A 455513-nucleotide genomic window follows, 5' to 3' on the forward strand; every position below is an offset into this window, starting at 1 on the left:
AGAGGCTTTTTACTTAACTTTTATTTCTATCTCCGTATCGTCCTTCAAAGTCATACCACGAGGCTGCCGCAATTATAACTCCGAAAATAATAAACACAGGCAACCAAATAAGGTACTCGCTTGCAAAATATGAAAAATCAAAATCTGAAAATTCATACTTCAATTTTCCCAAATAGAACATTGTCAAAAAAGGTATTCCTCCAAACACGCCCAGTTTCATAACACCTGCTTGTATTAGATAGTTTTTATAACCTTTCGATTTTATTTTTGACCATTGCTTTTTATTCATTCGGAAGCTCCTACAGCTCTTCTTACGCAATTAACAAATTGCGAGTTTAGCTGGTCAATGATTTTAAGTTCATTAGGCGTATAGCGTTGACTCATGAATTGTGCATTATCCATAATTACAGCATGCCCATAGCCTACTGTAAAACCTGCAACTGCGCCGGCAATTCCAGCTCTTGCAGAACCTCTTACACTTCCATTACCAGAAGATGCATTTCCATAAATAGCAGAGCCGCCAGCTGAGGCAGCTAAAGAAAGACCATAGTTTGTGGCATAGTCTTGAAAGAATTGCCCATGATCTCTTGCGCCTACCCACGTATCATTCCATCTCCCAAAGCGGTATATTTGGTCTTGACCATTAGGGCCTGTACGACGCTGTTCCCATTTACTTCCATCTGGAGAGTTACTATTAGTTTGCTCAGAACAACTACAGGCTGATAAACCAAAAGGATCAAACCAATTTACAGGATTAGCTCCAACATATGCATAAGTATTGACCCCAGCAGCCAACCCAATCGGATCAGATTGAATATAGCGCCCCGTGCTTGGGTCGTAATCCCTAAAGTAGTTGTAATACAAGCCTGTCTCTTGGTCGTAGTATTGTCCAGGGAAGCCGAGGTTGTATCCACCAATTGAGTTGGTGGTTACGACTCTATCAAAATCGTTATTGTTAGCTCTCCATACGGTGGTTTTGCTTGAGTTGGTAATGCGCTCGGCACGACCTAGGTGGTCATTATGTACATGATAGAGGGTGCCATTACGGGTAAACCCAATCACTTGGCCATGCAGATAAATATATTCTTTCCAAATTTTTCCAGTGATAGCGTACTCTGCTATCAATTGACCGGCTTCGTCATAGAAATAGTAATTAATATCATTACCTTTTCTTTTATAAACCCTTTGCCCCAGCGCATTATGCTTAAAGCTGGTGGTGACGCCGCTTTTAAGGTGTGAGCTTAAACGGTTTTCAGCGTTGTAGTTAAAAGTCGCGCCAGCTTTGGTGCGAGTTTGTCCATTGCTGTTATAAGTAATACTGCTACTGTTAATTTTTGTTAGCTTATTACTGGTTGGAGCATAAGTATTAGTCTCCTGCAAAGCACCGTTCTTATAACGCTTGGTGCGATTCCCAACCGCATCATAATTATAAGTCTGATGGCCAGCATTGGTAGAATTAGAGCTCGTTAAACGATTCACCGTATCGTAACCGTAGGTTTGGGTATTGGCTGAAACGTAGCCATTGGTTATTTTGGTAATATTGTCGTTTTTATCAAATTGAAAAATTAAATTTTGTATTCCATTAGTTGTAATTCTCATTGGACGGTAATCCAAGTCATGGCTAATTTGGCGAATAGCGCCATTGCCATGAGTCATCTCACTCAAAGGACCAAAAGGGCGGTACTTTAGGTTGGTCGCGACATTGCTGGTGGTTGAGCCGTTTTGATAGCGAACCTGCGAGACGCGCCCCATATTGTCGTAGCTGTAAAGCACCTTTTTACCTGAAGGATAGGTCACACTGGTGACTCGGTTCATGCCGTCATAACTGTATTTAGTGTAGTAATAGGTGCCATTAACCTTGGAGCGTTTCTGAATAATATTGCCCACCTTGTCATACGAATACACCGTTTGCCCTGAAGGGTCGTTAACGTAATACAAACGGCCTTTGCGGTAACTGCCCGAATCGTAAACGTAGGTTTTTGTCATGCCGCCGTGGTTTTCAGAGGTAATCCGACCCAAGGCATCGTAGCTAAAGCTTGATACCACTCCATCATTGCGCGTCATGCGAGTTACTTGACCAGATTTATTATAATCGTAGTTTGTGACTCCGGTATCAGGACTGCTCAATTGCTCCAACTCACCAAAACCAGAATAGTTATAGGTCGTAGTTAAACCTCGTGCATCGGTAACCGTTTTAACTCGCCCTCCAGCATCGTAACTATAGCGAGTGATTTTATTGTTCGGATCTTTAACCGTTTTAACGCGGTTTAACCCATCATGGGTATAGGTGGTTGCGCGACCATAAGAATCTTTGACCGACTTAATATTGCTGTTGTTATCATAGTCGTAATCCGTTGACTGCCCATTATTACCAATCGCTTTTTGTAAACGCCCCATAACATCGTAGTTATAGTAATCAACTTTCTGGTTTTCATAGACTGTTTCTTGCACTGGCTCACAATAATAGAAAGCTTGCATATGACTTGATTGAGCAATTGCTTTTGCAATAGGTCCACCGCCACCCCAGCAACCGGGAGGAAGCGTCCAGCGTGTGGTTTCTTTAATAATGCGTCTGGAAACCACATCGCTATTTGCATTGCGAGCATAATAGATGTAAGCATTATTTCTATCGAGCGTTTTAATTAATCGATAGGCTTGATCGTATTGGTTACGCAGATAATTCCCGTCAGGTAAATTAACGCGAAGCACCTGTCCCATCGCATTGTATTGATAGCTGGTGGTTTGCACTCCAGCGGGGTGATGGACTTTTTGGGTAAGGACTTTTCCGCGAGCATCGTAAGTATAATCAACAATCAAACCGTTAGGCGTCGTCATTCGACGCGGATTACCAAGCACATCATAGTTACTATAAGTTGTGGTATGTCCTAATGCATTGACGATGGTGGTTAAATTTCCTTTACTATCATAGTTGTAGGTAAGTTTATCGGTTACATCGGTTCTTGGGCCATCAATGACCATTTTCGACATGATGCCGTTAGAGTAATTGGTATAAGTATAAGTTATTGTTCGAGTTTCCCCTGCCGTACCATAACTAGCAAGGTTCGTTGTTTTTGCGGAAGCCAAACGACCGCTGGCATGATAAGTATTCTCCAGTTTCGAGTCTGCCGTTTGGATGCTTGAAATTCTATTTTCATTAGCAATCCAAGTGTAAGTTGTAGTTCTTTCTTCAGCGGTACCTTTAGCATAGGTTTGCGACTGCAGTAATCCGTTACTATCATAGTTACTCAGAGTTTCTACTCCTTTCCAGTCAAATGTACTTTTGACGATACCGTTGTTGTCGTAAGTTACTTGGCGATTCGCTGCTGGACAATCCGTTGCTGCGATTCTATCGACCCTTTTTAGCTTTTTAACGCCGTTGATAACGTCATATCTGTAGGTTTGCTTATGGCCTAACGGATTAGTGGTGGTGGTATTGGTTGAGCCATAACTAAAGGAATGCTTTTCCACCTGTACAGAGTTTGAAGCCCAGTGAGCTGTAGAAGCGCCTTTACCGTTAGAATGGTAGCTAAAGGTGGCATACTTGGTGCCGTTAATATTGATTTGGGTTAAAGCTCCAGGGAAGCGGCTATCACCATAGATATAGGTTTTTGTTAATGCTGGAGAGCCAGGTTTGGTCACGCTGGATAGATAAGCGCCTGAATAATTGTAGAGGTATTGATTGCCCGCAGGATCAGTGATTTTTCTTAACTTACCACCTGACCAAGTTAAGGTCAGATAGCGACCTGAGCTATGGGTTATTTTAGTTAGTGTCGTGCCGCTGTATGTGTAGCTATGACTTATTCCATCAGGGTTGGTGATTTTTAAAATGCGGCCATCGCTGCTGTATTTTTCTATATAGCCAAATTCAGTATTGTAGGTCCAAGTGCCATCGGAATTACGCGAAAAGCCATTACTAACATTATTTCGTCTATCAACCCACAACCCTTCAGCGCTAAAATAAGAGGGATCAAAATAGTGAAACTCAAGTTCCGAACCATCCGGTCTATGAGCAATAATTTTCATTGCTGGACCAAAGCTACCCACGGTGGTCATTTTGTAACTTAAATTACTTTGCCACTTGGCTCCAAAGATTCCATTAGTATCAGAAAAATTATTGTAGGTTCTGGATACTGTTAATGGAAATTCACCACGACCAACATAATCATTTTCATACTCAACTTTATTGCCCGTCCCGATTAAAATTGGATTACCAGAACATTCTTGATCCGTATCGGAATCTTGATCATTACCTTCTGCGCCCTGTTGTGCGCCAGCACCACCACTGCCAGAGCCACCCCCCGCAAAACCTCCGCTACCAAAGTCAAACAAATCTATAATATAAATACAAACTAAATTTGACTTTTGTATAACTGGAATCGTACCAGAAGGGCAGGTTTGCCTTGTATCAATGGTCGTCACAATGTTAGGTGGTGGTGAGTCATCAGCATTGGCTGTGTATAAAAGAGTTATACTTGAGTATATAAGCGCAACTAAAGTTGCAAATTTTGCGACTTTCATCCTTCAACTTCCTTTACATAATTAGATTTAATTTTTATCAGTGCTTATATCTACAGCTAAAAATTTTGGTGTCAAGATTTTTTATAGCGTGATGCAAATTTGCATTAAATAACTACTTGTTTTATTTCAAACACAAGTCAGATGTGCATTAAAGTTTTACATTTGGTAATGGCGAAATAGAATTTACGTAGAAGATTAAAGCAACGGTTTTATTGGAAGATTCATTTAGCAAATACGCTAAGACCCTGAATTGAAGTTGTGTAATTCTTCCAAATTTTCAACATGAGATTGCTACGTCGCCTTGCTCCTCGCAATGACGGGCAAAAAAGCTTGAGGATAATGAAAACTAAGAATCCATTCTAACGTGAACCCAGCTGCGCTTTTGCCAGAGCCAAATGAAGGCGCCAGTTTGTACAACTCGATAGACGCCATAGGCCACCCAAATCAACATAAAACTGTAGCCCATCATGGGCCCAAGATAAAAGGCGACTGGTAAGAACATTAGCCATTGAGTAACAAAGGAGACATACATTGGCGGTTTGGTGTAGCCTGCGCCGCTAAGGGCATTTAAAAATACTAAGCCGATGGCATCAATAATTATCACTAAGGCGGAGAGCTTGAATGGCCAATGGGCAGCTTCCAGCGCCGCTTGCTCTTTTAAGAAAACGCCCATGATCGGATCGGTAAAAAAGTAGAAGATAATGCCTAAACCAATGGCAAACATCACCGCCATTTTCGAAACATCCCAACCCCATAAATAGGCATCTTCAGGATCATTTCTGCCCAAAGCTTGGCCGACTAAGGTGGCGGCTCCAATACCTAAGGCAATGCAGGGCAAAATGCCTACGAGCATGACGTTGGTGATGGCATTAGCAGCGGCTAATTCGTCAGTACCGACTTTACCAATAATCCAGAAAAGGGCGGTAAAACCAGCCGCGAAGAAAAATTGCTGGATTGAAGAGGGGATCGAAATGCGAATAATGTCCTTGAGCGTTGCCCAGCGCGCCAAATGCTTTAAGTAGCCGTAATCGGAAGTGTGTTTTTTCGCTAGATAATGGTAATAAAAAGTGCCTAAAGTCAGGGATACAGAAGTACCAATACCGGCGCCTAGTGTGCCTAGCTCTGGAAAGCCAAAATTACCAAAAATCAGGCAGTAATTTAGGAAAATATTAAAGGCATGCATCACCAAAAGGGTGCGCAAATAAAATTCGGTTCTCTTAATCGCGCTCCAATAGCCGCGATAACTAAAATTAAGACCAATCGCCCAGATTCCTGCAAAGCGCGCTTGCAGGTAGGGCACGCCTTCTTGTAATAATTCGGGATCGTCGTTGAGAAAGCTTAATATTTCTGGTGCTAGGAAAAACAGAATGATGCTTAAGGGAATGGCGGCAATACTCATCATCATGATTGCGCCATTGAGCGGGAAAGCCGCCTCTGATTCACGCCCTTGGCCCATGCGACGGGCGACCATCGACTGGACGCCGGCAGCAAAACCCATAAAAAAGGCCACTGCCATAAAATTGATAAAGCCGGCTAAGCCAATGGCCGCAATGGCTGCCGAACCTTGGGTGCCAACCATTGCTGCGTCCACCAGATTTAACACGTTTTGCGAAATCATGCCGCCGACGATCGGTAGGGAGATTTGCAGCACTTGTTGTGAACGGTTTTTATCGAGCAAAGGCGATTCCAGTTATGTTAATTCAGCTAGCACAGTGCATTGTAACAGTTATTATTTGGCGAGCGAGCAAATGTTTGTAAAGCCCGCGAAATACTTTATTCGAGCAGACTTAAAGCCTGTTTTATGTATAAAGATTCTGCACCGACAATATCATCGCCGCGACTTTCGCCTAAACGAACAATGACTAACTCTTGCTCTGGAACGATAATGATACGCTGCCCAAGGTGTCCTCTAAAAGCGTGATACTTAGGGGAATGGTTCTGGTTAATCCATGTCGAGTAGCCATAACTGTCAACTTTATAGGGCTGACTCATCATCTGGACAAAGAAGGGAACAATTAACTGTTGGCCTTGCCAACGACCATTTTGTAGCATCAACTGGCCAAATTTAGCAAAGTTACGCGCGTTAGTATTAACACAACAATAAGCCAGCTCCATACCTTGAGCATCAAGGTGCCATAGCGCATCCGCATTCATGCCTAAAGGTTGCCAGAATTTTTCGCTTAAGTAGCGAGATAGAGTCATTTCAGGATTTTTTTGCTTTAAAGCACGATCGAGAATAATGCCCAGCAATTGGGTAGAAGCGCTGGAATAATAAAAAGTTTCCTCAGGCTTTGAACTAAAGTGGCCAGCAAGCAGGAAACTTTCTACATCATCGCCATAAAACAATTCAACGGTTGGGCTAAAAGGGCTGTAATAATGCTCATCCCATTCATAGCCCGAAGTCATGGTCGACAGCGAACCAATGCTGACCAATTTACCATTTGGGTCCTTGTTAAATTCAGGCAAAAAATCGGTGATTGGTTGCTGCAAATTCTCGATATAACCCTCTTCAATTGCTTCGCCAAGCAGCAAGGTCACTAGGGTCTTTGCCATGGAAAAAGAATTGGTTTTGTTGGTTTGGTCATAACCCTTAAAGTATTGTTCGCTGAGCAATTGGCCTTTATGCAGCACTAAAAAAGCAATAGCATTATGCTTTTCAAGGTAACTGGTTAGCTCTGGCGGCAAAGCTTTGGGGAAATCGCGGCTAGTCGCCCAAGCTTGCGTTTGCCCAGCTTTAATTAAGCGTGTCTCGAACTGCTGGTGATCGTTTATATTGGCAGTGCTATTGCCTACCAGATAGGTGCGCGAAATGGCGGTAAGAATATAACCATGCCCAGAAACCAATAAGCCAAGAATAAAAAGGAGTGGAGCTAAAAAAAGAATTATTATTGTTTTTTTCATTGAGGCGTTAGATTTGATGTTAAAAAAGTTAAAAGGTCTTCAGGTTTATCTAGCTGATCTTTAGGAAAAATATAGGCTTTAAAAGTGTCTAGGTGCACTAAAATTGCTTTATCGTTTTCGTAGATATCGGTTACAGCTTTCCAAGCAACAAAGCTCTTGGCAACATGGTTTGACGAGTAAATACCGCGTTCATCAAGCTTATATTTTATTTCTCCCAAAAAGGTACTATTTTCGTTTGGTAAGGCTGAGCTTTGCTGGTTTTTAGATTCGATAGCGATAACTATTAAAAAGAGGATAAAAATACTAGAGGTCCACACCACTGTTTTAAGATCTAATTGCAAAGGGTTTTTGAAAATAGCTAATGCTACGAAAATGGCGATAGCCCAATAAGAAACTTGAGTAATAAGCTTTATCCAAAGCGGCTTTTTGTGGGCGAGGTATTCAACAGATCCCTTTTGAAATAGTTCCCAAGTATCAGTGGTATTTATGATTGTCAGTTCCATATTGTTGTTACCGTGTATTATAATTTTTTAAATATGCTACCTAAGTTTTTGCCAAGCACCAAATATCCACTTGTTCTGCGCCTTGTGTTAAGCAGGCTTTAGTGGCTTCACTAATGGTAGAACTGGTGGTGACCACATCGTCGATGAGTGCAATATGGGTAGGCAGATTGGATTGAGCGACAAAAGCGCCTTTCAGGTTTTTACGACGCTGGGCCGCTTTCAGGCCAATCTGGTGCGGGGTATTTTTTATCCGAATGAGGCTTTTATTGTCCATCGGCAACTGTAATCTTTTTGCAAGCCGCTTGGCGATCAGTTCGGCTTGGTTAAAACCTCGCTCGGACAGTCGCTTGCGATGCAGAGGGATTGGGATCAGCAAATCCGGCGCCGAAGAGTCTTGATAAGCTTGCGTTATCTTTTCGAGCAATAAATAGCTTAAGGCGCGAGCCAAATGCCATTGACGGTTGAATTTAATCTCCGAAATTGCTTTATCGACCGGAAACTCATAATCACAAGCAGCGATAAGTCTTTGATATTGCTTTGGTTTTTTTAAACAGGCGCCGCAAAACTGGACGCTGTTGGATGTTAGTGTATAGCCACACTGGTAGCAGTAATAACCTTGGCGAATAAGTGCTTCTCGGCAGCTAGAGCAAATCGTGCTGGCCGCATAGATTGCACAGTCCTGCTGGCAAAAAGCGCAGGCATGACCAGCCATAATTCTATTGGCTGAACGGCGTAAAACACGGTAAAATCGCTGGTAAACCATAAATCCTTTTTTTTGGTTAACAAGTTTTAAGTTAACTGAAGGTCGTCTTTGACCATAAAAATTTATCATAAAGGCAAAATCAGCAATGAGCAATCAAGCAACAGCGAAAGTCGATGCGGCGATGAATTTGGATATTTTAAACAGCGGCCAAATCCGCAATGATTGGACACTGGCTGAAATCGAGGCGATCTACAATCAGCCGTTTAACGATTTATTGTTTGCGGCACAAAGCATTCATCGCCAACACTTCAACCCGAATGAAGTACAAACCAGTACCTTGCTAAGTATCAAAACCGGTGCTTGCCCAGAAGATTGCGCTTATTGTCCTCAATCGGGTCATTACAATACGGGACTTTCTAAAGAGCAGTTGATGGCGGTGGAAGAGGTGGTGACTAAAGCAGAGCAAGCCAAGAAAAATGGCGCGACTCGTTTTTGTATGGGCGCTGCATGGCGCTCGCCGCGGGAAAAGGATCTCAATGTAGTGCTGGAAATGGTCAAACAGGTGAAATCTTTGGGTTTAGAGACTTGTGTGACGTTAGGTATGCTAACCGATGAGCAGGCAGGACAGCTAGCCGAAGCGGGTTTAGATTACTACAATCATAACCTTGATACTTCGCCAGAATATTATCAACAAATTATTACCACTCGCACCTATAAAAACCGTTTAGATACGTTGCAAAATGTGCGCGACGCGGGGATTAATGTTTGCTCGGGTGGCATTATTGGTATGGGCGAACAGACTCACGATCGGTATGGCTTAATTCAGCAATTGGCGAATATGCCAGAACATCCCCAGTCGGTACCGATTAATATGTTGGTGGCGGTAGAAGGAACTCCGTTGGGTGAAGTGGAAAAATTGGAGTCGATCGATTTTGTGCGGATGATTGCCACTGCCCGAATTGTGATGCCGAAATCTTATGTTCGTTTATCGGCGGGTCGCGAGGATATGAATAAGGAAACACAAACTTTATGCTATGCCGCGGGCGCTAATTCGATTTTCTACGGAGAGAAACTGCTGACCACGGCGAATCCTGAAGCACAAGCGGATATGCAGCTCTTTAAGCAGTTAGGCATTAAACCCGAAGGCGCTGAGCTTGAAGTTCAAGAACCTATTCAAGCCACTACCAGCCATAAGCTTCCGCCGAAAAAAGAAATTTTTTACGATGCGACCCAAGTCTAAGCTAGCTTTGTTCAAAGCAAGTTTAATCTAAACTCAATGTAAAAAGCTTAGTGAAATCAATGTGGACTAAATTGCAACAGCGCTTGCAGGCGCGGCAAATGCACGATCTGATGCGTGGCCGTTTAACCCTCGATAGCCCGCAGGCGGCTGAAATTAAGGTTAATGGTGAGCGTTTGCTCAACTTTAGCAGTAATGACTATTTGGGCTTAGCCAATCATCCGAAAATGATTGAGGCAGTAACCGATGCCAGTAAAAAATATGGTGTCGGGAGCGGCGCTTCGCATTTAATCATTGGCCATAGCCATGAGCATCATGTGCTGGAAGAAGAATTAGCTGAATTTCTGGGTACGGAAAAAGCCTTGTTATTTTCCACCGGCTTTATGGCTAATTTGGGCGTGTTAACCAGTCTGTTCGATAAAAACGATCTGATTATTCAAGATAAGCTTAATCATGCTTCGTTAATTGATGGTGGCCTTGCCTGCAGTGCCAAAATGCTACGTTATGCCCATAACGATATGGCCTCGTTGCAGCGTCAGTTGCAGCAAAGTGCCGATAGTAAATTGATGGTGACCGATGGCGTTTTTAGCATGGATGGTGATTTGGCGCCGCTTACAGAAATGATTACTCTAAAAGATGCTTATAAAGCGCAGTTGATGGTTGACGATGCGCACGGCTTTGGTGTTTTAGGCGAAAATGCTCGTGGCAGTCTCGAGCATTTTGGACTATCGCAAAACAGCTGCGATATTTATATGGCAACTTTAGGCAAGGCGCTTGGTGGATTTGGTGCTTTTGTGGCAGGCTCTGCGCTGTTGATCGAGTCTTTGCTTCAATTTGCCCGCAGTTATATTTATACCACGGCGATGCCGCCGGCTGTTGCCGCCGCCAATCGGATGGGGCTGCGTTTAGTGCAAGCCGAAAACGAGCGGCGCGAACAACTTCAAAAAAATATTGCTAACTTTAAAGCTTTAGCATCTGAAGCAGGGGTGCCGCTTATGGCTTCGGATACGCCAATCCAGCCAGTATTGCTAGGTCGCAATCAAGTAGCTGTGACAGTCGCGGCAGCATTAAAAGCTCAGCATATTTTAGCGGTGGCGATCCGGCCGCCTACGGTGCCGGCCAACCAAGCACGACTACGCATAACTTTATCGGCAGAGCATAGCCAAGCTCAGATTGAGCAGCTAGTCGTCGCTTTAAAAACGGCTTTAACAAATTGTTCACAAGAGGTGTTAGCTTGAGTTCGATACAACCTTACCTTGAAACTCATAACAGCAAAAAAGCGGATGCAGAAGATCTGGTGTTGCTGCATGGCTGGGGTTTGCATTCAGGAATATGGAACCTACTGTTGGACGAGCTCACCAAGCATTGTCGAGTACACTTGATTGATTTGCCGGGTTTTGGTCGCTCGCCGATCCCCAGCGGCGATTACGATCTAGAGCTTTTGACGGAGCAAGTGCTAAAAGTTGCCCCCGCCAAAGCTCATTATCTCGGCTGGTCGCTCGGCGGTGTGGTGGCAACCAATATCGCTTTGACTCAAGCGGATAGAGTAGCCAAGCTGATCACGGTGGCTTCGAGTCCTAAATTTGTGCAGAGCGAGGATTGGCCTTGTGGTATGAAACCCAACATTATGGATTCATTTTGTCGTTTTTTAGAAGAAGATTATCAAGGTACCATTATTCGCTTTCTGGCGATCCAAGCGATGGGTAGCGAAACCCAAAAGGAAGACATAAGACTGCTCAAAGACACGGTGTTTGTGCATGGCACGCCGGCGACTAAAGCTTTGCGTGATGGTCTTAATATGTTGAGTGATGTGGATTTGCGGCAAGGGTTGGCGAGGTTAACCATGCCACGCCTGCGCTTATATGGGCGCTTGGACACGCTGGTGCCGAATAAAGCGGCGCAAGCCATTCAGGATATAGATCCACAAAGCAGCTTTAAGGTTTACCCTAAAGCCAGTCATGCGCCATTTTTGACTAATCGCGCTGAGTTTACTCAAGATCTAATTCACTTTTTAAACCAATAATAATCTATGGTTAATCAAATCGAACAAGCCGATATCGCCAACTCTTTTACCAAAGCAGCTAAAAGCTACGATGCTGCGGCATTTTTTCAGCGTATCGCTGGCGAACGTTTGTTAGAGCGGCTCGATTTCTTCAAACTACAACCATCGGCTATTTTGGATATTGGCTGCGGTACTGGCTATTGCAGCCGCTTATTGGCAAAGCGATACCCGGAAGCTAAGGTTTCTGGAATTGATATTGCGCAAGGGATGGTTGATTTCAGTCGCGCCCAATCGAGCAATGAAGATTATATTTGTGCCGATGCTTTGAGCTTGCCCTTGGCTGAAAATAGTCAAGATCTGGTGTTTTCTAATCTGACCTTTCAGTGGATAGATAAACTGGATCTCTTGTTTAAAGAATTACATCGAGTGTTAAAACCTAATGGTTTGTTGCTTTTTACTTCGCTCGGCCCTGATACTTTGCATGAGTTGAAAAGCAGCTGGCAGGCGGTTGATGAGCATAAGCACGTCAACGATTTTATTGATATGCATCACCTTGGCGATGCTATGTTAAATGCGGCTTTGCTTGATCCGGTGGTGGATAGTGAAGCTGTGATTATTGGCTATGATAAAGCCATTGAGCTGATGCGCGATTTGAAAAACATTGGCGCTCATAATATTGATAAACAGCGAAAATCAGGGCTTACCAGTCCGCGTGCTTTGAAGCAACTAGAGAAGCATTATCAGCAGTTTAGATTGGATAATGGTGAGTTACCGGCGACTTACGAATTGATCTACGGCCATGCGTTTGGACGCGAGTCTATTCCTCTTGAATACCATCAATACGGGATCGAACTGTAATTTAATAAAAGAGTTCTAAGAGTCTTTATTCGACAGTTTGACGACTTTTTTATTCTTCTCAAAATTGATATCGTGCTCTTCGACTAACTTCTTGGCTTTACCTACCTGAGAGTCGTGTAAGAAGTTACGCAAGGTTTGGAACTCAGTGCGATAAAAGTCACGCTCGCTGCGCAAATTATCCACATTCTTGCTCATGGTCTGGTTTGCCTGTACTAAGCGCTTGTGGCTTTTTTTGAGGTGCTCAAATTCAGCGCGATAGTTTTCTTGGAAATTATCAATCTTATTCTCGGCTTCCTGGCGAACTTCCAGCAGTTGTTTGTCGAACTGATTTTGGCGTGACTGCTTATCCAGCTCATACTCTCTTTGGTTATCAGCGATGGTCTGAACGGAAGTCAAATAGTCTTTTTGCACCTGCTCATAATTGCTAGAAACTTTACTGAGTTTTTGGGCGGTGTCGTTAAATTCATGACGCAGATCTTGATGACGCGCAGATAAGTCTTGTAATGACGTTTTAAGTTCATCGTGCGCTTCGGTTTTTGCTTCCAGCAGTTTTTGCTTTTGCGCAATGTTTTGGGTGTTTTCTTGTAAGACGTTATTCAACTGGCTGATTTTTGATTCCAATTGTCTTACCAGAGCGTGCTTCAGCGCAGCGTAAACGACGGCAATAACTAGACCTAGAATAATTAATATTCCGAGCGTTAGAACGTTGTTGGCCAAAAAATTCGATGCAGATTCCATAGTACGCAAAGCTTGTAATCATTGGCTGTTGTTATCAGCCGATATTATTAAAATGGTTAACTTTTTTGTAATCTTTTTAAAGTTATACCAATAAATGCTACTTAAATATACCCTATCTTAATGTCATAATACCTTTTTTGGCCAGAAAAATAACCACTTAGCGCACATTATGACTAAAACCTATTTTATCACAGGCACCGATACTGAAGTGGGTAAAACCTACGTTACCGCCTTGCTGATCCGTGCTTTGCGCGTCCAAGGGCATAAGGTAGTGGGCTTAAAACCGATTGCTTCTGATAGCCAAAATGGTCAAATTCGCGAGCCGGAAACGGATGAGTTGCATCATGAAGGTTTGATCAACTCGGATGCGCGTGCACTTTATTTAGCAAACCAAGGAACTTTGGCTTATGAAGTGGTGAATCCCATTCGTTTTGCTGAGCCGATTGCGCCTCATATCGCTGCTCAGCGGTTAGGACAAGCGTTGAGCGTTGCTCAGTTATCGGAATATTTCTTTGCCCATAAGACTCAATTTGATGCTGCTGATTTGTGTTTAATCGAAGGTGCGGGCGGCTGGTTAACACCGCTGAATCAAACTGAAACTTATGCCGATTGGGTCGCCGAATTAGAACTGTCGGTTATCCTGGTAGTCGGCATGAAATTGGGCTGCTTGAATCATGCACAACTTACTTATCAAGCGGTAGAAGCTAGTGGGTTAAAGGTTGTCGGCTGGGTTGCAAATCAACTTGACCCCCAAATGGCTTATTACGATGAAAATTTAACTTGGCTGAAAACTAATTTACCAGCACCTTTGTTAGCGGAAATTGGTTATCAGCAGTCAGCTTCTCAACTGGATCTTGAAAAGCTGAGGCTTTTATTTTAGCGTTATTGGATCATCTGGCGACCCGATTGTTTTTGGCACTGGTTACTAATACAAGAAACGTTCGGTTTTAACTCTATCGAACAAATACTGGCCATTTGATTTTCTTGATTGTAGCGATTGCGAGCAGCAGCATACTCTTGTGCTAACTGGTTAATCGCTTGCAGATTGGTGTTTTTAGTGGAATAGGCTTCGTAGCCATCTGGTCCGCCACAAGCGCGCGAGCCCACAGGTAATGCTCGACAATGACTGTCGCTATCGCAACTCTTGTCAGCAATCAGCTCCATCAAACTACTGTACTGTTGCTTTAACGTCGCTTGGCTAACTTTGCTGTTGTCACCAGCAGGGGCGATCCGTTGCGGATCTTTGCCGATGTTTCGAGTATCTTGGTTTGAGTGCTTTTCTTTCGGGATCTTATTGCTGGCTTTTGGCGTTTGTTCGTTGTTAGCTTGCATTTCTTCGTTTGGGCAACCGCTGATCACAGCCACGCTGGCGAGCAAGAAAACACATTTGATTAAAGATTTGATGGTTTTGTTCATGGTAACACTCATACAAGTTCGCTTGGGTTAAAAGTCCTATCACCTAATCTTGATACTAATTAATAAAAATATCAATCAAGAAGTGTAAAGGTTCTGTATAAGACTAATTGGATTAGACTAGATAGATTATTGGGGCCTTTGCCTTTACCCGTAATTAGGCTCACATCGTACGGTTTCGTTTTAAGCAGCACATACAAGCTAAGCATTTAGCTGTTCAAGCATAAAATTTTGCGCTTGATTGGCCGCTAATTGCCAGCTTTGTTCGGTGCTTATTTCGGAGCGCTTTAAAGTTTCCAAGCTATGATTGGCATCTTTAAACCAACGCACATCAATGCTTGGCGCTAAGCCATAAGTTGAAACTTCGTCAACTTTGCCAAAGGTATCTCGTTCACCTTGTAGAATTAAGCAAGGGGTTTGCAGGGTTTGTAAATGTTCGGTGCGTAATTTTTCTGGCTTACCGGGTGGGTGAAAAGGGTAACCAAAGCAAACAACGCCAGCTACTGATACTTGATCGGCTATCATGGTCGCCACTCGACCACCCATGGATTTGCCACCAATAAAAATCTGCTCGCCATTAGTGTCAGCCTTGATAGTTTCTATCTGCTCGATAAAAGCATTTTGCAGCTTATCCATTCGATCGGGTGGTGATTTTTTGCCTGTGAACTGGCGGCGTTGCATATAAGGAAAGTCGAATCTAATGACGTTCAGTTGCTGGCAACGAATAAGCTTTGCCAGAGTCGTCATAAATTCAGACTGACTGTCAGCCCCAGCGCCATGAGCAAATATAAAGTTAGCTTTTTTCATCTGATATCCAGTTTATGGCTTTTAATCCTGATCGGTTTTGTTACACTAGCTCCAGCTAAGTAATTTTAACTGCGTTAGTATAACTAAGATATTTTGACTATCCAAAAAGCCCAACAACATAAATCGAATGCGGAAGTGGCGAACAGTAAAAAGTTGAGCGCTAAAGCAAACGATTATAAAAGACCATTTCTAAAGTGGGCTGGCGGTAAATACCGTGTATTGCCGAAAGTATTAAATGCTTTACCAAGCGGTAAAAAGCTGATCGAACCTTTTGTAGGCTCGGGCGTAGTCTTTCTTAACGCAGATTACGAACGTTATTTGTTGACCGATATTAATCCGGATCTGATCAATCTGTTTAACGATTTAAAAAAAGGTCAAGATCGGTTTATTGATTATTGCAGCCAGTATTTTGTAGCGAAAAATAATAATGAAAAGCGCTACTACCAACTATGAGAGCACTTCAATCAATTGTCCGTAGGTTGGGAGCGTTCGGCCTTGTTTTTGTATTTCAATCGTCATGGCTACAATGGCTTATGTCGCTATAATCGAGCCGGTGGTTTTAATGTACCTTTTGGTCGTTATTTGAAACCCTATTTCCCAGCCAAAGAAATGGAGTTCTTTTACCAGAAATCAAAAAAGGCCGAGTTTCGTTGCCAAGGTTTTGACAAAACCTTTAATAACGCCCGCAATGGCCATGTGATCTATTGTGATCCTCCCTATTTGCCACGCAGCTTGACTTCTAATTTTACCAACTATGCCAAACAAGGTTTTAGCTACGATCAGCAAGTTCAGTTAGGTTTCTTAGCAGAAGAAGCGCGTAAAAAAGGGGTGCAAACGGTTATTTCCAATCACGATACTTTGGTTGCTCGGGAAATTTATAAAAATGCCGATAAGATCCGCAAGTTTGAGGTGCAACGCTTTATTTCTTGTGATGGCGGTAATCGCAGTAAAGCCAAGGAGTTGATTGCGAGTTATTTAGATTAAACTGCGGCTAATTTTAGTTTTATTAATCAGCGATTATTGTCCCGCAGATTCCAGTGCATTTCCTACAAAGTAGAGGATGGTCAAAATAAATAGTACGGTGAAAATGATACCGCCAAGAATGAGTTTGACCGGATCGGCTTTTTCGAAATCTTTTTCCCGTTGTGCTTCGCTTTGCACACCAATCATAGCGCCAAGTACACTCTTGATCGTGGACCAAAAGCCAAGGCTGCTTGGTTGCGCAGTATTGTTATGATTAGGGTTTTTAGTATCGTGGTTGTTGGAGTTAGTCATTCTCGTGGCCAAGTAGCTCTATGAACTCGATAAAGTGCAGGCTTGGCATTGTATGACTATTGGTTAACCATGAAAAGAAATTTGTAGAAGGTTTTTTCTTGGTTTTTGGGCTGACGACAAAGTCGGCAGGTGGTAAATCCGGTTCGGCGTGTTGGATGATTTCCAGTTGCTCAGAGTCGACTTGCTGATGATAGCTGTCGGCAGCATAGAAAGTATTGCATCGGCTATTGACGCTAGCACTGGTTTGGCTACTGTAACCTACCAAAGCGCTTACGATAGCAATAACAGATAGTTTTGATGCCGAGGTCATTTCCGTAACTCCTTTATTAACTTTACTAATATATGCCAAAAATCGCTATTAGATCAAGGTATTAGTTGACTTTTAGGAGATGTTTTTTGTATAGAAATGTCAAGATTATCAATTAATTCAAAAGCTTGGCTGATATTGAGTCTTGGATCGACCAAGCTGGTGTAGGATTTGTTCAATTCTTGCGCAGAGATCTGGTAGCTGCTGCCGACACATTCCATCACCGCCTCTGCGGTCATTTCTAGGTGTAAACCGCCTAAAATTGAGTCGCTGTTTTGATGGATCGCGATGGCTTGTTCAAGTTCGCTTTGGATATGCTGGAAATCACGGGTTTTAATACCGTTGGCCGCGAGTTGACCATTACCGTGCATAGGATCGCAACACCAAAGAACTTTGTGGTTGGCAGATTCCACTGCTTGAATTAAAGCGGGCAATTTTCTAGCAATTTGTTGGTGGCCGAAACGATGAATGAGGGTCAAACGGCCAGCTTCATTGTTTGGGTTGAGCAGTTTACATAGAGCCAGCAGTTGTTGTGGCTGCATTTGCGGCCCTACTTTTATCGCGACCGGATTGGCAATGCCGCGCAAATATTCGATATGGGCGCTATCAGGATTGGCAGTGCGCATTCCGACCCACGGAAAATGAGTCGATAAATTGTACCAGTTACCGTCTTTGTCTTGCCGCGTTAGCGCTTCCTCGTAATGCAGGTGCAAGGCTTCATGACTGGTAAAAAACTCCATTAGGCCTTTGTTCATGGCTTTAGAGCCATAGAAGCGCTGGAATAGCTGTGCCATTTGTTGGAATTGGCACAAACTTTGGTGCAGCTTGGCGCTTTGTTTAAGTTGTGCTAAAGCTTGGGTTTCTTTATCTAGCTGCAATAGTTGGTCGAGATCGCTCTCTAACATCGAACGAATGTAATTGAGGGTCAAGGAAGCATAGCTGTAGCCTTGTAACATTCGTTCCGGATCGGGCGTTCGAGCCGATTCGCTAAAGTGGATCGAGTTAACCAGATCGCCGCGATAACTGTGAAAGGTTTCATCAAGCTTGGTTTCCATCAATTGCGAGCGCGGCTTGGCATACTGCCCTGCAATTCGGCCAATGCGACTGATGGGTTTATCGATTTTATTGCTTAATAGCAGGCTTAAATTCACCAATAGGCGAACTTTTTGCGAGATTGAGTCGGCATTACAGTCAGCAAAGGACTCGGCGCAATCACCGCCTTGCAGGATAAAATGTTTGCCCTGTTGCGCTAGCGCGATTTGGCTTTTTAGATTATCAACTTCGGTGGCTGAAACCAAAGGTGGCAACTGGCGCAGTTGGCCGATCACGCTATTGAGCGCCTGCTCATCGCCATAATTAATCTGCTGACTAACAGGTTTCTGTTTCCAGCTATCGGGCCGCCAATCGGTTTTTGTCAATTCCACAGTGTCAGTCGTTATTTTACCAAAACTTCATTCATCACATTCTAACCTATAAATTGGGGGCTTAGTAGCAAATTCAAATGGTGATCATTGCAAAGCTGCATAGGCTAAGAGCTGGTTTTTAGTCAAAACTAATTTTTTGTCACAAAATTGAGATTTTGCTCTCTATTTAGCTAACGGTGATAGCAGTTAAGAGAAGGCTTATGGATATATTTGAAGACATATTTACTACCCTTAATGTAAAAGGAGCTTTTTATTTTAGGACAAATTTTTCACCGGAATGGGGGGTTAATGTTCCAGATTTAGAACAAGCGGCTCGCTTTCATTTAGTCGCTCAGGGGAACTGTTTTGTCAAAGTAAAAGGCGGTGCTTATTGCGAAATAACGGCGGGTGACTTGGTGCTCATTCCGCATGGCTCAGCTCATACCTTGGCAGATAGTGCAACCAGCCAAAGCTATCCCTTGGAGCAAGTGATGCAAAACTCGGGTTATCAAGGCGAGGGCGTTTTAACCGATGGTAAAGATAATATGCCAGGCTCTAGCCAATTGATCTGCGGGCATTTCACTTTCCGCACAGGAGCGGAACACCCTTTATTGACAGCGCTACCATCAATGATTGTCGTGCGAACCGCGTGTCGAGCAAAGCATCCTTTGTTGGATGAGCTACTTATGATGCTCAAGCGCCAAGTTTTTTCTGCAGATCTCGGAGCTATGGCTTCGATAACGCGCCTGTCGGAAATTGTGTTTATTGAATTGCTAAGAGCTGGGATATGCGAAGATGATAATCTTAATGATATTGTCAATGGCTTTAAAGATCCTAAGATTGGTCGCTCATTACAGTTGATACACAAGCAACCGCAGCATTATTGGACGGTGGAAAAGTTAGCCTCGGAAGTGGCCATGTCCAGAAGCCGTTTTGCTAAAAAATTCCAAGAGGTAATTGGTAAGGCTCCGATGGCTTATTTATCCGATTGGCGTTTACAAAAAGCCTTATCCTTGCTTGAAGAGTCACACCTTAGCGTGCAGCAAGTGGCTACAAAAATCGGTTACCAATCGGCCGCTGCTTTTACCAGAGCCTTCTCAAATAAGTTTGGAGTGGCGCCTTCCGACTGCCGAAAATTAGCCAGTTAACGTAAGAAAAAACCAACAAAATTTGCACATCGTCTCACATCTTTTGCAGTAACGATTGATTTAAAGCCTGTCTATTGATGAATCAATTTGGATTCATCATATTTGCATTTCCAGCAACACCAAATTTATTGGAGACTGAAATGCAAAGAATTAACCGCATCGACCCTAACGAGGCAAACGCTAATACTCAAGAAATTTTAACCACGGTTAAAACTAAAATGGGTGTGTTGCCTAACATTATTGCTACCTTAGCAAACTCAGAATCAAGCTTAATAGCTTACCTAAACTTTTCAGAGGCTCTGGCTCACGGTGAGCTTTCAGCGGCATTAAAAGAGCAAATTGCGCTATCTACAGCAGGAGCAAATGATTGCGACTATTGTGCTTCTGCCCATACTTTTATTGGAGCAAATGTAGGCTTGGATGCCAAAGAAATGCGAGCCAATTTATCGGGTGATTCTTCAAGCGAAACAACCCAAAAGATACTCTACTTTGTTAATGAAATAATCGCTAAACAAGGAAGAGTCGCAACCCGTAGCGTGCAAATTTTGCGTGATGCTGGGCTATCCGATGGCATCATTATCGAAATTTTTGCCAATACGGTTCTGAATATATTCACCAACTACTTTAACCACTTAGCTGAAACTGAAATAGATTTCCCTGAAGTGTCAGCTAATCCTGTTTAATCTAACCCCCTTAACTCAAAAACTGGAGATATGTATGAAAACTTTTACCAAACTTAGTATTGCGACTTTAACTTTAGTTTCGGCAGCGACATTTACGCCTGATATTTATGCTGCTGATGAAAACAATGTTGTACCAGGTTTAACCGCTGTGGGCGCACCCCTTGGCTTACATGGTGTCGACCCGGTAGCATTTTTAGATATTGGCAACCGAACCGAGGGTTCTGCTGCATTCGCTGCTACTCATGATGGCGTGGCTTATTATTTTTCGAATGAAGAAAATAAAAACACCTTTGAGAAAAATCCTGAGCGCTATATCCCACAAAATGGTGGTTTCTGTACTTTCGGTGTTTCAGTGGGCAAAAAATTTGATGGCGATCCTCAGTATGCCTCAGTAGTTGACGGCAAACTGTACGTTTTTCTAAATGAGGAGATTTATAAAATGTACCAACAAGATCAACGTGGAACTATTGCCAAAGCTGAAAAGCAATGGAAAAAAATCAAACACAAAGCAGCCACTGCGCTTTAACCGTTCCTAGCGGAGCTTCGGCTTCGCTACCTTTTTGCTCAAGGAAACTCACATGAAATTTATCAATTCAAAACTGCATGGTTATTTAGATTACTTGGCTGCAATCGGCCTTATTGCCCTACCTTTTGTAATTGGTTTAGAACAGCAATCGCAATTGGCTTTTTATATTTCCATTGTCATGGGCTTTGGCTTAATTGGCTACAGTTTATTGTCTGACTATGCTTTGAGTATTAAACCTTTAATTAGCTATAAAGGTCATTTGGTGTTCGATTTATTGGCTAGCAGTGTCTTTATACTGACCCCTTGGATCTTTGGTTACAATCGGTTTGCAACACTCTATAGCCTGATTATGGGAGCGGGAGTGATTGTGGTAGTGATTTTCTCAAAAGCCAATTGGAACGACTCGATTTTACTAAAGTCTTCCTAAGGAATGGTCATGAAGCTAAGTAACCTATTTAGCAGAATCAGTTTATTGCTGAATCTACTGTTTGGTCTGTTAGCTCTGGTTAAAAAATCAGATTCTACAGGCCTAATTCGTTGGGAGCGAAGTGAACTTTTTATACTTCTACTCATTTTAGCAACAGTAACCTTGTTGATACTCAGTATAGCTAACGGTGCCTTTATTCCATTCTCAAAGAAACAGATAGTCACTAGAGCCGTTTTTCTTAGTAGTAGCTTTATTTTTGCCATAATTAGCGCGAGTTTTTCTAAACTCGAGTTAGTGGCTTCGCCTGTACCAGTATGGAGTCTTACTAATGGACTCCTTTTGGTTGTGGCAGTTTTCATGGTCATCAAATATGTACTGAAACAGTGTTTTCAAAAGTTTGAGAAGCTTATCTTTGAGCTGTTTTTAGATTATCACTAGCAGTATTTCAAAAGAGAAGGTAATCTTGTCGCTATTAAGAGCTGCGGCAAACACATGAAAATTGCTAAGACAAATGGCGCTTTGCGAAAATTTAACAAAGAAGCGTCTGAGCATGAGTATTTGAGAATAATTAATGGCAAAAACGAAAACAATCTATGTCTGCCAAGAGTGCGGTAGTGAGACTCCGCAATGGGCGGGGCAGTGTGGTCAATGTAAAGCTTGGAACTCTTTGGTTGAGCATCTTGATGAGAAGAAATCGAGCAGCGGCAAAAGCTCGCGCTTTACTGGGTATGCTGGCGAAAAAACCAAAGTGGTGCGGATGGACAAGGTGGATTTGTCTGAATTACCGCGCATATCCTCAGGTCTAAGCGAGTTGGATCGGGTATTAGGCGGCGGCTTAGTACCTGGTTCAGTAGTGCTTATGGGTGGCGATCCCGGGATTGGTAAGTCCACCATTTTACTACAAAGCCTGTGTAAAATTAGCGAAAGCGATTCGGTTTTGTATGTCACTGGCGAGGAATCAATGCAGCAGGTGACTATGCGAGCTCAGCGGTTGGGGCTTGCTACGGGCGAGTTTGATTTGTTGACCGAAACTCAAGTGGAAAATATTACTGCACAAGCTTTGCTGCAAAAGCCCAAGGTGATGGTGGTGGATTCTATTCAAACCATCTATACCGAGTTGCTGCAATCGGCACCGGGCGGAGTAGCCCAGGTCCGCGAGTCGGCAGCCCAACTAGTGCGCTTTGCTAAGCAAACAGGAATCACCTTGCTGGTGGTTGGCCATGTCACTAAAGATGGTGCGCTGGCAGGACCGCGAGTGCTTGAGCACATGGTAGATGCAGTATTATATTTCGAGGGTGAGCGAGACGGACGCTTGCGCTTGTTGCGCGCCGTAAAAAACCGCTTTGGCGCGGTTAACGAGCTGGGCGTTTTTGCTATGACCGATACGGGTTTAAAGCAGGTGAAAAATCCTTCGGCAATTTTTCTTTCTAAATATCAAGATCCGGTTGCTGGCAGTGCGGTAATGGCAACTTGGGAAGGCACTCGCCCGATGTTGGTCGAGATCCAAGCCTTGGTGGATTCATCCCACGCGCCGCAACCAAAACGCATCGCAGTTGGATTGGATCATCAAAGAATTGCCATGTTATTAGCAGTGCTTAATCGTCACGGGGGTATTGCCACCTTTGATCAAGATGTGTTCGCCAATGTGGTTGGCGGGGTAAGGGTTATGGAGACCTCGGCGGATCTGGCATTAATAGCGGCAATTATTTCGAGTTTGCGAAATAGGCCATTAGAGCAACACCAGGTGATTTTTGGTGAGATTGGTCTAGCAGGGGAGATTCGCCCAGTGCCCAATGGCCAAGAGCGATTGAATGAGGCGGTAAAACACGGCTTTAAAAAAGCGATAGTGCCACAAGGTAATGTGCCCTCCAAATCGATTAAAGGTTTGCAAGTGCATGGCGTTAGTCGATTAGAAGAAGTGTTAAGCTATTTGTAATAAAAGTAATCTGAACAGCAAGTTCCAGCCGATACACTGTTCAAGCCGCGTGACTTTGCTAAGCTAAATTTAACGATACTAAGGAGCTACTATGCTTGAAATCGATTGGGGATTGATTTTAAACCACCTGTTAACAATGATGGTGGCTTATGTATTAGCTTTTCCGATTGCTTGGAATCGAGAAAGCAATACGCGAAGTGCGGGTATTAGAACTTTTCCTTTGGTCAGCATTGCCGCTTGCGGTTTTGTTTTGATCGGTGCTGATATTGCGCCTGATAATGGTGAGCAAGCCCGAATTATCGGTGGCATTATTACCGGCATAGGTTTTATTGGCGGTGGCGCTATTTTAAAAGATGGCGGCCGAGTTACGGGGCTCGCCACTGCGGCTAGTTTATGGAGCACAGCAGCAATTGGCATTGCAGTTGGTATTCACCGACTAGAGATCGCCATTATTATTGCGATGGTGACTTTCGCTACCCTAAAGGTAATGACAAAAGTAAAAGATAAGGTACCTGAAGGTGAAGATAAAAGTCACGATTGAGTAGCAATACCGCCTGAGTTAAAAGCGCAATCGATAGCGAAGCGATACGGTTTCGGAGCCTTTGTTCTCATCACCCAGATCGGCATTGGACTTATGGTCGATGGATAAGCTTAAGCTACTATCTTGATCAAGAATATAGGCAAAACCCAGCAAGGAGCGGAACTCAACGTCATAACCTAATTGAGAGCCGTCGTCGCCTGCATTGTAATAACCTGGCATCAGGCTCATTTCTAAGAACCAGTTTTCATTTAATGGATAATCTGCAGCAATCCCGAACCCAATCCAAAAGTCCTCATCGGTATCATAATGAATGGCGGTAGCGGCCTTAAAGCTAAAGTCTTTCCACTGATAAAACTCTGGCAAGTGGTATTCTAGAACTATGGCTGTGGATTGGCTATCGGTTGCATCGAGCACATCGTCATGACCGATACCCACAATAAAGTCGCTGGCTTGAAGCGCAGGAAAATTTAGAACGATAAGAAAAGAAAAGAAGATGCTGCTGAATTTAAGAGTCCTAACGCTAACATTTTTGCTCATCTTCCCTGCCTACCTACCTTTAACTGTTTAGAGTGCTTATTAAACCGACTGGTTTAATAAGTACAGCTTAATCATTGATTTTAAAGAGGTCAATACTATATTTATGATTTTTGATGACCAGCTCTTGTATAATCAAATTTTGATAAAACTTACAGTTTTTAATGAGAGTTTTTAAGCCAAACAAGCTATTTCTACCACGCAACTTTGATAAACCCCAGATCAGCGAAAACTGCTATGTAGAAATAGGCGCTGGACGAGGTTTACATGCGTTACAATTTGCACAGGCTAATCCGGATAAGCAATTAATCGCCATTGAGCGGACGCGAGTTAAGTTTGAGGATTTTGCCCAAAGAATCGACAAAGTCAGAGCGCAAAAGCAACGTTTGAAGAATTTAACGCCAGTGCATGCTGATGCTATTCCTTGGCTGGTACACGCTTTGCCGCCGCAATCATTAAACGGGGTTTTTCTGTTATACCCTAATCCTGAACCGAAAAATGCAGCGCAGCGTTGGCTTAACATGCCATTTTTTGAGTTTTTACTGTCGCGCTTAAAACCAGAAGCTAAAATTATTCTGGCAACCAATATTGAGGAGTATTTTGCAGAAGCAAAGCAACAGGCCGAAACCCTCTGGCAACTACCGATGAAAGCATTTGAAGTGGATAAAGAGTCTAGGCGTACTCACTTTGAAATTAAATATTTGGCGCGTGGCGAAAGCTGCTATCAACTTGAGATCTATAAACCAGCGGATTATCAAACCCGGTTCGATCAGTGGGCACTTGCGTAAATAGCTCATCGGAGCAGACAAAAGTTTACAATTTTAACTCATCAAAAGGTCTTTTGTTGTTATAATCGAAGCTACAAAAAGTAGTATATTTATAATTATTTGGTAATGAAAAAATTAATTTTAGCCGCCGTTTTGGCGAGCAGCTTTAGCATGAGTGCTACGGCAAACTTTTGCGCTACTCCAGGAGAAGACGGTAGTCCTACCATTACTGGCGTTATTAATACCTATTATGAGCCGACTGGTGGCGTATCAGCGGGCGCGACCAGCTTAACGGTTGGGGCTTCAAGTGGTGCTGGCGAAAGTCTGGCTGCAGGCGACTTGGTGCTGATTATTCAAATGCAGGACGCCACCATCAATTCTACCGATAGTAATAGCTATGGCGATGGCAGCACTGGTAGTGGTTATACGGTAATAAATAGTACCGGTTTATATGAGTTTGCCAGCGTTATTTCGGTTTCAGGCTCAAGCATTACTTTTGCTAACGGACTACAAAATTCTTATACCAAAAGTTCAGCCAGCTTAGCTTCGGGACAAAGAAGTTATCAGGTGATTAAGGTGCCGCAATACCAAGACGTGACTTTTTCCGGAACCTTAACCGCCACTCCTTGGGATGGGGCTTTAGGTGGTGTTTTTGTGGTCGATGTTGCGGGTACTGTGTCGGGTGGCGGTGCTAACGTGGATTTGGCGGGGTTGGGCTTCCGTGGCGGTGCTTATCAGGATAACGGGGTGGCTACGACCGCGGCGCAGCGCTTTCAGTACGTCGCCAATGCGGTGAATAATACCGGGCCTGGTGGCAATCGACATGCGGCTAAAGGTGAAGGAATTGCTGGCACCCCACAATTTATTTTTAACGGTACTGCGGTAGTGGATACCAATGGCGCTTCGCCTGCCGATGGTTATCCAAATGGTGATTATGCGCGCGGTGCGCCCGGTAATGCTGGTGGTGGCGGAAACGAATGGCTTAATGGTAACGATTCCGCCGGTGGCGGTGGAGGTAACTTCGGCGCGGGTGGTCAAGGCGGAGCTGGCTGGAATACCGATCCGATCACTGAAAATGTAGGTGGCTTAGGCGGTGGTGCTTTCCCTGCGACTGCTGCCCGCGTGGTATTTGGCGGCGGTGGTGGCGCAGGTATGGCTAATAACGATGATGCTCCGCATGGCGGTAATGGCGGTGGCGTCGCGATTATTCGTAGCAATATTATTTCAGGCTCTTTTAGCATCAATATTGATGGTAATGACGGTATCGAATCACTCAATAATGATGCCGGCGGCGGCGCGGGGGCTGCAGGTTCGGCAGTAATTATTGCTACCGCAGGGCTTAATGGGGTGAGCGTTTCTGCCGTGGGTGGCGATGGCGGGGATGCTTGGACTAGCGATAGCGGCTCTAACGCCATGCATGGCCCTGGTGGTGGCGGTGCCGGTGGTTATGTGATTTATTCTTCTGGTGCAGGCAACCCAAGCGTTAACGTTGCTGGTGGTGCTTCGGGAACGACCACCAGTCGTAATGAAACCTTTGGCGGTTCTTCGGGTTCAAGTGGTTCCGATACTTCAGGTAACTTGGTTTATCCTTGTGCTGCTGATCTTGAGGTGACTAAGTCTGATCCAAATCCGACCTATTCTCCCGGCCAAGTTAGCAGTTACCAAATCCAAGTGACTAATTCTGGTCCAGCCAATGTCACAGCCGCCCTGATCAGTGATCGCGTTCCTAATGGCCTAACTATCGGTAGCGTTTCTTGCTCGGTTGCTGCTGCTTGTACCAGTATTTCGGTAGTGGGACAACAAATCGACATCAACTTGAATATCGATAATGGCCAAACCATAACCGTTACCGTTCCAGTGACTTATAGCAGCGATCCAGCAGATTATTGATACCGCACTTTATTAAGGCTGGCCTGATGGCTTGAAATAAATTCCCGCTTTGCGGGAATCACTAGATTAATTATTTAGAAATTTTACGATATTTAATCCGATGCGGTTGATCAGCATCGGCACCAAGGCGGCGCTTTTTATCCGCTTCGTACTCTTGATAGTTACCTTCAAACCAAATCGTTTCACTGTCGCCTTCAAAGGCTAAAATGTGTGTGGCGATTCTATCGAGGAACCAGCGATCGTGCGAAATCACTACCGCACAGCCTGGGAAAGCTAGCAGTGCATCTTCCAAGGCGCGTAAAGTTTCTACGTCTAAATCATTAGTCGGCTCATCCAGTAGCAACACGTTACCGCCAGATTTTAATAACTTCGCCAAGTGAACCCGGTTGCGCTCGCCGCCTGACAAGTTACCAATGCGTTTTTGTTGATCAGAGCCTTTAAAGTTAAAACGCCCGCAGTAAGAACGTGATGAGGTTGTGTAATTACCAACGGTGACCAGATCCAAGCCGTCCGAAATTTCTTCCCACACGGTTTTGCTATCGTCCAAACTGTCGCGACTTTGGTCGACATACGACAACTCAACGGTTTCGCCAACAATCAGCTCGCCGGCATCCGGCGTTTCTTGGCCTGTGATCAATTTGAACATGGTGGATTTACCCGCACCATTGGGGCCAATCACGCCGACGATACCACCTTGTGGTAAGTTAAAACTTAAGTCGTTATACAACAGCTTGTCGCCAAAAGTTTTGCTTAGGCCTTTGGCGGTAATCACTTGCGTACCTAGGCGTGGCCCTGGCGGAATGTATAATTCACGAGTCTCGTTGCGTTCTTGGAACTCTTTGCTGGATAATTCTTCGAATCGCGCCATCCGTGCTTTGGATTTGGCTTGTCGGCCTTTAGCGTTGGAGCGCACCCACTCCAATTCTTCTTTCATGGTTTTTTGGCGTGACGCTTCTTGTTTGGCTTCAATTTCCAAACGTGCAGATTTCTGCTCCAACCAAGAAGAGTAATTACCTTCCCACGGAATACCGTAACCGCGATCGAGCTCTAAAATCCAGCCCGCAGCATTATCTAAGAAGTAACGATCGTGGGTAATGGCGACCACAGTACCATTATAATCCACCAAAAAGCGCTCCAGCCAGGCAACCGATTCCGCATCCAAGTGGTTGGTCGGTTCATCCAGCAACAACATATCAGGTTTTTCCAGCAGTAAACGGCAAATCGCCACACGGCGACGCTCACCACCAGACAAGTGTTCAACTTTAGCTTCCCAAGCTGGTAGTCTTAAGGCATCAGCTGCGCGCTCTAGCGCATTTTCCAAATTATGGCCATCGGATGCTTGAATAATGGCTTCTAGCTCGCCTTGGCGTTTAGCTAGGGCATCAAAATCAGCACCTTCTTCGGCATAAGCGGTGTAAACTTGATCAAGTTCGTTTAAGGCATCTTTAACGTGCGAAACCGCTTGCTCTATAACTTCTCGTACGTTTTTGCTTTCGTCGAGCTGCGGCTCTTGTGGCAAGTAGCCAATATTAATCCCTGCTTGTGGGCGCGCTTCGCCTTCAATATCCGTATCAATCCCAGCCATAATCCGAAGCAAGGTGGATTTACCGGCACCGTTTAGACCGAGAACACCAATCTTAGCTCCTGGGAAAAAAGATAGAGAGATGTCTTTTAAAATGGTTTTATTGGGCGGAACAATTTTACCAACCCGATTCATGGTATAAATGTATTGAGCCATGGGTTACTCTAGTGACCAAAAATAATGGTGTTATTTTACCTTGCTTCGACTATTGAAACCACAGCGAAACTCGAACTAAGGCCATACTAAAACCAAAATGGAGATCTTGATGCGTTTTTTTTCTAGACTAATTTTTGTACTAATGGCTTTTTTGAGCTTGGTTTTAGCTTCTGCTTGTGGCCCGCTAGCAAAAAATAACGCCATGCTGGACTGTGTGGCGCATCAGCAGCTCTATAAAATGGCGGATCAAAGAGCGATAGATCAAGAGCTAACACAAGCTGCATTAGCTTGTAATAAGTCCGAAACCGTTCGAGTGGCTTTAATTGCGCTTGGTCGAATTGGTGGAAAAGAGGCTGCCGACTTGATTGTGCCGCAACTTACCAACAGCAAGTCTTCGATACGCCAAACCGCGGCTTTTGCCCTGGGAATTAGTGGCGACGCTAAACAAACCTCTCTTCTTGAGCAGCGCCTTTGGCAAGAGACAAATCCCGAAGTGCAGCAATCTTTAGCTTTAGCTATAGGTAATTTAGGGGCTGAAAATGGCGTTGAACTGCTAGCAAAAATCATTCATCAAGCGCCGAGTGCCGAGGCGGCCAATGGTGCTATGCAGGGTCTAGGTATTTTTGCTTTATTCCATGGCGATAAACTTAAAGATCTTGAGCAACTTGATAGTGAAAAGGTTATTGCGCGGCTAGATAACCCTAAGACTTCGTTAGCTGCGAGTTTTCTATTAGCAAGAGTGTCACTATTAAAAAAGTCCCAAACGCCTGAACTCGTGGCGCTTTTTCCAGTTATTGATGCAGACAGTCAAGCGTTCTTGTTACGGGCTCTTGCCAAACTGGATACGCAAGAAACTAATCTGTTGCTACGCAAGCATATCAAGGATACCGATATAGGGGTTAGGCTAACCGCGATAAGAGCTTTATCGCAAGCGAGATCCTCGCCGACTAATTTGGCATTACTGCAGTTGGTGTTTAGTGGTAATAATATTTTTGATCAGATTACGGCAATACAGTCTGGTGCAGCCTTAGCGCCATTCACTCGGAACAGGCTACTTACAAGCTCGAACAGTTGGCGGGCTTCGGAAACTTTTTTGTCCTTGTTAAAATTGCAACCAAAGGCAAAGTATTTAAAGCCATTGGCACTTAAATGGATGGATACTAAAGATCCTAATTTACAACGAGCGGCGATTGCTTATTTTGTAAAGCAGGGTGATAAAATGCAACTAGAGCAATTAGCCAAAAGCGATAAAACCATTATTGCCAATGGCGCCAAGCAAGCCTTAAAGCTTAGCAATGAGCCTAAAAATCCACCACAAGCAACGCCAGACACCTTACCTGAAGAGTTATTAACCGGCTCAACAAAAGTCAGTTTAAACACTACTCAAGGCGAAATCGTTATTCGCTTATTTGCCGATACGTCATACACCTCAGCCAATTTTATCAAGCTAGTTAAGCAAGGTTTTTACGACCATAGTTATTTCCATCGAGTGATCCCAAACTTTGTGGCGCAAGGTGGTGGCAAGGTTGGCGATGGTTCAAGTTCAGTGGGTTATGCTATTCGCGAAGAACTATCTCAACGTTCGCATCGCTATGGTACCGTTGGCATGGCAACGGCAGGTAAAGATACTGGAGGCGCGCAGTTTTTTATCAATTTAGCGCCTAATTTACATTTGGATTCCAACTACACTATTTTTGGCGAAGTGGTGTCTGGGATGGAGGTAGCCTTGAAACTGGAACAGAACGATCAAATTATCAAAGCTAAGCTAATCGAGCTTTAAATAGTAAGGTTCTGGACTATAAAAAACACTCCATAATGACGTCGCAGCGTTGATAGTCGCTGCGGGAGCATTCGAAAGTGACTTCCTTAAAGCCCAGTTTTTGATACAGATGGCGCGCTGCTGTTAACTGGCTGTTGGTTTCTAAAAATAGGCGTTTGCAGCCTAATGTTTGAGCTTGCTCGATAATGGCTTGGCCAAGATGATAGCCCAGTTGTAAGCCTTGAAAACCGTCGAGCACCCCCATTTTGACTAGCTCATACTCATCATTATGCCACTTTTTTAAACCGCAGGTACCAACGATTTGCCCTTGGTATTGGGCAAAAACAATGGCACCACCAGTATCAATTAGGTATTTTTGTGGATCGGTTAGCACTTTCAGATCTTCCGGCTCCGGCTCGAAGTAGTGCTCTATCCACAGCAGGTTAATGGTTTTAAAGTACTCGGCCAGCTCTGGGCTGAAGCTTAAAATTTGAATGTCGGTGGTGCGCATAAAGTTAACATATCATTTGGTTATGCTAAACTTAGGCCAACTTATCCAGTTGAGTCAATAACAAGAAGGGGATTATGGATCTATTTACCATTGAGAATTTATTTACCTTAATGATGCTGATTGTGTTACAAGCTGTGTTGGGCTTCGACAATCTGCTTTATATTTCGTTAGAGTCTAAGCGTGCGCCTGCCGCTGATCAAAAGAGAGTACGCCGACTCGGTATTGGTATTGCGGTTGTTTTACGGATTGTTTTGTTATTCTCGCTGATGAAGCTTATCGACTATGTGCAAGGCGAGCTGTTTAGCATCCAATGGCAAGGGGTAGTGGAGGGTACCTTTACTTTTGAAAGCTTGATTGTGCTATTTGGTGGTGTCTTTATTATGTACACCGCAGTTAAAGAGATTTGGCATATGATGGCGCTGGAAGTTGGCGATACCAGCGATCGCAAACCCCAATCGGCAGCAAAAATTATCGCGCTGATTGTAATGATGAACCTAGTATTCTCTTTCGATTCGATTTTGAGTGCGATGGCTTTGACCGATAACTTCTGGATTATGGCGATAGCGATTATTTCCAGTGGTATTGCCATGATTTGGCTAGCAGACACGGTATCAAACTTCCTTGAAAAGAATCGTATGTTTGAGGTTTTGGGTTTGTTTATTCTATTAATCGTTGGGGTTATGTTGCTAGCTGATGGTGGCCATAAATCGCACCTAATGTTCTTTGGTAATGAAATTACCCCGATGAGCAAAGCGACTTTCTACTTTGTGATTGCAGTGTTGGTATTGAGCGATATTGTTCAATCGCGTTATCAGAAAAATCTGTTAAGGAAGAAACAGCGTTTAGCAGAAAAAGCAGGGGTTAAAAGTTAATCGTTTATCCAATGTACTTAATATCATCCCGCGGCTGGAGGCTTGCTCTCTTGGTCTTCGCTGGAATGATCGATTAGTTTAAGCCTTAATTAAAAATAAACAAAAAAAGCCTGCAAATGCAGGCTTTTTTTGTGGCTAGAAAGCTTAACAATAACTAAACTTTCTTGAGCTCCAATGCCACTTTAATCAAATCTTTAACGTATTGATTATGTGCCTTGGTAGCGTCTGATTGCCAGAAGGCAACGTTTGTGTCCGAGTCAATATTTTTCAATTGCTGGCGAGCTTGGGCAACGCTTTGGTTGCTGTAGCCAGCTTTGCCATTAGTTTGAACAATTCGCGCAAGCCCTTTGATATATTCAATCTGTAAGTTCTGGCGCATTGAATTAACATCACCAGAATCACCTTTAAATACCGCTTGGGTGAGATCGTTCATGACTTCCGATAAGGGGTATTGGTTACCATAAATGGCCGAATCGACAATACGCTTTTGTACTACAGGATGTAGCAGTTGTACCAGCACGCTACGCTGGGTATTAAGTACCATATCGTGCAATTTCGGGTCTTCGGTAAAACCATAATGGTTAAAGCCGCGGCGTTGCAGTTGCAATTTGCTTACTAGATCTTGGTTAAAGTCGAAAGCATCTTCGGCGAAAATGTATTTGGCCAAAGCATCCATCGCTTGCTTTTGCTTGGCTTTTTCAACAGGGCGTAATGGTTCGGTCGCACCTTGTTGACCAGCAAAACCACGATCAATATAAACACCACCAATGTAGCGCGAAATAGTGCGGGCATGGCCGCCGTATTGACGAGCTAAAGCGCTAAAACCATTTAATAAGCCTTGATAAGAGTCGCCTTCTTTAACCAGCTTACCAATTAACTCACCTTCTACTTTGCGGATATAATCCATCTGGTTGGTGGCAAAGCCAATCGCATCGGAGCTCATGTCACCAACATTAATTCGCGGATCGATAGCTTTACCTGGCGCACGCATATCATCGGCGTCGTTACCAAAAGCCAGCTCTGGCTCGGTTGAGCGCGCTAGTAAAGTTTCGAGACGCGCTTTTTCTGCATTGGCATCTTCCAGCGAAGGTTTATAACCAAACTCGATCGCCCACAGATCGTACGGACCAGGAGTTGTGGTGTAGTAGTTGCCTTGAGCTTTGCCATCAGTGCTAAAGTTAATCGCAGGATAGTCCATTACCGAACCAGTCAAGCCCATGCTTGCGGTTTTGGATTTATCCGACAAAGAAGCGATGTCGTGTAGCTGGCTGGACTTCATGTTGTGGTTCAAACCTAAGGTATGGCCGACTTCATGCAATATCAAAAAGTGAATAAAATCGTTTAAGAAATCAGAAACTTGCTCTGGATCAGAAGCCATCGCTTCCATCATCACCCGACCATCCATTGCATCTTGATACATGGCTTGATGCAGATCTTGCTTATACTCTAGGGACTGCTCCATTGCTTCTTGCATCGAAATAGCGGTGGTTGCCATTAATTCTTGGGCAAAAGCCACGCGGTTAAAGACCGAGTATTCCAGCATAATATCAGCGCCTAACAACTGACCTGTACGCGGGTTAGCAAAGCTTGGCCCATAGCCGCCAAAAGGAGGGCGCGGCGATGAAGTCCAGCGCAGAACGTTGTAACGAATATCGCCTGCATCCCAGTCCGCATCATCTGGCTGGATTTTGACCTGTATGGCATTTTTAAAGCCGGCTTTTTCGAACGCCTTGTTCCATTCTAAAGTGGCATTTTTTACGGTCTCGCGAATGTGCTCTGGGGTAGTATTTTCAATCCACCATACGATCGGCTCTACTGGTTCGGAAAGCTCAGCGGCGGGATCTTTTTTCACCAGGTGCCAACGGCGGATAACGTCACGATAAGGGGTGTGGTCGCCCACTGCCGTCATGTCATGAACTTGGTTCATAAAATAGCCGACGCGCGGATCATCAAAGCGTGGTTGATAATCATTTTTGGGTACTTCAATTAAAGAATGGCGGACGCTGACTTCGATCGAACGCGGATCGGTCACGGCAAATAAGCCAGGAGTGACGGTGCGAGCTTGTGGCATGATCGGCGCTGGATTATCGTAAACGTACTCGACTTCAAAGTCGGTATTTTCTGGATAATTATCAATCTCTACGTATTTGGTTTTGTTTTTGCTCAGTTTGCCTAAACCTAAACGCTGGCCAGGTTTTGTTCCCGGACGTGGCGACGGCTTGATTTGCAGTAAAGACTCAGAAAGAAATAATTTGTCAGCGCTGATCAATACATCGCCCGTTTCTTTATCTTCGGCAATAATGGGCAAGCTGGTGACCACAGGGCTGTTAATGTTGGCGTCTTTGGCTTTAGATACCGCATTATCTGGATCGAAATAAAAACTGGTGTTTTCGGCTTTAAACTCGATATTTTTATAGTGGCGATCAATGGAGTAAATTCGAGTGCCACGATAGGCTCCGCGGAACATCCCCACATCGACTAGACCGTCTCGAAGCTGCACAAAGTGCAAAAACTCTTTACCGAGCTGGTCTTTTTTTATCACCATGCTCAATTTGCCAGTTTTTGGATCTTGATATAAATCGAATAAACCATCAATTTTGGTTTGATCTTTTATGGCTTCAGCAATGGTTTTTGGCTTCTTCTGCTCTTTTTTGGATTTTGCTGGTGCAGCGGCTTCAGCGCTTGGTGTCGCCAAGGCAAAACTAGTCCCTAGCAAAGCAATCGCTAAGGCTTGGCTGATTTTATTAATTTTCATGGAAATCCCCGTTAAATCGTTAGCTTGAAGTGGTTAATTAAAATTCAACTTATCTTTGTACCAACTTAAAGCCCGAGGCTCAATTGGAATTTGTAACCAGATATAAATGATGGGGTGCCGGGGTGGAATGAGCTATGACACTATCTTAACGATAGTCAGACTAAGCCCAAAGCTCTCAACGCCTAAAAAATACCCTAAGATAGTTTTCTATGAGTATCTTAGGGCTTGCAGGCTAATTCAGCATCGGTTTTAGGTATTTACCAGTAAAAGAGCCTTTTGTTTTGGCAACTTTTTCAGGGGTACCAGTGGCAATAATCTGGCCGCCTTTGCTACCACCTTCAGGGCCTAGATCTACAATCCAGTCTGCGGTTTTAATCACATCCAAATTATGCTCAATCACGATCAAGGTATTGCCGTGATCGCGCAGACGATGCAGCACTTGCAGCAGCTGATTAACGTCATGGAAATGTAAGCCAGTGGTCGGTTCATCGAGGATATACAAAGTCTTACCCGTATCGCGCTTAGAAAGCTCTCTTGATAATTTAACCCTTTGCGCTTCGCCGCCCGATAAGGTGGTGGCGGATTGCCCAAGCTTGATATAAGACAAGCCTACATCAATCAGGGTTTGTAATTTTCGTGCAATCACGGGAATCGCATCAAAATATTCGCGCGCATCCTCGACTGTTAATTCCAAAACTTCATGAATGTTTTTGCCTTTGTAGGTAATTTCCAGTGTTTCTCGATTATAGCGCTTACCTTTACAAACATCGCAAGCTACATACACATCCGGTAAAAAGTGCATCTCAACCTTAATCACGCCATCGCCTTGACAGGCTTCACAGCGACCGCCTTTGACATTAAAACTAAAACGACCTGGCTTATAGCCGCGGGTTCGTGATTCTTGCGTACCTGCGAATAACTCCCTGATCGGCGTAAAAATACCGGTATAGGTCGCTGGATTAGAGCGTGGCGTTCGGCCAATGGGGCTTTGATCGATATCAACGACTTTATCGATATGTTCTAGACCTGAGATCGATTCGTATGGTTTAGCTTGCAGGCTTGAGCGGTTAATTTCCTTCGCCACAATCGGGTAAAGGGTATCGTTAATTAGGGTCGATTTACCCGAGCCTGAAACGCCCGTCACGCAAGTCATTAAACCAACCGGAATTTCTAAATTAACACTATTGAGATTATTACCTTGTGCGCCGGTTAACCGAATACTTTTCTTTTTATCAAGCGGCGTCCTCTTTGCAGGCACCGAGATTTCTTTGGCACCAGTTAAATACTGGGCAGTTAGAGAGTTTTTATTTTTCTTAATTTGTGTCAAGGAGCCTTTACCGACGATTTCACCGCCATGCACCCCAGCACCAGGGCCAATATCCACAATATAGTCCGCAGCGCGAATGGCATCTTCATCATGCTCTACTACGATTACCGTATTGCCTAAATCACGCAAATGATTGAGGGTTTTTAGTAGGCGATCATTGTCTCTTTGATGCAGGCCAATTGAGGGCTCATCGAGAATATACATAACGCCGACTAGACCTGCACCAATCTGACTGGCAAGGCGAATACGTTGGGCTTCGCCGCCCGACAAGGTATCAGCGCTACGCTCCATAGTCAGATAATCCAAGCCCACATTGACCAAGAAACTCAAACGATCGCCAATTTCTTTTAACACTTTAGCTGCAATCTCGCCGCGCTTGCCTGGTAAATCGAGTTTTGCAAAATAGTTATAAGCCTCTTCAATCGACCAGCGGGTCACTTGATGAATGGCGGTGTTCTCGATCAAAACGTTGCGCGAGTCTTGGTTAAGACGAGTGCCATCACAATCGCCGCAAGACTGGGTGGTCATATACTTGATCAAGTCATCGCGTACCGCGCCCGATTCGGTTTCACGAAAACGGCGCTGCATATTGGGAATAATTCCCTCGAAAGTGTGAGTTCGGCGATAAACCGCGTCCTTGTCGTTGTTGTATTCGAATTCAATTTCGGTGCGCCCGCTGCCAAATAAAATCACCTTTTGGATCTTTTTAGACAAACTTGACCAAGGCGCTTCAATATCAAAATCATAATGTTTCGCCAATGATTTCAACATATGAAAATAGTATACATTTCGTCTATCCCAGCCGCGAATGGCGCCGCCCGCTAAAGACACTTCATCATTGGTAATAATTTTTTCTGGATCGAAAAATTGATCTACCCCTAAGCCATCACATGTTTGGCAAGCTCCTGCTGGGTTGTTAAAAGAAAAAATTCTCGGCTCTAATTCTGGGATCGAATGGCCACAAGTAGGGCAGGCATATTTAGCCGAAAAGACCATTTCTTCAAAGTTAGGATCTTGATCCATGTGGGCCACGCGAGCGATACCCTCGGCCAGTTCCAGCGCGGTTTCAAAGGATTCCGCCAAGCGCTGTTGCAGACCGGGTTTAACTTTAAAGCGATCCACCACCACTTCGATGGTGTGCTTTTTATAGAGATCCAGCTCCGGCGCTTCGGCCAGATCGCAGACCTTGCCATCGATTCGAGCGCGTACAAAGCCTTTGGCTTGTAACTCTTGAATCAGTTGTACATGCTCACCCTTGCGGTTTTGTACCACGGGCGAGAGCAGCATCAACTTAGCGCCCTCTGGTTGCTCCAGCACCAAGTCCACCATTTGTGAAACGGTCTGCGCTTCTAACGGTAAATGGTGATCCGGACAGTGAGGTGTACCCGCGCGGGCAAACAACAAGCGCAGATAATCATAAATCTCGGTAATGGTGCCAACGGTTGAGCGCGGATTGTGCGAGGTGGATTTCTGCTCAATGGAAATCGCAGGTGATAGGCCTTCGATATGATCCACATCCGGTTTTTCCATCAAGGATAAAAATTGACGAGCATAAGCCGATAGCGACTCTACATAGCGGCGTTGACCTTCGGCATACAAGGTATCAAAAGCCAGCGATGACTTACCTGAGCCTGACAAGCCAGTGATTACAATCAACTTATCGCGAGGTAAGGTTAGATTGACATTCTTGAGGTTATGAGTTTTTGCGCCGCGTATTTCGATGGTATCCATTAAAATTATGCCACTGTCTATTGTTTAAAATTGTCTAAAGTTGTCTCAATCCAGATAAAAAATCGCCTATTGCGACTTGTTTAGAATTAACCAAGAAGCGCAAAAACGAACCCGTAACTATAACTCTTTTTGTGTTCAGACTAAACGCCTATAACACTTTTTATTGATGAATTGGCTGACAAATAGATTAGAAATTGACCAACAACTAACAAGCGCTTGGCGCAAGCTATTTCAGACCTGTTGGGCTAAGCTGGAGCTTGCTAATCAAGGCTACCTTTCGTAGTAAAAAGAAGCTAAGATAGTGCGATTGAAATTTTAGAAAAACGCCCAATCATAATTATAAAGTCGCTATATGCAATTATAAGTGATTGAAAGCAAAAAGAATTTGGAGGCAATATGGCCAGTCGTGGCATCAACAAAGTAATTTTAGTAGGTAACTTGGGCAAAGATCCGGAAGTGCGCTATACGCCAGACGGGCGTGCCATTGCCAATTTGACCTTGGCAACCTCGGAAACTTGGAAAGATAAGAATACGGGCCAGCAGCAGGAAAAAACCGAATGGCATCGGGTGGTGATTTTTGGCAAGTTGGCTGAAATTGCGGGCGAATACCTACGCAAAGGCTCACAAGTTTACCTAGAAGGTAAGTTGCAGACGCGTAAATGGCAAGATCAGTCTGGTGCTGATCGCTATACCACCGAAGTGGTACTTGATTTTAACGGCGTGATGCAAATGTTAGGTGGTCGTCAAGGCGGAGGTGAAGCGGCGTTTGGTGGACAAGGCGCAGCTCCACAGCAAAAACCACAACAACAAGCTCCGGTAGCGCCGCCAGTTGATGACGACTTTGATGACGATATTCCATTCTAGTCGTTATTAGTCGGAATTTTTTGTCAATTAACGTATCAAATTAACATTATTAAGACGAACTGTTATAAGGAAATCGAATGAGTTATCAAGAAGTTGAACAACGCGAAGGTGCCGTTAGCCGAACAGGTTTAGGTGATCGCGCTAAATTTATTACTAAAACTTACAATCATTTATTGGCGGCTATCTTTTTGTTTGTGCTTGCCAGTGTTTGGTTATTCCAGTCGGGCACCTCGCTGAAAATAGTCAGCTTTTTCGCCTCAATGGGCACTTTTGGTACCATTATGATGTTTGCCGCCTTTATTGGTATCGGCTGGTTTGCCACCAAGTTTGCCCATAGCGCTGAATCAAAAGCTGTCCAGTATTTAAATTTAGTCATTTTTACGGTGCTTTATGCGGTCTTTTTCTCGCCGATACTGTTTTTTGCTGCGACTAAAGCGCCGGATATGATCCAAAGTGCTGCTACCGTGACTTTAATTGGCGCGGCTGTTTTGACGGCGATTGTTTTTTACACTCGTAAAGACTTTTCATTCCTGCGCGGTATTGTGATGTGGGGTTTTGGCCTAGCAGTAGTTGCTATTGTGGCTGGTATGGTCTTTGGCTTCCAACTAGGCACTTGGTTTAGCGTGGCTATGATTGGTATTTCTGGTGCGGCTATTTTGTACGATACCTCAAATGTTTTGCATCATTACCCAGAAGATAAGTATGTGGGTGCGGCGATTCAGTTATTCGCCAGTATCGCCATGATGTTCTTGTATGTGTTGCGACTCTTTATGTCCTTCGGCGAAGAGTAGTTATTAGAGCAAAGAAAAAACGGCCTTTGGGTCGTTTTTTTTGGCTGATAGTTTTAGTTAGTGACGAAGGCTATCAGGCGTTTGTCCGGTCCAGCTTTTAAAAGCACGAATAAAGGAGTTGCTGTCTTGATAACCCAACAAAAACGCTATCTCGACAATCGAATAAGGTGTCTTGGTGAGATAGTGTTTTGCCAGCTTCTCTCGAAGCTGACTAAGCTCAGTTTTAAAGTTAGTATTTTCAGCTTTTAAGCGGCGCTGCAAGGTTCTTTCGGTCATGGCGAGACGCTGTGCAACTTCGCTCATGGAAGTTTCTCCCGATGAAATCATTTCCAACAAACAAGCGGAGACACGCTCGGAAAAACTTGAATTTTGCTCCAGCATCGAAACTTGTAAGGCTAACTCCTTTTCAAAAATAGCACTCATGGCTTTATTGGCGGTAAGAAAAGGTTTTGCTGCATCTTGAGCGCGAAATACCACCCTATTTGTGGGTCCTTGTGTTAATGGGATGCCAAAGAAATCTTGATAGGGGCTTTTATCACTAGGCAAGTGGTTAACCGTTATTTGGTACGGAATTATTGCTTCACGGGTACCTAATCGCGCCAGTTGTACAAAAAATAAAAGCTCGGTCATGATAAAAGAAGTGGGCAGCTTTCTATCAACGGCAATTCCTGCCAATTCGATGCTTGTATATTGTTCAGTCTGTTCTAATTCAAGCTCTAATGGCCCAATCAAAGGTTTGTAGGCAACTAGCCGTTTTAAAGCACGGTTGAGATCGCTACTACAAAAGCTGGCAAAAATCGGCGGGCTAAACACTTCCGGACTGACGCTGTTTACCAAGTTAATGGGGAAATGGAGCTCTTGATGCAATGTTTCCAGGCTTGACCAGAAGCGCAGATAGTCATTTACAGAAAGGGACATTGGTTGCTGCGAAAACAAATCCCATGGTAGCTGAGCATGACGAAGCAAATCTTGTGGTTCGATGCTAAGTGTTTGCAAAATCGCGGGCCAAGAAGCATCTATGGCAAAGGTCTGCTTGGTCATGTTCATGTCGCTGCTCTCTGTAAACTATATCTATAAATTAGGACTAAAAGTCTTTCTTTTTAAAGCTATCGACAATGGCGCCACCAACCATTTTGGTTAGGTTCATCCACGAAGGCTCCATCGCGTAACGGGCCATACCATTGGCCATATTGTCGAAGGCTTGTTGGCTAATACGCATCATATGACCAGGCGACATAAATTTGTCGTAAAGCACCGATTTTTCGATGTTTTTATAACCAAGTAAATTACCGAAGTTACCAGAGCCAGAGACCAATTCTTTGCCATGCTCGTTGCCGCCCCAAGTTAAATAGGGACTTAAGAATACGAAAGGTGGAATGGTGTTGACTGCGATACCACCATATTGCAAATCATTGATTGCCATATCGAGCGAGGCTTGATGTGACTTTTGAGTTTTATCGTCAATGATCAGCATACAGCCTAAGGAGCCGTGCAGTTTTTCGTTACAAAACTCGGTAGCTTTTGGTAAAAACTCGCTGGCAGTAGCGGCGACATCTAAAGGCACTTCATCAATCACCTGACAAAATGCTTCGTTATGCACCGCATAACCATCTTCGTCCACATCGGTGATCAGCAAAAAGTCGGAAGTTTGATATTTGCCACTTTCGGGCTGTAACACTTCGGCATTTGGATAAGCGTCCTTAAAACCTTGCATGACTGCGTCAGAGCCAGGGTAGTAGGTACCTGCCGCTGGAGTATCTTCAACGATTGCTTTGCGTAACGCATCTAAAAATTGTTGACGTTGTGGCCACTGCTTTGAAGTGACTAGGGTTTGCGGACGACCACAAACCGCGCCGCCATTCATTTTGGCAACGGTGGCAATTTGGATCGCTTGATGTTCGATTTCTTTATCGCTCCAAGGCTTATCGCCAGGCACTACAATACAAGGATTATTACCACCACACTCGGAGACCAATGGCGTATCGGTCGCGCTCATAATGGCTTTAGCGGTTTGCGCGCCGCCAGTGAAATAAATCTGTGAAATACCCTCGAGTTTGGTTAATTCTTGGCCTTGATCCGCGTCGCAGAAGCTAATGGCACCATGCTCGATCAATGGCTGAAATACTTTGGCCCAAACCTGATCGGTCGCTTCGTTCAGGCTGTGCGGCTTATGAATCACGGTTTTGTTATCGTAGAACAGGGCTTTAACCATCTCCAAAGCCGAGCTGTAGTTGCCCGCGCCTAATACTGCGATCACGCCTGCTTCTTTATCCATCGGCGATACTTGCGTTGGCTTGCCTTTAACTCGCAAATGACCTTTTTGCGTGCCGTATAAAACCTTATCTTTAGTTTCTTGTGGAAAGACTTCAATGTCATAAGTATTATCATCAATTTGAGTCACTTTTTTCGGCTGCAACATTTCGCCGCGTGCTAATGACTCGTATAGATGGATACTGGCGGTTAAGTTGCCAGCAATCGGAACTGCGGTGCCAATTTTTGATTCGGGGTGTGAATAAAGTTTTTCGCCCATCAGTTCATTTTTCATTTTGCCATCGAGTACGGCTAAATCGTCGGCATAAATCTTTAAGTTGTCGCGAACTTGCTCTAACAAGCTCAAACGCTCTGGAATAGAGGTGTTAGCCCATTTTTGTGGGTCCAGTTGGTTAAAGGCTTCTTGCGCTTTCATCATGTGCTCCTTGAGGGATCAGTAAAGTTGATGTTTGTATAGTAGCCTATCTTAAGCGGCAGTTAACTAGCAAAGGGCGACATTTTTTAGCGAAATACGACAAAGTAAAGTTTAAAAACGACAAGCAGTGTTAAGTGATTGTTTTTATGGCGAAAAAAGATCAGCTTCTTTATACTAAATCTTAAAAATAAATGACCAAATTACAATGACACTCCTGTTTATCGCGATTTTTCTGAGTGCTTTAGCGCATATATTGGCCGATTATCATCAAAAATGGACTCTGACTTACCTATTTAAACCCTTGACCATGCTGTTGATTATGGCGCTTGTGCTACTCAAAGCCGATTTAGCGGTGGTTTATAACCGGTGGATTTTGCTTGGGTTAGCTTTATCCTTGATCGGCGATATGTTTTTAATGTTGCGCCCGCAACGGTTTATTGCTGGCTTGGTGGCTTTTCTGTTGGCTCATATAGCTTATGTGATGGCTTTTTATAGCTCAGTTCAAGGTAATGATATTTCTTGGTTGGCGAGCTTGTTACTACCGTTTGGACTTATTTATTTAGGGATATTGTGGAAATACTTGAATAACTATCGGTGGCCAGTAGTGGGCTATTTTGTCGCCATTGCTTGCATGCTGTTTTTCGCCAGTGCGCTGTTGTTAATCGAAATGTCCCACATGGCAAAGTTGGCGTTTTTTGGTGCTATGTTATTTGCTATTTCCGATGGCATTTTAGCTTGGAGAAAGTTTAAAAGGCCGCTTAAATACGGCCAGTTTTATATTATGACTAGTTACTTTGCTGCCCAGACGTTGATTGCATTATCGGCAATACACTATTGGAGTTGATTTTTTTAGGGCAAGAAGCAATAGCTCAAGAAGCAACGATTATTGATCCTTGCCTTCACTATTAACTTCTTTTTCTTTGTCCTTAACGTATTGATGCATTTTTTCTTGTCGTTCTTGCAGCTTGTCAATTCGCTCTTGGGTCAGTTTCTTTGAATCGGGATCGGTTTCTTCTTTTAATTGCTTTTTCAGAAAATCGATTTCTTGCTCTAAGATCTGCGCTTTTTTACGCATATCATCAAGCTTTTCAGCACGCTCGGCTTTATCAAATATCACTTCTTCGGGACTCGATTGAGCACTTTTCTTGTGTTGACGCTGAGTAGGGATAAAGACTTGCTCATTAACTTGGCGCTGATTCATAAAGCTTGGTGAGACGATTTCTATATCCGCTTTATGCAGCGCGTCTAATACGCAGCCATTGAGAGTAGAACGAGCCGATAAGACGGTGTTGATCTCTTTAACCAAACCATAGGCTTTGTAGACGATGGAAAAGTCACCAAGCGATTCGATGTAGACGAAGGGGTTTTCTAAACCAGCATCTTCAACTGCTTGAATCAGGATAGGCTCGATAATGCTATGGTCAACATCGTAGCCTAGAGAGATTTCCGCCGAGATGATGGTGCCATTGTTGTGCATAACCGTGACGGGATTAGTGACTAAAAATAAATTTGGTAACGTGATTAAATCGCGCTCACGATTTTGGATCTCAATGTGTAACAGCCCCCGAGTGGTGACACGTCCAAAGTGTTCACCGATCTCAACCAGATCGCCAACCCGAAAGTTTTTCACCGAGCGTAACCAAATGCCTGCCATTAAGTTACCTAAAAAGGTGGTGGAACTTAAGGCAATGGAAGCGGAGAGCAAAATACCAATAAGCCCAATGATTTGGCCTTTTAGGCTATCCTTGACTGGGAGACTTAGCACAAAGGTGATAACCAAACACAGCATAAAGATGAAGCTGCTAATCTGGCGCTGTAACACGGCGTTATCGGAACGTTTTTCGCGAGCTTTAAAAAAACGTTGCAGTAGATTATAAAGGACAAACCCGAGAATAATGGTGATAGCAGGCGCTATTAGTTCACCCCAATTAAAGCTACCAAAGAAGTTGATAATCGAATCCATAATTGATTGTTTTGGTTAGGATTTATCTATAGTAGCGAGAATCAACTAAAAGCACAAAGGCATAAAAAAAGGCGCCCAGTAGGCACCTTTTAATTAACGCTATCTAAACCAGAGTTAGAAGACGTACTGGAAGCGTAAGCTTAATGCATCGCCGTCTTTATCTTGGCCATCTTCTTCAAGATCACCCATGACATAGTTCAAACCAACACGTACGGCGTTGTTCGCATAATAGTTCAAGCCTAGCGTTAACGCTTCGGCTTCGTCTTCGCCAGGCTCATAAGAACTCCAGCGGCCAAATACTTCCCAAGCACCGGACTTACCTTTTGGCTTAACGCGCTTGAATTTGCCTTTGCTGTAAGGACGAGATTCGCCAGTGATAACGTAACCAAACTGGGCATAGTAACCAGTGATATCAGTATCGCCTGTCATTGAGCCTTTAACTTCGTCAATTTCACCATCGAAGTATTCTGCTTGAGCGTGGAAAGGACCATTGGCATACGCAATTTCAAAGTTATAAGCCATCAAGCTTTCACCCATGATAGTACCCGAGCCCGCTTTTTCTGTAGCTAGATGCACATCCAAGCGCTGGTCAGCGTCTTTGAATTCGTTGCTACCTAAACGGGTTTTATTCACACCAAAACCTAGGTGTAAGACTTCGTTTTTAGTCACAATTGGTGCGTAAGTAGCACGACCAGCAATTGTAGTGGTCATGTTGTCGTCTTCCTCACCTTCATTGTCGTAAATACCTAAATTCCAAGTGTAGTTATTCTCGGCATTACCCAAAGACACACCATACAATTTACCAGGTGCGAAAGCGTTGGTGCTCATAGTACGTTCGATGGCAGTAATGTCTTTAGAAGACGTCTGCTCTTCTAAACCGAAGGCTGCTTTATGCTTACCAACAGTAAGATCGCCAAAGTCCCAGCCTTTATATTGAAGGTAGGCTTCAGAGATAGTCGAAGCGTCGTCATCAAGATCCGCTTCTACTTTACCTGCCCAGTCGCCCACTTTGCCTTTTAGGCTGATACGTGCACGACGAATTTCAGAGTCAGAGCCAGAGTCATCGCCATTAGCATTAAAAGCATCGCCATCAAACCAGTCAAAATCGTATTGAACACGGCCTTCAACTTTGAATTCAGCATCGCTTGTTTTAATGGTATAGCCGCCGCCAACTTTAGTTTTGGTTTCTACTTCAGCCAAAGCCGGAGTTGAAATTGCAGCTGTTACGGCTACTGCTAATAATTTTAGTTTCATTGTCATCTCCAATAAAAGAGGGTTTTAGTTAATAACGGCGGCAATTGTACCCATTATTTGTGACATTTCTATGACATAAAGGCTAAGGAATGATGAAACTGGGGTAAAAGTGAGCAAAGTAAGGTTTTTTTATCAGTCTTTAGCGGTTAATTTTGCTGTGCTACATACTGTCATAATCTGATCGATCAAAAAGTTAGGTTTCATATAACTGTCATATTCGGGTTCTATAATCGCAACCAATTCGTCATATTCCTGATCAGAAGTTTAAAAGCGCTATGGAACTTTCTATTAAAGATAAAACCCGCCGTTTGCTCGATGAGCAAACCAATAGTGGTAAGCATAAACGCAGAAAATTCAAAGACTTATTAGCTAAATACGGCATTGCAACTGGCGGCTTGTCGGTGATTGCGGCAGTGGTATTGATCTGCTTTTATTTATTGTGGGTGGTTCTACCGATTTTTAAGCCAGCGCATATTGAGCTCAACAAAGAGTTTCAATGGCAGCAGCAGAATTTGGCTTATCTTGGGGTGGAAGAGTACGGCGAAATTGCTTTTGGTCTAAACCATGACGGGCATATGCAGTTTGTGGATTTAGCAAGCTCGCAAGTCATTTCACAAGAAAATATTGAAGCAGATAGCGCCATGAGCGCCTATAGCTTACTGGATCTAAAGGGGCTAATGGCGATAGGCTTTGCCGATGGTAGTTTTAAACTGGTTTCGCAAAAATATGCCATTAGCTACCCTAACGATAAACGTAAAATTACTGCTAGCTTAGAATATCCTTTTGGCGAAGATACTTTTGAATTGGCCGATGCGCCGATTAAAATCATCAATGGTAAGCGCTGGGAAGACGGTTTATTGATTACTGCGGTAACGGCGAATAATCAGATCATAACTAAGAGCTATAGCGTCGAAGAGTCAATGTTAGACGATGGCTTTAACTTAGAAGAAGATGCTGCTGGGCAAATTTCACCGGCAATAAACGTCAAGTATGCACTGGCGACCGAAGGGCCGGATTGGCTGTATTTGATCGCGGAAAATGGTCAGTCGGAAATATATCGTTGGCGCGGCAACAACTGGCAGCAAACGGAAACTAAACGCTTAACCGATGAAGGAACCCAAGTCTCACAAGCAGTATTTTTGTTGGGGCAAACGTCTATTTTGGTCGGCGATAGCCAAGGTCAGGTAACTCAGTGGTTCCCTGTTCGCGAGCAGAACAATGATTTTCTATTGACCAAAATTCGGGCTTTTGAGTTTTCTAATAGCGCAGTTACTCAGATTATTCCTGAGGCTCGCCGCAAAGGTTTTATTGCTGCGGATAGCCAAGGAAAGATTGGCGTTTTTTATACTACTTCGGAGCGCTACTTAGAAACGGTCAACTTTGCCCAGCCGCTAGCCGCTTTTGCTATCAACTCGCGCAGTAATAAACTTATTGCCGTTGGGCAAGACGGTAAAACAGATCTGTTCTCGGTGGAAAATGAACACCCCGAAATTTCGTGGTCTGCGCTTTGGAACGAGGTTTGGTATGAAAGCTACGAAGAACCTTCCTTTACTTGGCAATCATCTGCTTCGACTAATGACTTTGAATCGAAATTTTCCTTAGTACCGCTAAGCTTTGGTACTTTCAAAGCGGCTTTTTATGCCATGTTGTTCGCAGTCCCATTGGCCATTTTCGGGGCAATTTTTACCGCTTATTTTATGTCACCAACCATGCGCGGCATGGTAAAACCCACCGTGGAAATCATGGAAGCGCTACCGACGGTGATTTTAGGATTTTTGGCCGGTTTATGGCTGGCGCCCATGGTCGAAGAAAACCTGATGGGGATTATTTTAGTTTTAGTGTTATTACCGATCTTAACGGTAGCGTTTGGTTTTGCTTGGCATCATGCGCCAGCCGCACTCAAGAACCGCATTCCTGACGGTTGGCAAGCTGCATTACTATTTCCGGTCATCATTCTTGGAACCTTGTTTGCTTTTTGGCTGGGCAAGCCGCTAGAGGCAGTGTTTTTCGATGGCAATATGCCCGCTTGGCTCAATTCGATGGGTATTAACTACGATCAACGTAACTCAATGGTGGTGGGTATTGCGATGGGCTTTGCGGTCATTCCAACCATTTTTTCGATCACCGAAGACGCAGTTTTTAGCGTACCAAAACACCTAACCAATGGCTCGCTAGCGTTGGGTGCCAGCCCTTGGCAGACTATGGTTCGAGTAGTCTTACCAACCGCTAGCCCAGGGATATTTTCGGCGCTGATGATCGGTCTTGGCCGCGCGGTTGGGGAAACCATGATCGTATTGATGGCAACGGGTAACACGCCGATTATGGACATGAATATCTTTGAAGGGATGCGCACATTGTCCGCCAACATTGCGGTGGAAATGCCAGAATCGGAAGTGGGCTCTTCGCACTATCGGGTGCTCTTTCTGGCGGCATTTGTCCTATTTTTATTCACTTTTGCTTTCAACACCATCGCGGAAGTGGTTCGTCAACGTTTGCGTAACAAATACGGTTCGCTTTAGGCCTCTTTAGGAGATTTATCACTCATGAATAGTAATAAAAAATTCTTCCAAGGCGGCCAACATTGGGTTTGGTTAAATGCGGGCGCCATCAGTATTTCCATTATCATGGTAGTGGGTTTGTTGTTGTTGATCGCGGTGCGAGGTTTAAGTCATTTTTGGCCAGCTGAGGTTAAAACCTTTTCCGTGAGCAACAATGGTGTTCAGGAGCAGGTACTTGGCGAAATCCACAATTTTGAAGAAGATGTGCAAGACGGTGTTGACCGTGAGCAATACCTGATTAAAACCGGTAACCGTGATCAGTATGGCATCGACTTTAGGTGGCTTGATTTAAAAAATGTAAGCCAAGAAGCTGTTGACGAAAAAGTGTTAGTGCTTGAGCGCCGCGAATGGGGCAACCTGTACGGTTTTATCAAATCGGTTTCGATGGATGGACAGCTGGTTGAGCCTAATGGCGAGAATCTAAAGGCAATTATTGAGCGCGCTAACGATTTACATCACCAGATCCGTGAAATTGAAGCTGACGATATTGGTAGCATCAACTACGATTTAGAGCAGCTGCGTTTAGAGCAGCGCCGCCTAGAACTCGACAATGAATTAACGCCAGTTGCGCTGGCGGAGTTGGATAAGCAACGAGCCGAGTTGAATCAACAGTTTTTAGACTATCAAGGCGATCTGCAAAAGCTTTACGCCGATATTAAACGCGATTCGGCAGAGTTTGAGTTGATTGGTGGTGAGGTCAAACAGATCAATGCGTCTTTAATGGTGCGGGCTTTTCAGCCCAACCAAATGGGCTTCTTCGCCAAATTAGGACATTACTTTTCAAAAATAGGCGAGTTTATTTTCGACGAACCACGCGAAGCCAATACGGAAGGCGGAGTTTTTCCAGCAATTTTTGGTACCGTGTTAATGGTCTTGCTAATGTCGATTGTCGTGACGCCATTAGGAGTCATCGCGGCGGTGTATATGCGTGAATATGCTAAACAAGGACCGCTAACTCGAACTATCCGCATCGCGGTTAACAACTTAGCGGGTGTTCCTTCGATCGTTTACGGAGTCTTTGGTCTAGGGTTTTTCGTCTACTTCTTGGGCGGTTCGATTGATGATTTGTTTTATCCAGAAGTAAAACCTTCGCCCATGTTTGGTACTCCAGGTTTGATTTGGGCATCCTTGACTCTGGCCTTGCTGACGCTTCCGGTAGTGATCGTGTCGACCGAAGAAGGTTTGTCGCGTATTCCCAAATCGATCCGCGAAGGCAGTTTGGCTTTAGGCGCGACTAAGTTTGAAACCCTTTGGAAAACGGTACTGCCAATGGCCAGCCCTGCGATGATGACTGGTTTGATTTTAGCGGTGGCGCGGGCTGCAGGCGAGGTAGCACCCCTAATGCTAGTGGGTGTGGTTAAATTAGCGCCGACTTTGCCGCTGGATGCGAACGCACCTTTCTTACACCTTGAGCGCAAATTTATGCATCTGGGTTTCCATATTTATGACGTAGGTTTCCAAAGCCCGAACGTCGAAGCGGCTCGGCCCTTAGTGTATGCGACCGCATTACTGCTAGTTTTAATTATTATCTTATTGAATATTGCGGCGATTAAGATCCGTAATAGTTTACGCGAAAAGTATAAATCGCTTGAGCAATAGTCAACTTTAATGGTGAATGATATGACACAAGTTACTGCAACAAACCTGACTCAACAACAGACTAACCATGCTGCTATGATGAGTCCAAACAATCCTTTAGCAAATGAAAAAATTGCCATTGAAGTTGAAAAGCTTAATTTGTTCTATGGCGACAAGCAGGCGCTATACGATATTGACCTGCAAATTCCTGAAAAGAAAGTCACCGCTTTTATTGGTCCTTCGGGCTGTGGTAAATCGACTTTGTTACGCTGCTTTAACCGTATGAATGATTTGGTAGATATTGCCCGTATTCAAGGTGAAATCCGAATGAATGGACACAATATTTATCAACCAAATTTGGACGTTGCTGAGCTGCGTCGTAATGTTGGTATGGTATTTCAAAAGCCAAACCCTTTCCCGAAATCTATTTATGAAAATGTTGCTTATGGCTTACGCTTACAAGGCATTAATAAGAAGCGCACCCTAGACGAAGTGGTTGAGTGGGCATTAAAAGGTGCAGCGCTGTGGGATGAAGTCAAAGATCGTTTGCACGATAACGCGCTCGGTATGTCGGGTGGTCAGCAGCAAAGACTGTGTATCGCACGGGCGATTGCGGTACAACCCGAGGTGTTATTGCTGGATGAACCTGCTTCAGCTTTGGATCCGATTTCGACCTTGAAAATTGAAGAGTTGATTCACGACTTAAAGAAAGACTACACCATCGTGATCGTAACTCACAATATGCAACAAGCAGCGCGGGTGTCCGATTATACCGCCTTTATGTACATTGGCGATTTAGTGGAATTTGATAATACCGATAAGATTTTCACTAACCCGTCGCAAAAGAAAACCGAAGACTATATTACGGGTCGTTACGGTTAATCAGCAATAAAACATAGAGTTTAATTTAGAGGTAAATTAGCATGATGGATACAGAGCAGTTAGGTCAACATATCTCGCAACAGTTTAATGCTGATCTGGAAAATATTCGTGAAGATGTTTTAGCCATGGGTGGCCTAGTAGAAGAGCAAATGAGTAGGGCGTTAGCAGCCTTTACTAAACACGATTCTGTGCTGGCGCAAGAGGTTATTGATAATGATGATAAGGTGAATGATCTAGAAGTCAAAATTGATGATGATTGCACCAAAATTTTAGCCAAGCGCCAACCTGCGGCAGGTGATTTGCGTTTAATCATTACGGTATTAAAAACCATTACTGATTTAGAGCGTATTGGTGACGAAGCCGAAAAAATTGCACGCTTGGCAAAAACCATTGCCAATGGTAAAACCAATCCATTAGATGGTAAGTTGCATTATGGCGCTATGCTTCACTTAGGTAATCATGTGAAAACCATGTTACACGATGCCTTGGATGCGTTTGCTCGGATGGATGTGGAAACGGCTTTAAAAGTAGCCAAACTCGATAATCAGGCGGATGATGAGTATGATGCGATTTCGCGCCAATTGATCACCTATATGATGGAGGAGCCGCGGCGAATTTCAGAGGTGCTGGATTTTATGTGGTCTGCTCGTGCTTTAGAGCGAATTGGAGATCATGCTAATAATATTTGTGAGTATGTGGTCTATATGGTGCAAGGACAGGACGTTCGCCACCTGAGCTGGGATGAGATGGTACGCAAAACTCGCGAAGCTCTGTAAACTGATTAACCGGCGTTAGCGTTATTTGGTCGGATTTAGAAACTAGAGAATAATCATGAGTGCAAAAGTTTTAATCTTGGAAGATGAACGCGACATTCGAGAAATGTTGGCGTTTTGTATGGAGCAAGCGGGTTATGAAGTGGAGCAAGCGGCTACCGCTGAACGAGTGTTTGGGCTGCTTAAGGACGGCTTCCAGCCAGATTTGTTTCTAGTCGATTGGATGTTGCCTGGGGCTTCTGGTATTGAGTTTACTAAAAAGCTGAAAAAAGATCCGATAAACCAAAATTGCCCAGTGATTATGCTGACCGCGCGCGGTGAAGAAGATGATCGGGTGCAAGGCTTAGAAGCGGGTGCTGACGATTATGTGGTGAAACCTTTTTCGCCTAGAGAGTTGCTGGCTCGAGTGCAAGCCGTGCTAAGACGAACTGGAGCTATCAATAAATCGAGTGAGCAGTTGCAACATGGCGATATTTCGATCGATACAGCCGGACATCGTGTCACCATTGGTGGTCAAGAAGTTCATTTGGGGCCAACCGAATATAAAATTTTGCACTTTTTCATGAGCAACATTGGTCGTGTTTATTCGCGTAGTCAATTGTTAGATTCGGTCTGGGGTCAGCAGGTGGTGGTCGAAGAAAGAACCGTTGATGTGCATATTCGTCGGTTAAGAAAAGCTTTAGCACCGTACCAAGTGGAAAGCTATGTGCAAACGGTGCGCGGCTCTGGCTACCGTTTCTCTTCGAAATAGCGATTGCTCTGACTATGTGGAAAAATCGTTATTGGCAAACAGAGTTATGGGCACTGCTGTTTATTTTGTTTGTCACTGGTCTTATTGGCTCTTTGTTTAATAAAGCTGCGCTAGTCGTAGCTTTGGTGCTTTTGGCTTATCTGATTTGGAATCTGGTTCAGCTTTCTCGTTTGTTTCATTGGTTATTTGTCTCTAGAGCGATGTACCCGCCATCGGCGCCTGGCATTTGGGGCGAAATATTCAATCAACTCTATACCTCTCAACGCAAGCACCGCAAAGATTTAAAAAAGCTCAGTGATATCATTTCCGAGTTTCGAGAATCAACCCGCGCCCTAAAAGAAGGGGCTATGATCATCAGTAATCAAGGAGAAATTCGTTGGTTTAATAAGGCTTGTGAGCGTTTGCTTGGTTTGAAAGCGAGCACCGATATTGGACAGCGTTTATTTAACTTATTGCGCCATCCTGACTTTATCGAATACGAAGCGGCTCGTGATTATGGCAAGCCTTTGAGCTTGCCCTCGCCAGTTAATTCAGAGCTGATGTTAAGTATTGGTATTACGCCTTACAACGAAGAGCAGCGCTTGGTGATAGTACGAGATGTCACTGAGAAGCACCATTTGGAGCGGGTCCGTCAGGACTTTGTAGCCAATGTTTCGCACGAGCTACGAACCCCGCTAACGGTGATCACGGGCTATTTGGAAATGCTCGATCCTGACATTAACCCTAATCTGGAAACGGTTGCGAAACCGCTGAGTATGATGCGGCAACAAGCGCTGAATATGGGGCATTTGGTTGATGATTTATTGTTGCTATCGAAACTCGACTCTAGATCGGAGACCGGTGGTTATAAAGCCATCGACATTAATTTATTGTTGGACACTATTTGCGCGGAAGCGCGGGCTTTAAGTGCTGATAAGAAGCAGCAAATTTTATTTCACTCGCACACTAACGCCATGCTTAAGGCATCAGAAAAGCAGCTTAGAAGTGCCTTTTCTAACCTAGTATTTAACGCAGTTCGTTATACTCAAGCTGGCGGTAAAATTGATATTTACTGGCAGCAAGAGGGTGATGATTATGTGGTTAAGGTGCAAGATAATGGCCCCGGTATTGAGCCACAGCACATTCCGCGCTTGACCGAACGTTTTTATCGAGTCGACTCTGGACGTCATCGCTCTCAAGGTGGTACTGGTCTTGGCTTGGCCATTGTGAAGCATGTTTTAGAGTACCATCGAGCCAGTTTGCAGATCGAAAGCCAAGTAGGTAAAGGCAGTTGCTTTAGTTGTATTTTTCCTCAAGATCAGGTTTCCAACTAGAATAGCAAAATCTTTATTTGTTAAACCTATTGCTGGTTTAAGATTGTCACAAAAGCGTCATATTTAAGTAATCTTGTTTTCACATTCTCTCTCCATAATAAGCACGTCTTATAAATTTACTTAAAAAAATTGGAGAGTTCGTAATGAATCTATTCAAAAAAGCTGCTTTAGCAGCGGCAGTATCAACTTTTTCCATGGGCGCAAGTGTTAGCGCTGTTGCTGAGGCTAAAGTTGATGATAAGTTGCGTATCTATGAAAAAACTAGTGGTATTTCTGGCAATTTATCTTCGGTAGGATCAGACACCTTAGCTAACTTAATGACCTTATGGGCTGAAGAGTTCAAGCGCCAATATCCAAACGTCAACATTCAGATTCAAGCGGCAGGTTCTTCAACTGCGCCACCAGCTTTAACCGAAGGTACTTCAAACTTTGGCCCCATGAGCCGCAAAATGAAGGACAAGGAATTAGAAGCTTTCGAAAAGAAACACGGTTATAAACCTACGCCTATCGCGGTTGCGATTGATGCTTTGGCAGTGTATGTGCATAAAGATAACCCCATCGAAGGTTTAACCATTCCTCAAGTAGACGCTATCTTTTCTTCTACTCGCAAGTGTGGCGCGGAAAGCGATATCGCAAACTGGGAAGCTTTGGGCCTTAAAGAATTAGGCGACATTCAACTGTATGGTCGTAACTCTGTTTCGGGTACTTACGGTTATTTCAAGAAGAAAGGCTTGTGTAAAGGCGACTTTAAAAATACCGTCAATGAACAGCCAGGTTCTGCTTCGGTGGTGCAATCTATCAGCTTGTCTAAAAATGGTGTGGGCTATTCCGGTATCGGCTATATCACTTCAGGCGTCAAGGCGGTTCCATTAGCGAAAAAGCCGGGTCAAGAATTTGTTGCGGCAACCCCTGAAAATGCGGTCAACAAAAGCTACCCGCTTGGTCGCCAGCTTTATGTTTATGTTAACAAGCACCCGAACAAAGCACTTTCACCAATTGAGCTAGAGTTTTTGAAAATGGTGCTATCTAAAGTGGGTCAAGAAGTGGTGGTAAAAGATGGCTATATCCCCTTACCAGCTAAAGTGGCTGAAAAGCAGCTTAAAAAATTGATGAAGTAGTAATCTTGCAATAGTACCGCTGAAATAACTAGTCAGTTATTTCAGCAAGTAACAGGTCGTTATAAAATCCCTTTCAAGCCGGCTCATCAGAGCCGGTTTTTTATGGGCATTGCTGGCGCTATAATAGAGGTAAATTTAAACAAATAAAGCGCAAAGCTGTGTTCAGTCGAAGCCCTATTCAGCGAGTCCAATATTCGTTGTTTCAACAGTATCAAGTGACGGTTGATGTTAAGCGCGATGACCTTATCCATCCGGTTATCTCAGGTAACAAGTGGCGAAAACTTAAGTACCTGTTAGAGGATGCAGATAACAAAAATGCAAAAACCATTATCTCTATGGGCGGCAACTATTCTAATCATCTACATGCTCTAGCTTTTGCCGGCAAACATTTTGACTACAACACCATTGGCTTGGTGCGAGCCCATCCTGAGCAGGCTTTAACTCCAACCTTAGACGATTGTCAAAAGTGGGGAATGCAGTTGGAGTTTATTGATCGAACTGCCTATGCAGATTTACGCAAGCAAGTTGCTTGGGATAGTTTTAGCCATAATTATGCGAATAGTTACTGGCTCGGCGAAGGTGGCTTTAGCCCTTTAGCGATAGGTGGTGTTAGTGAGATTGGCGCGGAAGTAGAGCAACAAGCAAGCGAGTCCTATGATTATGTTTTCTGTGGTTTGGGTTCAGGCGCGACCATGATTGGACTGGCAGCCGCTTTTCCTAAAGCGCAAGTGATTGGCGTGGCAGCCTTTAAAGGTGCAGAATACCTATCAAATAAACTAGCGCAGCAGTTTCCCAAGCTAACTAATTGGCAGCTGGCTACCCAGTTTCATTGCGGCGGTTTCGCTAAATTGAATTCTGAGCTGGAGCTTTTGACAAAAGCGATTGAAGCTAATAACGATTTTCGCTTGGATAAGGTATACAACGCGAAAGTATTTTTAGCGCTGGAGTCTTTAATCAAGCAACAAGTCATTAGTGCTAATAGCCGAGTTCTAGTTATTCATACGGGTGGACTGCAGGGGAATAGAGCTATGAGCTCCAATCGTGTCTAAACTTGGCTAAATGGATTAGGTACAATCCCGCGATAAAAGGCTCTAAGCGAATGTACCTAAAGCCAGACATCAAAGTTACCGATAAACCAATGATTATGGCTAAAAAACCACAAAATACCGCTGCGTTGAAGCCCCAGTCTTGTGCGAACAGCAACCCAAACGCTGATATGCCGTAAATGACCATCAAACCAGTAATGATGATTCCCCACATAGTCAAACTGGTACCATAATAATTTAGGCCAAAGAGTTGTAAGCTAATCGGACTTTGGGTTACAGCCGAGTATGCGAAAAGACAAATTGAACCAGCCCCGAGAAGCATAAAAAGCCAGCCAAATACTTTTATCCATAAGGGTATGAGCTTTTTTCGCTTTTGCGTTGTTGAAATAGAAGGGGGGTTATTATCTTTTATTAATTTTTCCATTATTCTTCCATAAAAAAGGGTAGCATCAAGCTACCCTTAACATATCGAATCAACTAGTCTCTTTTCAATAAATCACGAATTTCAGATAATAACTCTTCTTCTTTAGAAGGTTTTGGCGGCTCGGCTGGCGCCTCTTCTTCTTTTTTCTTCATCGAGTTCATCGCTTTGACCATCGTAAAGATTGCAAAGGCAATGATAATAAAATCGATAGCGGTCTGAATAAAGTTACCATAATTTAAAGTGACAGCGGGTGTTTCTCCGACGGCTTCTTGGACGGTAAAAGATAAATCTTTAAAGTCAACGCCGCCTAATAACACTCCTAATGGAGGCATCAAGACATCATTCACAAAAGAGCTAACGATTTTACCGAAAGCGCCGCCGATAATGATACCAATCGCCATATCCATTACATTGCCTTTCATGGCAAATTCTTTAAACTCGCTCATCATACCCATGGTAGATCCCCCTCAATGTTATAAATAAATAGGTTAAAATTTGGTTGCAGGGATATAAGTATCATATTTATGATGGTTTTAGCAAACTAGTAGGAGTCATTTATGCATAAATTTACTTTTCCGCTGTTATCCTTTTTTCTTTTAGCCGCTTGTCAGTCGACAGCGCCCAATAAACAGCTGATTAATAGTGTGCAGCACCAATGGTTCTATGATAATTGGAATCTTTCCCAAGCTGTGAAAGTCGGAAATCAGCTGTGGTTGTCCGGTCAGGTCGGTACTGACCCGAAAACTGGCCAGGCTCCTGAGTCGCTAGAAGCTGCAGGCCGAATTAATTTTCCAGAAAATTGAACGTATTTTGCAAGACTCCGGCGCGAGTATGGCGGATATCGTAGATATCACTAGTTACCATATTGATATTAGCCAAATTGGACAGGTTGCTAAAGTTAAAAAGCGCTTCATTCCGCAAAACCATCCCGCTTGGACAGCGGTTGGTGTTTCGGGATTGGTTAGGCCGGAAATGTTACTCGAGATCAAGGTTGTAGCCGTGATAGGAGCTGGAACAGCGAATCGATAAAGGCTAAAAAAATATGCTATGATTCATTGAAATTTATCGAGAGGCTAGTATGAAAAATGGTTTAGAGTGGATAGCCGAATATAGCGAAAGCCACCGGCATCCGACTAATAAATTGCTACACTGGATTTGCGTTCCGGCCATTATGTGGACGGTGATTGCCTTTTTATGGATCATTCCGGTCCCAGAGTTTATGCAGCAACTTGCGCTAAGCTTTGAGTTAGACCCTTGGCTTAATTGGGCGACCATTTTTATGGCTATCGCGATGCTTTTTTATATTAGTTTTGGTGTTAAAATCTTTGTAGCCATGCTGCTGATGGCGCTTTTCATGCTATGGTTCACCGCTTGGCTGGAACAAAACGTATCCGTAGCCGTATGGCAAATTGCTCTGACGGTATTTGTGATTGCTTGGATAGGTCAGTTTATTGGCCATCATATCGAAGGTAAAAAGCCATCTTTTTTCAAAGATCTGCAGTTCCTGTTAGTAGGACCTGCATGGGAACTCAATTATTTTTTTCGTAAAATCGGATTTATTAAATAAACAATTAAAAATTTTCTGTTAAGGGGAATTCAATGGCAATTTCTGAAACTACTGAGAAAGTAGCTTTAATCCAATCGGATGCGGTCGCCTTTGGCGTGATTATGGCGGTGTTAGGCTTAATCTTTTTTACCTCAAGTCGTAAACAAGGCTTTTGGCACAGTTTTTATAAGCATATCCCAGCTTTATTGTTATGTTATTTTGTACCGGGTTTGCTTAATACAGTGTTTTGGGATGACTTTCGTTTGTTTGATCCATCTAGTCAGACTAACATTTACTATATAGCTTCTAGGTTTCTACTACCAGCCGCATTGTTTTTACTAACCTTAAGCATAGATTTTAAGAAAATTATTGGGCTTGGTTGGCGAGCTGTTGCAATGTTTTTTGCTGGAACAGTCGGTGTAGTTATAGGAGGCCCTTTAGCCGTATTATTTTTCGCGTTTGTTGCTCCTGAATGGGTGGGGATAGGAGTTGATGCGCCTAAAGGAGAAGAAATTTGGGCGGGTTTAGCCACGGTTGCCGGCAGCTGGATTGGTGGCGGGGCTAACCAAGGTGCTATGCAAGTATTGTATGATGTCAGTAAAGATCTGTTTACTGCAATGGCTGTGATGGATGTTTTGGTGGCTGAGATTTGGATGGTGATTTTACTGTTCTTAATTAAGAAATCCGATTCCGTTGATCACTGGTTAAAAGCGGATAACTCCAGTATTGAAGAACTAAAAGTTACGGTTGAAAAATATACCAAAGAAAATGAAAAAATTCCGACCTTAACGGATTATATGATGATTTTAGGCTTAGGTTTTGGGGTGGTTGCTTTGTCACATACGGTTGGTAATTTTATGCCTGACTTTTTGAAAGGGTTTACCTCAAAAGGTGAGACATTATTTAAGTTTTTTACAAACGTTGGAATGTTGAGTTCTTTCTTTTGGATGATAATTACCGCTACCATAGCTGCGTTGTATTTATCGACTACTAAGGCTAGAACATTAGATCACGTAGGAGCATCGAAGATTGGTTCGGTATTTATTTATGTGTTAGTTGCTGCTATTGGCATGGGTATGGATTTAACTAAAATCCCTGAATACTATGAAATTTTCTTGATTGGTTTGTTATGGATGATTATCCATGTCGCAATCTTGTTTATTGTGGCCAAGCTGATTAAAGCGCCGTATTTCTTTGTGGCGGTAGGCTCCAAAGCAAATATTGGTGGCGCTGCCTCAGCGCCGGTAGTAGCTTCGGCTTTCCACCCGTCACTCGCGCCGGTTGGTGTTTTGTTAGCTATTTTGGGTTATGCGGTCGGCTCGGTTGGCGCTATCGCCACAGCGATTATGATGCGCGCTGTTGTCGGTGGTTAGTGCTCAAATTGTTATAAAAAAAGCGGCAAAAGCCGCTTTTTTTATTGCTACTGTTTAGGGAGAAAATTTTCCGCCAGCATACAGCGAGCGCTTCCGCCGCCAATGCTTTCAATGGTGTTGATAGGGCAAGGCACCAGCTTGCCATGCAGTTTTAGTAACTCTTTTTGCGCTTTGCTAAAGCCCTGATAAGCAGAGTCAGACATTACAATAATCAATTCGCCGCGGCTATTCCTGAGTTGTAAAATATTAGCGCAGAAGTGTTTTTCCGTTTGTTCGAACGTCAAATCAATAATCTGTTTATGGGCCACTTTAAGCTGTGATAAGACTTTTTGACGGTCAGTTTCAGCAATCGCTTCACTGCACACCACGGCAAAAGCTTCGCCAATACTGAGCATCACATTACTATGATAAAAAGGTTTACCGCTGGAACTTTGTGTGTGGAAAGCGATTGGTTGATAACTCGATTTTTTGCAAAAGTCAGTGAATAGCTGTTGGTCGCAGCGATCCGAAATGGCGGCGTAAGCAATGCTATGCTTGTGGTCAAAAATAATAGAGCCGGTACCTTCCAATGCTTTGGAGCGGGAAGTGAGATCTTGGTTGCTTTTGACTAGGTAGCCGTGACTTTGCGCCAATTGCGTTAATTCTTGCGGCCGTACTTCTGCTTGTCGATTGGCAGTTTTCATGGGATACAAAGTCAGCTGCCCTTGTCGATTGGTGGAGAACCAATTGTTGGGAAAGACAGCGTCAGGCAACTCAGGGGTATCGGCGCTTTTGCCAAGAACCAGCACTTCAATAAAATTATCCCGCAGAATGTTGACCATGTGATTAAATTCTGCCATCGCATCTTCACGCACCAATGACGGCGTTAGCTCACTGGTGTTTTGAAATTCGTTATCTTGTCCCGTTTGCTCGTTGAAGCAAAAATCTTGCGGCGGAACCATAAAAACCGAGTAGGTAGTGTGAGACTGCGGCATAAGCGGTTAAGGTAAAGTTTTTTGCAAGATAAAAAAAAGGCTTGCAACATGCAAGCCATATTTATTAGCAATCTGAACATAAAACCAAATGGGGGTAGGTATATCAACAATGTCAGTTTCGCTAATTAAGGAGTCAATCTATGAAAAAACTACTTTACTAACTACAAGAAAATCCATTTTCAGGGACAAAACTCAAAATTAGTCTCAAATTCTTGATAAAGTTCCAAAGAATCAATGTTTGATTAAAAAACTTTATAAAGCATTTGATCTTTTAGGCCTAACTTTGTCAAAATGGCATTTATTTAATGCATAAAAGACTTAGTTAGTCTATATTAGAGAAATCTTATAGTCTTTAAATATCAATGCGTTATAGCAAGCAAATATTTAAATTAAGATTTCCGCCTAAAACTTAGTGCAAATTTTAACCAGTGGTTTGATGAGTTTCAAACGATTTATTTTAATGCGTAGGATTAGAAAAACTAATGACTTGAAGGACGGTAAAGACTATGCCTAGAAAACTTCCACCGCTCAATAGCTTACGTGCCTTTGAAGTTGCTGCGCGTCATTTAAGCTTCACTAAAGCTGCCGAGGAGTTGTTTGTAACTCAGGCGGCTATCAGCCATCAAATTAAAGCACTGGAAGAATTTCTTGGGGTACAGCTTTTTATTCGCCGTAACCGAAAGTTATTGCTTACTGACGAAGGTCAGTTGTATTGGCCTAAAATTCGAGACGTTTTTGAAAAGCTGGTTAATGCCACCGAGCAGGTCAAAGCCAAAGGTGCGACCGGCTCTTTAACCGTCAGCGTAATTCCTACTTTCGCCACTCTATGGTTAGTTCCGCGATTAGCAGAATTTAACGAGCTTTATCCAGATATTGACGTTCGGATCAAAGCTTCAGATACTGAAGTCGACTTTGTTCGCGAGGATGTAGACGTTGCGATTTATTATGGCAAGGGCGAGTATGATGGACTTATCTCAGATCGTTTGTTTGAAGAACATTTAACCCCTGTTTGTGCAGCCCAGTTATTGGATAAAAAGCCCTTGCAGACACCGGAAGATCTAAAAAATCATACCTTGCTTCACGATATCTCCACCGACGAGTGGCGTATTTGGTTAAAACATGCCGATATAGCTGGAATTGATTTAGAACATGGCCCTGTATTTAGCCATTCGGGTATGGTGCTACAAGCTGCTCGGCATGGCCAAGGGGTTGCTATGGGGCATAGCGTGTTAACCGAAATGGATCTGGAATCAGGTCGTTTAATTGCGCCTTTTGATATAGTGGTGGATAGCGGTTTTTCTTACGACTTGGTCTGTCCAGAAAATTCTCATGACAGACCCAAAATTGTGGCCTTTAGGGAATGGCTACTGTCAAAAGTTAACGACGACTCCGAAGACGAAATCTTTTATTAAAATTTCTTATGCTGTAGCAAGAGAGTCATCGCTAAAGATTCTCTGTCCCGCAGCGCTAGTTTCAACCGTTGCTAGCAAACTAATTTATTATAAGCTGCGGCCAAGCCGCAGGGCCATCTGATGTTAAGGTGCTTTTAATCCGCATTGAAATAATCGCGGGTGCCGTGCGCTTCGATCGCTTGGCCAATTCGACGCATTGCAACCGTATAAGCTGCATTACGCATACTGCGTTTTTCTGCTTTAGCCAAATCCCAAATGTCATTGAAAGCTTTGGACATAATTTTACCTAAGCGCTCATGCACATCTTGCAGCTCCCAAGCATAGCCTGAGCGATTTTGAACCCACTCAAAGTAAGACACGGTGACCCCACCAGCATTGGCTAAGACATCAGGGATCACATGAATTCCTTTCTCATGCAGTATGTCATCGACATCGGAAAGTACGGGGCCATTCGCTACTTCGACAATATAATTGGCCTTGATATTGTCAATATTATGCTTCCCAATTACGCCATCGAGTGCTGCTGGTATTAATATATCAACGTCTAGTTCTAGTAACTCTGCATTGCTCAAGATCTGATGTTCGACTTGCTCACATACCGAGTGGTTGCAATAAACCGCGCGAACTTGACGTGAGCGTTGTTTTTCTTCATAGATACTGGGTACATCAAAACCGTTTTGCGAGAAAATACCGCCTTTGGAGTCACTAATCGCCACTACCTTGTAACCGCGTTCATGTAACAATCGCGCAGCATGATAGCCGCCATTGCCAAAGCCCTGTACTGCCACGCTAATATCCGAAGGGATCCAATTGTGTTTTTGCTCCAGCTCCAAAATACACAAATAGGCTCCGCGGCCAGTCGCATCATCACGCCCTAAGCTGCCGCCAAGGCTAATGGGTTTGCCAGTAATAACGCCAGGTGCTTTTTTACGAGTGATGGCTTCATATTCATCCATCATCCAGCCCATAATTCGTTCGTTGGTGTAAACGTCTGGCGCAGGAATATCCCGCTCAGGACTGATAACGTCCGCCATTTGGCGCACATAAGAGCGTGATAAGCGTTCTAGCTCCATGCGCGATAGTTTTTTCGGATCGACCGTGACGCCGCCTTTGCCACCGCCATAGGGCAAGCCAACCACAGCGCACTTGATACTCATCCATAAGGCTAGAGCTTGAACTTCGGGTAAATTCACATCTGGGTGAAAACGAATGCCGCCTTTGGTTGGGCCAAGCGCATTGTTATAACGACAGCGATAGCCAGTAAAGTAATGAGTGGAGCCATCATCCATTCGTACCGGCAAAGAGGCTGTCATGGTGCGCATCGGGTGCATTAAGGATTCAATAACTTCGGGGCTTACCTTGGCGCTTTCGCCAATTGTTCTAACGCGAGTAAGTGCGTCTTGGAAAATGCTGTCTGACATGGAGTACCTTTTTTCTTATTAAAAGTTTAGTAATTATCAAAATTGCAACTTTTATAGCAGATGCTTTGGTAAGAAGGAAATTGCTAGGCTGAATTTGGCCAGTGGTCGGAGCAATTGATTTAAGGTATAAATAGCTGAATAAGGTTAATCGGAATTGATTATGAGTTTATCGGGCAAAACCGTTTGGATCACAGGCGCCTCTTCCGGAATTGGCGAAGCTTTGGCTTATCATTGCGCCGACTTAGGCGCTAACTTGATTTTATCAGCTAGACGAGAAGAAGAGTTGCAAAGAGTATTGAATCAATGCAGCCACTCGGATAAACATCGCTTGCTGGCGCTGGATTTAGCGGACAACCAAGATTTTACAGCCTTGGTTAAGGAGCAAGTGAAACTAGCTGGCGGCATCGATCTTTTGATCAATAATGCTGGAATAAGTTTAAGGGCTTTGGTCGCGGATACTTCGATCGAGGTGCATCGACGAATTATGGAAGTCAATTATTTTGGCACCGTGGCTTTAACCCAAGCTTTACTGCCACACCTGTTAGCGCAGGGAACAGGTGGCGTTATCACGGTTAGCAGTTTGGTGGGGAAGTTTACCACACCCTTACGTTCTGCCTACGCTGCGTCTAAACATGCGATTACGGCATATATGGATAGTTTGAGAGCGGAACTAGGCGATCGCGGACTACAATTTACTAGTATCTATCCGGGTTTTATTAAAACTAACCTGACCTATAAAGCTTTGTTAGCTGATGGTCGCGAGCAAAATAGCATGGATGAGGCACAGCAAAACGGCATGGCTCCAGAGGTGTGCGCGCAAAAAATGATTGCGGCTTACCTTAGCGGTAAAGATGAAGCTTATATTGGTGGCAAAGAGACCAATGCCATCTATCTGAAGCGCTTTTTCCCAAAACTGTTTGCGCGGCTTATTCGCAAAGCTAAAGTGACCTAAAGCCTTTCGGTAACTGAGTGCTATTACTCAGAGCCATTAACGTCACTATATGTGGATCTTGCCTTTTTGCGCAGCTTTTCCTTGCACTAGAATGGCATCGGCTTTGGAAACCAACTCATCCACATCAATAGTATCGTCGGGATCGGAAACCCAAGCGCCAATGGTTAAGGAAACCGTTATCGATTCGTCACCTTTGAGCTTAATGGGTTTGGCCGTTACACCTTCTTGAATGCGCTTTAGTAGGCGAATACCATCGGCTTCATCTTGCACCATCGCTAGCATGCAAAACTCATCGCCACCATAGCGAGAGAGTAGGTCAAACTCTCGAAGTTCTGAGCGAATTCGACGCACAAGTTCGCGCAAAACCTGATCTCCAGAGACATGCGTATATTGATCGTTGATTTGTTTAAAATCGTCGATATCCATAAGCGCAATCAGTAAAGGTTTTCCTAGGCGTTGGCTGCGCGGAACCTCTTCTGATAAACGTTCCATAAAGGCTGAGCGCCGTAAAGCATCCGTTAAATAATCGTAGGTGGCATGGCGGTAATAGAGCCAATGGCGGTGTGTTAGAATTAAACTAATGGTAATAAACAATGCCATGATGGAAATTGGTGAAATCATGCCGGCAATACCTTTAAAGAAGAGTGGCAAAATGTGCAAATCAATCATTATGTCGATAATAACAGTAACCAGATGGATCAAAACCACCAGCGCCATAGTTTTGGCATACGGCATTCTTTCTTTGATAGAGCGGTAAAACAGATAAATATACAACGGAATAAATAATCCAATCCCTAAAATATCCAGCAAGATCACCTGATGGTACATATAATCTAGCGGTAGTAGGATTAGGCTGATAAGACTGGTGATTGCGACAAGGATCAAAATGGCATTTAGCCACCACTTGCGTTGGTAACGAAAAAATTCTGCAATAAATAAGCAGAAAACAATGGTCATTAAGCCGAAAATAAAAACATTAACCCGGAATAAAATATTAATGCTTAGGCCTGAATGTAAAGCCGCTTGAGTGTAAGTAAAAATATAGCCAGCATAACAAAAAGCCAGCAAGGCAAAATAGAGGTGTTCTTTGTGATCCCTTTGCGCAAAATAGTAAAACAATTGCAGCAAAAAAATCAGTAAGAAAATACCGATATAAAACATCATCGAACTGTCGGGCGTGCGCATTCGGTGCGCTAGACTTTCGGCAGTATCTAGAGTCGGAGCCTGGTTAATAATGCCGCCAAAGCGGGCATGATTAAAGACTTTAATTTCAATGGTATTGAGGGAGTTTGTTTGTAATAAATGGCCAGGAATAAAGTAGTAGCGAGAATAAAGAGTGGCTTTTTTAAAATCATTTGGCAGCTGACCAGTTGTGCCCACTTTAATGCCGTTTATATAAAATTCATCGCTATCCCGTAAATGTTTAATGTAGACCCCCAAGGATTGTTTGGATAAGTCTTCTGAGATTTGAAACTGATTACGATAAAAAATATAGCCATCAAAATCTGGGAATTGCTTTTCAATTTTTTCAGGTAGGGTAACCGAGCGGCAGTCCAGAGAGTCGACTAAGGTTTTTTGAACACAGGCTTGCCAGTTATTATCTAAGGTATAGGGAAGTTGATTGATTGCATGAGGCTGCGCCAGTAACAGCTTTGAGGCCATTAACATGACTAACATAAAGCCAAGCTTTAAACTGGGTCGTAAAACTGTCCGCATAGTGACTCCTCCTAGCCATAATCCTACTGATAAAAATCAAACAAATCAAAATCTTAGCGAATTTAGAACTAGGTAATTACGAGCATAAAAAAACCGGCTAGGATTTGAGCCGGTTTTAATAAGTTTGGACCGCGGGTTAAACGGACGAAATTTATTGGCGATCCTTATCACGAATAGCCTTAAACTCAGTGCCTTGATACCAGTTCGGATATTGATCATCGATACTCAGTTTATAGCCTGCTTCGAATAAGATTTTGACGTCTTGCATTGCCGCTGGCCAATTCCAATCTTCCTGATACTCGTCACACAACTGGTGATAGCATTTGCCGCGCATCGCATTCCACTTCGCTGCGGCTGCTTTATCCGCTTCCACAAAGTCAGAGCCACCGCCAGCAAAAATAGCAGGAACGCCTTTTTTGGCTAAGCTAAAGTGATCGGAGCGATAATAGCCACCGCGGCTTGGATCGGCTTCGACTTTAGTTACCCGGTTTTGGCGTTTGGCAGCATCAGTAACATACTGCTCTAGCTCGGATTTACCAAAGCCAACTACGGTTAAATCATTGACTCGACCGCTTACGTTCATACTGTCGATATTAAAAGCGCCGACGATGTTGTTGGTAGCAACGGTGGGATTGGCTGCAAAATATTTAGAGCCTAATAAACCTTGCTCTTCGGCGGTTACCGCCATGAAAGTCACCGAACGCTTTGGCTTTACATTAACTTCGGTAAAAGCTTTAGCAATACTGATGATCCCAGCAATACCGGTAGCATTATCGATTGCCCCGTTGAAGATTTGATCGCCTTCAAAATGCGCTTTTTGTCCCAAGTGATCCCAATGCCCCATGTAAACCACATGCTCTTGTGGCACTTCGCTACCTTTTAAAGTGGCGATAACGTTGGCTGACTCAGAATGCTTTATGGTATTGCTAAAATTCACCGAAGCGGTTTGGTTAAGTTCAACTGGCTTAAAGTCGCGAGTCAGTGCTTTGGCCTGTTCTTGCTCGAAATCCAAACCAGCAGCCTTGAACAAGGCTTTGGCTTTATCCAAGGTGATCCAGCCTTCCACATCAGGTTTTGGCTCATCGCCTGCATCGGCTAACTGGTACTGCGCGCCCGACCAGCTGTTTGAAACCACACCCCAACCATAAGAGGCTGGCGCAGTGTCGTGCACAATGATGGCACCAGCTGCCCCTTGGCGGCCAGCTTCTTCGTATTTATAGGTCCAGCGGCCATAGTAAGTCATGGTACGGCCTTGGAATAATTCAGGATCTTCGGTCATAAAACCAGGATCATTAACTAAAATTACCGCAGTTTTGCCCTTCATGTCGATCCCAGCATAGTCATTCCAGCCGTATTCTGGCGCGACGACACCATAACCCACAAAGACTAATTCGGAGTCTTTAAGCTCAACGCTTTCAACCGATTTACTGGTGCCTGCCACAAACTCATCGAAATACTTGAGTTTGGCGTCACCTAGCGTCAATTCCATATTGGGATCGGCTTCGATGCTGATTAAAGGAACCTGTTGAAAATAGCTGTCGCCGTTACCGGGCTTTAGCCCCATTTGTTTAAATTGCTCGGCGATAAAGTCGGTGGTTTTCTTACCACCTTCGGTCGCGGGCTCTCGGCCGGTGAAGTCATCGGAAGCTAATATTTTGACGTTTTGCTTATAAGTGGCAAGATCGAAACTATCGTAAACTTGCGCAAAGTTATCGTTAATAGGCGCTGCTTGCGGTTTTTCAGCTTGTTGTTTTTCAACCGGGGCCGCTTTCTCGGCGCTGGTTTTGTTATCGCCAGAGTCGCAAGCGCTAAGCAGCAATAAACTGCTCAAAGCTAAGCTGGCACTGGTAAAATTACGCGTTTTTTTCATAGGAACTCTCGCAATTTGGAAATGTTATTGACGAAATAGAGCAACTATCTTACTTATTCAGGCAAAAATCTCAAATGATTAGAAGCGTAACTTGATGTTTCTGTGACTGGCTCTTTCTTGACAGGCGCTATTACCGCAGTAAGCTAGGGGCAGAATGAGAACCAAGGCTAGTTGGACTGGCCCTTAACCTTTGAGATATGTCCATGAATTTACATCAATCTTCTAAAGCGGCGCGCCTAGCGGTTGCCGCTTCCGTGTTAGCGCTGGGGCTGTTTCACCCATCGGCGCAAGCTAGCGAGCAAGCCACTACGCTAACTCTGGAACAGGTGATGGCCGACCCTGATTGGATTGGTAATGCGCCAACCAATCCTTATTTTAGCGATGATGGTCAAGCAATTTATTATTCGCAAAAGATCCAAGGCTCGCCAGAGTCACAAGTTTGGAAACTGGATTTAAATACTACCCAATCAAGCAAAGTCGCTGATAAAGATAGCGTAACCCTTGATTCTGGACGAGGCGTGATTAATCCGGCCGGAACTTTAAAAACCTTTAGCAGCATGGGCGATATTTGGGTCAAGTATTTGTCCAGCGGTGATTTGCGCCAATTGACGAGGACTAATGATCGCGAAGTTAGGCCGCAGTTTGTTGGCAATAACAAAGTGGCTTATCGCGTTGGTCATGATTTCTATGCCATCGATCTAAACACTGGACTGATTCAGCAAATTGCTGACTTGGAACTGAAAAAAGATCCCGATGAGAAAAAAGCCGAAGGTTACCTAGAAACGCAGCAAAGTCGCTATTTCGATTATATTCAAAAACAGCAAAAGCACGCTGAAATCAGAAAGCAAAGCCGTGAAGACTTATTGCAAGCTATCGAGGTGGATGCACCTAAAAGCTGGTATCTAGGCGATAAAGTGGACTTACATACTTTGAGCTTATCGCCAAATGGTCGCTATTTATTGGTCGGTACTTATCCAAAACGCAAAGCCAAGGATAAAGCGGATAATATGCCGCATTTTGTGACCGCTGACGGCTATGTGGAAAATGAAAAGGTTCGAGCTTTGGTCGGCACTGTTAAGCCGCGCAATGAAACTTTGTATTTGCTGGACTTAAGCAGCGGTAAGAAGCAAACCTTGAGTTATGACAAGTTGCCGATGATTAAGGATGATCCGTTAGCAGAGATTAAGAAAAAAACCGCCAAACGTAATAAAACCGAATATAAGCCACGAAAAGGTAACCGTGGGCTGGCGGTGTTTGATTGGATCCCGAACAATGGTGTCTCTTGGGCTGACGACAGCTCTAAAGTCGCGGTGATGCTTTACTCTGACGATAATAAAGATCGTTGGATCGCGGCGATTGAACCACAAAATGGAACCTTAAAATCTTGGGATCATTTGCGGGATGAAGCTTGGGTTAACGATTGGGATTTTAACGATTTTGGTTGGTTGTCGGATAATCAAACGCTGTATTTCACCTCGGAAAAAACAGGTTATAGCCACTTGTATTTAACCCAAGGTAAAAAAGCTAAAGCTCTGACTAAAGGTGCTTTTATCGTCAATCGGGTGCAAGAGTCGAATGATCAAAAGTATTTGTATTATCGCGCTAATAAAAAACATCCAGGGGTTTACGAAGTTTATCGGGTGGATTTAGCCAATAATACTAGTGAGGCCGTTACCGATTTGGGTGGTATGAACGATTATCGGTTGTCCAATGACGGTAAAAAAGTGGTGATTAGCCATTCCACGGCAACGCGTCCGGTGGAGCTTTTTTATAAAGATCTAACCGCGGATTTAGCAAGCACTAAAGCGCAACCTTTAACCAATACGATTTCCAGTCAATTTAGCTCGATCGACTGGGTACAGCCGGAGTTTATCGAAGTACCGTCGCGCGAAGCGGATCAGCCAATTTACGCGAGACTTTACAAGCCCCAAGGGTTTGATGCTAATCGTGCTGAAAAATATCCGGCAGTAATTTTTATTCATGGCGCCGGTTATTTGCAGAATGCCCATCAAGGCTGGTCAGGTTATTTCCGCGAATTTATGTTCCACACCTTTTTGACTCGACAAGGTTATGTGGTTTTGGATATGGATTTTCGAGCATCGAAAGGCTATGGCCGTGATTGGCGCACAGCAATCTATCGCCAAATGGGCACACCTGAAGTGGTGGATTTGATGGATGGTGCCGACTGGTTGGCCAACCAAGCCAATGTTGAGCGCAGCAAAGTCGGGATTTATGGCGGCTCTTATGGCGGTTTCTTAACTTTCATGGCGCTCTTTACTGAGCCAGAAGCTTTTGCTGCGGGCGCCTCTTTGCGTCCAGTAACCGATTGGGCACATTATAATCATGGTTATACCTCGAATATTTTAAACACGCCTTATATCGACCCAGAAGCTTATGAAAAAAGCTCCCCAATCGAGTTTGCCGAAGGTTTGAATAAGCCATTACTAATTGCTCATGGTATGGTCGATGATAATGTGTTTTTTAAAGATACGGTGCGTTTGGTGCAGCGTTTAATCGAGCTTGAAAAAACTCAGTATTTTGAAACCGCAATATATCCTATCGAGCCCCATGGTTTTACTGAACCATCAAGTTGGTTGGATGAATATAAGCGGATTTATTATTTATTTGAGGAGCATTTGAAAGGCCATTAGGGTGCAAACGCATCTAACCTAATTAAAAAAGGGATACAATTTGATTCGGTCAAATTGTATCCCTTGTTCTTTTTAATGGCTTATAAAGAAGTCTCTTATCAACTAATGGATACCACCACTTTACCTATAGCTTTACCGCTTGATAGGTGATCATGAGCTTTGCCAATATCTTCAAGTTGGAAGTCAACTTTGTCCACGATAGGCTTTAACTTGCCTTCATCGGCAATCCTAGCCAATTCGGTAAGAATGTGTTGGTGCTGCTCTCGCTTGAAATTATGCAGCATAGGGATCAGCATAAATACCACGTGCAACGACAAGCCTTTGAAATGAGCCGCGGATAAGTCCATTTCAACTAAAGAGACGGTTGTAGCCACTTGACCATTCAAAGCTGCAGCTTCAAAAGAATTCGCGATATTTGGCCCGCCAACTGAGTCATAAACTAGATCAAAGCCGTTGCCGTTGGTATGTTTGTTAACGTAATCTGAAACAGACTCTTCTCTATAATTGATCCCAGTAGCGCCAAGTTCTTCAATAACTGAAATTTGCTCAGCTCCGCCGCCAGTTGAATACACCTCTGAACCAAAATATTTAGCTAATTGCAGCGCTATGTGTCCTACGCCTCCCGAGCCACCATGAACTAAAACTTTTTGACCTTCGCCAACTCCAGCTCGGATCAAACCCTCGTAAGCTGTAATTCCAACCAGTGGCAAAGCTGCAGCTTCTTTCATGGATAAGGTCTTGGGCTTATGAGCGACTAGTTTAGCGTCGGCTAGCATGTATTCCGCTAATGAGCCTTTTAGATCCGCTAAACCGCCAGCACAACCATAAACTTCGTCACCGATATTGAATCCACTAACACCTTCACCAACATTAACCACGGTTCCCGCAAAGTCCATTCCAAGTATCGCTGGCAGCTCTGGCGCGAAAGGTAGGTCAGTGCCCATTTGCCGGATCATGGTATCAACCGTGTTAACACTGGTTGCTGCTACTTTAACGACAATGTGCCCGGGCTCCACCTCAGGCTGAGCAACCTCAGCTGTTGTAAATTGAGAGCTATCTCCAAATGCATTAATCACCATGGCTTTCATATTAATTACCTATGTACGAATTTATTTCATAAATTATATTTACCAACCCCATCAATGATAATATCCTGATAACTATATTTAAAATATAGATTTTGTTGATAATGAATGTTGAGCACTTGAAGTTATTTGTTCGAATCGCTACTACTCATAACATAAGCCAAGCAGGGAAAGAGTTGGGTTTATCAGCCGCGGTATCCAGTTCTTATATCAATAAGCTCGAAAATGAGATTGGAGTTAAGCTGCTGCATCGAACGACACGTAAAGTGTCTTTAACCGAAGAGGGTTTGGCCTTATTGCCGCATGCTGAAGAAGTTATAGCTAGCATTGATGCAGCTAAAGCAGCGGTAGGTTCGGGGAGCGTATTACCAAGAGGAACTTTAAGAGTAGCTGTATCGGCTTCTTTTGGCCGAATGCATATTATTCCAGCCCTTAAAGGCTTTTTAGATAAGTATCCTGAGTTAAAAGTTGATTTAAGCTTAAGTGACCGAATGGTAGATATGGTCGAGGGTGGTTTTGATATCGCAATAAGAAATGCAAAGTTAAATGACTCTTCATTCGTAGCGCGAAAAATTGCCAATGATAAGCGAGTGATTTGTGCTTCCCCTGAATATCTCGAGAAATATGGAGCGCCGCAAAGACCTGAAGATTTATTGGATCATCACTGTATTAACCTTTCCTCAATAGATACTTGGTCATTTGAAGATCCAAATGGTGGTCAAATCAAAATCAAAACCAAGCCTATTTTGGTGGTGGATAATGGTGAGTCCATTAGAGACGCTTGTATTAAAGGTGTTGGAATTACCATATGTTCCATTTGGTGTGCTTATGAACAATGGAATAAAGGTGAGTTAGTTCAACTGTTAAAAGACTATCCGCTAGTGTCAGAAGTGGATGTTTGGATGCTTTATCCTAGCTCAAGATTATTGGCTCCCAAGGTTAGAAGCTTTATCGATTATATGGTTGAGTTTTTTGGAGAGACTCCCTATTGGGAGTCTCAGGTAAGTTAATAGGGCTTTAATATAGAGTCTAACTCCTTTAATAAATTAAGACATTTTTCACTGTCTAGCGCATCGGGGTGTGGATCGCTAAACCTTGCTATATCGTTATCAAAGTATTTGCCCGAAGCACTTGCAAACTCATCGGATAGAGCTGCACGAACCAGGATATCTGCACCTATATTTAAGTCTTTTCCTTCCACTCCAAACCCTTCTTTAACCATTTTACTTGCAAGTAAAGATCCTGGGTTAACTGAAATCACCTGAGCCCCTGACTGACCTAATACCTTGGCTAAGCCATTCGACCACATGGTTATTGCTAACTTGCTTTGAGCATAAGCATTCATATTGTCGTTACTGCCTTTTTCTCCTTTCAGAGCTGCTAGATCGATAGGAGATTGCGCTGCTGAGGATAAGTTAATAGTACGAGAGTCGGCAGTAAGTAATGGTAATAGTTTTTTTGAAAGCAAGTAAGGCGCCAAGGTGTTTACGACGAAGCGAATATCAAAACCATTTTTAGCTGTAGGGCTTGGTGAATTTAAAACTCCAGCATTATTTAATAGGACATCAAGTGATTTATGGCTGGATTCAATTGCCTCAGACAATTGAGTAACCGCCTCTAAATCAGAAAGATCGGCTTTGTAAGTTTCAACTTTGCCCAAAGAAGAGAGTTCTGCTTCAACAGCTGCTAACTTTTCCGAGCTTCTACCGTGTAATAATACGGTATGCCCAAGCTTTACTAGCTTCTTAGCAGTTTCAAAGCCAATACCATCGGTGGCGCCAGTGATCAAAATAGTTTTACTCATTGCTTTTCCTTTATGTTATTTCAGGCAATACTTCTGATGCTATTTGCTGCATCGTTTCTTCAGTATCTTGCTTATTAAATCTCAAGTTAATCGCGACATGATTAACGCCAATGTCTCTCCTTAACCTTAAATAGTTAGCTAGATGCTTGGCTCCTAGTCGCAAGCCTAAATGAATAGGAGTAGGCTTTTCATCAGGATTTTTTGATAAATCCACGTACAAAGGCTCCATTATGGGCTTCTGGTAAGAGTGAGTTTCTTCAATCAGTTCTCGCCATTCACTGATGATTTTTTTTTGTAAATCAGCTGGTCTAGGATACAGCATCCATCCATTCCCATTTTGCGCAATCCATTCAACGCTTTGTTGACTGCCACCTGTAATTAGCATAGGAATTTCCTTACCAACAGGTTTCGGGACCATATCGATGCTGCCATTTAAGGAGCCATATTGGTTAGTAAAGCGTGGATTGATATCCTGCATTTTTCTTATATATTCAAAGCTATCTCGAAAACGTTTTCCACGATCATGATAATCAAGATTAGTTGCCGGATACTCATCTGGCCGGTCTCCAGAAGCAATGCCGAGGATTAACCGACCCTGAGATAATTCATCCACACTTGCTGCAGATTTGGCAACATGAGCTGGGTGTCTTAGAGGTAGTACAATACTGGCGACTCCAAGTGCTATTTTGCTGGTTTGCCCGGCAAGGTATCCAAGGTATACAAAAGGATCATAAGGCTGACCAGCATCACCAAAGCTAGGCACATTGAAAGGAACATCCCTTAACCAAACAGAAGCAAACCCTAATTCCTCGGCAAGTTTAACTCTTTCCAAGTGGCGCTTCATGCTGGGAATAGGGCTAGACTGGTATTGTTCTAGTGGCACAACTAATCCGACGCTTAATTGATTACCTTTAAACACGGAGTTATAGCCGTTATTCAAAGGTGGGAACTTGGATGTGATAACCATGTTTGTCATTTAAATTCCTACGCTAACGCTATGGGAAGTATCCCACAGCATTCACTTGATGTTTTAATCATTAATTAATTTCTTGAACCTTCATCACGAGTTCATTCCAGTTTCTTTGGTTCTCAATATCGTGCTCCAGTCCTTGCTCATCGGCGATAGTGAAACGTTTGATTGCAGGCGTTTTGCTAGTAGCTTGGTATAGCCAGTAGGCTTCTGCTTTTAAGGCTTCGTCAATTGGCTTATCTATAGACTCGTACACGGCTTGTTTACAAGCATTGATAGACTCTGCTGGGAATTGAGCAATTCGTTTTGCCAAGGTGTCGACGTACTCGCCGATATCATCTGGCTCTAACGCTTTGTTGATAGTACCGTATGCTTCAGCCTCATCTGCATCAAAATCGCGAGCGCTAAGGATGATTTCAAGTGCACGCCCTAGGCCAGTTTGCCTTGCCATTCGAGAAGCTCCACCACCGGAAGGTAAAATACCCATGCCAACTTCCATTTGCATAAACTTAAATTTACCACGAGCAGCAAATCTCATGTCTAAGGCAAGGGCAAGTTCATGGCCACCGCCGCGAGCAAAGCCTTCTAATTTTGCAATAGTTGCTTGAGGTACTTTGCTGATCCGCTCGCAAACCGATTGCAGATCCAAAAGTTGTGCTTCATCGCGAGAAACTGCTTCCGTTGACATATCTTTAAGCAACTCGGTGTCATAATGACATACCCAAATTTCAGGGTTCGCCGATTGGAATACAACCACTTTAGTGTCTCTATCTCGCTCCAATCTCATGGCAAGGCTATTTAGATCAGCCAACATTTCCTGTCCTTGCACATTAACTGAGCCAAAATCAAAAGTTACCGTTAGCACCCCTTGGTCATTACTAGTTTTAAATGTCGTAAAACCTCTGTATTCCATAATCAATTCCTGTATGTACTATTACAATGAAATGTAGATTATAGTTATATTTTAAAAGATGATAATAAGGCTAATTTGATAATGACTTTATGGAGTTTGTTGATAATAAGGTGTCGAAACACTATGGTAGCTATTCATTCTGCCATTGAAATAAATGATACTTCGTATACAGATATTAACTAAATCGACAGCGTTCGGGCAGTCAATGTTTTCAACTATAAGCAAGAGACGAGCATTTGAAGCTTGTTTGCGTCACTCACAACGGGCACTTCCATTGCCCGCCCACTTGAGGAGGTGACGCAATGAGCTAGCTAAGCCAAGGTTTAAGGCAATGGCAAAGCGGCTACAAACTTTTGCTTGAGGCCTCTATCTCACCAAAAAAGACTTCGCGGTAGCTAACATAAAGTATCGCTGCGATAATTGGCATAATAATAGCGGTTAATAAAGTTGAAACGGCAAGCGAAATAATCTGCGGTGCAAGGGGAGATATGGCTGCCATAATCAGCGACAAGATAATGCCGAGAACTAGCGCAATAACAATGGTAATGATAATAAAAATTAACACCGCGCCAATGTTTTTAATTGCCGCAATAAAACTGTTAGCCAGTGCGGCGAACACATTCTGACCACTAAAAACAATCAAGCTGATCACAAACCAATTTAAAAGACTGTAGAAAAAACCAAAAATAATCACCCACTTAACATAGGGTAATAGCTGTGACATGACTTGTTGCAGGTAAGCTTGATCTTGCTGTGCTTGAACTTTTTGCCAATCGATGCTTTGTAATGCCTCGACGCCGATGGCATTGAACATCAGGTAAGTGAAAACCGTGAAAATTACGATTTGCACCACTATTAATAGCACTAAATGCAGCTTGGAAATATGCGTAAAGGCACTAAAAAACTGATAGTTACTTGGAGCCTGCTGGGACTGCTTTTGCTGATGCGCACCTAAAAGGCCGCCAGCGATAAAAATCGGGCCGAGCAAATTAACCAACATGGCTGCGTAAGGGTGTAAAACTTGACTGGCGCTCAGTAGTACCGAATAGAGCAGGCCAGCGACAAACCATTTACCAAAATGGGGGATTACAATATCGCTTAGGGCTTTTTCCAGCCAATAAAAACCGCGGGTTGGCGAGACAATTCTGGATTGAGCCTGTGGCTTAGGTTCTTGTTCATTGCGATCTTCGAAAATAAATTCATCTTGATTATCGGGCATGGGGTTCCTCAATTATTATTGTGTGCAGTGTATAAAATGCTTCAGAAGCATAAAGAAGGCTAAATGATTGAATTAGCTTCGTCAAAACTTAGGCGCGGACTTCTAGGAAACAGATCTTTTTCCGTACCATAACCTATGTTACACAGAAAATTTGCTTTGATTTTACTGCCAGCAAAAAAAGTCTCATTAATTTTTTTCGGGCTAAAGCCAGACATAGGACCGCAATCTAAGCCCAAAGCTCGCGCGGCCATAATGAAGTAGCCGCCTTGCAAACTTGAGTTACGAAAAGCCGTGGATTCGATAAAGCTATTATTACCGACAAACCAGCTTTTAGCATCGGTGTGCGGAAATAACTGCGGCAACTTTTCGTAAAACTCCATATCCATGCCAATAATGGCGCATACGGGTGCGGTCATGGTTTTTTCGACATTACCTTCCATTAAGCAAGGTTTGAGCTTTTGTTTTGCCTCATCAGATTTCACGAAAACCACGCGCATCGGACAGCAGTTTGCTGAGGTTGGCCCCATTTTGACCAAGTCATGTAATTGATGCAGAATTTCATCGGAAATGGTTTTGTCCGACCAAGCGTTGTAGGTGCGTGCATCGTTAAATAAAGTGTCTAATGCCGCGGCTGAAATAGGAGTGCCCATTGATATCTCCGTGCAGGATTTTAATACTGATTTAAAGGAAGCTATCATCACTAATTTTGCTGCGCTTATCAAGCTTCTGACAAAAGCCTTGGTGCCACCTACTAGAGCAAAAACTTGAAGTTAGTATTAATAATCGGTAGCTTAACAGCTACTTTTTAGCTAAGTATTTGTTAAATTTGAAATTAATTAACCTTATTAGCATGCTGCTTGCCCTTGGCTTGATGCTGCTTATTAGTGGTTGTAGTAGCCGTCAGCAGTTTAGCCAAGAGACCCAAACCAAATCTAACTGGTGGTATTGTGCCGAAAAAACTGCCAGAAGCTGGAATTGCGCCGACTCTCGACAAGCCCTAGAGAAGCAACAAGCGTCGCAAATGCCTGCTTCAGAGCCGCCACTGAAACTGGTACCGGCGCTTGAACCAGAGCTGCCGTCAGAATCAGAGTTGCCACCAGAACAATCAATAATCAGACCAGAATCAAGCGTTGAGCCAGTCGTTCTTGAACAGAGCTTAGATGATTTGGGAGTTTCAGAGTCAGTTAAGGAAGTAACTTTGCAAAAAAGCCGGCCTAAACCTCTAACTGCCGCAGAGGATAACGCTTCTTTAACAACCGCTGAAAATAAACAGGGTGATTGGCTTATCCAGATAGGGGCTTTTCGCCAACAAGCCCAAGCTGAGCGTTTAAGGAAACAAGTGCCAGGAGCGCAAGTTGAAAGTTTTAATAAAGGTAGCCAAACTTGGTATCGAGTTTATTTGGGCTATTATCTGTCGCGGCAAGCAGCAACTGAAGCGGCTGCTGCTTTAGGTGCTTACCAAACTTGGATCCGACGTAGAAAATAAGAGGTAAAAGATACGGCCAAAACTTTAGCCGTCAATAGGCCTTTATGGCTATGCTTTATGGAGCATCGGTTTTACAGAGAAGCCGCTTCAATAAAACTTACAATATCTGTGGCAAGATCCTGCTTAGGCCTTTCTACAATACGCCCTAGCTCTTGATTGTTTAAGCGCACAATAATGGTCGGCGTATATAACACTCGATCCATTTGCTGGCGGTTTTTTGGCTCCTGTTTTTTTAGATCCAAGGCGATTAAGTGGTGCTGAATGTTAGGGTTATTGGCTGCTGCTAATAAGTCGAGTAGTTGCGGAATTTCACGCTGACTGTCATGGCACCAAAGTCCAAAATAACTAATAATTTCAATGGGTTGTTTAATATCAGCTAATGCCTGAACGGCCTTTTGATCGAGCTTTGTTTGGTGATGTTTAAAAAACTTAGGATGATTTTTTAGTTCGGTTATCGAAATATCACCCGTAGGGTATGAGTTTGCATGTCGTTGGTGGCTTGACGGCCCTTGGGGATTTTGAGTTGAGTTAGGAAACTGATGGCTACAAGCAGATAGTAACAATAAGATACTCATCAGGCTAAAGGTAAAGAGTGGTCGCATTAATTAATTGCTCTCAGGGGTTTTGTCGGGTTATTTTTTGAAATTCAAACTGACGGAGTTTACGCAAAAACGCAGTCCAGTTTCGGTTGGCCCATCATCGAACACATGACCAAGATGGCTGCCGCATTGGGCGCATAGAATTTCAGTACGGCTCATACCATGACTTAAGTCGTCGCGATAAGCAATGGCTTTGTTATTCTTGGCTTTATCAAAACTTGGCCAGCCACAGTGTGAATCGAACTTACCTTGATTATCAAACAAAATGGAATCGCAGCAGGCGCATAAATAATCGCCAGTTTCCGAATGTTGATTATAAGTTCCAGTAAAAGGGCGCTCAGTTCCTGCCTGTTGGGTGACTTGGTATTGCAAAGGATCAAAACCTTTTGCTCGCTCTACAGCTTTAGCTTTTTGCGGCGGGTAGCTGATATGGAAATCACTCCAGAGTTGCCAGTTATGGGGTGCTTTAAATCCAGCCTGGGCCATTTGGTCGAGCAAATAACCGTTGATCGCATTGATTTCCGTTGCAATCCCTTTATTTACATCTTGGTACATGGAATTGAAATTGTCCGCGGTATTCTCAATAACTCGGATCACCAAGTCTTTCAGGGCTTTGCTAAAACTGAGTTGTATCTGTTTGGCAAAACCTTGATTTTCTTGGATTAAAGCCAATAAGCGCGGCTTTTTATCAGGGCTTAGTAGCTCGCCATTTTTGCATTGATACAGGGCGGTGAGGGGATTAATCACTGCGTTAATCAGCAACTTTTGCCATAAGATGTGAGTAATATTTTGGTGCCAATGGGCATTGAGCTCTGCTTGTTTGAGTAATTCAAACCAAGCAGGTGCAGCTTGGGGCTTGAGTGCGCCCAGCTCAATTGAGCCAACGCCAGCGTAGGTCACCGTTTGTGAAGATTGGTGGTTGCTCGAAGTGTTAACAAAAGCGCCATGGGTATTGCTGGCAAAATAAATATGGTCTTTAGCGACAAACTGCTCGGCAATCGCCTCGTGTCCCATACCGTTTTGAAATAAGATCAATTGGCTCTTGTCGTCCAATCGATGTGCGATACTTTGTAATGCCTGCTGTAATTGTGGCGCTTTAACGCACACGGCGACTAGATTCAAAACATCTGAATCAGTAGCTTTACTTTGCCCGATTTGACGGCTAATCGATTGTTCACCTGCAAGCAGCTGCCAATCATTGGAGTAATTGGCGCGATCACGAACAATAAACTGGCAATCAATAGACGCATCAGTTAATTTATGGGCTAGTAACTGGCCGATAGCGCCAGCTCCGAGAATAGAAATCATTAAAATGATGACAAAATCTAAAAGTGAATAATCAAAAGATACCATTTCTCCATAAAATTAAAAACTTTGTTTACTTCCAACCGGAAGTATTGCGGATGTTGTTGCTGGGCTTTTCCGCCGGGATCCCATACTTACTGGTCTTTGGAACCTTTTCTTTATTGTTAAAAGATGCCGGAGTTTCGCGAAGCGAAATCGGTTTCGCTTCTTGGATAGGATTGACCTATTCGATAAAAGTGATTTGGTCTCCAGTGGTCGATAACTTTAGGCTACCGGTCATAGGAAGGCTATTCGGCAAAAGAAAGAGCTGGTTGCTGGTGACACAACTCGGGATCATGAGTTGCTTGTTTGCTATTTCAATTACTGAGGTCACAGCTACCAGCTACATGAAAGTTGTTGTTTTTGCCTTTATCACGGCTTTTTTGGCGGCTACACAAGATATTGTGGTAGATGCTTTTAGAATTGAGTCTAACGATGATAAAAAACAAGGTGCGGCAGCTGCGACTTACATTATGGGATATAGGATCGCTATGATCGTAACCGGAGCAGGGGCTTTGCTATTAGCGGAAAGTTATTCTTGGGAAGTGAGCTACCAAATTATGGCACTTTGTATGCTAGTAGGAATTATTGGTTGGTCGCTATCACCTGAGCCAGAACATAAAGACGAACCTCTTGGCGAGTCAAAACTAGAACAGCGTATTTCGAACAAGCTGCTTGGCTTTTTTTCCAACCAACAAACCCAGCAAAAAGTTGGCTCAAATATAAGCTTTCAGTATTTTGTGAAAGCGATTTTGTCACCACTTGTAGATTTCTTTTTACGTTATAAATGGTGGGCGATTGCGATTATAGCCTTTGTTTTAACTTACCGTATTAGCGATATCGTGATGGGCACTATGGCTAATGTTTTTTATGACGATATGGGATTTAGCAAAACTGAGATTGCGGCAGTATCCAAAGTTTATGGGTTGGTAATGACTATTGTAGGTGCTTTTATCGCCGGTTATGTAGTTAATAAGATGAAAATTTTAAATTGCCTATTACTCGCAATAACGTTAGTCATTGTTACCAATTTACTTTTTGCTTATATGTCCACTCAGCCAAAAGATCTGAATTTTCTGATAATGGTGATTAGTGCGGACAATATGGCGGGGGGCTTTTCCATGGGGACATTATTCTCCTATTTTGCCATGTTGATTAATAAGGAGTTTACAGCGACCCAATATGCTCTCTTTACCTCGCTGATGACCTTAACCGGAAAGTTTTTAGGCGGCTTTAGCGGTGTTAACATTGATAACTGGGGTTATCCTGGGTTTTTCACTTATTCCGCTTTGTTAGGAATTCCAGCAATGCTGTTGATATTCCTATTGATGTATCGAGAACGGAAAGTTCTGCGAGCGGATAACGAGAAGGCCAAAGCTAACACATAAATTGGTCACCTTTGGCCTTTTCTGTACTCTAGATGGTTTAAAAGTGGAAACTCAAGCCCGCATAAAAGCCATCAATAGTTAGATCGCTGGATAAGTCGTCAAAATCATCGAATTCCAATTCAAAAAGACGATAACCCAACTCAAAGCCAAAACCAGAGTCACCTTCATAGGCAACATAAGCGCTAGCATCGGTTAAATCGTCATCATCAAATTTTCCTACTTGCAACTCGCCACCTGCGCTCCAGCCAGTAAAAGGCAGATCAAACTGGGCGCGGCCATATAATAGCGGTACCGTACCCGAAAGATTAACGCGGTAATCAAGAGCAGGGATAGCTTGGCCATCAGGACGAATATCCACAAAACCGTCAAAATCTTTAGCGCTAAACCCTAGATCTAAATTGACCCAGTTATCCAGAATCTCATAGTAGAGGGTGTAGTCGGTATGACTAAAATCATAACGAGTCGCGACACTATCGCCAGTTTGGTAGCTGCCTGACTGGAAACTAAAGTCTTGGCTGGCAATCCCATTCTCGTTACCATCCAGCTCATTTTGTTGGATCCGAATGTTGGGTAGGAATGGTAGCGGATGCTCGAACGCTAGATAATAGATGTTGGCATCATCATCCTTTAGCCCTAAATCTCGATTGACATCGATATTGTTGCCACCAGAACGGACGGTTCCATCAAGGTCGTAATTCCAGCGCTTAGCGCCAGCGTAAACCCCGAGAATATCAGCGCTTGCAGCAGCGCTCGCCAGAATTAAAGTTACCGCGGAAGCCAGTTTTAATGTGTTCATTTTTTATACCTTGCTAAAATTTTGGCGCATTGTAGCGATTTTCTTCAAAATAGAAAGTGATAAATCGCAAATAACGATACTTTTTAGGGCTAACTTGTGCTCAATACTCTTGTTATAATTTCGTTTTTATTCTTAACGATGCGATATGAGCGACATTGATTATAAATTACGCTTTGGCGGGATTGAGCGACTGTATGGCGCTAAAGCGCTTAATAAGTTCGCGCAAAGTCATCTGTGCGTGATTGGCGTTGGTGGTGTTGGTTCTTGGGTGGTGGAATCTATAGCGCGCTCTGGGGTAGGCCGTCTCACCTTGATTGATCCTGATGAAGTAAGCCAGTCCAATATCAATCGCCAGCTGGTAGCGCTTGACTCAACTCTTGGGATGGGCAAAGCAGAAGTGTTGGTTAAACGTATTGCAGAGATTAATCCAGCTTGCCAAGTAACGGTCATTGAAGATTTGCTTAAACCCGAAAATACGCGCGAATTGATCAGCCATAAGTTTGACTATGTGATTGATGCCATTGATAGTGCCCGCAGTAAGGCGGCGCTAATCCGTCATTGCAAAAGTAATAAAATTAAGCTGATCTGTATTGGCGGTGCTGGTGGGAAAATTGATCCGACTCAAGTAGGCATTGCCGACATTACCCGCACGCATAACGATCCGCTGCTGGCAAAAACCCGCTCTATTTTGCGCTACGACTATAATTATTCGAGAAATCCTAAACGAAAGTACCAAGTTCCCTGTGTTTACTCGACCGAACAAGCGGTCTATCCCATGCCCGACGGCAGCATTACTCAAGCCAAGCCCGATAGCGAACGCGCTTTAAAAATGGCCTGCGATGTGGGCATGGGCTCGGTAACCCATGTAACCGCCACTTTTGCTAATTTTGCTGTAGGTCAAGTATTAGCCAAATTAGCGCTACAAAACTAAACTTTTAATTTATTAATTTAAACGGTATTCTACGTTCGCGTTTAGAAAAATATATAATCAAATAAATGGAAATTCTTTTATTATGAAGTACTTACTCTCAATTTTATTGACAACTATCAGTTTTATAGCTCTCTCCGCAGATAAAGTTACATTGGAAAGCTTTGCCGAAAAGTCCAAATTTAATAGCTTCAAAATATCCCCAGATGGTAAGCATATTGCTTTTACCTATGATGATGATAGAGAAGATCAAGATCGGTTAGCGGTTATGGAGTTAGCTACCAAAAAGATTAAAACTTCTTTTAACTCCGATGGGGCTGGGCGTGAAATTGTTTCTTATTCTTGGGCAAGTAATGAGCGATTAGTGATGATTAACCAAAAAGAAACGGGTTGGTTAGATGGTCAAAATACTGCGCCGCGCCTTGTAGCTGGGAATATTGACGGTAGCAAGCGTCATGAATTATGGCACTTCCAACGGGCGGATTTAAGAATCTTATCGCCGCTTCCTGAGGATCCCAAGCATATTTTAGTGGGTAAGTATCATTTTACCGATAAAGGTGGGATGAAATTAAATCGCATGAATGTGTTTAGCGGAAATTTACGTAACATTACCGGCTCGCCGAAGCCTCATGGCTCCTCGAATTCAGTCATTCGATCGATTTCATTAGATACTAAGGATGTTGCCCGAGCGGCATTTGAATACGATCCCGTTGACAAAAATAATGATGACGATGATGTTTCTTATTTACATTTTAGAGTGGATGATAAGTGGGAGTTACTCTCTTTACCGTCCTCTAGAAAAACTATGCCGTCTGTTGGCACTATTGGCTTTAATAAAGACAACACCAAGTTTTATTTTGTATCCAATCACGATCTAGATCATGATGGTGTCTTGGGTTTATTTGAACTTGACTTCTTAACCAAAAAAATCAAGTTTTTATTCCGTCACCCTGATGTCGATATTTTAGGTGCGGTAAAAGGGCCCAATGGTGAGGTAATAGCTGCTTATTATGAAGCTGGATATCCTGATTACTATTATATTCAAGAGCCTGGCAATGAGAAAGAAATAAACTTCCATAAATCCCTGCGTGCCAGTTTTAAGCACGAAGATATTACTATCAGCTCATATGCTAGTGATGGTTCTATGGCGACTCTAAGAGTTAGTAGTGATAGAAACCCTGGTGACTACTATATTTTTGATCGAAAGAATAATTCGGCTAAGTACCTTGGCAGCTCAATGCCACATATCAAGCCAAAAGAAATGGCTACAGTAGAGCCCTTTACTCTAACCGCTAGAGATGGCTTGAAGATGTATGGGCAGATGACCATACCTAAAGGCAAAGAGTTAAAAGATCTTCCACTAGTTGTTTACCCGCATGGCGGCCCCTACGGAGTTAAAGATGATTGGCGCTGGGATAGAAGAGCGCAACTGCTTGCCAATAACGGTTACTTGGTACTTCAGCTGAACTTCCGAGGTTCAGGTGGCTACGGTAAACAGTTCAGAGAAAAGGGTAGAGCGCAGTGGGGTTCGAAAATGCAAGATGATCTCACGGATGCAACACTTTGGGCGATCAATCAAGGTTATGCGGATAAGGAGCGAGTGTGTATTCATGGAGTGAGTTATGGCGGTTATGCTGCTTTGCAAGCTGTTGTGAAAGAGCCTGATTTGTATAAATGTTCGATTCCAGATGCTGGGATTTATGAGATTAGGCTACAGTGGGATGAAGCTGACAGTTTTCGATATGATAGAGCAGCTGGAGAGCGGTATTTAAAATGGATGCTTGGTTCTAATGACGAAGAACGAATCAAAGAACGTTCCCCTGCGTACCATGTAGATAAATTGAAGGCGGCATTATTTCTTGTCCATGGCTCCGAAGACGTTCGTGTTCCCATTGAAAACGCCTATTTCTTAGAAGAAAAACTAAAAGAGGCGGGTAAGCCTTATGAAAAGTTGTATAAAAAAGATGGCCACGGTTTCCAGAAAGTAGAATATAGAGTTGAGTTATATGACAAGATGCTTAAGTTCTTAGACAAACATATTGGCGAATAGCCTAAAACTAAAAAGCTGCTTCGGCAGCTTTTTTTTGGCTTAGATTTTCACTTGAGTTTTGTTAGACTAACTCTAAAGCGTGAAAAGGGTAGCGTATGGCATCTGAACAAAGCAGCTATGATTTTTCTATAAAACTGTTGCACTGGACGAGTGCCATTTTGGTAATTGGTCTCTTTACTTTGGGGCTATGGATGGTGGAGTTGGATTATTACCATAAATGGTATCAAACTGCGCCTCATTGGCATCGCAGTTTTGGTATCTTATTAATGCTCTTAACGGTGTTTCGATTATGGATAAAACTAGTTCAGCCAAAAGTTCGCCCCTTAGAAAGTCATCAGATATGGGAGCGGGCTTTAGCGAAAGTTATTCACTGGTTATTATATGTCGGCTTATTAGTATTATTTATTAGCGGTTATTTGATTTCCACCGCCGACGGCGAGTCAATAAAGGTTTTTAATTGGTTCGAAGTTCCTGCTTTACTAGAGTTAGAAGATAAAGACGATCTCTCTGGTACGGTTCACAAATATGTTGCCTACGGCTTTATAGGATTGGTATTACTTCATATTTTGGGCGCTCTAAAACATCATTTTATCGATAAAGATGAAACATTCAGCCGTATGCTTGGTCGAAAACTCAGTTAACAAAAAAATTGGAGTTAAAATGAATATTGTTAAATCTACCATAATGACATTAGCGGCTAGTGCTAGTTTGGGTCTAGCCGTACCACAGGCTGCTTTTGCCGACACTTACAAAATTGATGATAACACTCAAGGTGCGCATGCTTTTGTGCAGTTTCGGGTAAAGCATTTAGGTTACAGTTGGCTCTACGGACGTTTTAACGACTTTTCTGGCAGTTTTAATTACGATCCAGCAAAGCCTGAAGCGAGTTCGATAGAAGTGACTGTTGATATGAATAGTGTGGACTCTAATCATGCTGAACGAGATAAACATATTCGCTCCAGTGACTTCTTGGATGTAAAAAAATACCCTCAAGCCTCTTTTAAAAGTACCAGTTTTGAGCCGACCGACGAAGGCGGTTTAATGAAAGGTGAGCTGACATTCTTCGGTAACACTGTGCCAGTTGAAGTGATGGTGGATACGATTGGTGGTGGTAAAGATCCTTGGGGTGGTTATCGTCAGGGTTTTGAAGCAACAGCGACCATTAAACCTGCAGATTTTGGTCTTGATCTGACCAAGAGGCTAGGACCATCCACCAGTGAAGTAGAGTTAACCATTTCGGTTGAAGGGGTTAAGCAATAGAAGGGATTTAATGAACTATTTGGCAAGGGTTAGCAACAAGAACTAATTTTTTGTCACTTTTGTAGTCTATTTTTGTTCAAGTATTTGAATCAAAAATTTTGGAGTCATTATGAAAAAGACCATTATTGCGAGTATTGTATTGGTTGTACTCGGCACTTCGAATGTTAATGCTGATGTTAGCGTAACTTGGGAAAACCCTGATAACTATAGTGATATTGATGGCGGTGAGCAAAGCCAGAAAAAGTTTCAAGCTGAGGTAACAAAACAGTTGGAAGCATATATAGTTGAGCTTTCTAAGAGATTAGCAGAGGGGCAAAAGTTATCTATAAAGGTAACAGATTTGGACTTGGCGGGCGAGGTTTTACCTGGTTTTTCCCAAGGTTTAAATTCTCCCAGAGATATGCGCGTTGTAAAACGAGTGTATTTCCCGACGATGGATCTTGAATACCAGTTGACAGATTCGCAAGGTGCGATACTAAAGTCTGGTAGTGCTGAATTAAAAGATATATCCTTTCAAGATAACATCCAGTCTTATCAAAAAGCTCGTGATCCGCTGGCTCATGAGAAAGATATGATCAAAGAGTGGTTTGATAAAACATTTTCCCAACGAGTGGCAACCAAGTGAGATAGGGAGATCCTGACAACCGGAAAGGGGGCGCAAGCCTCCTTTTTTTGGATAATATCAATGAGGATTATTCGAAGTTTTGAGCAATTCCCTATACCTAGATAGTAACTTACATGATGAAAGTTACTGGCAAGGTTGCTTTAAAAAAGGTTTAATAAGATTGATTAAATTAATTTTAGTAACCAACCATATGCTATCGACTAGTAGCATGGCATATCATGAAAGACGCTAGAGGATTATAGTGTACAAGACAATTTTAATTACCGGCGCGACTGATGGAATTGGCTTCGCCACAGCGAAAATGCTGGTGGCAGCAGGGCATCATCTGCTACTTCATGGTCGCAGCGATAAAAAACTGCTGGAAACTAAACAGAAATTACTGACCGATAATCCTGATGTTCAATTAGACACTTATCTAGCAGATTTATCTGATTTAAAGCGAGTGAACTCTTTTGCTGATGAGGTATTAACAAAGCACCAACATTTGGATGTGTTAATAAATAATGCTGGCGTTTTAAAGTCAGAGAATCCGATTACTCAGGATGGCTTAGATATTCGTTTTGTGGTTAATTGTATTGCTCCCTATTTACTAACGAAAAAATTAAGGCCAATCTTAACCGAATCTAGCCGAGTCATTAATCTTTCTTCGGCAGCCCAAGCGCCGCTGGACTTTGCGGCTTTGGTTGGTGACAAGCGAGCATTAAACGATATGGATGTGTATGCGCAAAGCAAGGTAGCGATAACCAGTTGGTCGCGAACCCTTGGATTAGAGTCGCCACCAGAAGCAGCGGTCATTGCAGTTAATCCTGGCTCCTTGTTGGCGAGCAATATGGTAAAGCAAGGATTTGGGATCGCTGGTAGTGATATTAACATTGGCGCGGAAATCTTAAAGCGCGCGGCTTTATCGGATGAATTTGCCAGCGCCTCAGGCCAGTATTATGATAATGATTCCCAGCAGTTTGCTAAGCCGCATTCTAATGCAGTCGATGCCACTGTAGCGCAGCGATTAATTGAAGCCATGGATAAGATCATTGCTGAACTCGTTTGACTTATAAAAGGAGAGGTGAATGTCGAGATTAACCATTTTTGCTAAGATCAAAGCAAAATCAGATGAGGTTGAATTAGTCAAATCAGAATTAATGCAACTCGTCAGTATCAGCCAAGCAGAGCCTGGTTGTATTCAATATCATTTATACCAAGACAATGGTGATCCAAGTTACTTTATTATTCACGAAGTTTGGCAATCGCGAGATTATTGGGAAAAACACGTCAATCGCCAGCACTTAGCTGATTATTTAAAAGCTGTTGATGGGGCGGTTGAAGAGTTTAGTCTGAAAGAAACTACTGCTATAGGATGATGCCAGTGTTTTTCAAATAATGCGTTTCGATGTTATCCTTTTGTGCACATTTTCTTCACGCCACCTTCAAGTCTCAAGTGAGACTCAGTTAACAGTTTATCCGAGTCTACTGAAAACCCACTAGCTTTCTCTTGTATAAAAAAACCTATGTATTATATTGATATTGTACGTTTTTTGCACAGATAAGCGCATCAAGTCTAAAGGAGTGGGTATGTTTTTAGATCTATCAAGGTATTTGGGGAAAAAAGTCTCTCTACTGAAGTCGCGTCACCATTAAAAGTCAGTTTGTTGTAGTCTAGCGCTGCTTTTTTTCATTGGTCTAGTTCCAACCTCTCGTGCTAGTGACGAGATTATTTATTTAGAGCAAGGCTGGTCCGATAGAATGCGACAGCTTTATTATCACACTTCGCAAGGTACAGCGATGCTGCCTTATCATCTCTACATCCATTTAGAGCAGGCGGATAGCCGTGAGCTGATTTCTTCAGATAAATTTACTGAAAAAGTGGGTTTGATTCCGAACAAAAAAGATCCTAACTTAAACCCGGAAGGCTTGCCGATTGGTTTGGCTAAGATTGACGTTAAGGATGGAATGTTTAAAGGCGAATGGGTGGGTTTTACCTGTTCCGCTTGTCACAACGGTCAGTTATTTTATAAAGGTAAAAAGATCCGGATTGATGGCGGTTCTAATCATATGTTCAGTATGCCCAACTATGCGCGAGAAATTCGTAAAGCGATGGCGGCGACTTTGGCCGATGAAGATAAGCTTGATCGCCTTATGGACCGGGCTGAAGGTGAGGTAGATATGACGCGTGCAGAGATGCGCGAAGAGTTAACAATTATCGGCAAATATCTAGATTATTACAGCGATAAAATTAATCAAAGTCCTTACAGTTTTGGTCCCGGTCGAATGGATGCTTTAACTCAGATCCACAACACATTAGTGGGTGGTTATTTAGAAATTCCTGAGAATGTTGAAATGACTATGGCACCCACCAAATCCCCTTTGGTTTGGAATGCCCCACAGTCAGCATGGGTTCAATGGTCAGCAGTTTTTGATAACCCTATCTATCGAAACCTTGGCGAGTCGCTGGGCGCTATGGTGCGCGTTAATTTAGATAAAAGCAAAGGTGAGCTGTACGAAGCGACGGTGAACCTAAAAGGTCAAATTGAACTGGAAGATTGGCTGCGCGAGTTAGCTCCGCCAAAATGGCCGGAGAAAGTTCTAGGAAAGATAGATCAAAAGTTAGCGATGAAAGGCAAGACTTTGGTGCAAGAAAATTGTGCTTCATGCCACTCCTCTTATCCGCACCGTTGGTCGAACCCTCGAAAAATGGGTAAACGCTTTATTGAGAATGCGGTGGTGCCGCAAGAATATGTGGGAACTGATCCGCAACAGTTTGAATCAGGCGCTTTGGATAGCAGACCAAAATTCTTGGCTGGTATTATGTCCGATATATTGCCGGAACCTTATACCGGCGGACAGGCTGCTCCGTCAATGGTTTTGCAAGATACTATGAAGTATGGCGTTGCCAAAAAGTATCTTAAGCAACTTAACCTTTCGGAAGAAGAGTTTTTGTCCGCCACTAACTATGTCTCCGGCAAGGATCCTGCACCGCCAGCGCCATCTTACAAGGCTTCGCCTTTAGATGGTTTATGGGCAGCGCCGCCTTACTTGCATAACAGCTCTGTACCTACTATGTACGATTTATTGTTGCCAGCAGCAGAGCGTCCTAAGACTTTTTATCACGGACGTGATTATGACCCCAAAAAAATGGGACTTGATACTAGCGGTAAGTCAGGAAAGTTTGTAGTTGATACTAGCAACATCGGTTCTTCCAATGCGGGTCACTCTTTTGAAAATAAGAAGCTCGGTAATGGTGTGGTTGGTCGTGCTTTTAGCGAAGAAGAACGTTGGGCAATTATTGAATATTTAAAAACATTACCGAATGAAGAAGGGCAGGTTACTCCCTACGGAGGCCCCGAAAATCCCGTCGAGGCTTGGAAGGATGATAGTTTCTTTAACAAGCAATACAAGGGTTGGTACGATGCCAGCGATGCTTACAAAGACGGCGATGGTTACGGTTCCAAAAAAAAATAGGTCTAGCAACGGAGGTCATTGAACCTAACGAAGATGCGCTAATAAATTCCATCCGCTTGATCACCGAAGAGCGCATGCGCCGCAGTTATGGTGAAGGCGAAACTGTGCAAAGGGATGCACATGCCAAAACTCATGGTTTAGTAAAAGCTAAGTTTAAGGTAGTGGATGATTTGCCTGATGAGCTGCGATACGGCGTTTTTGCAGAGCCTAAAAGTTTTGATGCGGTAATCCGCTTTTCAGCCTCGAGTCAACTGGCTCAACCTGACACCGAAGCGCAGCCGCATGGTATGGCGATAAAATTGCTTGGGGTGGAAGGCAAGAAGTTGCTAAAGGGTATGGAAGATGCCAAGACGCAAGATTTTGTGATGATTAACTTTCCAACCTTTTTTGTCGCTGATCTTGAAACTTATATCGAAACGGAGCGAGTAGTTTCTGCGGCGAGCGCAGGAAAAACTGCTGATTTAGAAGGTGAGTTAAAAGTTTTCGCCAAAAAAAATCCTCAAGCTGTAACGATAGCAGAAAAGATGGCTGCGAATCCTTTTAATAATCCTTTTGAGGCTCAATACTGGAGTCAAACCCCTTATCGCTTAGGGCCAAATGCAATTAAGTTTTCGGCAAAGCCGATAACTGGCAGTAGTAATAAAAAACCTAAAGGAGAGTTAGGGCCACTCTATTTAAGGGAAGCAATGATCGATACGATTAGTAACAAAACGGTTAAGTTTGAATTTTTGGTACAGGTGCAAAAAGATCCTGACAAACAACCGATTGAAGATCCTACTGTTGAGTGGAAAGAGTCAGACACTAAACCGATAAGAGTGGCTATCATTGAAATTCCGGTTCAAGATATATCCAGTGATAAAAACTTAATGGTCGCGGAGCAGCTGTCATTTGCTGCTTGGCACTCTTTACCAGAGCATCGGCCGCTGGGTTCTATGAACCGAGCGCGGCGGGTAGTCTATGAAGGCGGCACCATCTTACGGCACAAGATGAATAAGATGGAAAGATCAGAACCTACGACAATGCCATCCTGGTAATCATTACTTTGATTTAAAAGTAAAAAAGACGCTCTAGGGCGTCTTTTTTGTGCTAAAACTATTTGGTGGAGGTGGCGGGATACCCTACCGCTCAACCTAAGTTCAAACAATTCAAGAGCTTAGGGAATGACCTAAAGTCGTTCTCGTAGATTTAGTACCAGTTATCGTACCAAAATCATGACAAATTAAAACACCAATTTGCAGGAATAACATAATGACAACTTTAACAACCACCTTGCGCTCACCTTTAGCATCACTTAAGAACATCGTAGAAACTGCTTACAACTCTAAGCCAGTTCAATTCGTCCTTCACAAGCTCAACATCGACTCATGCCTTTGGGTTGACCCTAAACATCCATCATCATCTTATTTTGGTAAGCGTGTCTGGAACTCTAACAGCACGAGTTACTTCATGGGTGACTTTGAGTTAATGGTAGGCAAGCTAAAGAAATAAGAACATCAGCAAGGACGCTATCATATGAAAAAAAGGACAGATGAAGAGAAGCTGTTAGTCGGCTCTATTGCCACTATTAAACTACTACAGAAACTTAAAGTCGAACTAGGTGGTGACATGACGTTAGACTCGGCTTTGAGTTTCATCATTATCGCTCGTTCAGAAGTCTGTAAGACGTTGCTCAGTAATCGTGAGTTCCTTTCTGAACTTCAACCCCGAACAAGTGTAAGTGATTTGAAGATATTTAGTGAGTTGTCTAAGACTAGCTTTAGGACAGACTTAGTGACACTTCAGGAGCTACCTAAAGACGACCTGTTCGAATACCTTAGCGTGGAATTGACTAGCAGAGGACGTAGAGTCGCTAAGCGGTTATTTAAGAAGGTTCTTAGGGTAGTCGGTAAGATTAAGGGTTAAATTGAAGGGTGATAATGACCGCCATAATTTACTTGCTTCTTACTGTTTAGTGCAACGTGCTCTGACACGATCAGAGCGAATACCACTAACTCCTGTAGGAATAACAGCAATGCCGACTCGATACCACCTGCAAGTAAAGCCTGAATAGTGGGCAACTCAACTCTTGTTTTGGCTGATAATTTCTTTTAATATGTTTCACGCCAGTTATGGCAATAATAATTTAATTAAGGAGAAATCAAATGGAAAAAGTCAACACCATTATAGCATCAGTTATCTTATTTCTTTCACTATTCATGGGAGGGGCGCAATTAGCTTATGCTCATGACGTTGTATCTGTTGAGTGTACTGAGTACCCGGGATACAGGGTATGTAAGGAATGTATTAACGGTAGTTGTACTTATGTATATTACTTAGAGCCTTAAATCGTTTAATATTAACTGATGGTTAGGGCTATTAATAAGTAGCCCTAATTTAGGAGATAACATGAAAAAAATAATTATAGGCTCTTTTATTGTAGTTGGGCTAGTGGGGGCTGCTTATTATTTTAGCAGTAATTCAAAAGCCACTTCTGTTACAAAAATCGAGCATATCGCCGAAGTACCTCAAGATCAAATTCAAGCTAATGTGGGTCGTTATGAAGATCAAAAATCTATTAAAAAAGACACGGTTAAGTCCGAAAGTAAACATGTAAAAGATGACCTGAAAGCTAAAAAAAGTGAACCAAAACTAGATAAAAATAAAATATATGAGGATGCCCTTAGATCTGTGGTAGATAAAGACTCTTTACAAGCGTCCCAAAACAAAGTTTTTATCCAGTATGAGAACGATATCGTTACTGCTGAAAGTGATGCAGTTAGAAATTTATTCTACGATAAAGTCTACAGCTCGGAGGCTTACGATTCGCTATTAGCTAAGAATATCAGATTTACGGATATAGCTTGTAAGAAGACTTTGTGTAAAGTTGACTTTGCGCTACCTAAAGATAGTGCAGTAACAGGATTCGAGATTCCAAGCACGTTAATAGACAACAACTTAATTAATTTAAGCCATGGCGCTAACTTTCACTCGGAAGAGTCGGATGGAGTTATTCATTTCTATATCGCAACTGAGGCAGTCAGCAATTAGTTTAATACTTTAGGTCAAAAAGACAGATTGTCCCAAGTGGATAAATAAATCTAGCAACAAGAGGCAACCGAAGATCCCTTTCGGTCACGCTGATTGTTTAACTGTTTGTCTAGTCCACTACACTTCTTCGTGAAGTAATAATACAGTGAGCCTTTAAGTATGGCTCTAGGTTTGTCGGTAGTCTTTAGTGAACGCTTGATTTCATTGCGTCCTAGTACCAAGCTAAGCTCCTTGCTTAGTGGCATCCTAAGGTAGAACTTATTGCCACGCTTTACGAGGTATTTATTTCCTTTCACTGGTTCTCCAGATAGGGGAGAACTCTTTAGATTTTAGTGGCTGACTGGCAGTTTAGTACCAGTTTTTAGTACCACTTTTGGTAGTATCTCCCTGAAACGCTTGAAAATACTTGACTTGGTGGAGGTGGCGGGATTTGAACCCGCGTCCGTGAATCCTCTGCTCAAGGCTCTACATGCTTAGTTCCATCTTTAATTTAATCTAGCTTGTGCCGATGGGCAGGCTTAGCTAGACGATCTCGAGGAAAGTTTCACAGTTGGCTGCCGAGCACAGTTACCTGCTAGTCCCTGTAATGACTGTCGAGCTCCTACCAAGAACGCTCAGAGGCGACAGTTAGCCGATTAAGCGGCTAAAGCGTAGTTGTCTTCGTTTGCAACTATAAAGTTTAGCTTTGATTTTACGAGATTCGCTAACATCTCGACATGCACCTAGAGGTTCGTAATCCACGTCGAATCCATATCACCCCCCAGAACGAAGAATTATAGGCTATATGTAGACCTTAGCAAGCTTTTTCAAGGACAGGGTCTTCAATTCTAAATTTCAAATTGTGCTTTGGTTAACATTTATAATAATTTCAAATGGATACACTCTGATTCCAACGGAGGTATGATGACGCATTCTAATATTTCAAAAATTGATTTTGCGATGCTTTCCCATCAGGGTATCGAGCGCGAAAATAACGATGATAAGGTATTCGCTTCTGCTGAAATGGGCTTATGGATCTTGTCAGATGGTGTCGGTGGTCTCGCTCAAGGGGAGCAAGCTAGCCAGTTTGTGGTGGATGAAGTCAGTAAGTCTATTGGTAAAGGTTTAAATCTCGATACAGCGGTTCATTCGGCTCACTCAGTGATTAAAGCTTATAATCGCCACGAAACCGAAGATCGTGGCGCTACAGTAGTAACTTTGCTCAACAAAGGTTTGAGCTATGATATTGCTTGGGTCGGTGATAGTCGTGCTTATTTGTGGAATTCGCAAAAACAGACCTTAAGTCAGCTAACCGAAGATCATACTTTGGTCCAAAAGCTGGTGAATGCGGGCTTGCTCAGCGTTGAAGATGCGAAAACTCATCCTAAGCGACATGTCATTACCCAGTGCTTAGGGATTGAGGATCAGCACCAACTCAATATTGGCTTACTACAGCGTAAGTGGAAGTTTGGCGAAACCATTTTAATGGTTAGTGATGGTCTTTACGATGAACTTAGTGATGCTGAGATCGGTGCTTGTTTAGCTAGCTCTAGCAATAACCAATCTAAAGCAGAACGCTTGATCGAATATGCATGTAAAAAAGGTGGAAAGGATAATCTATCATTAATCTTAATTAACTCGCCGGTCAAAGAGCCTGAGCTTAAAGCCGGTAGTGAAATGGCTAATAAATTCAGCGATTGGCTGAACATTTTTAGAAAGAGGTAGCGAATGTCTAACGATAAAAAATCCGAGCCAACCAATAATACTCACAAGCAAAAAGAATATCGCGAAGATAAAGCTGGGCCGCAAGGTACCTTGGTTTTTGATTCGGCAAAAGTGGATAAAATGATTGCTGAAGAAATCCAAAAGCAAGAAAACGATGGTACTAAAGTAGCTGCCTTAGTCGCGACCACTAAACCGCATATTGGTGAACAGTATATTTTGCAGCAAGGGAAAAATACTATTGGTCGTGGCAAAGGTAATACGGTTACCATTTATGATCCTGCCGCTTCTTCGGTGCATGCGCAAATTACCTTTCATGCTAACGAATGGAAAATTCTAAATTTACTATCTTCCAACGGCACCATTGTTAATGGCGAAAAAATTACCGACAGAACCTTATCCTTCGGCGATAAGATTTTGATTGGCCATACCGAGTTCTTATTTACCTTGGTCGATGAAAAGTCGGTTCAAGAAACGGTAGAAAAAACTCCCATCAATTGGTTCGCTTTGTCAGCTGCTGGGGTTGGTATTTTGGCAATTTTAATCGTGCTTTTTTTAGTCGCTTAGTATAACCATCGGCAACCTATGTCTCAGCTGACGCTAATTGGACGCTATAAAATCATCAAGGAACTTGGCCGTGGAGCCATGTCGGTGGTGTATCAGGCTGAAGATCCGGATATTGGCCGAATGTTGGCTATTAAGCTACTAAAGCACGAATTAATTGAACAAGAAGATTATCAAGAGCTTTTTGTCAGCGAAGCTAAATCTGCGGGGCGTTTAAGTCACCCTTCGATTGTGACCATCTATGATACTGGAATTTGGAATGGGCGTCCTTTTATCGCTATGGAGTTGCTGCAGGGGGTTACCCTCGATCAATATTTATTCGATAAAGGCGTTCTCGATCTAAACGAACTGCTTATTCTTGCACGTAAATTGGCCAGCGCATTGGATTATGCGCATCGTCAAGGAGTGATTCACCGAGATCTCAAGCCGGAGAATATTTTTGTTCTAAACGATGGGGCAGAATTTAAAATAACCGATTTTGGGATCGCCAAAGTAGAAAGTGGCTATTTGGAAGAGCAAAAGGCCGCAGCCAATGAGTCTGATCGTGATGATAAAATCATGGGTACTCCAGCATATATGTCGCCAGAGCAAATTACCGGTCATGGAGTTGATGCCAAAACTGATTTTTATTCTTTGGGTGTAATTCTATACCAAGCCTCTAAAGGTGAGTTGCCTTTTAAAGCGGTTAACTATGCCGCTATGTTGCAAGCAGTGTTGCAGCAAAACCCCGAATCACTGAATCTATCTAGCGAAGAAGGTTTGGTTTGGCAGAGTATCGTGTTTCGGCTTCTGCAAAAAAATCCTGATCTGCGTTATGACTCTGCAATCACTTTGATTGATGAGCTGGATAAACTTGAAAGAGAGTATCAGGAAAATCAGAAGGGTCTGGCGGCAGTTAAATTTGTTTCTTTAGGCACTAAATGGTCATTATTACTCAGTGCTTTGGTTTTTGTGGTCATGATTTTAGGGATGTTCTGGGTCTATAAGAAACAAACCAACTTGATGGAACAATTGATGTTTGATTATGGCTTTTCGGTTACAGAGATTGTTAACAATGAAACTGCAGAGCCCTTGTTATTGGATGAGGACTTAACCTTACAGTCGATCGTTAATAAAATAGCCAGTAACAATCAAATTTTAGCCCTCAGCATTCGCGATAAATCGGATCGCGTGATAGCTTCTAATCAAGTGTCAGAGCTTAAAAAGGTATTTCAGCAATCCTCGCAGCAGAAAGTCGAAGCGCGTTTGCAAGGCGATATTTATCTCGATGAAAATTCTTTTAAAGAGTTAGCTTACCGCTTTGATAGTCCAATTATTTATCAGAACAAAGAAGTTGGCCGAGTTAATTTAGCCTTGAGTCAAAGTAATTTGCAACAGACAACAAACTCGTCCTTAATGACGATGATTGTTTGGATGTTTCTGATTTTGCTTGCCGTGTTTCTTGGTATTTATTGGTTGGTAAAACGCTTTGTTAAAAGGATCAATGCTAGCAGGCAGCGCCTTCATGATATTCGGGTTTATGGTCAAGCCGAAGCCATTAGCATTGCCCAGCATGATGAAATAGGGCGTATGGAGCAGGAAGTAAATCTATTGTCACAAAAGATAGCCGGCTTAACTCGAACTCAGCGTATTACGCTAGTGGATTTGGAAGCGGATATTAGTGCTGAACTACAAGCAAATCGAGATTTGGATAAAACTTTAGTGATCGGCGCAAAAAGTAAAAAACACAAAAATAGTAAAGAATCATCATAGTCTATTTAAAGAGCGTTCAATTTCTTCTTAAGGTTTACCACTCGATCTTTATAAACCAAAGCCAAATCATCATTGGGTTTTATTAATAGAATTTGATCCCAAATTTTTTCTGCTTGATCGAGCTCCTGATTGCGGTAGTGTTTGAGTGCTGTTTGGTGCATTTGCTCAGAAACTTGCGCCCGGCTGTTGATAAAGCGAGTTGATTGTAGCGCATAACCCGTATCTAGCTGATAAGCTTTTTGTAAGGCAGAATAAGCCTGAGGATACTCAGATTTAGCGAGATATGCCTGCGCTTGTTGAGATAGCTGCTCTGACTCCAATTGCGTTTTAAGTCGTTTGAGCTCTTGAGTATTGGCTCGGGATAGTTTTTTACTGACCGTTAATCCATCAATTAGCAGTATGCCTTCGGAATAGTTACCTTGCTGCTTTTCAATTGCCACTTGTTGTTTGCTGGCGAGCATTAGCTTTTGCTGTAAGCCTTGATCGCGGGATAAGTTTGGATGAGACATGGCCCAATCGATAGCTTGATTGTATTTTTTCTCATCAATAAGTTGATCGAGCGCAGCATAATTTCGGATCAAGGGCTTATTTAACCCAGTAACGGCACTGTTGGTCGCGCGGGTTTTACGCTCAATTGCGGAGTTAGCATCTTGCGTTCCGAGATCTGAGTTAGGCGGCAGTCTAAGTACCTGACCAACCTCTAAAGGTGTGCTCATATCCAGTCCGTTGAAGTCGGCCAATTGTCGATAATATTGACTAGAACCAAGTGTTTTTTGGGCAATTTTACCTAAAGTATCGCCAGCAACAACCTGATAAGTACGCACAACCGGTTTGACTTTCGGCGCAGCTTCAGTGACTTTTGGCTTTTTCCGAGTCTCTACCGCATCAATTATCGCAACAGCTTCTTGGCTGCGATCTTCTACGAAAGTGCAGCCCGATAGTACGGTAAAGGCGAGCAACAGTAGCGTCTGTTTAAGCGGTTTTGGTGTCGAAAATAAGAGCTTCAATCTATTTAGGCTAATTCAAAGAGTGGTTAATAGCTAATTCTAACAGCATTAATGGAAAAGCCACAACTAACAAATGCTCGTTAGTTTATTGGATATTGCGTTTCAATAGTCGTTCTTTTGATTTATTCCATTCACGATCTTTTTCCGTGGCACGCTTGTCGTGTAGCTTCTTACCTTTTGCCAGCCCGATTTCCAGCTTAACCCGGTTGGATTTCCAGTAAAGGCCTAGCGAAACAACGGTATAGCCCTGTTGTTCACGACCGCGAAACAACTGTGCCAGCTCACGGTCATGCAATAACAACTTGCGGCTGCGCAGTGGATCGGCAATCACGTGGGTTGAGGCAGTCAGTAATGGTGAAATATGACAACCGAACAGCCATGCTTCGCCATCTTTTAACAAGACATAAGACTCAGCAAGGTTGGCTTTGCCAGCTCTTAAGCTCTTAACTTCCCAGCCTTGTAATACCAAACCTGCTTCGAAAGTTTGTTCAATAAAATAGTCGTGGCGAGCACGTTTGTTTAAAGCAATGGTGTTGGAATTAGGCTTATTTTTCTTTTTGGCCAAGAGTGACTCCGAGTGGTTGCGATATTAAGATTTTATAATGCAAACCGAATTATAGCATTCGGAAACTGCCTGATGCTACAATTGACCGCAGTATCAATAATCTTCTTTGCCATAAGTGAAAACAATAAACCGAGAGGCGATAGTGCCTTACAGTTGTGAGCAGATGTTTAATCTGGTTGATGATATCGAAGCTTACCCTGAATTTTTACCCTATTGCGGTGGCTCTGAGTTGATTTCTCGTGAAGGAGATAAGCTTGTGGCAAGTTTAACCGTTGCTAAGGGCAGCTTTGAACAGGCATTCGTTACAGAAAATAGCAACAGCCCTTTTCGATCGATCGAAATGCGATTAGTAGAAGGGCCTTTTAAGTTTCTGAATGGCTTGTGGACCTTTACCCCCTTGTCTGAAAATGCTTCTAAAATTGAGTTAAGCGTTGAGTTTGAATTTTCTAATAAATTGTTAGGACTTGCTTTTGGCAAAATATTCAGTCAACTAGCGGAAAGCTTTGTCGATGCCTTTACCCAAAGAGCAAAGCAGGTTTATGTTAATGTCTGAGCAAATCCCTATGACTGACAACAGTGACAAGACTTCAAACTTAAAAGTTACTAATATCAAGGTGGAAGTAGCTTATGCTTTGCCGGATAAGCAAACTTTGCTGACAACACAGGCAACCAGTGAAGATACTATTGAGCAGGTCATTAAAACCTCGGGGATTTTAGAGATTTGTCCGGAGATTGACCTAACTACTAGTCGGGTCGGTATTTTTAGCAAGCTGGCAAAACTTAGCGATACTCTACACGATGGTGATAGAATTGAGATTTATCGACCGTTAATTATTGATCCCAAAGAAGTCCGTAAGCAAAGGGCGCTTAAAGCCAAAGAAAATAAAAACAAATAAGGATTTTTCATTGATAAGGATTCTATACACACTACTTTATTACTTACTGTCGCCGTTGATGTGTGTGCGTTGGTTTATTAAGAGCTTGCGTCCGCCTCAGTACCGCGAACCCTTTAGACAAAGGTTTGGTTTCGTTACATTTGAGCAAACGTTTGATATTTGGATCCATGCCGTGTCGGTAGGCGAAACTAGTGGTGCTATTTCGCTAATTAATCGCTTATTGGCAAATCAAGCAGACTTAAAAATTTTGGTTACTACCACCACCCCAACAGGAGCTAAGTTATTACATGAATCTGTAGGGCATAAGGTAAGTCATTGCTACTCGCCTTGTGATTTGCCAGGAACTATCAAGCGCTTTATTGGACGAATTAAGCCAAAATTAGTGATCATTATGGAAACGGAGCTATGGCCTAATTGGATCAACTATATTTCGAGCAAAAAAACACCTATTATTTTAGCCAATGCACGACTTTCGGAGACTTCCAAGCAAAAATATTTATGGTTTTCGCAAACCAGTGGTTGGATGCTGAATCAGATACAGCAAATTTTGGCGGTTAACGAAGCCGATGCCAAGCGTTTTGAACAACTGGGCGTTGATAAGAAACGTTTGAAGGTCGTGGGTAATCTAAAATTTGATGCGGAGTTTAGCTGCAACGGTGATGGCTATTTTAGTCACTGGACCTCGAGTGATTATATCTGGATTGCGGCCAGTACTCATCAAGGCGAGGATGAAATTATTTTACAGGCTCACCAGCAGCTTTTACAGCAGGTAGCTTCTGCTAAGTTAGTGTTGGTTCCTCGGCATCCTGAGCGCTTCCAGAGTGTAGAAAAAAGATTCTAGAAGCAGGCTTTTCCTATTCAAAACGCTCTGATCCAAGTGGCTGGAAACCGCAAGCGCAGGTGTTATTGGGCGATACCATGGGCGAGCTGTTAAAGGCTTATCAATTGGCGGATGTGGCTTTTATTGGTGGAAGCCTAGTCGATATTGGTGGGCATAATGCAATTGAAGCGGCTTATTTTTCAAAGCCAATCATTACTGGACCTTATATTAAGAATTTTCAATATTTATTTGATGCTTTGATTGAAAAGCAAGCGGCGGTAGTGGTTAAGGACAATCAAGCCTTGGTGCAGCAATTAATTGCCTGGCATAAGGATCCACAAGAATTATCGAAAGTAGGGTGCAACGCCAAAACCTTTATTGAAAATAACAAAGGTGCTTTAGATAAAATGGTTGCTATTATCGAAAGCACCTTGTTATCAGAAGCTAACCATTAACCTCTTGCGCTAATACTTTAGCAGTAACTGGTTAATGGTTTCTAAATCCTGCTCAGTCAGGGTTCCAGCTGCTAGTTTTAGGTTAACCCCATTAATCAAATAATCGTATTTGGCGCGAGTTAGGTTTCGGCGTGCATTGTAATAACTTCGAGTCGCAGTGAGTACGTCAATGATATTACGGATACCCGCTTGATAGCCCTCTTGAGTTGCGTCCAATGAGCTTCTGTTGGATTCAAGGCTACGTTTATAGGCCCTGAATGAGGCAATTGCAGACTCTAACGCAGTAAAGGCATTGCGCGCTGATGCTTGCACTTGACGCGCAGTTTGCTCATGTTGATGGCTAGAGCTTAGGTAATTTTGTCGCGCTTGCTCGGTTTGAGCGCTGGTTCTGAAGCCTGTAAAAATGGGGACTGATAAGGTGATTCCCGCATTATAACCGTCAGATTCGCTGTTGGTTCTAGAGGTTGAACTGCCGCCGCCGTCGATACTTAATCTATTATTATCCGAATCATTATCTGAGTAAGACAGGTTAAGATCCAAAGAGGGGTAGTGGCCGCTTCTATTACGTTCGATTTCTTTCTTTGCAACTTTGACATTCATTTGTTGCGCTCTTAAGCTCAAATTTTCTTGTGCAGCGACCCGAGTCCAGTCATCAATATTGTTCGGCATTGGCTCCTTAAGGTCTACTTCGTCACCTAAACCTTCAAGCTGTACATAATAATTATTAGTTAATTGACGCAGTGACTCTTTAGCAATGGATAGGGTGTTTTTTATGGTTACTTCATTGGCTACAGATTGATCGTAATTTGCTTGCGCATTAAGAAAATCGGTAGCGTTAGCAAGGCCAGATTCATACTGTTCGCGAATAAAATCCAGCTGCTTTCCTAATGTCTCAAGCTCTGCTTGGGTAGTAGTTAAGTTTTCTTCGGCAGACAAGACATTAAAGTAAGCCTGCACAGAACGGCTCATCAAATCTTGTAAGTTGGCACCATGGGTTAGCTCTGATGCTCTTACTCTAAGCTCTGCTTGATCCAGTGCAACCCAATTACCCCAATTAAATAGGGATTGGTTAAGCTGTACCCGGTAATTGGTGGTGTAATTAACGTCATTATCAAATCCTGATTGTATGCCATCAAGCACCGCTGCGCCGCTGATCACCGTATCACGATCATTGTCACTTTTGGAACGAGAAGCGCTGCCACTAATTTGTGGTAAAAGGCTCGAGCGGCTGATGCTTACACCTTGCTCGCTAGCACGCAAATTAGCAGCGCTGATTTTGTATTGGGTATCGTTTTGTAAGGCTTGACGATAAATGTTTAGCAAGTCAGTTTTGCCTGCGTTAGATAAGCTCACCGTTTCAGCACCAGCTGCAAAATTAGAGCTAAAAGCTAGGCTTAGCGACAAGGCTATCAAATGTTTTTTCATTGTTTTTTCTCTTTTATGTCTTTACTAAAAAATAAATTTTTCAGGCTTTTTGGCATTAATTAATAATTCAATATCCGACTCGAATAAATTTTCTTCAAGCCACTTATCTTCGCTTACCCGAGTAATTAACTTGGCCTGCATGGCTGGCGTTTGCCCTTGAAAGCAAAACAGTCGCCCGCCAATCGCCAGAGATTTTTTAAAGCTGATTGGTAGCTCAAAAAAACCGCCGCAAATAGCAATCGCATCATATGGCCCATAATGAGGCCAACCATTCGACGCATCGCCTTCTTCAAACTCTATATTGGTCAACCCCAAGTCTTCGTTGAGGTTTTTTGCTTGTTCTAAATAATCAGCAATAATGTCTACGCTGTAAACTTTATGGCTTAAATTTGCCAAAAGAGCGCTCACAAAGCCGCTGCCGCTACCCACCTCCAATACCAGATCACTCGGTTGGACTTTTAGCGCCTGCAACATCCGCGCCTCTTCGCGCGGCGGCATCATATACTGGTTTTGACTTAAAGGAATCCGGCAATCAGAATAAGCTAATTGCTCATAATCCTTAGGTACGAATTGATGGCGAGGCATAGCCGCAAATAAATCCAATACAGTATTATCAAACATCTGCCAAGGCCGAATTTGTTGTTCCACCATATTCATTCGTGCTTGTTCAGGATTAAACTGATTGAGGTTTTGCATGCTATCTCCTTCTCCAGCGTTTAGAATAAAAGTTATTGATATTTCAAACAATACGCGAAGTGTAACAGATTATGAAGGCTCTGATAAAAGCGATATAAATATTGGCATTTACAGAGGCAAAATCAGCACTTAATCCAGCAAAAACAAAGAGATAGCTCGTGAAAACACCTTTTAGCAAGCAGCAAGTGAAAATTAAACAAGAAACCAGTCTTTATAGCGGTTTTATGAGTTTGAAAAAGCTGTGCTTTGATCATTTGAAGTACAGCGGTGATTGGCAACATTCGGTACAAAGAGAAATATTAGTCCGAGATGACGCTGTAGGGGTGTTACTGTATGACCCTAAATTACAGGAATTTGTCATGGTTGAACAGCTGCGGATCGGCGCTTTACATGATCCCGTATCGCCTTGGTTGCTCGAAGTTGTGGCCGGGATGGTTGAATCTGGCGAGGATTATCAGCAAGTAGCTGAACGTGAGTCGCTCGAAGAAGCTGGAGCTACTATCAAAAAAATGATCCCAATTGTCGATTATTGGGTCAGTCCCGGCGGCTCAACGGAGCGGGTGGCCTTGTTTTTAGCGCTCACTGATGCGCACAAGGTGGCTGAATTTGCCGGTTTAGAAACCGAGCACGAAGACATTAAAGTACACCGCATTGACAAGCAAAAACTCTTGCAAATGTTACGCCAAGGGCGTATTAATAATGCGATGGCTCTGATTGCAGTGCAATGGTTTTTCTTAAATGAATCAGAGTTACACTTATAATTTGGCAACTGGATTCGTTTTATTAAATGATGGCGCAAAGAAAAAAATATCAACCTAATCTCAAAGCTTTTATGGCCTTGTGCGCCTCGAATTATGCCAAAATGTGTCAACTGTTGCCGAACAAAGATGCGCAATTGGCCGAAGATTTTAGTGCTAGGATTAGAATTGCCCAACAGCCGGATTTATTGATCAAGTTGGTGCAACAAAGTCGCCATACCCAAACGTTTCAGTTACAACAAGCCGATTCGGTAAAAGTATTGGCAAGAAACTTTTACGTACGGCTGTATCATGATGCGCAAATGGCGGAAATACTCTCTGGCGTGAGTGATTCTATGTTGCCGCCCGTGTATCCAGTGCCTAATGCACAAATGAAACAGGCCGATGAAAAGCTACAATTAAACCGTTTTTTAGGCGAATGGCTAAGCTTTTGCCTTGAGAATGGACAAGCAACTGGCCATAATAAGACCGATTTGGCATTTTTGTGCTAAAAATTAGTGAATAATGATAACGTTTTGAAAATCAAGTAGTTATTGCTTTTGACAACAGCCTTTTTACATTCTGCTAGCGCAACTTTTAACCTAATTCAGATCTCAGATCCGCACTTGTTTGCCGATCCTGAGGGCTGCTTATTAGGGGTCAATACGCGCCAGAGCTTTTTGGCCATCTTGGGTCTCATCCAACAGCAAGAAAGTTCAATCGATGCGATTGTGGTAACCGGCGATATATCACAAGATTATTCGGTAGAGTCCTATCAGTTTTTCGCCCAACAGATGGAGCAATTTGCTTGTCCTGTTTTATGTTTGGCGGGTAATCATGACGAGCAGGAGCTACTGGAGCAAATTCTTTCTCAGAAGAACATTTCCACTCAAAAACAATTTAGCAGCAGCTATTGGCAGCTATTATTAGCGCATAGCCAAGTTAAAGGTGAAGTTTTTGGTTATATCGATGAAACCGAAATGCAGTGGTTGGCGCAGCAAGTTGCTAGCGAGCAAAAACCCACTCTAGTCTTCACTCATCATCATCCGGTTTATTCCAAGACGGATTGGATCGATGTCTTGGGGATTAAAAATTGCGAAGCTTTTACTGAGTTCTTAGCGAGCCAACAACAAATTAAGGCCTGTGGTTTTGGTCATATTCATCAAGAGCTACACATAACCCAAGGTGGGGTGGACTATTATGGCGTACCTTCTACTTGTATTCAGTTTAAAAAAGAGGCGACTGAATTTGCCGTTAGTGAGGAGATGCCCGGTTATCGACGCTTTTGTTGCTATCCTAATGGACGCTTTGAGACTCAAGTAGAGCGCTTGCAAGAGTTTGAATTAAGCCTCGATCATGCTGCGGGCGGTTACTAAAGCGGATTCTGCCGCTATCACTAAAATTCCCAATATTTTACTTGCACTTGCGGATCGAGCTTTATAGGATAAGTAGCCGTGGGAAGCGCAATCGAACGCGCTTTAAGCCTACTGACTGAAACAATAATAATCCCCATACTTATTATTTTTAGACCTAAAATTTATGTCGAATCAGCAATATAATGCAGAAGCGATCGAGGTTTTAAGTGGCCTCGAACCCGTTAAAAAACGTCCAGGTATGTACACGGACACCAGCCGCCCCAACCATCTAGCACAAGAAGTTATCGATAACAGTGTGGACGAAGCCTTAGCCGGTCATGCGCGCACGGTGCAGGTGATTTTGCATAAAGACGATTCACTTGAAGTGCTGGATGATGGTCGCGGGATGCCTGTGGATATTCATCCCGAAGAAGGTATTCCCGGAGTGGAGCTGATCTTAAGTAAACTCCACGCCGGCGGTAAATTCTCGAATAAAAACTATCAATTTTCAGGCGGTTTGCACGGCGTTGGGATCTCGGTGGTCAATGCCTTATCCAAACGAGTGGAAGTCACGGTCAAGCGCGATGGTAAGCAATACGCAATGGCCTTTGAAGACGGCTTTAAGAAAACAGATTTAGAAGTTACTGGCGAGGTAGGTAAACGCAATACCGGCACTTCGGTCAAGTTTTGGCCCGATCCTCAGTATTTCGATTCGGATAAATTTTCTGTTTCACGCTTACTGCATTTATTAAAAGCCAAAGCGATTTTGTGTCCAGGCTTAAAAGTCATTTTCGATAACAAGAAGAAAGGCGAAAAGGAAGAGTGGCTGTATGAAGATGGATTAACCGCTTATTTGTTGGAAACTGCGGGTGGCTTTGAAAAGTTACCGGATGAGCCTTTTACCGGCTCTATGCAAGGTGAGTCCGAAGCGGTGGATTGGGCCTTTATGTGGTTGCCTGAAGGCGGTGATTGTTTGGCTGAATCTTATGTTAACTTGATCCCCACAGCGCAAGGTGGCACGCACGTTAATGGTTTAAGGAATGGCGTGATCGATGCCATGCGGGAATTTTGTGAGTTCCGAAATTTGTTACCTCGCGGAGTCAAACTCACTGCGGATGATATGTGGGAGCGCATATCTTATGTCTTGTCAGTGAAGCTTGACGACCCCCAGTTTTCTGGCCAAACCAAAGAAAGACTGTCATCGCGCCAGTGTGCTACTTTTGTTGCTGGGGTAGTCAAAGATGCCTTTAGTTTATGGCTTAATCAGAATCCAACCGTTGGTGACTTACTGGCTGAACGAGCTATTGCTAATGCTCATAAGCGGATGCGGGCTGGTAAAAAAGTAGCGCGTAAAAAAGTCACTCAAGGTCCTGCGCTTCCGGGAAAACTCGCTGATTGTGTCGGCCAAGATGCGATGGCCAGTGAGCTGTTTTTGGTGGAGGGGGATTCCGCGGGCGGTTCGGCTAAGCAAGCGCGAGATAAAGAATTTCAGGCCATCATGCCACTGCGAGGAAAAATCTTAAATACTTGGGAAGTGGATTCGACACAGATTCTAGCTTCGCAAGAAGTACACGATATTTCGGTGGCGATTGGTCTTGATCCTAATTCCGATGATTTATCCAAGTTACGTTACGGTAAAATTTGTATTTTGGCTGATGCCGACTCGGACGGGTTGCACATTGCAACCTTACTTTGCGCCTTATTTTTAAGACATTTTAGACCTTTGGTTAGAGCTGGTCATGTGTATGTGGCGATGCCACCTTTGTATCGAATTGATATTGGTAAAGACGTTTATTATGCGTTGGATGAAGGTGAAAAAGAAGGCGTCTTGGATCTGATTAAGGCTGAGAAAAAACGTGGCAAGGTGCAAATTCAACGCTTTAAAGGTTTGGGTGAAATGAACCCTAAGCAGCTACGGGAAACTACCATGGCGCAAGAAACACGACGCCTAGTACAGCTGACGATTGATGGTGGCGATAACTCTGAAAAAATGATGGATATGTTATTGTCTAAAAAGCGGGCAGCCGATCGTAAAAACTGGTTAGAAAAAGAAGGCAATAAAGCGGACTTCTAAGCCAGTGGATAGTTAAGAGTAAAAATTAGAGAACCCTAATGACTGAAGAAATGAATTACGAAGGTATTGAGCAGAAATCCCTAGCAGAGTTTACCGAGCAGGCTTACTTAAATTACTCCATGTATGTCATCATGGATCGCGCCCTGCCGCATATTGGGGATGGTTTAAAGCCAGTGCAAAGGCGAATTGTTTATGCCATGAGCGAGTTGGGTTTAAAGGCTACCGCTAAATATAAAAAATCTGCTCGTACCGTTGGTGATGTGTTGGGTAAGTTCCACCCACATGGCGATTCTGCTTGTTACGAAGCTATGGTGCTAATGGCGCAACCGTTTTCCTATCGGTATCCACTGGTGGATGGGCAGGGCAACTGGGGTGCTCCGGACGATCCAAAGTCATTCGCTGCAATGCGTTATACCGAATCACGTTTAGCGGCTTACTCGGAGGTATTGCTCAACGAAGTCAGTCAAGGCACGGTGGATTGGGTTCCTAATTTTGATGGCACTATGCAAGAGCCAAAAGTGCTACCGGCTAGGTTACCGAATTTGCTCTTAAACGGCACCACGGGTATCGCGGTGGGTATGGCGACTGATATTCCACCCCATAACTTAACCGAAGTGGCCAGTGCTTGTGTGCATTTATTGGAGCATCCGAAAGCTGATATTCCTGAACTAATGGAGCATATTCAAGGCCCTGACTTCCCGACCGATGCGGAAATTATCACGCCGGTTAAAGAGATCTTGGAGTTGTATGAAAAGGGACGCGGTTCGATACGAATGCGTGCGCGTTTTGAGGTTGAAGATGGCGAAGTGGTGATTGATGCATTGCCGCATCAAGTCTCTGGCTCGAAAGTGTTAGAGCAAATCGCGGCACAAATGCAGGCAAAAAAATTACCCATGGTTTCAGATTTACGGGATGAATCGGATCATGAAAATCCTACCCGCTTAGTAATTATTCCGCGCTCTAACCGTGTTGATCTTGATGAGTTAATGCGTCATTTGTTTGCCACTACCGATCTTGAACGAACCTATCGCGTGAACATGAATGTGATTGGTATTGATGGTCGCCCACAGGTCAAAAACTTGCGTGCTTTCCTAAAAGAATGGCTCGATTATCGTTTTGAAACGGTACGTCGCCGTTTGCAGTTCCGCCTCGATAAGGTGATGGATAGGCTGCATATTTTAGACGGTTTGCTGGTTGCTTTTCTGAATATTGACGAAGTGATCCAGATTATCCGCACCGAAGACAAACCGAAACCAAAGCTTATGGAACGTTTCGACATCAGTGATCGACAAGCCGAAGCGATTTTAGAGTTAAAGCTTCGCCATTTGGCTAAGCTCGAAGAAATGAAAATCCGGGCGGAGCAAGAAGAATTAGAAGACGAGGCTGATTATTTACAATTGACGCTTGGCTCTAAAGCCCGTATGAAAACTTTGATCAAAAAGGAAATTAAAGAAGCTGCGGAGCAATTCGGCGATACGCGTCGTTCACAAATTGTCGAGCGCGATGAGGCAAAAGCGTTATCGGAGACGGATCTAATGCCTACCGAGCCAGTGACTGTGGTTTTATCAGAAAAAGGCTGGGTGCGCTGCGCCAAGGGACATGATATTGATGCTGCTGGCATGAATTATCGTTCTGGCGATAGCTACTTGGATTCGAGTAAAGGCAAGTCTAATCAGTATGCGGTATTCCTTGATTCCACGGGACGTACTTTTTCTCTACTGGCCAATACTCTGCCATCGGCACGTGGATTGGGCGAACCGGTGACCGGCCGAGTGAATCCAGTGGCTGGTGCTGAGTTTCTTGCTACCATCATGGGCGAAGATGAACAGCAATTTTTATTCGCCTCTGACGCTGGCTATGGCTTTGTGGGCAAATTTTCAGATTTAGTGACCAAAACGAAAAATGGTAAAGCTTTTATCTCCTTACCTGCGGGTTCAAAAGTATTAAAGCCGCGCCGCGTTAACGATTATGATAACCAATATTGTGTTGCGGTCTCTAACGAGGGGCGAATGTTGGTGTTTCCTTTAAAAGACTTGCCAGAGTTGGCGAAAGGAAAAGGTAATAAGATTATTAGTATACCGACGCCGCGTTTGAAGTTGCGTGAAGAGTATGTTGTCGCGATAGCGGTGGTTTCTGAGCTTGATTCTCTGGTGATTTATTCGGGCAAACGTCATCTAACCTTGAAGCCAAAGGATCTTGAGCATTATCGTGGTGAGCGTGGTCGTCGAGGCAGTAAGTTGCCCAGAGGTTTTCAGCGCGTTGATGGTATGGCGGTGGAAAGCAAAGATTAGCGCAATTACTGTAAAGGCATTCCAAGGCCGTTTTATTGCAGATTGTTTATTGTAAATAAAAACGGCTTTGCCGCTCGATAGCCATACTTTGTTCGGCTTTAATTTTGGGTAGCTTAATTAATTCCACTATCCCAATATCTTCAATATCAATTTCGATAACTTCAGTTGTCGCTTGCTCGTTACTCTCGGTTGCTATTTCGCCAGGTTCTAAATGGTGCTCGGTCCAAATCCCAGTGCTAACCACTTGGAAAAAATGTTGGTAAATAGACTGGCTAAAACTTAAGCTATGAATTAAAAGAGTAGGCTTTAGCTTTAATTGTTGAAGGCTAAGCTCTAAGGCTTGAATTTGCTGTAGCTGCTGGTTGCTTAAGCTTTCGGTAAGACCAAGTTGTAATAGGTCACTATCAAATTCCATGATGATGGCTTTAGCATGAGCGGTCCAGCGATTAAGTAAGGAAACTAATTCGGTGCGTATAGGTAAAGATTCCCAGTTAGCACTAATGATCAGTAAGGCTTCCACCGGAGTTTCAATTTTTTGCTTTTTATTGCGTTTAAGAAGTTGCTGCAGTTCTTGTTTAGGCGTTATTTTGCTAACGCTAGGTGCATTCGCTTCAGTTGTAACCGCGCGGGTTTTAGAGCTCCTTTTCAAGCCAATCAAAAGAGCGGCGAATAATAGCCATAGCAGCAGAGCTGAAATATATAACCAATACTGGGCTTGGAATTGGTTGGCGGTTGGGTGGGTAAATGCTAAGAGCAAATAGCCATAAATCTCACCATCAAGCACTAATTCGCTTGCTTTGGTGTTTTCATTGGAGTTAAGGTCCGCTTCAAAAGTTGTTGGATAAAGCTGCTGTCCGTTTATGTCGAAAACTCGAATGGCTTCAACTAGCTCCAAGCCGGCGATTTGCTGGGAGGCTTGAGTAAGCGAGTCTATATCCAATGAAGATAAGCTTGGCGATAGTTGTGTTTTGGCTTCATCGACTATCTGCTGTTGCGATGCTTGTTGTTGCTGCTGATAAAACCGGGTCGACTGATAGTTGACTAGCAAATTCGCAAAATAGCTATGCAAGGCTAAAAGAACGGCGGCTAATAGCAACAGTAAAATAAGGTTTTTGTTGGATAATTGCTTGACGACAGCTCGTCGGAATATCACCGCTAGTATTCCTAAGTTTTTTTGTTAATATAACATACATCATATTGAAATAATCTCGATACTCAATGCCTTTTTATCTTTACCTACTCGGTTACCATCAAGCGGATCAAGAGTTTATTCAAACTCTGCTTAAGGTTTTTCCGCAACTCAAGATTATTAGTCAAACTAGCCAGAAACTACAGGCTTGTGACTTTATTGTTTTGTTGCAAATGGACACAAAAGATCAGTCACCGTCGCAAATAAAGACTTCGCACAGTGAATGGCAAGCTATTAAGGAATTACTACTTAACGGACCATTCGATTTTATAAAAAGTAATTACTTATTACGTCTACCTAAACTCGTGGTCTTTGATATGGATTCGACCCTTATTCCTGTGGAGGTTATCGATAGGTTGGCTGCTAAGGCAGGGGTAGAATCAAAAGTTGCTACCATTACTGAAGCGGCAATGCGAGGCGAATTAGATTTTAATCAAAGTCTTATTGAGCGAGTTAAATTGCTTAAAGGGCTGCCCCAAAATAGCATCGGGCAGATCGCGCAAGAACTGACTTTTAACCCTGGAATTGTAGAGCTTTGCGAATATTTGTTGGTCGCAAAAGCTAAGCTTGCAATCGCTTCGGGCGGTTTTATGCCTTTTGCGCAACAGCTGCAAAAAAGTATCCCCTTTGCCAAAATCAAAGCCAATCAGCTAGCGCTTAACAATCAGCAGCTGTCGGGCGAAGTCGATGGCATCATTATTAATGCCGAAGAAAAAGCCAAGGCTCTTAAGCTTTGGACTAAAGAATATGCTTTATCGCCCAGACAAACCATGGCTGTTGGTGATGGTGCAAACGATCTAAAAATGTTGCAGCAAGCTGGGCTGGGGATTGCGTATCACGCCAAGCCAAAGGTTAATCAAGCTGCCGATGCGGTGATTCAACATGGCGAGATTAACGCTTTAGTGGATTTGTTCGAACAATTAGAGCAGCTAAATTAAGCGATAACGACCGCTAGTGGCTAGAAGTCGTTATCGGTGAAGTCGTAATTCATACTGTTGAGGGGTTTCGAGACATAGTTACCCATCGCAAAGTCTATCCCCAGTGGCCAGATTTGCGCCAAGGTGGAAGCATCTTCTAATTTAGTTGCAATGGTCATAATGTTGTTTTGCGAAGCGGCATTAGTTACTGCAAGTACCTTTTCTGTACCTTCGTTTTTAATGGTTTCGATGAACTCTCCGCTAAGCGTGATGTAAGTGGGCTTGATAGAACTAACCAACTCTTTATCGGTGATTGCAACATTGTTAATACAAAGACCAATATCGCAATCGGAAAGGGCTTCACTGAGCAAGATAACTCGGTTAAGGTAAGCTTGCGCAACAGTGGCTTCAACACAGAGTACGATCTGATTGGTTTCAATTACTGCATTCTCAATTTTAGTCAGCAGCCACTCGATCAAATCTTCTGTAACCAAAGTACCAGGGCTTAGCTTAGTGAAAAGTTTTAAGCGCTTATCTTTATCTTTATCCGCCAACTCTTTTAAAGCCGTTTTAATGCTTAAGCGATCAATATCGGCATCAACTCCGAGCTTTTCGAAAATTTCGAAAATACCTTCGCCTAAAATTAACTCACCTTGTTCGTTCTGGTAACGGAAAAAGGATAGGTATTGGCGATTACTGCTACCTTTAAGCGGCATCATCGGCTGATACTGCACTCGAATTCGATCCATTTCCTTAGCTTCTAGGAACTCTTCATAAATAGCTTTTTCTTGTTCGCTCAGAAGTGTATCAACGGTCGGGTTAAAGATTTTGTAGCTGTCGCCGCCTTCGCTCTTTACTTTGGTGCAAATAGCGTTAGCTTGAGCTAACAATTTACCAGACTCAAGCTGATTTTCGGTAGTGGTCACGGTGCCAATACTTAAAGTGAGATTGACGGTTTGTCCGGCAAGGTCAAAGTTAGCATTTTTAATATTGTCCACTAATTGACGGGCTAATTCGCTGGGCAAGTTTTCCGAATCACTGAGCATTACAGCAAAGCTACTATCGCTAATGCGGCCTTTACTGGCATTCTCAGGGCATTCTGTAGACAACCAGTCCCCTAAGCCTTTCAATAACTCGTCGCAGGCGGCAATGCCGAACTGGCTTTGGTAATCTTGAATTTGATCGATTTCGATAAAATATAAAATCGCGTCAATGCCCGACTCTTCGGATTGGGCCACCGCTTGAGTCAGCTTTTTCAAGAAAGCGGGGCGGTTTAGTAAACCCGTTACCTGATCTGTGGAGCTAACTTCTTTGAGTTTCGCCATCAGCTCGGTTTGATCAGCGACCTCACGAACTAATAATTGCAGGCAAGGCTCTTCATCATAAATGGCAGAAGATAAAATGAAGTTGGCTTCAAACTCAGTAGCATCTGCTTTTTTGCACTTGATAATCGCTTCGACTTCTTCGTCAGTTTCTTTTTGCTGTTTGAGCAAGTCTTTGACTGTTTGAGTCGCTGACGGAGCAACCATATCCATTAGAGTTAAAGCAATTAAATCATCGTTATCATAACCAAAGCGCTCTGAGTAAGTAGGATTGGTATAAATATGCATCCCTTCGGCGATGTAGGCTATCGCATCTTTGGAACTATCTAGCAGCAGTTCATTGCGTTTAGTGGTTTCTAAAACCTGCTTAAAAGCTTCTTGCTTTCCTAACTCGTAGGCAACGGTTTTTTGATCGCGCTTAACTACCCAGCCCAATAAATCAAAATTATCTTTACCCACACAGTCGGTAATGCCTTTGCGCATCATTGCAAGGCGGTACTCTTCGCTCGGATCAGCGGTAAGGTAGACCGTAGGTAGAATCGTTTTTTGGGATTTGAGTAAGCCCATCGCTTGCTCAATACTTAAATTGTCGGACTCACCCACAAAAATTGCTTGATGCCAAGTTTTGGCTTTAATCTGCTCGCTGAGCTGTTCGCTATTGTTGATTTGCTGATGGCGAATCGCCAAGCCCTGATTTTTTAATTGGCTGGCAATTTCTTCACAAGCATTCGCCGACGTCGAAAAGATTAAGGTATTGATGTGTTTTGCTTTGCTCATTTTATTTTATCGATTGGGTTAAGCGCACGAACTCCGAGTTGGAGCTCATAATAACGAGATTTAAAATAAAAAATCATAACTAAGGCACAAATTTAACAGTATTCTTACCATTACTAAAGTGAAAGCTTACTTTCGCTAAATCTTAACACGACTAGCCCAATTTTAAACCTATAAGCTCTAACCCTATAGGCTGCTATTTGGGTTGATAGTGAAATTGCAAAAAGTTGGACGTTTGCAAAACTCGTTTGGTCAACTCGACTTTGTATTCCTGCTCAGGAGTCATTATGGCAACGGTTTGCCCAGAGCGATAGCCCATTGGCGGTAGAATAATACTAGCATCCACTCCAATATTTGGCATTTCCGGCAATAACAATCCATTGTGGTGATAAGCTGGCTTGGCGTAATCCCAGTCTAGGGTAGCTCTGACCGGAGTGGCTTGGGGTGAAATCAGCTCCACTCCGATTAAAAAAGTATCGTTATCATGCCAGCGATTCCAACGAATAAGTCCTAAGTTGTATTGAATTTCGCCATCTCTGTAATTTTGTATGGTCACTAATTCATTGCTTTCTACATGCTGCGAGGGGGATTGCTCAAAGGCCAAACAAAAGCCCGCGGGACTCACGTCCTTAATCAAGCCTTTCACCCACTCATAAGCTGGGCGTGACTTAAATTCTTTAAAGGGCTTATCTTGTTTTTGTTCCTTAATTTCCTCATAGCTGCGAGGCTTGTATATTGACTGAAAAGCATCGTCTGCTTTTTGTTTGTTAGCTTCTGCTCCAAAATGGTTCTCGCGACGCCAGACAAAGGCATGCTGACTATCGTCTTCGCTGGATAAACTTAAACCGCTAGACTCAAATACTGGCTTGGGTTTTTTCTTACCAAAAAAGCGCTCTCGTACTTCACTGCCTGCCCGTTCGACTAAGAAGTGATGTGAAGCCGCCATACCAATAGCTGCTTGGGTAGAGTCGTCGGTATTAACACGAATAAAGTTACGACTTTTAACGCTTTTCCAATGGCTTAACAGGTGCAGCTTTAAGCTGTCAGTGATTTCCAGTCGCGTGCTGCGTTTAAAAAGACTTAAAAAACCATCGCGATTCTCAATCGCATTGTTTTCGATGGCATTAACCGCCTCGGTTAAATTTATGCCGATCCAATCGTCATCGTCCGAATCAATGGCGTCGCTTGGTTGGGGCGCAATGTTTTTCTGCACCGAATAGGCATACAGGCACAAAGCGTCAATCTTCGGTTGTAGCTGAATCAATGGTGCCAGTTGATCAAGGATCTGATAGGACTCATTGACTTCGCCGTGCTTCATTTGAAACGGATTGCAGGTAGATAGACTGATATTTTTCAACAATTGGTGTTTTACTGAATGTAAGTCAGCGGTATCTCCTTTGAGCTTATGCTCAAAAAAGTCTTGTTGTTTAGCCGCTTGATAAATGGCGTTTTGTTGTTCCCAGACTTTACTGCCAACAGTTTTATACAACTGGTAGCGTTGCAATTGGATCAAGCCCTGGCCTTTAAGAGAATTAGCGCAGGCCGCAGGTAATAGTGAGTGGCGATATTTATCCACCAGCTCCGCATCCAGCATTATATCTTCGATCACCGCGTTATAGCCAAATACCTGTTCACTAGCAAGAGCATGCACCAGCTCAGAGGCTGAGCGCAGCTTAGGGGCATAATTTAGCGGGCTATGGATATAGGTTTCAGACAAGGCTCCTACTAATTCATCGCAGGTTTCGCGCGTTGCTTCTAATAGCTGTAAACGCTCTTTGGGTGAAAACTGGGATTGGTTAAGATCGTAAAGTAGGTGAAATACTGACGAAGCACTTTCGCCAAGATCAATAACGGGCAACTCTCGGATCCAAGATTGGATCTTGCGAGGCGTGTTTGGTATTTCTGAAACTCCTGTTCCGGACTTAACTCTTATGGTTAAGCCTAGCTTGCCTTCCGTTAAGGCCATCCCATGCTCCTTGTCACAACCTAATTATAGCTACATATTAGCGAATGAAGCAGTGGAAATCTAGGCTTTTCTATCCCAAGTTATTGATTTAACTAGTCAAATTTATCAAGGTTTTATTCGGTTTACCCGCTTCTTCGCGAACCAATTTCGGCACTAAAAATCCAGCAACTTGCTTTTGCAATTGCGCCAACAGTTGCAAGGCTTCGGATTGAGATACATCAAAATGTGAGCTACCACTCACTTTATCCAAAAGGTGCAAATAATAAGGCTGGATCTGCGCATCGAAGAGTCGCTCACTAAGTTCAGTAAGCGTTTTGGCCGAGTCGTTGACGCCTCGTAATAAGACACTTTGATTGAGTAAATGAACGCCCGCTTTTTTCAGCGTCGTCATGGCGTTTTTGACGTTATCATCAATTTCGTTGGCATGGTTGATATGAACCACCATCACCAATTGTAAAGGACTTTGCTCAAATCTGCTGACTAAACTCTGGGTTATCCGCTGTGGAATAACGACTGGCAAGCGAGTGTGGATACGCAGACGTTTGATTTGCGGGATCGATTCGATAAAACTTATAAAGTCGAATAGGTACTTATCACTAACCGCCAAGGGATCGCCGCCACTAATAATCACTTCGTTTATTTTGGGATCAGTTGCAATATAGTCCTTTAGCCGCCGCCAATCCTCGCGGCTTGCCCGATTTTCGGCATAAGGAAATTCCCGTCGAAAACAGTAACGGCAATTAATCGCGCAGTGAGTCGCCAACATAAACAAAACTCGCGATTGGTATTTGTGTAACAGCCCCGGAATGGATTGCGGCTTTTCCTCAAGCGGGTTTGCACTAAAGCCCTCGGTGGCTTGATTTTCTTGGGCTAGCGGCAACACTTGTCGTAACAGCGGATCTTTTGGATTGGCCTTTTCCATTCGCGCAATAAAAGGCAAAGGGACTTTTTGCGGGAATTTTTGCTGAATATCAATGGCGTTAGGCAGTTGTTGCGGCGCTAAATCGAGCAACTTTAGTAGCTCTACCGGTGACTCAATCGCATTAGAGAGTAACTTTTTCCACTCATGATCCTGCCAATAGGCGGCGTTTTGAGCTAGAATCTGCACGTTTTGAATCATAATTAGCTAAATTTAGAGGATTTATGGGTACTATAACCACCAACGATCTGCGCAATGGTCTGAAAATCATGCTGGATGGCGAGCCATGCAGTGTGGTCGATAATCAATTTGTGCGCCCAGGTAAAGGCCAAGCCTTCAGCAAAACCAAGGTATTATACTTGTTAACGGGCCGTACCGTCGAAAAAACTTTCAAGTCAGGCGAATCAATTGAAACTGCCGATGTTTTAGATACTTCAATGGAGTATCTATATACCGATGGTGAGTTTTGGTATTTTATGGATCCCGATACCTTCGAGCAAGTTTCGGCAGACTCTAAAGCGGTGGGTGACAACGCCAAGTATTTGATTGAACAAGATAAATGCCACATCACTTTATGGAATGGCAATCCTATCCAAGTTTCTCCGCCAAATTTTGTCGAATTAGAAGTAACCGATACCGATCCTGGTTTAAAAGGCGATACCTCAGGCGGCGGCTCTAAGCCTGCGACCATGCATACTGGCGCGGTGGTGCGAGTACCTTTGTTTGTGAATATAGGCGACAAATTAAAAATCGATACGCGCACAAACGAATATGTATCCCGCGCTTAAAACAGCTAAATTACTTTGATACTCTGTTATTAGCTTTGCTCAAGTGCTCATTTACTGGTGGTAAACTCAGCGCTTTCGCAAAGCTTTTCCTACGCTAAAATTAATATCGTCATTGCGAGTGAAGCGAAGCAATCTATAACATTATGTCTTGGAAACCCACCTGCTCTATCCAAACCCTTAAGGCTCGTGCTGAGCTAAATTCACTAATCCGTAATTTTTTTGCGGGAAAAAAAGTTTTAGAAGTTGAGACGCCTTTGTTGATGGAACATGGGGTAACGGATCGCTATATGTACTCGATGCGGGTCGATGGTGTTTTTAAAAAAGCAGGGGAGTATCAAAAGGGGTTTCTGCAAAGCTCGCCAGAGTATGCAATGAAGCGGTTGTTAGCGGCGGGGTCGGGTTCGATTTATCAAATCTGTAAGGCGTTTCGGCTAGAAGAGTCGGGCGCGCGACACAATCCTGAGTTTACCATGCTGGAGTGGTATCGAGTTGGTTTTGATCATTGGGATTTGATGCGGGAAGTGTTTGAGTTGTTGCTTGAGGTGCTTGGGCAGCGTACTCGAATTGACTATTCCTATCAGCAGGTCTTTGAGCGATTTTTATCCTTTGATCCATTTACCATTTCGCTAACAGAGCTTAAAAATTTATCACAAAACGTGTTAGGTGAACTGCCAGCGGATTTAGAGTTTGATGACTATTTAAGCTTATTGTTTGAGGCAAAAATTGAACCACACTTAGGCCAAGCCAACAGCATTACCTTTATCTACGATTATCCGGCGAGTCAATCATCTTTAGCACGACTTGATAAGGATAACCCTGCGGTGGCCAGTCGGTTTGAAGTCTATGTGGATGGTTTTGAATTAGCGAATGGTTTTTTTGAATTAGAAGATCCGAAAGCCCAACGGAACCGTTTTGACGTTGACAATAAGTGGCGACAAAGCAATAACTTAGAAACTATTGAGATCGATCAAGCTTTTATTCGGGCTTTAGAGGCGGGCTTACCCGATTGCTCTGGGGTCGCATTAGGCTTGGATCGATTACTAATGATCCAACAATCGATCATCAATATTGAGGAAGTGTTAACTTTTCCAATCAAACGCTAATTGTTTGGCCGCAACACTAGCTCAATATCAGCTGGAAGCCACTGCGTTAGGCGCGACTTTTCGATCTTTTTGACTTCTTAGCGCCTCGACTAATTTAATAAACGTTTGCTTATCGGCAATACCAATAAATTTGCGTTTATCTTTTAGGGTTGCGATAAAGGTAGTTTGTTCGGGATTTTGTCTAACCAGTTTTAACTGCTCAGGATCCTTGATAATCACTTCCAACATATCCATTGGCGCGCGACTAATGTGAAAAACCTCTTTTAAAGCAACGGTTTCAAATAAGGCTTTTCGATTAAAACTCGGCAGTGAAAAATTGCGGATGGTAAATCGACCTCGTCCTGTCTTGAAGTCACCGCCCAACACTCTAAATTTCGCCATAAACTGTTTTCTCCATTCATTACAATTAATACAAGTTCCTTCAAGGCTCAGCTATTACTATTCAGCTTTTAATAGTTTGGTATGTCAAAATTTTTATTATTGCTTTTGGTTGTGCTGTTTAGCGGTCAACCATGACACTATATTTTGCTAGCCGACAATTTTATGGTTACAGCTCCAATGTAGAGGTTTAAGCGGGGGTTAGGCAAGTAATAAATTGTAAATTTGGCGAGAAAAATTTAAAAAGTGTGACATTAGAAAAAATCTTTGTCCACAACGTCAGATTACTTTACATAAAGTTAAGAATTCGCCAAGCTAGTCTTCAGATTTTAGTAAGAAAAAGTTAAGGCAAAAATAGCAATCATTTATTTCGCCATTGCTCTACTAACATTCTGGAAATGGAAAACTCCATAGGCAACAGTAGTTCGTCTTGCTTGAGCAGCTGGTTAATTTTTTGGCGGCTGAACCAGCCTGCATCTTCAAGCTCTTGATCTTGGAGCTGAATCTGCTGATTAATCGCGGTCGCACTAAAACCAAGCATGACCGATTGTGGAAAGGGCCAAGGTTGTGAGGCTTGGTACTGGACATTGGTTACTTCGATCCCAGCTTCTTCAAGCGCTTCGCGTTTGACCGCTTGCTCTAAACTTTCTCCAGGTTCGACAAAACCGGCGACTAGCGAATAACGCTTTTCTGGCCAGCTGGCTTGGCGGCCTAATAAAAGCTGTTCTTCGCCATTTTCGTCGGTATGGCTAATGGCGACGATAATGGCTGGATCGGTGCGTGGGAAATGGTCTTTTTGGCAATCATTATTGCTACAGCGGCGAACAAAACCTAAGCTGCTGGCAAAAGTTTCAGCACCGCAGAAACCGCAGTATTGATGACTCGAATGCCATTGATTAAGGGCGCTGGCAACGTTCGCAAGATAGCCATCTTGCGCGGTGAGTATCTTGGCAATATCGCGTAGCCCATAGGTTTGTGCGCCGACAGTGTGCGCAAGCTCTATTAAGGCTGTTGCAGAAGGCATACGGTAGGCGCAATAGTGAATTGAGTCGTTTTCGACTTTGCCAAGATAAATTAAATGGTGCCGTGATAAGTCGCCAATTTGAGATGTCAGTTGGTCTTTAGTCAGCCAAGCTAGAGAGTCTTCTTTGGCGGCAATAACCTGCTTATAGATGGGTAAAATCTTGATTCTATTACCGCTAAATAATTGCTGCAGCAATTGCGGATCTTGTCGCAATTCTCCGTGTCGGTTCAAGTGATCGAATTGAAAAGCAAACATCAGAAATACCGAATAATTAGATAAAGGCTGATAGCAGAAATTGCCAGCCACAAGCTAATCCCCAGCAGCAACGCTTTGGGCGATAAGCTTTTGAGTGCGCTTTTATTCAAAGTTGCGCCCATCCATAAAAGACTCAAAGCGAATACATTTTTCGCGAGGGTTTTGAGATAAGCTAAGGTTTGCTCAAGCTCTATATCAAGCGTGAGGAGATACGAGCCCACAATACTGGCGATAATGAACAAAACGATAAACCATGGGATTTGTAGTTTGAAACTACCACCCTGTTGGCTTATTGAGGCGAGTAGGGCAACTGGAATAATCCATAACGCGCGTGCCAGTTTGGTAGTGGTGGCTACATCCAGCGCTTGGTTGCCGTATTGCGCTGCGGCTCCGACGACGCTGGAAGTATCGTGAATACCAATCGCGGCCCACAGCCCAAATTGGTTTTGGCTCAGTCCAAACCAATGGCCAATAGCGGGGTAGATAAAGAGGGCGGCAGCGTTTAATAAAAAGACGATCGCTAATGAAATAACCACATTGGCTGGCTGCGCTTTGATCGAAGAGGCTACTGCGGCAATGGCGCTGCCACCACAAATGGCGGTGCCGGAACTGATCAGCCAACCTTGTTCTTGGTTAAGTTTCAAGAGCTTAGCTGCTATTAATCCCACCAGTAAGGTTCCGCCAATCACGCCGAGCGTTAACCAAAAGCCTTGCTGCGCATTTTCCAATAAAGAACCTATGGGTAAGGTCAGTCCCAATAATACAATGGCGATTTTGAGCAGTAACGACGCCCATTTGCCAATAGTGCCAGTTTCCAGATAGGCATAGTGCGCATTACCAAACCAACCCAGCAGCAAGCCAGCGCCAAGCGCATAAGCCGCTGGCAGCTGTCCGACTAGGGTCAGAGCGCTTAATATCAGTAAAATCACACTGCTTAAAAGGGAAAACGCGGTGTTTTTAGCCATAAGTCCGTTGGGCCTAGCTTATCTATGGAGCTATTCTAACCAATAAACCCCAGTGCTAACCACTGAAAAACAGTAACTTACCACCAATAAGATGCCGATTTAGCATAAAAGCTTGAAAATAGCTTGATCTGATTAGGTGTTATATATTAGTATATCACTAAGTCAGCATGACAGTGCTTTTACAATCACTGCAATTTATGACCGAATCAAGAATTTAACTTTGGGAAACTGGTATGCAAATACATTGGGATGATACCCAACCTATCTATCTACAACTGCGTGACAGGATGCTTAATATGATCCTTGAAGGCGCGATTGCAGAAGGGGAAGCGTTACCATCGGTGCGGAATATTTCAGCGGAGTATCAGTTAAACCCTATAACCGTATCGAAAGCTTATCAATTATTGGTAGATAACGAATTGGCAGAGAAGCGTCGAGGATTAGGCATGTTTGTCACGATTGGAGCTAAAAATAAATTACTGGCAGCGGAGCGCGAACAGTTTTTAAGCGTCGAATGGCCAGCGTTGTTAGAAAAAATTGAACGGTTAGGGTTGTCACTGGAGGATTTAGTCAAAGGTGTTGATGACGCTGATCATAAATATAAAGATCCACAACACAATGATTTATCAGAAGAGAATAACGAGGGTAGGGAACACAACAATGACTAATGTCTTGCAAGCTTCGGGTTTAAGTAAACGTTATGGCAATTATCAGGCCTTGAATAACGTTAACTTGAATTTAGAATCTGGCCGAATTTTAGGTTTAATTGGCCCTAACGGTGCCGGCAAAACTACTTTGCTTAAGTCGATTTTAGGTTTAACGCCTTTCGATGGCAGCTTATCGGTGTTTGGCTTAAACCCACACAAACAGCGCGATCAGCTGATGGAGCGAGTATGTTTTATCGCTGATGTGGCGGTACTGCCGCGCTGGATCAAGGTGAGCCAGTCGATTGATTATGTGCAAGGCGTTCACCCACGCTTTAATCGCGAGCGTTGCATGCGCTATTTGGGGAAAACCAAAATCAAGCAAAACGCTAAAGTTAAAGAACTTTCCAAGGGTATGGTGGTGCAACTGCATTTGGCGCTGATCATGTCGATTGATGCGGATTTGTTGATTTTAGATGAGCCAACCTTGGGCTTGGATATCTTATTTCGCAAGTCGTTCTACGAGCAGTTGCTGAACGATTATTTTGATGAAGATCGCACCATCATCATTACCACCCACCAAGTGGAAGAAGTGGAGCATATTTTAAGCGATCTAGTGTTTATCCAAAACGGCGAAATTGTATTGGACGATTCAATGGACGCAGTGGCGGAAACCTATTACGAAGTGATGGTTGAGAAGGAGTATGAGGAACAAGCCTTGGCGATGAACCCACTATCGGTGCGCGAAGTCTTCGGACAAAAAGTGTGCTTGTTTAGTGGCGTCGCCAAGCCTCATCTTGAAGAAATGGGCAAGGTCCGCAAACCCAGTGTGGCCGATCTGTTTGTGGCAAAAATGCAAGGAGAAGCCGAATGAACACCTTTATGACCTTACTTAAACGCGAATATTGGGAACATAAGACTGGTTTTCAGTGGGTGCCAATCGGTATCGCTGCATTAGGACTTTTTGCAACCTTATTGGCGGTAGTATTTTTAACTAACGATACGGTAAAAATCAGCATTGGCACTCAAAATCCAACGGATTTAGTTGGTTTGTGGGAAGCTACCGCTTCTAGGGGTGATAAGTCGCTGGCTATGACCGCTTGGTATTATTCAAACGTATTGAATTTAGCGATAGTGATGGGCTTTGTCGGCTATTTTTATTGCTTAGGCGCTTTGTATGACGATCGCAAGGATAAAAGCATCCTGTTTTGGAAATCGTTGCCGGTGTCGGATACCGAAACCGTTTTGTCGAAAGTGGTTAGTGTTTGTATTGTATTGCCGCTGATTATCTTTGTGATTTCGGTCTTGTCGAACCTTGGCATGATGTTGATTGGTTTATTATTCGCGGCGCTGTCAAATTGGGACATTGCGGGCATGGTGTTTTCGCCCGGTATCATTCTAAAAGCAAGTTGGTATCAACTGGTGGCGGGTGTGATGGCGGTATTATGGATTTTCCCCTTTATCGGTTATCTGTTGTTTGTGTCTAGCGCCACCAAGCGAGTGCCTTTCTTGGTCTCTTGGTTGCCGATTATCGTGATTGTGATTGTGGAAAGTATTGTTTTTCGCTCTGGTCACTTTATTAGCTGGTTAGGCGGCCACTTCTCTGGTGTGGTGAAGGCTTACACAACCCCTTACTCGATTATGTCGCAAATTGACGAAAAGGGTTTGTCGGAGCTCAAAGAAGTGACCAGTAAGATTGGCTGGGAATTTGATAGTGGTTGGGGCAGTTTTGCGAATCAGCTCACCGATATGGGCTTATGGTTTGGGTTGGTGATTGGTGCAGTATTTATTGTCGGCGCTATCTTTATTCGTCGCTATCGTGATGAAGCCTTGTAAACGTGGCGTTATCAATAGGAAGCAGTAGCAAGTTTGGAAAAAATTTAGCAGCAACTAATCCAAAATGGTCATTGGTTGCATCTAATAGATAGAAAGTGGATTTAAACAGCTTTAATGAATGTTTAAGACATGATTTGAAATGGTATTTAGGACAGAGGATAGGAATATGACATTAAATAGACAAAGCATTAAATGGTTGCCAAAGGTGAGTTTTTTGGTAGGAATGGTGTTATTAACGGCTTTGATTCTGGTCAAGGCAACCAGTGCCAGCCCTGAAATGGAAATGCTGAATTCGCTGGAGCGGATCAACAGCGTGCAGGTGTTTTTAAAGGACATTTTCTTTTAAAGTCATTGCATTACGACTTTGAAGGAACCATCACTTTGCTGGCCACATCAAGGCAGAGTAATTAAAAAAACGTCCTAAATCATTGAAAAAGCAAAAGGATTTGCTTTTCTTCAGCCCATGCAAGTAATGCCATTCAGGGCTGACAGCTTCAATCATCGAATAATCAATTCCAGCCTTTTCTTAGGCTATTCAGACTCCATTCAGCCGATAGCTCAAAAAATAGACACATATACGATAAACCCTTGCTAGGGCAGTGAAATTACTGCTAGTATGCGTTTAATCAAGTGGTATGATGTCTTGATAGAATCTGGCGCTTATATTAAAAAAAACACCAAATTCCTACACGGGGGAAGGAATTAATGAAAATGAACGATTTAAATCGAACCAAGTCTCCGCTTAAATCCATTTCGAAAGTTGCAGCTGGCGTGGCTCTTGCCTTGAGCGCTGCTTCGGCTTCAGCAGTGGAAATCGAGACTGACAACTTTGATATTAGTTTTGATAGCACCTTTAGCGTAGGTGCTAGTTGGCGAGTTGAAGAACGCGACAAAGACTTAATTGGTAAAGCAAATCTTTTTCCCATTTTAAACAACGGCGCACCAATTGCGGCTGCCTATGCGAGTGGCCAAGTTCCTCGCGGCGCCTGGTCTAATAACTCCGATGATGGCAACTTGAACTATGATGATGGTGATATGTTCTCCAATGTTTTTAAGGGAGTGCATGAGTTAGATGTTCGTCATAAAGATGGTGATTACGGTTTGTTTGTCCGTGCCTTATGGTATTACGACCGCGAAATTATGGATGGCTCGACTCGCTTTAAAGATTTAGATGCTTACCCAGCTGGTGCATGGGCTGCAGGCGATGATACCGCTCGTACCGAACAAGGTTACGATGCTGAGTTTTTAGACTTCTACGCTTGGGCGACTTGGGATGTGGGCGAAGCTTCGACTTTGCAGGTGCGCTTGGGTGAGCAAGTGGTGAGCTGGGGTGAGTCTACCTTTATTCAGCACAGCTTAAATGAAGCCAACGCCGTAAATTTGCGTACTTTGCGTAATCCGGGCGCTGAATTAAAAGAAGCGCTAATTCCCTCAGGTATGTTATGGGCTTCTTTAGATCTTACCGAAAGCATTGCCTTAGAAGCTTTTTATCAATACGAGTGGGAGCCGGTTAAGGTTGATGAGCCGGGAACTTATTTCGCTACCCGTGATTTCTTAGGATTTACTGGTCAAGACGTACATTTAGGTTTTGGTCAACCGCCAGAAGGTACGCCGAATACGGTTGCCTTTAGAGATCGCACGCGCAATGCTGATGATCAAGGCCAATACGGTTTGAAATTGGCTTATTTTACTGAGGGCGGAACGGAATTTGGTTTCTACTACATGAACTATCATAACCGTCGTCCAATCATTTCAGCTTTGTCGGCTAATACGGCTGGGCAAGTCCGCGGTTTCTTGGAATATCCAGAAGATATCCAAATGGGTGGTTTGAGCTTTAATACCGCTACTGACAGCGGCTGGTCGATTGCCGGTGAAGTCTCTTATCGTAAAGATGAGCCTTTGCAGGTTGATGATGCCGAATTGTTGTTTGCTACCTTAGAGCCACTTGACGGCCTAACTGGCGCTCCTGGCCCTGTGATCCGTGGCACCAGCCAAGTAGCCAATATCACTACCTTTGGTACTGAAATTTCTGGTTATCGTTTGTTGGATACGATTCAGGCGCAAGCCACCTTTACCAACTTATTGGGTTCGGTTTGGGGCTCTGATCAAACGGTTTTCTTGTTAGAAGTGGGCTTGAATAAAATTCAAGATATGCCGTCGGAAGATGAGCTGCGTTTTGAAGCGGAAGGGACTTTCCGTTCCGGCAGTAGCGCGCGAGTTTGGGATGCTAACGGCAACGGTATTGGCGAAGGTTTCTTTGTACCTTCGGGTAATACTGCCTCGCCTTGTGGCTTTACTAACCCAGGCAATGGTCAGCGGGTTTATACCGAGTGTGAGGGTATGGAAACTAACGGCTTTGCTGACGACTTCTCTTGGGGTTATCGAATTGCCATGCGCTGGAGTTATGAGAATGCTTTGGCGGGCGGTAATTTAGCACCGCGTATTGTGTTCCAACACGATGTATCGGGTAATACCCCTGCGCCAATTTCTAACTTCCTAGAAGATCGTAAAGCAATCTCTTTAGGACTGAGTTGGGATTATCAAAGCACTTGGAAACTCGACTTCGGGTATAACCGTTTCTTCGGTAACGAGAGTGCAAACTTAATTCATGACCGTGACTATGTGTCGCTTGCGGTTAGTTATTCAATTTAAGAAAGGGCTAAGTAACAATTATGGCTAGAATTATGAATAAATGGTTTTTGGCAACGGCAGTAACCTCAGCACTATTGAGTGTCACTGCAGAAGCTAAAGTTTCGGCTGAAAAAGCGGCACAGTTAGGTGGCGATACTTATACCCCAATGGGTTCGATTAAAGCTGGCAATGAAGACGGCTCGATCCCGGCATGGAATGGTGGTATCACCACGACTCCAGCGGGTTACACCCAAGGTGATCATCACCCGGATCCGTTTGCTGATGATAAAGTATTGTTCACCATTGATGCGCAAAATTATCAGCAATATGCGGACAATCTAACGCCAGGACAAATCGCTTTATTTAAAGCTTATCCTGATAGTTATAAGATGAATGTTTACCAGTCTCGTCGAACCGCTTCTTATCCACAGTATGTCTATGATGCGATCAAGCGCAATGCAGGTACTGCCGAGTTAGTTGATGGTGGTAACGGCATCAAAGGTGCTTCGATAGGTATTCCTTTCCCGTTCCCAGAAACAGGCGTTGAGCTGATTTGGAATCACTTAACCCGTTATCGTGGTATTGCGGTCGAGCGTGAAGCAGGACAAGCCACTCCGCAAGCAGACGGTAGCTATGTATTGATTAAACTGAAAGACGAGTTGGATCAAATTTATAACCGTCCTGATATGACGCCAGAAAAGCTAGCCGAAGGCAATGTCTTGTTCTTATTCCGTCAATACGTGACTGCGCCTGCACGTTTAGCGGGCACTGCTTTGTTGGTTCATGAAACCATGGATCAGATCAAAGAGCCGCGTAAAGCTTGGGTATATAACGCAGGTCGTCGTCGTGTTCAGCGCGCTCCTAACATCGCTTACGATGCGCCAGGTACTGCTTCTGATGGCTTGAGAACTACAGATGATTTCGATATGTATAACGGTGCTCCAGATCGCTACAACTGGACCATCAAAGGTAAGAAAGAGTTATATATCCCGTATAACACTTACAAGTTACATTCGGATAAAGTCGCTTATGATGACATTATCAAGCCAGGTGTGATCAACCAAGAGCTAGTGCGTTATGAAAAACACCGAGTTTGGGAAGTGGAAGCGACTTTAAAAGAAGATACGCGTCACCAATATGCCAAAAGAGTTTTTTATATAGACGAAGATAGCTGGCAAATTTCAATTGAAGACATCTACAACGAAGCCGGTGACTTATGGCGCGTGGCGATGGCTCATGCAATTAACTACTATGATGTGCCAACCTTATGGTCAACCTTAGAAGCATATTACGATTTGCCTTCTGGTCGCTATTTGGTGATTGGGCTTGATAACCAAGAAGAGATGTATAATTTCAAAGCTGACTTTAGAGGCAACCACTTTACGCCTTCAGCATTGCGTCGTTTAGGCCGTCGTTAATCTTTTCCTTGCTCTAAAAAAGCGGTCGTTTTCGGCCGCTTTTTAGTATTAGGGTAAAAAGTGTAGTAAATTAATTCAGTAACACTAAAGAAATACCACAAGAAATAAGGTTATAACTTTATGCAGCTACAAAAATTCACTTTTGCCGCCTTGAGCTTGCTACTGACTGGGTTGCTTTTCGCTAGCTCGCCAGCTCCGGCACAACCAAAAGAAGTTATCATTTCTAAAAAAGCTCAAGACTCGCTACTGCTCGATGCGGTGCAACTTGGTTCAGGACGAATTGTTACTCTGGGCGAGCGTGGCCATATTCTGATTTCCGATGATAATGGCGAGAGTTGGCAACAGGTGCCAACACCGACTCGAGATACCTTAACCGCGGTCGACTTTATCGACGATAAGAATGGCGTCGCGGTGGGCTTTGAGCAAAGTATTTTAGTCACACGCGATGGTGGCGAAAGCTGGCAATTAAAACATCATCTAGAGAATGCTTTTGACCAACCTGCTTTTTTTGATGTGGAATATTTGGATCAGAATCGCGTCATCGCGATTGGTGCCTATGGGCTCTATTTTGAGTCTGAGGATGGGGCAGAAACTTGGCAAGCGCAGGAGTTTGAAAGCTTAGCGGATATTTATGGTGGCTTTAGCCACTTTTATGGTTTTACGCAGGTAGGGAATAGTGAGCAGTTATACCTTGCTGGCGAAAAGTACGTGGCCAGCGAGGATCAAGATGGCGTCGAAACCAGCACCGGTTTATTAGCCATGTCAGCAGATGGTGGCAAAAGCTGGAAGAAGTTGAGTTCGCCTTATAACGGCTCCTTTTTTGGCATTGCGGTATCGGCCGATCAACAAGTTTTTGCCTACGGTTTAAAAGGTAATCTCTATCGCTCTTCCGATCAGGGTTTGAGCTGGAACAAACTCAACACCAATAGCGCTTCAGGCCTACACGATATAGTATTCGATGGGCAAAACGACTGGTATTTAGTGGGAACCAGCGGCACTTTAATCGAGGGTAAAACCCTTGTCATCAATAAACGTTCTGATTTAAAAGGGCGCGCAGCAATTTTGCTATTGGATGATGGTCAACTACTGATCGTCGGTGAAGGCGGAGTTGAAAAACGCTCATCCCAACTCGAATCAAAAGCAGCCGCAGAGACGGAATAAGGGAGGGTCAACAATAATGAAAACGAGCAAATTAGAATCCATAGTCAGAACCCTATTCAAACAACGTATTCCTTTAATCGCACTGTTTGTAGTAATTACCGCGGCGATGCTGTACTTTGCTTCGCAACTTAAAGTCGATGCCAGTTTCGAAAAAAATATCCCGCTCAAGCATGAATATATGCAAACTTATATCCAATATCAGGAAGAGTTTGGCGGCGCTAATCGAGTGTTGCTGGCGCTTAAGGATAAAAGTGGTGATATTTTTAATGCAGACTTTTTTGCTGCGCTGAATGATGCGACCAAGCAGGTTTCGGCCATTCCAGCAGTCAGTCAACCGCAGGTACAATCGCTGTTTACGCCTAATACTCGCTATATAGAAGCCAGTGAGTTGGGGCTCGAAGGTGGCCCGGTTGTACACGCCCGCTTTGATGGCTCGGCAAAAGAGCTAGCCAAAGTTAAAGAAAACATTTTAAAAGCCGGTATCGTTGGTCGTTTGGTTGCCAATGATTTTTCTGCGGCTATGGTGACTGGCCAATTATTATCGGAATTTAATACCACCAATGCGCAAGGTGAAACTGAAAAAGTTAAAGCTGATTTTGTAAAAGTAGCGCACCAACTAGAAAAAATCCGCAGCGATATCGAAGCCCAATATCCTAATACCGAACTGCACATTATTGGCTTTTCTAAAATGATTGGTGATGTCAGCGATGGTGCTCAAGGAGTCTTAATGTTCTTCTTGGTGGCGCTGGCGATTACCGCGGTGTTAGTTTTTTGGTATTCGCGTTCGATAAAACTGACCATTTTGCCATTGCTGACTTCGATCATTGCGGTCATTTGGCAGCTGGGTTTGTTGACCGCGCTCGGCTATGGCATTGATCCTATGTCGATTTTAGTCCCCTTTCTGATTTTTGCGATTGGGGTGAGTCATGGAGTGCAGATGATTAACGGGGTGTCGCAAAATGTGGCAGCGGGTAAGTCTGCTTATGACGCGGCAGTCATCGCTTGTGCCAGTTTACTGGTACCCGGAGGGATAGCTCTGCTCAGTGATACCGTAGGCTTTTTGACCTTACAGCTTATCGAGATCGACATTATTCGAGAATTGGCAGTCACCGCCAGTATTGGTGTGGCAGTTTTGATCCTAACCAACTTGATTTTGTTGCCGCTGCTTTTGTCTTATTGCACTTTCGACGATGGCTTTATCAAAGCAACTCATCAGCGCGAAATTCAGCGTGAGAAATGGTGGACAGCTTTATCAGGTTTTGCCAAAAAGCCGCTGGCCTTGGTCGTGGTTTTAGTTGCGGTGTTATTGGGAATGTTTGGCTATTGGCAGTCACAGTATATGAAGATTGGTGATTTACATGCGGGTGCGCCAGCTTTGCGCCAAGATTCTGTCTATAACCAAGATACCAAATACATTACCGAAAACTTTTCCATTGGAACCGATGTCATTTCGATTTTAGCCGAAGTACCGAAAGACGGTTGTACCATGTACAGCGTCATGAATACTATTGATGACTTCCAGTGGCAACTGGCGAATGTTGACGGCGTTCAATCCACCATCAGCCTGCCGCAAGTTTCGAAAATTGTGAACGGGATGTTGTCTGAAAATAACTTAAAGTGGAAAATCCTGACCAATGATGAATCGATTTTACCGGAGACTATTGGTCGAATTGAAACCAGCAGTGGCTTGTTAAATTCTGATTGTAGCGTGATGCCGGTGCTGGTTTTCCTGAATGACCATAAAGCAGAAACCATTGAGCGGGTGGTGGCTTCGACTAAAGATTTCATTGCTAATAATGATAATGAACAAGTAAGCTTTCGTTTAGCCACAGGTCCGGTTGGCGTTATGGCGGCCACCAACGAGGCGGTTTCTGCGGCGCAGCTACCAATGTTATTGTGGGTTTATGCAGCAGTAACGATTCTGTGTTTGATAAGCTTCCGTTCGGTGCGCGGTACTATTTGCGTGATTTTACCGCTGATTGTGGTTTCCTATTTAGCGCAAGCTTTAATGACTTGGCTGGAAATTGGGCTCACCGTCGCCACCTTGCCTGTGATTGCATTAGGGGTGGGGATTGGTGTTGATTATGGGATTTATATTTTCTCGCGTATGGTCAAGTTTATTCGGGCGGGTGATTCAGTAGCCGATGCTTATTTTAAAACCTTAAAGCTTACCGGTAACGCGGTGATCTTTACTGGTTTGACCTTAGCTATCGGCGTTAGCACTTGGATTTTCTCGGCGCTACAATTTCAAGCTGATATGGGGATTATGCTGACCTTTATGTTCTTAGTGAATATGCTTGGCGCCATTATTCTGTTGCCAGCGTTAGCAGCAGTTCTTTATCGCAAGAAAAAATAACCATAGCAATAAGCTTATTGTTCAAAGATGGCACTGAATTAACAAAATTCAGTGCCATTTTTGTTTTAAATGTCCTAAAATTGGAAAATCTAATGCCGTACGATAGGCTTTGTATAGTCGGGAATATAGGATACCAAGATGGCAAGTTCTCAAACTAAAAAGCAGCTTTCACAAGTAAAAAAATTAATCGCGCAAAAAATTGCTAAAACTAAAGTGCCTTTAGTTCAAGATTTCGCAGAAATCATGTACAGCAGCGTATCGCAAGAAGAATTTGCAGAAAAGGATCCGCGCTATATTTATGACTCGGTGTTGAGTCTCTGGAATTTTATTCAAGGTTTTGATGGTACCAGCAAAATTCGCGTTTTTAACCCAACGCTAGAAACTAATGGCTGGCAAGCCAAACACAGCATTATTGAGCTGGTTCATAAAGATATGCCATTTTTAGTGGACTCCATTCGGATGGAATTAAACCGGCATGGTATTGATGTGCATATGCATCTGCACGTTCCGATGAGCATAGCGCGAACCAAGACTGGCAAAGTTAGCGCTATTGAAGTCAAACCGGGCGGCAAAGCAGATTTAGAAACTCCGATGTATTTGGAAGTGGATCGGATCTTGGATGAGGAAAGTCTTTTCAAGGTTCAGGAGGACTTGTCACGGGTTTTGGCCGATGTGCGCTCAACGGTCGAAGACTGGAAGCCGATGCGCAATAAATTGACTTCAATTATTGATGAATTGGAACAAGAACCACCGCCGCTATTGCCCGAGCGAATTGATGAAGCTTTGGAGTTTTTGCGTTGGGTTGGGCAAAATCATTTTGTGTTCATGGGCTTTAGAGCATACGAATTGAAAAAAACCGCCAAAGAAACGGCTTTGAAATCGGTAAAAGGTTCCGGCTTGGGGATCTTATCTAACGAAAGAAAATATAAAGAGTATGTATTGTCGCGAGCTCCCAAGGGCGCACAAAAACTGGCGTTATCGAATGAGCACCTGTTGATCCTGACAAAAACCAGTAACGTATCGACCGTCCATCGTCCTAGTCATATTGATTATATCGGTATCAAGCGGGTTAATCGTAAAGGTGAAGTGGTTGGAGAGTATCGCTTTTTTGGACTCTTTACCTCGGCGGCCTATAACATGGATCCACAACGCATTCCGGTACTGCGTAAAAAGATTATCAACGTATTATCCGAATCGGGTTTACGTCGCGGTGGGCACGATTATAAAGCGCTGAAAAATATTTTAGAAACCTATCCTCGTGATGAGCTATTCCAAACCCCGACCAAACAACTACTGGAGTTTGGTTTAGGCATTCTACACATCCAAGAGCGACGTCAGGTAAAAGTGTTTGTGCGGCGCGATCCTTTTGGTCGTTATTTCTCGGTATTAACCTTTATTCCAAGAGAAACCTACAACACCAAAATTCGCCGTAAAGTAGAATCAATTTTATCCAAAGCCTTCAACAGTTCTTCGCAAATTGAATTTAATACACTATTCTCAGAGTCTATTTTGGCGCGAACGCATTTTGTGGTGCCGGTAGATAACGCGGAAAACGTAAAATACGATTTGGCTGAATTGCAGTCTGAAATTCAAGAAGCCGCGCTTAGTTGGGAAGAAGTTTTGGCGGACGAAATTAGCTATCATTTTGATGATAAAAAGACCGCATCGCTACTGAAAAAATATGATCATGCTTTCCCGCCTGGATATCAAAATCAGCAATCGGCTCAATCGGCTATTGTCGATATTAAACATATCGAAAACTTAAGTGAGTCGAAGCCTTTGGGAATGCTGCTCTACCAAACACAAGAAAGTCAGGATGGCGATTTGCGGTTCAAACTCTACCGCAAAGAACAACCGATGCATTTGTCCAATGTGTTGCCGATGCTTGAGAATATGGGGCTGACGGTGATTGATGAAACGCCTTATCGGGTGGAATCAAAAGAGCTGGGCTCAGTTTGGATTATGGATTTTAATGTTCGGTATGAAAAATCAATTGCGCTAGAAAAGGTCCGTGATAATTTTCAGCAAGCATTTGCTAAAGCGTGGAACAATGAAGCCGAAAAAGACGGTTTTAACCGCTTAATTATCGCTGCTTCGCTTAATTGGCGTCAGGTAGCGATGCTTCGAGCTTACGCCAAATATATGTGGCAAATTGGTTTTAATTATAGTCAAACTACTATCGAAGAAACCCTAAGTCTTTATCCCAAAATTGCAGTGGCCTTGGCAAACTTGTTTGCCGTTAAATTTGATCCAAGTGAAGAATTTAGTGTTCGTAAATACAATAGCTTGTGTCGTGATTTGCAAAAAGAAACTGAAAAGGTCGAAAGTCTTGAACAAGATCGGATCATTAACAAGTACCTAGAGTTAATGAATGCGACGGTGCGTACCAACTTCTATCAACAAGATAAAAATGGGCAAGACAAAAGTTATATTTCTTTTAAGTTAACCCCAAATAAAATCGCCGGTATTCCAAAGCCTGTGCCAATGTTCGAAATTTTTGTGTATTCGCCTCGGGTGGAAGGTGTCCATTTGCGTGGCGGCAAAGTCGCACGTGGTGGCTTGCGCTGGTCGGATCGTCGTGAAGATTTCCGAACTGAAGTTTTAGGTTTGGTTAAAGCGCAGCAGGTTAAAAATTCGGTTATTGTGCCGGTCGGAGCTAAGGGCGGTTTTGTTTGTAAACAATTGCCAAAGACCGCTGGTCGTGATGCTTTCTTTGCTGAAGGCGTCGAGTGTTATAAAACCTTTATTCGTGCCTTATTGGACATTACCGACAATATCGTTAACGGGAAAGTTAAGCGTCCGGCACAGGTAGTGATCCATGACGATGAAGATCCTTACTTGGTAGTTGCTGCGGACAAAGGAACCGCTACCTTCTCGGATATTGCTAACGGCATTTCCGAAGAATATGGTCACTGGTTAGGCGATGCTTTTGCTTCGGGTGGAAGTAACGGTTATGACCATAAGGCGATGGGAATTACCGCAAAAGGTGCTTGGGAATCGGTGAAGCGCCATTTCCGCGAGATGGGTATTGATTGTCAGTCGGAAGACTTTACTGTTGTCGGCTGTGGTGATATGTCGGGTGATGTTTTTGGTAACGGTATGTTGTTATCAAAGCATATTCGTTTGCAGGTAGCCTTTAACCATTTACACATTTTTGTCGACCCGAATCCTGATGCTGCGAAATCTTATAAGGAACGTGAGCGTTTGTTTGCACTGCCGCGTTCCGGCTGGTCAGATTATAATCAAAAGTTAATTTCCAAGGGCGGCGGCGTGTTCGAACGTAGCGCTAAGTCGATTGATTTAACGCCAGAGATTCAATCGATGCTTGGTATAAAGGCGAAAACTTTGTCGCCTAACGAATTTATCCATGCGGCACTAAAGATGAAAGTGGACCTTTTCTGGAATGGTGGGATTGGAACTTATCTTAAAGCTACTAGTGAAACTAACGCCGAAGTGGGTGACAAAGCGAACGATAATGTACGTGTTAATGGTAAAGAGATGCAAGCGCTGGTAGTTGGCGAGGGCGGTAATCTTGGTTGTACTCAGTTAGGTCGTATCGAGTATATGCAGCATGGAGGTCGCGCTAATACGGACTTTATTGATAATGCTGGTGGCGTTAACTGCTCTGACAATGAAGTTAATATCAAAATTTTGCTAAACACTATTTTGGAAGACGGAGACTTAACCTTAAAGCAGCGTAACAATTTATTGGCCAAGATGACCGATGAAGTGTCGGATATTGTTATCGAGGATAATTACCGTCAAATTCAATCGATCAGTATTACCGAGCGTCGTGCTGGAGCAATGGTTAAAGAACACTTGCGCTTTATTCATGGTCTTGAAAAACGCGGTCTACTCGATCGTGAATTGGAGTATTTACCCTCTGACGAAGAGATGATGGAGCGTGAAGCTAAACGTAAAGGGTTAACTCGTGCTGAGCTCTCGGTACTATTGGCTTACGGTAAAATGGAACTGAAAGATGAACTGCGTATCCCAGCGGTAACTCAAGAGCATTATTTTGAGCGCTACCTAACTCGCTATTTCCCAAAACCGCTGCGCAGTAAATATGCCAAGCAAATGTCTAAGCATCCGCTGAAAGACGAAATCATTGCCATGAGTGTTGCTAATGAAATGGTGAACTTGATGGGCACTAACTTTGCTTTCCGAGTGATGGATGAGGTCGGTGCTAATATTGGCGAGGTGGCGCAATGTTACGCCATGGCTAAAGAAGTTTTTGATATGCAGGGCTTGTGGCGCAGTATTGAAGAACTCGACAATAAAATCCCCGCAGATGTACAGATTCAGATGATGTTCCAAGCGCGTCGCATTGTGCGTCGGGCTACTCGCTGGTTTGTACGTAATCGTCGTAAAGATCAATCTATTGAATCGATTGTTGATTATTTCCGCGATGGCGTTATTGAGCTACAAGGAGTGGTACACAAAACCTTGGAAGCCAAAGAAGCGCAAGATATTGAAAAGCATGTTACAGCGTTAGTTGATAAAGGAGTGCCCTTAAAACTTGCCAAGCAGGTGGGATACTTGAGCACTATGTTCTCGGCAATGGACATTATCGAGCTAGCCCGTCAATATGAATTACCGATTCAACTGGTAGCAGAAGTTTACTACAAACTTGGTAATCAAATAGGCTTACACTGGTTCCTAGAGCAGATTATTGCGCAACCAGTGGGTAATCATTGGCAGGCCTTCGCCAGATCTGCTTTCCGTGAAGAATTGGATTACCAACAGCGTAATTTAATTGAAGCAGTCCTACCCTTAACGGCTAAGTACAAAGCTGCAGATACACGGATAAAACACTTTTTAGCGGAGCATGATGATCTCTTATCTCGCTGGAGCGAAATGGTCAGTGACTTCAGGCAAAGTTCTACTCACGAATTTGCAAAGTTCTCAGTGGCACTGCGCGAGTTACAAATTTTGGTGCAACGTAGCCATCGTTTAATCAAGTAATTATTTTAGTAACATTCAAGCAAGAGTTCGAACTTAGGCTTTTACTAAAACTGACTTCTTGTGTTATTCAACAAGAGAACTTCCTCAGGACACCTGCGAGAGCAGGTGTCCTTCCTGATTAAAACACCACACTCCGTAACTCATCTTCGCTAAAGTGGAGATGCGGCGCTTCTGTCGGATACTGATATGACAAAACTACAGACTAGGGTAAAAAAACACGACATATCAGAAATATTTATAGGGGATTCCAATGCCACAATTCACCATATTTTGAACCTAATTAGACAATGTTTCTTTGCTTAAATGTACTGGTGACTAAAGTGAAATTAACTAGAAATAGCGAGGAAATAAATATGTGTGTATTAATTGTCCCTGATGAAATGCGCGTTTCAATAAAAGCAAAAAATCAGGCTTACAGCCAAGCATTTGATGCCTATTGGCAACGGCAACAACTCGATCAGCAACACAATATTAACCTGATCGAAGCAGAGCGAGAGTCAGATAGAACTTTTTTGCAGATGGTAAAAAAATAAGCGCTAATCTGGCTAGATTGAGCGCTTATTTACTGAAAAAAACCTATAGGAATTATTGTAATCTTGCAGCAGCATCCAAGCGGATAGTGGTGCCATTAAGATACTGGTTCTCAAAAATATGCTTTACCATCGCGGCAAACTCTTGAGGAGTACCAAAACGAGACGGGTTCGGAATTCCGGCAGCGATTTGTTCGCAAATCTCAGGCGTGATTTTTTCCATCATGGGAGTTTCAAACACGCCTGGAGCGACTGCCATTACTCGAACTCCGATACGGGCAAACTCTCTAGCTAGCGGTAAAACCATGCCCGTTATGGCTGCCTTGGTGGCGGAGTAGGCAGTTTGGCCAATCTGACCTTCATAAGCGGCAATCGAGGCGGTATGTAGGATAAGGCCACGCTCACCATCGACAGCTTGGTTATTCTGCATATGTTGTGAAGCCGCTCGAGTAAGTAAAAAACTACCCATCAAGTTGATGTTGACCACTTGCTGAAAATAGTCCGCCGGCATAGGGCCTTTTTTACTGTGGATCAACGCTGCGCCTAGAATACCAGCGCACCCAATCGCAAGATTGATAGCGCCCATAAATTCTGCGGCTTTATCCACGGCAGACTCTACTTGTTGTTCTTGGCTGATATCGGTTTGGATAAATAAAGCTTGCTCACCCAGCTCGCTAGCGGCGTGTTCACCTTGCTCTTGATTAATATCGAGCAGCACCACTTGGCCACCTTCGGTAATGATGGATTGAGCACAAGCAAAACCTAAACCGGATGCGCCGCCACTAATAACGGCTTTGGCAGAAGAATAATTCATGACAGTTCTCTATTAAAAAAATTACCCTATTGTAGCAATAAATTATTCAGGATAAAGAGGCGCTAACCCATCTTTGTTGCTTTTGCTCGGTTTTGATAGCGACTCTTGGTTTAATAAAGTGAACAGGCTGCTACCCTGCCAATTTGAGGCCATTTCAGAGTTAGAGCCGCCATATAGAGCTACCTGTAGGCTTTTCAGTTGTGCGGCTAACGCTTCAGATTTGATGTTTTTAGTCAGCTCATCAAGGTTAGTAATTCGGTTAGCGCTATTGCTTGCTGCCCAGCTTAAAATAATTGCTGATGCTTGCTGCGGATCGCTGGTTGATTTTAGAGCGGATAAATCAACTTTTTGACTGCCACTGCTATCTTTAGCTTCTTCAAAAGTTGTTGCTCGAGCCACTTTTGCAGGTGAAGAGCGCCAGCGAGCCCACAACAATAAACTGGTGGCTAGCCACAAGGCTGCGAATACAAGGGTCGCTAACTTCCAGTGTTGCTGATCAGTAGCGGACGACAGGGTGCTGGTATCCATCTGGGGGTTATTGGTAGCGGTGCTAAATGCGGGTAACGCTGTTGTGTTTGTTTGCTGTGCTACTTGCAAAGTGATTTTTGGTAATACTGCGTAAGCCTGTTGATCTTGGGTGGTGTCCCAATAGGGGACCCGGATTTCGGGGATCTCTAAAGTGCCGGCCTGACTGGGGATCACCGCAAGCTTTTCTAAATGATAACTGTTGACACCATTTGCATTAATGATGGTTTCAACATTGGGCTTATCGCGATAGAGCTTTAAACCCTCTACTTCTGGAAATACAATCTCTGGCAGCTGCTCAGGCAGCAGGGCAACCCCTTTAATAATAAAGTCGAGCGAGGCGGGAGTGCCCACTTCAAAGGTTTGATTAGCAGGTTGCCACTCGGCTTTTAGCTCAATAGATTTAGCGGGGATCCAAGGTTCAATCGCTGACTCAGGTTTGGTTTTGACATTAACGCTGAAAGGTTGCGATTGCAATTCAATCGGACGATAGCGACTTAAACTACTAAAGGAAGCGTCTGTGTCGATGATATTGGTTCGAAATTGTATCGGAGGAATTTTCAGCTCGCCGCTTTGTTGCGGAAATATTACATACTTTTCTTCTAGCACATTATAGGTAACACCTTTGGAAACCATTTGGAATTCAGCCGCATCATCAAGTTTATGTACCACTGCATTAGGTACTTGCAAGGGCGTTATGCTGCGACGTCGAGTTGGTACTGAACTGTATATTCTAACCGTGTAGAGAATTTGCTGCTGCACATACACTTGTTCTTCGCTGATACTGGAGCTGAGCTTTATTTTTGAATTGGGATTGATATCTTCTAGTTCATCTAAAGCCGGTAAGATCCGAATGGTAAAATTATCCGAACTTTCATTACCAATAGTAAAAGCCGGCAAGGTAAAGGTTCCTGCGCTATTGGAAATTAACTGTAATGACCAGCCCATGCGATTAGCAAATTTCCCGTTGATTACGGTACTTTTCTGGAATCTTTGGCTAGAGATTACTTGAAACTCTGGTGGCAAAAATTGTAAGTTTTGACTCGCAGTTAGGGTTGCAGGATTTTCTACTAGCAAGGTCAGCTCAAAAGTTTCTTTTTCACGAATATTGTTTCTATCCAATTGCAAATCAATTTTAGCCAAGCTAGCAGGGCTAAAACTAACAATGCCAAGCAAAATTAATAAAGAAAAAAATAGTCGGTTCATAACAGTTACCAAGTTTTAGATGGTTGCGAGCGGTAGCCGCGTCGGTTGTACTCAAGTTTCATTTTGTTACGGATCAAACGACCTGGGTCATCGGAAATCCGCTTTAATAGCTGTTCGAGTGCTTGATCTTTTTCTTCTTCGCTCATCTCTTGCTGCTTTTCTTGCTCGGTTTTTTTATCTTGCTGTTCTTGTTGTTGCTCTTGTTGCTGTTGCTCTTGCTCAGAGTCTTGATTTTGTTCTTGCTGGTTTTGTTTGTCCTGTTGCTCTTGTTGTTTTTCTTGATCTTGCTGATCTTGCTCGTTTTGATTTTGTTGCTCTTGCTGTTGTTCTAGTAAGTCTTCGATGATCTTTTTATTGTATTTGGCATCGGCATGATTTTTATCTAACTCTAAAGCTGTATTGTAGGCATCAATAGCTTCTTGATACTGCTCATTTAAGGCTAAAGCATTACCCATGTTGTAATGTTGGTTAGCAGTTTCAGCATGGTTATAACTGGAGATTGCGGTGGCATAATCCCCCTCACGATAGGCCGAAATCGCTTTCCAATCACTATTTTCAAAGGTTTGCTTAGCTTTATCATACTCGCCAGAGTTAAAGTGTTTTTTGGCTTGCTGATCTTTATTTAAAAACAACTTGTCAGCAACTGAAGCGGAAACACCAGAGTTTGGTGTGATAAACAAAACAGCAGATACCAATAGGCTGGCAACGATGTTCTTATGTTTAAAGCTAAACAAGGCTATCGGCAGTAACAACAAGACAAGCCAGTAACCGGAGTCGTGCCAGCGATCCGCAAAAATATCTTCTTTTTGAAAGTCTTTATCCAGCGGATTGCGATAGGAGCGGGTTAAAACTTCGATATCTTGGTTATCAGAACTTAAGGCTGTTAAACTGACCGCATGTTGATTAGCAAATTGTGCTAATTGCGCATAATTCAGTTTAGGCACTACGATATTGCCACTACGATCTTTTAAAAAACGTCCACCGGCCATTCTAATCGGTGCTCCTTCTTCAGTGCCGACGGCGAGTATTTTTAATTGAAAATTGGTGGCGGCTAAATCTTCTGCAATGGTGGCTAACTGGTTAGCTTCTGCACCATCGGTAATCCAAAAAATATTACCAGAAACTTGCTCGGCATTATTGAGCAGCTCGATAGCTTTTTGGATCCCTTTTTGTGGTTGGCTGCCTTTAATCGGCATTAGATCAGTCGCTAATGGACCGATTAGATTCTCAATGGTCTTTTCATCACTGGTAAGTGGACTTAAGGTGAATGCATCTCCGGCGTAGACCACCAAAGCGCTGTTACCTTCCTGAGTTTTATCTAGTAAGTCTGTTAATTTGAACTTGGCTCTTTGCAGGCGGGTGGGCTTGATATCATCTGCATCCATCGAGGTCGATAAATCCAATACAATCACATTTGCTTGCTCGCTCGAATAGATGGGTTGCGGTAATTTTTGCCAACTGGGGCCTGAAATAGCCATCACTGCTAATAGCCAGAAAATGAACAATAGGCTATTGCGAAGCTTATTAAAGGATTTATTTTCGGTATGTGGCATGATCCAAGCGAGTAAATGCTCGTCGATCAAATTAGCCCAATTGGTCTGCCGGCTACTACTTTGCTGTTGCCAAATAAACAGTAGTATCGCGGGTAGCAACAACAACCAAGCCCAAGGACGGATAAAATGTACCTGAGTTATGCTGTTTATCCACTCAAACATCAATCGTCTCCTGAAATGGCGTTGAGCCCTGCTCGTTTGCTTTGGCAAAACTTTTCTCGCGTTGGCGACGACGACGGTGTTGCAGGACTGTCGCCGCTAGTTTTGTAATAAAGCTTAACACCAGTGCCATAAACAATGGCAAAAAGAATAAGGCTTTAGTGGGGCGGTAAGTCTCTTTAGCGTCTTCAACCGGCTCTAATTGATCGATAATTTGATAAATTTGCTCTAACTGTTGGCTATCGCGTGCTCGAAAATAGCGACCGCCGGTGGCTTCAGCCACTCGTGTTAAGGTTGCTTCATCAAGTTCGCGTGAGGGATTAAACTTACGTCTAAAGAGGCCGTTATTGGTGATCACTTCGTCTGCCCCAATGCCAATGGTATAAATGGTCACGCCAGCATGCGCTGCCAGTTGTGCCGCCTGAATTGGGCGTAAAATACCCGCATTCTTGACACCATCGGTGAGTAAAATCAGAACACGGTTTTTAGCATCGCGATCCTTCAGCCGCTTAACCGCTAAACCGATACTGTCACCAATAGCGGTGGCAGAAGGCCCTGCGAGCCCGATTTCGCTTTCGTTAAGCATAATTTGTACGGTTGTTAGGTCAAAACTTAGTGGCGTTTGTAAATAAGCTTGTTCGCCAAATAAAATCAAGCCGATACGATCGCCACGGCGGCGTTCGATAAAATCGTTTAAAATATGCTTAACCGCGATCAATCGGTTCACTTGCTGGCGCTCGATTACCATATCCTTCATTTCCATACTGCCAGAAACATCTATCGATACCATTAAGTCGCGCCCGCTGGCAGGTAGCCGAACTGGATCGCCAACCCATTGTGGTCGTGATAAGGCCAAAACCAGTAGTAACCAAATAATAAACATCAACCAAGGAAAGTTAAAACTACTTTGCTGATGCTCTTGATTAAATTGTTGCCATTGCAAATACAGTGGCGCTTTTAAGGCATTTTGTTGCTCTTTTTTACGGCTTAACCACCAAACCAGTAGCGGCAACGGCGTAACTATCCAAACCCAAGGCCAAACTAACTCAAGCATGCGCAGTTCCTAGCTTGAGCGTTTTAGGGGCATCTGCTAGTTGTGTTAACCATTGCCGTGCTTCTTGAAACATTAGTGTCTTATCAATGGGGTCGATGGTGGAAGGATCTTGGTAAACATAATCGCGTAATGCGTACAGCGATTTATCACTCCATACCTCATCGCCCGTTTTGATCAAAAAATTGATCCACTCTTGCTCGTTTAACTGAGCAATTTTGGTGGCCGGAAAATAACTTAAAGCAGCTCGTTTGAGTAAAACTTCTAATTCCATTAGCCAATTATCGGGCTTGTTAGCTTCGATCTCATCCAACTCTTGGATTGCCAACTTACTCATGCGGTGTTTTTTATAGCGTCGGTAAGCGCGGATTACAATCGCGAGCAATAAAGCAAGCAAGATGCTAAGCAGCAACCACCAGCCGATCGCCAATGGCCACCAGCTAACTTCGGTGGGTAGGCGCACATCTTTGAGTTGGCTCAGCAGTTCTTGTTTATCCATAGACTAACCTTAACTCGCGATCGCTTGATTGGTTTTAACTCTTGCTCCGAGAGCGTTGTTGTTTTGCTCCATTTGCAGAGGATTTAAATGTAAACGACTAATGGAATCGGCAGTGCTAAGATCGGTGAAATAACAGCGATTAGCGACAAACTTTTGTTGCAGCCTAGTTAAACGCTGTTCAAAAGCTGCTCGGTATTGCTGTAACCGCTTATTACTGCTGGCGTTAAATCCAATCGAGTCAATACCATCCGTTACCTGATAATGCCCTGCAATAGGAATATCTTTTTCCAGCGGATCATGCAGCATAATGGCATAAATATCGTTATTTTGTGACAGATAAGAAAGGTGTTTATCGCATTCTTGAGTAAAGTCCATAAAGTCGCTAAATAGGTATATCAGACAGCCACCTTTGGTAAGGTGACGCAGTCTTACCAGCGAGTCGAGCAAGGCACTTTGATTAATGCGGTAGCCACTGCTTTGAGCCGTCTTAGGATTTTTTGTGAGTGGTTTAGCTTGATACAGTTGATCGAGTTTTTGATTGTGCAACTCTAAGATTTTTTGTAATAAACGCAAACCATCTTTCCGTCGATTCGAGGGTTTTAATTCGATATGTTGACTGCTGGTAGTTAACAAGGCGCCAACTCGATTACCGCTGTCAAAGGCCGTCCAAAAAGCGCGCGCCGCTTGCAAACAGGCCAAAGTAGATTTAAAGCGGTTGCGGCTGCCAAAAAACATTGAGTCTTGTAGATCTAAAACGATAAAAACAGGTCTTTCGCGCTCTTCTTGAAAAATTTTGGTATGCACTTCGCCAGTGCGCGCGGTGACCCGCCAATCAATAGTACGAATGTCATCCCCAGGCTGGTATTGCCTGACTTCAGAAAACTCCATACCGCGGCCTTTAAATGGTGACAAATGACCACCCACTAAATGCGCTTTGGTCTTTTTATTGGGCAATGGAATTTTATCATTTGCCCAATATTGACATGCGATCAATTGCTCTAAACTAAGTTCAATGGTTTCGGCGGCTTGAGCGTTCATAGCTAGGATAATGGTTTAGGCAAATTTAAGGTGCTGGAACCAATTGAATCAACTTCTCGATGATCTGATTGGTCGTCACACCTTCGGCTTCCGCCTGATAGCTCAATAAAATTCGGTGGCGTAGAGTATCGAACAACACTGTCTGTACGTCGCCAGGCGTAACATAGTCGCGTTCGCTTAGCCAAGCATTGGCTCGTGCACAACGATCTAAGGCGATGGTTGCCCGTGGGCTGGCACCAAACTCGATATAGTTGGCAAGGGCTTGATCGTATTTTTGCGGCTCGCGAGTGGCTAACACCAGTTGAATCAAATACTCTTCTACTTCTGGCGCCATATAAATCGACATTACTTCTTGCCTAGCAGCAAATAACTTTTCCTGTGATAACTCTTCTGGCGTTGCTAATTCTTGCTTAAGCGCTTCTTTGCGGTTGAGCGCAAGAATTTGTGCTTCGGCTCCTGAGTCGGGATAACCGACTTCGACGTGCATTAAAAAGCGATCCAGTTGTGCTTCTGGTAGCGGGTAAGTGCCTTCTTGTTCAATCGGATTCTGCGTCGCCATCACTAAAAATAATGGCGGTAGCTCAAAACTGTTATTGCCAACGGAAATTTGTCGCTCGGCCATGGACTCTAGTAGTGCTGATTGCACTTTAGCCGGCGCTCGGTTTATTTCATCAGCCAAAATCAAATTATGAAATAAAGGACCTTTTTGGAAGCTAAAAGAAGCGTCTTGCGGGCGATAAATTTCAGTACCGGTTAAATCCGCAGGCAGCAAATCAGGGGTGAACTGTATTCGTTGAAAATCACCTTCAACCACTAAAGACAACTCTTTAATCGCGCGAGTTTTGGCAAGTCCAGGCGCGCCTTCGACCAGCAAATGACCATCAGCTAATAGCGCGATCAAAGTTTTATGCACTAAATCTTGCTGGCCTATAATACGCGAGCTTAAATGTTGTTCGAGTTGGTTAAATTCTTGTTTTAGAGTCATTGCTGGGCTTCTGAGGTTATTTAAAGTTGTGATTGAGCTTTTAAATGTTACTAAAGCTATTCTATAGAGGCTAATCTATAGAAGTTAAAGGGTCATTTGTATCAGAAATCGGCAAAAAATTGCAACTAATTGTTTCTAGAAGCAATCTTTGGCTAAAGCATGAGTCTTAACTTGAGTCAGCGAGTCACTAATAGGGCTTGTTACTTGTATAATTTAAACGATTGTTTGAAATTTGAGAATCATCAGGTACAATCAGTTGAATAAGATAAATTTGGAGTCCCTCTATGAGCGCTGAAGCCCAGCCTAAAGATAGTGAAAGCAACCAAAGCGAAAGCAAAAAAGCTCCCGCTAAGAAAGCCAGTGTGCGTCGCCCCAAGCAAGATCGAGTGGCGATTGTTTCTGGTCTGAGAACCCCGTTTGCGAAACAAGCCAGCTTTTATCGCGGTATTAATGCCATTGAGCTGGGTAAGATGGTGGTTAATGAATTAATGATTAAAACCGAGCTTGATCCCAAATTGATTGAGCAAGTGGTGTTTGGGCAGGTAGTGATATTGCCGGAAGCACCAAACATTGCCCGTGAAATCGTACTGGGTACGCCAATGGACGTGCATACCGATGCTTATTCAGTCTCGCGTGCTTGCGCTACTAGTTTCCAGTCAATTGCCAGTTTAGCCCAGTCGATTATGGTCGGTGATGTGGCGGTGGGTATTGCTGGTGGTGCCGATTCGTCTTCGGTGGTACCGATTGGAGTGAGTAAAAAACTCTCTCTATCTTTGGTGGATCTACAAAAAGCTAAAACCTTCGGTCAGAAAATGGCGATTTTGAAAAATCTTCGGCCAAAAGATTTGATGCCAGTTCCGCCGGCGATTAAAGAATATTCAACTGGGTTGACGATGGGGCAAAATGCCGAGCAAATGGCCCGTGATCGCGGTATTACGCGCGAAGAGCAAGATGCATTGGCGCATCGCTCGCATACTCTGGCAGCGCAAGCTTGGGAAGCAGGGCGCTTGGATGATGAGGTGATGACCGCGCACGTTCCGCCTTACACTAAAGAAGCTTTGAGTCGCGATAATATTGTGCGTTTTAATTCGACCTTAGAAGGCTACGCCAAACTAAGACCGGCCTTTGATCGTAAGTACGGTACTTTAACTGCGGCTAATTCAACGCCCTTGAGTGATGGTGCTGCAGCGGTGATTTTGATGAGCGAGTCTAAGGCTAAAGCTTTGGGCTATGAGCCATTGGGCTATATCAAAAGCTATGCTTTTGCCGCGATTGAAGCGGATCACGATATGCTGATGGGGCCTTCTTACGCGACACCTAAGGCCTTAAAAAAAGCCAAGATGCAGCTTAAAGATTTGGATTTGATTGATATGCATGAAGCGTTTGCAGCGCAGGCGTTATCCAATGTTCAGGCTTTCGGCTCGACTCAGTTTGCCAAAGAAAAGCTTGGGCAGAGAACCAAAATTGGTGAAATTGATATGGATAAATTTAACGTTAACGGTGGCTCTATTGCTTTTGGCCATCCGTTTGCGGCAACTGGCGCGCGTATGATCACGCAAACCTTAAACGAATTAAAACGCCGCGGTGGCGGAGTAGGCTTGACCACCGCTTGTGCTGCTGGCGGGCTTGGCGCCGCCATGATTGTGGAGGTGGACTAATGGCTGACACTAATATCTTTGAATACCAGCTACACGATGATGATATTGCGGTTATTAGCTTTGGCTTGAAAGATGAAGCGCAGAATGTTTTAAAGCAAGCTTTTATTGATGAAGCCGAAGCAATGATCGAAAAAATTGCTAGCGATAGTGCGATAAAGGGCGTGATTTTTATCAGCAACAAGTCTAAAAGTTTTATTGCTGGTGCTGACATAAATATGCTGGATGCGGCTAACAGCTTGCAAGAAGCTGAACAAATTAGCCGTAACGGCCATGCAATTTTCAAGAAACTCGAGGATTTAAAAGTTCCGGTAGTGGCGGCAATTGATGGCGCTTGTTTAGGCGGCGGCTTGGAGTTTGCATTGGCTTGTCATGGGCGGGTAGCTTCTGACTCAAAGTCTACAAAATTAGGTTTGCCTGAAGTCCAGTTGGGTTTGTTGCCTGGCGGCGGCGGCACTCAGCGTTTACCGCGCCTAGTTGGCATAGCGGCATCTTTAGATATGATGTTAACGGGCAAGCAGCTATTTCCAAAACAGGCACTGAAATTAGGCTTGGTGGACGAGGTAGTGCCGAGTGCTAACCTGATGAAGGCGGCGCGTAAAAGGGTTATGGATTTACGCAAAGGTGTGAAAAAGAAGCAGTCTTGGTTGTCGCTAAAAGGCTTACAAAAGCTAGCGCTTGAGAAAAATCCTTTGGGTCGCAATCTGTTGTTTGATCAAGCAAAAAAACAGCTGCTGAAGAAAACTAAGGGCAATTATCCAGCACCAGAGAAGATTCTTGAGTGTGTCGAAAAAGGTGTTAATCAGGGGCTTGAGGCGGGCTATGCGATTGAGGCAAAAAACTTTGCTGAACTGGTGATGTCGCCCGAAGCTAAATCGCTGATCAGCATTTTCTTTGCGACTACCGAGCTGAAAAAAGATACTGGCATCGACTCTGATGCACAAGCTGTGGAATTAACCAAAGTTGGAGTCTTAGGTGGCGGCCTGATGGGCTCTGGTATTGCTTATGTCACCGCAGATAAAGCCGAGAAAATGGTGCGCATCAAGGATATTAATAGCGAAGGGATCAACAAGGCGCTGAATTACTCTTGGAAACTTATTTCGAAAAAACTTAAACGCCGGTTTATTAGCGACGCGCAGGCCAAAAAAGCCATGTCTCGCTTAACCGGAGCGGTGAATTATTCAGGTTTTGAAGATTGTGACATGGTGGTGGAAGCAGTATTTGAAAAGTTGGAATTAAAACACCAAATGGTTCAAGAGGTGGAGCAGCATTGTGCTGAAAGCACCATTTTTGCGACCAATACCTCGTCTATTCCCATCGCAGAGATTGCCAAAGGTGCCAAGCGTCCTGAGCAAGTGGTGGGGCTACATTATTTCTCGCCTGTCGAGAAGATGCCATTGTTGGAGATTATCACTACACCGCAAACACAGGATTGGGTAGTGGCCAGCTGTGTCGAGCTGGGCAAGCAGCAAGGCAAAACGCCGATAGTGGTCAATGATGGCGCTGGTTTTTATGTCAATCGGATTTTAGCGCCTTACGTCAACGAGGCAGGGATGTTGCTAACCGAAGGTGTTGCGATTGAAAGTATTGACAAAGCTTTGGTTAAAGCCGGCTTCCCTGTGGGACCTATTACCTTGCTGGATGAAGTGGGGATTGATGTGGCCACTAAAGTCGCGCCAATTTTAGAAGCTGCCTTTGGTGAACGGATGGCGCCGCCTAAAGCATTTGCTAAGTTGATAGAGGATAACCGTTTGGGCAAGAAAAACGGCAAAGGCTTTTATCGTTATGATGCGGCGAAGTCAGGGCTTAAGAAAAAAGGGCCTAAAGAAGTCGATGACAGTGTCTATCGGGTGTTAGGTGTTGAACCAAACAAGCAAGTTGCCAGCCAAGAGATTGTGGAGCGGGGGATCTTACTGATGGTCAACGAGGCCGCTCGTTGCTTGGACGAAGGCATTATCCGCAGTGCTCGTGATGGTGATATTGGGGCTATTTTTGGCATCGGCTTCCCACCATTTCATGGCGGTCCTTTCCGCTATATGGATGCTCTGGGGATTGAGCAAGTGGTTGAGCGCTTAAAACACTATCAACAGTTGTTAGGCGAGCGTTTTGCCCCTGCCGAGCTATTGATTAAGATGGCAGCGCAAAAACAGACTTTTTACCACTAACGGTCTCGCATGGCTTATTATTCCTAGAGCCAAGATTTGAGCTTAAAAAAAAGCCCAGGACTCTAAGAACAGAGTTCTGGGCTTTTTGTTACATCCCTGTAAATTTCAAAAAAAATTGGCGGGGTTACCGCCAAATTCTTTCGGGAGGACAAATGACAAACTAAAAATTAATCAAAAATACGCTTTAAAAAAGGACGTGAAGCCAAAGTAATGGCGAGAGCTACAACTAACTCTTTGTTATTACTCAATAAAGTCATTATTTCAGGATTGGTAAGCACAAACTTGGTGCTGACTAAAAGTGCTAGGATGCCTAATAAATACTTCATGATTTTGCCTTGCTTGCTACCTTATTACGGTGTTTTTTAATTAACTGTCAGAAAATTTAACAGTCATTGCTGAGCTTTTCTGTGCGGCAAATCGCATTTGATCGGGGATTTGTGTGAACTGAGTAGCAAAAGTGTCAGGAATTTATACAAAAGACTGTTTTTAGAACAAAACAGCCCGTTTATTAGCGCTGGGAGCCAGCGTTTTTAAGGGTTAGAAGCTAAAGCGAATATTCAGTTGCGAAGTATCGCCAGTAGCTTCTTCGCCAATGCTCAAACCTAATGACCAGCTTGGTGACAGAGAGTAGCGGACTTCTATGCCGTAGCTAGTATCGTCATCTTCATAGCGCGCCTCATCGACGTAATCTGAAATGTCAATATCTCGATAGCTGGCATAAATGGATGACTCCCAGTCGGCAGCCCAGCGGGTGCGTACACCTAGCGTGCCAATAAAGCCATCTTCATCATTGCCATAGGTCGATTGAGGAATAACATCAGTGGCATCTTGTCGGATGTAACCTAGTTCAGCAAAAAAGTCCGAAGAGCGGGTCATGGCGCCATGGTAGCCTAGAGACAAGCCAAATTCGGAAGCGTCCACATCGGCTTTTTGACCAGCAGCCCAAACATCGGCTGACTGGGTGTTGTAGCGAGTGCGCCAATAAATAGAGTCTGTCCATTCAAGGCTGATATCAAAATTGTAGCCTGATTTGTCACTTGTTAGCTCGCCAGCACTGTGTATCAAGCCAAACTGAACGTAGTTATAACTAAGCTTGTCATTAGCGCTAAGGCTAAGACCTACGGCTGCAATGGCAAGGCCAAATAGAAATTTTTTCATTGGAAAACCGGTTAATATGGATTAGATGAAGGAATCATACTATAAATTGGCAATCAGCCAAGTATTTGCATTAAAAAAGCCGCATAAAGCGGCTTAATATGCAATGGAACAGTTAGAAGTTATAGCGGAAACTAACACCATAATGCTCGTCCAGCTCTTCATCGTTACCCACCTCTAGCGCAACCGAGAATTGGTTGTTGATATGATAACGACCTTCAACCGTCAAATCCGTTGATTCAAGCACATCGGAGTAGGATACAAAACCGCCAAGCTCAAAGTTTCTGGTAGCCATTCCGCGAAGACCAAGACGAGCATTGAAACCATCGTCATCGCCTAAAAAGTCAACATCAATATCTTCATAGCCTAACTCGGCAATAAAGTCAGTCGAAGAGGAAATAGGCATTTTATAACCTAAGTTTAGGCGTAGAAACTCAATGTCGATATTCGAGTTATCAGCTTCTAAATTGGTATAGTCAAGACGACCATAGAAGTCTGCGCTGAACGACTTTGACAGTTCAAAAGCAAAGCCATCGGCTCCGTCATAATCTTGATAGCCAAGATCTACATAGTCGTAACTAACGTTATCGGCTAATACTAGGCTGCTGGATAAAGCTAGGGTGGTCGCTAAAAACACTTTCTTTAATGACATTATTGTATCCTCATGTATATTATTAATGTTCGTGGGATATTGTCTCGCCGCGAGCCTGAATTATAACTGAACGAAATTCTCTTTTAGTCTACTGTTAAAGTTTTGTTACATCTAAGAGTATTTTACTAACAATAAGGAATTCAATGAACAGCCACATTGCGCCGATTTTAACCCAGCTAAACAAAGTCGTTTTAGGAAAATCTCATCAAGTTAAACTCTCAGTAGCCTGCCTTTTGGCGAAAGGGCATTTATTGATCGAAGATCTACCTGGCATGGGTAAAACCACCTTAGGCCAAGCTATCGCCAAGGTGTTTGGATTAGAGTTTCAGCGTATTCAATTCACCAGCGATATTTTGCCCGCAGATATTATTGGTACTAATATTTTTGATAAAGAAGACGGACAGTTTAAATTTCATCGAGGCCCTGTGTTTAGTCAGCTGATCTTGGGCGATGAAATCAACCGCGCCACGCCCAAAGCGCAAAGTGCCTTGCTGGAAGCGATGGAAGAGCAGCAAGTCACTGTCGAGGGCGAGACCTTTGCCTTGCCAGAGCCTTTTTTCGTGATCGCAACGCAAAATCCTTCCCACCAAATTGGTACTTATCCGCTACCAGAATCGCAGCTGGATCGGTTTTTATTTCGAATAGAGTTGGGTTATCCCGATCCCAGTTTTGAACGGGTGCTGCTAAAAGGTCAGTCGGGGCGGACAAACCTTGTGAGTTTAGAGCCGTTATTGGAGCATTCGAAATTACAAGAGATCCAAGCAGCGGTTAACCAAATTACGGTCAGCGAGCACTTATTGTCCTACGTTATGAGCTTGGTCAATGCGACCCGACAAAGCCCTGATTTTGCTCATGGACTATCGCCGCGTGGTGGTTTGGCGCTTATAGCTGCGGCTAAAGCTTGGGCGTTTTTAGACGGGCGAGATTATGTATTGCCAGAAGATGTGCAGCAGATTTTTATTCCAACAGTTGCCCATCGATTGGAGTTTTCGCAAAAAGCCTCTGGCGGAGTTAACCAGTTGGTTGAAACCATTTTAGAGCAAGTCGCCGTTCCCAGTTAATTCATGCGTGTTTTTACTGCTATTAAAAACCGCTTTTTTAAGTGGATTGATAAACGGTTGCCAGCGCAAGTCGAAATTGAATTGCGACAAAAAAATATTTATATTTTGCCCACGCGATACGGCTGGTTATTGTTAGCGATTATCTTGTTGATTTTAATTGCGGCGACCAACTATCAAAATAATATGGGTTATATGGCCGGTTTTATTTTGTTGGCAATTGGTGCTTTATCGACGTTTTATACCTACCGCAATCTACGACACCTAAAAATAAAGTCTTTAAAACCTGAACCCGTCTTTGTCGGTCAAAAAGCACAGTTAGTTTTATCCCTAACCAACCAAACGGATCAATACCGAGCCAGTGTTGGCCTTGGTCAAAACAAACAGCAGTTGGCTTTACTGGATATCGCTAGCCAAGACAGCAGTCTTCATAAAATGACCTTTAGAACTAAGCAAAGAGGCTGGTTCAAGCCGCCGCGAATGGTCTGCTCCAGCGTGTTTCCATTTGGAATATTCCAAGTTTGGTCTTGGTTTAAATCGCCCTATCAAATTTTGCTCTATCCCAAACCATTAGTGCCGCCAGTAGCCTTATTTCAAGGTGCTCAAGGTGATGAAGAGGGGAGTCAGTCGCAAAAAGGTAGCGAAGATTTTTACAGTATCAAAGAATATCAACACGGTGATTCGCTTAAACAAGTAATGTGGAAAGCCTATGCACGTGAACGTGGGCTATTGACTAAAGAGTTTGAAGATAAGGTTGGTGAGCAGCAATTATTTACTTGGCAGTCGGTGGCGCATTATGAAAAAGAACTGGCTTTGTCTTATTTATGTTATGAGCTGATTGAAGCGGATAAAAAAGGCATTGATTATGGTTTACAACTACCAAAGCAAACCTTTGAGTTGTCTCGCGGCGCTAAGCATTTGCATCAATGTTTAGAGGCTTTGGCATTATTTTAATAGAAAGGATCTGGACGGAAGTGATTTTAAAAACAGTGGTTAATCGCTAAATGCAGTCGAAAGAGCTAAATATATTTCGAGCTGGAATAATCCCTCTGCTGATTTTAGTCCAGCTGATCGTTTTATTGCCCTTGTGGTTTGAAATTCCACTGTGGGTAACTTTGCTATCGATTGCTTTGCTTGGCATGAAGTATCTCAGTTATCGATTTGATTTTCGTTACCCTAACTGGTTGATTTTAGCGTTGGTAATAGGGGCTTTCGTTGGTGTTTATGCCTATTTCAAAACCATCAGCGGCCGTGATGCTGGGGTCAGTTTAATCTGCTTGATGTATTGTTTTAAGCTGCTGGAAAGTAAATCTTATCGCGATGCGACCCTGGTACTATTCATTTCATTTTTTGTGATGGTGATGGCCTTTTTATTTAACCAGTCCATTGCCATGGGTTTGTATCTGTTAATTGCCATGGCGGCAATTTTATCAGCGATTGTTGCGTTAAATTCGCTGCAAGGCATAAGCGGCATTAGGAACCTAGGGCGCATCTCTGGGACCGCTTTACTGCAAGCCCTGCCCATTATGTTGGTATTATTTCTATTGTTTCCGAGACTGCCAGGGCCTTTATGGGCGATGCCAGATTCTAGTCAAGCGGGCACAGGTATTTCAGACAGTATGAGTCCTGGCGATATTGGTGCTTTGACTACTTTTGACGACCCCGCTTTTCGCGCGAAATTTAAAGGCCAAGCGCCGAGTGCTACCGATATGTATTGGCGCGCTATGGTATTTTCCGATTATGATGGATTTACTTGGCGCGAAGGACCAAGAGCTCCAACCCGCACTAATCGCCTACCACCGTTTGAACCGAGTTATGAGTATCAAGTGCAGATGGAACCGAATAAGTCGCGCTGGCTGTTTGGCCTTGAGCAGCTTGCTAGTTCGCCAAAAGGAACGTTTCTATTTAATGATCTAACTTGGCGCAGGCCGCAAAAAATCATCAATCAATTTAGTTATAACGCTCAAGCGGTCAAGTATGATTATCAAGGTGTAGAGTTAGAATCGTTTAAAAGACGCATCAATTTGCAGCTACCAGATGACGGAAACCTGAGAACTCGACAATGGGCACAGACCCTGTTCCAGCAAGCTAATGGCACTCAGGATTTTATCAATCGAGTTTTAAATCATATTAACCAGCGGCAATACTACTATACTTTAACGCCAGAAGTATTAGAAGAAGAGGTGGTGGATGGTTTTTGGTTTGGCACTCAAGAAGGCTTTTGCGAGCATTACGCGGGTGCCTTTGTGTTTATTATGCGCGCCGCCGGTATTCCAACGCGAGTAGTGACGGGTTATCAAGGCGGCGAATACAATCCTTATGGCGACTATTATTTGATTCGCCAATCCGATGCCCATGCATGGACTGAAGTCTGGGTGGAGAATCAAGGTTGGCTTCGGGTTGATCCTACCGCGGCAATTGATCCCAGTCGAGTAGAGGCAGATTTACGCAGTCGCGCTAATCGTCGTGATAGCTGGTTTGAAGATAAAATGATTGGTTTTGATTTACCCCAAGGCTTCCTAGCTAAATTGCAAATGCGCTGGGATGCGATCAAAAGTTTTTGGGATGATACTTTAATGGGCTACGGGCAAGATCAGCAAAACGATTGGTTGTCTAAGCTAGGCATTAAGGCCGATCAATGGCGCTATTTGGGTTATGGCTTGGTTGCAACCTTAATTTTGTCCGGACTGATATTTGGTTTGTGGTTACTGCGAAAGTCTGCGCGCAGAGATGTTATTGAAAAATATTACGAACGACTGAAGCAGGAATTAGTAAAGTCCGGAACTGAGATCCCTAGTCATTATGGGCCTATGGCGATATTAGATCGATTAAAAGGAAACCATCCTGAATTGCACGCTAAATTTGCAACACCGATAAAATACTATATTAAAATTCGCTACCAATCTGAACAGGCTGATCAGGTGGATGAAGACTGGATTAGGCGTTTTAAAACTCAGGTCAAAAAGCTATAATGGCGCATCTTTTTCTAACGCTTTACTGGTATGGCTGATATTACGCCTATTCACAACTTTCTGCTTTGTAAGACTCCTGTGGTTTGGCTGGAAAAAGCCACGACCGAGTTAGAGACGGTGTTAATTGATCATGCGCACTGTGAAAAAAAAGCCGCCGCGACTGCGGTAAAGCAAATGTTTCGTTATCCTGAGCGAATAGAGCTTTTGAAAAAACTCTCGCAACTGACTCGCGAAGAAGTTTTGCATTTTGAGCAGGTGTTAGAATTTATTGAAAAACGCGGGATTAAATACAAAGCCATTAAACCCTCTCGCTATGCTGCAGGTTTGCATACATTTGCTTCTAAAGATGAGCCGCAACGATTAATCGACGGCTTAATCATCGGCGCGATTATTGAAGCACGCTCCTGTGAGCGCTTTCATGCTTTAGTGCCTTATTTTGCAGAAAGTGAACCGGAACTCTCAAAATATTACCAATTTCTATTAAAGTCAGAATCACGCCACTTTATGGATTATTTGGATTTGGCCAAGCGTTATTCGGATCAAGATATTAGTGAGCGAGTGCAGTTTTTCTTAGCAAAAGAACAAGAATTGATCGAGTCACCCGATCCGCTGTTTCGTTTTCATTCGGGTGTACCAGTTTAAAGTTTTAAGGAATTATCATGCCAAAATTATTATTACTTAGCGCCTCGCGCGAAGGCCAAACCGCTTATCTTGAGCATGCCTTGCCAATGATGGATAGCTTTCTCCAACCGTCCATCAGCAATATGCTGTTTATTCCTTATGCAGGTTTTGCCATGGGCTTCGATGCTTATGAGCAAAAGGTTAATAGCGCGCTTAAAGCGATTAATAAAACCGTTACTTCCATTCACCAATTTGCCGATCCGATTAAAGCGGTAACAGAGGCCAAAGCCATCGCGATTGGTGGCGGTAATACGTTTTATTTGCTAAAGCAGCTTTATGATAATGAACTGGTCGATGCTATTCGACATAAAGTTAATAGTGGCACGCCTTACATTGGCTGGAGCGCGGGCTCCAATATGGGTGGCCTAACTATTTGCACCACTAATGATATGCCGATCGTGCAACCGCGAAGTTTTAACGCGCTAGGCTTGGTGCCATTTCAAATTAATCCCCATTACACTGACTATCAGCCACCCAATCATAATGGCGAAACGCGCGCCGAACGGATTTACGAATATACTTGCGCAAATCCTGATAAATATGTGGTTGGAATTAAAGAAGGCACAGCGCTAGAGCGGGATGGCGATAAGCTCTATTTACGCGGTACCAAAGACGGTCTGGTGTTTAGAGATGGCGAAGGTATTCGAACCATTAAAGCTAACTCCGATGTGAGTTGGTTGCTTTAAAAGTTACCTTCATTATGACGGAAGTCATAATCTAGCAATCCAATCCCAGCTTTCTATTGAGATGACAACTTAACTGAAATAACGGCTCTCTATTTCATTTCCTTTGATAGTTAAGTAATTTCCTTGCTCGCCCCAGTCGCTGAGCACTATACGCTGGCAGTGTTTGCCATTCACTTCTAAGTCGTGAAAGTCAGGGCGGTGAGTGTGACCGTGAATCAGAATAGTGGCATTATTATCTTGCAAAACTTCTGCAACTGCCTGTGGATGCACGTCGGTGATGGATTCGGCTTTATTTTCTTGCGCCTCTTTACTTTTTTGGCGTAAGTCGGCAGCAATCGCGCGTCTTACTGCTAGCGGTTGTGATAGTAATTGGTTTTGCCATTCTTCAGAGCGCACCATTTGCCGAAATTGCAGGTACTCTTTATCGTCCCAGCAAAGGGAGTCGCCGTGCATCAATATAGCACTTTGACCGCCAATACCAGCTCCTATAGAAAGCGGATGAATTTCATCAAGAATTTCGCCACCAGTTTTATTGGCAAATTCATCACCTAATAAAAAATCACGGTTGCCATGCTGAAAATAGAGTTTTTTCGCCGAATCTGAATAGGTTTTAAATTGCGCAATAATGGATTCGACAAATTGTGAGTCATCATCATCGCCAATCCAGCTTTCAAATAAATCGCCTAAAACATAGAGTTCATCAGACAGCGGCGCAATTTCAGCCATATAGTGAGTAAAGAGCGCCGTGAGATCGGGGCGCTCTTCGCACAAATGTAGATCGGAAATAAAGTGTTGCATGGTTAACCTATTGCGCTGGCAACTAGTTTGTTAAAAGATTGCTTGAAAATACTCATTTAGTTGACTAAACTCCGTTTTTTGCGCAATCTTTTGCCGCCTATTTGCGGCGCTCATTACGGTTAAGCGGAGTCGTTAATTTGGTTTATTCGCTTATAATGGCCTTTTCAATCATGACCGACTCGACAGGCACATCTTGATGCACGCTGTATGAGCCCGTTTCCACTTCTTTAATGCTATCGACTACATCCATGCCTTCCACTACCTGACCAAATACGCAGTAACCCCAACCTTGGCTAGTTTCGCTGGAAAAGTTGAGGAAATCATTGTCTTTGGTGTTAATAAAGAACTGGCAAGATGCTGAATGTGGATCCATGGTGCGTGCCATGGCAATTGAACCATTAACATTTGATAGCCCATTATTAGCTTCATTTTCGATTGGCGATTGAGTATCTTTTTGCTCCATATCGGGCGTAAAGCTGCCACCTTGAATCATAAAATTCGAGATCACTCGATGGAAGATGGTGCCGTCATAATGACCATTGCGCACATAATTTAAAAAGTTCTCGACCGTTTTCGGCGCTTTTTCAGCGTTGAGCTCTAAAACGATATTGCCATGATTGGTAGTAAGGGTAACTTTTTGCATAGTTTCAGACATAATTTAACCTATTTGTTTAGCTTTTCTTGCCTATGGGTTCTAGCCTAGGCTTAATGCAAAGGCTACAATGCTGATCCCCATTAGGCTATTAATGGGGGACAAATACGATTTTGCGGCATATGATACTGCCTTTTAAATTGAAAATCTAAAAATAGAGACGATTCGGAGTGAGCAAGAGAGTTCCCATGTTACAGATCTACAATAATTTAACGCGCCAAAAAGAAACCTTTAAACCTTTAGTTGACGGCAAGGTTTCTATGTACGTTTGTGGGGTGACAACTTACGATCTGTGTCATATTGGGCATGCTCGAACCTATTCCTCGTTTGATGTGATTAATCGCTATTTGCGTTTTCGCGGCTATGACGTGACTTATGTGCGCAACATTACCGATATTGACGACAAGATTATCGAGCGCGCCAATCTTAATCAGGAGCCTTTTGGCGATCTGACTGAGCGCTTTATTGCCGAAATGTACCAAGACTTTGATGCCATTGGTTTGATGCGCCCCGACGTAGAGCCGCGTGCCACTACGACCATGGATGGCATTATCGAAATCACCCAAACCCTAATTGACAAAGGCTATGCCTACGTTACCGAGCAAGGTGATGTTTATTATCATGTGCCTAAATTTGCCGATTATGGCAAATTGTCGAAACAAGATCTGACTCAGCTTAACGCTGGTGAGCGGGTGAATGTGGTGACCGATAAAAAAGATCCGATGGATTTTGCACTGTGGAAATCCGCAAAGCCGAATGAACCCACTTGGGAGTCGCCTTGGGGTAAGGGGCGTCCGGGTTGGCATATCGAATGTTCGGCTATGTCCAAAGAGTATTTAGGTGAAACCTTCGATATTCATGGCGGTGGCTCGGATCTACAATTTCCGCACCACGAAAACGAAATTGCTCAATCAGAAGCGGCCAATGGTTGTCAGTTCGCACGCACTTGGATCCACACGGGCATGGTGCAGGTGGATGCTGAAAAGATGTCGAAATCTTTGGGTAACTTTTTTACCATTCGTGATGTCTTGCAGCAATATCGCCCTGAATCGGTGCGTTATTTCTTAATGAATGGTCATTACCGCAGCCAACTAAGCTATACCGAAGCGAATTTGCAAGCCGCCGATGCCTCCTTGGAGCGTTTATATACGGCTTTACGAGGGGTTGATTTTTCGGTGCTAGAAAGTGCGCAGGCAGCTGACGAAGAATTAGAACTTCTAGCGCAAGCCGAAGCGCAGTTTATCGAGTCGATGGATGATGATTTTAATGTGCCGGAAGTGTTGCCGGTGCTGTTCGATCTGGCGAAGGAAGTCAATCGCTTAAAAACTAGCGATATGGCAAAAGCCGCCACCATCGCCGTCAAGTTAAAACAATTGGCTGGGGTTTTAAGCTTATTGCAGCAAGATCCAGAAGACTTTTTGAAATCAGGGGCAGGGGAGTCCGATGTTTCGGATACAGAAATTGATGAGTTAATTGAGCAGCGCCTACAAGCCCGCGCCGATAAAGATTGGGCAAAGGCCGATGAAATCCGTGACAAATTAAATCAATTGAATATCGAACTGGAAGATGGCGCCGGCGGCACTAGTTGGCGAAGAAAGTAATTTCTAGTGCATTTAAACAAAAAACCGTAGCTGATAGGAGCTATGGTTTTTTTTAGAGCTTGTTTTTGATTTTCAAAAATCCTGATGTTTAAAGACTTCTTGTACGCTTAAAGATCGTCCCGCTTAAAGATCATGCTGCTTAAAGTACCAAGCTTAAAACTGCACAAATGGCCAATGCAATCCCTAGAGGTGCTTGTATAGGTATTAATTTTGCAAGGGTTTCCGCGCCTTTTTTCTGCGCTTCTTCGTTTTTAGGCAGGACATACTTTGCGACCAAACCGTAAGATAAGATAAATCCTACAAGGATCATCAGTACCAAGGTTGCGATACCCAAAATACCGCTAATGGAGGTTAGCATAGTACCTAAGTTGGGTATCATGTGGAAGATAAGGTAGTACAAGCCATAAACCAACAGCGCCAAACCAATCCAGCCTTGATAGGGAGCTAGCTTGCTTAATGCTTGTGCAGCATCATCAGACTTCTTTGTGACTAAACCGATAGCAGCGAGTAAGCCGCCGATAATAGAAAGTATTGCTAATACCATAGTAAATTTTCCTTGGTTATTGTTAAGTTGAACACTGATAGAGTAGTCAGGCTGGTTTAGTAGGTAAAGTCCCGAATGGTAAAATTATGAAGTGAGTCGCGTTGGCGGTTTTTTGCTGTGTCTTGTTGCTCGGAATGTTTGACATTGAAGCTGCTCTAGGTCAGGGGTTTATGTTATAACTTGAGTACATTGGCATTAAACTAAAGTCATATCACTCTATGAAAAAAGGGCGCTTAATTAGCGACGAATTGCTGATCCGCTTGGCGGGAGAGCCTGCATTTCGCCGAGGCTAGCAGTATTTTAAGGAAGGGCGAGTGATGGATTTGCTCGAATACAAGCTTGGATATCAGGCTTTGGTTGCTGGAAGCGCCAATTATCGGATGAAAATTGAACACACTGCTAAGCAGCTTAATGGTTCTTGCAGTTGTCCTGCCTCTGAAAATTTTGATTTTTGTAAGCATTGTATGGCGGTTGCCCTGTGTTTGGCACAGATGCAAACCGAACAGCTAGAGCAAGGCGCTAAGCTAACGCCAGCGCAAAATGAGCTGCTGCAAATCGAAGCATTTTTACAAGCGCAATCGGTACAAACTCTGTCAGAAGCTTTGATGGAATACATCGTTAAAGATAGATCAGAGCGTAATCGCTGGTTGTTAAAAATTGCGCTAAGTGGTGAATTTGATGCTAAAGCCGTGAAAAAACGCATTACCGCAGCGACTCGTGGGCGGCATATTTGGGAATATGCCAAAGTTCGAGCTTTTTTCGAACCGATAGAAGAGTTGAGTTTTCATTTGTTGAAGTTAGCCAATTCGCAGGCCGATACTGAACAGGTGATTAAGCTGATTGATTATTGCTGCGAACGGATAGATCTCGCTTGTGATAAAGTGGACGACTCGGGTGGTTTCCGTTTGGGAGCAGTCGAGTTATTGGGGCAGGCTTATGAGGCAGCGTTGGATAAGTTGAAACTGAGCGACGAGAAACTGACCGCTTATATTTTCGACCGCCTAACTCATCGCAATGATATTTTCTATTATTCTTTGGAGCTTTATCAGTCTCTGCTTAATAGAAATGTGTTATCAAAGCTTCGTTTATTAGCGCAGGAAAAGTTTGCCAAAACCCCTAAGGCCAGTTATGAGCGCAACAGCTTTGAGCAGGATTGGCAAGCGATTCGGCAATACGACAATATAAAAAGACTAGTTGAAGAGCTGGAACAGTTTTCTGGAATAAACTGATAGAAAATTGGAGAGTTGGTTTTGATAAGCCTTGCTGGACACTTCTAAATACCCAGCAAGGCTATGATGTACTTATAGTTTACTTTTCTTTGACAGGAATGTTAGGCTTTGGTTTCCTACTTTCGCTTGTCATCACGTCTATCAATTCACCATCGCGATAAATGTAGGTAGTGGTTACTGTTATTGTCTCAGTCGTGGTTTCATAAGTGCGTGAAACAGGCAAAGAACAAGAACCTGATTGACATGGTGCTGGAGGTGCTCCGCTGTCCGATTGAGTTGCGTACTCATTATTGTTACTATTGAGATTGGCTATTTTAGATTGTAATTTTGCGGATTTATCAAGCTCAAAAGTATAGCTGTGAATTATATTGCTTTCTCCAGTCCAGACAATAAGAGTAGCTTTATTGAGTTTTTTATTGTGCAATACTGTTTCACAAGTCTTTGCTTCACAATAAGATAGACTGCCTGAACCTGCTATGACTTTTGCATTGGCAAAAAGACCGATAACTATAAGAAGCGCTATATGGTAAAATTTCATTATTAAACTCCATTTGTTTATTAAATTGATAAGTAAGAACACTCAGGTTCAGGGGCACGCTACCCCCCCCCCCCCAAGATATTTGTCAATTAATTATTTCAACGAAATTTTTAGTTGTGCAGATGCTCGCAAGCGAATAGGGTGTTACTCATTAGCATGGCAACGGTCATTGGCCCGACACCGCCAGGAACTGGGGTGATCCATGATGCGCGCTCTTTGGCTACGTCAAATTCCACATCACCTGCTAACTTGCCCGTTTCAAGGCGGTTAATTCCTACGTCAATTACGATTGCGCCCGGCTTAATCCAGTCGCCTTTGACCATTTCTGGAATACCTACACCAACCACCACAATATCCGCTTCAGAGACTTTTTGCGCTAAGTCTTTGGTTTTACTGTGGCAGAAAGTCACGGTGCAGCGCTCCATCAATAGTTCCATCCCCATTGGGCGGCCAACAATATTGGATACGCCAACAACCACCGCATCTTTACCCACTAGATCGATGCCCGTTTCTTTAAGCATCACCATTACGCCATAAGGAGTGCAAGGGCGCATGGTCGGCATCTTTTGGGTTAGGCGACCCATATTGTAGGGATGGAAGCCATCAACGTCTTTATCGGCTTTGATCCGCTCTAAAATCACATTTGAGTCAAGGTGCGCTGGTAAGGGCAACTGAACCAAAATACCGTCAATCGCGGGGTCATCATTAAGCGAGTCAATTTGGCGCAACAGCGAGTCTTGAGTGGTATCTTCATCCAGCACGTATTTTTGCGAAATAAAGCCGACTTTTTCACAGGCTTCGACCTTTTTATTGACGTAGATCTGCGAGGCGGGATCGCCGCCAACTAATACCACCGCCAAGCCTGGCGCGCGCAGGCCTTTATCCAAGCGGGCTTTGACCTTTTCGGCCAGTTGATTTTTGACTTTTTCAGAGATGGCTTTGCCATCAAGGATTTGTGCGGACATTAAAGACTCTCTAACCTAAATTAATTCAAATGAGCGTTTGAAAGTGGCATATTCTCTCAGTTATTAAGGATTTGCTCAATCCTTATTCGGCTTTTCTGGCGAATTACCGAATATCGGTAAAAAATGGCGCAAAAAGTGTTGACGCTTTTCATGGGAGTCAGTATTATTGCGCTCCTTGTTCGGGTTAGCCCTTTTTAAGGGAAAATTAGCCTGAATAGAGCGAAATCGGCGATTAGCGCAGTCTGGTAGCGCGCCTGCTTTGGGTGCAGGATGTCGGGGGTTCAAATCCCTCATCGCCGACCAATTTTTGTCATTTGTAACGGTTCGATCTAATGCGCTCGTAGCTCAGCTGGATAGAGCAACGGCCTTCTAAGCCGTGGGTCGCAGGTTCGACTCCTGCCGAGCGTGCCATTTTACGGTCGGCAAACACTACAGATGTTACAGTTAATGGTGGGTGTAGCTCAGTTGGTAGAGCCCTGGATTGTGATTCCGGTGGTCGTGGGTTCAAATCCCATCATCCACCCCATATTTTTACTTTCGGCTACCAATTTACGAAAGTAAGATGAAAATACGGTTCGATGAGGGCTGTCCGGGCGCGAGCCCAATTGTAAAATGCAATGCGAGAGTGGTGGAATTGGTAGACACGCTGGATTTAGGTTCCAGTGCCGCGAGGCGTGAGAGTTCGAGTCTCTCCTTTCGCACCATTTACTTTTAAGTCAATTCGAGTAAATGGTTCTTTTTTAACTCCTTCATCAAAAGTATCCGACAAGGCAATGGCGTTTAGCCAACGAGTGCCTTGTCTTTTTTGCCGTGATACAACAATTTTAGCTTAATCTTACGGAGATTAATGATGCAAGTTTCAGTTGAAACCAGCCAAGGTTTAGAAAGAGTCTTAACAATTGATGTTCCTGCTGAGAATATCGATGGTGCTGTCCAAAAACGCCTACAAGATATGGCGCGTAACGTAAAAATGAACGGTTTCCGTCCGGGTAAAGTTCCTTTTAGCGTGGTTAAAAAGCGTTATGGCCAAGCGGTACGTCAAGAAGTGTTGGGCGAAGTGATGCAGCGTCATTATTTTGAAGCGGTACAGCAAGAAAAATTGATGCCTGCTGGATATCCTCAATTGGAATTGGTTGAAAATAAAGATGGTGAAAACCTAAAATTCACAGCCAAGTTTGAAATTTATCCGGAAGTGGAAGTTGCCGATTTTTCAAAGGTTGAAATAGAGTCTAACAAAGCGGAAGTTGAAGACGCTGATTTAGATAAGATGCTAGAAACTTTGCAGGGCCAGCGAGCTACTTGGAAAGAAGTGAGCCGCAAGTCGAAAAGCGGTGATCAAATCGTTATCGATTTTAAAGGCTCGATTGATGGCGAAGCCTTTGCTGGCGGTGAAGCTTCTGATTTTCCATTAGAGCTTGGCTCAGACAGCATGATCCCTGGTTTTGAAGAGCAGCTTGTGGGCGCTAAAGCGGGTGACGAAGTCGAAGTTAAGGTGGCTTTCCCAGAAGATTACCACGCCGAAGACCTAAAGGGTAAAGACGCGGTATTTGCGACTAAAGTCCATAAAGTGAACGAAAAAGAATTACCATCGTTAAAAGATTTGGCCGAAGCTTTATCCGCTGATGATGTTGACGCTTTAAAAGAAGATGTTAAATCTAATATGGAGCGCGAGCTTAAAAATGCACTTAAGGCTGGTGTTAAAGGTCAGGTGATGGATAAGCTAGTGGAAGTCCACGAAGTTGAAGTACCTAAAGCTATGATCGACCAAGAAATCGATCGTATGCGTCAAGAAATGTTGCAGCAAATGCGCGCACCACAAGGCGGCGATACTCCTGATTTACCTGCTGAATTGTTCGAAGAGCAAGCTAGTCGTCGCGTTAAATTAGGTTTAGTGGTTGCTGAAATTATCAAGCAACAAGAATTAAAAGCTGACGAAGAGAAAGTTCGTGCGCAGGTCGAAGAGTTGGCTGCAGTTTACGAAGAGCCACAGGAAGTAATCGACTGGTACTATGGCGATGCTCAGCGCTTGCGTGAAGTTGAATCGCTGGTATTAGAAGATACAGTGGTTGACTTGGTGCTAGAAAAAGCTAAAGTATCTGAAAAGTCAGTTAGCTTTGACGATGTAATGAACAAAAAGTAATCATTGCTTCATCAATTTAAAAAAGCGGGCTTAAGGCCCGTTTTTTTGTATTTAACCGGATAAAACATGAAGAATACGAAAAGTCCTATTATGAGCAACAATAGCAATAACGAATCTATTATTACTGATCCCTACGCCGGCGGCTTGATCCCAATGGTGGTCGAGCAGACCTCAAGAGGCGAGCGTTCCTACGATATTTACTCGCGTCTTCTAAAAGAGCGAGTGATTTTCTTGGTGGGTCCAGTGGAAGACTATATGGCCAATTCGGTGGTCGCGCAGATGCTATTTTTGGAGTCGGAAAACCCAGAAAAAGATATTTATCTTTATATTAACTCTCCTGGCGGAGTGGTGACGGCGGGTATGGCGATTTACGACACTATGCAATTTATTAAGCCGGACGTTAGCACCGTATGTATCGGCCAAGCGGCGAGTATGGGGGCCTTTTTGTTAACTGGTGGGGCGGAAGGAAAGCGTCATTGTTTACCTAATTCACGCATGATGATCCACCAGCCTTTGGGTGGCTTCCAAGGTCAAGCGTCTGATTTTGAGATCCATGCTAAAGAAATCATCGATCTTAAGCGTCGTTTAAATCAAATTATGGCCAAACATTGTAAGCGTCCGATTGAAGATTTGATACGCGATACGGATCGAGATAATTTTATGACTGCCGAAGAAGCCGTCGACTATGGTTTAATCGATTCGATTATTAATTCTCGCAAAGAAGTTTAATGCCAGAGTGATCTTATGTAACGAACCCGCCGATTGGCGGGTTTTTGCTTATAGATTGTTACATTTTTGTGGTTTAAAACTATGAGACTTGTGTATATTAGAAGGGAGCAGGATTTAAAAAGCTAGTAATACTATTTAATACAAGTTAGTTAATAGGAAATTTAAGCCATGATATGGAAGATGGGCATTAGCATTGCCGCTTAAATACCGTTATTACAATTGGTCTGAAAGGCTAATTTCGCGCTTTACATGGGTCCAGCAGGGGGAAGGCCATAGCGTTTTATTGATGTTTTTTAGCTTTTTTACCCTGATGTTTGCGTATTATTTGTTAAAAGTAATCCGTGATCCCTTAATCTTGTCGGAGGGTAGCGCCGAATTAAAAAGTTATACAACTGCTGCTCAAGCCCTTATTTTATTGTTCATAGTTCCTTTCTATAGCCGTTATTATTACAAATTTTCTAAACATCACGATAAGTCAATTTTCCTTAATCGCGTGATTTATTTTTTCATTACTAACTTGCTGGTGTTTGTTCTGTTACTGCACTTGGAAATTCCGATAAGCATAATTTTCTACGTTTGGTTAGGAGTACTAAGTGTCACTTTAGTCGCTATTTACTGGGCCTTTTGCGCCGATTGCTTCAACGTAAAATCCGGTAAGCGCCTTTTTTCGGTGATAGCACTTGGCGGCTCAATTGGCGCTTGGGTAGGAGCGAAATCGGCAGGTTGGCTCTATCCAATTATGGGGATAGCCGGATTATTATTGGCCGCCGCATCATTATTACTGATAGTCTCTTTTTTACTTAAGAGTGCTTGTCGCTCTATTCCTGTTAACTCTCGTGCCGTGAAACATATCGATGAAGACGAACAGTCGCGTGACTGGAAACGCGGATTTTCATTAATTTTCAAAAAAAAATACCTGCTGTATATTGCCATTTTCGTGGTGTTGGTAAACTGGGTTAACTCCATGGGCGAGTATATTTTAGCCAAGTTTGTAGTAGCTTCGGTAGATGAAAAAGTGGCGCAAGGCCTTGGCACTGAGCAGGCCTTAATGACCGAGTTTTACACGGATTATATTGCTTGGTTCACCTTGTTTGGAATTGCCTTACAATTATTGATAGTGCCACGCTTGTTTCGTTGGATAGGGGTTGGAGGTAGTATTTTAATATTACCTTTGGTTACCTTAATTAACTATAGTCTAATTTTTATCTTCCCACTGATGCTGGTGGTTACTTGGGCCATGATCGCTGAAAATAGTGTCAATTACTCGATCCAAAATACCAGCCGTCATGCACTATTTCTTAATATTTCTCGCGAAGAAAAATACCTGAGCAAAAATACCATTGATTCCTTTTTCTATCGTTTTGGCGATTTGTTATATGGCGGTACTATTGCTTTGACCGTCGGCCTCTTTGCCTTGGACATAAAGTTGGTAATTGGTATCGCTGTGGTTTTATCTTTGATGAGCTTGTGGGTTGCTTTTCAAATTAAGGTTAAGAAAAAACAAGACAAGCAAAATGCAGAACCTAATCGACCGCCTACGTTAGCTTATCCATTGCAACCGCAGGCGGTTATTTCTGGCCAGAAAACCATCTTAACTTTGCCAGAAAATACCTTTGAAGATCCTGATCTTGGCGACTCCCTGCGTTACTCAATTAAAGCCGTCGATGGTCATGCATTGCCCAAGTGGTGTAAGTTTAACAATACCACTATGGCGCTGAGCGTGCGCCCGCCAGAAGGGCTTCGTCAAGAATTAAAAATAGAAATTATGGCTACTGACTACGACGGTCTTACTGCCACCACCCTGTTAGTGATCGATGTCGAAGGTTAGCCGTTAACCTTTATCAAAGTATTCAATGATATTATCTCGGCGCTTTAAGATGGAATTAATCTGTTGGCTTTGTAAGTAGTCCCCGAGAGCTTTATTTAACTCTTCCCGATTAAGAGCTTGTAAGGCCTTTTGGAAAGAAAATGATATTTTGGTTGGGGGTTTGAAGCGTTCATTTTGAAATAGTGCATTTTTTACTCTGAATGCGCGGGTGTGATCGATCAGCCATAGTTGAGCGTTCTTTTCTGTATACAGTTCATTGCCCGTATTTCTGTCCTCGTTATGAATGAGCCAATCAAAAATTTGCATAATATCGCGACTCGACTTTTGACTACAAAAACCACTCAGTTTTCGTTTTTCTTGAATCAATTCGCTTTTGCTAACAGAATCTTCAATCCAGTATTGTAAAATCCCTTTCATATTCTTGTAACGGTACTCCATTGTGAAAGGGACCATATTGAGCCCGAGCAAACGATCCAATTTGTAGGCGGCAATATCGTAGACAAATCGATCAGCATAATTTCCTATTCGTTTCCAGCGTTTGTCTTCGAGCTTTGGATCGGTATCAAGGTATTTAAAAATGGCGCGTCGCTGCTTGCCGTCAAGCTCGAAAGTTAGGCGCAAGGGCCGAGTATAAAAATCACCGAGCGTCTTCTCTTCTACAACTTTTGCTTTTTGGTAGAAAGGCGCCAATTGAGCATCGCCAAGATCGTTGGCATAGAGTGGTTTTCGAACCGGATCTGGGGTTGGTTGAGTGTTAGCGCTATCATGCAGATTTAACACTTTTAAGCCGGCAGTATCAATCTGAACCAAGCTTGGGTGGCCTTTGTAATGACTTTGCAGCATACCAGTATCAAGCATGATGACCTTGCCATCAAAGCGTGAACGAACTAGGCGGCTTTTATCGGGAGTATGCCCTAGAAAAATTTGATTAGCATTGAAGTAGTTTAAAGCATGATCAACGGTTAACTCCTCGGAAAATTCATGGCAATACATATTACCGCGATACCAAGTTGGCCCGAAACTATCGAAAATAAGGGAGTCAGATAGCGTTATAAACTCCCGAGCTTTTTTTCTAATCGAGCGTTTATTGAGGGCTCGACTTCTAATTTTGCCGTCAATCAGCGACTGGGCGACATCGTGTCTATCGAGTTTGTTAAAATAATACTTAAATAGCCCAGCTTCGGTTAGTTCTCTCCATAGCGTTGCATATTGAGTCAACTCATCGCGAAATTGTTGATTAAGCTGTTGCTCGCTTAGGCCAGTAGCTAATAGCTTTGGTGAAAAGCCGCCATGAGCGAATAGTTTGTTTTGTTGGCTCAAGATAAAGTCCTTACTCAATAGCCAACGACCATAGTGTCCATCCGGGGAATAGGCTTGGACTAAACCAAAATAACCCAATGGGTAAAGATTGGTAAACTTTGCTTTACTCTCAGCATTGTCTTTTAGCGATGAGTAATCCAAAAAATCCTGATAAACCGATTGGCGTTTTTCGGCAAGCTCTATATCGGCAAAAGAGGCATATTCAGCATCCGAGACGTAGCGCAGATCACCGCGAATATTCATGACTTCATGATTACCCAATACCATATAAAAAGCCCCGCCAGCTTTTTCTGCTTGCACTTCCAGTTGCATAAAAAAGTCGAGAATTTTCCTAGAGTCAGGGCCGCGGTCGAGCAGATCGCCTAAGCTGACGAAAATGCGATCGCCAGCTATCCAGTTGAGCTTTTCATCGATGATTTTGCCTGCTTGTAGCAGAGTTATCATGGTTTGGTAGTCACCATGGACATCTGCCATTACCGTCATCGGCTTAGCGCTTGCGGGTAATGCAGTCATAGCATTGATGGTAGTGGATAGCTGTGCTTTCTGAGCAGAGCGCTCAGCGGCTACAAGCGTCGCGGTGGCTAGGTTGCTAATTTGCAGAAAGACTGCTAACAAAGTGGACGATAGATAGACCTTCATGTCAATGACTCCAAGCAATGATAACCCTTTTTAAATTAGCACAAGCAGCGCGAAAAAAGCCAGAAATTGGCACTTATTTACAAAAGCTATAAATTTGGTAACAAAACGTCATTTTTCTTTTGTTAAGTCAGTTAATTTGATAATGTTAGCCTAAAGTAGACAAATCGCATTGAATTATGCTGAATTAACCCAATTGATGGGGTTTGGCGGCAAAATTTGATTGAATCCCCAGCAGAGGAATAAATGAGCGAAACCACTGATAATAAAACACTCTATTGCTCTTTTTGTGGCAAAAGTCAGCATGAAGTCAAAAAGCTGATCGCAGGCCCACGTGTCTTTATTTGCAACGAATGTGTTGATCTTTGTAATGACATCATTATCGAAGAAGTCAAAGATATTGCCGAAGGCGGCAGTTCGCGGGATTTACCAACGCCACAAGAAATTAGCGCTTTTTTAGAAGAGTATGTTATCGGTCAAGATCGAGCGAAAAAAGTATTATCGGTAGCGGTTTATAACCACTATAAACGTCTCGAAAATGAGCCCCAGTCTTCTGAAAATCAGGACGTAGAATTAGGCAAAAGTAATATTTTATTAATTGGCCCTACGGGTTCCGGTAAAACCTTATTGGCAGAAACTCTAGCTCGTATGCTTGAAGTGCCTTTTACCATGGCCGATGCAACCACTTTAACCGAAGCCGGTTATGTAGGCGAAGATGTTGAGAATATCATCCAAAAATTATTACAAAAGTGTGATTATGACGTAGAAAAAGCTGAGCGGGGTATCGTTTACATTGATGAAATTGATAAGATTTCGCGTAAGTCCGACAACCCTTCGATCACTCGCGACGTTTCAGGTGAAGGGGTGCAGCAAGCCTTATTAAAACTGATTGAAGGCACGGTCGCCTCAGTTCCGCCTCAAGGTGGCCGGAAACATCCACAGCAAGAATTTTTGCAGGTCAATACTGGTAACATTCTGTTCGTTTGTGGTGGTGCTTTTGCTGGAATTGAAAAAATCATTCAAGAGCGTACCGAAAAAGGTGGTATTGGCTTTGGCGCTGATGTCAAAGAAACGCACGATGGTAAAGCGATTGGCGAAATGCTAAAAAATATCGAACCTGATGACCTAGTGAAATTTGGTCTTATTCCTGAATTTATTGGCCGCTTGCCGATTGTGGCGACCTTGCAAGAGTTGGACGAAGAGGCTTTGGTGCGAATTTTAACCGAGCCGAAAAATGCACTGACCAAGCAATACAATAAGCTTCTGATGTTGGAAAATGTTGAGCTTGAGTTCCGCAAAGATGCTTTGCAGGCGATTGCCAAGAAAGCGATGCAACGTCGTACTGGCGCGCGTGGTTTGCGATCGATCCTTGAAGAAATTTTATTAGACACCATGTATGAGTTACCTTCGTTAGAGAACGTCAGCAAGGTGTGCATTGATGCTGCAGTGGTGAAAGGCGAGGCCGAACCGCTTTTGATCTACGATTCACAAGCGAAAGCCGTATCCGAGTAGCACTAAACACCATCAATCAGGGCTCTTTCTGAGCCCCACTTTTTTTGCTCAGATTGCTGTTTGACTCAAGCTATTTTGAGTCGCGGCGAGCGTTCGACGACTGACAATGCAATAACTAAGCTTAACAATAAGCTAGATTCACATAACCAAAGGCTCTATAAGCCTCTATTAGGATAAGCTCGATGCAGACCGAAGATAAAACACAAGCAATTGCCTCCAAACAACTTCCTTTATTGCCATTACGTGATGTGGTGGTTTTTCCACACATGGTGATCCCTTTGTTTGTTGGTCGCGAGAAGTCGATTTTGGCGCTCGAAGAAGCCACCAATGGCGATAAGCAGGTGATGTTGGTGGCGCAAAAAGAAGCTTCCGACGATATGCCAGAGCCGGATCAAATCTACGACTATGGTTGCGTGGCGACTATTTTACAGATGCTCAAGCTACCCGATGGCAACGTTAAAGTATTGGTGGAAGGGGTACAAAGAGCCAAGGTGGTGCAATACACCGAAACTGAGCCTATGTATGTGGCCGAGGTGGAAACGGTGCCGAGTGTTTCACTGAACCCTTCTGAAGAAGATGGCTTGTCACGAGCTGCTTTATCGAATTTCGATAAGTATGTGAAACTTAACAAAAAAGTCCCTAGCGAAATCTTAACATCTTTGTCTGGGATTGATGATCCGAGTCGTTTGGCCGATAGCATTGCAGCTCATATGGCGCTGAATATTCAGGATAAGCAACAGATTCTGGAAATGGATAATACTTCCGAGCGCTTGGAGCATTTGATGAGCAAGATGGAAGGCGAAATGGAGTTGTTGCAGGTTGAAAAGCGCATTCGTAGTCGCGTTAAAAATCAAATGGAGAAAAATCAGCGCGAATATTATTTGAACGAGCAGATTAAAGCTATCCAAAAAGAATTAGGCGAAGGCGAAGAAACTGCTTCCGAGCATGAAGAGCTAGCCAATAAAATTGCTGACTCAGGAATGACCAAAGAAGCAAAAGAAAAAGCTGAAGCTGAGTTGAAAAAGTTAAAAATGATGTCACCGATGTCGGCAGAAGCGACTGTGGTGCGTGGTTATATTGATTGGTTGCTGGGCGTACCTTGGAAGAAACGTTCAAAAGTTAAACATGACTTATCAGCAGCAGAAGAAACGTTAAACGCTGACCATTATGGTTTGGAAAAAGTCAAAGAGCGGATTCTAGAGTATTTGGCGGTACAACAACGGGTGAAAAAACTCAAAGGTCCGGTTTTGTGTTTAGTCGGGCCGCCGGGCGTCGGTAAAACTTCGTTAGGCCAGTCCATTGCTAAAGCCACTGGTCGCAAATATGTGCGAATGGCCTTGGGTGGGGTGCGTGATGAGGCAGAGATTCGCGGTCACCGTAGAACCTACATTGGTGCTATGCCTGGTAAGTTGATGCAGAAAATGAGCAAAGCGACGGTTAAAAACCCACTCTTTTTGCTTGATGAAATCGACAAGATGGCGATGGATATGCGTGGCGATCCTTCTTCGGCCTTGCTCGAAGTGTTGGATCCGGAGCAAAACCATACCTTTAATGACCATTATCTCGAAGTGGATTATGATTTGTCGGAAGTGATGTTTATCGCTACATCCAATTCGATGAATATTCCGGCGCCACTGCTCGATCGAATGGAAGTGATTCGTATCCCAGGTTACACCGAAGATGAAAAAGTGGAGATTGCAACCCGTTATTTGCTACCGAAGCAAATGAAAAATGCGGGTTTGCGAGATGATGAGTTACAGCTATCGGAATCTGGTATTCGCAGTATTATCCGCTTTTACACACGTGAATCCGGTGTGCGTAATTTAGAGCGAGAAATTGCTAAAATTTGTCGTAAGACGGTTAAGCAGCAGCTATTGGCTAAAAAGGAAAAGAAAACCATTAAGGTTCATAAAGGCAATATCGACAAGTACCTCGGAGTACAGCGCTTCGATTATGGCCGTGCTGGCGAGAGCAATCAGATTGGTCAAGTCACCGGTTTGGCTTGGACCTCGGTTGGTGGTGAATTATTGACCATAGAGTCGGTGGTGGTCGATGGTAAGGGCAAAACCAGCTTTACCGGACAGCTCGGTGATGTGATGAAAGAGTCGATCCAAGCGGCCATGACGGTGGTTAGAAGTCGTTGTTTGGCGCTGGGGATTGAACCTGAGTTCCATGAGAAAAAAGATATCCATGTGCACGTTCCAGAAGGCGCTACGCCAAAAGATGGCCCTAGTGCTGGTATTGGTATGTGTACTGCCTTGATTTCTAGTTTAACTGAGATCCCGGTGAGGAAAGATGTGGCTATGACTGGTGAGATCACTTTGCGAGGCGAGGTCTTACCAATTGGCGGCTTGAAAGAAAAATTGCTTGCCGCACACCGCGGTGGCATTAAAACCGTCATGATCCCTAAGGATAATGAGCGTGATTTAGCTGACATACCTGCTAATATTAAGAAGGATCTGGAGATAAACTGCGTGAAGTGGATCGACGAAGTGATTGATATTGCATTAGAACGTCCACCAGAGCCGCTAAAACCGTCCAGTTCTGGCAAGAGCAAAGGATCCGGCAAGAAGGGAACATCGAAAGCCGATATTCATCCTCATTAAGTGTTTGAAATTTGCGCAAAGGCCCTGTATTTAAGGGTTTTTGCGCTTTTTGGCCGGAATTTTCTTGACACCTTTAAGCGCTAGTTGTTATAACAAACAACCTAATTTGAAACCATAGTTACAGAAATGGTTTTTTACCCGTAACAGGATCCTAAATAACTCAAGAATTAAGGGGAAAGTGAGTGAATAAATCAGAATTAATCGATGCAATTGCAGCAGGTTCAGACATTTCAAAAGCAGCTGCAGGTCGTGCATTAGACTCAATGATCGGTGCCATCACAGAATCATTACAAAAAGGCGAATCAGTCTCATTAGTTGGTTTTGGTACTTTTTCAGTAAAAGAGCGTGCTGCACGTACTGGCCGCAACCCTCAAACTGGCGAAACTATCCAAATTAAGGCCGCAAAAGTTCCTGGATTTAAAGCTGGTAAAGCGCTTAAAGACGCGGTAAACTAGCCGCCGTTTTTCTGGGTGGTTAGCTCAGTTGGGAGAGCATCGCCCTTACAAGGCGAGGGTCACTGGTTCGAGCCCAGTACCACCCACCAAAATTCTTTAACTATCGACTTTAGGGTTTGCATAGGGCAAAGAATTAGTCTTTTAAGTGACCCTGAACTTAAGCTTAAAAGACTGTGTTGGAGCGGTAGTTCAGCTGGTTAGAATACCGGCCTGTCACGCCGGGGGTCGCGGGTTCGAGTCCCGTCCGCTCCGCCATTATTTTTAAACGCGCCCTTTGGCGCGTTTTTCTTTACGATTGCTGTAAAGTCACATAGCTTTGTTAATAATTTTAACAAGCCTAGTCATTTACTAAAGTAAACTCCATAGGCTTTTTATAAAATCATTGCCGCGCTCTTTGACTTTTCGCCAAGCGTAAAGCTCAGTAGAAGTTTGTAGTAAGATATTATCTTGCGATTATTATTCGAATAAATTTAGTAGGTACTTAGCTATGATGCTAGAAAGAATACAAGAAAAGATGCAAGGACCTATAATGAAGGTGATTTTGTTCATCATCATTATTTTCTTTGTGTTTGCAGGTTACTTTAGTGCGAACCTTTTCACCAATGACGGCGGCACGGTGGCCGAAGTGGATGGGATCACTATCAGCAATGCCGAAATCGATGAAGTGATCGCCCGACAGCGTCGAGCAAATGCTAACTTCGATCAGCAATATCCTACCGAAGCCAGTAAAGCGGCTTTACGTCTTCAGATCCGTGAGCAGCTGATCAATGATCGAGTTGTCACCAGTAGTATCGCACAAACAGGCCTGACGGCCTCCAAATCGCAAATTACTACTGAAGTGCGTAAGGTTCCTCAATTTCAAGTAAATGGGGTGTATGACCCAGAGATGGCGAAAACCATCTTAGCGCAAAATAATGTACCTTATTCTGAGTTCGAGAACCGTATCAGGGCGCAAATTACTCGCGATCAATTCAATAAGAGTGTCTCTGATTCAGGCTTTACTTTGGATCAAGAGATTGAAACTTTCTACCGTATTCAAGAGCAAACTCGTGATGCCAAACTAGTCAAAATTCCTCAAGCAAAATTCGCTGAAGGGATTAGTCTTGAAGAAGCGGAAATCCAAACCTATTACGAGCAAAATGCTGCTGAGTTCGCCCAAGCTGAAAAAGTTAAAATCGATTACATCTTAGTTTCCAAAGATCAGCTAGCGAGCCAAATTAAAGCAGCTATCAGCGATGAGCAGATAGCAGAATTTTATCAACAAAATAAAAACCAATATATCGCTCCCGATAAAATTCAAGTAGCGCATATTCTGATCACTAACGACGAAGATAATGCCGAGCAAAAAGCAACAGATTTACTAACCCAAATTACCAATGGAGCCGACTTTGCTGAGCTGGCTAAAGAGCATTCAGCGGATACTTTTAGCGCGCAAAATGGTGGCGTGTTAGATACAACCGATGCCGCCGAAGGTAATAGTGGTTGGGTTCCTGAGTTTGAAGCGGCTGCTTTAGCTTTAACTCAAGCGGGCGAATTATCCGAAGTGGTTAAAACTGACTTTGGTTACCATATTATTAAATTGGTTGAGCGTAGCGCGGGAGATGTGCAAGAGTTAGTCGCCGTAAGCGATACCATTAAAGATCGTCTGGCTAATGAGCAAGCGGAAAGCGAATTCTTTAGCAAGCAAGCGACCTTAAACGATGCGATTTTTAGTACCGAAACTATCGCCGAGCTGGCTAAAACCGCTGGTTTGACTTTGGCCAGTTCCGGTTGGTTTGAACAAGGACAAGCACCTGTAGATTTAAATCATCCAGCTTTGTTAGAGCAAGCTTTCAGCAGCGCTAACATCCAATCCAAAGAAATTAGTGATGAAATTAAGCTGAGTGATCAGTCAATAGCTTATATTGTGGTGACTGATTATCAAGCTGAAGGCACCAAGCCTTTAGCGGAGGTTAGCCAGCAGATCCGCGATCGCTTGACTCAAGCAAAAGCGGCAGAGGCTGCTAAAGAGTTTGCCGAGAAAGTGAAGCTTGAACTAGAGGCAGGCAAGGATGTTGCCGAGCTATTAGCGACTAAAGAATTGACTTGGATAGAAAGTAGCGGTTTTGCTTCCAGAGACGCGGCGCTAGATCCGGCGTTATTGCAAGCTTTGTTTAAGCAAAAAGCGCCAGTTGATGCGCCAACTATTGCGGTTGACGAATTAACCACGGGTGATTATGCGCTTGTTGAGCTGCGTAAAGTTAACTATCCCGATTTGTCTAAGTTAGATGAAGCGAAAAAGAATCAGTACAAACTGCAGTTGGCCTATTTCAATTCTCAAGGCGATTTACAATCATTGCTAAAAGAGTTACGAGAAAAAGCTGATATTAAATAGATCCTTAGTTGGTGATTTAGTAAAAAGCCCTTGTCAATAAGGGCTTTTTTATTTCTTTCGTTGATAGCCGCAAGAGGCTGTCATTAGTTTTTGGGTGTACTGAGATTGCGGCTGACTAAAGATCTGCTGTACAGGGCCATACTCCACTTGCTCTCCTTTATTTAGTACCAACACCTTATCACTGAAGTGTTCTACTAGACCCAGATCGTGGGAAATAAAGACATAAGCTAATTGTAATTCTTCCTGCAGATCGAGTAATAAATTAATAATTTGCGCCTGTACTGAAACGTCCAACGCCGAAACTGGCTCATCGGCAACGATCACTTTAGGGTTAAGCATCAGCGCCCTGGCAATAGCAATCCGCTGCCTTTGCCCGCCAGAGAAAGTATGCGGGTAACGATCGGCATATTCAGTTCGCAAGCCAACCATTTCAAGCTTTTCTGCAACCCTATGTTTGATTTGGGTATTATTAAAACCCTTTGCATTGATCAATGGCTCCGCAAGAATTTGTTGGATGGTCGCGCGAGGATTAAAGGATGTGCGCGGGTTTTGAAAAATCATGCGGATTTGTTTAAACCATTGAAAGTGCTTTTGTTCGAAAACGTTGACCCCATTTAACAATAAATCACCAGAGTTAGGCTTCTCTGCACCCACTAGAATTCTTGCTAGGGTAGATTTCCCCGAACCAGATTCGCCGACCACGGCCAGGGTTTGTCCTGGATTAATTGAGAAACTGATTCCTTTTAGCACTTCCAGATAACGATCTTTTAGAGGGTTATTGGAGATTTTATAAGATTTGCGAAGTAGTTTTGCGGTAAACAAATTGGCCATAAGCTCTCTACTCCTTTTCTAACAGCGGATAATGGCAACGAATTTGTCTGCCTTGTAGGTTTCGTAACTTAGGCATTTCGACACAGCGACGACTGGCGTAAGGGCATCGCGGCCCAAGGTTGCAACCAACCGGCAGGTGGCGCATTGGCGGAGTAGAGCCAGCTAAATTGTAGAGCCGACGGCCCTTTTTATAATGCATCCCAAAATGCGGTACGCTATCCAATAAGGCTTTGGTGTAAGGGTGGTAGGGTTCGCTCAGTAATTTATACGTTCTGCCAGACTCAACAATTTGTCCTGAGTACATCACACTAACTTTTTCAGTAGTTTCCGACAAAATTGAAAAATCGTGAGTGATCAGCATCAAAGCCATGCCGAGCTCTTCGTTTAGTCGCATCAATAGATCGAGGGTTTGCGCTTGTATCGTTACGTCCAAGGATGTGGTGGGTTCATCTGCGATCAAGAGTTTCGGCTCGCAGGCTAGCGCCATCGCAATCATTACCCGCTGGTTCAAACCGCCGGATAGCTGGTGTGGGTATTCGCGGTAACGGCGCTTGGCATCGTGGATCCCAACCGCGGTTAAGAGCTCCAATGAGCGCTCGCGACATTGCTTGCGGTTGCCACCTTTGTGAAAGCGAACCGTTTCATCGAGTTGAAAGCCGATGGTTAACGATGGGTTTAAGCTCGATGTTGGATCTTGGAAAATAATCGAAATATTGTCGGTGATCAGCTTCTTTCGCTCGGCGCTAGGCATCCGGATAAGATCTTTGCCTTCGAGACTAAACAATTCCGCTTGGGCGATAGCCGCCGGCGATAATAGCTCGGCAATGGCCAGCGCCATAACGCTTTTACCGGAACCCGATTCGCCAATTACTCCGGTAACTTGCCCTGGCTCAATTTGAAAGCGAGCCTGATCCACGGCGGTTACTAACCCATGATCCGTTTTAAATTTAACCGTCAGATTTTCGATTTGTAATAAGCTCATCTCGTTACCTATTGGTTAATTTGCGGATCGAGCGCATCGCGCAATCCATCGCCAACCAAATTGACTGATAAAATGGTTAAGAATATGGCTAATCCTGGCAATACCATAGTCCAAGGGGCATATTGGATATAGGCTCGCGACTCGGCCAGCATGGTTCCCCATTCCGCGATTGGCGGCTGCGCTCCCAGTCCTAAAAAGCCTAAGGCGGCTATGTCCAGTAAAGCCGTGGAGAAACTGAAAGTGGACTGAATAATCAAGGCTGGAACTATATTAGGGCCAATGTGCTTGAATAATAAGCGCTTAGAGTTAGCACCATCGAGTTTAACCGCCATGCTGTATTCTTTATTCAGTTCTTGCGAAATGGCGCTTTGAGTCAATTTTACAAATTGCGGAATAAGCACCAAAATCACCGCATAGACGGCATTAATCAGCCCCGGCCCAATAACCGCGACCACTGCAATGGCCAGTAACAGCGATGGCAAGGAAAGCAAGATATCCATAAAGCGCATTAAAAGACTGCGCAGCATCTGCGGGATCAGCGAGGCGATCGCACCAAGAAAAACACCAATCATGCCTGAAGTAAGAACGATAAACACTGACAACACCAGCGACAATCGAGCGCCGTATAAAAGCCTTGAAAAGAGATCTCGACCTAAATCATCGGTGCCCAAAAAGTGTGGGAAGTTGCCCAGTGGATTCCATAAGGGTGGCTGGAATGCACGGCTGCTGTATTGTTGAGCCGGATCAAAAGGCGCGATCCAAGGACCAATAATGGCTAATAAAATGATTAAAAGTAAAAACAGGCTACCAATAACCGCACCATTATTGTGGCTGAACATTTGCCACGAGGGGCGCGAGGACCATTGTTTTAGGCGCAAAGAGAGGCTGCTGACTTTGGCGTAATTCACAGTGGTCTCCTTTTTCGCGGATCTAAGTAGTTTGATAGTAGATCGAGCAGCAAATTAAAAATAATGACAATAGAGGAGATGGCCAAAATCCCGCCTTGGATGTTGGCGTAGTCTTGGCGCGAAACGGCATTCAAAAGCCACGTGCCAACGCCTGGCCAAGCAAAGATGTATTCAGTAATGATGAGTCCCGTCATAAGGATACTGATTTGCAAACCACCTATGGTAAGTAATGCTTGCATCGCGTTTCTCAGCGCATGCACCCGAATGATCCGCGACTCGGATAAGCCTTTTGAGCGAGCCGTGCGGATGTATTCAAACTTTAAAATATTGACCAAGGAAGAACGAGTCATGCGCGCCATAATGGCCATGGGTACCCAACTTAAGGTGATGCTGGGAAGGATCAGGTGTTTGAGCGCATTATAAAAAGCCTGATAACCATATTGGTTGCTACTGATTAAGCTATCAATCAACATGAAGCGGGTAACTGGTTCGATGTGGTATTCAAAACCAATTCGTCCGGCTACTGGAGTCAATCCTAAATGTAAAGAGAAAAACAGCACTAATAGTAAGCCCCACCAAAAAATGGGCATGGAATAGCCGATAAGGGTTGCGCTCATCAGGCCATTGTCGATCCAGCTTCCTTGGTTTTTAGCGGCGAAAATGCCCAGTAATAAACCGAATACAATTGCCATCATTAACGCTAAAGTTAGCAGCTCGAAAGTGGCGGGGAAATGTTTTAAAAAGTCAGTGAGTACCGAGTTTCCCGAGATGTACGAGTAGCCCCAATCGGCTTGAAACAAATGTCCCACATACTCAAAGTATTGGCCAAAAGCAGAGCTGGCTTGGTAAGGAAAAATGGGTACTGCTGCCTGTTGGCTGATATAGAAGGTGAGCAAGGTCAAACCAATAAAACTAACAACCGCGGTAAACAGTAAGCGTAGTAGGGTAGCGATCATGGTTTCTCGTCTCCCGCCATTGGCTCAGCTTCCAGCGGTTGTAGCGGATTATCTGTCTGAGGGTTATCAGTTTGGGGATTATCTATTTTGGGACTGTCCGCCTGAGGATTTAGAAACGATACGCCTTCAAAACTAATACTGCCTAGGGGCGAGAGTTGCACTCCGTTTAACTGATGATTAAACAATAAACTATTTTGCGCATAAGCAATGGTGAGCCAGGGTTGTTCTTGTTGGAACATAGCTTGCGCTTGTTGATAGAGCTTTTTTCTTTGCTCAGGATCAGTTTCCAAGCGCGCTCGCTTGATAATGCGGTCAAAGTTTTGATTACACCAGCGGGCGTAATTGCCACGGTTTTGACTGGCTAAGCAACTTAGTAAGGGAGTTAAAAAATTATCGGGATCGCCATTATCGGCATTCCAGCCTAGCAGCACGGTTTGGTGATGGCCGAGGCGAACGCGACGCAAAAAAGTTCCCCACTGAAAACTGATAATTTGCGCTTTGACGCCAATCTCGGTTAAGTCTTGTTGGATCATCTCCGCCATCTTACGCGCGTTGGGGTTATAGCCTCTTTGTACCGGCATGGCCCAAATATCAAGCGATAGCCCTTTATCGTAGCCAGCCTCGGCAAGCAAGCTTTTAGCCTTGGCGGGGTTGTAAACAATAGGCTGCGGCGGTTTTTGGTAAGCCCAAGAGGTGGTGGGAATAGGGCTGTCAGCAATGGTTGCTTGTTGGTCATAGACCGCGCGGATAATGGCTTTGCGATTTATCGCATAACTTAGCGCTTGGCGTACTTTGGGCTGGTTAAAGGGCGCTTTTTCGGTATTAAAAGCCCAATAAGCAACATTTAAACCCGCAATTTGGTTGGACTGGATCTGAGCTTGTTGTTCTGCCAATTTAAGGTGTACCGGTAGCGGGTAGCGCATTATATCGCACTCGCCGGCGGAAAAGCGTGCAAAGCGCATCGCCGGATCTGGAGTGATGGCATAAACCAAGTTTTGGATTGCACTGACTCCTGCGAAATGCTCTTCGAAAGCTTTAAAACGCAGCAGTGAATCTACTTGGTAATCTACTAATTGAAAAGGGCCTGTGCCGATAGGAGCCTTGTCAAACAGCTCGAGTTGATTCTTTTGTGCCAATACTTCGGCATATTCCTTGGATTGGATCGGTAAATAAGGCGTTGCGAGAATCGCCAAAAAAGGGCTTTCGGGGCGGTTTAGTTGAATTTCAAGCTGATGTTCGTCAATTTTGCGAATATTTTGGATTAATTGAGCAAGTCCTTGGCTTTGGAAATAGGGGTAACGGCCTTTGGCCGCTTGATAAAGCGGATGCATAGGATCCCGTTGTCGCTCGATACTAAAAATCACATCATCAGCATTTAATGAGCGAGTTGGAGAAAAGTGTTGGTTGGAGTGAAAAGCTATATCCTTCTTAAGCTTAAAGCGATACTGGAGTCCATCTTCGGATATTTCCCAAGATTCCGCTATCCGTGGGCGCAGGTTGGTCGTTCCTGGTTCATAATCGAGCAATTGATTAAAAATAGTCGGACTAGTGGCATCGACTGTGGTGCCGGAGGTGCTGGTTTGCGGATTTAAAGTCACTGGACTGCCTTCGGCGCAGTAGACCAGTAATTCATTGTTTATATCGGCATTTTGAGCTTGGGCTGAGGTTTTTGTGGAATTTGAACTGAGATCAGAAGCTTGCTTACAAGCCGTAACCAGCATCAAAAGTAGCACCCAACCAGACGCCACAAGTATCAATGAAAGTTTTGCCGTCAAACTTTTCAAGCGTTTACCTATTGATCTTTTTATTTCAGGTAAAGTTAAGATCCTAATCATAGCAAGGATTCGTCGAATTCACTACAAATCAATGATTTATGTCGCTTTTATGTGTCACTTTACCATTGGTAACTTGGTCATAGCTCGCAAAATTGTAAACTAATAGTAAATTGAGAGCTTAGTTATTGAAATCTAACGATATTAAGTTGAAAGCCCTATGGTTATTACCTATACTGAAAGACCGCGGTGTGAAAACCGAACTTAAATCGAGGCATTTATAGCCTGTGTGATTTCGATAATTCGGTTGAAAAATCGCGCTAAGTAATTTGCAAGCTTTTGATTAGCTTAATGGGATCTCATTAAAATATAGCCGATAGCTAGCCAGCAATGGTTTTTAATAAGTAGTAGCTTTTTGTAAAGCGTTTCAAGGAGCCCGATTGAAGTTAAGTTGCTTGAGTTGACATGAGGCTATGCCTTTAATTGAATTCAAGCAAGCAGCAAAATCGAAAACCGAAAAGATAGATACAAAGACAGAACAAGGTTTAATGGAAGGTTAGTGATAGATTCATGCAAAAACGTTATATCGCACTCATAATTGGATTCTCAATGGTCACTTCGTTGGCACAAGCGGAGTCTCAGTTGAGCTCGAAAAAAACTTTGCAAGAGCAATCGACTAAACAAGAAGTGAGCGATAAGGCATTAATTCAAAGCAGCTCCTCATCAAACTACCAAGAGTTTTTAAAACTATCGCAGTCGCTGATGACAAAAGCTTTGCCCAAGCCGCTTGATTTTAAGCCCAATGCTTCGCTTTCAGCTTATTCCTCTTCGCCTTCGTCTGTTTCGCCTGCAGATAGTCCGGCTATTTTTATTGAACAAGAAATTTTAGACAGCATGCAAGCTGACTCGGTAGCTGATGATAAAGATACTCAAGGCCAGTGGTCAGTATCTTTTGACTTAAGTCGGATCGAGGCCGATTCAGCCGGCTTGAACTTTAATACGCCATTTTCCAATCGGGCCTACCCAAATTTTTATGACTGGGAGTTGGGCAGTAGCCTAGTCTCGGCAGATCAAACGTCACGTTTTTATGTCAACTATGGCAATCGAAAAGTACCTATTTCTATTAGTTTTGACGAGAATCCAACCGATAATTTTTCTCGGCAAGATTTAAACCTTGGGTTTGAGCAAAGCTTCGATCAAAATTGGGCGGTGTCTATTGCCTATTTAAAAACGGATCAACAGCTGGATCGCTTAGGACAGGGAATTTTAGAGCCCAATTCGTTGCATGAAGTTAACTATTCGTTCGATATTAGTCAGCCGAACCAAATAGAAACATTGAATTTTTCGCCTTTTAATCAGAACCGTGGTGCGGGCAATTTTTTATTTGATGATGTATCGGCGATTGAAATTAAAGTTTCAAGACAGCTGGGCCAATCATTTTCATTAAACGCTAAGGCTTCCGAGCTTAAAGCTCAGGTGGCGGAACTTGGTTACTTAAATCCGAGTAACCCTAATCCTTATCCTTTGGATCTCAATAAGCTAGCATTAGCTGGTCAGTATCAGGTTAATGACCATTGGTCGTTGGATGCCAGCTTGGAAAAAGAGAGTGGTCACTTGTTAGCTGCTCACTCTGAAAACAGTAACAATACTAATCATTTTGACGCCACTACTTTAGACATTGGTGTGCAATACCAATCTAACTGGGAAAATGTTGGAGTGGTGATTCGGATCGATCTGATGAATTTATTAGGGTTGGAAGAAAATGCTGACACCGTAAATCGTTACGGTTTGGATCAAGACGGTTTAGTGCCTTTTAGTTTCGATACTCCTAAGTACATAAAACTAAGCGGCAGCATCAACTTTTAAACTGGAGATATTAGACCAGTTTTAGGTTGTTCAATAAATGGACAACCAAGAATAGGCATAAGTTTTTCGCTTAAAGTTAATTCAGTGATTAAGTGTGGAAAAGCGCAAATCCTTGGTTGACGCCTATTTGCTTTAACCTTATAGTTGGCCTCTTTGCTTTTTATAGTGGTCTATTTATAAGCTTTAGCGGGAAGAGGTTTTTTTAACCCCTTTTCGAAAAACAGTCGTTTATACGACTGATAACAATAGATTTCTAAGTTGAAATTTGGGTATGTATATGAATAAAACATTAACACTAAAGAAAACAGCGGTGGCCGTTATCACCAGCGCTATCTTGAGCGGAGCGGCACTCGCCGGGCCATTCGAGTCGTCGGTTACGGTTGAAAAACGTATCGACAAGGCAGCAGCATCTTCGCAAACTAAAATTGACAAGCTTGCTGAGCAAGCAGCTGATGCGGCTTTTGAATACCGTAATACGCTTAGCCGTGTAGACAGTCTTGAGACCTTTAATGCTCAATTAAGACGTCAAGTTGCTAGCCAAGAAAAAAGTATTGGCAACATGGCCGGCGAAATGGAGTCTATCGACGAAACCGAAAAAGGTGTTTTGCCTTTGATGGATGAGATGATAAAGACTCTCGATCAATTCGTTTCTTTAGACATTCCTTTTAATATCGAAGAAAGAACCGCGCGTGTTCAAAACTTGTACAAGTTAATGGATGATGCCGGTGTTTCAGTTTCGGAAAAATACCGTAAAATTTTAGAAGCTTACCAAATTGAAATGGGCTACGGTAACGTGATGCAAGCGACTGCTGGTGAGATCGATGCTGATGGCACTTCGATTCAGGTAGATTTCTTGCGCGTAGGTCGTACTGCTTATGTGTATCTTTCAAAGGATGGCACTAACGGTCGATATTGGGACAAGTCAGCGAAATCGTGGGTGGATTTACCTAGCGAATTCGTTGAGGAAGTAGGCGAAGCGATTAAGATGGCTAAAGGTATCGCGCCTGCTGAATTGTTTGAAGTACCAGTTCCAGTAGCGGAGGCCGCACAATGAAAAAAATAATTAGTTTATCTTTAGCTGCGGTGGTTGGTTTAACGGCTAACTTTTCTGCACCTGCAGCCACGACACTTGATGATTTATTGCGTGAAGTGCGCAATCAAGAGCGCTTACAGCAGCAGGTTAACCAACAGCGTGAAGCTGAGTTTCGTGCCAATAAGGCTACTCAAGAGCGTAAACTACGCGATGCGCGTAACAAATTAGCCTCAGCGGAAGCTACTGCTAATAACTTACAAGCACAATTCCAAGCGAACGAATTGAAATTGACTGAACTTGAAACCGAGTTGCGTGCAAAGCAAGGTAACTTGGGTGAGTTGTTCGGTGTGGTGCGTCAAGCGGCTAACAGTATTCAAGGTGACTTGAAAGCTTCTTTGATCAGTGCCCAATACCCAGGGCGTGATATGTTGCTAGAAAACTTGAACGATTCTGGTACTCCAAGCATGCAAGAACTGCGCGATTTCTACGTCTTGTTATTACAAGAGATGACCGAGCAAGGCAAAGTGACTACTTTTACTGCTGATGTAGTTAACACCGCTGGTTTAACTGAGTCGCAAACGGTTAAGCGTATTGGTGCTTTCAACTTGACCTCGGGTGATGACTACCTTTTCTTCGAAGATGGAAAAATCAATACCTTACAAGTACAGCCAAATGCTCAAGTATTAAATGCATTGTCTGCTTACAATGGGGTTTCTTCAGGTTACGGCGGTATGTATCTGGATCCTTCAAAGGGCGGTATCTTACAGCTTGAGAAGTTGAAAATGAGCTTGCCTGAGCGTCTTTGGAAATATAAAGGTGTCGCTGGCTGGGCTGTATTAGTCCTATTAATTGTGGGTGTAATCATTGCACTTGAGCGCTTGTTCATGCTGTATGTAGTAACAGGACCTGCAATCAATTCGCAAAAGAAAAACTCTACGCCTAAAAACAACCCTCTTGGTCGCATCATGAAAGTTTATCTTGCGAACAAGAACGAAGATACTGAAAATCTAGAGTTGAAGCTTGATGAAGCGGTATTAAAAGAGACGCCAAAAATTGAGCGTGGTATCAACCTAATTAAAGTAATTGCTGCCCTTGGCCCATTGCTAGGTCTATTGGGTACCGTTACCGGTATGATCGAAGTATTCCAATCGATTACTTTGCACGGTACAGGCGACCCAAGAACTATGGCTGATGGTATTTCTAAAGCCTTGGCCACCACAGTTTGGGGCTTGTTAGCAGCGATTCCATTAACCTTCTTGCATGCCATTGTTGCAGGTAAGAGTAAGAACATTATTCATACTCTTGAAGAGCAAAGTACTGGCTTGATGGCTTCGCACGAAGAAAACGCATAAGGCGAATTGTTATGGAGCTAATCTATACAATTTTAGATTTTATCGACAAAGGCGGATGGGTCCTGTGGGTTATTGGGGCTGTCCTGTTCTTGATGTGGACATTTATCATTGAGCGTTATTGGTACATTTATGGTGAATTTCCCAAGCTGGCTCGTATCAAGATTGCTGAATGGGATGCGCGTGACGACACACTGTCTTGGCGTGCCCATCGGATCCGCGATTACTGGGTATCGGAAGCACGTGAATCATTAAATGCACGTTTGCTGCTAATAAAAACCTTGATTGCGGTTTGCCCGCTGTTGGGTTTGTTAGGAACGGTAACGGGTATGATTGACGTTTTCGACACTATGTCTGGACAAGGTTCAGGTTCTGCGCGCCAAATGGCCGGTGGGATCTTTAAGGCGACAATTCCCACCATGGCTGGGATGGTAGCAGCACTTTCTGGACTATTCGTTAGCAATCGTCTTGAGCAAGCGGCTTTTGTAAAGTCGCATCAGTTCGCTGATAGTCTTCCGCATCATTAAAATTTGGGTGAACCTTAATGGCAATTAGTACTCAAAAAAAGACAGAAGATGTAGAAATTGATATGACGCCGATGCTCGACATCGTCTTCATCATGTTGATTTTCTTTATTGTGACTACGGTTTTCGTAAAGCAAGCCGGCGTTGAAGTGAATAAAACTGAAGCGCTAACCTCAACGGCGCGTCCGGATGCTTATGTTTTTATCGCAATTGATGAGAATAACCAGATTCATATTGATAAAACGGTTGTTCAGAAAGCGGAAATTAAAGCAAAGTTAAACGCGATGCGTGTTGAAAACCCGAATGGCGATGTGGTGATACAGCCGGATAAAAAAGCTCGAGCAGGATTAGTCTTGGACGTGCTTGATCAGGCGAAACGAACCGGCGCCAAAGTCTCAATAGCAACAGAGCAGGTTAAATAATAATGGCTAGAATAGCGTTAAGTGCACTAATCTCATTAGGCATTGTAATCGGCTTGTTTTTGCTGATGAACAGTCTCATTAGTGCGGTATCCAAACCCGATGAAGCGGAAGTGCAAGCCGTGGACTTAGGTTTTGTGGAAGAAGAGAAAAAGGTTCAGCGTAAAGAGCGCCGAGTACCGAAGAAGCCACCACCACCAAAAGAGCCTCCACCACCGCAGCAGCAAGTGCAGCAGCAAAATAAAGTGGTAACCGCGATTGTCAATATTCAAGTAGAAAACTTGGATGCTACATTTGAAGGTGAAGGCCTGTATGCTGGTGCTTTAGGCTCAGGAGCTGGAGATTTTTCTGGTTTTGGTGATGGCGAAGCTATCCCTATTGCTACTTTTCCGCCTAACTATCCGCAAGAAGCGAATTTAAAAGGTATTGAAGGCTGGGTTGACTTCACCTTTGATATTGGTCCTGATGGCGCACCTTCAAATATTAAGGTGGTTGGTGCTAATCCACGCCGCGTTTTCGACAAAGAAGCTCGCCGAGCGATACGTCGCTGGAAGTTCAAGCCTAAAATGTATAATGGCCAACCCGTAGTACAGAAGAATATGCGTTATCGCCTTGAATTTAAACTAGAACAATAGGAGATGCAGATGATTAGAAAGTTAGCAATCTTTACCGCTTTAGCTTCCATATTGTCCGTCTCGACAACAGCTGATGCACTGGTATCGACTAAATATACGGGTTCATGCCAGTTTTTAGCCAAAGAAACGGGCAAGTATCCTGAGAAAAAGGTTAAAGGTTTTAAAAGTGAAGCCACCTTTAAAAAGATGCAAAATGCCAATCAGCTGATGGCTGATGGTAACAAGGCGCAAGCTAAAGCCATTTTGATGGAAATTAAAAATAGCTCTAGTGATAGTTTCACTTTATCTATCGTTAATCAATACCTTGCTCGTTTGGCATACGATGCCGGTAACTTTAACCAAGCTGTTCAGTACGCAAGACAAGTGGTGGAGTTAGATGCTTTGCCAGTTAATGCGATTTTAAGTATGAAAAAGCAAGTAGCTTATGCATATGTGGCTAAAAAGGATTATAAAAATGCCATTAACTGGCTTAAGCAGTATTTTGACCAGGTCATCAAGCCGCCGGTTTCTGACTATAAGATGCTAGCGCAGCTCTATTATCAAGATAAGCAGTATAAAAGTGCTATTTGTCCTTCATACATTGCTTTAAAGAAAACGAGCAAAGCAAAAGACAAGGAACCGTTATATAAAATGCTTTTCGGTATGCATTATCGGCTAAAAGATTTGGCGGGAAGTGCGAAAATCCTAGCGGAAATGATCAATTTTTACCCCAATAACAAGCAATATTGGGAGCAGCTATATTCGATTGAACACCAAAGAGGAGATACCAAAGCCGCGCTGGCGGTTTCAGAACTTGCCTATCAAAAAGGACTTTGGACTACGGAAAAAGAGATAAAAAATTTAGCTTCTATGCACGCTAATAATGGTTCGCCTTATAATGCTGCAGCTCGTATTGAAGAAGGCATAAAAAAGGGTATTGTTAAAAGTAATGTAGAAAATCTAAAACTTTTAGCTCGTTTTTTGGATCAGGCTAAAGCTGATGATAAAGCTATATCAGCGTATAGAAGGTTGATTAATACTACTGGCTCTGGCAAATATGCTTTTAGAATCGGTAATATTCACTTCAGCAAGGAAAAGTACAAAGAAGCCATTTCAGCCTTTAATGAGGCGGTACAGAAAGGCGGGCTCTCGAGTAGTGAAGCTGGTAATACCTATCTACAGCTTGGCGCTGCCAAGTTCTATTTAGGTCAGGAAGCAGGTGCTATTCAAGCTCTAAATAAGGCAAAAAATTATGAGCAAACTCGTAAAAGTGCTACATCTTGGGTAGGGTTTATTCAGGAAAAGCAAAGAATACGGGAGCTTATGAAAAAAGATGCTGCAGAGTTAGAAGCTGAAGTAGCCGCTGAGACTGAAAAAGCAGAAGAAACGGAATAACAATAAGGCCTCTTTTGAGGCCTTTCTTTTGATTGTCTACTTAATGAGCAAGCGTTCCTATTTAAAGCTATTCTTATTTAGCACTCTTTTTTTCTTCTCTAAGCTGTATGCATTTGATGCTCCGCCAATAGAGCGTTCTGTTAATGAAACTATTTCAGACAATCTTCGGATACAGCTGTTAAAAACGAATAGTAATAGCATTCACTATGTGATCAGCTTTTTAAATCAAGCATATGATCAGCAGAAACTTATTGCTGAGTTAGAAGATTTTTCTTTTCGAAATGGTATTTCCTTTGATGAGAAAGCTGATCGCCTTCATCAGACTTTTAGTTTTGAATTATCGCAAGCAAAGCTTGGTGATTTAAATAAAGTGCTTAGTGCCAGCTTGAGAAATTCGGCCAATATTAACATTAGTCTTATTGGCAACCTCAATATCCAAAAGCAACTAGGTGCCATGTATAGTGCTTGGGATAGTAAGAGCACCCTTTCCATTTCGCCTAGCGACAATGTTTTTACTAAGATCGTTGATAGAGAGTTGCTAAAAAATAAAGAAGCTTATTGGCAAACGGTGCTAGCCGCTTTAATTTATTGCGATAGTAGCAATTTAAATCAACTCAACTTTCGTCTTAGTGAAGATAAACTATCTTGTGTTTTGAACAGCCATCAGCAAGCCATAAGCGATGGCGATATTGCAGAGCTTAAAGCTAATTTCTTAGATTATCTAAATTTTAAACAAAGTACCTCCGCTGGCTTAATTGAGTTATTAAATATTACAGAGTTTGACGATAATTTAGCAAAATTACAGGAGCTAATTACTTACTTACCACAGATATCTATCGAGAAAGTTAGCCAAGAATATCATCAGTTGCTCTCCGATAATGGCCCCCGTTTACGTAAAGTTGCAGAAGATGGTGAGCTTGATAATGATGTGTTTTCTGATGAGCACCAGATATTGGTCAAGGCGCAAGATTTTGGTCATAAACTCCAATACTTAGCACTTTACTTGAATGTTAACTACCTTGAGTTTTGCGCTATTGTCCAGTGTCAAGAGCAAACTCAATTGGTCTATCAGTTTATTACTAAAGATCCCGTGTTAATTCTTTTTAAATTCGAACTTGGCTCAAGTGAAAAACTTGTTGATAAGGTAGTTAAGCAAATAATTCGCCCGCTGCTAAATAGCCAAGTGCCATTATCTCAAGAACAATTGAAGATTGAATTTATCGGTCAGGATGGAACCATTACTAACCCAATAGTCCAATATTCAAGTTTGTTTCAACAGAGCGATGCTCTAGCAGTCGAAAAAGCGTCTAATCTGATTAGGATTAGTGGTATTTCTACACCGCAATGGTCGATTAAGTTGGATCAGCTTGAGCTGGGCGATAGTACTTGGCCACTCTATCAATTTTATCAATATTGGTTGCGTTACTATCTGAGCAAAAACTCAATAGAGGGTTTGCAAATTAACCAATGGCAGTCCTTACGCAATAATGTCTTAGAGTTTGAGTCTGGCATGCCCGCTAATACGTTGATTTCTGCTTTATATCAATCCATAAGAGAATTTAACCTTAGCCTAAACCATGAGAGCTTTACTGCCGCAAAACAAGCCTTCTTGGCTAGAGTTGGGCTTATTGATGAAAGCACTGTCGAATATCAAGTATTGTCTTCAGTTTATCGGTTACCGATTAAAAATTATGTATCGCAAGCTATTGAAAGATTAGAATTTGCGGAGTTTAGCGCCTATGCTACATCTTTGATTAGTGATCCTAACCCTGCAATTATCAGTAGTGCTAAAAGCGCTCAAGAACTGAATGACGTGCAATTGCGCCAATTAATTCAAGCGCAAGCAGCGCAGTAGTCGCTCTAAATAGTCCTCAGCAGTATCCGCAATGAAATAATTTATTACTATTACTAACAGCATCTCACATCGTGATTGGCTATAATGGCCTTACAATACTAAAAAGGATCCAACGCTAGGGTGAAACAACAGTTAAAAGAAGCCGTTGAGCTGGTTGAACGTGGCTTAGATAAGAATGTACGGCTTTGTGTTACTGGGCTTAGCAGGGCAGGTAAAACTGCCTTTATAACCTCGTTCGTTAATCAGTTACTGCATCACAAGGATTCTTCTGGCTTACCCTTTTGGCTCTCGCACGCTGAAGGACGGATTCTAGCCGTAAAAATTGAGCAGCATCCAGAACTGCATATCCCAGCCTTTCCTTATGCCGACGCTTTAAAAGCGATTGAGGAAGAAGCCAGCTGGCCGCAATCAACCCGCAACGTAAGCCAAATTCGATTGAGTATCAAATACAAAATCAAAAATCGTTGGGTTAAAAAACTGCAGCAAGTGAGTCATCTTAAGGTAGATATTGTAGACTATCCGGGTGAATGGCTTTTGGATCTGCCACTCTTGCAAATGAATTATCAGCAATGGTCTCGGCAGTTTTATAATTGGCTTGCGCAAGAACCGCAAAAATCGTTATCCAAACAGTTTCATGAGTCATTGAAAGGGTTTGATGCTAGTCAACAATACGATGAGGCTCAGCTAAAAAAAATCAGCCAAAGTTTTCGTGGATTTTTAATCGACTGTAAGCAGCAAGGCTCAGGGATCCATTGTATTCAGCCAGGGCGCTTCGTGCTTCCGGGTGATCTTGATGGTGCGCCAGTATTGGACTTTTTTCCGTGTCTTGATAACGTTAAAGTTGATATTAGCAATACCAACTTTGCACAGTTAGAAAAGCGTTATGATTATTACCAAGAGCAAATTGTTAAGCCTTTTTTTAAAGAGTATTTTTCGAAGGTTGATAGACAAGTGCTATTGGTTGACTGCTTAGAAGTGCTCAATCAAGGGTATGATTCATACAAGGAATTGCAAAGTACTTTAACCAAATTAATCACCAGCTTTAACTATGGCGAGTCAAATTGGTTTAAGCGCATGTTCCAACCGAGTATCAGCAAATTGCTCGTGGCCGCAAGTAAATCGGATCACCTTCCACCAGAGCAGCACCCTAATTTAAAAAAGTTTTTAAGTAATATGCTCAATCACTCGGAAAACCTAGTGGGCTATCAAGGCGTAGAGGTTGAGAATACGGTGTTTAGCGCGATTGAAGTAACTCAGCCAGTAAAGACTGATTATCAGGGCCAAACATTAATATGTGTAAAAGGGCTGGAGCTTGATAGCGGTAAAGAAGTCGTCAATTATCCAGGAAAAATTCCTACCCAGCCAATGACAAAGACACAATGGCAGCAGCAAGCATTTAACTTTGTTGATTTTGCTATTCCGGAACTGCCGGTTGGCGAAGCACTGCCACACCAACGAATGGATCAGGTGATTCAAGCGCTGATAGGAGATAAATTTTTATGAGTGATAAGCCGGTTAAGTTTGAGTCAGATGCGATAAAAGCTAGCACAATCGAACAGCAAGAAACCTTACTTGATAATGAGGCTTTACTTAATGCTGACGACAAAAATTTACCAGTGACCAGCGGTAATCTAAAGTTAAAACCGCAACAAAAGAAACAGAGTTGGAGTCGTTATTTCTGGCGATCTTTTGCCGCTTTGGTAGTAGCTGGCGCGACATATGAAGCTTGGCAGTTTATCCAAGCCAGTTTTTCGATTAATCCGCTATTGGGTTGGGGGGTAACGGCTTTAACTGCTTTAACCCTTGTAGCAGGTGTCGGTGCGCTGATCAAAGGTCGTATTAAGTCGCGTCGGTTAAAGCGGCGTTTAAAATTACAAAAGCAATTAGAGGCGTTAGAAGCAAGCGATTCCTATGGTCAGTCGCTGGGACTGTTGGAGCAAATTAATGATGAAATTATCCAAGAGGTGGATATTAGTCAAGCTCTTGCGAATTTTGAACAGCAGAAATCTTATTCGCATAATGACAAAGAATTGTTACAGATTTATTCTAATCAGGTGCTTTCGGGCTTAGACCGGTTAGCAATGGATGCTATTAGCAAACATGCCAGTGAATCCGCTGTGATGGTTGCTCTTAGCCCCTTAGCCGCTGCTGATATGGCCCTGGTAGCATGGCGTTCGAGTAAAATGCTGCAAGAAATCTCAAGAATTTATGGTTGTCCGCAGAATGTTTTTGGTCGCTTTGGCTTGACCAAACAGGTAGCAACTAATTTAATGTTGGCGGGTGCTTCGGAATTGGTCGCCGATGCAGGAGTTGAACTGTTAGGGAAAAGCTTAACCGCAACTATTTCGGGAAAAGTTGCGCAAGGTATAGGCGTCGGTATTTTGATCGCGCGACTGGGGATCCAAACCATGAAGCTTTGCCGACCTATGCAGTTCGATGAGGATAGCCAGCCGCGACTTAGTCAGTTGCGTAAACTTATCAGCGAAAGAGTTTTATCGATTGTTAAAACAAAAAATTCAGCACAATCAGATAAACCTGAATTAGCAAAATCCGAATCCAACAAAGCGAAACGAAAATCAAGTTAAACAAAACCAATTTAAACCAGGGGAACCTAATGATTGAATTGAAGAACCTTGCCAAAACTTTTGCATACGATAAAAAGGAAGCAAAAGCTCGGCAAAAAAAAGTAGTGAAAGATCCTCGTGAAGGAGAGGGTGTTTTTCATGCGGTAAAAGATGTTAGCTTTAATGTTGAGCCAGGCAAGGTTTTAGGACTGTTGGGTCCCAACGGTGCGGGTAAAACCACTACTTTGCGGATGCTATCAACAGCGCTGCAACCAACTTCTGGCCAGATTTTAATCGATGGTAAGGATGTTACTAAAGATCCTTTATACGCTACCAAACAGATTGGTTTTTTATCGGGAAAAACAGGTCTTTACCACCGATTAACGGTGCAAGAAAACGTTGAATACTTTGGCCGTATGCACGGCTTATCGAATCAAGAATTGGCGCAGCGGGTAGATCAAATCTTCACCATGCTCGATATGCATTCTTTTGCTGCGAAAAGGGCTGATGATTTATCGACTGGTATGTCACAAAGAGCTTCGATCGCGCGCGCAGTAATTCATAACCCAAAAGTTTTGGTGTTTGATGAACCTACCACTGGTTTAGATGTGATTTCAGCAAAAACCGTCTTGGATTTTATCGAATCTTATCGTGGTAGCGATATGTCGGTAATTTTTTCGACCCATCATTTACATGAAGTGGAGCAGCTCTGCGATCAGGTCTGCTTGATCGACTTGGGCGTATCTAAGTTCTTTGGTTCCACAGCAGAGTTTGCAGCTCTATCAGAAAACCAAGATCTCTATTCATCTTTCTTAAAATTAGTAGAAGAACAACCGGAGGTAGCATAGTATGTGGCTGATTTATAAAAAAGAAATCCTAGAAATGCTGCGTGATAAGCGGACCTTGATTTTTTCAATTCTACTGCCAACGCTAATTTTTCCAGTGATATTTTTCTTTTTAGGAAAATTCACCATGGATAAAACCAAGGAAGCACAAGAAAAAGAAATAAATATTGCCTTTGTTAATGTACAGCAGATGCCAGGCCTAGAACCTTTATTCACTAAAGAAAAAGGGTTTAATAAAAAAACCTTAGAGTCAGATGATTTTAAATCGGCTATTTTAAACAAAGAGGTGGATTATATTTTAGAGGTTTCTGTGGAATCACAACTGCCAGTGCTGACTAAATCCCAACAGGAAATAACCCTGTATTATAAAGGTTCTTCGCGTCTTAATAATATTATGACGACACGGGTTAATAAAATTATCGATGCTTTTAACAATGCGCAAAGACGTGAGCTTGGTGCCGTTTTTAACTTGTCTAATGATAATGTTAAAGCGTTCAACTCTCCATTAGAAGTTAAGAAAGAAAATTTTGCCACTAAGCGTGAAAGAACTGGCGAAATGGTTGGGCCTATGACTGCTTATATTTTGATTTTATTAGCCGTTGCTGGCGCTATGTATCCAGCACTTGAAATAGGCGTAGGGGAGAAAGAGCGCGGTACGCTTGAAACCTTGTTGCTAACTCCAATGCCAAAAAGCAATATGGTTTTAGCTAAGTTTGCTGTTATTTTTACTACCAGTTTTTTATCCGTGGCAGTAACGTTGCTCAGTTATCTGTTCTGGACCTATATATTTACCCTCGGCGGTAAAATGATCAATTTAAGTTTCTTGTCTAACATTTCCTCGCTCGATATTTTATTGGTGGCAGTGTTATTGATTCCGTTGACCAGTATTTTTGCATCATTGATGCTGTGCGCTTCTATCTATGCAAAAAATATGAAAGAGGCTCAAGCTTATATGTCGCCGATTATGATGATGGGCTTTTTGCCAGTAATTATCGCTTTTGTACCAGGAATGGAGCTAAACTGGAAAACTGCCATGATACCGGTAACTAACGTAGCGCTAGCCATGAAAGATCTGATTAAAGGCACTGTGGACTATAGTTTAATTGGGGTATTGTTAGCATCAACGCTAGTGATTGCAGGAGCGATGCTATATTTTGCTACTCAATTCTTCAAAAAGGAAAAGGTATTATTTAGAAGCTAAACATCAGTTTATAACAGCAATAAAAAAGAGCGCTTAGGCGCTCTTTTTTATCTGGTTTAGATAAGTAATATTAAGATGAAGGCCATATCTTTAGGGGTTGTCCAATCTTGAGAACCTTCTTTTTATTAAGCCCATTCCATTTGGCAATTTTAGACGTAGTAACTTTAAATTTTCGGGCGATTTTCCAGAGGCTATCTCCGGAGCGTACTCGATAGACTTTATATTTACGGCGCTTTTGGTTTTTATTTAAAGTGCTAAAAAAGGTTTGTTCTTCTTTTTTCACTTCAACCATGCCAGGGAGTTTTAAGACTTGGCCGATTTGTAATCGATCGGATTTTAGGCCATTTAATTGTTTTATTGCTGTTACGTTGGTTTGGTTGTTATGGGCAATTTTACTTAAATTGTCCCCTGCTTTGACTTGGTAACTAAAGCTAACTTTAAACAATTCCGCAGGAGTGTTTTGCAGTTTAAATTCGAATTCTTCTAGTGATTCAATCGGCACTAAAATACTGGCATTTTTAATTTCTGCCGGTATAAAAAGCTTATTATAAGCAGGGTTTAACCCATAAAACTCGGTTTTATCAAGTCCTGTTAAGGTAGCAAGCTGCGCCAGATTCGCAGGTGCGGCAATGTCTAGGCTGGCAAAAACTGGAGTGTTTTTTATCTCCGTTAGCGCTAAATTAAATTGTGGCTGATTGATTAAAACGTTAGCAAGAGCAAGCCATTTAGGCACATGACGCATGGTTTCTTTGGGCAGTTTTAATGACCAGTAGTCGGTGGCTTTGCCAGCTTTTCTGTTCTTTTTGATGGCTTTTAAGACATTACCTTCGCCTAGGTTATAAGCTGCCACGGTTAGCAACCAATCGCCATCAAACATTTTATTCAAATATTGGTAGTAAGTCAGGGCTGCATCGGTGGACGCAACGATATCACGGCGTCCGTCATACCATTGATTGATCTCAAGGCCGAAACCTTTGGCTGTTTTTGGCATGAATTGCCATAGCCCAGCCGCTTGTACTACCGAGTGTGCTAAAGGATCAAAATTGCTTTCGACCATCGGCGTGAAAGCTAGCTCCAGCGGCATTTTGCGCTTTTCTAGCTCTTGAATTATGTAATATAAATAAGGTGCTGCTTTATCGGTCTTTTTATTTAAAAGGCGTTTATGTTTTAAAAAATAAGTTTCGAAAGCACTGATTCTTGGGTGCTTAATGGCGGTTAATTCTTGCCGCGCAGCCATATAATCCCAGAGACTGGTTTCGGGCGGTGGTGCGGCGATTTCGCCAGTTGCTTCTTCAGCAATCAGCTGCGGAGATTTGTGTTTAGATACTGACGCAATTTGCTCACTCGGCTGCTCCAGAGCTTGCTCTTGCGATTCGCTAGTTTCAGAGGCTAAGCCTTCTCGTTTTAAGGAGCAGCTACTCAGTCCAAGCATAGCAACGGTGGTTAAGAGTAATACTTTCAGGCAGTTAGAAGGGTTTTTGCGCATTATGGATATGATCTTTAGGTTAGAAGTTATCTTTTAGTCGGCGGATTGTAGCAAAAATTTGCCAGTCATGCTTGGCCGCTGGGTCCGCTGAATGTGCCGCCTTGATCACAGGAGCTTGATCGCAGCGTAAAAAAGGGTTACTCGCCAGCTCGCTGGCAATGGTCGACGGCAAGGTTGCTTGCTGTTGCTTTCTTCGCTGTTGCGATTCGGCTATTAACTGCTTGACGACTTGGTTGTCAGGCTCAACCGACTCGGCAAAGGCTAAGTTGCTTAAGGTGTATTCATGGGTGCAATAGACTTGGGTTTGCGGCGGTAATTGGGCTAGTTTTTGTAAGGATTGGTAGAACTGTTTGGGTTCGCCTTCAAACATGCGTCCGCATCCTGCTTTAAATAAGGTGTCGCCACAAAATAGCCACTGTCGATGAGGTTCGTAGTAAGCAATATGGCCTAGGGTATGACCAGGGACATGTAGGATCTCAAATTGGTATTGATCATCGAAAATTACAATAGATTCAGGCTCATTTAGCGCTTCATCAACAAAATCGAGGTTATCGTGGACTGAGCCATAAACTCGTGCACCAGTGGCTTGTTTCAGCGCTTTGACCCCGCCAATATGATCATTGTGATAGTGGGTTATCAAAATCGAATCGAGTTTAAGTTGATGCTCTTCAAGGTAGTCGAACACCGGTTGGCTATCGCCAGGATCAACCACACACAGCCGCTGCTGGGTTGGATGGTGAAGCGCCCAGATGTAGTTATCGGTAAAAGCTTTGATCGGTTCTATTTTCATCGAGTTGTTAACGAGGTTTAATCCAGTATAAGCTAACGCGGTTACTTGCCAGTCAAATCGCAAAGGGTTAGCATGACCTTAATAAGTTGCAGTTAGGAAGTCAAACCAGTTTGAGTGTATTGGCAGAGCTAAGTTGGCCGCTGATCCCAGCCGGCAACCGGATCCGTTATATTTGGCAAGAATGGTTGCAAGATCATTTGCAGGACTATCATGGCGGCGGTATTTTGCTGACCTTGGATAGCCTTACTCAAAGCTTAAGTATGCCGGACAGGGGATTTGAATTGCAGCTTAAAGTTGGCCCCGGTCTTGCTCATTCAGTTCACGCCGAGCCTGAGAGCTTGCCCGTCGATGCCGATTCGATTCAAGCGGCGGTGGTAAGCTTTGGTTTTGATTATACTCAGACTGGCTCGGTACTTTTGGGTGAGATTCATCGAGCCTTAGAGCCGCAAGGGTTGCTGTATAGCTTGTTATTAGCACCAAATAATCCCTGGTGTCTGAAATCGAAAGTCGGTTTAAGCGATCCTAGAAAATTATTGCCGCAGCAGAGTATTGGTCTTAATCGTTTTAATGATTGGTTAGGACTTTTGGGCTTTGAGATTGATGAAGTAGAGACTTTAGCATGTCCTTGGTGGCGTGGTTTTAGCCATTTTCAAAAAACATCCGAGATGAACAAGGCGTGGCTTTCCGCACCGATAGCTTATATGATCAAGGCACAGAAAAAAGTGGCCACCATGAATCCTATCAAGCCGTTAGAAAAGGAATCGACGGTGGCAATAGGGGCGATGGCGAACCTTTCCACCAAGCAGTCTTGTTAATCAAAAATTATTCACGAGTCCTAATAGTTAATGGCGAAAACAGTAGAAATATTTACCGATGGTGCTTGTAAAGGTAATCCTGGCGTTGGGGGTTGGGGTGCTTTGTTAAGGTATGGCGAGCACGAGAAAAAACTTTATGGCGGCGAGCTAGAAACCACCAATAATCGGATGGAGCTGATGGCGGCGATTGAGGCCTTAAAAGCGCTTAAAAAACCTTGCAAGGTTGAGTTGACCACCGATTCGAGCTACGTTAAAAATGGTATTCAATCTTGGCTGGATGGCTGGAAGGCTAAAGGCTGGAAAACCGCCAGTAAAAAGCCGGTGAAAAACCAAGACTTGTGGCAAGCGCTTGATCAAGAAGTGAGCCGTCACCAAGTCAGCTGGCACTGGGTCAAAGGCCACAGTGGTCATGCGGAAAACGAAATTGCCGATGAGCTAGCCAATCTAGGGGTGGATAAGGTTTTGGCCGAGCAAGATTTAATTGCTGCTCGCCGAAACATAGCCGCCAATAATGCAAATGACTAATCAACACTGATAAGAAGTTAACGACTATGCGACAAATTGTACTGGATACCGAAACTACTGGTTTAGAACCGAGCGAAGGGCATAAAATTATTGAAATTGGTTGTGTTGAAATCGTTAATCGCAAGCTCACTGGTAACCACTATCATCAATACCTAAAACCCAATCGAGAAATTGATGAAGGGGCGATCGAAGTTCATGGTATTACCAATGAGTTTTTACAGGATAAACCTTTATTTTCGGAAGTTGTGGATGACTTTTTGGCTTTTGTTGATGGCGCTGAATTGATTATTCATAACGCCCCTTTTGATATTGGTTTTCTTGATCATGAATTGGGGTTGCTGAACGCCAAAAAAGGCGTGATGAGCGATTACTGTAGCGTTTTAGATACCTTAACCTTAGCGCGTCAAATGCATCCAGGCCAGCGCAATAGCTTGGATGCTCTATGTAAACGCTACGATATTAATAATGAACATCGTGAGCTGCACGGCGCTTTGCTGGATTCGGAAATTTTAGCGGACGTCTATTTGCGCATGACAGGGGGTCAAACCAGCCTGACACTTGGACGCAGAAACAGCAGCAATCAAAATAGCACTGGCGAAGTGGCTATTCGTCGAATCTCGAGTCAGCGCGAGCCGTTAAGGGTGATTAAAGCTAATGAAGAAGAGCTAAAAGCGCATCAACAAAAGGTTGAGTCTTTAACCGATGCGATTTGGAAATAGAGCTACAGCTTTAAAAATGGAAAGCTAAATAAAAAAGCCCTTTATATAAAGGGCTTTTTTGATGGTTTGGAACTAATGTCCTTTGCTTTTGCCGTCGCTTTTAAGCTGTTCAACCGTATGATGGTTAATCAGCTGCTTTTCATACATGGTGGCGGTAGCGGGTTTCAAGAAATAAACCACTGCAATTAAGCCGACGATGGTCATAACGATGGTATAAGGCAAAGCCATTATTACCATCCGCATATAGGACAAGCGGATCAACGGCGCTAGACCACTAGTGAGTAAAAACAAGAACGCCGCTTGGCCATTGGGCGTGGCGACACTAGGAATATTAGTACCAGTATTAATAGCGACCGATAGTAAATCGAAAGCATCGCGGTCAATAACCCCATTAATGGCTGCTTGTTTGATTTCACCCACATAGACGGTGGCGACGAAGACGTTATCACTAATCGCTGAAAGGGCTCCGTTTGCCAAGTAGAAGGCCGCTACTTGCGAATCTCGGTCGAGGGTAAAGATGTATTCGATAATCGGCTTAAACAATTCTTGATCGAAAATCACACCTACAATCACGAAAAAGACGGTTAACAAAGCGGTAAAGGGTAGGGCTTCTTCAAAGCTTTTACCAATCGCGTGTTCATCAATCACGCCCGTAAAAGCACTGGCTAGTACGATTACAGAAAGACCTATTAAGCCAACCGTGCTGAGGTGGAAAGCTAAAGCAATAATTAGCCAGACGCCAACCAAAGCTTGCATGGCCAGATTCCAGTTGTCTTTTTTGGTGCGCTTTGCTTCGCGTTCGGCTTGGTCATCTTCCATGACTTTACGGACCGCATCGGGCAGAGTAGCGCCATAACCCATAATTTTGGTGGTTTCTAGGAACAAACACACGAGTACCCCAGCAAACAAGACCGGAATGGTTACTGGCGCCATTCGTAAGAAGAACTCACCAAACTCCCAGTTTGCAGTATTCGCGATCAATAGGTTCTGCGGCTCGCCAACGAGAGTACAGACGCCACCCAAGGCAGTACCAATGGCGGCGTGCATCATCAGGCTGCGCAAGAAGGAACGAAATTGACTTAAGTCGGCGCGATGTTGCTCGTAGACTTCTTCATCGGTGGTGATGTCGTCGCGTTCTTTATAATCGATGCCCGCAGCTACTTTATGGTAAATACCATAGAAACCAACACCAACGGAGATAACCACCGCAGTTACAGTTAAAGCGTCTAAGAAAGCTGATAGGAATGCCGCGACTAAAAGGAACATAAGAGACAGGGTTCTTTTTGATTTTATGCCTAATAAAATTCGCGAGAATAAAAACAACAAAAGGTTCTTCATAAAGAAGATACCAGCAACCATAAAAATCAACAGTAACAACACTTCGAGGTTACTTTGGATTTCATACATGATGGTGTCAGTGCTGGTTAAGCCTAGCAGCACCGCTTCAAACGCCAATAGGCCGCCCGGTTGTAGCGGATAGCATTTCAGCGCCATGGCGAGGGTAAAGATAAATTGGCCAACCAGAACCCAACCAGCAATAACTGGCCCTAGACTCCACAAGATCAGAGGGTTTATCAATAAAAATGCAACGATGGTGGTTTTGTACCAATGTGGTGCATTGCCAAGGAAGTTGTCGAAAATGGCCTTACGGGCGCTATAGCTCATATTGATCAAATAATTAGATTCATGATGGTTGTTTATTCTAGGATTTTGCGTGGCTTTTTCCAGTTATTTCGTACTAAAAGTGGCGAAAATTCTGTTTCCGATGATTTTTAGCCTGGTTTTGACCGTTTCTTAAGCAAATGGCTAGAAAAGCCGTTGACTATGTGTTACAAACGGTCTGAATTGACCTCTTACCACTTATTGTAAGGGATCCGCAGATCTTACTTTAAAAAACCAGTTGGGGAATTGAATGGCCACTGTTAAAGCCTTAACACCAGCAGCCTTTGCCGAGCAATATATTGTCGAATCAATCTGGAATGGTAAGTTTGCCGCTGGCACCATTTTACCCGCCGAGCGTGAGTTAGCTGAGATTATTGGTGTAACTCGAACCACCTTGCGCGAGGTGCTGCAGCGCTTGGCTCGAGATGGTTGGTTGACGATTCAACACGGTAAGCCAACCAAAGTGAATGATATTTGGCAATCGGCGACCTTAAATGTTTTGGATACCTTGATCCAGCTGGACGACGAAGGCTCGATTGAATTGGCGGATAACTTACTGGATGCCAGAACCAATACGGCGAGCATTTTCTTACGCAAAGCGATTAAGAATAACTCGGATGCATTGGTTGAAATGTTAGATAAGATTGATGAAGTGCCAAATAATGCTGATGGTTACATTGCTTATGATTGGCAGTTTCACCATGTGGCGACCCGAGTTTCAGGAAATCCCGTCTACACTTTGATGCTTAACGGTTTTGAGGCCATTTATTACAAAATAGGCCGCTTTTATTTTGGCTGGGAGCAAACTCGAAAACTGGCTCGCGAGTTTTATAAGAGTTTCAACGAGGCAATTAAGCAAGGCGATGCGGATAAGGCAATGCAGGTTTTTTGGCAGTATGGTCATGATAGTGGCGATCTGTGGAATCGGGCAAAAGCCGAGCTAAAAAGCTTTGATGAGATAGCAAGCCGCTAGACTTGTGGGGTGCTAGCAAGATGGTGTGAATCTGGTAAGTCCACTTGCCAAAGACACGCTTTACAGAGTAGGATTGAACAAATCTTTCTCAATAAGATTATTAAAAATATAACGAATAAGGTCGCTAAGTCCTTGATATTTTACCAAATGGGAGTTAACAATGAAGAAAGTTCTATTCGGGATTACGTTTGTCAGTAGTCTAGTATTATCGGCTTGTGGTGGCGGTGGTCCTGATGACCCAAAAATCCCAGGTGATGGCGGTTCTGGAACCGGCGCTAAAGCGGCCATGTCACCAATCTATTCTCCCGGCGGAGGTAATATCCCCGTTCCTAACGATTTACTATTTTTAGGCACTGAAGATTTAACTCTTAATATTCCTAGCGATGATCCAACTGATACTGCCGATCCGATTAACGCGATTAATGCTTTAGACGGTTGGTCAACCCACGCGCCTTTTACCATCAGTTTTAACGATAATGGCGCTGCTCTGGATGTTTCAAGCGTCGTTGGCGGTCAATCTTTCCGTTTGTTTAAAGTGTCTGTGCTGCGTCCAGAAACCTCGCCAGGCTCAGGTATCATTTTACCTACGGGTCCTGTTACTGGTGTCGAATCAGAGTTAACCTTTGGTGTTGACTATATTGTACAGCAGGCCGGCCCTTTAACCTTGGCAGTGGTACCTTTGAAGCCGTTTGAAGCCCAAGCGTCTTACATGGTGGTGTTAACCAATGCCATAACCGATTCTGATGGCGATGCTTTGGCGGGTGATAGTGCTTATAACTTAGCCAAAACTACTGAGCCCTTAGAAGGCAGTGCGGCGGCGCTTGAACCAGTTCGCCAATTGGTTAATGCTATGTTAGCGGCAGCAGAAGGTGCCGGAGTGGTTCGTGATGATGTGATTTTGTCTTACCAATTTACCATTCAGTCAATTGCCGATTCGATCTTAGCGGCAAAAGGTTTTTATGTTGACTTACCATTCTCGCAAGGCGCCTTACCTACCACTAGCTTTAGTAGCTTATTCACTGATACCGCTCCTTTTACTGGTATTGGTGCGGCTAATTTGTATAAAGGCGAGATCACCTTACCTTATTTGTTGGGCGTTGCTTCGCCGACCAATCCTTTGCCAGTATTAAACGGCAACTGGGTCGCTGCAGAGCTGGTGCCTGTGGGCGGTTCTTTGATAACTAACCCGTTAGCAGGCGGTAACTTAACTTATGCTAACCCACTGCCGCAAAAGCAAGGCGATGAAACTGTACCTTTGATGGTGTCGCTACCTAAAGATCCTGCTTGTCCTAAACCTTATCCTGTGATGATTTTCCAGCACGGTATTACTAGCGACCGTACGGCTATGTTGGGTATTGCCGATACTATGGCTGGTGCCTGCACCGCTGTGATTTCGATGGATCAGCCATTGCACGGTATTACTGCGGATAATCCGGTTCATTTAGGTCTACAGGCAGCCTCTGGTGGCGCTATTGGTGTTTTTGAAGGCTATGCTGCTGGCGGTGTTCATGAGCGTACCTTTGGGGTAGACATTCTGGATAATACTACTGGTGCTCCAGGTATGGATGGCACGCCGGATGCTTCGGGCGCTCATACCATCAATTTGCAAAATTTGTTGGTTTCACGTGATAACTTACGTCAAGCTTCTTTAGATCTATTAACTCTTGAGAAGGCGATTCCAGGTATGGATGTTGATGGTGATATGGTGCCTGACTTTGTATTCGGAGTTGACCCAGATACCGGTCTACCAATCACTAAAGTGAGCTTTATGGGGCACTCTTTAGGCGGTATTGTAGGCTCGACCTATACTGCTACCGCTGATTTTGCGCAACAAAGCGTTATTGCGACAGCCTCTGGCTCGATTGCGCAAATGCTGAATGCATCGGACAGCTTTGGTCCTAGAATTCGCGGCGGTTTAGCGGCGGCGGCAGGTCAAGATCCAGCCAGCGCCGAGTTTTTACAAGAGACCTTACCGGCTTTCTTAGTGGCGGCGCAAACGGTGGTTGACTCTGGCGATCCGATTAACTATGCGGCAATGGCGCAAGCTAACAATATCCCAACTTTGGCGGTACAGGTTAAAGGTGATGCAGTGGTACCTAATGCTGCTGCAACGGCTCCTTTAGTGGGTTCAATTCCATTAGCGGCGTCTTATGGCTTACCAACCGTTACCGAAACTACGGCAACCGATCGTGCTTTCTTGAAGTTTGTTTCAGGTGATCATGCAACGCCATTAAGCCCTGCGGCAGATGCAGCGACTACGGTAGCAATGCAAACTGCAATAGCGACCTTCATTGCTAGCGGTGGTGCTAATGTGGTAGTTACTGACCCAGCACTCGTTGAACCTTAGGTCATAATCCTTTAGGATCAAGAGCCCTCGGTGCTTTGAGTATCGAGGGCTTTTTTATGGCGCACTAATGCGCAACCCTAAATCGTGGAGTAAACACTTGGAATTTTTATCTGATTACGGTCTGTTTTTGCTAAAAGCGGCAACTATTGTGGTGGCTATAGTGATGGTTTTAGGCTTTATCTTAAATGCTGGGCAAAAACATCGTTCTAGTAGTAAAGGTGAGATTAAAGTCACCAATTTGGGTGAAGAGATTAAAGATCACAAGCAAACCATCCAAAGTGAAGTTTTATCAAAAGCCGAGTGGAAGGCCTTGCTTAAAGCGGAAAAAGACAAACAGAAAAAAGAAAATAAAGCCGTTAAAAAGAAGGTTAAGTCTTCCAAGAAAAGTACTTCTGAAACAGTGGATACAACGGAAGCGAATGCAGATACTAACCTTGATGCTACTGCTGATAAACAATTAGCAACTGCTCCTGAGCAAACTAAAGCTCGATTGTACGTTTTGGATTTTGAAGGGGATCTTGAAGCCAGCGGTGTAGAGTCTTTACGAGAAGAAATTACCGCAGTGTTAGTAACCGCTAATAAGCAAGATGAAGTTCTGGTGCGTTTGGAAAGCCCGGGCGGCATGGTGCATGCCTATGGCTTAGCAGCATCCCAGCTGCAACGTATTCGCCAAGCGGGTCATAAGCTGACTATCGCAGTCGATGAAGTGGCGGCTAGTGGCGGTTATATGATGGCATGTGTCGCCGATAAAATTGTTTCAGCGCCTTTTGCCATCATTGGCTCGATTGGGGTGGTAGCGGAAATTCCAAACTTTAACCGTTTATTGGATAAAGCCCATGTGGACTATGAACAGCATACCGCAGGCGACTACAAACGAACGCTCACCATGTTTGGGCAAAACACCAGCCATGGACGTGAAAAATTTAAGCAAGAGCTTGAAGAAACTCATCAGTTATTTAAAAGTTTTATTAACCAAAATCGCCCCGATTTAGAGATCGAAAAAGTTGCTACTGGCGAGCACTGGTATGGCTCTCAAGCGTTAGCCTTAGGGCTGGTTGACGACATTAGTACGAGTGATGATCTGATCCATAAAGCGATGCAAGACAAAGACGTTTATGCGGTCAAATATGACATAAAAAAACCGCTAACCGATAAGCTTTCTTTAAGTTTGCAAGGTGCTTTTGATAAGTTCGCCATGCGCTGGATCCAACGTTCCAAACAAACGAATTTGTTCAAATAGTTGCATTGCCGCTTTATGGATTTTGAGTTTTGGGATAACTGCTGGCACAAAGATTCGCAACCCTTTCATGTGTCGCGAGTTCATCCCTTGCTTAAAACTACGCTCCCCTTGCTGGATCCCTATTCGCCAGTATTAGTACCGCTTTCAGGTAAGTCGCTGGATTTAATTTATTTGTCCGAACAGGGCTACGCATCCACCGCTATTGAATTTAACCCCAAAGCAGTAACGGAGTTTATAACGAGTAGCGGTATAGCCTTTAGTAAAACGGCTACAGACGATACAACGGTTTATAACAGCGATAACATCGAGCTTTGGCTCGCGGACTTTTTCGCTGTCACGACTAGTGATATTGGGCAATTTGAGCAAGTGTTTGATCGCGCTGCGTATATCGCCTTGCCGGAAACCATGCGTGCCGATTATGCCAAGCATTTAATCAGTTTATTGAAGTCTAATGCTCAAATTTTTATGGTCACCATGGATTATCCGCAACATCAGATGTCAGGACCGCCATTTTATGTGGATCAGCAAGAACTGGCAGAGCATTTTGCGGGCGCAAAAATTAGTGAAAAAGCACGTCATTCGTTAATGGATAATCATCCACGCTGGAAAGAATTAGGGTTGGATTATCTGGATGAAGTACTTTATCAAATACAATTTGTTTCGAGTGCATAATAAGATGATTTATGGTTAGGTTTATTAGATGAAAAAAGAGCAAGCTTACGGCCAGTGGCCATCGGAAATTAGCGCAGAAATGTTGGCTAGTAAGTCCACTCGTTTGGGCCAAATTCAATGGCTAAAAGGACAGCCAGCTTGGCTAGAAAGTCGCCCCGAAGAAAAAGGGCGCGGAGTAATCGTAGCCTACCAAAATGGTCTTAAAGTCGATTTGACGCCAGAGGCTTATAACGTGCGTACGCGTCTGCACGAATATGGCGGTGGCGATTTTTGGACAAAAGATGAGTTAATTATTTTTGCCAACGATTCGGATCAAAGACTCTATTTACAGAATAACTCCGATGGCAGTATTGAGCCAATAACTCAAGCCGCGCCTTTTGAGCGCGCTTGGCGCTATGGCGATGGCGACATTAGCCCAAATAAGCAGTTTACCGTTTGCGTTCGCGAGCGCCACCAACAGGGTGGCACGGCTTTTGATGTTATTAACGAACTGGTGTTAATTGATTTAGCACAAAAAGAGGGCGATGCTAACGTGCAAGTGATAGCATCTGGCCAAGATTTTTATTCTAATCCGCGCGTTGCTCCTGATGGTAATTCCATCTGTTGGTTATCTTGGCAACATCCCAATATGCCGTGGGATGAAACGGAATTGTGGCTGGCGGAGATTGATGATAATCAACAGCTCAGCAATCCGCGCAAAGTAGCCGCTGGCGAGCAGTTGTCAGTTTATAATCCCCAATGGTCACCTGACGGTCAACTTTATTACGTTGCTGATAACAATGGCTGGTGGCATATTTATCGCCATGGAGAAGATAAACCGCTGCATGAGTTTGTCGAAATTGAGTTTGGGTTTCCGCAATGGGTATTTGGTTGCAACAGTTTTCAATTTATAGATAAAGATACCATTTTAGCGATTGGCACCAAGCAAGCTCATCAGGCTTTATACCAACTCGATCTAACTTCAGGCCAATTGCGCAAGGTTAGCGATCAGTGGAATGCCTTTAATGGCCAACTGATGGTTAAGGATAAGCAAGCATGTTTTATTGCTGCGAATGCAAAGCAGGCGCAAAGCTTAATCAAACTCGATCTATCCAGTATGCAAACTAACGATTTGCTAGGAAAAAACGATAAGCTGTCGCTTAGCACAATTGCTCGGGCCGAACATGTCACTTTTGCTACCAGTGATAACCAGCTTGCGCATGGCTTTTTTTATGCGCCACTTAATGACAAATATGAATGCTCCACAGGTTTGCCACCATTGATTGTTATGAGCCATGGCGGGCCGACTGGCATGACCGACTCGGGTTTTGATTTGCAAATTCAGTATTGGACCAGCCGCGGTTTTGCGGTGGCTGATGTCAATTATCGTGGAAGCACTGGTTATGGCCGCGCTTATCGAGACAGTTTAAAGGGTAATTGGGGTGTCTATGATGTGGACGATTGCATTGCGATGGCGGACTATTTAGCGCAGCAAGGCTTGGTGGATGGTAAGCGTTTGGCGATCCGTGGCGGTAGTGCTGGCGGTTTTACTACTTTATGTGCGCTAACTTTCCACGATAGATTTCAAGTGGGCATGAGTCGCTATGGAGTGGCGGACTTATTGTCATTAGCCAAAGATAGCCATAAGTTCGAAATTCGCTATTTGGACTCGGTCGTCGGGCCTTTGCCAGAAGCCAAGCAGATATACTTAGAGCGCTCTCCTAGTGAGCATACTGAGCGGTTATCTTGTCCAATTTTAATTTTGCAAGGGCTTGAGGATAAGGTGGTACCGCCAAGCCAATCCGAAGCGATGGTAACAGCTTTAAAGGCTAACGGCCTAGATTACCAATACATTGAATTTGCAGGAGAAGGGCACGGCTTTAGAAAACCCGAAACCATTATTCAAGCCTTTGAAGCTGAGTTGGATTTTTATCGGAAGTACCTTTTATAACTTCGTGAAAAGGTTGTTACGACTCTTTTTGTAGCTTATCAAAATCAAAATAGTATTCATCTATCAAGGTAAAATAACCGTTTGTAGGGTCAAGCTGTAGATCAATACTAATGGTATATTGTGTTGGCGTTTTTTCTCCGAAGTTCCAACTGGCACTAAAACTAGCCTTTCCTTCGCGTTTCTTCTTATGTACCAATGGAGAGCGCTGAACTTTTTGCATTGCCATAATAGACTCAGGTTTAAGTCTAAAGGTGTAACTGTATTCTTGCGTATCATCAGAAAAAAAATGTGAAATATTCTTTTTATCCGTGGCTATTAACTCTAAGCCTAGTATTTCTTCTTGCTTTTCTGTTTTTCCTTCAAAGCCAAACTTTAGCTTTATCGAATCATTATCAACATCCATCGGTTTATCCGTTCTTACTTTCATTCGGATATATCGTGGCTCTATTTGTGTAAAACTATTTTCGTCAAAGTTGCGCATCTTCCACATAGTGGATAAAGGGATACTCGAGCATCCCTGAATCAATAAAATCAATACGATCAGCAGTGTTTTTTTCATGGTTTTTCCTTAGTTTATTATTTTAGAACTGATATTAGTTAGTTTGGTCTTCAAAGTTTGAGTGCACTCTTGGATCATTATAAACATCCAAGTCGATTTCTCCTTCGCTTTTGGCAACGATGGTAGTAACGGCGGCATCGCCAGTAATATTAACGGCAGTTCGGGTCATATCGAGCAGTCGGTCAATACCTAAAATCATACCAATGGCTTCTACTGGCAAATTCACTTGGGTTAGAACGCCGGCCAATAAAATCAAGCCTACGCTGGGCACACCAGCAGTGCCAATGGAGGCAAGCGTCGCGGTTAAAATAATGGTCAGCATTTGCGCCATGGTTAGGTCGACACTGTAGGCTTGAGCAATAAATAAGGTGGCAATACCTTGCATAATCGCAGTGCCATCCATATTCACGGTGGCGCCTAAGGGCAAGGTGAAAGAGTAGGTGTTTTTATGCACACCTAGGTTTTTCTCAACGCAGCGCATGGTGACCGGCAAAGTGGCGTTGGAGCTAGAGGTACCAAAAGCGGTAAGCATCGCTGGCCACATACCTTTAAAGAAATTAATAGGATTTAAACGCGCAAAGAGCATAATCAAGCTGCTGTAGGTCAATAGCGCATGTAAAATCAAACCGCCAATCACCAGTACAAAATATTTGCCCAAAGAACCCGCAATATCGCTGAATGGGAAGGTGGCAAAGGTTTTGGCGATTAAAAAGAACACCCCGTAAGGCGCGAACTTCATCACGATATTTACAATCGCCATAACGACCGCGTTGGCATCTTTAAACCAATTGCCGATGCGCTTTCCTGCTTCGCCCGAAAACGTGATGGCTAAGCCCAGCAAGATGGCAAAAACAATAATTTGCAGCATATTGGCTTTGACCATAGCACCAAAAGGATTGGTTGGAATGATATTTATCAAAACGTCCGTTAGTGGCGGTTTGTTTTTAGCATCAAAGTTAACTTCGCCAACTGGCATGCCAGCGCCTGGTTGGAAAATCCCCGCGAGTAATAAGGCTAGAATTAGGGCAATAGCAGTAGTTAATAAATAAAGTCCGACCGATTTATAGCTTAAGCGGCCCAATTTGGACGGATCTGCTAGAGAGCTGACACCAACCACCAGCGAGACCAGCACTAAAGGCACCATCAACATTTTTAGGGCATTGATAAACCAGCTTCCACCAACATGAAACAGACCATTAACGATATTATTGTCGATAAAACTGTTGCCAGAGAACTGATGCAAAATGGTGCCGACTACGGCACCAGCAACCATAAAAACTAGTATTTTTAGACTCAGATTCATTATTATCGCCTTTTATATATTCCAAAAAGCACTCTAAGGGATTGATTTCTAAAGTGCAAGGATTGCGCCGCTTGAAATCCGGGTTAATCTTTAACTACTAGCCTAAGCCGTTCGTAAAGCAGCCTAAAATCCTTTAAGATAAAGCTAATGGTGAAACGATTTTTTAAGGATATTTGATGAATAAATTAAGCTTACTTCTTTTGCTGATAATGGCTATCGGGCAAGCGGTTACGGCGGAAACCAAAACACCAGCGATAATGTTGGGCGACAAAGTGGATATGCAGCAGCAACAACCTTTGGTGGCGGTGATGGCCGATCCCAGTAAGTATCAAGATCAAACGATAACCTTGCAGGGTAAGATAATAAAAGTCTGCAAAAAGAAAGGCTGCTGGGCAGATATTGCAACCGATAATGCGAATATTAGGATTAAAGTTCCTGATGATGAAATTGTTATTCCCATCTACGCAGTAGGCCGCCAAGCTTATGCCACTGGCGTACTCAGCGCAAAAACGCTCAACAAAGCGCAAACGATTAGCTATCTAGAGCATATGGCCAACGACGCGGGTGAAGCTTTTGATCCCGAAACGGTGACCGAGGGTATGATCCTTTATCAACTGAACGCTAAAGCCGTACAGATCTTATAACCATTGCGGTTTAGTAGTCGCTAGCTAACTTTCCATAAATTGTCTAGCTCAAAATTTTTCTTAAAAAGTTTTGCTTTTTAACGATTACAGGTGTAATCTTGATATTGAGATTACATTTGTAATCATTTAAATGGATTGAGCAAATCATGTTAAACCGAGTGAGTGAGTCAGAACACATTGTGATGGAGGTACTGTGGCAGGAATCTCCGTTAACCAGTCTTGAGATCTGTGAGCGGTTAAAAGATCAAGGTTGGAATGAAAAAACCGTAAAAACCTTTTTAAACCGTATGGTAAAGAAAAAGGTAATCAATTTTAAAAAAGAAGGACGGCGCTATTGGTATTCTCCAGCCATCAAAAGAGCAGCTTTTATACAACAAGAAAGCAAAGGCTTTCTTAATAAGATGTTTAATGGTGACGTTAAACAGTTGCTCGCCACCTTTGTCCAAAATAAACAACTATCAAAGCAAGAATTAGATTACTTAAAAGAATTGATTAGTCAGGAGGGCGATGGCAAGGAGATAAAGGATGAATGATCTACTACAAACCTTATGGCAGTCAAATTTAGAGCTGAGCTTACTGTTACTGGCGATTCTAACGGCGCGCTATCTAATACGAAAAACAACTAAGAATTATAATGCCTATTTATTATGGCTAAGCATTCCTGTGGGCTTGTTATTAGCAGGCTTCTTTTCGATCGTTAACTTTGGACAGGAACCTACTGCGGCAATGACTTATATTGTTCAAGCCTATATCGTTAGACCCGCAGAAACTTTTGATAGCTGGTTGTTAGTCGGCTACTTATGGGCATTGGTATCCTTAGTCTTGCTCGTAAGATTGTGTTGGCAGCACAAAAAATTACGCCAAGAATTAAAATACATCAAAGCGCCATTAAACCTAACAATAGCATCAAGTTATCCGATCGTTGGGATTGCAAAAGAAGATTTTTCGCCAGCTGTTTATGGCTTTTTTAAGCCGACTATCTATTTCCCAGTACACTTAAAGCAGGAGTTATCTGCCGAACAAATAACGTTAATTGTTCGACATGAAGAACACCATATTAAACAAAAACATTTATGGCTAAATTTGCTGTGGGATATTTTGGTTTGTATCAGTTGGTTCAATCCGCTGGTATACATTTCCCGACAAAGTTTCCGTCACGACCAAGAATTATTTTGTGATTATCTTGTGTTAAACCGCTCCAATGCAGATGACCATCAAAGCTATGGTCATGCCTTGTTAACCACCATTTCTGCCACTCACTCGGTTAGCTTGCTTTGCTCATGGAAAATGTTTAATCAACTTGAGGAAAGAATCATGAACCTAAAAAAACCAACTAGCCTAAGCAGTAAATTATCGCTTGCCATTGGCGGGCTAGCGATAATCGGTTGTACTTCTTTATACGCCATTAGCATGTCACAATATTCACAGCAACACTCACAAGAATCCCAGCACGAATCATTAAGCGTTAGCAACAATGATGGCGATAGCACAGTCGAATGGAATATTGGTGGCAAGACTTACGTGGATAATAAAGGCGACTGGTATATTTTAGAAGAGGGGCGTAAGCGCCAGATGACTTCTACTGAGCGCCGCGATTTTGAAAAAGCCGTTGAGCGCGCTGAAAAAGAGATGCAGCTTTCCGAAGAAGAAATGCGCAAAGCTGAAGCTCAAATACGTAACAATCAACGTCAAATGGAAAAAGCGGTTGAGGAAATAGAAAATGCGCAACACGAATTGGCTTTAAGTTACGAGAGTATGCAAGCTGCCTTTAGAGATATTGAGCAAAGCCATATGGACATGGAGATCGGTTATATGGAAGGAAGGCTAAGTGCAGAAGAGGTGAACAAGATTCGTGAGGAACTTCAGCGTGCTCGGGAACAGCTGATGCAAAACAAAGAGCAGCATCAGCAGGAATTTGAACGGGCACGACAGCAGCTCGAAAAGGCGCAGCAAGAGATGATTAACAACCGCTCAAAGCGACAGCCTCCTATAGCTCCTGCTAAGCCTGAAGCACCAGAAAAGCCTACTGCTGCTGTAGCGCCCAACACCACAAAGCCAGCAGTACCAGCGGAGATTAATAAACCGGTAGCGCCTCAGGCAATTCCTTTGGCAACCTATCCGCCAGAGTATCCAAAAGATGCGATAGAAAACAATGTTCAAGGTTTCGTTGAGTACCAGTTTGATCTAGATGCTAATGGCTACCCTAGTAACTTTAAATTACTTCGTTCAGAGCCAGAAGGTGTGTTTGATGATGCCGCTTATGCTGCTCTCCAGAAATGGCGCTTTGACGCAAACGGGTTGCGGGATAGTCTAAGATATAAATTAGAATTTCGTCTCGAACCTTAAGCTTCAATAAATCCCTGCGAAAGCAGGGATTTATTGAAGCTTAAGTGATTAGTTTAAACTAGACTCAAGCTTGAAGATTACTCCTGAATAGCTTTAACTTTTATTATCCTTTGAGGCTTTTAGCAAGAGTTTTGATTTTAAACTCTTTGAAACGGATAGACCGAACCAAGGTTTAAGATTTGTGTTAGTTCATCAAGTGCAGTTCTCGATTCAGTTAACAAACTCGGATCGGCTAAATCATCTTCAGTCAGAGTTTCGCGGTAATGCTTTTCAACCCAAGTATTTAACGAAGTGAATAAATCGTCCGACATGATCACACTTTGATTCATGGCCGCCATTTCGGCTTCGTTTAGCACGATACGCTGGCGCAAACAGGCAGGTCCGCCACCATTTTGCATAGATTGCTTAACGTCGTAAATTTTGACTTCTTTGATCGGAGTGTCTTGCTCGACCAGCCAATCCAAATAGTCCTTAACCGACGTGATGGTTTCACATTCTCCAGGGCAAATCAGTACCATATCGCCTGAGGGTAAGGTCACCAGTTGGCTATTAAATAAGTAAGACTTTACGGCATCTTCTACCGGCACGTCGTTGGCGCCAACTTCTACTACGTGGAACTCTTCGCCATCAAAAGCACGCTCTAAATCGGTATAAGTTTGCATTTGATTTAGGAAGGCTTTTTGGTGTGCAAACAACACATTACCATTACCTACCGAAATAACGTCATTATGGAATACGCCTTTATCAATCACGCTGGGTGCTTGTTGGGCATAGACCACATTATCTATATCTAAACCGTGCAAACGGGCAACGGCTTGAGAGGCTTCAAAAGTTTGGCGCGCAGGGAATTTATGCGGCGCAGGTTTCGAGGCATCAAAAGCATATTTACCATAGACGAAAAAGTGCACCCCTTTTTTGCCATAACCTTTGCTCGAATTAACATCCACAAAACGGGTATGGTTGGCGGCGCCTTCATCACCAAAATGATCGCCATTGGGCAGCGCAGGGTGGTGAGCAAAATATTTATCGTCACTAAACATAGCCTTTAAAATACGACCAGTAGTCGGGTGCTCAATCGAGCGATGAAATTTATTGGCAAGATTTGCTGGCGTAAAGTGTACTTTCTCATCAGCCGTATCGCTTGATGGTGCCATGGTGCAAGCATTTGCAGTCCACATACTCGAGGCGGATGAGCAAGCGGCGAGCACTTTAGGTGCTTGTTTGGCAGCTTTAATGATCACTTGAGCATCAGTACCCGTAAAGCCTAGTTTGCGCAGGGTAAAGACATCAGGACGCTCCATAGGCGCAATCACGCCTTGCTTGAGACCTAAATCATGCAAAGCCTTCATTTTTTGCAAGCCTTGCAAGGCAGCTTCTTTAGGCTTAGCGATTAGGTTAGCGTTTGAGGTTGAAGCGACATTACCATGAGATAAGCCCGCATAGTTATGAGTTGGGCCAACTAAGCCATCAAAGTTAAATTCAAAAGCTTTGCTCATTACAATATTACTCCTGGCGTTAGATTTTCAGGCAGTACGCAGCTGGGGTTTTCAATCGAGGCAACCGGATAGGCACAATAATCAGCGGCATAATAAGCGCTTGGTCGATGGTTGCCAGAATTGCCAACGCCACCAAAAGGTGCGGCGCTTGATGCTCCGGTCAGTTGGTTATTCCAGTTAACGATCCCAGCACGAATTTTTTGATAGAATTGATCGTATTCGGTTTTATCATCGCTGAACAAACCTGCGGCCAAGCCAAAGCGAGTATTGTTAGCTTCTTGAATAGCTGCCTCGAATTCTTGATAACGATAGACTTGCAAGATGGGGCCAAAAAATTCTTCGTCTTCTACATCAACATTGGTGACATCAATTAAAGCGGGACTAACAAAACCGGTACCGGCTTTTAAATGTTCCATTTTGACTAACGCTTTAGCCCCTTTAGCGATTAAACTATCTTGCGCTTTAAGCAACTCTAGTGCTGTTTTTTCTGACACCACCGGACCCATAAAAGGTTTTTCGGGATCGTCATAATGGCTCACGCGAATATTACGTACCGCTTCTTCAAGCTTTTGCATAAAGGCATTACCGCGCTCATTATTCGGCACAAACAAGCGTCGCGCACAGGTGCAGCGCTGGCCTGCGGAAATGTAAGCTGACTGAATGGTATGATAAACCGCAGCGTCCAAATCGTCCACTTGACCTAAAATTAGTGGGTTGTTGCCGCCTAACTCCAGCGCCAAAATTTTATTCGGTTGGCCGCCAACTTGCTTATGCAAAATATTGCCAACGGTTTCGCTGCCAGTAAATAAAATACCGTCAATTTGTGAGTGATTAGCAAGAGCTACGCCAGTGGCTACTTCCCCTTGTACTAGATTCAGTACGCCGTCAGGAAGCCCTGCTTTTTGCCATAAACGCACGGTAAATTCGGCCACCGCAGGAGTGAGCTCCGAAGGTTTAAAAACAACCGTGTTGCCCGCCAATAAAGCTGGAACGATATGTCCATTAGGCAAGTGCCCCGGAAAATTATAAGGGCCGAAAACGGCTAAAACGCCATGCGGCTTATGGCGCGTAGCGGCAACGCCAGCGCCCATAGGATTCTCTTTAATGCCGGTTCTTTCTTGGTAAGCGCGGATAGAAATATCAACCTTACCAGCCATGGCGCCCGCTTCAGTGAGGGTTTCCCAAAAAGGTTTACCGGTTTCTTGCGCGATAATTTCCGCTAGCGCTTCTTTTTTGTCTTTTAACAACTGCTCAAAACGCTTTATCACTTCAATACGCTGCTCGAGTGTTTGTTGACTCCAGTCCCAGCCAGCTTGACGTGCGGCTTGAATCGCAGCATCTACTTGGTTTTCATCGGCTGCATTGGCTTGCCAAATCACCGAGCCATCGGCGGGATTAATGGATTGAAATGCTTGACCGTTTCCAGCAAGCCATTGAGCATTAATAAATAAATTCTTTTCAGACATGGAGTTAACCTTTAACTTTTGCCGTGGGTTGAGGGTTTTTACTTATGAGGTCTATTGCGCAAACAAGCCACGCGGACACTATCACCTTCGCTAACCTTCAACGCCTTTAATACAGATTCTTCTACTCGCAATACTTCATCATCAAAATTCGATTCCACCACGCAAGTTTTAAAGCTTTTTAACTGGCGGTTGCTGACCATCAGGCTGGTAAGAGCTGTATCGCTAACTATCGTTGGCGCTCCGACTTTAACCGTCATCAGCTTGCTAGAGCGGTAGGTTTTTATTTGATCTTTAGGTGCTTCAATAGTGGGGCCAGCATCAAAAATATCAACGTAATTTTGATAGCGAAAGCCCTCGCGCTTTAACATCGAAATAGCGGGCTTGGTTTTAGGGTGTACTTGGCCAATCACTTCTTGCGCTGCTTTGGTTAGCATAGTGACGTAAATCGGGTGTTGTGGCATAAGCTCAGCTATAAACTGATTCGAGCCCAAACCGCTAATCGCGTCGGCTTTAGCAAAGGGCATATTAAAGAAATGCTTACCCAGCGAGCGCCAGAAGGGAGATTTCCCTTCATCGTCAGAATAACCACGCATTTCAGCAATCACCGTATCGGCAAAGCGCTCTGGAAAATCCGCCATAAATAAAAAGCGCGATTTTGCCAATAAACGACCATTAACGCCGCCGCGATACTCAGGCGATAAAAACAAAGTAGCGATTTCGGTGGCCCCTGTGTAGTCGTTGCCAAGCACTAAGATTTGATGTTTGTTGTAGATCCCTAAATCGTGACTGGTGTTGACTACCGTACTTAATTTATAGGTATAGAATGCTTCATCCATGCCTACCGCGGCAACTAAAGCGCTGGTGCCTACTACTTTCTGCGCGTTCAGATCTTCAAGTACAAAAAAGTAATATTCTGGCCCTGGCTCGGCGATATCCATTGTAAAAGCATTGATCGAGCTTTGGATCTTGTCGCCAATTCGAACCGGATCGTTGGGTAGGGTTGTAAGACCAGTGCCTGCCGCGGCAGCTAGCGCTAAAATATCATCCAAATCCTCGGTTTGGGCGGGGCGGATCACCATCATAAATTCATAAAATCCTTGTGTTTTTTGGTTTAAAAACCATACCGATCAGCGATCAGACCGATGATAATAAAAAAACTGGAGTTAAAAGGAAAGTGTCAGTTTGTAGCAAATTCTTGTCATTTTCCAGCTTAGACTAGAATTTTTACTGAAAAAGGTGGATTATATGCCGCATTAACCCTACCAATTTACAGAATTTACGACTTAATATTCGATAGGTGATTTATGTCTGATAGCTCAAAAGAATACAGCCGCGCCACTTTTGATGAAGTGATGGTGCCAAACTATAACCCAGCAGCCATTATTCCAGAAAAAGGAGAAGGCTCTAAAGTATGGGATCAAAATGGCAAAGACTATATTGATTTCGCCGGCGGTATTGCGGTTACGGCATTGGGGCATAACCACCCCGGCATGATAAAAGCACTCAAAGAGCAGGCTGATAAAGTGTGGCATTTGAGCAATGTGTTTACTAATAAACCGGCACTTGAGTTGGCAGAAAAGTTAACGGATGCGACTTTTGCCGATAAAGTATTTTTCTGTAACTCTGGCGGCGAGGCGAATGAGGCTGCTTTCAAACTGGTGCGTAAATATGCTAACGATAATTTCCCTGATCAGGGTAAAAATGAAATTATCGCTTTTAAACAATCTTTCCACGGACGTACCCTGTTTACCGTTTGTGTTGGTGGTCAGCCTAAATATACTCATGGCTTTGAGCCATTACCTGGCGGTATTTCGCATGGTGAATTCAACGATATCGAATCGCTAAAAGATTTAATTTCAGACAGAACTTGTGCGGTGGTGATGGAGCCGGTGCAGGGTGAAGGCGGTATTATTCCGGCCGATCCGGCTTTTGCAAAAGCTGCGCGCGACTTGTGTGATAAACACCAAGCATTATTGGTGTTTGACGAGGTGCAGACGGGGGTTGGAAGAACTGGCCATCTATATGCTTACCAAGGTTTGGGCGTAACCCCTGATATTTTAACGACTGCCAAAGCGATGGGCGGTGGTTTTCCTATTGGCGCCATGTTAACCACCGATAAGATTGCAAAAAGCATGGGTATCGGCACTCATGGCTCAACTTATGGCGGTAATCCGTTGGCTTGTGCGGTTTCTAATGTGGTGATTGATGAAATTAACAAACCTGAGGTGCTTGCTGCGGTAAAAACTAAAGGTGATAAGATTCGCGCGCGCCTGCAAGCGATTGGCAAAAAATACGGTGTTTTTGATTCGGTTCGGGGCGAAGGTTTGTTAATCGGCGCTGTCACTAGCGAAAAATGGCAAGCTAAAGCGCGTGAGTTTTTAGTCTCAGGCTGGGAGCATGGAGTCATGTGCTTAGTGGCTGGCCCCAGTGTGGTGCGTTTTGCGCCAGCGCTTAATATTACCGATGATGAAATAGAGTTAGGCTTAGATCGTTTTGAAAAAGCGGTAGCTGCTATCGTTTAAACAATCTAGCCAGAAGCTTAACAAAAAAGCCCTTACGGTTCGCCATAAGGGCTTTTTTGTTAAAATGTGAAGTTGGTTAGCTAGATTCTATAGCTAACTTGATCTAGGTCAGTTTTGATAGATCTCTTTTTCCTACACTATCCAGAGTAAACACAGTATTGATTGTAATAAAGTAGGAAAGAGGCGTTATTTATGAAACATTCTTTAAAGGTTGTAGCTACAGCTGTTGTAGGTTCTTTGGCGATTAACGGGTTGGTTCAAGCCGCAGGCCATCAAGAAGGTGATTTTATTCTTCGGGTGGGTGCTGCTTACGTTAGCCCAAACGATGATAGCTCTAATGTTTTAAGTGACAATGATGGAGTCGAAGTGGATGGTGCCTTAGGATTAGGTTTCAGTGGCACTTGGATGTTCGCTGATCAATGGGGCTTTGAGATTTTAGCCGCGCTGCCTTTTGAACATGATATTGATGGCACCGGTGATTTATCTGGTGTTTCGATTGGCTCCGTGAAACATTTACCACCAACTTTTAGTGTTCAATTCTACCCTGATGTACAAAGTGACTATTTCATTCCTTACTTTGGATTAGGCCTAAATTACACAACCTTTACCGACGAAGATACCGATTCTGAGTTAGAAGCCGCTTTAGGATCAAATGATGTGGATCTAGACTTGGATGACTCTTTTGGGATTGCTGCGCAAATTGGCGCTGACTGGAAAATTAGTGATGACTTATATTTCAATACGTCTTTGTGGTATATGCAGATAGATACCGATGCTGACGTTAAGGTTGATGGTGTCGTTGCTACCACCGTTGATGTGGATATTGATCCTTGGGTTGCCATGATTGGACTATCATGGAAGTTCTAATAAGGTCAGTTAAAAATCGGATCAAAAGCTAAAAAGTAGTTAAGCGTTAACAAAAAAGCACCATCAATTGGTGCTTTTTTATATCGCCTGATTTTTTATAAGACTAGGCCGATAAATTGAATGAGCCAAGGTCTTAAGGTAAGATCGTTCGTTCATAAAGGTAGGCTTTACTGCATTATTTTTAGTTCATGCCTCAAGGACTTTAATCATGGCAAAAAGCAAAATTTTAGTTACGGGTTGCGCTGGTTTTATTGGATTCCACGTGGCTAAGCAATTGCTAGACAGTGGCATTGAAGTTTTTGGACTGGATAATATCAATGATTATTACTCGGTGGAACTAAAGCAAGACCGACTCAATATTTTGCGCGATTATGCCCAGTTCGAATTTGCCAAAATAGATGTAGCGGATACCCAGAGTATTGAAAAGCTAGCACGCGAGCAGCAGTTTGAGGTTATTATCCATTTGGCAGCTCAAGCGGGAGTTCGTTATTCTATTGACCACCCGCATGAATATTCGAAGAGTAATTTAGTAGGATTTGTTAACATTCTGGAGCTTGCCAGAACCCAACGGGTTAAGCATCTGCTTTATGCCTCTTCAAGCTCTGTTTATGGACTCAATTCGCAATTGCCTTATTCCCCCGATAATGCGGTTGATCATCCTATTTCATTGTACGCCGCGACTAAGAAATCCAATGAGTTAATGGCTCATACTTATTCGCATTTATATCAAATAGCGACCACCGGCATGCGTTTTTTCACAGTGTATGGCCCCTGGGGCAGGCCCGATATGGCGCCAATGAAATTCGCCTCAGCGATTAGTAAAGGTAAAACCATAGATATTTATAACCATGGTGAGATGAGCCGTGACTTTACTTATATTGATGATGTGGTAGAAGGCGTGATTCGGTTAATTGATAAGCCACCTGCAGCGGATCTAGAGTGGTCAAGCCAGCCCAAACCATCAAGCAGTTGTAACCCCTATAGAGTGGTCAATATTGGCTATGGAAACCCAATACAATTGTTAGACTTTGTCGAATTACTGGAAGAATCTTTATCGGTAGCAGCAAATAAAAACTTTTTACCCATGCAAGATGGGGATGTGCAAAAAACTTGGGCCGACACCGACTCCTTGTATGAAATAACCGGTTATAAACCCCAAGTCGCGCTCGATAAAGGCATCGAAATTTTTGCCGATTGGTTCAAGCGTTACTATTTAGTATCTTAATTAAAAGTTGGGTTCATTTACGATAACGGTATCGATAATACAATTTGGATCATTAGGTTCATGCTTCCTTAATCCAGGGACATAGATATACTTACCTGCGAGGTTTAATATCCAACCACTAGCATGGTGATTTGTCATCTTTGGATCGTTGATGTAAACATCTTCGCAAGAATTATGTATAGCGGCTAGCCCTAGGAAAGAAGACTCGCCGGAAGGTACGTCTCTATGGTAACACTCTTTCCAAGAGACAGAGTGGAATGGTTGGGCTTTACCGATATTGGTAATATTTAACATGGTAGTTAGAATACAGAAAAAAAATACTTGATTAAACATAACACTCTCCCAGATATACTATTCTTAAACTAAATTGCAACTTCTAACTCTCAATGTCAAAGCGTAAATACGCAAATTGTCCTTTTGATTATATTTTTTGTCTTTATGTTTATACTGAAGAAATTTAACTAGCTTTTTAGTCCGTATTTTTATTTCAATAGTCCTGCTTACAACATTTCGAAGTGTCAAATTAACATAAGATAACTGTTGTCTTACATCTAGTATAGACATTTAAACTTTTTTACTAAAAAAGAGGAAATCACATGAAAAAATTAATTCATATAGCTATAGCTTTCTCTAGCTTAGTATTAGCAAGTGCTAGTGCTACAGAACTTCAATCATCTCAGTCTTCGAATAATTTGTCGGCAGCCACTGGCGCCTGTTATATAGATACGCCGAGATTTGATAGGCTACGCCCTAACAAATGTTATGGAATAACATCGCCAGGAGGTCAATCAATTGCTACATTTGGTGTTTTAGGGTTAGATCAAAGCTCCGGTCAATTTACTGTTCAGTATCTAGGGGGCACTTGCGATACTATCTTATATACAACACAGGAAGGTTTGGTTTGTAATAGAGTTATTTACGCAGGCCAGAATTTAACCCAGAGAGCCAAAGTAACTGATAATACAACCGGTCAATCCAAAACTGTCACAGCCACAGCTATTTACTTTTCAGAGCCTGGCTTTTAATCTGAAAGTTTGGATATAATAACAAATTAAATGATATTAGCTCTACAATTCAATGTTTAAAACCCTTAGTATTAAGGGTTTTTTTATACTATTCTTTTTAAATTGCTGATAAAAATGCAGCGATTTTGTGGTATTTGAAAAATTACTTCTTATAAATCTATTGATGTTCAAACTAATCAAAGCATTTGAAGCTTGATCTTAATTTATTTTTGACTGGTTAACTCTAGAGCAATAAAAATTTAGAGGGTGTAACGCCAAATTTAGCTTTAAAGCATTGCGTAAAATGTGATGCTGAATTAAAACCACAAAGTTCAGAAATTATATTGACTTGTTTGCCTGTTGATAATAATTCCGCACCTTTTTCTAAACGGTAGTTTCTCAATATGTCCATTGGGTTTTGGTTAACAAGAGCTTTCAATTTTCTTTGTAACTGGCGTTCGCTAACTGCCATATCAGCAGCTAGCATGGAGCGTTTACAGTTACAGTCTTGGTAGTGTTTTTCCAGTAACGAATCAAATCGATTTAAAAAAGCTTGTTCTTTCCCGGTAAGTTTGATCTGAGTACTAACCTCTGAAGCTCGTTGTAAAGTTAGATTTTCTTTTATAAGTTGCCTTATAGAAATAATATTTTCAACTCTAGTTCTTAGCTCTTGCTCGTCAAACGGTTTGGTCATGTAATCATCGATGTTTTCGTTCCAACCTTGGATCCGCGATTCTTTATCGCCTTTAGCTGTCAAAAGAATCAGCGGGATGTGCGAGGTGATGGTGTCATCTCTTAAGCGTTTAGCAACCTCATAACCGTCAATCCCGGGCATCATAATGTCACTTATAATCAGATCTGGCACTTGGCGCTTAGCGACTTCAATACCGGCTTCGCCTCTATCGGCACTAATGCAGTGATAACTTGGGCTGAGCACTTCAGTAACGTAGTCCCTCATGTCAGGGTTGTCGTCAATAATAAGTACCAACTCTTGTTGCTCATCAGAAAAAGCGGGGTCCTGGCGTTGGGGTATTTCACTGTCGCTACTTATGTCGGTGTGGGTTAAATGTTCAATGGCCTTTATGGAATGGGTATCCGGCAAAGCCGCCTGCTCGGTGGTCGGCAGATTAAGAATAAAGGCGGAGCCTTGGCCTGCTGTAGATTCGAGGCTGATCTGTCCTTCATGTGCCAAGGTAAGTTCTTTTACAATGGATAGCCCAATACCAGTGCCGGCGATGTCAGAGGTTTGATCTAAACGGACAAAGCGCTCAAAAATATCGTCTTGCTGCGCTTTGGTCATGCCCACGCCGGTATCGTTAATTTTGATCTGAATACGCTTATCTAGCAGTTTAGAGCTGACGGTGACCCTACCGCCATCTGGGGTGTATTTGATGGCGTTGGAGAGAAGGTTACCGACCATGACTTCTATCGCATCGTACGCAGCCATAACATTGGTATCTTTATCCAAGGTCAGGTAGAGCTCAATTTGCTTGCTTTGAGCTAATGGCATAAAAGAATCGACAATGGCTTCAAGAGCGGGGTTAATGGCATACGGTACTTTATTGATAGTGTCTTCTTTTTTTAGCTCAGTGAGCTTTAAGATTTGCTCGACCATGCCTAACAGGCGGCTGGCATTGCGCTGAATCATTTGTAGGTGCTTCGGGTTTTTTGGTGAGTCCAGAGCTTTAAGCTCTTTCTCCAGAGGCCCAAGAATTAAGGTTAGCGGCGTTCTAAACTCGTGGGAGATATTGGCAAACAGCTCATTTTTACGCTCGAGGAGGGATTCAATCACGTTTTTCTGCGTTTCAATTTCTTTAGTGCGAGCGGCCACTTCCAACTCTAGCTCGCGAGAGCGAGCAATGGCTGCCTGAGTGCGATACCGAATAAACCACACAATACTGCTCAGAAACAGCACGCCATAAATCGTAAAAGCCCACCAAGACAACCAAGGCGCGGGATGAACTCGAATTTTCAGTGCAACGTTATCGTCATCCAGCGACCAGATACCATCTTTATTAGCAGCTTTGACTCGAAATGTGTAATCGCCAGGTGATAAATTGGTGAAGGTTGCGGTACGATTGTTAGCGTCCGTCGCCACCCAGTCGTCATGGAAACCTTCGAGCTTGTACTGATATTGATTACGCATGGGATCTGCATAATGCAGCCCTGCGAACTCGAAGCCGATGACATAGTCTCGATGGCCAATATCCATTTCATCGAGATACTCAATCGGTTTATCGATCCCAAAGCCCTCGTAGTTCTCGCCTGGTACCACTTCCTCATTAAAACGGGTCAGCTTGGTCAGCGTCACCTTTGGCGGCACTAAGTTATCCTTAATATCCTCGGGATAAAAAGCATTAAAACCATTACGACCACCAAAATAAAGCTTACCGTCGGGGGATTTAGCGGCAGCGCGGAGAGCAAAAGTAGTATTTTTTAAACCGTCGGTAGCCGTATAAACATTAATATGACCTGATTTTAAATTAATTTTATACAAGCCACTGGTGCTACTGATCCAAAAGGTATTAGCTTTATTACTGGCTAGTAGTTTTAAAATATAGATAGAGTTGTTTTTTTTGCCTAGAGACCACTTTTTAATTAGGCTGCCATCCGCTGCAAGCTGGAAAATTCTATTATAACTGGTGGCTAACACGGTTTCTCCAAACATACTTAAGGAAGACATATTAGCAGCGAGAATTTTAGTTAAAGATTTAGTATCTAGAGAAGAATTAATAGAAAACAGGCCTGCATTAGTGGCAAGCAAATAAGAGTCGTTAAACTCTAAAATGTCAGTAACAAATAGGTTATTTATAAGGTGGCTATCGAGTCGTTTGAAACTACCTAGAGTGGTATCAAACATAAATAACCCTTTAGATGAACCGATTAGATACTCTTCATTTGCATGAGGGACTATTTTATAAGGTCGAACCGCGTTACTGATTTCAAAATGGCTGATTAATTGGTGTTCAAGATTTGACACCTTCAATATGCCATAAGAAGTTGCAAGTAACCATTGATCGTTATCTTCATACAGGTCATAAACTACAAATACTTGCTGTTTAAATTGGTTTTTAAAAACGTGATCTAAAATCCAGCAATGATTGTTATTATGATCATAGAGAGACAGTTTATTTTGTGAAGATAAGACTATTGAATCATCATTGAGGCTAAAAATAGAAAATACAGAGTCATTATCATTACAGTGTGCTAATTGAGGCTTGCTTTCTAGCGATTCAAAATGCAAGGTTGACATGTTGATAGAGCTCAAGCCTTGAAAATTGCCGACGTATAAAGTCCCATCAGCTGTAAATTGTAGCGAGGTAATATTAGTATCCGTTGCATCAACACCTAGCTCGAAGCGCTTTATTAGCTTACCGTTACTGTATACTAGTAGCCCATCTTTAAAAGTTGCTACCCATAACTTATCGCCAGAAACTAGTATGTCGATAATAACAGTTTGTTTGTTTTGTCCAAAATGATGTTTAGCTTCTAAACTGGTATTATTAAGAGAGTACAGGCCTTTGTTGGTTCCTATGAACAATTCTTTGCCTAATATAGCCACCTTACGGATTACTGTTTCTTGTAAAGGAAAATTTGGAAAAATGGTCTTAACAATTTTATGTTCATGATCCAAAATAAAGATATGAGATTCAGTGGTCAAAAGGGTTTGTGCTGAGTTTATATTGGATAGAGAGGTTATGTTTTTAGTAGAAAAAACTTTTAAGAAATTACTTTTTTCAGTATAACTTCTAAAATAAAGATCATTTTTTGTAGCCACCAAAACGCCATATTGATTACTGGTTATCCCAACAAGATCGGATAGGTTTTTATGGTTATAGGTTTCAAAAATACCATTTTTCAAGCTTTGAAGCGGACTGTCAGCAGCGTGAACCCACAAGTTACCTCTTGAATCAGCATGCAGTCTCTTTATTTGATTGCCTGCAAGAGCATGGTTCCCTGTGCTAGCAAAATAGTTTTTAAACTTGATTCCATCAAAGCGAGATAAACCATTAGCCGTACCCACCCATAAAAAACCATGCATATCCTCTGTTAGCGACCAAACTCTATTATCGGCTAGTCCATCTGTACTGAAGTAATTTTTTGAGACTATGTTTTGCGTGAAAGCGTAAACCGGTAATAAGGTAATAAATAGAGTAAAGAGTCTGAGAAAATAACTCCTCATTTACCATTTAACCAAGATGTTATTTAACAAAATTGGTTGGGCTTGTTCATTTGGGTGTATACCATCTTTTTGCATCAGCTCGTCATTGCCACCAACGCCTTTAAGGAAAAAAGGAATCAAGTCAATATTATTCTCAGCGGCTAATTCTTGATAGTTTTGCTCAAAAGCTTCGGTATAGCGTTTACCATAGTTGGGCAGTATTTGTATCCCAAGCAGCAGTACCTTAGCTCCTGAGCTTTTGGCCATTTCAATCATGCTTTGCAAGTTACGCTTGATTAATGGTGGCGCTATACCTCTAAGCCCGTCGTTTCCGCCAAGTTCTAAAATCACCAAATCCGGCTGATGTTCTTCTAGTAAAGGTTTTAGCCTTGCTAAACCTTGCCCAGTGGTATCCCCGCTAACGCTGGCGTTGATGACTTTGACTTCAGGGTTGTCTTTTTGCAATTTTTGTCGCAATAAATTAACCCAACCTTTTTCTAGCGGTATATTGTAGCCAGCACTTAAACTGTCACCCAGCACTAAAATGGTTTGCTTTTCACTGCTCTTAGCTTGGCTTGGAGCCATTAAAAGAAGCGCTAAACTCACTAACAAGCCGTAGCTGGTATATGAAAACAATCTGCTCAACATAGATGTCATTTATTAAGTTAACTGGGTTTAATAATGGTGAGTTAAAGGATATTTTTCAAGTCTTCACAAAATTTTCAGTTGAGATTGTATAACCTGACCTCATAAAATCTAGCGCTATGTCAAAATCGAAATAGCCTGTAACAACTCAAGTCCAATTTAACAAAGTTTAATGGTATTCTAGCAGGAGTTCCGTTACCAATAATTAACTAATCATGATTATCACACAAAAATTAACCAAGACCGTTACTTCACAAGAGCAAGATCTAACCATTTTATCCGAGGTTAGTTTACGCATTGATGAAGGCGATAGCCTAGCGATCGTGGGAGCTTCAGGCTCCGGAAAATCCACCTTATTGTCATTGCTAGCAGGCTTGGATGTTCCATCCAGTGGTGAAGTAGAGCTTGCTGGACATCAGTTTCATCGGCTTGATGAGGATCAAAGAGCCGCGATTCGCGCGCAGTATGTTGGTTTTGTTTTTCAGTCTTTTCATTTGCTGCCGGGTTTGACTGCGCTAGAAAATGTGATGCTGCCAATCGAGTTAAAAGGCGGAACAAACCCGAGAAAAAGTGCGCTGGATATTTTACAAAAAGTCGGTCTTGCTGAGCGGGTATCGCATTATCCCAATCAACTTTCCGGTGGTGAGCAGCAAAGGGTGGCCATTGCTCGTGCTTTTGCTTCTGAGCCGAAGATTCTGTTTGCTGATGAACCGACAGGTAATCTGGATAGCGCTAATGGTGAAAAAATCATTAAGTTATTATTTGAGTTGAATCAACAGTTTGGCACTACCTTAGTGTTAGTCACTCACGATCAAAACTTAGCCCAGCGCTGTCAGCGACAGGTAGGCTTAGAGGCTGGGCGCTTGATAAGCGACAGCGCTCACACAGCGATTAAGCACGACAAGTTGAGTGAAAAGGTGGTTTAGGTATGCATCTAAAAACCTTGCCAATGGCTTTAAAAAACTTCCGTCGTGATTGGCGCTCTGGTGAAGTCAGAGTTTTATTCTTTGCCTTGATGATCGCAGTTGCCGCGATGACAGCGATTGGGGTGATTACCGATCGTATTCAACGTTCAATGGGCGAGCAGGCCAGCGAATTTTTAGGAGCTGATTATGTCATCAGTTCTCCACGCCAGATCCCCGAAGACTGGCTTACGCAAGCTCAGAAGCAGAACCTAGCGACCAGCGTTGTGCAGGGGATCAGTACCGTTTTATCTAAAGCCGATAAGTTCCAACTGGTCTCAGTTAAGGTGCTAAAAAGTGACTATCCACTAAAAGGTGAATTGGAAATTTCTCAAGCAGCATTTGTAGCGGGCGAGAAACTACAAGGCAAACCGCAAGCTGGCTTTATGTGGGTTGAGCCACGGGTATTGAGTCTGCTTGAGGCAAAAGTCGGCGACAAAGTTGAATTTGGTGCCACTGAATTAACCATTTCAGGAGTTATTGTCTCGGGGCCAGGACAAGCCAGCGAAGTGTTTAACGTGGCACCTGGGATCATGGTCAATGCAGCAGATGTTGCGTCTGCGCAAATTATTCAAGCCGGTAGCCGCGTTTCTAATCAATTATTAATTCGTGGTGAGCCGCAATTACGAGACCAATATATTCAGTGGTTAAAGCCACAGTTAAACGATACTCAGCGCATCACCGGTGGTAAAGAAGGTACGCCCGCGCTTCAGGCCTCCATCAGTCGCGCCGAATCTTTCTTGCGTTTGGCGAGTTTGGTTTCAGTAGTGTTGGCTGGAGTGGCTATCGCGGTCGCGGCAGGGCGCTTTAGTCGTCGTCATTTTGACTATGCAGCGATTTATCGCTGTTTGGGTATGCAGGTTCGGCAAGTACACCAATTGTATTTATGGCAGCTTGGTTTAATGGGCTTAATTGGGGTTTTATTAGGATTAGTCATTGGCTTTTTGATCCAAGAAGTGATTATTTGGCGCTTTGCCGATTTTTTACCAAAACCGATGGTTGCAGTTAGTTTGGTTCCTGCGCTGGTCGCAGTGTTTTCGGGTTTAGTGGTATTGCTTGGTTTTGCCTTACCATCATTTTTTCAGATTGCCAAGGTGCCGCCACTTAGGGTGTTACGAAAAGAGTTGGCGCCGGCGGCAGTTTCCAGCTGGGTTATTTATTTGCTAGCCATAGGTGCAATGGCGCTATTGATGTGGTGGCAAAGCGATTCGTGGCTACTGGTTGGAATTTTGCTTCTAGTATCGATAATCGCCTTTGCTGTGATTCGGTTATTTGCTTGGTTTATTTTTAAAATTGGCTTATGGCTTGGCAAGCGAAGCCCAACGGCAGTACGCTTTGGTCTAGGCCAACTAAAACGTTATCCGGCCTTTACCATTAGCCAAATCACGGCTTTTGGTCTTGCTTTTATGATCATGCTATCAACCTATTTGATCCGCACCGAGCTGCTATCTGAGTGGCAAAGTCAAATGCCGGATGATGCGCCAAACCATTTCTTAGTCAATGTGCAAAATTATGAAGTCTCAGCGCTGGACACTATTCTTCAAGAAAATCAGATTGTAACCAGCGGTATTTACCCTATGGTTCGTGGCCGCGTTACTAAGCTTAATGGCGAGTTGGCGAGTGAAGTGTTATCCAAAGAAGAATACCAACAAGCGCGCGCTTTGCGCCGTGAATTAAATTTAACTTGGATGGAAACTTTGCCCAACGCCAACAGTTTGGTGGAAGGCGTTTGGTGGGATCAAGAATCGAGCCAACAACTGGATCCGGATGCCGCCAAGATCTCTATTTCTACTGAAATCCAAGAAATGATGAAGGTAAAAATTGGTGATAAGGTTAGTTTTGATATTGGCGGCTTAAGTGTTGAAGGACAGATTGCCAATGTACGTGAAATTCAGTGGGATTCATTCCAGCCGAATTTCTTTGTGATTTTCGAGCCGAAAGGATTAAAAGATTTCCCAGCCAGCTATATTACTAGCTTCCACCTAGAGGCAGATCAAAAGCCGATTTTGAATCAAATCTTATCGCAAATGCCGACCGTGACCATTATTGAGTTGGATAAAATTATGGCGCAAGTGCAAAAAATCTTAGATCAGGTTACTTTAGCGATTGAGTTTATTATGTTGTTTGTCTTGCTAGCAGGAGTAGCGGTGTTGTATGCGGTGTTGCAAGCTAATCGGGAAGAAAGAGTCTTATCAGCAACACTGTTGAAAACCCTTGGTGCGCAAAGTCCTTTTATTCGTACCAGCCTGATTGCCGAGCTGGCATTGCTTGGTATTTTTTCTGGAATGGTAGCGGTTATCGCCAGCGAAATCTTGGTCTCGAGCGTTTATATTAATGTGCTCGAACTTGGCACTAAGCTACATCCTTTATATTGGTTTTTAGTGCCAATAGCTGCGGCAATCTTTGTTGGCTTGGCTGGTTGGTTTGGTGTTAAGTCGATCTTAAAACAGCCCGCGACCAAGGTTCTACGCCAAGCCTAATTTTAATAAAAAATAAAAAAAACTAGACAGCCACTAGCTTTGGTTGCTATTAATAAAAAAAGGAACGACAGAGTTATAGCCCCGCTTAGCTCTGTTTTTTTAAATCTGAAACCTAATTAGTAGGTTGAAAAATAAGGCTTTTTTAAGAACTTCGATATGGGAAAATCTTTAGTTATCGTGGAGTCGCCGGCCAAGGCGAAAACCATCAATAAATATTTGGGTAACGATTTTGTGGTCAAATCGAGCGTTGGCCATATTCGTGATTTACCAACTGGCGCGAGTAAAAAAGCACCAGTTAGTGCCAAGGAACGGGCGCGTAAAGCAGCGATAACCCGCAAGCTGCCGCCAGAAGAAAAGGCGCGACAAAAAGCTTTACGTGAGAAAAAAGCCTTGTTTGAACGTATGGGGATCAATCCGGAAGAGGGATGGGATGCACATTACGAAGTCTTACCGGGTAAAGAAAAAGTCTTAAAAGAATTAAAAAAACTTGCTGAAAATGCCGATACCATTTATCTGGCAACGGATTTGGACAGAGAAGGTGAAGCGATTGCTTGGCACTTAAAAGAGTTGCTCGGCGGCGACGATGATCGTTATCAGCGGGTGGTGTTTAACGAAATTACCAAAAAAGCGATTCAGGAAGCTTTCTCCAAGCCTAGTGGCTTGGATATGCACTATGTTAATGCCCAGCAGGCCAGACGCTTTTTAGATCGGGTTGTGGGCTTCATGGTTTCGCCGCTACTGTGGCGAAAAATTTCTCGCGGCCTGTCGGCTGGACGAGTACAGTCGGTAGCGGTGCGTTTGCTGGTGGAGCGTGAGCGCGAAATTCGTGCCTTTATTCCGGATGAGTATTGGGATCTGCATGCTGATACTAGCACCCAGTCTGAGCAGTCGCTACGCCTGTTGGTTAATAAATATCAAGGGAAAGCCTTTAAACCAAAGAGTGAAAGCGAGACTCAAATTGCGGTTGACGCGCTAAATCAAGCTGAATTTACCGTTAGCTCGATTGAAAGTAAGCCACAAAAAAGCAAAGCGCCAAAGCCTTTTATTACTTCAACCTTGCAACAAGCGGCTAGCACCCGCTTGGGTTATGGGGTGAAAAAAACCATGATGATGGCGCAGCGTTTGTACGAAGCGGGCTATATTACCTATATGCGTACCGATTCGACTAATTTAAGCGCTGATGCGGTGAGCGAATGTCGTGATTATATCGCCGATAAATTCGGCAAAAATTATTTGCCGAATGAAGCCATGAGTTATTCGAGCAAAGAGGGAGCGCAAGAAGCGCACGAAGCGATCCGCCCTTCGGATGTGAGCAAAAAAGTGTCGCACTTGAGCAATATGGAAAAGGATGCGGAACGGCTTTACGATTTGATTTGGCGCCAATTTGTTGCTTGTCAGATGTTACCAGCCGAGTTTGACGTGACCAATTTGTTGGTAGAGGCGGCTGATTATCAATTAAAAGCTAAAGGGCGTGTGATGCGTTTTGACGGTTGGACTAAAGTCTTGCCGATGCAAAAACGCTCGAAAGATGATGAAGAGTTGCCGAATGTTAAAGAAGGTGAGCGCTTGAAGTTGCAAAAGCTCGATCCAAAGCAACACTTTACCAAACCCCCTGCGCGATATTCCGAAGCAGCTTTAGTGAAGGAGCTGGAAAAACGAGGTATTGGCCGTCCTTCAACTTACGCTTCAATTATTTCAACGATTCAAGATCGTGGCTATGTCAAAGTGGAAAATAAGCGTTTCTATGCGCAAAAAATGGGGGAAATTGTTACCGATCGGTTGGTGGAAAGTTTTAGCAATCTTTTGGATTTTTCCTTTACTGCGACGATGGAAGAGCGGCTAGATGAGATCGCCAAAGGTGATAAAGATTGGAAAATGACGCTTGATGAATTTTACCAAGCTTTTTCCGAGCAATTGAAACAAGCTGATGAAGCTGAAGCCGATGGCGGTATGCGTCCGAATGAAGCGGTTGAAATCGATTTAACTTGCGATCTGTGTAACCAGCATAATTTTGCTATTCGTAACGCCAGCACTGGAGTCTTTTTAGGTTGTACGGGTTATTCTTTGCCGCCGAAAGAGCGTTGTAAGAATACTAAGAACTTAATGCCGGGTGACGATTTTGTGGCCGCTAATGAAGAAGAAGAGGCGCGCCATCTGGTCGATATTAAGCGTTGCAAGATTTGTGAATCGACAATGGAAGATTATTTACTGGATGAAACTACCAAGTTGTACATTTGCGGTAATAATCCTGATTGTGAAGGCTATGAGCTGGAAAAGGGCGAATATAAGATCAAAGGTTATGATGGGCCTGTTTTGGAGTGCGATAAGTGTGGCAGCGAGATGCAGCTTAAGACAGGACGCTTCGGTAAATACTTTGGTTGCATGAACGAGGATTGTAAAAATACTCGCAAATTATTGGCTAATGGCCAGCCTGCACCGCCAAAAGCCGATCCAATCCCAATGCCTGATCTGCAGTGTCAGAAAGTCGATGATCATTATGTGCTGCGCGATGGTGCGGCTGGGATTTTCTTAGCGGCCAGCAAGTTTCCGCGCAACCGAGAAACTCGTGCCCCCGAAGTTGCAGAGCTATTACCGGTAAAAGATAAATTGGATCCCAAATACGTCTTTCTAACTGAAGCTCCCGTTAAAGATCCTGCTGGCAATGCGGTTATTGTCAAATACAGCCGTAAAAGTGCTGAGCAGTATGTAGCTGGCGTGGATAAAGACGGCAAGGCTTCTGGTTGGTCGGCTTTTTATGAAGATGGTAACTGGGTCGAAAGAACGCCGGTAAAAAAGGCGGCGAAGAAGAAAACCGCCAAAAAAGCGAGCAAAAAAAACGCTAAGGCAAAAAAGTAAACAATTCTTATTAAAAGTCAGTAAAATAAGGCCAGCAATCACTGGCCTTTTTTTATCGCTACTTTTTGGACCGCTAGCCTATGTATTCTTTGTTGCGCAATTTTCTATTTATGCTTGATGCCGAGACCTCGCATCACCTTTCTCTGAACAGCTTAAACCGCTTATATAAACTAAAGTTGGCATCGCTGATGGCAAAACCTCAAGTTCAGGATCCCGTGACAGTGATGGGGATAGAGTTTCCTAATCGGGTCGGTTTAGCTGCGGGACTGGATAAAAATGGTCAGTTTGTGGATGCTTTGAGTCAGTTTGGCTTTGGTTTTATTGAAGTGGGTACTGTGACTCCGCGTGCGCAAGATGGTAATCCCAAGCCGCGACTGTTTAGAATTAAAGAGGCGCAAGCCATTATTAACCGTATGGGCTTTAATAATGATGGTGTTGATCAGTTATTAAAAAATATTAGTGATATTGATTTTACTAGCAAAAACAAAGGGCTATTAGGGATTAATATTGGTAAAAATTTCGATACGCCAGTAGAAAAGGCGGTTGATGATTATCTTATTGGTATGGAGAAAATTTACCCTAAAGCTGATTATATGGTAGTGAATATTTCTTCGCCAAATACCCCCGGTTTGCGTGATTTGCAGTTTGGCGAAAACCTGAAAGTCTTACTGGAAAACCTTAAAAAGAAGCAGCAGAGTTTGCATCAAGAGCATCAAGTCTATAAACCTTTAGCCGTAAAAATTGCCCCCGATCTTGATGCCAATGACATTACTGAGTTGGGCAAAACGTTTGTCGAGTTTGAGCTAGATGGGATTATTGCGACCAACACTACGTTTGATCGCTCAAAGGTCGAAGGCATGAAATTTGCCGACGAACAAGGCGGTTTAAGCGGCAAACCGTTAAGTGACAAATCAACCCAAGTGATTAGTCAGTTAGTGCATGCGATGGATAATAAAATTCCAGTGATTGGTGTTGGCGGTATTCATGACGGTCAGTCAGCACTTGATAAAATCAATGCTGGCGCGGCGTTAGTGCAAGTTTATTCGGGATTTATTTATCATGGCCCAGAACTTGTTTCTCAAGCAGCAAAAGCGATTAAAGCTGCCAAAACGGTTTAGCCAAGCGATAAATGGAAAATATTAATGGATAAAACTTTAGCTTTTTATGCTTCTTGTCCGCCGGGTTTGGAAGCGTTATTAATCGAAGAGTTACGTCTGCTGGGCGCTAACAACCTTAAAGAGCATCCGACCCACGTTACTTTTGAGGGCGACTTAACGCTTGCTTACCAAGCTTGTTTGCACTCTAGGCTCGCTAATCGAATTTACCTTTGTTTGTTGCACGATCGGTTTGAGTCAGTTGAAGAGCTTTACGATAAGGTTAACCGCATTGAATGGGGCTGGCATTTTGATTTAAAGCAAACTTTTGCTGTGGACTGTGTCGCGCGTAAAAGCCACTCGATTAAACATTCGGGTTTCGGCGCCTTAAAAGTTAAAGATGCGATTGTGGATTATTTCCATGAGCGTTACGAGCAGCGCCCGTCGGTGGACAAGGAAAACCCTGATTATCGAATACATGCGCTGATTAATGGTAGCCAGCTAAAAATTGGTCTGGATCTAGCGGGGCGCAGTTTACACCAACGCGGTTATCGCGATTCCAGCGGGCGAGCGCCAATTAAAGAAAATTTGGCCGCTGCGATGCTGATTCGGGCAAAGTGGCCTGAATGTGCCGAACAGACAATGGCGTTTCATGACCCTATGTGTGGTACTGGTACCTTGTTAATAGAAGCGGCCATGATGGCAACGGGGATGGCGGCGGGCTTGCTCAATCCAAGTTTTGCTTTTTGTCGTTGGAAGCAGCACGACGAAGAGGAATGGCAAACTTTATTAGCTACTGCGAGGCGTCAATTTAATAAAAATCTTCAAGCTTGTGAGCTGCGCTTGATTGGCAGTGACCGCCATCGAAAAAGTTTACAGTTAGCCGAGGAAAATATTCAACGAGCAGGTTTTGACAAGATTATCGAGCTAGTTGAGCAAGATATTAGTAGAGCTGTTGATCTCAAACTTAATAACCTAGCCATTAATAATAAGGGACTTATAGTGACCAATCCGCCTTATGGTGAGCGGCTGGGCGATGAAGCCACTATTGACCAGCTTTATCGGGATTTGGGTGCTTATGTGAAATCCAACTTTGAAAATTGGCAATTTGCCATGATCACCACCGAGGCGGAATATGCTAGAGCGATTGGTCTGCGCTCGCATAAGCACTATAAATTTAAAAATGGTGCTTTAGATTGTCAGTTTTACTTGTATCGAGTTAGCCAAGAAAATAGTTTTGTGCCTTTTGATCCAAAAAAGCTGAATCCAAATTGGGAACAAGGTTTGTCAGAAGGCGCTGTCATGCTAAAAAACCGACTGCGCAAAAATCAGCAGCGCTATAAATCTTATTTAAAACAAAATAATGTCAGCTGCTATCGCTTATACGATGCCGATCTGCCGGAATACTCGGCAGCGATTGATGTGTATCATGACGAAGTCCATATTCAGGAATACGCTGCACCAAAAGATATCCCCGAGAAAGTAGTACAAAAGCGCTTGAATGAAATCAAGCGAGTGGCTTCTGGGGTGTTACAAGTGCCTGAAGTAAAAGTTCATCTAAAACAAAGGCTAAGGCAAAAAGGCATTCAGCAGTATACTAAACACTCTGACAGTGATGATTTTAAACAAGTCAATGAGCAAGGATTGCAATTCTATGTGAATTTGAGTCGGTACCTGGATACGGGACTATTTTTAGATCATCGAAAAACCCGCAAAATGATCATGGCCGAATCACAAGGTAAGCAGTTTTTAAACCTATTTGCTTACACCGGTTCGGTGAGTGTGTATGCCGCAAAAGGGGGTGCCCAGACAACCACTGTAGATATGTCGAAAACCTATATCAATTGGTCGATTAAGAACTTTGCAGCTAATAATATACCGATTTATGGACATCAATTTGTTCAAGCCGACTGTTTGCAATGGCTAGCAGAGGTGCAAAACGATCAGCAATACGATTTGATCTTCTTAGATCCGCCCACCTTTTCTAACTCAAAACGCATGCAAAGCAGCTTTGATGTACAAAGAGATCAGCAGCAGTTAATTGAGTTAAGCATGAATCTATTGGCCACTGGCGGCAAGTTGTACTTTTCCAATAACTTCAAAAAATTTGTGTTGGATGAAAAGTTAAAACATCAGTATCGAGTCGTGGAAATAACTCAGAAAACATTACCACCAGACTTTCAAAAGAGTCGTAATCACCATCGCTGTTGGTTGATAGAGCATCGCTAATTTAGTAGAGCTTATTGCGAGTATAAAAGCACTAGAAAGGTTTAAGCATAAAAAAACCCGGCAGAAGCCGGGTTTTAATTTCAGAAGTACTATTTCTTTTTAGCAGCAGCCTTTTTCTTAGCTGGAGCTTTTTTCTTAGCAACTTTCTTTTTGGCTGGAGCCTTCTTTTTAGCCGGAGCTTTCTTCTTAGCAGCCTTTTTCTTAGCTGGAGCTTTCTTCTTAGCAGCCTTTTTCTTAGCTGGAGCTTTCTTCTTAGCAGCCTTTTTCTTAGCCGGAGCTTTCTTCTTAGTAGCCTTCTTCTTTGCTGCAGCTTTAGCTTTTTTAGCAGCGGCGGCGGCTTTTTTCTTGGCAGCGGCAGCTTTCTTTTTAGCGGCAGCGGCAGCTTTTTTCTTGGCAGCAGCGGCTTTCTTTTTATCAGCGGCAGCTTTTTTCTTAGCAGCAGCAGCGGCTTTCTTCTTTTCTTTTGCTGCCCAATCTTTTTCGAACTTAGCTACTGCTTTAGCAAGAGCGGCTTCTTTTGCAGCTACGGCTTTGGCTTTCGCTACCATATCTTTAGCTTTAGCGACGGCTTTTGCAGAAGCAGCAGCAGCGCGTTTTGCTTTTGCAGCGGCATCTTTAGCTTTCTTCGCAGCGGCCTTAGTTGTTTTGTTTGATTTAGCTTTAGCTTTCGCTGCAGCGTCTTTAGCTTTTGCGTTAGCTTTGGCTAAAGAGGATTTATCTTTTGCCGAAGCTTTCTTAGCTTTGTTGAGTGCAGATTCAGCTGACTTAAGAGCTGCTGCAGAAGTTACTTTCTTTGCCATGGTCTTTTCCCCTGTCGTGAAGCGTTTGGTTAATTTCCAATCAAATTATACGAAAAGAAATTTAGAAAGTTAATAAAATTTTATGATAAAGTCGCGTTAATTGATGCTTTTTTTAACTTTTTACAGCTTTTTAAAAGAAAAATGCAAAAAATAATTTTTTTTACAACTTTTGGCTGCGATTTATGTGAAAACGTTGAACGGATGTTTTCGCAATTTTTTTTGGATAATGTGGGTCAAAATAAATTTAAATTGGAAGTGTTTGACATCATTGATGACGAGTTAGTAATGGAGCAGTATCGCACTAAAATTCCGGTTTTAAAAAACATAGAAACATCACAAGAGTTGGTTTGGCCATTTTCTTATTCTGAATTTCTTAATTGGTTGCCCTCGTAAAAAAAATTTAAATATTTTTTTAAATGCTTAATTTGTTTTTTATGGTGTTGTCATTTCGTTTATTTAACTTAAAAAATTTTTTAGTAATTGATCTTAAGTGTGGTCTTGGCATTTACTTCACCTTGCATGATTTAAAATAACAGTTTTGTATTAAGCTCAGTAGCTGTCAAAAATTGGCGGTAAAAGATCGAGTTTCGACCATTGCTGCTGACCAATCTGCTGCTTAATTATTTAAAACTCAAATCTGTGGATCTTGACATTTTGATGAATAGAACGTATGTTTCAAACAATTGTTTGATAGCATGTTAAGTTCATTAGGGCAAGAATGAGTAAGAATGAAACCACTAAGGCTCGTATCCTCGATGCTGCGGAGCAATTATTTGCTGAGCGAGGTTTCGCAGAAACCAGTTTGCGAACCATTACTGCTCGGGCAAAAGTCAATTTAGCCAGTGTCAACTATCACTTTGGTTCGAAGAAATCCTTGATACAGGACGTTTTTGACCGTTTTCTATCGGATTATACAACTGGCCTAATTCAGCGCCTTGCGGAGCTGGAAAAGGAGTTGGCACAAGATGGGAAGGCTTCTGAGCAAGCGTTGGATACGGAAACCTTGCTTAAGGCACTGGTTTCGCCGCTGTTGATACTGGAGCGTAAACGTAAAGCTTCGATTTCGATTTTTATGCGCCTCTTAGGGCGTGCCTATGCCGAAACTCAAGGTCATTTACGCCGCTATGTTACTGAAAAGTATGGTTTTGTATTGGTGCGTTTTACCATGCTTTTTCAGCAGGCTTATCCGAATTTAAGCAATGATCAGATCTTTTGGCGACTGCATTATACCCTTGGCAGCTTGATCTTTACCTTGGCTGGTAGCGATGCTCTGCGCGAGATTTCTGCGGTGGATTTTAAACGAGAAATGGCGATTGAGGATGTGATTGATGAAATGATCCCCTTTTTAGCCGCGGGTATGAAAGCTTAGTTTTGCTAAATTAACAATAGAAAGCATTAACAAGATTAAGCTCTAAAAATTTTAAAATATGATGATTGAGGTAATAAAAACATGACTGGATTATGGCAGTTATTGATAATGGTGTTAGTGGCGGGCGTTTGCGCTTATAACCGCTGGCCAATGAAAAAAGTAATGATTGCTAATTTGGCGGCTTTGGCGCTAATTTGGCTGGCCAGCGATTTGTCATGGGGTTTTTACCTGTCAGCGATAACTTATGGCGTGGTGGCACTATTTTATTTATTGCCGGATTTACGGATGGATTGGATCTCGCGTAAAGCTTATAACTTTATGCAAAAGGTTTTGCCGCCAATGAATGAAACTGAAAAAGTAGCGCTTGAGGCTGGCGATGTTTGGTGGGATGGCGATCTGTTCCAAGGAAATCCAGATTGGAACAAGATGCTTAAGATCGAAAAGCCGACTTTAAATGAAGAAGAGCAGTCTTTCGTCGATAATGAAACTGAACAACTTTGCGAAATGCTTGACGATTGGGATATTGTGCATAAGCGCAAAGACTTACCACCAGAGGTTTGGCAGTTCATAAAAGATAAAGGCTTTTTGGGAATGATTATCCCGAAAGAGTATGGCGGTAAAGGCTTTTCAGCTTTGGCACACTCTACTGTTGTGACCAAGCTTTCTACCCGTAGCGCTTCGGCCGCGGTTACGGTCATGGTACCTAATTCTTTAGGGCCAGGTGAATTGTTACTGCACTATGGTACTGACGCGCAAAAAGATTATTATTTACCGCGCTTAGCAGCGGGTAAAGAAATTCCATGTTTTGCCTTAACTTCGCCAGTGGCCGGTTCTGATGCTGGTGCGATTCCCGATAAGGGCGTGGTTTGTATGGGCAAACACGAAGGTAAAGACGTTTTAGGGATCAAAATTAATTGGAACAAACGTTACATCACCTTGGCGCCAGTGGCGACCATCGTTGGTTTGGCCTTTAAGCTTTACGATCCTGATGGCTTGCTAGGCGATACTGACAAAGAAGACTATGGCATTACCTGCGCTTTGATCCCGAGCGATCACCCTGGCGTGGAAATTGGCCAACGTCATTTACCGATGAATCAAGCCTTTATGAACGGTACTACTAAAGGCAAAGACGTTTTTATTCCGCTGGACATGATTATTGGTGGTAAAGAGTTCGCTGGTCAGGGCTGGCGTATGTTGATGGAATCATTAGCCGCCGGGCGTTCTATTTCGTTGCCTGCAATGGGTGCGGCTTGTGCTAAGTTGTCGTATCGCATGACGGGTGCTTATGCCATGGTGCGCGAGCAATTTAAGACACCGATCGCGCGCTTTGAAGGTATCGAAGAAGCGATGGCACGAATTGCTGGCATGACTTATCGCATCGAAGCAATGCGTACTATGACCGCTGGTGCTGTAGATTTGGGCGTGAAACCTTCGGTGGTTTCAGCCATTGCTAAGTACCACATGACGGAAATGGGTCGTCAAATCATGAACGATTCCATGGATATTCATGCAGGACGAGCCATTATCATGGGCGAGCGAAATTATCTTGCTAATGGTTATATGAGTCAGCCGATTGGTATTACCGTGGAAGGCGCTAATATTTTGACTCGTAACTTGATGATTTTTGGACAAGGCGCGGTGCGTTGTCATCCTTATGTGTTCCGCGAAATGATGGCGGCGCAACTTGAAGATAAAGAAGAGGGTGTGAAGCGTTTCGATAGTCTATTGTTCCGTCATATTGGTTATGGTGTTAGCAATTTTGCGCGTACCTTAGGTTTAGGCTTGAGCGCAGGAAAGTTGGCAGCTAAGCCTGTTGCCGGTCGTACCGGAAAATACTATCAACAATTGACTCGTATGAGCTCGGTTTTAGCGCTCACCTCTGACGTGGCGATGGGTATGCTTGGCGGTGATCTAAAGCGAAAAGAGCGCTTATCGGCACGTTTAGCCGATGTGTTAAGCCATTTATATATGGCTTCGGCGGTACTTAAATACTATGAAGACAACGAGCGGCCAATTTCAGATTTACCCTATGTGCAATGGAATATCGAGTCTAGCTTGGAGCAAATGCAACAAGCCTTGTACGAATTTTATGGTAATTTCCCGAATCAATGGGTAGGCAAATTATTGCGTTTTGTCGCTTTCCCGTATGGCAAAAGCTACCGTAAACCAAGCGATCGGTTGGATCGCGAGGTGGTCAAACCGATGCTGACGAAAAGTGATATTCGCGAGCGATTAACCAACTATTCGTTTGTTGGCGAAGCTTCTGATGATGTGACTGGTCGTGTCGAACAAGCCTTCTTCAAGGTGCTAGCCGCTGACGAGGTTCGCCGTAAATTGCGTAAAGCGATGAAGGCCAAGCAACTGGATAAAAATGCGACCAATATGGAGCGAATCGAGCAGGCCATTGAAAAGGGTATCATCAATCAAGAAGAACATCAGATCTTGGTGGATGCGGAAGAAGCCCGGATGGATGTGATTCAGGTGGATGATTATTCGCATGAACAAATCTCTGGCGTGGTCACGGAAAACAAATCAAGCAAGAGCAAAACCAAAGCTGCCTAAAAGTCGCTGACTAGGTAACTGCTTGTATATCAAAGCTCTGGGAATCTATAAGATTTTGATTTCTAGGGCTTTTTTGCTACTTTATGAAAGAAATTAACGTCACTTTGGTAATATGCAGTTAAAAATTGACAAAAAAGTTCTAGAGCAAGCTGAGTCGATTGCCGCGGAAAGCTATTGGAAGCTACCAATGCCCAAAGAGTTTGAGCGCGTCTATTTACTGAACAATTACCAAGCTCGCATTAAACATTTTCGGATATTCATCTATATCGGTATTTTCCTGTTGGCGCTTTATGGCGTAGCAGAAATTTATAACGTGAAAGATGGTAATTATTTAGCACTTATTATGCGCTATGGTATTGCCGTGCCAGCTGCTTTGTTCGCGGTGCAGTTTTTTGATAAACCGAAATATGCTCTATATCAAGACTGGATCATTTCTTTGAGTGGTGTGGTGATTTGTGCCTTGATTTTTGTGAGTCGTTACCAAGCCTTTGTGCAAGATCAATTCTACTATTATTACGGCTACATTATCCTCATTTGTTATATCAATATCGTTATCCAACCAAGATTTATCCCTTCATTAATAGCTTCGCTAGTGGTTTGCGTTGGTGGCATTAGCTTTTACTATTTTTTGGATATGCCAACCAATCGCTATGTGTTTTTGGTCTTTGACACCTGTTTTTTTGTGTTTTTGAGCTTAGTTTCGAACTACTATATTCAGCTTAGTGTGCGTAAGCTTTATGCTCGAAGCTTGCTGCAAGACCGAGCCAGAAAAAGCGAACAGAAAGCAAAAGATAAGCTTTTTAAATTATCCAATATCGATGCCTTAACCCAGCTTTCTAATCGGCGTTTTTTTGATGAAGCCAAGGACAGTTTTGATAAGCCGGATACGGGTGTGTTGTTTATTGATATTGATCACTTCAAAGACTTTAATGATCTTTATGGTCATATCGCTGGAGATGACTGTATTTGCGAGGTTGCTAAGACCATTGCTCAGAACGTTCGCAAAAATGATCTCTCAGCTCGATATGGTGGCGAAGAATTTGTCATTTTAATGGATGCTACTGAGCCTGAGGTTATAAAGTTAATTGGGACACGAATTATTGAGCAGATCAAAGCTTTACAGATCCCCCATGAGTCTTCCGCTCATAAGGTAGTGACTGTTTGTGTCGGCTGGTCTTATTTGACCGAAAAGCGTAGCCTACAACAAGGTTTGCAACTTGCTGATCAGGCTTTATATCAAGCCAAGAGTCAAGGCCGAAATCAACTTTATCCACTCTAACGATACTTTCACTTGGTCAGACAAGTGACTTTCCTTTTACCTTAACCGCGGATCTTTGTTATCCTATAAGGATACCTTTAGCGATGACCAAAATATGGTCAATTTGCCTTAATAATAGGGCTTTTGGAGAGATTTTATGAGCCAAAAAGATAAATTGGTGATTTTTGATACAACCTTGCGTGACGGCGAACAAAGTCCTGGCGCTTCGATGGATAAAGACGAAAAATTAGCAATTGCTCGTCAATTAGAAAAAATGAAGGTGGACGTGATTGAAGCCGGTTTTGCCATTGCCAGTCCGGGTGATTTTGAAGCGGTTAAATTAGTCGCCGATAACATCAAAGATAGCACTATTTGCTCACTCTCTCGTGCTATGGAAAAAGATATTCAAGCCGCTGGTGATGCTATTAAGGGGGCTAATTCTGGCCGTATTCACACTTTTATCGCTACCTCACCTTTGCACATGCAGCATAAATTGCAGATGCCGCCGGAAAAAGTGATCGAACAAGCCGTGGCTTCGGTTAAATTTGCCCGTAACTTGTGTGACGATGTGGAATTTTCTTGCGAAGATGCTGGGCGCTCTGAAATCGATTTTATGTGTAAAATCATTGAGCAGGTAATTGATGCCGGCGCTCGTACCATCAATATCCCTGATACAGTGGGATACAATATGCCGGATCAATATGCCAATACCATCAAGCAGCTGCTGGAGCGTATTCCAAACGCGGACAAAGCGATTTTTTCAGTACACTGCCATAACGATTTAGGTCTGGCAGTAGCCAATTCCTTAGCGGCGGTGCAATGCGGCGCTCGTCAGGTAGAATGTACCATTAATGGTTTAGGTGAGCGCGCTGGTAATGCTTCGTTAGAAGAAATTGTAATGGCAGTAAAAACCCGCCCGGATTACTTTAACGCACGGGTGGATATTGATACTCGCCATATCGTCAATACTTCGCAAATGGTTTCCAAAATTACTGGCTTTGCAGTACAACCTAATAAGGCCATTGTTGGTGATAATGCCTTTGCCCATGAGTCAGGTATCCATCAAGATGGTGTGTTAAAACACCGCGAAACTTATGAGATTATGCGTGCTGAAGATGTGGGTTGGGCGAATAATAAAATGGTATTAGGTAAACACTCGGGACGAAATGCTTTTAAAAGCCATTTGGCGCAACTGGGCCATAAGTTTAATAACAACGATGAGCTTAAAGAAGCATTTGTTGCCTTTAAAAAGCTTGCCGATGAAAAGCACGATATTCTGGACGAGGATTTATTATCCTTAGTTCAGCATTAATCTGAGCGCGATGGTTAGGGTAAATGCTAATCTATGACTGATCAGCTAGCTTATTTGGATGCGATTGGAGTACCTCGTTGGGTGCTCCGTGAGTCTGCTGTGGAAGTTTCGGTGGAAACTTCTGTAGAACCTTCGACCGAAACCCCAATTGAAGAGAGCCTAGTTAGTAAGTCAGAAGTAAAAGCGCCTTCTACAGCAGCTTCTGCGGAAAACAAAGCTGTTGAACAAGCGGCTTCGATTTATCTCAAAGCGTTAGTGAGCAACCCGAAAGCAAAAGCGGCAATTATTGCCGCTCAATCACCATCAAAAGCGCAATTACAACAGAACTGGAAGCAGCTTAAGTTTGCTTGGAAGCAATGGCAAAACAGTGAATTTCCAGTCAGTCTCTATCAGATAACGGACGACTCAAGCTATTCTTTAGCTCACCTTAAGCAGCAGAAGCTAGTGCTGATTAATGCTATGGAACCGCCAGAGCAACAACAAAGCGAATCGTTAAGCTCCAATAGCAATCATGGATTCATGCTGCAAGCGCCAGCATTTGGCGCAGTTGGCAATAAAAAAGCATGGTGGCAGTTGTTACAAGAGTTGCAGCAAAAAATTGAGCTGCTTTAGTTGTTTAATCCACTTCTTGAAACCCACCTGCTTAAACCTAGTTCTGAATGCATCAGTTGCAAATAGCTTCTTTAAGCAAAAGTGACCTTGATTCGATCGTCGAACTTGAGTCAAAAGTTCACCCCTTTGCTTGGTCGCGCCAAGCACATCTTGATAGCATCGAAGCGGGTTATCCGAGCTTGGTGTTAACTGAAAATAACCAGCTTATTGGTTTTGTTATCTTTAATTATCTGTCTGATGAGTGTCACCTTTTGGATATTGCTGTTGATCGGCAGCACCTTAGGCAAGGTCATGCCAAACGTTTGCTTAGTGCTATGTTAGAAAAGGCACGCCAGGCGGGGATGATAAAGGTGATTTTAGAGGTTCGAGCTTCAAATCTTGCTGCCCTTAATCTATATCTAGCTTTGGGTTTTGAGCGTATTGGGCTGCGAAAGAATTATTATCGTGGCTATATCGATAATATGCCTAAGCAAGAAAAAGGGCGTGAGGATGCCATTGTGATGGAAAAAGCTTTATAATCGCGCCAACTTTAGTCATTTTAGCTCGAACTGCATGTCCAAACTTGTTGAACAAATCGAAAATCGTCGCACTTTTGCCATTATTTCGCACCCTGATGCGGGTAAAACTACCATTACTGAAAAAGTGCTCTTATTCGGTAATCAGATCCAAGAAGCAGGGGTGGTCAAAGGCCGAGGTGGCAAGCACGCTACTTCAGACTGGATGGAGCTGGAAAAGCAGCGTGGTATTTCGGTTACCACCTCGGTGATGCAGTTTCCTTATGGCGGACGTACCGTAAACCTCTTGGATACGCCTGGTCACGAAGATTTTTCTGAAGATACTTACCGTACATTAACTGCGGTGGATTCAGCTTTAATGGTGATAGATGCGGCCAAGGGTGTGGAAGCGCGAACCATTAAGTTGATGGAAGTTTGTCGCTTGCGCGATACGCCGATTGTGACCTTTATGAATAAAATGGATCGCGATATTCGAGATCCGATTGAACTGTTGGACGAAGTGGAAGAGGTTCTGAATATCAAATGTTCGCCAGTATCTTGGCCAATTGGGATGGGTAAACAATTTAAAGGGGTTTATCATATCCTTGAGGATAAAACCTATTTGTATCAGTCAGGACAGGGCCATACCATTCAAGCCGAGCGGATCATTGAAGGTTTGGATAACCCCGAGCTGGATACCGCGGTTGGCCCCTTAGCGGATGATTTGCGCGAAGAGTTAGAGTTGGTACAAGGCGCTAGCCATGAATTTGATAAAGCTGAATTTTTAGCGGGCAAATTAACCCCAGTTTACTTTGGTACAGCATTAGGCAACTTTGGGGTTAACCATATGCTTGACGGACTGGTGGAATGGGCGCCAAGTCCGATGCCTCGTCAGTCAGAAGAGCGAGAAGTTACTGCCACCGAAGAAAAGTTTTCTGCTTTTGTATTTAAAATTCAGGCCAATATGGATCCGCAGCATCGTGATCGGATTGCTTTTGCCCGAATTTGTAGCGGTAAATACAATAAAGGGATGAAGATGCGCCACGTTCGTATTAATAAAAATATATCCGTAAACAATGCGCTAACTTTCCTAGCGGGCGATCGTGAGCACTTAGAGGAAGCTTACGCCGGAGATATTATTGGGCTGCATAATCATGGAACTATTCAAATTGGCGATACCTTTACCGAAGGTGAAATCCTTAAGTTTAAAGGGATCCCTAATTTTGCGCCGGAACTTTTTAGAAGGGTGCGTTTAAAAGATCCGATGAAGAATAAAGCCTTGCTTAAAGGCTTGGTTCAGTTGTCCGAAGAAGGGGCAACTCAAGTGTTTAAACCGCAAGAATCCAATGACTTGGTATTGGGTGCAGTGGGTGTGTTGCAGTTTGATGTAGTTGCACATCGGCTGAAAAACGAATATAAAGTAGAGTGTATCTACGATCAGGTTAGCGTGGCGACGGCCCGTTGGGTTGAGTGCGATGATGATAAGAAGTTGGAAGAGTTTAAACGTAAAAATTCGCAAAACTTAGCACTGGATGGTGGCGAAAACTGGACCTATTTGGCACCCTCTATGGTAAATTTGAATTTAGCGATAGAGCGTTGGCCGGAAGTTCGTTTCTTTGAAACGCGGGAACATTAGAATAAAAACAAAATTGTTGCTTATTTTAAAGGGATACTTATTTTTAAGTGATAAAAGGGGGCTGGTATAAGTGTTTTTTAAGAAGAAAAAGCAGACTCAAAAAATCGAAAGAAAACTGTTTGATAGTATTTGTCATTTGGACTTTCCGATATTTGATAAAGAACGCGATTCAATTTTCGAAAGGATGCCCAAACTTGGGATCGATGGTATTTTAATAGCTGGAGTGACTCAAGATAAATGGCGCTTTATTCGTCAATTAGCAGCGCTGAAAAAAAATGTATATTCAGCGATAGGTTTACATCCTGAGTTTTTGCAACAACATTCCAAAAAAAATATTCGTGATCTAGAGCTTGCGGTGTCGGTTAAACCACTATGGGCGATTGGCGAAATCGGCTTGGACTACTACGAAAAAAATATTGATCGCAAGGCGCAGGTGGATCTTTTTTCCGCTCAGCTAAACATTGCAAAAGCTGCCGAGTTGCCTGTTATTCTCCACGTTCGCAAGGCGCACGAAGATACTTTAGCTTACATAAAGGCGCAGAACTTCCAACAGGGAGGGATTGTGCATGCTTTTAATGGCAGTATCCAACAGGCCGAGCGTTATATCGATTTAGGCTTTAAGCTAAGTTTTGGCGGCGCTATTACCTACCCAAACGCGGTGAAATTAAAAAAACTGGTGACCGAACTGCCTTTAGAGTCGATGGTGTTAGAAACCAATTCACCAGATATGAAACCGGCTAATAGCCGCAAAGCTTACAATACTCCCTTCCAAATTTTTGACGTTTTCAACGAAGTCTGTAAGTTGCGTCAAGAATCAGCCGATGATATTGCGCGTATCACTTGTCAAAACTCCAAACAAATACTTCGAATCCAATAGGTTATTAGTGATTTTGTTGAGACATTGATGATTAGCTATTGAATCTAAAAAGGATTTTGATTTAAGCTGTGCTAATACTATAAGTATTTAAGGAACTTATGCTTTCTACCTTTCAAATTTTAGATGCACTAAAAAAAGACGGCTGGATCACCGATGAGCAGTTTCAAGCGGCTCGGGTACATGTGCGTCAGGGTAATTTGCAATTAACTCCAATCGAGCAAGTAGCAGATCTGTGTTTGACTCGTTTTGATGACAGTCGACAAATTCTCGATGAAGAAGCGGTCACCAAATACGTTGCCTCTTTATTAGGAAAAAAGTACTTCAAAATTGATCCCTTGAAAATTGATGTAGACTCGGTGACTCAAGTTATGTCGCTAGCCTATGCCGAGCGGCATAAGATCTTGGCGCTAGAAGTCCAAGAAGAATTGATTATCATGGCGGTGTTAGAACCGGATAACTTAAGTTGGCAGCAAGGTCTTGAGCAAACCACGCGCAAACGAATTGTACCTGTGCTGGCTAACCCTGCTTTAGTAAAGCGTTATCAAAAAGAATTTTATCAGCTGTCGGCTTCGATCAAGGGTGCTAACAAGACGAAACTCCAAGCGGACAATACGGTTGGTAATCTGGAACAATTGATTGAACTTAAAGGCTCCGAAGAGGCCGATGCTAACGACCAGCATATTGTACAAATCGTTGATTGGTTATTGCAATATGCCTTTAAACAAAGAGCCAGTGATATCCATATAGAGCCGCGAAGGGAAATTGGTAAAGTCAGGTTTCGTATTGATGGGGTTTTGCACGAGGTTTACCAACTACCGATTTCCATTACTCATGCGGTGGTGTCACGGTTTAAAATTCTAGGGCGAATGGACTTGGCAGAAAGGCGTAAACCGCTGGATGGACGGGTCAAAACTAAAAATCCCGATGGCATGGAAATAGAGCTACGACTATCCACCTTGCCCACTGCTTTTGGTGAAAAGTTTGTTGGTCGTATTTTTGACCCCACAGTGTTAGATCGTGATTTTTTGCAATTGGGACTGGAGCCAGAAACAGAGCATTTATGGCGCGATCTGATCGGTAATCCTACCGGTATCGTGCTCTTAACGGGGCCAACGGGTTCGGGTAAAACCACCACCCTTTACACTTCTTTGGATTTGCTGGCGACCAGCGAGGTGAATATTTGTACCATCGAAGATCCGATTGAGATGGTCGATCCCAAGCTCAATCAGATGCAGGTTCATCATGATATTGATCTAGATTTCGCTTCTGGTATCCGAGCTTTGCTGCGGCAAGATCCGGACATTATCATGATTGGCGAAATTCGTGATAAAGAGACGGCCCACATGGCTGTCCAAGCCGCTTTAACCGGTCACTTAGTGATTTCCACTTTACACACCAATGACTCTTCTTCAGCAATTACCCGTTTGATGGAGATTGGAGTCGAGCCTTACTTAATTAACGCCACCATGTTAGGGGTGATGGCGCAGCGTTTGGTCAGAACTCTGTGCGAGCGCTGTAAAAAAGCTACCAAGCTTGAACCGGTTGCGTGGCAGTCTTTAGTCGGCGATGAGCAAAAAGTTACTATGCCGGAAACGGTGTATGAGCCGGTTGGGTGCGACTATTGTCGAAATACCGGTTATCAAGGACGACAAGGAGTTTATGAGCTATTTAGAGTGACCGATGAACTTAAACATTTAATTCACGACAAAATTGATTTGGCCGAAGTTCGAAAACAAAACGTTCGTGATGGCATGAATTTATTGCGGATTAGTGGCGCCTTCAAGGTGGCGAGCGGAAAAACCACTATTGAAGAAGTGTTGAGGGTTGCGCCGCGTTCAAATTAATCCAATAGTTTTTTATTATTGGTCGATTTGGCTTTCGGCTTGGTTTTCAGTTTGTTCTAATTCGGGAGCGAGAGTTTCCTCAAGCTCCAACTCAACTGGCTCTTGTTCAAGTTGTTTGCGAGAGCCGTCTAGGTTAAACAGTTGTTGCAATACCGCATAGTATTGGCGGATGTTACCTACATAGCGCACCGGTTCATTACCTCGAGCATAGCCAAAGCGAGTCTTTGAATACCACTTCTTTTGCCGTAAAAGCGGTAAATAATCTTTGATTACCTGCCAAGTGTCGGGAACTTGACCATCGGCTTGCGCTAGGCGCCTAGCATCTTCAAGGTGGCCAAAACCAACGTTATAGCCAGCCAAAGCGAACCAATTACGGTCGGGATCGGTTATCCGCTCAGGGATTTTTTGTAGCATTAAGCGAAAGTAATCCGCGCCGCCAATGATGCTTTGTTTGGGATCGAGTCGATCTTTAATACCCAGCTGTTTGGCAGTATTTTGTGTTAGCATCATTAGACCACGAACACCAGTAGGTGAGCGGGCATCGGGTTTCCAGTGGGACTCTTGATAACCCATTGCCGCTAAAAATCGCCAATCGAGATCATCGCTAGCAGCTTGTATAAAATCAGGAATAAACGCTTCTAAACGGCTATCAATAGCACGAATAAATTCTCGGCTACCAACATAATCAAACTTGGTTAAATGGCCATAGTAGCGCTCGATAAGGTAGTCAATACTGCCATCGGTTCGTGCTTGATTAAAAAATTCAATCACCTTTGCAAACAAACTATCATCGCTATTTTTGGCTAAAGCCCAAGCTAAGTTTTGTTTACCTGAAATGCTAAAAGCAACAGCCAATTCCGGCTCGACTTGGCGCGCCAGCTCTAAATCATTGGAGTCGGCGACGGTATAGCGAATAGTCTCGTCCAGCACCTTATCTAGCAGCTCTGAAGCACTGAATTCGTTGGTTTCGCTCCAGGTAAGCTCAGGATAATTCTCTTGCTCTTTTCGTAGAGTCGCGGAATGTGAAGAATTGGCTAATACCATCAAGCCGCCTTCAATTTGACTAAAATCTCTAGGGCGTTTTTGTCCTTGTTTGTAAACGAGCTTGCTGCTGATCTCTTGATAGCTGGGTGAAAACCGTAGTTTTTTTACTCGCTCTTTGGTGACGGTAAGACCCGCGGCGATCAGATCTGCGTGACCTTTTTCCAGCTCTGACATCATTTTTGCCAGATCGTTTTCCGTAATAATTTGTACATCGACCTCAAGGTAGTCGGCGAACAGTTTGACCAATTCGTATTCAAAACCGGTAAAGTCTTGATCGCCAATGTACATGGTGGTTGGGGCAATACGGGTATAAACCTTGATATAGCCGCGGGCTTTAATTTCTTCCAGCTGGTTTTGAGGTTGGCGCTGACAAGCGGTGACGAGCAATAGGCAAGCGACAAGGCTTAGGCCTAATAGCCAATGCGGGAATTTAAAAATGCAGTTCATTGCCACTCTTGACGCCTAGTTTATTATGTCAAATATCAACAACTTATAATTATTGATCAATATTATGCTTGGATCTGGGCAAAAAGTACAAATTTGGCAGGAAAAAGCCATCAAAGGCTTATCAAAAAGTGGCTTTTAGAGTAAAATTTGCGCTCCTTGGCAAAGCCTAGTTTTGCCCGCTAATTCAACCTATCGGTAGAGAAGTTTATGCTCATTTTGCGCGGTAACCCTGCTTATTCTGAATTCCAAAAAGCTCGTTTGTTGAAAGAGACCCATGCCATCGAGCCTCGCGTGGCTGAGATTTATGGCGAATATGTGCATTATGTGCATACCAATGCCGACTTAACTGCTGATGAAATGGCGGTTTTGGAGCGATTGTTGGAGTATGGTCCGAGCCGCCCAGCCAGTGAGCATTCTGGTCGCCGCATGATTGTAGTGCCACGTCCCGGCACCATTTCGCCTTGGTCTTCAAAAGCAACCAATATTGCGCAAAATTGCGGGCTTGAGAAAATTGAGCGAATCGAGCGCGGTATCGCGGTCTACTTCATCAATCCAGAGGGCGAGCCAATCAAAGACGCGGTTGCCGAGCGTTTAAAGCCGCTAGTTCATGATCGTATGACCCAATCCGTGTTTGATGAACATAACCAAGCCGAAGTATTATTTGTTCAGGAAAGCCCTAAGGCGCTTTCCCACGTCGATATTCTTGCTGGTGGTCGCCAAGCATTGGTCAAAGCCAATACCGAAATTGGTTTAGCCTTAGCGGAAGATGAAATTGATTATTTAGTCGAGAGTTTTACGCACCTTGGGCGCAATCCCAGCGATGTTGAGTTGATGATGTTCGCACAAGCAAATTCTGAGCATTGTCGACATAAAATTTTTAATGCTTCTTGGACCATTGACGGCGAAGATAAAGACTTGTCTTTGTTCAAAATGATCAAAAACACTTACGCCAACAATTCCGAAGGAGTTTTATCCGCGTATAAAGACAATGCGGCGGTGTTTGAAGGCTTTAATGCCCATCGCTTTTTTGCTCAGCCGGAAACTAATGAATACCAATACCATTTAGAGCCAGTCCACGTTCTGATCAAGGTCGAAACTCACAACCACCCAACCTGCATTTCGCCTTACCCCGGTGCTTCGACCGGTTCTGGCGGTGAAATTCGTGACGAAGGGGCTACCGGTATTGGCGGCAAACCCAAAGTGGGTTTAACCGGTTTTAGCGTGTCAAACTTAAGGGTTCCTGATTACGAGCAGCCTTGGGAAACCGATTATGGCAAGCCTGAACGGATCGTAACTGCGCTTGATATTATGCTCGAAGGGCCTATTGGCGGCGCCAGCTTTAATAACGAATTTGGGCGTCCGGCGGTTAATGGCTATTTCCGCACTTTTGAAGAAGAATTTGATTTTGAGTATGGAGCTGAAGTTCGCGGTTATCATAAGCCGATTATGATTGCTGGTGGTATGGGTAATATTCGCGAACAGCACGTTGAGAAAAAAGAGATTAAGCCTGGCTATAAAGTGATAGTTTTGGGCGGCCCTGCCATGTTGATTGGTCTTGGTGGTGGCGCGGCATCTTCTATGACTTCTGGTTCGAGTGCCGAGGATTTGGACTTTGCTTCGGTGCAACGTGATAACCCCGAAATGGAGCGCCGTTGTCAGGAAGTGATCGACCGTTGTTGGGCATTAGATGATCGTAATCCTATCGAATTTATTCACGACGTGGGCGCCGGTGGTTTATCCAACGCTATCCCTGAGTTGGTTCATGATGGTGAGCGCGGCGGAAGCTTTGAGTTGCGTCGTGTGCCGAATGCGGAAAAAGGCATGGCACCAGTTGAGATCTGGTGTAACGAAGCACAAGAGCGTTATGTATTGGCCGTTGCGCCAGACAAGCTTGAGCATTTTGAGCAGATTTGTCAGCGCGAGCGTTGTCCGTTTGCGGTGGTGGGCGAGGCGACCGAAGCGTTGCATTTAAGTTTAAGCGATGAGCATTTTGATAATAAGCCGGTGGATCTGCCAATGGATGTGTTATTTGGTAAACCGCCCAAAATGCACCGCAGCGCAGAAACTTTAAAGGCCCCCTCGACCGAATTACCACAGGTTTCCAATATCAATGAAGCGATTGATCGGGTGTTAGCGCTTCCAGCCGTTGCCGACAAGACCTTCCTGATCACCATTGGTGATAGAACCGTTGGCGGTATGGTGTCGCGTGACCAAATGGTGGGCCCTTGGCAAGTACCTGTAGCCGATTGCGCGGTCACTACTTCGACTCACAATAGCTACACTGGCGAAGCCATGGCGATGGGCGAGCGAACTCCTGCGGCACTACTCGATTCAGCTGCCGCAGCCAAGATGGCTGTGGGTGAAGCGATCACCAACATCGCTTCCGCTAAAATTGACGATATTAAAAAAATCCGCCTGTCCGCGAACTGGATGGCACTTGCCGGCGCGCCTGGTGAAGACGTTAATCTTTACAATGCGGTTGAAGCAGTTGGTATGGATCTATGTCCAAAATTAGGCATTACCATTCCTGTGGGCAAAGATTCCATGTCCATGAAAACCGTGTGGGAAGAAGAGGGCCCGGATGGCAAGAAAGTCCAAAAGTCGGTTACGGCTCCTAGCTCGCTAATCATTTCAGCTTTTGCGCCGGTGACGGATGTGCGCAAATCACTCACGCCGGAGTTAAAGGCAAATAAAGGTGATACGGAATTATTATTGTTAGACTTAGGCCGTGGTAACAATCGCTTGGGCGCTACGGCCTTTACCCAAGTTTATAAGTTATTGGGTAAAACGCCTGCTTCAGTAGATTCTGCCGATGACTTGCGCAACTTCTTTAATGCGGTGCAAAGCTTGAATCAGCAAGGTTTGGCTTACGCTTATCATGATCGCTCAGATGGTGGCTTGTTAGCAACGCTAGTGGAGATGGGCTTTGCCGGAAATTGCGGAGTTAGCGTTGATTTATCCGAGTTAAGTGGCTCCGCTGAAGAGTTGTTGTTTAATGAAGAATTAGGTGCGGTGTTGCAAGTTCCTGCCAGTAAACGTGCAGAAGTTACCGCTATCTTGGCAGAGCATCAGGTCTCTGAGTTTGCCCACTTTATTGGTGAACCAGCCGAAACTAAAACCTTGAGTATCACTAAAGACGGCCAGGATCTGGTTTCGCGTCAGATGAAAGACTTACGTCAAATCTGGTCGCAATTAACGTTTGAGATGCAAAAGTTGCGTGATAATCCGCAATGTGCGAAAGAAGAATTTACCGCTAAATTAGATCTGGATAACCCAGGTTTATTTGTCGATTTAAGTTTTGATCAGAATGACAATGTGGCGATGCCGATGATCAATTCTGGCGTTCGTCCGCGGGTCGCCATTTTAAGAGAGCAGGGCGTTAACAGTCAGCTCGAGATGGCTGCCGCTTTCACTAAAGCTGGTTTTGAAGCGATTGACGTTCATATGAGCGACATTCTTGCTGGCCGTGTAAGCTTGAAAGACTTTATAGGCGCTGTGGCTTGTGGTGGCTTCTCATATGGTGACGTATTGGGTGCTGGTGAAGGTTGGGCTAAATCGATTTTATTTAACAATCGTGCGCGCGATGAGTTTGAAGCTTTTTTTAAGCGCGACAATACTTTCAGCTTAGGCATTTGTAACGGTTGCCAGATGATGTCTAACTTAAAAGAGTTGATCCCTGGTACGGCTCATTGGCCGCACTTTGTTAGAAACCAGTCAGCGCAATTTGAAGCGCGAGTGGCAATGATTGAAGTGGCTAAATCACCCTCATTATTTATGGCTGGCATGGCCGGTTCGCGTTTACCCATCGCCGTATCCCATGGTGAAGGACGAGCAGAATTTAAGTCCGCAGAATTAGCGCAAGCGACTAATGATTCTGGCTTAGTCACAGCCCGTTTTATCAATAATTATGGCGATATAGCCCAAACTTATCCGGCAAACCCCAATGGTTCATTGCATGGTATTACTGGTCTTACTTCAGAAGATGGCCGCGCCACCATTATGATGCCGCACCCCGAACGAGTTGCGCGCGCGGTACAAAACTCTTGGCGACCAGAAGACTGGTCAGAAGACGGCGGATGGCAGCGGATGTTTTATAATGCCCGAAAGTTCGTTAATTAATTTTATAATCTATATATTCTAAATTCATTCCCGCGAGAGCGGGAATGACAGAAAATTCCAGTTTGGGATCATGTCTGGGTCATCTGACCGCTTTTTTATATCGCAATGCAATGATGATTTTTCTTTCCGGGCTTCGGCGTCGGTAAGCAAAGCAGGCTTTTTTCCTGCTCTAAATAAGCTTCACCAGTAGCGAAATTATTGATTGCGGCAGTAGATTTTAAATCTGATAGCTCAAAGTCTCGATGTTTTTGATACCAGTTAATCAGATTAATTTTAGACTGAAGGTTATGCAGTCTTAGCGAGTAGTCTTTATAAGCTGGCAAAGAATAGCCCATTAAAGTCCTACCGCCATAATTTCTTACTTTTTGCGAAATATCTGGTTCAGTGATTTTTAAAGCGTTCGGTAGCGCTTGTTCCTTTGCACTTAACTTGGTGTAGGAAAGCCAGTCTTGCTTTGACTGGTAGTCAGTGTTGATAGACATGTTTTGTTTAAAAAACATGTTATGCCAAAATCGCTTCAAAAAAGAAAAGTTGCTATATTCAGGCAATTTGGCAATGAGTTTTGTTTGCGCCGTTGCAAAGGCGTGCTCAAATTTTACGGTGGCATCAAGCGATGACTCTTCTGTTGTTAACCCTGGAATTGTAGTTTTTCCGGCAATCAAGTTGTTATTTAATAACTGATTATAAAAGTCTAAATTGAGTTGGATATTAGCAAGGTGTACCATTTTCGCCATTAAGGTATTAGATTGAGCAAGTTTAAGCCGAGATAGGCGAATTAATTCGAGTGTGTCTGATTCTAAATTATTACTATTGAGCAGGAGCTGCAGTTGATATAGCTTGTTAGCCTTGATAATAGGTTCATATTCTCCAAAAATGACAGTGGTATTGGGGCTGGTTGTTATTAAGTAATCATTTAATGCTAAAAACTTTATGTAACGTTCTAACAGTATATGATTTTTAGAAAGAAGTTCCGCATAGTAAGGAGTTTTGTTTTTAATGGTGTCAATGCAGCCACTATTATAAGGTTCGCAGAAGTCATTTGGTAGTTCAAATGAGCCGCGCCTTCCTTCAAGGGGATCGTTAAAAGTTACTGTTGATCCATCTTCATGAATAAGATGTCCGCTATAGGCGATTTCTACTTGTTTTAAGCGCTCTAAGCCTAAAGCTATTGGATCTTCATCATCAGCAGCTTCTAAACCTAGTTGCAAGTAGAATGCTTGACTAGGTTGTTGTGACCATTGCGCAACTTCTTGATTCCATTTTTTTGATTCTAAGCTTTGTTTGTCGTCTATTTGTAACGCTAATGAAACGGCTAGTAATATTACAAAAAAACCAAGTAACCACTTTTTTACTTTCAAAGTTTATTTCCTTTTTTTAATTTATAGTTAGTCATAATTTATATTGGGACTCATACTTCTATTTCAATAGATATGTTAATGACATATGTTTAGCTACAGAGCCTATAAATGATAGAGCTACAAGCTAGGCAGCATTAATTGTCGCTCTTGAGGTTTTATTCTTATTTGACAACAAGGTGTTTTCATTCAAAACTAGAAGTTCATTCTGGATCGGATGGAGATATTGTTGCTTGATACAGAAAAGTTAAAAAGTCTTTTAAGTAAGCCCATTATAAATATCTCAGAGCAAGCCAGTATTAGTTTATGGCAATTGCTTTTAGCTGTAAGTTTGTTGGTTTTTTCTTTAGCGATTTGTAAATTTGTCGCTAAATTTATCATTGGCCGCATTCTGTCTCGGACTAATATGGCTGAGCATAATATTGTGATTGTTCAGCGAATTATTTTTATTATTTTACTGATCGTCCTCGTTGTTACTACTCTATCCATATTGCACGTGCCCTTAACCGCTTTTGCATTCTTATCAGGTGCTTTAGCGATTGGGCTTGGCTTTGGTGCTAAAAATATTCTGGATAATTTTATCAGTGGTTGGATTTTATTGTCTGAGCGTCCTTTGCGGCTTGGAGACTTTGTTGAGCTGGATGAAACCAATCGAGGTAGGGTAATAAGAATTGGTAATCGCTCTACGGTTATCAGAAAAACTGATGGCTCGCATTTAATTATCCCGAATAGTGATTTATTACAAACTCGGCTCATCAATTGGACTTATACCGATGACAATGTCAGGTACACTTTTACGGTTGGCGTAGCTTACGGCTCTGATGTGAAGTTTGTGTTAAAAATTCTGGATAATGTGCTCGAAAAGCACTCTTTGGTATTAAAAAACCCAAAAGCCTCGGTAGTGTTTAGCGATTTTGCTGACAGTGCTTTGGTGTTTGAGATTTGGTTTTGGGCTGCGGTTAAAGCGGAAAGGGAATTAAAAGTAATTGCCAGTGATTTACGTTTTATGATCGAGCGGCGTTTTCGCGAAGCGGATATAGTGATTTCATTTCCGCAAAGAGATATTCATTTGCATACTGACAAGCCGTTACCACTGCACTTAGCCAATGATGAGGATAATCAAGCGGATGAAACCTCTAAGGATAAAAAATTATCAGCTGAAGAACCCAGAAAAGAGCGTAGAAAGGAATCTAGCCGTGAGTCTAGCGATGGCGACCCCCAAAAAGAGCAAAAAGATAAAGAGGACGAACCCCTAGCGGAGCTGGCCAAAGCTGAGGCCAGCCTAGAAAGCCGAGACAAGTCCTAATGGGTGTTTTGTATGCTACTCCATGTTTTCTTCTTTATCCGCGTACTTTTTGCCGTATATTTTGGTTAAAGGATTGGCGCTGATACCGTGCAAAACAATGCTTAAGGCAACCGTGGTTACCACCACTCCGATAATATCTTCTACGTGGGTAAACTCGCGATCTTTGAGCACCAAGAGTAAGAATAAGATGGACGCCAAGCCGCGCGGACCAAACCAGCCGAAAAATAAAGCGGTAGGGAGTTTGAAGCCCTTACCTAACACAGCTAGGTAAACTGGCAACATTCGAATCACGGTCAAAGACAGCACCGCATACACTAACCATTTCCAGTTGAAATTATGTAACGCTTCGGGCACTGAGTAATATCCAAAAATAAAGAAAATGCCCATGGTCAGCAGGGTGCCTTCGGTTTCGGAAAACTCTCTTAGGAAGCGGAAATTGCTATCTAAACTGTTGCCAAATACATAACCGGCGACAAATGCGGCGATAAAACCATTACCGCCGAGCAGCTCACTTAAGGCAAAGGCGGCTAGTGCGGTTGCTAGCGAGATAATGCCAGTAAAGCCTTCTTCTATCCATTGCTTTTTTTGCGCCAAGTTGATCGATTTTGCCGATAAACGCCCAATAATGATCGCCACCAGCGGTGCTATGCTCAGTTGTTTGATAATGAACTCAATCCAATTCACTTCATGCTCGCTGCCGCCAATCGCTGCCATGGATGCAAATAGCAGTACGAATGGCAGGGCAATACCATCGTTTAAGCCACTTTCCACGCTTAAGGTTTGCTTGATCTTTTGTGGAAGTAAATTGCTGGTGACGATAGCATGGCCTAAAGCCGCATCCGTTGGCGTTAACACCGCAACAAAAACCGCAACCTCTAAAATGGGTAATTCAGGGAAGAGTTGAGCGCCCAACAGGACCCCCAAAATAATACTCAAAGGCATGCCGATTAATAACAGTCTAAAGGGTAAACTTACGTATTTCTTAAGTTGTTTCTCAGGAATATTAGCGGCATCACTGAACAGCACTAAAATTAAGGTAATTTCTGCAAAGACATGGATAAATTCTTCATCAATCTCAGCGTAACCTTGGCTCGGAGCAAGGAACATCAGCAAGCCCATGGCGGCGAAAAACATGGGGCCGCTTATTAAGCTTTTTTCAAACTTTGCTGAAAATAAGGAGTAAAAAATAAATAAGAAGGCGATTATTAAGAGCGCTGTGAGATCCATAAACATTACTCCTTAGCTAAGACAATTAGATTCTTACAGCTTTATATTTCTACCAAATGCCATTAATGTCAACCTCTGCTCTCTTGATTGCATTGATTATAGCCCTGTTTTAAGCAGACTCTTGCTAGCCAAATAGCATGTTTATTGGTGTATTCTTGCGGTGAATGCTAGCCGCTACTTAAAAACTCACTCGAAAACTGGCATACTTAAAGCACTCTATGGAATTTAAGTAAAATCAAATAGATATGCTAACTCCAAAGCTGGATAAAAAGGCCTTTGAATTTGTGAGAGATGAGCAGTCCGATGCTTTGACTCGGTTAAATCGAGGGATTGAAAAGGAAAGTTTACGGGTCACTACTAAAGGTTACTTGTCTACTAGAGCGCACCCTGAGTCTTGGGGCGCGGCTTTAACCAACAATTACCTTACTACCGACTATTCCGAGGCTTTGCCTGAGCTTATCACGCCAGTTTCGACTGATCCTCAAGCGCCGCGTCGCTGGCTTAAGGATATTCATCAGTTTATGTATCAAGATATGGCGGATGAAGTGCTTTGGGCGGGGTCCATGCCTTGTATCATGACGCGCGAGGAAGATGTGCCTTTGGCGGATTACGGCAATTCCAACGTTGGTCAGATGAAGCATATTTATCGTAGGGGGTTAGGTTATCGTTATGGCCGTTATATGCAAACCATTGCCGGTGTGCATTATAACTTTTCTTTACCAGAAGATTTCTGGCCTGCTTATCAAAGGTTTAAACAAAACAGCGATCCTTTACCCGATTTTATTTCTAAACAATATCTCGGTCTTATTCGAAATTATTTACGTTACTGCTGGCTGCTTCCTTATCTGTTTGGCGCTTCGCCGGCAATTTGTAAATCCTTTATGAAAGGGCGAGCCGGTTCACTGCTAGAAGAATTTTCCGAGTGCACTTTAATGGGCCGCTATGCCACTTCTTTGCGCATGAGTGATTTGGGTTATCAAAATAATGCGCAATCTAAATTTTCCATTAGCCATAACGACATCAACGATTATATTGAGGCATTAGAAAAAGCGATCCGCACCAAAGATGATTTTTATGCCGAGTTGGGAGTTAAAGTCGATGGTGAGTACCGTCAGCTTAATGCTAATTTGTTGCAAATTGAAAATGAATATTATGCCAAAATTCGCCCCAAGCGGGTTATATACAGTGGCGAGCGTCCGACCCAAGCGCTAAAAAGAGGCGGAGTACAATATGTGGAAGTACGCTCGCTCGATCTAAATCCTTTTGATTCGGTTGGCTTTAGCCAATTGCAAATTGATTTTATGGACATTTTTTTACTGTTTTGTTTACTACAAGAAAGTAAAGATTTATCGGATAGGGAAAATGCTGAGAATGATGAAAATTTCCGTCGGGTGGTGAATTTTGGACGTAAACCGGATCTGCATTTATTAATGCATAACCGTTCCGTTTCCTTAAAAGCAACGAGCCTTGATATTTTTGAGCAAATGAAACCGATTGCCGAGTTGCTAGATGCAAAGTCGCGTAATAACCATTATAGCGTGGCACTTAAAGCAGTAACTGAGATGGCACAAGATCCGAATAAAACCTTATCAGGACAATTTATGCAGCAATTATCCGCTTCGGGTAAGGGTTATTATGGTTTCGTTTATGGATTATCGGACGGTTATAAGCAGGAATTTAGTAAGGAAAGCTTGCCTGATGAGAGGCGTCATTTTTTTATGGAAGAAGCGCAAGCATCTATTCAAAAACAAAAAGAAATTGAAACTGCTGAACACGTGAGCTTTGATCAGTATTTAGAAAGTTATTTTAAATAAAACCTGAAATCTAATGGGGAATCCATGCCAACCGCGACGTTAATTACTTTTGCCGCCTATCTGCTTTTTATGATGCTGATAGGTGTTTGGGCTTACCGTAGAACCAATAACCTTTCTGACTATATCTTGGGCGGCCGGTCGCTAGGCAGTGGAGTAACTGCGTTAAGCGCAGCGGCTTCGGATATGAGCGGCTGGATCCTTATGGGGCTTCCTGGTGCTTTATATGCTGGAGGGATTAAGGAGGGCTGGATCGCGGTAGGTCTGGTGATTGGCGCTTATCTAAACTGGAAATTAGTTGCTGGTCGTTTACGCTCTTATACCGAAATTGCCGATAACTCTTTGACGTTGCCCGACTATTTTGAGAATCGTTTTCACGATCGCTCAAAGGTTTTGCGAGTCAGTTCGGCGTTGGTTATTTTAGTGTTTTACACTTTCTATACTGCATCTGGAATGGTTGCTGGAGCTACCCTTTTTGAAAACAGTTTTCAGATGGATTACCAACAAGCACTTATCATTGGTGCTGCGGTGATAGTGGCTTACACCTTTCTTGGCGGCTTTTTAGCGGTATCTTGGACGGACTTTTTCCAAGGCATTTTAATGGCGACTGCTTTGGTAGTAGCGCCGATAACCATGATTATCGAATACAATGGATTAGCTCCCTTATTTAATCAAGTTGAAGCGGTCAAACCTAATGCTATGGACTGGACCGCAGGTTTAACCTTGATTGGTTTTTTATCACTACAAGCTTGGGGGTTGGGTTATTTTGGCCAGCCACACATTTTAGCGCGCTTTATGGCGGCGGAAAGCGTTGCCACCATTCCTGCGGCGCGGCGCATTGCTATGAGCTGGATGATCATCAGCTTATTGGGTTCGATGTTTATTGGTTTAGCCGGAATCGCTTACTTTTCTGATGATCCTAATAGCCTTGCATTGCTTGCAGAAAATCCTGAGCGGATTTTTATTTTAATCAATAAGGCTTTATTTAACCCTTGGCTAGCAGGCTTTTTGCTAGCGGCGATTTTGGCCGCAGTGATGAGTACCATTGACTCGCAATTGTTAGTTTCTTCAAGCTCGCTGACCGAAGATTTTTATAAAAGCTTGTTTAGGCCCAAGGCCAGTGAAACTGAGTTAGTTTGGATAAGTCGATTTGGCGTGGTGTTAATTGCACTGATTGCGGTGTTAATAGCGCTTGATCCAAAAAGTCGAGTACTGGAATTGGTTAGTTATGCTTGGGCCGGTTTTGGCGCAGCGTTTGGCCCAGTCGTGATTTTCTCGTTGCTGTGGCAGAAGATGACTCGCTGGGGAGCGCTCGCGGGCATGCTGGTTGGCGCTATAACGGTTTTGATTTGGAAACAGTTGTCGGCCAAAGAGCAGGGTTTAGCAATTTTTGACTTGTATGAAATCTTGCCTGGCTTTGTGTTTGCCAGTATCGCTATTGTGTTAGTCAGTAAATTAACTCGGGTGGAAGAACAAACCTTAAATCAATTTGATTGGTTCCGTTCGCAATTCAAAAAGATGGTGAGCTAATGGCAGTGACAGTCCGCCCAGCGATAAAAACCGATGCACAAGTTATTGTGGATTTGATTTATGATCTAGCGGTTTATGAGAAGTTGGAAGAGTATGCGGTTGCCACGCGCCAAAATATAGAAGAAACCTTGTTTAATGAATCACCCAAAGCGTTTGCTCTATTAGCGCAAGTCAACGACCGTATTGCCGGAATGGCTCTGTATTTTTTCAACTATTCGACTTTTCAAGGAAAGCATGGGATTTACCTTGAAGATTTATTTGTAAAACCAGAATTTCGTAGTCAGAAAATTGGTCTGGCGCTGTTTAAAGCTTTAGGCCAAGCAGCAAAAGAAAATGATTGCGGTCGAATTGACTGGTCGGTTTTAGATTGGAATCAATTAGCCATTGATTTTTATCATAAACTAGGGGCTAAACCCCAGTCAGGTTGGACTGGCTATCGGCTTGATGGCGAAGCTTTAGCGGCCTTAAAGTAGCTTTAAAGTTGCTTTGCGCCAATTGTAAGAGATTGTTATATTTGCGAAGTAACGCTTTGTTATGTAAAGGGTTTAGCTATATAGTATTTCGGTTAATTTAGAACAAGAGGATTTTAAAATGGGTTTATTTGATTTTGCTTATAACATGGGTAAAAAACTTTTTGGTCATGATGATGATGCACAAAAAGAAATTCAGAAACACATTGAAGAAGATAACCCTGGGGTAGAAGAGCTCAACGTTGAAATGGGTGACGAAGGTAAAGTTGTTTTAACTGGTAAAGCCAGCTCTGCCGATGCAGTGGAAAAAGCGGTTTTAATGGCGGGCAATGTTGAAGGCGTTACTCAGGTGGATACGTCTGGCGTAGAAGCTCCAGAACAAGAAAAAGAAGTGGAGTTTTACGAAATCCAGAAGGGAGATACTTTGTGGGCTATTTCGCAAAAGTTTTTAGGTAATGGCGCGCGCTATAAAGAAATTTTTGAAGCCAACAAAGAAGTTATTAAAGATCCTGATTTAATTTATCCTGGTCAAAAAATTAGGATCCCGCTGGATTAATTAAACATTAAAAACAGTTGATAAAGGCTCCTTATGGAGCCTTTTTTGATCGCATTGGTTTTTCTAGGGTAAAAATATTGTTACACTCGGCTAACTTTCAATAGGTTTATTCGAGGCAGTTTATGTCTAGTATCGGAACACCATTATCAGCAAGTGCAAAAAAAGTGATGATGCTTGGCTCTGGCGAGTTAGGTAAAGAAGTGGTAATTGAATTACAACGCTTTGGGGTCGAGGTTATCGCGGTTGATCGCTATGATAATGCGCCAGCAATGCAAGTTGCGCACCGCAGTTACGCCATTAATATGCTTGATGAAAACCAATTAAAAGATCTTATCTATCAAGAAAAACCCGATTTAATTGTTCCTGAAATTGAAGCCATTGCTACCGAAAAATTAGTCGAGTTAGAAAGTGAGGGTTTTACGGTTGTGCCTACGGCTAGGGCGGCGCGTTTGACCATGGATCGAGAAGGCATTCGGCGTCTTGCGGCTGAAGATTTGGGCTTAAAGACCTCGCCTTATCAGTTTGCTGATACTTATGAAGAATATCAGGCAGCGCTTGACAAGATTGGTTTTCCTTGTGTCATAAAACCGGTCATGAGTAGCTCTGGTAAAGGCCAATCGACCGTAAAAACTGAAGCGGATATTGAGCAAGCTTGGAGTTACTCGCAAGAAGGCGGTCGTACTGGCGAAGGCAGGATCATTGTCGAAGGTTTTGTGGATTTCGATTATGAGATCACCTTATTAACCGTTCGTTCCGTTAGCGGAACTCATTATTGTGCGCCCATTGGTCATATTCAAAAAGATGGGGATTATCGCGAATCTTGGCAACCTCAAACCATGTCCGATGAGGCTTTACGTCAATCACAAGCGATGGCCAAAGCGATCACGGACGACTTGGGTGGTTACGGTTTGTTCGGCGTTGAGATTTTTATTAAAGGTGATCAAGCGATCTTTAGTGAAGTGTCACCGCGTCCTCACGATACCGGTTTAGTAACTTTGCTCTCGCAAGATTTGTCCGAGTTTGCGTTGCATGCCCGTGCTATTTTGGACTTGCCCATTCCTACGATTAATCAAGTTGGGCCTTGCGCTTCGGCGGTCATTTTGGTGGAAGGCGAGTCACAACAAGTAAGCTTTGCTAATTTAGAACAAGCTTTGGTTGAGCCGAATACTCATATTCGATTATTTGGTAAGCCCGAGGTTAGTGGTAAAAGGCGTATGGGTGTTGCGCTTGCACATGCTGACTCAATCGATGAGGCGCGAGCAAAAGCGCGCAATGCTGCTAATTTAGTGGAAGTGAGCCTTTAGCTAAAGCCGAGTCTTTGCTTGATCAAAATCAATGTTTACGCCTAAGATATTTGCTACCTTTTGTTTAGATAGGGCTTAACATGGGTTTTTAGTTGAGCATTAAACTTGGAGATCGCTAATGTATGCAAAAATTTTAGTCGCCATTGATCTACGCAAAGAAAGCCGCAGAATCATCAAAAAAGCTGCAAGCTTACTCAAGCCTAATGGTAAGTTGGTGTTGCTTCACGTAATCGAGCCTAGTGAATTTGGGCTTTTTTCGGCTTTCCCTTTTGGTGTTTTAGCCGATGTTCAGGATGCTGAAAGTAAAGTTATGGTTGCGGCCCAATCGAAAATGAACGCTTTACTTAAGGCTTTTAAACTGTCAGAAAAGTCGGCTTTAATCGAGGTGGGTAAAGCCAGTCGAGTGATTAAATCTAAAGCTGAAGAACTTAAGTCGGATCTGATAGTGATCGGAACCCACGGGCAAAAAGGCTACGAGTTGCTGTTGGGCTCGACTGCCAATGGCGTAACTCAGGGAGCTCCGTGTGATGTGCTAACGTTGCAAATGCGGATCAACAAAAAGCGTTAGCACAATCATTTCGCGATATGTCTAGTTACGTTTTACCCTTTAACGGTTTAATGGTTACTAGCATCAAAGGCAGCAAGGTTAAGTTTAAGAAGAGTGCAACTGCCATCGCTAATCCCGTTAGTAAACCGAAATAGATCGATGGGATAAAATCGGATAATGCTAAAATGGCAAAGCCAGCAATTACCGTTACGCCAGTATAGTATATGGCTTTACCAATGCTTGCATGACAGCGTTTCATGGTTGCCAAGTAGTCCTTATCTTTAACAAACTCAGCGCGGAAACGATGGACATAATGGATCGAGTTATCCACTGCAATGCCTATCACAATAGCAGCAATGGTAATGGTCATCATATCCATCGGGATCCCTGCTAAACCCATTATTCCTAACACCATAGCAGCGGAAAGGGCGTTTGGAATGGTCGCAATAATGGCAATAACCAAAGAGCGGAATAACACTAAAAACATTAACAAAATGGCGACGTAAACAGCACCAATAGTAAGAATTTGCGAGTCGAATAGACTTTCCAGCATATTGTTATAAAGCACTAACATACCTGTGAAATGTACGTTTTCTGGATTAATTTTGGCTTCACTCACGATATAGTTTCGAATATTGTCTATAAGCTCAGCTCGCTTGAGATTTTTATTGGTTTCTTCGACTCGGATGTTAATCCTAGCTTGGTTACCGTCGTCTGATAAGAAGGGCGCAAGTAGAGTATTGCGGACGTTATCAGGCGCTTTTTGATGCACCAAGCTTAAAGTTACTTGATCGGGCAAGTTACCCTCATTCATATTTTTCAGGGCTTTGCCCAAGGTTGCAGGCGATTGGACTTTGCCAGTAACTTCTAAGCCATCAATATAGTCGTGAATCTTTTCAAGTTGCTCTAAGCGACGACTGGTGAACCAATAGCCTGGGTCGTAAGTAGTATTAAATTCATCGGCAAACTCATCTTCAAATTCGTCTTCAAAATCATCATCGCTAGTTTGCAGTTCGCCATCAATAATAATATCTAAAGGGGTTGTTCCGCCCAGTTGCTGATCAATAACTTTCATCCCTTGATGAATTTCGGTATCGGGTTTGAAGTAATCAATAAAGCTGTTTTCAACTTTAAGTTTTGAGATCCCATAGGCACTTAATAGGATCAAACCTAAACTCATCAGGAAGATCAAAGGTTTAAACCTAATGCTAAAATTATAGATCCAATGGGTGATCTTATAGGTGATGCTAGTGCCGCTTTGGTGCTTGTCCATCGGCATTAGCTGAATAAAGCTGGGGAATATGATAAAAGTCAGCACAAACCCAAGCAGGATCCCCATGGTCATGATCCAACCAAAATCAATCACTGGTCGAATGCCACTGATAAGCAAAGAAATAAAAGCAACGATAGTGGTTAAAGCCGTATAAAAACAGGGCCAAAACATTCGTTTGATGGTAATGCTAACGCGCTGCTTTTGTTCGAGCTCAGGATGTTTTGAAATATAATCGCGATAAAAAACCACCAAATGAACCGATAAAGCTAATACCACAATTAATAAAATTGAGGGGAAATTCGACGAGATAACGGTAATCCGCCAATCCAAAAAACTAAGCAAACCTGCCAGTATGGTAACAGTGGTTAGGCAAGCGAATAAGGGTAGAACCACCCAGCGAATTTTGCCAAAAAAGGTGAATAGGGCGAGCATAATAAAGAGCAAGATCCCTATCCCAAATACGGTAATGTCATGCTGAATGAAGTCCAGCATATCATTGGTAATCATGGAAATGCCGCCAAGATGCAAACGAGCTACATCGCGGTAATCCTGCATAATAGTTCTGACCGAGTCGATAATAGCACGAGTTCGAGTGGCAGTGATCTTGCTGTAGGCATCAAAGTCTTTTTCTAAGGACGCTAGTTGGGCAGCTTCTACATTGCTTAGCGGCTGTTTCGTTTGGGTTTGTCTTAAGCTATCTCTGGCGTCAAGTAACGAAAAATAACGTTCATCACGTTTGAAATTGATTTGAATAGCACTGGTTTCTCCATCTTCTCCCACCAATAGATTTTTATAAATGGGGCTGCTAGTGAATTCTTTGAGTGCTTTTTGCTTATCCACACCCTCATCCATTAAGGTTGGAATATTCGATAACGCTTCTGGATCAAACTCTAAACCGTCAATAAGCGGAACATTTAAAATGCTATTGACACTGGCAACCGTTTCAATCGCTTTTAGCCGCTCGGTAAGCTCTGTTAATTTCGTTAAAGCTAGCTCATCCATTAAACCTTGCTTGGGTTGCCAGGTAATGATCAGAAAATCATCGGAACTGTAGTTTTTGTTAACTTCGCGATAATAGGCAAGGGAGGTATCGTTTTCTAGCACCAACGACTCACCGGAAGCATCTAGCCGAAATTTTGGTAGCTGAGTTGCTGCAATAAGCGTCAGCAAAACCACTGCGATGATCGATAGCAGTGGATGATTGATAATAGTGGCTTGGTAAAACCTAAAAAATAGGCTTTCTTTGTTGTTAGCTGGGTCGTGAGTTGTCGAGGTCATGAGTAATATGCTTCACGTTTTATAGAGACTCGGAATGATCCGAACGCTTTTGATTAAATTGCCTTTAACCTGCAACACTTCGAGCGGATAGCCATGAAGTCGCAAGCAGGTTCCAGATTGTGGAATGGTTTCCATGTATTCAGTGATTAAACCATTTAGGGTTTTTGGTCCTTCGGTGGGTAGTTCCCACTTGGTAGTACGATTTAAATCCCGAATGGTTATGCTGGCATCAACCAAAATAGAGCCATCTAACTGCGGTTGCACCTCTTTATTAATTGCCGACATCTCGGTAGTAAAATCACCAACGATTTCTTCTAGAATATCATCGAGTGTGACTAAGCCTTCAACATCACCGTATTCGTCAACCACTAAACCAATCCGATCGCGCTTACGCTGGAATTTCATCAGCTGAGTGTGTAATGGCGTACCTTCGGGAACGTAATAAATCGGATCGAGATAATCCAGTAGCTTTTCAGGTTTAGGGTTTTCTGTTTCCAAAACACGGCCGAAGTTACGAGCGTGTAAAAAACCTTGAACTTGATCCATATCGCCCCTAAACACTAACAAACGAGTATGAATCGACGTGCGTATCTGTTCGAAAATATAGTCAATATCGTCATTTAAATCGATCCCAGCGATTTCATTTCGAGGCACCATAATGTCATCCACCGTGACATTTTCCAGATCGAGAATACTTAACAGCATTGTTTGGTGGCGACTTGGGATCAAGGGGCCTGCTTCGTTGACCACACTGCGCAGTTCGTCTCGGCTTAGCTGATCACCGCTATGTTCGTCCGCTTTCACGCCGAACAAGCGCAATAGGCCATTGGAAAGAAAATTAATAAATTTAACCGCTGGATAAAATATCCCCGCTAACAGGTTCAAGACTGGCGCGGCAAAAAAAGCAATCCTTTCCGGAAATAGGGCGGCCAAAGTTTTGGGAGTAACTTCAGCGAAAATTAATACTACAAAAGTTAGCATCAAAGTTGCAGCAAAGATCCCACCTTCGCCCCAAAAGCGAATGGCGATAACGGTGGCAATTGCCGAAGCAAGGATATTAACGATATTGTTACCCAACAAAATCAGCCCCAACAATTTATCGGGCCGCTTGAGCATTTCAGAGACTTTTTTTGCTTTGCGATTACCTTGCTTGGCTTGGTGGCGCAGCCGATAGCGGTTTAGCGACATCATGCCGGTTTCGGAACTGGAGAAAAAAGCCGAAAGCAGCAACAAAATACCTAAAAATATAAATAGGGTGCCGGTTGACAGGGATTCCAAGGATCAGCCTCTTTGTAAGATTAGCTCGATGACCAATTTACTGCCGATAAAGCCTAAAGCGAGCAAGCCGAAGGCAATCAAGGTCAAGCGAGCAAAACGAATACCACTAATTTTTGAGGATTTATACAACAGGATAAGTGTACAGAAGCTGAACCAAGCCAAAACCGTTAGCACAATTTTGTGCATAGCCTGAGCTTGAATTACTTCTTGCGGCAAGAAAAAGCCTAAGACCAAAGCTACTGTTAACAATAAAACGCCGATCACCACAATATCAAAATTAAGCCGCTCCATGTGCAGCAATGGCGGCATCAGTGGATGGATCGCACTGGGTTTGGTTTTGAGTTTTTTGTTCAGCAATAATACTAAGATGCTTTGAATGGTCGCCATCAAGAGCAAACTGAAGCTGATAATGGCTAACCAAATATGCCAGATACCTAAGGTGTCGCCTTTAAGATCGAGGAGCCAAGGTTTGTGCGGGATCAAGCTTACTAATAAACACACGGCTGCGAATAAAGCCGCGTAGAGCATTAAATGTGGTGCTTGGCGGTGGAATCGATAAAGCGCAATCAAAAATACCAATATAAAGGCTGTTAGCGAGAGTAGATTAAATAAGGATAAATTTTGTCCTGCCGTGGTTTCTATTGATAGATACAGAGAATAGAGATGCAAGGCCATCGGAACGAAGGGTAAATACTTGCTCCAATCGGGCAATTCTTGATTTGGGTGCTTGAGTCTGTGGGCAAAGAATCCGACAAGCCCTAAATAGACCAATGCAGTAATGATATTAATACTTAGTGGCATGGTTTTCGCTGATTATTTTACTGGCTGTAATGGTTTGAGTTTTAGCTGTCGCCATGAGTCTTATTTCAGGTGCAAATAGTATCACAAATTCGTTCCTGATCCGCTATAATGCGGCCAATTGAAGAAAGAATTTTACTCCCAATGATTATTAAGAGGCTTAACTGATGTGGGTTAGGCCAAGCTTCTATGCAAAAACTTGCTAAGAGGCTAGGTTGGGAACTGAGGACCTTTATGTTTGAAAGTTTAAGTGATCGCCTATCTGGTGCGCTCAAAGCCATTCAAGGCAAGTCGAAAATTACCGAAGATAATATCAAGGAAACCTTACGCGAAGTGCGTATGGCGCTGCTTGAGGCGGATGTGGCGTTGCCAGTGGTACGTGAGTTTGTCGCATCGGTTAAAGAGCGGGCGGTTGGCACCATTGTTGGTAAATCGCTCGATCCTGGTCAAGAATTCATCAAGATCGTTAATGACGAAATGATCAAGGCGATGGGCGAAGAAAACGATTCGCTTAACTTGGCCGCCAAGCCGCCAGTGGTGATTTTGATGGCGGGTTTGCAAGGTGCTGGTAAAACCACTTCTGCCGGTAAGCTTTCCCATCTATTGATTAGTCGTGAGAAAAAGTCAGTCATGGTGGCATCGGCAGATGTCTATCGTCCGGCGGCGATCAAGCAGTTGGAAACCGTTGCAGGCGAAGTCGGAGCGACTTTCTTTCCCAGTTCGACCGAGCAAAAGCCAGTAGATATTGCTAAAAACGCGATTGAAGAAGCGCGTAAACAATTTATCGACGTCATCATTATCGATACTGCCGGCCGATTGGCGGTTGATGAAGAAATGATGAATGAAATCAAGGCGTTGTATGCAGCCATCGAGCCTACTGAGACCTTGTTTGTGGTTGACTCTATGACGGGTCAAGATGCTGCTAATACTGCCAAAGCCTTTAATGACGCCTTGCCATTAACCGGTGTTATCTTAACCAAAGCCGACGGTGATGCGCGTGGTGGTGCGGCGCTGTCGATCCGCCAAATTACCGGCAAGCCGATTAAATTTATCGGTATGGGCGAAAAGCTCGATCAATTAGAGCCGTTCCATCCTGAGCGGGTAGCTTCTCGAATTTTAGGCATGGGCGATGTCCTAAGTTTAATTGAAGAAGTTGAGCGTAAGGTCGATAAGAAAAAAGCCGAGAAAGTTGCCAAGAAAATCATGAAAGGCAAAGGCTTTGATCTTGAAGATTTTCGTGAACAGCTAGTGCAAATGCAAAATATGGGCGGTATGGCTGGTTTGATGGATAAACTTCCCGGTATGGGGCAAATCCCCGAAGCGGCTAAGCAAAAAGTCATGAATGATAAGTCTACCGGCCAAATGATGGCGATTATCAATTCTATGACCCCAAAAGAACGTGCTCGCCCTGAGTTAATTAAAGGTTCGCGCAAAAAGCGTATCGCCAATGGCTCTGGCACTCAGATCCAAGATGTCAATCGTTTGCTAAAGCAATTTACCCAAATGCAAAAGATGATGAAAAAAATGAAAGGTAAAGGCGGCATGATGAAAATGATGCGCGGTATGCAAGGCAAATTACCGCCGGGTATGGGTGGAATGGGCGGCCCAGGAGGGATGCCACCTTTTGGACGCAAATAAACTACCTAATCACTGCTTTAAATACTCTTAACTCAAAGCCTTGTTTCTAATAGTAAACCACAACTTTGAGTTAAAGCATTTGCTTTGTTCTGGGAATTTTTCCAGTAAATGGTTGTAGGCGGTGGTAAGCTCGCGAACCCCGACAAAGTAAAAGTATAGTTTGGACTCACTGCCACTCGAGTTTACCCCATGGGTGCAAACTATGCTTGTTCCAACTAAACATTTTTTATAAACATATCAATCAACGTAACTTTCTATACTTGCACTTTTTACAATACTATTCTTAAGTTCAAATTTTATGGGCGCGAAGCCACCATCGCCAAAAGCAATCATATAGATAAAAGATGTTTTGGAGCTAAATTCTGAGTTAGGTTTTCCAAAATAATTAATTAATTCTTCAGAGGTGTGACCGATAAAGCATGGTGTTATTTGAATAGAGCGGCAACTATCGAAAGTTACATTAGTTAAAAGCTCTCTGCTAGAGTTATCGTCGAACTCACCTTTCCATACAGTTATGCTCAAAGATGGATAGATTAAAGTTAATAACTCAGATTTGGTTTGGTTATAACGAACCGCTAAGGCTTTTGTAGATGAACGTTGTGGTGGACCAAACCTATGCTTTATCTGCCCGATTGAGTTTCCATATTCTAAAATAGTTTCGGCATAGGCAATTCTATTAGCTTCAGATGCTGTAACTCCAGAAATCCCTAAGAGAGTAAAAATTAGCATTAACGATTTAGTTAACATTCAAATGCACAATAGTGACTAATTATTAACATTTTATGTTGTCGCAGTTGTTGTTGCAACAACAACTGCGACAACAGTTTGTTGAGCTGCGGTGGTAGCAGGCTTCAGCGTATCTCGCTTATTTGTACTTCAGGGGTAATGTCGGTGAAATTAACCGTATCACCCTGAATTTGTTCTAAATTTGCGCCAAAAGATTGTTTGAATGCATCCACTGAGTCAAAAGACATATGGGCAATAGCAACATATATAGGCGGCTCACCGTTTTCGCCGCTGGTAATACCGAGATCTACCGAGGAGTCTTTCAAGCTTTCTCCAAGTAAATCGCTAACCATGGGCATATGTTTTTCTAGATAGTAATTCACATCGAATGTTGCTTCAGAGCTGTTCGGATACATAACCGATACTTTAATCATAGAAGCCGTCTCTCTTAATTAAAAATGTACCGCTTTGACAGCTCAAGAAATCATAAAGTTTCACTGATAATGCGAACTGCTAGACAAAGCTGAATTGTTTTCGAATCGTCTGCTTAGCTTGAACTCAAACTATAAAGGCTACGATTTTCTTTTTATAGCGACAACGCCGCGTTTCATTTTAAGTTCTTGAATTCTCAATTCCATTTTATGGATAACATTCTTTAGAGCTTTTAAATTGTCAGGGTGAATTTTAACCAAAAAATCTTCACAAGAGTCAGGCATAAATAAATAACGTTGCGCTCCGCCATCGCCAAAATAGCCCTTACACATCACGCGGATATTTCTGCAAGCACCAATACTCTTGAGGCGACTACCGGTACAGTTCGGAAATTCTTTTTTTAGAGCCTTCAAAGCTCGCTCCGACACTTCTAAATCATTGTATCGCATATACAGATTGATGGCAGAGTCTTCATATTGACTGCGATTTTCGTCCAGCATTGCTTTGTCTAACTTATTAAAAAGCGCCACTACATGCTTTTCTTTTGATTCTTTAGCAACAAATGCCCAAGAATAGGACTTCTCAAAGTTAACATCAGCACCTTGTCCCAATAAGTACATTAAAGAAAGTTTATATTGAGCGTATTTATCACCTGCTTTCGCAAGCTTTTGGTATATTGGGAAAGCTTCGCTGTACTTTTTTTCTTTATAGAGTTTTTCAACTAATTGAACATCATCGTCATTAGGCACGTAGAATTTTTTTTTGGCTTCAAGAGGAGGGTGAAATATTGTAATTAATGTGAATAAAGCAATGAGTAGGGTGTTTTTAGTCATAGTAACTTCCTTTTTGATCTAGTGCCTACAAAACTGACTGGATTTAACAATAAAAGGTTACAATTTGATTTTCGATAGCTAAAAAGTATTGCTCCTTAATCTTAATGTGCGAAGTCTTAGCCGAAACAATCAATATTTTGATTTTGCAAATGATAAAAGTATTACTAACTTGTACTTGTAGTAGCGGCAGCAGCTCCTGCCGCAGAGGCGGTTTGTTGAGCTGAGGCGGCGCTGGCGGATGCGCCAGTGGTTTGCTCAGAGCCGGCGATAATGCAGTAGCTGTAGCCTAGGCCTTTGAGTTCGTTTTCCCATTGGATTTCACCTGTTAGGGCGTTTAGGGCGAATAAATGACCGCCAGAATAAGCGATGATTTGGTTGCCTTCCCTAATCAGGTTGGTTAATGAGCTACCTTTTTTGATTTTGGTGCGCCAAACTTCGTTGCCAGTGGATTTATCAATACAGGTGATATGACCAGCCATGCCGATATAAACGTGATTCATGGGTTCTCCTTACTAGGTGCTGATTTATACTAATTATTTGATTTATAAAAATTAATTTAGCATTTCTGGGTATTTAGTTCTGTGAAAAACTGTAACAGTTTGCTAATCTTACGTTGGATATAAATAATAAATAAGGATACAAAATGGATAATAATTTCAGAGGAAGCCTTTGGGAAAATAGTAATTACTTCATCTTTCTTTTTTGTTTGTCGGCTTTTTGCCAATATTATCTCCTTTCAATGTAATTCAAGAATTACTCTACCTCTTTATCTTTCGGGGTAAAGATTTAAATATTTCTTCAAATACTATGTATTTGATTATTCAAGGAATTAGATGGCTACCGATAATTTTATTAATTGCATTTTGGATATGGAAAAAAGGGATTCTCCCTAAAATAGAAGTAGGCACAAAGCATAAGGGTTTAACGCCTGTAATCGTTGCTAATGTATTGATATTGCTAGGGATTGGTTTTTTTACTGTCATAGCTTTACAAGCTAAAGGCGGAGGTTCAATTTCTGGTGTTCCGCTAGGTATGTGGGGTATGCTTTGTGCAATTATTGGCGTCATAGGCGTCATTATAATTGAATGGAATCGCTGGAAACCCGTTAACCGTTCCGGAATCCATGTTATGCAATTAATAATTGTGTTAGCGCTTGCCTATAAGCCGTTGCAATATATAGCTGCGATGCTCATAAGATAATACAAAAAATAGGCTAAAAGCATTTCCAAAACTCTGCGTTTTCATGTAAAATTCGCGCTCTTAAAAATTTGTAAGCCTTTGAAAACCTCGTAATACGGCGTTTTCAGGGTTTTTTTGTACTTTAAAACAGAGGATTTAAACGATGGTAGTCATTCGTTTAGCTCGTGGCGGTTCTAAAAAACGCCCTTTTTACCACTTAGTAGTTGCTGATCAACGTATGAAGCGTGATGGCCGTTTTATTGAGCGTGTGGGCTTCTTTAACCCTGTTGCTCGCGGTCAAGAAGAGCGTTTACGCGTTGATAACGATCGTGTTGAGCATTGGGTTGGCCAAGGCGCACAACCAAGCGCTCGTGTTGCTAAGTTGTTGAAAGATAACGCAGCTGCATAATTTTAGTTCTTTTTAGTTTAGAGAAGAACCAGTGTCATTGCCGGAAAATTTCAAACCTTTAGTGGTGGGCAAAATTAACGGCGCTTATGGCATTAAAGGGTGGGTTAAGGTGTATTCCTATACCGATCCGAAGGAAAACATTCTTTCCTACAACCCTTGGTATATGAAGGTGAAAGGCCAATGGCTACCGCTGGACATCACCAATGGGCGTGAGCAGGGCAAAACTGTGGTTGCTCACATTAAAGGTTGTGATGATCGAAATTTGGCGGAGAGTTACCACGGTAACGAACTGGCGATTGACGAGTCACAACTTCCTCAGTTAGGGGGCGACGATTATTATTGGCGCGATCTAGTGGGGCTGTCAGTGGTTAACTTGCAAGGTGAAGACTTTGGCACGGTTAAGAGTCTGATGGAAACTGGTGCAAATGATGTGTTGGTGGTGAAAGCTGCCGGAGAAGAAGAAATTCTGATCCCATTTGTATTAGAACACAGTGTTATTAAGGTAGATTTAGCCGCGAAATTAATCACGGTTGATTGGCAAGCCGACTACATTTAAGGCTGCTTCAGATGAATATTCATGTGATCAGCTTGTTTCCGCAGATGTTTGATGTGGTAACTGAGCAAGGTGTGGTAGGTAGAGCTATCCAAAAAGGTAAGGTTGGATTTGAGGTAACTAATCCCAGAGACTTTACCAGTGATAAACACCGCACGGTGGATGATCGACCTTATGGGGGCGGGCCAGGCATGTTGATGATGACCGAGCCATTAACCCAAGCGATTCGATTTGCTGATTCGAAATTGGCAATAGATGGCGAACCAGTACATAAAGTCTACCTTTCGCCGCAAGGTAAAAAGCTAGATCAGAAGCTGGTTCAGGAATTGGCTAGTAAGCCAAACCTGCTATTAGTAGCAGGGCGCTATGAAGGAATTGATGAGCGAGTGATTGAGTCGGAAATCGACCAAGAAATATCGTTAGGAGATTTTGTTCTTAGTGGAGGGGAAGTTGCGGCAATGGCCGTGATCGACGCGGTTGTTCGCGTAATGCCTGAGGTGCTCGGGCATGAGCAATCGGCGGTTGAGGATTCGTTTAGTGGCGATGGGATAGCTTTGTTAGATCATCCGCACTATACGCGCCCTGAGAGTTTTGAGGGCAAACAGGTTCCAAACATATTGCTAACTGGTGACCACGAGAAAATTCGTCGCTGGAGGCTGAAGCAATCTCTGGGCAGGACTTGGGTAAGACGCAAAGATTTGTTGGAAGACGTTGAATTAAACGAAGAACAGCAAACTTTGTTGCAAGAATTTATCGATGAATTGGAGTAGTCATTGCTTAATTCATCCTATTATTAGTTTTTATTCTATTGAAAAGTAGAGCTCAAGTGAGGAGCACAGCCATGAACATTATCGATCAGTTAGAAGCTGAACAAATGACTAAAGAAGTACCGACTTTCGGTGCTGGTGACACTGTTGTTGTACAGGTTAAGGTAAAAGAAGGTAACCGTGAGCGTTTACAGGCCTATGAAGGCGTGGTAATTGCGAAGCGTAACCGTGGTCTTAATTCTGCATTCACAGTACGTAAAATTTCTTCGGGTGTAGGCGTTGAGCGTACATTCCAAACTTACAGCCCATTGGTTGACAGTATTACGGTTAAGCGTCGTGGTGATGTTCGTCAAGCGAAAATCTACTACTTGCGTGAGCGTTCTGGCCGTTCTGCACGTATCAAAGAGAAATTGGACAACAAATCGTAATTCTAAATTACAATTGTTTGATTTTCTTAATAAAAAGGCAGCTTTCGAGCTGCTTTTTTTGTGTCTGGCTGGATCGCATTTAACAAATCGCGCGGTTAACATCATTCATAAAATATGCTAGCTTATTGTTTTTAAAGCCTTTATTTGGAAATATCATGGCCATTTTAAGACGTCTACTCATATCCTTAGCGATCTTTATTGGATTACTGTTTGTGATCAGCTTTTTTTTACCAAAGACCGCGCAGGTGGAGCGCTCGATAGTGATTAACAGCTCGCAAGAGACCTTGTTTAATTATTTGAATACCACGAAAAATTTTAATCAATGGTCGCCTTGGTTTGAGATGGATCCTAGTGCAACCTATGAATTTAGTGGGCCTGAGGTTGGTGTTGGCGGAGCCTTGACTTGGGATGGCGAAAAAACTGGCAAAGGCACACAAGAGGTTATCGAATCGAATCCTTACAGTGACATTAAACTTAAATTAGTGTTCGATGGTCAGCCGCCAGCAACCGCTAGCTATCACTTGGAGTCTGCGGCCAAAGGTACAAAAATCACTTGGCGCTTTCATACTGGTCTAAATGGCCCGATCGAGAAGTATTTGGGCTTAATGATGGATTCTTTTGTGGGCGATATGTATGCTAAAGGACTGAATAATTTAAAGGCCAAAGTGGAAGCTTTGCCAGAGCCAGTAGCAGCGGTCAAAGAAGAGGTTATGGAAGTAGTTACGCCAGAGATCCCAAAGGGACCGCATATCGTCACGGTTGAGCCCAATGCGATTATTTACATGGCGAATAGATCGGAGATGGATGGCGATAAAATCTCGCAAGCGCTGGCCGAGTCCTACGGGAAACTAGTCGCTTTCATGGCGGAAAAGCAATTAAACTTTGCCGGTGCACCACTGGCTATCACTACTGGCGGCAGCCCTGAAGAAGGTTTTTGGGCTTTCGAAGCGGCTTTGCCTGTGGATTATGCGGTTGAAGTGGATGAGGGCAGCGAGATTCAATTTAAGCGCACTTACGCCGGCAAAGCCGTCAAATTAGTTCATATTGGCCCTTATATGGAAATGACCGAATCCTACAAGCAACTGGCACAATATGTAGCCGAAAATAATCTTCTACCCAACGGTAACATGTGGGAGCAATACATTTCCGATCCGGCTAATACTGCCGAAGAAGAGCTGATTACCCGCTTGTATTTTCCTATCCAATAATCACGACAGTTTTTACAAAAGGAGGCTGATGCCTCCTTTTTTGTTATGATAAGCTTTCCCAGTGGAATGAGTTTTTAAGTCTTTGAACCAAGATAACCAACACAATCAGGCTAACCAAGCCAATTTAGCTATTGTTGAGCAGTTTTGTGATCAAGTGTGGATGGAGCAAGGACTCTCGTCAGCAACCTTAGCCAGCTATCGAACCGATTTAAAGGTGTTTGCTGACTGGTTAGCAAAGCGCAAGAAGCGATTACTGGATGTGGACATCATTGATTTGCAAGATTATTTACAGTTCCGCTATCAGCAGGCATACAACAACCGCTCAACGGCGCGTTTTTTATCATCATCGCGTAAATTTTATCGCCATTTGCTACAGAATCACCTGATTAAAAGTGATCCCACGCTCAATATTGATAGCCCCAAAGTTCAGCCGCCAATCCCCAAGTCGTTAAGCGAACAAGATGTGGAGTCACTTCTTGAGCAACCCGACTTGGATTCGGTTATGGGCTTGCGCGACAAAGCTATGTTAGAAGTTTTGTATTCGAGCGGCTTGCGGGTGAGCGAGTTGATAGGCTTGGAGCTTAATCAGGTGAATTTGCAACAAGGAGTGTTAAGAGTTATCGGCAAGGGTGATAAGGAGCGTTTAGTGCCGCTAGGCGAGCAAGCGATAGAGGCTATTAGTCACTATATTCGGCAAGCACGTTCAGAATTGGCGAAATCGCAGCAATTGGATCCGTTGTTTTTGAGTAAGCGGGGCAAGATGATGACGCGCCAGACCTTTTGGCATCGAATTAAATATTATGCGCAACAAATTGGTATTCGCGATAAAATTTCTCCGCACATACTGCGCCATGCGTTTGCGACTCATTTGTTAAACCATGGCGCCGATCTAAGAACCCTACAGATGTTATTGGGGCACAGTGACCTATCCACCACTCAGATTTATACCCATGTAGCCAAGGAGCGCTTAAAGCAGCTGCATTCGCAACATCATCCGCGCGGTTAAAAGCTAAGTTATGGCTAGCATTTTAAGCCTAATTAGCGCTTGTTCTAGCTTGTAAATATTTGTAAAGTGAGGCTCTTTTGGCTGGAATGGGCGTAAAATAGCCCCCATCAACGAAATAATGGCGTTTTAGCTGAAACAAATCGGCGTTTCGCGATTCTAGTAACTAGTATTAAGTAATAGCGCCTAGATAAAAGGCTTCGTAAAAACGCCTATTAAGGCTCTAATGTATAATTGGTAAACGGTTGTAATTGAATGATAAAAGTAATGTCCTATAAGAAAATAGCTTCTGTAATGGTGAGCATCAGTGTGTTGGTATTGACTCTAATTGCGGGTAAGGTGCAGGCGGGTGAGTTATCTGCTGATGAAGTTAAGTCTTTGATGAAGCAACGTTTTCCTAGTTTAAATATTACGTTAATCAACGACAGTCAATTACCAGGTTTTTTTGCGGCGGAAGCTGATGGCGATTTGATCTACATCACCAAAGATGGTCGCTACTTTATTCAGGGTACGGCGATTGATATGGAGCAGCGCAAAAACCTCAATCGTGAACAGACCACGGCGTGGAACAATTTGAAATCGCCCATGCGCAAAGAAGATATTGCTAAGTTAAACGATAAGGACATGGTGATATTTAAAGCGCCTAATGAAAAGCACGTGATTACGGTGTTTACTGACATCGATTGCGGTTATTGCCGTAAGTTACACAAAGAACGTCAGGACTATTTAGATCGTGGTATCACCATTCGCTACCTAGCCTTTCCGCGAGCCGGATTACAATCTTCCGCAGCGAAAAAACTAGAAGGGATCTGGTGTTCTAAAGATCGTCAAACGGCTATGACCAACGCCAAGCTTAAACAAAAATTTAGTAAAGCTTCTTGTGAAAACCCTATCGCTGAACACATGAGACTGGTACGCAAATTTGGCCTAGGCGGAACTCCAAGCATTGTATTGGAAAACGGTAATTTGATCGGTGGCTATCAACCGGCAGAAATATTAGCGCAAAATTTGGATAGCATGAAAGCGGTTAAACAAGCTGCAAAATAATTTCAAATTTATTTAGATTAACAATAGTGCTAAAACCTTACGACCTTCGCTGGCCAGGATGGTGAAGGTTCGGCAAGCCGCGTCCGTTGCCATCACTTCTAACGGACGCCCAATCAACTGCGCCGCTTCTAGCAGTCCCCAGTCGGGAAATTCTAAAGTTTTTCCGGTTCCTAATATCACTACTTCATGATCTAGAAGTCGCCATTCTTTAAGCTGTTGCTGGCTAATGTCAGTTACTTTTTGGATAGAGTCTAAGGTTTCTAGTTGGTCTGGTGAAAGCAAAATGCAACCTTGATAAGGGGTTTGATTGATAATAATACGCCCTGATTCGTAAGATTGTATTTGGTATTTACCGCTTGGCGCATCAAGTGATATTTCCATGAGTTCTTAATGGTGGTTTCTGCTAACAAGTTTGTCCATAATAGCAAGAATTGAAAATTTAAAAAGCGCCGTGATTTCTAGCGGCTGCTGGCCAAGCTGAGCGGCTAGATGAATAAGCCTAAATAATAAATAACTATGAAGAAAATGATTGTATCGCGCCAAGCGCAAATTGATTCGAGCGAACTTAATGCTGAAAATTTAATTGATAGAATTTTGCTGAGTCGCGGGATCGCCAGTAAAAAAGAATTGGATTATAGCTTAGCTAATTTACAGCCCTTTACTGAACTGAAGGATATTGATAAGGCTTGTCAGTTATTGGCAGAAGCGATTGAGCAACAACAAAAAATATTGATAGTAGGTGATTTTGATGCCGATGGTGCCACTAGCAGTGCGCTAGGGATCTTGGTATTAAAAGCTTTTGGCGCTAAACATATCGACTATTTAGTTCCGAATCGATTTGACTATGGCTATGGCTTATCGCCAGAGTTGGTGGAGCTTGCTAAAACCCAGCAGCCGGATCTGATCGTAACCGTGGATAATGGTATTTCCAGTATCCAAGGGGTTCACAAGGCCAAAGAGTACGGCATTAAGGTTGTCATTACCGACCATCATTTGGCTGGCGATGAGTTACCGCAAGCGGATGCGATTGTTAACCCCAACCAACCCGATGATAAGTTTGCTAGTAAAAATCTCGCTGGAGTGGGGGTTATGTTTTACCTTTTGTTGGCGCTACGCAGTTATTTGCGTGATAAAAACTGGTTTGAGCAAGAAAAAATTACCGAACCGAATCTAAGCCATTATCTTGATTTAGTGGCGTTGGGTACGGTCGCAGATTTAGTGGCATTGGATTATAACAACCGAATTCTAGTGCATCATGGCCTGCGCTTGATGCGGGCAGCTAAAGCTCGACCTGGAATATTACAGCTGTTGAATTTAACCAAAAAGAATCTAGCAAAAGTTAAAAGTACCGATTTAGGTTTCGCGGTGGGACCAAGAATTAACGCCGCTGGTCGTTTGGATGATATGAGCTTAGGGATTGAGTGTTTACTTGCTAGTGATGAAAAGCAGGCGCGCGAATATGCGCAAATTTTGCATCAACTCAATTCCGATCGGCAGCAAGTGGAGCAAGAAATGCAAGATGAAGCTATGGCTATTCTTGCTGAGCAAAGCTTTGAAAATTTTGATGCCAATAGTTTGTGTTTGTATCAAGCCCATTGGCACCAAGGAGTAGTGGGTTTGTTGGCCTCGCGCATTAAAGAGAAAGTTAATCGCCCTTGTATTGTGTTTGCTAATGAAGATGAGAAAAATTTAAAGGGTTCAGCACGCTCAGTTAAAGAATTACATATTCGCGATGCGTTAGCTTTGTTGGATAGCCAGCAGCCAGGACTTATTACAAAGTTTGGCGGCCATGCCATGGCTGCAGGACTTTCCATTAAAAGCGAAGATTTCGAACGGTTTTGTCAATATTTTGAGTCTGTGGTTACCCAACTGTTGCAGGGCGACGCCATTGGTAACGAAATCGAAACGGATGGCAGCCTAAGTCCCGAGCAGCTACAATTGGCGACTATTGAGCAGCTGAATGTATTGGCGCCTTTTGGGCAGGGTTTTCCCGAGCCGATATTTAGTGGTGAGTTTGAGGTTTTAACGCAAAGAATTGTTGGGGAAAATCACCTTAAGCTCGCTTTAAAGCCGCCACAAGATTTAAACGCTGACGATAGTGAAGCGGTGTTGCAAGCGATAGCTTTTCGAGTTGAGGTGGCGCAGTGGCAACAAAAAGCGCGGAAGATCCGCGCGGTTTATCAATTGGATGTAAACGACTATTATCAACAGCCGCAACTGCAGCTGATCATTCAATACCTAGAGCGACTCGATTAGGGTTATAGTTTTTCAGGGATTGCGGCATCGCAAGTGTCCGTATCGCCGCTCCAATTTGAGGAAATCACGGTTCCTTCTTGGTTATAGCCAACTTGTACTAGGCAGTTAGTTTCTTTGCGTCCACCGAAAATAGTGGTGCCAATACTACCAAAAACGTGGCTACCATAGCCGCCAACACCAACGTTCACCGACGGCCGCTGAGAAACTTCGCGTGCATTCCATTCGGCATACTTGATCCCGTTAATTTCGCGTTCTTGAGTTGGTACGCCCCACGCTTGGATCAGGGTATTGATGCTTTGGCCTTGCCATGCAGTCAGTTTAGCATCCACATCAGCAGGCGGCACGCTGGCACAAGCAGTAAGCATAAGCAAACTGATGATTGATAGGGGTAGTAGCAGTTTCATATCAGCTCCTAATGGTAAATATTGAATTATCATAGCATGAGCCATGCGCAAACAATAAGTGACAGTTTAAAATACTGTAAAACTGCGAAAAAGTTGTTTGCTTGTTATTTTTCAAAAACTTACAATCTGTGGGTTTTTAATTTTGGAGAAATCGAATGAGTTTACCTGTTGATACTGAACAATTAGGAAGCATGGCAGAGCAAGGCTTAAATCTTGCCAAGCAGTATGCGCCTAAATTAGCAATGGCGATTATAGTCTTTATTGTGGGCTTAATGGTGATCCGTATGATCACGGGCGCCATGAAACGTCTTTTCAAAAGAAAAGACTTTGATGAAACCTTAGAGCGCTTTTTGGTCAGCCTAACGGGAATGATCTTAAAAGTCCTGTTGATAGTTACCGTGATAAGCATGTTAGGGGTTCAAATGACCTCTTTTGTTGCTATTTTAGGTGGTGCGGGCTTAGCAATAGGTATGGCGCTATCCGGAACCTTACAAAACTTTGCTGGCGGTGTAATGCTGTTGATTTTCCGTCCATACAAAGTCGGTGATGTGATTGAAGCCCAAGGCCATGTGGGTAAAGTCGAAGAAATTCAAATCTTTAATACGGTATTGCTAACACCGGATAACAAAACCATTATCATTCCAAACTCGCCAATTTCAACCAACTCTATTGTGAACTACAGCAAAGAAGGCTCGCGTCGAATAGATTTTACTATTGGTATCGGTTATGACGATGATATTGATCGTGCAAAAGAGGTGATTATGGGAGTGATCACGCAGGATAAACGAGTACATCAAGATCCAGCACCTTTTATCGCGGTGTCAGAGTTAGCTGATAGTTCAGTGAATTTTACCTTGCGAGTTTGGTCTGAAGTATCTAATTATTGGGGGATCTATTTCGATAACTTGGAAGCCATTAAAAAGGCTTTAGATGCTAACAACATATCAATTCCTTACCCGCAAACGGATGTGCATCTACATAAAGTAGATTAACACTGAGTTTGAAAAAAAGCGCCTAAATGGCGCTTTTTTTATCCCTTTTAACTGTGATTAAAGTAGTTGCAACTAATAATTAGTGGTGAAAGTTTGAGCATTTGTCGCTATAATCGCCGGCTTACTTTTGGTTAGTCGTCTTGACTTTCATTATTAAGGTTTATCACTTAAAGGTTTATTCCAACTATGCAGGTCCATCTTAGCTCACTGGGTTGTCGTCTTAACGAGGCAGAGTTACAAAACTGGGCGCAATCCTTTCAGCGCATCGGCTATTCTCTATCAAATCAAGTAGATAAGGCCAACCTGATAGTCTTCAATACCTGTGCGGTGACTGCTGAAGCGGCACGAAAATCGCGTCAGATGATCCGTAAGTATCACCGAATTAATCCCAATGCGCGGATGGTGGTGACGGGCTGTTATGCTTCGTTGGAACCGCAAGAATTGGAAAAAATCATGGGCGTTGATTTGGTGATCGATAATCATGATAAAGAAGCTTTGGTAGATAAAGTTCAGGAAGTCTTAGCCGTCCCTGTGATGCCTGAGTTTGCCACCGAACCTGGGGAAGCGGCTTTGTTTAGTCGTAATCGCGATAGAGCTTTTATGAAAATCCAAGATGGTTGTCGCTATCGTTGTACTTATTGCATTGTGACCGTGGCACGTGGCGAAGAACGCAGTCGTAGCCTTGATGAGCTGATTGATGAGGTTAATCAGCTTCATAAGGATGGAGTTCAAGAAATAGTGTTAGCGGGAGTGCATGTTGGCGGATATGGTTCCGACATTAACTCGAGCTTGTACCAACTTGTGGAGTCTATTTTAACTCAAACTCAAATTCCTAGAATACGATTCGCTTCGGTTGAACCTTGGGATTTAGGGGAAGGTTTTTTCGAGCTATTTAAAAATCCGCGCTTAATGCCGCATATGCACTTGCCGATCCAAAGTGGTGCCGATTCAGTGTTAAAACGAATGTCTCGTCGTTGCCGTACCAGTGCTTTTGCTGAGCTGGTTAATGATGCGCGTCGCTATGTACCCAGTTTTAACGTTACCACCGATGTGATCGTTGGTTTTCCGGGGGAAACGGAAGAGGAGTTTCAGCAGACCTTGGATTTTGTTGAAACCCAACCTTTTGGTCATATGCATATTTTCAGTTACTCTGATCGTGAGGGAACTAAAGCTGTTCGGTTGCCGAATAAAATCGAAAAAGAAACTAAAAAATTGCGTAGTCGTCAACTGCATCAACTGGCTACAAAAATTAAACAGCAACAACTTGAGGCGCAATTAGGCACGACGGCTTCGGTGTTGTGGGAAAGCTCAAGCCAAATGTTAGATAATGGTATGCAGCGATTCTTCGGCTATACGCCAAATTATCATAAGGTTTTTGTGGATCTTGAGCCAGGCTACGCAATAGAGCGAGCGGTGCTTGAAACAGAATTAATTGCCGTAAGCAAGGATAATCAATTGGTAGGCAAAATATCAGCGGAGCAACTAAGCCATTACCCGCCGAGTGTCCACAAGCCAAAGCAAGAACCTATCCTAATCACTCAATTATAAGCTATTGCAATAAGCGATTAAATTTAGCCAGCAGCAGATTCTTGGATGTAGCTTTTCGCTTCGATATTGACACGGTTAATTTCGTTGAGTAACTCAGAGTGAATGTCTTCGAGTTGATTATACTTTTGCTTTTTGAGTTTAGTTTCATATTGTGAGCTGATACGTTTTAGTTTCGGGGTTCCTAAGTAGCAGCTGGCGCCATGAAGCTTATGCACATGAGTCAGCAGGGTTTCAAACTCTTGTGCTTGATATGCGGCATGAATGCTTTTACTGGTTTCAAAGTTAGTATCAACAAACAACTTTAGCATATCAGTGGCTAATTCAAGATTATTGTTGGCCAGCTTCAAACTCAACTCCCAATCTAAAGTGGTTTCATGCTCATCAGTATTGGTGCTTAGCTCCGATAAATTACCGCCACTGGTATTATCACCAGCTTCGTCGCTAGAACCTAGCCATTTCAATAAGCTTGTGGCTAAATCTTTTTCGGATACTGGTTTGGTCATATAGTCGTCCATACCTGAACTGAGCAACTGCTCTTTTTCATTCGCCATGGCATGGGCGGTAAGCGCGATAATCGGGGTATTTTCATTAGTCTTATTGGAACGAATGGTTTTACTGGCTTCGAGTCCATCCATTTCAGGCATTTGAATATCCATAAAGATGGCATCGTAAAGTTTGGTTTTTGCTAAAGAAACTGCCTGGACGCCGCTTTCAGCAGTATCAACTTTAACCCCTAAACCTTCCAATAAAATAGTAACCAAGCGTAAGTTTGCTGCATTATCATCGACGGCTAACACATAAGCTTTTTTAAATAATTTTTGCACTTGGTTGGCAGCGAGTGTCTGATTAAGATCTTCTAAGGTTTCGGGTTTTAATACTTCTAATAAAGCATTGCTCAGGTTGTGATGAGTCACCGGCTTGCGTAAGGTGCGCGTAACCCCAAGGGTTTGTAACTCTTCGAGCTCTTCAATATCGGTTGAGGTGCTAAAGCTAATGACTGGGCAGTTTAGCGCTGCGGCTTGATTGCACAGATATTGAAGTTGTTCATGGCGTCGTTTGAAACTAGAAGCGCCAACCACAATAACCTCAACGTCTTTACCGCTTTGTCGATAGAGATCTAATTCTGTTGACAAGTCTTCCATCACTTCAAAACTATTCACTACCATTTTCATATCTTCAAGCATCTGGGTCAGTGATAAGCGAGTAGAGGGATGGGGGTCAAAAATAAGCGCAGATTTATTTGCCAAAATATCAGAAGTTAAATGCTCCGAGTCATCAGTTTCAGAACGCTCACAGTCTAAGGTAAACCAGAAATTAGATCCTTGGCCTTCGATACTGCTAACATTAATTTCGCCACCCATTTTTTCAACCAGCGATTTTGAAATAACTAAGCCAAGCCCGGTTCCACCAAAGACGCGCTTAGTGCTAGCGTCTGCTTGACTAAAGGCTCTAAATAATGCGTTTTGCTGTTCAGGGTTTAGGCCAATGCCGGTATCTTTGACCTGAATTTTTAGTTTCACACCTTGATTCGTTTCCGATTCAATTTCTGCGTGCAACTCGACACTACCGGACTTGGTAAACTTAATCGCATTATTAATAAGGTTGGTAATAATTTGCTTAATGCGAACCGGATCGCCAAGCAAAGAGTGGGGTATATCCGAATAAATTAAAGAGACCAGCTCCAATCCTTTTTTATTAGCGTTTGGTCCTAGCATACTAAAGACATCATCTACACATTCGCGCAGACTGAATGGGTAGCGCTCGAGTGACATTTTGCCCGCTTCGATTTTGGAATAATCCAAGACGTCGTCAATAATTGATAAAAGGTTTACCGCAGAACGTTTAATGTCAAAAAGGAAATCTTTTTGCTTATTGGTTAGTTCGGTTTTCAGTAATAAGTCGGTAAAACCAATTACGCCATTCATCGGAGTTCGAATCTCGTGACCCATGTTGGCGAGGAATTCGGTTTTAATACGGCTTGCTTCGACCGCTTGTTTGCGCGCTAAGTCAAGTTCCAGATTGTTTACCTCTAGTGTTTCTAGCGTTTCTTGCAAATCGGCGGTGGCTTGTTGAACGGCTAATTGCAGTTCTTCTTGGTTATGCTCCATGTGTTCGGCCATGGAGTTGATGCCTTTTTCGAGAGTGCTTAATTCGGCAAAAGTGTCAGCAGCTATGCGTGTATCTAAATGGCCCTCTTTAATTTTATTAACCCCGCCAACAATCGCATTAATCGGCTCGGTAACGCTGGCTGCCATTTTTCGCCCTAAAAAACCGCCGATAACAATACCAAGCAAACCGATCATTAAACTAGCAAACAGCGCTTTATATTTTGCGACTAGGGAAAATTCCTTGGTTAAATAGATTGCCACATAGCCCAATAGATTGGATTTTTGAGCATGGCTTTGTTTGCTGTCCCATGGGGTTCCTATTTCTTTAATGCTAGAGACAATCGGAGCGTAAAAAACCGTACCGTTGCTTAATGGGTGGGTGGTGACCATGCGGAACTTGTTGGGATTGTTGGTATCACTTTTTGTTTGTGATAACAGCTCCAGCGACATGGCTTGTAAGTATTCTCGACTGCCAGTTGAAGAAATTATGCGACGGTTATGATCGTAGAAGGTAACGGCAACTAAATCCTTGTCATTATCTTGAGCGATGCGACTGATATTCACCAAGTTTTCGTAATTAAGGCTGACAATATCATACTCGCCGGTCATCGCTAGTTGGCTAGCAATGGTTTTTCCTCTTTGCATCAAAGAGTCATCAACTTTATTAGAATAGCTATTAATAAAGAAGACACTCATCAACAAAGCAACTAAAATTGTTGGCGCCAACGCTAGCGTTAATATACGAGGGCTGATTCCCCAGTTGCTCATAAATCTTGATCCTTAGTCGAATAGATATTTTCGATCAATTTTGTTTTTCTGGTCAAAGAACCCACTGATTCCTTGTCGTAACCCATCAGTTGGCTGATGTAATTATTCGAGTCTATCATAAAATTATTCGGCTCTTGAAACGGCTTAAGATTTTTCTTGGTTAGAATGTCGCGTACCATTTCGGCAGCTTGTTGACCGATTTGGTGAGGCTGGCTGAATAATACTACCATTGCTCCTTGTTTTAAGAGGGTTCGACTATCACCAATCACGATAATTTTGTTTTTATAACTGTTCATCATCAAAGCTTTCTGTTTGGCTAAAGAAGCACCGAAATCTTGGCTTTTGACCAACAATACTCGGCAGCATGCATCGATGCTATTACTGGCTTCTAAAATACTGGTTTTGCTGCTGTGCTCCATAGCCATAAAAGGCACATCGAAAGTTCTTGCGGTATTTTCAAATAGTAACTTTTGTTCTATTTGTTGTTTGGTAAAAAAAGATGCGGTTTGAGTTTGATAAAAGTTCATTGCTTGGATCAAGGCAAAAAAGCGCTGTGCAGGCTGCTGACTGCTAATGGCATAGACTTGTTCAGGATTTTGTATCGTGAGCTCTCTAAATAATGGCTCGGAAAGCATTAACCCAATTTTTTTAGCAGAGACAGAAGTATCTTTAAGGCTAAGCCAAGCGTGGTCACCAGCGGTAATGATGAAGTCGTAGCTTGAGTTAAGCTGGCTGCTTAAGTCTTGCCCTATAACAAAGGGCTGATAGCGTATCTCGAAGTTAAGGGCCAGTTGCGAGTCTGAGTTTAAAATGCTTTTAAACGCCTGATAAATAGGTGCTCGCTCTGGCTTTTGATAAGGTGCAATCCACAGCAGCGAAACGCTTTTTGTAACCGTATTGTCTAAACTAGGGAGATCTTCACTGGCAGCAAGCATTAAACTATTAAACATCAACAAACCTGCCACTAATACCCCGAAAGGTTTTATCGTTGCGCGAAAATGAATTGCTTTAAGTTGCTCTATATTCACAATGGTGAGTTTTCCAAGCAGAAAGTTAAAATGCCGCTATAATAGATTAAAAATAAATCTACCCTGCCTAAGCAAGCGGTGCAAGCCGAAATTTAGGCCAAACACTTTAAGCCTTAAGATTAAGCACTATGAACTTATTTGTATTTGATATCGAAACCATTCCTGACTTCGAGGCTGGTCGCGAGCTAAACGATTTTGATGGGCTGTCTGATGAAGACGTCGTTTCGGCCATGGAGCATATGCGTTACCAGCAATCGGGCACCAGTTTCCAGCCACTCTATTTGCACAAGGTGGTAGCCATTTCTGCGGTATTCCGTTACGGCGATAAGGTCAAAGTCTGGTCGTTAGGCGATGAAAATGCCGATGAAAAAGAAATTATCCAACGCTTTTTCGATGGTATTGAACGCTTTACCCCAACTCTTGTCTCCTGGAATGGCTCTGGCTTTGATCTACCGGTGCTGCACTATCGCGCCATGAAACATAATGTGGTGGCGCAAAAATATTGGGATATGGGCGAAATCGACAGCCAGTTTAAGTGGAATAATTACATCAATCGTTACCAGATGCGGCATACCGACTTGATGGATTTATTGGCTATGTACAATGGTCGCGCCAATGCGCCGTTAGATAAGTTGGCTTCGATGCTTGGCTATCCAGGCAAGATGGGCATGAGCGGTGCTAAAGTCTGGGAAACCTATAATCAAGGAAACCTTAAAGCTATTCGCGATTATTGTGAAACTGACGTCTTAAATACCTATCTTGTTTACCTGCGTTTTGAGATAATGCGCGGCAATTTAAGCATGGACGACTATCAATTGGAGACGCAAAAGCTTAAAGCTTATTTGCGCGAAGAGAATAAAGACCATTTTGATGAGTTTTTAGAGGCATGGAAATAGCTTCTTGATTAGAGATAATTATAGAGATTGATTATGGCAAGACGTCGCCGCAGAAAACCATTACCCAAAGATCCTGTCACCGCATCGATCCATGCCTTTTCTCATGAAGGTCGAGGTATTTGTTCAATCGAGGGCAAAACTACCTTTGTCGATAATGCGCTCTTGGGCGAAGTGGTGGATTTTCTCTATACCGAAAAGCGTGGCAAGTTTGACGAAGGCTTGGCGGTTGAAATTCACCAAGCTTCTAATGATAGGGTTTCGCCACCATGCGCTCATGCAGATATTTGTGGCGGCTGTAGTTTGCAACATATGGCTAATGCGGCGCAAATTGCCCATAAGCAGTCGGTACTGGTAGAGCAGCTCAAGCATTTTGGCGCGGCAGAAGACTATGAATTAGTTGAACCGATGCAAGCCGATGTGTTGGGGTATCGCCGTAAAGCGCGTTTGGGCGTGAAATATGTACCGAAAAAAGGCGGCGCCTTAGTAGGTTTTCGTGAAAAGAAAAGTAATTTCCTAGCACAAATTGAGTCTTGTGCTGTTCTGGATCAGCGAGTAGGGCAGTTGATACGTCCGCTGCGCGATATGATTTCGGAGCTTGATACTAATGATAAAACCGCACAGCTTGAGGTCGCCATGGGTGATGATCAGGTAGCTCTAGTGGTGCGTCATTTGGTAGAGCTGACGGAAAAAGATAAAACCCTATGGACCGACTTTGGCCAAAAACACGGTTTGTATATTTACTTACAACCCAAAGGCCCAGATACGGTACATTTACTTTATGGTCCCGATAAGCGTGATTGGCTGTCTTATCGCATCGATGCTTTTGATGTGGAATTATTGTTCCACCCGATGGATTTCACTCAAGTCAACGCCAGCATTAACCAGCAAATGGTGAAAAAAGCCATCGACTGGCTAGAACCAAAAGATGAGGATCGTATTTTGGATCTGTTCTGTGGCTTAGGGAATTTCACCATTCCGCTAGCCACCGTTGCTAAAAATGTGGTCGGCGTCGAAGGCTCAGATGCCATGGTCGAGCGCGGCGCCATGAACGCCAAGCATAACGGCTTAGCCAATGTAGAGTTTTACGCCACTAATTTGCAAGACGACTTCACTGCCGAAGACTGGGCGCAACAAGGCTTTAATAAGGTGCTGATCGACCCACCACGAAGCGGAGCCTTAGACGTAGTGCAAAACATCACCCGCTTTAATCCAGAGCGTATAGTGTATGTATCGTGCAACCCAGCGACCTTGGCGCGTGACGCTGGCGAGCTTAAAGAAAAAGGTTATCAGCTGGTTAAGGCGGGGGTGATGGATATGTTTCCAGGCACAACCCACACAGAATCCATCGCCTTGTTTGAAAAGGGCAAAAAAGTCTAAAATCACTTTATGCTTTGTTAAAATCTAAAATTGAATTGGTCATTTGCAGTTAGCAAACTCCCGCATCAATTTTAGATTTTGCCGCGCCTAAAGCAATTTTATTTCTTTTTTATCAGTAACTTAGAGCTGCATTCTGAAACCCCAGTGCAGGCAAGGGTCCACTTGATCGACACCGCAAGAACTCAGAATAGACTCTTGTCAATAATTGCGCCTGCATTATTCTAATTTCCGCCATCTGACCTACAGGAGGTAGGGAATGCAATAGCCTTGCTCCAAACAAGGTTGCCTTGGCGGTCGTTCGCAGGAGTTTCGTTGGTAGGTTAGCGGTGAGCTTGCGAACCCTAACAAAAGGCACTGCTATTTTGTCGGACTATATAAACTCACTTCAATTCATGTTTACTGGTTAATAAATAACTCAGCCACACAATACCCATAAATAAGTCTACCAATCCCATCATCACAGTTTGTAAGGCAATTTCTGAATGACACCAACTGATCAGCAGGGCAATAAAAAAGTTAAACTTTCCTACGGTGCCTATCCATAACAATGGTCGATTAAACTCCTTTTGACGCGCTAAATATAGGTAGCCAAATGCCCATATAAGAATAGTTCCAGCGACAAAACTTGAATAAATCAATTGTGGCGGAACTGGTAAGCCAGCAGATTTTCCTAGAGTTTCAGGAAAGGCGAAAGACACGAACCCAAAAAGGTTAAAGATAAAAGAGAAGTACAATAACATTCTAGCTAGAGATTTTAGCTTCATATGGACTTTCCTCATTTTGTAGATAAGGTTTTAGGTTGCCATAGTTGCTAACGGTTATGCAACAATCCTAAGTAAGCAAGGCAGGGTAATTTCTTGGGGTTTGTAAGGTGTCCATTTAGCCCATTGGTTTTGCTACGGACTTACTTGGTTGCAAAGTCAATGTCCAGCTTGACTGAGCACTTTTCATAATGACGGGTAAAAATAAAGCTCGTCATTCTGCGGTATCCAAGGGCACTTCCGGCGGTCGCTTACCGCAGAATCCAGTGTTAAACAACCAGAACCTTTGAATCAAGATGTTAATTGGCTGTATAGCTCAAACAGGTGTTTGACTCTGGCGAGCGGGCTACTAAAAGGTTTGTCGCGGTAGAGTTTATCCACGGCTTTGTCCATGGCGTTATGGGCCTTGCGCAATTCGGGCGGCATCAAGTCGGGATCATAGAGATCAGCCAAACTGGTGCTGGCGTCTTTGTCCACTTCCTGCTGCCTCGCGTCTAAAATGGCTTGAGCCAATTGTTCGATCTGGGCTTTTTGCGCATCTGTGGCTTGCGGCCAAGGGAAATTGTTATACACCAGTTTAATAGAGTAACGATAATCACTTTTTAGGCGACCTGCCACGGTGCGCATCCAGTCCATATGCATCTGGCTGGTTAAAACGCCAAATTCATAGAGGCTGGCATTGGGGATTATTAGTGCTGCATCGGTTACAACAGTATTTTGATCGAAAAAGCCCATAGGAACATATTCTCGTCTTTCAGAAGAAACGCGGGGGACAAGAATATAAGTTCCTTGTTTTGGGTGGCGTATCTCACCAAAAAGCCAAGGTGCTTCTGCTAGTTTTTTGGTAGAGGCTCGGTTACTAGTTGAACGCATTTGAAACACGCCCTCAATACGGCGCTTAACTTCTGGAATTTGCATCAAGTCACGTCGTTGTTTTGCACTTGAATCCGCTAACCAAAGACAATAGCGTTGAATAGAATTGATGTATTCACGAGCACCGAGCGCTGGTTTTATCCAGTGTTCTAGTTCTGGATTTGAGTTGATAAGGGCTTGTTTTTCCTCGGCATTAAGTAGTAAACAGCCACCATCATTTGGCATGCTGCCAAAAACCATTTCAGGTACAGAGCAAATGGGCTTTGCTCGGTTTGCGATGATTTTATCTATTGCATCCACTAAGTAAGGATTGATTGCTTCAGCCTTAATTGGCAATGCTTCAGATCTAACATCTGGGTAATCAAAAATGGTTTTAGTGGCTGAGTCTTGCAAGCCAAACCCCACAATAATGCAGTGCACGGCAGCTTTGCCTTTGGCATCGTTATGCCATTGGAAGGTGCGGTGAGCAAAGTTGATTTTATATCCCATGTCTAAAATCGGTTGCCAGAGAATGGCTACTTGTTCGCCCATAGTTATAGAGTTAGTAGAAACTAGGGCAATTTTTATTTTGGTGTTTCGAGCAAAAATAGCAGATTTATAAAACCAAGCCGCTACAAAGTCGAGATTTTTATGCTTTTTTATTGAGTCAAAAGCAATTTCCATGCTTTTGACTTGTTCTGGCGTTCTATATTGCTTACCGACAAATGGCGGATTGCCAATAATATAATCCAATTGTTGGGCGGCAATGATTTCAGCCCAATCTTGGGTTAATGCATTGGCGTGGTGAATATTGGCGTGTTGTTTTAGCGGCAACAGATCCGGCTCGCGGCCAAAGGATTTGGCAAATTCGCGGTTCATTTGCTGTTGGGTCAGCCACATGGCGACTTCGGCAATCCGCGCTGGCCATTCGTCGATTTCGATGCCGTAAAAATTGTTCAGGCTAATTTGCGGTTCAATATCAATGGCAAAATGCGCCTGTTGGTCGCTTTGCAGTTGTGCCTGCATGATTTTTAGCTCTAGGCGTCTGAGTTCGCGGTAGCTGATGATCAGGAAGTTGCCACAGCCACAGGCGGGATCGAGCAGTTTTAGGCTGCGGATCTGGTTCATCAGTTCGATAAATTGGCGATCGCGGGTTTTCAGTTGTTTGAGTTTGTTGATGCGCTCGAATTCGGCGTTTAAGTCGTTTAAAAATAAAGGCTCAATCACTTTAAGGATATTGGCTTCGCTGGTGTAGTGGGCGCCGAGATTGCGTCTGAGGGTTTTATCCATAATCGATTGGAATAAACTGCCGAAAATGGCGGGGCTGATGTCTTTCCAGTTGAAATGGCAACATTCGATCAATTGCTCACGCATGGACTGGTTAAAACTCGGCAGATCGATCCTTTCCTCGAATAGATGACCATTGACGTAAGGAAAGGCGTTTAGTTCTTCACTTAGGTTAAGGTTGCGCTCTGATTCTGGCTTATCCAATATTTGAAATAGCTTGTGTAGGTGCATATCCGTATCAAGCCCAGATTCGTCAGTGAATCGCTTGAGATAGAGGGTAAATTGGTTTTGGTTGAAAACGCCTGTATCCTCGGCAAATAAGATAAAGAGGATACGCACCATAAAAATCTGTAACTGATGCCCTTGGTAGCCGCTGGCTTCAAGCGCATCATGCAAGTTGCCTAATAAATAAGCAGCTTTTTCATTGAGCTCATACTGTTCAACATCAATTAACTCTTTATCCTGCATAAAGTCGAACAAATGCAGGTTATCGACCAGCTGGTCGAGCGTGAAGCGGTAATCTTTATCCTTGTTGAGATCATAGAGGCGGAAATCATTAAGATCGCAAACCATAACAAAGCGTGGCAAATCCTCGTCTTTTAAGCCTTTAAAGTAGTTAAACCCTTGTTGATAGGCTTTATCAAGATTTTGTCCAGTGGACTTCATTTCAATCAGCAGTTTTCCTGGCCATAGATGATCGATACGCTTGGTTGAACGACTGTTGTCGGTTTTGACGGCTCGTTCAAATTTTCCTATGCGACGAGAATCCACCCCGAAAATTTTGAAAAAGGCATTAAGGAATAATTGCGATTCAGCATTTTCTTTTACCGCATCGGCAAAATCGATAGTGAATTGGTGGGCGCGGTTTTTAATTTCGGTTTGGGATAAGTTCATAAGTATTTTTAGTTTTTAGATGGTAATGGCGCGTCCTGCTTAAATTGTGAATTTAATATATCAAAGTCTATGGTCAGAGGCATTATCATTTTTGTGTTGCTGATACAGAAATTCATTATCAATCTTGCTATTTTTTTGTTAAAACATCTGTTCTGGTCATAATTTCTAAAATTTAAGTCATTTAGGCGATGAAGCGTAAAGATCACGATATTTTTGAGTTGGTGGAGCAGGGCAAGTTTGAGTTCGAGGCTTGGCTTGCTTTAAATCAATTACAACTGCCGGCTAAGGCTATTAAGAAAATGGCTTTGGCGGTTGAGCTTGCCCAGAAGAATGTGTCGCAGACTCCGACCTTGAAGTTAAATACCTTAGCGGCAGGTTTGGAGCTGGCAGAGGTATTGACTCATTTTAATGCGGATTCGGATACTTTAACCGCGGCAATTTTGTTGCCGGCGGTGATTGCGGATGCGATCAAGGTCGAGACGATTAAGGAGAAAGTCGGCAAGCCGATTGCGGATCTGGTGCAGGGTGCTGGTCAGATGGAGGCTATTCGCGCGCTGCAGCAAGAAACCCAGCAGCAAACTGGAACGGGGCAAGACGATCAGCAAGTGGAGAGTTTGCGTAAAATGCTGTTGGCGATGGTCGATGATGCGCGGGTGGTGTTATTGAAGCTGGCGGATCGGGTGATTTCTTTGCGCCATATCAAACATTCAAGCCGTGAACTTCAGGTTGCGTTTGCAAAAGAAACTCGCGATATTTTCGCGCCATTGGCCAATCGTTTGGGGATTGGCCAATTAAAGTGGGAACTGGAAGACTTTGCGTTTCGTTATTTAGAACCTGAAACCTACAAAAAAATCGCCAAAAGCTTGAAAGAAAAGCGAGTAGCACGAGAACAATATATTGAAGAAGTGATCGGCTTACTAAGCGATAAGCTTAAAGCGGAACAAATCACTGGCGAGGTTTCGGGGCGAGTAAAGCATATCTACAGCATTTGGAAAAAGATGACCCGTAAAAATCTACCCTTTGAGGAGATTTATGACGTTCGTGCGGTGCGGATTTTAGTGGAAAAGGTGCAGGACTGTTATGGTGCTTTGGGCATTGTGCATGGCGAGTGGCAGCATATTCCAAAGGAGTTTGATGACTATGTGGCGACACCCAAAGAAAACGGCTACAGCTCGATCCATACCGCGGTGCTGGGACCAGAAGGCAAGGTGTTAGAAGTGCAAATTCGAACCTTCCAAATGCATGAAGAAGCGGAAAAAGGAATTGCTGCCCACTGGGCTTATAAAGAAGGCGCGAACCTCGCCAAGGCTGGCGTGGACGATAAAATCGCTTGGATGCGTCAGCTGTTAGAGTGGCAGTCGGAATTGGCCGATGCCAATCCTGATGAGTTGATGGAGGAGTTTCAAACTTCGGTCTCTGAAGATAGAGTCTTTTGTTTTACTCCAGGGGGTAAGGTGATCGATTTACCATTGGGGGCAACACCGATTGATTTTGCTTATCGAGTACATACGTCAGTCGGGCATCGCTGTATTGGCGCTAAAGTTAGCGGTCGTATTGTGCCTTTGACTTATCAGGTGCAAAGCGGCGATGTGATTGAAATTATGACCAAAAAAGAAGAAGCACCAAGTCGTGATTGGCTAGTGCCGTATAATGGTTACATCGCTGCGCCGCGAACTCGCCACAAGATCAATCAGTGGTTTAATAAGCTCAATAAAGAAGACAATGCTAATGCTGGACGTTTGTTGTTGGATAAGGAACTAGCGCGTCTTGAATTAAAAAATATTGATCTGCTGCAATTGGCGGCTAAGTTGCATCTGGCCAGTGAAATCGAGTTGCTGGCTAAAATCGGTACTGGCGACTTAGGAATTAATCAGGTTATTAACCGCGCTAAAGAGTTGTTCCAGTCGACTCAGCAGGCGAGTGAAAAAATACAAGACATCACGCCAACCCTGCGCAAAAAGTCCAAGCGTAATTCCATGAGCGATATTTCAGTGTCGGGAGTGGGCGACTTGCTGACTAATATCGCTAAGTGCTGTAAACCAGTGCCTGGTGAGGGCATTATTGGCTACATTACTCAAGGTCGCGGCATTGTGATCCATAGCAAACATTGCGTTCATGCTAAGAAGGCTTTGGAGCAAAAGCCGGAAAGAGTCATTCCCGTAGAATGGCAGGCAGATTCGAGCAATCATTATTCGGTGGACTTGGTTATTCATGCTTTTGATCGACGCGGTTTGCTAAAAGACATTACCACGGTTTTGTCTAATGAGGACGCGGCCATAACCGATATGACCACCCGTAAAATTAAGGAGCAAGTTGTGATTCATTTGGAAGTGGAGTTGTCCGCGGCTAAAGATCTGCAGCGGATCCTAAGTTTGTTGAAACAACTGCCGAATATTTTTGAGGTGGCTCGCAAACGTGGCTAATAGCAGTTTAAGAGTGAGGCTGTTTTAATGGCTGTGAATGAAAACTTGCCAGAAACCGCGCGGCTGTTAGCCATTATGCGTGCTTTGCGTGATCCTGAAACGGGTTGTCCTTGGGATAAAAAGCAAACTTACGCCAGCATAGCTCCCTACACCCTCGAGGAAGCTTATGAAGTGGCGGACGCTATTGAGCAGGGCGATTTTGAAGAATTGCATGGCGAATTGGGTGACTTATTGTTTCAGGTGATTTTTTACGCTCAGATCGGTCAAGAAGAAGGGCGTTTTGATTTTGAGTCTATCGCCAAAGCAATGGCTGATAAGCTGGAAAGGCGGCACCCGCACGTCTTTGCCGATCAGCAATACATTTCGGACGCAGAATTAAAGCGCAATTGGGAACAACAAAAGCAGCAAGAGCGGCAAAGTAAAAATAACGCTAATCAAAGCTTATTGGATGATTTACCGAAAGGCTTTCCGTCGCTTTCCATTGCTCAAAAAATACAAAAGCGAGTAGGGCGGCATGGTTTTGATTGGCCAAGTCTTGATGGCGTAATCAATAAAATTGAAGAAGAAATGGCCGAACTAAAACAAGCCGTTGCTAACCAAGATAAAGTCAATATCGAAGAAGAGATTGGGGATCTGCTCTTTGCCGTAGTAAATTTATCTCGTCACTTAGACTTTGATGCAGAAACCGCTTTGCGCAAGGCTAATCGAAAATTTGAAACACGGTTTCGACAATTAGAAACCATTATTCAGACGCAAGGCCTATCCGTAGATACAGCTAACTTAGAGCAATTAGAACAAGCTTGGCAACAAGCGAAAGCTATAACAAGTTCGCTATCAATCTAAAAAAGCTGACTAGCGAAAGATTCTAGGATCTTTGACTTCACTAACATCCTCGGTCGCAAGATTGATGATTTCTAAAAACTGAGAATCGGCTTTTACAAAGCAGGCAAAATTGGTTAAAAACCAAGTTGAGCCATGGGGTAGAGTTCTAACCGCCATAACTTCAGTGCCGTTATCTAACTTTCGAGTGATGGGGAATTTTTTTCCTGGGCCAGAGCGACAATTTAAATGCTGACTTTGTCCTTTTAACACAACTTTGTAGGTGCCAATTTGCTGAATTTCTTCTGCGTTAGCCTGAGTTAGCAAAGCCGCTACTGCAAAAAGTATCAGCACAAAAAGAACGTCTCTAAAAGCGCATTTTCGTAAAGGCGTTATCAGAGCTGTAGAAGTTGTTTGATTCATAAGCTAAACCTTATTCCGTTAACGATTTAACTGGTCACCTTCACTAGTCTATAACTTATGCCATAATTGAGCAAATTAACTAGAAAAGGGCGCAAAAGTAACGATTGGCTTATCCTTGCGTCTAAACAGCCTAAATAGGTATTTAATGTCGTTCATGCCAAGTCTATATGAGCCTTGTCGGTGTGGATGAAAATGCTAGGAATCAAAGTATGACAACTGATAAAGAATTTGAATTAGCAACTTTTGGTGGCGGCTGCTTTTGGTGCGTTGAAGCGGTGATCCAAAAGCTTAATGGCGTTGCAAAGGTAGTGTCTGGCTATGCTGGTGGTCATGATCCAGAGCCAAACTATACTTCAGTCTGTAGCGGCTCAACTGGGCACGCTGAAGTGATTCAGGTGAGCTTTGATGCCAGTGTGATAAGTTACAAAGACTTATTGGAAGTGTTTATGACTAGCCACAACCCCACCCAAAGAGATGGTCAAGGGGCCGATATTGGCACTCAGTATCGTTCAATCATTCTTTACCATTCGGACAAACAAAAACAAGTTGCTAATACAGTTCTTGAAGAAATGGCTTCTTTATTTGAACAACCGATTGTGACCGAATTAGTGCCATTGGAAATTTTCTATCCGGCAGAGTCTTATCATCAAGATTACTATAATCGAAATCCTGAAAACCGCTACTGCTCGATTGTGATAGAGCCAAAATTGGCTAAACTAAAACAAAAACACGCGGACAAACTGATGCCAAATCAAGCAGCGGAGCTACCCAAAGTGATCCATCAAGCGGATAAAGAGCAATTTTTAGTAGAGTTAGAGCCTAATCAGTTCGCACTACTGCGCTATACTAATCATGGCGGTTACTTATCTTTGGACTATACGGAAGTCCCTATGGAGCTGCGCGGAAAAGGTTACGGATCGGTTTTAATGAAAATGACGCTAACGGAAATCGAAAAGTTAGGTTTTAAAGTCGAGCCAATTTGCAGCTATACTAAAATTTATTTGCAGCGCCACCAAGAGTGGCAGCATTTACGAGTTTAGCAAACACTAGATACTCGGGAGCCATTTAATTACCGATACTGCGAAAATGCCGATAGCCATAATAAGGGTGAAACTGGCTATGGTCACTGCGGTGATGACTTTAACTGCTGCTGTTGCTTTATCTTTGGCATAGAAATAGAGTTCTAAAATTGCTAAGGGTATTAAATATTGGGCGAATGATATAAAGGTTACGAAGGGGCCAGAAAAAGTTTCAGGATCAAACCCTACTGGGCCTTGATTAATCATTAGCCAGCCAAAAAAGCCGACCCGAAAAAACCAAACAGCGCTGGCAACCATAAAGGTTCTTAGTGCCCAACGTCGGTGTATAACGAATTTTTTAGCTGATGCATATTTCCAAGCCAGAAGACCGAAACAAAAAATTAAGATACCGTCTAGGGTGATAGCATATTGTAAAATAACGGGTAAGTGCTGTTCGCGTAACCAGATAAGGTAAAGCCCCGCTAGGGTGGTTAAAAAAGCGCTGACCAAATAAGCTCGACCTAACCAGCGGTGGAAGCTTGGATAGCGGTTTCTTAGCGCTGGAATTAATTGCAGCGGGCCACCGCCAATAATAATGACGGCTAATAGGATATGAGTTGCAAAAGAGAAATTGCCAATCAGATCATTTTCCAGAATGCCGCCATTGGAGAGATTATTCCATTCTTTCAAATCGCCACTGACAGCATATCCGCCATAGCCCAACACAAGATAAGCAACGAATAACCAAAGCCCAATAGTGGCGATGATATACCAAAAGATTACCGAGCTTTTTACACAATTATCAGCGCTTAGCCAGTTTGATTTTGAGTTTTCCATGCCCATACTCCTTCTCTGATATGGGTGAATGTTTAAATTTGTCCCTTTAGTATAATAGGACAGCGGTTAGGTTAGCGGTAGGCAAATTGTGTAAAGCTAAGTTTCATTTGAAACGCTTTGTCATAACAATGAACCGAGGCTGAACTAGCTTCCACAAAAACTCCTCGCCAATCATCAGGCCTTTTTGCTATAATGCTTTCCCGTCCTGAGAGCCCTTTCTTCTCAAAGACATTTGGTTCATGCTTAGATTAGAATTTGAGCCAAACTGCTATAACAAAATTCGTGAAGCCCGCTAATAACAAGGCCTTGAGGCATATAGGTTAAATTGGCGGTTTTCTTATTGTATTAATACATTTAACGTGAACCGGTTGAATTAGACTTATGACCAAGTATGTTTTTGTAACAGGCGGGGTGGTTTCCTCATTAGGTAAAGGTATTGCGGCGGCTTCGATGGCAGCTTTGCTAGAGTCGCGCGGCTTGAAAGTGACCTTATTGAAATTAGATCCTTATATCAATGTGGATCCTGGTACCATGAGCCCATTCCAGCATGGTGAGGTTTTTGTGACTGACGATGGCGCAGAAACCGATCTCGATCTCGGTCATTACGAGCGTTTTGTGCGCACTCGCATGAAACAAAGCAATAATTTCACTACCGGTCGTGTTTATTCTGACGTTTTACGTAAAGAGCGTCGCGGCGATTACCTTGGTGGTACGGTGCAAGTTATTCCGCATATTACCGATAACATCAAAGAAAAGGTTATCGAAGGCGCCAAAGGTGCTGATATTGCGATGGTAGAAGTGGGCGGTACGGTTGGTGATATTGAGTCATTACCTTTTATGGAAGCCATTCGTCAGTTGCGCTTCGAAGTCGGCAAAGAAAATGCCATGTTTGTGCATTTAACGCTTCTGCCTTATATCGCTACCGCGGGTGAACTCAAGACAAAGCCCACTCAGCACTCAGTTAAAGAATTGCGCTCCATTGGTATTCAGCCCGATATGTTGGTTTGTCGCTCCGACAGACCTTTACCGCCGAGTGAAAAAGCGAAAATCGCTTTATTTACCAATGTTAAAGAGCAAGCAGTAGTGTCGATTGAAGACGTGCCCAGTATTTACCAGATCCCACAAGTTTTATTAAGCCAGAAGGTCGATAGCCTTATTTGTGAGCGTTTCCAACTGGATACCAAACCCGCTGATTTATCCGAATGGGAAGAAGTTTTATACCGTGAAGCTAACCCAAAAGGCAACGTGGATATTGCCATGGTTGGCAAATACATGGATCTGACCGAAGCTTATAAGTCGCTAACCGAAGCCTTGAAACATGCGGGTTTACATACTCGCCAGAAAGTTTGTATTCATTATGTCGATTCGCAGGACATCGAAAAAAATGGCACCGATAAGTTAAGGGATATGGATGCCATCTTGATCCCTGGCGGTTTTGGCGAGCGTGGAGTGGAAGGCAAGATCCTTACTGCCAAATATGCGCGGGAAAATAAAATTCCCTATTTGGGGATCTGCTTAGGGATGCAAGTGGCGGTTATTGAATATGCACGGCATATGGCTGGCATGGAGCATGCTAACAGTACCGAATTTAACGCCAAGAGCCCCAATCCGGTGGTGGGTTTGATCACGGAATGGGTCGATGCCGACGGGACTCGAGTGGAGCGCTCTGATGAGTCGGATTTGGGCGGTACCATGCGCTTGGGTGCGCAACCTGCCGATATTAAAGCGGGAACTAAAGCCCATAGCATCTATCAAAGCGATGTGGTTGAAGAACGCCATCGCCATCGCTATGAAGTGAATAACTATTTACTGCCGCAACTAGAAGCTGCGGGTCTTGTGGTATCATGTACTTCAACCGAGAAGAAGTTAGTGGAAATGGTTGAGCTTGCCGATCACCCTTGGTATGTGGCTTGTCAATTCCACCCAGAATTCACCTCGACGCCGCGCGATGGTCATCCTTTGTTTAAAGCTTTTGTGGAAGCGGCAATGGTGCAAAGGGATCGCAATAGTTAAAAAATTTTTAAAGATTTATTAGGTTAGCTTATGAAGTTATTGGATTGGAATGTTGGACTGGATCAACCATTTTTCTTGATCTGCGGCCCTTGTGTCATCGAGAGCGAGCAACTTGCGATCGATACTGCTGGCTACATGAAAGAAATTACGGACAAGTTAGAAATTCCTTATATTTACAAGTCATCTTTCGATAAGGCTAACCGTTCTTCAAGCAAAAGTTTCCGTGGCCCAGGTCTTGAAAATGGCCTAAAGATTTTGCAAAAGGTTAAAGAGCAGGTGGGCGTGCCAGTATTAACCGATGTGCATGAAGATACGCCGATGCAAGAAGTCGCCGATGTTGTGGATGTGATGCAAACACCAGCCTTTTTATGCCGCCAAACTAATTTTATTCGTCGGGTTTGTGAGCCAGGGATCCCTGTGAATATCAAAAAAGGACAGTTTTTATCGCCGTGGGATATGAAAAACGTGATAGATAAAGCTAAAGAAACTGGCAATGAACAGGTTATGATTTGTGAGCGTGGCGTTTCTTTTGGCTACAATAACTTAGTTTCAGATATGCGCTCTTTATCCATCATGCGTGAGTCGGGAGTGCCGATTGTTTATGATGCAACCCATTCAGCGCAATTACCAGGTGGCCAAGGTTCATCTTCGGGCGGTTTGCGTGAAGTGATTCCGGTGCTAACCCGAGCGGCTATAGCTGCAGGGGTTTCTGGCGTTTTTATGGAGTCGCATCCGGATCCGGCTATTGCCAAATGTGATGGCCCAAATTCTTTCCCCATGTATCGTATCGAAGAAATGTTAGCGACCATGAAAGAATTGGATATAGTGGTAAAAAAAGCAGGTTTTGTTGAAGACTCCATTACCGAGTTTGGTAGTGGTGATTTGATCTAGGTTATTAGTTTAGTTTTTGGTTTAAATAAAAGTAGCAAATGACTAGCACTTGATGTGCAGATTTTGCATAGAGGAATAAAAAGTGAAGATTGTTGACGTAATAGGCCGTGAAGTTTTAGATTCACGTGGTAATCCTACGGTTGAAGCTGAAGTAGTTTTAGACAATGGCGTCAGAGCGATTGCTTGCTCTCCTTCTGGTGCTTCGACGGGTTCTCGTGAAGCTTTGGAGTTGCGCGATGGTGATGCTAAGCGTTACTTGGGTAAAGGCGTGTTAAAAGCGGTTGGTTATGTCAACAATGAATTAAAAAACGCGTTAGTCGGTCAAGATGCCTCTAACCAAGCTGCTATTGATAAAATCATGTTGGACTTGGATGGCACCGAAAATAAAGAAAAATTAGGCGCCAATTCTATTCTTGCGGTTTCTCTTGCTAATGCTAAAGCAGCAGCGCAAGCTGCGGGCAAACCATTATTCGAGCATATTAATCGTGATGGGAAATTCTCGATGCCGGTACCCATGATGAATATTATCAATGGTGGTGAGCATGCGGATAACAATGTTGATATTCAAGAGTTTATGGTGATGCCTGTGGGTGCGCCAACTTTCTCTGAAGGCTTGCGCATGGGCGCGGAGATTTTCCATAGCTTACGTAAAGTGTTGCAAAGCAAAGGTTTGAACACGGCGGTTGGTGACGAAGGTGGTTTTGCGCCAGACTTAGGCTCTAACGAAGAAGCTATTACTGCGATTGTTGAAGCGGTGGATAATGCTGGTTACAAATTAGGTGATGATGTTGCCTTAGCATTGGACATCGCGTCCAGTGAATTTTACGAAGACGGCAAATACCATTTGGCATCGGAGAATAAAAAATTAACTTCGGCTGAGTTTGCAGACTATTTGGCAGACTGGGTTGAGCGTTATCCTATCGTATCGATTGAAGATGGTATGGATGAGTCGGATTGGGAAGGCTGGAAAATCCTTACCGAAAAAGTTGGCGATAAGTGCCAATTGGTAGGCGATGATTTATTTGTGACTAACACCAAAATTTTACAAAAAGGCATTGAGCAAAAAGTGGCTAATTCAATTTTGATTAAAGTCAATCAAATTGGCACCTTGACTGAGACCCTTGCCGCTATCGATATGGCGCATGCAGCCGGTTACACTGCGGTGATTTCGCATCGCTCTGGTGAGACCGAAGATACTACCATTGCCGATTTGGCGGTAGCGACTGCGGCGGGTCAAATTAAAACTGGTTCTTTGTGCCGCTCTGATCGCGTTGCAAAATACAATCAATTATTAAGAATTGAGTCGCAACTCAATGGTGATGCGCCTTACCCTGGTAAGCAAGCATTTAACCAATAAAACAGGCTAAAATACTTAACTTCTTCGTTATAAAGTTAATGGAAAATGCTCAAATAGTTACCTATGTTCCGCTTTTCCATTAACTCAAAGCCTCGAATTTAAGCATTTTTTCACTGTTTTATGTTATAAATAACTTAATAACGCTTATATAAGAAATAAGATAATGAAGTGGATAGCCTTAGTATTATGTGTGATTTTAATATCACTGCAATACCGACTTTGGTTCGGCCAGTCCTCTTATCAAAAAATTCAGCTGCAACAGCAAAAAATCCAACAAATATCAACAGAAAACCAAGAACTCGCCAACCGTAATAAAAAACTCTTCGCTGAAATTGAAGACTTGCGCAAGGGTGTCGAAGCCGTCGAAGAAAGGGCGCGCTACCAATTGGGCATGATTAAAGAAGGCGAAACCTTTTTTAGATTACTAAACAAAGATCCTGATTAATGCCTGAGACCAGTTCTTCTAATCCTCAGTCTGCTGAGCAACGAATATGGGCGCTACTGCCAGCGGCCGGAATTGGTTCAAGAATGCAGTCTGAGCTGCCGAAACAATACCTTGAAATTGGCGATAAAACCATTTTAGAGCATAGTTTAAGTAATTTTCTTAAACACCCTGCGATATATAAAGTGGTAGTAGCTATTAACCCTAATGATCAACATTGGCCTCAACTCGAAGTCTCTAGTCACCCAAAAATGGTAACAGTAGAAGGTGGTGCTGAGCGTGCCGACTCGGTAGCAAACGGTTTGGCTGCCATTCGGCAAATGGGTGGTGAAGATGATTGGGTAATGGTGCACGATGCTGCTCGGCCTTGTCTCTATTCTTTGCATATTGATAACTTGATTATGGCCAGAGATACTTCACCCGATGGTGTTATTTTAGCAATTCCATCGTTTGATACAGTTAAAGTTACCAATAATCAGCAGACCATTGATAAGACTATAAACCGCGAAAAAATTTGGCTCGCGCAAACGCCGCAGTTTTTTCCCGTCGCTAAATTAGCTAAAGCAATTCAAGATACAAAGCAACAGCAACAAAGGATTACTGACGAAGCTTCAGCGATGGAAGCACAAGGCTATCATCCAGCGTTAGTGGTTGGTTCAAAAAGGAATATCAAAATTACTGAGCAAGAAGATTTGATCTTGGCATCAATTTCTTTGAGTATTTAAAAAAGTCTTGCAAAAGATATTAACATCAGTTTTAATCGAGCCATGAATAAGATTTATTTGCAAAATCGCACTCATCACCATCATCCGAGTTTGATGGCGGTGTCTTATTGTGTATAAAAAATAAATCGTTTTATATAAGAATACATAAAGCCCCGCCAACCAGCGGGGCTTTTTTTATGGTTAATTTAGAGTTAAATCAATGAGTTATTTATTTTCAGTACATCATCATCAAATACTGGGTAAGCGACGGTGGGATCGGTTGTAACTGATAAATGCTTGATAAACCCCGTTGCTCCGAAAGGTCAACGGGGTTTTTATTTATAGGTTTTAAATTAATATTTGGAGTAGAAAATGACACTAAAAATGGTGATCCCTAAAGGCAAGCTATACGATAAAGTTGCTGAATTGCTTTCTGATATCGGTTTGTCTTTGGTAGGGGACAGCCGAAATTATAGGCCTACTTTGTACGGCTGTGATATCGAAGTAAAACTTCTAAAAAGTCAGAATATTCCTGAACTGGTCGCTTTGGGTCAGCATGATATTGGCTTCGCTGGACTAGATTGGATAGAAGAAAATAATGCGGATGTTGAAGTTTTAGAAAATCTTAACTTTAATCCAGTGCAAGTTGTTGCCTGCATTCCAGAGAATTGGGATTTTAAATCGGTGATGCAAAAAGAAATTATTGTAGCTTCGGAATATAACAGGATAGCCAAAAACTACCTTGATTCCCTTCAAGTTAAATATAAGTTGCTAAGAGCTTATGGCGCTACTGAGGTTTTTCCGCCGGAAGATGCCGATATGGTGATTGATAATACTTCTACTGGTTCAACCATTAGAGCCAACCGGCTAAAGGTAGTAGGCACAGTATTACAAAGCTCTACTCAGTTAATAGCTAATAAATCTGTGTTAAAAGATCCAAAAAAGCGTAAACAAATAGATGATTTGTTACTACTTATTCGAGCGGTATTAAATGGGCGCAAGCGAGTTTTATTGGAAATGAACTGTAATAAAAAAAATATAGAGCAGATCGTTGAGTTGCTACCTGCTATGCGCGCCCCAACGGTTAGTGAGCTATATAAATCTGACGGGTTTGCAATAAAAGCAGCAGTAGAAAAGCGATTAATTAAGGACTTATTGCCAGAGCTGATTGCCGCTGGTGCTACTGATATTTTGGAAACCCCTATTAGGAAAGTGTTATGAATATTACCTATAAAAATACACTTAAGCTTGATTTTAACGAACGCTCAGATAATCCGCCTGCATGGCTAGATCCTATCACTATAGCTAACAGTACATTATGGTCTTATCCAGACAAATCTTTATTAGAAAAGATCATCTGCCAGCAGTTGGTAATTGATAAGGAGCAATTACTGATCACCAATGGCGGCGATGAAGCAATTGAGTTGCTATTTAAATCAGCCAAAATCAACAGTTCCGATGTTATTTTACCATTACCAGCTTTTAGCCAATATATACAGGCTGAAACAAGTTGGCGACTTAGGCTTAATAAAGTGGATTCTAACGACGATTTAACTATCAATATTGACGCTACTCGTCGTTGTATCAAGAAAGCCAAATCTGGTGACATAGTTATTATAACTAGTCCTAATAACCCAACTGGCGAAACACTTTCATTGCAAGTGATAAAGCAGTTATGCGCGGATGCTAAACAAGCTGGTGTCATAGTTTTTCTTGACCAAGCTTATATTGAATTTACAGAGCAAGCGCAGCAAAGCTTAGAGCTAATTGATGAGTTTAATAATTTAATTGTATTAAGAACTCTTTCCAAAGCCTATGGTTTAGCGGCAATTCGTATAGGTTATATGCTTGGCAATAAGCAACTTATTAGCAATTTTAAAAACATAGCATTACCTTTTAATAATTCGCAGCCTAGCATCGATCTGGCAAAGATAGCTTTTACTAAAAAAGCTCAGCTAGAAATTATTAGTTATAGGAAAGTGATTGCTGCTAATAGGAAAACAATTACCAACTATCTACAACAAAAGCAATTGCAGCTGGTAGAGAGTGAGGCCAATTTTATCCTGATAACGGGAAATACTCTTAAACTTCGATTGATCAAGGCCGCTTGTGCTAAAAATAACATTGACATCAAAACTGGGCTGATAGGTCTGTCAATAAACCAGCAATTGGATGCTATCAGGATAAGTATTCCCCATAACATTGAGCGGTTGACACTGGCATTAAAAATTGCACTAGAACCCATGCTTGTTTGTTTCGATATGGATGGTGTATTGATTAATACGCAGAAAAGTTATGATCAATCAACAATTGAAACAGTTGCATTTTTTACCGGCCAGCGAATTTCAAATGATGAGATTAAGCAACTAAGAAACTCAGCGGGTTTTAATAATGATTGGAAGTTGACAAGGCAACTCATTAAACGTCGTGGAATGAAAGTATCTCTTGAAGAAGTGATCAATAAGTTTCAGGAGTATTATCAGGGGACGAAAAAAACAACTGGTTTTAAGCTAAATGAAATCCCTCTAATAGAAGATCGCAATAGGCAAAAGTTTTTTATTCAAAAAAGTCGGACACTAAAAACGGCTGTGGTTACAGGGCGGCCGCTTGCAGAGGCAAAGCAAGGTTTAGAACTGTTAGGGATTAAAAATACGCTTCTGATTAGCGATGATGATGTTATTAATTCTAAACCAGATCCTGAAGGTGTGATTAAAGCGAAACAGTACTATAAAGCCGATTCTTGTTGGCTGATCGGTGATTCAGCCGATGATATGTTAGCTGCATGTAAAGCGGGCGCGATAGCTATAGGAATTGGCGATAAAGGTTTAATGGACTTTGGTGCTGATCTAGTTTTAGAAAGTGTTAACCAATTGGGAGAGCTACTATGAATACCGATAAAGCTATTCAAATAGAAAGGCAAACCAAGGAAACCCAAATTGATATCCAGCTCAAAATTAGAGGCTCGCAGCAATTAAAAATTAATACGGGATTAGCGTTTTTTGACCATATGCTAAGTCAATTGGCATTGCATGCGGGTTGGGATTTGCGACTAAAGGCTAGCGGAGATTTAGAGGTGGATGATCACCATCTAATTGAAGATGTGGCAATTTGTTTAGGTCGAGCATTTAATCAAGCTTGGCGGCAACAAAGTAATATAAAGCGTTTTGGTCAAAGATTATTACCTATGGATGCAAGTTTAGTCATGGTAGCAGTAGATGTTGCTGGGCGTAGTTATTGTGTCTGTGATCTTCCTTTTGATCGTGAAATGCTCGGGGGGATTGCTACCGAAATGTGGAAGCATTTTTTTTACAGTTTTGCGATTAATGCACACATTAGTTTGCATATTAAAACGGAATATTTCGACAATAATCATCACCTTATTGAAGCCTGCTTTAAAGGTTTGGCTTTTGCTCTTAGCGAGGCGCTAGAGAGCAATAATAAAGAAAACAGTTCTAAGGGAGTTTTGTGATGACAAGCTCAAGAGTAGCTGTAGTTGATACAAAAGCAGGAAATCTATTCAGTATTTTATCGGCATTAGAGCGAATTGGATTTACCCCAATATTAGTTGGCTCTGCTGATGATATACAAAAGGACACTGCAGTTTTTAATGCACTGGTGATTCCCGGTCAAGGTCGTTTTGGCGCTGTGATGAGAAGTTTGCGAACCAATGGCTTAGATAGTTTGATTAAGGACTGGTACTTATCTGGAAGAAAGTTATTAGGTATTTGCGTAGGAATGCAAATCTTTTTTGCAGAATCAGAGGAGGACATAGGGGTTTCAGGCTTAGGGCTTCTAGAAGGTCAGGTAAAAAGACTTCAGTTGCCAAAACGGCCTATGGTGGGCTGGTGTGAGTTAGATTCAAAGCAACTTTGGTTAGATAAGAAATGTGTTTATTTTGTTAATGGTTATGGAGTTTCAAAAACTGAAAGTGAAACTTCCAGAGTGGAGTATGGCGAAGGTTTTGTTGCCAGTATTCGCTCCAAAGGGCTTACCGCTTTTCAATTTCACCCTGAAAAGTCAGGCTCCGTCGGCGAGGAGATGTTAAGACAATGTTTAATTTAAAACCCAGAGTTATTGTCTGTCTTGATGTCGCTAACGGTAGGGTGGTCAAGGGTGTTAATTTTAAGCAGCTGGTTGATATGGGTGATCCGGTTGAGTTAGCAATGGATTATCAGCGACAGGGGGCTGATGAAATTGTTTTTTTAGATATTAAAGCCTCTGTTGAGAATCGCTCCACAGCATTAGATGTAGTAACAAAAGTCGCAAAGCACTTGTCGATTCCTTTTACCGTGGGCGGGGGATTAAATTCATTAGAAGATGTTTCCCAGTTTCTAATGGCTGGTGCTGATAAGGTGGCTTTAAATTCTGCTGCTGTGATTTCTCCTAGTTTAATTAATCAGATCAGCGATAACTTTGGAGCCCAATCCCTAGTGGTTGCGGTTGATATAAACAAAGAGCCGGATGGTTTAAAGGTTTATATCAAAGGTGGAAAGGAGAAAACGAGCCTGTCAGCGTTCAACTGGCTAAGAGAAGTCGAGCAACGCGGAGCGGGAGAAATACTTTTAACTGCAATGCATAAAGACGGAACCAGTTCTGGGTTTGATAATGAGTTGATGAATCGAGTGACGCAAAATTCGACAGTACAAATTGTCGCATCAGGCGGTGCTTCAATACCAAAGCATTTTGTTGAAACCTTTAATGCGGGTAGCGATGCTGCTTTAGCTGCCGGAATGTTTCATCGAGGTGAATATACCATTCAACAAGTGAAATCTGAGTTAATAAACAATCAAATAGAGGTAAGAGAATGCTAATTCCATCAATCGATATCTTAGATGGCAAAGCCGTGCAGTTAGAGCAAGGTGACCCCAATAAAAAGATTGTTGAGAAAGATGATGTGTTCGAATTGTTAGAAGAATACTCTGTCTATGGTGAGGTCGCTATTATCGATCTCAATGCAGCCTTAGGCTTGGGTGATAACAGAGCGCTAATCACACAAATGCTAAAAAAACAGCCGGCTAGAGTCGGTGGTGGTATTCGCAGTTATCAAGTGGCTAGAGAATACCTATCGGCAGGAGCAACGAAAATTATTATTGGTACTCGTTGCCGAGATGACTTTGTTAAAAAGTTACCAAAACAGCGATTAATATTTGCTATAGATGCTTTTGGTGACAATTGGGCTGTGAACGGATGGCAAGACAAAACTCATGAAAAAATCCTCGATATTATCCCTGAACTTGAAAAAGATTGTGGAGAGTTTCTATATACTCAAGTCAATAAGGAAGGCTTATTGCAGGGAATTGATAAGAAAAGAGTCAAATCGGTTATCAAAAAATCAGGAATAACTGTCACTATTGCTGGTGGCATTAGTTCTTACCACGATATCCAGTTTATCAACAAACTTGGTGCTAACAGCCAAATTGGGATGTCGCTGTATACTCAAAAAATCTCGTTAGCTGAGTCTGTTTTAGCATGCTTAGATTTTACTAAGTCGTCACTGATACCAACCATAGTTCAAGATCAAGATTCGGGTCAGATATTAATGTTGGCCTATTCCAGTCAAGAGTCTTTAAGCCTTGCTATGCGCGAAAAGAAAGGGGTGTACTTTAGTCGTTCAAGAAAGCAGCTGTGGGAAAAGGGTTCAACTAGTGGTAATTATCAAGAATTAGTCAATATTGATTATGATTGTGATGGCGATAGTTTAATTTTTAAAGTAAGGCAAAAAGGAGTAGCTTGTCATTTCGATAGGTATAGCTGTTTTGCTAGGCAAGAAAAACAGTTCTCACTCAACACACTTGACCAAGTGTTAAGTGAACGACAAATGATACCCTCGGAGTCTTCCTATAGCAGTCAGCTATTTTCTGATACATCGCTACAAGTAGATAAGCTTAATGAAGAGTGTCAAGAACTTATCGAGGCTCAAGAGTTTGCTGATGTCCGCTGGGAAGCTGCTGATTTAATGTACTTTACATTGGTCTATGCTAAGTCTAGGGGTGTTTCTGCTGAGCAAATTATTCAAGAGTTGGGAGCACGTAATGCAAATTAGAAAGCTTACAAGTTGCAATAGCCGGCGAGCTTCCAACCTAGTGGCTACGGCGGATATAACGGCACTGGTTGCTAAATTGATGGAAGAAATTGAATCTGGCGGCGATGATAAAATTATTGAGTTGAGCAGGCGCTTCGATGGTTTTGAGCCAAGATGGATAGGTTTGCGTCCTTTTAATGAGTATCGGTTAGAGCGGAGTTTGCGCGACTCGATCAGTGCTGCCGCTAACCGAATAGAATTTTTCTGCCAATTTCAAAAGGAGCAATATCAAGACCGTTATTTTGAAGATGAAGTCGGCAGCTTTGGATATTGTTATAAACCGGTTAAACGTATCGGAGCCTATATTCCTGGCGGTCGGTATCCATTGATTTCTTCGGCATTGATGACACTAATTCCAGCTACTGTCGCCGGAGTAAGCCAGCGTATAGCCTGTTCGCCTTCAAAACATCCGGCTATATTAGCCGCCGCTAGCTTAGCCGGTGCAACTAGATTTCTACATATCGGAGGGGTGCAAGCCATTGCCGCTATGGGGCTGGGTTTTTGTGAAAGCGATCCTGTGGATATGCTAGTTGGGCCAGGCAATCAATATGTCAATGCGGCTAAGCAATATTTACAAGGCCGACTTGCGGTTGATACTGCGGCGGGGCCAAGCGAACTGTTGATATTGGCTGAAGACAGCACTCATGGTGAGTGGCTTATCGCTGATATGGCAGCACAAGCTGAGCATGATCCGCAAGCTATTAGCTTATTGGTCAGTGACAGTAAAGCTTTATTAGACAAGGTGTTAGTAATGATTAAAAGGGATAAACACTTGTCTCATCTGTATAAAACGGAACAAATTAATTTATTACAAGCAACGGATATTGAGCAAATGATAAAGTTTAGCGATGACTTTTCTCCTGAACATTTATTGTTAGCTGACTCGCGAATAAATCCAGATTTATTAAACCACTATGGAGCAATTTTTATTGGTGAAAACAGTGCAGTGGCTTATGGTGATTATTGTTCAGGGCCAAATCATACCTTACCCACTGCTGGAGCTGCACGCTATTCAAGTGGCTTAAGTGTGGCTAATTTTTTAAAGATTCAAACCCAACAGAAAGTGAGTGATGACGGCCGAACGCAACTTGCTCAAATCGCTGAAAATTTGGCTCAAGCAGAGCAATTAGTTTGGCATCAACGCAGTATGCAGGTAAGATCAAAAGCAAGTTGATTAGCTTTTTAGCGTAATATGTTTCGAATTGGGCATGGTTTTGATGTGCATAAATTTGGTGGCGATAAGCCGCTAATATTAGGTGGGGTAGAATTTCCTAATGAGCAGGGCTTGATAGCTCATTCTGATGGCGATGTAGTTTTGCATGCGATTTGTGATGCTTTGCTGGGTGCTATCGCTAAAGGCGATATTGGGCACCACTTTCCCGATACGGATGATGAGTTTAAGGGTGCTGATAGTAAACAATTGCTGAATCATGTTATGGATTTGGTCGCGGATGCAGGCTATCAGTTAGGCAATTTAGACGTGACTATTATTGCTCAAGCACCCAAGATGGCTTCCAAGATCGAAGGTATGCGCGGTATTATTGCGGCGGCTTGCGATGTGGATTTTCCTCAAGTTAACATCAAAGCGACTACTACCGAAAAACTGGGTTATATAGGGCGCAAAGAAGGAATAGCCGTGCATGCAGTTTGTCTATTGCTGCAAAAATCATGACCTTAGCACTATACGATTGGCCGCGAGTTACTGGCGAACCGGCTGGCACTGCAGTTTTTAGACATAAACTTAGCGATTTTCAAGTGAGCGAAAGCTTAAGGTTTAAGCCTTCTGGCGAAGGTGCTCATCACTTACTTTTTATTGAAAAAAGAAACGTTAATACCGATATTGTCACTCATAAATTGAGAAAGTTTGCTCAAGTTAAGCCGCTGGATATTGGTTATGCGGGGAAAAAAGATCGGTTTGCCATCGCTCGCCAATGGTTTAGTGTTCAGCTACCACTGCTTACCGAAATCGACTGGCAAGACTGTAACGATGACGAAATTCAGGTATTAGACGTTATTCGCCATCACAAGAAGTTACGGATTGGTGCAGTTAAAGAAAACCATTTTAGGATCCTTTTGCGTGACTTTGCTGGTCAAAAAGAGGTACTTGAGCAGAAGCTTGCAAGATTGCAACGGATCGGCTTTCCGAACTATTTCGGCGAGCAGCGTTTTGGGCATAATGGCGATAATTTGGCTCGTGCGCTAGATTTATTAGCAACCAACAAGCGATTAAAAAATCGTAATTTACAGGGCTTGTTATTTTCTTCGGTACGATCGTTTTTATTTAATCATCTGCTGTCGCAGCGCATAAACAATAATTTGTATGAACAGCTGCTGGAGGGTGATTTTGTACAACTTGAAGGTTCTGAATCGGGTTTTGTGATTGAAGATCTTGGCAAAGAACAGCCACGCTTTGATGCAAAGGATCTTCATCCCACCTTACCGTTAGTCGGTGGCGGCAGAGCGCAAACACAAGCTAAAGCTTTAGAGTTCGAAAGTGAACAGCTGGCTGAATATCAATGGCTTATAGAACAACTTACCAGTAGAAGGCTGAATAGCGAGCGTCGAGCAATAAGGGTATTTCCCAAAAATGTCTATTGGCAATGGCATAATACCGAAAAACCGCAACTTGAACTGAGTTTTAGTTTGCCTAAAGGTGCTTATGCCACGGCTTTTTTGCGCGAGCTGATGGATTTACAACAAGTGAGGCATGATGAAAATATTGTTAAGTAACGACGATGGTTATTTTGCTCCGGGGATTAATGAACTTTATGACCATTTATCCAAAATTGCTGAGGTGACGGTAGTGGCACCTGATCGCAACCGCAGCGGTGCTTCTAACTCGCTAACGCTTGAGCAGCCCATTCGAGCGCACCAAACCGAGCGTGGATTTTATTCTGTAACTGGCACACCGACGGATTGCGTACATTTAGGTACGCACCATTTAATGGATGCCGCGCCGGATATGGTGGTGGCTGGTATTAATACGGGCGCTAACCTTGGTGATGATACTCTATACTCGGGTACGGTTGCTGCGGCGATGGAAGGGCGTGCCTTGGGTTATACGGCTGTGGCAGTATCGCTGAATGGCCATCACTGTAAGCACTTTGCCACTGCCGCGCGGGTAGCTGTAGAAATTATTGAGCAGCTTATTGAGTCACCTTTAACCAAGAATCGAGTGATCAATATTAACGTTCCTGATCTACCTTATGAAGAAATTAAAGGAATTCGATTAACCCGCTTGGGAAATCGCCATCGGGCTGATACTATTATTCCAGCAAAAGATCCTAAGGGACGCGATATTTATTGGTTAGGGCCATTGCCGGAAGGTCAGGATGTGGGAGAGGGCACCGACTTTCATGCAGTAGAGCAAGGTTACGTTTCGATAACGCCGATCAATGTGGATCTAACCGCTTATAATAGTTTCGATGAAATCGAGCAATTCTTGACGAATTTTAATAATTTTAATAATCGCACTTAATTTTTTATAACAGCTTAACTTTAAAGATTGATTTATGAACGCAACTCGACTTTCTGGCATTGGCATGACTTCACAACGCACCCGCAGTCGTTTGGTGCAATGGTTATTGGATGAAGGGATCCAGAACCAGCAGGTACTTACTACGGTAGAGGCTACTCCGCGGCACTTGTTTATCGACGAAGGCTTATCGCACCGTGCCTACGAAAATACGGCCCTGCCAATTGGCGAAGGGCAAACCATTTCCCAGCCCTATATTGTCGCTCGCATGACCGAGCTGCTGTTGGAAACCGGCGCTAGCGATAAGGTTTTGGAAATTGGTACCGGTTGTGGCTATCAAACCGCAATTTTAGCTAAGCTCTGCAAAACCGTGTTTTCGGTCGAGCGGATCCGCAAATTACACATGCAGGCTCGTAAAACCCTGAAAGGTCTCAATCTGCATAATATCCAGCTATTATTTGCAGATGGTTTTAATGGTTGGCAACAAAATGCGCCTTTTGATGGCATTATCGTGACTGCCGCTCCTGCGCAAATTCCTGAGAAACTGTTATTACAGCTAGCCGATGGTGGCCGTATGATCATTCCCGTGGGTAGCCAAGAAGCGGAGCAAGAGTTGTATTTGGTTGAACGCCAGGGCGATAAATTTCGTAAAACCTTTATCGAAAAAGTTAAATTTGTACCGCTAGTTGGGGGCGTTGCTCGTTGAAGATCTTCACTAGTCTTTATGACAAATGCCTAGAATGGGCGCGCCATCAATACGCCGTTTATATCCTAGGTTTTATTAGCTTTATCGAGTCGATTTTCTTTCCAATCCCAACCGCCATCATGTTTGCGCCAATGGCTTTGGCGAAACCGAATAAGGCTTTATCCCTAGCTTTAATCGCCACCGTGTTTTCAGTATTGGGCGGTATTGCCGCTTATTTTTTAGGCCTGTATGCATTTGACTCCTTTGTCGTGCCGTTGGTGGAACAGTTTGGTTGGCAAGGCAAAATTGCCAAAGCCCAAGGTTGGTTCGATACTTACGGCATTTGGATTGTGGTGATTGCGGGCTTTTCACCGATCCCCTATAAGATTTTGACCTTAACTGCCGGTGCCATGCAGATGGCTTTCTTGCCGTTTGTTATTGCTTCAATTATCGGTAGAGCTGCGCAATTTTTCTTGATTGGTGGTCTTGCCAAGTGGGGCGGTAAAGCAATGGAGCATAAATTGCGTCAATATATGGAAATTATTGGTTGGTCTGTATTGGTGTTAGGGGTTGTCGGCTACATTATTTATCAACTTTATCAATAATTGTTTGTCATAAAGGTATATGCAAAAAGAGCCGCCCAAACCCTTATCCAAAATACTCAAGCAGTCCGCCGTTCGTGCTTTATGGTTGGTGGCGATTGTTTTTGCGGTCTACTTGCTGCAGGGTTGCGGTAACGAGCGTTTGGCTTCGGTGGAAGAGCGCCATACCAAAAAATCCAATGTTGTTGCCAATAAAGATCGGGATTATTCTGCGGTGGATGCGCAGATCAGCCGCTACCAAGTCAAAGCTGGTGATACCCTCTACTCGATAGCCTTTCGTTTTGGACTGGACTATCGAGATTTAGCCAAAGCCAACGGTATTGGTTCAAGCTATTTTATTCGCATTGGTCAATGGCTCGATATAGATAAAGCAAGAGACTATCAAGCGAGAGATTCTCAGGCGGCGAGCGAACAAGTTGCGGCTAATAGCGCTAGTCCTATCAGTCGCAGAACTAAGGTGGATTCGAGTTCGGCTAAACCGCAAACAGCTTCTGCAGCTAGCAAGCCACAAATAAAGCCCAGCACAAAACCGAACCAAAAGCCGGTTAATAAACCTAAGGTTGTTGATAGTACTAATCCGCCCAAAAAACCTACTGCTGGTAAGCCCGCGACTAAACCTGCGACCAAGCCTGCGGTTAAGCCAAGAGTAGTAAAAGCGGATCCAAATCGTCCAGTAAAGTTTTGGATCTGGCCGAATATGGGACGGGTGATTAAAAGCTTCCGTGGTTCGGGTAATAAAGGGATCGACATTGAAGGGAATATTGGTGACACGGTAAGAGCGTCGGCCGCCGGAAGGGTGGTTTACGCGGGGCGTGGCTTACGCGGTTATGGCAATCTAGTGATCATCAAGCATAACGAAAGTTTTATTAGCGCCTATGCCCACAATCGTCGTATTTTAGTCAAGGAAAACGAAATCATTAAAGCTGGTCAAAAGATCGCCGAAATGGGCAATTCCGACGCTGAACAACCGAAGTTACATTTTGAAATCCGCTACAAAGGCAAACCCACCGATCCGATGCGTTACTTGCCTAAACGTTAATTATAAATCTTTTAACAGCGCCAGCTATAAAACCTTAATCGCGAGCGCGTGAATATCGGTTTGCATCAAATCGCCAAGCGCTTGATAAATAGCCCTGTGTTGTTGCAGCATTCGTTTGCCGGCTAAAGCCTCGCTTTGGATAATGACGGTAAAATGGCCTAACCCGCCTTTGGCACCTTCATGGCCAATATGCTTGTGGCTATCGTCGACAATTTCTAAATGGCTAGGTGCTAAACTCTGCGTTAAGCGTTTGGTCATTTCTGCGATACGGCTGCTGTTGTCAATCATGTTTCTTATTCTCTTTTTTAGGGTAATACTTTATTGTAAGGCTTTACGGTGACGCTTTTATAAATGCCCATTTCAATATAAGGATCAGCTTCAGCCCATTCTTGGGCGGCTGCTAGCGAATCGAATTCGGCGACGATCAAGGAGCCAGTAAACCCCGCTTCGCCAGGATCAACTACGTCAATCGCTGGGGTAGGCCCTGCGATAATCAAGCGGCCTTGCTGCTTTAAGGCTTGCAGTCTTTCTACATGTGCAGGACGCGCTTGTTTGCGTAAAGGTAGCGAATTTTCAACGTCTTCGGAATAGATTAAATACAGCATAGTATGTTTCTCAAGAGTCACTTTCGGTTGAAGTGGTTTCTTCGTCATCGAATTTCAAATATTTTGCCAAGGAGACAAAGCTAGCCACCATCAATCCCATTAGGGTTAAAAACAAACCGATCATTTTGAAATAAAACCAAAAATCGGTGGAAAAATTATAGGCTACATACAGATTTAAGGCGCCAAAAGCGGCTAAGGTCATTATCCAAATGGCGTTAATGGATTCAAGTTTCTTAATTGGCGGCTCAGCTTTAAACTCAATCGACGATTGCGTCAAATCCATAAAAACATATTTTTTGCTGACGAGTTGCCTGATTAAAATTACCACCGCGCCAGCCCATACCATAACGGTGGTTTTCCATTTGATAAAACTTTCATCGTTAAAATAGTAGGCCATAGCTAGCAAGGCTAAACCCAGTACAAAATAGGCAAGATGTGATTTTTTTACGGGCTCTTTTAACACTAAACTGGTCAAGATCTGCAACAGCGAGCCCGCGCTCCAGACTGCTGCGGCGAGGATTAAATTTTTTGTGACGATATAGGCAACTAAAAAGCCGACTAAGGGGTAGTTTTCTTTCAGAAATTTCATGCTTTTAAGGTAAGTCTAAAGCCGCTAATGATTTGCCGCTCAGTGTACTCCTTGTTTACCCTGACTGCAAAGCAAGGCACAATGGCGCTATAACCTTAAGAAATCATAACCTCATGATCGATTTGCACAGCCATACTTACTATTCCGACGGTAGCCTATCGCCGTCGGAGTTGATAGCTATGGCGGTTGAATCGGGGATTGAACAATTGGCGATTTCCGATCATGACTCGATCGAGGGGCTATTAAGCCTCGAAAAAATGCCTAAGGAATTACGGCTAATTCCCAGCGTAGAAATTTCCGCTAGTTGGAACAAGCAAGGCTTACATATTTTAGGCTTAAATATTGATACCCAACACCAAGGATTACAGGCTTTTCTAAAACAACAGCAGCGAAGTCGCCAAGAAAGAGCGATGCAAATAGCCGATAAACTGGCTAAAGCTGGCGTAACTCATGCAATCGATGATGTTGGCTATTTGGTAGATTCGCAGCCGATGGTGTGCCGAACTCATATCGCCCAATTGTTAGTTGAGCAAGCCTATGTAAAAAATTTCCAAGAAGCCTTTAAGAAGTATTTAGCCAAAGGCGGCAAGGCGCATATCAAAGAGGATTGGTTTGACTTAGAAGACGTTATTGCCATCATCAAATCTGCAGGCGGTCAAGCAGTGCTGGCACACCCGATGCGCTATGGTCTTGGAACCAATAAACTCAAAGCCTTAGTTGAGAAGTTTAAAATGCTCGGTGGTGATGGTTTGGAGATTTGTTATCCAAATATTCAACCTGGGCATAAAAATTTATTGGCAACTTGGGCAAAAGCCTATAAATTGTGTGGCTCGCAAGGCTCGGACTTCCATAGCCCCGATAAGGCTTGGATTAAATTGGGTAAGTTTGCGGCCATGCCCGATGATGTGGAGCCAGTTTGGACTCGCTGGTAAGTAAGAAAATTATTTATGACACAACTGATTGAAATACATCCTGATAATCCGCAGCCACGCTTAATAAATCAAGTCGCTGCGATGATCCGTAATGGTGGCTTGGTGGTTTATCCTACCGATTCGGGCTATGCCTTGGGCTGTCATATTGGTGACAAACGAGTGCTGGACAAGATTCGCCGGATTCGTGATTTGGATAAAAAACATAATTTTACCCTAGTGTGTCGTGATTTAACCGAGTTGGCGGTGTATGCGCGAGTCGATAATTTGGCCTTTCGGCTAATTAAAAACAATACTCCAGGGCCCTATACCTTTGTTCTGCGCGCCACTCAGGAAGTACCCAATCGCCTCAAGCACCCTAAAAAGAAAACCATTGGTATTCGGGTGCCGGACAATAGCATTGCCCAAGCGATGCTCGAAGCGCTTGGCGAACCCATGATGAGTACCTCCTTGATTTTGCCGCAACAAGAAGACGATGAGGTGTTAGCGCCGCATGAGATTTTTGACTTGCTCGATGGGCGAGTGGATGCGGTGATTGATGGTGGCTATTGTGGGCATGAAGAAACTTCGGTGATTGACTTAACCTCGGGCTATCCCGAAGTGATTCGTTATGGCGCGGGCGATCCGAGTTTGTTTGAATAGACTGTTTTAATAATTATCGTCATTCCCGCGAAGGCGGGAATCTATCTAACACTCAATAGTGATTTCTAGGTGGACTCCTGCTTCCGCGGAGCTTCTGTCCTTAGTAAGTCTGTCATCCTGTGGTACCTGAAGGTACTTCCTTTGGTCGCTAACCACAGGATCCAGAAAATAACAAAGAAACAATTTGCATATTTTTTTACACTTTGCCATTCCCTTGCTAGTAGCACTACTGTTTTTCCGAAAGCAGTGGCAAAAAGCGTTTATAATCATGATTTTAGCTATGTTAATAGATATTGACCATTTATTAGCAGCGCCAATTTATGATGCTTCTAGGTGCAGTATCGGCTTTCATCCGCTACACACAATAATTCCAATCACTGCTTATTTTCTAATGTGTTTTTTTAAGAAAACTCGTCTAATCGGTATTGGTCTGATGATCCATATCATTCTGGATTCGATCGATTGCCAGATGACGAATGGGGTTTGGTGGGTTTAGTTACATGGTAGTTAAAAAATTAAGCAAGTCTGTTTTGCCAGTGCTCATAAAGTATATCAATAGACCTATATTGCAAAGCACTGTTAGCCAAAAAATGGCTCGAAAAGGTTGTTTTTTGGTTTTATGGCGAAAGTGTTGTTGAGCTAATACTGCGCCAAGCCAGCCACCCAAAAGAGCAAAAAGGTGTAATGTGCTTTCAGGAACTCGCCAATGATTCTTTTTAGCTGCTCTTTTATCTTTCCAATATAAGCCATAGGTGATAAGTGATAGAGTTAAGTATATCGTTAAAATGATTGGTGATAACTTTCCCCAAAATACCGATAGCACTAAAAGTATAACAGCGACAAACAAAAAGACTATTGCAGGGTTAGGTTCGCTTTTACGTTTAATATTTTTGTTGATATCTGTTGGTAAGAAGGCATTTATGGCGCATCTTCTACCTTTGGAGTCAGTAGATAATTCAAATGTTACTACTTGGTTTGCTTGGGGGCGGTTTTGTTTGTTTTTAAATGCGCTGATGTGTATGAAAACTCGATGTTTTCCGGCATTAGGGGTAATGAATCCATAGCCTTTATCATCATTCCATACAGTAATTATTCCTTTTTGTTTCATATATGGTAATTTTCTCCGTTGTTTGATTATATTTAATTTTATCTTTGCACTAAAATCAAGGGCTTAGCAAGGTTCTTAGCCATAGCCTTTTCGCTTAATCTCGCTATAATAGTTCACTTTCGTAAACCGTATAAAATTACAAACAAAAGGTATTCCATTGAGTTCAGTTTCTGTTGGTCAGCAGCGCGTTTTATCAGGTATGCGTCCGACCGGGCCTCTGCATTTAGGCCATTATCACGGGGTTTTAAAGAATTGGGTTAAGTTGCAGCACGAGTATGAATGTTTCTTCTTTGTGGCCGATTGGCATGCGCTAACCACCAATTACGACGATACCTCGAAAGTTGAGGAGTACGTTTGGGATACGGTGATCGATTGGTTGGCAGCGGGCATTAGTCCCAGCGCTTCCAATATTTTTGTGCAATCAAAAGTGCCTGAGCACGCCGAGTTGCATTTACTGCTTTCGATGACGACGCCTTTGGGCTGGCTTGAACGAGTGCCAACATACAAAGAGCAGCAGGAAAAGCTTAACAATAAAGATTTGGCCACCTATGGCTTTTTAGGCTATCCAGTGATGCAGTCGGCAGATATTTTGATGTATAAAGCGGGTAATGTGCCGGTGGGCGCGGATCAGGTACCGCACGTGGAGATGACTCGCGAAATCGCCCGTCGTTTTAACCACTTTTACGGCAAAGAACCCGGCTTTGAAGAAAAAGTCGAGCTAGCCATTAAAAAGATGGGCAAGAAAAACGCCAAGCTTTACAAAAGCTTACGCAAAAAATTCCAAGAAACCGGTGATCAAGAGGCGCTAGAAACTGCGCGCGCGCTAGTGGAAGCGCAAGGCAGTGTTTCACTCAATGATCGCGAGCGTTTGTACGGTTATTTAGATGGAGCAGGTAAAATTATTTTACCGGAACCGCAAGCCTTATTAACGCCAGTGTCGAAAATGCCAGGGCTTGATGGGCAAAAGATGTCCAAATCGTATGGTAACGCCATTTCCATGCGCGAGTCGAAAGAGTCTGTGGAAAAGAAAATTCGTACCATGCCAACGGATACCAAGCGGGTGCGCTTGACCGATCCGGGCAATCCAGAAGACTGTCCAGTGTGGGAATTCCATAAGATTTATTCTTCCGAGGAAGTCAAAGACTGGGTGCAAAAAGGCTGCACCAGCGCTGGGATTGGCTGTTTAGAATGTAAAGGGCCGGTGATTGATGCGGTTTGTGCCGAACAGCAGGTGTTTGTGGAGCGCGCCAAAGAGTACCAAGAGTCGCCTGAAATCGTGCGCAATATTGTGTCGGAAGGCTCTGAAAGAGCGCGTGATGTGGCGCGTGAGACTATGGATGATGTGCGTTCTGCCATGGGGTTAGCCTACAAGTAACGCGAATACTGCAAGGCTCGATAAGTTTGTTAAAATGTTTATTAAACTGCTCATTTACTAGAGTAAACTGCGCTTTTAATAAAAATTTTGCCGCCTTCTCAAGCCTTTCGTAATCCGCTCTAGGGTAATACTGTGGTTCCTCGCTCGGCGTTAGATTGGGGCATTGCGAGCCATTGAAAATGGCGTCGAAAATAAAGTAAAACTAGTAATAGTAGATACAGATGAATAACGAAACTCCTGATAATCAAGAACTTAGCGCTGCCGAAGCGGAAGCGGCGGGCGCTGGCGTGGTGGCCGATGCGGCTCTGGTGGCTGATAAAGCTGCGGATGCGCAAGTGGTTCAGGAGGAGATGCCGTTTCATTTGGTTGGTGGCGAGCAATTAGAAAAATTCCCCGATGATTTGTATATTCCGCCAGAGGCACTTGAGGTCTTTTTAGAGGCTTTTGAAGGTCCGCTGGATTTGCTCTTGTATTTAATTAAGCGCCAAAACGTGGATATTTTGGATATTCCGTTAGCTCATATTACTGAGCAGTATATGGAGTATGTGGAGTTGATGAAGGCTTTGCATTTAGAGCTGGCGGCGGAATATTTGGTGATGGCGGCGATGTTGGCGGAAATTAAAAGTCGTGTGTTGTTGCCAAGACCTAAGACGGATGATGAGGATGAGGAAGATCCGCGGGCTGATTTGATTCGCCGCTTGCAGGAGTACGAGCAGTTTAAAAAAGCCGCTGAAGAGTTGGATGAAATTCCGCGGATGGGACGCGATGTGTTTGCGGTTAGCGCGAAAAAACCTGAGCTGAGGATCATTAAGCCTGATCCAGAAGTGGATATGAAGGAAATTTTACTGGCTTTGCGGGATGTGTTGAAGCGTGCGGAAATGTTTTCGAGTCACCAAATTTCCTTTGAAGCTTTGTCGGTGCGCGAAAAGATGGGTAAGGTGTTAGAGCAGCTTTCGGCGCAGAGTTTTTGTGATTTCAGCCAGTTATTTCAGCCCGAAGAAGGGCGCATGGGGGTTGTGGTGACTTTCTTGGCAATTATGGAGTTAGCCAAAGAGTCACTGCTTGAGCTTATCCAAACCGATGATTATGGGCCGATCCATGTTCGTGCCAAGGTCGATGAGGCGAGTTTAAGTTTGGACAGTTTGCCCGACATCAGTTCAAGTGATGATGAATAGATAGCGCAATAAAAGAGTATTTGAGAAAACATTCATGAAGCAAGAGAAAATAGTCAGAATTATTGAAGCCGCTTTATTGGCTGCGGGTTCAAGCTTGAATAACGATCGTATTTTAGCTTTGTTTGGCGAAGACGAAGGGGTTAAGCCAGCGGATATCAAACAAGCGTTGGAAACTTTGCAGCAAGAAACCCAAGGGCGCGGTGTTGAGTTGGTCGAAGTCGCTAGCGGCTATCGTTACCAAGCACGCCAAGACTACGCTGAGTGGATTGCCCGTTTGTGGGAAGAGCGTCCGGCTCGGTATTCGCGAGCTCTGTTGGAAACTTTGTCATTGATCGCTTATCGTCAACCGGCAACGCGCAGCGATATCGAGCAGGTGCGAGGAGTTAGCGTTAGCTCATCCATCGTCAAAACCTTATTAGAAAGGGAGTGGGTGCGGGTCGTTGGACACAGAGATGTTCCGGGAAAACCTGCGCTTTATGCTACAACCAAGCAATTTTTAGACTACTTTGGGCTTAAAAGCTTGGACGAATTACCGTCGCTTGCGGAAATCCAAGATTTGGATAACCTCAATCCAGAGTTGCAATTTGAGCAAGATGAGGATGACTCTGGGGCTAAAACTGATGCGCAAAACGAGCTGGCAGAGACTTCTGAGAAGCAAGAGCTAGAAGAGTCAGGCGAGCAACCCGCTGCAGAAGTTACCAAGATTGACCCTGAATCGTCCAATGAATCGCAAGAGCTTAGCGAAGAACAGCAAGATCTTGAGCAGGAAATTGCCTTGCGTAGCGTTAAGCCTTAACTTCCAGCCATCTTGATCGACAATTTATGTCACTTTATCACTTATCTCGTTTAAACTTTTTCTTTTAACTCATTGATTTATATATAAAATCGAATTTTACACTTGTTAACCGTTCAAAATTTGAACTGATTCACATTTTTTGCTAATTTGGGTCTCAAGGGTACTGTTATCTTGAGGAAGGACTCATGTTAGAAAGCATCAGTAACATTTATTTTATTGTCGGCCTAGTGGCTACGCTGCTGATTGCGGTTATGGTTTATTTCGCGAAAAGGAGCTATATCAACTCTTTGCATCAAAAGATCAATGAGCAGCAAGAAATGATGGGTAAAACTATCAATCAGTTAGCTGCGACTAAAACCATGATCCGTAATCTGGAAGACAATAGCGCTCAACAGCTCAAACAAATTAACGAGATGACTAAAGTTAACCGTGTCCACAGTGATAAATTAGCAGAATCCTATAACCAGTATCAGGAGCTGTTATCGGAATTGGAAAATACCAATCAATTAAAGTCGGACTTACAAAGTCAGCTTTTTGAAAAAGAACAGCAATTTGAAAAGCTCTTATCTGAAAAATCTGAAGAATTTAATCGTGTCGAGCAATCTTATAAAAAGGTTAGCCATAGCTTTGATATCGTGCAAAAAAGTAATGATAATTTGCGACAAGAGCGAGATTTCTACCGCCAAGAGTTTATCAAATTGCGGGACGGGGATTTTGATTTGAATCAATTGCAAGAATCAATGAAATTACAACAGACTGCCTAAAGTTAAGATTTCACCTGAGTTAAGTTAAAAAGGAGCTATCGAGCTCCTTTTTAACTTCTGTACCTTAAGGATCGAAAGCTCTACAATAGTCCTATTACTTTTTAGTCTAATAGATTGATGTCTGAAAAATTACAAAAAATCCTCGCCAATGCTGGCTTAGGTTCACGCCGTGAAATTGAGAAGTGGATTGCTGCTGGTCGCGTTAGTGTTAATGGTAGCATTTCGACCCTAGGCGATAGGGCGACCGATAAAGATACCATTCGAGTAGATGGTCAAGTGATTTCGATTAAAGCCAAAGACGAAATCTATACTCGGGTTATTGCGTATCATAAGCCACTCGATCAAGTTTCTACCGCCAAAGATCCCCAAGGTCGAGAAACGGTTTTTGATAGTTTGCCAAGAACTAAATTTGGTCGCTGGATCAGTATTGGGCGGCTCGATATTAACACTACAGGTTTGTTGTTGTTTACCAATAATGGCGAACTGGCACATCGCTTGATGCATCCTTCTTATCAGGTGGAACGTAAATATGCGGTGCGGGTGTTTGGTGAAGTGACTCAAGAAATTCTGAATAATTTAAAAGCGGGAGTGTTAATCGATGGCGATTTATGTCACTTTGATTCGATTATCGAGAAAGGTGGCGAAGGCGCTAACCATTGGTATGAAGTTAGCCTCGCTGAAGGCAAAAATCGCGAAGTTAGAAAACTGTGGCAATCGCAAGGTGTTGAGGTTTCACGTTTAATCAGAACTCTGTATGGCCCAGTTGAACTACCAAAAGATTTAAGCCGTGGTCGTTGGCGTGATCTTGATGCGGATCAAATTAGTAAACTCGCTGAGCTGGTTAAATTGAAAGTAACTCCGCGAAAGGAACAAGCGGTACAAAAGAAGCATAAAAAATCTAATTTTAAATGGAAAAAGCCGCGCTAATGTGTGCTATGGGTTTTATTAAAATGTTATCAATAAAAGTTATACTGGTTATTTTAAATTACTAATGAGTTGTATGGGCGCTGAAGAAAATAAGATTGTTGAGTTAAAACCGGACTTGGAGCAGCAAAGCCCGAATTTGGAAGATCCCGAGTTATATTTTGAACGGGAAATTAGCTTATTACGCTTTAATTGGCGGGTATTGCGCCAAGCGCTTGATGAATCAATGCCTTTGCTCGAACGGATACGTTTTGTTTGTATTTGCAGTAATAATTTGGATGAATTTTTCGAAGTCAGAGTCGCTGGCTTACGCCATAGGATTGATCGTGGTGATACCAAACCAAGTTTAAATGGCGAATCGCCAGAAGAAACCTTAAACAATATTCGTGATTTTTCTCATCGTTTAGTTGAAGAACAATACCAAATTCTGAACGAACAATTATTGCCAAAACTAGAAGCTGAAAATATTCGTTTTTTGCTTGCAGATGACTGGTCGGATAAACAAAAATCGTGGCTGAAAAAGTATTTTAAACAGCAAATCATGCCTGTAATTTCTCCTATAAGTTTGGATCTAGCACATCCTTTCCCGCGACTAGTGAATAAATCACTGCACTTTTTAGTGCACTTGCATGGCAATGATGCTTTCGGTCGTGATTTGGAATATGCCATCTTACATATGCCACGATCGTTACCACGAATTATCGAACTGCCGGATGAAATTGCTGCCAATCCAGGTCAAGATTTTGTGTATTTATCGAGTATTATTTCGGTGTTCGCGGAAGATCTGTTTCCGGGTATGGAAATTAACGGTTGTTACCAGTTCCGACTAACCCGCGACAGTGATTTGTTAGTCGATGAGCAACTTACTGATGATTTAGCAAGCGCGTTAAAACGTGAGTTACAATCACGCCATTTCGGTGCGGCGGTGCGGTTAGAGGTCGAGAAATCTTGCCCCAATAAGCTGGTTAATTTCTTGCTGCAAAAATGTAACTTAACTCAAGACGAACTGTATTTAGCCGATGGCCCTGTCAACCTAAATCGCTTGATGTCCCTGCCCGATTTGGTAGAGCGAGCTGACTTAAAGTTTACTGGTTTTACACCAAAAACCCCCAAAGACTTAAAAATGGGGCGGCCAGTTTTAGAGGTATTGCAAGAAAACGATATTTTTTTACATCACCCGTACCAAAGCTTTGTGCCAGTGATTGAGTTTGTTAAGCAAGCGGCAAGTGATCCGGAAGTGCTGGCGATGAAACAAACGCTTTACCGAACCGGCAGTGATTCTCCTATTGTGGCGGCTTTGATCGATGCGGCACACGCAGGCAAGGAAGTCACGGCGGTGATTGAGTTGCGGGCGCGTTTCGATGAAGAGGATAATATTGAACTGGCGCAAAAGCTCCAAGAAGCAGGAGTCTTGGTAGTTTATGGGGTGGTTGGTTATAAAACCCATGCCAAAATGAGTCTGGTGGTTCGTCGTTTTAAAAAGAAATTAGTTCGTTTTGTTCACCTAGGCACGGGTAATTATCATGAACGTAATGCGCGGCTTTATACGGATTATAGTTTGCTGACTTCGGATAAGGAAATAGGTGAAGATGTGCACAAGGTTTTTCAGCAACTAACCGGTATGGGTAAGGTTTATAAGCTTAATAAACTCTGGAATGCGCCTTTCAATCTGCACAAAAAACTGATTAAAAACATCAATCATGAAATCGCCATTGCTGAATCGGGAGAACCGGCGGAGATTATCTTAAAGGTCAATGCGTTAACCGATCCGCAGCTTATTATGAAACTCTATCAAGCTTCAATGGCGGGTGTGCAAGTTAGATTATTGGTACGCGGGATTTGCTGTTTACGACCTGATGTGGCTGGCGTTTCCGACAATATTGAAGTGACTTCGATCATTGGACGCTTCCTAGAACATTCTCGAGTTTATTATTTTTCCAATGGCGGAGATTCGAATTTATATGCTGCTTCTGCCGATATTATGGAACGTAATTTATATCATCGAGTTGAAGTGGCTTTTCCGATCTTAGATCCTGACGCTAAGCAGCAAGTCATTAAGGATTTACGTTTGATGTTGCGTCCGCACCAACAAAGTTGGCGCTTGTCGCACAACGGCTTATATGAAATTCAAGCTATCGAAGATGAATACAAAGTGCAAGATCGACTGCTTGAAGCTTTAGCGCTTTAAGTAAGCTTCCAATCCAATTTGAGATTGTGAAAATCAAGGTAAGCCTTCTCTTTTTCCAATTCCAGCATTAATAATTGATTTTCCTGCGCCCAGTCTTGTGGGATCTCAATCGTCAGTTGATTGTCTTGGTCAGCATTAAATTGTAAAGGACTAATATCAGTAGCGGTTCTTTTTATATTCAGCAAAATAGAAAGACGCAGAATTTGCGCTATGGCTAATAGTGCCTGCTTCGGTTCGTAGCGGTTTTCAAAGGTATCTGGATAGATTTTTTTGTTTTGCGCTTGGATGATGCAGGCCAGTGATTCTTTTGTTTGCTGACTAAAACCAGGCATGTCAGCATATTGCACGATATGGGCGCTATGAAAACGCATTTTAGAATAGCTGATAGAAAGGCCAACTTCGTGTAAACGGCAAGCCCACTTCAATAGGTTAACGTAGTGCGGATCATAAATTCCCCACAGATCGGCAACGCTGGCGAAAATATCCAAAGCAGTGGTTTCGATATTCGTTGCATAGTTGCTATCAACATCAAAACGTTTACTTAAACTTTCGACCGTTTGGTTGCGATTATCATTACCTCTTAATTCATCAGCCAATTCAAGCAAAATACCTTCACGCAACGAAGCGTTGGAAACGTACAGTTCTTGAATTTTTAGCTCTTGGAATAACGCCAACAAGATCACTAAGCCGGTGGTAAAGGTATTCACTCGGGGTTTGGACAAACCTTCCAAATTGATATTGTCGAAGCTGCCAATTTCAATCAATTTAGATTTTAAAAACCGCAAATGATGCAATTGAATGCAGTTATCCTTAAAGCCGAAGCCCTGAATGACTCGGTATATAGCTTCGATACTGCCTGATGAACCTAAGCAATACTGTAAACTTTCGGCAAGGTACTTATGCTCAACCGGTGAAATAATCAAAGTTGCGTTTAATAAGGCTCGTTCAAAGTTAGCTTCGTTAATGATATTGTCAGGGAAGAATCGTTGATAGGTCACACAACCTAAAGATAAGCTATCTAAAAATAAAGGTTCAAACTTATCACCAAGTACAATTTCAGTACTACCACCGCCAATATCGATGACTAAAGTTTTTTCAATATCCGGATGGTTATGAGAAACGCCATTATAAATAAGTCGGGCTTCTTCCTTGCCGGGAAGGATCTCAATCGGAACCGATAGAATTTCTTCGGCTTGATGGATAAAACTTTGGGCATTTTTAGCCTTACGCAACGTATAGGTAGCAACGACTTTAATTTGTTCTTTCGGAATATCCCTTAAGCGCTCCGAAAACAGTTTAAGGCACTCTAGACCACGATCAATCGCCTCTTCTGATAAGATGTCATCTTGATTAAGGCCGCTGGCAAGCTGTACTTTTTCTTTATGCTTACCTATTTGGTGAAAGGTTTGGCCATCGTATTTAACAATAACCAGATGAAAGCTGTTTGAGCCTAGATCCAGAGCCGCATAATGTTTGATCGATTGATTATCCAAAATCTAAATGTTTATTTATAATCGATTATTGCAATGTAGCCTAATTAGCTTAAAAAATCACGTGCATTGATGGCTTGACCATGGCTTTCGAGTTGCTCAAGATCCATCAGCCACAAATAAGCGGGCATGATAGCTTCAGTGGTTGGCAGTGTTTGCGGATCTTCACCAGGAAAAGCGTTGGCGCGCATTTTCGTTTGGGTTGCACCAGGGTTGATGCTATTGACCTTGATGGTTGTTTTTTCTAGCTCATCGGCTAACACCTGCATCATTCCTTCCGTGGCAAACTTAGAAACTGAGTAAGCGCCCCAATAAGCACGACCTTGTTGGCCGACTCCTGAAGAGGTAAACACCATCGAAGCTTTATCAGCTTTTTTTAGCAAAGGTAGGCAGTATTTGCTCAGTAAGTAAGTGGCATTAACGTTCACCTGCATGACCCGAAACCAAGTTTCTTCGTCGAAATGTTCAATCGGGCTGAGTAAGCCCAAGTCGCTCGCGTTATGTAAAAGGCCATCCAGTCGCCCAAACTCTTTTTCTATAACCTCTGCAACTTGCTGGTATTGCTCTGGAGCCGTATTTTGCAAATTCAGCGGGATAAATGCGGGTTGTGGGTAGCCCAAGCCTTCAATTTCGTCGTAAACCATTTCGAGTTTACGGGTATTTCGACCCAGCAGTATGACCGTTGCCCCGTAAGAGGCGTAGTGGATGGCGGCTTGTTTGCCAATACCATCAGTTGCGCCTGTTACCATAATGATTTTATTGGCTAAAAATTGATTTGGAGCTTGATAATTTTTCATAGAAGTCTTGAGTAGGGCCAAGTAAAGCGGTATTTTACTGAAATGGTACTTGGCTAACAACCGCTGTTAGCAGGTCAATGCAAAATACGAGAAGGCAACCCGAGAAAAACAACAATGGTAAAAAGAATTGCTCTAGTCGAAGACGAACCCATCTTACAGCAGAATTATAAGCTGGCGCTCGAAAAGTCAGGATACGAAGTGGCCGTTTATGCGGATAAAGGTGCTGCTTTAGCGGCTTTTAATCAGCGATTACCGGAATTAGTGATTTTGGATATCGGTTTAGGCACTGAGCCAGAAGCGGGCTTTGAAGTTTGCCGTGAATTACGACAAAAATCTAAACATTTGCCAATAATTTTTCTAACTGCTTTAGATAGCGACTTTGACATCATTTCAGGCCTGCGTTTGGGGGCGGACGATTACCTAACCAAAGACATTAGTATGCCGCATTTGTTAGCTCGGATCTCGGCGTTATTTCGGCGGATTGAATTGATGCAACAAGCCCCTGAGCAGGAAAATATCAAGACGGTTGGTTTACTGGAAATCGATAACGAACGTTTATCGGTGAAGTGGGATAAGCAATTGGTGGATTTAACCGTGACTGAATTTTGGATTGTATCCTCATTGGCGACTAAACCCGGTCATGTGAAAAGCCGTGACCAATTGATGCAAGCAGTTAAGGTGGTGGTAGACGACAGTACCATTACCTCACACATCAAAAGGATCCGTCAGAAATTCCAAGCTATTGATACAGCTTTCGATCATATCGATACGGTTTATGGTATGGGTTACCGCTGGAATAGTAGCGGATGAGCAATTGGTCTTTGACAGCCAAAATCCTTGTTCGGTTATTATTGCTATTGGCTTTGTTGGCAATAATTGGCTGGGCTTACGCTTTTGGCCAAAAAACCATTGAACAGCAAACGTTGGAAGCTAATCGACAAGATTTAAAATTTTATCGCAATATCTTCCAACAGCTATTGGAAAAAGATAAAAATTTTGTCGCAAACTTTAATCAAGAGCAACAACAAAACGCTATATTAATTCTGAATAGAACCACACCAATTTTGCTTGATGGTTATGGTGATGAGTGGTTTTCATATAAACAACAATCGTTAGCGGTTCGTAATGATAAAACACCCTCTAGTTTAAGTTTAATTGAAGATAAGCGATTTTTTTACGGCCTACTCGAAGTCACTGATAATCATCTGGTCTATCGGAAAAACCCTTACTCTAACCAATCCACTGATATGTTCCGGGTTGATTTTGGGCAAGGTTATTGGTTATTTCAACCTCAAGCACCTGGAAAGATGATGGTATTAAAAGAAAAAGATAATGGTTTTTCGCCAGTAGCCTCGGTGTTAGCAATATTGCAAGAAACTCAGGCCGGCTATCAAATTGAGTTTCGAGCACCAAAGGCTTTAATAGGCGATAGGCTTAATGCTGTGTTATACGATGCCGATGATAAGACTTTAGCCAATTTTAACGAGCAATACCAAGGCATATTTTCGTTTACCAACTTTGAAAGCTATTCAATGTTGAGCGAAAACAAATCCGATTGGCTATTAAGCAATGATTTAAGTGAGCAGCAATTGATATTAGCAGACGCTAGTGGTCAGCAAGTCTTTTCCGTGGGTAGCTTGTTTGAACAAAGAACTAATCGCAGAATGAGCAGCTTTAGCAGCAGCGATAAAGTGCAAGCACATATTAATAAACTTAAACAAACTGCTAGTTTTGAGCTAAATGATCCCAATCGCGTTTATCAAGCAAGCGACAAGGCGGGCACGGAGTTTTTTATTGCCAATTCCGGCGTGGCATTAAAGCTCAACGAGCGGCTCCTTGGTTACTTGTTGGTGTGCGACTCAGCGTACTCCTATAAACGCTTATTGCACAATATAGTATTGATGATAGCGTTAGCTTTTATACTGCTATGGCTGTTAAGTAGTTTTATGGTGATGAAACAGTCTCGCATCTATAACCGCAGAATTAATCAGTTGCGCCAAGTTACAGAGGATGCTTATGAGCAAGATCTAGACAGCGTCGAAATCAATCAAGCCGAACTTAAGGGTAGTGATGAAGTTTCGCAACTCTATAATAGCCTGTATTACTTTAATGAACGCGCTGGTCAAAAGCGTGAACATCATAGGAAAATGGTTTCGCGCCTTAATCATGAACTCAGAACACCAATCGCCATCATTAGTTCTTCGCTGGACAATCTGGCGATGTCGAAGCTTTCTGCTGAAGACAAGGCCTTGCTAGCTAGCGCACAGCAAGGTAGCAAACGCTTGAGTTTAACTTTGAGTCGACTTAGTGAGGCTAACCGGCTTGAAGAGGCGGTAGCGCAAGTGTCAATGCAGCAAACAGAGCTGGTTACTTTGCTAAAAAAGCTTATCCAAAGCTATCAACAAAGCTGGAGCGAGTACAAGTTTGAATTCGTTAGCAATGTAAACTCCGTCAAGATTAAAGCCAATCAGGAACTGTTTGCGCAAATGCTGGATAAAATTATTACTAATGCACTCGATTTTTCCGATAAAAAAGAACCAATAGTTTTAAGCTTGAATCAAAATAAGGATTTGCTGGTGCTATCAGTGAGCAATTCAGGCCCTACGATCATTCCTGAACAGTTGAAGTCCATTTTTAACTTAATGGTGTCCTATCGCGAGAATGCAAAAATACAGCCAAAGTCTGATAATTTAGGCTTGGGTTTATATATGGCAAAATTAATTGCCAGAAAGCACAAAGCTATTATTCAAGCTAGAAATCGCAAGAATCAGCAGGGCGTAGTGATTAATCTAAGCTGGACAAAAAGTTCTTATGTCGTTTCGTAGGCGATTGTATTAGAATGGATTAATGACAAGGATATCATGCAGGTAGGAATGTTTAACACCAAGCAAAATCAACCGCAAAGCTTGCAAAATCTACTTCAAATTTTAGTTCCTGCGGCTTCCGTTGATGCAGCCATAAAGGCGTGCTTGGAATTTGATAATGGGGACTTTCTCATTCAGTCTCTAAATATCTACTCGCAAGCCAATGAGCAAACGCATTGGTCTTGCCAATATACATCTAATAGCAATGGACTTGCTGAGCAAGCATGTCATTTTATTGATGGTTTTAGAGCAAGCGCCTACTTTGATTCGCAGCAACAAGAAGCCGCTTTACGAGTTATCGATAACTCCGTATTACCATCTGAAGCCACAGCAGTTTGTTACCAGCATCAGCTTAGCAGTGAACTTAAAATGTTGGTGCTTGCAATCGTTAATTCGCAAGCAACGCCAATTCTTAATCATGCCGCTCTTGAGAATATTAAGTTGATCTGTAGTTATCTGGCCGAAGGGCTGCTAGTTGAAACGCTTGAGCAAAAACTCAAAGAGTGTGACTACTACTTAGCGCTGGAGAAAAAAACTTCCGAGCTGTATAAAGATATTTTTAATCATGTGGGTGATGCACTTTTTTATCATGCGCCGAATGGCAAGATCTTAAATGTGAATCAGCAAGCAGTGATTTCATTGGGATATTCTAAGAAAGAGCTGCTTACCATGAATGTAAAAGATATTGATGTTCAGGTTTCCGAAAAAACTACTTTGTTGCGGGAAATTCGCGACGATTATAAGCCTGGAGAGCCGGTTGCGATAAACAGCTGGCATCGTCGTAAAGATGGCAGCGTTTTTCCTGTTGAAGTCACGGTCACGTTGCACGGACCGGAAAATATGTTGGCAACGGTTAAGGATATTAGCCAAAGAGAGTATGTCAGAAAAGAATTGGAAAAGAGTCGGAAAAAGTACAAGGCATTAATTAACAATGCTTTCGACGCAATAGTCGTTTTCGATAGAGATGCCAATATCAATTATGCTTCACATTCTGCCTATAGATTACTTGAATATGACGAATCTTTTCGAGCAATTTTGAATATCACTGAATATTTTGCAGATTCTTGCAAAGAAAAAATCAATAGTATTTGGCGAGAAGTTTTAGCATCACCAGAAAATCCAGTCGATATTGAAGAACTGGAACTTAAGAAATTTAATGGTGTTGATACCCTATGGGTTAAGGCAACCATTACCAATTTTTTACATGATCCCGATATTAATGGTGTGGTGATTAACTTTAGTGATTTAACTAAAGAAAAAATGGCGGTAGCAGAATTACAAAACCGTAAACGCTTGTACGAGGCTTTGGTTGAGCGCTCTTTTGATGGCGTAGCCTTGTATGATGTGACTGGCAATATGATATTTGCCAGCGACAGCTCAAAAAATATGCTGGGTTACACCGATTATGAGGTTATGCCAACCAATGCCCTTGACTATGTTTATGAGGCGGACAGAAGTATTCCGATTAAAGCTTGGCAGGATATTGCTGATAAGCCCGGTAAGTCAGTCGAGCTTAAAGAATATCGGTTGGTGGCTCGGGACGGGCGTTTGCTTTGGGTGCAGAATACGTTAACCAACTTATTGGCTGATCCCAGTGTTAAGGCAATTGTGAGTAATTTTAGGGACATAACTAAGAATAAAGAAAATGAAAAAACATTACACAAAATCGCTAATTACGATAACTTTACCGGGCTGCCTAACCGAAATTTATTACTGAAACACCTTAAAAACTTGATTGAAAAATCTTCCATAAACAAATTATCTTTTGGCTTGATTTGTTTTGATATCGCCAGCTTAAATGCGATCAATAATGCGCATGGACGAAGTATTGGTGATAAGGTGATTTTAAAATTAGTCGACATTCTGCAAAAAAATATCAAGGAAGAAGACTTTGTTGCAAAAACCGGTGATGATGAATTTGCAATAGTTGCAACCGATTTAAATACTTACCATCTATCACGACTAAGCCAAACTATTATTAATGAGTTTTCTCAACTGCTAAGCGTTGGTGACACTCAAGTTAAGCCTAATTTAAAGGCTGGCGTTAGCCTTTACCCCAAAGATGCTATTCTTGGTGATAAATTAATTAGTAATGCTGAAGTGGCTGTAAAAAAAGCAAAAGCCGATGGTGAGCTGTTTGCGTTTTATCAGAATTACGATAGTGAGCAAACTCGTTATCGTTTAAATTTAGAAAAAGACTTGCACGAAGCGATTAATAATAACGATCTAAAGTTAGTTTATCAGCCGGTTTTCGATATTGCTTCGGGCAATATTTATTATTGTGAAGCCTTGCTAAGGTGGATGCATCCTATCCGTGGTCCAATAGATCCAAACTTGTTTGTTAAGCTTGCCGAAGAAACTAGTTTAATCACCAGTCTTAGCCAGTGGGTTATCCACTCAGCCATCAAGCAGGTTGCTGAACTCAGAGATCAAGGTTTGTCTTTGTCGGTGGCGATTAATTTGTCCCCAAAAGATATAGGTCGCAAAAACACAGCCTCTTATATTATTGAAACCCTCAAGTCCTATAATTTACAGGGTGATTCTATTCATATTGAAATTACCGAAAGTGAAGAGGTGCGTGATCTTGATTTTAGTATTTCGCAGATAAAAGAATTAAATCAATTTGGCGTGAAGGTGATTCTCGATGATTTCGGAACAGGTTTTTCTTCGATTTCTCACTTATTGCAACTACCCATTAGTGGCGCCAAGGTAGACAAGTCTTTTGTTAATAAAATTGATAATGACAATTCAAGTAAAGCCAAAAATTTCTTATCAGCAATTATTAGCTTAGTCCAAGAAAATGAACTCATCACAATTGTCGAGGGAGTCGAGACAGCGGAGCAATTGAAAGTATTACAAGCTAAGCCCGGAATCTTGGTCCAAGGCTTCTTATTTGCTAAACCGCAACCGATCAAGGAATTAAAAGCCATGCTAAAAAAAGGTAAACTTGATTTTAATCAGTTGATAAATTGAAGGATTTCAATCAACTCAAATTTAAGTGCGCGAATAATTCTTCTGGCGAAGCAATCGCCAGATCAAATGGCCAAGCCGAAAAGTTATCCTCTGGATTGATATAGCCGTATTTGGCGGCGATAGCCAGCATACCAGCGGATTTAGCCGCATGAATATCCCGAATGGCATCTCCAACATAAATTGCTTGATTAGGAGTTACCTTGTCTTGCGAGCAGGCTAAAAAAAGCGGGGTTGGGCTTGGCTTACTAGGTTTAATCGTATCACCGCTAATTACTGAGGAAGAACGATGGTATAAATTCAAGTCTTTCAGTAGCGGTATGGTCAAAAACTCAGGTTTGTTAGTCACCACGCCCCACCTTATCTGGCGGGTTTCTAAAGCTTTTAGTAGTTTCTCCATCCCCGAAAAAAGCTGAGTATTGACCGACAAATTGGCCTGATAAATTTCTAAGTACTCTAAACGGTAACTGTCAAAGTCGCTATGTTCAGGCCTTATGCCAAAACCTAACTTTATTAAAGCTGCTGCGCCGTGCGATACCCATGGTCGAATGGTTGGATAGGGTAGGGCTGCTTTTCGATGCTTCTCAAGCTGAATGTTGAGTGCAAGCGCCATATCAGGAGCGGTATCCAGCAAAGTACCATCAAGATCAAAATAGACCGCCTTGACTTGATGTTTTATGGTTTGACTTATGGCGGTTTCTGAACGGCTCATGCGTCTTTTGAGCTAGAGCTATTAGAGATTTCTTGAGGTAAGCAATGGACAATATAATTTACATCAACATTATCCGCTAGCCAGTACTTTTTACTTAAGGGGTTATAGTGCATTCCGGTCATGTGTTCAAAGCTTAAACCTGCCGGTCTGGCCCAAGATTCAAGCTCTGAAGGGCGGATGAATTTTTTGAAATCGTGAGTGCCTTTTGGCAGCATTTGCAAAAGGTATTCCGCACCAACAATTGCAAATAAAAAACTCTTAGGATTACGGTTAATGGTCGAAAAAAAGACATGACCATTGGGCTTGACTAGCTTGCGACAGGCTTTGATGATGGAGCTTGGATCGGGCACGTGTTCCAGCATTTCTAGGCAAGTTACCACATCAAATTGTTCTGCATGCTGCTCGGCAAACTCTTCCGCGGTGCTGCGTTGGTAGTCGATTTCAAGCTGAGATTCAAGTAAATGCAGCTTGGCTACCTCTAAGGGCATTTCACCCATGTCGATTCCAGTAACTGTTGCACCTTCCTTCGCCATGGACTCCGTTAAAATTCCTCCACCACAGCCAATATCCAATACTTTTTTGCCAGTAAGGCCATTAGCATGTTCAAGGATAAAGCCCAAGCGTAGCGGATTGATATCATGAAGCGGTTTAAAGTCACCACTTTTATCCCACCAACGAGAAGCCATTTGCTCAAATTTAGAAATTTCATGTTGATCTACATTTTGCGTATTCATGCTACTGTCTTTATTGGTTAATATCTTGGTTGGTTAATACTTTCGTTGATTGATGGTATTAAGCCATTGATTGACGGATTTTTGCTGCTCCTGTATTTCGCTACTACAGAGTCTAGCGTCCACTATTTTTGTTTCACCCTTGTGCCAAAGGTGGCTGATATTGTGCTGGCCGCCAGTATAAACTATTTGTTGACTAGGATCATGAGCAATAGTTTGTTCTGTTTGAGCCTTGCCATCTAAATTCATAGCAGTGTCTAGGTTAACCGCGCAAATAGTCGCTTCACTACCTTTGCTAAAGCCAAGAGTCTGGCTACTCACAATGGGCGCCTGCAAGGTGGGCTTCAAAGCGGCAGCAAGCACTTGGTCGGCATTGGTCGCGGTTGCTGAATTGGCAATTAGCTTGCTGGTTAAGGCAAGGCTGTTGAGCTCCTTAAGCATATTCAAGTTATGACTCGCTAGATTATCGCTGCCGATAACAAAACTACCACCTAAAGTAACAAATTCTGAAAGCGGCGGGTAACCGTCGGCTGCTAGGCAAGCTGCGGAGGGACTGACAATAAGTGTGGAGCCACTCTCAGCCATAGTTTTTAACTCTTGCCGCTGCAAGCGAACTGGATTGTGAATATTTAAGTCTGGGGACAACAAACCAAAATTGGCTAAACGCTGAATAGGCCGCTGCTTGGAGTGATCAGTACTGGTCGTTGTTAAACGGTTAAATGAAACATCAATCGAGAGCGCAAGTTCGTTGCTAACCGAAGCGAGCTTGTTGAGAAAATCATTACTAACCGTATTAAGGTTCGGAATGGAGAAGCCAAACTCGATATGCTGTTGATGTTTGTAGTCGTCTATTAATTGTAGGCCGCTAGCCAGTTGTTGCTCTGAGCTTAAATTGGGCAGGCTAAAGCTAGGGTTAATGCAGATCCCAATTTTACAATTGAGCTTATGTTTTTTAGCGATTTTTGCAGTTACCTGCGGAAAAAAATAGTGAGTTGAAAAGTTCGTAGTGGCGGCGAATAACGATTGAGCAATGGAATATTCAGTGGCAACCTCGATCAGTTCTTCACTAACAAATTTTTGCTCTGCTGGCATGAGGTAATTTTGCCAACGGAGCTGAGTTGGTAGTTCGAGCCCTAAGTGTTGGAATAAACTTGCGCCCAATGAACAGTAATGGTTACTCAGTCCGGGCATAAGTAGTTGTTGGCTAAGCTTATAGTGTTGTTTGGTTTGGTACTGTTTGTGGGCTTGAGCGGTAGGAATTACGTCAATAACCAAGCCTTGGTCGATAATTAAACTGTGATAGTCAAGCCACTGAAAGGCGGCTGAGTTTGCCGCTGGCGCCATCAGCTGTTTAGCATCAATCCGTAGTTCAGCCTTTTGAGGGCTAATGAAATTGCTCAGTGGTGATGGATTTTGCGGCATAGTGTCGACCATTGTATTAGGCTTTGCGCTGTTATTATTTCTATTTAAGAGTTCTGCTGTTTGAATTCCATAGCTTATAACTCGAGAGCTTTATAAGCTACAGAAATGGGTAAAAAATGACCACTTTAAGGTTAATTATAACGCGGCTAATTTCAGAACTAAAAATTATTTGCTCTAGCCTAGAACACGGGTATTTTCCGCTAGGAAAATCTCGCTAGAAAGGGGGCTTATGCTATAATTTCATGTTTGTATTGGGCCATTTTTGCTGCTCAAAAAACAAACAATATATCAAATCTAAAAGTGCCATAACATATTGAAAATAAAAGGTTTTTATAATGGGTGAAGTCGCCAAAGAAATTCTTCCTATTAATATTGAGGATGAATTAAAAAACTCCTACTTAGATTATGCCATGAGCGTTATCGTCGGACGGGCTTTGCCAGACGTTCGGGATGGTTTAAAACCGGTTCACAGACGGGTTTTATACGCCATGGACGTGCTAGGTAATGATTTTAACAAGCCGTATAAAAAATCGGCTCGTGTGGTTGGTGATGTCATCGGTAAATACCACCCGCATGGTGACACTGCGGTTTACGATACTATCGTGCGGATGGCCCAGCCCTTTTCGTTACGCTATATGTTAGTAGATGGCCAAGGAAACTTTGGGTCGGTCGATGGTGATTCTCCCGCGGCGATGCGTTATACCGAAGTGCGAATGGACAAAATGGCGCACCAATTATTGGCGGATCTAGACAAGGAAACGGTTGATTTTGAAGAAAACTATGATGGCTCGGAAAGTGAGCCAACAGTTTTACCAACCCGTATTCCCAACTTGCTGGTCAATGGCTCCTCGGGTATTGCCGTCGGTATGGCGACCAATATTCCGCCGCACAACTTAAATGAGGTTGTAGAGGGCTGCTTAGCGCTGATTGACAACCCGGATATAACCTTGACTGAATTGATGGAATATATCAAAGGACCGGACTTCCCAACTGCGGCCATCATCAATGGCCGAGCGGGTATTGTCGATGCTTACAGAACGGGACGAGGTAAAATTTATCTGCGTGCCCGCAGTCATATCGAAACGGACGAAAGAAGTGGCAAAGATTCGATCGTGGTAACTGAACTGCCGTATCAAGTTAACAAAGCACGTTTGTTAGAAAAAATTGCCGAACTAGTCAAAGATAAGAAAATTGATGGCATTACTGGTTTGCGCGACGAGTCAGATAAAGACGGTATGCGCATGGTAATTGAGCTGCGTAAAGGTGAAGTGCCAGAAGTGGTATTGAACAATCTTTACGCCCAATCGCAAATGCAAAACGTTTTCGGTATTAACATGGTGGCTCTTGATAATGGTCAGCCACGTTTATTTAACCTTAAAGATGCTTTAGATGCCTTTGTGACTCACCGTCGTGAAGTTGTCACTCGCCGTACTATTTATGAACTGCGCAAGGCGCGGGAAAAAGCCCATGTTCTTGAAGGTTTAGCGATTGCGCTTGCTAATATCGATGAAGTGATTGAGCTTATCAAGCAGTCGCCAACGCCTAAAGAAGCGAAAGCGGAATTAATAGCGCGTGCTTGGAAACCAGGGCAAGTTTCTGAAATGTTAGCTCGTGCTGGAACCGAAGCTTGCCGACCAGAAGATTTAGCCGCTGAGTTTGGTTTTCATGACGATGTTTACAGGCTATCGGAAGCGCAAGCGCAAGCTATTTTGGATTTGCGTTTGCATAAGTTGACAGGGCTTGAGCATGACAAAATCTTGGGTGAATATAAAGATTTGTTAGGCGCTATCGAAGAGTTGTTGCACATTTTGATGAGCACTGAGCGTTTACTCGAAGTGATCCGCGAAGAACTTAATCAGGTAAAAGAAGAGTTTGGCGATGAACGCCGCTCTGAAATTTTAGAAAGTAAATTGGATCTAACCATTGCTGATCTGATTTCTGAAGAAGATGTGGTGGTTACCTTATCGCACGAAGGCTATGTTAAGTATCAAGCTTTATCCGAATACAAGGCGCAACGCCGCGGTGGTCGTGGTAAGTCAGCCACTAAGATGAAGAATGAAGACTTTATTGAAAAATTACTAGTTGCTTCTACCCATGACACCATTCTATGTTTTTCTTCTCGCGGTAAGGTGTATTGGCTCAAGGTATTTGAGTTGCCTAATGCTGGTCGTGGTTCGCGCGGCAAACCGATTGTGAACGTTTTGCCACTCGAAGAAGGCGAAAAAATTAGCGCTATCTTGCCAATTCGTGAGTATAAAGAAGATGAATACGTCTTTATGGCAACGGCTAACGGTACTGTGAAGAAAACTTCTTTAGAGCAATTCTCGCGTCCTCGTGCCAATGGCATTATCGCCTTAACCATTATGGATGACGATGAGTTAATCGGCGTGGCAAAAACTGATGGTAGTAACCATGTGATGATGTTCAGCGATGCGGGTAAAGTGATTCGATTTGATGAAGCTAACGTTAGAGCTATGGGGCGTACTGCAAAAGGGGTGCGCGGTATCCGTTTGTTGGATGGCGCTAAGGTCATTGCGATGGTGGTTGTTGAAGAAAATGGTTCAGTTTTAACCGCTACCGAAAATGGTTATGGTAAGCGTACCGCGATGGAAGATCATCCTCTGCGCGGTCGCGGTGGTCAGGGTGTGATTTCTATCCAGATGTCTGAACGAAATGGCGCGGTAGTCAGCGCAGTTCCTGTGATTGATGGTGATGAAGTGATGTTGATCAGTAAAGGTGGAACCTTGATTCGTACTGGGGTTGATGATATTCGCGTAATGGGCAGGAATACCCAAGGGGTTCGCCTGATCAAACTTGACGATGGTGAAAATCTAGTCGGGCTACAGCGAATTGTCGAGCTAGAAGACGATGAAGAAATCGATGAGCTTGCTGATGAAGTCTCATCTGAAACTGAAGAAGCTGGTGAAGAATAACCGTTAAAACCGATATGAATAAGGCTGTTAATAATCGCTCTTTTAACTTTTCGGCGGGTCCTGCGGCTATTCCAACCGAGGTGTTACAGCGGGCTCAAGCGGAGTTATTAAACTGGAATCAACAGGGCTGTTCGGTAATGGAGTTGGGTCATAGAACGCCGCAATTTCAAGCCCTGCTGGATCAAACCGAAGCAGATTTAAGACAGCTTTTAAAGGTTCCTGAGCACTATAAAGTGCTCTTTCTGCACGGCAGTGCTTCCCATCAGTTTGCCATGGTGCCGATGAATTTTTTAGCTCCTAATGACAGCGCCAACTATCTTGAGCAGGCGCATTGGTCTAAGAAGGCAATTAAGGAAGCGCAAGCTTTTGGCACAATTCATGTTCAAACAGCTTTTGAACAAACCGACGCTGGACTTGGGATAGTGTCTGAAAGTAATTGGCAACTTGATGACTCGGCTAAGTATTTGCACTTTACTTCTAACGAAACCATTGTTGGAGTGCAATTTTCCCAAGAGCCGCAACAATTTCGAGGGAAATTGGTTTGTGATATGTGTTCGGACATATTGTCACGACCGATTGATATCGAGCAATACGCTTTAATTTATGCCGGTGCACAAAAAAATATTGGCCCTTCGGGTATGACCTTAGTTATTGTCCGTGAAGACTTGTTTGAACAAATGCAAACGCAACGAGTACCAAGCTTGTATCAGTACCCGCTGATGGCCAAACATGGCTCTTTGTATAATACGCCGCCGAGCTTTGGGATCTATTTGGCCGGGTTAGTATTCCAATGGTTATTGGAGCAGGGCGGAGTTGAAGCGATGGAAAAACGCAATCAGCAAAAGGCGCAGATGCTTTACGACTTTATCGATAGCTCCGACTTTTATCATTCACCTGTGGCTGCTGATAGCCGTTCGCTGATGAACGTTGCTTTTACTTTGCGGCAACCAGAATTGGATCCGATGTTTTTAGAGCAAGCAAAAGCTGCGGGTTTGACAGCCTTAAAAGGCCATCGTGATTTTGGTGGGATGCGCGCCAGCCTTTACAATGCGATGCCGATAGAAGGGGTGAAAAAACTGATTGATTTCATGAAGGGCTTTGAAGCGAATCTTTGAAGTTTAAGCTTTGGGTAAAAGTGACAGTCTGATTTCGGCCATTTCGCTTGGCTTGATACAATGCTTTATCGGCTTGAACCATCAGTTCGTTCAGGCTTGTTAGATTCTCTTGGTAACTGCTAATACCAATGCTGGTAGTCAGTTTTATTTCTTTACTGTCATAAATTAAAATAGTGTTTGCTAATTTTTTTCGTACTAACTCGGCAAATTGCTGAGAGTCTTCGATATCCATATCTATTAAGGCAAAAGCAAACTCTTCGCCGCCGATACGTCCGCAGACGTGATTGCTGATACCCAGATTTTTGATCAATTGGCCAAATTTATAAAGTACATAATCTCCCGCATCATGCCCAAAGTTATCGTTTATTTTTTTAAAATAATCCAAGTCCAATGCCATAATGCAAAATGGCTTTTTTTCTGAGTTTGCTGTTTGCAATAATTTTTCGGCTCGCTGTAAAAAGGCTGTTCTACTAAACAGCTGAGTTAGGCTATCGTAGGTAGTTAGTTTTTTAAGCTCTCTTTCTGTGACGGCTAGCTTAAAAGTGGCTCCTACCAGATACCAAGAAATCATAGGCGCAAGCATGAGCGGAATAAAAGTTGACTTAAGGAAATCAATGCGAGTAAATTCGCCATGAAAGTAGATGCAAATGAAGTAATTAAAGAGATTGGCTAAAAGAATAGCCATAAGAGTGATAGCTGCTACTAGCCCTGGTCGCTTTAGACGCAACAAAAATGGTTTCATACTGAATTCCTTATTAAAATTTTCCATCAGTCGGTGGCTACTGTTTATTTTTTTTATTATTAAAGGCTATACTGTTTCTAATGTACCTTATAGTAACCTTCAGGAAAAGTACAAATTATGAGCGAATTAGTACAAGGCTTTGTGAAAAATAGGGTGTTTCACCTTGAGCTGCATCGAACGGATAAAAAAAATGCGTTGACTGGTGAAATGTATCAAGCCATGACTAAACTTCTAGCGAAGGCTGAGCTTGATCCTGATGTTACGGTAATTTTGTTTAAGGGCGGCCATCACAGCTTTTGCGCGGGTAATGATATTGCGGATTTTTTAGACGAAAGCGTGTTAGATCCCGATGGTCCTATCGCGACTTTTCTACATAAACTCGCAGATCTTAAAAAACCAATGATAGCGGCCGTTTCCGGCCCTGCAATTGGCATTGGTACTACTCTGTTATTACATTGTGATTTAGTTTACGCCACCAATGAAGCAGTGTTTAGCATGCCGTTTGTTAATTTAGGTGTGTGTGCTGAAGCAGGCTCGAGCTATTTACTTTCACGCCAGATCGGCCAGCTTAGAGCTGCTGAACTGCTCTTAACAGGAGACGCTTTTAATGCGCAAAGGGCTTTAGAATACGGTATTATCAACGCTGTAGTTGCCAGTGAAGATTATTGGCAGTTTGCCACTGAAAAGGCAGAAAAACTCGCGGCTAAACCTCAAGCGGCTTTGCTGGCTAGTCGTGAGTTGATGAAGTTTGATCGTGAGAAGATTCACCAAGTGATCGATCAAGAAATTGCCGAGTTTTCGCGTTTACTAAAAACGGCAGAAGCCAAAGCAATATTTAAACAATTTTTATCCCGTTAGCAGGAGTAATTCTTACATTTAACTAGCTTTGATCTTCTTCATCCTCATCATAAGGTTGCGATTTAACCCCTTTAGGGATTTTAAATTTATTAGCGGATTGTTTTAAAACCCAGATCCCGGAAAATAGAATTGCGAAAATGAGTGAAGTAACACCAAAAGCCATCCACATAATTAGTCCTGATTAATGCGATAAACGTATTTTTGTAGCAAAGATTCCAATCTGGGTAAAACAAACTCTTTACCGCCTAAGTCAGATTCCTCAAGAGTCGCTCGTAGCAGTTGCTGCGGGAATTCTTTTAACGCAGGCTGAGCGATTGGCTGATAGCTTAAGTGCCAAGGCTCGCAGGCAACACCGCCAAGATCATTGGCATAGGGTTTAAAAAAACCATAATCTTGCATCATTTCTTCTAACCATTGATGCAAATTGGCACAAGGCCCCTGTTCGGAAAACTCCTGTTCGGTGAGCTTGACTTGATAGCCCTGATCGATAGCGCCAGCATCAAATAGATCAAAGTCGGTGCCCCAATGGTGACGGCTGGTTCCTGGAATAGCCGAATAATGCAAAATCGCATCAACTCTTTCTTTGCCCGCTAATTCTTGAGAAGAAACTTGACTGCCATCGCGTAGATTAAGCAAAATATCTTGGTAGTATTTTCGATTCCAAATGGCTAACTGCTGCTCAAACGAACGGTAGCTACTGACAACTCGTAATGGAATCCCATCTTTTTCGGATTGTCGGATTAATTTGGCAAGCGGAATTAAAACTTCGTGATGGCACTGAAATTTTTGCCCCAACAATTCGGAGTTATCCTCGATCTTAAGCAGGTGTGCTTGATCCAATCCAATCAATTGTTGGTCACTCATCATGCTCGCAGAGCCTGTATCTTGAATCATTAAGCCACCAGTTCTTGCATAATTTGGTAATACACGTCTACCAACAATTGTAAATCCGAAATGTTAACGCATTCATTTACTTTATGAATGGTTTTATTAACCGGGCCTATTTCTACCACTTGTGCCCCAGTTTTGGCGATAAAGCGGCCATCCGAAGTACCGCCAGTGGTCAGGGCTTGAGTCTCTAAGCCGCAAGCTTTTTGAATGGCATTTTTAGAGGCCTGTAACAAGTCGCCTTGTGGCGTTAGAAAAGGTTCGCCATTGAGCTTCCAGTCCAACTCATAATCAAGTTGGTGTCCATCAAGTAGCGTTTGAACTCGCGATTTGAGTTGCTCGGCATGAGTCTCGGTAGAATAGCGAAAATTAAATTCGACGTATTTTTCGCCAGGGATCACATTGGTTGCGGTACCGGAGCGCTCAATAGCAATTTGAAAGCTAGTTGCAGGGAAAAAATCATTGCCTTGATCCCATTCGATCTGGCTTAAATCTAACAAGGCTTGGTAAGATTTATGAATGGCATTATCAGCAAGATGCGGATAGGCCACATGACCTTGATTACCTTTGATAGTCAGAAAACCAGTTAGCGAACCTCGACGACCATTTTTTATCACATCCCCAAAGGACTCGCTGCTAGATGGCTCGCCAACAATGCAATAATCAATAGCTTGGTTGCGTTTTTGTAGTTCCTCAACAACTCTTACAGTACCATTGATAAAAGGGCCTTCTTCATCGCTAGTAATAAGGTAACCGATAGATCCTCGATGCTCTGGATAGTCATGTATAAACTTCTTGGTAGCAACTAACATGGCTGCAAGGCTGCTTTTCATATCGGCAGCCCCACGACCAAAAAGATAGCCCTCATTGATGGTGGCGACAAACGGATCCGTGTGCCAGTCGGATAGATTACCCGCTGGAACCACGTCAGTATGACCTGCAAAAACAAAGACAGGAGTTTGGCCTTGAGTAACGCCATTTTTTAGAGCCCAAAAATTCTTGGTATCTGCAAAATTTAGCGTTTCATTTTCAAACCCAAGCTTGGCCAAATAATCCATCATCATCGGTTGGCAACCAGCATCTTCGGGCGTTACTGATTGACGATTGATCAAATTTTTTGCCAACTCTAAAACTTCGCTGTTGATCATAGTTTCGCTCTTCACAGAAGATGCCATTAACTAAAAATCTCTTGATACTGCTCAGGTTTAAAACCTAAATAGATCGCATCGCCTTTGACTAAAACCGGGCGCTTGATCAAGGTTACCTTATCGAGCATTAGTTGTAAGGCAGACTCACGATCGATAGTATCTTTAACGCTTTGTTCTAGTGGGCGCCACGCGGTAGAGCGTTTATTTAATAGAGACTCCCAGCCGATAGCTTTATCCCAGCGCGCGATTTCCGCTTTAGCGAGCGGATTTTTTCGATAGTCGATAAACTCATGTTCAATTGCTTGAGCTTCCAACCATTTCACGGCTTTTCGTACTGTGTCACAATTAGGGATGCCATAAATTTTTACCATAAATAAGCTCCTAATCCATTCTCAATAAGTCGTTGATAGAGGTTTTTGAGCGGGTTTTAGCATCAACCTGCTTAACGATGACAGCGCAGTTTAAATTGTATTTACCATTCTCTGCTAGTAAAGAACCTGGCACCACTACCGATCCGGCAGCTACTCGACCATAAGTGACTTCGTCGGTTAAGCGGTTATAAATTTTTGTGCTTTGGCCGATAAAAACGCCCATTGATAAGACAGAACCTTCTTCGATCACAACGCCTTCAACCACTTCTGAGCGAGCGCCAATAAAGCAGTTATCTTCTATGATTGTAGGACCAGCTTGTAACGGTTCTAAAACCCCGCCAATCCCCGCGCCGCCAGAAAGGTGGACGTTTTTACCAATTTGCGCGCAAGAACCCACCGTAGCCCAAGTATCCACCATAGTGCCTTCATCAATATAAGCACCAATATTAGTGTAGCTAGGCATCAAGACTACGTTTTTGGCAATAAAAGCACCGTGGCGTGCGATGGCATGAGGAACTACTCGAGTACCGGCTTGGCGAAACTCTTGTTCGCTCATACCTTGGTATTTCATTGGTACCTTATCGTAAAATTGCGCCAAGGGCGTATCGATTACTTTATTATCATTTAAGCGAAAAGAGAGTAATACGGCTTTTTTTAGCCACTGATGAACGTGCCATTGGCCATCAATCTTTTCGGCCACTCGGGCTTTGCCCGAATCAAGCAGTTCAAGCGTTTCGCTAACCGCTTGTTTGATTTCGACAGCTGCATGATCGACAGATAGTTGATCACGGTTATCAAAAGCAGTTTCGATAGTTTGTTGTAATGACATTTAGGCTTCCTATATTTATGATCGAGCGTGATTAATGATCGAGCAGTTTCAAAATACTTTGCTCGAGTGCTGCTAATTCTTTTGGATCTGTTATGGGCTGGTTATTATTTTTGCTAATTAGAAAAGTATCTTCTACTTTTTCACCCAAAGTAACAATTTTAGCTGAATGAATTTTAACATGACAGTCACGGAATGCTTGCCCAATTTTAGCCAATAAAGCCGGTCTATCCAAAGCGGAAAGTTCCAACACGGTTAGATTGTTCACCTTGTCTTGGTTAAAACTTATTTTAGTTGGAACATTAAAGTGTTTATAGCGACTAGGTTGGGCGCGGCTAACATCAAGTGAAATAGACTGAATATTATCCAGTTCTTGAATTAGTTTAGTTTGTATTTCCGTAATTCGTTGTTGATAGGATAAGGGTTGACCTTGTTCATCCAGCACAATAAAAGTATCTAAACACAAGCCTTTAGGGGAAGTGAATAAAGTTGCCGCCTGAATATTTAAATGGTTTTGGCTAAGAAGGGCAGCAATAGCAGCAAACAGATCTGGCTGATCTTCAATCGCAATGAAAACTTCGGTTCCAGCCTGACTGCGGTGATTTTTAATTGCGACATAAGGTTGATCGGTCAGGTGTTGTTGCTGAGGCAGTAGCTGTTCGAGCTGCCAAATTATTTGTTCAGGATGATAACGCAATAAATATTCATCACCGAGTTCATGTAACAGTTCTCTAACTGGCTCAATACTTTCGCCACTTTTAGCGAACTGCTCTAACACTTGCTGGCGAGTATCTTGCAGCATTTCTTCTTGATTAGTCCTTGGTGTTGATTGACTTAGATAGTATTTGGTGGCTAAAAACAGCTCTTTTAGCAAAGACTCTTTCCAAGAATTCCATAAAGTCGGGTTGGTCGCTCTTATATCCGAAACGGTCAGCACGTAAAGTAGTTCCAAGTGTAAAATTGAAGGCACTCTTTTAGCAAAAGCTTCGATAACATCAGGATCGCTGATGTCTTTTCTTTGCGCGATTAATGACATGATTAGGTGGTTTTTCACCAGCCAAGAAACCAGTTGTGAAATTCGCTCTTCAAGCCCTAATGATTGGCAATACTCAAGAGCATCGACGGCCCCTAGCTCGGAATGATCGCCGCCACGACCTTTGCCAATATCGTGAAAGATGGCAGCCAAGTAGAGCGGGGTAGGATCAACCAAGGTTTGCATGATTTTACTGCAGATTGGAAACTCTAACTGACAATCCGGCTTGTTGTAACGAATAATGTGACGCAATAAGAACAGGGTGTGCTCATCGACAGTGTAAGCGTGAAATAAATCGAACTGCATTTGACCTTCAATTCGAGCAAACGTTGGAATTAGAGCACCTAACACATTGGTTCTTTTCATTAAAGCAAAACCACGACTGGTTAGTTGTTTGGTGGATAAGAACTCCAACCAAGCCTTAATATTCAGCGCTGATTCTCGGTATTTTTTATTGATGATTTGCTGACTTGAGCGAATTTGTCGTAAAGTTTTTGCTTGAATTTGCTTGATTTCCGGATCGAGGGAAATGTAAGTAAAAATTTTAATTAAGGTTTCGGGTTTCTTTTTGAATAGTTCGGGATCGTGAGTTCCGATTCGTTTATTTTGAATAAAAAAATCTTCATCCAACGGAATAATGTTATCTGCTATAGATTCTGTTAAGTATTCTTGTTCAAAGATTTGAATAAACAGTTCCGTTAAATTCCGAATGGCCATCACTGAACGGTAATAGCGTTGCATCAAATATTCGACCGCCAGTTTCTTTTCGTCATCTTCATACCCAAGCCATTGAGCAACGGTCTTTTGGTGTTCGAAAGATAAACGATCCTCGCGTTTGCCGGCTAAGGCATGTAAAGCAAAGCGGATTTTTCTTAGAAATTGTTGATGACTAATTAAGTTTCTATATTCACGCCGAGTAAAAATTTGATGGTTAATTAGATCATGCAGACTCGTAGATTTAAATTGTCGTAACGAGATCCACTGGATGACCTGAATATCGCGCAATCCTCCAGGGTTCGACTTTATATTCGGCTCTAAGTTATAGGAAGTATCTTCAAATTTGTTATGGCGATGTCGATGCTCGGTTACTTTGGCCTGAAAAAATGCTTTCGCAGGCCAAAACTCATCATCTTGTAATAATGCTGTCAATTGCTTAAACAAATTTTTGTCGCCACACAAATAGCGCGACTCCATTAAGCTGGTGGCAATGGTAATATCGTCGACGGCAAGGGTTTTGCAATCCTTAAGATTACGTACGCTATGACCTACCTCTAGGCCAATATCCCATAAAAAGGCAATCCAAGCTTCGAGATTTTTGGTGCAACTTTGATCATTAACTAAAATCAAAATATCAATATCAGAAAAAGGCTGCAATTCTTGGCGGCCATAGCCACCTACTGGAATCAAGGCGGTATCATTGTCAATGGCGAATTGTTTCCAGCTAATGCTTAGGATGTGATCAATAAAAGTGCTACGAGCCTTGAGCAACTGGTTGATACTGGTACCTTTTTGGAATTGATCGATAATATTCTCAATTCCGCGTTTCAAATGCTTCTTATAGGTTTTTAGACGCTCATTGGGTTGTTCGGAAACTTTTAAGATTTCAGAGCTTTTGGGAAGGTACTGATATTTGTCGGAAGCGGCCACAGTAAAAATTTAAAGTGCTAAAACGATTCTTCTTGGCGCTTGGTTAAGACCTCAACACCGTTAGCAGTACACAACAGAGTATGTTCCCACTGGGCGGATAAAGAGCGATCTTTTGTAGTCACCGTCCAGCCATCTTTTTTATTAAGTTTTACGTTGCGTTTACCAAAGTTTACCATTGGCTCTATGGTAAAAGTCATGCCTTCTTGTAGCTCAACTCCAGTACCTGGTCGACCATAGTGGGTTACTTGCGGTTCTTCATGGAATACTTCACCAATGCCATGTCCACAATATTCACGTACTACGGAATAGCCTTGCCTTTCCACGTACTTTTGAATCGCATAACCAATATCGCCTAAACGTGCTCCAGGTTTTACCATATCAATCGCCAGATAGAGAGACTCTTGAGTAACTTGCATCAGTTTTTTTGCTTGCGGTGTGGCTTCGCCAACTACAAACATTTTGCTGGTATCGCCATGAAAGCCATCTTTTATTACGGTCACGTCTAGGTTGAAAATATCGCCATTTTTCAAGGGCTTTTTATTGGGAATACCATGACAAACCACATCGTTAACTGAAGTGCAGATGGATTTAGTAAAGCCACCTTCGCCAAAAGGAACGGTAGGATTGCCTTCATCATCAAGCGGCATAGGGTAGGGCTGGCCGCCATAATTTAAAGTGGCAGGATAACCAGCTTGCACCTTAACGATATGCTCATGACAGATCCGGTTTAACTCTTCGGTGGTCACACCTTTTTTGACGTGTTGGCCAATCATTTCCAGCACCTCGGCAGCTAGGCGACCAGCCACTCTCATACCTTCAATCTGCTCAGGAGTTTTTAATATTATCGACATACTTGGGGAGAACTGTTTTCGTTGCTCTATTCTAACCAATAGCTATGATGAATGGAAATTTAACTCAGGCTTGGCTTTTGAGTGTCCAAATAAGTTAAAAACAACAAAACCAGCCTAAAAGCTGGCTTTGCGTCTTATTCTCTATTTTAAGGCAAGCTTAAACTAGAGAGCTATTTTTTTGCTTATTTCTTCCTAAAGAGTAAGGTCATCCGGTTAGATTCACCAATCGCTTGCATTTTGGCTTTCAGCTCAGGATTATCGCGGCTGGTAGCGAAAGAAGGTGCTAAACGCCATACCACATCAGTAGCGCTGGGTTGATCTTTGGGGTTGGCATGCATATCGCTGCTCATGACCAGTTCAAATCCTTGGTTTTCAAACATTTCGATAACATCCGATTGTTTTAAATAACCTCGCTGCCCATTGGCTCCAGCATCATCGGCAGTTTCGGGGATTTTATGCTGAACCAAGCCGACCATACCGCCTTTTTTCAATAATGCATGCATAGCCTTAATCGCTTTGCTGCGGTATTGGCCTTCGCTTTCAAAACGGTTGAGATTGTGTAAGGCGCGGATCACTAAGACTCGATCTACCGTTCCGGCAAGCTCATTTGGCGCATTGCTAAAGGTAAAGCCGCGTGCTTTGACGCCGCTATTACTCACTTTAGCTACGGTTTCAGGGAATTTGGCGGTAGATGCGACCAACTCTTTGATCCGCGCTTCGTTGAAAAATCCAAAGCGTGGCCAGATGTCTTCATCATAATTAATGCCGTAAAGAGTACCTTGCGAGCCTAAATAATCGGCGATGATTTTACTATACCAGCCGCCGCCCGGAAGGACTTCGGCCACGGTCATACCAGGCTCGACTCGGAAAAAGGCTAAAGTTTCAGCCGGTTTTCGCCAAGTGTCGCGCTGCTTATCCTCGGCGCTGCGAGCATCCATCACACTTTTTAGTTTGGCCGAATTGGCTTTAGCAAATTGATATTCTTTTTTGTAGCTACTGTGCTGTGCACAAGCCGATAACGCGATGGCTAAGGCACTAGCGGCCAACGCTAATTTCATCTGTCTCAGTTTCATGATTTCCCCCAATAATGGTGACTTGTTTATCTTAGGTATTTGTTTGTCGATGCTCAATTTTAGCATGTAACAAAGTTTTTCAGCCTAGGCCAAGGTGCTGCGAAATCCACCAGATATTACCCCATTGATCTCGAATACCGCCTGTCCGATCACCCCAAGGCTCATCAGTGGCTTGCATCTCACATTGACCTCCGGCAGAAACGGCTTGAGCTATCGATGTATCCGCATCTTCAACATACAAATAAATAGAAGTGGTCATAGCAGGGTAGTCATCCGTTACGTCGCTAATAAAAAGCCGAGCTTCATTGATAGATAAGCAAGCATTGGTTACTCGCTCTCCACGCATAGTTCGGCTCAGTTCTTCGGCATTAAAGGCAGCTTTTAAGAAATCAACATATTCACTGGCTTTATCCACGAATAAATAAGGTGTTATGGCGCCAAAGCCATCAGGCATTTTCATAAGTATCTCCTTTCAAAATAACTATACAAGAATTAAGACGTAGGAGTTACGCGAACTTCGACAGCATAAAATTAAGTACCTCATATATCAATGGTACTATTTCTTGCTGCTTCTTTTTGCGCGAAATCATGGCGTTTATTTTACTTTGGTATAAACCTCATTGTATTCACCAATCTCAAGACTGTATCCTGCGCCGCCTGAAACCGTAAATCCTAGTAGCTCGGGCTGTCCATTTTCTGGCGTAAAATAGCTATACCAGACCCCCACACCAACGCCAAAGTCTGCATTAGTTTCAACGACTAAACCTTGCGAGTACCCGGTCTCAAAACGGTTCCCCCATATACCTACCGTAATACTTCCATCAATACCTGCAGACACCCCCTTGGTAAAACTATGGGCACCGTATTTAACTAACTCTTCTGGTAGAATATTCACGGCTAAACCAAACTCAAATTGTGTACCTATACCTAAAGAAGCATCGCCACCAAAACCAATAGAGACTGATACTTGGCCTGCTTCTCTGGCAGTATCGATTAGATCATTATACTCGTCAAACTCTTGTAAAATCGCTACCGCTTCGGCTAATTGCTTTTTCTTGATTTTTTTCTTGAGTTCTCGAACCTTTTCTTTAGTGGCTTCATCTTGCTGACTTAAGCGTATTACTAAATTCACAATTCCTGCTAATATTTCTGCGGCTTCATCAGCCCCTGCAGCATTAGCCGCAAAGGTGGTTATATCAAACGGCTCAGAGCACAGCTTTCTCGATTTTAAGCCGAGCCAATTGCCAAACCGATTAAGTAAGTTGTTAGGAGGTTGTTTTGCTAAAACCAAGCCTGGGTCACAGTAATGCTCCTTGGGTACTTTGCAGTGACCGCTATCAATCCCCGCAACATGTTGTCGCTTAGTAGCGGGTGGGCAGGATTTACATTTTCTTTTATGTTTAAACTGACCTGAAGGACAGCCAAATGCATCTTTTTGGAAAGACGCAGCCGTATACTCCTTTTTAAAAAGTCCTCTTTTTTGACAGGCTTGGGGGTGAGTCATTTTACGACCAAGGCTAGCTCTTTTGTATCCTGACGGACAGGTATAACAGTTGCCACCGGATAAGTAGCTTTGTTTGCCAGGGCAACCTTTTTCAGGATTACCATGAACCGTGGCATCTATTTTCTTGCAAATTTCTTGTCCATATCCACCTTTGTCGGGGCAGTATCCCTGCTCAGCAGATAGGCTCTGCGGGCTGTATAAAAAAGTCAATAACAATAATGGCCATATTGGCATTAAGAATATTTTCACGCAGAAACTCCTTGTTTAGCGTTTAAGTCAGTATAGAGTGCCAATATGTAAACTTTAGTGAACGACTAGACAATTTAATCAGAGAAATTTCTGCCAATAGCCGACATCAATCCAGCGTTCAAACTTAAATCCGACTTGCTTAAAATGAGCCACTTTTTGCATACCCATGTTTTCGTGCAAAGCTATGCTGGTAGGATTGGGCAAAGAAATGCCAGCTATGACCGCATGATAATTAAGAGATTCTAACTCCTCGAACAATTGCTGATAGAGTCGGGTGCCATAGCCTTTACCGGTAACATTCGGCGCTAAATAAACCGTCGCTTCAACTGAAAAACGATAGGCGCAACGACCTTTCCATTTGCTGGCGTAAGCATAACCGACAATTTTATTCTCTTCTTCAATTACGAGGTAAGGCAGTTGTTGAGTAAGAGTCTCTTCTATCCGGTTAGCCATGTCTTGACTGGGAACTGGCTTGGTTTCAAAGGTGATAATACTAGTTTTAATATAATGATTATAAATTTTGGCAATGGTTTGCGCATCAGTTACGCTGGCAGTTCGTATCATAGTCAGTATTCTTTTGGCTCCAAAAACTTGACTTTTTATATGCCTTCTACAACGATTGGTTCAAGCATCATTAACTTGTTTTTGCGATCAATCGATACTATGAAATTTTGCAAAACATTATAGCCAATAACATTTAACCTTTGTTTGTGGTCATTATCATTAAAAATTACTTTGTATTCTACGTCCTTAATTTTGTTATGCCCTATCAAAATATAATTTGCTTTATTATTTTTATAAGCTAATGAAGCTTTATGAATCCCTGATTTTTTTTCATGAAGATCCTTACTCTCTAGGGCTTCCATTAAAGTTGAGTTTTCAATAATTGAAGACTGGGACACAAGCATATCTCCAGCATTTCCAGTATCCACTAACATTTCAATTTCTGAGCCTTCTAATTGAATGGTTGTATATAATAAGCCTTTTCGCAATTTCAGCGGGACGCTTTTTTCTTTATTGAAATTAACAACATCATTGTCGGTAAACCGTATTAATTTATCTTTATAATTAATTTGCAGAACAGGTTTTTGGATAAAGTCCATTCCCAGAATCAGATCAATATTTTTAAGTTTTGAATTTATTGCTAGTTGAAGCCATTTATAAGTATCTTGATTAAGTTCTATTTTGACTTTTTTAGTAAGGGGTAAAAGTCTTTTACCTACGGTTCCATAAATATTCATCATGTCAGAGGATTTTCTTAACTTTAACTTTTTTTGAGTTTTTTTGCTTATCGCACTGACATTGGCACCTGTGTCAATGATTGCTGTGATTGGCTTGTTTTTTATTAAAACTGTTATGGTTACATGGTTTTTTACTAGCTCGAAAGGTATCCAGCCATCTAAAGATTCTATTTGCGCTATTGCTCTATTTGAGAATAAAGAAACTATAATAATGAATGCTAATGAGGAAAAACTAAAGGATCGCATAGTTAATTAATACCGTTGCTTGATTTTTCTTCGCATTTTACACAATTTAACTCAGAACCCAACATTGTTTTACGACCTTCAAGTGTTTCCACCCAAGGCCGATTAAAAAAGGGCGGCTTATGGCGAACGTGCTGGAAATGACCGCATTCTAATTCGGCCACCCAATCATCTTCTTGGTCTTTATGGTAGCCGCAAATAGCTTGTTTCATACTTACTGGTTATTTTTTCTTTGTGGAGTATAGCCTAATACTTCCACCACCGCTTTTTGCAACTGGCGAATATCGTCTTGATCATTTTTTGCATTCCTACGTTGAATTTGAAACATGGCTCTCATTTGAGATAAGCGATTGATAAATTCTTGGTTATTTGCCAATGTATCGAAATCATACTGAATCTTAGTAATGCCTTTAGGCTTAAAGTCAGATTCGATAAATTGCCAATGACTACTGACCTCACTGAGATGTTTTCTTCTGTTTTCCTTCATGTGTAAAGCATGTTCTTTGGTGGTGCTTAGTCGTTGTTCCACTAACCCGATCAGTTCTCTTAGTTCAATATCGCTAATTATTGCCATTCTGCCCGAAGACTTTAATTCTTGGACAGCTAATGATTCGCGAGTATGGATAGGAGAGTAACCAAAGAAAGCTAAACCTCGTTCGAAAATGGCTTTATCTTGGGGTCGTAAAACACCGCTTCTGAAAGAATTTAGTACCACGACTTGCGAAGCCTTTTGATCCTCAGACCACTCTAATCCATCTTCTATATCAGTAATTAAGCGCTCGGTATCGAAATATATTCGCTCTAAATATTGTTGTTCCAAAACACGCTCAGCAAGCTCTTCATTCCAATTAGCGACTTGAATACCAATGAAAACACCAACCACCACGATGATAAAGTCTATAAAAACTGCAAACCAGTTTTGGTCTTTGACATGTTGGGTAATTCTTCTTAGTAGCATATCGGATCCTTGTTAATGCTAGTAAGATACTAGCAGCTTCATAAACCCTCAACAAACCGTTGGAATACTTGCTTATGGCGCTCTAAGTCTAAATCGCCCGATACTGCCACGCGAGCGATATAGTCTTTATCTGCTTCTTTGGTGGTGCCTTGAGTTGAGGTCGCTGGGATGGTCCAGTAACAACCTTTGAGTTGGCCATAACTAACGCAGTATTTACTCTCTTCAGGGATCTCGGTAATCATCATATTAATCAACTTGAGGTTTAACGCTCGTTTGTATTCTTCGCGCTCTGCATGCGTATCGCCTTTAGTGGGCAAGTCCAAAGAAAATACCGAAGGGGTAAATCCTTGGCTAGCTAACTCTTCGGAAACAAAATTAATTTTTGCATCAGGCAGCTTCTCTTGAATAAAATTAACAAACTCGCGAGTATTTTTATAAGCGTCTGCAATGCGCTGATTCATGGATGGCATTTGCTCAGCGAGTAGTTCCATCTGCAAAGGTGTCGCTTGGTTATCGCAAAGTTGCAGGTGCAAACCAATCTTTGCCATTAAATGCGCGGCCTTCTTATTGGCAACGCAATAACCGGCAGTACATTTGCCACCGCTTGGGAACTTTGAACCGCTGATATAAGCGATCGTTTGAACCCCTGCCAAAATATCATTATCCCTTAAGAAATGAACATTGGGGCAGAAGGTTTGGTCTAGGATAAACACAGGAGCGGTTGCCAAGTTGCCATTCGGTGTTAGCCGCTCTTGAGTTAATGCCGCTTTTAGCTTTTCGAGATCAGGCACTTCTACTCGAGGATTGGTCGGAATTTCTGCAATGATAAGCGGCACTGCGTCCAGCGCTGCAACTTGAGCTAAAACCCGCTCAACTCCTTGCGCCATGTCATTACCGCCATCAACTGGCAAATCCATCACTTCTACATTGTCCGAGCAAGCAGCGACCCGTCTGGCTTGATCGTTAGTTCCACCATAGCAATTTGGCGGGACTATCACCTTGATGGCTTTGAGCGGATGCGCTTGTTGAGCATCATCAATCAAGCCCATCATAATGGCGTATTGAATCGATAAACCGCTGGATGCTACTAGCGCATTGGTATCCAGCTCAACAATATCCTTAATGGTCGAAATAACCGAAGCTTGATTAGCGCTAACGTCATATTCATGAGTAGAGTAGGGCAGACCGACTAGGTTATGCAATACCTGATTACAGTCAGCCGGTGTCATGGCAATGGATTCGCGACGACGCACATGCTGGATTTCAGCGACATAGTCTTGCGCACTTGGATCCAGTGCTAAAAGAATACTTCCCAAGTCACCATGGGTATTGATGATAAAATCAACTCCACTGACAAGGTTAAACTCGCCAATATGGTCTTTATCATCAATCAATACGGTTGAGCCATTAAACGCTGGGAGATCGTCAAGGCTAGCGACTTGCTGTAATTCAAAGTTATAGCCATAAACCTTGCGCACCAGAGCCGCGTCAAAATGCTCCAGTAATGAATCTCTATAGCAAATTCGAGTCTTGATATTAGCAAGTAAGTTTTTTCGGAGAATGGCTAGAATTGGCATGGTTTGCGAAGCAAAGCTAATCACATTAGCTGCTGGCAGCGAATTTTTCTTGGCAATGATCCATTCGAGCACCGAAGACAGTGGATGCCCTAAACGAATATAGTCATAAGCAGTGGGCAAATTCCCTAGTTCAGATTCGCTGGCAGTTCCCTTGGTGTACAGAGCTTCAAGTTGCTCTAAAAACTCAGATTTCGCCAGTTCTTCGTTGTAAATATCGAGTCTATGGGTGGTTAATCGGAGCCAATCATTAGGCTGGTTTTTAAGCACTTCTTTAATAAAATCAATCATTTGCAACTTCTATAATTCGTTGGCAGTTTCGCTAGCGGAATAGGCTGTAATATACAGCAACTATTAGAATATTTGTATGAGTTCGGGACGTTTTCTTTTGTTGCAAAGCTATTGGTTATCAACTTTACTGTTCCACCTTATTAATTGTCATGAATTTTTTCTTATTGATTCCATCAGCTGTTCCGCTTGATTTAAGAAAAGCTTGAGATTAAAAACTTTTGTGTCATTAATGGCTATTTGCAGACGCAAACTGGACAGCAAGTTTGGTAGTTTTCTCATTTGCTCAGTGGCATGTTTTATTTCCTCTTGTGTATGAGGAATATCACAGGTTTCAGGTAAGGTTGCAGAAAAGTTATTTGTAGTACTTATCAATTGGTCCCCACAAAGATTTTTAATTGAATCTTGTATTGTAACTGGCATATGGCTACGGACTAGTTCACGATACGGAGCTCTTGCTGTAAGAAATTCGTTAGTTGCAAAATCTACCGAGTAGTAGCCAAAAATCAATGATTTTAACTTTTCGTCTTGGATCAAGTTTATATCTCCGGTACTTAGCATCTCGTTATAAGTAGCTCTGTTACTCCAGACACCATTAATTTGTGTTGCCTGATAAATTGCTATCACCAACTGTTCATCATCAATAGCTTGTTTATTGTTTAACCTATTTACCGCTGTCATTGCATACTGTCGAACAACTGTAAGATAATCTAATTCTGCCTTAAAGACTTCGATATCATTGTTGAGATCATTATAAGTTCTTTTCAGTAATACTTTTGCTCGCTTCTCACCTGCTATTTGTTCATTCCAATTCGCCACTTGAATACCAATAAATACACCGACCACAACAATTACAAAATCAACAAATACCGCGAACCAGTTTTGGGCTTTAACGTGCTGAGTAACTCTTCTAAGCAACATAGTTATTGTTCTCCAATTTCAGATTTTAATACTTCTTGAAACTCTATGGTCTCGGCTTTAAATCGCTTTAGACGCATATTAATTGAGGTGAAAAAACCAATGGTATTAATGAACCTGTTTCTAAAAGAAGCATCTTTGCAGACAATTTCGAAAGGTTGAGCTAATTTGAAGCCCCAGCCTTCAAAATCTGATGTATCGCCTTTATAGATTGGATTGCCAGAGAAATAAGCGCTAACAGAAGAATGATAATTAACATGATAAGCCCATAGATTATTGTAGTGACTAGTTAGTTGCTCATGCTCCTCAGCTATTCGTGCAGAGTAATGACTTAAAGAATCTTGGAACGATAGAGAAAGAAGAGGGCGGTAACGATCTTGCCGTCCAAGCTGATCTAATACCTCGGTTACGAAATTAGGAAGTACATCTTCAACAAATTGAAACATTAAACTCTCTAAAGCGGCTTGATTTTCAGGTGAGTAATCGCAAGCATTCAATGCTTCTCGGCCTATTTCCATATTCTTACTACTGGCTTGGTAGTGATTTAATATTAAATTTATATTGGATATGTTTTGAGAAACTTCTTTATCTAGACGCTCTAATGAAATAATCAATTGCTTTTTATTGGTTTGAGTTTCATTCCAGTTCGCGACCTGAATACCGATAAAAACACCTACCACTACAATAAAGAAGTCGATAAAAACCGCAAACCAGTTTTGGTCTTTAACGTGTTTAGTGATTCTCCTTAGAAGCATGTATAAGTCCTTATACAGTGGGGTCTTTAAATTTGTGATTATTCATTGATATTGAGCATTTAAATCATCGCTATCGTCTATGGACTGCTATCCTGCATCATTTTACACGTTTTGAATTAATTAACCATGATCGTTTTAAAGCTTGTATTTTATTTCGATTTTACTGGCAGCAATGAACGGAATCTTGTTTAGACATCCTTTTATGGGCTTCATAATTGGAAACTATATAAATATGGTTTTAGTGCAACACTTATTTAAGTGGCTGGTGTGGTTGGCCGTGTCCATAGTAGTAGTTTACAGGTATGAAACACTCAAAAAACATTAAGTACTTCGCGCTAGATAAAATCCATAGTCGATACTAAAAAAATATATAATTTTTTTGCGGATTAACCCATGATTAACCAAGGCAATAATAAGATTAAGCGACTGTTAATTTTTACTAGGACTAATACTATGTCGCATTCCCCCCGAATTCTTTTTTTCTTATTGTTTTTAATAGCTTTTTTCGTTCTTGTAGGTTGCTCTTCGGACTCTAGAAGCACCCCTGAAATTGATGATAGTCTTTCCCTAAAGGAGCAACTCCAAATTGTAGTTGATAATGCAGTTGATAGTGGCCTGCCAGGTATTTCACTGCATGTTCAACGTGGTAATGAAAACATTAGTGTTGTTGCTGGTGTTATAAATTTAGAAACTGAAGAAGCAGTCACTAGTTCTAGTTTGTTTCACGTTGGCAGTACTGGCAAGGCTTTTGTAGCTACTTTGATCCTCCGGTTAGTCGACGCTGATTTTCTGCAGCTAAATGATCCCATCGATAAGTGGCTTGATCCTGCAATGAGTTCTATGATTGCTAACTCAGACAAGATTACTATAGAAATGTTGTTAGCACACACAAGCGGTATTGAAGATTATTTTGATGTTGAGTTTGCCGCCATCTTTGGGGCTTCGGCTGGAAAAATTTGGCCGCCGATGGAATTGCTTGAATATATTAATAACACTGAAAATCTGTTTGAGCAAGGAACACAGTTTAGCTACTCTAATACAAACTATGTATTACTTGGCGTTGTCGCAGAACGTATTACCGGTTTATCGATTGGAACAGCTTTGCGTCAATGGGTATTCGAGCCAGCGGGACTTGAAAATACTTTCGGCGTGTTTGAGAATCTAGGTCAACCCTTAACAACGCGTGGATACTTCCCTGCAGATTTACGCGATGCTTTAGGGAATGCTGACTTACCAATTATCGGTTCGGCTCTAGATACTACGGTTTTAATTAACTCTGAAGGACTAGGCGATGCGCCCCTCCACTCAAGCCCAAGCGACCTAAACACTTTTATACGGACTTTACTCGATACTGACATACTGCTATCCGAAGAACTTAAGGAAAAGATGATCACAGAATCGTTTCCTGGGGTATCAGGATTTGGAGCAGGTTTATTCATAAAAGATGACGGCAACAGATTAGGGCATGGCGGAAGAGGAATAGGATTATTCGCGGAAATGGATTATATACCCTCGGAGAATATAAGCTTTGCTACCACTGTAAATGCTGGATTCGGAGATTATGACACTCTCTATAATGAATATTTATATCAATTGTATTTTGTTCTGGAGAACAGCCAATAGGTAAATGAACCTCTCACGCACATAACTCCGCTTTTATATTTAGTAAGCGGAGTTCCTTTAGAAAATATAAAAAACTTCTCATCGGGAAGTTAAACTATTAGGATTAATAAAATGCAATCACCAATAGATAGAAAATTATTGTCGTCACTGCTCCCTAGATTCCAATTTATAACAATACCAACATTACTTAGCTTTATTTTAATAGCAGAAGCTAATGCAATAGTTGTTCGGCATGATATTCCACCTGAAAGCTTTATAGTTGAGGAAAGTGATTTTCCGGCAATTTTCCCTTTACACGATGACGGCAATGTTAAAGATTGTGTTGCAACACTAATTGCGCCCACATGGGCAGTGACAGCTGCACATTGCATATCTGATTTTGATAAAAAACGAATTTCTGAGACACCCCATATTGTTAAGCTATTGCAGGATAAGTATGGAATAGTTGATTTTTTTTATCCTAAAGAGTTTCGAGATGATAACAAGGCTGCCAAAAGCATTAGCATTGGTGGTTTAATTCATATCACTGAATCTGACAATATTAACTATGAATATGATATCGCGCTCCTTAAGTTTTCTAAACCCGTAAAAAATATAAACCCCATTCCGTTATACGAAGGAAAAAAAGAAGTGGGCAAAAAAGTAATATTCTTAGGCTGGGGGGATTATTCGACAGGTGATACTGGTATCAATAGATTTTTTTCATTCAATGATAGAAAACTTCGTAGAGTTTCTAATAAAGTTGACGCCGTTAGTGAAACTCAGTTGTATTTCGATTTCGATGATCCTAAATCAACTAATAGTGATGCTTTGCCATTAGAAGGGATCAGTGGGCCTGGTGACAGCGGAGGACCTGCTTTGCTTAAAACAGCTTCCGGTTATGCGATTTTAGGTATTAGCTCTAGAGGAAATTATAGTGACTCTCTAAAGTCTAAACCGTTTAACACTGGTAAGTATGGTTGGTTAGAGTTTTATACTAGGGTATCAGGCTTTTCGAAATGGTTAAATGATACAATGTCATCACAAACAGATTAAACTTTAGCTTATAAGTGATTTCTTTATTAGAGCACCATCAAAAATAAGGATAAGTTTTGACAAAACAATCCAAGCCGTCAAGTTCGACTCCACTAAGACTTCTTATCGTAGAGGATGATGTTGCACTTGCTAATTCAATAATCGAATGGTTTGAACTTGACGGCCACAGTTGTGATTATGTCGCTGATGGCAAAGCCGCTATTTCTCTTTTATCTCGAGTAGACTTTGATGTAATACTTTTGGACGTGAGCTTACCATATATTGATGGGCTTGAAGTTGCTCGTCGGTTACGTCAAGTAGGCAATTCGACGCCTATCTTAATGCTTACTGCTCGAGATGCTATTGAAGATCGCGTTACAGGCCTTGATTCAGGAGCAGATGACTATGTAGTTAAGCCATTTGCTTTAATTGAAGTATCAGCACGGGTTCGTGTGTTGTCTAAGCGTCGAACAGGTGAAGTACAGCGTTTGTCTATTGGTTCACTTGAATTACTCCTCGATGAGCATCGTGTTTTTAGAGAAGGGCAAGAAATTGACTTATCCCCTATAGGATGGCGATTGATAGAAACCCTTGCACGCTCATGTCCTAATTCAGTTGATCGAGAAACTCTAAGCTTTGCAGCATGGCATGATGAGCCGCCAGAGACAAATAATTTAAAAGTGCAAATGTTTAAGCTACGCAAGGCAATTGATAAACCGTTTAAGTCGTCAGTAATTGAAACCGTTAAAGGTAGAGGTTATCGTTTGCTTGCAAAAGGTACGCCAAATGATTGAAGGAGCTATTAATATCTGATGTCTATCGGGAAATTATTGAGACTGGCGCTACTGAGTATAACCTTAATAATGGTTATCGGTTACACTTGGTTAATGGAAGGGAATCTAGCTTCGGGAGTGCTATTGAGTTCCGAGATTCGCTTGAATCGCACAGCGGATGCTTGGATAAAAAATAGACCTGACTTTTTACAATACTCTCAACAAGAAAACCTTAACGATAATAAATCTAAACTCCCAGCTGATGGAACACCTATTGTCTATACTCGTGAGCAGTTTTTACCGGCTACTGTTAAGAAACATTTACCCGAAAAACTAGTTAATGGACAGTTTACGATTATTGAAACTGACGAACTTGGTTTGCTAAATGTAGGTTATTTACTGCATTTATTTAGAACCTTGCCTAGTGGTCAAGATTTGCATGTTGTACAACGACTGATGCTCTCAGACTATGAAGTGGAGCGGGTGCAACAGTTTGATGTGTTAATGGATAAACGAGCTTTAATACCAGGCGCTTTGTTTGTTTTTACTACTCTGTTTATTATATTTTTGTTTGGACGCCATGTGTCGAAAACAACAACTCGACTTTTAATTTGGTTTGAAAATTTATCCATCCAATCGTTACCAGATAAACCGCCCAAGCTATCGCTTTTAGAAATGAATCGGATCGCTGAAGCTAGTCTTGATGCCGTCAAGCGCGAAGCAGAAGCCGTTGAGCATCGTCATCGATTTTTACGTTTTGCAAGTCATGAGTTACGAACACCCTTGGCTATTGCTTCAGCCAATACAGAACTGCTTTCAAGGCATGGTGTGGATGTGAAGGGTGTCACTGCTCTTGCTCGACTGGAAGAATCACTAAAAAACATGAGAAGTTTAACAGAAGCACTGCTTTGGCTAGGCCGCGGTGAAGCCTCCTTACCTGCCCCTGAGCCAGTTGACTTGCTTAGCTTGGTGAGCAGCATTATTGAAGAAAATAGTACCCAGGCAAAAAATAATAATGTGGTAGTCGAAGTTGTCAAGCCATTGAATAAACCGATAGTACAACCTCGGGTATTACTGATGATTCTTTGTTCAAATTTAATTGATAATGCTATTCGCTACACTCGAGATGGTCGAGTAGAGATACGTCTTAGTGAACAAAGTATTGAGATCGAAAATAGAGGTAATCAGCTTGGAGATGGTATAGCAGGTAGTGGACATGGGCTGGGTTTGCAGCTTGTTGCGTGGGTGGTAGAGCGGGCCAATTGGCAATGGGAACAAGATGGAGGCGAAATGTTCAGGTGTCACCGTATTTGTTTGAGTACGGCGGATTAGCTATGATCAAAATAAATCTATGAAATAATTAGTCCAAACAGGTGTTTTTAAGATTCAATCAAATTAATTGAAAGCTTGATAAAATAAGGGCTGAAAGCTTGTTTGTAGGGATTAAAAATGGTTTAATTCGCGCCGAGATTGAGATAGCTATAGATTATTGATTTATCATTTCTTTCTTAATGAACTGTAACTTGTTGATTTTCAATAAGATTACTTAAATAAAACACACACGAACCGTCACATTGGTCGGGGTGCAAATCGTAAGATTTGTCGGCTTAATGGGGTTTGTGGAGGCTTAACCCGAAATTCGGAGAAAAATTATGTCTAAAGTTAGTATGCGTGACATGCTACAGGCGGGTGTGCACTTCGGTCACAAAACTCGTTTCTGGAACCCTCAAATGCGTCCATACATTTTCGGCGCGCGTAACAAGGTTCACATCATCAACTTGGAGCAAACGGTTCCAATGTTCAACGATGCTCTTAACTACTTAGGTAAAGTGGCGTCGAACAAAGGTAAAATTCTTTTTGTAGGTACTAAGCGTGCCGCTGGTAGCATCGTTAAAGAAGAAGCGACTCGTGCGGGTCAGTTCTTCGTAGACAAGCGCTGGTTGGGTGGTATGTTGACAAACTACAAAACTATCCGTGGTTCAATTAACCGCTTAAAAGATCTTGAAAAACAGTCTGAAGACGGTACTTTCGAGCGTTTGACGAAGAAAGAAGCTTTAATGCGTTCTCGTGAAATGACCAAGTTAGAAGCCTCTATCGGCGGTATCAAGAACATGGGCGGTCTTCCAGACGTACTATTCGTAGTAGACGCAGACCACGAAAACATCGCCATCGCAGAAGCGAACAAGATGGGTATTCCAGTAGTTGCGGTAGTAGATACCAACACCAACCCTAAAGGCGTTGATTACATCATCCCAGGTAACGATGATGCGATCCGCGCGATTCGTTTGTACTGTGGCGCAGTTGCTGACGCTGTTCTTGACGGTAAGCAGGCGAGCGCGACTACGGCCGACTCAAGCGAAGAGTTCGTAGCTGAAGAATAATCGCACTGGCTGCAAAGTCTGATAACTGCGTTAGAAGCCTTATTAAAAATACTCGATTACCAGTTTGGTAACCTCCGTTTTTTAAAAGGCTTCTGCCTTGTTCTAAAACTTTTCGCTCAGCGCGATACCGAACATAGATTTTGCAGTTGCTTTATTCTTAATGGCGATTTTTAAATAGTACATTACCGTACCAAATTTGAATCTATTGAATTTCTGATGAATGGCGCAATATAGGGTTCTATATTCAATCGCCATTGGTCAAACCGGAGAAAATATCATGGCAATTACTGCTGCATTAGTTAAAGAATTACGCGAGCGCACTGGCGCTGGCATGATGGAGTGTAAAAAAGCTCTAGTTGAAACTAACGGTGACATCGAAGTTGCAATCGACAATATGCGTAAATCTGGCGCTGCTAAGGCTGCTAAGAAAGCGGGTCGTGTTGCGGCTGAAGGTGTTATCTTGTCGCGCACGGGTAACGGTGCTGGCGTTTTAGTAGAAATCAACTCTGAAACTGACTTCGTTGCGCGTGACGAAAACTTCTTAGCCTTCGCTAATGGCGTGGCGGATTTAGCGTTAGAAAAAGGTATCAGCGACGTTGAAACTTTAAATGCTACTGAAATGGCATCTGGCGAAACGGTTGAAACTGCTCGTGCTAATTTAGTTGCTAAAATCGGCGAGAACATCACTGTACGTCGCGTAACTAAAATTGAAGGCGAAAATCTTGGTGGTTATATCCACGGCGGCCGTATCGGCGTTTTGGTAAACATGAACGGTGGCTCTGAAGAATTGGCAAAAGACGTTGCGATGCACGTTGCTGCTGCTAACCCACAGTTCAACAAAGCTGACGACGTTGATCCTGCGGTAATCGAGAAAGAAAAATCGATTATTCGTGAATTACCAGACATGGCTGGTAAGCCTGAGAACATCGTTGAGAAAATGATCGGTGGTCGTATCAACAAGTTCATCGGTGAAATCACTTTAGAAGGCCAAGCTTTCGTTAAAGATCCTTCAACTACAGTTGGTAAGCTAGTGAAAGCTGCTGGTGCTGACGTAGTATCTTACACTCGTTTCGAGGTAGGTGAAGGCATAGAAAAGAAAGAAGAAGATTTTGCTGCAGAAGTAGCAGCTCAAATGGGTGCTTAACTTCTATTAAGAAAACCGTTTGAAGTTCTTCTAGTAAGAGCGAAAAGCCGCTTCTCTGATAAAGAGCAGCGGCTTTTTTTGTTTATATACTGTTTTAATACACTCATAGTGTATAGACAAATAATGGAAAAAGGATATAATAATAGAAGTTAAGCGATTTATTGTCTCAAAAGGCTTTTTATGATAAAAAAATACACCTTTGAAAACTTCCAATCATATCTTGAAGAGTGTCATGTAGATTTTACGGTTAATAAAAAATCCGCTCATTCTTATTACGATTATGAACTAGAGGATGGCTCAAAAATTGCTAAAGTGATGGCTGTTTTAGGTGCAAATGGATCTGGAAAATCTAATTTGTTGAAGCCGTTATCATTTTTATCTTGGTTTATACCTAATTCTTTTGGCAGTTTAGAGCGTAATGAAGGTATACCAATTCTTCCTTATTTATTAAATCAAGAATGCTCAACCAAAATTGAGTTAGAGTTTTTAGTGCCTCGATTCTCTGACGGAAGTGAGGAAGTTGAGTATAAGTATTTCATTGAGCTTAATGAAAGAATGGTTTTAAATGAATCATTAAAAGTAAAGACATCTAAACTTTATTCAAATGTTATTTCTCGTACTTATAATGAAAATATAGGTAAATACGATGTAAAAAACAGTGCAGACTATGGCGTGGATTTAAAGAGAACCGTGCTAGAGAAAGCTCCAGAAAACTGCTCTATTATTTCGTACATACTCACCTTGCTATCAGAGGACGACCTCCTCACGGATAAGACCAATAGCTGTACAGCGTTAGCTGCTAAATATTTCCAAGCTAATAGTACCAATATCAGAGCTATCGGTAGGAGCCCTTTCCATGAAACTATGGACGATGCAACTGATTTCTATTTAGAACACCCAGATTTTTTTGAAAAGATTAAGTCGCTCTTAATGAAATATGATCTTGGTATCTCTGACATTAAATTAGAGCAAAAGATTTTATTAGATAGTCGAACTGGGAAAGAAACGGAAAAAGTAATCCCTATTTTCTTGCATGAAGTAGATGGTGGATCTTTTGAAATCCCAATCTTTTTAGAATCTAGTGGTACACAAAGTGCATATTGTATCTTAGCTATTATTACTGAAACTCTTGCATCAGGCGGCGTTGCTATTCTTGATGAATTTGACAATGACTTGCATCCATTATTAACAATGGAGATTATTGAGTTATTTAAAGATGACTCTATAAATATTAATAACTCACAATTATTGTTTAATACTCATACAGTAGAAGTTTTGAAAATGCTCAGAAAGCAGCATTGCTATCTTGTCGAGAAGAAAGATGGCAAGTCAGAAGCATATCGAGCCGATGAAGTAGAAGGTCTACTAGCAAGGGATAATTTATACGCAAAATACATATCGGGTGCTTTAGGTGCTGTGCCGGAGTTTGATTAAAAATGGCACGACGAATCAGGCGACCAATAAAAGAAACTTTAGTTATAGTTACTGAAGGGCAAGCTGATGCAGCATTTACAAATCATTTAAAATCTATATATGGTGTTGGAAACCCTAAAGTAACTGCTAAATCTGCAGGTGGCAAAGGTCCTAGCAATGTAATAGGAGATGCTATTGGAACACATAAAAGCTATGGCTGCGACAGAGTGGCTTGCTTGCTAGATACAGATTTAGATTGGCCTGTGACTAAAAGAAAACAAGCACAACAGAAAAAAATTCGATTAATTGGATCAACACCGTGTTTAGAAGGTTTGTTATTGAACATTTTGGGTATCGATGTGCCGCAATTAAGTGATGATTGTAAAGCTATCCTTCATCCTATGCTTGCAGGTAAGCCCACAGATAAAAATAGCTATGCGATATTATTTACAGAAGAAGTTTTAAATTCTGCTAGAGAACGTGTAGAAAGTTTGGATACGCTAATAAAAATTATTGCAGGTGAATTAAAGTAAATGGTAGGCAGTTGTTATTTGAGAATTGCCTGCTTGTCGTTACCAAACTATAATCCCTACAATCAAATTATAAGGAGTCATCATGCCTGAACTTGCCTATCAACGAATTCTTTTAAAACTTAGCGGTGAAGCGCTGCAGGGCGAGCAGTCGTTTGGTATCGATCCGGCTATTTTGCAGCAGATGGCGGATGAGATTAAAGAAATCACGGCGATGGGCGTTGAAGTGGGGGTGGTGATTGGTGGCGGTAATATCTATCGTGGTCAGGCGTTATCTGAGGCGGGCATGAACCGCGTTACAGGCGATCATATGGGGATGTTGGCTACTGTGATGAATTCTTTGGCTTTGCAAGATTCATTAGAGCGCAACAAGGTTCCGGCTAAAGTATTATCAGCTATGCCGATTGATGGGGTTTGTGAAGGCTTTTCTCGTCGCGGCGCTATTAATGCCCTAGAGAAGGGTAAAGTCGTGATTTTTTGTGCGGGAACCGGTAATCCATTCTTTACTACTGATACTGCGGCTTGTTTACGCGGTATTGAGATTGAAGCGGATTTAATCTTAAAAGCAACCAAGGTCGATGGGGTTTATAACGCCGATCCGGCCAAAGATCCTAATGCGGTCAAATATGACCAATTAAGCTACAAAGAAGCCTTAGATAAAGAGTTGGCAGTTATGGATTTAACCGCGTTCCACTTGGCGCGTGACCATAATAAATACCTGCGTGTCTTTAATATGACCAAAAAAGGTGCTTTGCAGAATGTGATTGCAGGGCAGGCTGAAGGGACTTTGGTGCATCCTTAAACTATTTATCAGCGTCATTCCCGCGCAGGCGGGAATCATGTTGAAAATTAAGTGGTTAAGCTTATTGATTCCCACTTTCGTGGGAATGACGATATCAGTAATAAATCATTATTTTACTTAGAATTTAGTCCATTTTAGGGCATAATATGCGCCTTGCGCTGGCAAGCTAGATTTAACTGGCTGGTGCGAATTGAATTAGAACGATTTTAGGAGTTTGCAGTGATCAACGATATTCATCAAGATGCCGAACAACGTATGGATAAGTCTCTTGAGGCTTTGAAAAGCGCATTAACCAAGGTTCGTACTGGCCGCGCGCACCCAAGCTTACTTGAGCATATTATGGTGCCTTATTATGGCGCTGATACTCCTATTTCTCAGGTAGCGAGCATTTCGGTTCAAGAAGGCCGTACTTTGGTGCTGCAAATTTTCGACAAGGGTGCAATTGAAGCGACTGAAAAGGCCATTTTAAAGTCGGATTTAGGCTTAACGCCAAACGTTGCCGGCCAGGTCATTCGGATTACTTTGCCACCGCTAAACGAAGAGCGTCGTCGTGAGTTGACCAAGGTTGTTGGTGGCGAAGGCGAAAATACCAAGGTTGCGATCCGTAATATTCGTCGCGACGCTAATTCGACTTTAAAAGATTTGGAAAAAGAGAAAGAAATTTCCGAAGACGAGTTGCGCGCTGCTGAATCGAATATTCAATCGCTAACTGACGATATGATCAAGGCCGTTGATAATATGGTTGCGGATAAAGAAGCAGAATTAATGGAAATCTAATTTAAGAGGGCTTTCTTTGCTGATACTGCGTTAAAGCTTTTGTTCAGGTGCTCATTTGCCTATGCAAACTCCGCGCCTTCACTAAAAGCTTTGCCTTGTCTCAGCTTTGCTATCCCACTTAAATGGTTGCCTAAATGGCCGCGGAGAATCGCGGCTTTATTGTATTTATAAGTTATTGATTTAATTGAAGATGAGTGATACTAAGCCTTACATTCCAGAGAGTTTGCAACATATTGCTATCATTATGGATGGTAATGGTCGCTGGGCGCAGAAGCGTGGTAAAAAGCGCGTGATGGGGCATAAGGCGGGGATGGAGCGAGCTCGTGAAATGGCGGAATATTGTGGCGAGCAGGGCATAAAGGTTTTAACCTTGTTTGTTTTTTCCAGCGAGAATTGGAAGCGTCCTCCAGAAGAAGTCAGTTTTTTGATGGACTTGTTTGCTACTAGCTTAAAAAACGAATCGAAAAAACTGCATAAGAATAATGTAAAATTGATCGTTATTGGTGATAAGTCGGGTTTCGATAAGCGCTTGCAAAAGGCGATTGATAAGGCCGAAGACTTAACCAAAGATAACGATGGTTTATTACTGCAAATTGCCGCCAATTACGGAGGTCGTTGGGATATCGCACAAGCGGCGACACAATTAGCCCAAGCGGGCATCACCGAAATCAGCGAAGAGATGCTTTCGGACAAAATGGTTACCGCTGGCATTAATGAGCCTGACTTGATGATTCGTACTGGCGGCGAGAAACGCATCAGTAACTTTTTAATCTGGCAAACCGCCTATTCGGAGCTGTATTTTAGCGATGCACTTTGGCCTGATTTTGATAGTCTTGAGTTGCAAACGGCGATTGATGATTTTGCTAAACGGCAAAGACGGTTTGGCCAAACGGGCGAACAAATAAGCTAACACGACAGGAATTTTTAATGTTAAAACAACGAGTTATTACCGCTTTATTGTTATTGCCTTTGGCAATCATCCTGTTGTTCTATCCGTCGTTACCAACCTTTTCTTTAATTTTGACCCCAGTGTTTGGCATTTTAGCGTGGGAATGGTCAGGTTTATTGCAGACTAATAAAGCTGTAGTGAAATACGGCTTTGTCTTTGGCACTTTAGCCATTGTTAGCTTTTTCTTTTACCAATTACTAAACATGGGCTTTTTCGAGTCGCCTAACCATCTGTTTATCAAAAAAGCGGGTTTGGGTTTAGTCGATGTCTATCCGTTTAAAGCATTGGCGGTTGCAGCCTTAGTTTGGGCTTTGGCCTTTGTCTTGGTGTTGATGTTTCCAAAAGGCACGAAACTGTGGACTCGCGGCGCGGCGCTGAGAATGCTCTTTGGCTGGGTGATGTTGGCTGCGGCTTGGTTGGCGGTGGTGATGATCCGCTCTAGCCAAATCGAGACAGATTTTTATCATGGTGGTTTCTCATTATTGCTCATGTTCTTGATTATCTGGGGCGCGGATGTGGGTGCTTATTTTGCTGGTAAAACCTTAGGTAAGCATAAGTTATCGCCAGTGGTGAGCCCCAACAAAACTTGGGAAGGTTTTTTTGGCGGGATGCTAACGGCAGTGTTGGTGGCTTACGGCTTGGCAACTTATATGGGCATGCCCTTGCCGCTGAAATACTTTATCCCGTTTGTGCTATTACTGGTGATTGTGTCGGTCATTGGTGATTTGTTCGTCTCGATGCTTAAGCGTCAGGCTGGAGTTAAAGATACCAGCAATATTTTGCCAGGACACGGTGGCTTGCTTGATCGTTTGGATAGCACCTTATCGGTAGCACCATGTTTTGTGATTTTATTGCTATGGCTTAGAGGCGGTTTATAAGCGTTATGGCAGTTCTTAAAGAGCAGATCACGGTTTTAGGCGCTACCGGCTCGATTGGCGTTAATACCCTTGATGTGTTAGCGCGTCACTCCGAAAAGTATCAGATCTTCGCGCTCACCGCTCATCAGAATTTGCAACGGTTAAAAGAACAATGCCTTAAGTTCAAGCCACGCTATGCGGTGATAACCGATAGTCAGAAGGCTGAGTTGTTAGCTGAAGTTTTAGCCAGTCATCAGCTAGAAACGCAAGTTTTATCCTCAGCTGAGGATTTAGCTATGGTTGCTAGTCATGCGCAAGTGGATACGGTGATGGCGGCTATCGTTGGTGCGGCAGGTTTGTTGCCAACGCTAGCGGCGGTTAAGGCCGGTAAAAAAGTCTTGCTAGCCAATAAAGAAGCCTTGGTGATGTCAGGTGCTATTTTTATGCAGGCGGTTAAAGCGTCAGGCGCGACCTTGTTGCCGATTGATAGCGAACACAATGCGATTTTCCAGTGTTTGCCAGAGCATTTTGTTACGCGCGGAATCCAGTCCTGTGGAATTGAGAATATTGTTTTGACTGGCTCTGGTGGGCCGTTTTTAGAAAAGCCACTGGAAGAGTTTGCGGCGATCACGCCGGATGAAGCCTGTGCTCACCCCAATTGGGATATGGGGCGCAAAATTTCGGTGGACTCTGCGACTATGATGAATAAGGGCTTGGAGTTGATCGAAGCCTGTTGGTTGTTTGACGTCGAGCCTGCTGATATTGAGGTGGTTCTACACCCACAAAGCATTATCCATTCGATGGTACGTTATCAAGATGGCTCGGTTTTGGCGCAAATGGGCAATCCCGATATGCGCACGCCTATAGCCCATGCGCTGGCCTTTCCTGAGCGGATCGAGGCGGGGGTGGCGCCGTTAGATTTTATGCAAATTTCTCAGCTGAGCTTCGATAGACCTTGTTTTGAGCGCTATCCATGTCTGCAGCTGGCAAGTCAGGCGATGATTCAAGGCGGCAATATGCCGGCGACCTTAAATGCGGCCAACGAAGTGGCGGTGGAGGCTTTTTTAAATGAGCAGATAGCTTTTACTCAGATTTCGCAGGTGATTCAGCAAGTGTTAAGCCAAACCGACTATGCTGAAGTGGCGGATTTACAGGCTGTATTAGTGGCAGATGCTGCTGCGCGGCAAATGGCACAACAGGTTATAAGCAACAAATAAATTGTTAGCGTGAATTTTTAGCATAAACTGTTAAGTAATAACTTTTAAGAGATCAGGCATTGAGTTTTTTCTATAGCATTTTCGGTTTACTGATTTTATTGGGCATTCTGGTGACCTTCCATGAGTGGGGGCATTATTGGGTGGCAAAAAAACTGGGAGTAAAAGCCGCCCGCTTTTCAGTGGGTTTTGGTAAGCCTTTTTGGAGTAAATACAACAAAGAAGGTGTCGAGTTTGCGGTGGCACCGATCCCCTTGGGCGGCTATGTAAAGTTTGTCGATGAGCAAGAGGGGAATGTTTCTGAGCAAGATTTGCCTTTTGCTTTTAATCGAGCGCCAGTATGGAAGCGGATATTAATTGTTCTAGCAGGCCCTGCGGCGAATTTCTTATTGGCGATTTTATTATACGCTGGCGTATACATGATGGGGATTGCGGTTAGCAAGCCGTTTGTATCCGAAGTGGCGCCTAATACTCTAGCCGCTCAAGCGCAATTCCCTAAAAACAGCGAAATTCTTGCGGTTAACGGCGTTGCGGTCAAACAGCTCGAAGATGTGGTGTTTGCGTTGGTGGACGAAATTGGCAATGACGAGCCAGTGGCGATCGAGATAAAGCCAGTCAATCAGCCTCGCCAAACAGTGTATTTGGATGTAAAAAACTGGAAAGAGCCAGCTCAGGGTACGGTATTTGATAGTTTGGGCTTGAGCTTTGGTGCTTATAAGGTGGCGCCAGTGATTGGCTATGTTCAGCCAGACTCTGCGGCAGACAAAGCCGGTTTACAAGCCGAGGATAGAATTTTAAGCATCGATGGCAAGCCGATTGCTTGGTGGTCAGAAATTTCGGAGTCATTACTTGATAATTATGATAAAGCGGTTGCTATCGAGATTGAGCGGGACGGTTCGACTCAAACGCTAATGACTCGGCCAGCTTTGAGCGTTCGCGGCGATCAAAAGTATGGTGTGCTGGGGGTGTCTGTTAAAGATATGCCTTTTAATACCATTCAATATGGCTTTTTTGAGTCCTTGCAAAAAGGTACAGAGCAGACCTGGCTGATGATGGAGCGAATTGTCAGTTTCTTAGGTAAATTGTTCACGGGCAAGTTATCGATTAAGAACCTTGGTGGTCCGGTAGGAATCGCCCAAGGCGCGGGGCAAATGGTACAAGCAGGAATGGTTGCATTCTTGCTTTATCTCGCTATGATAAGCGTCAATTTGGGATTCGTGAATTTATTACCGATCCCGATGCTTGATGGCGGTCATTTAATGTACTATTTGGCCGAATTAGTCCGGGGAAAACCAGTTTCAGAAAAAATAATGGAACTTGGCATGCGGATCGGCATCATATTATTGCTGACAATCATGGCGATTGCGCTATATAACGACATCAACCGAATATAATGTATAGAGACACCCATTAATGCGCTTTATAACAAAAACACTAACAGCTTTAACCCTATCCTTGGCCTTTGCAAAATCGTATGCAATCGAGCCATTTGTGATTGAAGATATTCAAGTTGAAGGCTTGCAAAGAGTCGAGCTGGGTACTTTTTTTACTGCTTTGCCAATTCGTGTTGGCGAAACCATTGACGATGCCCGTGTTCCTAACATCATCCGCTCGCTCTATAAAACCGGCAACTTTGACTTTGTAAAGCTCGAAAAAGTAGGCAATACGCTTAAGGTCTCAGTGGCAGAAAGGCCAACTATTGCTAACATTATTTTGAGAGGAAATAAAATTCTTAAAACGGATCAATTGTTAGATGGTCTTAAAAATTCGGGTATCGCAAAAGGCGAAGTTCTTAATAGTTTTGTTCTTGATAAAATGGAGCAGGCAATAACAGGACAGTATTTTTCCAATGGCCATTACCACCTAAACATTGAGAAGAAAACTAGAGAGTTATCTCGTAATAGAGTTCAGTTGATAATTGAAATTAAAGAAGGTAATACCGCGCTGGTTAAATCTATTAGTATTGTCGGGAATAAGATTTTCAGTGATCAAGAGCTTTTAGAGCAAATGGAATCCACCACGGGCGGTGCTTTTTCTTTTATAACTTCTGATAATAAGTATTCAAGTGAAGTCTTAGATAAGGATATTGAAACTATCGAGTCATATTATCGGGATAGAGGTTACGTTAAGTTTAAAGTAGATAAGACGCTTGTATCCTTGTCAGATAATAAAGAAGAGGTTTACATTACACTAAATGTTAGTGAGGGCGAGGTATTTAGGGTTAATAAAGTTAACTTTATCGGTGAGCTTATTTATGATCTAGAGCTGTATGAAAGAATATTTCCGCTCAAAAAAGACGATATTTTTTCGCAAGCATTGGTTACCTTCAATGAAGAGCAGATAAAGAATCTATTAGGGCTTGAAGGATTTACTTTCGCCGAAGTAAATACGGCTCCAGAAATCTTAGAAGATACCAACGAAGTTAATATCAATGTGCTAGTGCGTCCGGGCGAGCGCTACTATGCTAAAAGCATTACTTTTGATGGAAATGTTAGCACTGATGATGCAGTGTTTAGGCGCGAAGCTAGAATGCAAGAAGGGACGCCTCTGTCCTCTTCATTAGTTGAGAGATCCAAGCAGAGAATCCAAAGACTACCTTTTGTTGAAGAAGTTAATGTCGATGTGAAAAAGTCTGAAAATCCTGGCGAAGCTGATGTGGCTTTTTCAATAGAGGAGCGTAACTCTTCCGAAGCAACTTTCAGTTTAGGCTACAATGATTTTTATGGGTTGCAGTTGCAGGCTGGTGTTACTAATAGAAACTTTTTAGGTTCTGGTAAAACGCTTGGAGTCAATCTTAATACCAATAAAGCAATTGATAGCGTAAATGTAAACTATTCGGATCCCTATTTCTTCAATGACACTATTGGCTTTAACTCTAGTTTATCTTATCGGCAAACTGATTTTTCAAAGTTCAATACCATCGGTAAAAGTTTAGACACTCTAAGTCTTGGCTTTGGTGTTTATTATCCAATCAGTGAGATTTCGACGGTTAATTTTGGTGTTTCATTGCAGGATAGTACCTTGAAAGCTCCTGTCATCAATGGCGAGCAAGATCAGAGGATTATTGATTTTTATGATGAGCTTGGAGCCGATGCAAGGCTAGATGATTCGGTAGATTTTGATGTGATCAGCTTTTCTTTGGGCTGGCAAGCCAATACTCTAAACCGCTTTATTTTTCCAACCAATGGTTTTAGCCACAATGTAGGCCTTGAATACGCTAGCTCTTTAGGCGATGTTGAGTACTATAAGCTTCAATACGATTTTAAGCATTATTTCCCAATAAGTGATAGCGACTGGATCGTTCTATTACGTGCTAACTTGGGCTATGGACAAGGTTTGGGCGATACCGACCGCCTTCCGTACTTTGTGAATTTTTACTCAGGCGGGGAAACTACCATCCGAGGTTTTGAGACTAACACTATCGGCCCCAAGAGTATCTTGAGGCGAATAGGAGCAATACCTGTCACACCACCTATTCCTGGCCTCCCACCAGGCGGAGTTATTCTTCCTGAAGATCAAGATTTCATTTTTATCGAAGATAGGTTCTCAGTTGGTGGTAATGCTAAAGCCTTTACATCCCTTGAACTAATTTTCCCAACCCCGTTTCTTGCGGACAACAAAAATGTTAGGACTAGCGCATTTATTGATGTGGGCAATGTTTGGGATACGGAGTTTGACCCTAATAGGTTTAATGGTTTAACTTTGTTAAACGATGATATAACTCAGGTGCCAGACTATAGTAAGGCATCTCGCTATCGAGGCTCATATGGGATATCGCTACAGTGGTGGTCGCCTTTTGCACCCTTAGCATTCAGTGTTTCGCGAACCTTCAAAACCCAAGAGTTTGATGATTCGAAAACTTTTACCTTTACTATCGGTCAAACCTTTTGACGATTTTTTTATAACTTAGGAGTTTGTTTTGAATAAGTTTATTTTTGTTTTAGCCACAGTGTTAAGTGTTTTTTCTTTTTCGGCAATGGCTGAGACGCGTATTGCAACTGTCAATACGGGCTATATTTTAGCCAAAGCCCCGCAAAATGATGCGATTAAGCAGCGTTTGAAGTCTCAGTTTTCTGGACGTGAGAACGAGATTAAGCGTTTAGCTGAAAATATTAACAAAGATCGTGAGTCATTAGTCAAAAATGCCGCTACTATGTCAGAAACGCAAATGACTAATAGCCGTCGTGAATTGGAAAAGAAAATTTCTGATCTTCAGTTAAAAGAGCGTAACGCTAAAGATGATTTTCAACGCGCTACTCGCGAAGAGCAGCAAAAGCTTGGTGGTGAAATCAAAAAAGCGATTGATGCAGTAGCCGTTAAAGGTGGTTTTAACTTAATTGTTGACCGTCAAGCAGCGGTGTTCACCGACGTTTCTGTGCCTGATTTAACTGAGCAAGTTTTGGCTGAATTGAAGAAGTAATATTCCTAGGAGTGCTTTTGACTAAAACACTTCAAGAAATTGCATCTGCTATAGATGCAAAATTACTTGGCGAACCGCAGTGCGAAATCACTGCGGTTTTGCCGTTAAATAGATCCCATGAAAAAGCGATCAGTTTTGTTAATGACACCAAGTATTTAGATCAATTAACGGATATCAAACTAGGTGCTTTGATCGTTAACACTTCGATCCAAAAGAAGCTTCCTGCCAATTTTGAAATCCCTATCTTGCTGGTACAAGACACTTACCTAGCTTACGCCAAGGTAGCACAACTTTTTGACTCAACCCCCGTACCTAACCCAACAATTAGCGATAAAGCTGCTGTAGCTGCGAGTGCTACAATTGGCAAAAATGTTTATATTGGTGACTTCGTCTCTATAGGAGCGAATGTCAGTATTGGTGATAATAGTGTGATTGAAGCTGGTACTGTGATTGCACAAGACGCTAAAGTTGGTGTTAATTGCCGTATTTACTCCAATGCGAGTCTCTACCATTCGGTAGAAATAGGCGATAATTGCATTATTCATGCCAATGCGGTGATCGGTTCCGATGGTTTTGGCTATGCTAATGAGCAGGGTGAATGGGTTAAAATTCCACAAGTCGGAACCGTGGTTATTGGCAATAAGGTGGAGATTGGCGCCCACACCGCCATTGATCGCGGCGCTATGGATAATACTATTATTGAAGATGGGGTGATTTTAGATAACCACATCCACATTGCGCACAATGTACAAATTGGTAAAAACACTGCCATTGCTGGCTGTACCGCCGTTGCGGGTAGCGCTAAAATTGGTAGCTACTGCACCATAGCTGGCAGAGTCAGCATCATTGGCCACTTGGACGTTTGTGATAAAGTGCATATTACAGCTTGTACTTTTGTCAATAAATCCATTACAACACCTGGGGTTTATTCGTCGGCGACTACTTTCCAACCGAATAAAGATTGGCAAAAGAGCGCGGTCCGATTTAGACAATTGGACGATATGTGGCGTAAACTAAAGTCTCTTGAGAAAGAGATCAGAAATTTGAAAGAAGAGAACAACAAAGATGAGTGATGATGCGGTAATGAATTCGATGGATATTTACGAGGTGATGAAACACCTGCCTCACCGTTATCCGTTCTTATTAATCGACCGAGTGGTGGATTATACGCCTGGTGAATCCTTAACCGCGATTAAAAATGTTACGGTTAATGAGCCCTTTTTCCCTGGACACTTCCCACACCGTCCTGTCTTCCCTGGGGTTTTAATGTTGGAAGCGTTAGCGCAAGCTACGGGAATTTTGTCCTTTAAAACTACTCAAGACTTGCCTAGCGAAGGCTCCCTGTATTATTTCGCTGGCATTGATAACGCTCGTTTTAAAAAACCGGTAGAGCCAGGCGATCAGTTAGTGATGACAGTTAAGTTGTTGAAACGCAGACGAAATTTATGGCGCTTTGAAGCTGAAGCAAGAGTTGACGGTAAGGTAGTTTGTGCTGCAGAATTGATGTGCGCTAAATCTGACGTTTAATTGAGAACAAGTTAAATGATTCATCCAACTGCGATTATTGATCCATCAGCAACCATTGCCGATGGGGTTACCATTGGCCCTTATTCGATTATTGGCAAAGAGGTTACTATAGGCTCTGGTACCAATATTGGCCCCCACGTGGTGATAGGCGATTATACAGAAATCGGCAAGGATAATCGGTTTTTTCAGTTTTCTTCAATTGGCGAAGAAAATCAGGACAAAAAATACGCCGGTGAGCCAACCAAAACCATTATTGGTGATGGTAATGTGTTTCGCGAGTGCTGTACCGTTCATCGCGGCACCACCCAAGATAAATCGGAAACCCGCATTGGTAATAATGGTTGGTTTATGGCCTATACGCATATCGCTCATGATTGTGTGTTAGGCGATAATATCATCATGTCCAATAATGCAACCTTAGCCGGTCATGTGGAAGTAGGCGACTTTGTGATCCTTTCTGGTTTTGCCAAGATCCACCAGTTTTGCAAAATTGGTGCTCATGCTTTTGTTGGTATGGATTGTGCCATTAGTAAAGATATTCCGCCTTTTGTGTTGGTTGCCGAAAATGCCCCTTACGGTTTAAACAGTGAAGGTTTGAAACGTCGTGGTTTTAGCGGTGATTCAATCAGCGCCCTAAAAAAAGCTTACCGTTCCATCTATCGAAAATCCCTTAAAATTGACGAAGCGATTGCCGAAATGGCTCAGTCGGATGATATCCATGTAGCCCACTTAATTCAGTTCCTAAAAGACGCCAAGCGAGGAATTTTGCGTTAATCCATGAGCGCCGTTCCCCCGATTAAACGTATTGCCATTGTCGCCGGAGAATCTTCCGGCGATATTTTAGGTGCCGGACTTATTCGTGAGCTCAAAAAGCATAACCCTTGGCTAAAGTTTGAAGGTATTGGCGGTCCTTTGATGCAGGCGGAAGGTTGCGAATCGCTTTATCCTATGGAGCGGTTGGCAGTGATGGGTATAGTGCCGATCTTAAAGCGATTACCTGAGCTGTTAAAAATGCGCAAGGCGCTCGCGACTCGTTGGCAAAAAGAACAACCGGATTTATTTATTGGTATTGATGCTCCTGAATTTAATCTTGGTCTGGCGCAAAAGCTTAAATCCAAAGGTATTAAAACAGTACATTATGTTAGCCCTTCAGTCTGGGCTTGGCGTCCAAAGCGAATTTTTAAGATTAAGAAAGCGGTGGATCTGATGTTGTGTTTATTTCCATTTGAGCAATCGATATACCAAAAACACGCTATCGACAATCGCTGCGTAGGCCATCCATTAGCCGATCAAATTTCAATGAGTTCTGATAAAGCCACCGCTAGAGAACAGTTAGGCCTTAATAAAAACACTAAAACTATTTGCGTAATGCCCGGCAGTCGTGGCAGCGAAATGAAATTTTTGGCCGAGGACTTTATTCAAACTGCTAAGCTAGTCCAACAGTTTTATCCGGAGATTGAATTTATTGCGCCAATGGCAAATGCTGCTCGCAAAGCGCAGTTTTTAAAAATTCTTGAGCAACAGCAAGCGCCGCCTAACATTCGGTTATTTGATGGCCAATCACGTCAAGTTATGGCCGCTTCGGATTTGATCTTGATGGCTTCTGGCACCGCAACTTTGGAAGCGATGCTGATCAAAAGACCTATGGTGGTAGCCTATAAAGTGGGTGCTATCAGCTATCGAATTTTTAGAAAGTTGTTAATTATCGATACTTTTGCAATTCCAAATTTATTAAGCGGTCAAACCGTAGTGCCAGAGGCAATCCAGCAAGAGTGCACTCCTGATGCGTTGTTTGGTGAAGTGCGCGCTTGGCTTGAAGCGAGTCCTGAGCGTTGGCAAACTACCGAAGCCTTGTTTACCGACTGGCATCAAAAATTAAAGAAAAATGCCGATGAGTTTGCCGCGGATTCGATTTTGCACTGGTATTCACAGCAGAATATAAAGCCTAATGTCTGATCGCAGCCAATACCAATTGATTGCGGGAGTCGATGAGGTCGGACGCGGCCCCTTGGCTGGGCCTGTAGTAGCGGCGGCGGTTATTTTAGATCCCAATAAGCCGATAATAGGGTTGGCAGATTCAAAAAAACTCTCCGAGAGCAAGCGTGAACAGCTCAGTTTGGAAATTAAGGAAAATGCGCTAGCTTGGTCTATTGCTAGAGCCGAGATTGAAGAAATTGATCGGATCAATATTTTGCAAGCGAGTCTGCTTGCTATGAAAAGGGCCGTGGAGTCTTTATCCACGTTTCCGCAACTTGCCTTGATTGATGGTAATAAACTGCCAGAATTAGACTGTGCAATGGAAGCCATTATCAAGGGCGATTCCAAAGAAGCTTGTATTAGCGCCGCTTCGATTATTGCTAAGGTTTCGCGCGATCAAGAGATGGTGGCTATGGATGAACGTTATCCGGGCTATGGTTTTGCTAAGCACAAAGGATATCCCACCAAGCAGCACCGTGAGGCAATCGAAAGGCTGGGTATAACGCCTATCCATCGCCGCTCTTATGCTCCAGTGCAACGATTGTTGTTCGATTAGCGAGTTAGCGGCAAAGATCATAAGATTTTGTCAATGGTTGCTGAAATACAAAGCAACTGACCTTATAATGAACCTAATAAAAACGCTCAAAAATAATTATTTCTAAATGAATCAAGGCTTTATCCATTTAAAAGTACATACCGAATACTCGATGGTTGACGGTTTGGTGCGCGTGAAGCCTCTGATTGCCCAGTGTAAGTCACTCAATCAACCCGCGGTTGCCATGACCGACCAGATGAATTTGTGCGGTCTGGTTAAGTTTTACTCCGGCGCGGTTAACTCTGGTGTAAAGCCCCTAGTTGGTGCAGATCTGTTGATTGAATACCCAGAGCAAGAAGGCGAACATTTCCGAGTTACTGCGCTTTGTATGGATCAACAAGGTTACCTCAACCTTAAAGAACTGATTTCTAAAGCCTATCTTGGTAACCAGCAACGCGGTTTGCCCTTAATCAAAAAAGATTGGCTACCGCAACATAGCCAAGGCTTAATTATTCTTTCTGGTGCTCGCGATGGCGATGTGGGTAAGGCTTTATTAGCAGCCAACATGGATGCAGCGGCAGAAGCCTTGGGTTTTTGGAATCATCACTTTAACGATCGCTACTACCTAGAATTACAAAGAACTGGCCGTCCGCAAGAAAACGAATATATCCATCAGGTGATTGGCATCGCTCAAGGTTCTAATACCCCAGTCGTTGCCACTAATGATGTTCGTTTCTTAGATTCAAGTGATTTTGGCGCCCATGAAGCCCGTGTTTGTATTAACCAAGGACGAGTTTTGGGTGATCCGCGCCGTCCGCGTGATTATTCGAATCAGCAATATTTCCGCACCGCAGAAGAGATGCAAGAGCTCTTTTCAGATATTCCCGAAGCACTCGAAAATACAGTAGAAATCGCCAAACGCTGTAACTTGGATTTGATGTTGGGTAAATATTTTTTACCAGATTTTCCAATTCCTGACGGCATGACCATTGATGAGTTTTTTGCTGAAGAGTCTAGAAAAGGCTTAGAAAAACGCCTCGATCATTTGTATGACCGTCGAGCGAATAATTTTGCAGAAATTCGTGCGCCTTATGATGAGCGTTTACAGATCGAGTTAGACGTAATTAATGAAATGGGCTTTCCCGGTTACTTCTTGATCGTAGCCGACTTTATTCAGTGGTCAAAAAATAATGGTGTGCCGGTAGGGCCTGGTCGTGGTTCGGGCGCGGGATCTTTAGTTGCTTATGCGCTGGATATTACCGATCTTGATCCTCTGGAATACGATTTACTATTTGAGCGCTTTTTGAATCCTGAGCGGATCTCGATGCCGGATTTCGACGTTGATTTCTGCATGGAAGGGCGTGATCGAGTGATTGATTACGTGGCCCAAACCTATGGTCGGAATAGCGTTTCGCAAATTATTACTTTCGGTACTATGGCTGCTAAAGCAGTGATCCGTGATGTAGGTCGGGTTTTAAGTCAGCCTTACGGTTTTGTGGATAAGCTAGCTAAACTGATCCCTTTTGAGGTGGGCATGACCCTCGAAAAAGCTTGGGAGCAAGAGCCGGAACTATCCAGGCGTTACGAAGAAGATGGCGATGTTCGTGAGCTTTGGGATCTGGCGCGTAAGCTCGAAGGTATCACGCGAAACGCAGGTAAACACGCCGGCGGGGTGGTAATAGCACCAAATGATTTAACCGAGTTTGCACCGCTCTATTGTGATGAAACTGGCTCGAATATCGTTACTCAGTTTGATAAGGACGATGTGGAAAAAGCAGGTTTAGTGAAGTTTGACTTCTTAGGCTTAAGAACCTTGACGATTATCGATTGGGCGCTTGAAACGGCTAATCGACAATTGGCTAAGCAGGGCGATGAGCCAATCGACATCACCAAGATCGATACTGAAGATCAGCAAGTCTATAAACTGCTACAAAAAGCCGATACTACCGCAGTTTTCCAGCTCGAATCTCGCGGCATGAAAGATTTGATCAAGCGGCTGCAACCGAGTCGTTTTGAAGATATTATCGCATTGGTGGCTTTGTTCCGCCCTGGCCCCTTGCAGTCGGGGATGGTCGATGACTTTATCGCCCGTAAGCATAATCGCCAGCCAGTTTCTTATCCGCATCCGGATTATCAGCATGAGTCGCTAAAAGACACATTGGAGCCAACTTATGGCATCATCTTGTACCAAGAGCAAGTCATGCAGATTGCTCAGATCCTTTCGGGTTATTCGTTAGGCGGCGCGGATATTTTGCGCCGTGCTATGGGTAAGAAAAAGCTCGAAGAGATGGAGAAACAAAGAGCTATTTTCAAAGAAGGCGCAATTGAAAATGGAGTCGATGGCGATCTTGCCATGAAGATTTTCGATCTGGTCGAAAAGTTTGCAGGCTATGGTTTTAACAAGTCGCACTCGGCGGCTTATGCGCTGGTCGCCTACCAAACTGCTTGGTTAAAAACCCACCATCCGGCGGCTTTTATGGCGGCGGTGATGTCTTCGGATATGGACAATACCGATAAGGTAGTGACTTATGTTGAAGATGCGGAAAACAGCGGCTTAACCATACGTCCACCGGATGTTAACGAAGGTTATTATCGCTTCTCGGTAGATGACGATGGCAATGTGATTTATGGCATTGGCGCGATCAAAGGCGTTGGTGAAGGTGCGATTGAATCGATCGTGAACGAGCGCCAAGACAATGGTGATTACAGTGATCTATTCGATTTTTGCAGTCGGATCGATTTGAAAAAAGCCAATCGTCGAGTTTTGGAATCGCTGATTAAAGCAGGCGCTTTGGATAAAATTGGTCCTAATCGCGCGACTTTAATGGCAAGCCTTGACGAAGCGATTAAGGCCGCAGAGCAATTCAATAAAAGCCAAGCTGCCGGTCAAGACGATTTATTTGGCTCGGTGGTTACCGAAACTGCAACGCAACAGCATCAATATATTCGAGTGAAGCCCTGGACCGATGAACAGGTTTTACAAGGGGAAAAAGAAACGCTTGGGCTTTATTTAACAGGCCATCCGATTGAACGTTATTTGCCTGAAATTAAGCAAATGTCGATTCGTCGCTTGCGTGATTTACAACCCACTAGACGCGGTGAAAACACCAAGGTTTCTGGCCTTATTGTTGGAATGCGAGTGATGAATACTAAGCGTGGCGATAAGATGGCAATTTTAACGCTTGACGATAAATCAGGACGTTGCGACGTTACTGCTTATGCTGAAACTTTCGAAACTTACCAGCATCTTTTATCCAAAGATAATGTGATAGTGGTAGAAGGCGAAGCACGTAATGACGATTATTCCGGCGGTGTTAGCGTGAGTGCTAAAACCATTATGTTGTTTGAAGAAACTCGCGAGCGCTATTGTAAAAAAATTCTATTGTCTATTTCAGATTCAATCGTTGGCCCTGATACTTTGCAGGAACTTAAAGAGCTATTACTTCATAATCGCGATGGTGCCTGCCCATTGAAGATACGACTCGAAGCGCAGCAAGCGAAAGTTTCGGGCGAGTTTACCCTTGGCGAAGATTGGCTTGTGCAGCCCAAAGATAGTTTGGTTTTTGCCTTAAAACATCTTCCGGGCTGCGTGGATTATAAAGTGGTATATTAACTATAACTTACGTCCTAGTTTCCGCTCAGCAATTCTCTTTTCCCAGCTAACCTTAAAGAAATTTAATTTTTCAAAAGCGTTTAAACCGTGGAACACAACCCCAATGCCCCAGCCTAGCATGATCCAAATATAGGTCGAATCATCAATTCCTTTTTTATAGAGGAGAACAGGAATAAAACTACAAAGAGTAAAAGATGAGTTAAAAACTCTTTCACGCCTTTAGCATACTCAATAGCTTCATTTTCATCTTGCTCAATGGTTGCAACGGGTAATGGTTGTTCATTAACTTTAATATCTTGTTCGGTCATATTAGATTCTCCAGAAGTGGATTTATCAGTAGTTGCTGTTTCAGTTAAGGGAGTCGATATTATGACCGAGAATAGCCTGAGTATAGCACGGCAACTCAACGGCATTCATCAGCATTTATTACGGCTTTTGGCCGACATTTGCCCGACATTTTAATAAAATCAATAAGTTACAGGGCAAGATTGGAGGCTTGGTTAGAGAGTGAGCTTAGAGAGTAAGCCTAGAGCATTTTCGCCATTGATTCATGCTTAAGTAGCCACTCTTTTGCTTTTAATCCGCCTGCATAGCCTGTTAAGGAACCGTTAGCACCAATCACACGATGACAAGGCACGATAATCGATATTGGGTTTTTACCATTGGCAGCGCCTACAGCGCGACTGGCGTTTTTATTGCCAATGGCGCTAGCAAGCTGGCCATAATTCCAAGTTTTGCCATAGGGGATTTCAGTAAGTTTTTTCCAGACCTGTTGTTGAAACTCTGTACCACCAGCTTTAATCGGTAAGTCAAAAGTTTGGCGCTGTTGATTAAAATATTCTTGTAGCTGTTGCTGACAAAGTCGAATTAAAGCGGTTTCTTTCTGTGCCGCTCTTGCGGCGTGCGAGCTTTGCCATGGCTTAAACAGCAGTGCTTTGATGTGACTCTTATCAGCATAAATATAGACTTTGCCGAAAGGGGTTGGATATTGTTGATAGTTGATAGTCATAGGATAATAAAAAAGTAAATTATGTAAACCTAGTTACGGCTTCCCAAAGTTGTAATGTGGCATAGCTGCGCCAAGGCCGCCAGCTTTCAGTATCTTCAAGCATAAAATGTTTTAAGGCTTTTTGTACCACTAAATCGTTTTCGGGGAAGGCATCGCTTTCTTGCCCGCTTCGTAGTTTTATGTATTCCAGCGTCCAAGGTCCAATGCCTTTGATTTCAAGAATTGATTCCAAATTGTCGCCTTGAGTTTTTAGATACCAATTGGCAAAGGCCTTTAAAGTGGCTTTGCGACTGGCGGGCATTTTTAAGAAGGATAAATCGGCATTGGCGATTTGCTGTGGTGTTGGAAATAGGTGATATTGCTGATTGTATTTATGACCAATATTGGCTACTAGTTTTTGGGAATGGCCATAGGCTGCTTTTATTGAAACTTGCTGTCCTAAAATCGCTTTAACGCCAGCTTCAAAGCTATCAAAGCAAGCCGGTAGCCGTAGGCCTTTTTGTAGCAAGGGCTTTAATTTAGGATCTTGCGCTAGATGCGACTCAATCAGATCCGTATTAGCATTAATATCCAATAGGGTTTTAATTTTTGATATCAATGGCATCAAGTACGCCGGATCAGAAATTTTAATGCTAATGTCAAAAGCTTTGTTATCAGCTTTATGCTCTGCATAAAATTGGCCTCTAATAGGTTTCTCAGATCCGCGGTCACTCTCAAACTGAAAAGTCCGCTGATAACTTTTATCCTCCACTTGCTCAAACAGTGAAACTTCTCTTTGTTTTAAAAAGCTTTGCATTAATGGCCAGTTATAATTGCCTTGATAATGCAGCTGAATATTAATCGCAGAATCCCTACAAACTTGGTAGTTACGAATATCGCTAGGCGTTAAACGTAAGCTTTTTTTAAAGGCATCATTAAAGCGCCGAATGCTGTTAAAACCAGCACTAAAGGCAATATCGGTAATGGGTAACTTGGTTTGATGCAGCAGTTGTTTTGCAAACATAAGGCGCACATGGTTGGCGTATTTAAGTGGCGAAGTTCCCATATAATCTTGAAACAATTTGCGTAAATAGCGCTCTGAAATACCTAATTGTTGGCAAAACTCAGCGAGTTTTTGGTTATTGAGTGCGCCTGCTTGAATTTTGCTTATTGCTCGATTGAGCACCGCTTGAGTGCCGATCCAAGCTGCTGATTGTGGCGCAGACTCAGGGCGACAACGACGGCAAGGACGAAAACCTGCTTCTTGCGCTTGGATAGCTAAATCATAATAGATCACATTATGCTCTTTCGGTGAGGGCGCGGGGCAAATGGGACGGCAATAAATCTTAGTGGTTTTTACCGCGACAAAAAATTTGCCGTCGTAACGCGCATCTCTGGCCATTCGAGCTTTTTGGTAGAGTTCCGTCAAAGAGTTGATCAATGTGGTTGGTCTAGAGTGATCACATAATAGCACTTTGTAGAATCAGCAGTAGCCATATTCGGTACTAAATGATCATCTTGCAAGAAACAGATGTCTTGAGTCTTGGCGCGAAAGACGAATAAGCGATGGCAAATGAACCAAATAGCATTAAGTCCATCAAAAAGCATAAGGAACCGTAAAAACGTTAAGAGCAGTATGACGAAATTAACAGCCTTTATTGGATTGCTATTAGCAATGCTATTCGCAGTTAGCCAAGAAGCGGCTTATGCTGATGAAACCCTGTCTGAACAATTAGTTAAGGCTGCTAAGCAAAGAACTCAAAGCTTTGTTGTCTATAACGGCAGTTATCGAAAGATTGATTATCCAATGGGGGATGTGCCTGCCAATATCGGCGTTTGCACCGATGTGCTGATTCGTGCTTACCGCAAACTGGGGATCGATTTGCAAGAATTAGTGCACAAGGATATGAAAGCAAATTTTTCTAAATATCCCAAGAATTGGGGTTTGAAACGGCCTGATAGCAATATTGACCATCGCCGAGTACCGAACTTAGAAACCTTTTTTGCGAGGTTTGGTCAGTCATTGACCATCAGTCAAAATTCCAAGGATTATCGGCCTGGTGATATTGTCAGTTGGCGCTTGGATAATAATTTACCGCATATTGGGATTGTCTCTGATATCAAGGCTGATGATTCGGATAACTATAAAATTGTGCATAATATTGGTGCTGGACCGCAGTTAGAAGATATGTTGTTTGACTATACAATCGTCGGTCATTACCGCTATTTGCCTGCAAAAATCGAGCCTACTAATTTGTCTGACCAGTAGAGATTACTTTCCTTAACACCTTGATTGCAGGTAGAATAGGCGACTTATTCATGACTAAGCCAAATTCAAAGAAATCATAAGATGAGTTTAAACTTTTTAGAATTTGAACGCCCGATTGCTGAGTTAGAAGCGCAAATCGATGAGTTGCGTTTAATGGGCGAAGATAAAGAGCTGAATATCAGCGAAGAAATTGAGCGCCTTAAACTAAAATCCAATGAGCTGACCGAGCAGATTTTCAAAGATCTAACTCCTTGGCAGGTGGCTCAGTTGGCGCGTCATCCGCAGCGCCCTTATACCCGCGATTATATTCAAAACGTCTTTACCGACTTTAATGAGCTGGCTGGCGATCGTGCTTTTGCTGACGATGCTTCTATCGTTGGCGGTATGGCGCGTTTAGACGGCGAGCCAGTGGTAGTCATTGGTCATCAGAAAGGTCGTGATACCAAAGAAAAAATTAAGCACAATTTCGGTATGTCGCGCCCCGAAGGTTACCGCAAAGCTAAGCGCTTGATGGAGCTGGCAGAGCGTTTTGAATTACCAATTTTCACTTTTATCGACACGCCTGGCGCTTTTCCTGGAGTAGGAGCGGAGGAGCGTGGTCAGTCTGAAGCCATTGCGCGTAACCTAAAAGTCATGGCGCGATTAAAGGTGCCAATTATTGCGACCGTTATTGGTGAAGGCGGTTCGGGCGGCGCTTTAGCCATTGGCGTTGGCGATCGAGTTAATATGTTGCAATATTCGACTTATTCGGTGATTTCACCTGAAGGTTGTGCCTCTATCTTATGGAAAAGTGCGGAAAAAGCTGAAGAGGCGGCTTCTGCCATGGGCATTACCGCCGATAGAATTAAATCTTTAGGCTTGATCGATAATATCGTTGATGAGCCTAAAGGTGGCGCGCATCGTGATTACCAAGAAATGGCGGCTAATTTAAAGCAGCGCTTAATCGACGATCTTAATTACCTAAAAACGCTGGACGAAGATACCCTACTCAACAGCCGTTACGACAAATTTATGGCCATTGGAACCGTCACCGAAGATTAATGTCGTTAGCCCCCTCTAAGTCCCAGCCAGTGATTCACGCACTCAATGAATTTCTGGCTTTTCTTTCTAGTCAGTATCCGCAAATCAATACCTTAGTCTTAGCTTTAAGTGGCGGTAAAGATTCGGTTTGCTTGCTGCATGCTCTATCGCAGCGGCTATCAGCAGAAAATAGTGCCAACTATCGGCTCAAAGCCGTTTATATCGATCATGGTTTGCAGCAAGACTCAGCTCAATGGGGTGAGTTTAATAAAAACCTATGCCAGCAGTTTGAGGTTGAGTTTGAGCAGCTTAAAGTGTCTGTTAATAGGCAAGAAGCAAGTCTTGAACAAGCAGCCAGAAAGGCACGTTATCAAGCGTTAGCAGCATATATCGGCCAAGCGAGTTGTTTGCTTACAGGGCAGCATCTTGATGACCAGGCTGAAACTCTGCTCTTACAGCTTTTTCGTGGCGCGGGCAGTAAAGGTTTTGCGGCCATGCCTTACGTTAAGAGTTTTGCTCAAGGCTTGCAGGCGCGACCGCTATTATCCGTTATGCGCAAAGATATTGAGGCTTATATCCAGCAGCAGGGTTTAAGCTATATTGACGATCCTAGCAATAGTGATAACACTATTCGGCGTAATTTTATTCGCAATAAAGCGATGCCATTACTCCGTACCTTGTGGCCGGAGCTCAGTGTTTCTTTAGCAACGGCGGCTAGCAATCAAGCTGAAGCGCAAAATCTATTAGAACAAATCGCGGCGCAAGATTTACTGACATGTCAGCAACAAGAAGCCTTAGCGCTCAGCCCTTTACTATCTTTAAGTGTCGAACGACAAAACAATCTTTTACGCTATTGGTTTGATCAATACCGTATTAAAATGCCTAGCCGAGCCGTATTTGAGCAAGTCCGACAGCAGTTTTTGATCCTCAAAAATGATACCGATCCGAAGCTGGATTTTGGACAGTGGCAGTTAAGGCGCCATCAGCAAGCTCTGTATTTAGTTGATAAGGCTTCTTTGGTGTTTGATTCGAAATTTACTGATGAGTGGCAACTAGAAAACGATTATCTGCCCTTGGCTGCATATCCATTAAAGGCCCAGTCAATTTTAGAAAAATGGCCTGAATTGGCAGGAAAAACCTTGAAACTGTCCTTTCGGCAGGGCGGTGAAAAATTTTATCGACCTGATCTGGCGCATGGAAAGAGCTTAAAAAATTATTTTCAAGAGCAACAGATCCCGCGCTGGAAGCGTGATTCGGCACTGCTGGTATCTTATCAGGATAAAGTGATTTTTATTCAAGAAAAAATTCTTTGACGGCCGTTGCTTCCGCCATCGTATCCTCATAACCAATTTGCATTAAATGCTTAGTAAAAGGCGCATAAAACAGTAAGTAGCTTAGAATACTTTCACCTTTATCATCAGCAATTCCCATACGTTTAAAGAAAAACTTTAAACCACGCGGCAGCTCCTTAAAGTAGCGTCCTGCTAATTCAGCCGGGTCAATGCTGGGCGATAAGATGAGTGCATCAATCGGTTTTAGCGAAAGCTTATCTTTAATGGTATCTTCTTGCGGAATATGCTCCAGTAGCTGATTGACACGGATCAAGCGCTCTATATCGCTTTCTAAACTGTCAATAAAAATACTGTTTAGCAAATGACCGCTAATGTCTCCCAGAGAAGGGGTAGTGATATGGAGTTGCTCTTCAACATTTAAAGGATTAACCGTAATCACTAACAGTTTGCGTGAACCTAAATGCAGAGCAGGGCTTAAGGGCGTCAAAAAACGCATAGCGCCGTCACCATAATGGGTGCCATCAATAGCAGTAGAGGGAAATACCATTGGAATGGCTGAAGAGGCCAATAAATGCTCCACCGTTAGTTTGTCCGCTTGGCCTCGGCGGCGAAAGCGCTGCCAATTATCGAGAGCTTCTGTTCCTTGGTAAAAACTTACTGAATCACCGGTGTTGTAATCGTAAGCGGTGGTGCAAACAGCGGTTAAATTACCTTGCTCGATATTATTTTGGATCGAGTCTAGTTCTAACACCTTGCTTAGCAGCTCTTTTAACGGAGTATTATCAAGCAAGGCCATTGGCTCTTTAGTTTGCTGTTTCGGTTTGGCCATACCCCATAGCCAGTGCATTAAGTTGCGGCTTAAATGAGCAAAATCGGTACGGTAAACCTGATTTGGCTGAAACTGCCCCCAAACTTGAGCTAATCGACCAATGCCTTCTGAAAACTGATGGTTATGAGTGGCTAAAACACAGCTGTTAATAGCGCCTGCGGAGATCCCAGTTAAGATATCGAACGGCGATTGCTGAGGCTGATCTAGGATTTTATTGATGGCTTGTAAAGCACCGACTTGGTAAGCTGCCCGAGCACCGCCGCCGCTAAGGACTAAGCCAGTGCTCAACTTTGGCATTAGAGCGCCCACCGTTTGTTAAGAGCTCGATAGACTTTTTTCGGGTATTTCATTTTGCCGCGCGAACCATTGTAGCGGCCTAGAGCGAGGGTTGTGTTACCTTTTTCATACTTCAAGTAGAGCTTATAAATGTAGCAACCGTATTTGATATTGGTCTCCATATCAAACAAATCGTCTTCTGGCTGGCCAATTTCTTTTTTCCAAAAAGGCATGATTTGCATCAAGCCGCGAGCATAAGCAACGGACAACGCATAGCGATCAAAATTGGATTCTACCTCCATGATCGCCAGTACCATTTGTGGATCGACACCGGCGGCATTGGCATGCTTGTGGACTAGGCTAAGAATTTTAAGGCGCTCAGCCTCGGGGATGTGTGGGGCGCGTTTGCCAAGTCGCAATGACATATCCTTCATCCAAACTTCAGCATCATATTGATCCGCAAAATGGTGCTCGGCATTCAGTAGTGTTTTTAATTCTTGCTTAAAAGCTTTGTTTGGCTCTTGTTGGGCGTAAGCTTGGTTGGCTGCAAGACAAAAAAAGCCAAGCAGCATAACCTTAAGCATAATAGTAAGATTTTTGCGTAACATTATTAGCAAATAGTAGTTCCTTTTATGATTTGCTTAATAAATTTACTACAAAATTTTCCACGGTTTCAAGCGCAATGTCTTGTTTATCGCCGCCCACACGAGGCTTATATTCCAAGGTTCCATTGTTTAAACCGCGCTCACTAATGACGATTCGGTGTGGAATACCGATTAATTCCATATCAGAAAACATGACGCCTGCGCGCTCTTTGCGATCATCGAATAGCACTTCGAAACCTTGCTTGCTAAGCTTTTGGTATAAATCTTCAGCTACTTGTAGCACGGCTTCAGATTTATGCATATTCATCGGTACAATCGCCAATTGGAATGGAGCGATAGCCTCTGGCCATACAATGCCATAATCATCGTGGTTTTGTTCGATAGCTGCCGCTACGATTCTGGAAACGCCAACGCCATAGCAGCCCATCGCCATCGCCAAAGCTTTGCCGTTTTGATCGAGCACCGTAGCATTCATGGCTTCTGAATATTTAGTGCCAAGCTGGAAAATATGACCCACTTCAATGCCGCGTTTAATTTCTAGCTGACCTTTGCCATCAGGGCTTAAGTCGCCAGCCACTACTTCGCGCAAATCAAATACTTCATCAAATTGCGCATCGCGTTGCCAGTTTACTCCAGTGAAGTGATACTCATCTTCATTGGCACCGCAAATAAAATCTGCCAGCACTGCAGCATCGCGATCAACAATGATCGGAAGCTCTAGATTTACCGGTCCCAGTGAACCAGGCATTGCGCCAGTTATTGATTTAATGGTGTCAATATCTTCTATAAAGGCTAACGGCGAGGCGATCAGCGGGTGCTTCTCCGCTTTGATTTCGTTTAAACTATGGTCGCCACGCAAAATTAAACAGATAATCGGATGCTCTTCGTTTGCCCCTTTAACCAGCAAGGTTTTCACAGTGCGCGTCGCCTCAACCTGCAAAAATTTTGAAACCGCGTCAATGGTTTTGCTATTAGGTGTAGAAACTTTGCTTAAGTCTTGCTGTGGCTCGGGACGTTCATTGCTGGGAGCTAAGCTTTCGGCTTTTTCCACATTCGCGGCGTAATCACTTTCAGTGCTAAAAGCAATGGCATCTTCGCCAGATGCTGCTAACACATGAAATTCGTGAGAAGTAGAGCCGCCTATAGAACCTGTGTCGGCCAGAACGGGACGGTAGTCTAAGCCAATCCGATCAAAAATATTGCAGTAGGCTTGGTGCATGGCTTGATAGGTATCTGCAAGCGATTCGTCATCAATGTGGAAGGAGTAGGCGTCTTTCATTAAAAACTCACGCGCACGCATCACCCCAAATCGTGGTCTCACCTCATCACGAAACTTGGTTTGGATCTGATAGAAATTAATGGGCAATTGCTTGTAGCTGTTAATTTCATCTCGAATTAAGGCTGTAATAATTTCTTCGTGGGTTGGTCCAAGGCAGAAATCACGATTGTGTCGATCGGTAAACCGTAGCAATTCAGGGCCAAACTGATCCCAGCGGCCAGACTCTTCCCATAAATCAGCGGGTTGCACCCCAGGCATCAAAACTTCGATAGCATTGGCTTTGTTCATTTCATCGCGCACAATAGCCTCAACTTTACGCAAAACGCGTAAACCCGAGGGCAACCAAGTGTACATTCCTGATGCAATTTTGCGGATCATGCCCGCTCGTAACATGAGTTTATGGCTGATTAATTCAGCGTCGCTTGGATCTTCGCGTAAGGTTGATAGAAGGTAATTACTGGTGCGCATAGCTAAAGTCTGCGAATTAAAGATGCAGGCATTGTAGCAAGGTTAGATCTGCGGCTAAAGATTTGCAGTGATATTTGCGACAAAATTATTTGCCTGCTGTACAAAAAACGTACTATATTGATGGTGAGCAGTCTGATTTAGACGCTCTTACATCTATGGGCTTTGTATGAAAAAGACTCTATTAGTAGGCGTTATTATAAGTTTATTGCTAATGGTGGGCTGTAGTTCATCGCAGCGTTATGTTGCGAATAAGCAACCGGAGTCTAAAGAAGAGTATGTCCACGTTATTGACCACGAAAAAGTTGCTCGAGTATCTTTAGCAAACTATTACTCTCCTTCAGCGGTTAGAACCATTTGGGTAAACCCACCACAAAAACGAGTTAAAAAAAGCGAGCTCGAAAAGTCCAAATAGGATTTTAGCTTCGCCAAATTAAAAAACTTGCTTGCCAGCAAGCCAAGTTTGCAGAGTCTTTGTTTGCCATAATTCTTTTTGATCGGCGAAAATATCCCGGTCGATCAAGATAAAATCCGCTTTTTTGCCTGGCTCTAATGAGCCAATTTGTTTTTCCCAAAAGCCCGCATAAGCTGCATCGATGGTAAAGGCTTTTAATGCTTCTTCGAGGCTTAATTTTTCCTCAGGATACCAGCCATTTTTAGGTAAATGGTTATGATCTTGGCGAGTTACCGCTGAAAAGAGGCCATGAAAGGGATTGGCTAATTCCACTGGAAAATCTGAGCCTGCGGCGATAAGCACATTATTATCAAGCATCTTACGCCAAGCATAAGCACCTTTGATTCTTTCCGAGCCGACTCTATCTTCCGCCATATTCATATCGGAAGTGGCGTGGGTTGGCTGCATAGAAGCGATGATATTCAGTTCCGCAAACCGAGAGATATCCTCAAGCGCAACCAATTGGGCGTGTTCTATCCGGTGGCGAGCATTTTCAATCGAGTCTTGCTCATTAAGTGTGGCAAAACTATTGAGCACCTGCCGATTACCTAGATCGCCTATGGCATGAATATTGATTTGGAAATCATACTGGGCAACCTTATTAACCAGACTCATCAAATCTTTATCGCTGTGAAATAATAAACCACTATTGTCGCCATCATCAGAGTAAGGCTCGATTAAAGCCGCTCCGCGACTACCCAGCGCGCCATCGGAATAGAGTTTTACCGACTGAATTTTTAAAAAAGGGTGATCGACCTTACCCAGTTTTAGCATCGCATCAATATTCGGATCCGAGCCTGCCAGCATGGCGTACACACGAATTGGGATCTGATTTTTGTCCGCCATTTTGAGCAACACTTTATAAGTTGCAAAGCTGATCCCAGCATCATGCACTGAGGTAATGCCCAGTTTGACCAGATGCTCAAAAGCACGATCGAGTGCACTTTCAATTTCTAAAGCACTTGGCTGCGGAATTTTTTGTTCAATCAGCGCCATCGCGGTATCAATAAGAATACCAGTGGGTTTACCATTTTTATCTCTGTATATCTTGCCGCCTTGAGGATCTGGGGTGTTTTCGGTAATTCCAGCAAGCTCTAGCGCCTGACTATTGGCCCAACCCGCATGACCGTCAATCCTTGAAAGCCAAATTGGGCGATCGCTGTTAATTTTATCTAGGTCGCTTTTGTTGGGAAATTGCTTATCTTGCCATAAGACTTGATTCCAGCCACCGCCAGTTAACCATTGTTTTTTGGGATTAGCATCAGCGTATTGCGCAACCATACTGATGGCTTGCTCTAAGCTACTAACGCCGCGTAAGTTAATTTGTTCCAGCTCGTTACCAAGCCCTAATAAATGGCCATGCGCATCAATCAAGCCAGGAAGTAAGGTTTTGCCCTGGCCATCGATGCTAATACTAAACCCAGCTCGGGTAGCGAGCTTATCTTTGTTGCCAATAGCAATAACCGTATTGTCTTCAAACAATAGCGCATCGAATTGAACCAATTTGCCATCGTTGATGCTATAACCTTTGATGTTGTGAAGCAGGGTCGGCAGCGCTTGTGCCACACTCGTTAGCAACAGCAGGGACAGTAGGATTAAGGTTTTGGCGATCTGTTTCATCATAAGGGCGCAGTTAATTTTAAAATTTAAACTACTCTATTACAGTCGATGCTATTTTAAAAGCTGCCGAAGGCAACATTTATACAGTGATGTCTTAAGGGGTAGGTTAGCCATCATGCATGAAAAGATGCGGGAAAAAGCGTATTTCTGCCGGTGCTAACTTGCCTCAAAAGCTGCTCTGGCGTACCATATGGCGTTTTCTTGGCACTAGCCTTGTAGCCCCAAATTACGAATTTCGGATATATCATTCCATGAGCACTCAAATGCGCAGCCATTATTGTGGCGACCTTTCAAAAAGCAATGAAAATCAATCAGTTACCTTGTCAGGCTGGGTACATCGTCGCCGTGACTTGGGTGGCCTAATCTTCTTGCAACTGCGGGATCGCACGGGCGTATTGCAAGTGGTGGTGGATCCGGACTTTAAAGAATTATTTGCCACTGCCGAGCAGCTGCGCAATGAATTTGTGATTCAGGTAAAAGGTCAGGTGCGTGCGCGGCCAGAAGATATGGTTAATAAAAATATGGCTTCTGGGGAGATCGAAGTCTTGGCGCAAGAACTGGTTATTTTAAATAGAGCGCAACCGCCGGCGATCCCGATTGACGAAAATTTGGAGGCGTCTGAGGAAATGCGCTTGAAATATCGCTATTTGGATCTGCGCCGCCCTGAAATGCAACAAAAGTTACTGTTTCGCCATAAAGTAACCAGCGCCATGCGCCGCTATATGGATGAACATGGCTTTGTGGATGTGGAAACGCCGATTTTGACTAAAGCAACGCCTGAAGGGGCGCGTGATTATTTGGTACCAAGTCGGGTTAATAAAGGTGCTTTCTACGCACTGCCACAATCTCCCCAGTTATTTAAACAGCTCTTAATGATGGCAGGCTTTGATCGTTATTACCAAATCGTCAAATGTTTTCGCGATGAAGATTTGCGCGCCGATCGTCAGCCAGAATTTACTCAGCTGGATATCGAGACTTCGTTTTTAAGCCAAGAAGAAATCATGAACTTGATGGAAGGCATGGTGCGCCATTTGTTTAGTGAACTCAAAGGAATTGAGCTACCCGAATTCCCGCGCATGAGCTATGCCGAAGCTATGGAGCGTTATGGTTCGGATAAGCCAGATCTGCGTATGGATACAGAGTTAGTTACAGTCGATGACTTATTAAAAGACGTCGAGTTTAAAGTGTTTGCCGGCCCGGCGAATGATGATAACTCTCGCGTAGCAGCCCTAAGAGTACCAGCGGGTGCGCAATTTAGCCGTAAGCAAATCGACGAATATACTAAATATGTCGGTGTCTATGGTGCTAAAGGTTTAGCGTGGATCAAAGTTAATGAGGATGGCTTGCAAAGTCCAATCATTAAATTTATCGGCGATGAAGTAGCGGCCAAAATTGTTGAGAAAGTGGGTGCGGCAGCTGGCGATATTATCTTCTTCGGCTCGGACACGAAACGTGTGGTTGCCGATGCCATGGGGGCGCTGCGTTTAAAAACTGCGGAAGATTTAGATTTAATCTCTAACGAGTGGAAGCCTTTGTGGGTAGTGGATTTCCCGATGTTTGAAGAGATTGATGGTCATGTGCATGCTTTGCACCACCCGTTTACTGCGCCTAAAGAGTTAGACGTTGATGCTGTTCGTGCAAACCCAACGCAAACCCTATCTAAAGCCTACGATATGGTACTAAACGGAAGCGAAGTCGGTGGTGGCTCGGTGCGTATTCACGATCAAAAAATGCAAGAGACAGTGTTTGATATTTTGGGTATTGACGAAAACGAACAGCAAGAAAAGTTTGGTTTCCTATTAGATGCACTAAAATTTGGTTGTCCACCGCATGGCGGTTTAGCCTTTGGTTTAGATCGACTAGTGATGTTAATGGTCGGCTCAGATTCCATTCGTGACGTGATTGCCTTCCCGAAAACCACCACGGCGTCGTGCCCATTAACTCAAGCGCCAAGTAAAATTGAAAAGGTACAACTCGATGAGTTGGGAATACTAGTAAAGCAAAAAGAAAAATAGAGTCATTGCGAGGAGCTTCGCGACGTGGCAATCTAGTCTTAAATCAAAAGATTGCTTCGCTATGCTCGCAGTGACTGGAATACATTAAATGGCAATTATACTAGGAATCGACCCCGGCTCTCGAGTCACTGGCTTTGGTATTATCCAAGTGGGTGACGGTATTCCCGCCAACAAACCTAAATACATTACCAGTGGCTGTATTCGGATCAAAGATAACTCGTTAGATCTCAAGTTAAAGCAAATTTTTGACTCGGTTTGTGAGTTGATTTTAGAATTTAAGCCAGATGAATTTGCCATTGAATCGGTGTTTCTATCTAAAAATGCGGATTCGGCGTTAAAGCTTGGCCAAGCGCGAGGGGCGGCTATTGTTGCCGCCAGTCACTATGCTTTGTCAGTGGCGGAATATCCAGCAAGAAAGGTTAAGCAATCGGTGGTCGGAACGGGTGCTGCCGATAAGACTCAAGTGCAACATATGGTCAAGATGATTCTTAAATTGCCATCGAATCCGCAAGCCGATGCGGCGGATGCGTTAGCGGTGGCTTTATGCCATGCTAATACTGCCAGTGGATTAGATAAACTTACCGGCGCCAAAGGTGCCGCAAAAACAATTGCTAGAGGGCGCTTACGTTGATAGGAAGAATTCGCGGTATTTTAATCGAAAAAACTCCCCCCTTTGTTATCGTCGAAACTTCTGCCGGCGTGGGTTACGAAATCCAAGTGCCGATGACCACTTTCTATCAGCTGCCAGAAGAAGGCGCGGAAACCACGCTTTCCACCCACCTTTCGATTTCGGAAAATTTGCATGCGCTTTACGGTTTTATTTCCGTAAAAGATCGCTCGTTATTTAGAGAATTAATAAAAGTTAATGGCGTAGGACCAAAATTAGCCTTAGCGATTCTTTCTGGCATGGAAGCGGATGAATTTGTATTAACGGTGCACGATCATAATGTTGATCGGCTTGTTAAACTCCCTGGTGTCGGCAAAAAAACCGCAGAACGATTATTAGTGGAAATGACGGATAAACTAAAAGACTGGTCAGTATCGGCTGAATTAGTCGAGCAAACCGAAAGGCCAGCTCAACCTGTTGGCGGACGCTCTAATGACCAAACTCAAGAAGCGATTAGTGCACTTGTGGCATTAGGTTACAAACCACAAATCGCCAGCAAAGCCATCTCACAAGTCGCAACCGACGGCTTAAAATCCGAAGACATTATTAGGATGGCCTTAAGGCAATTAGCGGGATAAATTTTAGTTTTGGCTATCCTTTAACCTTTGCCACGATTATCAGTTCACAAAACAACCAATGATTCGCCATTAGCAACGCTATTACGTTTATAATTTAAGCTGTATACATTTCGTATACACCAATGCTAAAAAACAGGAGGTTTTTTATGTGGAATCTATGGAAGTTAATCCTATTCTTTTTCGTCTTACTGTCTGGTTTGTTATTTAAATCGGACGTTATAGCAGATCAAAAATATCTTGGAGTTTGGAAGGAGGCAAAAGGTGGTCACTATCTTTGGTCTGGTGTTGGCTGGAAAAATTTCGAAAGTAAATGGAAAGAGTTAGGTAAGAAAAATTTACGTCTAATTGATATTGATACTTATGTTGAAGACGGTAAACGCAAGTATTCAGGTGTTTGGCGTGCTGGTTCAGATGGTTACTATCTTTGGGCTGGTGTTAGCTGGAAAGACTTTGAAAACAAGTGGAAAGAATTAGGTAAGAAAAATTTACGTCTAATTGATATTGAAACTTACACTCAAGCTGGCAAACGTAAATATATAGGTGTTTGGCGGGGCGGCAAAGATGGCTATTACCTTTGGTCTGGTGTTAGCTGGAAAGACTTTGAAAATAAGTGGAAGGAATTAGGTAAGAAGAATTTACGCCTAATAGATATTGAAACTTATACTCAAGGTGGCAAACGTAAATATATAGGTGTTTGGCGAAGTGGTAAAGATGGTTATTATCTTTGGGCTGGTGTTAGTTGGTCTAACTTTACTAAAAAATGGAAAGAACTCACCAAGCAAAATCTCCGCTTAATTGATATTGAAACTTATGTTTCAAAAGGCAAGCGAAAATATACAGGCGTTTGGAGAAGCGGCAAAGGAGGGCATTACCTATGGGCTGGTGTGGATTGGGAAAACTTTACTGCTAAGTGGAATGAGTTAAGCAAAAAAAGCTTACGTTTAATTGATATGGATATGTATCCAGGTTGTAAATCCAAGTGTATGAATCAAGTGGTTGCCGACAAGAGCTATATTTATACTATAACTGGCGGCGATACCTATCGTTGGCCCGTGGACTCCTCAGGAAGCAAAAAGTATGTCCGCTTGTCCGCTATCAGCAAAATGGATAAATTTTTGACTCTGCCTTTTAATGATAAAAAGGTTAAGCGTAGTGGTATTTGGCGTTATAAAAACGGAGGTTATCACCATGCTGGTGATTATTCCAAAGGCGCTAAAACTTTTAAAGTAAGAGCTTCCGCGCCAGGAAAAGTTATTCAGGTTGGGTGGGATAACTGGTCTGGTAATTCCATTGTGATAAGCCATGATATTGGTAACAAAAAAGATGCTTACAGAACTATTTATATGCATTTGCGAGATGGTAAAGATAACGATTGTGCGCTAGCTTGGAGTCGCTCTATCCCTAATTTGTCGGATAAAAACTTGACCGATTATACTACTCATTTAAATGATACAGGTTGTAAGAAAAAGGTTAGTGATAGAGAGCCAGATCCTAGCCATTGGGGAAAAAATTCTGAAGCTATTAGTAATAGTTTACTCAATAAAACGGTAAAACGTGGCGAATTTATTGCTTGGGCTGGTAATACAGGGCCTGGTGGGAAAAGGGGCGCCGGTGGCCCTAATACACACCTGCATATTTTCTGGGCTAAAAAAGATACTGATGGTAAATGGTATTTCTTTGACCCTTATGGTGTCTATGCAATGCCAGATTGTTACCCATCGAGTGTAACGGGCAGTTTATCGAAATCCTGTGTCCGTTATCCCATTGCTTGGAAAAATAGTAAACCTGAATATCCTTAATAAACCACAGGCTAAGGTGAGTGAGAACACCTTAGCCTTACTTGATTGTCATTCGCGGGAATGACTGAAATTTACTTCTCTATCTCCAATAAATCCATAAAGAAGGCGTATTCCATTGCGGTTTGTTTGAGGCGTTTAAAGCGTCCTGACGCGCCGCCATGGCCAGCTTCCATATTGGTGTGGAATAGCAACTTATTGTCGTCAGTTTTATACTCACGAAGTTTTGCCACCCACTTCATGGGTTCGAAATATTGAACCTGCGAGTCGTGTAAACCTGTGGTCACTAACATATTCGGGTAGTTTTGTTTGGTGATCTGATCATAAGGCGAATAAGACAGCATATATTGATAAGAGTCTTTATTTTTTGGGTTGCCCCATTCGTCAAATTCATTGGTGGTTAGTGGAATGGATTCATCCAACATGGTGGTAACCACATCAACAAAAGGTACATGCGCTGCCACGCCTTTATATTTTTCAGGAGCCAAGTTAATCACTGCGCCCATTAAGAGTCCGCCTGCGCTACCTCCTGCGATAAAGACTTTATCTTTGGCGCCATAACCTTGTTCGACCAAGCCATCGGTCACGTCAATAAAATCGGTGAAGGTGTTAATCTTATTAAACATTTTGCCATCGTCGTACCAATGGCGGCCAAGGGTTTGCGAGCCGCGAATATGGGCAATGGCAAAGACAAAACCGCGGTCCAGTAGCGACAAAATGTTAGAGCGGAACCAAGGATCCATGTTGGCGCCGTAGGAACCGTAAGCGTATTGGTAGAGTGGGTTAGTACCATCTTTCTTGAAGCTATCTTTACGATAAACAATGGATACGGGAACCATTTTTCCATCGCGCGCTTTAACACTGATACGCTCGCTGGCGTAATTGTTGCTATCAAAATCGCCTAATACTTTATCTTGCTTTTTCAGTTCAGATTTGCCCGTTTTAACATCATAATCGTAGGCAGAAGAGGGGGTGGTCATGCTGCTATAGCGATAACGAACTTTGGTCGCAGCCGGATCCACATTAGTGCTAAGTCCCATCACATAAGCTTGGTCATTAGCTGGTATTTTGGTAAATCCCCACGTTGTTTTATCCATAATTCGGATACGGCTCAGACCGCCGTGACGCTCGGCTAAAGCCAAGAAATCATTAAAAGCAATAACTCCTTGCAACAAAGTTTCGGTATCGTGCGGAACGACTTCAATCCATTTCGTAAAATCATCACGATTTGCCAAAGTGGTTTTCATTAAACGGAAGTTCTGCGCATCTTTATTGGTGGTGATGTAAAGCTCATCGCCAGACTTGGCTAGAGAATATTCCACGCCTTTTTCCAGTGGATAGAAAAGCTCAAAATCACCTTCAGGATCGTTGGCGTTCAAAAAGCTCACCCCTTGAGTATCAGTGCTGGAGTGCCAAATGGTGATCAGGGAATCGTCCATGGTTTTGCCAATACCGGTGTAAAAGGACTTATCTTTTTCTTCATAAACTAAAACATCGTCAGATTGCGGCGTGCCCAGTTTATGTCGATAGACTTTATCGGCTAATAGCGTTTGCGGATCTTTTTGCAGATAAAACAAATGTTCATCATCATTCGCCCACAAGATATTGCTGCTGGCATTAGTCAACTCGTCTTGATACATCTCGCCCGTTTCAAGGTTTTTAAATTTTATGGTGTAGATACGGCGACCTGCTTGGTCTTCGCCATAAGCTAAGATTTGTTGGTTTTTACTTAACGTTAAACCTGAAATATTAAAGTAACCTTCTTTAGGTGCATGGGCGTTAACATCAATAGTAATTTCTTCCGCCGCCTCTAAGCTGCCTTTTTTTCGCGCATAAATAGGATATTCCTTATCTTTTTCATAGCGGCTATAAAACCAATAACCATTTTTGAAGTAGGGCACGCTTGATTTATCTTTCTCCATCCGAGAAACCATTTCTTGGTATAACTTTTCTTGCAAGGCTTCGGTATGGGCGAGCATTTTTTCTTTGTACTGATTTTCTGCTTCAAGGTGTGCCAAAATTTCCGGATCTTTACGTTCGTCATCGCGCATCCAATAGTAGTTATCCACTCGGGTATCGTCGTGGATGGTCATTTTATAAGATTCTTTACGTGCCACTGGTGGCGTTGGAAGCTTGGCTGCCTCGGTTGCCGACTGTGTGGTTATCGATGCACTTTCCTGCGCTTGCGGCTCTGGCGCTGTGCTTTGGCTATTGGCCGCGTTTACTTTTGTTGCAGTGTGCTTGTTTTTATTAATGGCGTAGTAGATTCCAAAGACGAGCGCCGCCAAACTGAGTAAAATTAATAGGTATTTCATAACTCACTTCCAATTGATTTTTCACCTGATAAAACACTATATACCAGCCTTTTAGGATTACTAGTCCAGTTTTGTATCAAATTATGAGATTAACGGTGGTTAAACGGGTGAAATATCCATGAATTTCAAGGATAATGTGCGCCCCTAGAGTTTTAATTTACAGTCATTCCACTAGAAACTGGAACCAGTAGAACCAGGATCTAGGAAACGCGGAGAACATCATGAGTTGCGATTTTACTGCTTTAGCCGGTGCTGGCGTACAAAAATTACACCCTTATCAGCCAGGAAAACCTATTTCTGAGTTAGAAAGGGAGCTGGGGATCACTAATATCGTTAAGCTCGCCAGTAATGAAAACCCTATCGGTATAAGCGCCAAAGCCCAAGCAGCGATGGAAAAAGAGTTTGCCGATATGGCGCGTTATCCTGATGCCAATGGCTATTATCTTAAAGCAAAGCTAGCCGAGCGCTGCGGGGTGGATATCAACCAAATCACCTTGGGTAACGGCTCGAACGATGTTTTAGAGCTTATCGCGCGAGTATTTGTTCAGCCTGAACATGAGGTCATTTTCTCGCAGCATGCTTTTGTGGTTTATCCCATCGTCACGCAAGCGATTGGCGCAACTGCGGTTCAGATCCCAGCCACAGACTGGAGGCACGACTTAGCAGCCACGGCCAAAGCAATCACGCCAAATACGTGCATGATTTTTATTGCTAACCCTAACAATCCGACCGGCACTTGGAATAATGCTGCGGACTTAAAAGCCTTTATGGAAAAGGTGCCTACTGACGTCATCGTAGTGGTCGACGAAGCTTATTATGAATATGTGGAATTTGCAGAATATCCACAAACCATTCCGTGGATCAAAGAGCATCCGAATCTAATTGTGACTCGCACCTTCTCCAAAGCCTATGGCTTAGCGGGTGTGCGCGCTGGTTATGCCGTAGCGAATGAAGAAATCACAGGATTGATCAACCGTCCACGCCAGCCCTTTAATATGAACTCTTTAGCGTTGGCGGCAGCTGAAGCGGTATTGGATGATCATGAGTATCTACAAAGAGCCTTAGATGTAAACACAGCAGGTATGGAGCAATTAATCGCTGCTTTTGACACCTTGGGTTATGGCTATATTCCATCGGTGACTAACTTTATCACGGTAGATATGAAGCAAGACGCAGGCCCTTTGTATAACCAGATGCTACACAAAGGCGTTATTGTGCGTCCAGTAGCCAATTATGAAATGCCGAATCATTTGCGCGTATCGATTGGCCTAGAAGAAGAAAATGCCAAATTCATTAGAGTTTTAACTGAGATGACAAAATAGTAGTGGAAACAGTCGTGAGTGAAAACAATGTAAAAAACATTCCTGTGATTACAGTCGATGGTCCCAGTGGATCGGGTAAGGGCACTATTTGTCAAATTCTAGCGACCAAGCTTGGCTATCATTTACTGGATAGCGGAGCCTTGTACCGCTTAACTGCTTTAGCAGTGATTAAAAATGATATTCCGTTGGACGATACACCCGCGATTGAAGACGCTGCGTTGAACCTAGACGTGATATTCAAGCCTTCTAGTGATGGCTCTGAGCAGAAAATACTATTGAATGGGGAAGATGTGGGTGTACAACTGCGCCTAGATGAAACTAGCGCTATGGCCTCGAAAGTGGCGGCTATTCCAGAGGTTCGTGAGGCGCTTTTGACTCGTCAACGTAAATTTCGTCAAAACCCAGGTTTAGTAGCCGATGGTCGTGACATGGGAACGGTGGTTTTTACCGACGCTCAGCATAAGGTCTTTTTGACCGCAAGCCCCGAAATACGGGCGCAACGGCGGCATAAACAGTTGATCGAAAAGGGTGTTGATGCTAGAATTTCGCACCTTTTGAAAAGCATCATCGAACGAGATGAGCGTGATCGCACTCGAACTGTGGCTCCATTGGTGCCAGCAGAGGGTGCTTTTGTTGTTGATAGCTCAAACTTAACGATTGATGAGGTGGTTCAGCAAATTCTTGATTTTATTGAGAATTCTTAGTCAGAGCATAACCTTTTTTTCCGTTTGCTTGCAAGGATTGATAAGCAAACTTAACTAACTGACCCAGTATTAGCGGATCTTAATCTGGTGATTTTGAAAACAAGTCTTAATGCGACGGATTGTTATTAATTTGCCCATTAAGGTATCAGGTACTAACAAATGAGCGAAAATTTCGCAGAACTTTTTGAAGAAAGTTTAACTAACGTAGAAATGCGTCCAGGCGCCATCATCACAGGTGTGGTGGTCGATATTGATAATGAAGTTGTGATCGTTAACGCTGGCCTTAAATCGGAAGGCGTTATTCCACGTAACCAGTTCCTAAGTGACACTGGTGAGTTGGAAGTTAACGTTGGCGACGAAGTTCAAGTAGCTCTTGACGCAGTTGAAGATGGTTTTGGTGAAACTCGCCTATCTCGTGAGCGCGCTAAGCGTTTCGCAGCATGGGGCGTGTTGGAAGCTGCACACGAAGCAGAAGAAACCATTAAAGGTGTTATCACTGGTAAAGTTAAAGGTGGTTTCACTGTTGAAGTTCAATCAATCCGCGCATTCTTGCCAGGTTCTTTGGTTGACGTTCGCCCAGTACGTGATACGACACACCTTGAAGGTGTAGAACTTGATTTCAAAGTGATCAAGTTAGATCAAAAACGCAACAACGTTGTGGTTTCTCGTCGCGCTGTGATTGAGTCTGAGAACTCAGCTGAGCGTGAAGAATTATTAGCTAACCTTGAAGAAGGTGCCGAAGCTAAAGGTATCGTTAAGAACTTGACTGACTACGGTGCATTCGTAGATTTAGGTGGTGTTGACGGCTTATTGCACATCACTGACATGGCTTGGAAGCGCATTAAGCACCCAAGCGAAGTGGTTCAAGTTGGCGATGAAATCGACGTTAAAGTATTGAAATTCGACCGTGAGCGTAACCGTGTTTCTCTAGGTATTAAGCAATTAGGCTCTGATCCTTGGGTTGACATCATGAACCGTTACCCTGAAGGTGCGCGTCTACAAGGTCGCGTAACTAACCTTACTGATTATGGTTGCTTCGTCGAAATCGAAGACGGCGTTGAAGGTTTGGTTCACGTGTCTGAAATGGATTGGACTAACAAAAACATCCACCCATCTAAAGTGGTTAACTTAGGTGATGAAGTGGAAGTAATGGTATTGGATATTGACGAAGAGCGTCGTCGTATTTCGCTAGGTATCAAGCAATGTGTACCGAACCCTTGGGATGAGTTCGCTGCGAACTTCTCTAAAGGCGATAAAGTAACTGGTAACATCAAGTCGATCACTGATTTCGGTATCTTTATCGGTCTTAATGGCGGTATCGACGGTCTAGTTCACTTGTCAGACATTTCTTGGAACTTGGTTGGCGAAGAAGCGGTTCGTGACTTTAAGAAAGGCGACGAAGTAGAAGCGGTAGTGTTGGCCGTTGACGCTGAGCGTGAGCGCATTTCTTTAGGTATTAAGCAAGTTGACGCGGATCCATTATCTGACTTCTTGGCGGCGAACCCTAAAGGTTCTATCGTTAAAGGTACTGCTAAAGAAGTAGACGCGAAGGGCGTTTTGGTTGACCTAGGTGATAACATCGAAGGTTATCTGCGCGCTTCTGACATCAGCGCTGAGCGTGTTGATGATGCTACTAAGCACTTCGCTGAAGGTGATGCGGTAGAAGCTAAGTTCGTTGGCGTTGATAAGAAGAGCCGTAACATCAGCTTATCTATCAAAGCTAAGGACCATGCTGAAGAGCAAGCCGCTATCAAAGAGTTCAGCAATGATAAGTCTGCACCTTCAACTTTAGGTGACTTGTTAAAAGAACAAATGGGCGAATAATCGCAAATTTGATGCTTTTTATGAAAAACCCGCCTTCTGGCGGGTTTTTTAATGTTTGTAAAAAATGTGAGGTAATTACCACAAAATAGAAAAAATGTTATATAATTAAGTAAGTTAGCGCATTTTATGGTTTTTAAGTGAAACTTTCTTAGGGTAAGTTTGCCCAACTTTTATAACGCTAAATAGATCATGAAAAGTAAGCCATGAGAAAGCGCACATTCTAAAGAAGGACTTAGGTATGACAAAATCACAGTTGATCGAAAAATTGGTTGATAAAAATCCGCAACTATCGGTGCGCGATTTGGAGTTGGTGGTGAAGTCACTGATCGACCAAATGTCAGAGTCGTTGGCAAATGGTGATCGCATTGAAATTCGTGGTTTTGGTAGCTTTTCTCTACATTACCGAGCGCCAAGAGTTGGACGAAATCCTAAAACTGGTGAATCGGTGACTTTGACTGGAAAATATGTACCACACTTTAAACCAGGCAAGGAGTTGCGCGAAAGGGCTAATGCAGGAAAAGATAAGCCAATAAAACCTTAAAAATTAAGCTCTAGATCCATGCTCGAGAGAAGCGGACTCTAGAAACCAACAATACCGCCGTAGGAGCTACTTCGTGCGACTGCTAATCGCCATCGTTTTATTACTAGCCGCTTTTGGCTTGGCCTTTATGTTTGCCAACCAAAACGAACAAACCATTCAGCTGAATTACCTTTTTGGTGAAACCTCAATCCAATTGGTGCTGTTGATCACCATTTGTTTGGCCTTGGGTCTGATTATCGGTTTATTGATGTCGGGGATTTCTTTGATGAAAACTCGCGTTCAGCTTAAAAATAGCCGTAAGAAACTTGCCAAAGCCGAACAGGAGTTGAAAAACTTACGAAGCTTGCCAGTCAAGGAAGAGCTTTAAGTGAAAAGGCAATTGAGAGCAAGCAATGAATGAGTGGTTTTTAATTGGCTTTCTAGTGTTATTGTCAATAGCGGTTTTTTCCGGCTATCGACTGGGAAAGAAACAAGCAACCGAACCGCAAGCTCAGTCCAAAAGCCTTTCCAGCAATTATGTCAAAGGACTGAACTATCTACTCAATGAACAGCCCGATAAAGCGGTAGACACCTTTATCGATCTATTGCAAGTAGATACCGAAACGGTGGATACCCACCTTGCCTTGGGCCACCTGTTTCGCAAGCGAGGCGAAGTGGATCGAGCCATTCGCTTACACCAGAACATTATTGCCCGCCCACAACTATCCAAAGAAAGTCATAACGAAGCTTTATACGAACTAGCGGTCGATTATCAAGCGGTAGGGATGTATGACCGAGCTACCAGCCTATTTGAAAAGCTGCTTAGCGAGCCGAAACACAAAAAAGATTCACTGCACCAACTTTTACACGTTTATCAAGCGACTCGCGACTGGGAACAGGCGGCCAAAACTGCTGAACAGCTCGAAATTATTATGGGCGAAAAGCAAGCCAAAGCCATATCCCACTTTTATTGTGAGCTGGCTGAAGAAAAACAAAATAAAAAGGATCTCAAAGGCGCTCTGACTAGCATCAAAAAAGCCTTGGCAGCCAATCCGACTTCGGTACGGGCCAATTTGCTGCAAGGTGACTTGTATTTTGACAAGGAAAACTACCGCGCTGCAATTAAGTCTTATAGCAGTTTATTGGATAACGATATTGCTTTTTTGCCCGAGGCTTTGGATAAAATAAAGCAATCCTTCGCTGCTCGCAAAGATAGCAAGGGTTACCAAAAGTTTTTACAACAGAGTTTACAAAAAGGCGCTGGCGTTTCCGTTTTGATTGAATTGTCGAAACTGATCCAACAGGAAAAGGGCGATCGTGCTGCCGCTGAAGCGATTGGGGTTTATTTAAAAGATAAGCCTTCACTCAAAGGCCTACATCAATTGATAAGTTTGCACATTGAGCATGCGCAAGAATCAGCCAAACCAAGCCTGCAATTGCTTGATGGTATTGTTGAAAAACTGGTGGAGCGTAAACCGCGTTATGTTTGCCATAATTGCGGATTTAATGGCCGGATTATTCACTGGCAATGCCCTAGTTGTAAGGAGTGGAGTTCAATCAAACCGATCCAAGGCCTTGAGGGCGAATAAGAGACTATTTAACATGACTAACGTTCCTAAAGATTCCGCTCCTAACATCATAGTTGCCCTAGATTTTGCTGATAAAAAGCAAGCGCTAAACTTGGTCGATCAGCTGGATCCAAATTTGGCGGCAGTAAAGGTTGGCAAAGAAATGTTTACACTGTTTGGCCCCAAGTTTGTGAAAAAATTGGTGAAAAAAGGGTTTAAAGTTTTTTTGGATCTAAAGTTTCACGATATTCCTAACACTGTAGCGAAAGCTTGCCGAGCAGCCGCTGAGCTTGGTGTTTGGATGACCAATGTGCACGCTTCCGGCGGCGTTAAAATGATGCAAATGGCGCGAGAAGCTATTCAAGAGTATGGCGATGATAAGCCTTTATTGATTGGCGTGACCATGTTGACCAGTATGGATGAGGCCAATTACCAAAAACTTGGCTATAGCAAATCTTTGGCTGAACAAGTTCAACATTTAGCAGGACTAACCCAAGAGTCGGGTTTGGATGGGGTGGTTTGTTCGGCTTGGGAAGCACAAAGCTTAAAACAGCAATTTGGCGTTGATTTTAAGTTGGTAACTCCGGGCATTCGTCCAGTAGGCTCTGAAGTTGGCGATCAAAGCCGTATCATGACTCCAGCTAAGGCGATTGCAGCGGGCTCAGATTATCTGGTGATAGGTCGTCCTATTACGCAAGCACAAAATCCGCTAAAAGCCTTGTGCGATATATCTGAAAGCCTAGTAAGCGACTTGTAGTCCTTTTCTTACCTCTCTAATATAAATATCGTCTTGAGGACAAACGATATTTATCAAGGAGATCATAATGAAAAAGGTTATTTCAGTTCTTTGTCTGGCGTTGTCACTGTCGATGCCGTTTGTTAGTAACACTGCTTTAGCAAAAGATAAAGAAATCATTCCCCCAGCTGAAAATTTACTCAGTCGTGTCAATATTAACAAAGCCAGTGCTGAGCAGTTAGCGACAAGCTTAAAAGGCGTTGGCCTAAAAAAAGCACAGGCAATAATCGATTACCGTAAGCAGTACGGCGACTTTAAATCGGTCGATGAGTTATCAGCGGTTAAGGGAATTGGTGAAAAAACGGTACAAAAAAATCGTAGCAAAATTGCGATTTAGTCGAACCAATTCTTAATTTGCTTAGTAAAAACAGCCAAATCAATCCGATTTGGCTGTATCATCAGCCTTTTTGGCGCCAATGAGTTCACCTAAACCGGGTTGATTAAGGCGGGTTTTTGGCCAGACTAGGCCAAGAATAATGCCTTGTAGATAGCCAATGATGTGGGATTCTTCGACCACAAAACCGCCGAGCCAAGAGTCGTATTCGGATTTAATCCCAAGAATTTGCGGCGCAAATATTTTCAAGCCAACTAGCAGTAGTAACAAGCCACTAAGTTTAACTCCGAGTCGTAGTTCGGCCACACAGCAGGCGGCAATAAGCCCATATAATGCTCCAGACATACCCACATATTGGTAAAGTTCCGGCAACCAAAAATGCATGCCAAGGGTATTAGCAAGGTATAAAAATATAAACCATAATACCCAGTCGATAACGGATAAGAGTGGACGGAAGATAAGACTGATTAGCCAAAGGCTGGCTAGGTTCATCAGCGTATGCCACAAACTTAAATGCACCAGGTTTGCGCTAAGAAAACGCCAGATTTGACCGTCGCCCACCGCTTGGCGTTGATAAGCAAACCATTGGGTTGAAAGGGGCTCTAGTGATAAAAGTGCTAGCACTAATATAGAAATAACGCCCGGCACCCGGTAGCGTTTGATGAACTCAAGCATATTTGGATTTGCGATCTTTACTTGCTATTAACGGCTTTTAAAGGATTATAGCCTTTTTTATCTTTGTGGTTAGAGTATTTCTTTTGGTAAGTTTGGTACTGATTTAATATCAATTCAGCTTTTTGCTTAGAGTTAAGCTCGATACCTTTAGCTTTAGCTAAGCCTTCAACCATGGTAATGGTCTTTGAAAGAATTTCGATATCTACAATTTGTTGTTGGTCTTGTTGACCGTGATTTTCTTCGCTAAGCGGGATCAAAGATAACCGATGCCCCATGGCTCGTGCGATACCATCGATCTTATGCATGCCGGGATCGGAAGTTCTGCCTTCTAGAATACGATAGATGGTAGATTGGCTGATATGAGTCTTATTTTGGAGTGAATAATCGGTTTCACCCAAACTCTTCATTAATGCTTTTAGCTGATCTAGAACACTGCTCATAAATAAATTATTTTAATTTAATGCAAATTTGCATTGAATTTAATGCAAGTTTGCATTAATATCGTACTCAACTTCAAGGGAAATTAAAGTAACTGTGACTTAATTCATGTTTTATCACAGTATTTGCAGTAAATAAAGCATTGATTTTACATTTCCCTTAAACGATTTCCTTCAGCTATATGGTGGGATTTGGGCTAAGTTTAGACTTAGCCCTTTTTTTTGCTCATAAGAAAGAACTCAAGCTCGGATCACCACGAATACTTGACTTGGTATTGCACCTTAGTCTCGCCATTGGCTGGAACCTTGACTTTAAAATGAATGTGGCGCGAGTCTTGTTTAGTAAAACTATGGGAATGGTTAACAATTTTCCAGTTCGACCAGCGATACAAGGTTTCTCTGATAACCACTTCTTGGTCCTTCTCTTTATGATTTTTTATTGTGATTTCAAAGGTTTCAGACATTTTCTTGTTATTGGTATCAACCGAATAATTGGTCTGTTTACGCTCGCCTTTTATATCGAAAGCATTGCCCATTTTGATTAATACTTCCTCATCTTTAGGCGTGTGATCGATAATATCTTCACCGATAAATTCTAATGAACCGTCCGAATCACGCTGGTTCACTCGAATCCGTCCTGCTGGCAAGGGGATCCCCATACCGCTGGCTTTGTCGTTTTTAAAGCGTAAGTACACATTCACATCATCCTGCGAATGGCGACCATAACCTTGACTGGTATTTAAGCCTCCATAGCCGTAAAACTGGCTTGATGCGTCAAAAACCAGCTCTTTATTACAATTTATGTCACTTATGGCTGGAAATAGCTCCAATTGCTTGGTGGAGTTATTGGGTAAATCAGCCGGACGGCCAAGTGTATAGAGGTGATACTCAAAGAAAGACTTCTCTTCAAAGCCTGCGGAGTCCTCCATCATAGCCTCTGCGCGCATAGCTTTGCGCATTACGTGCGGTGAAGGTGCGGCTTGCGCACGATTAACATCACCGGCAATCAGTTTAAGTTTAGCTTGTTCAAAACTCGCTCCCGATTGATTGATGATACTAACCCAGCCACTTAAATCGAGCTTACAGTGGTTTTTACCTTTTTCGCTAAAAATAACGTTGTAATCTGACCACCAAGTCATGCCTGCGGTTTGATAGCTTAACTCAATATCCTGCTTGCCGGGACTGTCAGAAAACAAGGACCAGACTAAGGTCGGTTTGGTTCTGAGGCCGCCGGGTAGTTGCGGGAAGCTGATGTTGTGATAATTATTAATGCTGTGAATGCCACCGCTAGAGTCTTTGATCACCAAGCCTCCATCGGCGCTGATCAACTCGCCAGTTTTTTTATGTATTTGATCACCAATTAATTGTTCGACGGTAATCACTTGTCCTAAATAGCGCTGCAATAATTTTTGCTGACTGACCAAATCAAACTGATAGTTCTGCTCTAACACTCGCGCATCTTTATCGTCTTGCGAGCGAAATTGAACGGTAGTTGGATCGAGCAAGGCCGCAACGTCAGATACTTCGAGCTGATTGACACCACGCGCGATATTGTATTGGCGAGTGGATTTAATCATGGCGTAACCGGGTACATTGTAGCGCCCGCGATGTTGACCAGGCACGGGCCGATAAATGTCCGGTGAAATAGAGCCTGGTTGGGCGCTGGAATAAATGGTGATGGCTTCTTGTTCTTTGGCCATGGCAACTCCTGTCGAGAAAATGGTTGAACCTAATGCGCTAGCAACGGCTAAGGAGAGGATTTGTTTTTTCATTCTACGAATACCTTGTGATTAATCTTGTCCCTACTAAACGTCAGACTAACTGAAAAGGGTTAATTGAGCAAAATTGAGGTATGGAATTTCGCGGAAACAGATTAATCAGCTAATACTTTGATCACAGTGTCTGCCCATAATTGAGGCGCTTCAAGCATGGGGAAATGACCTATATTTTTGAGCCAAGTCAGTTGCGAGTTTTGGGTTTCCTGGTTAATGGTTATGGCCATTTGCGAAACTGCAATCGGATCTTTATCTGGCCAGATAATTGCCATGGGCAATGGTGTTTGCTGCAAGGCACCGATCCAGCGATCCCAAAATTGTTGCCGCTCGAAAGTGTAGCGACTGATTTTTGCCAAGACTTTTTTACCTTGGTTAAAGGTCATCATCTGCCAAATCGCATCAATTTCCTGAACGCTTAACTGGCTTGGCTCAACAAAAATTTTTCGTAAGTTTTTTTGCAGAGTAAATTTCGAAGAAAGGCGCGCAATTAAAGGTCCAACTGGGCTTCGTAATAATTTTTGCATCAGTAATAGCTGGGCTAATTCAATGTGCATCGAGCCATTGCAAAGAGCTATCTTTTTGATACTAATGGGAAACTTGCCAGCATTGTCTCTGGCTAGGATCTCGGTTAAAACACTGGTTCCATAATCGTGAGCGAGCACGAAAGATTCGCTTATATTGAGTTGTTGCCAGAGTTGTTGTGCAATATCCGTTTGCTCAAATAAAGAGTAGCTATAATTTTTGGGTTTATCGGAAAAGCCGAAACCCAAATGATCATGAATAATGACCCGAAAATGCTGCCTTAGAAAAGGCAGAGCTTTCCAGTAATCGTAAGACGAGGTGGGAAAGCCATGCAAAATGCACAAGTTGGGTAAGCCGGATCCATTACTGGGATCGGTATCAATGACAAATAGCCGATGCCCATTAACCGTATGGTAACTACCTAGCTCGAACCAAGCTTGCGCATCCATTGAGTTAGACTAAGCTTGGAAGCTCGACTTCCTTAGCTAGCTGATTAAAGACGCCGGATTGAATCAGCTTTTGCACAGCTTGAATATCGGGACCAAAATGGCGATCCTTTTCGTAGTAGGGCACTTGCTCGCGAATGGCATCGTAGGCTGTTTGCAAGGCTTTTGAGGTTTTATGCGGCGCTCTAAAATCAATCCCTTGGGCTGCGGCAAGTAGCTCTACTGCAATCACGCCGGCAGTGTTGAAGTTCATATCTTTTAAACGACGCGCGGCAAAGGTTGCCATGGATACGTGATCTTCTTGGTTTGCCGATGTTGGCAAACTATCAACAGAAGCAGGGTGCGCTAAAGTCTTATTTTCAGAAGCTAAAGCTGCAGCGGTTACTTGGGCAATCATAAAGCCAGAATTAACGCCAGAATCTTGCACCAAGAAAGCCGGCAAGCCGCTTAAATGTTTGTCCAACATTAAAGCAATTCGGCGCTCGACTATAGCGCCCACTTCCGAAATCACAATCGCCAACAAATCAGAAGAGATGGCAACGGGCTCGGCGTGAAAGTTACCGCCGGAAATAATATCGCCTATCTCTTTTGGATCAGGAGCAGGAAAAACCAGCGGGTTATCGGAGACGGCATTGGCTTCGGTTAATAGCACTGAAGCGGCGAAGCGCATATGGTCAAGTGCTGCTCCCATAACTTGTGGCTGGCAGCGTAAAGAATAAGGATCTTGCACCTTATCGCATTCGGCGTGAGATGAATTAATCTCTGAATCTTTTACTAGGTTTAATAAATTTAGCGCCACTTGTTGTTGTCCTTTGTGACCACGCACTTGATGGATCCGCGCATCAAAAGGCGCAGTCGATCCTAAAATTGCATCGATCGATAGGGCGCCCGCGACAATCGCTGCGGCAAAATTATTTTCAGCGCCAAATAAACCCGCCAAAGCTAAAGCCGTGGAGCATTGAGTTCCGTTCAGTAAGGCTAACCCTTCTTTGGCGGCTAGGGTTAGTGGTTCAAGACCGGCAATTTTTAAACCTTCAACTGCGGACATGATTTTGCCTTGATGGCGAACTTCGCCGACACCAATTAAAGTACAGCTCATATGGGCCAATGGTGCTAAATCACCAGAAGCGCCCACCGAACCTTTTTCGGGAATACAAGGATACACTTGACGGTTAACGAGGCTAATCAGCGCATCGACAGTTTCGCGCTTAACACCCGAATGGCCTTGCGAAAGGCTGGAAAGCTTAAGCACCATTAATAGGCGCACAATATTATCATCCAACAAGTCGCCAACACCGGCAGCGTGCGACAGCACTAAGGATTTTTGCAGCAGCTCCAATTTTTCTTTGGGAATTCGAGTCGAGGCCAGTAAACCAAAGCCGGTATTGATACCATAAACGGTTTGGTTATTGTCGATCACGTCCGCAACGGTTTTTGCGGCGCGATCGATAACTGGATAAAAGTCAGCGTTTAGTTCAATGCTGACTGGCGCTTGATAAATCGCGCGGCAATCGGCAAGGGATAATTCGCCTGGAGTTAAAGTAAAATGATTCATAGTTTTAATCTCCATTAGTCGTTTAACATCGGTAAGTGCAGGCCTTGTTCTTTGGCACACTCTTTTGCAATTTCGTAACCAGCATCGGCGTGACGCATCACACCAGTTGCAGGATCGTTAAATAATACCCGTTCAATACGCTTATCGGCCGCTTCGGAGCCGTCACAGCAAATCACTACACCAGAGTGTTGCGAAAAGCCCATACCAACGCCGCCGCCATGGTGCAAAGAAACCCAAGTAGCACCGCCGGCCACGTTTAGCATGGCGTTTAGTAGCGGCCAATCGGAAACTGCATCAGAGCCGTCCATCATGCTTTCGGTTTCGCGGTTAGGGCTGGACACTGAGCCAGAATCTAAATGATCGCGACCAATCACGACAGGTGCTGTTAACTCGCCATTACGCACCATTTCATTAAAAGCTAAACCCAGTTTATGCCGCAGGCCCAAACCCACCCAACAAATACGTGCCGGCAAGCCTTGGAAACTGATGCGCTCTTTTGCCATATCGAGCCAATTGTGCAGGTGTGGATCGTCAGCGATAATTTCTTTGACCTTTTGATCGGTTTTATAAATATCTTCTGGATCGCCTGACAAGGCCGCCCAACGGAAGGGACCAATACCACGACAAAATAGTGGGCGAATGTAGGCTGGTACAAAGCCTGGGAAATCAAAAGCGTTTTCCACGCCTTCCTCAAGCGCCATCTGACGAATGTTATTGCCGTAATCCACTGTTGGAATGCCATCGTGCCAAAAATCCAGCATTGCTTGCACCTGTAGCGCCATGGACTTTTTCGACTCTTGGGTGACTAGCTCTGGGTTTGACTTGGCTTTGTCGCGCCACTCATCCATCGTCCAGCCGACGGGCAAGTAACCATTAACGGGATCGTGCGCCGAGGTTTGATCGGTAACCAGATCCGGTTTGATACCGCGTTTATGCAGTTCTGGGAAAATTTCCGCTGCGTTACCCAATAGACCAATGGAAATCGCTTCGCCCTTTTCTAAGGCTTCATTAAGCATGGCCATGGCTTCATCAATCGATGTAGCTTTTTTATCCACATAACGGGTACGCATTCTAAAGTCGATACGGGTTTCGTCACACTCCACCGCAATCATGCAGTAACCCGCCATAGTTGCGGCCAAAGGTTGTGCGCCACCCATACCACCAAGGCCACCAGTTAGGATCCATTTGCCTTTAGTGTCGCCATTGAAATGTTGACGACCAGCTTCGACAAAGGTTTCGTAAGTGCCTTGCACAATGCCTTGTGAGCCGATATAAATCCAAGAGCCCGCGGTCATTTGGCCATACATCATCAAGCCTTTTTTATCGAGCTCATTAAAGTGTTCCCAATTAGCCCAATGTGGAACTAGATTGGAATTAGCGATCAAAACCCGCGGCGCATCGGCATGAGTTTTAAAAACGCCAACCGGTTTGCCCGATTGTACCAATAAGGTTTCGTCATCGTTTAATTGCTTTAAGCTTTCCACAATCTTGTCATAAGATTCCCAATTGCGCGCAGCGCGACCAATACCACCATATACCACCAATCCTTGCGGATGTTCGGCAACCTCAGGATCAAGATTGTTCATTAGCATTCGTAACGGCGCTTCGGTCAGCCAAGATTTGGCATTTAATTGGCTACCAGTTGGCGCATGGATCACGCGGCTGGCATCGAACCTTGGATCATTAGAATAAGACGACATGGATTTTCCTCTAGTTATCTTTTTTAAACCGAATTTCTATAATTCAGTTAATTGGTGTTGGGTTTTAAAGCGGCCGGTTAGACTAAAGCGACTGGCCGGATGATACAGTTGGCAGAAACTGACTAAAATATTTTCTGACCAAGTAATTCTGTCGATACAAAGCACTGGCTCTAACTCTTGTAGCTTCAAAGTCACTTTCATAAAAGGATCGGCTTCTTTTGCTTGGATTTCATGTTCTGCTTCCGTGAGCGGCGCGACTTTTGATAAATACACATTCGGAGTAATGCTTTTATAATCTTGATTTAAGTACTCAGGCGCAGCGTTTGGGTTAACGTAGCGCTGTTCGATTTGGATCGGTTTAGCATTTTCTTTATGCACCATGATCGAGTGAAATACTTGCTGACCTTCTTCTAAAGCAAAGCGATTGAGCAGGTGAGGAGGGCAGACCTCTTTTTGTAGCAGCAGCAGCTCATTCGAATATTCTGCACCACGGTTTTGAATTTCTTCAGCGATATTGCGAATTTCCAATAATGGTGAATGCAGTTTTTTCGGCGCAACAAAGGTTCCGCGGCCTTGGACTCGATATAAGACACCTTCTTCGGTCAATTCATCTAAAGCCCGACGGGCGGTCATGCGACTAACTTTGCACATATCAACCAATTCGTTTTCTGAGGGTACTCGCTTATGCTCTTTCCATTGTTTGCCCGCAATACCTTTACGAATAAAATCTTTAACGACTTGATAACGAGGTTCTTCTTGGCCCATTTAGCTTAAAATCCTCAGTGCTGCAATCCCAGTACGAATCGATTGGTAATGCTGGTGAATTGATGTAAACTAGGTTGTATATACAACCAAAAATAACACTAAAAATCAAGCAAAATCGAATTAGTGAGGCTTATGGTCGATGCAGATTACGCAACTTGTTGAAAAATTTGAAAAACAGGACTTTAAAGGTGGTGATTTTTTCCACTTGGAGCATCTAAAAATTGCTTGGCACTATATTTGCCATGAACCTTTTGTGCTGGCAAAACAGAAATTTCATGGCAATGTGCAGGCTTTGGTCAAAAAACTAGGGGCAGAAGATAAGTATCATCGAACGCTAACCGATTTCTTTTTGGACTATTTGCTGCAGCTGCGCTGGTATTTAGGTTCAAACGACTGGACGATGGTTGAAAAGCACTGCCCGATGATTATTGAAGATGCCAAAAAAATTGTCGGATTTTATTATTCCGAAGCGGTTATTTGCTCCGAAGAAGCACGGCTGGGGTTTGTTGAGCCCGATATTATGGCTCTGGATAGAGCCAGTTTGAAGCTTGGTGAAAATGATCCTGCGGTTTTTGAACTCGAAGAGTTTGAGTCCCCGCTGATCGTTTCGATCCCGCATAATGGCCAATTTATTCCGCATTCGGTTTTACAGACCATGTTACCTAGCGCTTTGGATAGCGCTGATACGGATTGGTATTTATCTCGGTTGTATCATTTTTTAGATGAATTAAAAATCACTAGAATTAGCGCTAATTATTCGCGCTATCTAATTGATTTAAATCGCAATAGCAGCGGTGAAGAGCTTTATAAGAATGCTAACAATACGGAACTTTGTCCAACTTCAACTTTTGATCTTGAGCCTTTATACCCTGACGGTGCTCAACCGGATCAAGCAGAAATTAAGCGTAGAATTGAAGCCTATTGGCAGCCTTACCATCAACAACTGAAGCAACTCATTAGCAAAGCTAAAGCTAAGTTTGGTTATGCGTTGGTGTTCGAAGCCCATTCGATTGCATCGAGAGTACCGCGATTTTTTGAAGGTCAATTGCCGGATTTTAATTTTGGAACTAACGATGGCGCGACGGTTAATGCGCCTTTAGTGGAGTTGCTAGAAACCTTTGCAACTGGTGAGTATTCTAAAGTGCTCAATGGGCGCTTTAAAGGTGGTTTTATTACCCGTCATTATGCCAAGCCGCAAGACTCAGTTTACACCATTCAATTGGAGCTATCGCAAGCGACTTATATGGATGAGCAGCGTAATTTGTTTGAGCCTAAACTAGCAGCACAAGTGCAGCCCAAATTAAAGCAGCTGATTGGTCAATTATCTGCGTGCTAACCGCTTGTTTTTATAACTATAAAAGCTAATTTGGTGGTTAAAATGGATGTAAAGCTATCCTACAAAATCGGACGCTTTTAATAGTAATAAAATTTTAAAGGCGTAGTATTTTAGGAGTGAGTTAATTCTTTTGTAACCTTAAAGGTGAAGTATTATGAACAAGTTTTTACTATTCGTTACGTTACTATTGGCTGCTTTTTCGAGTTTCGGGCAAGAGGTTACGGTCAATGCGAATGATCAGATGCAGTTTGATGTTAGCGAGATTAAGGTTAAGGCGGGTGAGGAAGTTAAGTTAACTTTAAATCATACGGGCAACCTTGGCAAAGAGGTGATGGGACATAACTTTGTGGTATTAGCTGTTGGCACTGACGCTGCGGCATTTGGACAAGCTGCAATGCAGGCCAAAGACAGCGACTATATTCCTGCTAACAGTGAAGCGGTGTTAGCACACACCAAAGTGGTTGGTGGCGGTGAGTCTGATACTATTAGTTTCACGCTGGAAAAAGGTACTTACGACTTTATTTGTAGTTTTCCTGGGCACTGGGGCATTATGAAAGGCAAAATTATTGTTGAGTAAGCTCTAGTGTTACAGTCTTAACCAAAAAAAGCCCCTAAATAAGCAAGACATTAACCCAAACTGGACTTTTGTGTCATTCCCGCGAAAGCGGGAATCCATCTTAAACTATCATACAAGTATTAGAATAGATTCCCGCTTTCGCGGGAATGACGTAATAAATAAGTAAATATGTATTTAAAGTAATGCGAGTTATAAAAGTAAAAAGCCCTTAAAACTAAGAACTTTTTTATTTCTATCAGACTTGGAAGTCCAGAATTGGTGGACTTGTTGGCTTTATGCGCCTTTTTTATTAACTAGTTAATGCTTATCGAATAATCTTAGTTAACGGATTACTGCCAAATTGGTAGCTGAGTTGGTTGGGATGTTCAATATCCCATAGGGTTAATTCGGCTTTTTTGCCCACTTCAATCGAGCCGATCTCGTTTGCTAAGCCTAGCGCCTTGGCCGCATTAATTGTAGTAGCTTGCAGCGCTTCTAGTGGGGTCATTTTAAATAGTGTGCAAGCCATATTCATCATCAGCAAAATGGATAAGCAGGGCGAGGTTCCTGGGTTATGATCGGTAGCGATAGCAATGGGAACTCCAGCATCTCTAAGCGCTTGTATCGGCGGTAATTTGGTTTCGCGTAAGAAATAAAAAGCGCCAGGTAATAAAGTGGCGATGGTGCCTGCTTTGGCCATTTGCGCAATGGAATCTTGCGACAAATACTCTAAATGATCAGCAGATAAGCCATTATATTGGGCAACTAATGCTGCGCCGTTTTGATCGGACAGCTGCTCGGCGTGGAGTTTAACCTTCAAGCCATGCGCTTTAGCTGTTTGAAAGACTTTTTCCGTCTGCGCATAGTTAAAGCCAATATTCTCACAAAAAACATCCACACAATCGGCTAATTTTTCTTGGGCAACCGCAGGGATCATGTCATTACAAACTAAGTCGATATAGCCATCACTGTTGTCTTTGTATTCTGGTGGTAGCGCATGCGCACCTAAAAGTGTTGGAACCACTCTTATTGGATAATGCCCGCCTAGCTTTTTAGCTACTCGCAGCATCTTCAGTTCAGTTTCTAAATCTAGGCCATAACCAGATTTAATCTCTATGCTTGTGACACCTTCTGCTATTAGTGCTTCTAAACGCATGGCCGCTGATTCAAAAAGCTCTTGCTCACTAGCAGCGCGGGTCGCTTTAACGCTGGAAACAATGCCGCCACCAGCTTTGGCGATTTCCTCATAGTCAGCGCCATTTAAGCGCATTTCGAATTCATTAGCACGATTACCGCCATAGATCAGGTGGGTATGGCAATCGATAAGTCCGGGTAATAGCCACTGGCCTTCGGCATCTAGGATCTGTTGAGCCTTGAAGTTGTTTTGAGCGCTGCCGAGATAGCTGATTTTGCCATCATTAATGCCAATCGCAGCATTTTCGATAATGCCGTAATCACTATCACCAGCCATAGTGGCGATATTGGCATTGTGAATTAATTGATCAAAAGGTTTCGTTTCGAGCTGGCTCATATTATTATCTCGTGATTACTGACTGATGCTTAATCGCAACCAAAGGCATGGCTAAAAAAATTTTTGTAAAACATATTCTACTCGCTGATGGCTGGGCTGAAAACGTTTTAATCGAAATTGATGAGTTTGGAATCATCGCTAAGCTTAGCAAGAATCAGGTTTTGACTAGTGATTTTGAGGGTGAGCGAGTATCAGGCTCCATCATTCCAGCAATGGTCAATAATCATTCGCACGCTTTTCAATGGGCGATGGCGGGGCTTGCTGAGCAAAGTGGCAAGGGCAAAGATAGTTTTTGGTCATGGCGCAAAATCATGTACGATTTTGTAGGAAAAATTTCGCCAGACGATCTTGAAGCGATAGCTAGCGCGCTTTATATGCAGATGTTAAAAGCCGGCTATACTTCGGTTGGTGAGTTTCATTATTTGCACCATGATATTTCGGGTAGTCAATTCGCCAATCCCGCCGAAATGTCGCAACGCATTTTTGCGGCGGCGCAAAACACCGGTATCAACGTTACTTTATTGCCAGTATTTTATCGCTACAGTGGCTTTGGTCAGCAGGCGCCAAATGATGGTCAAAAGCGGTTTATTCATAGTAAAGAAGATTATGCCAAGTTACTAAACCTAGTAGCGCGGTTAGCCGATAAATATAAGCAAAACTTTGGTATAGCGCCGCATTCTTTACGTGCAGTTAGCGAGGCGGACATTCATTATGCCATTAACCAACTAAACGAACTTGATGCAAATGCGCCTATTCATATCCATATCGCGGAGCAACTTAAAGAGGTAGAGGATTGCCAAGCGCATTATGGAGCAAGGCCTATTGAATGGCTGCTTGATAATTTTGAATTAAATCATCGTTGGTGTTTGGTGCACGCTACTCATATGACTTATGCTGAAGTGAAAGCGGTTGCCGATTCCAATGCAGTGGTTTCAATTTGTACCACTACCGAAGCTAACTTAGGCGATGGATTTTTTGCGATGCAGGACTATAAAGCTCATCAGGGTCGTTGGGGGATTGGTAGTGACAGTCATATTTCGGTGTCTGCTACTGAAGAATTACGTTGGCTCGAATACCAAAATCGTTTGCTGAGTCACTCAAGAACGGTTTTAACCGGCGGAGATTTTAGTTCCAATGGGCATTATTTATGGAGTCGAGCGGCGCAGGGCGGCGCACAAAGCTTGAACAATCAAACAGGTGAATTGACTGTTGGTAACAAAGCGGATTTTATAGAGTTGAACAATAACAGCTTGCCGCTACTGATGAAAAGCAATCATGAGCTTATTGATAGTTTTATTTTTAACCAGCAGTCGAACCAGTCTATCGCCAGTGTTTGGTGTAAAGGGCAGAAAGTGGTTGCAGACGGTGAGCATCATGCCGAACAAGCCATTATTACTAATTTTAAAAAGACCCTTGCTCGTTTAATTTGAGTCAATGGATTTGAGCATCTGAGCTAATTCGTTCAACGGGATTGGCTTGGGTAGATATAGGGCGTTGAGTGAGGCGAAGTGTGAGTTTTTTTGTACATTCGTGTCGCCGGAAACCACAATAACCAAAGGTTTTTTGTCCATATTTTGATATTCGCTGTTAAAGTTTTTCAAAAAGTAAGGATCCTGATCGGAAAAGAACTCTGAGTTGACACAAATAATATGAAAATTTTGGCGCCGAATTTTTTGCAATACTACTTGCTTGGTGGTGGCCTTATCTACTGCTTGGCCAAACTTTTCCAAGTAGCCCATTAAAACCATGCGGTCAATAGGATCTGAGTCATAAACTAATATTTCGTATTGAATTTGCAGTGGGTTCACCAAAGGTAAGTTACTGTATAAAATCGAGCTTTTTTTGACGTTGACTGGAAATTCTAATCGAATTTCGTGTTGGGTAATAAAGTAATCGCCACCAGCTTTATGCAGCAAATGTTTACTGGCAATTAAGTTAGTATTGTTTGAAGTGATAGAAATCTCTGAACTGTCGTTAAAATCAAACAAGCTCTGGGCTTCAAGCGCCTGCAAAAAACTTGGCGAGTCTGATTCAACGGATAGCCGTAAAATTTGCAGCTTGCCTTGCACCGGAGTTATATCAACGCTGATTTTAAGTTCGGAGTTTTTACAGATCAAAATGACTTGTTTTAAGAATAAGTCTAAAAAGTTAGACAGTAGCTTTTTGTCTATAAGAACATCCGACTCGATAGCATTTTCTAAATAATACTCGATAATCAAAGTATTGAATTCATCGGCTAAGTGAGAGTGTTCCGCAATCGATTTTTTTAGCAGGCGGGCAATATTAACCAGAGATTTGGCGCTAGCGCCTTTGGCTAAAACTGAGCTAAAGAAAACCTCAAGATTGTTGAGATTTTCGTTGTCTTTTTGGTGTTGTAAATAGTGAATAAAGCGGTGTAACTCCAAGTAGCCATCTTCTCTGGCATATTTTACTTCTTGTTTTAAGTTTTCTAGGTAGTTATCTTTATGATTGCTTTGACGAGCGAAATTTTGTACCAAATCACTCAACTCGAACAATTCAGAGGTTTTAGGCTTTTTTGATTTTTGCAACACGCTATTTTTTAGCATCCTGCTAATGTTGGTTATGTTGTTAGCAGCGTTTCGATTTTGATACAGCAAGAGGATCCCGAATGCCGCTAAAATACCGATTAAAATAAGGTTAGTAACAAAATTATAGTGACCCTTGGCTGATTCGGTTAAGTAATAAGGAAGCATTCTCATTTCAATCATGCCAATAGCTTTAGCGCCGTTGTTGGTTTGGCTATCGAAAGGAAAGCTATCATAGCTGCCTGGCGATTGGTGAACTATTTTGCGATAGAGCTTGCCTTGCATCGTGTGCTGTTCTTTTGAAATAACCGTAAACTCTTTCTCCAAAAATTTATCGCCATTAATATCCAAAACTTTAACTTGGCTGATATCTTTTATTGAAGCTAAATCTTCCAGCGCATTCAGCACGGCATTCTTGTCGGCAACGATTAAAGGCAATTCAATACGCAAAGCTAAGACTTCAAGAATGGTTTCTGCTTGCTGCGCTTGTTGGGTCAGAAAAATTGCTTTGTTGTTTTTAAGATTAAAGTAGTTAAATAAAACCACTAACAACAAACAAAGGCAGCCATAGCTCAACAATAGTTGATGTTTAATGCTTGGCATTTTTTTCATTAGTGGGTTTCTCTTTAGTGTTTAATACAGTTATTGTTATTAGCACTTTATTCGAGTGTCCATTCTATCGGTTTCCGGCCATGTTCCACAAGTAATTGATTTGCTTTTGAAAAATGCCGGCAACCGAAAAAGCCTCGATGAGCCGAAAGAGGGGATGGATGGGGTGCTTGTAAGACGAGATGCTTTGTGTCGATCAGTTGAGCTTTCTTTTGCGCATAAGCTCCCCACAGCAAAAAAATGATGGTTTTATCCGCCTGATTGAGGGAACGGATAATGGTATCCGTGACTTGCTCCCAGCCTCGGTTGGCGTGTGAGCCTGCTTGGCTATCTTCTACGGTTAATACCGCATTGAGCAACAAAACGCCTTGCTCAGCCCAAGAGGTTAAGTCACCATCTTGTGGTGTGGCAATCTCTAGATCCGAGGCGAGTTCTTTATAAATATTTTTCAAAGAAGGGGGCAGTCGCACACCACTATTAACCGAAAAGCAAAGTCCGTTGGCTTGGTTCGAGCCGTGGTAGGGATCTTGTCCTAAAATCACCACTTTAACTTTATCAAAAGGGGTCGCACTTAAGGCTCGGAACACTTGCCGCTGCGGGGGATAAATGACTTTGCCAGCAACGCGTTCAGCCTTTACAAAGTGCATAACGGCTTGATAATAGTCTTGTTGCTTTAAACCTTTAAGCGCTTGTTTCCAGTCCATACCATTACGGATATTGATATCAATAGTGAGAGTGGATTGTTACTCAAATTATGACTAGACGCAAATGGCTGCGCCTTTTGAAATAAAACTTTTAATCGAGTTATTACAGTTGGTTAGTCTGAGCCATCAAGAATGTTTAAGGCTTCGTCAAGGCTCGTTGGGGCGTCGGTTACCCGATCATTAATCGCATATTTTTCTACTTCTAGCGCGCCTGACCAGTCTTCTGGTGGTGCCGCATTTGCAATGCTTAATTGCTGCCAGCTGGTTTGATCCAGCTCTTCTATTTCGCCATTAAAATACTGAATTTCAATGGTATCGTCGTCATCGTCAATGGCGACAACTTCAAATAAAGCATTAAGATCCCGGCGTTTATACCAGTGCCCTCTTTGGGCTATCACAGGCTTATTCATGTCTAATTCCTTCTACACTTCAAATGTACCATACTGGTTAAAAAATGCACAATCATTTTGGCGGTTTTGATTACTACTGCTCAATTATTAAGACTGGCTTTTGGCACACGATTTTCATAGAATGTCGTCACTACAAACCAGTTGGTATGTTGTGATGCAACACAACTCTTTTGCTATTTCTCCGATCAAATCTTTACTTGTTAGTCTGGGCTTTTGTCTGGGCATAACTGCCGTTGATGCTTCTGAGTGGTCAGGGCAAATTCAAGCGGAAGGCCGTTTTTTTACGCAAGAAGCTGATTTTGGACAAGCGGATGAATTTTTCTCGCTCGCTTTTGAGCCAGAATATTATCACGAATGGGAAAATGCAGATTGGTCGGTGACTTTTAAGCCTTTTTTCCGATGGGATAGTGAAGACTCAGAGCGCACTCACGGCGATATCCGAGAATTGATGTTTACCTATGTTGGTGATGTTTGGGAAGTTAAAGCAGGGATTGGTAAGGTGTATTGGGGCGTTGCCGAATCGCAACATCTGGTGGACGTGATCAACCAAACGGACTTTGTGGAAAATGTTGATGGTGAGGATAAGTTAGGGCAACCTATGTTGCACTTATCTACTGAGCAGGATTGGGGCTTGTTAGAGTTTTTTGTCCTGCCTTACTTTCGTGAGCGAACGTTTGCTGGTCCCGATGGCCGTTTGCGCTCGCCGTTGGATATTGACACCGACAATCCAATTTATGCTAGCGATGACGAAGAGCATAACCTTGATGCCGCCATTCGTTGGTCAAGAAGTTTGGGTGATTGGGAATTGGGCTTAGCGCACTTTTCGGGAACGAGTCGTGAACCTTTGTTTGTTGTCAACACATCAAATCCGGCCAATCCAACGCTGATACCTTTGTATGTGACCATTGATCAAACCAGCCTTGATCTGCAAGCAACGATCGATGCTTGGCTTTGGAAATTGGAAGCCATTTCTCGCTCCGGTTTTGATGAAGATAGGCATTGGGCTGCAGTGGCGGGTTTTGAATATACCTTCTACGATATGCAAGGATCCGGCATGGACTTAGGTATGATTTTAGAATACCAAACCGATAGTCGCGATTTTTTAGGGGCTCGATTTAAAGCCCAAGATGCTATCGTCACTGGTTTTCGTTTGGCCATGAATGATGAGCAGTCAACAGAAGCCTTATTGAGTTACCTGCATACTGAAGATGGGCAAAAATTTATAAATCTCGAAGCTAATCGCCGAATCGGCGATAGCTGGAAAATTATTTTAGAAGCCCGTTATTTAACCGGCTTTGACGAAAATAAACCCTTCGAATCAGTGTTTTTTCAAATTAGAAACGATGACTATATTGGGATTAGTTTAGAGAAGTATTTTTAAGCTAGCGCTTAAATAGCGCTGCTGTGTGGTTACATACTTTTGCGGTATTAAAAATACTGGCAACAAAAATACGCTTTAGCTTAGTGCTATTTAACTCGGCTAGATAACGAGTAAATCTAGTCTAAAATATACCTCATAAATAGAGCTTAATTTGGCTTGCTTGGGCTTATCCCCCGGTTTCGGTCCTTAAGATATAATCAAACACCGTATCTTTTTTATTCAATTTTAGTGCGTAAATGGCGCGATAGGTCATCACTTTTTTAATGTAGTCTCGAGTTTCGGTGTAAGGGATTGACTCAATCCAAATTTCGGTCGGGAAGCGGCCAAACGCTTTCCACTTTTCGATCCGATGTTTGCCCGCGTTATAGGCGGCAGAGGCATAAATCGGGTTTTGATCCAGTTCTTGGTAGCGTAATTTCAAGTAATGGCTACCCATTTCGATATTGGTATCAGGATTGAATAAATCCTGTCGCCCTGAATATTTTACGCCTAATTTTTTCGAATAGATTTTTGCCGTGGAAGGCAATACTTGCATTAGGCCATAAGCACCTGCGCCAGAAACGGCATAAGGCCCATAGGCACTTTCTTGGCGCGTCACGCCCATTAGCCATTCGGGCTCTAAATCCACTTTTTTCGCCATCACAATGTAATCTTCTTTAAACGCCGTAGGGAAGCGAATATCCGTATCGTCCCACACTTTGGCCTTGGCGATGGTCAAGATCCCTTGATTATACCAGCCCCAATCATGGGCAATCTTCGCCGCAGCTTGGATTTCGACTGGTGAGCTTAGGCGTTTGATCAAACTACGCCATTCGCGGTTGGCATCGCGAAAACGTCCCAAGGCAATCAACTCTTTAGCGCGCTCAATGTTCGACATGCCTTTAACATGACTCATGGTTTCGGCGGGGATTACCGAGGCCTTATGATTAAGTTGTAACGGTAATTTGAGTTTGGCCGCGGCTTTATAGCCATAGTAATCACGCTCGGCGGCTAGTTGTTTAAGGATAGTGTCGGCAGTAACCGAGTCGCCGGTGCGCTTAAGCGCTTCGGCATACCAGTAGCGCCATTGATTGCTATTTTGCAGTTCTTCGGGCAATAAATCGTGTTGCTCTTTGACCAAGTCCCAGTCTTCGGCTCGTAAAAAAGTTGCAAGTTTCCAATGGCTTAGCAGTTCATCATCAAGATAATGATTAATATGCCGCTTAGCCCAAGGCAAGGCTTTAGCGTTGTTTTCGGTAGCTAAGGCTAGAAATAAGGTTCGCTCGGCTTCTGCTTTTAGTGCCGATGGAAAGACCATATGGCGGTTTAATTTGCGCCAGACTTTATAAGCAGAGTCGCGATTTCCCCAGGCCAATTTTTTTATCGCAAAAACTGCGATGGCAGCTTCTTGTTCACGGTTTTTCTGTGGAAAGAAATTGTGCTTAGCGACCACGCCTGGGTTTTTACGCACTTTTGTCCATAAGTCAGCTAGATACTGATTTTTGCGCGGAATTTTCCCTTTAAGGTACTGAATGATCGAAACGGAACCCTCGCGAGCGGCTTTATTGAAACGCTCAAAGGCCAGCTGCTGGCTTGGGTTACCTGCTTGTTGCCATACTTTGAATAAGGGATCGCAAGCGCTATTTTGCGATTTAGCAACGTTCCACAACTTTCGCGTCTCAGCAAAAATTTCTTGTCGATCAGCGCCTGTTTGCAATTGATGGCGCAGATACAAACACTTTAACTTCGCATTTTTACTGCTTGGGAACAGATCCCGATAATATTGACTGAACAACTCATAATGTTTGTTGTTAGCTAACGCATTGATATAACGAGCTTTTAATCGCGGGCTCAACGGCGAATCGGGATGTAGGTTCAAAAATTGATCAATAGCTCTTTGATTGGCGGGCGATAAATTCTTGGAAAGGTAGTCAAACTCCAAATAAGATTTTAGCGGGTAGTGCGCCAGTTGTGATTCTAGTTGCCGATAGCTATTAAGGTCATTTTTTTTAAGCACCGCTTCGGCTTTTAAGAACAATTTTTGTTGCTGATTAAGGTTGCTTGAGGGGGTAGCCGTTAAGGCTGGGCTGCTGAAACAGCTTACTGCTAGGATTAGGCCTGTCCTAACCAATAGCTTTCTTGTATTCCACATTACGAGATTCTTCCTTATTTATCCTTCAAAACGGGGTTGTTAGCGTCAGTATTCGAGTCGGTATTGTTAGCCAATTGGTGATTGTTTAATGATTTTTTGATAGATCCGCCCGATACATTAACTGTAAATAACTTTGTTCATTTATTAAAGAGAAATTTAAAAAGAATTAGTTACAAAAGGTAAAATTTAGAATGTTTTTTTGTAATTTTTATTTGGAACTGATCCGACTTGGACCTCTCTAAAGCGGTGTTGATTATTTTTTACTTGAGTTTAGCAGGTAAGCTCATGATAATGTGGGCGCGAAAACAGTAAGCTAGACTTTTAATATTAGCAGGTAATGAAATGGCGAAAGGTACTAAATATAAAGCACGTCCAATGGACGATAAAGGTTTTATACACTACACCGATACCGAACATGAAACTTGGCATACTCTGATCACGCGCCAAGAAAAATTGATTGTTGATCGTGCTTGCCCGCAGTACTTCGAAGGGTTAGAAAAGCTTAATTTACCTAAAGATCGGATCCCGCAGCTTGAAGAAGTCTCCAGCGTATTGCGCAAAGAAACTGGCTGGGAAGTGGCTTGGGTTCCGGCGCTGATTAACTTCGATAAGTTTTTTGCCCTGTTAGCCGATAAAAAATTCCCTTGCGCCACCTTTATTCGTACCCCTGAAGAAATGGACTATCTGCAAGAGCCGGACGTGTTCCATGAGATTTTTGGCCATTGCGCCATGTTGACCAATCCTTATTTTGCTGAATTTACTGAAATTTACGGTAAGTTGGGCTTTGCGGCTTCTAAACAAGACAGAGTCTTCTTAGCGCGTCTTTACTGGTTTACAGTGGAGTTTGGCTTGATGCAAAGCCCGCAAGGTACTCGTATTTACGGTGGTGGAATCTTGTCGTCAATCGGTGAAACTCCGCACAGTTTGGACAATCCGGACGTGATCCGTAAGCCATTCGACCCCATTGATATCTTAAGAACGCCGTATCGTATCGATATTATGCAACCGCAGTATTTTGTGTTGGAAGATTTAAAGCAGCTCTACGAACTGGCGCACGCGGATGTGATGGCTATGGTGGAAGAGGCCAAACGTTTGGGCTTGCATGAACCCTTGTATCCGCCTAAGGAAGAAAAGCTAGCCAGCTAACTTATAGCGGTCAAAAACTGGCTTTTAAGATCTTGGTGAGAGGCGAGTTAAAGCTTGGCTTTTATTGAGAAAAAAGGCCTTTTGTAGCATAATATGCGCAACTCTTTAGGTGACAAATCACTTTAATTAATTAACTTTATGTTATTGATTTTTAATAAATATCATATTCCTACCTACCTCGTTGCCGTGCAGATCCGCGCGCAATGGAGCCCATTCGTCGGCAAATAGCTCTCAAGGTTTGGCACAATTAAGTGCAAATCTATATTCATGATTGATTAATTAAGGGCGTTTGAAAAATCTCAAAGGCCAAAAATTTAACCTCTAGATAAGATTGAGGACAACATAATGTCAGATTTACAAGCATCAGATTTACAAGCAAAAGTTACCAGCGCGCCAACGCCAACCGAGCCAGTGGCTAACCCTATGGGCACCGACGGCTTCGAGTTTGTTGAATATTCAGCGCCGGATGCCGAGGGTATCCAAAAATTACGCGACTTGTTTGAGTTACTAGGCTTTACTCGGGTTGCTAACCACAAAACCAAAAACGTGTCTTTGTACCGTCAAGGCGATATTAACTTTGTGATTAATGGTGAAACGGAAGGGTATTTCAACGAGTTTAGTCAATTACACGGCCCTTGTGCTTGTGCCATGGCTTGGCGGGTAGAAGATGCGCAAAAAGCTTATGAGCACGCGATTGCCAATGGTGCAGAAGCTTTTGATAAGCCAGAGCATTCTTCGCATCCTGCAGTTTACGGAATTGGCGGCTCGGTTTTGTATTTCATCGATAAATGGGGCCCTGAAGGCAGCGTTTATGATGACGAATTCGACTACATCGAAGGTGTTGATAGATTTCCTGTGGGCATGGGGTTGCAAACTCTCGATCACTTAACCCATAACGTAGTGCGTGGTGGTATGGATCGCTGGGCAGATTTTTACGAAAAGATCGCGAACTTCCGTGAAATTCGTTATTTCGATATTCAGGGTAAGCAAACGGCTTTATTCTCAAAAGCGATGACCGGTCCTTGCAACAAGTTGCGTATCCCGATCAACGAATCGGCGGATGAAAAATCGCAAATTGAAGAGTATTTGAAAGAATACAAAGGCGAGGGTATTCAACATATCGCGCTTTCCACCCCAGATATTTACGATACCATTGAACGTTTGCGCGCAGGCGGTATGGACTTTATGCCTACTCCAGGTGCTTATTACGACATGATCCCGCGCCGTATTCCAAAGCACCATGAAGACGTCGAAAAATTGCGTAAAAACCAGATTTTGATTGATGGCTCTTTGGATCACGAAGAAGGTATTTTATTGCAAATTTTCACCAACACCGTAATTGGTCCCATTTTCTTTGAGATCATTCAACGTAAAGGTAACCAAGGTTTTGGTGAGGGTAACTTCAAGGCATTATTTGAGTCGATTGAGCAAGATCAAATTGACCGTGGTGTGATTTAAGCTGCTTAATTTCAGGTAAGGAGTAACCTATGCGTAAGTGGATTTCATTTCCGCACAAAGAAGGCACCATTTCGCGCCAAGCGCATGCCGATCTGCCTGAAGAGGGGATTTATGAGCGTGAAGCAGGCCGCAGTGGCTTTTTTGGGCCAACCGCGCATTTTCACCATAAGCGCGCGCCAACCGCTTGGGAAAAGTGGGAAGGGCCGTTAAGGCCGCGTGCTTTTGATTTGAATGATTTACAGAAAAACGCCAATTCACCTTGGATGGCGCAAGATTTATTGTTCAACGCCCACTGCAAATTCCGAATTTGGGATTGCAATGAAGCGATGCCTGAACTGGCGCGCAATGGCGATGGCGACGAATTGTTGTTTATCCATAAAGGTAAGGGCGATTTGTTCTGCGATTATGGGCATATGGAAATTCGTGATGGCGATTATGTGGTCATTCCGCGCGGTACCATGTGGCGCTTGGAGCCTAACGAGCCAATGACCATGCTGCTTATCGAGGCTACCAATGATAGTTATCAATTGCCAGATAAAGGTTTGGTGGGGCCGCAAGCCATTTTTGATCCTGCGATGTTGGATGTGCCAGAAATAAACGAAAAGTTTAAGGCGCAACAAGACGAGACTCCTTGGACAGTGGAAATTAAGCGCCGTGGCCAGATCTCGAAAGTACACTTTAACTATTCGCCGCTGGATGCGATTGGTTGGCACGGTGATTTATCGGTGGTTCGGATCAATTGGCGCGATATTCGTCCGTTAATGTCACACCGTTATCATTTGCCACCGTCGGCGCACACCACTTTTGTTGCCAGTCGTTTTGTGATTTGTACTTTCGTGCCGCGTCCGATTGAGTCGGATCCAGGTGCCTTGAAAGTCCCTTTTTATCATAACAATGATGATTTTGATGAAGTGCTTTTTTACCATGCGGGTGATTTTTTCAGCCGTGATAATATCGACGCGGGCATGGTGACTTTCCATCCGTCAGGCTTTACCCATGGGCCGCATCCAAAAGCCTTTAAGGCTGGTTTGGAGTACGCCAAAAAAGAAACCGACGAAGTGGCGGTGATGCTCGATACGCGTGATGCGTTAGAAGTTTCTGATGCCATGAGTGGGGTGGAAAATCCCGAATATGCTGATAGCTGGAAAGCGTCAGAATAAACAAATCGGGGACAAGCCTTAGGTCTGCCCCCTTTAAGTAAAAATAGGAATTATAATGAAATTAGCAACTCTAAAAGATGGTAGCCGTGATGGCCGTTTGGTGGTGGTGAGCCGCGATTTGACAAAAGCGGTGAAGCCGTACCATGTGAAAACTTTGCAGGCCGCTTTAGACGATTGGGATACTTTCAAGCCTGACTTGGAAGAGTTATATGGTCGCTTGAATGCTGGCGAAGTTGAAGAGAGCTTTGATTTTGATCAAGCCGCTTGCGAATCTCCTTTACCAAGAGCTTACCAATGGGCCGATGGTTCAGCTTATGTGAACCACGTTGAGTTAGTGCGAAAAGCGCGTAATGCGGAGATGCCAGAGAGTTTTTGGCACGATCCGTTAATGTATCAAGGCGGCAGTGATGCTTTTATTGGGCCGCGTGACAATATTCAAATGGCTTCCGAGGAATACGGTATTGATATGGAAGCGGAAGTGGCGGTGATCACAGGCGACGTACCTATGGGTGCGACTCCGGAGATGGCGGAGAAAGAAATTCGCTTGTTGATGACGGTGAATGATGTTTCTTTGCGTAATTTGATACCTGGTGAATTAGCCAAAGGTTTTGGTTTCTTCCAATCAAAGCCTTCTTCTGCTTTCTCGCCAGTGGCCGTAACGCCGGATGAGTTAGGTGATAAATGGGACGGTAAACGAGTTTACTTGCCATTAGTTACTTACCTTAATGACGATTTGTTGGGTAACCCTGACTGTGGTGTGGACATGGTGTTTGATTTTCCAACACTCGTGGCTCATGCGGCCAAAACTCGTCCATTAAGAGCGGGCGCTATTGTTGGTTCAGGTACTATTTCTAATAAAGACGAGTCGACTGGCTCTTCTTGCTTAGCCGAAGTGCGGATGTTGGAGATCATTGCAGACGGCGCGCCGACAACCCCATTTATGCGTTTTGGTGACTCAGTCAGTATCGAAATGCTTGATGATAGTGGCAATTCGATTTTCGGTAAAATTCACCAAACCGTCGAAAAATACGACCTGTAAATAGATTCCAACAAAGGTATTCAAGTTAGATGCTAAAACTTTATAGTTACTGGCGATCCACCGCAGCTTATCGGGTGCGAATTGCTCTAAATTTAAAGCGCTTATCCTACCAAACCATTCCAGTGCATCTGGTTAAAGATGGTGGCGAGCAGCATAAACTTGAATACCGAGCAAAAAATCCGCAAGGGCTAGTGCCCTTGTTGGAGCATAATGGTCAATTCTTAAGCCAGTCGATGGCGATTTGTGAGTATTTGGATGAGACCTTTGAGGGGCCTGATTTACTGCCTGCTGAACCTTTTGTCAAAGCGCAAGTCAGAAGTGTGTGCCAAGCAATAGGTTGCGACATTCACCCCGTGAATAATTTGCGTATTTTGAAGTATTTGCAAGGCGAACTGAGTGTTTCTGATGAAGCTAAAGGCGCTTGGTATCATCACTGGATTCAGCAAGGATTCAGCGCACTGGAGCAACAATTAAGCCAGTTCAACGCCACCGATGGCGAGGTTGCTAGTTTTGCCTTTGGTCAAGAGCCAACATTGGCGGATGCATTTATCGTGGCGCAAATGTACAATGCGCGCAGATTTGACGTGGATTTAACGCCTTATCCGCGCTTGGTTGCCATTGAGCAACACTGTTTAACATTAGATGCGTTCAAAGACGCACAACCCGAATCACAACCGGATGCCGTATAACAGCATCTTTAAGAGACTGATAATGAAAACCAGATTATTTATAAAAACATTGATCGCTAGCGCAGTGACTTTTGGCCTGGGTTTTGCCATGGCTGCCCCTTATGAAATTATCGATTTAGGCAAAGTAGAAGGTGGAACTAATAGTTTTGCTTATGGCATCAATAACGCTGGTGAAGTCGTTGGTTATGGTAATGGTCCGTTAAGCGAAGATGAAAACGGAAACTTGGTTAGAGAGTTTAATAGCCATGCGCTGTTTTTTTTAGACTCTGGCGTATTGGATTTGCTAGCACTTGAAGGCGGTATTGCTAGTGTTGCTCTGTCAATAAATGACGGTGGCGTTATTGTTGGTTATTCCGATGAAGTGAGAACAGAAACCACTGATGAAGGTAATGAAATCGAAATTCGTGAAAATTTTGCCACCATTTTTAATGGTAGTGGTATCACAAAAATCCCAGGGTTAGATGAATTAACGGGTGCGAAAGCTTTCGATATTAATAACAGTGGGATTGTTGTTGGTAACGCCTTTGTTGATTTAGATGATGATGATACTACGCCTAATGTTAATAGGGGGTTTGTAGTTAACAGTAGCAACGGTGAAGGCTTAGTCGTACTTCCTTCTTTAAGGGAGGATCCTGATGGCGGTCAGACTCATCCTTTAAGTATAAATGATAATGGTGATATTGTCGGTTGGACTCAATATGATGAAGACAGTGATTCGGCAGGCATTCGCGGCTTTTTAACTAATGTTAGTGATCCCGCGCAATTAGAAGAGCTACCAAATATTGGTACCTTGGTTACCATTGCGTCTGATATTAACAATAATGGAGTTATTGTAGGCTACGCCCGTAGAAGATCCAACTCTACCAGAACCGTTGCCTTCAAATATGATCCCGCAACAGATAATGAGTTAAAGCAACTACCTTACTTTGACTCGGACTACGACAATGCGACGGCAAATGCTATAAATGATAATGAGCAGATAGTGGGACAAGCGTTGGTATCAGTTCCTACAGCGGGTCTAAATACCGGCTTTTTGTACGAAGATGGTCAGTTAAAAGATCTAAATGATCTTATTCCATGTGATTCAGGTTGGCGTATCGATAGTGCAACCAACATAAACAATAATGGCGAAATCATTGGTTATGGGTTACGTGAAGATGTGATTGATGGTGAAACCATGTTTGAAGTTAGAGCATTTAAACTAGAACCTACTGGTGATGCTGTAGAAGTATGCGAGACGCCTGACGAAGACGATAGCGATGGTGGCGGTAGCTTTAGTTGGTTTGGACTTTCGTTATTAGCATTGTTTGGGTTACGAAGAAAAAGAAATCAGCAATAATAAAAAAAGCGGTTTAAGCCGCTTTTTTTATATCCGAGTTTAAAAGTTACATATTGGGATAATTGGGTCCACCAGCGCCTTCGGGTACTACCCAAGTGATGTTCTGCGACGGATCTTTAATATCACAAGTTTTACAATGCACACAGTTTTGCGCGTTGATGACAAAGCTTGGATTTTCGCCATTATCATCGCGTACGACTTCATACACTCCAGCAGGGCAGTAGCGTTGGGCCGGTTCGGCATACTTTTCTAGATTTACCTCAATGGGTATGGTTTGATCCGCTAACTTAAGATGAACCGGTTGATCTTCTTCATGGTTAGTGTTGGAGATAAATACCGAAGACAACTTGTCAAAAGACAACTTGCCATCAGGCTTAGGGTAATTAATTTGCTTGCTATCTTTTGCTAGCGCTAATTGTGCATGATCCGGTTGTGGATCGCTCAAGGTCCAAGGTAGCTTACCGTTAAAGATATTTAAGTCGATAAAGACATAAGCCGAACCTAAAATATTACCCCATTTATGTTGTGCAGGACCGAAATTACGCTGGGTATGCAATTCTTTCCAAGCCCAAGAGTCCTTATAATTTTTCGCAAATTCAACAAGGTCGTCGTTAGCTTTTTCGGCCTTGATAGCACTAACTACCGTTTCGGCGGCAATCATGCCTGACTTCATGGCGGTATGTGAGCCTTTAATCTTGGCAAAGTTCAAAGTACCTGCATCATCACCGATCAACAAGCCGCCAGGGAATGACATTTTGGGTTGTGATTGCAAACCACCTTTGGTGATAGCGCGAGCACCGTAAGAAATGCGCTCGCCGCCTTCAAGGAATTGCTTGATGCTGGTTTGGTGTTTGTAACGCTGAAACTCATCAAATGGGCTGACGTGGGGATTAGAATAAGATAAATCGGTAATTAAGCCCACAACCACTTGGTTATCTTCAATATGGTACAAGAAGCCGCCGCCCGCTGAGCCAGACTCCGACAAAGGCCAGCCAGCGCTGTGGACCACTAGACCTTCTTGGTGTTGCTCGGCTGGGACTTTCCACAGCTCTTTGATGCCAATGCCGTAATGCTGCGGTTCTTTACCCTTATCCAGTTCAAACTTAGCGATTAATTCTTTACCTAGGTGACCGCGACAGCCTTCGGCAAATAGGGTGTATTTTGCGTGCAACTCCATGCCGGGCATGTAACCGTCTTTTTGCTCGCCATCGCGACTAATGCCCATATCGCCGGTGGCAATGCCTTTTACTGCCCCATCGTCGTTATACAATACCTCTGCCGCGGCAAAGCCAGGGAAAATCTCTACGCCTAAACTTTCGGCTTGCTCGGCTAGCCAACGACACAAATTGCCCAGACTAATGATGTAATTACCATCGTTGTGCATAGTTTTCGGAGCAAAAAAATTCGGGACCTTGATGCCTTTGTCTTGGCTACGGAATAGATGAATTTGATCGCCAGTAACTTTGGTGTTCAGTGGCGCGCCTTTATCGATCCAATCTGGGATTAGTTCGTTCAATGCTGTGGGTTCAAATACCGCGCCAGATAGAATGTGCGCACCCACTTCTGAGCCTTTTTCGACCACACACACCATCAAGTCTTGGCCTGTTTCTTCGGCTAATTGACGTAAGCGAATGGCGGCGGATAAACCCGCAGGGCCTGCGCCAACAATTACCACGTCAAACTCCATAAATTCGCGTTCCACGAAATCACCTCTTAATGCTAATCAATAATAGTTTTTTATAAGTGCCTGATTGAGCGTTAAATGCGCTTAAAAAGGGCAAAATTTCGGTTAAAAAACGGCCTTAACTATTGACCTTAAGGCTCGAAAAGGTCACCATTGCGACCTATTTTACTAAAGATAGTCGGCTAGGTCGTCTATTTTGCCAAGAATTATACATTGATAGGGTTTTTATGAAAATTCTAGTTGCGATCAAACGTGTAATTGATGCGAATGTAAAAGTTCGCGTTAATGCTGATAACACTGGCGTTGAGACAGCCAATGTCAAAATGTCGATGAATCCCTTTTGCGAAATTGCAGTTGAAGAGGCGGTGCGTCTAAAAGAGCAGGGCGTAGCTTCGGAAATCGTTGCGGTTTCAATTGGCCCGCAGCAAGCCCAAGAGACGTTGCGTACGGCGTTGGCGCTTGGTGCTGACAAGGCCATTTTGGTTAAATCTGATGACGATTTAGAGTCTTTGGCTGTTGCGAAAGTGTTGAAGAATATTGTGGAAAAAGAAGAACCACAAATAGTCTTACTGGGCAAACAGTCGATTGATAGCGACAACAACCAAACCGGTCAAATGTTGGGTGCCTTATTAGGTTGGGGCCAAGGAACTTTTGCTTCGCAAGTCAAAGTTGAAGATGGCAAAGCGACAGTGACCCGTGAAATTGATGGCGGTTTGCAGACGGTGGCATTAGGTTTGCCAGCTATCGTGACCACGGATTTACGTTTGAACGAGCCGCGCTTTGCCTCTTTGCCAAACATTATGAAAGCCAAACGTAAGCCCTTAGACGAAATAGCGATTGCCGATTTAGGCCTTGACGTAGCACCGCGCACTGAGACTTTGCAAGTATCCAATCCGCCAGCGCGTAAAGAGGGCATCAAGGTGGAAACGGTTGCTGAATTGGTGGATAAATTGAAAAACGAAGCGAAGGTGATCTAAATGACGACTTTAGTAATTGCAGAACACAATAACGAGCAGGCTCAAGCTTCGACTTTTAATACCATTGCCGCAGCTAGCCAATTGTCTGGCGATACGGTGGTTTTGGTTGCTGGGCATGACTGCCAAGCGGTGGCCGATCAATTAGCGCAAGCCGAAGGCGTGAATAAAGTCTTAGTGGCTGATGCTGAGCATTATGCGCATTTGTTGGCCGAAGACGTGGAAAAATTGGTGTTGTCGATGGCGGAGGATTATAGCCATATTTTAGCGCCAGCCTCGACCTTTGGTAAAAACTGTATGCCTCGAGTAGCGGCCTTGTTGGATGTTCAGCAAATTTCTGACATTACCAAAATTGATTCTGATGATACTTTCGAGCGTCCCGTGTATGCGGGTAACGCTATTGCCACGGTTAAATCAAACGATAGCAAGAAAGTGATTACGGTGCGTTCTACCGGTTTTGATGCCTTGGCTTATGACGGTGGCTCTGCGGCTGTTAAATCGATTTCATCAGTGGATCATGTTGGAACTTCAAACTATGTTGGCGAAGAACTAACGGTTTCTGAGCGTCCTGAGTTGACCTCTGCTCGCGTGATTGTTTCTGGTGGTCGTGGTATGGGTTCGGGTGAGAACTTTGCCATGTTAGAAACCTTAGCCGATAAACTCGGTGCAGCGGTTGGTGCTTCGCGTGCTGCGGTCGATGCTGGTTTTGTTCCGAATGATTACCAAGTAGGCCAAACCGGTAAAATTGTTGCTCCAGAGTTATATATTGCGGTGGGTATTTCAGGTGCTATCCAACATTTAGCGGGTATGAAAGACTCAAAAGTGATTGTGGCGATTAACAAAGATGAAGAAGCGCCCATTTTCCAAGTGGCTGACTATGGCTTGGTAGCTGATTTATTTAAAGTGATTCCAGAGCTAAACGAAGCGCTTTAAATGTGTATGTAAGATCTTAAAAGCCGAGCAGTTGCTCGGCTTTTTTTATGGTTATTTAAATGGTTATCGAGTTTGGCTTATTGTATTTCAAAGCAAGGCTTGTAGTCTTTTTGCTCAAGCTTCATGCGCCCTTGATCGATAAAGCTTCTTAGCAGGGCGTCCATAGATTGCATCACTTCTTTATCGCCAAAGAGCTGATAGGGTCCATGCTTTTTGACTTCTTCAATACCTTGCTCTTTGATATTGCCCGCAACAATTCCAGAAAAAGCTTTGCGTAAATTCGCTGCTAACAAATGGTTTGGCTGATCGAGCTTTAAGTCAAGTTGGCTCATGTTTGCATGGGTTGGGATAAACTCTTCTTGGAAATCCCAATCGATTTCCAGTTGCCAATTGTAGTGGTAAGCGTCTTGTTTTAATTTGCGGTATTGACGTACTTCATCAATCCCTTGTTGTGTAGCTTTAGCAACCGCTATCGGATCATCGATAATAATTTGATACTTCGCTTGGGCTTCTTGGCCTAGCGTTTTGCCAATGAAGTTATCAATTTGCTCAAAATAGGCTTTAGCTTCAATTGGTCCTGTAAAAATCAAAGGAAAGGGAATGTCCTTATTTTTTGGATTCAGTAAAATACCCAAAATATATAGAATTTCTTCGGCGGTTCCGGCGCCACCAGGAAAAACCACAAAGCCATGACCAAGCCGTACAAAAGCCTCCAAGCGCTTTTCAATGTCCGGCATGATAATCAACTCATTGACGATAGGATTTGGCGACTCAGCAGCGATAATGCCAGGTTCGGTGATCCCGACATAACGACCATCACAAACCCGTTGCTTGGAATGACCGACTAAAGCGCCTTTCATCGGGCCTTTCATGGCACCAATGCCGCAACCGGTGATGATGCTCAAATTGCGCAATCCTAAGCGATAACCGACGTCTTTAGTGTATTTGTATTCATGATGCGGGATCGAGTGACCGCCCCAACAGACCACCATATTGGGATCCGCGCCAATTCTGAAGGCTTCTGCGTTGCGTAGGATATGAAAAATTGCGTTGCTGATCCCATTTTTAGTTTTAAAATCGATGCGCGAGTTAAACTCCAACTCTTGCTTTAAAAATACGATATCTCGTAAAACACTAAATACTTGTTGGTGTAAGCCTTGGATCATCTTGCCATCCACAAATGCGGATTCAGGTGCATTGTAGATTTTTAGCTTTAAACCTTTGTTAAGCTGAATAATTTCGATATCGAAGCTATTCAATTGTTGATGGACGTGATAAATATCATCGGTGGCTTCGCCGCTATTGAGTACCGCCAAGATACACTTTTTTAACAATAAATATTGTTCACCATTGGTATCTTTGCTGAGCTGTTTAATTTCGTCGTTGGTAAGGAGTTCTAAACCGGACTGGGCGGTGATCTCGGTGACAGGAATGGTTTGTATCATGCAAGGTTAATTTTTATGGTGTCACCACAGTTTACCACCATGCATGCCAGAACCCCAGCCCTCAAGATTTAAGTTTTTTGACATTTTTGTGCTAAAGCATGTGATTGCTTCACGATACGCGCTCTACCCGATTTGCTCACTACAATAGCACGACTGAGATCGGAATAATTATCATGACATAGATATAAGGTGCCATTTTGATGTTTGCTGTAACCGCGGCTATTAAAGGCGAGATAGGCTTTGCGCTGAAAACTTGACCAGTTAACGTTATGATAATTGGCCTTAAGTTGATGTTGAGCCAGAATCTTGTTGTGCTGTGTATCTTTAGTCATGACCACCACAGTTTGCCATTGTCTTTGGCAGTCTTGCTCAGAATTGATGCTACAAAAATAAGTGTCTCTGTTGTGACTAATGGCACTATTTCGGGCTTGCGATATTAGGCTTAATAGTCGCATGGTATCGGCTGACACTTTGTTTTTTTCTAGCAGTTTGCCGATAAAACCCAATGAAAATAGGGTGCTAATACTAAATATACTGACAGTGACCATTAGTTCGATAAGGGTAAATCCTTTGCTATTAGCGGTTATTTGATACATCTTAAAATCCTTCTGCTTGCTATCCTTTGCCACTAGCCCAAGCGATTGTTTTTGTATAGCTTGAGCAAGGCTTAGGAATTAGTATCTAGCAAGGAGAGTCCAAGCGGTATCAGCTGCGGCTAAAAATAGCATCAGTAATGTCTCAAACGGTTGTCAGAAATGGATTATTTGATGTCGAGTTTCTGGATTTTATAGCGAATAGTTCGGAAGCTCACACCCAGTAATTTGGCTGCTTCGGTGCGGTTCCAGCGGGTTTTTTCAAGCGCTTTTAGGATTTCTTGACGTTCAATTGCGGCAATGTATTCATCTAGGCTCATATCGCCACGCAAAGTGATTTCATCAGGGTTGGCCGAAGGCTCATCTATCATAACGGGATTGGAGCTGGTATCGAGTTGGAAGCTATTAACGGTTTTGTTATCGCTGGCGGCGGCCTTTCTTATTAAATTTTCGAGCTCACGATAATTGTAGGGAAATTTGTAGCTGAGTAATTCTTTTTTGGCCTGCGGGCTGATTTGGTGATCCGGACTTAATTTACTGGAATAGATGTCGATTAGCAGATCGATATCTTCACTACGCTGTTCCAAATTTGGTATTTTTGCGTTTAGGATGTTTAGGCGGAAATACAGATCTTCCCGTAAACTGAGGTTTGCTACGTATTTTTCCAGAGGCAGTTCGGTGCAAATGATAATTCGCGCATCAATAACCGTCATTTCTTGAGTGTTTTCATCCTCAAAAGTTTTGCTTTCAATCACTTGTAGCAATTTGCGCTGGGTATTTTTATTGAGCTGGTGAATATTGCTAATAATAAGGCTGCTGTTATTGGCTTGTTCAAGCAAAGATTCGCGATCGGCGGTGTCGTCAAATAGCAGCGACTCAATCGTTTCGGCATCTTGTGTACTACAATCTAGGCTGATAGCTTTAAACTCAGAGCGAGAGCTGCGACTATGGATCAAGTTGGCGATTTTTTCTTTTTCCGTACCTTTGGCTCCTTGCACTACCACGGGCGCGTTGGATTGATCAACGCGATCCAGCTGCGCGTGCAGTTCTTTGATGGAGTCACTTTTACCATTTAATAGCTCGATAGAATGGTATTTTTCTTTAGGCTCTTGTTCTTTGTTGTAATTAAACGCATTTTTAATTAACTGGCGTAATTGAACTAACTCGATCGGTTTTGCCAGAAAATCAAACGCGCCTAACTTCATGGCTTCCACCGCGGTATCGGTGTTGCCAAAGGCTGTAATGACGGCAATTGGCATATGTGAGATGGTGGTATGGCAATGTTTAACAATATCCAAGCCATTTCCATCAGGAAGCTTCATGTCGGTAATGCAAAAGTGGTATTCGTTAGTCTGCAATTTACTCATAGCTTCAGCCACATCTTTAGCATTATCTACTTCGATGTTGAGTTGAATAAGACTCATGGTTAGAAGGTGACGAATGTCGGCTTCGTCATCAATCACTAAAACTTTAGGTTCGTTAACAGGTAATTTCATCAGGGTCTATTATCAAAAATAATCCTAAAACAAGCACCGCCAAAAGCTACGGGAATACATTCGAGCTGGGCGCCATTGGCTTCACATAATTCGCGCGAAATGTAGAGTCCCAAACCGGTACCATCATGGTTAGTAGTATAGAAGGGTTCAAAGATTTTTTCTGATTCTTCGACAGAAATGCCAACTCCTTCATCAATAATATCTAAAAATTGTTGTTTGGTTATCTTGTCTTGTGTCGCGGTAATATGCAAACGATATCGTTTGGTATTGATAAAACTGTATTTTAAACCATTTTCAAACAGATTGGACAAAACCTGTTTGAGTTGGCTTTGGTCGAATCGGATGCTTAAGTTTTCATCAATATTCTCACACAAAATTTCAGCATCGAAGTTTAAACCTTGTTTGAATTCATGGATAAAACTGGGTAGAAAACGTTCCAATACCAACTCGTTGCGGCTAGGCATTTTACGTTTAGAGACCATTTGCACATTTTCGATAATGTTATTGATGCGCTTAGATTGACGCTGAATGATTTGTAATAAATCTTTTTCTTGCTGGGTGTTCGATTCAAACTCTTCGAACATCTGGCTGGCTTGGTTAATGGCGCTTAGCGGGTTGCGAATCTCATGCGCGATGCTGGCGGTTAGTTGCCCTAGGGATGCCAGCTTTGCTTGCTGAATGCGCTTAGAAATTTCAGAGTAATCTTCCAAAATGATCAAGGTTCTATCCTTATTGGCAAGCTTTTGAAAGCGCGGTAAAATTCTAGGGCCATTATTATTAGCTTTAAATAACTGCCCTTCGAACTCATCTTTGTTGCTGGCTTTTATTTGCTGAGTTAACTCTGGCGCGAAACTGCCTAACTCCTGTGATAAGGCGTTAGCCGGGTTGCCGAAATAATACCAAGCAATTTTATTCATATATAAAGTATGCTGTTCGCTATCAATAACAATAAAACCACGGTTCATGGTGTTGATAATATCGCGGTTTAGTTGATGCATATCTTGAATGGAGTGGCTATGCTCCATCACCTCTGATTCATAGTTGGTTAAACGACGAGCCAGTGAGTTAGCCAAAAGCGATACGGTCAAAATGGCAAAAGCTTGTAGTGATAAATCCAGATAGGCGCTATCGCTAATTTCATTAGCCCTTAGCCAGTGGACTAAAAAGAGCAATAAAGCTGCACCTACGCCATAGAGAAGTGCTAACCGGTGTCGTAATAATAATAGAGCAAAGATCGACACAATCGCCATTAATACCGCGTAGCCAGAGGTATTGGAATGGCCTAAATAAGCGAGCAGCCCTAGGATGCCAATATCCACCAATGGCTGGACCACTGACATGAGCTGGAAGCGCTGTTCACTCAAGGCAATAAACAGCAGTAACGAAGCTAAGATCAGGTAACTGATGGCTACGGATTGAAACAGTTGGAAGTTGTGGTAATCGGATTTGTCGCCAATGATAAAGGGGCTTGCTACAAAGAATAGGGCGATCACCAGCCGCACTAGGCTGTAGTAGCGCAGAAACTGCCAGCCCAGCTCAATCTTTTTGTTATTATCCGTCACGAGTACCGCTCTTGATATCCATCAATTTCCCCTTTGGCAATTAGATTAATCAGATAGTTAGCGCTTTTCAAGGGAAACTCACATAACTCATTGAAAAAAATTAAAAATGTTGGAAAATAGTAACAAATGGTTTGGGAATTCTCTTGATGCGAATAGCAATAGCTCAGAATAATTATATCGTCGGTGACATCCAGCACAATTTGGAACTGATTAAGGCTTCGTTAGCCAAGGCCGAAAAAGCCGGTGCCGAGCTATTGGTGCTGTCAGAGCTGTCCTTGAGCGCTTATCCACCTGAGGACTTATTGCTACGCTCGGATCTGTATTGGTTAATCGATAGCGCCCTTGAAGAGTTGCGCCAATTGAACTCGAAGGTTGCCTTAGTGGTTGGCCATCCGGAAAAAGTCGGCGATAAACTCTTTAATAGCGCCAGCCTGATCCATAAAGGGCAGCTGCTTGCTTGTTACCGCAAACAATTGTTACCCAATTATTCGGTCTTTGATGAGAAGCGTTACTTTACCCCAGGCGATAAGGACTGTGTGGTGACCATTAATGGGGTCAAGGTAGGGATTCTGATTTGCGAAGACTTGTGGTTTCCGGAGCCAAGTGCTGCTTGCAAGGCTGCTGGAGCAGAAATTATCGTCAGTCCCAATGCTTCGCCTTATTATTTTGGTAAAGGCCATCGCCGTGAAGAGGAGATTGGCGCTCGAGCAGGTGAAAATCAGGTACCCATTCTGTACGTTAATCAAATTGGTGGTCAAGATGAATTGTTATTCGATGGCGCTTCCATCGCGTACGATGCTAATGGCGATACCATTTTTGTGGCCAATGAATTTGAAGAAGACTTTGTGCTGTTTGAATTCGATAATATCCATAATACTTTAGTTACCGAGAGAAGCACTTCGGTGCAGTTGCACGATGAAGCAGAAATTTGGCAAGCATTGGTATTAGGCACTCGCGACTATATCCATAAAAATGGTATGACAGGCGCGCTTTTGGGCTTATCCGGCGGTATCGACTCGGCGGTGACCTTAGCCATAGCAGTGGATGCACTGGGCGCAGAAAACGTCAACGCGGTGATGATGCCTTTTAAATATACCGCCAGTATGAGTATCGAAGATGCCACTGCCGAAGCGCAAGCTTTAGGGATTGAGTTTGATATTATTTCGATTGAGCCTATGTATAACGCTTTTATGGCTCAGCTCGAAGATAAATTTAAAGGTACTAAGCCTAACGTGACCGAACAGAATATTCAGGCGCGGGCGCGCGGCGTTTTATTAATGGCGTTGTCCAACAAGTTTGGCCGAATCGTCTTGACGACAGGCAATAAGTCGGAAGTCGCGGTGGGCTATTGTACCTTGTATGGCGATATGTGCGGTGGTTTTAATCCACTTAAAGACGTTCCAAAAACGCTGGTTTATAAACTGGCAGAGTACCGTAATACCATTTCGCCGGTGATCCCTGAGCGGGTTATCACTCGTGCGCCTTCGGCTGAATTAGCTCCCGATCAAAAAGATGAAGATAATTTGCCGCCTTATGAGATCCTCGATCCAATTTTAGAAGCTTATGTAGAGCAGGATAAAAGTATTGCCGAAATAGTCGCTTTAGGGTTTGATGAGGCGGTGGTGCGGCGTGTGATATGGTTGGTGGATATTAACGAACATAAAAGACGCCAGTCGGCTCCAGGGGTTAGAATCAGTTCCAGAGCCTTTGGCCGTGATCGCCGTTACCCGATAACCTCAGGTTATGGTCGTCAGTTTAAATAACGCAGTTTAGGAAAATGTATTTGGGGATTTGAACGTGAAAAAAATAGAAGCCATTATTAAGCCATTTAAGCTGGATGATATTCGCGAAGCTTTAACAGAGATTGGGGTTAACGGTATGACGGTTACCGAAGTGAAAGGCTTTGGTCGACAAAAAGGCCATACCGAACTGTATCGCGGCGCTGAATATATGGTGGATTTTCTGCCCAAAGCCAAACTGGAAATTGTCGTTAGCGATGAGCTAGTTGAACGCTGCGTCGAAACCATCGTCGAAGTCGCCAGAACCGGAAAAATTGGCGACGGTAAAATTTTCGTAAGCTCGATTGAACGAGTGGTGCGTATTCGTACAGGGGAAGAGGGCGAAGAAGCGGTTTAGGTAATGAAAAATATTTGCATTGATTAATGGTTTTGCCACCAGTCTCTATGCTACAGAGGTAAAAAAGGCGCTTAACTAAGCGCCTTTTTTATGGTTCATTTAAAACTCAGCTAAGTCGTAATCAGGATAATTCAACAATAGAACCCGGCGATATTGCTCCGCCAATTCTGGAATATCCAATAATTTATAAGAATTCACCAAAATTTCTAAGGCTTGCGGCACTGAGGTGGATTTTGGATAGGCTTCGACGATGTATTTAGCGCGGTTGGCTGCGCCCACATAGCTGTCTCGATCCATATAAAAGCGCGCAATATGCAATTCGTGCTGTGCTAGCAGGTTCTTAATTTGAATCATGCGTTGGCGGGCATCGGGCGCATACTCACTTTCAGGATAAACTTGCACCAAAGATTTAAAGCTGTCGAAAGCGGCTTTTAGGTTGCTGGTATCGCGCTTGTGCATATCGGCACTTAATATATCCTTAAAAAAGCCTTTTTCTTGTTCGTAGTACATTACCCCTTTCATGTAGTAAACATAAGCTAGGCTTTTATGTTGCGGATGTTGACGAATAAAACGATCGGCTTGAAGTTGACCTTGCTCGAATCCACCTTTTTTAAAATAAGCGAAAATAAGGTCCAGTTTTACTTGCTCTGAAATTCGGCCAAAAGGATAGCGGGTATCAATTTCTTCGAGTAATTCAATGGCGCGGGTATAGTTGCCAGCATTCAAAGCGCTTTTAGCTTTAGTGGTCAATTCTTGAGCGGTTAACGACTCAACTTCCGTTTTTTCATCATCAGGTGTGGTCGAACAGCCGGCTAAGGTAAGGCTAAGCAGCGCGACGAAAATAAGTAGGTGTTTTTGCATATTGATTTTCTAGTTGATTAAGAGCCTGATACAATGTGCAACATTCTAACCGAGCAAACCGATCACGCCAATCCTTATTACAAGAATTTACAGTGGTATTGCCTAAAAATAATCAGTATGAGTACACAAACCGTAGAAATCAGACATACATTCGACGAAAAAGTTTACGGCCAACGGCTGGATTTTGCGCTGGCTCAGGAATTTACCGATTATTCGCGTGCGCGTATTCAAGATTGGATCAAGCAAGGCTTCGTTAAGCTCAATGGTCAACTAGTAACTAGTGCAAAACATAAACTGGCTGGTTTTGAGCTGGTCGAAGTTGATGCAACTATTAAAGTTGAAGGCGATTGGAAGCCGCAAGCCATTGCGCTAGATATTGCCTATGAAGATGATGACTTGTTGGTGATTAATAAGCCTGCTGGCTTGGTGGTACATCCCGGCGCTGGCAATCGTGACGGTACCTTGGTCAATGCTTTATTGCACCATGCCCCTGAGCTTGCCAACTTACCACGAGCGGGGATTATCCACCGTTTAGATAAGGAAACCACCGGATTATTGGTTGTTGCTAAAACTATCGCGGCCCATACGGAGCTGGTGGAGCAACTGCAAAATCGCGCTTTTACTCGCGAATACGATGCCGTAACCAATCGTGTTATGGTCTCCGGTAGTACCATTGATGCGCCTATTGGTCGCCATCCGAGCAAAAGAACTTCGATGGCGGTAACGCCCGATGGTAAGCGTGCTATTACCCATTATCGAGTAGTGGAAAAGTTTTTAGATCATAGTCACATTAAATTAAGACTAGAAACAGGCAGAACCCACCAAATTCGGGTGCATATGGCGCATTTAAAATTTCCGCTAATTGGCGATCCGCTTTACGGTGGTCGCTTTCGTACGCCTACTAAAATCACCCCCGAGCTACGAGAGACCATTGGTGGTTTCAGGCGCCAAGCATTGCATGCTAGTTTGCTGGGGTTAATGCATCCTGCTACTGGTGAATACATTGAATGGCGAGCACCATTGCCTAGCGACATGCAGCAACTATTGGTATCGTTGCGCAAGAATAAAGACTTTTTTGAGAATCAAGAATAACAAAAAAACATGTCGAATACTTTAGAGGTTATTAGCCCCAATTGGCCTGCGCCTAGCAAGATTAAAGCCTTTTCAACCTATCGCCAAGGCGGAGTGAGCGATAAGCCCTTTGATGGATTGAATTTGGCGCAGCATGTCAATGATGAGTCGCAATCGGTTGCCGCTAATCGTCAGTTGCTTGAGCAAAGGCTCGAGCACCCGCAGGCCCCCCATTGGCTCACTCAAACCCACTCCACAACAGTTGTTCAATACCAAGATTCAAATATTAATTGTGAGGCAGATGGTGTTTTTAGTCGTCAAGCGGGGCAGGCCTGCGTGGTGATGACTGCGGACTGTTTACCCGTATTATTGTGTTCCAAACAAGCTGATTTTGTTGCAGCAGTTCATGCCGGTTGGCGCGGTATGGCCGAGGGTATTTTGTTAAATGCGCTAAAGCTTTTTCAAGAACCACGTCAGTTAATGGCTTGGATTGGACCGGCGATTTCGCAACAGCACTTTGAGGTGGGCGCAGAAGTCAAAGCACTGTTTGGGCAAGCAAACCAAGATTTTGCAGCATTTTTTGAAGCGAGTAATCATGATAGGTTTTTAGCGGATTTGCCTGCCATCGCCCAGCTACAGTTAGAGCAGCAAGGGGTCGAAGTTTATCAAAGTGGTCTTTGCACCTATGCTAATCCTAAGCAATTTTTTTCCTATCGCCGTGATGGCGAAACCGGTCGCATGGCGAGCATGATTTGGATTGAAGATGAACATGGTTAATTTGGAGCTGGGTTTAGGTGCCATTATTGGCTTATGTTTTGGCCTTGCGCTGCTGATTGTGTTGCTACTGCTGAATCGTTTGGGAAAAAAATACAACCAAGTGGATTGGGGCGGGACTTTCTTTAATCGCATTGACGGTATTTTTCGTTATTATTGCCTCAACTTCCATAATCTGAAATTTAAAGGTTTAGACAGTACTGCCAATCGTTTTCACTTACCGAAAACTGGTGGCGCTCTGGTGATTTCCAATCACTTTTCGGGAATCGATCCGTTTTTACTCATTGCCGCATGCGACAGACCAATTCGCTTTATGATTGCCAAGGAGGAATATCAACGTTGGTATCTAAAATGGCTTTTTAAAGGCGCTGGCTGTATTCCGGTGGATCGAACCGGACGCGCTGATATTGCTTTTCGACAAGCTAAACGCGCTTTAGATAAAGGTGAGATTATCGCTTTATTTCCGCACGGTAAAATTCATTTGGATCATGAGCAACCGTATCGAGTGAAGCCAGGTATTAGAAAACTAGCGCAACTTTCTAAAGTTCCTATTTTTGTTGCTAGGCTAACTGGCGTGCGGGGCCAAGGAAGCGTTTTCACGCCTTTATTTTTGCGCTCTAACTGTGTCGTGACTCAACATCCAAATCTAGACCATGAGTATTTTGAACAAACAGATAGCTTGTTAAAACTCGGTGAGTTATTGTTGGGGCATCGAGAGTCACTTTAATCGAGTCTATAGCAGTTCTTGCCAGCTCTGGGTTTGCACAATTATTCACCAAGCCGCTCTTGAAATAATTCCCTTAAACCGCATCTTCTAATCATGTTAGTTCGCTAAGCTATTGGCCATTGTTTGCTGCTTGAAGCTTAGTGCATAGTATTTTTGCGGAGATCTATTTCGATGAGAATGGACAAATTAACCAGTAAATTTCAAAACGCTTTAGCCGATGCGCAATCTTTGGCTGTGGGCAAAGATCATCAATTTATAGAGCCAGAGCATTTGCTGTTAGCGATGCTCAATCAACAGGGCAACAGCATTGTTGGGATCTTAAATCAAATTGGAGTTCACCCAGCGCAATTGACACAAAGCTTAGAGCAAAAGTTATCGCAGATGCCGCAAGTTAGCGGTACCGCGGGTGAAGTGCATGTTTCACAATCGCTCGGGGCTTTATTAAACGTGTGCGATAAATTTGCGCAACAACGAAACGATCAATACATTTCGTCGGAGTTGTTTTTATTGGCGGCGATTGGCGATAAAAGCTTAGGTAAAACCCTAAAAGACAATGGCGTTACCGCACAAATGGTGGAAGAGGCTATTAGCCAAATTCGTGGTGGACAAAATGTTAACGATCCCAATGCCGAAGATAATCGTCAGGCTTTGGATAAATATACTATCGATTTAACCCAGCGAGCCGAAAACGGCAAGCTGGATCCCGTCATTGGTCGTGATGATGAGATCCGTCGCTGTATTCAGGTGTTGCAACGTCGCAGCAAAAACAATCCGGTGTTAATTGGTGCTCCTGGTGTGGGTAAAACCGCAATTATCGAAGGTTTAGCACAACGAATCGTTAATGGCGAAGTGCCAGAAGGTATTAAAAATAAACGGGTTTTATCTTTAGATATGGGCGCCTTGATTGCTGGTGCTAAATTTCGAGGCGAATTTGAAGAACGTTTAAAAGCTGTGCTTAAAGATTTGTCAAAACAAGAAGGGCAAATCATTTTATTTATTGATGAGTTGCATACTATGGTAGGTGCGGGTAAGGCAGAAGGCGCTATGGATGCGGGTAATATGCTTAAACCTGCTTTGGCGCGCGGCGAATTGCACTGTGTTGGCGCTACTACTTTAGATGAGTATCGCCAATATGTGGAAAAAGATGCAGCGCTTGAGCGTCGTTTCCAAAAAGTCTTGGTGGATGAGCCTACTACTGAAGATACCATCGCCATACTGCGTGGTCTTAAAGAACGATACGAAGTGCATCATGGGGTGGAAATTACCGATCCGGCGATTGTTGCCGCGACCAGTTTATCGCAGCGCTATATTACCGACCGTCAATTGCCGGATAAGGCGATTGATTTGATCGATGAGGCGGCTAGCCGTATCCGGATGGAAATTGACTCAAAGCCTGAAGTGATGGATAAGCTTGACAGACGTTTGATCCAGTTGAAAATTCAACGCGAAGCTCTAAAAAAGAAACCGACGATAGCTCTAAGCAGCGTTTATCGGATCTGGAAGCGACCATTGCTGAGTTGGAAAAGGAGTATGCTGAGCTCAATGAGATCTGGACGGCGGAAAAAGCTGCGGTGCATGGTACTCAAAATATTAAGGCTGAGCTTGATCAGGCGCGGACGGATCTTGAAGCTGCGCAACGCTCAGGCGATTTGACGAAAATGTCCGAGCTGCAATACGGCTTGATTCCAGAGCTTGAAGCCAAATTAGCTTCGGCTAGTGACGCTGAAGATGATGGGGCTGACATGCAGTTATTGCGAAATAAAGTCACCGATCAAGAGATTGCCGAAGTGGTGGCAAAATGGACCGGTATTCCTGTTTCAAAAATGCTGCAAGGAGAGAAAGACAAGCTGCTACAGATGGAGTCTTATTTACACCAAAGGGTGATTGGTCAAGATGAAGCGGTGGTGGCGGTTTCCAACGCGGTGCGCCGTTCACGAGCGGGCTTATCCGATCCGAATCGGCCCAATGGTTCATTTTTGTTTTTGGGGCCAACCGGAGTGGGTAAAACCGAGCTGTGTAAATCCTTGGCAGAATTCTTGTTCGATACAGAAGATGCCATGGTAAGGATCGACATGTCGGAGTTTATGGAAAAGCATGCAGTAGCGCGCTTAATCGGTGCGCCTCCAGGCTATGTGGGTTATGAAGAGGGCGGTTATTTGACCGAAGCGGTACGTCGTAAACCCTATTCGGTGGTGTTATTTGATGAAGTGGAAAAAGCCCATGCTGATGTATTTAACGTCTTGCTGCAGGTGTTAGAAGACGGTCGTTTAACTGATAGTCAGGGGCGAACCGTGGATTTTAGAAATACGGTAGTGGTCATGACTTCTAACTTAGGATCTGATCTGATTCAAAACTTTAATTCAGATAATGATACTGCTTCTGAAACGGATCTTAAATCGCAATTGATGGAAATGGTTGGCAGCTTCTTTCGCCCAGAGTTTATTAACCGGATTGATGAAACGGTTGTGTTCCACAGTTTAGGTAAGCAAGCGGTAAAACAAATTGCTCAGATCCAACTGGCTAACTTGAATAAGCGTCTGGCGGAGATGGACCTAGCCATTGAGTTTAGTCAAGAAGCGATGGATTATTTAGCGGATGTGGGATTCGATCCAGTGTTTGGCGCAAGACCTTTAAAAAGAGCCATCCAAGCCTATGTGGAAAATCCTTTAGCGCAAAAGCTGTTGCAGGGTGACTTCGCCAAAGGTGCCGTGATTAAGGTCGGTTTACAAGATCACAGTTTAGTCTTTACTAGCTAATGTAGCTTGTAATTAGCCAATAAAAAGCGAGCGGGCTTGTCAGCTCGCTCGCTTTATTTTAACTATCGCAAAAGCGCTCTATATTCTCTTTAACGGTGGTCAATCTTTCACTTCTTTCTTCGTCAGTTAAAAATCGCTCTTCGCCATTTTCAACTACTTTCACCTTATCGCCATTTTCAAGAGCGTTTAGATTGCTTTTAGATATTTCGCAATTTTTACGTCTAATTTCTTCTTTGGAAGAAAAGCCAGCCTGATTCGAGGATTCGTTGTTAGCTTTTGAGGCTGCTTGCTCAGGCTTCTTATATATTTCTTTTGCCAGCACATCTTTAGCGCTCCGATCGCGAATTATAGTATAAGCAATCCCAGAAGGTGGTTTCGATTGGGTATATTTGATCTGACCACTCGAATCTTTCCATTTATAAATAATCTCACCTGCCTGCGCCAAACCTGTAAATAAGCTCGACATCAAAGTCAGCGTTAAAATGGATAAAAAAATCGTAAACTTAGGCATAAAACTTCCTTTAATTAACATCATCAATGGCAATTCTAATTATTCAAGGCTTAATAATGCCTGAATAGCGTTGATGCTACAAGACTAAATCTTAGGGTTGTTTCGATGCTAAGTTATTGTTTCTATAGACTCTTCGTTGATCTTTAGCTGATTTTTATGAGCAAAGTCGAGAATTTCTTTAAATAGATTGGGGTGCTGCTGTTCTAGTTGATGATGGACAATGACTGATTTGATGCCTTCAATGACTGCCGGCCTTAACAGTGGAGAGTAGATCATACGACGGTTTCTGAAGCTGCATAAATTGCCACACATCCGTTCAGCCCAGTCGCTCGGACGAAACTTGTCGCCTGACTGGGTAATGCCTTGAATAATGTAGCGTTTATTGCCGTCAGTAGTCATTTCTCAAAAAGACTCTCTTAAAAGTGCGGCTATCTTGCCAGAAAAGATCCGAGTGTCAATAGCTCCTAATTTGGTTCTGAGCCTCAGCCTATCAAATTTGAAAATGCTTCTCTAGTAAAGATGGATTATGTTACCCTATTGAAATCAAAATCATAGCTTAAAAACTTAGAGCTTTTTATGAAAATGAAAAAACGCTTTAGTTCGCGTCGAGGGATCTATTTGCTACCCAATTTGCTCACAACCGCTGGTTTGTTTGCGGGTTTTTATGCGGTAGTAGCTTCTATGCAAGGCCGCTTTGAGTACGCCGCGATTGCAATTTTTATCGCCATGATAATGGATGGCCTTGATGGTCGTATGGCCAGAATGGCTAACGCACAAAGCGATTTTGGTGCTGAGTATGACTCTATGGCGGATATGGTCTCTTTCGGTATAGCACCGGCATTGGTGATCTATAACTGGGCACTTTCTGATTTAGGTAAATTTGGTTGGCTCGCAACCTTCGTCTATGTAGTGGCCGCTGCTTTGCGACTGGCTCGCTTCAATACCCAAGTCGAAACTGCCGACAAACGCTATTTCCAAGGATTGGCGAGTCCGTCCGCGGCGGCGATTCTAGCCGGTTTGGTTTGGTTGGGCGCTGAGTACCAGTGGCAGGCGGGGGCTTACGGAGTTTACATCGGTATTTTAACAATCGTTACCGGTCTATTAATGGTCAGTAACTTCCGTTATTCCAGTTTTAAAGAAGTTAAGTGGAAAGAAAAGGTTCCATTTATCGGTATGCTGGTGGTGGTTCTGCTGTTTATCCTTATTGCTTCGGAACCGCCCTTGGTGCTGTTTGTGGGTTTCGGGATCTACGCACTGTCGGGACCTTTAATGACCGTCTGGCGTATTAAAGACATTCGTGCCGAGCGCAAACAACGTC

Annotated in this window: 399 protein-coding genes, 6 tRNA genes, 1 other RNA gene and 3 pseudogenes (1 of these 409 cut by a window edge); 252 read left to right on the top strand and 157 right to left on the bottom strand. The window is 43.0% G+C overall.

What is annotated here, in order from left to right; translation table 11 throughout:
• Positions 1 to 13: 13 nt before the first annotated feature.
• From NFS34_RS06480 to NFS34_RS06505, 6 genes are all read right to left on the bottom strand, one after another.
• Positions 14 to 289, bottom strand: a complete 276-nt coding sequence (locus NFS34_RS06480; RefSeq protein WP_251359125.1) for a hypothetical protein — start codon at positions 287 to 289, stop codon at positions 14 to 16.
• The gene (locus NFS34_RS06485; RefSeq protein ID WP_251359126.1) at positions 286 to 4518 is read right to left on the bottom strand and encodes an RHS repeat-associated core domain-containing protein; all 4233 of its coding nucleotides are present in this window, start codon (positions 4516 to 4518) and stop codon (positions 286 to 288) included. Before NFS34_RS06485 ends, NFS34_RS06480 begins: the two co-directional genes overlap by 4 nt.
• 346 nt (positions 4519 to 4864) lie before the next feature.
• Positions 4865 to 6196, bottom strand: coding sequence for an MATE family efflux transporter (locus NFS34_RS06490; RefSeq protein ID WP_251359127.1), 1332 nt, complete (start codon positions 6194 to 6196; stop codon positions 4865 to 4867).
• 95 nt (positions 6197 to 6291) lie between these two features.
• Positions 6292 to 7419: a serine hydrolase gene (locus tag NFS34_RS06495; protein ID WP_251359128.1), complete on the bottom strand. Its 1128-nt coding sequence runs from the start codon at positions 7417 to 7419 to the stop codon at positions 6292 to 6294.
• Entirely contained in the window at positions 7416 to 7922 is a 507-nt protein-coding gene (locus tag NFS34_RS06500) for a YcxB family protein (RefSeq protein ID WP_251359129.1), read from the bottom strand. Before NFS34_RS06500 ends, NFS34_RS06495 begins: the two co-directional genes overlap by 4 nt.
• A 40-nt stretch (positions 7923 to 7962) precedes the next feature.
• On the bottom strand, positions 7963 to 8685 hold the full coding sequence (locus tag NFS34_RS06505) for a ComF family protein (protein ID WP_251359130.1): 723 nt from the start codon (positions 8683 to 8685) through the stop codon (positions 7963 to 7965).
• Between the two features lie 121 nt (positions 8686 to 8806).
• Between NFS34_RS06505 and bioB the strand changes: the two genes are divergently transcribed.
• The 4 genes from bioB to bioC are packed head-to-tail and all read left to right on the top strand — an operon-like array spanning position 8807 to position 12722.
• Entirely contained in the window at positions 8807 to 9865 is a 1059-nt protein-coding gene (bioB, locus tag NFS34_RS06510; RefSeq protein WP_309296426.1) for a biotin synthase BioB, read from the top strand.
• A gap of 59 nt (positions 9866 to 9924) precedes the next feature.
• Complete coding sequence (gene bioF, locus NFS34_RS06515) at positions 9925 to 11100, top strand: 8-amino-7-oxononanoate synthase (protein WP_251359131.1); 1176 nt, start codon at positions 9925 to 9927, stop codon at positions 11098 to 11100.
• Positions 11097 to 11885 carry a pimeloyl-ACP methyl ester esterase BioH gene (bioH, locus tag NFS34_RS06520; RefSeq protein ID WP_251359132.1) on the top strand — a complete coding sequence of 263 codons (789 nt, stop codon included), beginning with the start codon at positions 11097 to 11099 and terminating at the stop codon, positions 11883 to 11885. Before bioF ends, bioH begins: the two co-directional genes overlap by 4 nt.
• 6 nt (positions 11886 to 11891) lie before the next feature.
• Positions 11892 to 12722, top strand: coding sequence for a malonyl-ACP O-methyltransferase BioC (bioC, locus tag NFS34_RS06525; RefSeq protein ID WP_251359133.1), 831 nt, complete (start codon positions 11892 to 11894; stop codon positions 12720 to 12722).
• 15 nt (positions 12723 to 12737) lie between these two features.
• Here bioC and NFS34_RS06530 read toward each other — a convergent pair whose 3' ends face one another.
• The gene (locus tag NFS34_RS06530) at positions 12738 to 13460 is read right to left on the bottom strand and encodes a hypothetical protein (RefSeq protein ID WP_251359134.1); all 723 of its coding nucleotides are present in this window, start codon (positions 13458 to 13460) and stop codon (positions 12738 to 12740) included.
• Between the two features lie 169 nt (positions 13461 to 13629).
• Here NFS34_RS06530 and bioD point away from each other — a divergent pair, with 169 nt between their 5' ends.
• Positions 13630 to 14340, top strand: a complete 711-nt coding sequence (bioD, locus tag NFS34_RS06535) for a dethiobiotin synthase (RefSeq protein WP_251359135.1) — start codon at positions 13630 to 13632, stop codon at positions 14338 to 14340.
• 2 nt (positions 14341 to 14342) lie between these two features.
• Here bioD and NFS34_RS06540 read toward each other — a convergent pair whose 3' ends face one another.
• The gene (locus NFS34_RS06540) at positions 14343 to 14888 is read right to left on the bottom strand and encodes a hypothetical protein (protein WP_251359136.1); all 546 of its coding nucleotides are present in this window, start codon (positions 14886 to 14888) and stop codon (positions 14343 to 14345) included.
• A 186-nt stretch (positions 14889 to 15074) separates the two neighbouring features.
• The gene (locus NFS34_RS06545; RefSeq protein WP_251359137.1) at positions 15075 to 15680 is read right to left on the bottom strand and encodes an alpha/beta family hydrolase; all 606 of its coding nucleotides are present in this window, start codon (positions 15678 to 15680) and stop codon (positions 15075 to 15077) included.
• Between the two features lie 153 nt (positions 15681 to 15833).
• Between NFS34_RS06545 and NFS34_RS06550 the strand changes: the two are divergent.
• Positions 15834 to 16664: pseudogene (locus tag NFS34_RS06550) on the top strand (Dam family site-specific DNA-(adenine-N6)-methyltransferase).
• Positions 16665 to 16697: 33 nt separating this feature from the next.
• Here the strand turns inward: NFS34_RS06550 and NFS34_RS06555 are convergent.
• The 3 genes from NFS34_RS06555 to NFS34_RS06565 are packed head-to-tail and all read right to left on the bottom strand — an operon-like array spanning position 16698 to position 18686.
• The gene (locus NFS34_RS06555) at positions 16698 to 16955 is read right to left on the bottom strand and encodes a DUF2970 domain-containing protein (protein ID WP_251359138.1); all 258 of its coding nucleotides are present in this window, start codon (positions 16953 to 16955) and stop codon (positions 16698 to 16700) included.
• A complete protein-coding gene (locus tag NFS34_RS06560) occupies positions 16948 to 17265 on the bottom strand; it encodes a hypothetical protein (protein WP_251359139.1) in 318 nt (105 codons plus the stop codon). Before NFS34_RS06560 ends, NFS34_RS06555 begins: the two co-directional genes overlap by 8 nt.
• A gap of 53 nt (positions 17266 to 17318) precedes the next feature.
• Positions 17319 to 18686 (bottom strand): 3-deoxy-7-phosphoheptulonate synthase, encoded by a 1368-nt coding sequence (locus tag NFS34_RS06565; protein ID WP_251359140.1) that lies wholly within the window; start codon positions 18684 to 18686, stop codon positions 17319 to 17321.
• 200 nt (positions 18687 to 18886) lie between these two features.
• Here NFS34_RS06565 and NFS34_RS06570 point away from each other — a divergent pair, with 200 nt between their 5' ends.
• From NFS34_RS06570 to NFS34_RS06600, 7 genes are all read left to right on the top strand, one after another.
• The gene (locus NFS34_RS06570; protein WP_251359141.1) at positions 18887 to 19813 is read left to right on the top strand and encodes an AraC family transcriptional regulator; all 927 of its coding nucleotides are present in this window, start codon (positions 18887 to 18889) and stop codon (positions 19811 to 19813) included.
• 140 nt (positions 19814 to 19953) lie between these two features.
• Positions 19954 to 20496, top strand: coding sequence for a carboxymuconolactone decarboxylase family protein (locus NFS34_RS06575; protein ID WP_251359142.1), 543 nt, complete (start codon positions 19954 to 19956; stop codon positions 20494 to 20496).
• Between the two features lie 34 nt (positions 20497 to 20530).
• Positions 20531 to 21022, top strand: coding sequence for a YHS domain-containing (seleno)protein (locus NFS34_RS06580; RefSeq protein WP_251359143.1), 492 nt, complete (start codon positions 20531 to 20533; stop codon positions 21020 to 21022).
• A gap of 52 nt (positions 21023 to 21074) precedes the next feature.
• Positions 21075 to 21449, top strand: coding sequence for a hypothetical protein (locus NFS34_RS06585; RefSeq protein WP_251359144.1), 375 nt, complete (start codon positions 21075 to 21077; stop codon positions 21447 to 21449).
• Between the two features lie 9 nt (positions 21450 to 21458).
• Positions 21459 to 21887, top strand: a complete 429-nt coding sequence (locus NFS34_RS06590) for a hypothetical protein (protein WP_251359145.1) — start codon at positions 21459 to 21461, stop codon at positions 21885 to 21887.
• 133 nt (positions 21888 to 22020) lie between these two features.
• A complete protein-coding gene (gene radA / locus NFS34_RS06595) occupies positions 22021 to 23385 on the top strand; it encodes a DNA repair protein RadA (RefSeq protein WP_251359146.1) in 1365 nt (454 codons plus the stop codon).
• 91 nt (positions 23386 to 23476) lie between these two features.
• On the top strand, positions 23477 to 23926 hold the full coding sequence (locus NFS34_RS06600) for an MgtC/SapB family protein (protein WP_251359147.1): 450 nt from the start codon (positions 23477 to 23479) through the stop codon (positions 23924 to 23926).
• 18 nt (positions 23927 to 23944) lie between these two features.
• On the opposite strand, the gene NFS34_RS06605 is transcribed toward NFS34_RS06600, so the two are convergent.
• Positions 23945 to 24463: an acyloxyacyl hydrolase gene (locus tag NFS34_RS06605; RefSeq protein ID WP_251359148.1), complete on the bottom strand. Its 519-nt coding sequence runs from the start codon at positions 24461 to 24463 to the stop codon at positions 23945 to 23947.
• A 161-nt stretch (positions 24464 to 24624) separates the two neighbouring features.
• On the opposite strand from NFS34_RS06605, the gene NFS34_RS06610 reads away from it, so the two are divergent.
• Both NFS34_RS06610 and NFS34_RS06615 read left to right on the top strand, forming a co-directional pair.
• Complete coding sequence (locus NFS34_RS06610; protein ID WP_251359149.1) at positions 24625 to 25248, top strand: tRNA (guanosine(46)-N(7))-methyltransferase TrmB; 624 nt, start codon at positions 24625 to 24627, stop codon at positions 25246 to 25248.
• Positions 25249 to 25353: 105 nt separating this feature from the next.
• Positions 25354 to 27117, top strand: a complete 1764-nt coding sequence (locus NFS34_RS06615) for a DUF11 domain-containing protein (RefSeq protein ID WP_251359150.1) — start codon at positions 25354 to 25356, stop codon at positions 27115 to 27117.
• Between the two features lie 70 nt (positions 27118 to 27187).
• On the opposite strand, the gene ettA is transcribed toward NFS34_RS06615, so the two are convergent.
• Entirely contained in the window at positions 27188 to 28855 is a 1668-nt protein-coding gene (gene ettA, locus NFS34_RS06620) for an energy-dependent translational throttle protein EttA (RefSeq protein WP_251359151.1), read from the bottom strand.
• Positions 28856 to 28964: 109 nt separating this feature from the next.
• On the opposite strand from ettA, the gene NFS34_RS06625 reads away from it, so the two are divergent.
• Positions 28965 to 30635, top strand: a complete 1671-nt coding sequence (locus tag NFS34_RS06625; RefSeq protein WP_251359152.1) for a peptidylprolyl isomerase — start codon at positions 28965 to 28967, stop codon at positions 30633 to 30635.
• A 16-nt stretch (positions 30636 to 30651) separates the two neighbouring features.
• Here the strand turns inward: NFS34_RS06625 and NFS34_RS06630 are convergent, their stop codons facing one another.
• Positions 30652 to 31125: a GNAT family N-acetyltransferase gene (locus NFS34_RS06630; protein ID WP_251359153.1), complete on the bottom strand. Its 474-nt coding sequence runs from the start codon at positions 31123 to 31125 to the stop codon at positions 30652 to 30654.
• A 74-nt stretch (positions 31126 to 31199) separates the two neighbouring features.
• Between NFS34_RS06630 and NFS34_RS06635 the strand changes: the two genes are divergently transcribed.
• Positions 31200 to 31997, top strand: a complete 798-nt coding sequence (locus tag NFS34_RS06635; RefSeq protein WP_251359154.1) for a TerC family protein — start codon at positions 31200 to 31202, stop codon at positions 31995 to 31997.
• A gap of 154 nt (positions 31998 to 32151) precedes the next feature.
• Here the strand turns inward: NFS34_RS06635 and NFS34_RS06640 are convergent, their stop codons facing one another.
• Positions 32152 to 34752, bottom strand: a complete 2601-nt coding sequence (locus NFS34_RS06640; protein ID WP_251359155.1) for a zinc-dependent metalloprotease — start codon at positions 34750 to 34752, stop codon at positions 32152 to 32154.
• Between the two features lie 232 nt (positions 34753 to 34984).
• Positions 34985 to 37810, bottom strand: coding sequence for an excinuclease ABC subunit UvrA (gene uvrA / locus NFS34_RS06645; protein WP_251359156.1), 2826 nt, complete (start codon positions 37808 to 37810; stop codon positions 34985 to 34987).
• A 396-nt stretch (positions 37811 to 38206) separates the two neighbouring features.
• Between uvrA and ssb the strand changes: the two genes are divergently transcribed.
• Positions 38207 to 38674, top strand: a complete 468-nt coding sequence (gene ssb, locus NFS34_RS06650; RefSeq protein ID WP_251359157.1) for a single-stranded DNA-binding protein — start codon at positions 38207 to 38209, stop codon at positions 38672 to 38674.
• A gap of 77 nt (positions 38675 to 38751) precedes the next feature.
• Positions 38752 to 39465, top strand: a complete 714-nt coding sequence (locus NFS34_RS06655) for a Bax inhibitor-1 family protein (RefSeq protein ID WP_251359158.1) — start codon at positions 38752 to 38754, stop codon at positions 39463 to 39465.
• 57 nt (positions 39466 to 39522) lie between these two features.
• On the opposite strand, the gene NFS34_RS06660 is transcribed toward NFS34_RS06655, so the two are convergent.
• Complete coding sequence (locus NFS34_RS06660; protein WP_251359159.1) at positions 39523 to 40512, bottom strand: AraC family transcriptional regulator; 990 nt, start codon at positions 40510 to 40512, stop codon at positions 39523 to 39525.
• A gap of 37 nt (positions 40513 to 40549) precedes the next feature.
• Positions 40550 to 42151 (bottom strand): aldehyde dehydrogenase family protein, encoded by a 1602-nt coding sequence (locus NFS34_RS06665; protein WP_251359160.1) that lies wholly within the window; start codon positions 42149 to 42151, stop codon positions 40550 to 40552.
• Between the two features lie 205 nt (positions 42152 to 42356).
• Here NFS34_RS06665 and NFS34_RS06670 point away from each other — a divergent pair, with 205 nt between their 5' ends.
• Positions 42357 to 42995, top strand: coding sequence for a lysoplasmalogenase (locus tag NFS34_RS06670; protein ID WP_251359161.1), 639 nt, complete (start codon positions 42357 to 42359; stop codon positions 42993 to 42995).
• Positions 42996 to 43034: 39 nt separating this feature from the next.
• Here NFS34_RS06670 and NFS34_RS06675 read toward each other — a convergent pair whose 3' ends face one another.
• Both NFS34_RS06675 and NFS34_RS06680 read right to left on the bottom strand, forming a co-directional pair.
• A complete protein-coding gene (locus NFS34_RS06675) occupies positions 43035 to 44114 on the bottom strand; it encodes a mechanosensitive ion channel domain-containing protein (RefSeq protein WP_251359162.1) in 1080 nt (359 codons plus the stop codon).
• A gap of 114 nt (positions 44115 to 44228) precedes the next feature.
• Positions 44229 to 45368: an OprO/OprP family phosphate-selective porin gene (locus NFS34_RS06680; RefSeq protein ID WP_251359163.1), complete on the bottom strand. Its 1140-nt coding sequence runs from the start codon at positions 45366 to 45368 to the stop codon at positions 44229 to 44231.
• A gap of 275 nt (positions 45369 to 45643) precedes the next feature.
• Between NFS34_RS06680 and NFS34_RS06685 the strand changes: the two genes are divergently transcribed.
• The 8 genes from NFS34_RS06685 to NFS34_RS06720 all read left to right on the top strand — a co-directional run bounded on the left by NFS34_RS06685 (position 45644) and on the right by NFS34_RS06720 (position 55390).
• Positions 45644 to 47887, top strand: a complete 2244-nt coding sequence (locus tag NFS34_RS06685; RefSeq protein ID WP_251359164.1) for an ABC transporter permease subunit — start codon at positions 45644 to 45646, stop codon at positions 47885 to 47887.
• A gap of 24 nt (positions 47888 to 47911) precedes the next feature.
• Positions 47912 to 49525, top strand: a complete 1614-nt coding sequence (gene pstA / locus NFS34_RS06690; protein WP_251359165.1) for a phosphate ABC transporter permease PstA — start codon at positions 47912 to 47914, stop codon at positions 49523 to 49525.
• A gap of 75 nt (positions 49526 to 49600) precedes the next feature.
• Complete coding sequence (gene pstB / locus NFS34_RS06695; protein ID WP_251360299.1) at positions 49601 to 50386, top strand: phosphate ABC transporter ATP-binding protein PstB; 786 nt, start codon at positions 49601 to 49603, stop codon at positions 50384 to 50386.
• Positions 50387 to 50427: 41 nt separating this feature from the next.
• Positions 50428 to 51162: a phosphate signaling complex protein PhoU gene (gene phoU / locus NFS34_RS06700; protein ID WP_251359166.1), complete on the top strand. Its 735-nt coding sequence runs from the start codon at positions 50428 to 50430 to the stop codon at positions 51160 to 51162.
• Between the two features lie 55 nt (positions 51163 to 51217).
• A complete protein-coding gene (phoB, locus tag NFS34_RS06705; protein WP_251359167.1) occupies positions 51218 to 51910 on the top strand; it encodes a phosphate regulon transcriptional regulator PhoB in 693 nt (230 codons plus the stop codon).
• Positions 51911 to 51924: 14 nt separating this feature from the next.
• Positions 51925 to 53223 (top strand): phosphate regulon sensor histidine kinase PhoR, encoded by a 1299-nt coding sequence (phoR, locus tag NFS34_RS06710; protein ID WP_251359168.1) that lies wholly within the window; start codon positions 51925 to 51927, stop codon positions 53221 to 53223.
• A 143-nt stretch (positions 53224 to 53366) separates the two neighbouring features.
• Positions 53367 to 54341 carry a PstS family phosphate ABC transporter substrate-binding protein gene (locus NFS34_RS06715; RefSeq protein WP_251359169.1) on the top strand — a complete coding sequence of 325 codons (975 nt, stop codon included), beginning with the start codon at positions 53367 to 53369 and terminating at the stop codon, positions 54339 to 54341.
• Between the two features lie 158 nt (positions 54342 to 54499).
• A complete protein-coding gene (locus NFS34_RS06720) occupies positions 54500 to 55390 on the top strand; it encodes a 1-aminocyclopropane-1-carboxylate deaminase/D-cysteine desulfhydrase (RefSeq protein ID WP_251359170.1) in 891 nt (296 codons plus the stop codon).
• Here the strand turns inward: NFS34_RS06720 and NFS34_RS06725 are convergent.
• A complete protein-coding gene (locus tag NFS34_RS06725) occupies positions 55368 to 55601 on the bottom strand; it encodes a hypothetical protein (RefSeq protein WP_251359171.1) in 234 nt (77 codons plus the stop codon). The genes NFS34_RS06720 and NFS34_RS06725 overlap by 23 nt on opposite strands.
• 263 nt (positions 55602 to 55864) lie before the next feature.
• Complete coding sequence (mscL, locus tag NFS34_RS06730; protein ID WP_251359172.1) at positions 55865 to 56266, bottom strand: large-conductance mechanosensitive channel protein MscL; 402 nt, start codon at positions 56264 to 56266, stop codon at positions 55865 to 55867.
• Positions 56267 to 56368: 102 nt separating this feature from the next.
• Here mscL and NFS34_RS06735 point away from each other — a divergent pair, with 102 nt between their 5' ends.
• Genes NFS34_RS06735 through NFS34_RS06750 form a run of 4 tightly spaced genes read left to right on the top strand, consistent with a single transcriptional unit; the run spans position 56369 to position 58730 of the window.
• Positions 56369 to 56614: a RidA family protein gene (locus NFS34_RS06735; RefSeq protein WP_251359173.1), complete on the top strand. Its 246-nt coding sequence runs from the start codon at positions 56369 to 56371 to the stop codon at positions 56612 to 56614.
• A gap of 28 nt (positions 56615 to 56642) precedes the next feature.
• Positions 56643 to 56840: a Rid family hydrolase gene (locus NFS34_RS06740; protein WP_251359174.1), complete on the top strand. Its 198-nt coding sequence runs from the start codon at positions 56643 to 56645 to the stop codon at positions 56838 to 56840.
• A gap of 49 nt (positions 56841 to 56889) precedes the next feature.
• Positions 56890 to 57378 carry a DUF962 domain-containing protein gene (locus NFS34_RS06745; RefSeq protein WP_251359175.1) on the top strand — a complete coding sequence of 163 codons (489 nt, stop codon included), beginning with the start codon at positions 56890 to 56892 and terminating at the stop codon, positions 57376 to 57378.
• A gap of 32 nt (positions 57379 to 57410) precedes the next feature.
• On the top strand, positions 57411 to 58730 hold the full coding sequence (locus NFS34_RS06750) for a DUF819 domain-containing protein (RefSeq protein ID WP_251359176.1): 1320 nt from the start codon (positions 57411 to 57413) through the stop codon (positions 58728 to 58730).
• 47 nt (positions 58731 to 58777) lie between these two features.
• Here the strand turns inward: NFS34_RS06750 and NFS34_RS06755 are convergent, their stop codons facing one another.
• On the bottom strand, positions 58778 to 59704 hold the full coding sequence (locus tag NFS34_RS06755) for an arginine deiminase-related protein (protein WP_251359177.1): 927 nt from the start codon (positions 59702 to 59704) through the stop codon (positions 58778 to 58780).
• 506 nt (positions 59705 to 60210) lie between these two features.
• On the opposite strand from NFS34_RS06755, the gene NFS34_RS06760 reads away from it, so the two are divergent.
• Positions 60211 to 61116 (top strand): transcriptional regulator GcvA, encoded by a 906-nt coding sequence (locus NFS34_RS06760; protein WP_251359178.1) that lies wholly within the window; start codon positions 60211 to 60213, stop codon positions 61114 to 61116.
• A gap of 134 nt (positions 61117 to 61250) precedes the next feature.
• On the opposite strand, the gene NFS34_RS06765 is transcribed toward NFS34_RS06760, so the two are convergent.
• Positions 61251 to 62537, bottom strand: a complete 1287-nt coding sequence (locus NFS34_RS06765; RefSeq protein WP_251359179.1) for a Glu/Leu/Phe/Val dehydrogenase — start codon at positions 62535 to 62537, stop codon at positions 61251 to 61253.
• A gap of 160 nt (positions 62538 to 62697) precedes the next feature.
• Between NFS34_RS06765 and NFS34_RS06770 the strand changes: the two genes are divergently transcribed.
• Positions 62698 to 63489 (top strand): SDR family oxidoreductase, encoded by a 792-nt coding sequence (locus NFS34_RS06770; RefSeq protein WP_251359180.1) that lies wholly within the window; start codon positions 62698 to 62700, stop codon positions 63487 to 63489.
• A gap of 45 nt (positions 63490 to 63534) precedes the next feature.
• On the opposite strand, the gene NFS34_RS06775 is transcribed toward NFS34_RS06770, so the two are convergent.
• The gene (locus NFS34_RS06775) at positions 63535 to 65205 is read right to left on the bottom strand and encodes a diguanylate cyclase (protein WP_251359181.1); all 1671 of its coding nucleotides are present in this window, start codon (positions 65203 to 65205) and stop codon (positions 63535 to 63537) included.
• A gap of 151 nt (positions 65206 to 65356) precedes the next feature.
• The gene (locus NFS34_RS06780) at positions 65357 to 67075 is read right to left on the bottom strand and encodes a M28 family metallopeptidase (RefSeq protein WP_251359182.1); all 1719 of its coding nucleotides are present in this window, start codon (positions 67073 to 67075) and stop codon (positions 65357 to 65359) included.
• 203 nt (positions 67076 to 67278) lie between these two features.
• On the opposite strand from NFS34_RS06780, the gene NFS34_RS06785 reads away from it, so the two are divergent.
• Positions 67279 to 69726: a prolyl oligopeptidase family serine peptidase gene (locus tag NFS34_RS06785; RefSeq protein ID WP_251359183.1), complete on the top strand. Its 2448-nt coding sequence runs from the start codon at positions 67279 to 67281 to the stop codon at positions 69724 to 69726.
• Positions 69727 to 69824: 98 nt separating this feature from the next.
• Here the strand turns inward: NFS34_RS06785 and NFS34_RS06790 are convergent, their stop codons facing one another.
• Positions 69825 to 70814 (bottom strand): zinc-dependent alcohol dehydrogenase family protein, encoded by a 990-nt coding sequence (locus tag NFS34_RS06790; protein ID WP_251359184.1) that lies wholly within the window; start codon positions 70812 to 70814, stop codon positions 69825 to 69827.
• 101 nt (positions 70815 to 70915) lie between these two features.
• On the opposite strand from NFS34_RS06790, the gene NFS34_RS06795 reads away from it, so the two are divergent.
• Entirely contained in the window at positions 70916 to 71821 is a 906-nt protein-coding gene (locus NFS34_RS06795) for a LysR family transcriptional regulator (protein ID WP_251359185.1), read from the top strand.
• Here the strand turns inward: NFS34_RS06795 and NFS34_RS06800 are convergent.
• From NFS34_RS06800 to NFS34_RS06820, 5 genes are all read right to left on the bottom strand, one after another.
• A complete protein-coding gene (locus NFS34_RS06800) occupies positions 71818 to 72615 on the bottom strand; it encodes an SDR family NAD(P)-dependent oxidoreductase (RefSeq protein ID WP_251359186.1) in 798 nt (265 codons plus the stop codon). The genes NFS34_RS06795 and NFS34_RS06800 overlap by 4 nt on opposite strands.
• A gap of 10 nt (positions 72616 to 72625) precedes the next feature.
• Entirely contained in the window at positions 72626 to 73591 is a 966-nt protein-coding gene (locus tag NFS34_RS06805) for an LLM class oxidoreductase (protein ID WP_251359187.1), read from the bottom strand.
• 61 nt (positions 73592 to 73652) lie between these two features.
• Positions 73653 to 74498 (bottom strand): enoyl-CoA hydratase/isomerase family protein, encoded by an 846-nt coding sequence (locus NFS34_RS06810; protein WP_251359188.1) that lies wholly within the window; start codon positions 74496 to 74498, stop codon positions 73653 to 73655.
• Positions 74499 to 74841: 343 nt separating this feature from the next.
• Positions 74842 to 75717 (bottom strand): BPSS1780 family membrane protein, encoded by an 876-nt coding sequence (locus NFS34_RS06815; protein ID WP_251359189.1) that lies wholly within the window; start codon positions 75715 to 75717, stop codon positions 74842 to 74844.
• Positions 75718 to 75776: 59 nt separating this feature from the next.
• Positions 75777 to 76367 carry a malonic semialdehyde reductase gene (locus NFS34_RS06820; RefSeq protein ID WP_251359190.1) on the bottom strand — a complete coding sequence of 197 codons (591 nt, stop codon included), beginning with the start codon at positions 76365 to 76367 and terminating at the stop codon, positions 75777 to 75779.
• A 176-nt stretch (positions 76368 to 76543) separates the two neighbouring features.
• Here NFS34_RS06820 and NFS34_RS06825 point away from each other — a divergent pair, with 176 nt between their 5' ends.
• Complete coding sequence (locus tag NFS34_RS06825; protein WP_251359191.1) at positions 76544 to 77203, top strand: SPOR domain-containing protein; 660 nt, start codon at positions 76544 to 76546, stop codon at positions 77201 to 77203.
• Positions 77204 to 77274: 71 nt separating this feature from the next.
• Here the strand turns inward: NFS34_RS06825 and NFS34_RS06830 are convergent, their stop codons facing one another.
• Entirely contained in the window at positions 77275 to 77805 is a 531-nt protein-coding gene (locus NFS34_RS06830; RefSeq protein WP_251359192.1) for a thioredoxin family protein, read from the bottom strand.
• A gap of 30 nt (positions 77806 to 77835) precedes the next feature.
• A complete protein-coding gene (gene msrB / locus NFS34_RS06835) occupies positions 77836 to 79155 on the bottom strand; it encodes a peptide-methionine (R)-S-oxide reductase MsrB (RefSeq protein WP_251359193.1) in 1320 nt (439 codons plus the stop codon).
• On the opposite strand from msrB, the gene NFS34_RS06840 reads away from it, so the two are divergent.
• Positions 79134 to 80534 carry an MFS transporter gene (locus NFS34_RS06840; protein ID WP_251359194.1) on the top strand — a complete coding sequence of 467 codons (1401 nt, stop codon included), beginning with the start codon at positions 79134 to 79136 and terminating at the stop codon, positions 80532 to 80534. The genes msrB and NFS34_RS06840 overlap by 22 nt on opposite strands.
• Before the next feature lie 37 nt (positions 80535 to 80571).
• Here the strand turns inward: NFS34_RS06840 and NFS34_RS06845 are convergent, their stop codons facing one another.
• The gene (locus NFS34_RS06845) at positions 80572 to 81330 is read right to left on the bottom strand and encodes a TIGR04219 family outer membrane beta-barrel protein (RefSeq protein ID WP_251359195.1); all 759 of its coding nucleotides are present in this window, start codon (positions 81328 to 81330) and stop codon (positions 80572 to 80574) included.
• Positions 81331 to 81475: 145 nt separating this feature from the next.
• Between NFS34_RS06845 and tcdA the strand changes: the two genes are divergently transcribed.
• The 9 genes from tcdA to NFS34_RS06890 all read left to right on the top strand — a co-directional run bounded on the left by tcdA (position 81476) and on the right by NFS34_RS06890 (position 90683).
• Complete coding sequence (gene tcdA, locus NFS34_RS06850) at positions 81476 to 82261, top strand: tRNA cyclic N6-threonylcarbamoyladenosine(37) synthase TcdA (protein ID WP_251359196.1); 786 nt, start codon at positions 81476 to 81478, stop codon at positions 82259 to 82261.
• A gap of 82 nt (positions 82262 to 82343) precedes the next feature.
• Complete coding sequence (locus NFS34_RS06855) at positions 82344 to 84308, top strand: S9 family peptidase (RefSeq protein ID WP_251359197.1); 1965 nt, start codon at positions 82344 to 82346, stop codon at positions 84306 to 84308.
• A gap of 95 nt (positions 84309 to 84403) precedes the next feature.
• Positions 84404 to 84949: a cytochrome b gene (locus NFS34_RS06860; protein WP_251359198.1), complete on the top strand. Its 546-nt coding sequence runs from the start codon at positions 84404 to 84406 to the stop codon at positions 84947 to 84949.
• 19 nt (positions 84950 to 84968) lie between these two features.
• Complete coding sequence (locus tag NFS34_RS06865; RefSeq protein ID WP_251359199.1) at positions 84969 to 85568, top strand: YceI family protein; 600 nt, start codon at positions 84969 to 84971, stop codon at positions 85566 to 85568.
• 109 nt (positions 85569 to 85677) lie between these two features.
• On the top strand, positions 85678 to 86193 hold the full coding sequence (locus NFS34_RS06870) for a DUF3016 domain-containing protein (protein WP_251359200.1): 516 nt from the start codon (positions 85678 to 85680) through the stop codon (positions 86191 to 86193).
• A 241-nt stretch (positions 86194 to 86434) separates the two neighbouring features.
• The gene (locus tag NFS34_RS06875; RefSeq protein WP_251359201.1) at positions 86435 to 87241 is read left to right on the top strand and encodes an SDR family NAD(P)-dependent oxidoreductase; all 807 of its coding nucleotides are present in this window, start codon (positions 86435 to 86437) and stop codon (positions 87239 to 87241) included.
• A gap of 19 nt (positions 87242 to 87260) precedes the next feature.
• Positions 87261 to 87551: a putative quinol monooxygenase gene (locus NFS34_RS06880; RefSeq protein ID WP_251359202.1), complete on the top strand. Its 291-nt coding sequence runs from the start codon at positions 87261 to 87263 to the stop codon at positions 87549 to 87551.
• 382 nt (positions 87552 to 87933) lie between these two features.
• Complete coding sequence (locus tag NFS34_RS06885; protein WP_251359203.1) at positions 87934 to 89649, top strand: di-heme-cytochrome C peroxidase; 1716 nt, start codon at positions 87934 to 87936, stop codon at positions 89647 to 89649.
• A 74-nt stretch (positions 89650 to 89723) separates the two neighbouring features.
• Positions 89724 to 90683: a catalase family protein gene (locus NFS34_RS06890; RefSeq protein WP_251359204.1), complete on the top strand. Its 960-nt coding sequence runs from the start codon at positions 89724 to 89726 to the stop codon at positions 90681 to 90683.
• 864 nt (positions 90684 to 91547) lie between these two features.
• Here the strand turns inward: NFS34_RS06890 and NFS34_RS06895 are convergent.
• A complete protein-coding gene (locus NFS34_RS06895; RefSeq protein WP_251359205.1) occupies positions 91548 to 91706 on the bottom strand; it encodes a hypothetical protein in 159 nt (52 codons plus the stop codon).
• 328 nt (positions 91707 to 92034) lie between these two features.
• On the opposite strand from NFS34_RS06895, the gene NFS34_RS06900 reads away from it, so the two are divergent.
• Positions 92035 to 92676 (top strand): hypothetical protein, encoded by a 642-nt coding sequence (locus NFS34_RS06900; RefSeq protein WP_251359206.1) that lies wholly within the window; start codon positions 92035 to 92037, stop codon positions 92674 to 92676.
• A 50-nt stretch (positions 92677 to 92726) separates the two neighbouring features.
• Here NFS34_RS06900 and NFS34_RS11650 read toward each other — a convergent pair whose 3' ends face one another.
• Positions 92727 to 92972, bottom strand: coding sequence for a DUF6538 domain-containing protein (locus NFS34_RS11650; RefSeq protein WP_376707935.1), 246 nt, complete (start codon positions 92970 to 92972; stop codon positions 92727 to 92729).
• A 116-nt stretch (positions 92973 to 93088) separates the two neighbouring features.
• Positions 93089 to 93437: a transfer-messenger RNA gene (ssrA, locus tag NFS34_RS06905) on the bottom strand.
• Positions 93438 to 93579: 142 nt separating this feature from the next.
• On the opposite strand from ssrA, the gene NFS34_RS06910 reads away from it, so the two are divergent.
• Genes NFS34_RS06910 through NFS34_RS06920 form a run of 3 tightly spaced genes read left to right on the top strand, consistent with a single transcriptional unit; the run spans position 93580 to position 96693 of the window.
• Positions 93580 to 94380, top strand: coding sequence for a PP2C family serine/threonine-protein phosphatase (locus NFS34_RS06910; protein WP_251359207.1), 801 nt, complete (start codon positions 93580 to 93582; stop codon positions 94378 to 94380).
• A gap of 3 nt (positions 94381 to 94383) precedes the next feature.
• On the top strand, positions 94384 to 94944 hold the full coding sequence (locus NFS34_RS06915) for an FHA domain-containing protein (protein WP_251359208.1): 561 nt from the start codon (positions 94384 to 94386) through the stop codon (positions 94942 to 94944).
• A gap of 18 nt (positions 94945 to 94962) precedes the next feature.
• A complete protein-coding gene (locus NFS34_RS06920) occupies positions 94963 to 96693 on the top strand; it encodes a serine/threonine-protein kinase (RefSeq protein WP_251359209.1) in 1731 nt (576 codons plus the stop codon).
• 5 nt (positions 96694 to 96698) lie between these two features.
• Here the strand turns inward: NFS34_RS06920 and NFS34_RS06925 are convergent, their stop codons facing one another.
• Positions 96699 to 97700 (bottom strand): LysM peptidoglycan-binding domain-containing protein, encoded by a 1002-nt coding sequence (locus tag NFS34_RS06925; RefSeq protein ID WP_251359210.1) that lies wholly within the window; start codon positions 97698 to 97700, stop codon positions 96699 to 96701.
• Between the two features lie 85 nt (positions 97701 to 97785).
• Positions 97786 to 98265: an SsrA-binding protein SmpB gene (gene smpB / locus NFS34_RS06930; protein WP_251359211.1), complete on the bottom strand. Its 480-nt coding sequence runs from the start codon at positions 98263 to 98265 to the stop codon at positions 97786 to 97788.
• 115 nt (positions 98266 to 98380) lie between these two features.
• On the opposite strand from smpB, the gene NFS34_RS06935 reads away from it, so the two are divergent.
• From NFS34_RS06935 to NFS34_RS06950, 4 genes are all read left to right on the top strand, one after another.
• A complete protein-coding gene (locus NFS34_RS06935; protein WP_285834454.1) occupies positions 98381 to 98818 on the top strand; it encodes a type II toxin-antitoxin system RatA family toxin in 438 nt (145 codons plus the stop codon).
• Positions 98811 to 99161 (top strand): RnfH family protein, encoded by a 351-nt coding sequence (locus tag NFS34_RS06940; protein WP_251359213.1) that lies wholly within the window; start codon positions 98811 to 98813, stop codon positions 99159 to 99161. Before NFS34_RS06935 ends, NFS34_RS06940 begins: the two co-directional genes overlap by 8 nt.
• 10 nt (positions 99162 to 99171) lie before the next feature.
• Entirely contained in the window at positions 99172 to 100002 is an 831-nt protein-coding gene (locus tag NFS34_RS06945) for a 3-deoxy-D-manno-octulosonic acid transferase (protein WP_251359214.1), read from the top strand.
• A 77-nt stretch (positions 100003 to 100079) separates the two neighbouring features.
• On the top strand, positions 100080 to 100436 hold the full coding sequence (locus tag NFS34_RS06950; RefSeq protein WP_251359215.1) for a 3-deoxy-D-manno-octulosonic acid transferase: 357 nt from the start codon (positions 100080 to 100082) through the stop codon (positions 100434 to 100436).
• A 9-nt stretch (positions 100437 to 100445) separates the two neighbouring features.
• Here NFS34_RS06950 and NFS34_RS06955 read toward each other — a convergent pair whose 3' ends face one another.
• Positions 100446 to 101861 (bottom strand): TolC family outer membrane protein, encoded by a 1416-nt coding sequence (locus NFS34_RS06955; protein WP_251359216.1) that lies wholly within the window; start codon positions 101859 to 101861, stop codon positions 100446 to 100448.
• Between the two features lie 24 nt (positions 101862 to 101885).
• Positions 101886 to 102557, bottom strand: coding sequence for a protein-L-isoaspartate O-methyltransferase (locus NFS34_RS06960; RefSeq protein WP_251359217.1), 672 nt, complete (start codon positions 102555 to 102557; stop codon positions 101886 to 101888).
• A 158-nt stretch (positions 102558 to 102715) separates the two neighbouring features.
• Here NFS34_RS06960 and NFS34_RS06965 point away from each other — a divergent pair, with 158 nt between their 5' ends.
• The 5 genes from NFS34_RS06965 to parC all read left to right on the top strand — a co-directional run bounded on the left by NFS34_RS06965 (position 102716) and on the right by parC (position 109014).
• Positions 102716 to 103318, top strand: coding sequence for an NUDIX domain-containing protein (locus tag NFS34_RS06965; RefSeq protein ID WP_251359218.1), 603 nt, complete (start codon positions 102716 to 102718; stop codon positions 103316 to 103318).
• A 29-nt stretch (positions 103319 to 103347) separates the two neighbouring features.
• On the top strand, positions 103348 to 103806 hold the full coding sequence (locus tag NFS34_RS06970; RefSeq protein ID WP_251359219.1) for a DUF1249 domain-containing protein: 459 nt from the start codon (positions 103348 to 103350) through the stop codon (positions 103804 to 103806).
• A 48-nt stretch (positions 103807 to 103854) separates the two neighbouring features.
• The gene (cpdA, locus tag NFS34_RS06975; protein ID WP_251359220.1) at positions 103855 to 104670 is read left to right on the top strand and encodes a 3',5'-cyclic-AMP phosphodiesterase; all 816 of its coding nucleotides are present in this window, start codon (positions 103855 to 103857) and stop codon (positions 104668 to 104670) included.
• A 163-nt stretch (positions 104671 to 104833) separates the two neighbouring features.
• Positions 104834 to 106723, top strand: a complete 1890-nt coding sequence (gene parE / locus NFS34_RS06980; RefSeq protein ID WP_251359221.1) for a DNA topoisomerase IV subunit B — start codon at positions 104834 to 104836, stop codon at positions 106721 to 106723.
• 38 nt (positions 106724 to 106761) lie between these two features.
• Positions 106762 to 109014: a DNA topoisomerase IV subunit A gene (parC, locus tag NFS34_RS06985; protein WP_251359222.1), complete on the top strand. Its 2253-nt coding sequence runs from the start codon at positions 106762 to 106764 to the stop codon at positions 109012 to 109014.
• Positions 109015 to 109060: 46 nt separating this feature from the next.
• Here the strand turns inward: parC and NFS34_RS06990 are convergent, their stop codons facing one another.
• Complete coding sequence (locus NFS34_RS06990) at positions 109061 to 110167, bottom strand: hypothetical protein (protein ID WP_251359223.1); 1107 nt, start codon at positions 110165 to 110167, stop codon at positions 109061 to 109063.
• Between the two features lie 65 nt (positions 110168 to 110232).
• On the opposite strand from NFS34_RS06990, the gene serB reads away from it, so the two are divergent.
• Positions 110233 to 111141, top strand: a complete 909-nt coding sequence (gene serB, locus NFS34_RS06995; RefSeq protein ID WP_251359224.1) for a phosphoserine phosphatase SerB — start codon at positions 110233 to 110235, stop codon at positions 111139 to 111141.
• A 20-nt stretch (positions 111142 to 111161) separates the two neighbouring features.
• On the opposite strand, the gene NFS34_RS07000 is transcribed toward serB, so the two are convergent.
• The 3 genes from NFS34_RS07000 to epmB all read right to left on the bottom strand — a co-directional run bounded on the left by NFS34_RS07000 (position 111162) and on the right by epmB (position 116302).
• Complete coding sequence (locus NFS34_RS07000) at positions 111162 to 113219, bottom strand: EAL domain-containing protein (RefSeq protein ID WP_251359225.1); 2058 nt, start codon at positions 113217 to 113219, stop codon at positions 111162 to 111164.
• Between the two features lie 193 nt (positions 113220 to 113412).
• Positions 113413 to 115182, bottom strand: a complete 1770-nt coding sequence (locus tag NFS34_RS07005; protein WP_251359226.1) for a hypothetical protein — start codon at positions 115180 to 115182, stop codon at positions 113413 to 113415.
• An 88-nt stretch (positions 115183 to 115270) separates the two neighbouring features.
• Positions 115271 to 116302, bottom strand: a complete 1032-nt coding sequence (gene epmB, locus NFS34_RS07010; RefSeq protein ID WP_251359227.1) for an EF-P beta-lysylation protein EpmB — start codon at positions 116300 to 116302, stop codon at positions 115271 to 115273.
• Positions 116303 to 116325: 23 nt separating this feature from the next.
• Between epmB and efp the strand changes: the two genes are divergently transcribed.
• Positions 116326 to 116889, top strand: coding sequence for an elongation factor P (gene efp, locus NFS34_RS07015; protein ID WP_251359228.1), 564 nt, complete (start codon positions 116326 to 116328; stop codon positions 116887 to 116889).
• A 143-nt stretch (positions 116890 to 117032) separates the two neighbouring features.
• Positions 117033 to 117992 carry an EF-P lysine aminoacylase EpmA gene (epmA, locus tag NFS34_RS07020; protein ID WP_251359229.1) on the top strand — a complete coding sequence of 320 codons (960 nt, stop codon included), beginning with the start codon at positions 117033 to 117035 and terminating at the stop codon, positions 117990 to 117992.
• Between the two features lie 27 nt (positions 117993 to 118019).
• On the opposite strand, the gene NFS34_RS07025 is transcribed toward epmA, so the two are convergent.
• The 3 genes from NFS34_RS07025 to NFS34_RS07035 all read right to left on the bottom strand — a co-directional run bounded on the left by NFS34_RS07025 (position 118020) and on the right by NFS34_RS07035 (position 120614).
• Positions 118020 to 118373, bottom strand: coding sequence for a hypothetical protein (locus tag NFS34_RS07025; protein WP_251359230.1), 354 nt, complete (start codon positions 118371 to 118373; stop codon positions 118020 to 118022).
• Between the two features lie 358 nt (positions 118374 to 118731).
• A complete protein-coding gene (gene nudC, locus NFS34_RS07030) occupies positions 118732 to 119649 on the bottom strand; it encodes an NAD(+) diphosphatase (protein WP_251359231.1) in 918 nt (305 codons plus the stop codon).
• On the bottom strand, positions 119649 to 120614 hold the full coding sequence (locus NFS34_RS07035; RefSeq protein ID WP_251359232.1) for a YeiH family protein: 966 nt from the start codon (positions 120612 to 120614) through the stop codon (positions 119649 to 119651). Before NFS34_RS07035 ends, nudC begins: the two co-directional genes overlap by 1 nt.
• 233 nt (positions 120615 to 120847) lie before the next feature.
• Between NFS34_RS07035 and NFS34_RS07040 the strand changes: the two genes are divergently transcribed.
• From NFS34_RS07040 to NFS34_RS07085, 10 genes are all read left to right on the top strand, one after another.
• Positions 120848 to 121282 carry a GntR family transcriptional regulator gene (locus NFS34_RS07040; protein ID WP_251359233.1) on the top strand — a complete coding sequence of 145 codons (435 nt, stop codon included), beginning with the start codon at positions 120848 to 120850 and terminating at the stop codon, positions 121280 to 121282.
• Positions 121275 to 122132, top strand: coding sequence for an ABC transporter ATP-binding protein (locus NFS34_RS07045; RefSeq protein WP_251359234.1), 858 nt, complete (start codon positions 121275 to 121277; stop codon positions 122130 to 122132). The genes NFS34_RS07040 and NFS34_RS07045 overlap by 8 nt, the downstream gene beginning before the upstream one ends.
• Positions 122129 to 123094, top strand: a complete 966-nt coding sequence (locus tag NFS34_RS07050; protein ID WP_251359235.1) for a hypothetical protein — start codon at positions 122129 to 122131, stop codon at positions 123092 to 123094. The genes NFS34_RS07045 and NFS34_RS07050 overlap by 4 nt, the downstream gene beginning before the upstream one ends.
• 166 nt (positions 123095 to 123260) lie before the next feature.
• Entirely contained in the window at positions 123261 to 123440 is a 180-nt protein-coding gene (locus tag NFS34_RS07055; protein ID WP_251359236.1) for a hypothetical protein, read from the top strand.
• A gap of 359 nt (positions 123441 to 123799) precedes the next feature.
• Positions 123800 to 125746, top strand: a complete 1947-nt coding sequence (locus tag NFS34_RS07060; protein ID WP_251359237.1) for a DUF1302 domain-containing protein — start codon at positions 123800 to 123802, stop codon at positions 125744 to 125746.
• 20 nt (positions 125747 to 125766) lie between these two features.
• The gene (locus tag NFS34_RS07065) at positions 125767 to 127143 is read left to right on the top strand and encodes a DUF1329 domain-containing protein (RefSeq protein ID WP_251359238.1); all 1377 of its coding nucleotides are present in this window, start codon (positions 125767 to 125769) and stop codon (positions 127141 to 127143) included.
• A gap of 120 nt (positions 127144 to 127263) precedes the next feature.
• Complete coding sequence (locus NFS34_RS07070; protein ID WP_251359239.1) at positions 127264 to 128304, top strand: YCF48-related protein; 1041 nt, start codon at positions 127264 to 127266, stop codon at positions 128302 to 128304.
• 16 nt (positions 128305 to 128320) lie between these two features.
• Entirely contained in the window at positions 128321 to 130660 is a 2340-nt protein-coding gene (locus NFS34_RS07075; protein WP_251359240.1) for an RND family transporter, read from the top strand.
• Positions 130661 to 130798: 138 nt separating this feature from the next.
• Positions 130799 to 135625 carry an NAD-glutamate dehydrogenase gene (locus NFS34_RS07080; RefSeq protein WP_251359241.1) on the top strand — a complete coding sequence of 1609 codons (4827 nt, stop codon included), beginning with the start codon at positions 130799 to 130801 and terminating at the stop codon, positions 135623 to 135625.
• Between the two features lie 353 nt (positions 135626 to 135978).
• A complete protein-coding gene (locus NFS34_RS07085) occupies positions 135979 to 136158 on the top strand; it encodes a hypothetical protein (RefSeq protein WP_251359242.1) in 180 nt (59 codons plus the stop codon).
• A 52-nt stretch (positions 136159 to 136210) separates the two neighbouring features.
• Here the strand turns inward: NFS34_RS07085 and NFS34_RS07090 are convergent, their stop codons facing one another.
• Genes NFS34_RS07090 through NFS34_RS07120 form a run of 7 tightly spaced genes read right to left on the bottom strand, consistent with a single transcriptional unit; the run spans position 136211 to position 143985 of the window.
• Positions 136211 to 136969, bottom strand: a complete 759-nt coding sequence (locus NFS34_RS07090) for an SDR family NAD(P)-dependent oxidoreductase (protein ID WP_251359243.1) — start codon at positions 136967 to 136969, stop codon at positions 136211 to 136213.
• Positions 136970 to 137011: 42 nt separating this feature from the next.
• Positions 137012 to 138700: a BatD family protein gene (locus NFS34_RS07095; protein WP_251359244.1), complete on the bottom strand. Its 1689-nt coding sequence runs from the start codon at positions 138698 to 138700 to the stop codon at positions 137012 to 137014.
• A gap of 5 nt (positions 138701 to 138705) precedes the next feature.
• On the bottom strand, positions 138706 to 140415 hold the full coding sequence (locus NFS34_RS07100; RefSeq protein ID WP_251359245.1) for a VWA domain-containing protein: 1710 nt from the start codon (positions 140413 to 140415) through the stop codon (positions 138706 to 138708).
• Positions 140408 to 141466, bottom strand: a complete 1059-nt coding sequence (locus NFS34_RS07105) for a VWA domain-containing protein (RefSeq protein ID WP_251359246.1) — start codon at positions 141464 to 141466, stop codon at positions 140408 to 140410. The genes NFS34_RS07100 and NFS34_RS07105 overlap by 8 nt, the downstream gene beginning before the upstream one ends.
• Positions 141459 to 141962, bottom strand: coding sequence for a DUF4381 domain-containing protein (locus NFS34_RS07110; RefSeq protein ID WP_251359247.1), 504 nt, complete (start codon positions 141960 to 141962; stop codon positions 141459 to 141461). The genes NFS34_RS07105 and NFS34_RS07110 overlap by 8 nt, the downstream gene beginning before the upstream one ends.
• A gap of 9 nt (positions 141963 to 141971) precedes the next feature.
• Positions 141972 to 143000, bottom strand: coding sequence for a DUF58 domain-containing protein (locus NFS34_RS07115; protein ID WP_251359248.1), 1029 nt, complete (start codon positions 142998 to 143000; stop codon positions 141972 to 141974).
• A gap of 25 nt (positions 143001 to 143025) precedes the next feature.
• Positions 143026 to 143985 carry a MoxR family ATPase gene (locus NFS34_RS07120; protein WP_251359249.1) on the bottom strand — a complete coding sequence of 320 codons (960 nt, stop codon included), beginning with the start codon at positions 143983 to 143985 and terminating at the stop codon, positions 143026 to 143028.
• 284 nt (positions 143986 to 144269) lie between these two features.
• On the opposite strand from NFS34_RS07120, the gene fadI reads away from it, so the two are divergent.
• Together fadI and fadJ are read left to right on the top strand one after the other, a co-directional pair.
• Complete coding sequence (gene fadI / locus NFS34_RS07125) at positions 144270 to 145643, top strand: acetyl-CoA C-acyltransferase FadI (protein WP_251359250.1); 1374 nt, start codon at positions 144270 to 144272, stop codon at positions 145641 to 145643.
• Complete coding sequence (fadJ, locus tag NFS34_RS07130; RefSeq protein ID WP_251359251.1) at positions 145643 to 147805, top strand: fatty acid oxidation complex subunit alpha FadJ; 2163 nt, start codon at positions 145643 to 145645, stop codon at positions 147803 to 147805. The genes fadI and fadJ overlap by 1 nt, the downstream gene beginning before the upstream one ends.
• Positions 147806 to 147972: 167 nt before the next feature.
• Here the strand turns inward: fadJ and NFS34_RS07135 are convergent, their stop codons facing one another.
• The 3 genes from NFS34_RS07135 to NFS34_RS07145 form a co-directional block, all read right to left on the bottom strand.
• Positions 147973 to 148131 carry a hypothetical protein gene (locus NFS34_RS07135; RefSeq protein WP_251359252.1) on the bottom strand — a complete coding sequence of 53 codons (159 nt, stop codon included), beginning with the start codon at positions 148129 to 148131 and terminating at the stop codon, positions 147973 to 147975.
• A 211-nt stretch (positions 148132 to 148342) separates the two neighbouring features.
• A complete protein-coding gene (locus NFS34_RS07140; protein WP_251359253.1) occupies positions 148343 to 148963 on the bottom strand; it encodes a hypothetical protein in 621 nt (206 codons plus the stop codon).
• 112 nt (positions 148964 to 149075) lie between these two features.
• Positions 149076 to 149612 carry a hypothetical protein gene (locus NFS34_RS07145; RefSeq protein ID WP_251359254.1) on the bottom strand — a complete coding sequence of 179 codons (537 nt, stop codon included), beginning with the start codon at positions 149610 to 149612 and terminating at the stop codon, positions 149076 to 149078.
• A 143-nt stretch (positions 149613 to 149755) separates the two neighbouring features.
• On the opposite strand from NFS34_RS07145, the gene NFS34_RS07150 reads away from it, so the two are divergent.
• From NFS34_RS07150 to pepE, 5 genes are read left to right on the top strand one after another with little or no spacing between them, the layout of a single operon-like run.
• Entirely contained in the window at positions 149756 to 150673 is a 918-nt protein-coding gene (locus NFS34_RS07150) for a MoxR family ATPase (RefSeq protein WP_251359255.1), read from the top strand.
• Positions 150674 to 150676: 3 nt separating this feature from the next.
• Positions 150677 to 151624 carry a DUF58 domain-containing protein gene (locus NFS34_RS07155; RefSeq protein WP_251359256.1) on the top strand — a complete coding sequence of 316 codons (948 nt, stop codon included), beginning with the start codon at positions 150677 to 150679 and terminating at the stop codon, positions 151622 to 151624.
• 50 nt (positions 151625 to 151674) lie between these two features.
• Positions 151675 to 153642, top strand: coding sequence for a DUF3488 and transglutaminase-like domain-containing protein (locus NFS34_RS07160; RefSeq protein WP_251359257.1), 1968 nt, complete (start codon positions 151675 to 151677; stop codon positions 153640 to 153642).
• Positions 153643 to 153672: 30 nt separating this feature from the next.
• Positions 153673 to 154284, top strand: coding sequence for a tRNA-(ms[2]io[6]A)-hydroxylase (locus NFS34_RS07165; protein WP_251359258.1), 612 nt, complete (start codon positions 153673 to 153675; stop codon positions 154282 to 154284).
• A gap of 17 nt (positions 154285 to 154301) precedes the next feature.
• The gene (pepE, locus tag NFS34_RS07170; protein ID WP_251359259.1) at positions 154302 to 155009 is read left to right on the top strand and encodes a dipeptidase PepE; all 708 of its coding nucleotides are present in this window, start codon (positions 154302 to 154304) and stop codon (positions 155007 to 155009) included.
• A 69-nt stretch (positions 155010 to 155078) separates the two neighbouring features.
• On the opposite strand, the gene NFS34_RS07175 is transcribed toward pepE, so the two are convergent.
• Both NFS34_RS07175 and NFS34_RS07180 read right to left on the bottom strand, forming a co-directional pair.
• A complete protein-coding gene (locus NFS34_RS07175; protein ID WP_251359260.1) occupies positions 155079 to 155807 on the bottom strand; it encodes a UDP-2,3-diacylglucosamine diphosphatase in 729 nt (242 codons plus the stop codon).
• 142 nt (positions 155808 to 155949) lie between these two features.
• Positions 155950 to 156462, bottom strand: a complete 513-nt coding sequence (locus NFS34_RS07180) for a peptidylprolyl isomerase (protein WP_376707936.1) — start codon at positions 156460 to 156462, stop codon at positions 155950 to 155952.
• Positions 156463 to 156647: 185 nt separating this feature from the next.
• Here NFS34_RS07180 and cysS point away from each other — a divergent pair, with 185 nt between their 5' ends.
• Complete coding sequence (cysS, locus tag NFS34_RS07185; protein ID WP_251359261.1) at positions 156648 to 158060, top strand: cysteine--tRNA ligase; 1413 nt, start codon at positions 156648 to 156650, stop codon at positions 158058 to 158060.
• Between the two features lie 139 nt (positions 158061 to 158199).
• Here the strand turns inward: cysS and NFS34_RS07190 are convergent, their stop codons facing one another.
• Positions 158200 to 158604: a hypothetical protein gene (locus NFS34_RS07190; RefSeq protein WP_251359262.1), complete on the bottom strand. Its 405-nt coding sequence runs from the start codon at positions 158602 to 158604 to the stop codon at positions 158200 to 158202.
• 317 nt (positions 158605 to 158921) lie between these two features.
• Between NFS34_RS07190 and NFS34_RS07195 the strand changes: the two genes are divergently transcribed.
• The gene (locus NFS34_RS07195) at positions 158922 to 159833 is read left to right on the top strand and encodes an SWIM zinc finger domain-containing protein (RefSeq protein ID WP_251359263.1); all 912 of its coding nucleotides are present in this window, start codon (positions 158922 to 158924) and stop codon (positions 159831 to 159833) included.
• 79 nt (positions 159834 to 159912) lie between these two features.
• On the opposite strand, the gene NFS34_RS07200 is transcribed toward NFS34_RS07195, so the two are convergent.
• Positions 159913 to 160371 carry a hypothetical protein gene (locus tag NFS34_RS07200; RefSeq protein WP_251359264.1) on the bottom strand — a complete coding sequence of 153 codons (459 nt, stop codon included), beginning with the start codon at positions 160369 to 160371 and terminating at the stop codon, positions 159913 to 159915.
• A 110-nt stretch (positions 160372 to 160481) separates the two neighbouring features.
• Entirely contained in the window at positions 160482 to 161336 is an 855-nt protein-coding gene (gene folD / locus NFS34_RS07205; RefSeq protein WP_251359265.1) for a bifunctional methylenetetrahydrofolate dehydrogenase/methenyltetrahydrofolate cyclohydrolase FolD, read from the bottom strand.
• Between the two features lie 226 nt (positions 161337 to 161562).
• On the opposite strand from folD, the gene NFS34_RS07210 reads away from it, so the two are divergent.
• The 7 genes from NFS34_RS07210 (at position 161563) to NFS34_RS07240 (ending at position 166033) form a co-directional block, all read left to right on the top strand.
• Positions 161563 to 161639 (top strand) — tRNA-Pro (locus NFS34_RS07210).
• Between the two features lie 31 nt (positions 161640 to 161670).
• Positions 161671 to 161747: transfer RNA gene (locus NFS34_RS07215), tRNA-Arg, on the top strand.
• 39 nt (positions 161748 to 161786) lie between these two features.
• Positions 161787 to 161862: transfer RNA gene (locus NFS34_RS07220), tRNA-His, on the top strand.
• Positions 161863 to 161955: 93 nt separating this feature from the next.
• Positions 161956 to 162040, top strand: a tRNA-Leu gene (locus NFS34_RS07225).
• Between the two features lie 146 nt (positions 162041 to 162186).
• Positions 162187 to 163476 (top strand): trigger factor, encoded by a 1290-nt coding sequence (gene tig / locus NFS34_RS07230; protein WP_251359266.1) that lies wholly within the window; start codon positions 162187 to 162189, stop codon positions 163474 to 163476.
• 90 nt (positions 163477 to 163566) lie between these two features.
• Positions 163567 to 164205 (top strand): ATP-dependent Clp endopeptidase proteolytic subunit ClpP, encoded by a 639-nt coding sequence (gene clpP, locus NFS34_RS07235; protein WP_251360301.1) that lies wholly within the window; start codon positions 163567 to 163569, stop codon positions 164203 to 164205.
• 355 nt (positions 164206 to 164560) lie between these two features.
• Positions 164561 to 166033: an ATP translocase gene (locus NFS34_RS07240; RefSeq protein ID WP_251359267.1), complete on the top strand. Its 1473-nt coding sequence runs from the start codon at positions 164561 to 164563 to the stop codon at positions 166031 to 166033.
• Positions 166034 to 166036: 3 nt separating this feature from the next.
• Here NFS34_RS07240 and NFS34_RS07245 read toward each other — a convergent pair whose 3' ends face one another.
• Entirely contained in the window at positions 166037 to 167992 is a 1956-nt protein-coding gene (locus NFS34_RS07245; protein ID WP_251359268.1) for a metallophosphoesterase, read from the bottom strand.
• Positions 167993 to 168235: 243 nt separating this feature from the next.
• Between NFS34_RS07245 and clpX the strand changes: the two genes are divergently transcribed.
• The 6 genes from clpX to NFS34_RS07275 all read left to right on the top strand — a co-directional run bounded on the left by clpX (position 168236) and on the right by NFS34_RS07275 (position 174936).
• Positions 168236 to 169501, top strand: coding sequence for an ATP-dependent Clp protease ATP-binding subunit ClpX (gene clpX / locus NFS34_RS07250; RefSeq protein WP_251359269.1), 1266 nt, complete (start codon positions 168236 to 168238; stop codon positions 169499 to 169501).
• A gap of 182 nt (positions 169502 to 169683) precedes the next feature.
• Positions 169684 to 172107 (top strand): endopeptidase La, encoded by a 2424-nt coding sequence (gene lon, locus NFS34_RS07255; RefSeq protein WP_251359270.1) that lies wholly within the window; start codon positions 169684 to 169686, stop codon positions 172105 to 172107.
• A 182-nt stretch (positions 172108 to 172289) separates the two neighbouring features.
• A complete protein-coding gene (gene hupB, locus NFS34_RS07260) occupies positions 172290 to 172562 on the top strand; it encodes a nucleoid-associated protein HU-beta (protein ID WP_251359271.1) in 273 nt (90 codons plus the stop codon).
• Between the two features lie 13 nt (positions 172563 to 172575).
• A tRNA-Val gene (locus NFS34_RS07265) sits at positions 172576 to 172651 on the top strand.
• An 89-nt stretch (positions 172652 to 172740) separates the two neighbouring features.
• Positions 172741 to 172817, top strand: a tRNA-Asp gene (locus NFS34_RS07270).
• Positions 172818 to 173049: 232 nt separating this feature from the next.
• Positions 173050 to 174936: a SurA N-terminal domain-containing protein gene (locus tag NFS34_RS07275; RefSeq protein WP_251359272.1), complete on the top strand. Its 1887-nt coding sequence runs from the start codon at positions 173050 to 173052 to the stop codon at positions 174934 to 174936.
• 48 nt (positions 174937 to 174984) lie between these two features.
• On the opposite strand, the gene NFS34_RS07280 is transcribed toward NFS34_RS07275, so the two are convergent.
• From NFS34_RS07280 to NFS34_RS07300, 5 genes are read right to left on the bottom strand one after another with little or no spacing between them, the layout of a single operon-like run.
• The gene (locus tag NFS34_RS07280) at positions 174985 to 175767 is read right to left on the bottom strand and encodes an ABC transporter ATP-binding protein (protein WP_251359273.1); all 783 of its coding nucleotides are present in this window, start codon (positions 175765 to 175767) and stop codon (positions 174985 to 174987) included.
• 7 nt (positions 175768 to 175774) lie between these two features.
• Positions 175775 to 176749 (bottom strand): ABC transporter ATP-binding protein, encoded by a 975-nt coding sequence (locus NFS34_RS07285; protein ID WP_251359274.1) that lies wholly within the window; start codon positions 176747 to 176749, stop codon positions 175775 to 175777.
• Positions 176750 to 176757: 8 nt separating this feature from the next.
• A complete protein-coding gene (locus NFS34_RS07290) occupies positions 176758 to 177657 on the bottom strand; it encodes an ABC transporter permease subunit (RefSeq protein WP_251359275.1) in 900 nt (299 codons plus the stop codon).
• Positions 177654 to 178613, bottom strand: a complete 960-nt coding sequence (locus tag NFS34_RS07295) for an ABC transporter permease (protein WP_251359276.1) — start codon at positions 178611 to 178613, stop codon at positions 177654 to 177656. Before NFS34_RS07295 ends, NFS34_RS07290 begins: the two co-directional genes overlap by 4 nt.
• Positions 178610 to 180334 carry an ABC transporter substrate-binding protein gene (locus NFS34_RS07300; protein ID WP_251360302.1) on the bottom strand — a complete coding sequence of 575 codons (1725 nt, stop codon included), beginning with the start codon at positions 180332 to 180334 and terminating at the stop codon, positions 178610 to 178612. The genes NFS34_RS07295 and NFS34_RS07300 overlap by 4 nt, the downstream gene beginning before the upstream one ends.
• Before the next feature lie 621 nt (positions 180335 to 180955).
• Between NFS34_RS07300 and NFS34_RS07305 the strand changes: the two genes are divergently transcribed.
• The 12 genes from NFS34_RS07305 to NFS34_RS07360 all read left to right on the top strand — a co-directional run bounded on the left by NFS34_RS07305 (position 180956) and on the right by NFS34_RS07360 (position 194050).
• Entirely contained in the window at positions 180956 to 182251 is a 1296-nt protein-coding gene (locus tag NFS34_RS07305) for a hypothetical protein (protein ID WP_251359277.1), read from the top strand.
• A 277-nt stretch (positions 182252 to 182528) separates the two neighbouring features.
• Complete coding sequence (locus tag NFS34_RS07310) at positions 182529 to 183305, top strand: DUF3450 domain-containing protein (RefSeq protein WP_251359278.1); 777 nt, start codon at positions 182529 to 182531, stop codon at positions 183303 to 183305.
• A complete protein-coding gene (locus NFS34_RS07315; RefSeq protein ID WP_251359279.1) occupies positions 183302 to 184636 on the top strand; it encodes a MotA/TolQ/ExbB proton channel family protein in 1335 nt (444 codons plus the stop codon). Before NFS34_RS07310 ends, NFS34_RS07315 begins: the two co-directional genes overlap by 4 nt.
• A gap of 11 nt (positions 184637 to 184647) precedes the next feature.
• Positions 184648 to 185160 (top strand): MotA/TolQ/ExbB proton channel family protein, encoded by a 513-nt coding sequence (locus NFS34_RS07320; protein ID WP_251359280.1) that lies wholly within the window; start codon positions 184648 to 184650, stop codon positions 185158 to 185160.
• Positions 185161 to 185177: 17 nt separating this feature from the next.
• Positions 185178 to 185579, top strand: a complete 402-nt coding sequence (locus NFS34_RS07325; protein WP_251359281.1) for a biopolymer transporter ExbD — start codon at positions 185178 to 185180, stop codon at positions 185577 to 185579.
• Positions 185580 to 185581: 2 nt separating this feature from the next.
• Positions 185582 to 186211: an energy transducer TonB gene (locus NFS34_RS07330; protein ID WP_251359282.1), complete on the top strand. Its 630-nt coding sequence runs from the start codon at positions 185582 to 185584 to the stop codon at positions 186209 to 186211.
• Positions 186212 to 186220: 9 nt separating this feature from the next.
• Positions 186221 to 187585 carry a tetratricopeptide repeat protein gene (locus NFS34_RS07335; RefSeq protein WP_251359283.1) on the top strand — a complete coding sequence of 455 codons (1365 nt, stop codon included), beginning with the start codon at positions 186221 to 186223 and terminating at the stop codon, positions 187583 to 187585.
• A gap of 208 nt (positions 187586 to 187793) precedes the next feature.
• Positions 187794 to 189440 (top strand): hypothetical protein, encoded by a 1647-nt coding sequence (locus NFS34_RS07340; protein WP_251359284.1) that lies wholly within the window; start codon positions 187794 to 187796, stop codon positions 189438 to 189440.
• A gap of 120 nt (positions 189441 to 189560) precedes the next feature.
• The gene (locus NFS34_RS07345; protein ID WP_251359285.1) at positions 189561 to 190943 is read left to right on the top strand and encodes a YcjX family protein; all 1383 of its coding nucleotides are present in this window, start codon (positions 189561 to 189563) and stop codon (positions 190941 to 190943) included.
• Complete coding sequence (locus NFS34_RS07350) at positions 190940 to 192025, top strand: YcjF family protein (protein ID WP_251359286.1); 1086 nt, start codon at positions 190940 to 190942, stop codon at positions 192023 to 192025. Before NFS34_RS07345 ends, NFS34_RS07350 begins: the two co-directional genes overlap by 4 nt.
• 29 nt (positions 192026 to 192054) lie before the next feature.
• On the top strand, positions 192055 to 192852 hold the full coding sequence (locus NFS34_RS07355; protein WP_251359287.1) for an ABC transporter ATP-binding protein: 798 nt from the start codon (positions 192055 to 192057) through the stop codon (positions 192850 to 192852).
• 1 nt (position 192853) lies between these two features.
• Complete coding sequence (locus NFS34_RS07360) at positions 192854 to 194050, top strand: ABC transporter permease (protein WP_251359288.1); 1197 nt, start codon at positions 192854 to 192856, stop codon at positions 194048 to 194050.
• A 70-nt stretch (positions 194051 to 194120) separates the two neighbouring features.
• Here NFS34_RS07360 and NFS34_RS07365 read toward each other — a convergent pair whose 3' ends face one another.
• Both NFS34_RS07365 and gloB read right to left on the bottom strand, forming a co-directional pair.
• Positions 194121 to 195536, bottom strand: a complete 1416-nt coding sequence (locus NFS34_RS07365; protein ID WP_251359289.1) for a LysM peptidoglycan-binding domain-containing protein — start codon at positions 195534 to 195536, stop codon at positions 194121 to 194123.
• 19 nt (positions 195537 to 195555) lie between these two features.
• On the bottom strand, positions 195556 to 196326 hold the full coding sequence (gene gloB, locus NFS34_RS07370; RefSeq protein WP_251359290.1) for a hydroxyacylglutathione hydrolase: 771 nt from the start codon (positions 196324 to 196326) through the stop codon (positions 195556 to 195558).
• An 86-nt stretch (positions 196327 to 196412) separates the two neighbouring features.
• Here gloB and NFS34_RS07375 point away from each other — a divergent pair, with 86 nt between their 5' ends.
• Genes NFS34_RS07375 through dnaQ form a run of 3 tightly spaced genes read left to right on the top strand, consistent with a single transcriptional unit; the run spans position 196413 to position 198385 of the window.
• Complete coding sequence (locus NFS34_RS07375) at positions 196413 to 197141, top strand: SAM-dependent methyltransferase (RefSeq protein ID WP_251359291.1); 729 nt, start codon at positions 196413 to 196415, stop codon at positions 197139 to 197141.
• Between the two features lie 30 nt (positions 197142 to 197171).
• Positions 197172 to 197666 carry a ribonuclease HI gene (gene rnhA / locus NFS34_RS07380; RefSeq protein ID WP_251359292.1) on the top strand — a complete coding sequence of 165 codons (495 nt, stop codon included), beginning with the start codon at positions 197172 to 197174 and terminating at the stop codon, positions 197664 to 197666.
• Between the two features lie 26 nt (positions 197667 to 197692).
• The gene (gene dnaQ / locus NFS34_RS07385; protein WP_251359293.1) at positions 197693 to 198385 is read left to right on the top strand and encodes a DNA polymerase III subunit epsilon; all 693 of its coding nucleotides are present in this window, start codon (positions 197693 to 197695) and stop codon (positions 198383 to 198385) included.
• Between the two features lie 72 nt (positions 198386 to 198457).
• On the opposite strand, the gene nhaB is transcribed toward dnaQ, so the two are convergent.
• The gene (gene nhaB, locus NFS34_RS07390) at positions 198458 to 200050 is read right to left on the bottom strand and encodes a sodium/proton antiporter NhaB (RefSeq protein WP_251359294.1); all 1593 of its coding nucleotides are present in this window, start codon (positions 200048 to 200050) and stop codon (positions 198458 to 198460) included.
• Between the two features lie 247 nt (positions 200051 to 200297).
• Between nhaB and fadR the strand changes: the two genes are divergently transcribed.
• The 5 genes from fadR (at position 200298) to NFS34_RS07415 (ending at position 207209) form a co-directional block, all read left to right on the top strand.
• On the top strand, positions 200298 to 201020 hold the full coding sequence (gene fadR / locus NFS34_RS07395) for a fatty acid metabolism transcriptional regulator FadR (protein ID WP_251359295.1): 723 nt from the start codon (positions 200298 to 200300) through the stop codon (positions 201018 to 201020).
• A gap of 160 nt (positions 201021 to 201180) precedes the next feature.
• Positions 201181 to 203367, top strand: a complete 2187-nt coding sequence (locus tag NFS34_RS07400; RefSeq protein WP_251359296.1) for a hypothetical protein — start codon at positions 201181 to 201183, stop codon at positions 203365 to 203367.
• Between the two features lie 97 nt (positions 203368 to 203464).
• On the top strand, positions 203465 to 204607 hold the full coding sequence (gene sohB, locus NFS34_RS07405; RefSeq protein WP_376707971.1) for a protease SohB: 1143 nt from the start codon (positions 203465 to 203467) through the stop codon (positions 204605 to 204607).
• Positions 204608 to 204622: 15 nt separating this feature from the next.
• Entirely contained in the window at positions 204623 to 205279 is a 657-nt protein-coding gene (locus NFS34_RS07410) for a thiopurine S-methyltransferase (RefSeq protein ID WP_251359298.1), read from the top strand.
• A 28-nt stretch (positions 205280 to 205307) separates the two neighbouring features.
• Positions 205308 to 207209: a S9 family peptidase gene (locus NFS34_RS07415; protein ID WP_251359299.1), complete on the top strand. Its 1902-nt coding sequence runs from the start codon at positions 205308 to 205310 to the stop codon at positions 207207 to 207209.
• Positions 207210 to 207225: 16 nt separating this feature from the next.
• Here NFS34_RS07415 and NFS34_RS07420 read toward each other — a convergent pair whose 3' ends face one another.
• Complete coding sequence (locus NFS34_RS07420) at positions 207226 to 207768, bottom strand: hypothetical protein (RefSeq protein WP_251359300.1); 543 nt, start codon at positions 207766 to 207768, stop codon at positions 207226 to 207228.
• Between the two features lie 34 nt (positions 207769 to 207802).
• Positions 207803 to 209071, bottom strand: a complete 1269-nt coding sequence (locus NFS34_RS07425; RefSeq protein WP_251359301.1) for a dicarboxylate/amino acid:cation symporter — start codon at positions 209069 to 209071, stop codon at positions 207803 to 207805.
• Positions 209072 to 209247: 176 nt separating this feature from the next.
• Between NFS34_RS07425 and NFS34_RS07430 the strand changes: the two genes are divergently transcribed.
• The 3 genes from NFS34_RS07430 (at position 209248) to NFS34_RS07440 (ending at position 212061) form a co-directional block, all read left to right on the top strand.
• Positions 209248 to 209715 (top strand): DUF4920 domain-containing protein, encoded by a 468-nt coding sequence (locus NFS34_RS07430; protein WP_251359302.1) that lies wholly within the window; start codon positions 209248 to 209250, stop codon positions 209713 to 209715.
• Positions 209716 to 209861: 146 nt separating this feature from the next.
• Positions 209862 to 210248 (top strand): BlaI/MecI/CopY family transcriptional regulator, encoded by a 387-nt coding sequence (locus NFS34_RS07435; protein ID WP_251359303.1) that lies wholly within the window; start codon positions 209862 to 209864, stop codon positions 210246 to 210248.
• Positions 210241 to 212061 carry a TonB family protein gene (locus NFS34_RS07440; protein ID WP_251359304.1) on the top strand — a complete coding sequence of 607 codons (1821 nt, stop codon included), beginning with the start codon at positions 210241 to 210243 and terminating at the stop codon, positions 212059 to 212061. Before NFS34_RS07435 ends, NFS34_RS07440 begins: the two co-directional genes overlap by 8 nt.
• Before the next feature lie 137 nt (positions 212062 to 212198).
• Here NFS34_RS07440 and astB read toward each other — a convergent pair whose 3' ends face one another.
• The 3 genes from astB to astA are packed head-to-tail and all read right to left on the bottom strand — an operon-like array spanning position 212199 to position 216105.
• Positions 212199 to 213557: an N-succinylarginine dihydrolase gene (astB, locus tag NFS34_RS07445; RefSeq protein ID WP_251359305.1), complete on the bottom strand. Its 1359-nt coding sequence runs from the start codon at positions 213555 to 213557 to the stop codon at positions 212199 to 212201.
• Positions 213557 to 215023, bottom strand: a complete 1467-nt coding sequence (gene astD / locus NFS34_RS07450; RefSeq protein WP_251359306.1) for a succinylglutamate-semialdehyde dehydrogenase — start codon at positions 215021 to 215023, stop codon at positions 213557 to 213559. Before astD ends, astB begins: the two co-directional genes overlap by 1 nt.
• A 38-nt stretch (positions 215024 to 215061) precedes the next feature.
• A complete protein-coding gene (gene astA / locus NFS34_RS07455; RefSeq protein ID WP_251359307.1) occupies positions 215062 to 216105 on the bottom strand; it encodes an arginine N-succinyltransferase in 1044 nt (347 codons plus the stop codon).
• A gap of 222 nt (positions 216106 to 216327) precedes the next feature.
• Between astA and NFS34_RS07460 the strand changes: the two genes are divergently transcribed.
• The 3 genes from NFS34_RS07460 (at position 216328) to NFS34_RS07470 (ending at position 219637) form a co-directional block, all read left to right on the top strand.
• Positions 216328 to 217545, top strand: a complete 1218-nt coding sequence (locus NFS34_RS07460; protein ID WP_251359308.1) for an aspartate aminotransferase family protein — start codon at positions 216328 to 216330, stop codon at positions 217543 to 217545.
• A gap of 192 nt (positions 217546 to 217737) precedes the next feature.
• On the top strand, positions 217738 to 218412 hold the full coding sequence (locus NFS34_RS07465) for an OmpW family protein (protein ID WP_251359309.1): 675 nt from the start codon (positions 217738 to 217740) through the stop codon (positions 218410 to 218412).
• A gap of 208 nt (positions 218413 to 218620) precedes the next feature.
• Complete coding sequence (locus NFS34_RS07470; protein WP_251359310.1) at positions 218621 to 219637, top strand: NAD-dependent epimerase; 1017 nt, start codon at positions 218621 to 218623, stop codon at positions 219635 to 219637.
• On the opposite strand, the gene NFS34_RS07475 is transcribed toward NFS34_RS07470, so the two are convergent.
• Positions 219638 to 219970 (bottom strand): hypothetical protein, encoded by a 333-nt coding sequence (locus tag NFS34_RS07475; protein WP_251359311.1) that lies wholly within the window; start codon positions 219968 to 219970, stop codon positions 219638 to 219640.
• 263 nt (positions 219971 to 220233) lie between these two features.
• Here NFS34_RS07475 and NFS34_RS07480 point away from each other — a divergent pair, with 263 nt between their 5' ends.
• A complete protein-coding gene (locus NFS34_RS07480; protein ID WP_251359312.1) occupies positions 220234 to 220662 on the top strand; it encodes a hypothetical protein in 429 nt (142 codons plus the stop codon).
• A 223-nt stretch (positions 220663 to 220885) separates the two neighbouring features.
• Here the strand turns inward: NFS34_RS07480 and NFS34_RS07485 are convergent, their stop codons facing one another.
• Complete coding sequence (locus tag NFS34_RS07485) at positions 220886 to 224824, bottom strand: response regulator (protein WP_285834455.1); 3939 nt, start codon at positions 224822 to 224824, stop codon at positions 220886 to 220888.
• Complete coding sequence (locus NFS34_RS07490; RefSeq protein ID WP_251359314.1) at positions 224825 to 225388, bottom strand: arylesterase; 564 nt, start codon at positions 225386 to 225388, stop codon at positions 224825 to 224827. It lies immediately after the preceding gene.
• A gap of 275 nt (positions 225389 to 225663) precedes the next feature.
• Between NFS34_RS07490 and NFS34_RS07495 the strand changes: the two genes are divergently transcribed.
• From NFS34_RS07495 to rlmKL, 5 genes are all read left to right on the top strand, one after another.
• Positions 225664 to 226374, top strand: a complete 711-nt coding sequence (locus NFS34_RS07495) for an ABC transporter ATP-binding protein (protein WP_251359315.1) — start codon at positions 225664 to 225666, stop codon at positions 226372 to 226374.
• 2 nt (positions 226375 to 226376) lie between these two features.
• Positions 226377 to 228890, top strand: coding sequence for an ABC transporter permease (locus NFS34_RS07500; RefSeq protein WP_251359316.1), 2514 nt, complete (start codon positions 226377 to 226379; stop codon positions 228888 to 228890).
• A 156-nt stretch (positions 228891 to 229046) separates the two neighbouring features.
• Positions 229047 to 231746, top strand: a complete 2700-nt coding sequence (gene topA, locus NFS34_RS07505; RefSeq protein WP_285834456.1) for a type I DNA topoisomerase — start codon at positions 229047 to 229049, stop codon at positions 231744 to 231746.
• 80 nt (positions 231747 to 231826) lie between these two features.
• Positions 231827 to 232864 carry a quinone-dependent dihydroorotate dehydrogenase gene (locus tag NFS34_RS07510; RefSeq protein ID WP_285834457.1) on the top strand — a complete coding sequence of 346 codons (1038 nt, stop codon included), beginning with the start codon at positions 231827 to 231829 and terminating at the stop codon, positions 232862 to 232864.
• A gap of 24 nt (positions 232865 to 232888) precedes the next feature.
• Positions 232889 to 235069 (top strand): bifunctional 23S rRNA (guanine(2069)-N(7))-methyltransferase RlmK/23S rRNA (guanine(2445)-N(2))-methyltransferase RlmL, encoded by a 2181-nt coding sequence (gene rlmKL / locus NFS34_RS07515; RefSeq protein ID WP_251359317.1) that lies wholly within the window; start codon positions 232889 to 232891, stop codon positions 235067 to 235069.
• An 89-nt stretch (positions 235070 to 235158) separates the two neighbouring features.
• On the opposite strand, the gene NFS34_RS07520 is transcribed toward rlmKL, so the two are convergent.
• Entirely contained in the window at positions 235159 to 235869 is a 711-nt protein-coding gene (locus NFS34_RS07520; protein ID WP_251359318.1) for a hypothetical protein, read from the bottom strand.
• Between the two features lie 141 nt (positions 235870 to 236010).
• Here NFS34_RS07520 and NFS34_RS07525 point away from each other — a divergent pair, with 141 nt between their 5' ends.
• The 10 genes and pseudogenes from NFS34_RS07525 (at position 236011) to NFS34_RS07570 (ending at position 247833) form a co-directional block, all read left to right on the top strand.
• Positions 236011 to 236262, top strand: a complete 252-nt coding sequence (locus NFS34_RS07525) for a glutaredoxin family protein (protein WP_251359319.1) — start codon at positions 236011 to 236013, stop codon at positions 236260 to 236262.
• Positions 236263 to 236587: 325 nt separating this feature from the next.
• The gene (locus NFS34_RS07530) at positions 236588 to 237238 is read left to right on the top strand and encodes a TetR/AcrR family transcriptional regulator (RefSeq protein WP_251359320.1); all 651 of its coding nucleotides are present in this window, start codon (positions 236588 to 236590) and stop codon (positions 237236 to 237238) included.
• Between the two features lie 81 nt (positions 237239 to 237319).
• On the top strand, positions 237320 to 239800 hold the full coding sequence (locus NFS34_RS07535; RefSeq protein ID WP_251359321.1) for an acyl-CoA dehydrogenase: 2481 nt from the start codon (positions 237320 to 237322) through the stop codon (positions 239798 to 239800).
• Between the two features lie 112 nt (positions 239801 to 239912).
• Positions 239913 to 241079: a diguanylate cyclase gene (locus NFS34_RS07540; RefSeq protein WP_251359322.1), complete on the top strand. Its 1167-nt coding sequence runs from the start codon at positions 239913 to 239915 to the stop codon at positions 241077 to 241079.
• 136 nt (positions 241080 to 241215) lie between these two features.
• Positions 241216 to 242361, top strand: a pseudogene (locus tag NFS34_RS07545) (2-isopropylmalate synthase); the annotation flags it as partial.
• Positions 242362 to 242403: 42 nt separating this feature from the next.
• Positions 242404 to 242982 (top strand): hypothetical protein, encoded by a 579-nt coding sequence (locus NFS34_RS07550; protein WP_251359324.1) that lies wholly within the window; start codon positions 242404 to 242406, stop codon positions 242980 to 242982.
• A gap of 47 nt (positions 242983 to 243029) precedes the next feature.
• Complete coding sequence (gene rimI, locus NFS34_RS07555) at positions 243030 to 243500, top strand: ribosomal protein S18-alanine N-acetyltransferase (protein WP_251359325.1); 471 nt, start codon at positions 243030 to 243032, stop codon at positions 243498 to 243500.
• A 34-nt stretch (positions 243501 to 243534) separates the two neighbouring features.
• Positions 243535 to 245112, top strand: coding sequence for a peptide chain release factor 3 (gene prfC / locus NFS34_RS07560; RefSeq protein ID WP_251359326.1), 1578 nt, complete (start codon positions 243535 to 243537; stop codon positions 245110 to 245112).
• 70 nt (positions 245113 to 245182) lie between these two features.
• The gene (locus NFS34_RS07565) at positions 245183 to 245989 is read left to right on the top strand and encodes a TatD family hydrolase (protein WP_251359327.1); all 807 of its coding nucleotides are present in this window, start codon (positions 245183 to 245185) and stop codon (positions 245987 to 245989) included.
• Between the two features lie 98 nt (positions 245990 to 246087).
• Positions 246088 to 247833: a GspE/PulE family protein gene (locus NFS34_RS07570; RefSeq protein ID WP_251359328.1), complete on the top strand. Its 1746-nt coding sequence runs from the start codon at positions 246088 to 246090 to the stop codon at positions 247831 to 247833.
• A 15-nt stretch (positions 247834 to 247848) separates the two neighbouring features.
• Here the strand turns inward: NFS34_RS07570 and mltF are convergent, their stop codons facing one another.
• Entirely contained in the window at positions 247849 to 249324 is a 1476-nt protein-coding gene (mltF, locus tag NFS34_RS07575; protein ID WP_251359329.1) for a membrane-bound lytic murein transglycosylase MltF, read from the bottom strand.
• A gap of 207 nt (positions 249325 to 249531) precedes the next feature.
• Between mltF and purL the strand changes: the two genes are divergently transcribed.
• Positions 249532 to 253443, top strand: coding sequence for a phosphoribosylformylglycinamidine synthase (gene purL, locus NFS34_RS07580; protein ID WP_251359330.1), 3912 nt, complete (start codon positions 249532 to 249534; stop codon positions 253441 to 253443).
• Positions 253444 to 253538: 95 nt separating this feature from the next.
• Here purL and NFS34_RS07585 read toward each other — a convergent pair whose 3' ends face one another.
• A complete protein-coding gene (locus tag NFS34_RS07585) occupies positions 253539 to 254801 on the bottom strand; it encodes a hypothetical protein (protein WP_251359331.1) in 1263 nt (420 codons plus the stop codon).
• A 226-nt stretch (positions 254802 to 255027) separates the two neighbouring features.
• Here NFS34_RS07585 and NFS34_RS07590 point away from each other — a divergent pair, with 226 nt between their 5' ends.
• On the top strand, positions 255028 to 256104 hold the full coding sequence (locus NFS34_RS07590) for a mechanosensitive ion channel family protein (protein WP_251359332.1): 1077 nt from the start codon (positions 255028 to 255030) through the stop codon (positions 256102 to 256104).
• A gap of 15 nt (positions 256105 to 256119) precedes the next feature.
• On the opposite strand, the gene NFS34_RS07595 is transcribed toward NFS34_RS07590, so the two are convergent.
• Positions 256120 to 257337, bottom strand: a complete 1218-nt coding sequence (locus NFS34_RS07595) for a cation:proton antiporter (protein ID WP_309296413.1) — start codon at positions 257335 to 257337, stop codon at positions 256120 to 256122.
• A 239-nt stretch (positions 257338 to 257576) separates the two neighbouring features.
• On the opposite strand from NFS34_RS07595, the gene gshA reads away from it, so the two are divergent.
• The 6 genes from gshA (at position 257577) to NFS34_RS07625 (ending at position 263570) form a co-directional block, all read left to right on the top strand.
• Complete coding sequence (gene gshA, locus NFS34_RS07600) at positions 257577 to 259145, top strand: glutamate--cysteine ligase (protein ID WP_251359334.1); 1569 nt, start codon at positions 257577 to 257579, stop codon at positions 259143 to 259145.
• Positions 259146 to 259169: 24 nt separating this feature from the next.
• Positions 259170 to 260672, top strand: a complete 1503-nt coding sequence (gene putP / locus NFS34_RS07605) for a sodium/proline symporter PutP (protein ID WP_251359335.1) — start codon at positions 259170 to 259172, stop codon at positions 260670 to 260672.
• On the top strand, positions 260672 to 261145 hold the full coding sequence (locus NFS34_RS07610; protein ID WP_251359336.1) for a GNAT family N-acetyltransferase: 474 nt from the start codon (positions 260672 to 260674) through the stop codon (positions 261143 to 261145). Before putP ends, NFS34_RS07610 begins: the two co-directional genes overlap by 1 nt.
• Before the next feature lie 118 nt (positions 261146 to 261263).
• The gene (gene lysM / locus NFS34_RS07615) at positions 261264 to 261698 is read left to right on the top strand and encodes a peptidoglycan-binding protein LysM (protein ID WP_251359337.1); all 435 of its coding nucleotides are present in this window, start codon (positions 261264 to 261266) and stop codon (positions 261696 to 261698) included.
• 122 nt (positions 261699 to 261820) lie between these two features.
• Positions 261821 to 263002 (top strand): formate-dependent phosphoribosylglycinamide formyltransferase, encoded by a 1182-nt coding sequence (gene purT / locus NFS34_RS07620; RefSeq protein WP_251359338.1) that lies wholly within the window; start codon positions 261821 to 261823, stop codon positions 263000 to 263002.
• Positions 263003 to 263120: 118 nt separating this feature from the next.
• Positions 263121 to 263570 carry a universal stress protein gene (locus NFS34_RS07625; protein WP_251359339.1) on the top strand — a complete coding sequence of 150 codons (450 nt, stop codon included), beginning with the start codon at positions 263121 to 263123 and terminating at the stop codon, positions 263568 to 263570.
• Between the two features lie 25 nt (positions 263571 to 263595).
• Here the strand turns inward: NFS34_RS07625 and NFS34_RS07630 are convergent, their stop codons facing one another.
• Genes NFS34_RS07630 through NFS34_RS07640 form a run of 3 tightly spaced genes read right to left on the bottom strand, consistent with a single transcriptional unit; the run spans position 263596 to position 268179 of the window.
• Entirely contained in the window at positions 263596 to 266100 is a 2505-nt protein-coding gene (locus NFS34_RS07630; protein WP_251359340.1) for an RND family transporter, read from the bottom strand.
• A gap of 12 nt (positions 266101 to 266112) precedes the next feature.
• The gene (locus NFS34_RS07635) at positions 266113 to 267378 is read right to left on the bottom strand and encodes an HlyC/CorC family transporter (RefSeq protein WP_251359341.1); all 1266 of its coding nucleotides are present in this window, start codon (positions 267376 to 267378) and stop codon (positions 266113 to 266115) included.
• Between the two features lie 3 nt (positions 267379 to 267381).
• Positions 267382 to 268179, bottom strand: a complete 798-nt coding sequence (locus NFS34_RS07640; protein WP_251359342.1) for an inner membrane protein YpjD — start codon at positions 268177 to 268179, stop codon at positions 267382 to 267384.
• 231 nt (positions 268180 to 268410) lie between these two features.
• On the opposite strand from NFS34_RS07640, the gene ffh reads away from it, so the two are divergent.
• Positions 268411 to 269814 (top strand): signal recognition particle protein, encoded by a 1404-nt coding sequence (gene ffh / locus NFS34_RS07645; protein ID WP_251359343.1) that lies wholly within the window; start codon positions 268411 to 268413, stop codon positions 269812 to 269814.
• A 237-nt stretch (positions 269815 to 270051) separates the two neighbouring features.
• Here ffh and NFS34_RS07650 read toward each other — a convergent pair whose 3' ends face one another.
• The 4 genes from NFS34_RS07650 to NFS34_RS07665 all read right to left on the bottom strand — a co-directional run bounded on the left by NFS34_RS07650 (position 270052) and on the right by NFS34_RS07665 (position 272305).
• On the bottom strand, positions 270052 to 270561 hold the full coding sequence (locus NFS34_RS07650; protein WP_251359344.1) for a hypothetical protein: 510 nt from the start codon (positions 270559 to 270561) through the stop codon (positions 270052 to 270054).
• 104 nt (positions 270562 to 270665) lie between these two features.
• A complete protein-coding gene (locus tag NFS34_RS07655) occupies positions 270666 to 270974 on the bottom strand; it encodes an EthD family reductase (protein WP_285834458.1) in 309 nt (102 codons plus the stop codon).
• 138 nt (positions 270975 to 271112) lie between these two features.
• Positions 271113 to 271805 carry a hypothetical protein gene (locus NFS34_RS07660; protein ID WP_251359346.1) on the bottom strand — a complete coding sequence of 231 codons (693 nt, stop codon included), beginning with the start codon at positions 271803 to 271805 and terminating at the stop codon, positions 271113 to 271115.
• 164 nt (positions 271806 to 271969) lie between these two features.
• The gene (locus NFS34_RS07665; protein WP_251359347.1) at positions 271970 to 272305 is read right to left on the bottom strand and encodes a PQQ-binding-like beta-propeller repeat protein; all 336 of its coding nucleotides are present in this window, start codon (positions 272303 to 272305) and stop codon (positions 271970 to 271972) included.
• Positions 272306 to 272522: 217 nt separating this feature from the next.
• On the opposite strand from NFS34_RS07665, the gene NFS34_RS07670 reads away from it, so the two are divergent.
• The 8 genes from NFS34_RS07670 (at position 272523) to NFS34_RS07705 (ending at position 278399) form a co-directional block, all read left to right on the top strand.
• Complete coding sequence (locus tag NFS34_RS07670; RefSeq protein ID WP_251359348.1) at positions 272523 to 273005, top strand: hypothetical protein; 483 nt, start codon at positions 272523 to 272525, stop codon at positions 273003 to 273005.
• Between the two features lie 142 nt (positions 273006 to 273147).
• Positions 273148 to 273393: a 30S ribosomal protein S16 gene (gene rpsP, locus NFS34_RS07675; protein WP_251359349.1), complete on the top strand. Its 246-nt coding sequence runs from the start codon at positions 273148 to 273150 to the stop codon at positions 273391 to 273393.
• A 31-nt stretch (positions 273394 to 273424) separates the two neighbouring features.
• Positions 273425 to 273949, top strand: a complete 525-nt coding sequence (gene rimM, locus NFS34_RS07680) for a ribosome maturation factor RimM (protein WP_251359350.1) — start codon at positions 273425 to 273427, stop codon at positions 273947 to 273949.
• A gap of 11 nt (positions 273950 to 273960) precedes the next feature.
• Positions 273961 to 274716, top strand: a complete 756-nt coding sequence (gene trmD / locus NFS34_RS07685; protein ID WP_251359351.1) for a tRNA (guanosine(37)-N1)-methyltransferase TrmD — start codon at positions 273961 to 273963, stop codon at positions 274714 to 274716.
• A 71-nt stretch (positions 274717 to 274787) separates the two neighbouring features.
• Complete coding sequence (gene rplS, locus NFS34_RS07690) at positions 274788 to 275141, top strand: 50S ribosomal protein L19 (protein ID WP_285834474.1); 354 nt, start codon at positions 274788 to 274790, stop codon at positions 275139 to 275141.
• A 155-nt stretch (positions 275142 to 275296) separates the two neighbouring features.
• Complete coding sequence (locus tag NFS34_RS07695) at positions 275297 to 276349, top strand: SRPBCC family protein (RefSeq protein ID WP_251359352.1); 1053 nt, start codon at positions 275297 to 275299, stop codon at positions 276347 to 276349.
• A gap of 130 nt (positions 276350 to 276479) precedes the next feature.
• Entirely contained in the window at positions 276480 to 277355 is an 876-nt protein-coding gene (xerD, locus tag NFS34_RS07700; RefSeq protein WP_309296428.1) for a site-specific tyrosine recombinase XerD, read from the top strand.
• Between the two features lie 264 nt (positions 277356 to 277619).
• Entirely contained in the window at positions 277620 to 278399 is a 780-nt protein-coding gene (locus NFS34_RS07705; RefSeq protein ID WP_251359354.1) for a thioredoxin fold domain-containing protein, read from the top strand.
• 12 nt (positions 278400 to 278411) lie between these two features.
• Here NFS34_RS07705 and NFS34_RS07710 read toward each other — a convergent pair whose 3' ends face one another.
• Entirely contained in the window at positions 278412 to 278780 is a 369-nt protein-coding gene (locus NFS34_RS07710; protein WP_251359355.1) for an Mth938-like domain-containing protein, read from the bottom strand.
• A gap of 135 nt (positions 278781 to 278915) precedes the next feature.
• Between NFS34_RS07710 and recJ the strand changes: the two genes are divergently transcribed.
• Positions 278916 to 280655: a single-stranded-DNA-specific exonuclease RecJ gene (gene recJ, locus NFS34_RS07715; protein WP_251359356.1), complete on the top strand. Its 1740-nt coding sequence runs from the start codon at positions 278916 to 278918 to the stop codon at positions 280653 to 280655.
• Positions 280656 to 280657: 2 nt separating this feature from the next.
• Here the strand turns inward: recJ and NFS34_RS07720 are convergent, their stop codons facing one another.
• A complete protein-coding gene (locus NFS34_RS07720; RefSeq protein WP_251359357.1) occupies positions 280658 to 281059 on the bottom strand; it encodes a hypothetical protein in 402 nt (133 codons plus the stop codon).
• 155 nt (positions 281060 to 281214) lie between these two features.
• Between NFS34_RS07720 and NFS34_RS07725 the strand changes: the two genes are divergently transcribed.
• Together NFS34_RS07725 and mtaB are read left to right on the top strand one after the other, a co-directional pair.
• On the top strand, positions 281215 to 282051 hold the full coding sequence (locus tag NFS34_RS07725) for a mechanosensitive ion channel family protein (protein WP_251359358.1): 837 nt from the start codon (positions 281215 to 281217) through the stop codon (positions 282049 to 282051).
• Positions 282052 to 282237: 186 nt separating this feature from the next.
• The gene (gene mtaB, locus NFS34_RS07730; RefSeq protein ID WP_251359359.1) at positions 282238 to 283599 is read left to right on the top strand and encodes a tRNA (N(6)-L-threonylcarbamoyladenosine(37)-C(2))-methylthiotransferase MtaB; all 1362 of its coding nucleotides are present in this window, start codon (positions 282238 to 282240) and stop codon (positions 283597 to 283599) included.
• Positions 283600 to 283622: 23 nt separating this feature from the next.
• Here the strand turns inward: mtaB and barA are convergent, their stop codons facing one another.
• A complete protein-coding gene (gene barA, locus NFS34_RS07735) occupies positions 283623 to 286475 on the bottom strand; it encodes a two-component sensor histidine kinase BarA (RefSeq protein WP_251359360.1) in 2853 nt (950 codons plus the stop codon).
• The gene (locus tag NFS34_RS07740) at positions 286472 to 287503 is read right to left on the bottom strand and encodes a hypothetical protein (RefSeq protein WP_251359361.1); all 1032 of its coding nucleotides are present in this window, start codon (positions 287501 to 287503) and stop codon (positions 286472 to 286474) included. Before NFS34_RS07740 ends, barA begins: the two co-directional genes overlap by 4 nt.
• A 128-nt stretch (positions 287504 to 287631) precedes the next feature.
• Here NFS34_RS07740 and NFS34_RS07745 point away from each other — a divergent pair, with 128 nt between their 5' ends.
• Both NFS34_RS07745 and rlmD read left to right on the top strand, forming a co-directional pair.
• Positions 287632 to 288399 (top strand): 3'-5' exonuclease, encoded by a 768-nt coding sequence (locus tag NFS34_RS07745; protein ID WP_251359362.1) that lies wholly within the window; start codon positions 287632 to 287634, stop codon positions 288397 to 288399.
• A gap of 33 nt (positions 288400 to 288432) precedes the next feature.
• Positions 288433 to 289776 carry a 23S rRNA (uracil(1939)-C(5))-methyltransferase RlmD gene (gene rlmD, locus NFS34_RS07750; protein ID WP_251359363.1) on the top strand — a complete coding sequence of 448 codons (1344 nt, stop codon included), beginning with the start codon at positions 288433 to 288435 and terminating at the stop codon, positions 289774 to 289776.
• Between the two features lie 380 nt (positions 289777 to 290156).
• Here the strand turns inward: rlmD and NFS34_RS07755 are convergent, their stop codons facing one another.
• Together NFS34_RS07755 and NFS34_RS07760 are read right to left on the bottom strand one after the other, a co-directional pair.
• Positions 290157 to 290540: a hypothetical protein gene (locus NFS34_RS07755; RefSeq protein WP_251359364.1), complete on the bottom strand. Its 384-nt coding sequence runs from the start codon at positions 290538 to 290540 to the stop codon at positions 290157 to 290159.
• Positions 290541 to 290828: 288 nt separating this feature from the next.
• Positions 290829 to 293570, bottom strand: coding sequence for a DNA methyltransferase (locus NFS34_RS07760; protein ID WP_251359365.1), 2742 nt, complete (start codon positions 293568 to 293570; stop codon positions 290829 to 290831).
• A gap of 188 nt (positions 293571 to 293758) precedes the next feature.
• Here NFS34_RS07760 and relA point away from each other — a divergent pair, with 188 nt between their 5' ends.
• Positions 293759 to 295993, top strand: coding sequence for a GTP diphosphokinase (relA, locus tag NFS34_RS07765; RefSeq protein WP_251359366.1), 2235 nt, complete (start codon positions 293759 to 293761; stop codon positions 295991 to 295993).
• A 27-nt stretch (positions 295994 to 296020) separates the two neighbouring features.
• Complete coding sequence (gene mazG, locus NFS34_RS07770; protein ID WP_251359367.1) at positions 296021 to 296836, top strand: nucleoside triphosphate pyrophosphohydrolase; 816 nt, start codon at positions 296021 to 296023, stop codon at positions 296834 to 296836.
• A gap of 9 nt (positions 296837 to 296845) precedes the next feature.
• Here mazG and NFS34_RS07775 read toward each other — a convergent pair whose 3' ends face one another.
• Positions 296846 to 297235, bottom strand: a complete 390-nt coding sequence (locus NFS34_RS07775) for a hypothetical protein (RefSeq protein ID WP_251359368.1) — start codon at positions 297233 to 297235, stop codon at positions 296846 to 296848.
• A gap of 209 nt (positions 297236 to 297444) precedes the next feature.
• Between NFS34_RS07775 and msrA the strand changes: the two genes are divergently transcribed.
• Entirely contained in the window at positions 297445 to 298275 is an 831-nt protein-coding gene (gene msrA, locus NFS34_RS07780) for a peptide-methionine (S)-S-oxide reductase MsrA (RefSeq protein WP_251359369.1), read from the top strand.
• Positions 298276 to 298281: 6 nt separating this feature from the next.
• Here the strand turns inward: msrA and NFS34_RS07785 are convergent, their stop codons facing one another.
• The gene (locus NFS34_RS07785; RefSeq protein WP_251359370.1) at positions 298282 to 299091 is read right to left on the bottom strand and encodes a DUF2306 domain-containing protein; all 810 of its coding nucleotides are present in this window, start codon (positions 299089 to 299091) and stop codon (positions 298282 to 298284) included.
• Positions 299092 to 299472: 381 nt separating this feature from the next.
• Between NFS34_RS07785 and NFS34_RS07790 the strand changes: the two genes are divergently transcribed.
• The 18 genes from NFS34_RS07790 to NFS34_RS07875 all read left to right on the top strand — a co-directional run bounded on the left by NFS34_RS07790 (position 299473) and on the right by NFS34_RS07875 (position 316381).
• Positions 299473 to 301104 (top strand): CTP synthase, encoded by a 1632-nt coding sequence (locus NFS34_RS07790; protein WP_251359371.1) that lies wholly within the window; start codon positions 299473 to 299475, stop codon positions 301102 to 301104.
• Positions 301105 to 301134: 30 nt separating this feature from the next.
• Positions 301135 to 301995 (top strand): 3-deoxy-8-phosphooctulonate synthase, encoded by an 861-nt coding sequence (gene kdsA / locus NFS34_RS07795; protein ID WP_251359372.1) that lies wholly within the window; start codon positions 301135 to 301137, stop codon positions 301993 to 301995.
• A gap of 82 nt (positions 301996 to 302077) precedes the next feature.
• Complete coding sequence (eno, locus tag NFS34_RS07800; protein WP_251359373.1) at positions 302078 to 303352, top strand: phosphopyruvate hydratase; 1275 nt, start codon at positions 302078 to 302080, stop codon at positions 303350 to 303352.
• Between the two features lie 163 nt (positions 303353 to 303515).
• The gene (ftsB, locus tag NFS34_RS07805; RefSeq protein WP_251359374.1) at positions 303516 to 303797 is read left to right on the top strand and encodes a cell division protein FtsB; all 282 of its coding nucleotides are present in this window, start codon (positions 303516 to 303518) and stop codon (positions 303795 to 303797) included.
• Positions 303797 to 304519 carry a 2-C-methyl-D-erythritol 4-phosphate cytidylyltransferase gene (gene ispD, locus NFS34_RS07810; protein ID WP_251359375.1) on the top strand — a complete coding sequence of 241 codons (723 nt, stop codon included), beginning with the start codon at positions 303797 to 303799 and terminating at the stop codon, positions 304517 to 304519. Before ftsB ends, ispD begins: the two co-directional genes overlap by 1 nt.
• Positions 304520 to 304870: 351 nt before the next feature.
• Entirely contained in the window at positions 304871 to 305719 is an 849-nt protein-coding gene (gene hisG, locus NFS34_RS07815; protein ID WP_251359376.1) for an ATP phosphoribosyltransferase, read from the top strand.
• Positions 305716 to 307386, top strand: a complete 1671-nt coding sequence (locus NFS34_RS07820) for an aminotransferase class I/II-fold pyridoxal phosphate-dependent enzyme (RefSeq protein WP_251359377.1) — start codon at positions 305716 to 305718, stop codon at positions 307384 to 307386. Before hisG ends, NFS34_RS07820 begins: the two co-directional genes overlap by 4 nt.
• Positions 307383 to 307967: an imidazoleglycerol-phosphate dehydratase HisB gene (gene hisB / locus NFS34_RS07825; protein ID WP_251359378.1), complete on the top strand. Its 585-nt coding sequence runs from the start codon at positions 307383 to 307385 to the stop codon at positions 307965 to 307967. The genes NFS34_RS07820 and hisB overlap by 4 nt, the downstream gene beginning before the upstream one ends.
• Positions 307967 to 308560, top strand: coding sequence for an imidazole glycerol phosphate synthase subunit HisH (gene hisH, locus NFS34_RS07830; protein WP_251359379.1), 594 nt, complete (start codon positions 307967 to 307969; stop codon positions 308558 to 308560). Before hisB ends, hisH begins: the two co-directional genes overlap by 1 nt.
• Complete coding sequence (gene hisF, locus NFS34_RS07835; protein WP_251359380.1) at positions 308548 to 309309, top strand: imidazole glycerol phosphate synthase subunit HisF; 762 nt, start codon at positions 308548 to 308550, stop codon at positions 309307 to 309309. The genes hisH and hisF overlap by 13 nt, the downstream gene beginning before the upstream one ends.
• A complete protein-coding gene (gene hisI, locus NFS34_RS07840) occupies positions 309303 to 310541 on the top strand; it encodes a phosphoribosyl-AMP cyclohydrolase (protein WP_251359381.1) in 1239 nt (412 codons plus the stop codon). Before hisF ends, hisI begins: the two co-directional genes overlap by 7 nt.
• The gene (gene hisD, locus NFS34_RS07845; RefSeq protein WP_251359382.1) at positions 310531 to 311754 is read left to right on the top strand and encodes a histidinol dehydrogenase; all 1224 of its coding nucleotides are present in this window, start codon (positions 310531 to 310533) and stop codon (positions 311752 to 311754) included. The genes hisI and hisD overlap by 11 nt, the downstream gene beginning before the upstream one ends.
• A gap of 18 nt (positions 311755 to 311772) precedes the next feature.
• Positions 311773 to 312252, top strand: coding sequence for a 2-C-methyl-D-erythritol 2,4-cyclodiphosphate synthase (gene ispF, locus NFS34_RS07850; RefSeq protein WP_251359383.1), 480 nt, complete (start codon positions 311773 to 311775; stop codon positions 312250 to 312252).
• Positions 312249 to 313310 (top strand): tRNA pseudouridine(13) synthase TruD, encoded by a 1062-nt coding sequence (gene truD / locus NFS34_RS07855; RefSeq protein WP_251359384.1) that lies wholly within the window; start codon positions 312249 to 312251, stop codon positions 313308 to 313310. The genes ispF and truD overlap by 4 nt, the downstream gene beginning before the upstream one ends.
• Positions 313291 to 314058 (top strand): 5'/3'-nucleotidase SurE, encoded by a 768-nt coding sequence (surE, locus tag NFS34_RS07860; protein ID WP_251359385.1) that lies wholly within the window; start codon positions 313291 to 313293, stop codon positions 314056 to 314058. The genes truD and surE overlap by 20 nt, the downstream gene beginning before the upstream one ends.
• A 34-nt stretch (positions 314059 to 314092) precedes the next feature.
• Positions 314093 to 314761, top strand: coding sequence for a protein-L-isoaspartate(D-aspartate) O-methyltransferase (locus NFS34_RS07865; RefSeq protein WP_251359386.1), 669 nt, complete (start codon positions 314093 to 314095; stop codon positions 314759 to 314761).
• On the top strand, positions 314758 to 315345 hold the full coding sequence (locus NFS34_RS07870) for a YqaA family protein (protein WP_251359387.1): 588 nt from the start codon (positions 314758 to 314760) through the stop codon (positions 315343 to 315345). Before NFS34_RS07865 ends, NFS34_RS07870 begins: the two co-directional genes overlap by 4 nt.
• Positions 315346 to 315364: 19 nt before the next feature.
• Positions 315365 to 316381 (top strand): peptidoglycan DD-metalloendopeptidase family protein, encoded by a 1017-nt coding sequence (locus NFS34_RS07875; RefSeq protein WP_251359388.1) that lies wholly within the window; start codon positions 315365 to 315367, stop codon positions 316379 to 316381.
• Positions 316382 to 316405: 24 nt separating this feature from the next.
• Here the strand turns inward: NFS34_RS07875 and NFS34_RS07880 are convergent, their stop codons facing one another.
• From NFS34_RS07880 to NFS34_RS07890, 3 genes are read right to left on the bottom strand one after another with little or no spacing between them, the layout of a single operon-like run.
• On the bottom strand, positions 316406 to 316669 hold the full coding sequence (locus NFS34_RS07880; protein WP_251359389.1) for a BolA family transcriptional regulator: 264 nt from the start codon (positions 316667 to 316669) through the stop codon (positions 316406 to 316408).
• Between the two features lie 17 nt (positions 316670 to 316686).
• Positions 316687 to 316986, bottom strand: coding sequence for a YciI family protein (locus NFS34_RS07885; RefSeq protein WP_251359390.1), 300 nt, complete (start codon positions 316984 to 316986; stop codon positions 316687 to 316689).
• A 10-nt stretch (positions 316987 to 316996) separates the two neighbouring features.
• Positions 316997 to 317575, bottom strand: coding sequence for an inner membrane-spanning protein YciB (locus tag NFS34_RS07890; RefSeq protein WP_251359391.1), 579 nt, complete (start codon positions 317573 to 317575; stop codon positions 316997 to 316999).
• Between the two features lie 113 nt (positions 317576 to 317688).
• Between NFS34_RS07890 and NFS34_RS07895 the strand changes: the two genes are divergently transcribed.
• The 3 genes from NFS34_RS07895 (at position 317689) to NFS34_RS07905 (ending at position 319642) form a co-directional block, all read left to right on the top strand.
• Positions 317689 to 318507: a PHP domain-containing protein gene (locus NFS34_RS07895; protein WP_251359392.1), complete on the top strand. Its 819-nt coding sequence runs from the start codon at positions 317689 to 317691 to the stop codon at positions 318505 to 318507.
• A 15-nt stretch (positions 318508 to 318522) separates the two neighbouring features.
• The gene (locus tag NFS34_RS07900; RefSeq protein WP_251359393.1) at positions 318523 to 319146 is read left to right on the top strand and encodes an L-threonylcarbamoyladenylate synthase; all 624 of its coding nucleotides are present in this window, start codon (positions 318523 to 318525) and stop codon (positions 319144 to 319146) included.
• Between the two features lie 184 nt (positions 319147 to 319330).
• A complete protein-coding gene (locus NFS34_RS07905) occupies positions 319331 to 319642 on the top strand; it encodes a DUF6122 family protein (RefSeq protein ID WP_251359394.1) in 312 nt (103 codons plus the stop codon).
• Here the strand turns inward: NFS34_RS07905 and NFS34_RS07910 are convergent, their stop codons facing one another.
• Complete coding sequence (locus NFS34_RS07910) at positions 319643 to 320254, bottom strand: cold shock and DUF1294 domain-containing protein (RefSeq protein WP_251359395.1); 612 nt, start codon at positions 320252 to 320254, stop codon at positions 319643 to 319645.
• A gap of 199 nt (positions 320255 to 320453) precedes the next feature.
• Between NFS34_RS07910 and NFS34_RS07915 the strand changes: the two genes are divergently transcribed.
• The 6 genes from NFS34_RS07915 to ppk1 all read left to right on the top strand — a co-directional run bounded on the left by NFS34_RS07915 (position 320454) and on the right by ppk1 (position 327476).
• Positions 320454 to 321629 carry a tryptophan--tRNA ligase gene (locus NFS34_RS07915; RefSeq protein WP_376707972.1) on the top strand — a complete coding sequence of 392 codons (1176 nt, stop codon included), beginning with the start codon at positions 320454 to 320456 and terminating at the stop codon, positions 321627 to 321629.
• Positions 321630 to 321850: 221 nt separating this feature from the next.
• Positions 321851 to 322804, top strand: coding sequence for a ScpA family protein (locus tag NFS34_RS07920; RefSeq protein WP_309296414.1), 954 nt, complete (start codon positions 321851 to 321853; stop codon positions 322802 to 322804).
• A 34-nt stretch (positions 322805 to 322838) separates the two neighbouring features.
• Positions 322839 to 323600 carry an SMC-Scp complex subunit ScpB gene (gene scpB, locus NFS34_RS07925; RefSeq protein ID WP_251359399.1) on the top strand — a complete coding sequence of 254 codons (762 nt, stop codon included), beginning with the start codon at positions 322839 to 322841 and terminating at the stop codon, positions 323598 to 323600.
• 185 nt (positions 323601 to 323785) lie between these two features.
• Positions 323786 to 324364 (top strand): hypothetical protein, encoded by a 579-nt coding sequence (locus NFS34_RS07930; protein WP_251359401.1) that lies wholly within the window; start codon positions 323786 to 323788, stop codon positions 324362 to 324364.
• A 117-nt stretch (positions 324365 to 324481) separates the two neighbouring features.
• The gene (gene rluB, locus NFS34_RS07935) at positions 324482 to 325291 is read left to right on the top strand and encodes a 23S rRNA pseudouridine(2605) synthase RluB (RefSeq protein ID WP_251359402.1); all 810 of its coding nucleotides are present in this window, start codon (positions 324482 to 324484) and stop codon (positions 325289 to 325291) included.
• A 73-nt stretch (positions 325292 to 325364) separates the two neighbouring features.
• Positions 325365 to 327476 carry a polyphosphate kinase 1 gene (ppk1, locus tag NFS34_RS07940; RefSeq protein WP_251359403.1) on the top strand — a complete coding sequence of 704 codons (2112 nt, stop codon included), beginning with the start codon at positions 325365 to 325367 and terminating at the stop codon, positions 327474 to 327476.
• On the opposite strand, the gene NFS34_RS07945 is transcribed toward ppk1, so the two are convergent.
• Both NFS34_RS07945 and NFS34_RS07950 read right to left on the bottom strand, forming a co-directional pair.
• Positions 327473 to 328969 carry a Ppx/GppA phosphatase family protein gene (locus NFS34_RS07945; RefSeq protein WP_251359404.1) on the bottom strand — a complete coding sequence of 499 codons (1497 nt, stop codon included), beginning with the start codon at positions 328967 to 328969 and terminating at the stop codon, positions 327473 to 327475. The two genes, ppk1 and NFS34_RS07945, sit on opposite strands and share 4 nt — an antisense overlap.
• A 44-nt stretch (positions 328970 to 329013) precedes the next feature.
• Positions 329014 to 329763, bottom strand: a complete 750-nt coding sequence (locus NFS34_RS07950) for a YciK family oxidoreductase (protein WP_251359407.1) — start codon at positions 329761 to 329763, stop codon at positions 329014 to 329016.
• 114 nt (positions 329764 to 329877) lie between these two features.
• On the opposite strand from NFS34_RS07950, the gene pdsR reads away from it, so the two are divergent.
• The 3 genes from pdsR to NFS34_RS07965 are packed head-to-tail and all read left to right on the top strand — an operon-like array spanning position 329878 to position 335600.
• Positions 329878 to 330573 (top strand): proteobacterial dedicated sortase system response regulator, encoded by a 696-nt coding sequence (pdsR, locus tag NFS34_RS07955; RefSeq protein WP_251359409.1) that lies wholly within the window; start codon positions 329878 to 329880, stop codon positions 330571 to 330573.
• Between the two features lie 11 nt (positions 330574 to 330584).
• Positions 330585 to 332588, top strand: a complete 2004-nt coding sequence (locus NFS34_RS07960; RefSeq protein WP_251359411.1) for an ATP-binding protein — start codon at positions 330585 to 330587, stop codon at positions 332586 to 332588.
• A gap of 48 nt (positions 332589 to 332636) precedes the next feature.
• Complete coding sequence (locus NFS34_RS07965; protein WP_251359412.1) at positions 332637 to 335600, top strand: GGDEF domain-containing phosphodiesterase; 2964 nt, start codon at positions 332637 to 332639, stop codon at positions 335598 to 335600.
• A 10-nt stretch (positions 335601 to 335610) separates the two neighbouring features.
• Here the strand turns inward: NFS34_RS07965 and NFS34_RS07970 are convergent, their stop codons facing one another.
• From NFS34_RS07970 to NFS34_RS07980, 3 genes are read right to left on the bottom strand one after another with little or no spacing between them, the layout of a single operon-like run.
• Positions 335611 to 336309, bottom strand: a complete 699-nt coding sequence (locus NFS34_RS07970; protein WP_251359413.1) for an HAD-IA family hydrolase — start codon at positions 336307 to 336309, stop codon at positions 335611 to 335613.
• Complete coding sequence (gene ubiG, locus NFS34_RS07975; protein WP_251359414.1) at positions 336306 to 337043, bottom strand: bifunctional 2-polyprenyl-6-hydroxyphenol methylase/3-demethylubiquinol 3-O-methyltransferase UbiG; 738 nt, start codon at positions 337041 to 337043, stop codon at positions 336306 to 336308. The genes NFS34_RS07970 and ubiG overlap by 4 nt, the downstream gene beginning before the upstream one ends.
• 33 nt (positions 337044 to 337076) lie before the next feature.
• Complete coding sequence (locus NFS34_RS07980; protein ID WP_251359416.1) at positions 337077 to 338474, bottom strand: amidohydrolase family protein; 1398 nt, start codon at positions 338472 to 338474, stop codon at positions 337077 to 337079.
• Positions 338475 to 338797: 323 nt separating this feature from the next.
• Here NFS34_RS07980 and gyrA point away from each other — a divergent pair, with 323 nt between their 5' ends.
• Together gyrA and serC are read left to right on the top strand one after the other, a co-directional pair.
• Positions 338798 to 341395, top strand: coding sequence for a DNA gyrase subunit A (gene gyrA / locus NFS34_RS07985; RefSeq protein WP_251359419.1), 2598 nt, complete (start codon positions 338798 to 338800; stop codon positions 341393 to 341395).
• Between the two features lie 14 nt (positions 341396 to 341409).
• Positions 341410 to 342510 carry a 3-phosphoserine/phosphohydroxythreonine transaminase gene (gene serC / locus NFS34_RS07990; RefSeq protein ID WP_251359421.1) on the top strand — a complete coding sequence of 367 codons (1101 nt, stop codon included), beginning with the start codon at positions 341410 to 341412 and terminating at the stop codon, positions 342508 to 342510.
• On the opposite strand, the gene NFS34_RS07995 is transcribed toward serC, so the two are convergent.
• Entirely contained in the window at positions 342482 to 343252 is a 771-nt protein-coding gene (locus tag NFS34_RS07995) for a GGDEF domain-containing protein (protein WP_251359423.1), read from the bottom strand. The genes serC and NFS34_RS07995 overlap by 29 nt on opposite strands.
• A gap of 117 nt (positions 343253 to 343369) precedes the next feature.
• Between NFS34_RS07995 and NFS34_RS08000 the strand changes: the two genes are divergently transcribed.
• Positions 343370 to 344110: an enoyl-CoA hydratase-related protein gene (locus tag NFS34_RS08000; protein WP_251359425.1), complete on the top strand. Its 741-nt coding sequence runs from the start codon at positions 343370 to 343372 to the stop codon at positions 344108 to 344110.
• Positions 344111 to 344132: 22 nt separating this feature from the next.
• On the opposite strand, the gene NFS34_RS08005 is transcribed toward NFS34_RS08000, so the two are convergent.
• The 17 genes from NFS34_RS08005 to NFS34_RS08085 all read right to left on the bottom strand — a co-directional run bounded on the left by NFS34_RS08005 (position 344133) and on the right by NFS34_RS08085 (position 359602).
• Complete coding sequence (locus NFS34_RS08005; protein ID WP_251359426.1) at positions 344133 to 344279, bottom strand: hypothetical protein; 147 nt, start codon at positions 344277 to 344279, stop codon at positions 344133 to 344135.
• Positions 344280 to 344281: 2 nt separating this feature from the next.
• Positions 344282 to 345004 (bottom strand): M15 family metallopeptidase, encoded by a 723-nt coding sequence (locus NFS34_RS08010; protein WP_251359427.1) that lies wholly within the window; start codon positions 345002 to 345004, stop codon positions 344282 to 344284.
• On the bottom strand, positions 345004 to 346146 hold the full coding sequence (gene dapE / locus NFS34_RS08015; RefSeq protein WP_251359428.1) for a succinyl-diaminopimelate desuccinylase: 1143 nt from the start codon (positions 346144 to 346146) through the stop codon (positions 345004 to 345006). The genes NFS34_RS08010 and dapE overlap by 1 nt, the downstream gene beginning before the upstream one ends.
• A 26-nt stretch (positions 346147 to 346172) precedes the next feature.
• Entirely contained in the window at positions 346173 to 346517 is a 345-nt protein-coding gene (locus NFS34_RS08020; RefSeq protein ID WP_251359430.1) for an arsenate reductase, read from the bottom strand.
• A gap of 10 nt (positions 346518 to 346527) precedes the next feature.
• A complete protein-coding gene (gene dapD, locus NFS34_RS08025; RefSeq protein WP_251359432.1) occupies positions 346528 to 347346 on the bottom strand; it encodes a 2,3,4,5-tetrahydropyridine-2,6-dicarboxylate N-succinyltransferase in 819 nt (272 codons plus the stop codon).
• A gap of 31 nt (positions 347347 to 347377) precedes the next feature.
• On the bottom strand, positions 347378 to 350023 hold the full coding sequence (gene glnD, locus NFS34_RS08030) for a [protein-PII] uridylyltransferase (protein ID WP_251359435.1): 2646 nt from the start codon (positions 350021 to 350023) through the stop codon (positions 347378 to 347380).
• A 17-nt stretch (positions 350024 to 350040) separates the two neighbouring features.
• On the bottom strand, positions 350041 to 350874 hold the full coding sequence (gene map / locus NFS34_RS08035; protein ID WP_251359437.1) for a type I methionyl aminopeptidase: 834 nt from the start codon (positions 350872 to 350874) through the stop codon (positions 350041 to 350043).
• A gap of 182 nt (positions 350875 to 351056) precedes the next feature.
• Positions 351057 to 351947 (bottom strand): class I SAM-dependent methyltransferase, encoded by an 891-nt coding sequence (locus NFS34_RS08040; RefSeq protein ID WP_251359438.1) that lies wholly within the window; start codon positions 351945 to 351947, stop codon positions 351057 to 351059.
• A 79-nt stretch (positions 351948 to 352026) separates the two neighbouring features.
• A complete protein-coding gene (locus tag NFS34_RS08045) occupies positions 352027 to 352407 on the bottom strand; it encodes a VOC family protein (protein WP_251359439.1) in 381 nt (126 codons plus the stop codon).
• 135 nt (positions 352408 to 352542) lie between these two features.
• A complete protein-coding gene (locus NFS34_RS08050) occupies positions 352543 to 353700 on the bottom strand; it encodes a hypothetical protein (protein WP_251359440.1) in 1158 nt (385 codons plus the stop codon).
• A 78-nt stretch (positions 353701 to 353778) separates the two neighbouring features.
• On the bottom strand, positions 353779 to 354264 hold the full coding sequence (locus NFS34_RS08055; protein ID WP_251359442.1) for an arsinothricin resistance N-acetyltransferase ArsN1 family B: 486 nt from the start codon (positions 354262 to 354264) through the stop codon (positions 353779 to 353781).
• 35 nt (positions 354265 to 354299) lie between these two features.
• Entirely contained in the window at positions 354300 to 355187 is an 888-nt protein-coding gene (locus NFS34_RS08060; RefSeq protein WP_251359444.1) for a retropepsin-like aspartic protease, read from the bottom strand.
• A 2-nt stretch (positions 355188 to 355189) separates the two neighbouring features.
• Entirely contained in the window at positions 355190 to 355396 is a 207-nt protein-coding gene (locus tag NFS34_RS08065; RefSeq protein WP_251359445.1) for a DUF3565 domain-containing protein, read from the bottom strand.
• Positions 355397 to 355398: 2 nt separating this feature from the next.
• Positions 355399 to 356142: a hypothetical protein gene (locus NFS34_RS08070; protein WP_251359446.1), complete on the bottom strand. Its 744-nt coding sequence runs from the start codon at positions 356140 to 356142 to the stop codon at positions 355399 to 355401.
• 38 nt (positions 356143 to 356180) lie between these two features.
• Positions 356181 to 358007: a PLP-dependent transferase gene (locus tag NFS34_RS08075; RefSeq protein ID WP_251359448.1), complete on the bottom strand. Its 1827-nt coding sequence runs from the start codon at positions 358005 to 358007 to the stop codon at positions 356181 to 356183.
• A 147-nt stretch (positions 358008 to 358154) separates the two neighbouring features.
• Positions 358155 to 358925 carry a DUF6090 family protein gene (locus NFS34_RS08080; protein ID WP_251359450.1) on the bottom strand — a complete coding sequence of 257 codons (771 nt, stop codon included), beginning with the start codon at positions 358923 to 358925 and terminating at the stop codon, positions 358155 to 358157.
• A gap of 2 nt (positions 358926 to 358927) precedes the next feature.
• Positions 358928 to 359602, bottom strand: a complete 675-nt coding sequence (locus tag NFS34_RS08085) for a hypothetical protein (protein ID WP_251359452.1) — start codon at positions 359600 to 359602, stop codon at positions 358928 to 358930.
• A gap of 468 nt (positions 359603 to 360070) precedes the next feature.
• On the opposite strand from NFS34_RS08085, the gene NFS34_RS08090 reads away from it, so the two are divergent.
• From NFS34_RS08090 to dnaE, 22 genes are all read left to right on the top strand, one after another.
• The gene (locus tag NFS34_RS08090; RefSeq protein ID WP_251359454.1) at positions 360071 to 361300 is read left to right on the top strand and encodes a serine hydrolase; all 1230 of its coding nucleotides are present in this window, start codon (positions 360071 to 360073) and stop codon (positions 361298 to 361300) included.
• A 111-nt stretch (positions 361301 to 361411) separates the two neighbouring features.
• The gene (locus NFS34_RS08095) at positions 361412 to 362335 is read left to right on the top strand and encodes a trypsin-like serine protease (RefSeq protein ID WP_251359455.1); all 924 of its coding nucleotides are present in this window, start codon (positions 361412 to 361414) and stop codon (positions 362333 to 362335) included.
• Between the two features lie 56 nt (positions 362336 to 362391).
• Positions 362392 to 363108: a response regulator transcription factor gene (locus tag NFS34_RS08100; protein WP_251359456.1), complete on the top strand. Its 717-nt coding sequence runs from the start codon at positions 362392 to 362394 to the stop codon at positions 363106 to 363108.
• A gap of 18 nt (positions 363109 to 363126) precedes the next feature.
• Positions 363127 to 364419: a HAMP domain-containing sensor histidine kinase gene (locus NFS34_RS08105; protein ID WP_251359457.1), complete on the top strand. Its 1293-nt coding sequence runs from the start codon at positions 363127 to 363129 to the stop codon at positions 364417 to 364419.
• A 320-nt stretch (positions 364420 to 364739) separates the two neighbouring features.
• Positions 364740 to 365468: a 30S ribosomal protein S2 gene (gene rpsB / locus NFS34_RS08110; RefSeq protein WP_251359459.1), complete on the top strand. Its 729-nt coding sequence runs from the start codon at positions 364740 to 364742 to the stop codon at positions 365466 to 365468.
• 277 nt (positions 365469 to 365745) lie between these two features.
• Entirely contained in the window at positions 365746 to 366612 is an 867-nt protein-coding gene (tsf, locus tag NFS34_RS08115) for a translation elongation factor Ts (RefSeq protein WP_251359460.1), read from the top strand.
• 180 nt (positions 366613 to 366792) lie between these two features.
• Entirely contained in the window at positions 366793 to 368046 is a 1254-nt protein-coding gene (locus tag NFS34_RS08120) for an ATP/GTP-binding protein (RefSeq protein WP_251359461.1), read from the top strand.
• Positions 368047 to 368048: 2 nt separating this feature from the next.
• A complete protein-coding gene (locus tag NFS34_RS08125) occupies positions 368049 to 368558 on the top strand; it encodes a hypothetical protein (RefSeq protein ID WP_251359463.1) in 510 nt (169 codons plus the stop codon).
• 82 nt (positions 368559 to 368640) lie between these two features.
• Positions 368641 to 369357: a UMP kinase gene (pyrH, locus tag NFS34_RS08130; RefSeq protein ID WP_251359465.1), complete on the top strand. Its 717-nt coding sequence runs from the start codon at positions 368641 to 368643 to the stop codon at positions 369355 to 369357.
• A gap of 219 nt (positions 369358 to 369576) precedes the next feature.
• Entirely contained in the window at positions 369577 to 370134 is a 558-nt protein-coding gene (gene frr / locus NFS34_RS08135; protein ID WP_251359467.1) for a ribosome recycling factor, read from the top strand.
• A 190-nt stretch (positions 370135 to 370324) separates the two neighbouring features.
• On the top strand, positions 370325 to 371044 hold the full coding sequence (uppS, locus tag NFS34_RS08140) for a polyprenyl diphosphate synthase (protein ID WP_251359468.1): 720 nt from the start codon (positions 370325 to 370327) through the stop codon (positions 371042 to 371044).
• 17 nt (positions 371045 to 371061) lie between these two features.
• Positions 371062 to 371961, top strand: a complete 900-nt coding sequence (locus NFS34_RS08145; RefSeq protein ID WP_251359469.1) for a phosphatidate cytidylyltransferase — start codon at positions 371062 to 371064, stop codon at positions 371959 to 371961.
• A 5-nt stretch (positions 371962 to 371966) separates the two neighbouring features.
• Entirely contained in the window at positions 371967 to 373157 is a 1191-nt protein-coding gene (ispC, locus tag NFS34_RS08150; protein WP_251359470.1) for a 1-deoxy-D-xylulose-5-phosphate reductoisomerase, read from the top strand.
• A 59-nt stretch (positions 373158 to 373216) separates the two neighbouring features.
• Entirely contained in the window at positions 373217 to 374548 is a 1332-nt protein-coding gene (gene rseP, locus NFS34_RS08155; RefSeq protein WP_251359471.1) for an RIP metalloprotease RseP, read from the top strand.
• Between the two features lie 19 nt (positions 374549 to 374567).
• Positions 374568 to 377045: an outer membrane protein assembly factor BamA gene (bamA, locus tag NFS34_RS08160; protein ID WP_251359473.1), complete on the top strand. Its 2478-nt coding sequence runs from the start codon at positions 374568 to 374570 to the stop codon at positions 377043 to 377045.
• Between the two features lie 28 nt (positions 377046 to 377073).
• Positions 377074 to 377574 carry an OmpH family outer membrane protein gene (locus NFS34_RS08165; RefSeq protein WP_251359474.1) on the top strand — a complete coding sequence of 167 codons (501 nt, stop codon included), beginning with the start codon at positions 377074 to 377076 and terminating at the stop codon, positions 377572 to 377574.
• Between the two features lie 11 nt (positions 377575 to 377585).
• Positions 377586 to 378647, top strand: a complete 1062-nt coding sequence (gene lpxD, locus NFS34_RS08170) for a UDP-3-O-(3-hydroxymyristoyl)glucosamine N-acyltransferase (protein WP_251359476.1) — start codon at positions 377586 to 377588, stop codon at positions 378645 to 378647.
• Positions 378640 to 379101, top strand: coding sequence for a 3-hydroxyacyl-ACP dehydratase FabZ (gene fabZ / locus NFS34_RS08175; protein ID WP_251359478.1), 462 nt, complete (start codon positions 378640 to 378642; stop codon positions 379099 to 379101). Before lpxD ends, fabZ begins: the two co-directional genes overlap by 8 nt.
• 15 nt (positions 379102 to 379116) lie before the next feature.
• Positions 379117 to 379875 (top strand): acyl-ACP--UDP-N-acetylglucosamine O-acyltransferase, encoded by a 759-nt coding sequence (gene lpxA / locus NFS34_RS08180; protein WP_251359479.1) that lies wholly within the window; start codon positions 379117 to 379119, stop codon positions 379873 to 379875.
• A gap of 3 nt (positions 379876 to 379878) precedes the next feature.
• The gene (lpxB, locus tag NFS34_RS08185) at positions 379879 to 381057 is read left to right on the top strand and encodes a lipid-A-disaccharide synthase (protein ID WP_251359481.1); all 1179 of its coding nucleotides are present in this window, start codon (positions 379879 to 379881) and stop codon (positions 381055 to 381057) included.
• Entirely contained in the window at positions 381050 to 381634 is a 585-nt protein-coding gene (rnhB, locus tag NFS34_RS08190) for a ribonuclease HII (protein WP_251359482.1), read from the top strand. The genes lpxB and rnhB overlap by 8 nt, the downstream gene beginning before the upstream one ends.
• Before the next feature lie 106 nt (positions 381635 to 381740).
• Positions 381741 to 385226, top strand: coding sequence for a DNA polymerase III subunit alpha (gene dnaE, locus NFS34_RS08195; RefSeq protein WP_251359483.1), 3486 nt, complete (start codon positions 381741 to 381743; stop codon positions 385224 to 385226).
• Here dnaE and NFS34_RS11655 read toward each other — a convergent pair whose 3' ends face one another.
• From NFS34_RS11655 to NFS34_RS08210, 4 genes are all read right to left on the bottom strand, one after another.
• Complete coding sequence (locus NFS34_RS11655) at positions 385227 to 385346, bottom strand: 2TM domain-containing protein (RefSeq protein ID WP_376707937.1); 120 nt, start codon at positions 385344 to 385346, stop codon at positions 385227 to 385229.
• The gene (locus NFS34_RS08200; protein ID WP_251359485.1) at positions 385340 to 385534 is read right to left on the bottom strand and encodes a hypothetical protein; all 195 of its coding nucleotides are present in this window, start codon (positions 385532 to 385534) and stop codon (positions 385340 to 385342) included. Before NFS34_RS08200 ends, NFS34_RS11655 begins: the two co-directional genes overlap by 7 nt.
• Positions 385535 to 385752: 218 nt before the next feature.
• Positions 385753 to 386235: a methylated-DNA--[protein]-cysteine S-methyltransferase gene (locus tag NFS34_RS11585; RefSeq protein WP_285834459.1), complete on the bottom strand. Its 483-nt coding sequence runs from the start codon at positions 386233 to 386235 to the stop codon at positions 385753 to 385755.
• Between the two features lie 19 nt (positions 386236 to 386254).
• Positions 386255 to 387655, bottom strand: coding sequence for a DNA-3-methyladenine glycosylase 2 family protein (locus NFS34_RS08210; RefSeq protein WP_251359486.1), 1401 nt, complete (start codon positions 387653 to 387655; stop codon positions 386255 to 386257).
• Positions 387656 to 387850: 195 nt separating this feature from the next.
• Between NFS34_RS08210 and NFS34_RS08215 the strand changes: the two genes are divergently transcribed.
• The 3 genes from NFS34_RS08215 to tilS all read left to right on the top strand — a co-directional run bounded on the left by NFS34_RS08215 (position 387851) and on the right by tilS (position 390816).
• Positions 387851 to 388483 (top strand): DUF1287 domain-containing protein, encoded by a 633-nt coding sequence (locus NFS34_RS08215; protein ID WP_251359488.1) that lies wholly within the window; start codon positions 387851 to 387853, stop codon positions 388481 to 388483.
• 81 nt (positions 388484 to 388564) lie between these two features.
• Positions 388565 to 389524, top strand: a complete 960-nt coding sequence (gene accA, locus NFS34_RS08220; RefSeq protein ID WP_251359489.1) for an acetyl-CoA carboxylase carboxyl transferase subunit alpha — start codon at positions 388565 to 388567, stop codon at positions 389522 to 389524.
• Complete coding sequence (gene tilS, locus NFS34_RS08225; RefSeq protein ID WP_251359491.1) at positions 389524 to 390816, top strand: tRNA lysidine(34) synthetase TilS; 1293 nt, start codon at positions 389524 to 389526, stop codon at positions 390814 to 390816. The genes accA and tilS overlap by 1 nt, the downstream gene beginning before the upstream one ends.
• Here tilS and NFS34_RS08230 read toward each other — a convergent pair.
• Genes NFS34_RS08230 through NFS34_RS08240 form a run of 3 tightly spaced genes read right to left on the bottom strand, consistent with a single transcriptional unit; the run spans position 390794 to position 394252 of the window.
• A complete protein-coding gene (locus NFS34_RS08230; protein WP_251359493.1) occupies positions 390794 to 391921 on the bottom strand; it encodes a patatin-like phospholipase family protein in 1128 nt (375 codons plus the stop codon). The genes tilS and NFS34_RS08230 overlap by 23 nt on opposite strands.
• A complete protein-coding gene (locus NFS34_RS08235; protein ID WP_251359495.1) occupies positions 391921 to 392484 on the bottom strand; it encodes a transglycosylase SLT domain-containing protein in 564 nt (187 codons plus the stop codon). The genes NFS34_RS08230 and NFS34_RS08235 overlap by 1 nt, the downstream gene beginning before the upstream one ends.
• A gap of 46 nt (positions 392485 to 392530) precedes the next feature.
• The gene (locus NFS34_RS08240; RefSeq protein ID WP_251359497.1) at positions 392531 to 394252 is read right to left on the bottom strand and encodes a proline--tRNA ligase; all 1722 of its coding nucleotides are present in this window, start codon (positions 394250 to 394252) and stop codon (positions 392531 to 392533) included.
• Between the two features lie 166 nt (positions 394253 to 394418).
• On the opposite strand from NFS34_RS08240, the gene NFS34_RS08245 reads away from it, so the two are divergent.
• Positions 394419 to 394664, top strand: a complete 246-nt coding sequence (locus tag NFS34_RS08245) for a hypothetical protein (protein ID WP_251359498.1) — start codon at positions 394419 to 394421, stop codon at positions 394662 to 394664.
• Positions 394665 to 394682: 18 nt separating this feature from the next.
• Here NFS34_RS08245 and NFS34_RS08250 read toward each other — a convergent pair whose 3' ends face one another.
• Positions 394683 to 396323, bottom strand: coding sequence for an amidohydrolase (locus NFS34_RS08250; protein ID WP_376707973.1), 1641 nt, complete (start codon positions 396321 to 396323; stop codon positions 394683 to 394685).
• A 263-nt stretch (positions 396324 to 396586) separates the two neighbouring features.
• On the opposite strand from NFS34_RS08250, the gene aspS reads away from it, so the two are divergent.
• The 4 genes from aspS to NFS34_RS08270 all read left to right on the top strand — a co-directional run bounded on the left by aspS (position 396587) and on the right by NFS34_RS08270 (position 401382).
• On the top strand, positions 396587 to 398338 hold the full coding sequence (aspS, locus tag NFS34_RS08255) for an aspartate--tRNA ligase (RefSeq protein WP_376707974.1): 1752 nt from the start codon (positions 396587 to 396589) through the stop codon (positions 398336 to 398338).
• A gap of 88 nt (positions 398339 to 398426) precedes the next feature.
• Positions 398427 to 398969, top strand: a complete 543-nt coding sequence (gene ruvC, locus NFS34_RS08260) for a crossover junction endodeoxyribonuclease RuvC (protein WP_251359504.1) — start codon at positions 398427 to 398429, stop codon at positions 398967 to 398969.
• Entirely contained in the window at positions 398966 to 399583 is a 618-nt protein-coding gene (gene ruvA / locus NFS34_RS08265) for a Holliday junction branch migration protein RuvA (protein WP_251359506.1), read from the top strand. Before ruvC ends, ruvA begins: the two co-directional genes overlap by 4 nt.
• Before the next feature lie 197 nt (positions 399584 to 399780).
• The gene (locus NFS34_RS08270) at positions 399781 to 401382 is read left to right on the top strand and encodes a hypothetical protein (RefSeq protein WP_251359507.1); all 1602 of its coding nucleotides are present in this window, start codon (positions 399781 to 399783) and stop codon (positions 401380 to 401382) included.
• 71 nt (positions 401383 to 401453) lie between these two features.
• Here the strand turns inward: NFS34_RS08270 and NFS34_RS08275 are convergent, their stop codons facing one another.
• Positions 401454 to 403694 (bottom strand): S9 family peptidase, encoded by a 2241-nt coding sequence (locus NFS34_RS08275; RefSeq protein ID WP_251359509.1) that lies wholly within the window; start codon positions 403692 to 403694, stop codon positions 401454 to 401456.
• 221 nt (positions 403695 to 403915) lie between these two features.
• Here NFS34_RS08275 and hisC point away from each other — a divergent pair, with 221 nt between their 5' ends.
• From hisC to NFS34_RS08315, 8 genes are all read left to right on the top strand, one after another.
• Positions 403916 to 405016, top strand: a complete 1101-nt coding sequence (gene hisC, locus NFS34_RS08280; RefSeq protein ID WP_251359511.1) for a histidinol-phosphate transaminase — start codon at positions 403916 to 403918, stop codon at positions 405014 to 405016.
• A gap of 14 nt (positions 405017 to 405030) precedes the next feature.
• Entirely contained in the window at positions 405031 to 405720 is a 690-nt protein-coding gene (gene cmk, locus NFS34_RS08285) for a (d)CMP kinase (RefSeq protein ID WP_251359512.1), read from the top strand.
• A gap of 159 nt (positions 405721 to 405879) precedes the next feature.
• Complete coding sequence (gene rpsA, locus NFS34_RS08290) at positions 405880 to 407544, top strand: 30S ribosomal protein S1 (RefSeq protein ID WP_251359514.1); 1665 nt, start codon at positions 405880 to 405882, stop codon at positions 407542 to 407544.
• Between the two features lie 238 nt (positions 407545 to 407782).
• Entirely contained in the window at positions 407783 to 408085 is a 303-nt protein-coding gene (gene ihfB, locus NFS34_RS08295) for an integration host factor subunit beta (protein WP_251359516.1), read from the top strand.
• A gap of 73 nt (positions 408086 to 408158) precedes the next feature.
• A complete protein-coding gene (locus NFS34_RS08300; RefSeq protein WP_251359517.1) occupies positions 408159 to 408452 on the top strand; it encodes a lipopolysaccharide assembly protein LapA domain-containing protein in 294 nt (97 codons plus the stop codon).
• A gap of 25 nt (positions 408453 to 408477) precedes the next feature.
• Positions 408478 to 409653, top strand: a complete 1176-nt coding sequence (lapB, locus tag NFS34_RS08305) for a lipopolysaccharide assembly protein LapB (protein WP_251359520.1) — start codon at positions 408478 to 408480, stop codon at positions 409651 to 409653.
• Between the two features lie 13 nt (positions 409654 to 409666).
• Positions 409667 to 410389, top strand: a complete 723-nt coding sequence (pyrF, locus tag NFS34_RS08310; protein WP_251359522.1) for an orotidine-5'-phosphate decarboxylase — start codon at positions 409667 to 409669, stop codon at positions 410387 to 410389.
• Between the two features lie 67 nt (positions 410390 to 410456).
• Positions 410457 to 410765, top strand: a complete 309-nt coding sequence (locus NFS34_RS08315) for a helix-hairpin-helix domain-containing protein (protein WP_251359524.1) — start codon at positions 410457 to 410459, stop codon at positions 410763 to 410765.
• A gap of 39 nt (positions 410766 to 410804) precedes the next feature.
• Here the strand turns inward: NFS34_RS08315 and rrtA are convergent, their stop codons facing one another.
• The 7 genes from rrtA to hutC all read right to left on the bottom strand — a co-directional run bounded on the left by rrtA (position 410805) and on the right by hutC (position 418637).
• On the bottom strand, positions 410805 to 411437 hold the full coding sequence (gene rrtA, locus NFS34_RS08320) for a rhombosortase (protein WP_251359526.1): 633 nt from the start codon (positions 411435 to 411437) through the stop codon (positions 410805 to 410807).
• A 17-nt stretch (positions 411438 to 411454) separates the two neighbouring features.
• Positions 411455 to 411877 (bottom strand): helix-turn-helix transcriptional regulator, encoded by a 423-nt coding sequence (locus tag NFS34_RS08325; RefSeq protein ID WP_251359528.1) that lies wholly within the window; start codon positions 411875 to 411877, stop codon positions 411455 to 411457.
• A gap of 248 nt (positions 411878 to 412125) precedes the next feature.
• Positions 412126 to 413646: a DUF4139 domain-containing protein gene (locus NFS34_RS08330; RefSeq protein WP_251359530.1), complete on the bottom strand. Its 1521-nt coding sequence runs from the start codon at positions 413644 to 413646 to the stop codon at positions 412126 to 412128.
• 101 nt (positions 413647 to 413747) lie between these two features.
• Positions 413748 to 414620 carry an alpha/beta fold hydrolase gene (locus NFS34_RS08335; protein WP_251359532.1) on the bottom strand — a complete coding sequence of 291 codons (873 nt, stop codon included), beginning with the start codon at positions 414618 to 414620 and terminating at the stop codon, positions 413748 to 413750.
• A gap of 4 nt (positions 414621 to 414624) precedes the next feature.
• A complete protein-coding gene (gene hutH, locus NFS34_RS08340; protein ID WP_251359534.1) occupies positions 414625 to 416172 on the bottom strand; it encodes a histidine ammonia-lyase in 1548 nt (515 codons plus the stop codon).
• Between the two features lie 14 nt (positions 416173 to 416186).
• On the bottom strand, positions 416187 to 417872 hold the full coding sequence (hutU, locus tag NFS34_RS08345; protein ID WP_251359536.1) for a urocanate hydratase: 1686 nt from the start codon (positions 417870 to 417872) through the stop codon (positions 416187 to 416189).
• 36 nt (positions 417873 to 417908) lie between these two features.
• Positions 417909 to 418637, bottom strand: a complete 729-nt coding sequence (gene hutC, locus NFS34_RS08350) for a histidine utilization repressor (protein ID WP_251359538.1) — start codon at positions 418635 to 418637, stop codon at positions 417909 to 417911.
• 139 nt (positions 418638 to 418776) lie between these two features.
• Between hutC and hutG the strand changes: the two genes are divergently transcribed.
• Positions 418777 to 419973 (top strand): N-formylglutamate deformylase, encoded by a 1197-nt coding sequence (gene hutG, locus NFS34_RS08355; RefSeq protein WP_251359539.1) that lies wholly within the window; start codon positions 418777 to 418779, stop codon positions 419971 to 419973.
• Positions 419974 to 420127: 154 nt separating this feature from the next.
• Positions 420128 to 420550 carry an azurin gene (gene azu / locus NFS34_RS08360; RefSeq protein ID WP_251359540.1) on the top strand — a complete coding sequence of 141 codons (423 nt, stop codon included), beginning with the start codon at positions 420128 to 420130 and terminating at the stop codon, positions 420548 to 420550.
• A 304-nt stretch (positions 420551 to 420854) separates the two neighbouring features.
• Here azu and hutI read toward each other — a convergent pair whose 3' ends face one another.
• The gene (hutI, locus tag NFS34_RS08365; RefSeq protein WP_251359542.1) at positions 420855 to 422060 is read right to left on the bottom strand and encodes an imidazolonepropionase; all 1206 of its coding nucleotides are present in this window, start codon (positions 422058 to 422060) and stop codon (positions 420855 to 420857) included.
• Positions 422061 to 422107: 47 nt separating this feature from the next.
• Here hutI and NFS34_RS08370 point away from each other — a divergent pair, with 47 nt between their 5' ends.
• On the top strand, positions 422108 to 423490 hold the full coding sequence (locus NFS34_RS08370) for a formimidoylglutamate deiminase (protein WP_251359544.1): 1383 nt from the start codon (positions 422108 to 422110) through the stop codon (positions 423488 to 423490).
• Here the strand turns inward: NFS34_RS08370 and NFS34_RS08375 are convergent.
• The 3 genes from NFS34_RS08375 to NFS34_RS08385 form a co-directional block, all read right to left on the bottom strand.
• Positions 423482 to 425218, bottom strand: a complete 1737-nt coding sequence (locus NFS34_RS08375; RefSeq protein WP_251359546.1) for a hypothetical protein — start codon at positions 425216 to 425218, stop codon at positions 423482 to 423484. The two genes, NFS34_RS08370 and NFS34_RS08375, sit on opposite strands and share 9 nt — an antisense overlap.
• A gap of 47 nt (positions 425219 to 425265) precedes the next feature.
• Positions 425266 to 425919, bottom strand: coding sequence for a uracil-DNA glycosylase (ung, locus tag NFS34_RS08380; RefSeq protein WP_251359547.1), 654 nt, complete (start codon positions 425917 to 425919; stop codon positions 425266 to 425268).
• Positions 425920 to 426032: 113 nt separating this feature from the next.
• Complete coding sequence (locus NFS34_RS08385) at positions 426033 to 426329, bottom strand: DUF6763 family protein (protein ID WP_251359549.1); 297 nt, start codon at positions 426327 to 426329, stop codon at positions 426033 to 426035.
• 121 nt (positions 426330 to 426450) lie between these two features.
• Here NFS34_RS08385 and NFS34_RS08390 point away from each other — a divergent pair, with 121 nt between their 5' ends.
• Entirely contained in the window at positions 426451 to 427710 is a 1260-nt protein-coding gene (locus NFS34_RS08390; RefSeq protein ID WP_251359551.1) for a hypothetical protein, read from the top strand.
• Between the two features lie 166 nt (positions 427711 to 427876).
• Here NFS34_RS08390 and NFS34_RS08395 read toward each other — a convergent pair whose 3' ends face one another.
• Complete coding sequence (locus NFS34_RS08395; protein ID WP_251359553.1) at positions 427877 to 429841, bottom strand: transglycosylase SLT domain-containing protein; 1965 nt, start codon at positions 429839 to 429841, stop codon at positions 427877 to 427879.
• Between the two features lie 342 nt (positions 429842 to 430183).
• Between NFS34_RS08395 and phhA the strand changes: the two genes are divergently transcribed.
• The 6 genes from phhA (at position 430184) to NFS34_RS08425 (ending at position 436672) form a co-directional block, all read left to right on the top strand.
• Positions 430184 to 430987 carry a phenylalanine 4-monooxygenase gene (phhA, locus tag NFS34_RS08400; protein ID WP_251359556.1) on the top strand — a complete coding sequence of 268 codons (804 nt, stop codon included), beginning with the start codon at positions 430184 to 430186 and terminating at the stop codon, positions 430985 to 430987.
• A 423-nt stretch (positions 430988 to 431410) separates the two neighbouring features.
• Positions 431411 to 432445: a 4-hydroxyphenylpyruvate dioxygenase gene (gene hppD, locus NFS34_RS08405; RefSeq protein ID WP_376707975.1), complete on the top strand. Its 1035-nt coding sequence runs from the start codon at positions 431411 to 431413 to the stop codon at positions 432443 to 432445.
• Positions 432446 to 432474: 29 nt separating this feature from the next.
• Entirely contained in the window at positions 432475 to 433605 is a 1131-nt protein-coding gene (locus NFS34_RS08410) for a homogentisate 1,2-dioxygenase (protein WP_251359560.1), read from the top strand.
• A 55-nt stretch (positions 433606 to 433660) separates the two neighbouring features.
• Complete coding sequence (locus tag NFS34_RS08415) at positions 433661 to 434644, top strand: fumarylacetoacetate hydrolase family protein (RefSeq protein ID WP_251359562.1); 984 nt, start codon at positions 433661 to 433663, stop codon at positions 434642 to 434644.
• 29 nt (positions 434645 to 434673) lie between these two features.
• Positions 434674 to 435333 (top strand): maleylacetoacetate isomerase, encoded by a 660-nt coding sequence (gene maiA / locus NFS34_RS08420; RefSeq protein ID WP_251359564.1) that lies wholly within the window; start codon positions 434674 to 434676, stop codon positions 435331 to 435333.
• A gap of 22 nt (positions 435334 to 435355) precedes the next feature.
• Complete coding sequence (locus tag NFS34_RS08425; RefSeq protein WP_251359566.1) at positions 435356 to 436672, top strand: DUF3466 family protein; 1317 nt, start codon at positions 435356 to 435358, stop codon at positions 436670 to 436672.
• Positions 436673 to 436718: 46 nt separating this feature from the next.
• Here the strand turns inward: NFS34_RS08425 and NFS34_RS08430 are convergent, their stop codons facing one another.
• A complete protein-coding gene (locus NFS34_RS08430; RefSeq protein ID WP_376707938.1) occupies positions 436719 to 438374 on the bottom strand; it encodes an electron transfer flavoprotein-ubiquinone oxidoreductase in 1656 nt (551 codons plus the stop codon).
• Positions 438375 to 438583: 209 nt separating this feature from the next.
• Here NFS34_RS08430 and NFS34_RS08435 point away from each other — a divergent pair, with 209 nt between their 5' ends.
• A complete protein-coding gene (locus NFS34_RS08435; protein WP_251359568.1) occupies positions 438584 to 439333 on the top strand; it encodes an electron transfer flavoprotein subunit beta/FixA family protein in 750 nt (249 codons plus the stop codon).
• Positions 439334 to 440263, top strand: coding sequence for an electron transfer flavoprotein subunit alpha/FixB family protein (locus tag NFS34_RS08440; protein WP_251359570.1), 930 nt, complete (start codon positions 439334 to 439336; stop codon positions 440261 to 440263).
• A gap of 77 nt (positions 440264 to 440340) precedes the next feature.
• On the opposite strand, the gene ppnN is transcribed toward NFS34_RS08440, so the two are convergent.
• From ppnN to NFS34_RS08460, 4 genes are all read right to left on the bottom strand, one after another.
• On the bottom strand, positions 440341 to 441708 hold the full coding sequence (gene ppnN, locus NFS34_RS08445; protein ID WP_251359572.1) for a nucleotide 5'-monophosphate nucleosidase PpnN: 1368 nt from the start codon (positions 441706 to 441708) through the stop codon (positions 440341 to 440343).
• Between the two features lie 68 nt (positions 441709 to 441776).
• On the bottom strand, positions 441777 to 442304 hold the full coding sequence (locus tag NFS34_RS08450) for a GspH/FimT family pseudopilin (RefSeq protein ID WP_251359574.1): 528 nt from the start codon (positions 442302 to 442304) through the stop codon (positions 441777 to 441779).
• A gap of 164 nt (positions 442305 to 442468) precedes the next feature.
• Positions 442469 to 443797: a sigma-54 dependent transcriptional regulator gene (locus NFS34_RS08455; protein WP_251359576.1), complete on the bottom strand. Its 1329-nt coding sequence runs from the start codon at positions 443795 to 443797 to the stop codon at positions 442469 to 442471.
• Positions 443797 to 445359 carry a nitrogen regulation protein NR(II) gene (locus NFS34_RS08460; protein WP_251359578.1) on the bottom strand — a complete coding sequence of 521 codons (1563 nt, stop codon included), beginning with the start codon at positions 445357 to 445359 and terminating at the stop codon, positions 443797 to 443799. The genes NFS34_RS08455 and NFS34_RS08460 overlap by 1 nt, the downstream gene beginning before the upstream one ends.
• 146 nt (positions 445360 to 445505) lie before the next feature.
• On the opposite strand from NFS34_RS08460, the gene NFS34_RS08465 reads away from it, so the two are divergent.
• Both NFS34_RS08465 and NFS34_RS08470 read left to right on the top strand, forming a co-directional pair.
• Positions 445506 to 447122, top strand: a complete 1617-nt coding sequence (locus tag NFS34_RS08465) for an NAD+ synthase (RefSeq protein ID WP_251359580.1) — start codon at positions 445506 to 445508, stop codon at positions 447120 to 447122.
• A 34-nt stretch (positions 447123 to 447156) separates the two neighbouring features.
• On the top strand, positions 447157 to 447495 hold the full coding sequence (locus NFS34_RS08470; RefSeq protein ID WP_251359582.1) for a P-II family nitrogen regulator: 339 nt from the start codon (positions 447157 to 447159) through the stop codon (positions 447493 to 447495).
• Between the two features lie 99 nt (positions 447496 to 447594).
• On the opposite strand, the gene NFS34_RS08475 is transcribed toward NFS34_RS08470, so the two are convergent.
• On the bottom strand, positions 447595 to 448356 hold the full coding sequence (locus NFS34_RS08475; protein WP_251359584.1) for an outer membrane protein assembly factor BamD: 762 nt from the start codon (positions 448354 to 448356) through the stop codon (positions 447595 to 447597).
• Positions 448357 to 448473: 117 nt separating this feature from the next.
• Here NFS34_RS08475 and rluD point away from each other — a divergent pair, with 117 nt between their 5' ends.
• The 4 genes and pseudogenes from rluD to clpB all read left to right on the top strand — a co-directional run bounded on the left by rluD (position 448474) and on the right by clpB (position 453684).
• The gene (gene rluD / locus NFS34_RS08480) at positions 448474 to 449448 is read left to right on the top strand and encodes a 23S rRNA pseudouridine(1911/1915/1917) synthase RluD (protein WP_376707976.1); all 975 of its coding nucleotides are present in this window, start codon (positions 448474 to 448476) and stop codon (positions 449446 to 449448) included.
• A 9-nt stretch (positions 449449 to 449457) separates the two neighbouring features.
• A complete protein-coding gene (gene pgeF / locus NFS34_RS08485; protein WP_251359588.1) occupies positions 449458 to 450204 on the top strand; it encodes a peptidoglycan editing factor PgeF in 747 nt (248 codons plus the stop codon).
• Positions 450191 to 450928, top strand: a complete 738-nt coding sequence (locus NFS34_RS08490) for a lysophospholipid acyltransferase family protein (protein ID WP_251359590.1) — start codon at positions 450191 to 450193, stop codon at positions 450926 to 450928. The genes pgeF and NFS34_RS08490 overlap by 14 nt, the downstream gene beginning before the upstream one ends.
• 177 nt (positions 450929 to 451105) lie before the next feature.
• Positions 451106 to 453684 (top strand): annotated as a pseudogene (gene clpB, locus NFS34_RS11660) (ATP-dependent chaperone ClpB).
• Positions 453685 to 453742: 58 nt separating this feature from the next.
• Here clpB and NFS34_RS08500 read toward each other — a convergent pair.
• Entirely contained in the window at positions 453743 to 454219 is a 477-nt protein-coding gene (locus NFS34_RS08500) for a DUF4124 domain-containing protein (RefSeq protein ID WP_251359592.1), read from the bottom strand.
• 84 nt (positions 454220 to 454303) lie between these two features.
• Complete coding sequence (locus NFS34_RS08505) at positions 454304 to 454594, bottom strand: DUF3579 domain-containing protein (protein ID WP_251359594.1); 291 nt, start codon at positions 454592 to 454594, stop codon at positions 454304 to 454306.
• A gap of 177 nt (positions 454595 to 454771) precedes the next feature.
• On the opposite strand from NFS34_RS08505, the gene pssA reads away from it, so the two are divergent.
• A protein-coding gene (gene pssA / locus NFS34_RS08510) for a CDP-diacylglycerol--serine O-phosphatidyltransferase (protein ID WP_251359595.1) crosses the window boundary here: on the top strand, positions 454772 to 455513 show its 5' portion. Its footprint extends 92 nt past the window's final position; the window shows 742 of its 834 coding nt (coding positions 1-742); the start codon lies at positions 454772 to 454774; the stop codon falls past the right edge of the window.

This window comes from Kangiella sp. TOML190 (assembly GCF_023706045.1).
GTDB lineage: Bacteria > Pseudomonadota > Gammaproteobacteria > Enterobacterales > Kangiellaceae > Kangiella.

Excerpts from the sequence above, each read along its gene's own strand:
- NFS34_RS07330 (WP_251359282.1), top strand. The coding sequence starts at position 185,582 with ATGGCTAGAATAGCGTTAAGTGCACTAATCTCATTAGGCATTGTAATC.
- msrB (WP_251359193.1), bottom strand. The coding sequence starts at position 79,155 with ATGGTATCTTTTGATTATTCACTTTTAGATTTTGTCATCATTTTAATG.
- NFS34_RS08275 (WP_251359509.1), bottom strand. The coding sequence starts at position 403,694 with ATGAAATACCTATTAATTTTACTCAGTTTGGCGGCGCTCGTCTTTGGA.
- dnaE (WP_251359483.1), top strand. The coding sequence starts at position 381,741 with ATGAATCAAGGCTTTATCCATTTAAAAGTACATACCGAATACTCGATG.
- astB (WP_251359305.1), bottom strand. The coding sequence starts at position 213,557 with ATGAGCAAAGCTTTTGAATTTAACTTTGATGGCTTAGTTGGCCCAACT.
- hisD (WP_251359382.1), top strand. The coding sequence starts at position 310,531 with ATGCAAATTAGAAAGCTTACAAGTTGCAATAGCCGGCGAGCTTCCAAC.
- NFS34_RS06670 (WP_251359161.1), top strand. The coding sequence starts at position 42,357 with ATGACACTCCTGTTTATCGCGATTTTTCTGAGTGCTTTAGCGCATATA.
- NFS34_RS06590 (WP_251359145.1), top strand. The coding sequence starts at position 21,459 with ATGAAGCTAAGTAACCTATTTAGCAGAATCAGTTTATTGCTGAATCTA.
- NFS34_RS07695 (WP_251359352.1), top strand. The coding sequence starts at position 275,297 with ATGGCCATTTTAAGACGTCTACTCATATCCTTAGCGATCTTTATTGGA.
- NFS34_RS07060 (WP_251359237.1), top strand. The coding sequence starts at position 123,800 with ATGAAAATGAACGATTTAAATCGAACCAAGTCTCCGCTTAAATCCATT.
- purL (WP_251359330.1), top strand. The coding sequence starts at position 249,532 with ATGCTCATTTTGCGCGGTAACCCTGCTTATTCTGAATTCCAAAAAGCT.
- NFS34_RS06855 (WP_251359197.1), top strand. The coding sequence starts at position 82,344 with ATGAAGTACTTACTCTCAATTTTATTGACAACTATCAGTTTTATAGCT.
- bioB (WP_309296426.1), top strand. The coding sequence starts at position 8,807 with ATGAATTTGGATATTTTAAACAGCGGCCAAATCCGCAATGATTGGACA.
- folD (WP_251359265.1), bottom strand. The coding sequence starts at position 161,336 with ATGTCCGCACAAATCCTTGATGGCAAAGCCATCTCTGAAAAAGTCAAA.
- bioC (WP_251359133.1), top strand. The coding sequence starts at position 11,892 with ATGGTTAATCAAATCGAACAAGCCGATATCGCCAACTCTTTTACCAAA.
- NFS34_RS07090 (WP_251359243.1), bottom strand. The coding sequence starts at position 136,969 with ATGAATTATTCTTCTGCCAAAGCCGTTATTAGTGGCGGCGCATCCGGT.
- trmD (WP_251359351.1), top strand. The coding sequence starts at position 273,961 with ATGAATATTCATGTGATCAGCTTGTTTCCGCAGATGTTTGATGTGGTA.
- NFS34_RS07275 (WP_251359272.1), top strand. The coding sequence starts at position 173,050 with ATGATGCTAGAAAGAATACAAGAAAAGATGCAAGGACCTATAATGAAG.
- hisG (WP_251359376.1), top strand. The coding sequence starts at position 304,871 with ATGACACTAAAAATGGTGATCCCTAAAGGCAAGCTATACGATAAAGTT.
- kdsA (WP_251359372.1), top strand. The coding sequence starts at position 301,135 with ATGAAGTTATTGGATTGGAATGTTGGACTGGATCAACCATTTTTCTTG.
- serB (WP_251359224.1), top strand. The coding sequence starts at position 110,233 with ATGCCTTTTTATCTTTACCTACTCGGTTACCATCAAGCGGATCAAGAG.
- NFS34_RS07325 (WP_251359281.1), top strand. The coding sequence starts at position 185,178 with ATGGCAATTAGTACTCAAAAAAAGACAGAAGATGTAGAAATTGATATG.
- rpsB (WP_251359459.1), top strand. The coding sequence starts at position 364,740 with ATGTCTAAAGTTAGTATGCGTGACATGCTACAGGCGGGTGTGCACTTC.
- ppk1 (WP_251359403.1), top strand. The coding sequence starts at position 325,365 with ATGGGCGCTGAAGAAAATAAGATTGTTGAGTTAAAACCGGACTTGGAG.
- tig (WP_251359266.1), top strand. The coding sequence starts at position 162,187 with ATGCAAGTTTCAGTTGAAACCAGCCAAGGTTTAGAAAGAGTCTTAACA.
- bioD (WP_251359135.1), top strand. The coding sequence starts at position 13,630 with ATGACTAAAACCTATTTTATCACAGGCACCGATACTGAAGTGGGTAAA.
- NFS34_RS07790 (WP_251359371.1), top strand. The coding sequence starts at position 299,473 with ATGACCAAGTATGTTTTTGTAACAGGCGGGGTGGTTTCCTCATTAGGT.
- NFS34_RS06750 (WP_251359176.1), top strand. The coding sequence starts at position 57,411 with ATGGCAATTTCTGAAACTACTGAGAAAGTAGCTTTAATCCAATCGGAT.
- NFS34_RS07025 (WP_251359230.1), bottom strand. The coding sequence starts at position 118,373 with ATGGCGAAATTTAGAGTGTTGGGCGGTGACTTCAAGACAGGACGAGGT.
- epmB (WP_251359227.1), bottom strand. The coding sequence starts at position 116,302 with ATGATTCAAAACGTGCAGATTCTAGCTCAAAACGCCGCCTATTGGCAG.
- ettA (WP_251359151.1), bottom strand. The coding sequence starts at position 28,855 with ATGGCTCAATACATTTATACCATGAATCGGGTTGGTAAAATTGTTCCG.
- NFS34_RS06865 (WP_251359199.1), top strand. The coding sequence starts at position 84,969 with ATGAATATTGTTAAATCTACCATAATGACATTAGCGGCTAGTGCTAGT.
- serC (WP_251359421.1), top strand. The coding sequence starts at position 341,410 with ATGAATAAGGCTGTTAATAATCGCTCTTTTAACTTTTCGGCGGGTCCT.
- NFS34_RS06585 (WP_251359144.1), top strand. The coding sequence starts at position 21,075 with ATGAAATTTATCAATTCAAAACTGCATGGTTATTTAGATTACTTGGCT.
- NFS34_RS07100 (WP_251359245.1), bottom strand. The coding sequence starts at position 140,415 with ATGTTTGAGTGGATAAACAGCATAACTCAGGTACATTTTATCCGTCCT.
- ftsB (WP_251359374.1), top strand. The coding sequence starts at position 303,516 with ATGAAGTGGATAGCCTTAGTATTATGTGTGATTTTAATATCACTGCAA.
- NFS34_RS06780 (WP_251359182.1), bottom strand. The coding sequence starts at position 67,075 with ATGAAAAAAACGCGTAATTTTACCAGTGCCAGCTTAGCTTTGAGCAGT.
- phoR (WP_251359168.1), top strand. The coding sequence starts at position 51,925 with ATGTGGAAAAATCGTTATTGGCAAACAGAGTTATGGGCACTGCTGTTT.
- fadI (WP_251359250.1), top strand. The coding sequence starts at position 144,270 with ATGAGCGCTGAAGCCCAGCCTAAAGATAGTGAAAGCAACCAAAGCGAA.
- NFS34_RS07435 (WP_251359303.1), top strand. The coding sequence starts at position 209,862 with ATGTTAAACCGAGTGAGTGAGTCAGAACACATTGTGATGGAGGTACTG.
- astD (WP_251359306.1), bottom strand. The coding sequence starts at position 215,023 with ATGTCTGAAAAGAATTTATTTATTAATGCTCAATGGCTTGCTGGAAAC.
- NFS34_RS07365 (WP_251359289.1), bottom strand. The coding sequence starts at position 195,536 with ATGCGCAAAAACCCTTCTAACTGCCTGAAAGTATTACTCTTAACCACC.
- NFS34_RS08475 (WP_251359584.1), bottom strand. The coding sequence starts at position 448,356 with ATGCAAAAACACCTACTTATTTTCGTCGCGCTGCTTAGCCTTACCTTA.
- lysM (WP_251359337.1), top strand. The coding sequence starts at position 261,264 with ATGGGTTTATTTGATTTTGCTTATAACATGGGTAAAAAACTTTTTGGT.
- NFS34_RS07900 (WP_251359393.1), top strand. The coding sequence starts at position 318,523 with ATGACACAACTGATTGAAATACATCCTGATAATCCGCAGCCACGCTTA.
- pstA (WP_251359165.1), top strand. The coding sequence starts at position 47,912 with ATGAATAGTAATAAAAAATTCTTCCAAGGCGGCCAACATTGGGTTTGG.
- NFS34_RS06640 (WP_251359155.1), bottom strand. The coding sequence starts at position 34,752 with ATGAAAATTAATAAAATCAGCCAAGCCTTAGCGATTGCTTTGCTAGGG.
- NFS34_RS07050 (WP_251359235.1), top strand. The coding sequence starts at position 122,129 with ATGAACACCTTTATGACCTTACTTAAACGCGAATATTGGGAACATAAG.
- NFS34_RS08020 (WP_251359430.1), bottom strand. The coding sequence starts at position 346,517 with ATGGTAAAAATTTATGGCATCCCTAATTGTGACACAGTACGAAAAGCC.
- NFS34_RS07720 (WP_251359357.1), bottom strand. The coding sequence starts at position 281,059 with ATGAAACTGCTACTACCCCTATCAATCATCAGTTTGCTTATGCTTACT.
- NFS34_RS07245 (WP_251359268.1), bottom strand. The coding sequence starts at position 167,992 with ATGAAGGTCTATCTATCGTCCACTTTGTTAGCAGTCTTTCTGCAAATT.
- NFS34_RS07095 (WP_251359244.1), bottom strand. The coding sequence starts at position 138,700 with ATGAACCGACTATTTTTTTCTTTATTAATTTTGCTTGGCATTGTTAGT.
- NFS34_RS06845 (WP_251359195.1), bottom strand. The coding sequence starts at position 81,330 with ATGAACACATTAAAACTGGCTTCCGCGGTAACTTTAATTCTGGCGAGC.
- NFS34_RS06830 (WP_251359192.1), bottom strand. The coding sequence starts at position 77,805 with ATGCGACCACTCTTTACCTTTAGCCTGATGAGTATCTTATTGTTACTA.
- rpsP (WP_251359349.1), top strand. The coding sequence starts at position 273,148 with ATGGTAGTCATTCGTTTAGCTCGTGGCGGTTCTAAAAAACGCCCTTTT.
- ruvC (WP_251359504.1), top strand. The coding sequence starts at position 398,427 with ATGGCAATTATACTAGGAATCGACCCCGGCTCTCGAGTCACTGGCTTT.
- NFS34_RS06860 (WP_251359198.1), top strand. The coding sequence starts at position 84,404 with ATGGCATCTGAACAAAGCAGCTATGATTTTTCTATAAAACTGTTGCAC.
- NFS34_RS07705 (WP_251359354.1), top strand. The coding sequence starts at position 277,620 with ATGTCCTATAAGAAAATAGCTTCTGTAATGGTGAGCATCAGTGTGTTG.
- NFS34_RS07065 (WP_251359238.1), top strand. The coding sequence starts at position 125,767 with ATGGCTAGAATTATGAATAAATGGTTTTTGGCAACGGCAGTAACCTCA.
- NFS34_RS08375 (WP_251359546.1), bottom strand. The coding sequence starts at position 425,218 with ATGAAAAAAATGCCAAGCATTAAACATCAACTATTGTTGAGCTATGGC.
- NFS34_RS06610 (WP_251359149.1), top strand. The coding sequence starts at position 24,625 with ATGAGAGTTTTTAAGCCAAACAAGCTATTTCTACCACGCAACTTTGAT.
- NFS34_RS07360 (WP_251359288.1), top strand. The coding sequence starts at position 192,854 with ATGTGGCTGATTTATAAAAAAGAAATCCTAGAAATGCTGCGTGATAAG.
- ssb (WP_251359157.1), top strand. The coding sequence starts at position 38,207 with ATGGCCAGTCGTGGCATCAACAAAGTAATTTTAGTAGGTAACTTGGGC.
- NFS34_RS06820 (WP_251359190.1), bottom strand. The coding sequence starts at position 76,367 with ATGGGCACTCCTATTTCAGCCGCGGCATTAGACACTTTATTTAACGAT.
- hutU (WP_251359536.1), bottom strand. The coding sequence starts at position 417,872 with ATGTCGTCTTATTCTAATGATCCAAGGTTCGATGCCAGCCGCGTGATC.
- NFS34_RS07040 (WP_251359233.1), top strand. The coding sequence starts at position 120,848 with ATGCAAATACATTGGGATGATACCCAACCTATCTATCTACAACTGCGT.
- NFS34_RS06685 (WP_251359164.1), top strand. The coding sequence starts at position 45,644 with ATGGAACTTTCTATTAAAGATAAAACCCGCCGTTTGCTCGATGAGCAA.
- NFS34_RS11655 (WP_376707937.1), bottom strand. The coding sequence starts at position 385,346 with ATGCTAGGCTGGGGCATTGGGGTTGTGTTCCACGGTTTAAACGCTTTT.
- NFS34_RS08505 (WP_251359594.1), bottom strand. The coding sequence starts at position 454,594 with ATGACTACTGACGGCAATAAACGCTACATTATTCAAGGCATTACCCAG.
- dapE (WP_251359428.1), bottom strand. The coding sequence starts at position 346,146 with ATGATCAACAGCGAAGTTTTAGAGTTGGCAAAAAATTTGATCAATCGT.
- NFS34_RS06880 (WP_251359202.1), top strand. The coding sequence starts at position 87,261 with ATGTCGAGATTAACCATTTTTGCTAAGATCAAAGCAAAATCAGATGAG.
- bioF (WP_251359131.1), top strand. The coding sequence starts at position 9,925 with ATGTGGACTAAATTGCAACAGCGCTTGCAGGCGCGGCAAATGCACGAT.
- NFS34_RS06675 (WP_251359162.1), bottom strand. The coding sequence starts at position 44,114 with ATGGATTCGATTATCAACTTCTTTGGTAGCTTTAATTGGGGTGAACTA.
- NFS34_RS07995 (WP_251359423.1), bottom strand. The coding sequence starts at position 343,252 with ATGAAACCATTTTTGTTGCGTCTAAAGCGACCAGGGCTAGTAGCAGCT.
- NFS34_RS06760 (WP_251359178.1), top strand. The coding sequence starts at position 60,211 with ATGCCTAGAAAACTTCCACCGCTCAATAGCTTACGTGCCTTTGAAGTT.
- NFS34_RS07510 (WP_285834457.1), top strand. The coding sequence starts at position 231,827 with ATGTATTCTTTGTTGCGCAATTTTCTATTTATGCTTGATGCCGAGACC.
- NFS34_RS08455 (WP_251359576.1), bottom strand. The coding sequence starts at position 443,797 with ATGAAATTACCTGTTAACGAACCTAAAGTTTTAGTGATTGATGACGAA.
- NFS34_RS08000 (WP_251359425.1), top strand. The coding sequence starts at position 343,370 with ATGAGCGAATTAGTACAAGGCTTTGTGAAAAATAGGGTGTTTCACCTT.
- NFS34_RS07415 (WP_251359299.1), top strand. The coding sequence starts at position 205,308 with ATGAAAAAAGAGCAAGCTTACGGCCAGTGGCCATCGGAAATTAGCGCA.
- pyrF (WP_251359522.1), top strand. The coding sequence starts at position 409,667 with ATGACTAACGTTCCTAAAGATTCCGCTCCTAACATCATAGTTGCCCTA.
- fadR (WP_251359295.1), top strand. The coding sequence starts at position 200,298 with ATGGCCACTGTTAAAGCCTTAACACCAGCAGCCTTTGCCGAGCAATAT.
- NFS34_RS07525 (WP_251359319.1), top strand. The coding sequence starts at position 236,011 with ATGCAAAAAATAATTTTTTTTACAACTTTTGGCTGCGATTTATGTGAA.
- NFS34_RS08005 (WP_251359426.1), bottom strand. The coding sequence starts at position 344,279 with ATGTGGATGGCTTTTGGTGTTACTTCACTCATTTTCGCAATTCTATTT.
- NFS34_RS07485 (WP_285834455.1), bottom strand. The coding sequence starts at position 224,824 with ATGAGGAGTTATTTTCTCAGACTCTTTACTCTATTTATTACCTTATTA.
- NFS34_RS07070 (WP_251359239.1), top strand. The coding sequence starts at position 127,264 with ATGCAGCTACAAAAATTCACTTTTGCCGCCTTGAGCTTGCTACTGACT.
- putP (WP_251359335.1), top strand. The coding sequence starts at position 259,170 with ATGCCAACCGCGACGTTAATTACTTTTGCCGCCTATCTGCTTTTTATG.
- NFS34_RS06560 (WP_251359139.1), bottom strand. The coding sequence starts at position 17,265 with ATGACCTCGGCATCAAAACTATCTGTTATTGCTATCGTAAGCGCTTTG.
- NFS34_RS07970 (WP_251359413.1), bottom strand. The coding sequence starts at position 336,309 with ATGAGCCGTTCAGAAACCGCCATAAGTCAAACCATAAAACATCAAGTC.
- ispD (WP_251359375.1), top strand. The coding sequence starts at position 303,797 with ATGCCTGAGACCAGTTCTTCTAATCCTCAGTCTGCTGAGCAACGAATA.
- mazG (WP_251359367.1), top strand. The coding sequence starts at position 296,021 with ATGGCTGTGAATGAAAACTTGCCAGAAACCGCGCGGCTGTTAGCCATT.
- NFS34_RS07110 (WP_251359247.1), bottom strand. The coding sequence starts at position 141,962 with ATGGATAAACAAGAACTGCTGAGCCAACTCAAAGATGTGCGCCTACCC.
- NFS34_RS08070 (WP_251359446.1), bottom strand. The coding sequence starts at position 356,142 with ATGCTACTAAGAAGAATTACCCAACATGTCAAAGACCAAAACTGGTTT.
- NFS34_RS07880 (WP_251359389.1), bottom strand. The coding sequence starts at position 316,669 with ATGATTGACAACAGCAGCCGTATCGCAGAAATGACCAAACGCTTAACG.
- NFS34_RS06555 (WP_251359138.1), bottom strand. The coding sequence starts at position 16,955 with ATGACTAACTCCAACAACCACGATACTAAAAACCCTAATCATAACAAT.
- NFS34_RS06500 (WP_251359129.1), bottom strand. The coding sequence starts at position 7,922 with ATGGAACTGACAATCATAAATACCACTGATACTTGGGAACTATTTCAA.
- NFS34_RS07915 (WP_376707972.1), top strand. The coding sequence starts at position 320,454 with ATGCGTCCGACCGGGCCTCTGCATTTAGGCCATTATCACGGGGTTTTA.
- NFS34_RS08090 (WP_251359454.1), top strand. The coding sequence starts at position 360,071 with ATGATTAACCAAGGCAATAATAAGATTAAGCGACTGTTAATTTTTACT.
- NFS34_RS07660 (WP_251359346.1), bottom strand. The coding sequence starts at position 271,805 with ATGACTAAAAACACCCTACTCATTGCTTTATTCACATTAATTACAATA.
- rpsA (WP_251359514.1), top strand. The coding sequence starts at position 405,880 with ATGAGCGAAAATTTCGCAGAACTTTTTGAAGAAAGTTTAACTAACGTA.
- tcdA (WP_251359196.1), top strand. The coding sequence starts at position 81,476 with ATGAGCGACATTGATTATAAATTACGCTTTGGCGGGATTGAGCGACTG.
- NFS34_RS06970 (WP_251359219.1), top strand. The coding sequence starts at position 103,348 with ATGGCGCAAAGAAAAAAATATCAACCTAATCTCAAAGCTTTTATGGCC.
- NFS34_RS08450 (WP_251359574.1), bottom strand. The coding sequence starts at position 442,304 with ATGTATCAAATAACCGCTAATAGCAAAGGATTTACCCTTATCGAACTA.
- NFS34_RS07500 (WP_251359316.1), top strand. The coding sequence starts at position 226,377 with ATGCATCTAAAAACCTTGCCAATGGCTTTAAAAAACTTCCGTCGTGAT.
- pstB (WP_251360299.1), top strand. The coding sequence starts at position 49,601 with ATGATGAGTCCAAACAATCCTTTAGCAAATGAAAAAATTGCCATTGAA.
- NFS34_RS07930 (WP_251359401.1), top strand. The coding sequence starts at position 323,786 with ATGTTAGAAAGCATCAGTAACATTTATTTTATTGTCGGCCTAGTGGCT.
- NFS34_RS07400 (WP_251359296.1), top strand. The coding sequence starts at position 201,181 with ATGAAGAAAGTTCTATTCGGGATTACGTTTGTCAGTAGTCTAGTATTA.
- NFS34_RS07550 (WP_251359324.1), top strand. The coding sequence starts at position 242,404 with ATGACTGATCAGCTAGCTTATTTGGATGCGATTGGAGTACCTCGTTGG.
- NFS34_RS07440 (WP_251359304.1), top strand. The coding sequence starts at position 210,241 with ATGAATGATCTACTACAAACCTTATGGCAGTCAAATTTAGAGCTGAGC.
- NFS34_RS06480 (WP_251359125.1), bottom strand. The coding sequence starts at position 289 with ATGAATAAAAAGCAATGGTCAAAAATAAAATCGAAAGGTTATAAAAAC.
- epmA (WP_251359229.1), top strand. The coding sequence starts at position 117,033 with ATGTCTTGGAAACCCACCTGCTCTATCCAAACCCTTAAGGCTCGTGCT.
- NFS34_RS07410 (WP_251359298.1), top strand. The coding sequence starts at position 204,623 with ATGGATTTTGAGTTTTGGGATAACTGCTGGCACAAAGATTCGCAACCC.
- NFS34_RS07085 (WP_251359242.1), top strand. The coding sequence starts at position 135,979 with ATGTGTGTATTAATTGTCCCTGATGAAATGCGCGTTTCAATAAAAGCA.
- NFS34_RS07490 (WP_251359314.1), bottom strand. The coding sequence starts at position 225,388 with ATGGCTCCAAGCCAAGCTAAGAGCAGTGAAAAGCAAACCATTTTAGTG.
- purT (WP_251359338.1), top strand. The coding sequence starts at position 261,821 with ATGTCTAGTATCGGAACACCATTATCAGCAAGTGCAAAAAAAGTGATG.
- NFS34_RS07200 (WP_251359264.1), bottom strand. The coding sequence starts at position 160,371 with ATGAAATTTTACCATATAGCGCTTCTTATAGTTATCGGTCTTTTTGCC.
- fadJ (WP_251359251.1), top strand. The coding sequence starts at position 145,643 with ATGGCTGACACTAATATCTTTGAATACCAGCTACACGATGATGATATT.
- phhA (WP_251359556.1), top strand. The coding sequence starts at position 430,184 with ATGGCGAAAGGTACTAAATATAAAGCACGTCCAATGGACGATAAAGGT.
- parC (WP_251359222.1), top strand. The coding sequence starts at position 106,762 with ATGACTGAAGAAATGAATTACGAAGGTATTGAGCAGAAATCCCTAGCA.
- cysS (WP_251359261.1), top strand. The coding sequence starts at position 156,648 with ATGTTACAGATCTACAATAATTTAACGCGCCAAAAAGAAACCTTTAAA.
- NFS34_RS08055 (WP_251359442.1), bottom strand. The coding sequence starts at position 354,264 with ATGATACGAACTGCCAGCGTAACTGATGCGCAAACCATTGCCAAAATT.
- NFS34_RS08440 (WP_251359570.1), top strand. The coding sequence starts at position 439,334 with ATGACGACTTTAGTAATTGCAGAACACAATAACGAGCAGGCTCAAGCT.
- scpB (WP_251359399.1), top strand. The coding sequence starts at position 322,839 with ATGAAGCAAGAGAAAATAGTCAGAATTATTGAAGCCGCTTTATTGGCT.
- NFS34_RS07875 (WP_251359388.1), top strand. The coding sequence starts at position 315,365 with ATGCAAAAAGAGCCGCCCAAACCCTTATCCAAAATACTCAAGCAGTCC.
- NFS34_RS07775 (WP_251359368.1), bottom strand. The coding sequence starts at position 297,235 with ATGAATCAAACAACTTCTACAGCTCTGATAACGCCTTTACGAAAATGC.
- NFS34_RS07320 (WP_251359280.1), top strand. The coding sequence starts at position 184,648 with ATGGAGCTAATCTATACAATTTTAGATTTTATCGACAAAGGCGGATGG.
- NFS34_RS08415 (WP_251359562.1), top strand. The coding sequence starts at position 433,661 with ATGAAATTAGCAACTCTAAAAGATGGTAGCCGTGATGGCCGTTTGGTG.
- tilS (WP_251359491.1), top strand. The coding sequence starts at position 389,524 with ATGTCGTTAGCCCCCTCTAAGTCCCAGCCAGTGATTCACGCACTCAAT.
- hutI (WP_251359542.1), bottom strand. The coding sequence starts at position 422,060 with ATGAGCCAGCTCGAAACGAAACCTTTTGATCAATTAATTCACAATGCC.
- rlmKL (WP_251359317.1), top strand. The coding sequence starts at position 232,889 with ATGGATAAAACTTTAGCTTTTTATGCTTCTTGTCCGCCGGGTTTGGAA.
- NFS34_RS06530 (WP_251359134.1), bottom strand. The coding sequence starts at position 13,460 with ATGGAATCTGCATCGAATTTTTTGGCCAACAACGTTCTAACGCTCGGA.
- NFS34_RS07460 (WP_251359308.1), top strand. The coding sequence starts at position 216,328 with ATGTCTGATAGCTCAAAAGAATACAGCCGCGCCACTTTTGATGAAGTG.
- NFS34_RS08330 (WP_251359530.1), bottom strand. The coding sequence starts at position 413,646 with ATGAAAAAACAAATCCTCTCCTTAGCCGTTGCTAGCGCATTAGGTTCA.
- NFS34_RS06910 (WP_251359207.1), top strand. The coding sequence starts at position 93,580 with ATGACGCATTCTAATATTTCAAAAATTGATTTTGCGATGCTTTCCCAT.
- hutG (WP_251359539.1), top strand. The coding sequence starts at position 418,777 with ATGCAGATTACGCAACTTGTTGAAAAATTTGAAAAACAGGACTTTAAA.
- NFS34_RS06495 (WP_251359128.1), bottom strand. The coding sequence starts at position 7,419 with ATGAAAAAAACAATAATAATTCTTTTTTTAGCTCCACTCCTTTTTATT.
- NFS34_RS08465 (WP_251359580.1), top strand. The coding sequence starts at position 445,506 with ATGCGAATAGCAATAGCTCAGAATAATTATATCGTCGGTGACATCCAG.
- NFS34_RS07355 (WP_251359287.1), top strand. The coding sequence starts at position 192,055 with ATGATTGAATTGAAGAACCTTGCCAAAACTTTTGCATACGATAAAAAG.
- NFS34_RS06735 (WP_251359173.1), top strand. The coding sequence starts at position 56,369 with ATGCATAAATTTACTTTTCCGCTGTTATCCTTTTTTCTTTTAGCCGCT.
- NFS34_RS07535 (WP_251359321.1), top strand. The coding sequence starts at position 237,320 with ATGACTGGATTATGGCAGTTATTGATAATGGTGTTAGTGGCGGGCGTT.
- NFS34_RS07665 (WP_251359347.1), bottom strand. The coding sequence starts at position 272,305 with ATGAATCACGTTTATATCGGCATGGCTGGTCATATCACCTGTATTGAT.
- NFS34_RS07470 (WP_251359310.1), top strand. The coding sequence starts at position 218,621 with ATGGCAAAAAGCAAAATTTTAGTTACGGGTTGCGCTGGTTTTATTGGA.
- NFS34_RS07745 (WP_251359362.1), top strand. The coding sequence starts at position 287,632 with ATGAACTTATTTGTATTTGATATCGAAACCATTCCTGACTTCGAGGCT.
- NFS34_RS07335 (WP_251359283.1), top strand. The coding sequence starts at position 186,221 with ATGATTAGAAAGTTAGCAATCTTTACCGCTTTAGCTTCCATATTGTCC.
- NFS34_RS07595 (WP_309296413.1), bottom strand. The coding sequence starts at position 257,337 with ATGTTTATGGATCTCACAGCGCTCTTAATAATCGCCTTCTTATTTATT.
- NFS34_RS07120 (WP_251359249.1), bottom strand. The coding sequence starts at position 143,985 with ATGACTCTAAAACAAGAATTTAACCAACTCGAACAACATTTAAGCTCG.
- NFS34_RS08060 (WP_251359444.1), bottom strand. The coding sequence starts at position 355,187 with ATGCGATCCTTTAGTTTTTCCTCATTAGCATTCATTATTATAGTTTCT.
- NFS34_RS07425 (WP_251359301.1), bottom strand. The coding sequence starts at position 209,071 with ATGAATCTGAGTCTAAAAATACTAGTTTTTATGGTTGCTGGTGCCGTA.
- NFS34_RS07570 (WP_251359328.1), top strand. The coding sequence starts at position 246,088 with ATGCTTTCTACCTTTCAAATTTTAGATGCACTAAAAAAAGACGGCTGG.
- NFS34_RS07895 (WP_251359392.1), top strand. The coding sequence starts at position 317,689 with ATGATCGATTTGCACAGCCATACTTACTATTCCGACGGTAGCCTATCG.
- NFS34_RS07530 (WP_251359320.1), top strand. The coding sequence starts at position 236,588 with ATGAGTAAGAATGAAACCACTAAGGCTCGTATCCTCGATGCTGCGGAG.
- NFS34_RS08045 (WP_251359439.1), bottom strand. The coding sequence starts at position 352,407 with ATGAAAATGCCTGATGGCTTTGGCGCCATAACACCTTATTTATTCGTG.
- NFS34_RS06765 (WP_251359179.1), bottom strand. The coding sequence starts at position 62,537 with ATGTCAGACAGCATTTTCCAAGACGCACTTACTCGCGTTAGAACAATT.
- ubiG (WP_251359414.1), bottom strand. The coding sequence starts at position 337,043 with ATGAATACGCAAAATGTAGATCAACATGAAATTTCTAAATTTGAGCAA.
- NFS34_RS08120 (WP_251359461.1), top strand. The coding sequence starts at position 366,793 with ATGATAAAAAAATACACCTTTGAAAACTTCCAATCATATCTTGAAGAG.
- map (WP_251359437.1), bottom strand. The coding sequence starts at position 350,874 with ATGTCGATAATATTAAAAACTCCTGAGCAGATTGAAGGTATGAGAGTG.
- NFS34_RS07140 (WP_251359253.1), bottom strand. The coding sequence starts at position 148,963 with ATGAAAAAATTTCTATTTGGCCTTGCCATTGCAGCCGTAGGTCTTAGC.
- pyrH (WP_251359465.1), top strand. The coding sequence starts at position 368,641 with ATGCCTGAACTTGCCTATCAACGAATTCTTTTAAAACTTAGCGGTGAA.
- NFS34_RS06630 (WP_251359153.1), bottom strand. The coding sequence starts at position 31,125 with ATGCGCACCACCGACATTCAAATTTTAAGCTTCAGCCCAGAGCTGGCC.
- NFS34_RS06810 (WP_251359188.1), bottom strand. The coding sequence starts at position 74,498 with ATGGAATACAGAGGTTTTACGACATTTAAAACTAGTAATGACCAAGGG.
- NFS34_RS07625 (WP_251359339.1), top strand. The coding sequence starts at position 263,121 with ATGTATGCAAAAATTTTAGTCGCCATTGATCTACGCAAAGAAAGCCGC.
- NFS34_RS07610 (WP_251359336.1), top strand. The coding sequence starts at position 260,672 with ATGGCAGTGACAGTCCGCCCAGCGATAAAAACCGATGCACAAGTTATT.
- parE (WP_251359221.1), top strand. The coding sequence starts at position 104,834 with ATGTCGAATCAGCAATATAATGCAGAAGCGATCGAGGTTTTAAGTGGC.
- NFS34_RS07920 (WP_309296414.1), top strand. The coding sequence starts at position 321,851 with ATGAATAACGAAACTCCTGATAATCAAGAACTTAGCGCTGCCGAAGCG.
- aspS (WP_376707974.1), top strand. The coding sequence starts at position 396,587 with ATGCGCAGCCATTATTGTGGCGACCTTTCAAAAAGCAATGAAAATCAA.
- rplS (WP_285834474.1), top strand. The coding sequence starts at position 274,788 with ATGAACATTATCGATCAGTTAGAAGCTGAACAAATGACTAAAGAAGTA.
- NFS34_RS07105 (WP_251359246.1), bottom strand. The coding sequence starts at position 141,466 with ATGCTTGAGTTAGTTTGGCCTTGGGTTTGGATAGTTACGCCGTTGCCG.
- NFS34_RS07650 (WP_251359344.1), bottom strand. The coding sequence starts at position 270,561 with ATGTTAACTAAATCGTTAATGCTAATTTTTACTCTCTTAGGGATTTCT.
- NFS34_RS06775 (WP_251359181.1), bottom strand. The coding sequence starts at position 65,205 with ATGCGGACAGTTTTACGACCCAGTTTAAAGCTTGGCTTTATGTTAGTC.
- NFS34_RS07285 (WP_251359274.1), bottom strand. The coding sequence starts at position 176,749 with ATGAGCTTATTACAAATCGAAAATCTGACGGTTAAATTTAAAACGGAT.
- NFS34_RS07540 (WP_251359322.1), top strand. The coding sequence starts at position 239,913 with ATGCAGTTAAAAATTGACAAAAAAGTTCTAGAGCAAGCTGAGTCGATT.
- gloB (WP_251359290.1), bottom strand. The coding sequence starts at position 196,326 with ATGAAAATAGAACCGATCAAAGCTTTTACCGATAACTACATCTGGGCG.
- hisC (WP_251359511.1), top strand. The coding sequence starts at position 403,916 with ATGAGTTGCGATTTTACTGCTTTAGCCGGTGCTGGCGTACAAAAATTA.
- NFS34_RS07135 (WP_251359252.1), bottom strand. The coding sequence starts at position 148,131 with ATGAAGTATTTATTAGGCATCCTAGCACTTTTAGTCAGCACCAAGTTT.
- radA (WP_251359146.1), top strand. The coding sequence starts at position 22,021 with ATGGCAAAAACGAAAACAATCTATGTCTGCCAAGAGTGCGGTAGTGAG.
- NFS34_RS07160 (WP_251359257.1), top strand. The coding sequence starts at position 151,675 with ATGCAGTCGAAAGAGCTAAATATATTTCGAGCTGGAATAATCCCTCTG.
- NFS34_RS06505 (WP_251359130.1), bottom strand. The coding sequence starts at position 8,685 with ATGGTTTACCAGCGATTTTACCGTGTTTTACGCCGTTCAGCCAATAGA.
- uvrA (WP_251359156.1), bottom strand. The coding sequence starts at position 37,810 with ATGGATACCATCGAAATACGCGGCGCAAAAACTCATAACCTCAAGAAT.
- tsf (WP_251359460.1), top strand. The coding sequence starts at position 365,746 with ATGGCAATTACTGCTGCATTAGTTAAAGAATTACGCGAGCGCACTGGC.
- NFS34_RS08315 (WP_251359524.1), top strand. The coding sequence starts at position 410,457 with ATGAAAAAGGTTATTTCAGTTCTTTGTCTGGCGTTGTCACTGTCGATG.
- NFS34_RS08250 (WP_376707973.1), bottom strand. The coding sequence starts at position 396,323 with ATGAAACAGATCGCCAAAACCTTAATCCTACTGTCCCTGCTGTTGCTA.
- ung (WP_251359547.1), bottom strand. The coding sequence starts at position 425,919 with ATGGACTGGAAACAAGCGCTTAAAGGTTTAAAGCAACAAGACTATTAT.
- NFS34_RS07295 (WP_251359276.1), bottom strand. The coding sequence starts at position 178,613 with ATGATCGCTACCCTACTACGCTTACTGTTTACCGCGGTTGTTAGTTTT.
- NFS34_RS06805 (WP_251359187.1), bottom strand. The coding sequence starts at position 73,591 with ATGACAAACATGGTTATCACATCCAAGTTCCCACCTTTGAATAACGGC.
- NFS34_RS08395 (WP_251359553.1), bottom strand. The coding sequence starts at position 429,841 with ATGTGGAATACAAGAAAGCTATTGGTTAGGACAGGCCTAATCCTAGCA.
- NFS34_RS06755 (WP_251359177.1), bottom strand. The coding sequence starts at position 59,704 with ATGCCGCAGTCTCACACTACCTACTCGGTTTTTATGGTTCCGCCGCAA.
- NFS34_RS08065 (WP_251359445.1), bottom strand. The coding sequence starts at position 355,396 with ATGAAACAAGCTATTTGCGGCTACCATAAAGACCAAGAAGATGATTGG.
- msrA (WP_251359369.1), top strand. The coding sequence starts at position 297,445 with ATGACAACTGATAAAGAATTTGAATTAGCAACTTTTGGTGGCGGCTGC.
- NFS34_RS07175 (WP_251359260.1), bottom strand. The coding sequence starts at position 155,807 with ATGCAACACTTTATTTCCGATCTACATTTGTGCGAAGAGCGCCCCGAT.
- NFS34_RS07195 (WP_251359263.1), top strand. The coding sequence starts at position 158,922 with ATGGATTTGCTCGAATACAAGCTTGGATATCAGGCTTTGGTTGCTGGA.
- clpX (WP_251359269.1), top strand. The coding sequence starts at position 168,236 with ATGAGCGAAACCACTGATAATAAAACACTCTATTGCTCTTTTTGTGGC.
- NFS34_RS06485 (WP_251359126.1), bottom strand. The coding sequence starts at position 4,518 with ATGAAAGTCGCAAAATTTGCAACTTTAGTTGCGCTTATATACTCAAGT.
- azu (WP_251359540.1), top strand. The coding sequence starts at position 420,128 with ATGAACAAGTTTTTACTATTCGTTACGTTACTATTGGCTGCTTTTTCG.
- NFS34_RS08105 (WP_251359457.1), top strand. The coding sequence starts at position 363,127 with ATGTCTATCGGGAAATTATTGAGACTGGCGCTACTGAGTATAACCTTA.
- NFS34_RS06740 (WP_251359174.1), top strand. The coding sequence starts at position 56,643 with ATGGCGGATATCGTAGATATCACTAGTTACCATATTGATATTAGCCAA.
- NFS34_RS07145 (WP_251359254.1), bottom strand. The coding sequence starts at position 149,612 with ATGTCATTAAAGAAAGTGTTTTTAGCGACCACCCTAGCTTTATCCAGC.
- NFS34_RS06745 (WP_251359175.1), top strand. The coding sequence starts at position 56,890 with ATGAAAAATGGTTTAGAGTGGATAGCCGAATATAGCGAAAGCCACCGG.
- hisF (WP_251359380.1), top strand. The coding sequence starts at position 308,548 with ATGTTTAATTTAAAACCCAGAGTTATTGTCTGTCTTGATGTCGCTAAC.
- dapD (WP_251359432.1), bottom strand. The coding sequence starts at position 347,346 with ATGTCATTACAACAAACTATCGAAACTGCTTTTGATAACCGTGATCAA.
- ffh (WP_251359343.1), top strand. The coding sequence starts at position 268,411 with ATGTTTGAAAGTTTAAGTGATCGCCTATCTGGTGCGCTCAAAGCCATT.
- NFS34_RS07965 (WP_251359412.1), top strand. The coding sequence starts at position 332,637 with ATGTTTAACACCAAGCAAAATCAACCGCAAAGCTTGCAAAATCTACTT.
- NFS34_RS07075 (WP_251359240.1), top strand. The coding sequence starts at position 128,321 with ATGAAAACGAGCAAATTAGAATCCATAGTCAGAACCCTATTCAAACAA.
- NFS34_RS07280 (WP_251359273.1), bottom strand. The coding sequence starts at position 175,767 with ATGGCCAATTTGTTTACCGCAAAACTACTTCGCAAATCTTATAAAATC.
- NFS34_RS06940 (WP_251359213.1), top strand. The coding sequence starts at position 98,811 with ATGTCTGAGCAAATCCCTATGACTGACAACAGTGACAAGACTTCAAAC.
- NFS34_RS08075 (WP_251359448.1), bottom strand. The coding sequence starts at position 358,007 with ATGATTGATTTTATTAAAGAAGTGCTTAAAAACCAGCCTAATGATTGG.
- hisH (WP_251359379.1), top strand. The coding sequence starts at position 307,967 with ATGACAAGCTCAAGAGTAGCTGTAGTTGATACAAAAGCAGGAAATCTA.
- hppD (WP_376707975.1), top strand. The coding sequence starts at position 431,411 with ATGGGCACCGACGGCTTCGAGTTTGTTGAATATTCAGCGCCGGATGCC.
- NFS34_RS07430 (WP_251359302.1), top strand. The coding sequence starts at position 209,248 with ATGAATAAATTAAGCTTACTTCTTTTGCTGATAATGGCTATCGGGCAA.
- NFS34_RS06795 (WP_251359185.1), top strand. The coding sequence starts at position 70,916 with ATGAATGTTGAGCACTTGAAGTTATTTGTTCGAATCGCTACTACTCAT.
- pepE (WP_251359259.1), top strand. The coding sequence starts at position 154,302 with ATGCCAAAATTATTATTACTTAGCGCCTCGCGCGAAGGCCAAACCGCT.
- NFS34_RS07035 (WP_251359232.1), bottom strand. The coding sequence starts at position 120,614 with ATGGCTAAAAACACCGCGTTTTCCCTTTTAAGCAGTGTGATTTTACTG.
- NFS34_RS07760 (WP_251359365.1), bottom strand. The coding sequence starts at position 293,570 with ATGAACTTATCCCAAACCGAAATTAAAAACCGCGCCCACCAATTCACT.
- phoB (WP_251359167.1), top strand. The coding sequence starts at position 51,218 with ATGAGTGCAAAAGTTTTAATCTTGGAAGATGAACGCGACATTCGAGAA.
- NFS34_RS07305 (WP_251359277.1), top strand. The coding sequence starts at position 180,956 with ATGCAAAAACGTTATATCGCACTCATAATTGGATTCTCAATGGTCACT.
- NFS34_RS08010 (WP_251359427.1), bottom strand. The coding sequence starts at position 345,004 with ATGATTCAAGATACAGGCTCTGCGAGCATGATGAGTGACCAACAATTG.
- NFS34_RS07910 (WP_251359395.1), bottom strand. The coding sequence starts at position 320,254 with ATGAAACAAAAAGGAATAATTACTGTATGGAATGATGATAAAGGCTAT.
- NFS34_RS07520 (WP_251359318.1), bottom strand. The coding sequence starts at position 235,869 with ATGGCAAAGAAAGTAACTTCTGCAGCAGCTCTTAAGTCAGCTGAATCT.
- NFS34_RS08245 (WP_251359498.1), top strand. The coding sequence starts at position 394,419 with ATGAAAAAGACTCTATTAGTAGGCGTTATTATAAGTTTATTGCTAATG.
- NFS34_RS08370 (WP_251359544.1), top strand. The coding sequence starts at position 422,108 with ATGGCTAAAAAAATTTTTGTAAAACATATTCTACTCGCTGATGGCTGG.
- NFS34_RS08230 (WP_251359493.1), bottom strand. The coding sequence starts at position 391,921 with ATGCCAAAGTTGAGCACTGGCTTAGTCCTTAGCGGCGGCGGTGCTCGG.
- NFS34_RS07710 (WP_251359355.1), bottom strand. The coding sequence starts at position 278,780 with ATGGAAATATCACTTGATGCGCCAAGCGGTAAATACCAAATACAATCT.
- NFS34_RS06540 (WP_251359136.1), bottom strand. The coding sequence starts at position 14,888 with ATGAGTGTTACCATGAACAAAACCATCAAATCTTTAATCAAATGTGTT.
- lpxB (WP_251359481.1), top strand. The coding sequence starts at position 379,879 with ATGAGCGCCGTTCCCCCGATTAAACGTATTGCCATTGTCGCCGGAGAA.
- gyrA (WP_251359419.1), top strand. The coding sequence starts at position 338,798 with ATGGGTGAAGTCGCCAAAGAAATTCTTCCTATTAATATTGAGGATGAA.
- NFS34_RS06615 (WP_251359150.1), top strand. The coding sequence starts at position 25,354 with ATGAAAAAATTAATTTTAGCCGCCGTTTTGGCGAGCAGCTTTAGCATG.
- clpP (WP_251360301.1), top strand. The coding sequence starts at position 163,567 with ATGAGCAACAATAGCAATAACGAATCTATTATTACTGATCCCTACGCC.
- NFS34_RS08095 (WP_251359455.1), top strand. The coding sequence starts at position 361,412 with ATGCAATCACCAATAGATAGAAAATTATTGTCGTCACTGCTCCCTAGA.
- NFS34_RS07080 (WP_251359241.1), top strand. The coding sequence starts at position 130,799 with ATGGCAAGTTCTCAAACTAAAAAGCAGCTTTCACAAGTAAAAAAATTA.
- NFS34_RS06800 (WP_251359186.1), bottom strand. The coding sequence starts at position 72,615 with ATGAGTAAAACTATTTTGATCACTGGCGCCACCGATGGTATTGGCTTT.
- NFS34_RS07630 (WP_251359340.1), bottom strand. The coding sequence starts at position 266,100 with ATGACCTCGACAACTCACGACCCAGCTAACAACAAAGAAAGCCTATTT.
- NFS34_RS07640 (WP_251359342.1), bottom strand. The coding sequence starts at position 268,179 with ATGCCACTAAGTATTAATATCATTACTGCATTGGTCTATTTAGGGCTT.
- relA (WP_251359366.1), top strand. The coding sequence starts at position 293,759 with ATGAAGCGTAAAGATCACGATATTTTTGAGTTGGTGGAGCAGGGCAAG.
- NFS34_RS07475 (WP_251359311.1), bottom strand. The coding sequence starts at position 219,970 with ATGTTTAATCAAGTATTTTTTTTCTGTATTCTAACTACCATGTTAAAT.
- rnhA (WP_251359292.1), top strand. The coding sequence starts at position 197,172 with ATGGCGAAAACAGTAGAAATATTTACCGATGGTGCTTGTAAAGGTAAT.
- NFS34_RS07300 (WP_251360302.1), bottom strand. The coding sequence starts at position 180,334 with ATGCTGGTTACGGCTTGTAAGCAAGCTTCTGATCTCAGTTCAAATTCC.
- mltF (WP_251359329.1), bottom strand. The coding sequence starts at position 249,324 with ATGAACTGCATTTTTAAATTCCCGCATTGGCTATTAGGCCTAAGCCTT.
- NFS34_RS06660 (WP_251359159.1), bottom strand. The coding sequence starts at position 40,512 with ATGAACATGACCAAGCAGACCTTTGCCATAGATGCTTCTTGGCCCGCG.
- efp (WP_251359228.1), top strand. The coding sequence starts at position 116,326 with ATGGGTACTATAACCACCAACGATCTGCGCAATGGTCTGAAAATCATG.
- NFS34_RS07315 (WP_251359279.1), top strand. The coding sequence starts at position 183,302 with ATGAAAAAAATAATTAGTTTATCTTTAGCTGCGGTGGTTGGTTTAACG.
- NFS34_RS08240 (WP_251359497.1), bottom strand. The coding sequence starts at position 394,252 with ATGCGCACCAGTAATTACCTTCTATCAACCTTACGCGAAGATCCAAGC.
- ispF (WP_251359383.1), top strand. The coding sequence starts at position 311,773 with ATGTTTCGAATTGGGCATGGTTTTGATGTGCATAAATTTGGTGGCGAT.
- uppS (WP_251359468.1), top strand. The coding sequence starts at position 370,325 with ATGAGTGATACTAAGCCTTACATTCCAGAGAGTTTGCAACATATTGCT.
- ihfB (WP_251359516.1), top strand. The coding sequence starts at position 407,783 with ATGACAAAATCACAGTTGATCGAAAAATTGGTTGATAAAAATCCGCAA.
- NFS34_RS06545 (WP_251359137.1), bottom strand. The coding sequence starts at position 15,680 with ATGAAAAAAGCTAACTTTATATTTGCTCATGGCGCTGGGGCTGACAGT.
- NFS34_RS07310 (WP_251359278.1), top strand. The coding sequence starts at position 182,529 with ATGAATAAAACATTAACACTAAAGAAAACAGCGGTGGCCGTTATCACC.
- NFS34_RS07155 (WP_251359256.1), top strand. The coding sequence starts at position 150,677 with ATGCGTGTTTTTACTGCTATTAAAAACCGCTTTTTTAAGTGGATTGAT.
- rlmD (WP_251359363.1), top strand. The coding sequence starts at position 288,433 with ATGGCAAGACGTCGCCGCAGAAAACCATTACCCAAAGATCCTGTCACC.
- NFS34_RS08080 (WP_251359450.1), bottom strand. The coding sequence starts at position 358,925 with ATGTTGCTTAGAAGAGTTACTCAGCACGTTAAAGCCCAAAACTGGTTC.
- NFS34_RS06625 (WP_251359152.1), top strand. The coding sequence starts at position 28,965 with ATGCGTTTTTTTTCTAGACTAATTTTTGTACTAATGGCTTTTTTGAGC.
- accA (WP_251359489.1), top strand. The coding sequence starts at position 388,565 with ATGAGTTTAAACTTTTTAGAATTTGAACGCCCGATTGCTGAGTTAGAA.
- rimI (WP_251359325.1), top strand. The coding sequence starts at position 243,030 with ATGCATCAGTTGCAAATAGCTTCTTTAAGCAAAAGTGACCTTGATTCG.
- NFS34_RS07755 (WP_251359364.1), bottom strand. The coding sequence starts at position 290,540 with ATGAAGCTAAAATCTCTAGCTAGAATGTTATTGTACTTCTCTTTTATC.
- NFS34_RS07180 (WP_376707936.1), bottom strand. The coding sequence starts at position 156,462 with ATGTCTGAAACTATGCAAAAAGTTACCCTTACTACCAATCATGGCAAT.
- NFS34_RS07865 (WP_251359386.1), top strand. The coding sequence starts at position 314,093 with ATGAACGCAACTCGACTTTCTGGCATTGGCATGACTTCACAACGCACC.
- nudC (WP_251359231.1), bottom strand. The coding sequence starts at position 119,649 with ATGTTTGCTTTTCAATTCGATCACTTGAACCGACACGGAGAATTGCGA.
- hutC (WP_251359538.1), bottom strand. The coding sequence starts at position 418,637 with ATGGGCCAAGAAGAACCTCGTTATCAAGTCGTTAAAGATTTTATTCGT.
- NFS34_RS06815 (WP_251359189.1), bottom strand. The coding sequence starts at position 75,717 with ATGCCCGATAATCAAGATGAATTTATTTTCGAAGATCGCAATGAACAA.
- prfC (WP_251359326.1), top strand. The coding sequence starts at position 243,535 with ATGTCCAAACTTGTTGAACAAATCGAAAATCGTCGCACTTTTGCCATT.
- recJ (WP_251359356.1), top strand. The coding sequence starts at position 278,916 with ATGAAGAAAATGATTGTATCGCGCCAAGCGCAAATTGATTCGAGCGAA.
- NFS34_RS07950 (WP_251359407.1), bottom strand. The coding sequence starts at position 329,763 with ATGAAAAATTATCAAGCTCCAAATCAATTTTTAGCCAATAAAATCATT.
- NFS34_RS07980 (WP_251359416.1), bottom strand. The coding sequence starts at position 338,474 with ATGGTCGACACTATGCCGCAAAATCCATCACCACTGAGCAATTTCATT.
- NFS34_RS07885 (WP_251359390.1), bottom strand. The coding sequence starts at position 316,986 with ATGCTGTATTTAATCTATTCCGAAGACGTTGAAAATTCGCTACCTTTA.
- NFS34_RS06600 (WP_251359147.1), top strand. The coding sequence starts at position 23,477 with ATGCTTGAAATCGATTGGGGATTGATTTTAAACCACCTGTTAACAATG.
- NFS34_RS07190 (WP_251359262.1), bottom strand. The coding sequence starts at position 158,604 with ATGGTATTAGCAATACTTTCTATTATCGGCGGCTTACTCGCTGCTATC.
- NFS34_RS06575 (WP_251359142.1), top strand. The coding sequence starts at position 19,954 with ATGCAAAGAATTAACCGCATCGACCCTAACGAGGCAAACGCTAATACT.
- NFS34_RS06785 (WP_251359183.1), top strand. The coding sequence starts at position 67,279 with ATGAATTTACATCAATCTTCTAAAGCGGCGCGCCTAGCGGTTGCCGCT.
- NFS34_RS06870 (WP_251359200.1), top strand. The coding sequence starts at position 85,678 with ATGAAAAAGACCATTATTGCGAGTATTGTATTGGTTGTACTCGGCACT.
- rrtA (WP_251359526.1), bottom strand. The coding sequence starts at position 411,437 with ATGCTTGAGTTCATCAAACGCTACCGGGTGCCGGGCGTTATTTCTATA.
- NFS34_RS11585 (WP_285834459.1), bottom strand. The coding sequence starts at position 386,235 with ATGACTATCAACTATCAACAATATCCAACCCCTTTCGGCAAAGTCTAT.
- NFS34_RS08425 (WP_251359566.1), top strand. The coding sequence starts at position 435,356 with ATGAAAACCAGATTATTTATAAAAACATTGATCGCTAGCGCAGTGACT.
- NFS34_RS08390 (WP_251359551.1), top strand. The coding sequence starts at position 426,451 with ATGTCGTCACTACAAACCAGTTGGTATGTTGTGATGCAACACAACTCT.
- NFS34_RS06885 (WP_251359203.1), top strand. The coding sequence starts at position 87,934 with ATGCGACAGCTTTATTATCACACTTCGCAAGGTACAGCGATGCTGCCT.
- NFS34_RS07055 (WP_251359236.1), top strand. The coding sequence starts at position 123,261 with ATGACATTAAATAGACAAAGCATTAAATGGTTGCCAAAGGTGAGTTTT.
- NFS34_RS07005 (WP_251359226.1), bottom strand. The coding sequence starts at position 115,182 with ATGGCCTTAACGGAAGGCAAGCTAGGCTTAACCATAAGAGTTAAGTCC.
- NFS34_RS06580 (WP_251359143.1), top strand. The coding sequence starts at position 20,531 with ATGAAAACTTTTACCAAACTTAGTATTGCGACTTTAACTTTAGTTTCG.
- NFS34_RS08125 (WP_251359463.1), top strand. The coding sequence starts at position 368,049 with ATGGCACGACGAATCAGGCGACCAATAAAAGAAACTTTAGTTATAGTT.
- NFS34_RS06635 (WP_251359154.1), top strand. The coding sequence starts at position 31,200 with ATGGATCTATTTACCATTGAGAATTTATTTACCTTAATGATGCTGATT.
- NFS34_RS06715 (WP_251359169.1), top strand. The coding sequence starts at position 53,367 with ATGAATCTATTCAAAAAAGCTGCTTTAGCAGCGGCAGTATCAACTTTT.
- hutH (WP_251359534.1), bottom strand. The coding sequence starts at position 416,172 with ATGAATCATTTTACTTTAACTCCAGGCGAATTATCCCTTGCCGATTGC.
- NFS34_RS06790 (WP_251359184.1), bottom strand. The coding sequence starts at position 70,814 with ATGAAAGCCATGGTGATTAATGCATTTGGAGATAGCTCTCAATTTACA.
- lapB (WP_251359520.1), top strand. The coding sequence starts at position 408,478 with ATGAATGAGTGGTTTTTAATTGGCTTTCTAGTGTTATTGTCAATAGCG.
- mscL (WP_251359172.1), bottom strand. The coding sequence starts at position 56,266 with ATGGGTATGATGAGCGAGTTTAAAGAATTTGCCATGAAAGGCAATGTA.
- pdsR (WP_251359409.1), top strand. The coding sequence starts at position 329,878 with ATGGTAAAAAGAATTGCTCTAGTCGAAGACGAACCCATCTTACAGCAG.
- ispC (WP_251359470.1), top strand. The coding sequence starts at position 371,967 with ATGGCAGTTCTTAAAGAGCAGATCACGGTTTTAGGCGCTACCGGCTCG.
- rluD (WP_376707976.1), top strand. The coding sequence starts at position 448,474 with ATGAGTACACAAACCGTAGAAATCAGACATACATTCGACGAAAAAGTT.
- topA (WP_285834456.1), top strand. The coding sequence starts at position 229,047 with ATGGGAAAATCTTTAGTTATCGTGGAGTCGCCGGCCAAGGCGAAAACC.
- astA (WP_251359307.1), bottom strand. The coding sequence starts at position 216,105 with ATGATGGTGATCCGCCCCGCCCAAACCGAGGATTTGGATGATATTTTA.
- NFS34_RS08385 (WP_251359549.1), bottom strand. The coding sequence starts at position 426,329 with ATGAATAAGCCTGTGATAGCCCAAAGAGGGCACTGGTATAAACGCCGG.
- truD (WP_251359384.1), top strand. The coding sequence starts at position 312,249 with ATGACCTTAGCACTATACGATTGGCCGCGAGTTACTGGCGAACCGGCT.
- NFS34_RS07890 (WP_251359391.1), bottom strand. The coding sequence starts at position 317,575 with ATGAAATTTCTGAAAGAAAACTACCCCTTAGTCGGCTTTTTAGTTGCC.
- NFS34_RS07480 (WP_251359312.1), top strand. The coding sequence starts at position 220,234 with ATGAAAAAATTAATTCATATAGCTATAGCTTTCTCTAGCTTAGTATTA.
- lon (WP_251359270.1), top strand. The coding sequence starts at position 169,684 with ATGCAGACCGAAGATAAAACACAAGCAATTGCCTCCAAACAACTTCCT.
- NFS34_RS08200 (WP_251359485.1), bottom strand. The coding sequence starts at position 385,534 with ATGACCGAACAAGATATTAAAGTTAATGAACAACCATTACCCGTTGCA.
- NFS34_RS06890 (WP_251359204.1), top strand. The coding sequence starts at position 89,724 with ATGCGCCGCAGTTATGGTGAAGGCGAAACTGTGCAAAGGGATGCACAT.
- NFS34_RS06570 (WP_251359141.1), top strand. The coding sequence starts at position 18,887 with ATGGATATATTTGAAGACATATTTACTACCCTTAATGTAAAAGGAGCT.
- NFS34_RS06655 (WP_251359158.1), top strand. The coding sequence starts at position 38,752 with ATGAGTTATCAAGAAGTTGAACAACGCGAAGGTGCCGTTAGCCGAACA.
- NFS34_RS08215 (WP_251359488.1), top strand. The coding sequence starts at position 387,851 with ATGACGAAATTAACAGCCTTTATTGGATTGCTATTAGCAATGCTATTC.
- NFS34_RS06960 (WP_251359217.1), bottom strand. The coding sequence starts at position 102,557 with ATGCAAAACCTCAATCAGTTTAATCCTGAACAAGCACGAATGAATATG.
- NFS34_RS06900 (WP_251359206.1), top strand. The coding sequence starts at position 92,035 with ATGAAAAAAATAATTATAGGCTCTTTTATTGTAGTTGGGCTAGTGGGG.
- rluB (WP_251359402.1), top strand. The coding sequence starts at position 324,482 with ATGTCTGAAAAATTACAAAAAATCCTCGCCAATGCTGGCTTAGGTTCA.
- surE (WP_251359385.1), top strand. The coding sequence starts at position 313,291 with ATGAAAATATTGTTAAGTAACGACGATGGTTATTTTGCTCCGGGGATT.
- NFS34_RS06950 (WP_251359215.1), top strand. The coding sequence starts at position 100,080 with ATGGGCGAGCTGTTAAAGGCTTATCAATTGGCGGATGTGGCTTTTATT.
- NFS34_RS06915 (WP_251359208.1), top strand. The coding sequence starts at position 94,384 with ATGTCTAACGATAAAAAATCCGAGCCAACCAATAATACTCACAAGCAA.
- NFS34_RS07785 (WP_251359370.1), bottom strand. The coding sequence starts at position 299,091 with ATGGAAAACTCAAAATCAAACTGGCTAAGCGCTGATAATTGTGTAAAA.
- NFS34_RS07495 (WP_251359315.1), top strand. The coding sequence starts at position 225,664 with ATGATTATCACACAAAAATTAACCAAGACCGTTACTTCACAAGAGCAA.
- NFS34_RS06605 (WP_251359148.1), bottom strand. The coding sequence starts at position 24,463 with ATGAGCAAAAATGTTAGCGTTAGGACTCTTAAATTCAGCAGCATCTTC.
- hisB (WP_251359378.1), top strand. The coding sequence starts at position 307,383 with ATGAATACCGATAAAGCTATTCAAATAGAAAGGCAAACCAAGGAAACC.
- NFS34_RS08490 (WP_251359590.1), top strand. The coding sequence starts at position 450,191 with ATGAACATGGTTAATTTGGAGCTGGGTTTAGGTGCCATTATTGGCTTA.
- NFS34_RS07350 (WP_251359286.1), top strand. The coding sequence starts at position 190,940 with ATGAGTGATAAGCCGGTTAAGTTTGAGTCAGATGCGATAAAAGCTAGC.
- NFS34_RS07420 (WP_251359300.1), bottom strand. The coding sequence starts at position 207,768 with ATGAAAAAAACACTGCTGATCGTATTGATTTTATTGATTCAGGGATGC.
- hisI (WP_251359381.1), top strand. The coding sequence starts at position 309,303 with ATGCTAATTCCATCAATCGATATCTTAGATGGCAAAGCCGTGCAGTTA.
- fabZ (WP_251359478.1), top strand. The coding sequence starts at position 378,640 with ATGAGTGATGATGCGGTAATGAATTCGATGGATATTTACGAGGTGATG.
- NFS34_RS07000 (WP_251359225.1), bottom strand. The coding sequence starts at position 113,219 with ATGAGCAAAGCAAAACACATCAATACCTTAATCTTTTCGACGTCGGCG.
- NFS34_RS06665 (WP_251359160.1), bottom strand. The coding sequence starts at position 42,151 with ATGAAAGCGCAAGAAGCCTTTAACCAACTGGACCCACAAAAATGGGCT.
- NFS34_RS07045 (WP_251359234.1), top strand. The coding sequence starts at position 121,275 with ATGACTAATGTCTTGCAAGCTTCGGGTTTAAGTAAACGTTATGGCAAT.
- NFS34_RS07725 (WP_251359358.1), top strand. The coding sequence starts at position 281,215 with ATGAGTTTACCTGTTGATACTGAACAATTAGGAAGCATGGCAGAGCAA.
- NFS34_RS07465 (WP_251359309.1), top strand. The coding sequence starts at position 217,738 with ATGAAACATTCTTTAAAGGTTGTAGCTACAGCTGTTGTAGGTTCTTTG.
- rnhB (WP_251359482.1), top strand. The coding sequence starts at position 381,050 with ATGTCTGATCGCAGCCAATACCAATTGATTGCGGGAGTCGATGAGGTC.
- mtaB (WP_251359359.1), top strand. The coding sequence starts at position 282,238 with ATGCAGGTCCATCTTAGCTCACTGGGTTGTCGTCTTAACGAGGCAGAG.
- lpxA (WP_251359479.1), top strand. The coding sequence starts at position 379,117 with ATGATTCATCCAACTGCGATTATTGATCCATCAGCAACCATTGCCGAT.
- NFS34_RS06955 (WP_251359216.1), bottom strand. The coding sequence starts at position 101,861 with ATGAAAAAACATTTGATAGCCTTGTCGCTAAGCCTAGCTTTTAGCTCT.
- dnaQ (WP_251359293.1), top strand. The coding sequence starts at position 197,693 with ATGCGACAAATTGTACTGGATACCGAAACTACTGGTTTAGAACCGAGC.
- ppnN (WP_251359572.1), bottom strand. The coding sequence starts at position 441,708 with ATGATACAAACCATTCCTGTCACCGAGATCACCGCCCAGTCCGGTTTA.
- NFS34_RS07820 (WP_251359377.1), top strand. The coding sequence starts at position 305,716 with ATGAATATTACCTATAAAAATACACTTAAGCTTGATTTTAACGAACGC.
- NFS34_RS08325 (WP_251359528.1), bottom strand. The coding sequence starts at position 411,877 with ATGAGCAGTGTTCTAGATCAGCTAAAAGCATTAATGAAGAGTTTGGGT.
- NFS34_RS07115 (WP_251359248.1), bottom strand. The coding sequence starts at position 143,000 with ATGAACGCTCAAGCCGCCGAAACCATTGAACTTAGTTTAGAGCAATTG.
- NFS34_RS07655 (WP_285834458.1), bottom strand. The coding sequence starts at position 270,974 with ATGATTAAAGTATCGGTTATGTATCCGAACAGCTCTGAAGCAACATTC.
- NFS34_RS08435 (WP_251359568.1), top strand. The coding sequence starts at position 438,584 with ATGAAAATTCTAGTTGCGATCAAACGTGTAATTGATGCGAATGTAAAA.
- NFS34_RS08145 (WP_251359469.1), top strand. The coding sequence starts at position 371,062 with ATGTTAAAACAACGAGTTATTACCGCTTTATTGTTATTGCCTTTGGCA.
- NFS34_RS06725 (WP_251359171.1), bottom strand. The coding sequence starts at position 55,601 with ATGTGGGGAATCATCATTACTGGTTTGATGGTCATTTACGGCATATCA.
- NFS34_RS06680 (WP_251359163.1), bottom strand. The coding sequence starts at position 45,368 with ATGAAACTAAAATTATTAGCAGTAGCCGTAACAGCTGCAATTTCAACT.
- maiA (WP_251359564.1), top strand. The coding sequence starts at position 434,674 with ATGCTAAAACTTTATAGTTACTGGCGATCCACCGCAGCTTATCGGGTG.
- NFS34_RS08335 (WP_251359532.1), bottom strand. The coding sequence starts at position 414,620 with ATGGATGCGCAAGCTTGGTTCGAGCTAGGTAGTTACCATACGGTTAAT.
- NFS34_RS08410 (WP_251359560.1), top strand. The coding sequence starts at position 432,475 with ATGCGTAAGTGGATTTCATTTCCGCACAAAGAAGGCACCATTTCGCGC.
- bamA (WP_251359473.1), top strand. The coding sequence starts at position 374,568 with ATGCGCTTTATAACAAAAACACTAACAGCTTTAACCCTATCCTTGGCC.
- NFS34_RS07150 (WP_251359255.1), top strand. The coding sequence starts at position 149,756 with ATGAACAGCCACATTGCGCCGATTTTAACCCAGCTAAACAAAGTCGTT.
- NFS34_RS06920 (WP_251359209.1), top strand. The coding sequence starts at position 94,963 with ATGTCTCAGCTGACGCTAATTGGACGCTATAAAATCATCAAGGAACTT.
- NFS34_RS08040 (WP_251359438.1), bottom strand. The coding sequence starts at position 351,947 with ATGAAACTGAGACAGATGAAATTAGCGTTGGCCGCTAGTGCCTTAGCC.
- gshA (WP_251359334.1), top strand. The coding sequence starts at position 257,577 with ATGCTAACTCCAAAGCTGGATAAAAAGGCCTTTGAATTTGTGAGAGAT.
- NFS34_RS08235 (WP_251359495.1), bottom strand. The coding sequence starts at position 392,484 with ATGCTTAAGGTTATGCTGCTTGGCTTTTTTTGTCTTGCAGCCAACCAA.
- NFS34_RS06770 (WP_251359180.1), top strand. The coding sequence starts at position 62,698 with ATGAGTTTATCGGGCAAAACCGTTTGGATCACAGGCGCCTCTTCCGGA.
- NFS34_RS07165 (WP_251359258.1), top strand. The coding sequence starts at position 153,673 with ATGGCTGATATTACGCCTATTCACAACTTTCTGCTTTGTAAGACTCCT.
- phoU (WP_251359166.1), top strand. The coding sequence starts at position 50,428 with ATGATGGATACAGAGCAGTTAGGTCAACATATCTCGCAACAGTTTAAT.
- barA (WP_251359360.1), bottom strand. The coding sequence starts at position 286,475 with ATGAGCAACTGGGGAATCAGCCCTCGTATATTAACGCTAGCGTTGGCG.
- pgeF (WP_251359588.1), top strand. The coding sequence starts at position 449,458 with ATGTCGAATACTTTAGAGGTTATTAGCCCCAATTGGCCTGCGCCTAGC.
- NFS34_RS08500 (WP_251359592.1), bottom strand. The coding sequence starts at position 454,219 with ATGATGTTAATTAAAGGAAGTTTTATGCCTAAGTTTACGATTTTTTTA.
- nhaB (WP_251359294.1), bottom strand. The coding sequence starts at position 200,050 with ATGAGCTATAGCGCCCGTAAGGCCATTTTCGACAACTTCCTTGGCAAT.